This is a genomic window from Legionella sp. MW5194 (genome assembly GCF_016864235.1).
Classification (GTDB): Bacteria; Pseudomonadota; Gammaproteobacteria; order Legionellales; family Legionellaceae; genus Legionella_C.
The window spans coordinates 1,959,297-2,420,669 of record NZ_CP045732.1; the positions used below are offsets into that span (position 1 = coordinate 1,959,297).

Sequence of the window (461,373 nt, forward strand, 5' to 3'; positions counted from 1 at the left end):
CGGGCTTTTGCCATTCCCCAGCAAAGCCGGAAAATAAATAGCCAATAAGCCAATCAGTAGAAAATTAATAAAACAGGTTAGCCATAGCGATCGGTCTTCAGGGGCTTGTTTCCTGGCTATTGCAGTCAGACGAATAAACCCATGAGCGGCTAAACCAAACAGGGGCCCGGTCAGCAGTGCCCAGAGAATAAGATGCGGGTGAAACACATAAGCCGCGATGTGGTACTGGGGTTCATTGCCAAGTCCTATCCAGGATACCGCGGTGGCAATGACCGAGGTTGTCAGCGCCGGCAATAAAACAGACCAGTTCCAGGTGCACAGCAAAACCTCAAGTGTAAACAAGGCGCCGCTTAAAGGCACATTGTACACCGCAGCAAAGCCAGCACCCGCACCGCAGGCCACCAGAATGCGTAACTCTTCAGCCTTTAATCCCGCCTTGACCGACACCTGCTCTGCAAACACCGCGCTTATCTCCCGCGGTGCCGTTTCACGACCCAGCGGTGAGCCCAAACCAATGGTGACCAGTTGCAACATGGCGTGAACAAGGGTTGAGAAAACCGGCATCGGTTTTTTACTTTTCAACGCCTCAGCGATACTGACCAGCCGCTGCCCATAAGCGGACAAAGCCCACCACCCGAAACCGGCGATTAATCCGCAAAGGCAAAGAATCATCACACGCCGCAGCGGCGAGGAGGCGCTGACCCCCTGCAGGAATGTTTCATTGCTCACCAGGTGCAGTGGGCTATAACCGTAAGCCAGGTGCTGCGCTGATTTGAGCAAAAGCGCAGAAAACAGGCCGGCGACGCCGGAAAGCACACCAACTCCCAAAACAAGTAACAGCCACTGGATTGATGGCTGAACGGTTTTTCCTGCAGCGATACGTCCCTTGGTCGTTGCCATAATAAAGCCAGATAAGAATGGAATCTTTATGTTACTTCATGTTGTCACCAACAAAAATAGCCGATTAAACAGCAGGTTTATCCATAAGCCTGAGGCTCAGGCCGGCTTGCTTCGTGATTTTCAATACCCTGCTTTCAATTTACAGGCCATCTGCTATGATGATTCCCCTGACTTGCTTGCCTGCATTCAAACAAGGCAGCAAAAGTCAGATGCACGCTTTTTGAAAACGACATGACAGGGATTAGTAGTCACCATGATTTCAGCACCCGCATCGCCAGACGCCCTTTTGCCTGCCCATCTCGAACGTCTGGAAGCCGAAAGCATTTACATCATTCGCGAAGCCATGGCGGAATCAGACAACCCGGTCATGCTTTATTCGATTGGCAAAGACAGCTCGGTCATGCTGCATCTCGCCCGCAAAGCCTTTTACCCCGGGCCTCTTCCTTTCCCTCTGCTGCACATTGATACGCGCTGGAAATTCAGCGCCATGTATGCTTTCCGTGACAGCGTGGCTCAGGATAATCAAATCGATTTACGGGTTTACACCAATCCTTTAGCCATTGCCAGAAACATTAATCCATTTGATCATGGCTCTGCCCTGCACACCCAAATCACTAAAACCGACGGACTTAAGCAGGCACTGGATCAGTATCAGTTTGATATGATTTTATGCGGCGCACGGCGTGATGAAGAAAAATCCCGGGCCAAGGAACGTGTTTTCTCTTTTCGCAGTAAAACCCATCACTGGGATCCGAAAAATCAGCGCCCGGAGCTCTGGAACCTGTACAATACCCGAAAAAACAAAGGGGAAACGATTCGTGTCTTTCTGTTGTCGAACTGGACTGAGCTGGATATCTGGCATTATATTCACCACGAGAACATTGCGGTTGTGCCCTTGTATTTCGCAAGTGAGCGGCCCGTGGTTCTGCGCGATGGCCAGCTTATTATGGTGGACGATGAACGCTTTCGCCTGCGCCCGGACGAAACCGTAATTATCAAAAAAATACGCTTTCGAACCCTGGGCTGTTATCCTTTAACCGGCGCCATTGAATCCGCTGCCGCGACCGTGCCGGAAATACTCGCCGAACTAGCCCAAAGCCGCTACTCCGAGCGTCAGAATCGCCTCATTGACAAGGATGGCCCGGGCAGCATGGAACTTAAAAAACAGGACGGTTACTTTTGATGGACTGCGAACTCACGGCCGCCATTGAGCATCCAGCGTCAGCAACAAGGGAACAACAGACCGACGGGCTGCTCCGCCTGATCACCTGCGGCAGTGTCGATGACGGCAAAAGCACCCTCATTGGCCGCCTGCTCTGGGAGTCGTCTCAACTGTCAGACGATCAGCGTCAGGCATTGGCCTTCGAATCAAAAAAGTACGGCACCCAGGGAGCAAACCTCGATTTTGCCCTGTTGGTGGACGGCTTGATGGCTGAACGCGAGCAAGGCATTACCATTGATGTCGCCTACCGTTATTTTTCCATAGGAAAACGCAAGGTTATCCTTGCTGACACGCCCGGGCATGAACAGTATACCCGCAACATGATCACCGGTGCTTCCACAGCCGATGCCGCCATTGTGCTGATTGATGCCTGCCAGGGTCTTCTCCCCCAGACACGCCGCCATGTGTATTTAGCCCATTTGCTGGGCATACAGCATCTCATTCTGGCGATTAATAAAATGGATTTGGTGGATTTCAGCGCCGACAGGTATCACCTGATTCAGCATGAATTTCGCCAGTTTGCCGCCGCTTTGCGTTTCAGTTCGGTGGCAACCATTCCGCTGTCGGCGTTGAAGGGAGACAACATAACCCAGGTATCGACGCGTACGCCCTGGTATAGCGGGCCGCCACTCATGACCTGCCTTGAACGTCTGCCGTTAAAGCCGGAGAATGATGCAGCCTTTGTTTTTCCGGTGCAGCTTGTTAATCATCCCCATGCTGGTTTCAGGGGATACAGCGGCACAATCAGCAGTGGTTCCCTGACGGCAGGAGATGAAATCCGGGTGACAAAATCCGGTCAACTGGCTCGCGTTGCGGACATCCTTCGCATGAATGCCAACCCGTGTCGCGCCAAAGCCGGCGAAGCCGTCACCTTAGTCCTTGATAAAGACCTGGATATTTCCCGCGGCGATGTGTTGACTTTAAGCCACGAACCGCTTGAGACCACCGAACAATTCGCTGCGACCCTGGTCTGGCTACACGAGGAGGAAGGCTTGATTGGCCGAAGCTATGACTTGAAACTCGCCACGCAATGGGCCGGGGCTTCGATAACCGCCATTCAACACGTCATTGACATCAACACCCTGACTCAGACACCGGGCAAATCACTTCAAATGAATGACATGGCTTTCTGCCATCTTGCTGTCAGCAAGCCACTGGTTTTTAACACCTATGATCAATGCAAAACCTTAGGCAGTTTTATTTTGGTCGATCGCTTTTCGCATGCCACGGTAGCCGCCGGCATGATAGCTTACAGCCTGTATCGCGATAAAACCATTCACCGGCAGGCATTGACCATCAGCAGGGCGCACAGGGAACGCCTGAATGGTCATAAGGCCAAAGTCATCTGGCTAACCGGGCTTTCCGGGGCGGGAAAATCCACCCTGGCCAATGCGTTGGAAATGGCGCTTCATGATCAGGGGAAACGCACGTACCTCCTTGATGGCGATAATGTGCGTCATGGGTTAAACAGGGATCTGGGATTTAGCAAAGCCTGCCGGGTAGAAAACATCCGACGTGTCGCGGAGGTTGCCCGCTTGATGATGGATGCCGGATTGATCGTCATTGCCGCCTTCGTCTCGCCTTTCCGGCATGAACGGCAAATGGTCCGCGATCTGATTGGCAAGACCCATTTTCTTGAAGTGTACGTCAATACGCCGCTTGCAGTTTGCGAACAGAGGGATCCCAAGGGTCTTTATCACCAGGCAAGGCAAGGGAGTTTACCCAACATGACAGGCATTCACAGCCCCTATGAACCGCCAATCGACCCGGATTATACTGCCGATTGCCATGGGAAAAGCACAACCGAACTGGTGGCCGAGTTAATGACGTTACTGGATGAGCATGACTGAAGCACCCCGTTACCGCCAATTGCTTCTTTCTTTAGAAATTGACGAGTACCTCATTCCCAAATCCCTCTCCGAGGAACAATGCCAGTTTTTGTACGGGATTCTTAAACAGTTCAGCCCGGGCTTTATTAAAAAAACCTGGCAGTTAGGGGCGCTCCTTTGGAATAAATTTTTTCATCCCCGATTCGATAGCCTTGATCAATTCGAGAATCACCTCGGGCATTATGCCGCCTTAGCCGGTAACAGGACAGCGCTTGAATCGATGAAAGCTGCCTATCCTGAAAAGCTTAAGCAAACCAACCACGCCGGTAACACCCTGGCGCACTACGCGGCCATGGCTGGTCGTCTTGAAGTGCTTGAATGGATAAAAAACCATTGCCCGGCACTGCTGACGCAAACCAGTCATGACGGCTTTACCCTGGCTCATTTTGCAGCCAAAGCCGGTCAAATCCCGGTGCTTAAATGGATTAAAGCCCATTATCCTCACGTGTTAACCCGTAAAAGCAAGACCGGCAGTACCTTCGCACATTGCGCCGCCCTGTCCGGGGATGTGCCTACCCTGGAATGGATTAAGCGCTATACGCCGCAGTTTCTAATAGTAAGGAACCATCAGGGCGATACACTGGCCCACTGGATCGCCGAGTCGGATAACCCAGCCGCCCTGGTGTGGATAAAGCAAAATTGCCCTGAATTAATCCATGCCTTGAATCACAAGGGCCAAAGCATTGTTCATTTTGCCTCCTTGTCCGGCAACACCAAACAACTCAATCTGGCTCTGACGCTCATGGATAACCCGACGCTGATTGATTTAACGACAAGCAGTGCAAAGCAACTGAAAAGGCACGGGTTTTATGCAATGATTGAGGCGGTGCTTCAAACCAACCATACCCTTATCGAACTTCGCCTTCCACCGGCGATAACGCTGACACAGGCTTTACAGGACCGTTTGGCGGAGAATAAAAAAATCAAGGACATTCTAATAACCTACACCTTCTTCTGCCATGCAAAAAATCATGCCATAAGCCGTTTACCCAAAGACATCCTTTTTCGTCTGTTCAGCGACGCCATCAGCGACGTGACTCAGCGCTTATCCCCTCGCCTGACAGCCGGCCTGTTTGATAAAATTTATAATGGCAGCAAACCCAACCGGCTCAAGGGCGCGATGATGATTGAAAAGCAACTCGTAACCTTAAGGAAGCAGTTGCAGCAGCCTTCCTGTCAAACCCGGGCTTTAGCCATCGCAGCGGAAATCGATGCCCTGGTTGCGCTTAAGCAACTGGTTCTGTGCTCTAATCACTTGACAGACGTTCGATTTAAAACCTGGTGCCAGGCTCATGCAGAAATCCTTCGTCGCCCACAGCAGGGTTTTTTCAGTTTTTTTGCCCCAAAGACACTCGTTCAATCCCTGTGTGCGCTGTTTGGCTTTAATGAATCCATGATCACTGCCTTGCGGGACAAGGAGAAAAAAGAGACAGTCCCTGAGTCAGAAGGAACTGTCACTTACCGGCTTTGATTCACTTATATCCGAAGCACGTCTTCCACGGTTTTATGGCAGCGCGCAATGGTTGCGTTCTTAATGGTTTCAAACCCCTTCCTGTCAAGCATGTCCTGCGTAAGAAGGTCGTCACAATACCGGAAGGCCGCCTCACTGGTGCAACGTGTATCCACGTTATCGCGCATCATGGCGGCAATCAGGTCTAACACCGCCTGTTCAATCAAGGTAGGCCTGACTTTATGGGTCTTAACACGCACGGTCAAAGCATCGACATGGACAGTAAACAACTCAGGGAATAGCTGCATGGCGACAAGACCCATCGCATACAGGTCCCTGCAATAGTGATCCCCCTTGAATCGCGGATCGGCATAAGCCGGGGTAAAGGCAAAGGGTTTTCTGGAAGCCTGGCGGTGCGAGCCTCCGAAATCAATCAATTTCATCGACAAGGCCTTAAAGTCAATGATCACATTCTGATCCTTGATGTCGCCATGCACCCGCACATGGGCATGCAGCGTATTGAGTTGCGACAAGCCGTCGCGAAGGCAGGCCAGGCGGCTTTTCATGGGCACTTTTTTAAGTTCATCAGCGCTGTAACACTGCAAGGCTTTCCCTTGTTGCCAATCAGCGACAATGAAGGTACTGCCGTGGCGTTTATAATAAAAAGCCTGCCTGCCCAGCAAGCGATGGTGCTTGACTTCGCGAACAGCCTCCTTTTGCGCACTCTGCTCGTCTTTTTCGTAGAGTTTTTTAATGCTGTAAACCGGTTCTGACGCATGCAGGGACGGATACCCTTTTTTGACTTTCCCAAACCCTCCGCTTTCACAGTGTTTATCGTGTCCTGTGAAAAACAAAGGGCCGTTATTCACATGGATTTGCGACCGGGCAGCACCCGAGGCTTTGCGGCTTTTTTTGTCAGCAACCGCTTCGTTAACAGGCGGTAATTTTTGACTTACCCGTTGCAGGGCTTCAGTGAAAGACTGCTCATTGAGCAATTTATAATCGACAAGACGAAGGACCTGATGGCGAATTCGCAGGGTATTTGCCGGGGACAGGGAAAAAAGAGTAGTCAGTTGCGAGGCGTTAATGCTAAAAGCCGCTTCATCCAATTGCCTGAATAAATCAAGCAACGCGCTTTTAGGACCCAGCGCCGGAGCTTTAGGCAGCAATTGCAGGCAAGACTCAAGCGATTGTTGCGTTAATAGTTCCGCCTTTTGCAGATAACCAAGGCTTCCAACCAGCTCATAGCAATCAATGGTTTTACTCACAATCCGGTCCAACAAAGCGCCATTGTCTTTCAACAGGGAGGCGGCAGCCAGAATATCAAGAGTTTGTTTCAACAAAAAAACGTCATTTTTCAACACGTAATGCCAGATCGCTGTGCTGAGTAAACCGTCTTCGCCAAGCCGTTTCAACACTGATTTTCTCACAAAAAAAATTTGAAATCCTTGCCTAGAAGGTGGATGAGCATGTCGTTCGTTAAATTCACCTTTGCTGGGTTAATCACCGCAAGAATCTCTACCAGGTATTTTAGCGACGCGCTTGAGGCGATGGCATCAAGTAATTTCGGAGTCATCGTCAGGTTGAAACGAGGCAACAAGTCAAGCAACTCATCCACCTGATACAGCGATTCACAGGCGGTTAACGACGCATAGGCCGCATCATTCACACCATCCATCCGGTCTAAGGCGTTTAATGTTCTGATAAGGCAATGCGCCTCATGCCCCTTGCTCTCGAGCAATAGCAGAGCTGCTGGCGTCAATCCATCCCTCTCCTTAAAAAACCTCAGGCATTGTCCCATTTTCTTGACAAACGGGGATTGCCGGGCGGCCATGGTCAGAATGATGGGCAAGGTGTCACTATCCGGTGAAATCTCGCACAGAAAATCCACCAGGTGCTGCCTGCCTGTAGGAGAAAGGTGATAAATCTCGTTAAAATGAGCGTCAGTCATCAGACCTGCGTCATGGAGTACGGTATAAATCCAAAACAGAAAATGATTATCGAGCCCAGCCTTGAGTTGCTCCATGGGTTGCAAATCGCGGTTGTCGCCGGTAAGCCTGGGGATGGCGTTTAACAAACCCAGAACATCCTTCGCCGTTAATTGGTATTCCTCGTCATAATCGGCGAATTGCGTCAGGAAGTTCCGCAACTGCTCCATACGGCGAGATCTGCGGAAATGAATTTTTTTATCGTAGTGACGGACTATCTGTCGAATCTCATAAAGCGTCATGGGGTATTCCTGTGTCAACCTGGAACTTACCTGCATTCCGATCGGTAATAACTTTGCCTTCAACCAGGTCGACACTTTAATAGAAAAAAATCAGCAACACAATTATTCGCGCAGAATGAGCCAACCAAAATCAAACCGATTAAAAAACCACTTATTCCTCAATCCCCATGGCGCGATCGGAGATGCTGTACCCCCCATCTATCGGTATGGCTGTGCCCGTTATAAAATCCGAACCGCTGGAAGATAAAAACACGGCCAGGGGCCCAATGTCAGGACTCTGTCCCCAACGCCCCAAAGGCGTGCGTTTCTTAATTTCTTCCCCGCGTTCAGATTGGGGTAAAGAGCCATTGATTGCTGTTTCAAACCAGCCAGGAAGAATGGCATTGACCTGGATGTTCCACGGTCCCAATTCTGCCGCCAAAGCCCTGGTTAAACCAAGGATGGCGGTTTTGGTGGTCGTGTACCCGATGGAATGAGGATGCCCAAACAGAGAGTACATAGAACCCAGATTAATGATTTTGCCTTGTTTTTTCATCTTCATTAAACGCGCAGCCTGTTGTGAACACAAAAACACCGAGGTTAAATTATTGCTCAGGAAACGGTCCCAGGCCTCACGCGACAACGTCGTGATCTGCTGATCTTCATAAATGCCTGCATTATTAATCAGAATATCGAGGCCTGAAAATTCATGGACCAGTTGTTTAAACCCTTCAGCAATGGCCTGCTGCGAATTCAGATCGACTTTGGCAGTCATGAACCCTTCCTCATCTGCCTTCTCAAGCTTGGCCTCATCCCTTCCCCAGATCATCACCTGGGCTCCCGCCTCTTTCAGCGCGCGCGCCATGCCCAATCCCAAACCGCCATTACCGCCCGTGATTAAGGCCCGTTTATGCTGTAACTGCTTTTCGTTGTTCATAATGATGGTGAACCTTCCTTAGAGCTGTGCAGAAATCGTCAATGTCTTTCTCATTTAAGGTCGGCGACAGGGCGATATCCAGGTAGGAACTGATGTGCTCAGCGCTGGCCGCATGCCGGCTTTTAATGGTTTCGCGACAGGAGGTGTCAAACAGATAAGCCCAATCCCAAAACCGCCTGACATTGACTTTTCTACAATCACCCAGGGCCTTGGTATCAATCCCTTCCGCACTAAGCGCCTCGGCAAACCAGCAGCAATCATCAAGTGTACCCTTCATTTTAAGCAGCAGATTATCACCAATGGGCATGACTGTCTCATCCCATCCGGCCCTCGGCTTAACGTAGGCCAAATCGTGAATGCGTTCAAGAACATGGCAATAATTTTTCGATAATCGGTCAAGCCGGGCAGTTAATTTTTTTAACTGGCTAAGCCCCAATACGCCGCGCAACTCATCAAGTCGAAAATTAAAGACGGGCAATCGGGTAAAATCAATGGCCGTCTCATGGGGACAGTGTTTTTCATACAGGCATTCGTAAGCCCCTGACATGATCACACAGTTTAAATAAAGGGCTTTATCATTGGTTAATATAAACCCGCCTTCCCCGGTGTTGAGTGATTTGTCCGATTGCGTACTGAACGCGCCGGCCAAACCGTAAGTTCCCAAAAATTTATCTCCTAATTTACATCCCAGACTGGGCACCGCGTCTTCAATGATCGGTACCCCGTAACGCTCGGCTAAGGCCTTAATGGCAGGTAAAGGGGCTGGAAATCCCCGCATGTGCACAACAATCAAGGCTTTTAATTGCGGCAGTTTTTTCTCAAGATCCGTCAAATCCATCTGCAGATTGGCATCGACTTCGATTAACAGGGGTTTTAATTTGGCCTGAATGATGGCGCTGGGCGTTGCGGTAAAGGAATACGCCGGGCAGCCCACAAGGGCATTGTCAGGCAACTGAAGTGCCATCAACGGCAGCGACAAGGCGGCTGTTCCGGAACTCACGGCCAGGGCATAGTCCGTATTGAAATACTGCTTCAACTCGTTTTCAAACTGCCCGACTTTCGTGTCATTGAGGCCGCGATTGTCATATCGGAACAGGCGTTTGCTCTGCATCACGTCAATTAAGGATTGGGCATCCTCCTCATCAAGGACAACGTGACCCTTATCATAGGTAGGCCACGGTTTTCTGCGGACAGGTTCACCGCCATCGATGGCTAATTGATCCATCTCAATCGCATTGCTTTGCATAAAAAACTCCTGAGTACTAGGAATTTGGTTTGTCTTTCTCTTGCCGTAACCGAAATTTGGCCAATCCCCGGTAGCCACCCAGCAAGCGGACGGCGACTAACACAACAAACCCTTTGAGGATCTGCATTCTGGAGCCTTTGCGAATCCAGAAATCGCACACTTCCCCTTTAGTCGCCACAAACAACTGGTCATAAAAAATGACATCGGGAAGCGGGTAGGCAAAGTAATTGTTAATGTTTTTCCCATGGGTACCGAAAATCAGCGGTGCTGATCGAAGCATGAGCATGTCAATCATCATTCTTAAAAAGAAATAGATAACCCAACTGGCATGGCGTGAGGCCGGTTCTATCCACAGGCAACTGATTTCATGGGAGGCGTTTTGTCGAAATGATGGGTTTGACAGAGCGATTGCAACTGCTCAGCACTTAAAGGGAGAAAGGTTCGGTAAACAGCCTGAGAGTTAATGCAAAAACCAGCCAGCATTTTTTCTTCCGATTCTCGGTAAAAAATACGGACTTGAGCCTGTTTAAAATAGTCCAGACCAACCTGATTTTTTGCCAGTTCCACATAATTTTTTTGAAATATTTCAAGCAAATTATCTGTGGTGATAATTTTGGTCTTTATCATACTGAAATAAACTTAGCCAAATCGCAATACTATTAACTATAGTGTATTTTTTTAAATTTGTTTCTCTCAGTCGCATCACCTGATTATTTAAACGGTTTGATTTGCGAAATCGATTCCTTTTGATCGGCTTCTTTCATTCCTTTTAATTTCGATTTGAGCTCGTTTAAGTAGTTTTTATCATGAAAAATTGCATGGGTAGTGAGGGAATTCTTCACTTGATTGCCGTGCTCGCCATTAAAATCAACACGATACAGTTCCCTGAAAAAATCCCTGGCTTTTTTAAGGTTATCTCCCTGCTTCGCCAAGGTGTTCTCCATGATGTTTTTCCGTGTCGCTCCAATGGAGCGAAGTTGGACATTGAGCAGTTTTTCTGTGTCGAAATGATAGGCCTTTTTGAGATCGGGATAGTGACCGTTTTTCAATAAATCACGCAATAATCCCATGGTTTGCGTTTCATCACTGTTATAAAACCTGAGGGGAGTGTGGTGTTGGCAGGCAGCATTGCATAGGGCCACAAAATGGGTCGCCTGTTCAACCCCTTCCCGCACGGGACCGCTTATTTTCTTAACCGCCATTTTGTCGAGAAGATCCTGCTGCAAGCGTTCAAAATCGCTTTCAAGGCCTGTTTTTTGCGGCAAAGGCTTCGTGGGCTTATCGGCATGGATGTGCCTGAATTTTTCATATTCTTCTTGTTTTTCATAGTGGTTTTTGCGCTGATTTTCAGGAAATTCATCTTGCAGCAATTGGGGCGTGACCTTCAGGCTGTTTCTTCGTCCCATAAGGTCCACATCACGAACCAGAAGGTAACTTCGCCCTTCGACAGAATCAGTCACTTCAACGACATTCCCCGGCACCCGATAGTCGGTAATGAAATAGCCGCTCTGCTCAAACTGTTCAAATAATTTCTTTTGAGGCCCTTCGTCAATGAGATTATAGCCTTCGTCAAATAGCACGGGATTACCCCGTATGTAAGGCATGTCCATGATGTCTTCTGATTTCTCAAACGGCCTTGCCGTTGCCAGATCGGCAAATTCGCCGTCGTAAATGCTGTTGTACATGCCATTGAACGTCTCGATTTTACGAGCAACGCCCCCATAAGCCTCGGCCTGCTTGGGGTGTACTTTTTTAAGCACCCGGTATTCGCCCTGCTCGTTCTGATAGAGGTAGACTGCTTCAGCAAACCCACCGCCCTGTTTTTTGCCACCGTCTTCCATCAAAGGCACCGCCTTGATGGGCTTACCCTGAATGGTGATGGTTTCAGCGTTGGCCAATTGACTGAGTAATGCGGAATCGGGGGTTTGAATCGCTTTGATGAATGCCTTCCTGACCATGATAACCTCGCGATGCTGTCCTTTGTTATATTTTAAAACAATTTGGCTTTTATTATTTCTATCGCATCCCAACTTTAAACTCTCTTTACAATTGTTTTAACCAATACATTGACGCTCAGCGTTTAAATTTTAATAATAACAACGAGTTTCTTGCCAAGGACGTGCAGATGCCCCAGCTTAAATTGTTTTTTACCGCCCTCATTACCTTTATTCTTCTGGACATGGTCTGGCTTGGTTTTATCGCCAAGCCATTGTATTTTCACCATTACCGTGAATGGCTTCGCCTGACCGATGGGCAATTGCAACCCGTTTGGTGGGCAGCCCTCATTGTCTACCTGCTCTTAGCGGCGGGTGTGGTGTTTTTTGTCGTGCCTCTGTCCGCTAATCAACTCCTTCATGCCGCGGGTTTCGGGGCCTTGCTGGGGTTAATAACCTATGGCGTTTATGATCTGACCTGCATTGCCATTCTTAAAGACTGGCCGGTAGGAATGTCGCTGATTGACTGGCTATGGGGCATCGTTTTATGCACAGCCAGCGGACTGGTCACTGTCTTTGTTCATGCGAAATGAGCAGTGCAATCCTGTTGTTTGGACTGGTGACTTTCCTGGTTTTTCTGCACATGACCTTCATGTGGTTGTGGTATCGCAGCACCAATAATCCCTCGGTTGTTGATGTAGGCTGGGCTTTGGGGCTAACGATCAGCGGACTTGTTTTCTTAAATGCCGAGCCTTTGTCGACGCGAAACATGATCTTAAGCGTGCTTCTTTTCCTCTGGGGTTTACGGCTGGGTCTTTTTCTCTGGCTGACACGCATCCGCAAAGGCATCGTTGATAAGCGCTACCTGACACTCAGTCAGGATTGGAAAATTGCGAAGCCGCTGGGGTTTTTTCTGAATTTTCAGCTTCAGGGTTTTTTTATTCTGCTGCTGTCATTACCCTGGTTTTTGGTGGCCCTTTCGCCGCAAACGAAGCCAGGTTGGCTGGATTATGCAGCCGTTTTACTCGCCCTTGTCAGCCTGGGTGCTGAAACGCTGGCAGATTATCAACTGCAGGTTTTTAAAAAAGGCCACCCGGGAAAAGTGTGCAATCAGGGCTTATGGTCTTACTCAAGACACCCTAATTATTTTTTCGAATGGCTTATCTGGCTTTCTTTTTCGTTGTTTTCCTTTTCCCATGCTTTCGGCTGGCTGGGCCTCATCTCACCGTTAACCTTGTACGTGCTCATGACCCGCATTACCGGCCCCATGACAGAGGAAGGTTCCCGGCAGGCTCGCGGACAGGCTTATCTGGATTACCAGAAAAATACGCCGTTTTTCTTTCCATCCTGGCTCAATCCCTACTGGTTGTATCAAAAGCACAAATCCGGGCGCTGATTGCTAAGACTCTATCTGGCTTTGAGCGAACTCAAACAGGCTGCTTTCGGGAAAATGCCTGCAAAACAGGATGTACAATCCTTTTGCGGCCTCTGACGCCCCGGATTGACGAATCAGATCACACATTCTTAAATAATTTTTCTGCATCAGCAGCTGAGCCTCTCCCTGACGTTGTTTCGCTGCGCTGAAATAACACCAGGCCGCCTCCTGATAATGATTTTGCAGGCTTAAATGAGCACCCAGCTTATCGAAATCAAGATCGCTCAAGCCGAGTTTACTTTTGTCTTTACTAAAGAAACGGAACAGTTGGACTGCCTCTACTTCCCTATCCTCGGCCAGGCACTGTTGCAAAGCGAGTTTGGCCTGTTGAATGGCCTCCTCAGGATAACCTGCCTGAGAATACAGGTAGCTTAATGCCAGCAATTGATCCGTTGTCGTATCTTCGTTTTTAATCTGCCGAATTTGCGCCTCTGCCTCCTCTCGAGTCATCTGATGGATTGTCCTGATTAAGTCTTGATAGGCAGAACGCACGTGGACCGCCTTCTCTGGTTCGTCAGGTCCCTTTGAGGGGGACGAGGTCGCGGCCCTTGCGATTTCGTCATTGACCACCAACGCCCCGCTTAGTCTTCCAACCAGAATAGGCCCCAGTATGAAGGGTAAATAGGAGAGCGCCGCGTTGAAATACAATCCCGCACGAATGGAAACAGCGGAAACCAGAATTTGCAACACCACGATGACGATAAAAAATTTAAGCAGAAAAAGCACCAGACCCCCAATAGTCTGCGAGCAGTAACAGGCGAGATTGGCACGCCGCGCATCGAATAGCCATTGTAAAGGCTCCCGGCTAAACACTTCACGCAGCGATTCAGTATAAACAGCAAGGGCCGCGGCCAGCAAAGGACCAAAAAAACTGAGCAGTACAAGCACGGCGTAGCCGATACCCACCCAGCCAAAACCAATACCCAATTTCAGGAAGAAAAACAATCGTAAGGCATTATCCGAATGCGTTAAGTAAAGGGCAAGGGCAAGAGCCGGTAAAAACCAGCAAAGGTTATATAAAATCGCACGGCCGGTGTAGGAAAGCAGTTCAGCAGCGGAGTAACCGCCACTAAAAAACCCGGCGTGCATATCCCCTCGACTCGCGGCCAAGGCAAATCGCCCTGTCATCCCCAACGAAACAAGCACAACCGCAAGCCATTGCAGCACGCTCAAGTAACGTTTATCGATTTGATTTTGTAAAAGATAGATAACCAATGCCAGTACAGACCAGACAAGAATAATGGGCAGGGCGGTCAAAAAAGTCGAGCCTCTCAGGTACTTTCGAACAACATCCCCTGCCAGTCCATTATACAGTTCAGATTGTTCCATTTCTTTCTTCCATTAGGGATTAATCGTCCTTTCTTCACTGTAGCATAACCGCTTTTTTAAAACCCCCTGTGTGAAAAGAATCCCCGCTTGCCTGTCTTTCCTGCGAAGACGGCATCCCTGGTTTTGATGCAATGGGGCTTTAAGTATTAAATTTAAATACCATTGGTATTATTTATCGGAAACAAAACCAATGAAGTAGAATTTTTTGTTAATCCATCCTACCTTGTTTCCAGAAACAACCTTTGGAGACAATGATGATTAAAAAAGCCCTCCCGCTGATTCTTTTAACCACAACCGCCTTTGCCCACGGTGGCAGCGAGGCGTCGGTGGCCAGTACTGATTTATCCGCGCAGGGTATAAGTCAGGTCGTTGATGGCAGCGCCAACCTCTTTGCTGCAGGCAGTCAATTGGTCATTGTTGCTGTAAGGACTGTCGGTGATATCACATACATTAGCCTGAAGGCAGCCGGCCAATCAGCCGTGACAACCATTCAGGTGTCACGCCATGTTGCAGGACACAGTCTGCTCGCAGCCGGTCAATCGGTCAAAGTAGTCACCACCGGCACCGGCATGATCTTAACCTCTGCTGGACGTTTGATTGCCTTTGTTCCCAATGAACTCGGGAAATCGCTCCTCTTCAGCAGTCAAATTTAAGGCTTGCTGATGACTAAATTAGCCGAATTAACAGCCTGGTTGATGCTTTTCAGCAGCACAACCAGCACCCTTGCTGGAACTGCCTGTAAACATTACGCCGCCAGCGTGGATGATTTTTACAATGCCAGCCGTACATCGCTCGCCGTTTCAAACGCACTGGATAGCAGCGAGGCAAAAGTCGCCCTGTTGGCCCGGGTGGGGTCGGACTTGAGCCGCTACGGGCTTCATTACAGCCATGTGGCTTTTGTGGTAAAAGATTACCCCGGTCAACCAGGCAAATGGACGGTGATTCATTTGTTAAATGAATGCAACAGACCCACGTCCTCGCTGTACGCTCAAGGATTGATGAGTTTCTTCATGGATAATCTATACAGTCAGGATTATCAACTCACCATTCCCAATCCAACCCTGCAGGCTCGACTGTATGAAGCCCTTAAGCCTCCACGCATCGAACGTCTGCATGACAACCACTACAGCATGATCGCCTACCCTTATTCAAACCAGTATCAAAACTCCAACCAGTGGGTTTTGGAAATGGTAGCGGACAACGACGATCCCAACGCTCGACACACAAGGCAATCCGCTCAGGATTTTCTGCAAAGGACAGGTTATCAACCGTCGATGGTTACCATTACTGCGGCGGCCAGGCTCGGCGTTTCGCTAACCAACGCCGCTATTCGGTTTGATGATCACCCTGCGATTGAAAACCGCACGCGTCGTTATTCCATTGTCAGCGTGGATTCGGTAGTCACCTATCTGCACAGGCGAGGGGACCTGCAAGTCGTACAGGCAGACACTAAAAGACGCAATATTTAATACCTAATTTGTGTGAATAGCTTTAAGCAACGTATACGATATAATTTTGTTATCCCTTTCTGGAGACATGAATGAAGTTAAGCCAAATCAAAGGATTTTACCCCTACCTCATGCTGGTGTTTTTTAATACCTTTATCGATTTAGGTCACAAAATCCTGTTGCAGGACACGCTTTACCAAACCGCGGACGGTTCCGCCTACACCGTGCTTTCTGCCATCATCAATGCCTTGATTCTGCTGCCCTACCTGATGCTGTTTACCCCGTCAGGATTTATTGCTGACAAATACTCCAAGGCGCGGGTATTGCAGGTCACCGCGGCAGCCGCCATCCCCCTCACCCTGTTAGCCACCTGGTGTTATTTTACAGGCTTTTTCTGGGGAGCGTTTGCTTTAACTTTACTGCTCGCAGTCCAAAGCGCTTTGAATTCTCCGGCCAAATACGGCTATATCAAGGAAGTGTTTGGTAAGGAACAGCTCTCACAGATGAATGCCATTGTCCAGACATTGACAATCATTGCCATTTTGGGTGCAACCTTTGCTTTTACCTTCATCTTCAGTTATTACGTCAATGCCGCCAATTTGCAACACAGCAGCGACAAAAGCCTGCTGCTTAAAGCCTTTGCTCCGGCTGGCTTCTTGATTGTTTTATTTTCAATCTTTGAAACCCTGATGAGCTTTCGTCTAATCAGGAAAAACGCCGTTGACCCGCAATCGACTTATCACCCCGCCAATTATTTTACCGGCCACTACCTTAAATCTTACTTAAACAAAACCCTGCATCCACCGGTTATTTTGACCTGCATTCTCGGCCTGTCTGTATTCTGGGCAGTCAATCAGGTGCTGTTAGCCAGCTATGGGGCTTTCTTGAAAGAACACATCGGCAATGTCAGCGTGATGTTTGCCCAGGGGTCCCTGGCTTTGGGCGGTATTGGCATCCTGTTGGGCGCCTTGTACGCGGGGAAAGTATCCAAGGGGTTTGTAGAAACCGGATTAATCCCGGTTGCCACCTTAGGCATTGCTGTTGGCCTTTTTATTCTGCCTCACTTAACCAGCCAATGGAGTATTGTTTTTCTCTTTCTCGGCTATGGTTTTTTTGGCGGCATGTTAATTGTCCCCCTGAATGCGCTCATTCAGTTTAACGCGCCGCGTCAGGAAAACGGTAAGGTGCTGTCGGCCAACAACTTTTTACAAAATGCCTTCATGCTGTCTTTTTTAGGCTTAACCGTCGGTGCGGGCCTCGCTGGAATCGACAGCCAGGTTTTACTCTATGCGCTGTTCATTATCGCCTCGGCAGGAGCCCTCTACACGTTAGTGACGATGCCGCAATCGCTGGTGCGTTATGTGCTTTACTTCATTACCTCCCAGTTTTACCGTTTAAGTGTTTACGATCTGGACAATTTACCTTCTTCCGGTGGGGTATTGCTGCTGGGTAATCATGTCAGTTTCATCGACTGGGCCATTTTACAGATTGCCTGTCCGCGCCCCATTCGTTTTGTCATGGAGCGCTCCATCTACGAAACCTGGTATTTAAACTGGATTCTTAGACAATTCAAGGTGATTCCCATTGCCCGCGGCGCAAGCCAGGATGCCCTGATGGCAATCAATCAGGCCTTGAATGCTGGAGAGGTAGTCGCTCTTTTTCCTGAAGGACGACTGACTAAAAACGGCCAGATGGGTCTTTTTCGCAGCGGCTTTGAGCGTAGTGCAATGAATGCCAATGCCGTGATTATCCCCTTTTATCTCCATGGCCTGTGGGGCTCAAAAGTGTCCTATGGTCATCGCTACAGTAAAAAAATTAAAAGCGGTCATCATCGTCGCATTACTCTCGTTTACGGGAAAGCCCTGCCGATTTTAAGCAACGCCAAAGAAGTGAAGCAGAAGGTCACTGAATTATCCATCAAAGCCTGGAAATACCACATTGAAGCAATCGGTTGCCTGCAGCACGAATGGCTTTATCAGGTTAAAAAAAATCCTTCTCAAACCGCCATTATCGAAGAAAATGGCCGGGAAATATCCACACACCAACTGCTTGGAACAGTATTGTGGGTTAATCGGCAATTGAAAAAGAGACTGGCGAAGCAGCACCAGGTGGGCATTCTTCTTCCCACCAGCACAGCCGGAGTAGTGGCTAATTTAAGTTTGCTTACGCTGGGTAAGGCTCTGGTTAATCTTAATTTTACAACCGGTGAACCTGCCCTGGAGTCAGCCGTTCGTCAAGCGTCGCTGACGACGATCCTCACGTCCAGGTTGTTTTTAAGGAAACTACACGACCGGGGTCTTGCCATGGAAAAAGCACTGGCCTCCTGTGAACTCATTTACCTTGAGGATCTTCTTTCAAGTCGCCGTGCAGCCCTCGCGTACAGTCTGCTTGCCAAGGCATTACCGGCAGCTCTTGTTAAATTCTTTTTCATTCGGGCGACCGCCAGCCAAAGCATCGCGGCAATTCTATTCAGCAGCGGCAGTGAAGGTGAGCCGAAAGGCGTTAAGCTGACCCAGGCTAACCTGTTAAGCAATATTAATCAGGTGGCTACTGTATTCAGCCTGCAGGAAGACGATGTCCTGATTAATGCGCTGCCGCTTTTCCATGCTTTTGGTTTAACGGTAACTACACTCATGCCCTTGCTGAAAGGCATTCCCATGGTGTGTTACCCGGATCCCACCAAATCCTTAGTCATTGCCAAATTAATCTGCAAATACCGCGTCACCCTTTTCTGCTCAACCTCCAGTTTACTTGGCTTGTATGCACGCAATGCCTCCGTGCATCCGCAGATGCTCGACTCAGTCCGCCTGGTGGTTGCCGGGGCTGAAAAATTGTCGTCAATGGTGTACAACGCGTTTAAAGAAAAATTCAATCTTGAAATTTATGAAGGATATGGCGCAACGGAAGTGGCGCCTGTGGCGAGTTGCAATTTACCTGACGTCATTTCGACTCAGGATTGGCACATACATCAGGCTCATAAACCAGGTACAGTCGGCCTTCCCCTGCCAGGCTGCGCGTTTCGGGTCGTGGACCCTGTGACACTCAAGGATTTACCTCGAGGTCAAGATGGCCTGGTGTTGATTGGTGGTACTCAGGTGATGGACAGTTATTTAAACCAGCCTGAAAAAACACAGGCGGTTTTGATCCACGAGGACAATTACACCTGGTATAAAACGGGCGATAAAGGGCATTTAGACCAGGATGGGTTCCTCACCCTTGTCGACCGTTACTCCCGATTTGCCAAAATTGGCGGTGAAATGATTAGCTTAAGCCAGGTCGAACAGGCCTGGCAGCAAGCGCTCCACGACGATGAAGTTGAATTGATGGCCCTCGCCTTACCCGATGATAAAAAAGGGGAAGAACTGGCCCTGCTTTATTCCGCCCCCCTCTCTGAAAATGAACTGAGACAGCGTCTGTTTGCCACTGACTTGCCCCGGATCATGCTCCCGGGATTCATTCGGCACATGGCGGAATTGCCCAAACTGGGTAATGGCAAACGGGATTATGTGACCGCCAAACAATGGTTGCAGGCGCATCGTGCCGCCTGAGTGACCTGCCGCGGCTTGTCCGCGGTCCCCTCGGTTACTCCTCGGTGAGTTGTCGTTTCAAGTTGTCGAAAATACGTGGAACCCAGGGTCTCATAGCAATGATTAAGGCCGTGCCATGACGTTTATCGATAGGCACTTCCACGGTATCACGGCAGCGCTTGACAAACTCATTGGCGGTATTGTGCAGGGTTTGATGAAAAATGCGGTTGTCCTGCTCGCTCAGCATGCCGCTGCGCACCAGAAAAAGCTCGGTCGGTTTTTCAAAATGACAGTCAAAAAAATCATCCTGTATGGTCTGCTGAAAAAACCGCTGGATAGGTCCGTCCGCAATCCAGTGAAAATCAGGAGCAATCAGGCGCTTGAAGCGATTCCCCGGCTGCAATTCAATGATTTTCATTTTATCAAGCTTCGCCGCATAACGGATTAACTCGTGCTCGGAAATGGTATAAAAACGGAGAATATCCTCAAACGTCCAGTGATTAAGCACACAAATGGCCACCAGCAGCAGCCTCAGCTCACTCACCAGTTCCTTTTCCTGATTTTCCGTCAAATGCACAATTAATTTTTTATCTTTCTGCAGCAGTTCAAACACTTCCGATAAGGACAGATTCAGGCAGGCACAAATCGATTGCAGGCGAGTTAAATTGGCATCCTGCTGACTGAAAAGGCGTTTAATGCTGGCCTCAGACAGGGATAATTTCTGAGCCAGGGTTTTGTAGGTCATTCCCTGGGCTTTCAGTTGCTTTTTCAACATTGAAAATAAATCAGAAATTTGGTCGGTCATGATGTTTAGGCTCCAGTAAGACCTGAGCAGTCTACCTGTTTTTGTGAAATAAATCGCTCAATGGATGCGCTCATGCTATAGTCAGTCGTTAAGGAACTGATGATTAAGGAGAATCAATGAATAGACAGTCTTATTCCATTCCATTGTTACTGATCCTGCTGCTCATGGCCAGTGCCGTTTTTGCTGTCGATCCTGCCTCATTGAAAGCCTGTTATGACAAAGCAGCCACCACCTTAGCTATTCACGAGTGCGCCAGTCAGGAATACACTCATTATGACAAAATATTAAACAATACCTACCGCTCGCTCTCCGCCATGTTATCCAAAGAAAACAAGGCGGCGCTCATCAGCGCTCAAAAAGCCTGGCTGGATTTTCGCGCCAAGGAATGCAAATTCACCGGTTTGCAACACGAAGGCGGCTCCATGCAGGCCATTGACGAGGTGGACTGCTACAACACACTGAACAAACGGCGTATTGACGATTTAAACCAGTACATCAAAGCATTTGGTGAGCAATAACCAATTTTAAAGGATCATGGACGGGGGGTTGTTTCCTCCGCAATCTCTCGACTGTACTCTTCCGACTCCTGATTGGTCAACACGATGCAGCTTTCAATGTCGTCCGCCTCAAATGACAAATCGCCGCGGTAAACACGGCTGGAATACGTCTTCAGCAACTCAAGTCTGGACTGCTGTTCGCTGGTTAATTTCACCTTAAAGCAAATCGCCACCTGATGTTTATCGCGGGGGATATTTTCAGGCGAAGTATAGAAATGCCGGTAAATGTTTTTAGCGTTCAAATAAGTCCATAAATGCCCATTCTGCCTGATCTGTTCCAGATTTCGCGGACGCTCAACCCAGGGAATATAAAAAAAGCCTGTATCTCCAGAGGCTACTTCTGCGGATTTTTTAAATAACATGGCAACTCCTTGTACTTATTTTTCTGCAGTTAATACGCAGTTAATCTTTATATCATATGATTACCCGAAATGAATAATTTTCTTTCTTTATGATTTATGAAAAGCCAAAATGATTTAAGTGATCTGTTGCGGGGGGATTTTGAGATCCTTAAATGCAGGGCGCAGAGTGAGGTGGGATTTTATCATCGCAACGGTTTTCTTTCGTTTATCGATTCACTGCAAAAGCAGTTGAATTTGAACCGTTTTATGAGCCCTGACCAATTAATCAAGGCCCTCACCATCCTTGAAAACCTCGAAATCAATAGCTCGAGGTACCGTTTCATGCACGAGTTGCTCAACCATGGACAGTACCGTTTATTGCACGACATTGTACCGGATGCCCCCAAAGCGTCAGGCCGTCTCAAATGCCCTTACGCCAGTATGGTTACGACGCTGCGGAAACTGCATTGTGCCTTGCTAAGCCACCTGGAGCTCTCGCTTGTTCATATTGCCAGGGAATTGCCGGTGAGTAAGGTCAATTATGAACAAGGCATGCTGGATGAATCCCAGGCTTTTCGTGATTTGGAAAACACAAGCAAAGCCTCCCATTTACCGGACAAATCGACGTCGGTGAAGGATTTCGCCCGCCGCGGGGTAACCTTATACGGGACGGTGGTGTACCCATCAAGCAGCAACAATGATAAGGATCCGGCCATTATTGGGGCTATTGAAGGATTTGGAAACAGCAGCATTGCCTCCGAAGGGACCCCTGCCAATAAAATTTACCAGTTCGGCGGCCAATTCCTGGAAGCAGTTATGCTCAATGAGTTCAGTCATACCACGGAGTTTAAGCAATCGGGAAAGCAGGGAATACAGCCCGGTCTGGTCAAGGGGCATATTAACTGGACTAAAGTTAACAGTAGCATTGTCGGCCAGGTTACGCTTGATGTACTGACCCTCAATCAATGCGATCTTGACAACAAACACGCCATGCAAAAATTTTATGCCATTGGCAGCGATGGGATATCCTTACTCGAGGTCAGTGAGTCGGAGCTGGAACTGATCAACCAACGTTGCAGTGATGAGGTTAAAGGCACAACAGACGGTCAAGTCGTCCCTGTCTGTACCTTAGCCGCAACACTGGCAATGCCGTTGGATATCACCACAGGCATGCATTACCTTAAGGTGAGCGCTTTTACTGTGCGATTTAATACCGACGAGCTGCGCTCAACCCGTGAATACGATTTCAGGAAAGCCTTCTGGAATCGCGGCGATTTCTGTTAAACGCCTGACTTAATTTTTACCTGAGCGAGGGGGTGAAGAGGTCAGTTCACTGTTGGCCTTGCTTGGTGTCGGATTATCAGCGTGCTTAAATACACCGGCATGCGATAACTGCCGGGCAGAAACTTGATCACTCGCTTTAGGCTTTAAATCCTCCTTCAGCGCGTTGACCTCTTCCCGATCATGCCGTTTTTTAGCTTTTTCCTTGCCTTTAAAAGTGGGCGGTCCTTCAAATTCCTCATCCTCGGACTCAAGTCTTTTCTCAGAAGTAGAACCCAATTCGCTGGTGATGTCTTGCAAAGACACATCCGATTCGTCTTCAAGCGCCTCAAAACGCTCTAAATCAATAATTGCTTCGGAAAAAAGAGATAGTTCTGCTTTGACACTGGCACTGATTGTTTCGGGAAAATACTTCGCCAGCGTGCGCGTGCCCACAGCGACAGGGAAATCGATTTCTATCAGGTATTCGCCATCGTCTCCCTGAATCAGGGCGCCTGATTCTTCTTCATAAACTCGTGAAAGAGCAAAATTCTGCGGGCTTAATTTAGGTCTGACTAACAGTTCCGAACGGAGACTGTTTTCACGGGCCTCGAGGTAGTGCAGGAGTTCCTTTTCAAAGAGCGGAAAATCACTTTCATTGATACGCAGGGTTACGATATCTTTTTGTTTATAAAATTTAGACGACAAATAGTCATCCAGACTGCTATACATGTCCTTAAAGCGCATCGCTTCGGTCTGGCTATGAAACAAAACCCCCTTACCCACCGTGGCCTTGCTGGTTTCGTCATCATCGGTCACCAACCATAATTTAACCAGGGGACCGGCGTAATTACTTTGGGCATTTTTCTTCATCTGCGGCTGTTTCGCGCGGTCGATGCCTTCATAAAAGCGGCCATTGTTTTTACCCACATTGGCAATCCCGTTATGAATTTCCTTGACGGTGTGCGTGCTTATATTCATTAAAGTCAGGCTGGGATTGACCATGCCTTTGCTGAATCCAGCCCCTGCAAGTGCCACCATGGGCGCTGCCTTAAGCAGTTTTTGTGACGCCGAAACCAAATCGCTGACTTCCCGGTCCCTGAAGCGTTGACGTTGCGTATTTTCATTAAGCCATGCGGTGCTCAAGTACACTTCCACCATTTTCATGAGGATACCTTTTAAAATAACTGTATAAATTTAATTATACATGTATAATTTTAAAACTATTGTGGCCGATACAAATTTGAGCAAAAATTTACACTTGCAACGGCTTGGGCGGGGGGTAGAATTAAAACAAACCATTAAGGCAATTTTCTGACATGGCTGTAATAAAGATCGCCAAGTCTCTCCACAAATTCAAGCGACAACTCAAAGTTATGGCGGCTGACGTGTTCAATGTTTAAACCCAAAGGCACCTGAATTTTTTCCTTGTGCATGAACTGCAGGATTTCAAGGAGATTATTGGTAGCAATTTTCAGGGAACGCCAGCCAATGCCGATATCCGCTTTAAATAAGTCATCTTCCACGGTTTTTGGAATAAAAACCCCAAGCCAGCGTAAAAAATGAAGATCTTTATGACTTGAAACCGGAGCGAAACTTAAAAAAATGCGTTTGGGCTCAATCCCTTCCTCTCGGCAGGCATAAGCATAATCGCGCAATAAAAATTTAATGCTGATGGGATCATAAATGATTTGACTGGTGAAAAATTCCATGCCATTGACGCTTTTAACCAGGAGGCGATGAGGTTCATCCTTGACAGCATCATGTGAGCGCCGTGTCTGAATGGTGATGCCACCGCACAACAGGTCTTTGGTACAGTGAGTACGAATGTATTGCAGCATCTCAATCACCGAAGGGCCGGCGTAATGAATCTTGCTGCTGCTTCCACCAACCAGAATGAGCGCTCGAAGATTCGTCTGATTCGCGGAGTGTTCAAGCCACGCCTTCTGCTCTTCCCAGCCCTCATAAACCGTGCAGTGATTGAGAACCACATTGATGTTGCGATAAGCCTGCTCCAGCCGCTCTGCAAAATGACACGGATCCATTTTTGGGACAAATTCATCCGTGCGTTGCTCCCCCTTATTCTCATCCCTGATTTCGGGAATATTGACACCATCGATGTTCACAGGCGTACTGGTTAACAAATCAATGGCACAATCAATGTAGGCATCAGTATTGGCGGCCTTTTCGCCCGTCGGCGGCAACAGTTCATAAAAAATAACCGGTTCAGAGGCATCCATGATTTTGTCGCGAAGCGTCTTCATACCGCTACCCCGCTATCGGCTGTTGAGAAATTGTTGTCGCATCCGTTTCGCAGCCTCCACCATGTTGGCTAATGCGGCGTTCACTTCCGGCCAACCCCGCGTTTTCAAGCCGCAGTCGGGATTAACCCACAAGCGCTCAACCGGAATCAGTGCTGCTGCCCGGTCAATGAGCTGCATCATTTCCTCCACCGTCGGAATGCGCGGCGAATGGATGTCATAAACCCCGGGGCCAATGGCATTGGGGTAGGAAAAATGGTTAAAGGCATCCAGAAGCTCCATATTTGAACGCGATGTTTCTATGGAAATGACATCGGCATCCAGAGCTGCGATGGCTTCAATCACATCGTTGAATTCGGAATAGCACATGTGCGTGTGAATCTGCGTGGTTTCTTTCACTCCGCCTGCGGTTACCTTAAAGCAGTACACAGCTTCCGTCAGGTACTCCTCCCAGTGACGGCGGCGCAACGGCAATCCTTCGCGAAAGGCGGGCTCATCAATCTGAATCACCCCAATGCCGGCCTGCTCCAAATCCATCACTTCATCGCGTAATGCCAGGGCTAACTGGCGAGCAGTGTCACGCATCGGTTGATCATCACGCACAAACGACCACATCAAAATAGTAATCGGGCCCGTTAGCATGCCCTTAACCGGTTTATTGGTCAGCGATTGCGCGTACCGGCTCCAGGCAACGGTCATGGTCTCCGGGCGGGAAACGTCCCCATAAATAACGGGCGGCTTCACGCAACGCGAGCCATAGCTTTGCACCCAGCCCTGCTCTGTGGAGGCAAAGCCTTGAAGCTGGTCGCCAAAATACTCCACCATGTCCGCGCGCTCAGCTTCGCCGTGAACCAGCACATCCAGGCCCAACCCATCCTGACAGCGAATGACGTTACGGATGACATCCTTCAACCCGTTTTCGTAATCAGTGAGGCTAATCCTGGCTTGCTTAAAATCATGGCGCAGCCTGCGGATTTCCGGGGTCTGGGGAAACGAACCGATGGTGGTGGTCGGCAATATCGGCAACGGCATGGCGCGCTGTTGTGCGGCTTGCCTTTCCGGGTACGGCGGGCGTTCGGTATTCAGGTCACCCAGGGTGTTAACACGTGCCTGAACCCCGGGGTTATGAATCAGGGAGGAGGTCTGTTTTTGCTCCATGGCGCGTTGATTGTCGACCAGCACGGCTTTGACCGCATCCCACCCTTCGTTAAATCCACGCGCCAGACTGGCAAGCTCCAGGCATTTTTGTTTGGTAAAGGCAAGCCAGGATTTAACCTGAGGATCGAGGGAGGTTTCCAAATCCAGATCCATGGGTGAATGCAGGAAGGAACAGGATCCTCCTATCCATAACCGTGATTGCAATTGCTCATACAGTGGCTCTAAATACTGTTTAGCCTTCATCAGATCGGTTTTCCAGATGTTGCGGCCATTGACAATGCCGATGGAAAGACAAGTATCCGACTGCAGCTGTTGCATCAACGATCTGATCTGTTCAGGCGCGGTTACGGCATCGACATGCAATCCGCTGACCGGTAAACGGCAGACCCAGTCACCGTTTTCCTCCATCCCTCCAAAATAGGTTGTAAGCATCAGCTTACAGGCACCGGATTGAAGGCTGTCATAAGCCTGCATGAACGCCTGCTGCCAGGCTAAAGGGAGATCCAGAACCAGAATGGGTTCGTCCACTTGTATCCAGCTTACGTTTCTGGTGCTTAATTCAGACAGCAGGTGTTGGTAGGCGTCAAGCAAAGCCGGCAACAGCGTCAGCTTATCAAAGGCAGGGTATGTTTTCCCCAGCCATAAATAACTCAATGGCCCGGGAATAACGACTTTGACAGGGTAATGGTGAGCCTTTGCCTCATCAATCTCCGCAAAAAGCCGTCGGGTGTTGACCACAAAGGATTGGTGGGGCGAAAACTCAGGCACAATGTAGTGGTAATTGGTATTGAACCATTTGGTCATTTCGCAGGCGGTGATGGGTTTGTCCGTTGATGAGCAACCTCTGGCCATGGCAAAACAGGTCGCCAGTTCCGAGCCAACATCCGCAAAACGGTCAGGAATAACCCCTAAAGTCATCGACATATCCAGCATGTGGTCATACCAGGAAAAATCACCGACGGTTACCCAATGAAGACCCGCCTGGGACTGCATCTGCCAGTTCTCCTCACGTATCATTTTGCCTGTCGCTAAAAGATCCGCTTCCGAGAGCGTCCCCTTCCAATAGGATTCAACAGCAAATTTCATTTGACGGCTGCATCCAATGCGTGGAAATCCAAGGCAGTGCGCTGTGATCATTGACTTCTCCCTGTAATAACCCCATGAGTCGGATGGGGAGCACCTCATTTAACTTTAGACGATTAAAAACAGGATGCAGTAAAAAGCGCGATTTTGAATGCAGGTATCCCCCGCTTCACAGCGGGAGACTTCAGGTCATTTCAATAAAAGCAAACACGCCGTTAACAGTTCGGTTTCAGCCACTTCATGGTCAAAATTGTAATAACAAAAGACGCAGGGTAAATCACCCAGCTGCTCGCCGCTGGCAGGCAGCCAGTCCCGGTAAAGCGCATACACGGTATCGCCGATACTATCACGTGAACCATAGTGCATAGCCGACGCATACCGCCCTTGCGGCAAGTACTTTTCGACTACCCCCTCAAGCGTTAATGAGTCAGGCACCTTGATGCCTAAATCCAGACGAAACTCCGATGGCGGGGTGATTTTTGGATCATCATAGGCAAGGGCGAATGCCTCGCCAGGTTTTGGTTTTACATTGACCGTCTGGGCTCTGGCCCAGGTCACCAGTTGATTGACGCTTTCCCCAACCCGCTTCGGATCGCCACGATGTTCCACAACCGCCAGGCGCGTGCGTGGAATGGTTTTAATGTCTACTTTCATATCAGTCAGGCCTCGTTCAGGCAAACAATACGGCGGCTCTTCCCAGTGAGACCATCCAGTTCCGAGGCGATATTGGCTCGGGCTATAGCCGCAGGCTTTTTTGAATGCCCGGGTAAAGGCTTCGTGGGATTGAAAACCGGCATTGATTGCAATGGTTAAAATGGATTGCTTCCTGTCCACAATCAGTTGATGAGCGGCCCGTTTCAGGCGCAGCCATTTAATGTATTGGGATAGGGACATACCCGTTAAGACAGTAAATAAACGGTGAAAATGGAATTTCGAAATACAGGACACTTCGCTTAATCGCTGAAGCGACAAGTCGTCATCCAGATGCCTGCCAATGTAGGTTATGGCTTTCTTAAGCCGGGTTTCGTATTTCATGTTTCACTTTCAGTTTGTTACCATCAAACGCTAGACTAACGTGCGCCCTTTTGTCTTATTTGACCATTTTTGCTTAAATTTGCAATTCTTGTTGACAAGTCGGAAATAAAATAATTTGCTGTATAATGTTTTTTTTTCAGGGAATGAGGTGAATATGAATTCTTTAGCCAGTGTCGTGGTGCGGATAGAGCAGGATAAAAAAAACTATTATTCAGAGGCCATCGTGCAATGGCATAAAGAACTTAAGGATAATAAAGAAAGTCTGGAATCCGCTTTACGCAGTAATATAAATACATTGACTAATCCGGCCTTGAGCAGCGAAGAAGTCGAAGACCGTATCAAAAAGATAATGGCCATTCTTGCCGCGCCAATCAGCGCCATGCCGGAAATGATTGCTGATAACGTCGATGATTTATGCAGACGCTTAAGCGACCTGGTTGATCTTTACGGTCAGCTGCAACCAAGCTACATCTCGAAATTGGGTATTCTCTCCAGCCCCCGGGAAACCATTAAAAGCCATTTAAATACTGTCGGCATTCGAGAAACCATCGATCCCGCCATCAATGCTTACCTGCATACTCAATCCCGGCTTTTGGCCGAACACATTGCCTACTTTCGCGCAGTTAAACAGGCGGAATGGGTTTCACAAGCTAAAAAAAGCAACCCAGAGGCTTCGGTAGAAGTATTGATGCTTCATCGCCATGAAGTCTGTTCCACGCTGAATAAAGGCATGGGATTGAAGGAGGACGCGGGCCTTGATGCCCTTACGCTCGGTGCGTCGCAATCCAACTTTGACATAAACCTGGCCCAGCATTTTAAAACAAGAGCTCTCCTTTATTTCAAGTTATTTCAACCCATGAAAAAAGTTGAAATGAAGGTTTCCCCTGTCGCCAGAGCCTACCAAACTGGTCTTTATGCCAGCTTTTCACCCACGATCATCGACAAGATTACCGTTGATCCGCATTACGCGGAAGTCCAATACAATACGACTTTCATAGCCAGTGGACGTGCATCACGTCTTTGTTCTGATATCGCCGCTGATTTTAAAAAGGAAGGCTATGACGCCAGCTTCACAGAAGATCATTTCATTCAGGGTGAAGATGGGCTGTCGTTCATGAAGCGTCTTAATGTCGCCTACAACCGGATGGCCGGAAGAAAAATGAATGCCCCCAATATGCGCATTGTCATGGGACATGGCACCATGAACATGCACCTGCTCAGGCATCTTCGCTATCACACACAGAGCCATAACATTCCAGCTGAGCCGCCCACACTGGATTTCGGCGGTTACTGTTTCCTGCTGATTGCACGTCAGCATGGCCGCATTGTCTCCGTGGATTACAAGGGCAGTTTTGATCGGTACGGGCAACAGGCCCAGGAAAAAAAAGCACTGACCTCAATAAAAACCCTTTCAGACACCGCTTACCTTGAGCGTCTAGACAAAGAGTACATTCCGCAGGCAAGCGCGCCGGAACTCAAGGCCAGTCTGTTATTTCATCGCTGCCTTATCGACCCCAGTGAGGAAGCGGTCAAAGCGGTAGTTAAAAACCCGGAGTTGGTTGATGTGATGCTGGATCATCTCAGTCTGCTAACGGAATTCAATCAGGGGAACAAGTCTCTTTTCATTCTTAAAACACTCACAGAAATCCATCTGCAACGACTTGAAGAACGTATAAAAAGCGAGAGTGGATATTCCCTCACGTCCTTCTTTGCTTCGGTTAAAAATGCAACCACCGGCAAGCCTCCTTCGCCTCAATTCCTGATACTTAAAGAATTGACAAAAATTCTCGGAACAATGGAAAAAGACGAAGAAAGCAGTGCGTCGTTGCCGGTCCTGGATGAATTGGTGAAAAAGTCGCTAACGACCTGTCATGAAGGCAAAGTAACCAATCTTTGCCGCGCAGTGCGGGATTGGAAGGCATGGCATGAACAACACGAGCAAAAAATCGGATTGCAACATGAAAAAGAGGATAAGGAAGAAAAAGAGGATGACAGCCATACCGATGAGGAATTGCAAATCCTGGATACCCTCTACAAAGGCTAAGCTCTCCTGTGTTAAACCACTCGGTATCGACTATTATTTGTTAAAAACAGGATGAGGATCTTCAATGACTGTCACCACCGGGTTATCGGGTAATGAGATTTTCTGCTTAGCTGCCAAGGGTTATGCTCCGGGAAATATTGTTGTCGGGAACAGCACGCATTCCCTCGGGGTTCTGGGTAGTATTGGTTCCGGCCTTAAATCCATGCTGGGCGGCGAACTAACCCAGATTACCCAATTGATAGAGGAAGGCCGACAAACAGCCTATCAACGACTGTTACAGGAAGCGAATAATCACGGGGCGACCGGCATTACCGGCGTGAACAGCCATTTAATTTTTCATGGCTCCAATATTGAATTTCTAGCCATAGGCTCAGGTGTTCATGCCCCCAATGCGGCCCCCAATAAATTCTCAACGTCGGCCGATGGTCAGGAATTGTATGCGCAGCTCGATGCCGGTTACCGACCGATCTGTTTCGCCTTCGGCAACGTCGCTTATTCCATGGGGATAGGCCGGGGAATCCTGGGTAGTTTGAAAACCCTGGGCCGTGGAGAAATTAAAGAGTATTCTCATATTTTCAACCACACCCGGCACTTGGCCCTGTCACGGATTGTCGGGCATGCCATCGAATACAACGCCAATGCCGTGCTCGGAATCCGAACCACCATTTTGCCGTTTGGCGGTGTGAATGAGATGCTGATGATTGGTACTGCGTCACACAGCACCCAATTGTCCGGCGATAAAATGCAGGAACCCATTACCAGCGACATGACCAACATTGAAATGTGGAACATGGCCAACAGGGGGTATGCGCCCCTGCGCCTGCTTCTGGGGACATCCGTGTATTCCCTGGGATTCATTGGTGGCATCACGTCGGCATTAAAATCCTTTGTGCGTGGCGAAATCACCGAACTGACCACCCTGCTTTATGATGCCCGTGAAAATGCCCTGAATATCATCAACGAAGAAGCGAAAGCCATCGGTGCAGACGACGTGGTTGGCGTGAAAACCTATGTTTATCAATTGGGGAATGGCCTGATTGAATTCCTTGCCATTGGGACAGCGGTCAAGAAGTTAAGCACCGTTAAAACAGAATCGGAGCAACTTATTCCCCAGGCCATTGTTGTGGATCAGGATACCTTTTACAGCTCCAATGAAGGCGTTGGCAGCATCAATGTTAATCGTGGTGAAAAGCCGATTAATGCAGGCAATCGCATCAATTTCACCATCATTATCGCCATTTTAATTTTTACGGTATTTTTTCCCCACATTGTCAAAGCATTGTTTCAATAAATCACGAAAACCGCGGCCACGCCGCGGCATTCCAGGCTTATCGGCCATCCACCGCGCCCGCAGGCAACGAGGATTGGCCTCCCGGACAGAAAACAATCTGATAACTTGTCCGTGTCGTTGCACCGGGATTGCAGGTAAAGGAACTGGATGGATCATCGAATTGATAGGAATAGGCGGTAGGACAGGCTTTCTTTAACCACAAAATGGCATTCTGTCCCGTGACTTCTGTGCCCGCTGTCGTTGTCCAATCCGCATTGGTGCTGGCGCAATTGGCACTCACCGCCGTAGGGACACTGCTGGTAGGCCAATCGACACAACCGCAGCAATTGGCCAGGTTGGGCAGGCCACTGTTGTAGCAGGTATTGGCTGAATCGTTGCTGGTAACCTGGCAGGCCAGCAGATTACCAAAAATAGCGGGGTTTCCACCAAAGGTACCGTAATTTTTTGCCGAAATGGTGGTCATGGGGGTACCGATATCATACTTGGTGTAAAGGTTCTGACTTCCCCACTGACCGTTTAAAGGGTAGCCGACAAAATTGGTAATGGCCGTATAGCCGATGAAGTCACCGCAGCGGCGGTTAATCGGGGCATTGGCAGGGCCACTGTTAAATGCCATGCCACAAACCTGGCCATTAGAACAGTCACTGTCGCTTAGGCAGCCATCATCAGCACCGGCACTGACCCATACCACATCCACCGCCGTCACACCAGAGAAGGACGGGTCAAATGTCCAGGGACAGGAGCCCAGGCTGTTGCCCTGCGGTTGCATCAGCGCACCCGCCCCAGTGCATTGGAACGGCGCACCTGCCGACACAGGCCCAAGCCCTTTGATTTCAACCGGAACATTCATGCCATTGATGACCGACACATCGTACACGCCATCGGTGGCAGGAGTTGAATTGATAGTAAACTCAAACTTGGTATAGGGCGGTGACGGTTGATCCAGTGTTCCGCCTCGCACCACGCAGGTCCCCGACGTCGCGGACAGCGTATTGCACATGCCCGTTTCACAAGCGAAATTGACTCCATCAGACGCGCAACCGGTTCGTGGCCAGATGGCGCCATTGACGTAGGCATCCACCGTGATATCAATGGTGCTGGGCAATTGACCGCTCACCTGCTTGGGAAGCAGGTAAGAACTCGCTGGCGCACCCGTGCCGCTCTGGCTTCCCGGGGTTGGATCCGGTGAAAAAATGCCGCCTGAGCCATTGGCAATGCCATACCAGACATTAAAAGGACACTGATTAACAAAATGCACAGTATGAGTGCTGGTGTTATTGGCACGCACGGGCGCTGAAGTCGATGCCGTGGCAGTGACGCCGCCGGCGAGAACACTGGCCTGTATTTTCATTTCCTGAGCCGTATCCTGTGGAATAACCGACGCAATCACATGGCATTGCCCCTGTGCCGGCAAGGTTTGACCTGAACAGGTATCATAAATCGGCAACACCGTGGTCGTGGCCCTCTGTCCGCTGTTCGGAGTAAAACTGGTCGTCACTTGCACCTGACCCAAGGCCGCGGCGCGGGTGCTGCATTCGTTTTCAAAAATGAATTTAACCGTATTGTCGCTGTACTGGTAAGTCACTGCCGGCAAGGGCAAAGCCACCTGACCATGCACGGTGCAGCTCCCACCGCCCTGCTCAACGACGGCAGAAGCCCGCACCTCAGCCAAGCGAGTACCGTAGGTAAATAAGCCGCGCAAAGCCAGTTGCCCGGTATGGGTGGGGGTGATTTGTCCGTTAACCGTGCAGGAAGCATGCGGTTGCAATACCACAGGAACGCCCGGTGTTCCGCAGTTATTCTCCAGCACAGCCACATTGGCAACAGTAGGCGTCACAGTAACAAGATCAGTACCCATGGCATTGCCGGCAAAACCCGTGATCGCCACTTCACGGGTGTTGGTGTAAGTCAATGTAAAGTCTGGTGTTTGCAGCGGGTTTAACGTCATCACCGCCGGGAGGCCAGCGATACTGCCCTGCACCCCGCCTGTTGGCGCGCCTGTCCCTTGTGCCCTCAATGTCGGTAGGGGGATGCGGTTGTTGTGATAACCGTAGGTTAACTGCAGAGTTGACACTTCCACTTCGGAAGGAGCAAACGCAATGGTGATATTGCAATGCGCGTTGGATGCCAGATTTTTGCCGGCACAGCCGTTCACCACTGAAAAATTCCCCCCGGTGGAGGTGATGGATGTTTGAATTGTCGCCGCCAGAGGCAAATGATTGGTCAAAGTGTACGTGACATGCGATTGATGCCCCACCTGCGTAGGGCTGAACCCCCCTGCCGGATTCAATGTCCAGGAAACGGGATCGGAGGCAAACGCAACATTCAAAAACAGGGATAACACAACACTCAATAAACAATTGGTTTTAGGCATGGCAGAATCTCTTATTTTGATAAAGGCGCTGTGGATTGGCCAAACAGATAAGTCACGGTGATCAAGCCTGAGTGGGTACGGTAATGCCCGGCATTCAAGCGTTCCTGTGACCAGGTTAATTCACCGGATTTGGACGTCAGGGGGCCCCAATCTCTGAATTCATACCCCAATGACAACATGATTTTTTCTGTGAGAACAACGTCAATGCCAGCGCCCAGGCTGTAGGTGAAGTCGGTCGCGGTGTGAGGACGAAACTGGGGGCTGATCCTCGGCGTCACACCGGAAAAAGCGGTCTCGCGGTAATGCGACGCGGTATTCCACGCCGATCCGATACTGCCGTCCAGATAAGGCAGAAAACGCTGGTATTGGTGGAGATTCGCTCGTGCAAAAATCGCCAACACCTCACTTTCAACCGCCCAAGTGTAGCGGTAATTGGCGAATTGCGGTAAGGAATATTGCGTGATCGTGCCGTTGATTTCGTTACTGAATAAATGTTGGTAAGCTAACCCTGCGCTTAAAACAGGCAACCAGGTCTGTTGGCGAACCCAACGGTAACCTGCTGCCAGATTAACGGTTGCTGCTGCTTTTTTGCTGGTTGAATACCAATCGTTGTTCAGTGGAGCCGGGAAGCCGGAACCATTATTAACGCTCAGGGTGGAATGGAAGTCAGGTTCGCCAAAGCTTGCGCCTGCACGAACAAACCAGCCCTGGCCTTCAGGCATCGCCAACGCCGGCGAGCCCAGTAGCAAACAGCCGGCGCCCAAACAGAATTTTAAATACGTCATTGTTTCATCCCTGTCTCAGCACAGTAATCCTTTTCTGAACGATTATCTTATCCTACTCTGCCAAGGATTGCAGCATGCCTGCCTTTTTGTTTTTCATTTACAATCAGGCTAATGCAACGACGTCGCTTTTACAGGGTTAAACCGCCGCCGGCAGGAAATCGTTTGTCCAATTCACCCGCAAACTCTTCAAACGGGGTCGATCCTTCGCTGAACAGCCGTAAGGATGAGGCCTTAAATGCTGCAGATTGATTAAACAGCCATTGACCGAAGCCATTGCTTTTGGTTTTAATCCCCCGGATTAATTGCTCCCGGTCGGCGTCCGGTTGGGACTGAAGGTAGGTCAGAACCGCGTCCTTCAGGGCAGCAGCATCCATGCTTTTAGGGTTTTCGATCGCCATGGATTGATTAAGCAGCATGATAGCCACCCAGTCCCATTTTTTTCTACTGATCGCAAGCGACAGCGGTGTCACACCCTGAGCCGAGGATTTCATAAAATCAGCGCCATGATGAGCAAGTGCTTCAATCATACTCGCCTTGATCTCCCCCCGCATCAGCAGATGAACCGGGGTTTCACCATGCGAGTCTGCCCGATTCACTGATTGAGGATCCAGTTCAAGAAGCGCAACCAGCACCCCGGGTTTCACTTGCCTTGCCGCCTTAAAAAGCGGCGACTCGCTGCCTGGCAATCCGGCCCATAAGGTGTTGTAAGGGGCAAGCGCTTTGATGAGATGCGCATGGTCATTCAAGATGATTAAATCCATGGGAGAAAAACCGAGGGCCGTTGCTTTTATCAAGTCGCTCCCGTGTTGTGCGGCAAGAAATGCCATAGCCTCTTCATGCCCGTATTGAGCAGCATAGAGCATGGGGGTATAACCGTCATTGTCCTCAACCTGCAGGTATTTTCCGTTTAAATCCGCCAGGTGCCTTAAGGTCTTTACATCGCCGTGCATGGCTGCCACATGGGCAATGCGTGTGCCTCCGGTTTGCACGGCTGTTTTTTTTGTTGTTTTTTCTGCAGCGTCTTTGGTGATTGTCCGGGATTGCCTGAACTGATCAAACTGCGCCCGCACGGGCTTAAGGCATGGGTTTTTTGCAACCGTAAAAATCTGCACTTCAAAGGCGCTGTTCGTTTTGTCATGAAAAGCACTGATTATTTCAGACGCCAACTGCCTGGAAGGGATTTTTTTAGTGGGCAATTGATTGGGATCGGTAAAAAGCCAGGCCTCTTCGGCCGGGAGGTATTTGATGCGAAGACGATGAAGGGGGCTGTAGAGACTGATGGAAAGCCGGGTATTGGCTTTGTCGCCGGCATTTTTCTCATACTCGGTTAAAACCGTGCCCAAATCGTTTAAATACCGTTTTAATTTTTTTTCATTGCCTATAAACGGTTCAGAATACACCTTTTCCACGCCGCCCAGCGCAGCGATTTTTTTAGAGCCAATCACGCCGGATAATTGTTCAATGTCTGCTTTGGCGATAAATTCACCCAAAAAATCCCGATACCGCTCGGTATGATGCGCCAACTCGATGCCGGCAAAGAACGCATCAATGCCCATTATCCGTTTTTCAAAGGACGTTAATTTTTGGTGTTTCTTCACTTTATCGCGAATCAGCCGCAGCATTTCTCTGACATCAGTCGTGCCGTCATACGTTATCTTTGCGGCATGAAGTTGGTTGATTAACTCAATGCGCTGATCGAAGCGATGTTCTTCATCAACCAGCTCCGCATAGGCTGTCATGCAGATTAACCCCGCGCATATCCCTTGCTGATTAGCGGTATAGCCAAATTTTTTCATCAACGAAATCAGAGGAACCTGGGTGGACGGCATGATCGTTACTCATTACAGCATTTCTCAACAGTATAATACATCAGGATAATACATCAGAGCCTATCAGGCTTGATAACACCTGAAATCCACTGATCCTCCTAGCGACATTCCATCCCCCTGGAGAAATCATCATGCCGACCACAACAAGAAACACCCTGGAGGCGTGAGCCGTTTTCATCGATTTCTATCCATCTTGTTAAACAGGGGATATTCTTTTATGATACCCCCGCCTAACCTCTTGATTCGTCATCAAAATGGACATCGCCCTTTTACAGGAAGTAAAACGAAGAAAACCTCCCTTTCTGGAGCTTTTACGTCTTGCCTTGCCGATCAGTGTAAGCCGGCTGCTTCATGTCTGCGGGCATTTTATGGTGATGATGATGGTTGCGAGACTCGGTGAAGCGCAACTCGCAGCGGGTTCTTTGGCCATCTCAAGCTACATGGTTATCTTAACCCTGACCACCTCTATCTTTTATGCTATCAGCATCCTTATCCGCTCACAGCCTGAGCCTTCCGCCTACTCTCAGCGACTTCTTGTGAATGCCTTGCTTTTAGCCTCAGCCATTGCCCTGCCTGCGGCCTTAAGCCTGATTTGTATGGATAAATTATTGCTATTATTTCATCAGGATGCCGCACTGGTCGCTTTAACACGGGATTATTTTTTCTTTTCCGCTCTCGGTCTTTTTCCCCTCTTGTGGCTTACCGTTATTCTGCAATTTTATTTAGGGACCGGTAATGCCCGGGTGGGGTTATGGATTGAACTGATCAGTCTTCCCTTGACCCTTGTTGCCGCTTACTGCCTGGTACCATACTGGCATCTGGCCGGCGCTTCTTTGGCCAGTTTATGCGTACAACTTCTGCTGGCATGCGGCCTGTTTTACCTCGTTTGCCGCAAAAACCAACGGTTAGTGCATGGGATTCTGGCACCCGATTGGCATTTGTGCCGCGCGATTCTCACACTCGGACTGCCTATCGGCATCCAATTCGGCGGAGAACTGGCAGTCATGGCTTTTGCCACCTACCTGATGGGTTATTTTGGTGTCAATGCCCTGGCTGCACTGCAAATAACCAATCAGTATGCGCTGCTCTTTTTTATGCTTAATTTTGGTTTATCCCAAGCCCTGGCATTAAAAATCAGTGAAGAACGACGAAAGCAGCACCCCGCTCTTTCAGACATTCTTCTGGCAGCCCTGTGCCTTTTTGCGGCATACATGCTACCCGTTGTTGTCTTGTTTTCGTTTTTTTCTAACGAACTGATCCGTTTTTATTTTGGCAACGCGCCCCTTTCCCATTCATTTTATTCTCTGTCCAAGGCTTTTTTTTTGTTGAGCGCCGGTTTTCTTGTCATTGATGGATTGCGTAACCTGCTCTCTTCAGCCTTGCGTGGTTTCCATGATTCAACCCATTCGAGCCGCATTAATTTGCTGGCTTTATGGGGTGTTTCATTGCCCTTCTGCGCGGTAGCCGCGTTTCCCCTGCATGGCGGCCCCATTGGCCTGCGTCTTGGGTTTTTAAGCGGTTTTATCCTGGCGGTGATGTTGTTGAGCAGAAATTTGTTGCATAAGCTCAAGCACACCCGCGATGTTCATTCATTTACACAAAAGGAAGATCGTTATGCCTGAAACGCAAGGTATTTTCTGGTTGGCTTCGTATCCGAAATCTGGAAATACCTGGTTTCGTATTGTCTTGTCACAATTATTACAGCCGGACTCCCACTTAACCCTCATCAACAACATGGACAGTATCCTGGGCTCGCCAATGGTCGCCAACCGCGGATGGATGAATAAAGCCCTAGGCTTTGACAGTGCCGAGTTAAGTGATGATGACGTGGATAAACTACGTCCCAAAACCTATGCGTCTTATGCGGCGGCGCTTAAGCGTCCAGTGTATATTAAAGTTCACGATGCCTACACGTTCATTGATGAACATCAACCGCTCTTTCCGAGTGAAGGCTGTCTGGGTGCGATTTATTTTATTCGTAACCCGCTTGATGTGGCCATTTCGATGGCTCATCATGTGCAATGCCCTCTGGACTGGAGTATCCACATGATGGGACACCCCGGTTTCGAAGTCCCCCTTCCCGGACAACGCGATAAACAACTACGTCAGAAATTATTATCCTGGTCGCAACATGTTGAAAGCTGGACGCTGCTTCCAGATTTCCCGGTGCTGGTTCTGCGTTACGAAGACATGTTGATGGATCCGGTGTCCTCGTTCAGCAAGGCATTGCATTTTCTGAATCTTGATTTCACCCTGGAAAAAATTAGCCAAGCCGTTGAGGATTCGTCGTTTGAAAAACTGCAGGATTTTGAACGACAGGTTGGTTTTAAGGAAAAACAAAACGGGCCTTTCTTCCGTAAAGGCATTGCCGGCGATTGGCTCAATACATTGACGGAAACGCAAGTAAACCAGATTGTGAACCAGCATGCCGCAGTCATGCAACAATACGGCTACCTGAATGCGCAGGGGCGATTGCCAGCCGGGCCTGCAACCACAGCAAAAATCGCCGATCCTGCCTAGGGAAAAGGAATTTTTACAAGGTAGGCATTCTCAGGAGTAATGTTTAACGCTCTGGCATAGGGGTTATCAACATTAAGTCCATTATTGAGCGACATGTGGGCAAAAAAATCCGGACTCATGATTTTGGTAAAATGAAGCCCCAGCGCATCATCGAAAGCATGGTAATAGAAAATATCGGTACTCAAGGCGCTTAAAGCCGATAAGACCTCTTCATACCGGTATTCTTTAAGCGCATGCACATCGTCAAGGGTAGCCACTTTACACGGAATCGCTGTTTTAAAAAAAGGGATGGTTTCTTTGATTCCGGCATGATTGCATTGCTGAAATTGCAGGTGGTATCCAGCACCGGCTTTATTGGCCAATCCCTCCGAGCATTCCATGTTATATAAAAAGGTATAACACTGATAAAGTTCCTCGAGGGAAGAAGTTAACGCTTCCCTGAGTGTCAGGCCGCTGCTTGAACCGATGGAATACTGCACCATGTCGTTGGGGGAATGGGCAAAATAAAACAGGATCACCGTATGGCCTGGCAAATGGTTGCCATTGGCAAAAATGCACAGGTTCCCGTTATCGAGCAAACGCTCTGTCAATTCCCTGTAGGGCGTGAGTTCTTTCAGCAATTGCGGGTCGATGGCATAGTGACATCGCTGTGAAAGCCAACTGCCCAGCAGCGCCTGGCGTTCAATGAATTCCATCAGCGAATTGTAAAGGGCTTTTTCCCGAACAGGGTGAGACGCACAGGCGCAACTGTCGCTGAAATAAAGGTAAGGTGCATCCTCTTTTCGCCCGTTTAACGAAATGGCATTATGGAAATAATCGGCGGGCGTGTTGTCAAACAGATTATACACCCGGGTAAAGGCAAATTCATGCGCAAGGCAGGCCTCGGCGTCCCGACCGTCCTGACACAGAGACAGTAATTTTTCCTGCCAGGGAAGCGGTTTCACGTCGGCGAGTTTCTTCTTACTATCCACAGGCACTTTGGTAAACAAGTGATTACGTTCATAAAATTCGCCATAAGCTTTTCTGGGCAGGTTAAGTCCAATTCCCGTACTGCCGCCATAGCTGATGATGCCGTCTATCACCGCTGATCGCGGCGTGGACAGGTTGCTGTCCATGCACAGCTTGAATTTTGTGGCATGGTGAATGGAAGCATGGGACGCTGAGGCATAAGGCAGATGCTTTTGCCGGGTTAAATTCAAGTCAGTCATTTGACGCACCGTATCCAAATAATTGCATGGTTAAAGGCAGGTAAACAGTCGGATCCAAATCCAGTGCGCGCATTAATTGATGATCACTGAACGACGACCACACCGTGCTTCGCAGGCCCAACGTCTGAGCGGTACACAACGCCTGCTGATACATGGATCCCGCTTCCATGACCGCATGACGATAACCGCGGTAGCGGTATTTAAACAGCGCTTTGCCAATGTGAGCGATATACAAAACAGCAAAGGCAGGACAACTCTCCGGCGTCATTAATCCATGCAGTAATTGCTCAAAAAACACAGCACTCGACAGGGTCTTTATGCGTTGCAATGTGTTGCTTAACGGTCTGAAATGATAAGCGCCAGAGGTGACTTGAGCAGCGTGAGTGAGTCGCTCCTCAAACAGAAAAACCAGCGGTTCAACTGGGTACAACCCACCTGCCGAAGGATAAGGGCGATGATTGCTGTCATTGGGTGAAAACGAATGAATCAACAGGGTTTCAATCAGCGGGAAATCAACCGCTTTTTGTGCAAAACGTGTGGTGGACGCCTCGCGGGAAAACAAGGCCTCTTCCGGCGTTTGACAGGCCACATCATGGTGATGAAATGGCGAAATTTCACATTCAGTGAACTGAACCCGGCTGATGGCACGCTGATCGACATTGGTAATTGCCAGATTACCGAAATCCAGCATGGTGATGCTCTCTTTGGCATGCGTTTTCAGAATATCCTGATAGACTTGCGCGTCCAGATGCCCTTCCACTAACCCGCTGATAAACGGCTTTTTAAGCGTGGCACTCATTCAACACGCTCCTCTTGCCGATTGGATAAGTCAAGCCGTCTGTCTTCTTCGGCAAAGGGGGAATGCACAGCAATTTCCTGATGCACGGTAAAACTGCTCAAATCCACATGCCAGAACCAATTGATTTTATCGAGCGGGGTTGGCGGGCCCCATAACTGGGTAAACTGCGCCGCAAACTGATGCAGGCAGTATGCTATATACCCTTGTTGGCAAGCATTAACCGGTGAATCCGGGAATTGATCCGCCCCCTGCTTTAACAGCTCGCGGTAAAACAATAACCAATTATTTCTGGTTGCCGGGATGTCGCTTTTCAGGTAGCCGATCAACTGATGGAGGTTCGAAAAATGGCTGGGTAAGCCACTGTCTTTAAAATAAAGATTATCAATGATAAGCAACTTGTGCAGCACGCCGGCGGTAATGAAATAGACCTGGGACGGCATCTCCCGATACAAGGTTTTAAAATCAGCATGCGAGTAATTTTTACGATAAAAAATCACCAGACTTGAGGGGGAGTAGAGATGAGGATGCGATGCCGTTACAAGATGGCAATCGTATTCTTTTTTCAGCGTGTCCTGAAGTAATTCCGCCACCAGGGTGTCGTCGCTGTTAATGTAAATCGCGGGGAACTTCCTCGCCTGCATGGGTTTTAACACATTAAGCTGGCTGATTAATACTTTTTTAAGTGTGTCTACCTCAACCCCATGATTCAGGGCAAGGGCTATCAGATGGTCCTGGCTGATTTCAAGCCGGGGTTGATTTTTTAAGGCATACAACAACGCCTTCAAGGTTTGGCTCGGGATCTTGATACCCTTGCCGTAATTACTTAAATACAATTCCAGATCTGTTTCGATTAACTCATAGTCATTAATGATATACACCGCATTCATCCTTATACAAAACGTCAACGATTGGCCTTCTTAATTCGGGATTAAACCTCTTCAACACAGGGTCTTTTTACCGCTGTTTCCGGTTTATGCCGCAGGAGATTCCTGAAAACAACCACCTTTTTTTCAACCAGGCCTTGCAAGGCAAGCTGTTCATTGGCTTTAAACTGATGATAAGAGAGACCTTCCTTGTGCTTAAGCCGCTTAATTAATTCGATAGAAAGGGGATCCGAAAGACGCTTGTTCAGGAAACTGCGATGGTATTTTAATTCAAGGCCACCGTCCTTCGTTTGTATCGATTGAATCGCGGGCGTGAGCTGTACTTGAACGTCATTGAGCAGCGCGTTTTTCTTTTCCTCACTCAAGGCAAGTCGTCTGCCCCGGTAATAACAGGCTTCACATCCGTTGAGTGCAGCAATCACAAAGGCCTCATCGGCTGAAACATCAAGCCGTTCCTGCCCGCTATCGACGTACAGGACGGTATGATTTTCATCCATGGCGAGCGACTGTTTCAGAAATCGCGACACGCAAGCCTGCAAGCGTTGCCGGACCGGTGAAAAATCAGGGCAAGACGTTAGCGAGGTTGCTGTCGAATAAACCATCACATGGCGGTCCGCATAGGCGGTGTTTACGGTTGTTTTTTTGGCGGTAAACCCATACAGGCACTCCTTATCAGCGGGTAAATCCATACCAACGGCCTTCAGCAGCTGCATTATTTTCCCGTACAGAAATTCATCCGCCTTCGCCACCGACAATGGCTTTAAAATATCAGTTATTTTTTCCTGAGCCAGAATCAGGCGTGGACGCCAGGACAAGGCGTAGGGATTATCGCAGGCCAGCCAGTGCAAGGCGGCATTTACCCAGAAATGCAATGCCTTTTCGTGGTGTCCTTGCGCCTCGTAAACAGCGCCGAGGTTCATGCAGTAATAAATCTGATCGTAAACGGTGTAGCCTCCACCGCTGATTTCGTCATAAGCCAGGTTATAATAATGCAATGCGTCATCGAATTGTTTCGCTTTTTTATACAAGCGGGCAATGTTGATGAAATTCACGTAGTTTAAGCCTGTAATCCTTATTTGGTGATCTTCAATGAATGTTTTGATGCGCATTTCCAATGCTAACGCCGTGTCTTCTCTTCCTTGAAGAACCAGAAAGAGTGCGTAAAGATTGAGGCGATAAAGCGAATTTTCATCAGTAAGCGGCATGTCCTCATGAACCTGACAGGCTTTAAAATGGTTTGCGGCCACAGGTAAATTGCGAGTGAGCGTAGCAGAGTAGGCCTTGATAAAATGCAGGCTTGCGGCATCTGCCGAACTGAGGCTCACCAGGGCATCAGGAAGCGCTTTGGCGGTGACCTCTTCATACTGGTGGGCAAGAAAGCGGGTCAATAACAAGTGCATCAGCACACTTTCCCGCTGGGATGTCGACAAGTGGCAGCGCGTCAATACCTCATCGAGTGCACGGCCCGCTGTTTCAGACGCACCCGCCTTAAGGCAAACCCAGGCATAACCGATTAATTGTTGCACTTCTGCCTCGGTAAGCGTCAACGCCTCCTTAAAGTTAAAATCAAACCCCACCGCCTCAAGCAGAGCCTGAGGCCCTTCCAGACACGGGACGGTAGGAGTCAAATCGGTTTGATAGGCAATGTCCCAGGAGGCTTCCCCGACGGATGACAGGGTCTGCTTAAGTTTCTGCAGGTGTTCAGGTTTGACATGAAAAACAAAGCGCACCCTGACTGAATGGTTTAAAAACAAAAACAGGTAGAGGTTATCACGGCTTAGCCACCCGTCGGCTGTCTGCACATGCAATTCCAGTGAATTCACCGCCTTTGCGCGAAGCAAAGCCTGGACCTGCAGGCTTAAGGCCTGTGCCCGAATAGCGGTTGGCTGGCCTAAGGATTCGAGGTTAATCCAGTCATTGATGGTGGTCAGTTCACAGAGAGGTGTAAAAACCTGCATCGGTAAAGCGGGTAAAGGCGACAGCGCTTTGGCGATATCAACAAACGCCTGGAAAGGACAAAGAAAATTGCCGTTAAGGTTTACAGTTAACTTCATGATACACCGTCTTGGAATGAATAAAGGCGACACCCTTGCAGGAAGGCTGCAACGGGCTTTTAAGAGAATCTGTTTTATCCGACCAAAAAGCCTGGCCGATGACCAGGCTTTCCGAGAGATGAAGTCAGAGACTTACTTCGCAGCATCCGTGGTATCAGCCATCTCTGAAGTCGCCGCTGTGCAACAGCAGCAGCAGGAAGACAGCGAAGGCTCGAAAAATTCACTGTCGTCAAACAAAACTTCCGCTTCGAGCGTATCCTGACGGTTTAAATTGTCCATAATTTAGCTTCCTTAGGTTAATTAAACGGGTAATGCGTAGTTAATGCCCAGACTTAAATTCAAATCACCATCACCAAAGGTTCTGCTGACCGGAATTTGATACTCCAGGTTGAATTTCGCACCAAAATTATTAGCGAAGCGGTACATGACAAAGCCTTCGACCAGAGGGTTAATCTGAGTGCGGCCCTGGAATGTTTCTGATACCGGGTTGTCAGCGGAAATATGGATTCGCGCTTCCCCTTTATTCAAGGTTTCAACAACCGCACCGCCACCCAGTCCATAAGAAAGCTGATTAATGTTGCCCCATACCTTGTCGGCGGTGAAAGCCAGCTTTGCCGGTTGCAGTTCAATGACCGTACCCGCTGCGTAATTGGTCTCTTCCTTGCTCTCATAAAGGCTATACCGAGCATTTAACAGCCAGCTTGGGAAATAAAACGACAGCCCCATGTAGCCACCCCAGAAATTTTTAGGGTAAAAATTGTTGGGATTGATTGAAAATCCGGCCGGGGTTACGGGCGTAAAGGATTCAGCGAAAACGGCGCTGTCTTTATAAAATGCATGCGTAAAAGCCAAGCCGCCTTCGATTAAAAAAAACTTTTCTGATGCAACCACAGGCCCCATGGTTCCTGCAAACGCTGACGTTGATGCGATAGCCAGAGCTAAACCGATTTTACTTTTCATTCAGAGTCCTTCTGTGATGATATTTTAATACTTCGGAGAATTCAGAGGCCGCCTATTTGTCCCAATAGAGCCGCACCCACTCTGATCTGTTTCAAAGATCATTAGCCCATTGTAAAGAGCAAAAAAACCTTTGTAAACAATTACTTCATAAGCAGCCTTTTCAACTGCTTTTTGAAGGCATTCCAATAAAAATTAACTCAGAATGACTAACAAAACAGCTTAAGGTGGCTTACAATTCTATTATCTCGGTAATTGGATTTTATATGTCAGATTACAATGTAAGGCTGCAATGGCAACGGACAACGCCTGATTTTCAATACCCCTCCTATGATCGCAGGCACACCGTCTATTTCTACGGAGGTCCAAAAATCGACGTCAGTTCGTCCGCCAATCTACTGCGCAATCCTCAATACCAGGCCCCGGAAGAATTATTAGTGGCCTCGGTAGCCAGTTGCTTTTTACTCACGTTCCTTGCCCTGTGTTGCAAACAGGGTTATGTGGTAGACCACTACAGCGACCACGCCACGTGCATCCTCGATGAGAACATCATGGCAGTTTCTGAAGTGATTCTTCGACCTGAAATACGCTTTCAGACCGATAACAAACCGGATGACTCTTCCTTACAACAGTTATTTAAGGAAGCTCACACCGCCTGTTTTATTGCCAATACGCTGAAAGCCACCCTTTCAGTTAATCCGGTGGTTGAATAACGAGGAAGCGAATCATGCTCAATATCGCCGTTGTCGGTTGCGGTATTGCAGGGCCCGCGGCAGCGCTTTTTCTTAAAAAAAGCGGCGCTCAAGTCACGGTTTTTGATAAGGTCAGCACGCTTGTTCCAGTCGGTGCCGGTTTTCTGCTGCAACCGGCCGGTCTTCATATTCTTTCAAAGCTTAATCTTGTCAGACCACTGCTTGAAAAAGGGGTGCCTATCCACGGGCTACACGGCAGAAACCATAACAACAAGGTGGTACTGGATTTAAAATACCGCGATTTAGTCCCGCATCATATGGGGTTAGGCCTGCATCGTGCCGTGCTGTACGAGGAATTATTCAAAGCCATGCAGGCGCAGGGAATAGTCATCAACAACCCCTGTGAAATTACTCGCATTGACAATCAACCTCATCATGCCGCCCTCTTCGATCGTGATGGCAATCGCTATGGTCCTTATGACTGCGTCGTTCTGGCGGATGGCTCACGTTCCACGCTTCGCCAGGGCCTGACTGTCCGCACACGGGTTAAACCCTATGAGTGGGGTGCGTTATGGGCTATCGGAGACGATGGGGACAATCAATTTAGCCACACGCTGGAACAGGTTTATCATCAAACCGAGATCATGGCCGGCATGCTGCCGATGGGATATAAAAACAACCGGCGTTTAATCAGTTTCTTCTGGAGTCTCAAGCGAGAACAGTTCAGTCAATGGCAAAATACGCCTTTGACGCGCTGGAAAGAACAGGTTGTCAGGCTCTGGCCGCAATTAGCGGCCTTTCTCGACCAATTTACCCGACATGACCAGTTTGCATTGGCTTCCTATTTAGACGTCAGGATGTATCCCTGGCATGAAAAGCGCGTCGTGGTGATAGGCGATGCGGCCCATGGCATGAGCCCGCAACTTGGCCAGGGCGCCAATCTGGGATTAATTGATGCCAGTGTGTTGGCCCAATGCCTGGCAGAGCGTGAGGTGCCCCAAGCCTTAGCCTGCTATTCCAGAGCACGTCGGCCGCAGCTTCGGTTCTATCAAAACGCAAGCCGCTTCGTGACCCCCTGGTTTCAATCTTCTCATCCCCTCATGGGACGATTAAGGGATGTTTTGCACGGGCCTTTTTGCAAAACCCCTCTGTTAAAACAGCAAATGCTTTTGACCTTAGCCTGCATGAAGACAGGGTATTTTTCCTCAACCCCGCTGCAGGCGTTTCCGCCGCTGCAATAATATTGCCTGCTCACGTTGCCTTTATTGGCTTTTCTTAGACAAACTCAAGAAAGACGCCTGATCACTGAGCATCTGTTCAAAGGCTTTTTCTGAAGAGGTTTTAACCCAGGGCAGCCATCTGAAGAAATAAGTGAACCGATCCTGTGCCATGGACAATACCCGGAACTCTGAGCTTTCACGTAAACGCCTTGAGCATTGCTTAAGACCATTGTCGCTATTGCAGGCTTCAATTTGTTGTTTAAAATCAGCGAGGATGGCCTGTTTTAATTGATCGCCACGAAGGCTTGTAAACGGCCCCTTCTCGATAGTAGCCGGCCAGAAATGATGGCGATTGGTATACAGGTAATAATGGCTGACAGCCGGTAGGGGACGAACCGGTTTTGGAATGAAGGGTTCTTCCTCCCAGTCGGAAGAAGGCTTCGCCTGTGCTGCGTAGGTTTTTTTATTCTCCTCTTCCTTTTTATGGCCCTTTTCGATTTTTTTTCTAATCCGGACCGCTGAGGGTTCTCCCTGCTCGTGCTTATTTAAGGAAAATTCAATCAGGGAAACTTTTTCCCCCACCCTGGATACCAGGGTCACCGCGAGCTTTTCTTTATTTTTGTTGAAAATAACCTGCTCAATTGCTTGCTCAAGGACTGCTTTTTTAATCGCCTGCTCCAGAGAAAGGTCAATATCCATGCGCTTGAGGCGATATTCCCTCACCAGGTGCAGCATCAGATCATAGAAAGAAGAAGTCGATCGTCTGGTCTTTAATTGCTCTAAAACGGATAATTCGTGGTAGGCATCCATTTTTTCAAAGATGGCCTGTTGCCAGTGTTGTTGTTTTTCTTTCATCCGTGCAACAAGCAGATCAATGTTTTTCAGGTATTTTTTATCGTTTCGGTAACGGCGCTGCAATTCGGATAATTCAGACAGAACCGCCAGCAACCGTTTGTCTGAGCGCGCGTGTTCGATTAGAGGACCATAAACATCATCCTGCCTCTTTTGCGAAACAACGGGTTTAATTTGCCGGTGAATTTTTTGTTGTTCAACACCACGCCGCTCGAGGGATAATTGTTTGGGTTTCGCCTCAATCGCCTTCAGCGAGTCTTGAGCGCGAAAGGTATTTTCCGGCCGATCAAGCTCTTTTTTTAAATCCGCCACATCCATGATCAAGTGCTGGCGGGATTGGGTATGCAACTGCCCATTGCCGCTTAAAATCTGCCGGTTTAAATCCGACCGTCGTTTTACCGCCTCCGGTGTATGCGCTTTGATCTCCCGCATTTCGGCTTCCATGGCGCTGATTTTTTCAGAGAGGTCCTCGTAGTCCTGCGTGGTCAGAAACGCGCGAGCATGCCCGAGCTGTATTCCTTCCAGTTTGCCCTCAATGCCAAGTTGAGTCACCAGCTCCACTCGCATGCCGACGTAGGGTGTGTCTGTCAACACGGGACTGGTCACTGTGTGCACAGCAACTGCGCTAAATCCCTTGCGAAATAATCGGTAAGCCAGTTCACGTGCATAACAAGGCTTTTCGGCTGAGTCGTTTAGGCCGGCTTCGCAGGCAATCAGGTACAAATCCCTCAGTTCACCGCGCTTTTTCTTTGGGATCATGTCCGCAAAACGCTCGGCCATTTCAGCAGCCGTCAGGCCGCCTAACGTCTGTTTTTTACTTTGCCACAGAGCATAATCGTAAATGACTTCCTGAGTATGCCCAAGAATAACAAAGGGCGACTTGGCGCTGTCAAGGGAGGGCAACGACTCCTCATCGAGTAGCACCGCTTCCTCGCTAATCCCAAATTGCTCTTTGGCTGCGTCACGACTTTTTTCCTCGATGTCCTTAAATAAAAAAAGAGGCATTTTTCACCGGTTTAAGAAAGCCTTAAGCCACTATATAATTTCATGACAGAAAATCCAATATTAAACCTCTAATTGTCTATATTTAATACACATGTACACCGCGGAGCTGTTATGACATCTGAAAAGAAAGAAAACGAGGCCCCGCCTCTTAAAATGCCCTATTCCCTGATTCTTGCCCAATGGATGATTGCCAGCGCTGAACGCCACCCCCTTGCAAAGAGCGCTTCCCAGACCCGTTTAGGCGAGCTTATTCAGGAAAAAAACCTCACGGAGCTGGCTTACTGGCTGCATTTTAATTCGTTTACCAAGTACCAACTTAAGAAAATCACCGAACGTCATGCTGTTGATGCCGACAATCCTTCGGAAGAGCTGCTCAATCAGGTTAACGCGGTTTTGACAGGTTATATTCGGGAACAGGAATTAAAGCGTAGTCTGCCTAAATACCTGGTCAATGAGCTTGGCAGCAGTGACTACCTGCACCTTGAAAAAACCTATAAAAACCTGCTGTTGCGGCTTAAAGGCGAGTACAAGCTGATTGAAAGCGACGTTTTGCCGCTGATTCTGGCTAAAAACCGCCGTTACGCGGCACTGGGGCGGCATGCCAATCTCGAGGTCATCCGTTGCGCCGATTATGCCTCCGCATCCACAGTAAGAAAAATGGCCAAGGCGATTGCTAACCTGGCCAAGGGCGAGCGAAAACAATTTTTTTATTACCATTTGAATGAAGAGCATGCCATCGGCTTCGATGTTGAGCGTGACTCAGACGGCAATTACCGGATTTTTTGCTTTGAGTCAGCGGGCGATCCCCGGCATCTCGAAGCAGTCAATCTGTTATATAAAAAGCTAAGCAGCATGGGACTGCCTTTTGAAATCAAATCCTGCCGCACCGGTTTGCAGCGCGACAGCTATAATTGCGCCGTATACACCCTGGCGGCATTGGGGGAACTCGCCAAATACGAGCATGCCTTTGACTATTTGCCTGCACACTATGAGGAAGATAAACACTTGGCCGCCATGCGTCAGGTTGAAATGCCGGGCAATGCGATGAATCGAGGCAAACGGCTCATTGCTCTTGACGTTCAGGATAAAATCAGTTGGGTCAGATTAAGCGACATGCCAACTAAAATCATTGCCATGAGCCAATCTTACCAGACCATGGAAGACACCCTGGCGCAAGCGGCTGATTTCGATTTGCAGCCAGCGGTTTTTATCGACCTCCATAAACAAAAATATCACTTCAATCAAAGCCGCGAACAGTCGACAAAATACATTAACCAGCGGCGGAAACAACTCTTGAGCCATCTCGATGCCTCGCAACAGGACATCATCGAAAAAGCCTACCGGGAGTATTTCAGCGATTTACCCTGGCTAAACGACATTGATCGCGGTAAAGTCCCTGACTTTCATCAGGAACTGGCTTTGAATGATCAGTTTACGCTGCAAGAAAAGCTGACCCAGCTGGAAAAGCTGTTTTTTGCCATCGCCAATCGTGCCAACCTCAGTAAATACGTATGGCACGACCCCTCAGAAAGCTTAACCCCAGCCCAGTTTCAAGCCCTGCTGGCTATCCGGGTGACTTACCTGCAACTGCTGGCTCAAAAACCTTACTCGGAGGCTCATGCCTTCCTGACCGATGAAAACTCCATGCTCGCCTACCGACTGGAACAATACGCGGACGCCTTTATTCCCGCCATTATCCCGCCGCTCTATGTGGTGTTCAAGGAGGCGTTTAAACGATCTGACGTGATTCATTATTACCGTGAATCGCACTCGGATTTAAGCGAATTAAAAATCAAAAATGCATTACCAGGGCGATTTCAGTCTTCCCCTCCTCCCACAACCGAAGACGTTTTAAACTGGTTGAATGATATGGCTTATGCGTACCAGACTGAGGATGGCAGCTCCTATTTTGATGTTCATCAACAATTTACCTTTCTGGAAGAAGCATTAAGCAGCATTAAGCAACCTGCACTCACGGTCAGTTTTATCACAGCCAGGGCACCGCTCGACAGGGAAGCCTTGGTGCAAACCATTCAGAGTGGCGGTGCTTATGTCGTAACCGGTGATGAAAAAGTGTATTATTTTGATAAAGCCACGGCCACTGCGGTTGAAATCGACGTGACGCCCGTGCAGCTAAAAAAACTCACCGAGATCATTGAAAAAAGCAGGGAAGGGGACGATAAAGCCGCACACGAAGCCTCCTCCCTGTCGTTTGAAAAACCGGTGCAAACACGCATTAAATCCCTGACATTTAATCAATTAAATGCCATTACCTCGGCCATTAATCACCACCCCTATTCTCCTCTTGAGGTTGAAAACTTTCAAAAAATAATGATACTGAGAACCGCTTTTCTTCAGGTGATGGCGCAGGTATTTAGGGAAAACACGTTTTCCGCCATTTACAAGCTTTATACCAAAAGGGAATTGTTATTCAATATTCCTGATCTGATTGCCAACGACGCCCCTTCAGGCAGGGATTTGCTTAAAGCCTTCTTTTCCAAAGACATGCTTCTATATTGCCAATTGTTTTTTGAAAACGACCCGCCCGAGGTTTTTAATGGCTTACACGTCGTCCTCTGCAGCGAGGCGATTGATGCTAAAAAACCCTTGAGCGCGGAAGAAATAACCAGGCAACTCACAGCCCTCCAACAGCAATTCATCACCTTTCAGGGCGAGGCCCTGCTTAGCGCCGAAAACCAGATTAAACTTCTGACAGACCTTGGCCACTACGTGTTGTCAAGCCCCTTACCTGTCGAGGAGAAAAGCGAGTATCTTGAGGCGATCATCACGGTGTACATCACCCTGCTTAACATCTCAAACATGAGTTACTTTAATGCGACCGGAGAGTTGGATCAGTTAGTCCTCTTTCCCCTGCTGGGTGATGTCAAACAAAAGCCCATGACAGCCAACGCCGTCCTGTTGCGTCTGCAAGGGATAAAGGACATCTGCCTTAAATTAAAATTCCTGGATGAAGCCTTTGAAGCCATTCAGTCTTCTGAACTGTACACCCAAAGTGAATCCACTTACACGGAACAACAGATTGCGGATCTGGTCGTCCTGCAAGAGGCCTACCTCGAGCTGCTGCGTCGCGAACCCTATGATCCTTCGGCAAAATACACCAACAGCAACCTTGTCTCCCTGGTGAGCAACTCACCGCTTCTGCAATTTGCCGCTTCACAGAACAAAAAGGACACTACTGCTGTCAAGGCTGCACAGCTTGCCCAGGGTAAAGGCCGTCCTGTTATCAAAAAAGCGGCGGTAAGCAATGAGAATAATAACAATAAAGGCATTTTTTCTTTTACCCGCACCATGGGGCAGCCGTTAATCAGGTGTTTACCCTCTTTAAACCTGAAAAGCGCCCTACTGAAAAAAAACAGGGCTCTGATACACTGAGCGAGATCATTAGCGCCTATTACCGCAAATCCTCGCAGGGGCTGCAAATGGAGGAAAAAAACTATGCGCGGGAAGAGCACCCGGCCCTGAATCTGAAACTGCATATGTTTCACACTTCTGACATGGCGCTCCAGGCCACCCGCTGGCTGGTGTGTGAGCGACATCATCCCCCTCTTAGGGCAATTGATGAGTTCGATTGGAAGTTAAACCTCGCCATTCACAAGGATGATCTGGAAAAAGCCTTTGTGATTATGGCCACCTGCGCGACAACATTTAATCTGGGTGTGTTTAAAATCATGGCAGAGGGTCAGGCAGAACTTGCCAGCCGCGAGCCTGGCAGACGCATGATTGGCCGTGAAATTGTCATTTATTGCAATGCCAACCCGGAGAAACAGGCACAGGAATGGATAGAAGCCATTATGGCAATTGAAGAGGCCTTTAAGGAAGCAGGAATCCGCCCTTCCACGGAGGTGTCGCCTGATTCCAATCAGCGAATCGGCAAATACACCAGCTACACCCATGGTGCATGGACAGTGAAGCGCATGGATATCCCTTTTAAAGAGGGAATAAAAGAAACAGCGCTTGCGGATGAAGACCCGTTTGCGGCCTATGAATACGATGAAAAAACAGAAGGCCCGGTTCTGCGCGACAGTGGGGAAAAATTCTCCCCGTCAGTCAATTAATGGTTTGCTGTTTAAACGCATTGATCCACTGTTGAACCTGAGGTTTCTTTTGCTTCCAGTTTAAAATGACGGCCTTATTGATTGCCTCGCAGTGTTCGGCAAACCAGGGGGCCCAAAACAGAATGAACGCAGGCAATTGCGCAGAAACACAGGCTTCCACTTCCTTTTGGGCAGCGTCTGAACACAGATTGCCATGATCTTTAAGGCAGGTTTGCTGTACCTCATTCATCATTGCCTGCCAATTGTCAGGCGGGTCTACCCCAAGAAACGCTTTATTCATCACACTCGGCAACACGGCGTTTATGCCTGAGCGCACCCGCTCCGCCGAAAGCGGTTGGGCACAGAGTGTATACTCCACCATACCTTCCAATTCCTTCAGGATGGCCTTGCCTTTTTTATAATCAAAACAACGTTCGTCGCTGTGAGCCGCTGCACTGAGGATAAAAAACACGACCGCGTAAAGTAGCTTTTGCATGCTTTCCCCTTTTTTCTTCTTAGTATAATCTTTTTCCGAGTATTCCAAAATCGATATAGTGTATACTTTACACAATATCCTCTAAGCGTTATTCAGTCATGAAACGGGCACACAGTCTCGACTGGGCTCATCCTCTGGTCCGCGAATGGTTTATCAATCAGGTTGGCGAACCGACCGAACCGCAGCGGCAGGGTTGGCCTTTCATCCTCGCCGGCAAGGCCACGTTGATTTCTGCACCGACTGGCTCTGGGAAAACCTTTGCCGCTTTTTTAGCCTGCCTGGATCAATTAATCCGAAAAGCCTTAGCCGGCACATTAAGCGATGAAACCGAGGTGCTTTATGTTTCGCCATTAAAAGCCCTGGGCAATGACATTCAAAAAAATTTAATGACCCCGTTAAACGGCATACTGGCACTGGCTGAAACTTACCAGCAACCCATGAGTGAAATCAATGTGTCCGTCCGAAGCGGCGATACGCCAGCAAAAGAGCGCGCCGCCATGGCCAAAAAACCGCCGCATATTCTGGTGACCACCCCGGAATCACTTTACATTCTGCTCACCACCGAGAAAAGCCGTGAAATCCTTCGCAGTGTAAAAACGGTCATTATTGACGAAATCCATGCCTTGGCTGACGACAAGCGCGGCAGTCACTTAAGTCTTTCGCTCGAACGTCTGGAAGCGCTGACCCATCAACCGCCGCTGCGCATTGGCTTGTCCGCCACCCAAAAGCCTTTGGAGCGAGTGGCTGATTTTTTAATGGGCAACCGGGCGGACAAGGCGGCGATTATCAACATTGGCCATGCCAAACACCTGGAATTGACGGTGGAAGTGCCCTCGTCGGAGCTCGGGGCTGTCGCTTCCAATGAGATGTGGGATGAAATTTATGATCGTCTGGCTGAATTAGCCAGACAAAACCGCTCTACCCTGATTTTTGCCAATACCAGGCGGGTCGCTGAGCGCGTCGCTCATCACCTGGCTGAACGTTTAGGCGCTGATCAGGTGGCGGCTCACCATGGCAGTTTATCCAGAAAATTACGCCTGAAAGCGGAGAATCAATTAAAAAATGGCGAATTAAAAGCCTTGGTTGCCACTGCTTCCCTGGAGTTGGGAATCGACATTGGCAGTGTGGACCTGGTCTGCCAGTTAGGCTCACCGCGTGCCATTGCCGTGATGCTTCAACGGGTAGGGCGGGCCGGACACTGGCATGGCGCGGTGTCCAAAGGCCGCCTTTTTGTCACCACGCGCGATGAATTGTTGGAGTGCGCCGCCCTGGTTCACGCTATCCGTGACGGGGATCTGGATGAACTGATTATTCCCGAGGCCCCCCTGGACATTCTGGCTCAGCAACTGGTAGCCAGTTGTGCCACCGATGAATGGCAGGAAGATGATTTATTTGCCTTGGTCCGGCGAGCTTACCCCTATCGCGCCCTGTCGAGGCAAACGTTTAATGAGGTGCTCGAGATGCTGTCTGAAGGCATCGCCGGTTCACGCGGCCGCTACAGCGCCTATTTATTCCGTGACCGAGTCAATGGTCGGGTCAAGGGTCGCCGCGGCAGCCGCTTAACGGCCATCACCAATGGCGGCGCCATCCCTGAAAACGGCCTGTTTACTGTCATCACCGAACCCACGGGTGCCATGGTGGGAACACTGGATGAAGATTTTGCCGTCGAAAGCAATCGCGGCGACATTATCCTGCTGGGCAGTACTTCCTGGCAGATTCGCCGCATTGAAAGCGCAACTGGCCGCGTGCTGGTTGAAGATGCCCATGGCGCGCCCCCCACTGTGCCTTTCTGGCGGGGTGAGGCGCCGGGGCGAACCAACGAACTGTCGCTGCAGGTGTCGGCCTTACGCGAGCGCTTAAGCGACCTGTTGCCCGCTGAGTGTTTGCCGGCTGCCCCGGCCAGTGAACAATTGACGCTCACGCAGGACGCCCTTAAGTGGCTCATTGAGCATTGCCAGGTCAACCGGGCAGGCGCCGAGCAGTTAGTGGAGTATATTCTGCAGGGACGAGCGTTATTAGGCGCCGTGCCCACGCAACAGACCGTTATCGCCGAGCGGTTTTTTGACGAAGCCGGAGGGATGCAGTTGATTATTCATGCCCCCTTTGGCGCCCGTATCAATAAGGCCTGGGGTCTGGCGTTGCGCAAATGCTTTTGCCGCTCGTTTAATTTTGAATTGCAGGCCTCAGCCACCGACGACGGCATTAATATTGCCCTGGCTGAACAGCACAGTTTTCCCTTGGCGGATGTCTTCGCCTTTTTAAATCCTAAAAGCATCACCCGGGTCCTGACCCAGGCCGTTTTGCAATCCCCCCTGTTCGCTACCCGCTGGCGCTGGGATGCCGGCCGCGCCTTGGCCCTGATTCGCTTTCGAAATGGCAAAAAAGTACCGCCCAACATCCAGCGCATGCTCGCCGATGATTTGCTTGCCGCTGTTTTCCCGGATGCGGCCGCCTGTCAGGATAACCTCGGCGGACGCGACATTGACTTGCCGGATCACCCGCTGATTAACGAAACCATCAAGGATGCCTTGACGGAAGCCCTGGATTTGCAGGGGCTAATCACTGTGCTTGAGCGCCTCAAACGCGGAGAAATCAATTACCTGGCGGTCGATACACCGACTCCCTCGGCCTTTGCCCATGAAATTTTAAATGCCAATCCCTATGCTTTCCTGGACGATGCCCCGCTGGAAGAGCGGCGCGCCCGCGCAGTCACGCTAAGGCGTATTCTTCCCGAATCGCTGCTGGACGACATAGGCCAGCTGGATAAAGACATCATTGCCGAAGTCAAACAACAAGTCTGGCCGGATGTCCGCGACAAGGACGAGTTGCAGGATGCGCTGCAAACGTTGATTGCCTTACCGGTGAAGTATCTGCAAGCGCTTAAGCTTGATGAACAGTGGCGGATTTTTTTTAATGAATTACAGCAGGAAAAACGGGCTGGTTGCGCCACTCTGGCTGGCGAGGCATTCTGGTTCGCCGCTGAAAAAGCAAAAACCTTTGCTCATCTTTACCCTGCGGCCCTTATTCAGGATTCCCTGCCGGCTATTGAAGACAAGCCGCTGTTGCGCGAGGAGGCGCTGATTGAGTTAATCCGTGGCTGGATGTTTTCAAGCGGCCCCATCAGTGCAGAGGAATTAAGCAGCATTCTTTCGCTTACCCCAGGCGAAACGGAGCAGGCACTGCTTCGTCTTGAAGCCAGCGGCGTTATTTTACGCGGATCCTTTACCGGTACGAAACAGGAATGGTGCGAGCGACGGCTCTTAGCCCGTATTCATCGTTTAACCCTGGGCAAACTGCGACGGGAAATTGAGCCAGTGACTGCCATTAAGTTCATGCAGTGGCTGCTCACCTGGCAGCATGTCACACCGGGCACGCAATTACGGGATGAACAGGGGTTGATTGAGGTGATAAGCCAGCTTCAGGGCGTTGAAATTCCGGCTAAAGCCTGGGAAAAGGACATTTTTGCCAAACGCGTCGCGCACTACGATCCCGGTATGCTTGACCGGCTTTGCCTCATGGGCATTATTGGCTGGGGCCGTCTATCCAGAACCAGCGACACGGCATCCGAAAATAAGCGCGTCATCCCCACCAGTGTAGCGCCGATTACTTTTTTTGTACGCGATAAAGCCGATTGGATGCCCGCCATTAAACCAGTGGAACAGGAGGATGAGTTATTGCATTTAAGCCATGTTGCACGCCTCGTTTACGCCTTTCTTAAACACCAGGGGGCCTCGTTTTTTAATGAGATAGCCGAAGGGGTTCACGCCTTGAAGTCAGAAATTGAAATGGCTTTATGGGAGCTGGTTACCGCTGGATTAACCACAGCGGATGGGTTTGATAACCTGCGATCACTGATTGATCCAAAACGCCGTTTAAACCAGAAGCGCCGTCGCCCCGTACGCCATCAGTACAGCACCGGACGCTGGAGTCTCCTTAAAACACCCCAGACCAATGCCGACAACCAGACGGAAGCCCTCTGCTGGCTGTTGCTGAAACGTTACGGCGTTGTCTTTCGGGATTTGATCGCACGTGAAAAATTAATGCCTGCCTGGCGCGAGTTACTCCTTGTTTTCCGGCGGTTGGAAGCGCGGGGAGAAATCCGCGGCGGTCGCTTTGTCAGCGGCTTTTTAGGCGAACAGTTTGCGCTTCCCTATGCCGTTGATTCATTACGGGCAATTAAAAATAAAGCGCCTCATCGGGAAGCCGTTTCCATTGCGGCCGTTGACCCGCTCAACGTCGTGGGTTTTATCCTGCCCGGTCAACGCATCGCAGCCCTGTCGGGAAAAACAGTGATTTTTAAAGGGGAGCACTATTATGAAGACAGCCTGCCCGCGGTTTTAAATGATGCTTTCCCCGATGAAGCCTGAACGTTGACACGCAAGCCGGATTCATTCACCCGCCTGACGACATTCATTTTTTGCATTATCCTGGCAACGAGAAATGCAATCCGGGCCCCCCTTTGCCGTTTTACAAGCCGCATGGCAACGATTCATCAGATCCTGCACGCAACGCGCCTGATCGTATTGCTGGTCGACAATGGCTGATTCCGGAGGATCAACCGCAAGTGCTGAAAAGGTCCACGCCCACAGTGCCATCAGTAACATTTTTTTCATACAGGCATTCCAATACCCTGACTTTCCCATTAGCATAGCATACCTTGACGTCCTGACGCGTTCACCCTGTCATTGCGCGTCAAACCCACCCTGTTGTATTAATAAAAGTAACGAGTTTTTTATGTCTTTTAAACGATTTAGTGTATTTTTTTTCGCGATAGCCACATTGACTTTAACCGCCCATGCCAGGGATGAATTGCTTTCCCTGCAACAAAAAATGGCCGCACTGGAAGCCTCTGCCGGAGGACGATTGGGGATTGCCGCCATTAATCAGGCCAATGGCATGACAATTCAATACCATGCCCGACAAGCGTTCCCTCTGTGCAGTACCAGCAAGGCCATGAGCGTGGCCGCTCTTTTAAGCCAGAACATGAGGAACAAGACCCTGCTTCAGGAAAAAATTCACTACAGCAAGCAGGATCTGGTGGTGCATTCGCCGGAGACTGAGAAGCACCTGGCTGATGGCATGACACTGGCTGAATTGTGTGAGGCCGCGATCACGCAGAGTGACAATACAGCCCTTAACCTTATCCTGAAAAAGATGGGAGGCCCCAGGGCGGTAACGGCATTTGCCCGATCAATTGGCGATAACCAGTTCAGGCTGGACCGCTTTGAGCCGGAATTAAACACGGCCATTCCGGGTGACCCAAGAGACACGACCACACCCAAAGCCATGGCGCTTAGTTTGCAGAAGCTCACCACCGACACGCTACTGGCCACACCCGAACGCCAACTGTTGATCACCTGGCTTCGCAACAACAGCACGGGCGGCGCCCGCATTCGCGCCGGATTGCCCGAGGGATGGGTAGTCGGTGATAAAACAGGGACCGGCGACTACGGCACCTCCAATGACATTGCCATCATTTGGCCGCCCCATTGTCAACCGGTGACGCTGGCAGTGTATTTTACCCAACCGAAAGTGGATGCAAACCCCAACAATGACGTAATTGCCGCAGCGACCCGAATCGTCATCAGCGCTTTTGCCGAACAGGATCCCTGTCTACAAAAGGCCCTGGCGGCTTTCCCCTAGGCAAACAGTCTATAATCGGGTCACATGCCCCTCTCCCAATGGGAGAGGGCGTTACTCCGCAGTTTAAGCCGTTTGTAACCACCTCTCTTTCAATGTCGGTCGTCTTCATCCAGTGATTCTATTTTCCATTAAAAATACCTTCAACACCCTCTTTTGCTACATGATCCTCGACTGCTTTTTCAAGAAGACCGTTGCCAAGAAACGAGGCGATATGAAAGATTGATTTTTTTTCCAACGCCCGCCTTTGCTCAAGAGTAAACGGTTTTTTTCCACCCTTGGCATGAGGCTCTATGTAAGGCCCGAACAGTAACCCACTGTGCTGTAATAAGGCAAGACTGCGGGCCGCTCCGCGGATTTTGACAAACTCGCAGGCGCCCTCGTCTTTGATTGGACTGTTCACACGGGAAAGCAACCCGCCTGAGGATTCCGCCAGTTTCAAGGCGTCGACAGGATTCGCGATGAGGGCATCAAAAATGTTCTGATTTAACCGGGTGCAGGAATTGTGAGAATTTAATTCCTTCACTGACGCATTGGCATTATTTAAGGTAGCGCAGGCACTGGCAATGGTTTTTAGATACGTGCCGTTCATACTGAGTTTAATGATGTTGGTGTTGGTCAGGATATTCGCTGCATCCAATGCGACCAGTGCCTTATGCATATGGAGGTTCATTCGATTATTTTTATAAAGAAATTCCACCATTTTTTCCGTACACAATTCATTTCTTTTTAATAACTGAAAAATAGCCTGTGCCGATTCAGCACTATCCGGTTTACTTATCACCAGCCTGCAGAGTTGCTCAGAAAGCACTGTTGTATTACTTAACTCAATCAAAGCGCAAACGATTTTTTCAGCAAACGACGGATGTTTTAATAACTCGGCAGGAGCCACAGGGATGTTTTTTTCTTTTAAATGCGGCCACTGCGTCAGGGCAATCGCCAGGGTATGAGCATGCGGGCAGGAGCTTAAAATAAAAATCAGATGCTCTTCAGTCAGGGCATTTTTCTCTTTAAGATGGACAACACCAGTGACTATCGCTCGATGATGCGTGCTGTCTGCCTTCACCGCCTCGAGAATCTGGGGTAGATACATCGCTTCAAGCGATAATTTAGCCATGTTGATCACGGTATAGTACAGGTTGGCATCTTTGATTGCCAACAGGTAATCGAGGTAGTCGGCTATTATCCATTCCCGCTGCTTGAATACACTCAGTGTTTTCTCCATCACTCCTGGATTTTGGGTGGCCAGCGTTTCGGCATGAGCCATCAGTTTTTTGCCAATTTCAGGGGCCGCAGTGGTTTTATTTTTTATGCATTGTTGCTCAATACCCTGCAGGTAATGCTTGAAATTGGTCGCAGCTACCGCGTTGAAACTGAATAATGTTGTCACATCGCAAAAGGTCGGCGGGAAGACCTCTTTATGACCAAGACTGGTTAGAATTTGAAAAATGGGCTCAAGGGCCTCGGGATTTTTTGATAATGACAAAAGGTTTGCGTCGTTGAAGCTGTTCTGGGCATTCATTAGGCGAATCAACTGTTCAGCAACCTCAACGTCCTTGCATTTAGCAATCAACAACAGCGCGTTTTTGCTTAATAGCCCCTCCTTTTTCAGACGACTCAAACAACCCGTTTTGTTGTACATGCTGACTAAATCAAAAAGAAGAGACTCCTCCGATAACACATTTAAAGGCAAAGGGGGAACACTTTGTGATGAATAATCCAGGAGGATCGCAAGCCCTCCAATCTCCTGGCTATTCCTGCTGTGGACGGAAACCATTTTTTCCAAAAATGCAACGTTTTCTGCCGTTAAGCCATTTTTATCAGCTAAATACTGGTAAGCTTCCTTGCCGCCAAACTGTTTGAAAATTTCAGTAAACACATCGGCACTTTGGGAGTCATTCCAATTTTTTTTGCCGAGTGCAATGGTTACGAGCTTGAGTAATTCCTGGGGATTAAGATCACGATCGTCTGCTTTGTCGCCACCCAGTTCATTATAAAACACTCTTAACTGGCCAATGTGGGTTTCATCTTTCAGTACCCGCAGATACCCCTTGTTCTTATCATAATTGGTTAAGCAATTTTTAATGAATGAAATTTTCATTTTGGCATCCTGTCAATTCAAAGCTTAGAAATAATACATTCATCTGAACAGTTTTTACTACTGTCTGGCGTGTTTTTTATGCGGACTGATTATAAAACCGCAGAAAAACGCCGTTTAGACTCCTGAATAATCTAATTGTCCGATTATTTGAGCTATCCTTAACAGTAGAGTTTTAAATTGTTTACTCTGGATAATTGTCGTATTTATTTCTAAAACCCAAACCTGTTTTTATGATTTTTTGTGCGAAAAGAGCTTATCAGCACAACAATCATTAATAACAGGCTTAACGAGAAGGACGATCGCCATGAAACGGATTGCACTGACTTTATTCACTGCCGCAGCATTAACCTCCACTTACGCAGATACTTCTGGCTCCGGGACGTCATCAACTGACTCCACGACGGGCACGGGAACCATGAACACAGGCACCGACACCACCACCGGAACGGGCACGGGCACCGACACCACCACCGGAACCGGCACAGGCACTGACACCACCACCGGAACGGGCACAGGTACTGACACCACCACCGGAACGGGCACAGGCACTGACACCACCACCGGAACGGGCACAGGCACTGACACCACCACCGGAACGGGCACAGGCACTGACACCACCACCGGAACCGGCACTAATGGCGGGGCTTATTAATAACAAGCCAGGGTTATCCCGGATAACCCTGGCTTTTCTTTACCCCGCAAATCATTAGAAAAATCCTGCAATCAATAAGCTAAAATTAATAATAAACAGTGATAATAAAAAGCAGGAGGTTTCTATGAAAGATGAAACTAAAAAGGAGAATGAATCCAACCCAAAAACCAGTGGTCAATCCTACAATCAATTTAAAGAATTTAATGGAAAAAGTTACACTGGCATGAAAGTGGGTCGAAGCCATTCCTGGCTTTATGATCAGGGCGCCTGGAAAGAAACCAAAATCACGCCTGACCAATGGGAAATTCATTATGCGGTGACCAAACGTCGTAAAGGCAAAGCCCCTGAGGGCTCCGGTGTTCCGGTTGGGACTAAATACCATTGGTACATTTTAGCGGATCAAGTGGTTGAGAAGCTCAATGCCAATGAATACTCCACCGAAATGGTTGGAATTAAATACAAAATTGCCCATCAACGCGCCAATAAGGACGAATGGAATATTACCGAGCTAGGGCAAAAGAAACGCGTGCTTCGCTTCCTGAAGGAATTAATTGAGACACTGGAAGAGGAAATCGCTCAGGCTAAAACAATCAAAAAACCTAAAAAAACCGTAAAGCCTGCGGCGACAATCACCCCCATTACGTCCAAAGTTCCCGTCAACGAAGCAAAAGGCATTGCTCAAACCGTGCAGAAAGGTCGCAAGCAGTCTTACCGTTAAGACAAGACGGCTGCTTCTTTTTTCGCTTTTCGCTTATCCTGCCAGGTTTGTAACAGCACGTAAAACACCGGAACGAACACAACCGCCAGACAGGTTGAAGCCAGCATGCCGCTGCACACCGCCACGCCAATCGAGCGTCTGGCATTGGCGCCTGCACCGGTCGCAAAAACCAGGGGCATGACCCCCATAATGAAGGCAAACGAAGTCATCAAGATGGGCCGGAATCGGGTTTTCGCCCCGATAACGGCCGCTTCCATCACTGATTTTTTATGAATGTGATGTTGTTCATGCGCCACCTCGACAATCAGAATGGCGTTTTTTGTCGCCAGTGCAATCAGCAATAATAAGCCAATCTGAGTGTACATGTTGTTGTCCAGACCGAACAGTGACAGAGCCAGTACGGTACCGATCAAGGTGAGGGGTACGCTGAAAAGAATGGCTGAGGGAATCAACCAGTTTTCGTATTGTCCGGCCAGAATCAGATAAACAAGCACCAGTGACATGGCAAAAATATAATAACTCATGTTACCGGCGACCTTTTCCTGATAGGCGGTACTTGTCCATTCATAGGAAAAACCAGGAGGCAGTTTTTTCGCCAATTCTTCCATGGTTTCAATGCCTTCGCCTGAACTGTAGCCTTTCGCCGCCATGCCGTTGACGTTACCGGATGGATAGAGATTATAAAGCGATATGATCGCTGGACCGACATCCGGTTTAATATCGGTCAGGGTACCTAAAGAAACCATGGAACCCTGCTGGTTTTTGACATAATAATTGCGTAAATCGTCCACCTGCCCGCGTGATGAAGCATCCGCTTGCACATAAACCGGAAAGACCTGACCAAATTTGGTAAACAAATTGACATAGGAAGATCCAAGATAGGTTTGCAGAGTATTAAATGCATCGCCGATGCGAACACCCAGACTCTCGGCTTTGGTGCGGTCAATGGGAGCAGCAACCTGCGGCACGCTGGCGCGGAAAGACGTCATTAAGTTTTGCAGATCCGGCTCACGGCTCCCCTCACTGATTAAGCCGTCCGTCACGCGTTGCAATTTTTGATAGTCAAAAGTACCGTCCTGTAATTCCACCTGCAACTGGAAGCCGCCCGATAATCCCAGCCCCTGGATGGGTGGGGGAACGACGGTCAGGATCTTGGCATCGAGCGTGTTTTTAGCAATGTCATTGATTTTAGTATAAAGTGCCAGCAGGTTTTCAGATTTTCCACGAACGCTCCAGTCTTTAAACATGATGTACAACACACCCGCGTTCGCCAGGCTGGCATTGTTATCCAGCAGGGAAATGCCATCAATGGCAATGACGTTCTCAATGCCGTCAATTTGTGAAACCTTTTTAGTCAACTCGCTCATGACCTTGTCGGTGCGCCCCAGCGTGGCTGCATCAGGCAATTGCACGCTTAAAATCAGATACCCCTGATCTTCAATGGGGATAAACCCTGTTGGGATTCGGGTTAAGCCAAAAATAGCCAGGGCCACCAGCGCGGCGCCCAGCAGACACACCATGCCGCTGTGGTGGACCAATTTATCCATAAAACGGATGTAACGCGCTTCAATTGGGTTATAGAGATTATCAAAGGTCCTGAAAAAGACATTTTTGGGTTTGTTTTTATCGATGGGCTTAAGCCACAGGGCACATTGTGTGGGCTTTAAGGTCATGGCATTGATGGCGCTGATTAAGGCCGTTGCCGCGATAACCAGAGCAAATTGCGCATACATCGCGCCCGTCAAACCCGGCATAAACCCGGCGGGGACAAACACGGCCATCAACACCAGCGTAATGCCAAGGATAGGTCCAAACAATTCTTTCATGGCTTGAATGGACGCTTCTTTGGGGGATAAGCCCTTTTCAATGTGCTGGGTGACACCCTCGACGATCACAATCGCGTCATCAACGACAATACCAATGGCGAGTACCAGTGCAAACAGAGTCAGTAAATTAATGGTATAACCGAGCAACATCAAGGCGAAAAAGGTACCGATAATCGTTACCGGTACCGTCGTGGCCGGGACGAGTGAGGCGCGGAAATTCTGCAGAAAAACAACAATAACCAGCAGGACCAGAATACCGGCTTCATACAGGGTTTTATAGACCTCTGAAATCGAGGCTTTCACAAACACGGTGGTATCAAAAGGAATCGAATACGTCAGGCCCGGAGGAAATTTCTTCGCCATTTTGGTGACGGTTTTTTTCACTTCGTCAGCCACTTGCAACGCATTGGCGCCCGGTAACTGGAATATGCCAATGGCCGCTGTCGGCTTGCCGTTTAAATTAGCCAATTGACTGTAACTCGATGATCCGAGTTCCACCCGCCCAACGTCCTTGATGCGTACCACCTGGGCTGAACTGCTGGCATTGGCATTTTCATCCGGCCGGGTATCGACGGTTTTGATAATAATATTACCAAATTCGTCCGGATCAGCCAGTTGCCCCGGCACATTCACGGTGAGCTGATACGAATGAGAACCCAAAACCGGCGGGGATGCAATCTGGCCTGCTGACACGTCTTTATTTTGGTAGCTGATGGCATTTAAGACATCGCCGGGATTTAACGAATAGGCGAGCATTTTTTTCGGATCAAGCCATACGCGCATGGCGTAGCTGCCGGAACCGAACACCAGCACATTACCCACACCGGGCAGACGCGCCAGTTCATCCTGCATGTTGATGGCGGCATAACTGTTAAGAAACACGCCATCGTATTCGCCATTTTCCGACGTTAGTGTAATGAATTGCAGAATGGCGGTGGATTTTTGCTGGACAACCACCCCCTGCTTCTGCACATCCATGGGCAATTGCGCCATCGCCGCCTGTACCCGGTTTTGCACCAGGACCTGGGCAAAATTCAGATCCGTGCCAATGGCAAAGGTAACAATCAGCGTATAAGCACCGTTATTGGAACTGGTGGATTGCATGTAAAGCATGTTTTCCACGCCATTGACCTGCTGCTCGATGGGCAAGGCCACAGTATTAATCAGGGTTTTGGCATCGGCACCCGGGTAAGTGGTCGTCACCTGAATAGTAGGCGGTACAATGGCGGGGTATTGCGATACCGGTAAAACCAGGATAGCGATTAAACCGATGAAGACCAGGAGTAAAGCAATCACATTGGCCAGAACCGGTCTTTCAATGAAAAATTTGGAAATCATTTTTCGCTCTTCTCAACTTGCATCAATTTCATTCAATGGCATCCTTTCCCAATTGGCTTTATTCATTTTCTTTTTTTGGAGTAACCTTGTGCGAGGGCACGGCATTCTGAATGCCGTTTACCACCACCCGGTCGTCAATATCGAGACCTTTGGTAATTGCTCTCATGCCTTGATCAAGGGTTCCTGTACTCACCCGTTTTAATGCCACGGTGTCGTTTTTATCCACCGTCAAGACATACGCACCGATCTGGTCGTATTGAATGGCGGTATCGGGAATAGCAAGCCGGGAGGAGGGTTTGCTTATGGGGATGCGAACCTGGACAAAAAGCCCGGGCAAAAGAGGATAATCTTTATTGTCGAGCAACGCACGGAACTCCATGCTTCCAGTGGATGCGTTCAAACCGGTGTTAACGAAATCCAGCTTGCCCTGATGTGGAAAATCACTTTCATTCTGCATCCCGACGTACACAGGAATTTTATGCAGTTCATTGGGTTTAAAGCCACGCGCCCGTGCCGCTTCCCGCAATTTGATTAAATCCAATTCATTTAAATTGAAATAAACATAGATGGGATTAATCTGTTCAATATTGGCCAACTCGGTTGCCTGCCCATGACCCACAAGATTGCCAACGTCCACCAGATGCCGGCCAATGCGTCCATCGAAGGGAGCCTGAACATGGGTATAACTGTAATTAATCTGTGCAATTTTAACGTTGGCTTCAGCTTTGGCCACCTCCGCCCTGGATTCGTCCCGCTTGGCAGACCATTTTTCCACGTTTTTTAACGAGGTCGCATTCTCTTTGTACATCTGCTGCTGGCGGGCATATTCTGCCTGGTCATAGGCATAAGCGGCTTTTTGGGCAGCGAGGGTATCTTCAGCTTCATGCAGTTTTTGGAGATAAGGTTCAGGCTCGATGATAAACAGTTCCTGGCCCTTTTTAACGAAGGAACCATCAACGAATTGAATCGCGTCCAGATAACCTTCCACCCGGGCGACCAAATTGACAGAATTGTAAGCAATGGTATTTCCGGTTTGCGTGATGTAATCGGTCATTTCCATGCGAGTGGGATGACTTACGATCACCGCCGGTGCAGGCGGCGCGGGCGGTGCGCTTTGAGAATAGTGATGAATAAACCAGTAAAGCAATATAAGGACTATTCCACCCGCTGCAATTTTTAAAATCAATGATTTATTCTCGGCTGTCATCATAACCCATCACCAGTTTGGTAGGTAAAGCTGTTTAATTTGCTGCTCGGTCGTGGTTGGGCGCTCATGGTTTGGTTGTTTGAGCAAACTGCCCCAATTGGTTCGTGCAGCCATTTCCTGTTTTATCGTTTCCGGGACGATATCATTGCCCCGTCGGATCTGCCAACCGCCGCCTAAGGAGCGATAAAGCGCCACCAGCGATTTGGCAATCTCGCCTTCCGCATTGATCAATGATTTCTGTATACGCAATTGTTGCTGTTCTGCATTCAATACGGCGGTGTAATTTGCTTCTCCCTCGCGATAACGGATGAGGGCAAGGCGGGTGGTTTTTGTGGCCGAGGTATTCGCGGAACCCAACAAGGCGGTGGTTTTTCGTGCTTCAATGTACTGGGTGATATTGTCCTGCACTTCCTGCTGCGCCTTAAGCACCAAATTCAGGTAATTCAACAAACTTTGCTGAAACACCGCATCCTGCTCGCGCACCGCATTGGTAATCTGTCCATAATTTAATAACGGCCAAACCACCGAAGGACCAGCAATCACCGAACGATTGGCTGGATCAAACAGGTTGCTGATGGAGGCTTGACCAATGCTGTTCGCGGTGTAGGAAAATGAACCGCTTAAGGTCAGCGCAGGGTAAAGATTGGCCTTCACCGCACCAATGGATTCGGATTGGGCTACCGCCTCCATTCTTGCCTGGTAAATGTCAGGGCGGCGTGCCAATGCTTCTTTAGGAATGCCAATCGCCACCGACGCGTTGGCACGCGGGATGCCGCTGCCTTTTTTAAGCAAGTCGTCGACTTGAGTAGGAACCAAACCCAGCAGAACGGCCAGCGCGTCTTTCTGTCGTTGCAGCTGGGATACCAGATCCGGCAGCGACGACTGCGTTTCAGCCAATTCAGTTTCTGCCTGTTGAACATCGAGTAAACTGGTTTGCCCCCCACGATAGCGTGACGTGGCAATGTCAAGGCTGACCTTCTGCAGGTGGATATTGATTTGGGTTGTCTTAATCTGCTGCTGCAGGGTACGGATCGAAATATAGGCATTGGCAATGTCGGCCGTTAACGAAACCAGGGCATTGTCATAGGCTGCCAGTGATGCCAGAAAGGCGGCATCATTGGCGCGAATGGCGCGGCGGTATTTGCCCCAAAAATCAATTTCCCAACTGGCAGAAAGGCCGACGGAGGCTGTATCGAACTTGTCAGGCAAAATCCCCTGCAGCTCCCCTCCCCCGGTACGAACATGGGTATAGTTGCCATTCAATGCCTGTTGCTGGGGGTAGAGCTCACCGACTGATTGCGCCAGTTTGGCACGGGCCTGAAGCACACGCACGCCGGCAATCTGCAATGAAAGATTATTGTGGTAACCGCAGTGAATCAAGTGCGTCAGGGTTGGATCGCGAAACACCTTCCACCAATCCGCATTATTGATTGGCGCCACTTTCACGGCCGGGTTTTTCTGCAGCCAGTAAGGGGCCACATTTTTTGCAGGCTCCTTGTAATCTGGCCCCACCATACAGGCACTTAGAAGCAGACAAGCGATGAATATCAGAATCTTTAACATGGTGCCCGTATTTCCCTATACTATGACTCCGCCGCAGGATGAGTCATACCGAAGGTTCCATATTAGCCATGAAAAGCCAATTGAACAAGAGTAACGTGCATCAAGGCAAGAATGCCGCGGATTGAATGCCGTTTTTTGCAATAAACTGATTATCTTTGCTCAGATTGTACTATGAGAAGCTATTATTAAAGTAAGGATGTGCAGTGGCAGGACTTATCGTGAGCGAATTATCGAAACGCCTTGATGAATTGAGAGCCGGCAATAAATCCATCTGGCTTGTGGAGAATGACGGCACAACCCATCATTTGAATGCCGCAGGCAATTCTGTCAGCATTATTGATGGTAAAGGCAGCGAATACATTGAAGTGACCGACGAGAAAAGCACGGTTCTTTATAATTTGAGCGGGATCAAATTAATTAGAATCAGTTAATTAACTGTGCTTTCGCTCGAAATAGCTTTAGGTGCTATCCGAAGGTATTCTTATGGCCCTTGTGAGCAGCATTATACCAGATAAGGGGCAACGATTCCGTGGCCTGTTGTTTGAGTAAGTCCATGCGCAGACGAATCGTCTCTTCCGCATAACGGACAGCCGATTGTTCGAATTTCTGGTCGCCGCTGGACGCTTTGACCTGGGTCAACGCATTATCGAGATTAACAAATAAGGCCTCTGCACTGGCCCTGTCATTGTCATTAATGCTGACATTGCCAGGATCCGTCAAGCGTAAAAAGCCAATCAGGTGAATCAGCAATTGATCCACGTCCTCACTCTTGCCGCCGGCAAGATCCTGCAGCTTCACAAGCCTTTTCAGAGTAAAATCCTTGTCATTAAAAGCCACCTCAAAATGGTCGGCATTCAGCACGCTGTCCCAATCTTTCCACATAAAAAACCCCTTATCCCCGCCGTGTTTTCCTTTAGCCATTGTTGTTCCTGTTCATTGCTTTCATTAAGTATAAGCCTATGATAACCGGAATAATGAGAAAATTAAAAATATATTGTTCATATAATAGTCAGTTGCGTTATACTATACGAAAGATTTGAGGAGTAATTCATCATGCCACCGCTGGACACCTTGAATAATGCCAATTCCAAAGAGGAAATTGAGTTACCAGAGCAAGCCGCGACAACTATTGACCTCTCAGCGAATGGATTCCACAAAGTCAGGCATCTCGGTGGGGGCGCATTTGGTGAAGTGGCGCTTTATCAGTATACCGGTTCAAATCCGGCGTACCTGAGCCTGTGTGACAGCCAGGGACTGGTTGCCATCAAACTTCTCCTGGAGCCCGATGAGCATGAAGAGGCGGCAGCCAGACTAATTGCCAAACACAGTGAATCAGGGCAAACGGACTTAAGTGCCATTAATAGAACCTTTCCTCTGGAAATCGACGGCCAATTGGTCGGTATCCTTTCGGAATATGAATCTTACCTTGACTTCAAAGACGGTCATCTGACCCAGTTTTCATCCAACCTGTATTCCCTGATTGCTGACACCTTTCATCCTCTTGAGTCGCATGATTTTCCCGGTGTTGGTGTGGCCCTGGCGTTAAAAAGCAATCCCGCTGTCTTTTTAGCCCAGATTGCCTGCGGTCTGGTTAAAGGCCAGGACACCCTCCATCAAATGTCCATGCTCCACCAGGACAGCGCCGCAAGGAATTTTTTAATCCGAACGGAACGCGACAGCGTTGGCAACGTCCTTGGCATTGTGCCTAAAATCAGCGACTACGGTTTGACCTCAATACTGGCTGAGGGTGAACAGAACGGTGTCTATTCGAACCGCAACAAAGTCCCTCTTCGTATCATTGATAACGACGTTATAAAAACCGGGGGCCAGACCAGCCTGATTACGGATTATTACGCCAGAAAAACAGCCATGATGAGTATTTTGGCGCAGATGCTGAGTAAACTGCCGGGAGAGCTTGCCGCGCTGTCACTAAAGCCGGGGACAACCCAGCCTGTTCAGGAATTTTTTGCTGACCGCATGGGAAAATTTTCAGACAACGGCACAGCATTGAAACAATTGTTAAACAATGTCATAGCGTACCTTGAACAAAACCCGGATAAACACCTGAAGCAGGAAGTAGAGTTTTTCATCCAATGTTACGAACCATGGCTGACTTTTTGTCCCGATGGCGCCGATTTACAAAAAGCGCGGGGGCAGGAGATGGCCCTTTTTAACGAATGCAACAACCGCTTCGTCGAAACCTATTATGAGTACATGATTTTAAATAAAAAAAACACTTCGGCCCAAGACTTTCTCCTCGGATTAAAACGCCTCAATCGCATTGACGTCAACAACCCCATCCAACCCATGATTCAGGGAAATATTCGTCAACTTGAACGGGATCTTGCTCAAAAAACGACGACGCCACCCACGGATGAACACCGCAGCATGACCCAGGGAGCAAGGACAATGACCCAGCCGATTGGCGTGCATCATTATGGCAGGATCCAGACGGTTCAAACGGCCCCGCCCACCGTACTCGAGGATGACGGGCAAACACACTACAACAACCTGTTGTCGAGAGAAGCCATAGCGAGCCCGCTTAATCAGCAGAATTTACCGCCACAACACCCGGTGGCAAGCCAAGACCCGTCGTCTCACTATGCAAAGACCTCCATTCCGGTCAACGCGCCAGCGATTGAAGGCAATGATGGCGAAACGCCCTACAGCCGCATGATTCCTCAGGAGCGCTTGACCGGCGCGACTACCCAGCCAAATCGCCGTCCAAGCCAGAACCCGCAACCGTCTACGGATCAGAATAGCCATTACACCAGCTTGGGCCGGTCTCAACCTCAATCGGCACGGGAAACCCAACCGGCTTCACCTCACTACTCTCCCCTTTCAAATCGTGGTAACACCCAGACCAGGGGGGATTATTCGCGGGTCATTGGTACCCATACCCATCCTGTCAATACCCTGCCGCAAGGCCAGGCAAAGGAAACTGACACCCCCCGTAAATTAAAAACGGCCATGCCAGAGACGCGCCAAACCCATGCTTCCCATGGAAAGGCAACCATTAAGGCAATCTGGTCTGACTTCGTGCACGAAGTCGAACACCACCTGGATAAGCTGTCGCCCAAGGACAATGCTGAAGAAATGAGAAAAAAATTTAAGACATTATTGAAAGAGGCACAAACGAGCATTAAAACCCTTCTGCACATCAAGGAAGCAACTCCAGTCAATTTGCCAAAAGATGAGGATCTGGATGAGCACGAGGATGACAATGAATCCTTGCATCTATAATGCGTTGCACAACGGCCGTGGAGAACACGCCACGGCCTGATGGCTCGCGCGGGTTTGTCCCTTTCAAGCACATTTCAAGCAATTACCCCCTTTTTTACTATTTTCCCTGCTTTGGTTAATTTTTGCCCCATTTGTTCTATAATTAAATTCCCTGGGTTTGGAGGCTAACCATGCAATCCATGGAATTACTTATTCTTAAGGAGATAAACAGCAATGGAATGGGCATTTGTTTAAGGCCGAAAGTACACCCGGTGATCACCGTGTCGTTAACGAAGGAAATCCGGCAACTTCAAGACTCCATCGCAGAAAAATACTATCAATCCCCCTGGGAAGGCTATTTTTATCTGGTCTGGTACCTGGATAACAGCATGAAAACACCGTGGGTGGGATTTGATTTTAAATTCATTGCCGACGCCTTTAAAAACCGCCACGAGTCCGAAGCCGAAACCTACATTGATCGCATTTTTGATATTATTTTTCTAAATTACATTGGAATGGGCCTGCCGCTTATTAATTGTTCTATTCTCAACAAAGAGGTTACGAGTCTTTCCAGGGAATTTTTCCTTTTAAACGCCATCTCCTTTGTGCATTGCAAACAGAATACACAAACGCCTTTCATACCGGTTTCCATTGGTCAGGAATTTAAGCGCCTGACCTTTAAAGAAACCATTTACCAGAATAATCACTGTTTTTATTTTGATTCGCTTCGCTTTGGTACCATGCGGCGGATTATTCAGTCAATTGACAGAAAACCCCTGACTGATGACGACATTAAAACCATCAAACAGGAGTTTGACGATGTGAAAAAAAAGACCATCACCAGGATTTATGACATCGCACGCCATCGCCGCGCCCTGCTTTCCTGGTTGGCTAACCGTCAGGATGCCGCAGGCCTATCCATCCTTTCGCAGGCATTCTCTTTGGATTAGAGGGCAGTGCCAATCATTACAAACAAACACAGGTGAGGGATTGAACATGTCTGAATTACGACAGCTGGTCTTGGTTGCAGGCGAAGGGGATTTACCCGTTGAAATTGTGAATGCCTGTCAAAAAAAGCACATCGACGTGCTCATTATCAGGGCTTCAGGGGAAAAGCAATTCAAATTACCTGCGGCCCACCATGTCGTCACCTTAGCCAATCTTGGAGAAACCATTCAACAGGTCAAGGCAGCGGGTTTTTTAAACCTTGTTTTCGCCGGCAAAATTGACCATAACCTGCTTTTTGAAAATTACGGCGCCATGCGCCTGCAGAATGATTTAACCGCACGGGGTGACAGCGCCAGTTTGGGCGACAACAGTTATTTTGCCGGTCTTGTCCGTTTTCTCGAAGCGCAGGGTTTTCATGTGGTCGGCGTTCAGGACATCCTTGCCGAAGCGATGACACCGATGGGAATTTTAACTACCGCGCAACCAACGCTTAAATGCCTGGAGGATGCAAAGCTCGGCGTTAGTATCGCTAAAAAAATAGGCGAAATGGACATTGGTCAAGCCTTAGTCATTGAAAACCGCTATGTCCTTGGCGTTGAGGCCGTGGAGGGAACGGATAATCTCATCAAGCGTTGCCGTGAATTTAAGTCACCGCATAAAGAAGGGGTGTTGGTGAAAGTTAAAAAAGCCATGCAGGATACTCGCATTGATTTGCCCGTCATTGGCGAGACCACAGTACGGCATGTGGTGGAAGCCAATTTGGCCGGAATTGCATTGGAAGCGGGTTGGTCCATACTGATTAATAAAGAGGAAACCTTAAAACTGGCCAATCAGGCTGGTATTTTTATTATGGGCTTATAATTGACTGGATGGGCGGCGATGCCGAAAGCAACTTACAGGACGTTTTATCTGGCTTATGCCATGCTTTTTCTTATCAGCTTAAGCGCCAGCATTATACCCCCTCTGGTAGGTCCGCTTTTTCTCAAACAGCCTGGCCTGTTACCCGGTGAAAGCCTTTCCCTCCGTTTAAACGCCTACAGCTTTGCGGTGGGCATTTACGGTATTGGCGCTATTCTTGGTGGTATGCTATGGGGAATCGTGTCTGATCACAGCGGTGAAAAGAAAACCTTGTGGTACTGTCTTTCCGGGTCGCTGTTGGCCTGCCTGTTATCCATAGTCAGCTTAATCTATGTCAATTACTGGCTTTTTTTTACAAGTCGCGCCCTGGATGGGCTGATGTCGGGCAGGCGTGCGGTGATTCTTTCCCTGCTGATGCACACGAATTACCCCAGACACAATCTGTTTCGTTTGGCTGAAATAATCAATGCCCTCGGTCTTTGCCTTGGCCCCCTACTCTGCGGGACTCTGGTGAACTTTAAAGCGCAAGTACCTCTTTATTACTATACCTCACCCTTTTTTCTGATTTTGCTGTTAACATTCATTAATCTGTCATTCCTGCCGGCACTCCCTGTCAAAGCCATTCAACACCGTGTTGTAAGAGCCAAAACTCACTGGAGGGATTATCTGAACGCCCTTTACATTGAATTTTTTTTAATGCAGGTCGTGTGGGCTCTTTATTATATCGCCGTGTTGCCCTTTGCCATCCTTACCTTTTCCTTTTCAAGTTATACCATTGGGATTTTCTTTTCGGTCATGGCGTTGCTGTATATCCTTTTTTTAGCCAGTGCTCAAAAAATCCTCTATCAGCACATGAGCCTTAAACTGGCCAAAACCCTGGCTATCCTGGTTTTATTTTCAGGATTTGTAAGCCTTTGCTTGAGTTACAGCAATCTTACTGTCTTTTTCATTGCCAATCTCTGCATTATTTTTGCTTTTGCGATTTTAAACCCCGCCTATTCCAGCGCAATATCACAAGCCCATACCGAGACCCATCAGGGGGAAGCAATGGGGCTTTTAACCAGCATCAATGGCATGGCGTCAGCGATGACTGCCTTAATCGCCGGCTCCCTGCTCGTTGTTTCGCTGTATCTGCCTTTTCTGCTTGGCGCCGCGCTGATTGCGGGCATCTACCTAAGCCAACTCATGCGTCGAAAGACAGGCAATGCCTGATTTTATCGCGAACGGCAAGGGCATGCGCCGCCTGGTCATACTGGGTGCGGGGCCAGAAAAATCCTTTCAGTCCATCCTGTTTGTTGCGCGGCACAATGTGCACGTGCAGATGGGGGATGCTCTGACTGATGGTATTGTTCATGGCAATAAAGCTTCCAGCCGCCCCCATGGCTTTTTCCACCGCCCGACCGAGTTGTTGCGTTAATAAAAACATGGGCGCGACAAGGGCTGACGGCAGCTCATACAGGGTGCGGAAATGGCGCTTTGGCGCAAGCAGGGTGTGACCGGGGAATAAGGGGCGATGATCCAGGAAGGCAATGAAATCAGCGTCTTCAAAAACGATGTACGCGTCTTCCTTGTGGGCGGCAATCCTATCAATAAGGCAAGCCTCTGTGTGTTCAGGCATTCTTTCTCCTTTCTTACAAGAGCTTGCAGCAGCCTTTCGTCTCTTCAAAGGACAAAGGAAGGCTTGCGGAGGGCTCTGATTTTTCCTCAGTCCGTGCTTTTAAAGCGGAGGCATGAAGGCCTAAGGCACTTAAGCTGGCAATGGATTGTTTATCCCGTTCGCTCAATATCGCCCGTTTCGGGAGAGTGTTTTTGTGGTCAGGCCGGTTTTGCATGCCGGCACGGTATTTAGCGACCTGCTCCTTGAGGTATTGGGCATTAAAATGCAATCCCAGGTTCATGGCTTGTTCAGAAACAGCTTCGCTACAGGAAGATCCCTGATGAAAATCGCCCTCTGCCGCGTCGTGTTCTTTGAGTAACTGACGGGCCGCCACCTGATTGCAGCCTTCTACAAGGAATAGAAGTTCATTGAGAAGTCCCGCCTGCTCGTAGGCGATGATCATCGCGTCGAATCGCGATTGCCTCACCTCAAGGGGCAGGTTTTCATCGTATAAAAACGCGGGGCTTTTGAATTTCAGGGCCAGATTAACCGCCGTCTCGTTATACACCAAATCGCTGATCAAATCCTTTTTCTTAAGCCTCTCTTCGTCTTCACAAACAAAAGCCCAATCATTGGCATAGCGATACACCGCCTGTAAATCGTTAAAGAGGGTTGCATAATGGGGTAACGGATTCATGATCGCAAGCACCGCCTCAACGAAGGGGTGCAGGGTTCGCGCCGGTTTTTGAAATGCCTGAGCAGTGGCATCGCCAAACATCTGATTGGGCGCCAAGGTCGGGTGCTTGCCTTTTAAACGCTCCTCCACCGAGTAATCCCTGACCACATGAACACGGGTTTTGACGTAAGCCTCAAAAAAGGCAATCAGACGCAGGGCGGCCGTGTCGTTGTTGAAAGGGATTTCATAAACAACGGTGGAGCAGGTGTAGGGCTGTTCCTTCGCCTTGTTTTTTCGATCATACGAGAGCGGGCGTGCCAGGAATTCCCTGTCGGGCAAGGACTTCTTGCTGATTTGATTCCCTGTCAGGCAAGGCAATGCCTTAAAAAAATAAAAACCGCCAAGATGCGTCACCGCCATGTAATTCATTAAACGGGGAAAATACGGTTTCAGGGGCAACAGCTCGCTCAGGTGAGATGGCATCAGCGCGTGCTCATCACGGAACATCGTCTCTAACCTGTCCTTCGTCAGCACCCCGTCAATGCGTTCGCCTGCCTGATTGAGCAGGCTGTAATGAAGTGTGCCGTTCAGCATCTTGACCTGGATTTGGTTTTTGACTAACGCCTGGCCATTCATGGAGCAAAAGCCATACGCTAACGGCGTGGTTACCTCTTCAATCAATTGACCAGGACCGTTGGTTGCGTTTATGCCATCGAGATTGAGCGTGTCCGCATTCTCTTCAAAAAAAATACCCTGAGTACGAAGGTAGTCAATCCGTATCTCAATGACCTTATTCTCATTGACTTTAACTGATAAATTAATCATCACTTTCCTTTTTATGTACGCCGAATTAATCCTTAAAACGTCAGGCTAAAAAAATGATATGGAATAACGGGGTTGTCAATGATGAATTAACCTTTGACACACAGAATTTGTTTAAGCGTAAAGAGGATTTCCACCAGATCCTGCTGTGACTTCATGACATCGTCAATGTTTTTATACGCACGCGGGCTTTCATCCAGCACCGCCTTGTCTTTGCGGCATTCCACATCCTGCGTGGCGCGTCGGTGCTCTGCCAGATTGATTTGCTTTCTAGCCTGGTTTCGCGACATTACCCTGCCCGCCCCATGACTGCAACTGCAATAGCTTTCCTCATTGCCAAGTCCCTGACGATAAATGATTTGGCTCCCATGCTGCCTGGGATAATGCCGAGTTCATCTTTTTTGGCCGACACCGCTCCTTTGCGGGTAATGTAGAGGTTTTCGTTAAAATGCCTTTCCTTTGACACGTAGTTATGGTGGCAATTGACCGCATACAAATCCGTGGCAATCGGCTTTTGTAACTGGGCTGTCAACACCTGCGTCAGGATTTGCATCATGATGTCGCGATTACACCGGGCATAGGCCTGTGCCCAGTTAACCGCAATAAAATAATCCTCAAAATGCTGCGTGCCCTCCGACAGATACGCCAAATCCTCATCGGGCAGGGTACCGAGCAGGCGACCCATCTCCGTTTTGGCCAGTTCAATAAAATACGTGCCGATGCAATTACCCACGCCGCGTGAACCGCTGTGCAGCATCAACCAGACCTGCTGAGCGTCATCCAGGCAGATTTCAATGAAATGGTTGCCCCCGCCCAAGGTACCCAGGTGATTGACATCATTGATCTGGCGTCGTCCTGTTTTTCGATTGAACCCTAAGGCAGGATGGCGGTTCAGAATCATCTGATACTCTTTTCGGAGTTTAGTCTGCCATGTCTTAAGGGCAATGTCGGGAAGCGTGTTATCGGCCCATTTGCCAAATCCAACGGGAATGGCTTTTTCAATGGCATGACGAAGCCTGGACAAATCATCCGGCAAGTGATGAGCAGCCAGGGTGGTACGCACGGCCATCATGCCACAACCAATGTCCACTCCGACGGCAGAGGGGATAATGGCATTTTTTGTTGGAATAACCGACCCCACTGTCGCCCCTTTACCAAGATGGACATCTGGCATAATGGCAACGTGTTTGTGAACAATGTCCAGCGAGGCCAGGTTATTAACCTGGGCCTTAGCTCCCTCATCAAAAGCGACAAAACGGGTCCAAGCCTTGATTTTAGGCGAAATATCAACATAATGAGGCACAACGAATCCTTAACACCATGATTATCATTCTTGTTGTTATAGTATAAATCGTTTTCACAGTGCGTGCCCGTTGATCCTAAACACGATAACGGTGTTATTTCACGCCTTACCTTAAGGACAAGGTCTTATGACAGCATTCACCCTTTCCTCCCAGGAAAAAAAAATCATCCTGCTGGCTTCCCTGGGCGGCGCCCTTGAATTTTATGACTTCATCATTTACGTTATTTTTGCCCCCATCATCAGCCGGACCTTTTTCCCGGAAACCGATCAACTCGCTTCCTTAATGAGTGTATACGCCATCTTTGCCATCGGGTATGTGGTTCGGCCCTTGGGCGGCATTGCGTTCAGTCATTTTGGCGACAAATACGGACGCAAGAAAACCTTTATTTTTTCAGTAATGCTGATGGCTGTCCCCACCTTTTTAATTGGTCTGCTGCCGACCTATCAGCAAATGGGCCTTTTAGCCAGTATCCTGCTGATTGCCATGCGCCTGTTGCAGGGGTTATCCATTGGCGGAGAAATTCCCGGTGCATTGACGTTTACCTGTGAACATGTGAATCCCGGACATCGCGCCTTAGCCTGCGGCATTATTTTTTCTTTCCTCAATTTTGGCATTTTTTTAGGCGCCTGCATCAGTTTGGTGTTAAATCACCTGCTGAATGAGCAGCAACTCCAGACTTTTGGTTGGCGTATTCCTTTTCTCCTCGGCGGCATCCTCGGCGTTTTCAGTTTTTATATTCGTCGGCAAATGACGGAAAGCCCCTTGTTCATCGCCTTTCAGCACCATGAAAAAAAGGCCCGCATTCCTCTGGTGGAAGCAATTACCGGCTATTGGCCCCAGATACTGCAAGGCATTGCCTTAACAGCCCTTGGGGCGGTTATGATTAATCTGATTTTTCTCTACATGCCCACTTACTTATCAAGTATATTGGCTTACTCCAAACACCAGGCCAGCGGGTTCACTACCCTTAATTTGCTGTTTTATTCCCTGCTTCTGATTTTTACCTGCTGGCTGGCTGATCGTGTCGGGCGCAAACCGGTGCTTTTAATTGGCAGCGTCGGATTTATGCTCTGCGGTTATTCCCTGTTTATCCTGCTTGCTTACCAAACCACGGCAGCACTCCTCACTGCCCTGTTTATCCTGGCTTTATTAAGCAGTTGCATTATGGTTTATCCCAGTTTTCTGGTTGAATTATTCCCAACGTCAGTACGTTACACTGGCATTGCCATCGCCTACAATCTGGCCTTTGCCTGTTTCGGTGGTGTCACACCACTGATTGCCACTTATTTAATTCAACGCTCAGGCCATGTCATTGCCCCGAGTTACTATTTAATCCTAAGCGCGGCTTTATGCACCCTTGCGCTACTCACTATCCGTAAGCAGGATGCCATTGAATGAGCAATCCGCCGGCAATAGCCCTGACGGATATCCGCCCGCGCAGGCACTGCGTGCTCCACTGAATTCCTCGTCAGGCAAGGCACTCACTGCTCAACTCATACCTGACTTTTATTTTAAATAGCAAAAACACCATTTAATAAAGCCCTTGTAAAATCCATGGTCACTGGGCCCAACACGGGCAGACCAATGACTTTTACAGCGTATACACAGACTTATCCACAGAATTTGTGGATAAGGGATGCGCTACTGTCCCTGGCCTATACTTTACAAACACCCCTTTCAAAAATCCGCTCATGAACCATTCGACACCCTGGCTGGTTGTTAAAGAAGCGGGGCTTTATTGTGAACCGGGAGAATTCTACATTGATCCGGTAACCGCGGTGCCTGCTGCGGTCATTACCCATGCGCATGGCGATCATGCCTGCGCCGGGCATGGCGAGGTCTTTGCGCACACGGTCACGCTGCAACTGATGCAGCGTCGTTTTGGCGAGGAAGGAGCCCGTCATTGGCATCCTCTGGCGTATCAACAACCGCTTTCAGTGAACGCCATTGACCTGTACCTCTTACCCGCCGGCCATATCCTTGGCAGCGCTCAGCTTGTAATGGATTATCAAGGCAGCAAGGTTATTTTTTCCGGGGATTATAAACGCCGCCCTGATCCGACCTGTGATCCCTTTTTAGTGGAACACTGCGATGTCTCTATCACGGAAGCCACGTTTGCGCTGCCGGTGTTTAACCATCCCCCCATTGAGGACGAGCTCCAGAAATTGCTGCGCTCCCTGCGCCTGTTCCCTCATCGCTGTCATCTGGTGGGTGTGTATGTTCTGGGAAAATGCCAACGCGTGCTCAGAACCTTAAGGCTAATGGGTTACCTTGAGCCCATCTATATCCATGGCAGCCTGCAGAAGACCTGTGAATTCTATCAGCAATGCGGCATCGATCTGGGGGAGTTACGCTCAGCGATTGAGCTCACCAAAGACGAGTCAGCCGGCAAAATAGTGCTTTGCCCTCCGAGCGCCCTGCGTGACCGTTGGAGCCGGCGTTTTGCCAATGTCTTGATTGGCATGGCCTCAGGCTGGATGCAAATCAGAGCCCGGGCTAAACAGCAAGGCGTGGAATTGCCTTTGATAATTTCGGATCATGCCGATTGGCCAGAACTGATTCAAACCCTGTCAGACGTAAACCCCAATGAGATTTTCGTTACCCACGGCCGGGAAGAAGCGCTGATTCATTATGCACAGCAGCAGGGCTACAAGGCTCAAGCGCTGCATTTATTGGGCTATGACGAACAGGGGGATTAGGCGATGAAAAAATTTGCCGAATTACTAAATACCCTTTATTTTACTTACAGCCATCGTGACAAGATGGCCTTGCTTCATCACTATTTCATAACGACGCCTGATCCGGAACGAGGGTATGCATTGGCAATCATGGCGAATACGCTTGAACTTCCAACCTTCGGCCGTACGTTAATCAAAGAATTAATTGAGAAGGAAATCGACCCGGTACTCTTTGCCTATTCCTACGATTACGTCGGTGATTTGTCGGATACCATTGCCCTGCTCTGGCCTACCCATGACTCAACAGCAGTCCTCCCAAGGCTTTCCGACCTGATTACCACCTTCAACCAATTACCCAAACAAGCCATTCGCGACGTCCTGGCAAACCTGCTTAATCGTGCAGACACGACCGAGCGGTGGGCTCTTTTAAAATTAGGGACCGGCAGTCTGCGCATCGGCGTCTCCGCCCGCTTTCTAAAAAAAACGCTGGCTGATTACGGACAGGTTTCAGTTCAGGACATTGAAAAAATCTGGCACGGCTTAAAACCGCCATACGAAGCCCTGTTTGCCTGGCTTGAAAAGAAAGCCGAACTGCCTTCTGTCGACGATCAGCTGTTCTTCCATCCCGTGATGCTGTCTCATCCGCTCAATGAAAACGACATCGGCCAGATTGACTGGCAGCAATTTGTTTTTGAGCGTAAATACGATGGCATTCGTGTCCAGGCTATCGTCACCGGAAACGGCAAAGCCCTGTACAGTCGCACAGGGGATGACATCAGCCATTCCTTTCCTGATTTGCTGGCTTCTTTTAAAACGCGGGTCATCCTTGATGGTGAACTGGTCATTAAAACAGAAAAGGGCATTGGCAGTTTTAATGAATTGCAGCAACGTTTAAACCGCAAATCACTGACAAAAAAATGGATAACCGAATACCCGGCCGCGATGATTCTCTATGACATTTTATCCATGGAAGGCCGCGATTTGCGCGCCCTCCCTTTTATTGAACGGCGTAAGACACTGGAACAATGGTACGCGAATCACTCAGCCGATAACCTGATTCTGTCTGATTTGCTGACGCTTTTTCCGGGGGAGACGCTGCATCATTTAAAGCAACAGGTCCTAAATGAAGCCCACCCCGCCGTTGAAGGCCTTATGCTCAAGCACAAGCAAAGCCCGTATCTTGCAGGTCGCCCCAAAGGCCACTGGTATAAATGGAAACGCGATCCGCTGACGGTGGACGCGGTTCTGATGTACGCCCAGAGAGGCCAGGGCAAACGGTCCTCTTATTACTCAGACTATACCTTCGGACTTTGGCAGGATAACCGCCTTCTCCCTGTCGGCAAAGCGTATTTTGGTTTTACCGATGAAGAATTGCTTAAACTCGATCACTGGATACGCAACCACACGCTGCACCGTTTTGGTCCGGTCCGGGAAGTGGCGAAGGCACTGGTTTTGGAAGTTGCCTTTGATGCTGTCCAGCGCTCTACCCGCCACAAATCAGGCGTGGCCATGCGTTTTCCTCGCATTCACCGCATCCGTTGGGATAAACCGGCTGCGGAAGCGGATGTGCTCTCGACACTTCTGGATTGGATTCATCCTTAGTCAACCCATATTGTTCAAATATTAAACTATAATTGCTATATCAGTCTTTATCCATTTTTTCAGATGTCCTACGATAAGACCATCGCTCTACTTAAAAAAGGTCCCCGATTAAAGAGTGAGGTCACTCGGGATTTGGAAAAAGTCATCCACTTGTTCCTTCATCCAGAACAGAAAGCCCAATGCCGCTTTAATTCCTACGGGGAGCTTGAAGTCGCCTTCAATGACCGGGTGTTTAATCTGACCCACCTTCTTCTGCACCAGCCTGATTTTGAGCATTTAGCGTTTACAGAGCAGGTTTCGTCCCATTATGAAACCTTTATAAAAACGGCCGTTCACATTCCTTCCCTGAAAGGCGATCCCCGTCTTCCCAAAAAGGAAGATTATCTGGCCGCTGATAAAAATAACCTGTATAGCCAATTAACTTATGGCGAAAAATTGGCCATAACGTTGTATACCTCTAACTTTTATGAAGAAATTAATGGGTTTTTGCGAAGTCAGGGACGGGATCCCCGCTTAAAAAACCTGCCTCAGGACAGACTGACACAGGAAGTCAAGGAAATTATTCTGGCCACTTGTTTAGCGGCTCATGGGCTCACCCGCCTGCAGTTACCCGATGATTCAGACGATAACAGCCTGCAAACGCTTTATCGTGCGGAAAGCAGTCATAAGATGCCGACCACTGTGTGGCAACAGCGTCACGAAACCATCAAGACTCATAAGCCCTTGCGGCAGGAAGGCTTCATTAGCACCTCAGAAGACATCGCTGCCATGAAAGTAAGCGGCACCGATACGCTGCTTAAAATCACTCAACCTCGCCAGGGCATTGGTAAAAAGGTAAAGGATTTATCTTACAAGGCCGATGAGCAGGAAATTTTGCTTCCTGCAGGAACGCAACTGGCCTTTAGCTCTTTTATTGAGGATCAGGGTAGAAAGGTATTTCAGGCGTTCCCAGTCAGAAGTCTCGATGGCATTGATCCCCGTTCGTATTCCAGCGTGGATGCTGAAATCAGGACGCATCTGATTGCTTTTTTGGACGAAGTACGGCATTTGTCGACGCAGGCAGAACCTCGGGTCAAAACCTCATTCTGGCAAACACTGCCGCATAAAAAAAGCGAGACCGCCGAACTCCTTGCTATGGCCGCTCAGCTGGAGAAACTCATTGTTTTTTTTGCAGACAGCCGCCATAAACCCGCTGAAAAAAGAGAAAAGCTCCAGGCGCTTTATAAACAAACGGCTAAATTGGCTGAACAATTTAAAAACTTAAATACCTTGCACCCACCGCTTCAACAAATGACAACCGCGATGAATCACCTGCTTATCCAGCTTGAAATGGCCAATACCTCGCTGTTAGTCGAACAAGCCGACTATGTTTATAGTCATCATTTAAGTAAAGCCTACAAAGACACGCAGTTAGACGCCACCGACGCTGAATTAAAACAGAACAGTCAGGTTGTTCATCGCCCCAATCATGGCTTGGCCCATTCCTTACGAGTGGCTGCCTCTGTCCCGCTGGTGGTCGAGTATTTCCAGCAATTTGCCCAGCCGGAATTACGAAAACAATGCCTTCAGTTGTCGGGTGATGAATTGAAAAAAGTAGCCCTCTGCATGCTTTTCAGCGTCTCCGGGCGTGAGTCGGATGTTGCTTTTAAAAGTAATCCGCAGAAATACCGGGAGTACCGCGAACAATGCGCCTTGCAATTTGCCGCCTATGCCCACAAGAAGATGCCATCGGAGGAAATAAAAAAATACATGGAACTGATCCGCAACATGGGTAATCCGGACTATTTAACATCGAAACACATCACGCCCAAAAAAGCGGCGCTCTTCCACGTGATGAATCTCGCCCATAAACTCGATCTGATGCGCTGTTATCCATTAGCGCAATACCAATTGGCGGTGATGAAAGGCCACGATCCCCTGATTATCCCGTCAGAAGGACAACAACATCACTTTAATCGTTTACTGCGCACCGTCAGTGAGCGCATTGAAGCCACAGGCGACAGGCAATTTTGTCGCATGGAACAGGGGCAACTGGTGTCCTGCACCAAAGATTATGATTTTCCTGTTTTTGCCGAGGCCAGCACCAACCCCTCTGAATGCCTTAAACTCATTCTTGAATCTGATGTTCTTAAGCTTGCAGCTGTTTCTACGACCGAGCCCTCCCCTGCCGATGACCAGATCGACCATTGGTCACTGCCGGTTCTCTTTCTCGATACCCTGGAAAATTACACCATGCCGCTGCTTGAGCATTTAAATTCGTCAGCCGCAACAGGCCTGCCGGCTATTGATCAGTTGAAACAAGACAGCCGCTACCTGATGCAAAAACTGACGGCAACAGAGGATGGGTTTGTGTTATTGGCTGAATCAGCCTACATGGATGCGCTGCCGGTGTCTATTTCACTGCAGGCGCAGGATTTATATTATTTATTGTCGCAAATGCCGCCAGACCATCTTAATCAATGCTACCTGGTTTCCGACATGCTTGAACGGCTTAACCAATTCACAGGTCAGTTAAACATCCCGGAGCTGGATAAAATGGATGACTCCTATCAGCTGTCGTTTATCGAGCAGGACGGCGTCACCGGAGACATCAAACTGACGGCGACCAGTTCGAAGGCATTGCCGCCTGTACAGACAACCTTATCCTCAGTGGAATTTGCTCAATGCCTGGAAAAATTGGAGAAATCCACGGTACTCAACCTGAAAAGCTAACCCCCTGCACTGCCGCAAGAAGGCCCATGACCGCGAAGCTTAACGCAGTGATTGCCCTTACCCAGGTCAACGAGAGTTGATTCCCCAGTGTCTTGCCGAGGAACACCGCCGGAATATCCGCGAGCAGCATGCCAAGGGTCGTTCCTGCAATAACCCATAGAGGCTTACCATAATGCGCGGCCAGGGCGACGGTCGCCACCTGGGTTTTATCACCCATCTCAGCCAGGAAAAAAGTAAACAGCGTGGTGGTAAACACCCCAAAACGCCGGAAAGCATCCGGTTTCCTGGCATCCAACCTGTCCGGAATAAGTACCCAAACGGCCATAAGAATAAAAGAACAGGCGACAAGCCCCCGCAGTAAGTGAGGCCCCAGCATTGACACAAGCCACGCGCCCAAAGCCCCGGCAAGGCTATGGTTAATTAATGTCGCCAGTAAAATGCCGGCAATAATAGGCAAGGGCCGCTTGAAACGTGCAGCCAGCATCAGCGCTAACAATTGGGTCTTATCGCCAAACTCCGCCAAGGCGACAATGGCGGTGGATACAAGCAGGGGTTCAAACATAAGAATCGAGTCAATGGAAAAACCAGGCACTATACCATAGTCTCCTCCAGCAAGGGATGGCCAGGCTCTTTTATTACTTGGGTAAGGGAGGGAAATGCTTATTGGCCCATTGCAGATTGTTGACAAACTGCTTAAAGGCTTCCAATGTGTTTTCCGCCTTTTCATTCAGGTCGACACGGGTATTTTCAGCGATCAGTTCTTCCTCCGCTTCGGTTTCTTTTTGTTCTTCATGCCGCTGCATGAGATTATGACCCTGTAACGTCGCGTGAAGGCTACCCTCGATATCGCCGTTTAGAATAAATCCTTCACTATTATTGGTTACATCGGTTTCATCGCTATTGGCGCCAGCAGTTTTTGCGCTGTCATCCACAGCAGCTCTAACCACCTGCTGAATGGAACCGGAGCCGGCGACATTAAGGATACGCTGGATCAGGGTGTAAGCCGAGCCTTCAGGCGGGGTGTCCGTGTTATCGGGACGGTATCCTTCTTTCATTTCAACAGGCATGGGCGGGCTCTCCGTAAAACATGGATACCATTATACCATAATGATTAATTTTTAATCAATAAGGCCGTTTGTCCCTTTTTGCCCGGTTTGATGGATCCTTTCTTCTTTGGCAGCACCAGGTAGTCAGCCCCCACAACCTGTTTAAGCCACTGATAAGCGGGATGTCTGGCGGAAGTCACCAGCGACAGGCTCATTTGAGCGCTGCGATTTTCCATGTACGTGGGTTGATAGGCCACTTTGTCTATGGCAGTCACCCCGGCTTCTTTTCTTAAATGGAGGGACAACAGACCGCTGGCACGGTTTTTCAAACTGCCCTGATTGGAAATGAAGTTGCCCAGGGAGTAGGCAATAAACACCTTTTTTCCCTCTGCCGTGCTTACCCAATCGAAGGGTTGCACGCAATGAGGATGCGACCCCAGTATCGCCAACGCACCCGCGTTGGCAAACTCGCGCGCGAGCGTTTTTTGCGCATTATTGGGCCGGGTTTGGTATTCCACTCCCCAGTGCGGGGTGACAATCACGGCATCATGGGTTTTAGCAAGCTCGGCAATCAGTTCAAGCACTTGCGGCTTATCACGGTAACAGAGTAACACCTGGCGATACCTGTCAGTGATGCCGTTTGTGTCTTGAGAGCAGGCTATCCAGGCAATCGACAGGGTGTTCTTAACAGTCACCGTATACCAGGCTTCCTTGCTGTTTCGGGAACGAGTACCAGTGTAAGCCATGTGATGCTCATTTAATGTGGAGATGGTCCGATCGATGCCCAGACTTAAGCGATCGAGGGTATGGTTATTGGCGGTCGACAGGATATCAAACCCGGATAATTTCAAAGCCTTCACTAAATCCCTGGAATAATTAAACATGGGAAAGGACGTATAGGCACGACGTTCATCTTTCGTCTCCTTGCCGTACATGTCAATCATTCCTGCCGTTGGCCCTTCGAGATTGCCGTAGGTGATATCAGCCTTTTTTAATTGGGGAATGGTCGCAGTCCATAACGAATCAAATCCCTGAGCCAATCCCTTTTTCTGTAAAGGGGCATGTAAAAGCACGTCACCCACGGCAATGATGTGAACGGTATCGGCCCAGGTAAGGGTACACAGCAACAACCCTGTCACAACTGGCAGGATGGGAGGCATGGTTATCTCATTCGCGAAAGGTGTTATCCATAAACAAAAAATGTGCCAATTGAAATGTTTCGAGCCACATGAGCTGCCAGCACATTCTCAATTGTCCACAGAGTCAGTACAATGGCTTATTCCTTTAAAAGAGCAATCCACCATGAATGCTATTTTTCACCTCGCTTTCCCCGTTCATGATTTCAACCAGGCTAAACGTTTTTATCAGCAGCAACTGGGTTTTGAGTTAGGGAGGGAATCAGCCCATGCACTCATTTTTAAATTCGGCAGCCATCAGATTGTCGGGCATAAAGTAGATGAACCACTGCCACTGCAAGCAGGGATTTACCCGCGACATTTTGGTTTGATTTTTCTCGAGAGAATGGAATTTGATCACTTTGTCGGGCGCTTGAAACGGCAGGAGGTTCCATACGAGATTCCGCCCAAGATCCGCTTTGCAGGCACCACAATTGAGCATCACTCTTTTTTCCTTAGGGATCCCAGTAACAATTTATTGGAGTTTAAACATTACACTTACCCTGCCGCGATTTTTGCAGAAAAGGATGTTCATCAGGTTGGGGAAAGCCCATAAGCGTTTATAGCGCGGAACAATCAAACTGCTGTTCGTCCAAAGCGACATCAGTACAGTAAAATTCACATAGCGCCTGGCGGAAGCGTGCCGCACGCGGCGGCAAGCCCTGTCGGCAATAGCGAAGGGCCTGCTGATATACCGCCTCTTTAAAGCCCTGATAATCCGTTGGCGCCCCATTGAGGTTATCGAGACTTAGACGAAAACGGCACCCGGCAGCCATTGATAAAATCCACTCCATGGCCTGCGGCTTGACCTCCACCTGCTGAAACAATTGCTGCTGTTCTTCATTACGTCCATCCGGAACATACCAATAACCAAAATCAACCTGCAAACGCCGTTCGGCGCCGGCAATTAACCAATGGGCACACTCATGAAGCGCACTGCTGAAAAAACCATGAGCAAAGACAATGGCATGCCATGGCCGCTCGTTGTCGGCTGGCAGATAAATGGGCTCCTCTTCACCTTTGACCAATCGCGTATTATAGGATGCGGCGAAACAGTGATTAAACAGCGTAATTAAATCCTGATAATGATGCACCATCTTAAATTAAGCCGAAAAAAAAGAATGATTTTATCGTGAAATAGAAGTTGCCTGTAGTATTAAGCCAGGGCTTTCCAACAAAAAGATCAATAAATTTTGAACAGCGATGAAAAAGAGGGAAATTCAGCCTGTTTTATAGCGTATGCACAGACTTATCCACAGATTTTGTGGATAAGTCTGTGCATAACTTACAAAAAACCACAAAAAAACCTTATTAACACTGAGCGAATCAACAAAGATAAACGGAAGTTAACAGATAAAAACAGGGGAAAGCTTGAAAATTATCCACAGGCTTGGTAAAGATAAAAATCCTGCAGGGTTGACTATATTAGCAAATAATTTTTAAAAATACAGTGTTATTTTAAAATAATTTTAAACTATCGGATTTCACGCCCATAAAATGCACAGTGTCTCTCCATTCACTACACTCATAAAAAGAACCCAGTCCGGACACAGCGTGGATGTTTATACTACGCTTTATGCGTTAAAGCAAAATGAACAGGCTTCAGCCTGGCGTGAGGAAAGCATTTCCCGTAACAGCTGGTTAGTTATTGCAGCACCTCATGGCGGCACCATTGAACCGTTTACCCAGGTGATTGCGCGGCAATTAGCCTACCCTCACTATAGTTTATTCCTCTTTGAAGGCTTGAGTCGGCCAGGACGAGCCCTGCACGTGACGTCCACGCGCTTTCGCTCACCCAAACTCGCCCGTCTGCAGCAAGACGCTCGCGTTACTCTGGCGATTCACGGGATGAAAGGACGCATGCACCTGACATTGACTGGAGGACTTAACGCCTTGCTTCAGCGCCACCTCTGCGAGGCCCTGCAATCGGGAGGATTTGCAACCGGACTTTGCGGCGGTTCTTTATCGGGAATGAATCCTGACAATTTCATTAATCTTACCCCCGAGTACGGTGTGCAACTGGAAATTTCCCGCGGCGAGCGAGACGCCCTGCGGGAAGACCCGGAACGCTTTCATCATTACCTTGAACAACTTCGAAGAGGCATTGCAAACTACCAGGCTGCCTGCCTGCATGAAAGACAGGCAGGCAATCCCATTAAACGCGCTTAAATACATCGTGTCCGATAAAACGCGCTCCGGGGCCCTGTGTCGCGATATGCGTTGATTGATGCGCCAGAATCGACGTGGTATCGATCATTGCTTTGCCCTGCTCAATGTTGCCGATAAAAGTCAGCACCGAACCGCAGGCAGGATAATCCACACTGATGGTAATGGCATTTTTTACAATATAACCCACAACAGGACGCTCACTGCCAATCGCTTCCTGGCATTCCCTGGAGGCAACCGCTGTTTTGAAAGTCCCTGACAAGGTGTCTTTTGAGGTAAAATGCAAGGTCAATACTGAACCCCGCTCATTTTTGTAAGTGATGGTTTCACGGGCTGGCGATGTCGCGTCAGCACCGGCAGACAGGGTCACTAATACCGCGCAGGCAATGGCTTTACACTTCATGATATTCTCCATAATGCGTTGTCAATCCGTCATTGACGAGGCGCACTATAACCAAATCACCGAAACTTGTACAGGCTGAATCAGGGAGAAAGCAACTGATGAATCCAGGCGCCATCCCTGTAGCTGAAACAGCTTACATCCGAAAGTTCATCGCTGCGGTAACTGTAACAGTAAACGGTTTGTGGTCTAACACGAAAACCACAATAAAGCGGGCTGGGTGGGATTGGTTTATCCTTCAATTCCATCGTCAGGCGTTCTCTTTTTTGCTCGAGGACGTCTTTACTTGGGATAGGTTGCCCTGACGTGGGGGCGTAACTTGAAAACCGTAACTGTGCTTCGCGCGCATTATTTTGCCAATACCAGGCGGTTTCCTCAGCCGACAGCCCCTGCACTTCGCCTTCAATGCTTATCTGTCGCTGATGCAATTCAAACCAGAACGTCAACACCGCATTAGGGTTAGCCATTAGTTCATTGACTTTTCGGGTCCCTTTTTGAGTAAAAAACAACAGGCTGTCTTCAGTGATTTCGCGTACAGCCACAACCCGCGCATGCGGTACCGGATGAGGCACAGAAGCAACGGTAGACAGCACGGCGTGCTGCGGATTGGCCGCTCCGGCTTCCTTTTCTGCCAAAAGCCATTGCTTAAGGCAAGCAATGGGTGAAAGTACCTGACTCATCACGGAATCCCCGCCTCATCTGATGAAAAAAGAAATTAACGGCGTCACTATAATCAACTCGCCAGGATTTGTACAGCCATGAAGAAAGCAAACGAATGGTAAGGAGTACGGTCGCGAATCACTTACCCGAAACCACGATAAAAACCCGTTAAACACATTTTCATCCCCCCGTTTTTGGCATACTCTAACCACTCCAATGATCCATCGGGAGGGATATGATGAAAGATGATAAAAGGGACAGTAGCGATAGCAAAAATAGCAAACCGACCCTCAATTATACCAAAACCTATAGCCAGTTCCCGAACTATGGGAATACACCTTCGTCAGCCCGGCCGGGAAAACTGAAAACGTACGACAGCAAACCGGCTTCCCCTGCTTTTTCAGCAAAGGACACTAAAAGCGACGCGGAATCAGCGACACTGAAAACCACCCCCTCACTTCCCTTGCCGGGCAAAGAGGACAATGATAACCAGTCCTTCCATGACACCCGGGTGATGAAATTACCGGAGGTGGACTACCTGCCCGCCAGTCCGTCCTCCCTGGGCACGATCCAGGATAACGCACTGCTTGAAATCGATTTGCAGTGGCTCGGAAATCCCGATTCTTTCCGCCAACAAATCATCGCCTGGCAGCAAAGCCAATTTAAAAACAGGCTGTTTGAAATGATTTGCCTGCTGGGTGAGATGCTTAAACTCCCTGGCCAATACCTCCACTTTGTTGATCCATTCAGCAAACAACATTACACCCTGACCGATGATACACCTGACAAGGCGGTTAAGCGGCATTATTCCTACTTTGGTATTCTAAAGCAGTTGCATGCGCTTTTGCGCGACTGCCGTGAGGTGTGTGAAACCAAGGCTTTATTTGAACTTCCCTTGAATTCCGTGGGGAAAGAAACAACCCTTGAAGACGCATTCAAAAGCCGCCCAGTGTTAAGTCTGTTTGCCTATAAAGAGGAACAAAATAAAGCATTGCAGGCTTTTTTAGCCGCGATCCTCGCTAAGGAATCGTTGCAGGAGAATTTAACAAAGGCAAAAACTGCCTTGTTAAACACCCTGTCTGAAAAACAAAAGCAGGATACAACCCTCATGGACAAAGCCGATACGGAAGCCGCCAAAGTCGCCGTGTTGCTTAAGGCTTCGAGTGATCTGATGGATATGTGCATCCGTCTGGACAGTTGCCCTAACCCAAGCTCACTTGGCAAAATCAGGCATTTAACCGTGGTCCAACGACCCACGGCCACTGCCTCAACCGCGGACGGCCATGAATTCATGGATTTATTGGGCTTCCTCAACAGTTCCCACATGCCGCACCTGGAAAGCCTTATTATTGAACACTACGACCCTCGCAACTGCCTTGAACTGAGCAATCTGATTGCTGTTTTGGTGAAGAAAAACAGCGCGCTTAAAATCATGATTAGCCACCATTTTCCTGAAAAAGACAAATGCTCTGTTTTCTCACCCTATCAGGAGAAATACCCTGGCCTCTCGGTTAAGCGGATTAATGTGCAGGCGACTATTGACGTGGATAATGCCTGCACCTTTTTCCCTGCGTCACCCGCGAATAAACGACGAAGCGTTTCGGAACAATCCCCCTCGGTGCGCATTGACTATACACCGAAATAACCTATAGCCGGAAAGATCGCTTTCCGGTAAGATTGGCAATTCTTAAACTGATCAACAGGTTAACTCAATGAGAAGGATTTTCGCTTTTTTACTTTATTTTTTTATTACCCAAAGCATTGCCGCATCGATTTTCTCAGCGGATGACATCAAAACCCTCAAAAAAAATTTCCTCGCCAACATCACCTCCGAGGGCTCCATCATGGCTTCCCCGTCAAAAGCCAACCCAGACTATTATTATGACTGGACGCGTGATTCAGCCATCGCCATGGATCTAATTGAACATTTTTATGAAAGCAACCTTAACGCCAAAGACAAAACGCGTCTGCTGAATTACGTCAATTGGGTAGAACGGGTTCAACACCAGACTGAAACACTGCCTGGCTTTGATATTCTGGGGGAACCCAAATTTTACATGGACAGCCGCCCCTACCAGGGTCCATGGGGAAGACCACAAAATGACGGCCCCGCTCTGAGGGCATTAACACTCATTCGTTTTGCCCAGGTATTGCTGAACCATAACGAATCAGCTTATGTAAAAACCCATCTGTATAACCAGAGCCTGGATACAGCGGACATGGGCGCCATTAAAATTGATCTGGAATACACCGCCCACCATTGGCAGGACATGAACTATGATCTTTGGGAAGAAGTGTACGGCCATCATTTTTTTACAGCGATGTGCCAACGAAAAGCCCTCATCGAAGGCGCGAAGCTGGCCAGGGCGCTTCATGATAATGAAGCGGCAGTCTATTATGAAGCACAGGCCCGCTTTATTGAACTGCGGCTTGGCGAGCATTTAGACTCTAAAAACATCCTCATCCAGGCGACGCTGCCGCCTCATCCAGGACCGCAAAAAACCTTGGAGCTTGATTCAGCGGTGATGTTGGGCGTGCTGTTGGCCAATACCCATGACGGCGTTTATGCTCCTGACAATCTGTATGTAAAAAATACGGCCGCAGCCTTAAAAAGACAATACAGAGCCCTCTTTCCCATTAATGACACCCACTATCAAGCCGTCCTGTTCGGCCGCTACCCTGGCGATACCTATGATGGTTACCGCAATGACGGCGAAGGCAACCCTTGGTATATTCTGACAGCGACCATGGCCGAATATTACTACACCCTGGGCGACATGTTACCGCTCACCCAAGCCAATGGGCCTCTGATTAAACAGTATTTTGAAGAAGGCAACGCTTACCTGATTCTTGTTAAAGACTATGCATCGGATTTAAATTTAAGTGAACAAATCAACTTGTACACCGGCAATCCGCAAGGCGCCAACTCGCTTACGTGGAGTTACGTGGCAACACTTCGCGCCATTATTCTGCAACAGAAGCTCGCAACCAAATTGGGTGAGTTAAGCTGATAAATGCCCGCCTGCGCGGGCAAGACAAGCTTAACTGGGTTACGGCATGCCTTGTTAGGCCTTACCCGCGACGAGCCTCAGTCGTGTAGTTTTCCTTATGATGCCTGCTGACCTGCGGGCATCCATTGCGTGGCAATAATCATCCAGATAGTCGTTATTTCTCCAGGGAGAGGGTTTAACACAAATGGCCAAGCTTGTTCAGGGTATCAAGAACACTATAAGAAGCAAATACGCAATAATTAATCGGAGAATAAACCACGGCCGTGTTAACAGCTGAAACAGCCATTGCCTTTCTTAAAAGGCAATGGCTGTCGTATTAATTAAATAGCGCCTCACCAGCATTATCCAGCGGCAGGGAAGCGGTGGATTGTGCAGCCGGTTTTCTGCCCAATTCACGCAGGGGTTTGCCGCTTAGCAGGTAGTCCTCAATGGACTCCAGGCTGATGTTTTTTGTCTCAGGCATGAAATAAATCGTGTAGACCAGACCTAGTAAACAAATCACGGCATAAATGAGAAAGGTGTATTCAATGCCAATGGCTTTATGCAGGAGAGGAAAGGTAAAAACCGTCAACGTATTAAACGACCAGTTGCTCATGGACGACAGGCCCATTCCCGCACCGCGAACATAGAGGGGGAAAATTTCAGCCATGGCAATATGCGGTACTGGACCAATACTGATGGCAAATGAAAAAATATACACGGTCAGGCAGAGCACGGACAAATAGCCAAGCAGCGATACCTGATACAGGGAAAACACGCTAAGCGCAGCAAGACTGATGCAGGCGCCGCTGAAGCCAATCAACAACAATTTGCGGCGGCCAATCCAGTCAACACAGTAAATGGCGATCACCGTAACCAGTAAATTGACAATGCCAATACCCATGGTGGCAAGAATCTGGCCCGTGGCATTGGTAAAACCCAGGTTTTTAAAAATTTCCGGTGCGAAATAAATAATGACATTAATGCCACTTAACTGCTGCAGGCAGAATAAAATCATCCCCAATGACAAAACGGGCAGCAATGGTTTCCGAAACAAGGCCTTCCAGTTTTTTTCGGCCGGTTCGCGTTTGAGCGTGGTTTCGATGTGGGTTAGTTCCTCAGTAATGGATGCTTGCCGGCGCAGCAGGCGCAGGGAACGGGCAGCGGCTTCGCGTCGGCCGACACTCAATAACCATCGCGGTGATTCAGGCAGAAACAGAATACCTGCAAACAGGATAAATGCCGGTATGGCACTGGAAGCGAACATCGTCCGCCAGGCCTGGTGTTCAATCAGCAGGTAATTGGCACAATAGGCACAGACAATACCAATGGTAATGGCTAATTGATAAATGGCAACCATGGCCCCGCGTAAATTCACGGGCGCCGTTTCAGCCAGGTAGAGTGGTGTTGTAACGGAAGCAATACCAATCGCCAAGCCAAGAACAAATCGCGACACAATGAGCATCCAGGTCGCGGGAGCAAGCGCCGCACCCAGGGCGCCAACAAAAAAAAGTGCGCCGGCAAACGACAATAACGAGCGTCGTCCGACGCGTTTCACGTAACGGGTCCCCAGCAAAGCGCCAATCAGCATGGAGCCAAACAACGCACCAAAAGGAAGTGCGGCGGCCATGGTTCCCACATGGGTGTGGGTGAGCGTAAAATGAGTTTTCAGCAGGTCAAGCGATCCAGCAATAATGCCTTCATCATAACCAAAAAGAAATCCAGCGAGCGAGCCTATTATTGCGACTAACCATGCCATATTCTATCCTTAAAAGTCCATGTTGTTTTTTTAATTTACTGCTGCGGGTTGCGATGCTTTTTCCAAAGCAGTCGAGCACAAATCGGTAATCAGTGACCAGTTTTTTTGTTTAATTGCGTCATCAGGTACAATCCAGGAACCGCCCACACACTCTACATTAGCCAGCGCCAGGTAGTCCAGATAATTCTTGGCATGAATACCGCCAGTAGGACAAAACCTGAGGGAGGGGAATGGGGCAGAAATGGCTTTCAGCATAGGGATACCCCCTACAGCCTCCGCGGGAAAAAATTTAAAATGGCTGTAGCCGCAATTCATCCCTTCCATCATTTCAGACACACTGGAAACACCGGGAATTAAGGGAATATGACTTTGCAATCCTGCCTGCAGTAACTCGGTTGTTGAGCCGGGACTAATGGCAAACTGTGCTCCGGCCTCGGTGCATTGTTGCAATTGCCGACAAGTCATCACCGTGCCCGCCCCCACGCAGGCTTCCGCGAGGCGTTCCCTAAGTAAACAAATGGATTGAAGCGCTACTGGCGTTCGTAACGTAATTTCCAGCACCTTGATGCCACCGTTTAATATGGCCTCGGCCAAGGGTAACGCATCGTCAAGGTGATGGAGAACAACCACGGGAATGATTGGCCCCATCGCCAATACCGAAGCAGCGGATAACGCATTAACAGAAGGCATAATTTTTTTCCATGAGTTGTTTGAGATAAACGGCTGCGCCTAACAATCCCGGCTGTTGTGTTGCTACAACAAAGGTCGCAATGTTACGATTAAAAGCTGCAAAGCGTCCTTTGGCTTCAAAGCGTTGTCTGAACCCGCTTTCTGCCATCATTGGCAATAGCCGGGGCACAATACCGCCAGCAATGTACACACCGCCAAACGTATTGAGTGACAGGGCAAGATCACCCGCAAAGCTGCCAAGGCTGTCGAAGAATTGCGAAACAGCAGCGCAGGCCAGCGGCGATTGCTGCGTCAACGCCTGGTGGGCAATCTCAGCTGCGGTTAACGCTTCAGCCGGTTGCTGGTTAAACGCTGCAATAGCCAGATAAAGGTTTTCGAGGCCCGGACCGGAAATGATTCGCTCAACGGACACATGACCATAACGCGCATGCAAAAAGCGTTGAATAAACCATTCCTGTTCGGTTTGCGCAGCCCAGCCGCCATGTCCAGCCTCGCCAGGCAGAGGGATGTAGCCATCTGCTGAGGGGATTAAATGCGCCACGCCAAGCCCTGTCCCGGCCCCCAATACCACCATGGGCTTGCTATTATCCACCAGCCCGGCACCAATCTGCACTCGATCAGCGGTGGGCAATACCGGGAGGCTCATTGCCGTCGCCGTAAAATCATTAACTACCTGCAGTTGCTCCAATTGCAGCTTATGTTTTAAATCCTGAATGGAAAATTGCCAATCCAGATTCGTCATGCTAATCCGATCACAGGTTACAGGACAAGCAATGGCAATCGCAGCGTAGCGTACATTCTGTAAATGCTGACTGGACTGATAATGCTTAAGCGCGGCATCCAGGCCGGCAAATTGAGCACAGGGAAAAACAGCGAGGCGATCAACCCTCAGAGTACGCAAATCGACACGGCCGAATCGAGCATTCGTTCCGCCAATATCCGCGACAATGGCGTAAGTAGTCGGGTTAAGCATAACCATCATCCTCACTCATAAACAGACTGCAAGCCCCCTCTTCAGCACCGGAGAAATGCCTTCTCAAGTTGCCGAACAGTTCCCGTCCCATGCCATGATGACAGGAGGTTAAATCGCTTGTCTGAGGCGAACGTCCTGCCAATTCCTCGTCGCTGACCAACAGCTGCAAAACCCCTTCCCGGCCATCCACACGCAGGCGGTCGCCATTTTGGATTTTGGCAATCACGCCGCCATCCATTGCTTCCGGGGTAACATGAATCGCCGCCGGTATTTTACCGGACGCGCCAGACATACGCCCATCGGTCACCAGCGCCACCTGATAGCCCCTATCCTGTAATACGCCCAGAATGGGTGTGAGTTTATGCAATTCCGGCATGCCGCAGGCTTTGGGCCCCTGAAAGCGGACAACCACGACACAATCTTTATTCAGTTCGCCAGCTTTAAACGCTGCTTCCAGTTCATGCTGGCTGGCAAAAACAGCAGCCGGGGCTTCAATCACCTCCTGATGGTCAGCCAGCGAAGAGGTTTTCATCACAGCCCGGCCGAGATTACCGTTTAAAACCTGCACCCCCCCCTGCGGTTTAAAGGGCTTTTCAGCCGAAGTTAATACCTGCTCATCAAGGGAGTGCTTAACACCGTTGACCCATTGCAGCTGATTGGCGTCAAGTAAGGGTTGCTCGGTGTAACGACCGAGACCAAAACCAGCCACCGTTTCGACTTCCTCATGCAGCAAACCGGCATCCAGCAGAGTCTGAATGAAGTAAGCCATGCCGCCTGCCTGGTGAAAATGGTTAATATCGGCCTGACCATTGGGATAAATTTTGGCAATGAGCGGCGTGACTGTCGATAAATCAGCAAAATCGTCCCAATTGAGCACAAAGCCCGCGGCGCGCGCAATAGCGATGAGATGCATGGTATGGTTCGTGGAGCCACCAGAAGCCAGCAGACCTACCACGCCATTGACCAAAACGGCGGCGGTTATCAATTTCCCTAAAGGCAGATAGTCATTGCCCAAATCCGTTAACTGCACAACACGGCGGGCGGCGGCGCGTGTTAATTCCTGGCGCAGGGGGGTATTCGGATGAACAAACGACGAGCCAGGCAACTGCAGGCCCATGACTTCCATGACCAACTGATTGGAATTGGCGGTACCATAAAAGGTACAGGTCCCCGGGCTATGGTAAGACGCGGCCTCCACATCCAGCAAAGCGTCCTCATTCACGAGTCCTTCCGCATACAACTGACGTACCCTGGCTTTTTCCTTGTTGGCAATGCCGCTGGGCATGGGACCTGCAGGAACAAAGAGAAAAGGCAGGTGGCCAAAAGCCAGTGCCGCCATCAACAGGCCCGGTACAATTTTATCGCAGATCCCCAGCAACAATCCGCCGTCAAACAGGTTATGTGAAAGACTCACTGCTGTCGCCATGGCAATGACATCACGGCTTAGAAGGCTTAACTCCATGCCCGGCTGTCCCTGAGTCACACCATCGCACATGGCCGGCACCCCACCGGCAAATTGGGCCACGCCCCCTGCTTCACGGACCGCAAGCTTGATAAGCGAGGGATAAGACGCATAAGGCTGATGGGCTGAGAGCAGATCATTATAGGAAGACACAATGGCAATGTTGGGCTTCACCATGGCGCGTATGTCGCTCTTGTCGTCAGCATTGCAGGCGGCAAACCCATGGGCAAGGTTCCCGCAATGCAGCGCTTTGCGGTGTGGGCCCTTAAGGCGTGCTGCCTCAAGTCGTTTTAAGTATTGTTCGCGGCTTTTCAGGCTTCGTTCGTTGATTTTGTCAGTGACCTGCTGAATGACTGGATGCATGACTCACCTCATTGCGCGGCAAACATCACTTGCACGTCCGTGCCAGGATGTTGCAGGAAAGCTCGAATCGGCATGGCGGTGGCTCTGTCGGAGGCTAAAGCCAGGTTAAGCACCGCCAGTTTGTTTTCACCAACTAAATGCAGATAAACATGCCGGCTGTTCAGCAGCCTGTTTTTACTCAGTGAAATCCGCGGGTATGGCGCTGTTTTCGGCACAACGGTTAAGACAATAAGCTCTTCATCATGAAGACCCGACTCAATTTGTTCACTGCAGGGAAACAAAGAGGCGGTGTGCCCGTCTTCGCCCATACCCAGAATAACGATATCAAACACCGGCAACGTTTTAAGGCGGTCTTCAATGTCCGACAGGCGTTCGTCCTGTGTCGGTTTATCGCTATGGAGACTGATAAACTGTGCATGGGCTGCCTGGTGCTTAAGAAGGTAGCTTCTCACCAGGGTTTCATTGCTGTCCGGATCCGTCGGCGCCACACATCGCTCATCACAGAGGGTAATGGTGACCTTATGCCAATCCAGCTCGGCCTGAGCCAAACGCTGGAACAATGCTTTGGGCGTGCTTCCTCCGGAAACCACCAGATAGGCCTGCCCACGCGCCTTAATGGCCTGGTCAAGAATCCTGGTAATCTCGCTGACAAATTGCTCATTTAATAGGGTTGAATCGTTAAAATGATTTAATTGCATCCTGTTAATCCCATTGATGCTGGTGCCGCGCCAGCAGTGTGTGTGCCGCTTCTGGCCCTAACGAGCCGGCGGGGTAAGTATGAAGTGGAATCTGGATTTCTTCCCAGGCGTTAACAATGCCATCGACCCATTGCCAGGCCTGCTCAACCTCGTCGCGTCGGACAAACAGGTACTGATGACCCAGCATGGCTTCAAGCAACAGGCGTTCATACGCCTCGGCGATTCGCAGGGTTTCAAAGGTTTTATTAAAACTTAAATCCAGCTGGCTTTCTTTAAGCTGCATGGTTTCACCCAGACCTGGCATTTTATTCATGATTTGAATTTCAACGCCCTCATCTGGCTGTAAGCGGATAATCAGTTTGTTGGCGTTTAATGCCGGGCAGCTTGCAACAAAAATATTATGCGGTTGCGGTTTAAAATAAATGACCACTTCACTTTGTTTTTGTGCCATGCGCTTGCCGGTACGCAGGTAAAAAGGAACCCCTGACCATCGCCAGTTATCGATGGCGACCTTAAGCGCTACAAACGTTTCCGTCTTGCTTGCCGTGCGTGCGCCTTCTTCCTCCAAATAGCCGGGAACAACGCGGTTACGCAGAACGCCGCTGACATATTGCCCTCGTACCGTGTTTTCCAGCACGTTACTCTGATTAATGGGGCGTAATGCGTTAAGCACTTTTAATTTTTCATCGCGAATGCTGCCGGCATCAAGGCTGACCGGCGGCTCCATGGCGATCAGGGACAGAATCTGCAACAAATGGTTTTGCACCATGTCCCGCATTTGACCGGCGTCATCGTAATAACTCCAACGCCCCTCCACCCCAACTTCTTCAGCGACCGTGATTTGCACGTGATCAATGGCGGTACGGTCCCAATTCGATGAAAAAATGAAATTGGCAAAACGCAGTACCAATAGATTTAATACGGTTTCCTTGCCAAGGTAATGATCAATACGATAAATCTGATTTTCATTAAAATAATGAGATACCTGGTCGTTTATGGCGATAGAGCTCGCCCGATCGTGACCGATGGGTTTTTCCAGTACAATGCGAGCGGCTCCGGTAGCGAGACCCACACTGGCCAAACCCTGGCTGATTGGTCCAAATAAGGAGGGCGGCACCGCAAGGTAACTGACAGTAATCCGTTGTCCGGGAGATACGGCTTCGAGAAGTTTTCGGTAATCCGCGGCCTGGCTTAAATCCATTTGCACATAATGACTGCGTTGCTGCAACCGCTGCAACACGGTTTCATCGATCGACTCAACAACAAAACGCTCAACATTGGTTTTTAAAAAATGGCCGTATTGATCATCGCTTAGGGCTTCACGCGCACAACCAATCAGTCGTGTATCCGCAGCCAGAAGATTTGCTTTTTCCAGCTGATACAATGCTGGGAGAAGTTTGCGTCGGGCTAGATCGCCCAAGGTGCCAAACAGGATCAAGTCACAGGCGTTATGGTCGGTTGTTGTTGGCATCATGAACCCTGATTACACTCCTGATAATACAAGTTTCGGGGACAATAACCGCTTGTTCCTCCGCGGAATTGTCGGGATTGTACAATACTGGTGATTCGCGTCAACTGCTAAAACCTGATTAGGAATTTCATTACTGCAGTCTTTGCCGTCATTTAGTACATCTAAAGGAAAATTTGTAAAAATATTTACTGATTTGTGAAATGGGGTAACATAAATGATTCCAATCTAAGGAGAAAAGGTAATGATAGAAAAACATGGGATATTTCAGCCTGAATCGAACAAAAGAAGCTCCAGTTACATTTATGCCACGCTTGACGCAGAAAGTGCACAAAGCATCGTTGCGAAAAGCATGGGTAAATTGTCACCCTGGTTAATTCGTGAGAGCAGTGTCAACGGCCTTCTCTCCATCACGTACTATAGTCCTGAATCCAAAAACATCCACCACCAACGCCTGTGCTTTAACGGAACGCAGTGGGCTCATGCACCATCCGCTCTCAATGAGGCCAAAGCAATCGCCTTGCAAAGTCAAAAAGTATCCAAAGACAATTTGAGTGAATCTGGCGGCGCGCTTTTAGCTTCTTTTTTAGCAGAACAGGGTTACCATGCTGAGAATTTAATTTACCCGCCGGAGTCGCAGGCGACAAAAAACAAATTTTATACCGGTTATGATCTCAATACCCCCTTGCAACCTTACCCCAATTAACAATCAACATAATCGATTGGCTTGTGCCTATATGCAAGCCAATCGGTAGCGCGCTACAAGGCGAATTCTTTTTTGTGCAGGTAAGCGATGCAGTGGGTGATACTCCACCAGGCTTAATGTTAAGCGGGGTGAGATTCCATCCGCCATTGCTGCGAAATGGGATTTTTTGCTAAAACCATTGTGGCTTTAATTATTAATGTGATGAATGGGCTTGTGCGTATACTTCACAAACCAAACGGTCGCGCCGCCACAATCCGGATCCGCTACTTTATGCGTCAGTACGGTAAAATGATGCAGAGCCAGCAGGTAGTCATATTCCGCCAGGCTTAATGACGCATGGTAAAGATTCTGCCCGCCATTGTCGCTCCAGATCTCGCCTTCCGAGGGTCCTGTCGTAAAAAGCAAGACGCCGCCGACATGAAGGTGGTTTTCAAACACCTTGAACATGGCGCGTTGATCATCCGGCGGCAAATGAAAAAAGCTGTGCCACGCGAGGATGGCATCAAACGTTTCATCAAGCTCCAGTGCGCGCATGTCTTCGACAATAAAACGCTGTTCGGGAAAACGCTGCCTTGCCAGTTCAATCATTTTAACTGACGCGTCCACGCCGGTAATAGTAAACCCCTGTTCAATGACATGGCGTGCGATGGGTTCGCCGGTTCCACAGCCTAAATCCAGTATCTTTTTACTGCTGCGCCGTATTTCATCACAAAGTGCATCGAGGTAAGGTTTTTCAAAAAGTTCACGACCGCGATGCGCGTCATACCAATCGACTATTTTATCGTAAGACTCATACACTTTGTCTTTATTGCTTTGTTCGCTCATAGAAACCCATTGCCTGCGCGCAATAACGGAAGTATCTCGATTAAGGGTCTTTCCGGTAAGTTAATCAGCGGCTTGTTGTCATTACCCGTACTTGCAAGCAGCATAATCAAACTGTTCACACCGTGGCAGACTGCATCGGTGCGTACTGTGCGGGTGGTGAAATTGGTAATAAATCCACCCATTGCCCGTTCGGGATTTTTAACATTGTATGTATTCTGTGGCGTATAGGCATTCTGCAATAACCAACGGCTGGTCAGGATCATCGCCTCCCGGTAACGCTGGCATTGATTGCCACCCTGTTGAGTGCAAAATTGATAAAGCACGCCCATGACTTCATTAATCCAGCCATTGCCGCTGGTCGTCATCGCGTCGAGGTAGCGTCCATTACTGTAAATGTCATTTTTATCCGTAATCTGCCGTGCCAGAATGGCTTTGGCAATGTCATCAATGGTTTTACGGTAGACCGGATTGTTGTCGACTTTAGCCAGATCAATCAGCGACATCATCACCCAGCTTGACGAAATGGAGTTAGCCGGCCGGTAATCATCACCGACAATGAAACCCTGTGTCTGTATTTGCTTTAAAAATTGCCCGGCAATTTTTAAAGCCCCCTGATGATAACGTTGATCATGCGTAACCCCGTAGAGCCTAGAAAGGGCTGAAAGCACTTGACCGGAATAAAGAAAAGACTGTTTGTTGCTGTCTTTCCATTGACCACTGGTACAGCTGGCCACCGGCATGACTGTGCCGTCCTGATTGACCCGGGTCAATAGCCAATCGCCGGCGTGTTTAGCGGCGGCGAGGTACTTGGGTTCATCGGGATAAAACTGGTTCAGTTCAAGCAGGGTAAAAATAGTTTTAGACGTTGTGCCTACCACTACCCGACAGGATTTAGTTTGGGTTTCTGGATTAAAGCCGTAATAAAAGCCCCCGGCATGAGGTCCCTCTTTTACCTGATTGGAAAGGATAAAATCAGCAATGGGTTTAAATTGTGCCGACAAGCGCTGATCCGGGTGCGCACGATAAAGCATCAGCAAGGTGTATAAACTGGAGGATGAGTAAATGGTGCGCAACAATTCCTGCTGTTTGTCCTTCCCCGCATTATAAAATTTGAAAAAACCATGCAATTGCGGGTGCATGGTTTTCAGTAAATAGGCTTCGCTGTTTTTGATCTGCTCTTTCAGGGAGTCCGCAGTCATGGTACGGACAGCGACGCGGCTGCCGGTTAATTCAAGGCCCTTTTCGCCATATTCGATGAAGGAATACCGACGTGCAGGATAATAATCAAAGGCCACTTTGAAGCGGTAATGATTTAACTCCGCTTCATTGAGGCGATCGGTCGGCTGCGGTTTCAGCGACATGTCGGTCGCTTTTTTTAAAACGTCTGCCAGGCTTGATCCATGGCTTGCCCCTTCACCGACCTTGTTACCCAGATGATAAAGGCTGACATGCACACTCCAGTCGGATTTCTGGTAGGCGTTATTCCAGGTTGCATCCAGCGTCTGCAGGTTCTGCAAAGGGGTCTGTCTGATTTGATTGATGGCAATACCGCGCACGTAACTAATGATTTCATCGCGAAAAGCCTGATTATCAACCATTGGGACAAAGGGCTTGCTGGCATAACGCATGCTGTAAGACAAAACGGACTGCGGCAACAAGCAGGCTGGCAATAGCAGGGTAGCGAGCAATTTGCGCATGGTAAAGACGGTCCTTACGCCATTTAATAATCTTTTTAAATTACAGGAGTTTACCCCGCTAAACAAGCGTGGCATTTACGATTCTGCACGACAGTGTTAGCATTGCAGCGGAAAAATTAAAAGGACTTATGCCAGCGCCATGAACCATGGGATCAATCGTTTTGTTGTACTCGTTGCTGCCATCGCCGGTCTGTCCGGTTTTCTTTTTGGTTTTGATTCCACTGTCATCGCGGATATTCACGATCAGGTGTCAGCGCAGTTATCCCTAAGCACCTGGCAATGGTCACAAATCGTCAGCGCCAGCTTGCTCGGCTCAGTCTGTGGTATTCCTCTCAGCGGCCTTATTGCGGATCGCATAAGCCGTCGTTCCCTGCTTAAAGCCGTGGCCCTGCTGTTTATTGCAGGCACTGTCATTTGTGCAGACGCCCATACCCTGACGGCGTTGCTTGCTGGTCGTTTTTTAATCGGACTCTGCATTGGCGTAGCCTCCTATGTAGCACCGCTTTACATTGCTGAAATGGCGCCCCGGAATAGACGAGGGGCCCTTGTGCTAATGAATGGGCTTGCCATCACTTCCGGTCAAGCCGCCGCCTACCTCTTGGGTTATTTTCTCCATGATGTCTCGTCTTCCAGCTGGCGGCTGTTGTTGACAATCGGTATTCTGCCCGCGTTGGTGTTATTCCTCGGCTTGTTTTTTGTTCCCCATTCCCCGCGATGGTTAATAAAGCATCATGGAGAAGAAAAAGCCCGGGAAGCCTTAAACCGGATTCGCCCTAACGCCATGGAAACGGCATTGGAGTTAGAGGAAATAAAAAAACAAGAGAGCCCTTCACAAGCCAATCCCCTGGCTCTGTTAAAACGGCCGCTTGCTGGACTGCTATTGCTGGGAGTAAGTCTTGGCATTTTCCAACAATTGTCAGGCATTAACGCCATCCTGTTTTATGGGCCGATGATTTTTCATGACGCAGGCTTCATGCCGGTTAAAAATGCCATCCTCGCCACGTTCTGGCTCAGTCTGATTAATTTCATTTTTACCGCGGTAACAGCCTGCCTTATTGATCGTTGCGGGCGACGGCCTTTGTTGCTTGGCGGCTCTTTCCTGGCCTGCATAAGCCTGCTGGCGGCAAGCCTTTTCTTTACACTCCCCAATGCCCCGTCTTCCTTTGTCCTGCTGCTATTCCTAACGCTGTATGTCATTGGCTATTGCATCAGCCTGGGCTCGTTATTCTGGGTTCTCATTGCCGAAATTTACCCCTCAGGCGTTCGAGGCATGGCCATGAGTTTTGCCACTTTAATGCAGTGGGCGGCGAATTTTGCGGTCTCCATTTCGTTTTTACAGGCCTATGAACGCGTTGGCGGAAGCGCGGTTTTTCTTGCTTTTGCCCTCATCTGTTTATCGGCCTTTGTCGTCACCTATTATTTTGTCCCCGAAACCTCTGGTGTCAGTCTTGAAAACATTGAAGAAAACCTGGCGAAAGGCTTAAACATCAGAGACATTGGTCAGTCGCTCCCCCACAGAAACAACCCGTTTGACTTCACTTTGGAAAAAACACCATGACTCATTTACCTTATAAACGCTGCCGCCTCGGCATCCTTGGTGCGGGACGCATTGGCCGCCTGCACGCAGAAAACATTCAATTTCACCTGCCGCAATTTCAATTAACCGCCATTGCCGATCCGGCAATAGACAGATCCTGGGCTCAGGGACTGTCCATTTCCATCAGCGGCGATAGCCGTGAACTCATCGAGCGCGAGGACATTGACGCGATCCTGATTGCATCCCCCTCCTCGCTTCACATTGAGCAGATTATAGCCGCGAGTGCAGCGGGCAAAGCGGTTTTTTGTGAAAAACCCATGGGCCTTACCGAGGAAACCATTCAAGACGCCTTAACCGTCGTTGAGTCGAATAATACCCTGTTGCAACTGGGTTTTAATCGCCGTTTTGATCACAGTTTCTCCACCCTGCAGGCCCAGATTAAGGCCGGAGATATCGGTGCATTGCAGATCGTGCGCATTTCGTCCCGTGATCCGGTATGCCCTCCCAAGGGGTATGCCGCCACCTCCGGCGGTTTGTTTATGGACATGACCATTCATGATTTTGACATGGCGCGTTTTTTAACATCCTCCGAAGTTGTGGAGATTTTCGCCAGCGGCGCTGTGTTGATTGATCCGGATTTTGAAGCCTGTGAGGACGTCGACACTGCCATTGTTCAACTTCGCTTTGCCAATGGGGCTTTAGGCGTTATCGACAATAGCCGTCAGGCGGTCTACGGCTATGATCAACGCATCGAGGCATTCGGCTCCCAGGGCATGCTGCTTGCGGATAATCAGCCCAATCACACGGTAAAGCATTACCGTCAGCACTTAACCACCGTCGCCAACCCCAAATTCTTTTTTCTGGAACGGTATCAACAGGCCTTCATAGCGGAACTGCTGGCATTCCATGAGGCCTGGCAAGAGAGCAGGCCCAGTCCGGTGTCAGGTTGGGATGGCCTTCAGGCCCTGCGCATCGCCAGTGCTGCAAAGCAATCACTGGCCACGGGCTTGCCCGTTCATCTTGAGTGAGGCGGGCCATGACACAGATTGATTTTGTCTTTGAAAACAATCGCCCCGTTGATGTCATTGTCATGGGACGTGTGGCTGTTGATCTCTATGCGGAACAAATAGGCAGTAGTCTGGTGGAGGCTCAGACATTCCGAAAATATTTAGGCGGCTGCGCTGGCAATATTGCCGTGGGCGCCGCACGGCTTGGACTAAACAGCCTGATGTTTTCCTGCGTCGGCAAGGATGACATCGGCACTTTTCTCAAACAGACGCTGATGCAGGAAGGCGTGGACATCAGCCTTCTTCAGGAGTCCAGCCAGCATTTAACCGGGTTGGTCTTACTGGGAATTAAACCGCCGCGTGACTTCCCGCTGATGTTTTATCGCAATGATTGTGCCGACATGCAGCTAAAGCCCGAGCATGTCCAGGAAGACAGAATGGCTGAAGCAAAAGCCCTGCTCATCACCGGTACGGGGCTGTCGACGTCCTCGATGTTTGCAACCACCCGCCATGCCGTCAACGTGGCGAAAAAAAACCGCACTGCCATCATTATGGATCTGGATTACCGTCCAGTGTTGTGGGGATTGACGGACCGGGGCAATGGCGAACTCCGTTACCTGACCAGCCGCCGCGTCACCCAAACCTATCAGCAGATTCTGCCCCATTGCGCACTGGTGGTCGGTACAGAAGAAGAAATCTGCATCGCCGGAGGCAAGGAGGACATCCACAAGGCCCTGCAGACGATTCGCGGCCTCACGCAAGCGCCGATTGTCATGAAACGCGGCGAAAAAGGAAGCGAGGTTTATTTCGCCAGAGGCAGCAGGCCTTATTCCAGCCAATCGTTCCCTGTACCCGTCCTCAATGTATTAGGCGCTGGCGATGGCTTTATGGCCGGTTTGCTGCGCGGACTGCTGACAGGCGAATCCTTTGACCAGGCAATGACTTACGCCAATGCCTGCGGTGCGTTGGTGGTCACTCGCCATGGCTGTGCACCAGCCATCCCCTTCTGGCCTGAATTAACCTATTTCATCCGCCATTATGCAGACGATCCTGAAATCTGGGCGAGTGATGAATTAGCCAAACTGCATCAGTCATTGACCCCCACATCCTCCCCCTTGTCTGAAACCCTGCTTAAACAACCTCAGGGATTTAAAGACGGTTTAAACCGCATTGTCGACATGCAGAAATCCACCTTGCCCACGGGCATGAATTTCAGTTCACTGCGACTAAAAAGCGGCCAAACATTTCATTTTGATACCGACTATGAATTTGCGGCCCTGCTGATGACTGGCCGGGTTTTTTTCCATTATCAGTCATTAAAAAAAGAAGCCGAACGCACGGATTATTTCTCACAGCTGCCTCTGGTTCTTCACTGCCCCGCCGGTATGTCGGCGCATGTGGAAGCCCTAAGTGATTGCGAGATCCTGCTGATTGAAACCGAAAACCAGCAATCCTTTGCGCCTGTGTTTTTTGATGAGACCAATCTGCTTGAATGCGATCATCGTGGCAAGGATTTGCTGGACAACACGTCCTATCGACTGGTTCGCACCGTCTTTGACAAACGCAATCGTCCCGAATCGAATCTGGTGGTGGGTGAAATCATAACCTTTCAGGGCCGTTGGTCCAGTTATCCCCCGCATGCTCACCCGCAGCCGGAAATTTACCATTACCGTTTTTCCGAACCTCAGGGCTTTGCCTTCGGCGAAAATGGCCGCGAGGTGCTGCGGATTGAACACAACGACACGTTTCAAATTGCAGAAGGCCAGTCGCATGCGCATTGCACTGCACCGGGTTACGCCATGTACACGCTGTGGTTTATTCGCCATCAACCGGATAATCCCTATCGAACCCCCACGTTCCAGAGCGAACACGAGTGGACTCGCCATGCCGGATCGCGACTGCGATCATGGCAGACAAAGCAATAAGGAAGGCAAATGAACACAATTCGTTTAACCATGGCCCAGGCCCTTTTACGGTTTTTGGCCAATCAATACGTCGTGATGGATGGCGTGGAGCAGCGCTTTGTGGAGGGCGTCTTTGGTATTTTTGGGCATGGCAATGTCACCGGACTTGGTGAAGCACTGGAGTATGATCATTGCGGCCTGACCTATTATCAGGGTCACAATGAACAGGGCATGGCCCATACCGCCATTGCTTTTGCAAAACAGCATAACCGCTTGAAAATTTTTGCCTGCACCTCTTCCATTGGACCGGGTGCAACCAACATGGTGACTGCCGCGGCGACTGCCACCACCAATCGCATTCCCCTGCTGCTTCTACCCGGGGACGTGTTCAGTTGCCGTCAACCCGATCCGGTGTTGCAGCAACTCGAAATGCCGCATGATTACACCTTGTCTGTCAATGATTGCTTTAAACCGGTAAGCCGATACTGGGACAGGATTTCCCGCCCGGAACAATTGATGACAGCCTGCATTAACGCCTTTCGTGTGCTGACCGATCCCGCAGAGACTGGCGCGGTGACCCTCTGCCTGCCGCAGGATGTGCAATCGGAATGTTACGATTACCCTGAATCGTTTTTCAGCAAACGCCACTGGTTCATTGAGCGGCCCCCGCTTTCTCAGGACACCTTGCAGCGAGCAGTCAACTTAATTAAGCAGGCAAAATGCCCTCTCCTCATTGCCGGAGGTGGCGTGCACTACTCGCTTGCCACAGCAACCCTGGCTGATTTTGCTGCCAGACATGGCATTGCGGTGGCTGAAACGCAGGCGGGTAAAAGTGCCCTTGTAGCAAGCCACCCCTTCAATGTGGGTGGCATGGGAGTTACTGGTTCAGAGGCCGCCAATCGTCTTGCTGCGCAGGCCGACGTTGTTCTGGTGGTGGGATCGCGTCTTCAGGATTTTACTACCGCCTCCAAGTCAGGATTTAAACAGGAAGACTGTCAACTCATCAACCTCAACATCAGCCGTTTTGACAGCGTGAAAATGGACAGTCTCAGTTTAAAAGCCGATGCGCGTACCGGTCTTGAGCAATTGTCGCAGGCATTGGCGGATTACCAGACTGATCTGTCCTACCAACAACAGATTAGCGAGTACCGGCTGGCCTGGGAAAAGGAATTAACGCGGATAAGCCAGCCGATACGCAAAGACGGTCTTGAGCAAACAGCCGTCCTTGCTGAACTCAATCAATTGGTCACCGGCGAAGACGTGATCGTCAGCGCTGCCGGCAGCTTGCCTGGGGATTTGCATCGCTTATGGCAATGCAAACAGCCTAAGGATTATCATCTGGAATACGCTTATTCCTGCATGGGTTATGAAGTTGCCGCCGGACTGGGTGTGCGTCTTGCCAGGGGCGATGCGGGCGAAGTGTACGTGCTTGCAGGCGATGGCAGTTACCTGATGATGCATTCTGAATTGGTCACCTGCATTCAGGAGCATAAAAAAATCACCATTCTCCTCTTTGATAACCACGGGTACCAATGCATACGCAACCTGCAGGAAGCGCATGGCAGCCGGGGATTTGGTAATGAATTCCGCTACCGCGATCCGCAATCCGGGCAATTAACCGGTGAGTACTTAACCATCGATTTTTGTCAGTATGCCGCGGCCCTGGGCGCAAAAAGTTTTTATGCAGAAAGCTATGAGCAGATTAACGCTGCACTGCAGGCTGCCAAAAAAGAAACGCGACCTTGCGTTATCGTTTTACCGGTTCTGCCTAAAACCATGAGTGAGGGCTATCACACCTGGTGGCGGGTCGGTGTAGCGGCTCAGTCCAAATCACCGCAGGTGCAACAAGCCTACAAACAAATGGCCCGTCAGCTTGAAGCGATTAAAGATTATTAAGGAGCAACACATGACCATCAAACTCGGCATCGCCCCCATCAACTGGTGCAATGATGACGATCCCTCCCTGGGCCAGGACATCAGCTTTGAACAATGCCTGCGTGAAATGGCCGAGGCCGGTTTTGTCGGCACGGAAATGGGCAACAAGTATCCCCGTAATCTGGCCGTCCTCAAGCAATCGCTGGCTGAAAAAGGCCTTGAAATGGCCAGTGCCTGGTTCAGCACCTTTTTTACCGAAGCGGAGCAATACGATGCCACCCTGTCGCGCTTCCTTGATCATTTAAGTTTTATGCGTGCCTTAGGCGCGCGATTCGTCAATGTCTGTGAATGCGGCGGCGCCATTCAGGGAACCTCACACCCCATTTTAGGACACAATAAACCGCAATTCAGCGCCAGCCAATGGCAGCAATTGATCCAGGGCTTACATACTATTGGCCGCATAGCTCATGATTTCAATATGCAGATAGCCTACCATTACCATGCAGGAACCGGTGTGTTTAACGAACAGGAAATTGATTACCTGATGCAGCACACAAGCCCTGGGCTTGTCGCCCTGCTGCTCGATACCGGCCACGCCGCAATGGCTGGCATTCACCCGGTCAGCCTGATTAAAAAATACGGGCGGCGAATCCGTTATGTGCATTTAAAAGACATCCGCAGCGACATTCTTCAGCTAGTTCAACAGCAGGAATTAAGTTTCATGGACGCCGTGCGTCAGGGTGTGTTTACCGTTCCCGGGGATGGGCAACTGGATTTTGCTGCCGTTGTTGACGAATTGCGGCAATTCAATTATCGGGGATGGATGATTGTTGAGGCAGAGCAGGATCCAGCCAAAGCGCCGCCTCTAGACTATGCACGCAAAGCGTATGCCTATCTGACGGAAGTGATGTAACTTGAGTCTACGGACGTCGGGACCACGCTTGGGTTGATGGGTTAATGCTATAATTTTAAAAAGCACCGCAAGGCATGAACCATGATTGATATCATCACCCATGACGTCTGCCAGTTGCATGACATGGGGCAATTTCACCCCGAGTCGCCAGCGAGGATTGAAGCCATTATCGATGAACTGCAAACCTCAGCCCTCCCCCTGCAATGGCATACGGCAAGACCAATCGACAGCCAATGGCTTTACGCCGCCCATGCCAGAGCCCATGTTGATCATGTGTTCACCGCCGCCCCGGTGCACGGGTACAAAGCGGTCGGTCCTGACGCCCTGATGAACCCGTTTACCCTGAATGCTGCCCTGCACGCCGCCGGCAGCCTTATTCAGGCCGTGGATAAGGTGTATCAGCAACAGGCCACGCAAGTGTTTTGCCTGGTCAGACCACCGGGGCATCATGCGGAATATAATCAAGCCATGGGGTTTTGCTTTTTTAACACGATTGCAAGCGGCGTCATTTATGCCCTCAAGCATTACGGAGTTAAAAAAGCGGGCATTGTTGACTTTGACGTTCACCATGGCAATGGCACTCAGCACATTTTAAAAGACAAAGCAGAGATCCTTTTCTGTTCTTCTTTTCAACATCCTTTTTACCCATTCACCCCCTTAGTCAGGGATCATCCGAACCTTATCCATTTACCGCTTGCAGCTGGAACAGCCGGCGAAGAATACCGGCTGCGTTTTGAAGAAAGCATTCTAGCCCCCTTACAGGCATTTAAACCCGATATTCTTTTCGTTTCCGCCGGTTTTGACGCGCATAAGCGCGACCCCATCGGCGGTTTGAACCTGGATGAAGACGATTTTTACTGGCTTGGACACACCTTAGCCAATCTTGCTGCAAATTATTGTGAGGGCCACATCATTTCTGTTCTTGAAGGCGGTTATCACCTCGAAGCCCTGGCTGATTCCACCCACAGTTACCTTTGCGGACTCTATGACGGCAGCCCTCATTAAGTGTTTTGCTCTTCCCAGGGGATAAAGGCAGTCATGTCGTTAAAACAATACAATCCGGCCGGCTTAAGCAACCAGGTGTCGGCGTGATGCTGCAACAGTTTTTGTAGCCTGTGGCTGACATGCCGGGTAATGGTCTGCAGGCGCTCGTCGGATGGCGTTTGATAACGATATGCCAGGGTAATGTGAAAAACGTGGGGTATTTTATGTTCAAGGTGATGATCCCGTGCCAGCGTCACGATGACTTCCCGCATGGTTGCCGGCAAATGGCCATAAAGCTGGATGACATCACTGACGACAATTTTTTCAATAGTGAGCGTTGGCTTTATGCACTGCTGGTCAAGACTCGCTTTCAAGCGCTGTAAGAACGGTCGATGCTCCGACAGAAACCGGTGCCACCCTTCCGCGCCTTCATTAGCCTCAGTAAACACGTTGATGGCCGTCATGTGGTAACTGGCCATAGGCAGGGGTGAAAAATAACGCAGCAACAAGGGATCATTGACCAGTGCCTGATAAACTGACTGCCAGAAAGGGGTGTCTTCCTCCCTGACGGGGCAAATGACTGTCACGCCCGGAAACGGCGTGTAATGGCCATCAGCATTAATCTTTATCAAGGCGGTGGTTGAGTACGGCAAATGAAGCCTCGGCAATCGGGTTTATTGTCATTTTAAAAAGACTTTCACATTTGTCAATTTCACATTGTTTAATCAACAAGAATATACCTATAATCAAGGCAGGGCTTCAAGGAGAGAAAAACAATGCGACGCCAATGGTACATCGGTTTTGGAGTGGTTTTATTAGGCATCCTGCTGTTTCTGGTGATGCTGCATGATACCATCTGGTTTTTAGCGGTATTGACACCGATTGTCATTCTCTGGATCTACGACATCACCCAGAAAGAGCATACCATATTGCGCAATTTCCCGGTTCTTGGGCATTCCCGCTACCTTCTTGAATTTTTCCGCCCGGAAATTCAGCAGTATTTCATTGCCGACAATGAAGCGGAACGACCGTTCAACCGCGAAGCACGCTCACTCATTTACCAACGCGCCAAAAATGTACGTGACACGGTTCCTTTCGGTACTGAACGTGAAATCACCCAGGTGGGATATACCTGGGTTTTGCATTCGCTGGCACCCAAGCATGTTTCTGAAGTCGAACCGCGCATTATTGTGGGCGGACCCGATTGCAAACAACCTTACAGCGCTTCGCGCTTAAACATTTCAGCCATGAGTTACGGCTCGTTATCGCCCAATGCCATCATGGCCTTGAACAAAGGAGCGCAACTGGGCAGCTTTGCCCACAATACCGGTGAAGGGGGTCTAAGCCCTTACCATCTGCAGGGCGGCGACATCATTTTTCAGCTAGGGACAGCTTACTTTGGCTGCCGCGATGATCAGGGGCGTTTCAGTGAAGACGAGTTTAAAATTGAAGCGAACCGCGAACAGGTCAAAATGATTGAAATCAAATTATCTCAGGGCGCAAAACCCTCGCATGGTGGTATTCTGCCTGCCGCCAAGCTGACACCGGAAATTGCAAGGGTCAGGAAAGTAAAAATGGGAGAAGATGTCCTGTCTCCCCCTGCACATACCGCGTTCAATTCGCCAATTGGTCTACTGGAATTTGTAAAAAAACTCCGTGATTTGTCAGGCGGAAAACCCATTGGTTTTAAATTGTGCGTGGGTCGTAAAGAGGAATTTCTGAGCATTTGCAAAGCCATGCTGACAACCAATATTCTGCCGGATTTCATCACGGTAGACGGTGCCGAAGGCGGTACCGGAGCCGCACCGCTTGAATACACCAACCGGGTCGGCGAACCGCTGGAAGCGGCACTGGTGTTTGTGCACAATGCCTTGGTCGGCATCAATGTACGTGACAAAATCCGCGTCATTTGCAGCGGCAAGGTGTACAGCGGCTATGATCTGGTCGCTAAAATCGCCATGGGCGCCGACATGTGCAATGCCGCGCGGGCCATGATGATGGCTATCGGCTGTATTCAGTCCAAACAATGCAATGCCAACACCTGCCCTACCGGGGTTGCAACCCAGAACGAGCGCCTGCAACGCGGCCTGGTTGTGGATGTTAAAAAGCAGCGCGTCGTCAATTACCATCGCAACACCATGAAAAGTTTTCTGGAAATGGTGGGGGCCATGGGTCTTTCCAATCCCAGCGATTTAAAACCCGACTTTCTGATGCGTCGTGTCAGTGAAGAATCCGTGAAATCCTTTTGTGAAATCTATGACTATTTAAAACCGGGTCAGCTTTTAGGGCCGGACATCCCGCCAAGTTATAAAAAATACTGGGATTTGGCAACGGCGGAGAAATTCTAAATCCGCCCGACAATGGCCGGGGTTTATTTTTCCCCGGTCACAACAAACACCGACAATTTAAAAAAGTAATCCCCCTGGTAGTGATCTTTCACTTTTTCGGCATAGGTTTGCACCATGGCTTCATTGATGCGTTTGATTTCGTCAGGCTCAATTTGCCCATGGAAGAAAGCGATGCCGTTTACAAATTTACGGAAGGTGTCTAATGAAGGTAATGTCAAGGCTTCGCCGACGCGTTGAATGTGCACTGTTTTAAGCGGCAAATCATGGAGATGCTCCATGCCCTGATGAAGTCGGGAGTAATCCACAGGCGGCTTGAATTCGCGCAGGGAAGCAAACTGCCCTGAATCCCTGACACTGTTAAACGTCCACATGAAGGGATCATCCCCGGTAGGGAACAGCGTGAAAAACCGGCCTCCTGGTTTAAGCGCCCGGGTGATATTAGCGAATGCCCGTTTGATGTCGCTTGCCCATTGCGGACACCAGAAAGACACAATGTAATCAAACGCCGTCTCAAAAGGCAACGTCAATACATCCGCCTGTTGCCAGTCAGCATTCGGGTAATCCCTGGCGGTTTCTTTAGCCAGCGCCAACATGTTGTCCGAGGCATCGACACCCAGAAAAGAGCCGAGGGGTACCTTTTCAATGATTTTTAAACTGAAACTGCCGTTACCGCAGCCGATATCCAGCACCGCATCTTGCGGTTTGATTTCTAACTGGGGTAAAAACGTGTCGGCGATGGTGGCTTGGATAAAGGAGCCGATGGCATAGTCTGATGCCGGCCATTCCTGATTTGACATGATTTCCTCACAATAACGCCCGGGCACTCAGGCCCGGGACAAGCTTATAAACAATGTTTGTTGTCGTATTTGACGCAGTGATGACCAAAGTACATTCGCAAGGGTGAAGTATAGACCTTGGGCGCCTTCTCCATCAAAAACAGAAGTTCCGGCTGCAGTTCCACGTAATTGGCATGGCTTAGCACTCCTGAGTAGGTCCGGTCAGCAAAAGCATAGAACCAGCGATTAATGAACGGCAGGATCAAACCCGGATCGTTGGAATAAAAGCGCTCATAAATGTCATGAGTCAGCTCATTCATCAGATCATAGTTGCTGGCGAAATAATGGCTCTGATTATCATGTCGATAGCGAAGCAGCGTGCTGTCATTACGATGATTCAAAACCCCCGCATCGATATTAAGCGACACCGCAACACCCGTTGCGGATTCCACCTCAAAAGGAACACCCAGTAAATCCTGGCCATTGTGTGAGCGCAGGTAATTTTCAAGGTAATAAATGGCACCATCGTTTAAGGGATCAAAATAACTGTTGATGGCGAATTGAACCGCATACTCGGTTTTGGGATCATAACCGCAGAAAACCAGGGTATTGTATAAAAATTTCTCATGGGTAATTTTTGACACGAAAAAATCTTCAATGTCCTGAATGATCGCCTCGCAATGGCGTTCGCCGCTGAGCGCACCCTGGACACGCACAACCTGAGTCGGGTAAGGCTGATGTCGCTCGAATCCTTGCCCATGCCCTGCAACATCCTGAAAATTGCTGTATTGCTTCACAACTGCCTGGCCGTCAAACACCGGATCAATCACGGCTTTAGGCGGCTCTGCGAGGTTGGCGAAACTTACCGGGGACAGCAGAAACAATGACGCTACAAGTGACATTTTCATAATTAATTCCTTTTAAAATGAAAAAGACTTCGCGAGGGCTTACGAAGACGGATAACTTCCTCCAAATTCATTCTACTCTGACTTGACGATAACACCAAATCAACACAGTGAATCAGGATTCGCCATCCCGTTTGCACGGTCCCGGCGTATCCGGTATGGTAAGAGGCTGCGGCATCGCAAATCAGGCCAGGACATGGATAAGAACATTCGAATTTACGCAGAAACAGCGGAAGCGCTGGGACTGCCGGCTGTATTCCAGCCGGAACTGAATATACTGAACATCAAGCTCAGCCGCCGCTGTTATTATTTTCATGCCGCCATCACCCCGTTTAATCAGGGCGCGAGTATTTACATTGCCAAACACAAATACCTGGCCAATTATTTGCTCGCCAGGGCCGGTTTTCCAGTCCCTAAAGCGGCCTTGCTTCTTGCCAACCATTTCAGCCACACGATTCTTTGCCAAAAAATAGAGCATTTTCGCTTTCCGCTGGTCGCCAAGCCGGCACAGGATACGGTGCGTGGACGTGATGTCTTCTGCAACATTAAAGACATAGACACCCTCCATGCTTACCTTGATGGGCAATTAAAGACGCATAAATCCATGCAGGTGGAAGAATTTCATCAGGGCCTTAAAGAATACCGTGTCCTGGTGTTTAAACGCCGCGTGATTGGCGTCGTTGAGCGCTTCGGCGCCAGGGTAACGGGCGATGGGCATCAGACCCTTGCCCAGCTGATTGAAGCCAGTAACGCGGCGCGTGAGAAATTAAGCGAGAAATTAACCATTTCGCCGCTGGTGGTTGACCAGGAATACCAGCAATGCCTGACTGAACAGGGCTTAACCCTGGAAAGCATTCCCGCGGCAGGACAAACCATTCATTTGTGCCATACTGTCAACACCGGGCGTGGCGGCGATATCGTCTCCCATGGCAAAAAAATCCATCCCCGCAATGCCCGCCTGCTGGTAAAGGCGGCAAAAACCCTGGGTCTGCAGTTTGTTGGATTTGATGTGTTATGTGAGGACATTAATCAGTCGTTTGATCACACCCAATGGCTTATTCTCGAAGGCAATTTCAATCCTAACATCACCATTCATGAGATTCCTCATCGTGGAACTCCAAGTCCTGTCACCCGCATCCTGCTGATCGATCTAATCAAACGTCACCCGCTGGCCTATCTTGCCGCTTTATCCCGCAAAAAATACGTCGGCATTGGCATAAAATTTACCTTGATTGTGGGCTTGATCCTGCTTCTGGAGCAATTGGCTAAACACATTTTGATTTTTAATTGATTTCCTGGATTTTCTCTTGTAAATCCCTGCTCCGCGTGAAATTATCTTGTTATTTTTTTATTCACAAGGAGTTGAATATGAAAGAAACCATTCCCGAACAAATCAGTGCGTTAAAAACACGAATAACGACGCTGGGAAAACTTAAAACCATCAACCCCGCCGCCCATTGGAATCCACAGGAGCTTATCCACAGGCCCACTTACATTGAAGTGCCTCTTCATCAGACCAACATGCTGAATAAAGCCAAAGAAGCCGAGGCCGCGGCGCAAAAAGAGCTGTATGGCGAGTTTAAACAAATGCAGACCTATCTCGCCACCCAGCCTCCTGACCCATTGCCGCAGAAGCGAATTAACCGGTTATTTAAAAAATTCCACGCTGCTCTGGCTTTTGAAAGAAACAACTTAAACGCCCTCTTTGACAATTATGCTCCCTTTGTGGGTGAAGCGCTTATGCCCATCACCACGGCCAGTGAACTGAAAAAGTTTATTCTCGAAGTCACCCGGTTTGATTATGATCTGCGCCTGGCTCTGGGCCACACCCAGGCACTCAGCAGCGTGATTATCAGCTGCCTGGAGTTATACTATCCCTTAGTCAGCACCAATCAAACGCTCTGCAGCAGCATTAAAAATAAATTAACATTGCTGAATGAACTCTGTAAGTTAATCGAACAAAAAAACGAGCAGTATGCCTTATGCAAGTCAAAAGTAAGACAACACATTCAAACAGCAAAAGGCAATGGGGAAATTCAGCAACACTACAAAGCGATGGCCATAGAAGCCAAACAGGCCCGCGAGTTGCAAGAAAAAAATAAAAAAAACAAGCAAGAGGCACTTTCTCTTGCCCTGAAAACCAACGTGATTGATGGCAGCAGCCTGTGGCTAGCCGCTGACTCGTTTGATTTTGCCATAAAGAAAATGCGCGCCCAGCAGGCCGTTCTTGCCGAGAAGGCAAAAACCAACCCCCGCTATGTCAAGGCGAGTGACATTGCGGATAAACTGTGCAATGACTTGCAGCAATTACGACACGATTATTTTGATGAGGGGACAATTCAAGGCATTGACACCTTAAGAGAAGCCTACGAAGGTCTGATTGGTGAGGCACGTACGGAATTAGCCAACCATCGCGGCGTAAACCGATACGTCGTCGACACCCTGGCTTATTTCAATGTCAGAGCAGGCGGCTGTTTTGCCTTTTTCAAAGGGCCGAAAACCGATTCGGAAAGAAAACTGAATGGTTTATTGCACGATTTAAATGCGATTGATTTTCCCGATCACAAAGACAATCGCTCCCTTCTACAGGTACCTTCATCGCCGTGTTAAGCGGCGTTAATCCCCCACCAGGCCATGCTTCTTACTGTGCTGTTGCACCGCCTCATCGAGACTGGCGGCCTCTGTCAGGGCCGCGACATTTTCACGGGTAAAAAACCCGTCAAACTGATGGCAGCGTTCAACGTATTCGGTAATCAGGATGGAATACGGCGAGTGTTTGGAAAAAATCTGCTTTAAATCCGGCTCCGTGCCGCAGGAGCCGAAAACCTGGGCAAGGAAGGGAATGGATAACTCATTTTGCAGGGTATTCACCACGTAATCAATGTTCTTAAGGCCGCATGGGTGATCGCCATCAATCACTTCAATGGCAATATGATGCATACGCCGGCCATAATTTCTGACAAAATTCTCCGTTGGCATGGGCAAGCCCTCAAACGAATTCACCATAAAAGGTGTATTATTGGCCGTAAATACCTTGGCCGGTGATTTAATGTCCTGCCCATGCGCGGTGCGATTAACATTGGTGGACGAATTCATATCGCTGATATTGTAAGCACCCCAAAAATAATAATTCGACAGGCATAACAACTCCAGAATCGCATCTTCACGTTCCCCGGCAAGAATACGGGTCGCCATGTGATCAATGCCTTTTAACAAGGGTTTAATGCCCTTGTCGATACTGAGTTGATCCATGCTGTCGAGTGCTTGCTGCTGTGCCCTGGTCAACTTAAAAGGTTGCCCGAGATTCAGGTTTTCAAAGTCAAAAATATCAGCATCGGTATAACCTAAGGCATTGAATGAGTAATCAGACAGTTTGGTGAAGGCAAACTGGCCATTGCAATAAAATTTATTTTCAGTGGTGGCCGGATCGCAAAAATGAAACCCCTGGGATTGAAGAATGTCCCTGGTTTCCTGCTGATTTTTTGTCTTGAACAGTTCGCCCACGTAGCGCGCATTAAATTTTTCCCGTGAATTGGGGTACATTTTATTGATGCGGGTAATGTCATCACGAAAATTGGGATCCAGCGGTTCGAGAATAATTAAAACAGGCGATTCGGTCGTATTCACCAGACAATAAATTTTATGGGTATCGCTGATGTAGCTGGATTGATAGCGGTAAGGCGTCATGAGGTAGAGCTCTTTCAAATAACTCAACGCATCACCCGTCTGCACCTGAATGACCACCGCACACATGTCACCGTATAAATCCTGCAAGCCTGCCGTTTGACGCCGCTCGTAGATTTTCATGCGGTATTCATTAAAATAATCCGAGTTTTGCTTGTCGCCTTTCGGGGTATAGGTTAAGGGGTTGATCATTGTGGGCTCCTGCTTTACTGTCGCCTTTACTACTTTCTAAGTATATACACAAAAAGAAAGGTCGAAGAAATGAGTAAAGACTACCTGATTTAAACAGATGCCTTTAATTCAATATTGAAATGTGATGAAATAAGCAACAAATAGAAATTTAGTCTTCATTTTTAAATTATACAGCCAGTTTATTTGATTAGTTTTTGCTCATATGGTAGAATTTTTTGATTCTCAATTCATCTCTCTTTTAGTAGAAGAACGTGTATGCCTAACAATAATTCAATAGCAACGCCTGCGTCACTGCAAGAATTTTTGGCACATGCCGATTCAATGTATCGCGCCTCCCTGGATACTATTCCCTTATTTGATTCCAGCCAAACGCAACATTGGGATACGCAACAAAAGCGGCATTTTGCGGCCATTTTTTACCACTTGCGTGGCCATTTTATTAATTTTATGTGGTACATGGCCAATTTTTCATCCAACGAGCAAATCAAACAGGTCATATTAAATAATATCCATGAGGAAATAGGCATTGGCACCCGTTTTTCTCATGAACTGCTGTATGAGCGTTTCGCCACGGAATGCCAGGTTAATATTCATGAGGAAATGCTGTCGGAAACCTTCTATCTTCCTTTTGCCCGTGAATTCAACAAAAAACATCTACAATGGCTTACCTGCCATAGTGAAGAGGAGCGGATCGCTGCTTTTGCCGCTTACGAACGACTTGATAACCTTGATTACCCTCTTTTGGTTAATTTGGCTAAATCGCTGCACATTTCACAACAAGGCATGGCCTTTTTTAACGTCCATGTCCATGTGACTCATTTTGATTCGGTACTCGATTTACTATTGCCAATATGGGAAACTGAGCAGAATAAAGTAAAAAGCGCGTTTGAATTTATTTATACTCATCAGCGTAAGATGTGGTCAAACTTGTCAGACGCCATCTTTTCACTGGTACGCTCTGAGGGGGTTGTTGCCTAGTCAATTTTAGGGAATTTAACAATAAAATGAGCAAACTCATTCATTTTTCCTTTACATTGAATGTCTCCTCCCGCTGCCTGCATCAGTAATTTACAATAGGCTAACCCAACTCCGGTCCCGTCTTTGCGATCGGAGTAAAAAAAATCAAAGATTTTTTCTGTATTCTTGGTGTATAGCCCTTTAGCCGTATCCTTTACGTGCAGGTAGTTAAAATCATCCTTCTCGCCCCCTTTCTCCAACCAGATGAAAATCTGACCTTTACCGATTTCGTCAATGTATTCAAAGCTATTTTTTAACAGGTTCCAGATTAGGTTTTTAAAGGCCATTTCTTCTATCCAAACCTGAAAATCATGTTCGTAATCGCAATGAATCAATGCCTTTTGCTCCTCTTTGAGAGGATAATCCTCCAGCGTTTTTTCAAGCAAAACAGCCACAGGGTGGATAGCGAACGCGCTTGTATCAAACTTCTCACGTTTAATATTATTAAGCTGCATGCTGATGAGCTGATTGCCCATTTCGATGCCGCGAGTAATCTTGTTGAGGTTTTCCTTCATGTCTTTTTGAATTTCGGGATTATTCAGCTTGGCGAGCAACAACTCTTGCAATTCCGCCTGCAAATGAATGCTGGCCAATGGGGTGCGCAGGTCATGGGCAATACTCCCTGCCAGTAAGCGAAGTCCAGATAACCTTCCTGCCTGAATAATTTCCCTGTCGCGAGCAAACAGCGCACCAATAAGGATTGCTGCGGAGTAAGTAATGGTAAGACCAAAGACCGATAAGTTACCCGGAATATACTCAAAAACATTCGTCGACAGTTGAAAGAAACAAAAAAAAGCCACCCCCACCCCTAAAAGCAGCAGAACCAGTGCCCCAAGCGCACTGGTTACCAGCAACAGGAAAAAAATAGCCGAGACACAATTCATTAGCCAAAGGGTTGTCCCATGATTCAATAAGGTCAGGTAACAAAAGAAAAAAGGGAGGCAGAAAAGCAGGGTCACGTACCAGAATACAGGTAGAATTCTTAATAAAGAAGTGGGCCAGAATTTATTGAAGGCTAATAATGCGCACAGGGTCGTCGCAATCAGACGCAAAAAAAACTCCTCTGTCAGTTGAAAACTCTCAAGCTTCCAGAACACCCCAAAAAGCGGGTAGTTGATCATCATCACAATACCAAACAAGGTGATCTGATGACTGGCTTCTTCCGTTTGCCTGACAAGATAGGAGTAAATAAGGGTGAGTGTGTTTTTTAACCACCGCATTCGTATTTAATAAAAAAAGTATAATCTACAGAGAATACCATATTATTCCGTGCTCGTGTTGAATTAAGTCAATTCGCTGCCTGTCTGCTCTTTTTGGGAGGATTTGACCGGAGAAGGTCTCCCGATTTGGCTTGGCCCAACTCATCGATTTCACGGTAGCTATTGACAATCCCCCATCGTTGGCCATAACATGTATTCATTGTAAATTATTTTTACTCCCATTGGTGTTGTGATGGATTATTTTACCAAACCTGCAATCTGTTCAAATCGTCTTGCTCTCCTCCTCCGCTAAGGCGGACAATACTTAATCACACATTCTATTTTCGCTGACCTCCCCTGATTGAAGGTCGTTCTTTCAATTTAAAGTTAATATGAGTAATGATGATGTCTACTACACGTTTTGCAGCCTGGGTTATGTGGGCTACCGCTTCCATTTTTTATGCTTATCAATACATTTTGCGGGTCATGCCGAACATCATGCTCGAGGATTTTACCCGACAGTTTCATATCGACAGTGCAGTATTTGGTCAATTTTCAGGCGTTTACTACATTGGCTATTCTTTGATGCATTTACCCTTAGGTATTTTGCTCGACCGCTTCGGGCCGCGTAAAGTAATGACTGCATGTATTTTACTCACCGTCGCTGGACTCATGCCTATTCTTTTTTCAGAGCACTGGATATACCCTGTCATTGGCCGGGCATTAATCGGCATGGGTTCTTCAGCAGCCATCCTTGGTATTTTTAAAATCATTCGTATGGGCTTTGACGAACAACGTTTCACCCGATTGCTGAGCTTGTCTGTGACCATTGGTTTGATCGGTGCAATTTATGGTGGCGGGCCGGTCAGTGCCCTTTGTGATCAGTGGGGCTATCAGGCCGTGATTAAACTGTTCTGTGCCTTTGGTTTTGCTCTGGCATTGATGACCTATTTCATTATCCCTGATCTGAAAAAACCCAATAAAAACAAGGTAATGTCCGATATCAAAGCCGTCGTTACCAACAGGAAAGTAATCACTTTATGCCTGCTCGCAGGACTCATGGTCGGGCCGTTGGAAGGATTCGCAGATGTCTGGGGTGCTGCCTTCCTGCAGCAGATTTATGGCTTAAGCCATGAAAGCTCAAGCTACATCACCTCGATGATTTTTTTAGGCATGTGTTTTGGCGCCCCCTTTTTAAGTTTAATGGGTGAAAAAAGCGGTAATTACCTGGGTGTCATCATTGGCGCGGGTCTGGTGATGTTTTTTTGTTTTATGCTGATGATTGCCGGTTACCTCACCTCCGTCACTCTGGTGGCCAGTTTTATTGCCGTTGGCGTTTGTTGCGCTTACCAGATCCTGGCGATTTATAAGGCATCCACTTATGTTCCCGAACAGATTGCCGGTTTAACGACGGCTGTCGCCAATATGATCATCATGAGTTTTGGTTATGCCTTTCATTCAACCATCGGCATGATCATCCAGGCTTTTGGCGGCGCTAAAACAGCGCAGGCTCTGATTTACGGTGTAGGGATTATCCCGGCGAGTCTGGGGATTGCCATTCTGGGCTTTTTGATGCTCTTATACCGCGAGCGCCAGGCGGCAATGGCTGTGCAAAGCAACGACTTGCTATCTGCCTGATTATAAGATTAAGCGGCTAAAAATAGCCGCTGTTCTCGCTTTGAAACCCTATAACGCATGATTAAGGAGACGGGCTTCCCGGATTAAGCTGCTTTTTAAGCAGTAACGCATCTTCCTCTTCACCGTTTTCATCACGGTAGTATCCCTTTTTAACCGTATCGATTTTAAACCCAAGGCTTTCATAAAGAGCAATCGCGATTTTGTTGCTGGGCCTGACTTCCAGCATCACCGTGGTCGTCATCGACTGATTAAGCGAACTCAACAGCTTTTCCAGTAAAAATCGCCCATAGCCTTTGCCCTGTTGGCTATTTTCAACACACAGATTTAAGATATGGCAAACGCCATAACTGTGCCGGCAAATGATATAGGCCACTACCTGTGCCACGGATTCATGCAATTCCAATACCTGACAGTTGTATCCGACCAGCACACAATCCCGTAAAATATCACGACTCCATGGGGCCCGGTGCGCGGCGAGTTCGATGGCATATACCCTGTCAATATCACTGACCTGCATGGCACGTACTTTAAGCATGGGCTACCCTGGCTTGGTAATTGGTGAAAATAAAAGAGATTTCTCTGAGTATACCCGGTTTGCGTGGTTTTGTAACCGAAGGGAAAGGCGCTGCTTGCCCGGTATTCAGGCAAGCAGGCAATGCAGCATTTATTTCTTCTTTTTCTTGGGCAGGTACAAATCAGTAATCGTGCCTTCGAATGCTTCGGACGATAACATGATGGTCTCAGACAAGGTTGGGTGTGGATGAATGGTTAAGGCGATGTCTTCCACATCACACTCCATCTCAATGGCCAACGATGCTTCAGTAATTAAATCACCGGCATTGACCCCGACAATCCCAGCCCCCAGAATGCGATTGGTTTCAGGACAGAATAACAGCTTGGTTATCCCTTCTCCACGCCCCATGCTCAAAGCACGGCCACTGGCCATCCAGGGAAATGTGGCTTTTTCATAGCTTATGCCTTTCTCTTTGGCTTCCTTTTCAGTCAAGCCAGTCCAGGCCACCTCCGGATCGGTATAGGCCACACTGGGAATGCATTTGGGATCAAAATAATGTTTCATCCCGGCAATCACTTCTGCAGCAACCCGCCCTTCAGGGATAGCCTTGTGCGCCAGCATGGGTTGTCCAACCACATCGCCAATGGCGAAAATGTGAGGAACATTGGTGCGCATTTGCTTATCTACTTTAATGAAACCTCGCTCATCCACCGCAACCCCTGCTTTTTCAGCAGCGATGGTTCCGCCATTGGGTCTGCGTCCGACAGACAGCAGCACCTGCTGGAAGCGAAGCGGTTTGTCCGTGCCATGTTCCCCTTCCATGCTCACGTAAATACCGTCCTTTTTGGCTTCAACCGCAGTCACTTTGGTTTTTAGCAGGAAGGTGACGCCTTTTTTAGTCATGCGTTTCTGCAGCACACTGACCAAATCCGCATCAGCACCCGGCATCAGTTGATCCATAAATTCAACAACAGTCACCTTAACGCCCAGAGAGGAATAAACAGTAGCCATTTCAAGACCAATAATACCACCGCCCAACACCAGAAGATCCCCCTTGATGTCAGCTAATTCCAATGCCCCTGTGGAACTGAAAATGCGTGGATCTTCAGGTACAAAAGGCAATTTAATGGACTCACTGCCCACGGCAATAATGGCATTTTCAAAGGCAATGGTGGTATTGCCCTCTTTCCCGGCAACAGTGACTTCATGCGTCCCGGAGAATTGACCCACGCCAGTGATAACCTCAACCTTACGCTGTTTGGCCAATGCTTTAAGGCCACCGGTCAATTGGCCCACCACGGAATTTTTCCAGGCAACCATTTTCTTATTATCGAGCTTGGGCGCACCGAAACTGATGCCTTGATCGGCCAGTTCGTGCGTCTCATCAGCCACTTTGGCAATGTGAAGCAGGGCTTTGGAGGGAATGCATCCCACGTTCAGGCACACACCGCCCAGGCTGTCGAAACGTTCAACGAGAACCACTTTCTTACCCAGATCCGCTGCACGAAAGGCCGCGGTATAACCGCCAGGTCCGCTGCCCAGCACCACCACATCAGTTTTAATCGAACTCATTACAAAGCCTCTTTCATTTAAAATTACAGTAAAATTCGACGAATATCGCCCAATAAATCAGCCAGGTATCGGGTAAACCGTGCGGCTTCCGCGCCGTCAATGACTCGATGATCATAAGACAAGGACAAGGGAAGCATCAATCGCGGTTTAAATTCACCGGCCTCATGGATCGGTTTGATGCTGGAACGCGACAAGCCGAGGATAGCCACTTCAGGATTATTGACGATGGGTGTAAATGCGGTACCGCCTATCCCCCCCAGACTGGAAATGGTAAAGCAGCCGCCGCTCATGTCCGCCGGCATTAACCCTTTGTCGCGGGCTTTCTTGCTGATTGCCGCCATCTCGCGGGCGATATCGCTCACCTGCAACTGATCGACGTTGCGAATCACAGGAACGACCAGACCATTCGGGGTTTCAACCGCAATACCGATATTGAAATATTTTTTGTAAATCAGGTTCTCGCCACTGGCATCCAGTGACGCATTAAACTGGGGAAAGGCCATTAATGCTTTAGTCACCGCTTTGGCTACGAACGCAAGGATGGTCAGTTTGTAACCGTTTTGCGCGGCACGTTCCGACTCTTCCTTTCGAAAGGCTTCAAGATCGGTAATATCCGCTTCATCAAATTGTGTCACATGGGGAATCGTGATCCAGGAGCGATGGACGTTTTGGCCAGTTAATCGCTTGATTTTATTCAATGGCAGGGTTTCAATCGCGCCAAACTTACTGAAATCGATGATCGGCGCCTGGGGCAGCGAAAAACCGCCCGCGCCAGCTGCAGGCTTTTCACTTAAGCGTGATTTAATGTACTGCTGAACATCTTCTTTGGTGATCCGGTTTTTACGTCCACTGCCAGCCACCTCACTTAAATTGACGCCAAACTCCCTGGCCATACGACGCACCGCGGGTCCGGCGGAAAGCGCTGTGTTGTTGGCAGAAGCAGACGACGGCATGGGAGCATTCGCTGCCGGGGCCGGTTTGGTTGCTTCCACAGTCTGGATTGAAACAGAGGGTGTGGATTGCGCTTTTTCGGATGATGCAGAAGCCGGTACTGCCTGTGTCGTTTTCATGGTCAGGATTAAGCTGCCCTGCGACACCTTATCCCCGACTTTAAGGGCCAGCTTTTCAATTTCTCCCTCAAAGGGCGAGGGAATATCCATCGTCGTTTTATCGCCTTCAAGGGTAATCAGCGCCTGATCTTTTTTAACCGTGTCACCGACACTGACCATTATTTCAATGACATCGACATCGGTGGCACCGCCAATATCAGGGATCGTGACGTCTTTAGATTGCAAAACAGTTTCAGTGGAAGGGGATTGAGCCGGCTTAGGGCTTTCTATCCGGGCAGGCGGCTCGCTGGCCTCCATCGGCGTTTGGTGTTCTGTCTCAGGCTTACCCTCTGTCGACAAGGAAAGAATAACATCGCCCTCAGAAATCTTATCGCCCACTTTCACCAGCAATTCCACCACTTTTCCTGCACTCGGAGAAGGAATCTCCATGCTGGCTTTATCCGATTCCAGAGTAATCAAAGGTGTATCGACCGCAATGTCGTCACCGGGTTTCACAAGTACTTCAATGACATCGACACCACTCGCGCCGCCGATATCAGGAACTTTCACTTTCATCTCATCTGCCATTTTTATCCTCAGCAAAAAGGGGAAGCCATCATGCACAGATTGCATCATGGCCCGTCATTATTCTTAGATTAAACGGTTACAGGATCCGGTTTGTCGGAATTGATGCCGTAACGCTTAATGGCCTCTGCCATGCTTGCGGGTTTCATTTCCCCTTCGGCAACCAGGGCTTCAAGCGCGGCGAGGACAATAAATTTGGCATCCACCTCAAAGAAATGACGCAACCGTTCGCGGGTATCGCTTCGACCGTAGCCATCGGTGCCCAGCACCACGTAGCGGCCGGGAACATACGGTCTGATTTGATCCGCGTACAGGCGCATGTAATCGGTTGCTGCAATCACAGGTCCCTGACGTCCGCTTAACTGCTCCTGAACATACGATTGCTGAGGCTTGGCTTCAGGATTCATGCGATTGTGGCGTTCAACCGCAAGGCCGTCACGGCGTAATTCATTAAAGCTGGTGACACTCCAAATGTCGGCTGTGACGCCAAAATCCTCGTTAAGCAGCTCGGCAGCCTTAATGACTTCTCTTAAAATGGTGCCGCTTCCCATTAACTGGACATGCCGTTTGCCTTTTTTCCCGCTTTCCCGAAGAAGGTACATGCCTTTGATAATGCCTTCCTCGACATTGGCCGGCATATCCGGATGGGTGTAATTCTCATTCATGACCGTGATGTAATAAAAAACGTTTTCCTGCTTTTGATACATGCGGTGAAGACCATGCTGAATGATCACGGCCAATTCGTAGGCATAGGTTGGATCATAGGCTATGCAATTGGGAATGGTTCCCGCCATTAAATGGCTGTGTCCATCCTGATGCTGCAATCCTTCACCGGCGAGTGTCGTGCGTCCCGCAGTACCACCCAGCAAAAAGCCTCGGGCCTGCATGTCGCCCGCCGCCCAGGCCAAATCGCCAATGCGCTGAAAGCCAAACATGGAATAGTAAATGTAGAATGGAATCATGGGCAGTTTATTGGAACTGTAGGACGTTGCTGCCGCAATCCAGGAACAGAAAGCGCCCGCTTCATTAATCCCTTCTTCCAGAATCTGACCGTCGCGGGCTTCGCGGTAATACATCACCTGCTCATGATCCACAGGCGTATACAGCTGCCCAACCGGCGAATAAATACCGATTTGACGGAACAAACCCTCCATACCGAAGGTTCTGCATTCATCAGGCACAATGGGCACAATACGATTGCCCAAGGCTTTATCCTTCAATAACACAGAAAGAATACGGACAAAGGCCATGGTGGTCGAAATTTCACGATCCCCCGTGCTCTGCGTCACGGATGAAAAAGCAGACAGTTCCGGAATGGGTAAGGATTCGAAAGCATGGCTTCGCGATGGCAGATAACCCCCCAGCATTTCACGCTGTTTTTGCAGGTACTTCACCTCAGGACTGTCGGCCGCTGGACGATAAAAAGGAATTTCGGTAATTTTGTCATCGCTGATGGGGATGCTGAAACGATCACGGAAGGCCCGCAATTGTTCAATGGTCATTTTTTTCTGCTGGTGGGTAATGTTCTGCCCTTCACCAGCGGCACCCATGCCATAGCCTTTAATGGTTTTTGCCAGAATCACCGTGGGAGAACCCTCGTGCTCGACTGCCTGAGCATAAGCCGCATAGACTTTTTGTGCATCGTGACCGCCACGGTTAAGCCGCCAGATTTCGTCATCCGACAGGTTTTCAACCATCTTCTTCAACTCGGGATATTGGCCAAAAAAGTGTTCGCGGACATAAGCACCGTTATTGGCTTTATAAGCCTGATAATCACCGTCAACGCACTCTTCCATGCGTTTCTGCATGATGCCTGTCTTATCGCGGGCAAACAAGGGATCCCAGCGGCCGCCCCAAATGACTTTGATAACATTCCAGCCAGCACCGCGGAACACCCCTTCCAGTTCCTGAATAATTTTGCCGTTGCCGCGAACAGGCCCATCCAGGCGCTGCAGGTTGCAATTGACGACAAAAATCAGGTTATCGAGTTTTTCACGGGCGGCAATGGACAAGGCGCCGACGGATTCGGGTTCATCCATTTCACCATCACCTAAAAAGGCCCAGACTTTTCGCCCTTCCGCTTTTATCAGGCCGCGGTTTTCAAGGTATTTTAAGAAACGCGCCTGGTAAATGGCCTGCAAAGGGCCTAATCCCATGGACACGGTGGGGAATTGCCAGAAATCGCTCATCAACCAGGGGTGGGGATAGGAAGACAGACCGTCAGCCTCCACTTCCTGGCGGAAATTGGCCAGTTGGCTTTCATTTAAGCGGCCTTCAAGAAAGGCGCGTGCATAAATTCCGGGTGACGAATGACCTTGAATATAAATCAGGTCGCCGCCATGCGATGTAGCGTTGGGGCCTTTAAAGAAATAATTGAAGCCTGTTTCGTAGAGGGTGGATGAGGAAGCATATGATGCAATATGACCGCCCAGCTCCGGCGCATATTTCCCGGCGCGCAACACCATGGCGACGGCATTCCAGCGAATCAGGGCATTGATGCGTTTACCCACGCCTTCATCGGGAGGCATTTGTTTTTCTTCATCCGGTCGGATGGTATTACGATAAGGCGTATGCACAGCATCACGTAATCTCACACCCTCCGTGCCGGCTTTGCTGACCAGCTTCTGGAGAATGTAGGCCGCACGTTCATTTCCATCATTCAGCAATACCGCTTGCAAGGCATCCAGCCATTCACGTGTTTCAATCGGATCTATATCGTTTATCTTTTCTTGGGACATGGATGTCTTCCTCGTCAATCTATAAAACGTTTAACAAACAGCCGCAGCCTGCAGGCGCTTTTTCACCACTCCTCCACAGGATTGCACGCAGGCCACATAATCGCCGCGGCAATTGCACGTTGTTTTGCGGCATTGTAGTGGATCAAAATAAGAATTCAAATCCCGTTTAATGATTTGCCCATTGACAGCACTCTCATGGAAATAATGATTAAAGTTCTTTGCGGCTGTCTGGAAATTGTAGGCGGTGCATTGCGCGCAGTTATTACGGCATACTTTATTGCAGGCACGGGCTTTCTGCTCACAGGACAACGTACAGGCTTTGTAATGGGGCTTACCCTGCGGTGTAACGATCGGGTGGGAGCAAGCCGCGAGCAGAGTCAGGGCCAGAATTGTCAGTACCACACGAGCCATCGAATTTATCATAGTCAACGCTTCCTCGTTATTATTTAACCCGTTTTACAGCCAGGCAACCAGAGTAAAAAAGGCTAAAAACACCAGGTAAACAATCAGTGCATGTTCAACCAGCGTTTGCGCCTGCGGCAGGGTCACCGTGTCATTTTCAGATGTGCGCGCCGCGAGTACTCCTCCCTGCCCAAGGAGTAATTCATTATTATCTGGCTGTGAGAGAAAATACTGGGTGAAGAAACTGAAGCCCCGTTGGAAATTACCCACCAGCAAGTAAAGCAGGACAGTCACACGGGCAGTAATCCAGTCGAGGTAACGGGTTATCGTCGCTGCGGCCGCAGCAGTTTGCGCCTGAACCTGACTTAAAGACAGTAACCGATACACCAGCACGGCGACAGGCCCCAATAAAATATACCAGAAAATAACGGCAAACAATTGCCCGTTGACGGCTGTAAAATAATCCCGGGCAGCGGAGTCATCTTCTTCACTGGATTTGTCCGAAGCGACAGGATAAAAGGGGTTATTGGGTCCCAGACAATAGTAAAAAATAACAATATTCAGCAGCAGATAAATGAAACCAAACAGAATATGGCAGAATAAAAACAACACCAGGCAGGTGATTAAGACAGGAGGCAAGATCACCGCCAAAAGCCTTAAATAGGGGCTGGCTAATGCAGAACCGTCAGGCAAGCGCTGATTAATGACATTAAAATAACGGGTAAACCATGTAAACCGGTTTAGGGAAGCAGCATGAATCAGGTAACGTTCACTAAACAGACACAGTACAATGACCAATAATTTCATGATTAATCCTTCTGCATTTTTTCCGAGAGAGCAATCGGTGTTGGGTATTTCAACACCACGAGGTATGACGACACAATAAAGGTTAAAATGGTTGTCGCCTGAATCAGATTGGAAGCGACTTCTGAAATGAGTTTAGTACTTAAGGCGATACTTGCCACCAGCAGGGAGAATTCACTCGCCTGCCCAAGTCGGACGCCGACCTCTTTGGCAATGGTTTTCTTTTCGCCAGCCCGCTGCAGCAGGAACCAGAAGAACAGGGGTTTAAGCACCAGCATAAGGAAAGACAGGATAAGCGCTGGTATAAAAACCTGCGCACCAAAACCGAAATTAAACGTCGCCCCAATGGAGAAAAAGAACATCACCAGAAAAAAATCCCGCAGGGGTTTTAAGCTTTCGGCAATAAACAGGGAGATCGGACTTGAGGCTAAAGCAACGCCGGCGACAAACGCGCCAATGTCCTCTGACAGTCCCAACTGTTTGGCCAGAAAAGAAAGCCCGAGACACCAGCCGATGGAAAGCAGAAAAACATACTCCTGGGTGCGGTCAAAACGCGCAAGCAGCTTCACCAGGATGTAACGCTCGACTGCAAAGGCGAACAACGTCAGCGACGGCAGCGCCACCAGCACCAGAATGAAATCATCCAGGGCCAGGCCATTGCCCTGGGCACCATTAATCATGATAAGGATGATAATCGCGATAACGTCCTGCATCAGCAGGACGCTGATCATCACCTCACCGGTGTGCTGATGATGTAAAATGGTTGTCGGTAACAGTTTAAGCCCAATGATGGTACTGGAAAACATCATCGCCGCACCAAGAATCCAGGACTCGGTTTCGCTAAGACCAAACCAGCGGCCAATGAGGTAGGCAATGATGGCGAAGACAACCGAACTGACGATTGCAATCCAGGTGATCTTGCGCAGCATATGGACTAAGTTCTGCGGCTGCAGGTGAAGGCCCAGCAGAAACAGCAGGAAAACAATGCCAATATCGCCAACCTGCTGCACCACCGTCACATCAGAAACCAGACGCAGACCCCAGGGACCCAAAGCGGCTCCTAATAAAATGTAGGCGACCAGCAGGGACTGTTTTGTATACAATACCAGAGTGGAAAAAACGGCCGCTCCGGCAAATATTAAAAAGATTGTATAAAAAACTGACTCATTATGCATAAAGTGAACGCCCTACTGTTCGTGTTGTCTGAAATGAATGGCAAATAGCCAAAGCCGGCATTATAAAAAACACCCGGACGGGAATCTACCTCAACATTGTCAGAATCAGGATCTTGGCTGTCCCTAGGATAACACAGATTAGCCAAGACCCAATCCTTTTATCCGCAGGAACGCGTAGGGACAGCAGTTACGGCCGGTCCCGACGTCGGGGACGTTTCCTCAAAGAGACAGAATAGACAATTAATTATCAAGATGATAAAATTTTTTGTTGGTCTATGCCAAAGCAAACTTATTCAGTACAATACAGACCTTTTTGCCCAGAAGCCGAAAGCGCTTGCATCGTTTGGACAGCCAACCCAGGCGTATTTATTTAAAAATTCAGGGAGTATTTCAGTAGATGTCGAACAGTAAAAATCATGGCGTTACGGATGTCATCTCCAAAGGCACAGCCAAGGCCTGGATTGTTTGGGGACTGGGTTGCGTCTTTTACTTCTACGAGTGCCTCCTGCAGGTTTCCCCAAGCGTCATGAGTAACGAATTAATGCGTGATTTTGGGGTGACCAGTCAAACCCTGGGCATTTTATCCGGCATTTATTTTTATTCCTATGCGGCCATGCAATTGCCTGGCGGAGTCATGATGGATTATTTCGGCCCGCAAAAACTGCTCACCTTAGCCACTACCATCTGCGCCATCAGCACGATTGCGTTCGGTCTGACCGACAATTTCTTCGCGGCCTGTCTGGCGCGACTGATGATTGGTTTCGGCTCCGCCTTCGCCGCCGTAGGCGCCATGAAACTCGCCGCCAACTGGTTTCCCGCCAACCGGTTTGCCCTGCTGACCGGACTGATGGTAACCATCGGCATGCTGGGCGCTATTGGGGGCGAAGCGCCACTGGCTTTGCTGATTGACTACTATGGCTGGCGCCAGAGCATGGTTATTATGGGCAGTATTGGCCTGGTCATTGCTGTGCTCATTCTGGTCATTGCCAAAGACGCCCCTGCCAACAAAAAGCCTGTCGTCACTTCGGCTCACGATGAACCCCTGTGGAGCAGCCTGGTTGCTCTCATTAAAAATAAACAATTATGGCTGGTGGCTATTTACGGTGGCTTGATGTACATGTCCACCCCGGTTTTTTGCGGCCTCTGGGGTGTGCCCTTTCTGATGTATAAAATGGGCCTGGCCAAAGCCACCGCCGCCAATTACATTTCCCTGGTGTTCATTGGCTGGGCTATCGCAAGCCCGTTGTGGGGAATATACTCCAATCGCATTGGCCGCCGCAAACCGCCCATGTACATTGGCGCTGTTGGCGCTCTGATCACCAGCACCCTGTTCATTTTTGCTCCCATTACCACCGGCTGGCAAATGCAGGCACTGCTGTTCATTTTCGGCCTCTTTTCTTCGGCGTTCCTGCCCGCTTTTGCTGTGGCAAAGGAGCTGTGCAGCCGCCGTTATGTAGCAACCGGTTTAAGTTTTATGAACATGATGAACATGGTGGGCATTGCTTTGGCGCAGCCCATCATCGGCTTTATTCTCGACCGCATGTGGCAGGGCGAAATCGTCAATAAAGTCCGCGTCTACCCTCTTGAAGCTTACCATGTTGCGCTGGCTATTCTGCCGGTTGGCATTTTAATTTCATTACTGATTTTACCCAGGATAAAAGAAACCTTTTGTCAAAGTGTTCATGATTAATCAATAGAATAAAGACTATGGCTAAAAAACTTTTTATTAAAACCAATGGCTGCCAAATGAATGAATACGATTCATCCAAAATGGCAGATGTCCTGTTAAATACTCACGGCCTTGAAAAAACAGACGTTCTTGACGAGGCCGATGTCATCCTTTTAAACACCTGCTCGATACGCGAAAAAGCCCAGGAAAAAGTCTTTTCGCAGTTAGGCCAATGGCGGGAATACAAAGAAAAAAATCCGCATGTGATTATTGGTGTCGGCGGCTGTGTTGCCAGCCAGGAAGGCGGGGATATCATCAAACGGGCGCCCTATGTCGACATCGTTTTCGGCCCCCAGACACTGCATCGTCTTCCAGCCCTGCTCGAAGAACGGGCACGAACCAAAAAGCCGGTTGTCGATATCAGTTTTCCTGAAATCGAGAAGTTCGATCACCTCCCCGCTCCGCGTGCCGAAGGCCCCGTCGCGTTCGTCTCCATTATGGAAGGCTGCAGTAAATACTGCAGTTATTGTGTTGTTCCCTATACCCGGGGTGAGGAAATCAGTCGGCCCTTTGACGATGTCCTTGCCGAATGTTATCAACTGGCCTCTCAAGGCGTCAGGGAAATTAATCTTCTCGGCCAGAACGTGAATGATTACCGCGGCATGATGACTCAGGGTGAATGCGCTGATCTCGCCTTGCTCATTCACTACCTCGCGGCCATTGATGGCATTGGCCGGATCCGCTTCACCACGTCTCACCCGCTGGCCTTCTCAGACAACCTCATCAATGCCTTTGCGGACGTTCCCGAGCTGGCCAACCACCTGCATCTGCCGGTTCAAAGCGGCTCAGATCGGGTGCTATCGATGATGAAACGCGGTTACACCGCCCTTGAGTACAAATCAAAAATCAGAAAATTACGCAAGGTGAGGCCCGACATTCGTCTGTCCACCGACATCATTGTCGGTTTTCCCGGAGAAACTGATAAAGACTTCCAGGATACGATGGATTTAGTCCATGACATCGGTTTTGATACCTCATTCAGTTTTATTTACAGTGCCCGTCCGGGCACACCGGCAGCCAACCTGCCGGACGATACACCCATGGACGTCAAAAAACAGCGTCTGCAAATCCTGCAAAACCGGCTGTTAATCAATGCAGCGCAATACAGCCAATCCATGATTGGCAGCACGCAGCGTATCCTTGTGACCGGTCAATCCAAAAAGAATGCTCAGCAATTGGCTGGACGCACGGAATGCAACCGCGTCGTTAATTTTGATGGTCCTGCCACGTTAATCGGTCAGTTCGTTCAGGTGGACATTTCTGAAACCCTGCCTAACTCCCTGCGCGGCCGCCTCAGCGTTTCCGAGGATGCCATCCCGGCATGAGCGCACTGAACAATGAACTGCGGGTTCCCCGCGATCTGCACGGGCAACGCATTGACGTTGCCTTGGCTCGACTGCTTCCGCTTTATTCCCGCTCACAATTGAGCCAATGGTTGAGGCAGGGACTCATCCAGGTCAATCAGCGTCAATTAAAACCGAAAGACAAGGTGATGGAGGGCGATGTTATCACGGTGGCAGTGGAGGACGAAGCGTATCAACAATCCAGTGACACCTGTGAGCCGGAATTCATTCCACTCGACATCGTTTACGAGGACGAGGCCTTGCTGGTAGTGAATAAACAGGCTGGCCTCGTGGTGCATCCCGGTGCCGGAAATCCCAAACACACCTTAGTCAACGCGCTGCTGCATCATGCCCCCCAACTGGCTTCGCTCTCGAGAGCCGGCATTGTTCATCGTCTGGATAAAGACACCACCGGTCTCCTCGTTGTGGCGAAAAGCCTGCCCGCTCACACCTCGCTGGTACGGCAAATGCAGGAACGCGCCATTCAGCGCCGTTACGTGACCCTGGTTCAGGGGCATGTGATAAGCGGCGGGGAAATCGATACCTTTTTTGGCCGACATCCCCGTAATCGCCTGAAAATGGCGGTGCTCAATCAGGGCCGGCAAGCGGTTACCCTTTACACGGTTAAACGGCATTATGACGCGTTTACCCTGCTTGATGTGCAGCTTTTAACCGGTCGCACCCATCAGATTCGCGTTCATATGGCGCACATCAATCATCCCGTGGTCGGCGATCCCCTGTACGGCGGACGCCCCAAAATACCGGCACAAATTGCTCCTGAATTACGCGAGGCACTGCAGTCATTTAAACGTCAGGCGCTGCATGCCGCGTCCCTGTCGTTTCATCATCCAGAACACGATAACTTATTGACTTTTACCGCTCCTTTGCCGGATGATTTTCAGTCCCTGATAAACAGCCTGGATGAGTACCTTGTCTAATTTAATTGCCGACTGGCCAGCCCCCGCGACAATTCGCGCCCTCACGACATTAAGGCACTCGGGTTTTAGCCAGCCGCCCTATGATAAAAACAACCTCGGTCTGCACGTAGGCGACAATCCGGAGCATGTGCTGCAAAACCGCCGCGAACTGGCAGCCAGCCTTCGCCTGCCCGGTGAACCGGCCTGGCTTGACCAAACGCACAGCACCACCTGCGTGGTGGTGGAAGAGAACCCCAATCGCCTCGCCGATGCCGCCATCACCCGTGATAAGCAACAGGTTTTAGCCATCATGACCGCCGATTGCCTCCCTATTCTGCTCTGCAACCGGCAAGGAACGGAAATTGCCGCCATTCACGCCGGCTGGCGCGGTCTGGTCAATGGCATCGTTGAAAACACGGTGCAGACCATGCAGAGTCAACCCGCCGATCTCATCGCCTGGATAGGGCCTGGGATTTGCCAATCCTGCTATGAGGTTGGCGATGACATGCGCGAACAGTTTAAAACCCGTTATGATTTTTCACTGCCCGCCTTTCAAAGAAAAGACAGCAAATGGTTGGCTGATTTACCCGGTTTAGCTGCTCTGCTTTTGGAAAATTTGTCCATTTCTACTGTTTCGAAGTCTAATCTTTGTACTTTTGAACAAAAAAATGACTTCTATTCCTATCGCCGCGAGCCACAAACAGGTAGAATGGCCACTTTAATTTGGTTCACTTAAACGCTCGGAAAAACTATGTCTCGAAAATTACTTTCATTTCTGACCGGTTTACTTTTCATTGGCCTGACGGCTTCCGCTACCGCCGATGATAATAAAACCATCACTACCTTAGCCCCCGTTCTTAAGAACGTGATGCCAGCCATTGTTAACGTCGCGGTCCAGGGGGTTATCCCTGCCGGTCCGCCTGCCGCAGACAATGACGATGACGACAATGAACGCCAGCAGCTCACCCCTGAAAAACCACGCAAATTTCAAAGCATCGGTTCCGGTGTCATCGTCGATCCCAAAAACGGTGTCATCATTACCAACGATCACGTCATCCGCAACGCCACACTCATTACGGTGACCTTGAATGATGGCCGCCGTCTTAAGGCGAAATTGATTGGCAGCGACAGTGAAACCGATCTGGCGGTGCTAAAAATCGATGCGAAAAACTTGAAAAGCCTGCCCATTGGTGATTCAGACAAAGCCGAAGTCGGTGATTTTGTGGTCGCCATTGGTAATCCTTTTGGTTTAAATAGCTTTGGCAATAGCCAATCCGCTACGTTTGGCATCATCAGCGCAATGAAACGCAGCGATTTAAACATTGAAGGCATTGAAAACTTCATCCAGACTGATGCTGCCATTAACCCCGGAAACTCAGGCGGCGCCCTGGTTAACGCCCGCGGTGAACTTATCGGTATTAATACAGCGATTCTATCGCCCTATGGCGGCAATGTGGGTATCGGCTTCGCCATCCCGGTCAACATGGCGAAAGACGTGGTGCAGCAATTAATCAAATTCGGTTCAATCCATCGCGGCCTGATGGGCATTTTTGTCCAGCATTTAACGCCAGAGCTGGCTCAGGCGATGGGCTATCCTGAAGATTTTCAGGGCGCACTGGTTTCTCAGGTGAATGAAAAATCCCCGGCTGAACGCGCCGGATTAAAACCGGGTGATATCATTACCCAGATCAATAACACTAAAATTACCCAGGCGACCCAGGTCAAAACCACCATCAGCCTGCTGCGTGTCGGCAGTGACGCCAAAATCACAGTTAAACGCGATGGCAAGGAATTAACCTTAAATGCCGTGGTTACCGACATTAAAAAGCACGAGCAGGAATTGCAGGCCACCAATCCATTCCTTTACGGCCTTGCTTTAAGGAATTTTGAGCAGGATTCGCCGCTGCATGGTCATGTGGTGGGTATTCAGGTTGTAGGCGCATCCGAAAGCAGTGCCGGCTGGCGCGCAGGCTTACGTCCTGGTGACATTATCATCAGCGCCAACAAGGAACGCACACCCAATGTGAAAACCCTGCAAACAATTGCGTCTCAGAAAAAACAACAATTGCTGGTTCAGGTTTTACGTGACGCCGGCGCGTTGTATATTCTTATCATCTAGTCTTAAGGGCGGGCAAGTCGTCAGGCTTGTCCGCCTCTCTAAAAAAATTAAAAAATTAAGCATCCAGCTCTTGACAGAAATCCTCATAAACGACAAAATCACGGCCTCTTGTGGCTATGTAGCTCAGCCGGTTAGAGCGCGGCACTCATAATGCTGAGGTCGGTGGTTCGAGTCCACCCATAGCCACCATTTTCAATGCCTCCAGTCTTACTTCTGATGCTCCTACGCGTTTCACTCCAGTCGCCCTTCATTTAATTAATACCCTGATTATTCGAAAACGCTATTGAAACCTTGTAAATTTGGTTATGATGTCATAATTGCTTATTTCAGTGTTGCTTGATGCGTAAGATTTTATCATTAATCCTGGTTTCTCTTGGTTTGGCCTGTGCTTATGCGACAACAGTTGCTATCAAAAACATTGCAATTGATGGACGACCTGCCTATGAGCTCAATGCCGGGCATTTTAGCAATGAAAACAGCGCCCTTCAGTTGAAACTCCAATTGTCTTCCACACTGAAACAACCGGTAACCATCGAGCATGACAAAAGTCAAAACGTCTATGTCGTTAAAATTGGTCCGATTGAAGAGTACAGCGTGGCTCAAAACATCAAGCAGTTGTTAAATCACGAGACCTCGGCAACCGGGACTAACGCCCCGCCACCCCAGGCACCGCAACTGACGCCGGGTGAGGAAGAACGCGGTGAAAAAAAATTATGGAATCTTCGCAATGCTGACATCCGTGCGGTCATTGCCGAGGTGTCCCGCGTCACCGGTAAAAATTTTATCATTGATCCACGTGTTCAGGGAAAAATTTCCATTGTCTCCTCAACGCCGATGTCCAATAACGAACTCTATCAGGTGTTTCTGTCCGTGCTGCAGGTCTCAGGTTACGCAGCCATTCCCAGCGGCGACGTCATCAAGATTATCCCCAACATCGATGCCAAGACCGTCTCTTCTGATTTATTAAGCCAGATGCGCCATCCGCCGCGGGGCGATGACATGATGGTAGTCGTCGTGCCCGTGCGTTATGTCCCCGCCGAGCAACTGGTGCCTGTGTTGCGTCCCCTGATGCCGCAATGGAGCAGCATTTCTGCCTATGCACCGTCCAACATGCTGATTCTTTCGGGGCGGGCAAGCAACATTAAAAGTCTCGCCAATATTATCAAACAGGTCGACAGCTCGTCAGCCAACGACATTGACATGGTCAGACTGCGGCATGCTTTAGCCATGGATGTTGCAGCGACCCTTAAGGATCTAATCAAATCACAACCCGGCAGTGGCCATGCCCAAACCATGATTGCCGCCGATGATCGCAGCAATGCCATCTTAATCAGCGGCAGCCGTACCGAACGCATTAAGCTGCGTCTGCTGATTGCCGGCCTCGATCGGCAAAGCCCTAACGGCACGAACAGCAATACTCAGGTTGTTTATTTAAATTATTTGCGAGCGGAAGATCTGGTTCCTATCCTCGCAGGCATAGCTCAGGCGAATTTCAGCGGCAATGTTGGCACAACCATCGGCACAATTACGCGCCCTGAACTGGACAGCACCAATCCAGCCTCTAACCTGGTGAACAATTCATCCTCCGGGGGTTATGGCGGCAACAGCAGCGGCATGACGCAACCAGCTCAACCGCCGGCGGCTAATCCGGCAGCAACGCCCAATACCACTGGCGCCAGCACGCAGAGTGAGGGGTCGACTAAACCCACGGTGCAGATTATTGCCGAACCGAATACCAACTCCATCATTCTCAATGCGCCGGCAAGTTTAATCCGCATCCTAAAAGGTGTCATTCGTCAATTGGATATTCGCCCGGCACAATTGCTGATTGAAGCATTGGTGGCCGAAGTGGATGCCAGTGACGTCAACAGTCTCGGTATTGAATGGGGAACCAATCAGCAAACCGGCGATCCGGGTGATTTTCGCCCAGGGTTTGCCATCATTAATAATCAGACTACCATTGATGACTTTCAAGCCCAGATTTATGCCTTGGCACGCAAGCGCAAGGCCAACATTCTGTCCACGCCGTCCGTCGTTGTTTTGGATAATCGCCAGGCTAAAATTTTAGTCGGTAGACAGGTGTCCGTGGCCTCCACCACCTACCCCAACAATGCCGGCGGCACCACAACGGCGAGCCCCTATGTCACCTTTGACCGGGTGAATGTCGCCCTGCACCTGTATGTTCGTCCGCAAATCACACGCGGTGAGGGTATTCAGTTGCAAATTGATCAGGGCAACGACACCGTGGATCCAGCCAGCACGCTGGATACAACCAACCCGGTCTTTAAAATCAGCAGCATTGTCACCTCGGTTCATGTGGAAAGCGGCGACATTGTGGTGCTCGGCGGTTTAACTCAGGACAGTCTGGGTAATGATGATAACCGTCTGCCGATATTGGGTGATATTCCAGGCATTGGCCGTCTTTTCCAGCACAATATCCGCAACCGTGAAAAGCGCGTGCTCATGGTCTTTATCCGTCCTATCATTCTAGCAACGGAAGCGGATGCGGTGCATTTAAGCGGCGGCAAGTACAATGACTTACGGCAGTCGCAGCTCGACTTCCTCCGCTCTCAGGAAACGTATCACAAACATGATGATGAAACCGTGTTGCCACCCCTGAAATCGGCGGATTTGCCGCGACCATTCCAAAATCGCCTGGTGCAACGCAGCACAACGATAGTCACGACGAAATAGCAATGAACGAGCCTGAAAACATCAAGCGATTACCCTATGGCTTTGCCAAAAGCCACGGGCTGGTTGCTGTCGCCAACGGCGAGGAGACGCTGCTTTACCACCTCCCCAATTTGTCGCTGACAGCGCTGGCTGAAGCGAAACGCCTGTTGCAACAGAAGTTGACGCTTAAGGAAGTCAGCGAACATGAATTCCAACAGCATCTGGCGCAATGCTATCAATCGCAATCGTCCGTTCTTGATGCGGCCATCGACATGGAAGGTGATTTTGATCTATCGCAATTTGCGGATCAACTCTCCAACAGCGAGGATTTACTGGATAACAAGGATGACGCACCCATTATCCGCCTGATCAATGCCCTGTTTACCCAGGCCATTAAACAGAAAGCCTCGGATATCCACATCGAAACCTACGAAAACCGGGTGATTGCCCGCAACCGCATTGACGGGGTGCTTCATGAAGTGCTGGAAATTCAGCGTGCTATCGCGCCGCTGCTCATTTCCCGCGTCAAAGTCATGGCGAAACTGGATATCGCTGAAAAACGCATTCCTCAGGATGGCCGTATTGCCCTTCGCATCGGTGGTCATAATATTGATGTGCGGGTATCCACCCTGCCATCCAATTATGGCGAGCGCATCGTACTCAGGATTCTGGACAAACAGGCCGCGCAACTGGATTTAAACCTGCTCGGCATGCCCGAAAGCACCTTAAGCCTTATCCGGCGTATGATTGCCGAGCCCCATGGCATTATTTTATTAACCGGTCCCACTGGCTCTGGTAAAACCACGTCGCTTTATGCCATGCTGACCGAATTAAACGAAGTCAGCCGCAATATCCTTACTATCGAAGATCCGATTGAGTACGATCTGCCCGGTATTGGCCAGACCCAGGTCAACACCAAAGTGGAAATGACCTTTGCCAAAGGGTTGCGTGCTATTTTACGTCAGGATCCCGATGTGGTGATGATCGGGGAGATCCGCGATCTGGAAACGGCTGAAATCGCGGTGCAAGCGAGCCTTACCGGCCATTTGGTGCTTTCGACGCTGCACACCAACAGCGCGCTCGGCGCCATTACCCGTCTGCGTGACATGGGGGTTGAATCCTTTCTGCTCTCATCCAGTTTGGTTGGACTTATCGCGCAGCGTCTGGTAAGAAAATTATGTTCCTTTTGCAAAGTACCGCATGTGCTCCGCGATGATGAACTGGAATTGATGAATCTCCCTAAACAGTCTGAAAAAATCACGGTCTATGAACCCAAAGGCTGTACGGAATGCAATAACTTAGGTTATCGTGGCAGAACCGGGATTTATGAATTGATTGAAATCGATGAGACATTAAGACGCATGATCCACCGTGATGAGAACCTGCAGGTGCTTGAGGATTACCTCCGCCCCAATCATCCCAGCATCCGTCAGGACGGTTTCAAACGCGTACTGGGGGGTGATACGTCCCTGGCTGAAATTCTGCGCGTGACCAGCCAGCATTAATCCCCCTCTTCAAACAGACGAATTGCATTTGGCTGCGTCTCCATAATGAATAGTTTCTCCGCCTGAGGAAGAACAGCGACAGCAGCGGGTGGTGTGGCCTGAGCGACAGGGGTAAGCTGCGAAACCAACAGCTCATTGCTTAAATCAAGATTTTCCTCCACCACCTCCGCTGTACCGGGATTGAGCGCGGACGCTTTTAACAAGCGCCTGGTTTTTGATTCAATGAAATACATGACATCATCAACGATATCAAGCCCCTGAGGCTCTGAAAGATTGCTGACCAACACTTCTTTAACACGCGGATTAGCCAGCGAAATGCGGCTGATTTTGCCGCTGTTGGCCAAACCCGTGGTCGTCTGACCTAGCTCAACAACATAGACATACCCCTGATAAATTTTAAGCTTCGTCGGCGCGTCCAATCCTCCCGCGAAGGATTCCACCACGACGTTACTGGATTCAATACCGCCATTATGAAAAATTTTAACAATCGTACCATCCAGTAAACTGGCCGCCAGATAATACTCACCCCCATTGTTTTCCACCCGCACGGTGCAGGAAGGTTGCTTATACCATAATCCGGTGTAATCACCGGTCAGGGTTTGATCATGGATGGAGTAATCTGCACGATTCAGAACCAGAATGTTGCCGAGAAACATGTCGGTTAAAATGATTTTTCCTTCCTCACGGTCATCGAGGCTTAAACTGGTTGCATGAAAATTAAGATTGTTAAGGCCTGAATTAAAATCTGAAAACACAAAGCGGCTTTCAAGACTGGCATCCTGGGCATTGAATTCCTTAACCGAAGCGAGATCCGTGACATACAGGGAGCGCCGATCCGAATCGTAGGCAAAATCCCACATTTGTGCTACCGGCGAATCAAAGAGAGTCTCCGTTGCACGGGTTGCGACATCAATTTCAAAAATCTGATTCTGATTATTGCTGACATAGACTTTATCCCCGGAGCGATCCAGCGTCAGGTTATCCAGTCCGGGGGGCAACGTTGCTAACAGCACGGTTTCATCGCTCAAGGGGTTATGCCGGTAAACATGACCAGTACGTCTTCCAATGAAATAAACCCGACCATCCCGGTCAACTTTCACAGCCGCCGGTTTATCAATGTTTTCAACCAGGGGTGTCACCACCCCGGTTTCCACATTGATAACCACAATTTGACCATGAACAACATCAGGAGCATATAGCAATCCATCCGGCCCAAACTGAAATGAATTCAGCCACCGCCCTTCCGGTAAAAAGGGCAATAAGGGGATGGGACGCGGCAAGGAGCCCCGCCAATCCAATTCATACAGGTTGTAAGGATCAAACCCTGCGACATACAAGCGATCATCCTGACGTCGATAGGCAATGCCGTCTACGCCCAACAGGCTGGGACCAAAGGTTGCCTTGTACAGTCCGGTTTCCGGCAATAATTGAAAGGCCTCCATGTTGGATTGAATGACACTGCCATTGGTAAGTACGGTAATCACCCGGCCATCCAAAAAACTGCTGATAGCAATCCCTCCCGGGACATCACGAGAAGGATTGGGGGGAATAATGGTCAAATCCAGAGGAAAACTGCTCACTTCAGACAGGGTATAAAAACCCCCCTCAAACTGTTTTTCAATCACATTAAACAGCTTGATGACTTTGGGAGCTGATGCCGTCAGCAATTGATTATTATTGCGGGTGGCAAGACCATAAGAACCCTTGGTTTCTTCAGTCGATTGCAGAAAAAGTGAGGTGCTGCGGGCGTGCGCCACGGCTTGATGAACAGGCCATACGGCCAGGAGACTGAAAGCTAAAAGACAACACCTTAACCGCAATCCCTTGTTGGCGGGCCGACTTACAAATAGGGGGATTACGTCATTACAGGGCTTATCAGCAATGATCATTACTTTGAGCTCCCGGACTTAAGCAGAATTTACGTTTAATCAACGATAAACTAACTATAGTCCAAGAGCCCTGAATGTGCTTAATCGCTGATTTTTCGCCAGGTGGTTCCCTGCGGGCCGTCCAATAACTCGATTCCTGACTTAGCCAGCGAATCCCGGATTTCATCAGCACGTGCCCAATTCTTGTCAGCGCGTGCCTGCAGACGTTCCTGAATCAATTGTTCAATGCCTTCCTTGTCTTCTTCATTCAAACCCGACTGCAGGAAATCCAGGGGATTGGCTTGCATGAGCCCTAACACACCGGCTAAATGCTTCAGTGTTAACGCCAATTGCGGATCGCGCGTTTTATTGACCTCATGACTGAGATCAAATAACACCGACAAGGCCACAGGCGTATTGAAATCATCATTCATGGCGGCGGCAAACGCTGCTTCCCATTTTTCATGCAGCGCCAGCGAGTCATCGCAGTGAATGTCCTTGATCGATTGATAAAGTCGCGCCAACGCCTTGCGGGCATTATGCAAATTCTCTTCGGAATAATTCAAGGGACTGCGGTAATGGCTGCTTAACAGGAAATAACGGATTGCTTCCGCATGGTGTTTTTTCAAGACATCCTCAATCGTGAAAAAATTCCCGACTGATTTCGCCATCTTCTCGTTGTTAACCTGCAGCATGCCAACGTGCAGCCAATAATTGGCAAACGGTTTTTCGCTGGCGGCTTCACTCTGGGCAATTTCATTTTCGTGATGCGGGAACTGCAAATCCAGGCCGCCGCCATGAATATCAAATTGTTCGCCCAGTTCCTGCATCGCCATGGCAGAACATTCAATATGCCAGCCTGGACGGCCATCACCCCAGGGGGAAGGCCAACTGGGCTCCGAGGCTTTGGCTTTCTTCCACAGCACAAAATCAAGCGGCGAGCGCTTTTCCCTGACGACGTCGATGCGCGCGCCGGCAATTAAATTCTCAATTTCTTTATTGGATAGTTTACCGTATGCTTTAAAACGCTCGACTTCAAAACAGACATCGCCATTGTCGCTGACATAGGCAAAGCCTTTTGCCATCAAACGTTCGATGAGACGAATAATGGCTGCAATATGGGCCGTGGCGCGCGGTTCCACATCGGGCGGCAGAATATTCAGGGCGCGGGCATCCTCATGCATGGCTTCAATGTAGAGGGATGTCAGTTGATCAATTGGCATGTGCCGCTCGTTAGCCCGAACAATGATTTTATCATCAATGTCGGTAATGTTTCTGACGTACGTCACGTCATAGCCTTCAGCACGCAGGAAACGCACCATGACATCAAAGGCCACCATGGAACGGGCATGGCCTAAATGGCAACGGTCATACACTGTAACACCGCAGGCGTACAAGCCGATTTTTCCGGGTTCAATGGGTACAAACTGTTCTTTTTTTCGGGTCAGTGAATTGTATAAATATAACATGCCTTCCTCTCAGCTCGTTTTGCCCCAGGTATCCTTTAATCCGACAATGCGGTGAAAGGCGATGACTTTGTGATGTTCCACCTCGTTGACGCAATAATACCCCAAGCGCTCAAACTGGAAGGTTTCCCCCACGGGCTGTCTCGCCAGCGAGGGCTCGCAAAAACCCTCACGAACCTGTAAGGAATCCTTGTTGAGGAATTGCAGGAAATCCTCCTCGCGCGCCGGGTTGGCGTCATTAAACAAGCGATCGTATTGATAAATTTTAATCGGGTAAGCGTGTTGGCTCGACACCCAGTGAATCACCCCTTTCACTTTGCGATCCGGCGGGTTTTTTCCCAGGGTGTCTGGATCATAGGTACAACGTACTTCGATAATCTGCCCGTTATCATCATGAATAACCTGATTGGCGCGAATCACATAGGCGTTACGCAAACGCACTTCTCGCCCCGGCGCTAAACGGAAATAATCCTTGGGCGGCGCTTCCATAAAGTCGGAGCGCTCAATGTAAAGCTCGCGGCAGAAAGGCAGCATGCGGTTTCCAGCATCGGCATTCTGAGGATGAAAAGCCGCAGTTAACTCTTCAACCTGATTGTCAGGGTAATTGTCAATGACAATTTTAAGCGGCTCAAGCACACACAGCGCGCGTTTTGACACTTTATTTAGTTCATCACGAACACATTCTTCAAGCAGGGACATGTCAATGACTGAATCGCTGCGGGAAATACCGATCATTTCACAAAACTGGCGTATAGCTGCCGGTGGATAGCCGCGTTTACGCATGCCCCGCAAAGTCGGCAGGCGCGGATCATCCCAGCCGGAGACAATTTTTTTCTCAACCAGTTCGCGTAATTTACGTTTACTGGTCACCGTATGGGAAAGGTTTAAGCGGGCAAATTCCGTTTGAACAGGACGTGCAGGCACAGGCAGGTTTTCGATGAACCAGTCATACAGCGGACGATGATCCTGGAATTCCAGGGTACACAGGGAATGGGTGATATGCTCCAGGGCATCGGAAATGGGGTGTGCATAATCATACATGGGGTAAATGCACCATGCGTCACCCGTGCGTTGATGGCTGGCATGGCGTATCCGGTATAATACCGGATCGCGCATATTCACATTACCCGACTGCATGTCGATGCGTGCTCTCAGCACATGGGCGCCATCGGGAAATTCCCCGGCTTTCATCCGTTCAAACAGATCGAGGTTTTCTTCTACCGACCGATTACGATAAGGGCTCTCTTTGCCTGGCATCTGCAACGTGCCGCGGTAAGAGCGGATTTCGTCCATGCTTAGGCTGTCCACGTAGGCTTTTCCTGCTTTGATTAACAGGACCGCGTAATCATACAGCTGTTGATAATAGTCCGAGGAATGGGTCATGTCGCACCACTCAAAACCCAGCCATTTGACATCGTCAATGATGGCATTGACAAACTCTTCCTCTTCCTTGATGGGATTGGTATCGTCAAAACGAAGATAACAACGTCCGTTGAATTCCTCTGCGAGACCAAAATTCAGGCAGATGGATTTGGCATGGCCGACATGAAGGTAACCATTGGGCTCCGGCGGAAAACGGGTCACAACCTCTTGATGTTTGCCGCTCGCTAATTCATCGGTAATCAACTGGCGTATAAAATGGGCTCTTTTTTCACTGCTTTCTGTCATGTTTTTATCCATTATTCATCGATGGCACGGCGCATGTCTGCAATCAGAGTCACGCCGTGTAAAATGTAATCGTCCTTACGCGTGTAACTGTCGAAGAGCCGTTCCACCAGTGCGGCTCCTACAATCACCCCGTCAGCAAAATCAGCAACCTGGGAAGCCATGTCTGCCGTTTTAATACCAAATCCCACCATAAGCGGCAAGCGGGTTTGCGCATGACGATGCTGATAATGTTTTCTTACTTCATCCAGGGCAAAACTGCTGGCGCCGGTTACCCCTTTTAGGGACACGTAGTAAAGATACCCTTGTGCAAAGTGATTGATGCGATCCATGCGTTCATCGCTGGTAGTCGGTGAGCAGAGGTAAATCATGTAAAGCCCTGCTTCACGCCAGATTTTTGCAACCTCTTCACTTTCCTCAGGCGGTAAATCCACCAAGATGGTGCCATCCGCACCCGCTGCTTTCGCCTCACGGGCGAAACGTTCATAGCCATGCATTTCCACCGGATTAACATACCCCATCAGAATGAGGGGCGTGGTGTCATCCTTTTGGCGAAATTCGGTCACGTATTGCAAAACCGTTTTCAGGGTTGTACCGTTATTCAACGACCGCTCCATGGCCGCCTGAATCACCGGTCCCTCCGCCATGGGGTCGGAGAAAGGAATACCGATCTCCAGAATATCAGCGCCGGCTTTAACCAGCGCGTGCATCAATTCCACGGTTCGTTCAGGCTGTAAATCCCCTGCCGTGATATAAGGGCTTAAGGCTTTTTTATTGCTGTCGTGCAATCGTTTTAAACATGCGTCAATTCGGTTCATTACGTCCTGCCTGCGTTAAATAGTCAATTTGTCAATCGCGGCAATAGTATGCATGTCTTTGTCGCCGCGTCCCGACAAATTGACAATGATTCGTTGGGTGGGCGCCATGGTCTTTGCGAGCTTCATGGCGTACGCCACCGCATGACTGGATTCCAGTGCCGGAATAATGCCTTCTGTTCGTGTGAGGGTACGGAATGCCTGAAGGGCTTCCTCATCGGTGATGGGGACGTACTGGACGCGGCCCTGATCTTTTAGATAGGCATGCTCAGGCCCCACGCCGGGATAATCAAGCCCTGCGGAGATGGAGTGAGTGTCTTTGATTTGGCCATTTTCATCGCACAACAGGTAAGTGCGGTTGCCATGCAAGACGCCGGGTTTACCTGCAATCAACGACGCCGCGTGTTCACCGCTTTCAATTCCTTTGCCTGCTGCCTCGACGCCATAAATGGCGACCGCTTCATCATCGAGGAAAGGGTAAAACAGTCCCATGGCATTGGAACCGCCTCCCACACAGGCCACCAGCGCATCCGGCAGAGAACCGGTTTTTTCAAGCATCTGCGCACGGGCTTCACGGCCAATAACGGCCTGAAAATCACGGACAATCTGCGGGTAAGGATGCGGACCCGCCACAGTGCCAATAATGTAGAAGGTGTTGTCGATGTTACTCACCCAATCACGCATGGCTTCATTCAAGGCATCTTTCAGGGTTCTGGAACCGGCGGTGACCGGCACCACCTCCGCCCCTAAAAGCTTCATGCGGTAAACGTTGCTGGCTTGTCGTTTGATGTCTTCCGAGCCCATGTAAACGACACAATCAAGGCCCAGTTTGGCTGCCACCGTGGCGGAGGCCACGCCATGCTGGCCGGCACCGGTTTCAGCAATGATGCGGGTCTTGCCCATGCGCTTGGCCAATAACCCCTGCCCCACGGTATTATTGATTTTATGTGCGCCGGTGTGATTAAGATCTTCCCGCTTTAAATAGATGCCTGCCCCGCCCAGTTGCCTGCTCAACCGTTCGGCATGGTATAACGGGGTAGCTCGACCGACATAATCCTTCAATTCTGACGTCAGTTCCGCCAGAAAATCAGGGTCCAAACGGTATTTTTCATAGGCTGTTTTTAACTGCTGCAACGCCTGCATCAAGGTATCGGCAACAAACACACCGCCATACGGGCCAAAATGGCCGTGTTCATCAGGAAGATCGCTGAAACGCATCTACATGTCTCCTAAGGCCTGAACAATTAATTTCATTTGATGATGATCTTTAATCCCGGGGGCTGATTCAATGCCGCTGCACACATCCACCGCATAGGGGCGATAAACACTAACCGCCTCCCTGACATTGCCGGCAGTAAGCCCGCCCGCCATTATCACCGCTTTATCGAGAGATGGAGGGATGGTATGCCAATCAAAGATCTTGCCGCTGCCGCCTCGCGAATCGCAGGGCGTATCCAGGAGAATGGCCCTGGCCGCGGCATAATCCTCTGCAGCCTTTAAAATAGCCTCGGCAGAAACCGCCGGGATAGCCTTAATGTAAGGAAAGGCAAATTGGTTACAAAACGCTGGGGATTCATCACCATGAAACTGCAGGCATTGAATCGGTAATTTTTTCACAATGTCATCAATCAGCGCCGGCTGCGGATTGACGACCACAGCGACAGCGCTCATAAACGGAGGCATCACCTGCATTAATTCACACGCTTGCTGAACTGAAATGGATCGCTTGCTTTGGTTATAAAAAATAAATCCTGCCGCATCAGCCCCGATGGCTGCTGCTTGCCTGATGTCTTCTTCGCGGGTCATACCGCACATCTTTATTCTAATGCGATTTGAGGTCAATCAACGCTCTCCAAGAAACAAAGGTCCAGGTGGCATTTGCATAACCCCGTACTCCTTGGGATAAGTAACCGCTACCAGATAAAGGCCATAAGGCGGCGCTGTTTCTGCACCAAGACGTCTGTCGCGAGCCAAAAGCACTTCTTTTACCCACTCTACCGGCTTTTTGCCCGAGCCCACGGCAATGAGCACGCCGGCAATGTTTCTCACCATGTGATGAAGAAAGGCATTGGCGGTAATGTCAATCACGATTAAATCACCCATACGAGCCACCTGCAATTGGTGCACGTTGCGCATGGGCGTATTGGATTGGCATTCGACGGAACGAAACGAAGTAAAATCATTTTCACCGACTAAGTATTTGCTGGCTTCAGCCATCAATTTATGGTCCAGAAGCCGGTACTGCCAGGTCACATTCCCCCTGAGCAGAGCAGGGCGTATGGATGCATTGTAAATGATGTAACGGTAACGGCGAGACAAGGCCGAGTAACGCGCGTTGAATTCGTCGGGCATCTCACGCCCCCACTTTACGCAGACGTCTTTGGGTAAAAATGAATTGGCGCCGTGAATCCAGGAACGAATGGTTCGTTCCTTGTCGCAGTCAAAATGGATAATCTGGTTGGTTGCATGGACGCCTGTATCCGTCCTGCCTGCGCAAACAACGCTAATCGGGCAATCAGCGACCCTTGATAGTGCTGATTCGATAACTTGCTGAACGGTATGCAGGCCAGTTTGTGCTTGCCAGCCATGGTACTGGCATCCATCGTATTCAACCCCCAAGGCAATACGCATCACTATTCCTGCCCAAAAGGGTCAATGTATAACACCAGCCGGCGTTTGTCCAGTCTGCTTTCGTGAATGGTGATCCTCACGAACAGGATTATTTTTTATCCATTTCATCCAGCAGTTTCTGGGCTTCCGCGCGTTGCTTTTTATTACCAAATTCGACGATTTCCTGCAGCGACTGCCTGGCTGCCTCCTGATCATCCATGCTCAGGTAGGTTTTCGCCAAAGCCAACAGCGTATCCAGGGCTTTTTTACTTTTCACCAGTTTCTGTGGTGCAGCCGGGTCTTGTGTCTCTTCCGATTCATCGGTCAATTCATCAGCCGTAAGAGGGATGTCTGCCACCGCGTCATCCCCATTAAACTCAGCCTCGAAGTTAAATTCATTCTCTTCCTCGTCCTGCACGGCGAACGGCTCATGGTCTTCTTCCGCGCTACCTTGCACCAGGGCGTCAAACTCCTTGTCGTCCTCCTGGCGTGCTTTAGCGGATTTTCCAGGTTTTTGTTCTGCTTCAAGGTTAAGTGGCGCAGCGTTAATGCCGGATATTGTTTCTTCCTCGGCAAGGCCATCAAAATTAATGACTGGGCCTTCCTCATTGGCATCCTCGTCTGACTTTAACAGTTCGTCAATTTCAGGCGATTCAATGCGTTCACCTTCAGTCTTCTCCGGTTCGACCTTTGCCGGTTCGTAAGGTAAACCCGCCTCAAAATCGAGCGCATGATCATCGCTTGCTTCCACTTCGGGTAAAGCCGCCTTTTCCTCTGTCGTTGTTTCAATGGGTGTTGGAATAAATTCAAGTCCATCATCCGCAACCTGTTCCACTTCCTCAGAAACCGTATGCTTTTGCTTATTCTCTTCTACCATTTTTTCAAGGCTTGGTTCAAAATCAAGCACAAAATTGTCGGACTCGGAAGCGTCCTCTTGAATGGGCGCAGGTGCTTCATCCGGCGTTACTGGTTGTATTGCTTCATGCACCTGGCTGTCGATACCCACTACCTCGACCGGGTAGTCGGAGGCCGTTTTCAGCAGGTCACTTAAAGGCCGCTTGAATTCTTTTTTCTCAGGCGTTTTTTCTGTTTCTTCAGCAACAGCAGCGGGCTCTTCGGTGAACTCATAAGAATCATTTTCATGAATGGCCATCGGCGGTTCCGTCTGTACAGGCTCCTCCAGAACAGCAGGACGTTCAATAGCCTGTTCAACCACCGTCTCGTTAACATCGGGCTTCTCTTCGCCCAGGTCACTTGCTGCCGCCGGTTCCTCCACAGGAAGGCTGTCTGTCGGCTCAGCCGTTGCCGCAGCCGGTTCGATGGCCGCCTGGTGAATGATTAACGCGTCTTTGGATTTGGATTTAGACCTGGGTTTCTCCGTTGTTGGCTTAACCCCATCACTCGCTTGGCCGGCAGAATCTACCGCACGTTCGCCTTCTGAGCGCTCAGGCTCAAAGGCTTGAGCCTGCAGCAGCGGCTTGACTGGCTGAGGGGGTGTATCGTTCGTTGGCTGATCCGGCTCAGACAGGGAATGGCGGCGGTTTGCTTGTTGTTTTAAGAAAAGCCAGGTGAAAGCACCAAGGCCGCCGGCAGCCAGTAGCAGCAACAGGTAAATCCATACATTGGATGAGTCTTCTTCAGCCTGCATCTGACTTGTCTGAGCGGCAATGGCCTGACGCTGCTTGAGCAGTAATGCCATTTGTTCGCGCAGCTGTCTGATGTCCTCGTCGCGTTTGCTCATCTGGTCCTGCAACGCTTTGTTGTTCTTCTCCAGGGATTGCAGTTGATTTTTTAACTGCGAGTTAACCAGGCGCATGGAATCAATGGCGGCATTGGTAACATCCATCTCCGCCTTCATCGCTGAATCCGGTTTCACCAACTGCTTGTCTGAAGCCACCGGTTTTTTGCTGTCTTCCGCCGACATGAGCGAATTCGAGGTGGAGAAAATGTCGGTAAAGGCATTGCCCTGGGTGGTTTTGTGCTGATTAAAGACAGGGGCCTGGGGAATAGTGGAAGGACTTGTCCCCGTGCCTGGATCGGTTATGGGCTTGGCGGCGGACGGGTTGTCGAACTGGGATGTGCCGGCAACACCGTCAATGTAAGGCGGCAACAGCACGTGCTTGATTTCTTCCTTGTTTCGCCAGGCCACATCATGCGCATCGACTTCGCCTCGCGCCAGATCTTCCGGTACTTTCTTCACCTCATCGCTTGATGGAATACGCAAACGCTCACCCGTTTTCAAGCCGTTGAGATTGCCTTGGGTAAAGGCCTGAGAGTTGGTTCCCACAATCGCTAAAATGACCTGTTGAATGGTTGTGTCCGGCGTGGTGTAGCGCTGGGCAATCTGCCAGATGCTTTCATTGGCGACAGTAGGACCATACGTTGCCTCCTTACGCACTTTGCCGCCTTCGGCACCCTGCTCGACCACATGCGAATAAGAGGGCTTGTCAACCACTCCCGGTTCGCTGGCATAGGTTTTAAGTTTGACCGGTGAACCCGTGGCTTTTATCCCGCCATTTAATTGATAACCCGGGGGATCAAGCAACACGGTGTACGCCCGATAAAGCTGACCATTGGCCCAGGTTAAATCGACAACAATTTCAAGAAAGGGCTCAACGATACGCTCATGGGAGGAAATATAAATGACAGGCTGTCCATGCTCATTTTTCTTTATTTCAAAACGCAACAGGGTGAGTATTTCATTTCGATCAAGACCAATGCGTGCAAAATCTTCCACTGAGGCTAAGCGGGCCTTGATGCCGGCCAGAGGAATATCGACATCGATCAGTTGAATTTCCGCTTTGAAAGGCTGATTTAAGGCGGATTCAACCGTCATGTCGCCCATGCCGAGTGAAAATGCAGCAAAGGGTAAAGATGCCATTATCGCGACGTACAACCGTGTCTTATTCAATTGGCGCTCCCTGCATGGACAATCTAACCTTTTAATTAATAGCCAAAAAATAGCATCTTCATCACGGGTATTCAACAGGTTCGATGACAATAAGGCTTGGTTGCCCTTTCGAACCTCAGATTGAAAATTTAATAATCACTGAAAAGCCGTTTTCAGCAATTTATAAAAAAGAGCATTGCATAAGCACGCCCGCTATTTCATAATCCGCCCACCATATTCTCTACGAGGATATTGCATGACTGCCTTCATTCTCGACGGCAAAGCCCTTGCCCGGTTAAAAAAAGACGAGCTCAAACTGGCCATTCAAGCACGGATTGCCAGCGGTCGACGCGCTCCGGCACTGGCCGTCATCCTGGTAGGCGATGACCCCGCTTCCCACATTTATGTGGCAAACAAAAGCAAAGCCTGCGTTGAGGTTGGCATAACCTCCGAATCCTATCAGTTGCCAGCGAAGACTTCAGAGCAGGAACTGCTGGATTTAATCAACCGATTAAATCACTCCCCTGCCATTGACGGCATTCTGGTACAACTGCCTCTTCCCGACCACATGGACACTCACAAAATCATTGAATGCATCAACCCTTTAAAAGACGTTGACGGTTTTCATCCTTACAATCTGGGGCGACTGGCGCAGCGTCTGCCGCTCCTGAGACCCTGTACGCCTTACGGCATTATCCAGTTGCTTCAGGCCAATGGCATCGCCCTGCGCGGCCGTCATGCGGTCGTGGTTGGCGCATCCAACATTGTCGGTCGGCCCATGGGGCTTGAATTTTTAGGCGAAGGGGCGACCGTGACTATTTGTCATCGCTTTACCCGCGAGCTTAAAGAGCATGTGCGCCTGGCTGATGTGCTGGTAATAGCCACGGGTAAACAGAATGTGGTGGATACCGACTGGCTGCATCGCGATCAGGTCGTTATTGATGTTGGTATTCATCGTCTCGCCGACGGAAAATTGCGCGGGGATATTGATTTTGACAGGGCTGTTACCCGGGTTGGCTGGATTACACCCGTCCCAGGCGGAGTCGGCCCCATGACCATTACTGCCCTGCTGCAAAACACCCTTTTTGCCGCAACGCATGATGACATCAGTCCCTACCATAAGTAGGCGGTGGGGTTATCGGGGCATTCGCCAAGACCGCATTCCGCCAAAATCGCGACAGCATTGGTTATCGCCAGAAAAAACAACAGAGCGAACACCGCATGCATGAGCGATTTCGTCGCCGGAGTATTGCGCCATTGCCTCTGATATTGCGTATCCATACCCAGGATGAGGGTATTAAACAGTACAATCGCCATGGAAATAATAAATGACCAGGTGTACATGTGCAGCCCTAAAATACTGGAACCATAGGCACCGCTGCCAGGAATCACATGCAAGGCAATCTGTCGTAAAGCCACAAAAGAAGTAAACAAAGCCCCGAGAAGCGTCAGGGCGTAATGACTGGGGCGCAGGCCAAAGCGTACATTCAGCAAGAAGCCAATGGCGGTGATTAAAAAACCGGCCCGCTGCAACAGGCATAATGGACAGGGCAATTCGTTAAAAACGAACTGAAAAACAAACGCCATCATTAAAACAAGAATGATGGCGAAGGCATTGAGAAGATTAACAAGCTGCATCATACGATTCATGAACGCCGTCTTCATTCCTGTTCCTATAAATTAAGATCCAACTGACTGGTGATGTGATGAAGAAAGGAAGCTGCACTCAGAAAAAAAGCAAAAACCAGCGTCACTAATGACAGGTTTCGCCGCCCGGCCCAGGCAAGCGCTATCACCAGAGCCAGAACCAGAAATAAAAATGCCATCATACCCTTCGTCCCTGAAAATGCGTTTTATCTACTATAACCCTTTGCGTGATGGCCGGCAATGATGGCTGTTTAAATAAAAAAGCAGCGGGTAATCCGCTGCTTTTTTCCTGTATTTGAAATAGCAATTGATTGCTGTTAAGGGGTTACTGCTGGTGACGGCGGGGGTGTTCCTGATAACAAATTTAACACCAGCAAAACAATAAAAATTACTAAAAATAAGAAGAATAATATTTTAGCAATTTCCGTTGCTGTTGATGCCACTCCCCGGAAACCAAACAAACCCGCGACAATGGCAATCACCAGAAAAACAAGAGCCCAATATAACATGGTTCACTCCTTAATTTAGTGTTTTCTGAATCGTTCCAATTGCTCGTCGATTTCGTCTTTGGTATAACCGTAATGCTTTGTTAATTTGCCATAAATCTCTTGATTGTCTCCTTCGATTTCAAGTAAATCATCGTCCGTAAGCCTTCCCCATTGCTGCTTTATTTTACCTTTCATTTCTTCCCAGCTTCCCTCAAATATTTCCTTATTCATTTTTAATTCTCCGTTGGGTAAAAATTTATTAATAAACCTAAGGAAAAAATAAAATTTACATTCCTCAATATATAAGAATAGTATTAACGAAATTAATTGTAAAATTTCAAAAATTTAAGCACATAATTATTAAGTAATTTTTAAAAATGCGAGTGGCAATGATAAGGACTTAGGCGGCAAATAAAAGCAAAAGAAGCCCAAGGCCGCTTTGGCCTCAGACTGTATTGGTATCAGGATGATTGCGGGGGGCTTAATGCCCTTTAACGATCCAGTTCATCCCAGTCAAAATCACCATCGAGCTCGTCGAATTCTTCTTTAAGTCGTTTCCTTTCCAGACGTTCTTCGAGTTTTTTGCGCAGGTGTTTTTTCCGATTTAACTCATCAGTATCCTCTTCGAAAGAAAAATCGGTAAACGAGTAGCTGTCATCATCCTGCTCTTTGTGCAAGCTCATGTCGGCCTCCGTAATGGTTCCACGTTATAAGTATAGTGCAAAGTGTGCCAATGATGAGGACTGAAAAAAAGAAGGCAGCGCCCTGCCAGTCAGGCTATAATCAACATCCCGTTGTCTTGCCATTGATTAGTTATGCTCAGTTACCAACACGGATACCATGCCGGAAATTTTGCCGATGTCATTAAGCATGTCACTTTAACCCGGCTTATCGATTACCTTGTGCAAAAGGACAAACCTGTTTTTTATTTAGAAACCCATGCCGGCCGAGGCCTTTATGATTTGAAAGACAGCCAGGCCAACAAAACCGCTGAATACAAACAGGGCATTTCCCTGCTTTGGGAAAATCAGCAGCAATTGCCGCCAGTTTTTCTCACTTACCTGAACCTGATAAAAGCCCGGAATCCCACACAGGCTCTGCGTTATTACCCGGGCTCCCCGGCCATTGCCATTGACCAATTCAGGAAGGACGATCGCTTGTTTTGCTGTGAACTCCATCCCCAGGAATTCGAACAGCTTAAGCAGTTAAAACGTCAGGGTAAACGGGTGTTTTTCAGTGAATCAGACGGTATTCATCAATTAAAGGCTCTGCTGCCGCCCCCCGAACGACGCGGCTTGATTTTTATTGACCCGGCCTATGAAATCAAAAGCGAATACAAGCACATTCCGCAAGCCATTAGGCAGGTCTTTCCCCATTTTTCCAATGGGGTTTATTGCCTGTGGTACCCTCTGGTGGATCATTATCACCATCAGCAATTGGTCAGAAATCTCGCTGAAATACCCGCGACCAATACCCTGCGCGTGGAATTTAATTTGACTAAAGCCCAAAGCGGTGGCATGACCGGATGCGGCCTGTGGATAGCCAACCCGCCCTATACCCTGGCAGGCGAACTGAAGGAGGCTCTGGATTACTTGCAAACGTTGTTCAATCCCGGCATTTCTTCTTATTACATGGAATAACCAGTAAGGAAAAAGCAGGATGACCATCATTCCAATTCCGGCGTTTACGGACAATTACATCTGGCTTGTCATCAATGAAGAGCAACACACAGCGATTTGTGTGGATCCAGGCGACAGTGAGCCGGTTTTACATTACCTGAATGAAAATCAACTGACGCTTGAAGCCATCGTGTTAACGCATCATCACTTTGATCATATTGGTGGTGTTGAAGGCTTATTGAACGCCAGGGCCAATACCCCGGTTTATGCCCCTGACGACTCTCGCATTCCGACGGTGACTCACGTCCTGCGTGCAGGCGACAGGCTCTGCTTTTCCAACATGACCTTACGGGTTTTATGCACAACCGGCCATACCTCAACCCACATCAGCCTGTATGATGAAGCACAAAACCTGCTTTTTTGCGGCGACACGCTGTTTTCAGCCGGTTGCGGGCGGGTGTTTGATGGCACGCTGGAAGCCTTGCACAGCTCGCTGGCACTCCTGAAAGCCTTACCGGACGCCACGCAGGTTTACTGCGCCCATGAGTACACGCAGCAGAATCTGCGTTTCGCAGCGCGTGTTGAACCGCAGAATGAGGAAATAAGCCGTTACCTGAACGAGCTCAATCAGCATCCAGGCCGCTGCACCCTGCCATCAACGATTGAGAAAGAAAAGAAAATCAACCCTTTTTTGCGCACACAGGAGCCGGGGGTCATCGCTTATGTTCGCAGCCGAGGCCTGGCCAGTCAGGAGTCCTTGCTGGTGTTTCAACAATTACGGGAAGACAAGAATAATTTTATGGCTTAGCATGGAAAATTTACAATCCCTTGTCTTTCAACAAGTAAGCAAATTGAGTATAATTTAACCCATCATCACTTCAGCGACAAAAAATGGTACGTAAGTTCAGACACATCGCATTTCTAGGGGACAGTTTATCCGATCGCGGCACTATGGATCGCCGTAAACTGTTCGGTTTTATTCCCATGGATTATTTAAGCGGCCTGAAAGGCAAATCGCCGCGCGGCCGTTTCACCAACGGCTTTTTATGGGGCGATTTTGTCGCAGCCACCACCGTTGAAGAGTTGGAAATTCAGCGTGCCCGTCGTCAAGAGAGGCTGCCTCACAGCGGCCAAGGGAATGCGGATTTGGCCGATGCCCTGCTCACCAATGATCATGGCTTTAAACGCCGCAATGAAAATGCCTTCTCGTTAAATGACGATTTGCATGTGCAGTATGAGGGCCATCGCCTCGCGCGTTTTTACTGCGAAGGCGGATTAACGGCGCATGATTACTCCGAAGAGTTTACCCTGGATTTAGGCAAGGAAGGGGCGCGTCAAATTGTCTCCAACCTCGGCGCCAAACGGCAATCCCTGCTGAATGATGATAAGAAATACAAGATTACACCAGCTGAAAAAGCAGACACCCTTATCGTGGAGTGGTCAGGCGCCAATGACCTGATTACGGTGAACGAAAAGCCCACCATGAAAGAAGTAGACAGGGCAGTCGATGCACGGATAGATAATCTAGAACAATTGATTGCTCAAGGCTATCGTAATTTTGTCCTGTTTAATCTGCCTGATTTGTCATTGACGCCACGTTACGCAAGAAAAGGCGGCAACGAACAAACCAATGCCCGGCTCTTGTCTCAGTACTTCAACGAGAAACTGGCCAAGCGATGCCATCACCTGAAGGAGAAATACGCCAAACTTAATCCGCCCATTTTCCTTGACGTGTTTGACGTCTGCACCCTTCTGCAACAAGCCTATGACAATCCGAAAAAGTACGGTTTTGATAAGGATAAATTAACCACGCCGTTTACTGAATCAGAAGCCTTCAACAAGGAACAGGAGGACCCTGTCGACACCCAAAAACAGATCTCCCCCTCTAAAGGGTTTATGTTCTGGGATGACGTCCATCCCACCGCCGACATGCACGCCTACCTGGCTGAAAAATTTGAACAGCAGTATAAAGGTCAGCTTAAGATTGAACCGCCGGCGTCGCAGCATGAGAATAAAAAAAGAGAGGAGCAGCGGCGTTTGGATAAATTGGGATTGGACAGAGCCGAGAAAGCCCTGCCTCGCCATTTATTGCCCTTATTGAAATCCTTAAATGAGCATGCAGAGGCTCTGATGAACTCTTCTTCTTTACTTCGACATTCTGAAGGGGAGTATCTTCATGGACTTTATTATTGTATTCTCCAGGCAAAAGGTGATTTGGAAATTATAACAGACACATTGACCGCTCTGCGAAAAAATAAAGCTAAAATGGATGTCATCCGAACGCATAAAAATCCGATTTATGATTTTTTTGCCCGCAAACACACCACCCACTCCGAAGACCTTATTCAAGCCCTCGAAAAAGCCGTGGAGGATGCCATCCAGGCGCACGATAGCCGTGATGAGGAAAAGGAAAGCCAGGGCCATTCACCACACTAGGTCTCTGGCATAAGCCAACGCAACACACGTCATTTACAGGGATGTAGAGGATGTTTGCGTAGGCCGAACGATTCTTAAATTGATCTTCCGAGACGCTGAATTGACGGTATTCTCATTGACAGGGAATTATACGGCCTCCCTGTCGTTTCTTCAGGTAACCACTACAGCCATCGGATGCTGCGGTGGTTTAAGACTGACTGATTCAATCAAAGAGGTTGTATGTTTTGTGCTTGAGGGCCTTTGGCTCCTTGCGTCACAGTGAATTGAACGCGTTGACCTTCTGTGAGAGTTTTAAACCCGGAGCTTACAATTTCTTTAAAATGAGCAAAAACATCCGGCCCGGAATCTTGCTCAATAAAACCAAATCCTTTGGCTTCGTTAAACCATTTAACGACTCCGTTTACTGTGTTAGACATAAGTATCCTTAGTGTTTATTGTACGACCTGTAAAGGCGAATTTAGCCGGAAACAAGAATTAAACTACCGAACGAGGGATTAAATGAATAAAACGACGATTTGCGGAGTATAAAATAGACATTTTCTAGCTTGGTCTAAAGTACTACTCCTTGAGGTTAAAAGTCAACCTTATTCGCTGTAATGGTTTTGTTGTGCTTTAGTCTGGCTTTCAGTTGTATCGACAACATTGCATCTCCTTTCCTCTAAAAAGGGATTGTCTATTTGTTATTCATTATGAATAAACCAAACAAATAAAAGAACCAATTAAAACCTATTCGGTTAATAAATCAGCAAAAAGGGTTTATTGACGGGCCATAATTTAGTACACTGGCAAGCCAATAATTAAATAACAGGCTTTTGCATTGAAGTATAAGGCATCAATTGTTACGGGATTGTTTCTTTTATTTTCAATCTGTTGCAGCATGTTCACCGCTGCTTTCGCCAGCGCCATCCCCTCGGTCTGGGATGTGTTACGTGGCCAATTAAAACTTAATCACGAAGTAACTCAACCCGAGGTTCAGGCGCAATTGCGCTGGCTTATTTCACATCCCAGCTACCTGCAAAAGCTGGCACGTTCAGAACCCTACATTTACCACATTGTCACGGAAATTCGTAAACGTAACATGCCCGGCGAAATTGCCCTGCTGCCCATGATCGAAAGCGCTTACGACCCCTTTGCCTATTCAGGAGCCGGGGCAGCCGGTTTATGGCAGCTCATGCCAGGAACCGGTAATAACCTCGGATTAAAACAGGATTGGTGGTTTGATGCCCGCCGCAGTATTCGTCCTTCAACCGATGCGGCACTGAATTACCTGACCTACCTCAATAAATACTTTAACGGCAACTGGATACTGGCGATTGCCGCCTATGATTCAGGCGAAGGCACCATCTCCAAAGCCATCAAGAACAGTGGCCAATCGCGCAATGTGCGTTTCTGGAATCTGCCGGTACCCGAAGAAACGCGAGCCTATGTCCCACGCCTCCTCGCCCTGGCTGAAATTATTAAGTACCCGCAACGTTACCATGTTACCCTGCCTGATATCCCGCACACGCCTTATTTTGAAGAAGTGAACATCGGCAGCCAGATTGATTTAAACCATGCCGCCAAACTGGCAGGCATTTCCTACAGCGACCTGATTAAATTAAATCCTGGTTACAACCGCTGGGCGACAGCGCCTTACAAGCCATTCAAATTATTAATTCCAGCCGACAAGGTGGCTTATTTTAATCGCAATCTCGCCTTGGTTCCTCAGGAAAAGCGGGTCAGCCTGACCCGCCACCAGGTAAAAAACGGCGACAGCCTCAATTCCATCGCCCAGCGCTATTTCACAACGGTAAAAATGATCCGCGAACTGAATCAACTGCATTCAGAGAAATTAAAAGCAGGGCAATTCCTGTTGATCCCAAGCAGTAAAAACACCAGTGTCGCGGCCTCCAAACGGCCCACCGTGCTGAATACCCCCGACACGCCGGCAACTACCCAGACCTATAAAGTGCTCCATATTGTCCAGCCAGGCGACAGCTTCCATAGCCTTGAAACCAAATACAATGTTCAGGCCGCCGAAATACGCCGCTGGAACAAAATTCCAGGTCACGCCCTGTTGCGTAAGGGGCAGCAATTGATCATCTGGAAACGCGTGGTTAAAGCCGGCGTCTACACGGTGAAAGCGGGCGATAACTTAAGCCGCATCGCCCAGCGCTACAAAACAACCGTGGCCAATCTGACCCGTTTAAACCCGCACATCAACAGCCGTCTGCTCAAGCCGGGTCAGAAATTAATTCTCGGCTAGTTCGGACCGGGTGGAAATGGCTGACGCGCCTGTGAAACATCAGGCGCCATTTTTAATTTATACAAAAAAACCCGCTTGAAATTGTTAAACCCTTCTCCCGTTTTTGCCGAAGTCTCAAGGGCCATGCTGTCGCTGTTATTACCCGGCAATTTCTCATCGGCTTTGGTCCCCACGATCATCCGGCTGACCTGCGGAAAAAAACGCTCAGCATAAGCCCGTCCGGTGTTACAGGCCTGATTAAAATGGGGGGAGGACAAATCACCCACAATGAGAATCAAATCATACTTTTCCTTCCCTCGAGGGTGGCCCATTGCGGTTTCATCCATGTCCTGATGCAAATCAAACACAATGGCGATGTTTTCATCCTGATCCGTCAGCGTTAACGTTGAAAACCGCCCCGTATCCTGCACCCATAAATTATCCTTGTAATAGAGTAGAAAGGCTCTTTTCCCACACGCCTCCTCTCCCAATACGAGAACACGCCTGGCTGGACTCTTCTCAACAAAAAACCCCATAATTCCATTCCTTAATGGCAAATAAACAAGCAACAGGCCGTGGGATGCTTATGCCCGCCTGAACGATCGATCAAAATGAGTATTTATTATACAATAATAGTACTTAATGAACATTTTGGCAGTAAAACAGAAGGATTTAATCCGGAGGAGGCTTAAGACACCGTAAAGAAAAGTAAATATAGGCAAACTTCCTTGCATGTTGCAGGTAAATGGTGTGTTATACTTAATGATAACTTAACTGCCTGTAAAAATTAGCAAACACCCCATGAAATTATTGTTTGACTTTTTTCCAATACTTCTGTTCTTTATCACTTATAAGCTGTATGGCATCTATTATGCTACCGCTGTTGCAATGCTTTCTTCCTTAATCCAGGTTATCTTCTTCAGACTCAAGTACCAGCGCTACGAAAAAATGCATTTGATAGGCCTTGGTGTAATTTTTATTTTGGGTGGCGCTACTCTTATCCTTCACGATCCCTGGTTTATCAAATGGAAACCAACCGGGATTTATTGGTTGACTGCCCTGGTTTTTTTAGGCTCACGCTTCATCGGCAGTCGCACCCTAATCCAGAAAATGATAGAGCATAACATCAAGTTGCCCATGCATACCTGGTATCGGCTGAATTATGCCTGGGCGGGCTTTTTTATACTGATGGGCATTTTAAATCTTTATGTGGCCTACCATTACAGTACGGATGTATGGGTCAATTTCAAATTATTTGGCGGCGCAGGATTAACATTGCTGTTTGTGTTTCTACAGGCTATTTATTTAAGTCGGCACCTTATCGAAAAGGAAGACGAAAACCAACCCTCCAGGGATTCCGGGAAAAGTCTGCCATAACATTTGGAGCAAACCATGAGATTGCTACTGGTAGAAGATGATGAATTGCTGGGTGATGCCGTCAAGGCGGGCCTGACGCAATTTGGCTACATTGTGGACTGGCTTAAAGACGGCGAGGCTGCCCGCGCCGCTGTAAAAGCTGAATCATTCGAATTGATCATTTTAGACCTCGGTTTACCCAAATTATCCGGTCTTGGGTTTTTACAAGCCATTCGCAACGAAGGCAACGCAACGCCTGTGATTATCCTGACGGCCCGTGAATCAATCGAGGACAGGGTAAAAGGATTGGACAGCGGTGCCGATGATTACCTGATCAAACCCTTTGATTTAAATGAATTGAGCGCGCGGGTAAGGGCCCTGGTTCGACGCTCGACTGGCCGTGCCGATTCCGTACTGCAGTACCGCAATGTCACGCTTGATCCGGCGGCGCATAGCGTGTATGTCGATGACACCATCGTCAATGTCCCCCGCCGCGAATTTGCCTTGTTGCAGAAGCTCCTGGAAAATAGCGGTCAAGTCCTCTCCAGAGAGCAATTAATGCAAAGCATCTACGGGTGGGATGAAGACGTCGATAGCAACGCGCTGGAAGTTCACATTCATAACCTGCGTAAGAAGCTCAATGCCAATTTCATCCGTACGATTCGCGGTGTAGGGTACATGGCTGAAAAAAACGAGAGTAACTGACGTCTGTGAAATCTTCAATACGCAAGTTTTTATTGATCAATCTTCTATTGGCTATCACGATCACGACGACGTTAACTGCCATAGGGAACTATTACCTCGATCAGAAAGACATTCAGGAGCACCTGGATACGCTGATGGCGATTTCCGCTTTATCCTACCAGGCCCTGCTTGGGGATGATCTGCATGAGCGCCCCCTGGTGAAGATTCAAAATAACCTGGAAATCATTCCACAGAAAATTGAAAATTATTACCAACGGCGTTTTTTAAACGATTTACCGCCTAAAAACTACCTTGATAAATTTAACTTTCAAGTCTGGACCAACGGTGGAAAATTGCTCCTGCATTCCTCCACTGCCCCTAAAATTCCTTTAACCGCTGAAGAAGACGGGTTTAGCGACAAATACCTGTCGGATCAAAAATGGCGGGTATTTACCACCTACAATGACAAGGCCGGCATACGCACCGTACTGGCAGAACGCTATGACACCCGCAATGAATTGGGGCATCGCATCGCCCAGGATGACCTCTACATTATGCTGCTGACCTTCCCGCTTTCCGGTCTGCTCATCTGGATTATTATCGGTCGCGGCCTAGATAGCCTGGATCGTGTCGCACAGGAAGTGGCTAACCGAGCCCCGACCCATTTAAAGCCAGTGGATCTGGAAGAAGTCCCCGAAGAAATAAAACCCGTTATTGATGAATTGAATAAATTGTTTTATCGCCTGCAGGAAGGATTCGAGCGCGAGAAACGCTTTGCCGCTGACGCAGCCCATGAATTGCGAACGCCGCTTGCCGCGCTCAAAGCCCAGGCTCAGGTGGCCTTGAATACCAATGATCTTGAAGAAAAAAACCTGGCTTTGCAAAAACTCATTGCCAGCGTCAATCGCAGCACTCACATTGTGCAGCAGCTTTTAACCATGAGCAAACTGGTTCCTGAAGCCAATTCGCTGAATGACATTGATGCGGTCAATCTGGTCAAAATTACCCGGGAAGTACTAGCCATGCTGGCGCCCAGTGCTGTCGAAAAGCAGATTGAGCTGGAGTTTGAGCATGAAGAGAACCTGCCCGAGTTTGCCGGCAATCTGACAGCCATCAGTATTCTTATTCGCAATCTGGTTGACAATGCCATCCGCTATTGCAAGGATGCCGGCAAGGTCCTGGTGCAGGTTTACCAGAAAAACGACGACATCCTGCTCCAAGTCTCTGATAATGGTCCAGGTATACCCAGTGAATTGCAGTCACGCGTTTTTGAGCGTTTTTTCAGGGTGTTAGGGAATAAAAGTCACGGCAGTGGACTGGGCCTTGCCATTGTCAGACAAATTACCGATCTCCACGGCGGCAAAGTGGAACTGGATTCACCCAAAGAAGGCACAGGCCTCATTGTCAGGGTTTATTTCCCTCTGCATCAGGACAATTCAAAAGAGCAGTTTACAGAATAATGACCCAGCAGGCTTTCACTCAGGCTGAAGGTTAGCCTGCCTCAGCTGACCGGTAGTTAAGCCCTCACCGCGAGAAGCTGCAGGGCTTGGCGAATCAACTGTTCGCAGTTTTTTGTGCCGTCATCTATTTTTTTAATGACTTTCACTGCATCCTGACTTTTATAGCCCAACGCTTCAAGCGCACTGATGGCTTCCTGCTGGTCATGGTGCAGACCGCCCGCTGATTTTGAGGTAAACAAATGGAACGACTCGACATTCGCCAAATGACTGAGATTGTCTTTCATCTCCATGACTAAACGTTCTGCTGTTTTTTTGCCAATGCCAGGGATATGAGTCAATTGCAGGGTATTGTTCTGATGGACACATTGGATAAATTCATGAGGGGTAATGCTTGAAAGGATACTCAAGGCCACCTTGGGGCCGATGCCGTTAACCTTGAGTAAAGCCCTGAACAAAGCCCGCTCCTGCTTATCCGCAAAGCCATAAAGTAACAGGGCATCTTCGCGCACAATGGTATGAATATGCAAACCCAGCAGGCCTTCTCTGGATTCCACTTCAAAAAAAGTAGGCAACGAAGTTTCAATGTCGTACCCGACGCCATTCACATCGAGTACCATTTTTCCTGGGTGTTCCTTATCAATAATTTTTCCCTGCAGCCAGCCTATCATTGCGTTATCCTCCGGAGCTGTTTCTGTTGACGTCCAACTAAACTTTGACGCCAGTGGCTGTGGCAAATGGCAATAGCCAGGGCATCTGCCGCATCTGTTTGCGGCGAACTGTTTAACATCAGCAAATGAATCACCATTTGCTTGACCTGATCCTTGGTAGCGCCGCCATACCCTACAAGCGCCTGCTTCACCTCACGCGGCGAATATTCATTGATTTTTACACGATGGGAAGCCGCAGCCACCATGGCAGCCCCCCGCGCATGCCCCAATTTCAATGCCGAATTGGGGTTTTGATGCATAAACACCTGTTCAATGGCCACTTCATCCGGGCTGAAATGATCCATTAGCTGGCAGATGCCGTCAAAGATTTCCAGCAGGCGCTCGCTTAACTCGCCGTCTGCCGTGCGTATGCAACCGCTGTCGACATACGTAATACGCCGTTTTTCTTCCCGGATAATCCCGTAACCCGTGACACGGGAGCCGGGATCAATGCCTAGAATAATGCTCATCCAGCCATGGATTCCAGTAAAGCCTCCGGAAACTGGGCATTGCTGTGAACTTCCTGGACGTCATCCAAATCTTCCAGCATGTCAATCAATTTAATCAGGGTTTCAGCGGAATCGTTATCGATAGTCACCAGGGTTTGCGCATTCATGGTTAGGCCGGATTGTTCAATCTCATAACCGGCTTCCTGCAGGGCATGAAGCACGGCGTGATAGGTTTCCGCACTGGTAATCACTTCAATTTGGCCATCCTCAACCAGTACATCGTCGGCGCCTGCCTCAATGGCGAGTTCCATCACTGCCTCTTCGGGTTGACCCGCTGCCAGCAGGATAGAACCCTGTTTGGTGAAAAGATAAGAAACGGAGCCATCTGTGCCCAGATTACCGCCGTGTTTGGTGAACGCATGCCGCACCTCAGAAACCGTGCGGTTTTTGTTATCGGACAAGCAATCAACCAGAATGGCGACGCCGCCCGGTCCGTAACCTTCGTAGCGCATTTCCATCATGTTTTCACCGTCTAAACCGCCTGCCCCGCGTTTAATGGCGTTGTCAATGGTGTCACGCTTCATGTTGGCTTTCAGCGCTTTGATCACTGCGTCGCGAAGGCGCGGATTCGATGATTCATCACCGCCGCCCATTCTAGCCGAAACGGTAATTTCACGGATTAATTTAGTAAAAATTTTCCCGCGTTTGGCATCCTGGACACCTTTCCTGAATTTGATATTCGCCCATTTACTATGACCGGCCATCGCCTTTACCTCTATACTGTCAAATAGTCAAATTATACCTTGTTCGGGAAATAAAAAGAACGGGAGACTGAATGAAACTCGACAAGCTTATTTGCTTCAAGCTATGCTAGTGACCTTATTTTGCAAGGGAGGAGGCATTGAGTGTATCTCGCAGGCTTTGGCAACTTTCATCAAACGGAAGCAATCCCGGGTTCTTTACCGAAAGAACAGAATTCGCCTCAGGAATGTCCTTTCGGTCTTTACGCCGAACAATTAAGTGGCAGTGCCTTTACCAGGCCCCGCCACCTCAACCTGCGAAGCTGGCTCTATCGCACAGCGCCGTCGGTTATCCAGGGCGATTACGTTCCTTATCGGGAGCAACCCTTAGTCCAGTTTGATACGCTGCAACCCCCCAACCCGTTTCGCTGGTCGCCTTTCCCCTCCAGGGATGAGCCGACGGATTTCGTTGACGGGCTTTTTCATTTAGCCGGCAATACCAGTAACAATGCGTTCCTCTACCAGTGCAACCGTTCCATGCACCAGCGTTATTTTTCCAACAGCGACGGTGAAATGCTGCTCGTCCCCTACCTCGGAGATCTGCTGCTTCACACGGAATTTGGCAAACTGTCCATTGGTCCGGGTAAAATTGCGGTGATTCCCCGCGGGGTTAAGTTCCGGGTGGAATTAAACAGCCCGCTTGCCTCAGGTTACCTGTGTGAAAACGCCGGCATGCCGCTTACCCTGCCGCAATTAGGCCCGATTGGCGCCAACGGCTTGGCCAATCCCCGTCATTTTCTATATCCCTGCGCTGATTATGAGGAGCGGCATCACGAGGTGAAACTGATATGTAAATACCAACACCGTCTCTGGGCAGCCGATAGCCCCCACTCCCCGCTCAATGTGGTCGCCTGGCAGGGAAATTACGCCCCCTACAGTTACGATCTTTCATTATTCAATACCATCAATACCGTCAGTTTTGATCACCCCGATCCATCCATTTTTACAGTGTTGACTTCCGAAAGCCACCTACCCGGCATTGCCAACCTGGATTTTGTCATTTTCCCGCCGCGATGGATGGTGGCCGAGCACACCTTCCGCCCGCCCTACTTCCACCGCAACATCATGAGTGAGCTCATGGGATTAATTCAGGGTGAATACGATGCCAAACCGGATGGTTTTTTGCCAGGCGGCGTTAGCATCCATAATTGCATGACCGCGCATGGACCGGACAACACCGCCTATCAACAGGCGATTAAGGATCCGTTAAAACCGGTACAGTATAAAAATACCCTGGCTTTTATGTTTGAAACCAACGAAACCTGGCTAATAAACCCAACGGCCATGGCGCATCCGGCAAGACAAAAGGACTACACCCAGTGCTGGCAAACCCTGCCATTCGCTTACACGTCGTAACAAGCGGGGAGATTCTGGCGCCTTTTGTCAGGAATAAAAAACCCGGCAACTGCCGGGTTTTGAGTCTGTCTAAAATTTAGAATAAATCTTCCTGGGTTAAACCCACCCTTTCGAGTAATCCGCGCAGGGTTTTTAAGGCTTCCACCTGAATTTGCCGCACGCGCTCACGCGTTAAATCAATCTCCTTGCCAACATCTTCCAGTGTTGCTTTTTCAAAACCGCGTAACCCAAAGCGGCGGGCAATCACCTGTTGCTGGTTTTCAGTCAATTTATCGAGCAAAGACTCAATGTGAGCTCGCAGATTTTCATCGGTTAGCAGTTCCGCCGGATTCATGCTGTTTTCATCAGCAATGGTATCGAGCAGGGATTTGTTTTCATCGTATCCAATGGGCGTGTCCACCGACGCGACCTTGTCGTTTAGACCCAGTAATTTTTCGACGTCTTCCAGGGGTTTATCCACCATTTCAGCGATTTCTTCGGCGGACGGCTCGTGATCCAGTTTTTGCGTCAATTGGCGGGCGGCGCGAAGATAGACGTTCAATTCTTTCACCACATGAATAGGTAATCGAATGGTACGGGTCTGATTCATGATTGCCCGTTCAATCGTTTGGCGAATCCACCAGGTCGCATAGGTTGAAAAACGAAAACCGCGATCGGGATCAAATTTTTCCACCGATTTCATTAGCCCGAGGTTTCCCTCTTCGATTAAATCAAGCAAAGGCAACCCTCGATTCAAGTATCGCCTTGAAATTTTGACCACCAGGCGCAGGTTGGATTCAATCATTTTTTTGCGTGCGGCTGCATCGCCTTTGAGTGCGAGACGCGCATAATGCACTTCCTCTTCGGCTGAAAGCAGCGGCGAAAAACCGATTTCGCTCAGATAAAGCTGAGTGGCATCCATGACTTTGGCTGCCTGCCGACCGCGTTGAAAACTGGGAAAGGTCTCTTCGTCGGAAAAATCGGGTTGCTCTTCTTCCTCGTTGACTACCAGATCGTCCTCCAGGAGCAACGACTCGTCAGCAGACTCTTCCCAATCGTCTTCGGGAACCGCTGTTTCTTTTGTAGAATCGTCTTCAGTCTGCATGATTTCACCTGTTGTGTTTAAATCGATACAAAGAAGAAACACTTGCCCTATTGTTGCAATACCAGCCCGTCCGCTGTCAACCTCGTCGCAAATAACTCATGGGATTGACAGGTTGACCTGAGCGGCGAATTTCAAAGTGCACGCCAAAAAATTTCCTGTCTATAATTCCCATGTCGGCAATTATTTGCCCGGCTTTAACCCGTTGACCTTCTTTTACCCGGTTATGAAGATTATTGCCGTAGGCCGTTAAAAATTGCCCGTCATGCTTAATGATAATTAAATTACCATAGCCTGAAAGTCCACTGCCTGCATAAGCAACAACCCCATTCGCAGAGGCACGAACCAGGTCGCCTTTTTTACCAGCAATATCTATGCCTTTTTTTCCCTGTTGAGGCACAAAACCGGTGACTACTCGCCCTTGAGCAGGCCACTGCCATGCCCCGCCGTACCCTCGAGGGCTTGAAAACCACCCTCGTTTCACGGGCACTGTGTATTTCTTCCTGTCCGGTGCCGGTTGCCAGCGTTTGACTGCGGGCATTGTTTGCCGATAAGAATACGGTTTACTTCTTTGAGTATAAACTGATTTCCTAATCCTCAACACCTGTCCGACCCGCAAGGCGTACGGGCTTCGCAGCCGATTATAGGCAGCAAGCTGCCTGAAATCGGTATCGTAACGAAAAGCCACGGCATACAATGTTTCGCCAGGTCGGACAACGTGAATCCCTTGAGAGTTAATATGGGGTTGCCATTTTAATTCTTCAACAGGCGCCAGATCAGTTCGTCCACCGCAACCTGCAAGCAATGCACTAATCAACAACAGAAAAAGCGTGCGCATGATAACTCTCAGACAATGTATTTCGCTACGATAAAGCCAAGCACGATAAGCAATACCATCAACCAACCCAGCCAATCAATGATTGGTCTGAGTTTGGTCTCAATACGGTCACCCATGTAAAACAAAATGCCGGACACTAAAAAGAACCGTAGCCCCCTGCCTAAAAACGAGGCCAGCACAAAAGGCAGAATGGCCATGTGCAAAGCGCCTGCCGCAATGGTGAACAACTTATAGGGGATAGGAGAAAACCCCGCGATAAAAATAATCCATAATCCATACACTTTAAACAGATCCACCACGTGCAGGTAATTGTCATAATAAGAGGAGCCGTTTAGCCAGTGAGACAGCACTTCAATACCAAAAAAACCAATCAGGTAGCCAAACAAGCCGCCCAGGACTGAAAAAACCGTGGTAATCAGGGCATAACGCCAGGATTTTTCCGGGGCGGCCAATCCCATGGTGATGAGCATCACATCCGGCGGAATGGGAAAAAAAGACGACTCGGCAAACGAGACGCCGGCTAAATAATAAGGCGCATGACTGTGCCCCGACCAGCGAATCATTTTGTCATATAAATAGGAAAAAATGCGGATTAGTCCCAATTGATGCCATCCACCCAATTTGATAATTGATCAAAGACTTTGTAATGCGTCATGTCCAGATTTAAAGGGGTTATGGACACAAAACCCTGACTTATTGCATAAAAATCAGTTCCCGGTCCAGCGTCTGCCTCAGACCCTGGCAAGCCTACCCAATAAATGGGACGCCCGCGAGGGTCGTTTTGTTTAATCATCGGTTCAGCACCATGACGCGTACCTAAGCGGGTGACTTCGATGCCCTTAATCTGCTGAAGCGGCAAATCCGGAATATTGACATTCAATATCGTCTGCAGCGGCAAGAGGTCTGCCTTAATTTTAGTCACCAATTGCCGGGCAATCACTGCGGCCGTGTCATAATGCTGGATGTTGCCGTTTCCTGCCATCGAAAAGGCAATGGCCGGCAATCCCAGGTACCGTCCTTCCATCGCGGCGGCCACCGTGCCTGAATAAAGAATGTCATCCCCCAGATTGGAACCATCATTAATGCCCGAAACCACCATGTCCATCACATTCGGCTCAAGAAAGCCAGTGACAGCAAGGTGCACGCAATCGGTGGGCGTGCCTTCCACACAATAATAGCCATTATCCAGTTGTTTAACCCGCAAGGGGCGCGTCAGGGTTAAAGAATTGCTGGCACCGCTGCGATTTCTGTCGGGAGCCACCACAAACACGTCGGCAATTGTCGCCATTTCATTGGCTAACGCCCGAATTCCCGGACTGAATACACCATCATCATTACTAACCAGAATTTTCATTTCTACCCTTCCGGCGCTTCAAGCCATCTTACAATGGCCAATAACTCGGCCAGTTGCTGTTGATTTTTTTCAATGTCAGCCGCAAGCTGCGGCTGGTTAGGATTTTGCTTAAGCAGAGCCTGCTGTTTACCCAGCTCTTGCTGAAGACTTAAAATACGGGAACCAAAACGCTGAGGATTGATTTGCAGTTGATAGGCCATCTGGCTGACCTCGGCAAACACCGGCTTTAATTCATCACAGCTTAAGTGACGGGGTTGCTTCTCAGGGCAGGCTTTCATTACTTCAATCAATTCCGGCGGATTCAAACGGTAGTAGCGCTCATCATGAGCCGCGCAGGAGTTGAGTAAGAACATTGCACACGCCATGACCACAAATCTCAACATCAGAAACCTCGGGTTCGCTATTTGGAGAATGGATGTTAACACAGAGTGAAAGCCTTAGGTAAGATCTGACCCAGTGGCAGCGCCTGTCTGCACGTAATCAGAACAGGCGATATTTTATGAGTCCCAGATTGAATAAATTTTAGCAATTCGTTAAGGTATAGCGATTTAAGCGGTGATGAGACATTATGCTGGACTTCAAAATTGTACGCGACGATGAGACAGGCGAACGCTTTATAGAAACCTCGATAACCGGAAAACCGTTATTAACCATTCCCCAACTCAATAAAAGCACGGCCTTTACCCAGGAAGAGCGACGTGCCTTCGGACTTTTAGGGAAGCTGCCGCACCGCATCGAAACACTGGATGAGCAGGTTAAACGCGCCTACCTGCAATACTCAGGCTATACAACCCGCTTGCAGCAGAACATCTACCTCAATAACCTGCATGATAAAAATCAGGTTCTTTTTTATAAGTTACTGAGTCGCCACCTAGCCGAAATGCTGCCCACCATTTACACCCCCATCGTCGGCACGGCGGTTAAACGGTTCAGCCATGAGTACCGTCAGCCGCGTGGACTCTACATCGCCCATTCCGATAAAAACTGGCTTGAAGAAATTGTCACCAACCGCTCTAATCCCGACATTGATCTGATTGTGGTCACCGATGGTGAAGGGGTATTGGGTATTGGCGATCAGGGCATCGGCGGCATGGACATCCCCGTCGCCAAACTGATGGTCTACAGCCTCTGCGGCGGCATTGATCCAACACGGACGCTGCCTGTGTTCCTTGACGTCGGAACGAATAACCAGGATTTGCTCAATGATCCCATGTACCTGGGGTGCCGTCATCCCCGCATCAATGCGGAACAATACGATGCGTTTATTTCGGCGTTTGTCAGCACCATACGGCAGCACTTCCCCAATGCCTTCCTGCATTGGGAGGATTTCGGCCGCGGCAATGCCCGACGTATTCTCGATAAATTCCAGGATGAATTATGTACTTTTAATGATGACATCCAGGGCACGGGCGCGGTCACTCTGGCGGCTCTGCTGGCAGCCTGCGATGTGACCGGCAAACCGCTTGAAGAGCATTGCATCGTGGTCTTTGGGGCGGGATCAGCCGGCACGGGCATCAGCGATCAGATAGTAGACGCCCTGATGCGGCGCGGATTAAGTGCTGAAGAAGCCTATCGCCGCTTCTGGCTTATTGATCGTCAGGGGCTTTTGCTGGAATGCGATCAGGAACTCACTGACGCGCAGCAACCCTATGCACGAAAAATGGCAGACGTGGCGGCATGGTCAATCAATGACCGGCAGCATCCGTCATTGACTGACACTGTCCGTCATGTCAAACCCACCATTTTAATTGGTTGTTCCGCTCAGCCCGGCGCTTTTTCGCAGGATATCATCGAAACCATGTCCAAAACCTGCGAGCGCCCGATCATTTTCCCCCTGTCCAACCCGGATGAGAAATGCGAAGCCCAACCCGCCGACATTCTCGCCTGGAGTCAGGGACGGGCATTGATTGCAACCGGTACTGCCTTCCCCGCTGTGGAATACCAGAACCGTCTGGTGGACATTGCCCAGTGTAACAACGCGCTGGTTTTCCCGGGCATTGGCTTAGGCATTCTGGCGGTTGGCGCGACCCGCTTATCGAAAGGTATGATTTGGGCGGCAGCCGAAGAACTCAGCGGCCACTCTCCCAGTAAAAAAGACAGTTTCCTTCCCTTATTGCCCTCTCTGGATGATGCACAGACAGTCGCTAAAAACATTGCTGTCGCCGTTGCCAGAACAGCCATAGCCGAGGGCCTTGCCCAAAAAAATCAGGACGCTGATCTCCACCAGTTAATTCAGGATCTGTTCTGGGAACCTCGCTACCTTCCTTTTCGAAAAAAAGTCGCGAAGAATCTGGATGATTAAGAAAGGCCATGCTTTTTATTTTTGATTTTGATGGAACCATCGTTTCAGAAAATACGCATAATCTGCTCGCTGCCTCCTCGGGCAATCTCGAGGAGTTATGGCACATCCTAAGCAGGATAGAGCCGCTGGGAGGGGCCGAGATTTGGAAAGAAACATTCCAATTACTGTTTAAAAAAGGCCATCACGTGGCCATTGCGTCCTTCAACAGTTTTGGAGACTTGCTTTTTCCGCGTTACCTTAAGGAAGTCATTGGCCTTGAGGCATCCGAAGTCGCCAGGATTTGTATCCATTCCTGGCTGCCATTGCCTGAGCAGGGCCGTAATAAAAATCAGCACATTAAAGCCATACAGTCGGAACTGAATTATCAAGGTCCGACTTGCCTTGTCGATGATGACGACGGCAACCTCAAGGCGGCCAAATCACAAGGTCTTTTCATCATTCCTGCCACAGGAAAGCACCTGCATGACGTTCAGAAGCTTGCCCTCACCCCCCCGAAATTCGGCTCATTTTTCCGTGCCGTTCCTTTTTCTGATATGCCGCTGCTTAAGGCCTTTTATTGCTATAAATGAAATTAATATATCCTTAATGTTATTTTGTTAACCTACGGGTCAGTTTGGTTTTACAAAAGCGATGAGTGTGTGGGCACCCCTTTCCGTGTCGTCATTGAAACAATAGAAAAAGACAGGCAGCTTATTCTGCAAGGCGTGGATGCTTTGGCTAAGAATAAAACACTGAATGTCCATGTGGCACCCCAAAAGCCTGAGTTAACCCTGGTCAAGGTTTATCAGCACGATGAACCTGCCTATTTTCTACTGACTCAACGGCTTGGGACAGGTACTTTTGGTGAGGTATCCAAAGCCCTGTGTGTTGATGCTGAAACCGGCAACGTGATGCCTGAACCCGCCTATGCGGTTAAAATAACCGACTACTCCCAGGGAGGGACCGTGGCCGTCCAGGATCGCAAAAACGCGCTCATTGAGGCCCGGGATGAACATCATCTGCTCGAGGGGCTTCATCGCTCCTTTGGTTTTTTCCATGGCACGCGCAAAAAAGAAGTCACGTATCAGGACGAAGACATCGGCACCTTAATTTATGAAGCCCAGGTCGAGGAAGCAGTCCTGGTCATGCCGCTTTATCCAGGTCATGACATGTGGCACAAAAAGCACAGGCACCGATTCAGTTTTGGCTCCTTAGCGACCTTGTGTCTTGGTGCCAGAATCGCTGAACAATTGGCTGAACTGCACAATCACGGCATTCTTCATACCGATTTAAAGCCTGATAATATTCTCTGGGATGCCAACGAAGGCCATGTCAATATTATTGATTTTAACCGTGCCAAAAAACTCCCCCAAGACCATACCCACATCCGGGTCAGCTACTCGTCCGACAGGGATTACATGGCGCCTGAAACAGAAACCGACAATGGTTATCTGTTTTCCAGGGCCAGTGATATTTTTTCATTGGGCAAAATCATGGCTCAGCAATTCATGATGACCGATGACAGCGGCGAATCCCACAGCTTATCTAACAAGCCTTATTTAAGCTATGACGAATTACTGCTGGCCGAATTCTTAGGCCGCATGTGCCATCCAGACGAAGAAAGCCGCCCGAACGCCACGGAATGCCAGCGTTTTTTCAGGCAATTGGCTGATAAAATTATCCTGGATATCAATAAGCCGAATGATCCATTACGGCTTCATCTCAGCAAACAGTTAATCAAGCTCGAAGCCTATGCCAATGACCTCTGGCAGGCCCTTCTACATGAAAACAGCGTGAGTCGTGTCCTGTATCAGTTTAGTTTCATTGAGGATCGGGCAGCGCGCTATCAGGAAGTTCTGAACACGATTCGCATGCTTGTGGAGGCCCTGTCGCAGCATCCTGTCAACCTGGCGGCGCTTAAAACAAACAACGAACTGGCCGTAAAAGATAAAACATTTAACAACCTGTTTACCCGCAAGAGCCAGTTTCAAACGTTGCTTGAAGACATTGAAGTCGAATCAGACAAAGCCATGGCCACGTCGTCTCTCTCCAACTGAGCACAGCTAAGGCTTAAACTGAATCATGACTTTTTGTGTCGTTCCTCCCTTAGGCTCCCAGGGACGGGCATAACGAAACGTCATGACGCTGCTTTCCGGCAAGGCAGCTCCCGCATTAATCGCGAAGGTGAAAACCATTTGTCCCCCGGCCCCGATCAATTTTGTTTGAGGCGCTACGTACTGACTGCTCATCAGCTTAAACAGGGTTTGATCGTAGTTTTGCACGGTCCACTGATACCCGGTGGTAGGATTAGCCTGTAGCGTGACTTTAAATTGCTCCTCTTGGGCGGCAACATTCAAGGTCATTACGGGGTTGTTGGCGGCGTGAGCAGCAAAACCCAGCATTAACAGGATTCCCTGGATTAGTTTTTTCATGATTTCTCGCGTGGTTAGCGGTGTTTTTAAGTATACGCCTTAAATTCACAGCCATAAATGAATTTATCCTTGGACAATTCCCCGCTCCCAGGCACTATACTAATGATCATTCATCTGCCGCAAGGAGCATTATGAAAGCCGTAGGATATCAAAAAACCGGGCCAGCCAATGTACTAACCGACATTGAATTACCAATCCCCACCCCCGGCGATTCTGATCTTTTAGTTGAAGTAAGAGCGGTGGCAGTGAATCCCGTTGACTGCAAAGTCCGCGTTAAAGCCAACCCGGAAGAAGGCGATTACCGCATTCTCGGCTGGGATGCCGCCGGGGTGGTGAAGAAGGTGGGCGCCAAGGTGTCGTTATTTAAACCCGGTGACGAAGTCTGGTATGCGGGTGATCTGATGCGGGCAGGTTGCAACAGTGAATACCATCTGATTGATGAAAACCTGGTGGGCAAAAAACCCAAAAATCTGTCGTTCACCCAGGCTGCGGCCATGCCCCTGACCAGTCTCACTGCCTGGGAATTGCTGTTTGATCGCCTGGCCATTGATAAAAACGAAAAAGCGTCGATTTTAATTACCGGAGCTGCAGGCGGCGTGGGATCCATCCTGGTGCAATTGGCACGTCAACTGACGTCGTTGACTATCGTAGGGACGGCCTCGAGACAGGAAAGCATTGACTGGATACTCAAGCAAGGCGGGCATTTTGTTATTGATCACACCCACCCCATGCTGGATCAACTCGTTCATTTTGACATCAATCAGGTGGATTATGTCGCGAGCTTAACGCACAGTGATTCGCATGCGGAAGAATTGATCCGTTGTTTGAAACCCCAGGCGAAATTTGCCTTGATTGACGATCCGGTCAATCTCGACATCAAGCTGTTTAAGTTAAAAAGCCTGTCTATTCATTGGGAAATGATGTTCACCCGCTCGATGTACAAAACAGCGGATCGCATCCAGCAGCATGCCATTCTCAATCAAATCAGCGAGCTGGTTGAAAAAGGCAATCTTCATACCACACTCAATGAAACCTTTGGACCCATTAATGCGGCTAACTTAAAGCGCGCCCATGAACTGATTGAAAGCGGCCGTTCACGCGGCAAAATTGTATTAACGGGTTTTTAACCGGCAAACTGACAGAGAATTACTAGACTATTAATAGAGCCCTTGACAGCGGATACCAACCATGAAAACGCGCGCAGTGTACATTGCAGGGAGTGCCCGCATTCCCTTTGTCAAATCGATGACGGATTACCGGGACGTGCAAACTCAGGATTTAATGATTGCCTCCCTGCAACGGCTGGTCGATACCTTGCAGTTAAGCGGCCGAACCGTCGGCGACGTAGGTCTTGGGGCTGTCATTAACAGTTCCATGAACTGGAATCTGGCCCGAGAAGCCGTGCTGGGCACCACGCTCAATCCCGATACACCCGCTTATACCCTGCAGAGAGCCTGTGGTACCAGTCTGGAAACCACCCTGCAAATTGCCTTGAAAATTGCCAATTATCAAATGGACGACGGCATTGCCGGCGGCGTTGATTCCAACAGTGACCTGCCGGTGATGTTTCGTCAATCCTTTACCCGCATTCTGCTGAAACTCAATGAAGCCAAAACCCCCATGCAAAAAATAAAGGCGGTGCTGTCATTTAAACCCAGCCATTTTAAACCGCAATACCCCTCGGTCAAGGAACCCCGCACAGGCTTGTCCATGGGTGAGCACACCGAAAAAATGGTCAAGCAATGGCAGATAAGCCGTAAAGATCAGGATCAACTCGCCTGGGCCAGTCACCAAAAAGCCGCCCGAGCCTATGACGAGGGGTTTTATGATGATCTGGTTTTTGACTTCAAGGGCTTACGCCGCGACGGCACCCTTCGTCCAGACACTACGCTTGAAAAACTTGAAAAACTCAAACCCGCTTTTGATAAAACAGCGACGGGAACCTTAACCGCCGGCAACAGCACGCCACTGACCGACGGCTCGTCGGCCGTGTATTTAGTCAGCGAAGACATTGCCAAACAACACCGCCATCCCCTGTTGGCCCGTTTCGTCGACGCGCAGGTGGCTGCGGTGGATTTTGTTCATGGCGAAGGGTTGCTCATGGCGCCTACCCGTGCCGTGTATGAATTATTGTACCGCAACGGGCTTAAACTGCAGGATTTTGATTTTTATGAAATTCATGAAGCCTTCGCCGGTCAAGTGCTGTGTACACTCAAAGCCTGGGAATCCGAGGAGTATTGCCGCAATGTGCTGAGAGCAAAACAGGCCTTAGGTCCCATTGATCAAAGCAAAATGAACATCAAAGGCGGAAGTCTTGCGCTGGGGCATCCGTTTGCGGCCACGGGGACACGCATTGTCGGCACCCTGGCTAAATTACTGCATCAAAAAGGCTCCGGGCGCGGGTTGATTTCCATCTGCACCGCAGGCGGCATGGGCGTAGCGGCCATTCTGGAAGCCGTTTGAACGCGCTAAACCCAATTGCACATCCTGTTCTCCTCATTTAAATCGTCATCGACTGCGTCCCGGGGCCTCACGTTGCCTTGTTGGTAATCATCATGAACGGCTTTCAATTCTTGAACACAGGCCGGCGATTTTTGAAATCCAAACCGACGGGCGATGGAGACTATTTGCTGCATTTCATGAATTTTAGCCTCGCTGGCCTTCACTTGAATGAGTTGTGTGGCTTCCTCTGCATTCTGGCTTTTCTCAAGCACTTCCCGTTTGGACAACCCCGCGTAACGCTCACGGTATTCATCACCCGATAAAGGCAGGTACGGTTTATCGTTCAGCAGACGGCGAGTGGCAAAATGGTAATCGCCCAGATCCTGAATACTCATTCTGGCGCTCATTTCCTTGCGGTAGATGTCTTTTTCAGGATTTCTCGGCAATAGGGGATCATGGCAATCAGCGATAGTCGGCTTATTTAAGCCCGCCAGCGTCTGGATGCTCTTAATGACGCAATAGGTTAAAAAGGCCAGGAAAGGCACTGCCGCCAGCGCTAAAAAAAAGGCCGGCGTCACCAGAGGTGCACACACCGGGATGAAGGGAACAACAAGCATTGTGGCCGCAATCAACACTATCCCGGTACCCAACAAAGCCTTCACCCAGACTGGACGCTCGGAAACCCAGTTTAGAAACGAGTCAAACTCTCCCCGTTTGCGGAAGGTAAAATCATCGTAGAGCAGGGTAAGCATCAGGTCAGAAAAATAGCCCCAGATGAGGGCTGAGCAAAACGCGCTGACCAGCAATCCCAGGAGAGCGGCCCCAGGAATGGCCAAGACCGGGATTAGCGCAGGAAACAAAAGAAACAGGGTTAAAAAACCAAGGATCAGACTGACCTGCCGCTTATGGGCCCAAAGGTAGCGCAATGCAGGCAAGGCACCGTAGCGAAAAGGCACGAGTACTGAATAATAAAACACACCGCGCAGCAATCCATAGAGCCAGAAATTGCGCTTTTTACGTTCTTCATTGTCCGCCCTGGTATCGACTCCAACGAATTGGGTGTCTTCATAGCCGGAATAAATCATGGCGTGATCCGTCAGGGGATTCAATTGCTTTTTGCGCACTTCGGAGGGAATCACGTGCACAATGTCCCAGTCTTCTTTCCATTCGCCGAATTTGGAGATGGGATCATCCCCCTGTTTGTACACACGGACTTTCAGGTTTTTATTGGTTTTACGAATGTCTTCCCAGCGATCATACCGGCTTTTTTTAAGCCAGGATTTGTACAGTCCCGGCGGATTAAACGCATCAACGCGGCAGAGTTTATCACCCTGATCAATGGCCAATAACAGGGACAAGGCACCACCTAGACTTGTACCGCAGACACAGGGTTTTCTACCCTGCCGATTAAGCCAGCGCACCATGTTATCGCGGCCGTTGCGGTAAAGTTTTTTTCCGGCGGTTTCAAACCCTTCGAGGTCGGTATTCACCTGCGATACAAATCCCTGGCCGGCAGGATAGGTTGTTCCCATGAACACAAGGTGCGGTGAAGCATCCGGGTGATTGATGGGTTCAAGGCCGTAAGCGAATACGCGGTCTTCTTCACTTAAGAACAGTTTTTTAAATCCAGAGACGGGGGTCAGTTCAATGGGAACCACCTTGTAGTGCACCATTTGCCATCGCTTATTGATGCATTGAGGAATAGTAAAGCATTCATAAGGCGTAATGTCGCTAAAAGGCAGCAGGCTTAAGCACTGGCTGATGTACAGTTCGGCCTGGCGCTGCTGCAGAGGGTCAAGCTGCTTGCCCTGCAACTGGTGAAATACATGGTCAAACCCTTGCTGGAAGGCCACGCGCATGGCACGCATCAATTCCTGATCGCGAGACCAGAAGACGGCTTTGAGGACCTTGTGAGTGAGCAGGGACTTGACCTCATCCTGCCATCCCATGGTGAGGATGCGCAAGGCGTTGCGGGCAATAGCCAATGAGGCAGGCCATCCTTCAAGCCCATCGAGAGGCTCCAGTTCAGCACCTTCATAAAAATGTATGCGCAAACCGCCTGCGTAATGTTCTCCATCCTGCATGCTTTCACTCCTGTTATTAATCGCTGAGCCTGGCAATCTGCAAAGCGGCAAGGTGAATAGAAACGGTTCAAGTCAACCTGCGCTTGCGCTCACCATCATATAACAACTGGTTCCTGAATTTAACACGGTTCCGACCGGGACTTCCATGACAAAACCCTTGCTATTCAATGGCATTAAGGTAATCTTTTACGACTTTGCTAAAGAAGGAATTTGGTGTGGAACACGAAACGATGGAATACGATGTGGTCATTGTTGGTGCGGGTCCTTCTGGATTATCAGCCGCGATTAAACTCAAGCAATTAGCCGCCGCTCAAAACAAAGACATCTCTGTCTGTGTCCTTGAAAAAGGCGCTCAGGTGGGCGCTCACATCCTTTCAGGCGCAGTCCTTGAACCGCGAAGCCTTAAAGAATTGCTGCCGGACACCTGGCAGGAAGCCCCCTTGAATACGGCCGTGACCGAAGATGCCTTTTATTGGCTGACCAGCAAACGCGCTTTTCGCATGCCAACACCAAAACCAATGAAAAACGAGGGCAATTACATCATCAGTCTCGGCGAACTTTGCCAATTTCTGGCGGTTCAGGCTGAAAATCTGGGCTGTGAAATTTACCCGGGTTTTCCTGCGTCTGAAATTCTCTACAACACCCACGGCGAAGTCATTGGCGTAGCAACCGGCGATGTCGGAATTGACAAAAAAGGCAACCAAACCAGCAACTATCAACCCGGCATGCATCTTCATGCCAGGCAAACCCTCTTTGCCGAAGGCTGCCGCGGGCAATTGAGTCAGAACCTCATGCACCGCTTTCAACTGCGCGACCAGTGTCAACCCCAGACTTACGGCATAGGCATTAAGGAAATATGGCAGGTCAAACCGGAAAATCATCGTCCCGGCAAGGTCATCCATACTTTCGGCTGGCCTTTAGACAACGCCACCTATGGGGGTTCATTCATTTACCACCTCTCCGATAACCGCGTGGCCCTTGGTTATGTCATCGGCCTGGATTACCAGAATCCCTGGCTTAATCCTTTTGCAGAATTTCAACGCTTCAAAACCCATCCCTTTGTGCGTAAAACACTTCAGGACGGTGAGCGCATCAGTTACGGCGCGCGGGCATTAAATGAAGGAGGCTGGCAAGCCATTCCGAAATTAACTTTCCCTGGAGGAGCACTCATCGGCGATGCGGCGGGTTTTTTAAATGTACCCAAAATCAAGGGCACACACACTGCCATGAAATCGGGCATGCTGGCTGCCGAAGCCTGTTTTGAACTCTTGATGGCAGGCAATGCCGCAGAGGATAAACAAACAGAGCTTAGGGCTTATCCTGAGAAGCTCAACCAGTCCTGGGTGGCTGAGGAATTGTATGCGGTGAGAAACATTCGGCCGGGATTCCGGTTTGGCCTGTTTTTTGGCCTGGCGAATGCGGCCTTTGAAACTTACATTACCCATGGCAAATCGCCCTGGACATTCAAACACCATGCTGATTATGCCACCCTGCTGCCGGCTGCCAAAGCCAAAAAAATCGTTTACCCCAAGCCTGATGGCATTTTAACCTTCGATCGCTTAAGTTCGGTTTACCTGACCAATACTTACCATGAAGAAAATCAGCCCTGTCACCTGACCTTACGGGATCCGGCCCTGGCCATTGCCGTGAATTATCAGGAATACGCCTCTCCCGAGAGTCGCTACTGCCCCGCAGCCGTGTATGAAATCGTTGAGGAGGAGGTTGGTCCGCGACTGCAGATTAACGCGCAGAATTGCATCCACTGCAAAACCTGCGACATCAAGGACCCGCGTCAGAACATTGTCTGGCAAGCGCCTGAAGGCGGCGGCGGCCCGAATTACCAATCCATGTAGAGTGAAACCATGCAGTGTTGTTATTTGTACCCTGAATAAGGTAGACTTGCTTGTTTCAAGTCCCGGTGGCACAGCTGGATAGCGCAGCCCCCTCCTAAGGGGCAGGTCGGAGGTTCAAATCCTCTCCGGGACGCCATTGAAATCAGTTTGCCATCCTTATACTAATCAACGAAATTGGCAACAGCTTGTTGCCAATTTGTTACACCATTTCGCAATTCGGGATTACATCACAAAATTCGGTCTCTCTTTTGGTTGAGACTCCTTGTCCAATGGATTTAGCATGTCCATGATTATGTATTGAGCATTTTTTTTAAGGAAAAGAGTGAGATGTGCCTTTCCTAGACTGGACCACCCAGTGGTTTTATCTTGAACAATATCATTGTAGATTTTATCAACCAATTTCTCATGAATGGTAAGGGATAATTGAGGTCGAAGTGTCTTCAGCAACCCTAACCAATACAAACCGAGGGTTGTGGTACATGAGCCTGTCAATGCTGAATTGATTAAATCAGCCACCGTTCGTTCAGCCTTATTTTGAATGTTTTTTACCCATAAATACTCTAATCCTTTCTTTTCATCGGGACTTAACGTCTCAGATAACACCTGGATCAAAAATTGATAGCCATAGGAAGTTAACGCATCGGTCAGGCCACCTGGTAAAAAGTTGGATGTTAACCCACCCTTATGGCAGCTCAGTACCAACATCACTTCCACTGCGTCCAAAATGACTTTTAGCTTCTCTTTACTTATACTGTCCAGGGAAACCTCTGTTTTGTTGGGCTGTACATTGACATATTCCTGGTAATACTCAGGGTATCGTTTTTTTAATTGAGAAAGAAAGCGCTCTTGATCGCGTTCGCTCATCGCCGTAGCCTCTACATCATCGAAATGCAGTGTCGTGCGTAGAAAGCCCTTGTATTTATTGGCCAAAAAAACCGTTTCCAATGAATAAGCGATGTACTTTTTATCCTTTAAATTATCCAGTGAAACAAACACATCATCCTTAAGATAGAGCTCTTCCCAGGTTTCATAAGACTTGGAAGAATAGTCTTTTTCAAAATAGACTCCAGGCATCATAAACGGCAGTGGATGCTCGTCATCAATGACTTTTGCTATTGAATAAATAGAGTGAAAACTGGCTTCGCAAGGAGCCTCAAGGAAAGCCTGTTTATTTTTAACCCAGTTTTTCGACAGGATAATAATTTTGTCTAATTTGATATAGCCTGAGTAGGTTTGGTTCATTCCTGTTTTTTTATTGTCCTTCTTTTCAAATTTTTCCAGCATGTTACATCTCTTTACATAATGACCAATTAATTGGTTTTTTGAATAAATATATTTCGGACGGAATTATAAAGAACAAATATTAACCAACGATTAAATCGCTAGTTGGTACAAAGAGGGTTAGCAAATCGTATTGAGGGGGTTTTTAGAGCAGCAAAGAGGGATGCCGACTGGTGTTTAAAATCATAAATCGCATTTAAATCAAAGACTTGATTATTGATTCATTGATGTTATATCTCGCTCGTTTCAATACGCTATTTCAGAATTCCCGCTGACAGGGAAGATTTTTCTACGTACAAGTCAGGCGATTTTACACTTCGTTATACTTTCTTTAAGGTTTCTTTTCACGTTAGGCTTTACCGCGACCTCTTTTGCCATGGGCAACCGTAAATGGCTACCGATTTCGCACACACAACGGGCATCGGGTTTCAATTTAATCGAATAACACTGGCTAATGTAGCATCCCATTTGACCATTCAGTCACGCTGTGGCAATATGCTTAAAATTTGAACTATCCAGCCTGTCCGTTATTGTTGTGGCGAAATAAGGGAAGCCATGCGTGTTGAACTATACAATCGTTCCTTTGAGGCAATCATTGCCAAATTGCACCAGCTCAAAGGTTCGTGGATTTCTGAGCTCCATCTGCCGAATAACCGGCTGGGTGAGGGCAAATTCAATGAATTAGCGCTTCTATTCAGCACGTTCAAGGATTTTGGTATCCATTCCCTTAATCTGCACCTCAATGCTCTCGGGCAAAACGCCGGGCCTACTGGGGTGGAATGGGTGGCTCTGTTCAACCTGCTAAAGGACTCCGGAATAAGCCATCTCGATTTAAGCGCCAATCACTTTGGACTAAGAACCGGCCCTGAACTGATCGCTCTGTTTAAGGTACTTAACGGTTCTTCCATTACTCGCCTTCATTTAGGAAGTAATGACTTTAACCAAAAAACAGGAGCTGAGTTAGCTGCCTTGATCGCCGTTTTAAGCGAGTCAGGCCTCATTCAACTTGATTTAAGTTATAATTGTTTGGGGCAATGGCCAGCCCATGAATTAATCGAGTTATTTCAGGCCTGGCGCGGTAAGTCCATGGCTGTTCTTGATTTGGCCCACAATGAGTTGGGTAAACAGGACGGCGCCCTATTGGCGATCCTGTTCAGCGCATTCCAACACTCGTTAATCACTCACCTTGGTTTACGTAGTAATGATCTGTGTCTAGGAACCGGCGCTGAATTCAAAGCCCTGCTGCATGCCTTCAAAGACTCCCCTGTTACCCACCTCGACTTAAGCGATAATGACTTTTATCTCATGGCCGATATGCCGTGTGAGACCCTGTTTGATGCACTGCAAGGCTCCTCCATCAGCCATCTCAATGTCAGTGGTAATGGCCTTGGGGAACTGGACCTGACTGAATTGACTGCGCTGTTTTCCTCACTGAAAGCCACAGAGGTGACCCATCTTGATGCAGGCGACAACCGGCTTGATTGTAAAACTGCTGAGGAATTGGCGATTCTGTTCGCGGCCCTCACCCATTCTCGCCTAATTCATCTTGGCTTAAATGACTGTCATTTTCATGAGCGAACAGCAGACGAGTTGAATGTCATTTTTAATGCATTGCCGGCTAATATCACGTCAATAAAATTATCGCTTCAGGAAGTAACTCAAATGGACCGTGAACAACGTCAGGCCATCCAACGGCGTTTTCCGAGAGCAGAGCAAATCATCCTGGTGGATAACGACAAGGACAGGGCGTTAAATCCATCGTCAAACCCAGACGATGCCAGGGTATACCGGCGGCTAGGTTTTATTGGAGTGCCTGTCCCCTCACTGGCCGGTTTAACCTCCTGTTTTTTGGTCAGCAACAACCTCCGCTTCAAACGTGAAGTGGAAAGATTACTACCGGATGAAGTCAAGGAACGAATGCAGTCATGCCAATGAATTGAAAGATAAACCTGCATGGTTGTGCAGCTTCGGACTTGTTCCAACCAGTGGCTGGACGTACTCCTTGTCTTTTAGGTATAGTGATTGTTTGAATCCGCTCAGCCATTTCATTGACCAGGAAGGTTTTTATGCAAAGAATGCCCATTGCGTCGCGCTTTGTTGTGTTCAGTTTATTGTTTGCCCTGGGGCTGGTACCCTGCTCGTTTGCCATTGGCAATCACATCGCAGCCGTGGATGTGGACGGCACAACCGGGCAATACACTTCCATTGTTCTCGATGCGCAGGGGTATCCGATAATCAGTTACTACGATGCCACCGAACAAAAATTAAAGGTTGCACACTGTTTTACACGAACCTGCAGCCGGTTTAATTCCATTGTAACGCCTGATGCAGCGGCCAACATTGGGAAATACACGGCCATTGCCTTGGACAGCACCGGCAAACCGGTGGTCAGTTATTACGATGAAGCCAACTCTGCTTTAAAAATTTTACATTGCGGCAACAGTTCCTGTTCAGCCGGGAATACAATAGCCACGCCGGATAATGCCGGATCGGTGGGTTTATACACGTCGGTAACCTTAGACGGCAATGATTTCCCGGTGGTGAGTTATTACGATGCGAGTAATGGTAAATTGAAAATTCTCCATTGCGGCAATGCCGCCTGTACTGCGGGCAATACCGTCGCCACACCCGACCTGACCGGCAGCAATGGCGTACAAAGTTCCATTCAATTGAATAACGCCGGCCATCCGGTGGTGGCTTATTTTGATTTCACCAACTCGTCTTTGAAAATAATCACCTGCGGTAACAGCGCCTGTAATGCCGGCAACACCACAGTCACAGTCGATTCGGTGGCTGATGTCGGCCGCTATCCTTCGCTAAAACTGGATAGCAATCAAAAACCCGTGGTTAGTTATCTGGATGCAAGCAATGGGAAATTAAAAGTGCTGCACTGCGGAAACACCCTTTGCACATCGGGTAATTCACTGACCTCCCTGCAGGCTAATGGGGTGGCGGGCTATTATTCATCCCTGTCGCTTGATGCCAATAATATACCGACCATCAGCTATTATGATTTAACCAACCAGAGCCTGAATGTCGTGCGTTGCGGTGATGCCAACTGTACGAACAACAACATCATCAATGTGCCGGACAGTAGCGGCAATGTAGGCTTGTATACCTCGTTGCGTCTCGATGCCAGCAGCAATCCCATTGTCAGTTATTACGATGGCAGCAATGGCAACCTCAACGTGTTACGCTGCGGCAGCCCCCAGTGCGGTCCGAATTCGGTTTATGTGGGCGATACCGCAACCGATGTCGGCCGCTACGGCGCCATCCAATTGGATGCCAATGGCAAACCGGTGGTGAGTTATTGGGATAACACCAATGGCGATCTGAAATTACTGCATTGCGGCGACACCTCCTGCAGCCAGGGCAATTCCATCACCAGCGCCTACACCACCGGAAATACCGGTTGGGATACTTCGCTGGCTCTCGATGCCAATGGTTATCCGGTCATTAGTTTTTATGACTTCACCGCCCAGGTCATGAAGATCATCCATTGCACCAATGCCAATTGCAGCGGGGTTAACTCTGCCGTCACTCCGGATAGTTTATCGAAACGCGCCTCGTCCATGGCTCTTGACTCCGCTGGTAATCCTGTCATTGCCTCGGCTGGTCAGCCCGATCAGGGATTGAGAGTCGTTCACTGTGGGGATGCAAACTGCTCCGCGAACACCAGCATTGCCTCGCCCGATTTCCCGGTTTTCCCCGCCAATGCCGATGTGCGGGGGGTTTCTCTGGTGCTGGATGGTTCGGGCTATCCTGTGGTGAGTTTTTTTCGCGCGGATAAAAATCAATTGAAACTGTTGCACTGCGGTGACGCCAATTGTTCTGGCCCCAATAACACCTTGGCCATTCTTGACCCCGGTGCGCAGGCAGGCGATCACCGTGCGACCTCGGTGACATTGGACGCGAGCGGCAATCCAGTCATTGCCTACTGGGATACGGCCAATGCCGCACTCAAAGTCCTCCATTGCGGTAACCCAGCCTGTAATGCAGGAAACAGCATCGCTTCCCCGGCAACTGGCGCCAATGTCGGGTTACAGCCCTCCATTCGCATTGACAACGCAACGGGACGTCCGATTGTCAGTTTTGGTACCAGCACCACGATGTCAATACTCTATTGCGGTGACGCCAACTGCACCTCCGGCAATGTCATCACGGCGGTTGACCCCACCACCCAGGGTTTAGACAGCGCATTAGCCCTGGATGCAGAGAATAACCCCGTTGCCAGCTACTACACACCAACAGGCAAGCACATTAAAGTACTGCACTGTGCAACGAAAAGCTGTCAGTGAATGGTTTTATAGCCAGAGCGCAAGGTTTGTAGTCGGCCCCCTTTGGGGCCTCAAAACAACCTTGCTTGACATACTCGGCCAATCTGCTGATAACGTTTAAAACAAGACCTTTAAAACCAATTTGCCCATTATGTATTAAAATTAACTATTATGTGCTTTGGTAGAACGCAATGGGCCGTAAAACCATCCTCTTATCCGAAAGGATGAACGCATTAAAATCCCGCATCCGCCAGGCCGAACGGGAAACCAGTCTGGTGGACGAAATCAACAAGCGCGGTAACTATGCGAACAATGCCCTAGGCCTGTTCAGCCAGATTCAAGGCTTTTTTGCTTCAATCTTCTCTCAAAGCAAACAGCTGCCGATCATCGGCTTTATCCTACAAATGGTATCCGTTATTCCTACAGCCATCACCACCCTTTTTGCTAAAGACAAAACCGTGGGTGAAAAATTGTTTGCCATGGGGGTTCTGGCGGTGGTTACGGCGTTAAGCATTGCTGCCTTTGTATTAACAGCCGCAGTTTCTGCAGCGATTGGCGTTGCAGTCAGCGCCTTTACGACCGTGCTTGAAGGGATAAGTTTAGCCGGCAGTATCGCGGCCAAACTGACGACCCGCGCAGAATATAAACAGAAAAAAGAATTTAATCAATTACTGGAGGCCAGAAACACCACTGCTCTGGCGGATGAAAAATACCTGGATCCCCTGAGAGTGCGTTATCTGGAATTACAACAGGTACTGCGTGATCCTGATTTAAACGAGGAGGAAAAAAATAACCATCAGACAGAGTCGACCTTCATTCATGATCTCCTGACGCAAAGAGGCTTGACGCTTGAGGGTGATGAAGAAAGCCAGGCGGGCAAGCTTAAAAAATGCTATGACCAGCGCCAGGAGAAAATGCTTGCTCTGACCGTGCTTGTTGAGAATCTCGAAAAAGTCGCTGATTCGATGACGCCTGATGAAAGAAAAACCTGCATCGCGGCCATTGATGCGCTCAAGGAAGAGATTGTCAAGCTGGATACAGAAATTACCGGCATCACCAAGCCCATCCATCAATTAAAACGCAATGATTTATTAGCGAACGAGAAATTGGCCCAAACCTACACCACCTTCGCCTTGGCTGGCGCTGGGGTGGCTTTATCCACCATCGCCTTGCTGATGGCGGTTAGTGTGGTCGCAGCGCCACCGGTGCTTTTACCCATCGTCGGTGGTTTGGCCATTGCCATGGCCACCATTGGTCTCATCAAATGGGTTGCTGAAAAATTTGCAGAAAAACAGGACGCCAGGGCCGATAAAGAACGGCAGGTTTTAAAAGAAGAAAGCGTACTGGATGAGTCCCTGGATTACTATCAAACCCAGCTGGGAGAAAGACCCAATCAATCCGCCACGTGCAGTTACTCCCATCACATGATGGGAATTTTGCAAACCCCGCCAGAACCTCAACCCCAACAAACGCCATCCCTGATATCCCAATCGCCCCAGCCCATCCCGGACACAACCCTGGTCACCCAATCAACCCAAACGGTTGAACTCACTACCCTTCCACCCGATACCAATCCAAACGACGCGGGAAAAGACGCGATTTACCCTTCAGCAGGTTCAAATCGCATGAGTGTGTAGAGATTCATTATATGAAATTAAAGGCAGACAAGCCTTGAAGGCTGGCAAAGGATTTTTGTGCGATCTGAAGGTAGGTAATCTGCAATTGATACTCCACAGCCAGCGATTCCAAATCCGCATCTTCAAGCCTGGATTTGGTTTCCTTGCTGATGTCGATAAGATCGGTGTTCACTTTTTCTGCCACATCCAATTGATTCAAGCGAGCGCCCACCTGCGCCTGAAAATCCAGCAGATTACCCAATCCACTGTCTAGTTGTTCAAGGATCTGGTTGTTTTCGGTGAATACACGTGCTTTATCGCTGGCGGCTGCAAAGGGTTGCCTTAAGTTCGCAATCATGCGCGCCCCTGTCGAAAAAATGGATTCATTGGCAGCGGGGGCTACAGCAAAGGCATCCCCGGCTTCTGGCGTTCCTGTCAGGTTAATTTCAATGCCGTTAAAACTCACCGCCATGCCGTCGGCGTACAAAGGCGCGTCATCCGGTAAACCGGTTGCGGGGACCACGTTTCCGCTTGCCGCACCACTCACCATGACCACCAGCTGATTTTGGGTGTTTAATGCAAACTGGATAGTGTAATCATCCGCAACATAGGCTGCATTGTTCACCACACTGCCTGAGCTGGCCACCGCGGTGCCGGTATTGGGCGTTGCGGTTTCCGAGACGGTGAATCGGCCATTACCGCTTGGAACCCGCATGAACAAATCATCACCGGTGTCATTCAAAGCCACCTGCAGCCCGCTGCTGATGGCTTGAAAACGTTGGGTTTGATCCCCGTTATAGACGTATTGACCATTCATATCCCGGGAAATGGTTTGCGCTTCCGACCGGCTGCCACTGAACATGTAGTAACCGTTGCTGTCCTGAGTGTTGGCTAAACCCTGCAGTTGATCCAGTAAATTCTGGGCTTCATCCGCCAATGCTTTTCTGGCAGAATCGGTCAGCGATCCATTCCCAGCCTGCACCTGCAATTCCCTTAACTTCTGAACCACACCGGCCATGTTGCCTATGACGCTTTCTTCCTGTTTAAGCGCCCCATCGGCATTCTGGCGGTTTTGTTCAAGGCGTTCGCCAAAAAAAATGCGTTGATTCATCAAATCGATTTTAGCGGCGGCAATGGGATCATCGGAAGGCGACAGCACCCGTTTACCCGAAGACAATTGCTGCTGAATGCGCAAGGCATCCGCCTGCTGCTTCAGCATGTTGTTTAAGCCGCGCGTAAACATCTGGTTTGATGAAATTCGCATGAAATCACCTCATCACTGCAAAAAGGACATCCATCATCTGTTTGGCTACGGAGAGCAACTGGCCTGCCGCCTGGTAAGCCTGTTGCAATTGCAGCAGGTTTGCGGCTTCCTCATCCAAATTAACACCGCTTTTGCTATCGCGCAGATCCACAGCCTGGTTATAGAGCATATCGGCCGATTCGCTATTTAGTTTAGCCTGATTGGTTCTTCCCCCGACTGAACCGATTAAACTGGAGTAACGATCAAACAGATTCTGCGTCCCCCCTTCAAACAATTGGTCCTGTTGAATCGCTGTCAGCTTCAGTCCATTGCCGTTATCGGCGATGCCGCCGGTGTTGTAGGAAGCAGTGAATTGATCCCCTGCCGCGGGCACGCCGGATAACACCACAGAATACGAAGGCGTCAAGGCATTGGGAATCATCACGGTATTGTCCGTGCCGGGCGTGAAGGTAAACGGGCCGGAGGTGACAGAATCGGTGACATTGATCACGTTGTATTGCGTAGGAGAAATGAATTCGATGCGAAAATCCTTGTTCACATCCGTGGTGTTTAATACATTGCCAAGGCGGATACCGCCGCTGCCTGTATTCGTTAGCGCCGATTGAGTCCGTACCGGAGAGGCAAAAGCCAGCTGCCTCGCATCAGTGAGATTCAGCGTTAAATCCCGGGCAGCACCACGGGTTGGGGTCAGGGTATACGAGTCATTGTTGGCGAGATTGGCGATGTTATCCACCGTAATCGTCATCCCGTCTATGGTCACTGAGCCCGCCGGAGGAGCTGGCGGCGAGCTGGTCCAGTTCAAGGTGGTGGACTGGCCATCAGAGCGGCGGATAACGCGGACTTCATTCGTCCCGGTATCGGTAACGTATAACTGGTAATCGCTGATTTTAACCTGGCTGATGTCGCTGATTTCAACCGACAGCACACCGGTGCCGGTATTGGTGGTATTCGCCACGGAACGGGCCAGTTGAGCGGACAGGGTATTAAAATCGTTAAAAAAGTTTTGTCCCATTTGATTGTTTAAATCCATCCCCAGGCGATGCTGGGTGTTAAAGGCTGACGCCAGACCCATGGCCATTTGCCCAAGAACCTGGCTGGCCTGCACCATGATGTCGTCTTCAAAGCCCAGCAGCCCCGCGATCATGCCGGCCTGCATGTTACGGGTAATGTCAACGACCCCAGCGCCATTATCGAGAAGAATCTGGGCATTCAATTGGTTGGAGCCGCTTGAATTCACCAGAAGCCTTCGCGCATCCGTGCCAATCACCAGCATTTCACCGGTACCAATGGACACATCAATGGCGCCGTCAACCCGCTCAACAATGCTGACGTCAGTAAATTTGGACAGTTCTTTAAGCACCGCATCCCGTTGATCCAGTAAATCCGGGGCATTCTGGTTCACCGTCAATTTCTGATTGATGTCGGCAATGGTTTTAGCATACACATTAATCTGTTCAACCGCTTCCCGCAATTGGGTGCTGTTGTTTCGCTGGTATTCATCAATGCGTTGCTGCATGGTTTTGAACTGCTCAACCAGAGTCTGGCTTTGTTTGAGCGCCACATCACGGGCCGCATTGCTGTCCGGCGCATCGTTAAGCTGCGAAAGGGCATTGAAAAAATTCTGCAGATTAGCAGTAATGTTGGTGCCATCCTGAGACAGCAGTTTATCAATTTGCGCTGCCTGCTCATAAAACACTTCGTATTGGGTTTTGGACGCCAGCGTATCGCGCACCTGCTGATTGGCAAAACGGTCCGCGTGGCGTTGAATGTCAGTAATGACCACGCCGCTGCCAATGTATGAGCCTGCAAAACGTTGCGAGGGCAACTGCCCAAAGAGGACCGTTTGCCGGGTATAATTGGGATTTTTGACATTGGCAATGTTAGTACCGACCACATCCAGGGCACGCTGAAACGCATTTAAACCGGAGGTTGCAATACTGAAAATTCCCACCATAATAATCGACTCCCATAATGTGCCGCCGGACATCAAAGGACGGTTTATTCCATGGTATAACCAATCCTTTCCAGCGCTTGTTGTAACTCATCCCCATGGTAAATGGATAAAATTTTATCGGCATACCGGGGATCAGTCGCGTAACCTGCGTCATGAAGGGCTTTAATAAAACGATGTGGGTCATTCGCATTTGCTAAAGCCTGCTCATAACGGCTGTTGTCTTTAATTAACGAGACATAATCCGCAAAACTGTTCTCAACTGACGAATATTTCTTGAAGGAAGCCTTCGTCCTTACTGGTATATCGGCAACATACTCGGTTGTCTTTACCTCGACGGCTTCATTTTGCTGTTTACCTGTTGATTTTATGTTGAAAAAATTATTGCTGCTGCTGCCGTCTTCATCCCGCGTCACGTATTGTCCCCACCCGGTTTCCAGGGCAGCCTGAGCAACCAGCAGCTTGGGATCAAGGCCCAGCATGCTGGCGGCCTGTTGCGCATAAGGCCAGATGGATTTAACAAACTCGTCAATGGATTGCGCTGTTTTTCCCTGTTGCGCCGCAGGCGTTTGCGGTTTTAAAGGTGGTTTAACCGCATAGGCCTGCTGCATCGCGGCCTGGTGCTGCAAGGGGTAGCCGGTATGGGTCTTTAAGGGTATTGACGATGGGGCAGCCGCTCTCTGTAAAGCGAAGCCTTGTTGGCCCGCCTTAAGAGGGAAACCCTGATTAACGTGCAAGGGGAAGCCTTGATTAACGTGCAGAGGGTAGCCCCGAGCGCCCTCGCCCGCAGGGGTGCTCTGACGTGAAATGGTTTTACTCAATTGTGTAGTCAGCATGTCCGCAAGACCGATACCCGGCCCCTTGGTGATTTCTGAAGCGTATTGCCCATCCAGCATTTCCTGGAAGGTTTGCTCGTATTTGGTGCGAAAAACCGTGCCCTCTTCGACAAAATGCTGTGCACGCATGCTTTTAATCATCGCCTGCAAAAAAATGGCTTCAAATTGTTTGGCAGCCTCAGGCAAGGCTTTTTCCGAATCATTACGGGCCTTTAGCTGCAGGGTTTGCAAGCCTTTAAAATCAGTCATCGCCACGCCGTTTGCTGTCATAACGTCACCTTTACACTAGATGATAATAATCGTTGCATTTAATGCGCCAGCCTGCCTTAACGCTTCAAGGATGGCGATGAGGTCGCCCGGTGCCGCGCCGACGGCATTGATGGCTTTCACCAACTCCTGCAGTGTCGCGCCAGGGGCAAAAACGAAAGTTCTTGATTTTTGCGAAATATCAATCTGGCTTTCAGGCGTCACCACCGTGTTGCCCGCGGCAAAAGGATTGGGTTGGCTGACCAAGGGATTTTCACTGACCGTCACCACCAGGTTACCATGCGAAACAGCGACCGGCTTCACACGGACCAGTTGATTAATGACAATGGTGCCGGTGCGCGGATTGACGATGACTTTGGCTTCCGCGTCCCCGGGCGTAAATTCGATGTTTTCCAGGACGGACACGTAATCCACACGATGTCCCATGCGTCTGGGTGCAGTGATTTCGATGGAGGCGGCATCAATGGGTCTTGCGGTACCCGGGCCCATGGTTTGATTAATGGCATCGGCCATACGGCGGGCAGTCGTGAAGTCGGGTGAATTTAGATTGTAGGTCAGAGTCTTGGAAAAATAGAAGGGATTGGGGATGTCAGTTTCCACCGTTGCCCCGTTGGGTATGCGGCCGCCGCTTGGCACGTTGACCGTGACGTTAGTTCCATCCTCACCGGTTACACTCAGACCCACGACCACCAGATGGCCCTGTGCCATGGCATAGACCCGGCCATCCGCGCCTTTCAATGGCGTCATGAGCAGCGTACCACCGCGCAGACTTTGTGCATCGCCAATGGATGAGACATTGACATCCATCGTCTGCCCTTTTTTCATGAACGAGGTCAGGTTGGCCGTGACAATGACAGCAGCAATGTTTTTGGAATTAAGCTTGGTACCGGGGGGGATATTAATACCCAGTTGTGTCAGCATGTTGCCGAAGCTTTGTTCAGTAAAGCGTGTCCCGGACTTGTCACCGGTCCCATCCAGCCCGACGACCAGACCGTAACCAATCAACTGGTTGGTGCGGACCCCGGCTAAATTAGCCACGTCCTTGATGCGCTCCGCCGCCGCCGTATGAACCAGCACAAGCAGACAAAAACCCCGTAATAACGCATTCCATTTATGCATAACCCTTTCCTGTTTAATCCGTCTTCTACCCTGTTATTCCGGGAAGAAGGGGCCCCAGATGAAGCGTGAGAACCAACCCTGGGCATTGACATTATTAACCTGACCAGTACCGCCATAGGCAATACGGGCATTGGCGATGCGATCAGAACGCACCGTGTTGTCAGGGCTGATGTCCTGCGGTCTTATCATCCCGGATACACGAACGTATTCATGCCCCTGATTGATGGTTACCCATTTTTCACCCTGAATGAGCATGGAACCATTGGCTAACACTTTCGCCACGGTTACGGAGATACTACCAGCCAGTTTGTTGTTCTGAATGGATCGGGCATCTCCCATGAATTGCCGTTTGGCATTTAAATCGAAATCGAGGCTGTAGCCTGCGCCAAGCGCGATCGGCCGCCCCAGGAAGGAGCCATTAACGATCTGGCTTTTATCATTTTTAGTCTGCATGGTTGTCGCTTTTTTCTGCGCATCGGTCTTCTCGACTAAAAGCACAGTCACAATGTCGCCGGCGTGACGCGCTCTTGGGGTTTCAAACAAAGGCAACGCGGTTTCAGCATTATAAATTGCCCCTTGCGCCACCCTGCCCTGCTTATTATCCGGGGTTACCGGATAGGTTGGAGCAAAGTCGGGAGAGTTACCAGGCGCCGGAGGGTTTAAGAGTTCACAGCCTGAAAGCAGGCTGGCCATCGATAAGCTTACAACCAATCCTTTAATCCTCATGATCACTACCTAATTAAAGAGTCTGAGTCAGAAACTGCATCATGCTGTCCACGGTTTCAATGGCTCGCGCATTGATTTCATAGGCCCGTTGCGCCTGGATCATGTTGACCAGTTCTTCAACCACATTCACGTTAGACGCTTCAAGCGACCCCTGCTGTAACAAACCGAGTCCTGAGTTTCCGGGGTTATCCGTCTGCGCAGCCCCGCTGGCCACCGTTTCCAGATACAGGTTCTGACCGATGGGTTGTAATCCGCCGGGGTTGATAAAATCCGTCAGCTGCATGGTGCCAATCTGCGTAGGCACGTTGTTTCCCGCAACAACCACGCTGACCGTTCCGTCAGAACCGATAGTAATGGTTTGCGTCTGTTCAGGCACAGAGATGGGTGGCTGCACCACATAACCGTTCGCGGTGACAATTTGTCCCTGCGAATCAAGCATGAACGTGCCGTCGCGGGTATAGGCCTGGCTGCCATCAGGCATCAGCACCTGGAAGAATCCACGCCCTAAAATAGCGACATCCAGCGGGTTATTGGTGTTTTGGATAGGGCCTTGGGTGAAAATTTTCTGGTTGGCCACCAGACGCACCCCTGTTCCCATATAAATACCGGTTGGGATTTCGGTATTCTGTGTTGATAAGGCGCCAGCCTGACGGAGGTTTTGGTAGATCAAATCCTCAAAGTCGGCACGTCCTTTTTTGAATCCGGTGGTACTGACGTTGGCAAGGTTGTTGGCGATGTTTGTGATGTTTTCGGATTGCGCATCAAGACCGGTTTTACTCACCCACAGTGCTGGTTCCATGGCTATTCCTTGTCATTGCCTACTGAATTACTGCCTTACTCTTGCAATAGTTGTGCCAACCGTTGGGCATTCTCGTCCACGGTCTGCATGACTTGAAGCTCAGCCTCAAATTCGCGGCCAGCCGCTATCATATTGACCATTTCCGTGACAGCATTGACATTGCTGCCTTCAAGCGCGCCATTGACGACGCGAATGGCGGGATCAGGTACTGCGGCACCGCCTTCGAGGTGCATTAAGCCATCCAGGCCTTTGGTCAGATTCCTGGGTTCAATTTTGACTACCCTTAAGCGATCAATCACCGATACTTCTCGCGGATCGCCATCCAGGGGCACAATGGAAATGGTGCCGTCAGCACCAATGTTGATGCTTTTCGCAGGCGGAATGGAAATCGGCCCGCCATCGCCCAAAACCGGCAGCCCGGAGGCGGTCACCAGCATGCCGGTGGACGTTAAGTGGAAATCCCCCGCCCGGGTATAGGCTTCTTTGCGTTGAGCATCCTGGACCGCAAACCAGCCATCCGGACCTTGAATCGCCACATCCAGGTCGCGGCCGGTGGTCATGATTCCACCCTGCGAAAAATTGGTGCCGTTAGCTTGCTCGATGGGTATCGCCTGATCGATAATGGCAGGCCCCACCACGTACATCGATTCGGCCTGAAATAAATCGGCCTTAAACCCCGGGGTGTTGGCATTAGCCAAATTATTGGCAGTAATGGTCTGACGGTCAAAATTAACCTGCGAGCCATGCATCGCATTATACAGAATGGGTTCCATCATTGACTCCCGTCTTTATTATTCTTATTAGTGACCTGAAGCCCGTAACCTGTTAACGGATATTAATAATCGTCTGCGCCATCGCATCGCCAGTCTGAATCACTTGCGCGTTCGCCTGGAAATTACGTTGAGCAGTAATCATCTTGACCAGTTCCGCTGTTAAATCCACATTCGATCCTTCAAGCGCCCCGGATTGAATAAGACCCAGGCTTGCGGTACCTGCCACGCCGACCAGCGGCTGTCCGGAGGACGACGTTTCCGCCCAGTTGTTGTCGCTGATGCTTTGCAACCCGTCAGGGTTTGAAAAGTTGGCTAACAACACCTGCCCCATGGCCCGTGACTGGCCATTGGTGTAGCGTCCAAAAATAATCCCTTCCTCATCGACGTCCAATCCTTCAAGACGGCCGGTGGTTACGCCGTTTTGAACATTGGATTGCACAGCAAACGGGCTGCCGAACTGCGTGCTGTCAGAAAAATCGACAGTAAAGTTCAGGGGTTGCGCCCCGTTGCTTAAGGTCTGAGTCAGAGGGATGAGGTTATTGGCCAAGGGGTTGTTGCCGGTATCCGCAGCACTGGCAAATGTGCCATCATCATTGAAGTTGACGCGAAACAGGTTGTCGGTGTTGTTAGCACCCACGTTGGCCGGCACGTTCTGATTATCAATCTGAAACGCCACGTACCATTGGTTCTGAGTACCGGGTGGAGACGCGGCATTGGGCGTACCTGCGGCTGCGGCTGCATCAGCACGGATAAAATACATGGTCAAGACATGGGAGTTACCCAAACTGTCATAAATCGTCGATGACGTGGGATTATTGTAGGTGTCCGTCGCCGGCGTCGCTCCACCGACCCAGGCCACAGAAGGCGGGGTGCTGTTTGCAAACAGATTCACACCGATCTGCGCATTGGAAGTGGCGTTGGGCGGCACATTGGATGTATTGATGCTCAAATCGCCCACTGTGGTGGTGATGTTGCCGCTGGAGTCCGCCTGATAGCCCACCAGCCGTTGTTGCGACGCATTCACCACAAAGCCGTCGTCGCTGACACCAAATGAACCGGCACGGGAATAAAGGCGAGTACCGCCGCTGTTTAGGGTAAAGAAGCCGGAGCCGGTGATGGCTAAATCCAGACTGTTATTGGTAAATGACAAGGGTCCCTGACCAAACATCTGTTGGACGCGAGAAAGTCGCACGCCGCTACCTATTGCATACCGCCCTCCGCCAAAAGCACCAGTGGAATAGACATCAGCAAATTCTGCTCGGGACATTTTAAAACCCGTGGTGGAGGCATTAGCGATGTTATTGCCAATAACCTCCAAGTCGCTGGTCGCAGCCTGAAGACCACTGATTGCTGTTCCAAATACCATAGCGTTATCCTCCAATTAAAATCCATCAAACGCATTGATTACTGATTAAGCAGTAATTTGTCGAACGTCACTTAAAGCCACTGAACCAATACCTGCCACATTCAAGCGGACACCTTCTCCATTCTGACCAAGGTTCACGCTGTCAACATTGGCAGCCACCATGGTTTTTAAGGCCACTTCCTGGCCCTGGAAATTGCCGGTAACTTTAATGGTGTATTTACCGGCCGGCATACGCTCACCCTTCTGATTCATGCCATCCCAGCTGAATTGAAAGAGCCCCAGTTCCTGGGTTCCTAACGGAATGGTGCGCACCAACTCACCGTTTTCACCATAAATGGATGCCGCGAGGTTGGAGACCGGCGCTGGAATGTCAACTGCCGCATTGGCCTCGCCTTCAGCGCCCAGCTTAAATGTACTGCTGGGTATCAGTACTTTGCGGCCAACCAGCGCAGACGCCTGCAAGGCTTGATTGGACTGCAGGGACGAAGCCAATTGGGAAATGGACTGTTCCATGCGGGCAATCCCGTCATTGGTACTGAATTGCGCTAATTGCGCTAAAAAATCACCGTTTGTTTTTGGATCCATGGGGTCCTGGTTACGTACCTGGGCAATCATCAAGCGCAAAAAATCTTTTTGCCCAAGACTTTGATTGCCGCTGGTCGTCGGTAGGCCCGGCATGTTCACGTTAGTATTTATTCCATTAATGGAAGCCATAATTTAAACTCCTTACTGTCCCAACTGCAGTGTTCGTTGCATTAACTGTTTAGCGGAGCTAATCACTTCAAGATTGACTTGATAAGCCCGTGAAGCCGAGATCATGTTTGCCATTTCCCCGACCATATTGACGTTAGGTACATACACATACCCGGCCTCGTTAGCGAGAGGATTGCTGGGGTCGTAGCGAAGAACCGGTTCGAGCTCGCTTTCATAAATCCCGGCGACCTGCACGCCCGCCGTTTTTCCGGCAATGGCATTGCGTACGGACAGATTCGCCTGCTCCTGCACGGATTGAAAAAGCGGATACTGTGGACGGTAGACATCGTCCGGGTTACCCGCCACCACATTGGCATTACTCATGTTGCTTGCCGTGGTTGACATACGGGTCGTTTCAGCAACCAGTCCAGAACTGGCAATATCAAATACCGTGTTCAATGACATATTATTCCCCTCTCAATGCCAACATCATGTTTTTTATCTTGCTGTCCAGGAACGTTAAACTGGCCTGATACGACAGTGAATTTCGTAAGAATTCCGTTGTTTCTATGTCTTTATCCACTGTGTTACCATCCAGTGATGATTGGGTTGGAATCCGGTACATAAGTTGAGACGAATAGCCATTTTTGGCCATAATGTGACCAGGTTGGTCAGTAATAAGCCTATTTGCTGACGATGATGACATCGCCTGTTTTAACGTCTCATTAAAATCAATGTCTCTTGCCTTGTAATTGGGTGTATCAGCATTAGCCAGGTTGTTTGCCAGTTGCGATGCCCGCTGGTCGCGGATCAGCAATGCTTTGGCATGCACTCCCAGATAACTGTCCAAATCAATTGTCATGCTCCCTCCTCATGCTGACTTACTTTTAACAAAGCAATTGCTATGCCAAATCCCTGTCATTTGGTAGTATAGGCGGCGGCCAAAACGTTTCCATCACAGCGGAGCAACTCATGAGCGACCATAGCCTTTCTCTCCCCACCGATGCTGTAGAACAAATCAAAACATACCTGCTGCAGCTACAGCAAGAAATCTGCCAATCGTTACAAGCCATTGACGAAAAAGGCATTTTTTTGGAAGACGCCTGGACGCGTGAAGGCGGTGGCGGCGGAATGTCCCGGGTATTGGAAAAAGGCCATGTGTTTGAAAAAGCCGGCGTTAACTTTTCGTACGTGCATGGAGAAAGTTTGCCGCCTTCGGCCACCCTCCTGCGTCCGGAACTCAGCGGCCGGCAATTCACGGCATTGGGTGTGTCGCTGGTCATCCATCCTGAAAATCCTTACGTTCCCACCTCGCATGCCAATGTGCGTTTTATTATGGCTGAAAGGCAAGACGAGCCGCCGGTGTGGTGGTTTGGCGGTGGGTTCGACTTAACCCCGTATTATGGCTTTGAAGAAGACTGTCGTCATTGGCATCAAACGGCCAAAGCCGCCTGTCAACCTTTTGGCGATGATTTGTACCCCCGGCTTAAGGCCTGGTGCGATCGCTATTTTTTTATCAAGCACCGCAATGAAGCACGCGGCATCGGCGGACTTTTCTTTGACGATTATCATGAAATCAGTTTTGAAAACAGTTTCGCCTTAATGCGCAGTGTGGGCAATCATTACCTTAAAGCCTACCAACCCATCGTGCTGCGGCGAAAGGATATGCCTTACGGGGAGCGTGAAAAGGAATTCCAGCTGTACCGACGAGGCCGATATGTCGAATTTAACCTGATTTACGACAGAGGCACCCTGTTTGGTCTGCAATCCAACGGTCGGGCGGAATCCATTCTTATGTCCTTGCCGCCGGAGGTCTGTTGGCAATACAATCTGCAACCGGAGCCGGACACCCCCGAGGGTCGATTGTACAGCGACTTTTTACCTGCACGCGACTGGTTAATATAAAGACGTTTCCGGTTTGCTGAGCGATTGGCCTGGCAAACCGACATTAATGGCGACGGATAACTCGCCAAAGAACAATGGCTGCGACCGCATTAAGAGCTCCCAGCAATAAAAACAGAAACGCGATACTCATTTTAAAATGAATAAGCACCATTAATATCACGCTGCCCATGACCATTGCGAGTGCATTTAAAATATTGTTCGCCGCGACGGTGCGGGCGCGCTCGTGTTCCGGGCAACTGACCTGGATAAAAGTGTAAAGAGGCACGATAAAAAGGCCCGCTGAGAAAGCAAACAGAAAGAAATCAAGCGTGACAGGCCAGTTGGAAAAATGCAGCAGAAATCGGCCTAAGGATTGCAGTGGCAAATGCTCATCCACGGTAGGGGTCACCCAATAAAGGTTCATCGCAAAAAAAGACAGCAGCAACATGGCCGGCGGCACGTACTTCAAGGTAATGGCCCCTTGCAGCATGCGGCCTATGGTCAGCGAGCCCAAGGCAATGCCTATGGAAAACATCGCCAGAAACAGCGCGAAAACCGAGGTATCCGCACGCAGAACAAAATGAGTGTAATCGGGCAGCTTGGTGGTGATCACCGCGCCAATCAACCAAAACCAGGAAATCGTCAGGATGGCCGGTAAAGTAATACGGTTGGCAAAAGTCTGACGCATCATGGCGCAGGTCGCCCGCCAGACATGCCAGTCGATAGCCACAGTGACTTTACCGGGTGCCGGCGGGATGAACCAGCTCGCCACCATGCCAGCGACAGCAGCGCTTAAAACAAGCGCAACGGCATAGCCCACGTGCGAGTGGGTTGTGCCTATGGTCAAAGCGCCCAGGGTGGTACCGAGCAAAATGGCAATAAACGTGCTGGCTTCAATTAAGGCCGTTGCACTCAGCAACTCTTCGCGGGCCAGGTGATCGGGCAGGATAGCGTATTTGATAGGCCCAAAAAAAGTGGAGTGGATGCCCATGCCCATCAAGACCAGCAGAAGCAGCGTCATGCTTTGAATTGAAAAAGCCAAACTGCCGATGATCATCAGCACCAGTTCGAACACCTTGATAAGCCTGGTCATCAAGGCTTTATCATACCTGTCCGCCAATTGCCCGCTGGTCGCTGAAAATAAAAAGAACGGCAGAATAAATAAACCGCCGGAAAGTGCCTGATAAAATTCAGAATGCGATTGTGAGGATGCCAGATGGTAACTGATCAAAGTCAGCATGGACAATTTAAACGCATTGTCATTGAATGCGCCGAAAAACTGGGTAATAAATAAGGGTAAAAAAGTTCTTTTTTTCAAAAGATAAGCTTCACGCAAGGCCATACTACTCCCTTCTTACGGCAAGAGTGAGCAACTTACTGGTAATAGCCGGCAAAGTCAAATAATCTGGATTGAGGGGAAAATTGCTACAATTTAAAGCACCAGTGTGGTTTAATAGGACGCTTTGTTTATTTAAAAAAGAGACGTTATGGCTTTAATTCGTGCGATTTCACTGGATTTTGATGGGGCGATTTTTAACGGTGAGTTTCATCGCCACAAAGATGTCATTCGTGCCAATAAAGCCCTGCTGGATCGGATTGCAACCAATGCCGAAGGCTATGACAGCACCACGCTTTATGCGGGTACCAACCGCCAGTCCGTCAGTGATGACCGCGCCAATGCCTACAAAAATGATACGGGTTCCGCTTTCCCGCACCTGATGCAACTGGCTGGTTATTTAAAAGACAAGCTTCGAAAGGTAAAACTTGACAAGTTCCTGTTGACTGATCTCTACCATCAGCGCAAAGCGGGAGAGTCTTTTAATGAAGCCCTGACCTTATTGGACAAAGACAGCCTGCATTATGATCAGGAAAAGATGAAAAATGGCCCGTTTAAAGATTGGCTGCACGATCAGAGCAAATTGACGCTGCTCTATGCCCAAATCCACCGATTCGCAAAAAAACACCCCAAAGACACCATGGATTTTTATTTTTATGATGATCGGGAAGATATTCTTGAAAAGCTGCATGCCTATTTTCAGCAAAATCCTAATCGGCTTCCCAGTAATCTTTGCCTGCGTATTAAACGCTATTGCGGGGAAGGGTCCCTGAAAGATTATCCCCCTATTCAGGGAACTGGAAAAATAGACAAAAAATACAAAGCCACGGTCAAACGCCTGGCGGCTGATACGCTGGAGTCCGTGCGATTCCAGCAGAAATCGCCTGCTAATGGCAAAGGCAAGCCGATTCACACCTACAGGGAAGCCGAAGAGAGTAATTTTGTACTGACGGTTAATCTGGATTGCATCACGGACTGCGAACTGTTAGCTGCACAACCCTCATCTGTAGCGACATCAACCTCGACAGAGCCCAGCGGCGGCGACCTTGTAGTCGAAAAAAGCGTGTCGTGGCACTCGTTTACCAAACCGGCGACAGAAAATGACCGTTCTCATTTATTGAAGCAAAGCTCAGTGCCGCATACCTCAGCACAGCCCCCCTCTGAGCCTTCCCACAGCCACCCGGAATCAAGCAATCAGGGTTTGCACACGGAGAATGACGGTGATAATCAGGCGATTATAAGCCGTGCATTATCCACCATTCCACCTGTTTCAACGCCACATGTATCCGATGAAAGCCTGAAGGCCGCCGGGTCGGCGATTCCTGTCAATGAAGAGAAAACATCTGAACCCATTGCCTGGCAGTTTTACAGACCCGCCACTTATCCTTTGCCCGAAAAGCCTTTGCTAAGACAGACCTCAAGCACGACAGCCATCACCTCCCCCTCGCGGGATGAAAACAAACAGCCTGCTCAGTTTCTTTAACGGCTCCGACTCTCTAACGCCGCATGAGTTAAGGTGTTTTGCTATTGACTGACTGGTTTAGCCTGGCATTCCGGTGGAATTAACGGGCAGCTGTAAGCATTGCGTGTCACGCTGAAAATCACATTTCCGTGGTGATAAACCGGATTATGATGCACTTCACCCACACAATTCAGTAGCCATTGTTTTTTATTCCCAAGCACGACAAAATCACCGTTTTGAGTGTTAACCGGCAAACTCGCCAGACTCCTTAAACTGATGGGAGTCGATTGCCAGGCCGGTTGTTTTGTCGATTGATAATGGATATACAAGGGCGTTTCTTCCCCGTTTAATTTCGCATGGGCTTCCATCGCCTCCAAATGCCCATCGAGGCAACGCCAGTAGACTTTGTAGTCATCGGCATAAGCCCAGGATGAAAAAACCGTTAATACGATAGCAGACAATGCAATTTTCATGTTTCTTTCCTTAGCTTAAGGATTGGCATCCGTTGAATAATTTTAAAGCCTATTAATGATTGGTTTTCTCTTCGCTCAACGCGGCGCGGCGGCTTAATGAGGAAATAATCTTTTCCAGACTATGCTGATGAGGCGGCTCCTGTTCGATGATCGCTCGGGTCCGTTGTTCACAATACTCCTTTACTTCCCGATCAGGCAAGATGTAAAAAGTACCTTTTTCGACCTCCCTGAGAATATGCTCCGCCACGTCTTCAGCAGGACGGCTGCGGGCAATTAATTCTTCAAGCATGGTATGCAGCGTGTCGACATGAAGCGGTGCGGAATGGGATAACAGCGGCGTATTGGCAAAGGAAGGGCAGACTACTGACACAGACACTGGCTTCTCTAACCGCTGCAAATCAAAGTGCAGGGATTCAGACAAGGCCACAATGGCATGTTTGGACATGGCATAGGCCGCCATTTGCGAGCCGCTGCATAAGCCATAGAAACTGGCCATATTAATGACATGAGAAGGATGGTCCTGCTTGAACAGCACAGGTAAAAAAGCCTGAAGCCCGTGAATGACGCCGAATAGATTCACATCCATGACTTTACGGATATGCTCGCTGGTTAATTCCCACACCGGGGCGAAGTGGCCGCTGATGCCGGCATTGTTAAACAGCAAATCCACCCGGTTAAAGCGTTCGAAGGTTTGTTTAACAAGGTGCCTTAAACTTTCCGAACGTGACACATCACACACCACACCGAGCACTTCGGTAGAGGTTGCCGCACTGAGTTGCTCCACCTGATCACACAGCGTACTGACAGCATTGTCAGCCATGACCACATGGATGCCCCGCCTGATACAGGCCTGAGTTAATGCCAAACCAATACCGCTGGCAGCGCCAGTAATCACCGCAACCCGTTCATTCGCATTCACCTGAGATTCCCCGCTGCCACAATCATGGAAATTCGATCATAGCGATTCTTAAGAGGGGTGGTCAAGCCAGGGCATTCAGCTGCTGCAGATTTAAACCATCTGCAGCTTTCGCAAAGGCTTATTCGCTGACAATCACAACATCTTGTGCTTTATATCCCTTGGGACCTTTGTCAAGAATAAAAGTTACGGTATCGTTTTCATGGAGAGTTCTAAATCCAGAGCCTTGGATATCTTTGTAATGTACAAATATGTCATCACCCTGCTGATTGACAATAAATCCAAATCCTTTTTTTTCATTGAACCATTTAACATGGCCACTTTCTCTTTGCGACATTCACTATCCCCTTTGTCTTTAGCTCCTCTACCTGGAAGGGTAGAACTAATACTTTAGCATCCACTCCAGTTCAAATTGCACGGACAACCCTTAAGGAATACCCTGATACCATCAAATTTGCGCTACAATGGATACGTCGTCATGCCAGACCCAACTGGCATACCTCTAGCATATCAGTTTTTTGTTGATTGTTAACGATTTTTTTTAATATTGCGGTGGAGGCTCGTTATTTTGAACAGTATGAACAATTCTATGATGACTTACTCTAAAAAAGAGTTTATTCGCATGGCCTTGGCCTGCGATGTACTTAAATTCGGTGAATTCACCCTGAAATCCGGACGGAAAAGCCCTTATTTCTTCAATGCTGGCCTGTTCTATCACGGTGATTCGCTGCGCCACCTTGGCCATTTTTATGCGAAGGTGATTATTGATCATCACATTGATTGTCAACACCTGTTCGGTCCCGCCTACAAAGGCCTTCCCCTGGCAACAACCACCGCCGTCGCCCTGGCTGAGCGAGGGGTTAACACCACAATCACCTTTAACCGCAAGGAAGCCAAGGATCATGGCGAAGGTGGGCAATTAATTGGTGCGCCACTCTCAGGCAAAACCGTCATGATTGACGACGTGATCTCGGCAGGCACCGCCTTTCGCGAGGCGCAAAACCACATTCATACCCACGGCGGGCACTTAACCACCGTCGTCATTGCACTCAACCGTTGCGAACGTGGGGCAGGCAACACCTCGGCGGTGGCGGAAATTGAAGCCCAGGGCATTCAAGTGTTCTCCATCGTCACCTTTTTTGACCTGGTGGAATATTTGAACGAAGAGGGCGCAAAGGAAGAAGTGAAACGAATGCAGGCTTATCGCGAGCAATACGGTTATTGAACAAGTCGGGCCCAGGGCCCGACAGGAAGAATTAATAGGCTGCAATATCTATGGTTTTGATTTTCTGAGTGATTTGTTTGCCCTGGCGGTTGATCGTCAGATTCACGGCATCACCCACTTGAATATCCGTCAGCAGATTATAAAGTGCATCGTAATTTTTTACAGGATGGCCGTTTAGCGCAACAATGATATCGCCGAGTTGAATGCGTCCCCAATTGTCGCGATGCGTCCCACGCAAGCCTGCCTTTGCCGCCGGCGTATTGGGCAGTACATCGGCAATCAGGATGCCTTTAACAATGCCAAGGCGGGTAGCGATACTGGGCTCCACACGCTGAATGCCAATACCGGCCAATACCACACGGCCGTTTTTAATCAGCTGAGGTACAATTCGCTGAATGTCATCAGCCGGCACGGCAAAGCCCACACCCGCTGATGAGCCGGAATTGGAGTAAATCGCGGTATTCATGCCAATCAATCGCCCTTTTGAATCGAGCAACGGGCCGCCGGAATTACCCGGATTGATTGACGCATCGGTTTGAATCATGTCGCGAATCGTCACCCCACCCGCTCCGGGCACCTGGCGGCCCAGGGCCGAAATCACCCCAATCGTCAGACTGTGATCCAGTCCAAAGGGATTTCCGATAGCAATAACCTTTTGGCCGACGAGAAGATCGCCGGTACGGCTTAATTCAAACGGTTTAAATCCCTTTAATTTTTCAAGCACCTGAGGGGAGGTAATTTGCAATACGGCAATGTCCTTACGGGGCTCAGAACCAACGACTTTGACCGGTACCGTACGGTTATCAATGGTAACGCTCAATTGATCCGCGCCATGGACAACGTGGTAATTGGTGACAATATGCCCCTTCTCATCCCAGATAAAGCCGGAACCTGCGCCCGCAGGAACGTGTGCTTTCTGGTAGGCATGATTCGCCGTCGGTTTAATGACATTGGCTAAGCGATGCACATAAACGACCTTGGGCGAAAAGCGTTGGAACACCTCGATGGTGTTTCGCTCATTTGGCAGCAGGTCATCCAGACTGGTTGCGTGAAGCAATGGCAAGCAAAGTAACGACAACGAAAAAACAGCACTGCGAAAAAATTTATTGATCATCCCCAAACTCCATACCAATAGCGCCAGTTAAACGTTTGCGAATACTCTGGCGGGCCAATAACTTATCAATAACAGATTTAGGAAAATCGGTTATTGTAATTATATTTTTACTGATTAAAACGTCAATCAAGTCTTCCAAAACCCGGATCAATTGCAGATCGGACTGGATGAGTTTATACCGGTCGTGACCCTCGCAACGACTGAGGAATTCGATAATTTCCGGATTATCGAGAGGCAATTGCTCTGCCTGGTTATCCCCCTGCTCGGTAATGGCGGTGATTTGACCGCTTTTGTCACGCCTAATATAAACCACTTGGATCATCCTCTGATATCATTGGTTGAATTATGCACTATTTTGTGGCGTTTGACCATTAAAATCTAACTGCTTGAATGAAAGCGAGCATTGACGGGTTCCTCTTCCCTCAGGAGTATTGGATGGCCAATTGAAGGTTACGGCATGACGATAAGCCCTCTCCTTTTCGAAGAGGGCGATACAGGCCTTGATCAACTGACAGCGAATTCCACTTTTTTAGGGTGTTTCCTGAGAGGCGTTTTTTCATCCGTTGACGCGCCATCGGCTGAATTGTCGCTGCTGTCCTCTTTGGTGTTTTCGTCGCTTTCATTAATGTCCGTTTCAGCCTCTGCCACGTCTTCCCGTTGTTGAGCTTCTTTTTTGGCTTGTTCCGGATCAATGCCGCTGGATATTCTGAAAAAGCCCAGCAAGAACTCCAAAGGCAACATCAGCGCCGATTTAAAGGTGGACGTGGTTGATTTTAAACTGTCTCTGGCGACATGTTCGCTATTGTAGTTATGGCGCAGATAAATTTTTTCCAATAGGCCCGTGTGGCGTTGATAAATGGTATCCAGATGGCGATTGCGACGCCCTTCCTGATCAAGCAAGTAATCCTGCAATTCCGAATGGCTATCCCAAAGCGCCGCACGGCGTTTTTGCAGCAAGGCAAGTTCATTGTCGTAAAACTCGATTTCCTTGTCGATTTCGCGTTTAAGCTTATCACAGGCTTCTTTGCGCCCAGGCGCTTGTTCGCCGGAAATGATGGTTTCCGATTCCCTAATCGCCACCTCGGCATAACGATGGATCAGTTCTTCTTTCTTTTTAAGGATGTCTTCAATCTTTTGATCAAGGTATTGAATGGCTTCTTTATTAGAGCCTAAAGCCTGATAATGGGAGTCAAAACGTTTATTGCTGGCCATTTGCTGGCGGAGTTTGTTTAATTCTGTCGCTTCCTGCGCCAAAGCACGCAATTGCGCCTGATCATTTAAGTTCTTATCCCGGCTGATTAATAATTGTCGAATGAAAGCGGCAAGAATACCGACTACCCCAAATACCGCCGCGCAGATGATAGCAATAGTGACTGGTTCCATGCTCACTCTCCTTATTGCAAGTGAATCAATTGCGTATGGATATCAACCGTAAAGTAACGGCTGAATGCCTGGTAGGAATCAATGTCAGGCCATTGTTCTTCCCGATCGCACATGCGCAGCATTTCCGCTTCGAAAATGGGACGGTAGTATTCTTTCAGGAAGGGTTTGATTTCAGCGAGGTGATCGAAATTCTTGATTACCACCGTCGCATTTTCTGCCAGGTGTGAAATATTGACTCGCTCAAGCACATTGGACAATTCGTGATCATCCTCAACTGCCGTTTTCATCCATTTCAATAACACGGAACGGGGTCGGACACGAAGCAGTTGGCGGCCTTCTGCTACGGAGTCTTCCATCAGTACGATATGAGAGTGCAGTTCGAATTTAAAGCAGCAGAGAAAATCCAGGAAACTGCCTTCGATGTCGTTACGTGCCTCTTTTCCCAACCAACGGCAGATTTCGTGTCTGAACATTGTAGGAAAATGACGTTCAATTTCGTTTAAAGTCTCTTCATCATTCGTTTGTTTTGGTATAACATAAGCCGTGTTGTCTGTTTGAAGCAAACGTAAATCGGGTAAATCGATGTCGTTTATTTGAGCGGCCAGGAAAGATAAAAAAACCTTGGTAGGTTTGAGAACAATTATTTCCCATTGACTTGGTTGCATGACGCTCTCCTTGTTTTAATTGACTCATCCTGAGTAAAACTAAAGCAAAATCAAAACGCCTTGTCTTCCACTTTTTTCGGGGGAAGACTATCAGGTTAACTCCACCAAAATTAAATTGCAATAGATTTTTTAGCTTACCCCGTCTATTCACCACCTCAAAAAAGAAAAAAGAATGGTCAGAAGCGGATGCTCCCATCCTATAAAAATTTTTTTTCGTTCACTTGACAGTCGTGGCGTATTGTATATGCTTGCGGTTTTTATTCTGTTGTTAAATCATGACCACCCTCAAAAAACGGGTCCTTGTTCTATTAATCCCCCTGTTTCTGGCCTGTGTCGTGATGTGGGGCGTAGTCAATTCGCTCAAACCAGACATCATCAAGGCCTATGTTAATGCGGAACTGCAACGGCTGACGCATGAATCCGGCCAAATCAAGGGTGACGTCAGCTGGCATGTTTTTCCGAGGCCACGAATCAAAATAACGCACGTGCAGATTGGCGACCCGCACAGTGCCTCTCCCTTTGCTGTAACCATCGACAACCTTCTGCTTAACCTTAAATTGACCCAGTTGTTACGGGGAAATCTCGTTTTTAGCGAACTGAACGTCGATGGCTTTACTGTCGCCATTGATCAGCGTGCGGGCCGTATCAGTCCCCCGGCGCAGGCAAAGCCTTACCCTGAGACGGAACCGCTGGCGCAGCAATTTGCCATAAAAAACGTCATGCTCAGCCACGGCAAATTAATCGTTACCCGCGACCAGAGTCAGGTGATCTTTTCCGGTTTGCAAATTGGCGCAGAACAATTCAACCTGCAGCAGCAGTCCTTCCCCTTCCAGTTAAAAAGCAGGGTCACTGTCAGTAAAAAGGAGCAGCCCTTTCTGCACGCGCAGTTCCTGTTTAAGGGGAACACCCGACTGACGACGCAGTGGCTTTCGGATGTGGAACTTAAATCCCTGCCCTTGTTTGGACAACTGACGTTGCTGGACCTGGGCATTCAGCAGTTGAAGGTCGATCGCCTGCAGGCGAATACGTCCTACAAGGAAGGAGTTCTGGATCTAAACCCTCTCACCTTAAGCCTTTATCGCGGTGAATCAGTAGGCGATTTGCACTATGATCCGCAACAGGCCAGGCTTCACTTAAACCAGACGGCTACCGATTTGGACAGCAACAGACTGATTCATGACCTTTTTGCCAGAAAACTGCTGAAAGGCCGTCTTGATTTTTCCCTGCACACGGAAATTGATCTGCAGGATTTCAAATGGCCTCAGTCCATTAGCGGTAAAGGCAATGTCACCGTCAAAGACGGCACATTAATGGCAATGAATGTCAACCAGATGATTCAGGAAACCAATGCCCGGATTAATTCTCTTTTTCTCAATAAATCCGCCGCGGACCAGTCGGCTAAACCCGAGGAGACGTGGACTAACCCGGCTTTCTTTAAGGGCAATACCGACTTTAAGATTATGGCCTCACAGTATCGGATTGAAAACGGGTTGTTAAACAGTCATTTATTCGTTCTGCAGACCAACCGCCTGCAATTGAAAGGCGGCGGCCAAATCAACCTGTTTGATTATTCCCTCTCGGGGGCTCTGGTGGCCAAGGTGATCTTTAACAATGAGAACGCGGATAAAATTCAGCAATTACTGGGCGGCGCCATTCCTCTGCTGGTGAAAGGAACCCTGATTGAACCCTTAATCCTGCCGGATATGAAAAAAATAAACCCGTTGTTGACGCAGACCTTTCTCACCGAAACCCTGACTCTGCCGGTTAAAGCCGTGCACAATCAATTAAAGGCTATGTTACGTTAACATGCAAAACCCATTGATTAAGCAATTCAGCCTGCCGCTTCTAGCCTGGTATGATGAGTATGGCCGCAAGGATTTGCCCTGGCAGCATCCGCGCAGCGCCTACCGTGTCTGGGTTTCGGAAATCATGCTGCAGCAAACGCAGGTGCAAACCGTTCTCCCCTATTTTGACCGTTTTATGCACCATTTTCCGACGGTGCACGCTTTGGCCGAGGCAAGCGAAGAGCAGGTCATGGCCCATTGGTCCGGCCTGGGGTATTATAGCCGGGCCCGCCATCTGCACCGCACAGCCCAGCTCATTGCCAGCGAGTGTGGCGGTGAATTCCCACAGGATGTCACCGCCCTTGCAGAACTTCCTGGTATTGGTCCATCCACAGCCGCAGCCATTGCCTCCCAGGCCTTTAATCGCCCCACGGCAATCCTTGATGGCAATGTCAAACGGGTTTTAAGCCGTTACTTTATGGTCGATGGCTGGCCTGAAAAGGCTGAGGTGAAAAACAAACTCTGGCAATTGGCCCAGGACTGCATGCCTTTGCAGCGGTGTGCCGATTACACTCAGGCCATCATGGATTTGGGCGCGACCTGCTGCACCAGTAAAAACCCGGGATGCGCCCGTTGCCCCGTGCAAACCAGCTGCCTTGCTTTCAAGCATGGAAAAGTCAGCGACTACCCTTTTAAAAAACAGAAAAAGCCACTCCCCGTCCGGCATCGGCAATTTTTATTGCTTTGCCGGGACAATCAGGAAATTTACCTTGAAAAAAACCCGCCGAAAGGGTTGTGGAGCAGCCTCTGGTGTGTACCCAGTCTCGACACAGAAAGCCCTGTCGAACCGTTTATCGAGGCTCACTATGGTTTTAACACGTTAAAGATTGAGAAATTAACGTTCATCAAACACACGTTTAGCCATTTTCATTTACACATGACGGTCAATCTGGTTCATACAGGTTTGTCCGTCAAGCACCCCTTTAAACAACCGCAAGGCCAATGGGTTCATGCTGTCGCGGCCACCGAGCTCGCTTTGGCCAAGCCCATGCGTGATATCATCGAACGCTACCTTGAATACCTGGCGGCATAGCCCGTATTGACTTAACAACCGACATCCATCCCGAGGTTATCGGCTGTCGCGGCGGCGCTGGCTTAGCGTCATTAACAGCAGAAAACCGCCCGCCGCCAGCAACAGACCCATTTCGCCAAAATACAATTGGTTCACCGGAATATTTTTCCATTGCGCCAGCAGGTAATAAAACAGAATAATCACCACCCCTGAAACACTGTTAAACAGAGACTGCACCCGACCCTGAAATTCCAGAGCCGTCATTTCCTGTGCCAACGTGGTCAATAAAGCCCAGGCTGAAAAGGAATACCCAATCAGGAAATGATAAAAAATCGCCCAATGGGTGTTCTGGGTATGGCTAAACAGATAAAACGAGACTGTACCAAGGACAACCTGAACCAGAATAATCCTGGGAATGGAAAACCGCGTGGCCAGCCAGGGACTGATGCACCCCCCTACGATAATCCCCAATGAAAACAGGGCTTCAAGCCAGCCAAACTGAGTAACATTGCTGTGCAGAATGCCTTTCGCATAGGGCGCAAGCAACACGGGCGCCGTCATCATGCAAACAAAGAACAAGCCTTGAACTAAATAAATGAGCAGCAAGGGGGTGTTAGCCAGCACATAGCGTCCGCCTTCAACAAACTGGGTGAATAACGAATCCCTGTTGTCATGTTCATCCTGATTGCGGCGGTATTGAATGCCAAACAGGAGCAACATGGCCAGCAGATAACAGATGCCATTAATTATGAAACAAGCCGAAGAAGACGTCATCGCCAGAATCAGGCCGGCACCGCCCATACCCAAAACCGCCCCGATCTCATAGGCAATATCCACCGTCGCATTGCCATAAAGCAAATCTTTTTTATCGACAATTTCCCTGACAAAGGTCATGGCGACTGGAATATACACCGCGAGCAGGGAACCGATCACTGCGGCTAACACATAAATGGAAAAAGCCGTCATGTGATTTTGCGCCAGAAAGCCAAAGCCAAACAGGCAGGCCGCCCGCAGGCCATTCGCCAGCAACAGCAGAAATTTACGATTGTAGCGATCGGCAATCACGCCAAAAAAAGGGCCCAGCAACACATTGGGTAACCAGAAGCAGGTCATTAACAACGCCGTAGAAACCACCGAAGCACTGAAATGCATCAGAGTCCATACCATGATGATGTAAGTCAAACCGTTGCCAAACATGGCCATCATGCAGCTGGCGGTAAACAGGCTGAATGAACGATTACGAAATAAATAGAACTGATTGCTTACCATTTTAATTACCATTTTTTTTTGTCAGAAACCCGAGGCCAATGCCCTGCAATGAACACGGGTTCATTTTTTTAAATTGATAACTCCTCATAAGACATGAGTGAGTTGCTGTATCTGACGCCACCTCGAGGATGGCTGTTGCGTTAGTTGTTCATTTTAGAAACATTAAGAGGTGGGCAACGTCTGCCAACCGTGTTGATAGAGTGAAATGATATCACACTCAGTCTACAATTTGCAAAGTTTTTATACAGAAATTGCTCGACAAGGATGGGCCGCTGGCGGCTAAAGGGAATCCCTTGCCTGAATCAGAACCCGCTCAGGAGAAAACCATGGAACAGGGCAACTGGCCGGTCACCACCCTTACCCGCTGCATGATGTTCTCTTGTGTTAGGACCGAAATCCAGTATCATCTGTAGCGGGTCATCCTTGAGAGAAGAAATGTATAACCTGTTCATGCTGATAATCAGTTTTGCCGCGCTCCTGTGGTCAGCCAACCATGTGGTGACGGGCGCCTCTGGCATTGCCTACAATTATCGCCTGCCGCCCTTACTGATAGGCTTTACTCTGGTTGCCATTGGTACCTCAGCGCCAGAAATCATGATTGCCGTGAACGCCACCCTGGAGGGTCTGCCGGATATCGCCATTGGCAATGCCATCGGCACCAACATTGCCAACATTGGCCTGGTGTTGGGTCTCACCGCCTTAATCAAACCGCTGACGCTGCAATCTTCCCTGCTCAGCCGGGAATACCCCCTGCTTTTTTTAGTGATGTTGTTTACCTATTCCCTCATGCTCGACGGTTACCTTGGCATCGTCGACAGTTGCCTTTTTTTAGTGGCCTGTGTGGCGATGTTAAGTTATCTGCTGCTGACCTCCCGCCAGTCATTGGTGGCCGCCAGAGTCAACAAGGAATTTCAACAGGCCTGGTTTCGTAAACGCTCCATCAGCCTCCATGCCTTAAGCTTTGTGTTAGGCCTGATTATCCTGCCCTTGAGCGCCCGCTACCTGATTGAAGCCAGTGCCGGCCTGGCGCACGGTTTGGGCGTGAGTGAATTAATCATCGGACTCACTGTCGTGGCTTTCGGTTCAAGTCTGCCCGAACTGGTGACGTCCATCATTGCCGCGCTGCGGGGTGCGGATGACATTGCGGTGGGCAATATTCTCGGCTCAAACCTGTTTAACCTGTTGACCGTAATGATTTTCCCGGGAATGATTCATCCCGCGGTCATCAGCCACGCGGTCTTGTGGCGGGATGTTCCCGTGATGTTTGGCGCCACCCTGATCCTGTTATGGGGCAGTTACCGCAACAAACGAAAATTAGCGCGCTGGCATGGGGTTTTACTGATCATGGTGTATTTCAGTTACATCATCTCGCTTCTGATTAGCGCCAGCCAGTAGGTTATTGCAACGATTGATTTCCCAATACGAATTGATTAATATTCACACAATTTGAACTTTTAGAATCAATTCGTGCAAAAAGTATTGTATTGGCAGGAAGTATTAGGGGACAGCAGTCATTTAATTCAGTACAGGGACGTCGTCAGCAAGCTGTTAAACGGGGACTACAAGGAAGCGGACCTGGAAAAGTTAGCCGGGCACAACGTTTACAGTGTGCGGGTTAACCACAGCGACCGTCTGCTGTTTACCACGGTAACGGTCAACGGCAAATCTTGCCTGCTGCTTTTGGACGTGGTTTTAAATCACGATTACCACAAAAGCCGTTTCTTAAAGCCGCAGGTCTTACGCCAGTTTTTAGAGCAGAACGTGCCAGAGGCCCTAAGCAAGGGGGAATTCACCTTTGTCAAGGCTGACTCCCTGCCTGCCCTGTGGGCCAACCCACAGTCCAAGGAGGAAGAAGAGCCCATTGAATACCAGAAAGTCAGCTTCTACAACCAGACCTTCATTACCCTAAGCGATATCCAGGAGAAGGCCGTTAAAACCCCGCTCCCCGCCGTCATCAGCGGTGCTGCCGGCTCCGGAAAATCCTGTGTCGCCCTCGCCATCCTCGAACAGGCGGTTAATCAATACACGGAAGTGCCGGAAAAGCCCCTGCTCTACGTCACCCAATCCGCCAAATTAGCCGAAACCATGCACAGCATGTGGCTGCAGTTGCCAGCCGCCCAGACCGAAGCCGGAAAAAAAGTCCAGTTCCTCACCTATCAGCAATTCCTGGCGCAGCAAGCCTCGGAGCTTAAGAACAAAAAAGCCCAGGATAAGGCCGACTTCATGGCCTGGCTCGATAACCACATCGCAAGCCACCTCAACGCCCCAAAGCCGCCAAACAGACGATAAGCGACGACTTTCAGGATTTCCTGAAAAACACCGAATCCATGTATCAGGCCTTCCGTTATTTAAGCGGCTACCTTCCCGACAACCCCGGCGGCATCAGCGCCCGGCATGAGCAGTTTAAAAACGACAACGAGCGCCAGTGGCTCATCAATGCCTACACCAGCTATAAAAAAGCACACGACGATGAGAAAAACACCGCCTTTAATCCCGAATTCCATACCTTAAAGCAAAGCGACCTCTTCGACCTCGTGGTCGTTGACGAAGCGCAAGACCTCTCCGGGCTTGAACTTAAAAACTTGCGCCGCGCCGCCCGTAACAGCCAAATCGCCTATTGCATGGACAGCAACCAAAGCCTTAAGGACACCCTGTCTCAACGCCAGTTCCTCTTAAGCTCAGGCGTAAGCCACATTGAACTCCCAGTCACCTACCGATGCCCGGGCCATGTCGTTGACCTCGCCAATGCCATCCTCGACATCAAGCAGCGGTTGACCGGCGGACTTGCCGATAAGCTCGAGTACGCACGCATCATCCCTTCCGAACAGCAAAAAGCCAATCCCGGACTCGTGCAATGGGTCGAGCCCAACGAATTGCCCAAAAACACCCCCCTTAAACAATTAGCGCAAACCACCCGCTTCGCCGTCGTCACCCTTCCTGAGTGGAAGGAAAAAGCCAAAGAATTATTCAACACCCCCCTCGTCTTCACCCCCGAAGAAATCAAGGGACTCGAATACCCCCACATCGCCGCCTACCGACTCTTTGACCACGACACCTGCAACCAGGCCAGCAAAAAAATCAACCACACCGCCGCCAAATCTCAACAGCACCGCGCCAAGGCCGAACAGGGCGACGCCTCCTTCGCTCCCCACTTCAACCAACTCTTTACCGCCTTCACCCGCGCCACACAATCACTCGCCATCGTCGAAGACAGCAGCGTTCATCAACGCAAAAACCTCTTGACCCCCCTTAAACAAACCACCCTCAAACTCACTCAAAACCCCAATAACAACAACAATAACAACAACCCCGAACCCAAACCCACCCCCGCCTCCCAGCAAGACTGGATTAACGAAGCCAATAAACTCAAACAATTAGGCAAATCCGAACAGGCTAAAGCCATTGAACAGCAGTTCACCCAGAAGACCGTTGAGCCATCAGCCAATAAACAAAACACCGCGCTTCCACTGCAAAAAATTAACCAAATCAGCAAAAAAGCGGGAAAAAAACCAGTCCCCACCCCGACAATCAGAGAACTCGCGCCCGAAACACTGGTCATGGCGCTGGTGACCGCGGCGAAAGAAAAAAAGGTGTTTAATCATGAACGGCTCGCTAACCCCACCGAGCTTGAAAAAATTTGGTTGACCATCCCCATTCCAACCCGCAAACGACACTACTCGAACTTGTTCATCTACTCGCTTAACCATTACAATAAAGTGAAGAAAGCCCTAGGCTCCGTCTCACTGGATGCCATTTATAAAAAATTGTTTACGGTTAAAACATTATCAATGACCGTTGATACCTTTGGACTTGAGCGTTCGCTTTTGCATTTTCTATGCGATAACAATGTCACAGCGACCATTTTGCATCATCAATTAAAACATACCCCAGCCCTTTTAAAGGCTATTCCCACGTCATTATGGATTGCCAAATCAGCGCATGGGCCGGTGAATACCTCGCTGCTTTTTCGCTTAACGATAAGCTGTCCGCACATTCTTGAGCTCATGGCTCAGGCCCATCAGGGTGAAGCTCTGGAAAAAATTCCCTTGATGGAATGGTTTGAAGAATACAATCACGCAGAGGGCGCTCGCATGACCCCTTGGGTTTCACTGCTGCTTGCCCCGTTTAAAGCCAATCCCGATTTACAGGATGTCGATGAGCGCACACTCCCACTTTACAACCAAATTTACTACCTCAGCAGTTCAGTCCCTTCCTTTTCGCCTGAACAATTGTGCCGTGAAAATTTTATGGTCATCCGAGAAGGGGTTAAATGCTCCATTACCCTGCTCCATGCACTGCTCTTTACCCGGGAAGGGAGCAACCTGCTGAAACGATGGCTTGATAAGAATCCTGAGTCTTTAGCTAAAATTCCTCTCGAATTCTGGCTTAAAGAAACCCATCTGTTCAATCAGACGCTTACTCCACTTGAAAGCCTGGCCATTCAAGGCAGCCCGATTTTAGAGAGGCTTCTGCAGCAACACCCGGAGTTGCCTTTCATAATCAAACCGGAAATTCTCTATCGGCCAAGCCATAAGGGTTCCATGATTCATTGTTTAGCCGCCGATGAAAATAACCATTTTCTTACCCGAGTGCTAACTAAAAATCCGGAATTGATCACACAAATCCCGGCTGACGCGTGGTATGGTCGCGGTTGTCTTGATACCACCCCGATTTACTGGTTTTCCACCACCACGACAGGCCGGCAATTGATCCTGTTCTTGTTGGAGCAGCATCCTGCCCTGATTAACCAGATTCCCCTGCAAACCTGGCTGGAAAATCCAGGTCCCTTATTAGAGAACCGGGACAAATGCGTGCTTTTCTGGTTACTTAAGGATACGACAAGTTATAAACTATTGGACTTGCTCGCTGATAAACTGATAGACGGTGTTTGTGTTGAGGAATTGCATAAGCTGATTAAGCCCGTTATCGGGGACGTATTAAAGCATCTTGGCGGTGATTCTCAGGAAGGGACACTGTTCTTTTCCAAATTCGCCAACAAATTAAACGACACCATGCTTAAACAGGGTATTTCTCTAAAGCCGCTGGAAGAACTGCTTTTCAAAAATAAAAAACCGCCCGCTGAGACCGGCTCGCATTCACCGCAGTTTTTCTCCCCTGCCCCTTCATCCAAAGAGGAAGAGGCGCCATGCAAAACCATGGAATGGCAAAAACAGTAGCCGGTTTAACCCAGGCGACGGCTGGCTGCCGCAAAATTACGTGATTTTCTAGGCGGCGCCGGCGGTTGGGTCAAAATGGCCAGAGCCTGGATAGCATCGGGTTGACCCGCCCGCGCGGCGCGGTTAATCCACACCCAGGCTTTTTTACGATCTTCAACCACACCCTGTCCGTAATAGTACATGTAGCCAATGGCATATTGGGCATCGGGTTGGCCTTTTAAAGCTTCGGGTTTTAAACGGATAAAGGCGGCGCGGTAATCCTCTGCCTTAAAACTGGCGATGCCACGATATAAATTGGTGTAATTGACACAGGCGGCTAAAGACAAGCTTAACAACAGGGTCATGACCGCACGAAAACATGCCCGCATAGGTTATTCCTCTAGTAAAGGCTTCGCCGGTTCTTCGAAGCGCAATTCATTCTTAGGCAAACTTAAACTCTCAAGTGTACCATTATGCAAAACGACTATGCCATCTTTGCCAATGCGTTTAATCACGGCGCCGCCAGGCAAGGTATCGCCCACCCGGTAAGACTTTTCCTCACCGCCCCCGGCCCGAAGCAGCACCTGCGAATCATCCGGTTGTGTGGAATACATAATTCCGACAATGTCCACATCGATCATGGATTGCTTGATGGTTTCATCCGCCATGTTCACGGGTACATAATCACCGAACAGGGGCGCCGTAAACACCGGGGAATGGGCAGCAATGGATTGTTCTGCAATCACCGGCGCCGGATTGGTACGCAGGGGGTGGGCATCCAGCGGTTTGAAGAGTCCATAAATCTCAAGCAGAGTCAACAGGGCGAAGAGAGTCACCATCGCCATGGCGATGGCCTTTTCATGGTTTTTCAATGATAGAAACGAGAATTCGCTGGCTTTCATGCTAAGTTACAGGGATCAATCTACAATAATCAGAGAAGCAATCTGCTAAAGTTAGCATGGTTTTTGCCTGCGACTATAGCGTTTTGGTAAAATTTTCTAACAAAAGGACTTGCAAGATGCAACAACAGGAACAACCGCATGTGCAATTAGCCGCGATGTCCCGCTGGTATGTTGTTTCCCGCGCGATTCATACCGTGGCGAAACTGGGCGTTGCCAACCATATGTCGTCCGAGCCCACCCACGTCAACACCCTGGCCGAGGCGACTGGTACCCAGCCTGAGCTGCTTAATCGCATGCTGCGGTTTCTCTCAGCCTACCAAGTTTTCCATCATCACGATGATGCTTACTCGCTGACCGAACTGTCCAAACCGCTTCGCGACGATGATCCCCACTCCATCCGCGATGTCCTGTGCATGGTGGATGACAGCTGGTGGCAGGCCTTTTCAGCCCTTGACCAAAGCTTGAAAACCGGAGAAGCCGGTTTTCGTGCGCAGCATGGCGACGATTTCTTCCATTTTTTAAGCCAGCACCCGGAAAAACAGCGTAATTTCGATCGCGGCATGGCTAAACTGTCGACTTACGATGACAATGCCATTGCCAGGGCTTATGATTTTTCCGCTTTCCACACCTTGACCGACATGGGCGGCGGGTTAGGCGGTCTCGCCAGAGCCATCGCCTTAAAGCATCCCGACGTCCACGTCACTCTGTTTGACTCCCCGCAAGTTATCGCTCAACTCAATGCCCATGACTTCCCCGCTAACCTAAAACGGCAGGGAGGCGATTTCCTGAAAACCATCCCAACAGCAGACGCCTACCTCTTTAAGGGGGTATTGCACGATTTCAATGACGACATGATGCATCAGATTTTAAGCAATTGCCGCCGGCAAATGCCCGCAGAGGCCATGTTGTTTATTGCCGAACAGGTCCTGCCGGACAATGACCTGCCGCATCCTAACAAGACAATGGACATCGTGATGATGGCACTCTTGGGTGGCAGGCAGCGCACACTTGGCGAATGGCAGAAACGCATTGAGCCGTCGGGCTTTCATTACGTGGATCATTATAAAACCGACAGCATTTTTTCATTGATGGTGTTTAAACCCATTCAATGAGAGAGCCCCTCAGCAAAGGCGCGTTTAACCCGCAGGCTGACGCGCCGCAATTGATTTTTTAGCACAATTTGAATAATATTCATCCAATTTGAGCCTTGAGAATCAATTCGTGCAAAAAGTATTGTATTGGCAGGAAGTATTAGGGGACAGCAGTCATTTAATTCAGTACAGGGACGTCGTCAGCAAGCTGTTAAACGGGGACTACAAGGAAGCGGACCTGGAAAAGTTAGCCGGGCACAACGTTTACAGTGTGCGGGTTAACCACAGCGACCGTCTGCTGTTTACCACGGTAACGGTCAACGGCAAATCTTGCCTGCTGCTTTTGGACGTGGTTTTAAATCACGATTACCACAAAAGCCGTTTCTTAAAGCCGCAGGTCTTACGCCAGTTTTTAGAGCAGAACGTGCCAGAGGCCCTAAGCAAGGGGGAATTCACCTTTGTCAAGGCTGACTCCCTGCCTGCCCTGTGGGCCAACCCACAGTCCAAGGAGGAAGAAGAGCCCATTGAATACCAGAAAGTCAGCTTCTACAACCAGACCTTCATTACCCTAAGCGATATCCAGGAGAAGGCCGTTAAAACCCCGCTCCCCGCCGTCATCAGCGGTGCTGCCGGCTCCGGAAAATCCTGTGTCGCCCTCGCCATCCTCGAACAGGCGGTTAATCAATACACGGAAGTGCCGGAAAAGCCCCTGCTCTACGTCACCCAATCCGCCAAATTAGCCGAAACCATGCACAGCATGTGGCTGCAGTTGCCAGCCGCCCAGACCGAAGCCGGAAAAAAAGTCCAGTTCCTCACCTATCAGCAATTCCTGGCGCAGCAAGCCTCGGAGCTTAAGAACAAAAAAGCCCAGGATAAGGCCGACTTCATGGCCTGGCTCGATAACCACATCGCAAGCCACCTCAACGCCCCAAAGCCGCCAAACAGACGATAAGCGACGACTTTCAGGATTTCCTGAAAAACACCGAATCCATGTATCAGGCCTTCCGTTATTTAAGCGGCTACCTTCCCGACAACCCCGGCGGCATCAGCGCCCGGCATGAGCAGTTTAAAAACGACAACGAGCGCCAGTGGCTCATCAATGCCTACACCAGCTATAAAAAAGCACACGACGATGAGAAAAACACCGCCTTTAATCCCGAATTCCATACCTTAAAGCAAAGCGACCTCTTCGACCTCGTGGTCGTTGACGAAGCGCAAGACCTCTCCGGGCTTGAACTTAAAAACTTGCGCCGCGCCGCCCGTAACAGCCAAATCGCCTATTGCATGGACAGCAACCAAAGCCTTAAGGACACCCTGTCTCAACGCCAGTTCCTCTTAAGCTCAGGCGTAAGCCACATTGAACTCCCAGTCACCTACCGATGCCCGGGCCATGTCGTTGACCTCGCCAATGCCATCCTCGACATCAAGCAGCGGTTGACCGGCGGACTTGCCGATAAGCTCGAGTACGCACGCATCATCCCTTCCGAACAGCAAAAAGCCAATCCCGGACTCGTGCAATGGGTCGAGCCCAACGAATTGCCCAAAAACACCCCCCTTAAACAATTAGCGCAAACCACCCGCTTCGCCGTCGTCACCCTTCCTGAGTGGAAGGAAAAAGCCAAAGAATTATTCAACACCCCCCTCGTCTTCACCCCCGAAGAAATCAAGGGACTCGAATACCCCCACATCGCCGCCTACCGACTCTTTGACCACGACACCTGCAACCAGGCCAGCAAAAAAATCAACCACACCGCCGCCAAATCTCAACAGCACCGCGCCAAGGCCGAACAGGGCGACGCCTCCTTCGCTCCCCACTTCAACCAACTCTTTACCGCCTTCACCCGCGCCACACAATCACTCGCCATCGTCGAAGACAGCAGCGTTCATCAACGCAAAAACCTCTTGACCCCCCTTAAACAAACCACCCTCAAACTCACTCAAAACCCCAATAACAACAACAATAACAACAACCCCGAACCCAAACCCACCCCCGCCTCCCAGCAAGACTGGATTAACGAAGCCAATAAACTCAAACAATTAGGCAAATCCGAACAGGCTAAAGCCATTGAACAGCAGTTCGCTCAACCCATCCACCGCGTTACTGCAAATCCTGTCGTGAACAATCCCACACCCGCCCGCGTGCCAGTCATTAACCTCGATACAGGAACAGCCAAGCCTAAAAACAATAAAAAAAGCAACCCTTTTCAGGGCCTGGTCGAGGCGGTGGTGAAAGCGGCTGAGGAGGGAACACCGCTTAAACACCCGGACCGGAATAAACTGAGTGCCACGTTTGCCAAGATGAAACAAATCTGGCTGGGCATACCGGTTAGACACTACCCTAACCTTTTTATCTATGCACTCAACCACTATAAAGCAATTGACCAGGCACTGACCCCTGTTTCTTTTAATCCAGTCTGTGAGAAATTGTTTACGGTTGATTGGTTATCATCCCTCTATCGTGAAAACGAGTCTGACGAAGGACGCCCTTTCCTTCACTATTTATGCGAGGACCCAAAGCTAGCCCCCTTTCTCGCCCTTACCCTTTATGAAATTCCGCCGCATTTATGGACTAAAAAAATAACTCAGGGACTTGACGTCAGTTCACCTCTTCTTCATTTAATGGCTAACTGCGCGCATCTCTTGCCGCCTATCGCCGACCGAATCCCATTGGAAAAATGGTTTGAAGAGTACCCCCGGGAGAAAGACTGTCTAAGCCTCTGGGTCCAGCTTTGCTTTATCTGGTTAATAGCAGAAAAGACTGCCATTAATGAGCATATAAACGCCGCATTAAAAAAAATCAGTACAATTACCCTGACAAAACCGCCTTTTTCTCCCGAACAACTCATCCGGAAAAATACCGCCGTATTGAATCATGTCGAGGTTACTATGACCTTATTGCAAGCCCTGGCGCTAAGCCCCTATGGTTGCCACCTGCTTCAGCAATACCTGAATAAATACCCCGAGGCCTGGACAAAAATTCCGGTTGACGCCTGGCTTGAAGTGCAACCGAAGGCGCGGGTTATTCCTGCAATGGAAGGCCTGATGCATAATAGCAGCGGCTTAATGGATCAACTCATCGACCGCTACCCTGATTTACCTTTTGCCATGCCGCCATCAATCTTAAGCCAAAACAACAGTCGCCTGCTTGCATACTGTGTTGATGAACTTCCTTTTTTTACCTGGCTGCTGACTAAAAACCCCGATTTGATTGATACAATCGCACCCACTGCCTGGTTTAAATCCGGTTTTGCCAAAAGCACTCCCCTTTATTGGTTTTCCACCACCCCACAAGGGCGGCAACTCCTTATTCTTATTCTTGAAAAGAATCCCAAGCTCCTTGACCAGATTCCGGCACATACCTGGGTAACGCGGGTAGCAGGGACTCCTCAAAATGGCGTTGGCAACAAATCTATTGTCTGCTGGCTGCTTCAGGATCAAGCCAGCTACAGGCTATTGGATTTATTGGCAGACAAACTGGTCGACACGCTTTCCATGAGCGAATGGCATGCTCATTTAGCGCCGGTTATTAGTGATATAACAGCCTACCTGGAGGGGATCGCCTGCCAAAGCGGCAACGCCGCAGGCTTGGACTTTTTTAGTCGACTGTTTGACACCTGGGGCCGGGATTTCCCCAGCGACGACCCCCTGTTTAACCAGGCGAACGCGTTGCTCATCCGCATAAAATCCCGAACCGCGATTTTTGCTTCGCCTGCGTCTCCCCTGCTTTTTAGCCCAGCCAAGGCTTCGTCATCGAAGCCTGAGAAAGAAGAGCAAACCGGTTCAATGGAATTACAGTCGTAAATCACCGGGATAAGAAGCGGCTGTCATCGGCCGCCTGTTTATCGCCTGTCCAGTGATTTAAACAAGTGCGATTGAAATATTCGCTTCGGATCATAATCATGCTTTAACTGGCGCCAGTGTTCAAACTGGCCGTTGTAATGATGGCGCCAGTAGTCTGATGAAATCTCCTCGCCTAAAAACCCTGACAGGTAACGCTTGCCGCCCGCTTTTAAGAAACGGTCGTCCAATGCCTGCATGGCAGCCAGGCAACTCGGCAAAAGCACTTTGGCAATACCGGGGTTTAAAATCATGACCGCACAGATGTCCTCGCTGTCTGGCAGCGCAAAGAGGGTATCGCGCCACGAGGGGGCTAAGGGAATAACCTGCAGGATATTGGCATAATGGATCGGTAAACTGGCCAATACCTCCTTTAATTGCTGAAACAAGGCTTTCGCCGGCATAAAACATTCATACCAGGGATGCTGTAAATCCCATTGCCCCGTCATTTTCATGGCCGCAAAACGCGAATCATGACGATGCAGGTAAGACTCAATGGGCTCATCCTGTTGATGGAGAATTTTTGCAGGCGTTAACAGATCATGGATACGACTGACCTCTGGCGGTGTTTCATCGTATTCTATGGTCACGTGCATGGCGTAAAGCCACTCGGCAAAGGGGAAACGCCCGTGATCGGTTAATCTCGCCCCCTGAATGGCCGGCGTGCAAAAAGACTCCAGTCCATCCGCTATGCGGCGTACTTTATAAAGATCATCCCGCCACTGGTTTTCGTCATGGTAACTTAAAAAAAATGTTCGTACATTTTTTTTACATGGACGTAATGGAATACAGGCTTTGCTGATGACGCCGAACTGACCTTGTCCGCCAAGACAGGCTTTAAACAAGTCATCACCCGCCTTCACCTCGTGCCGTTCGCCATCCGCGGTAATGACCTCCAGGGCGCTCACATGAGAAATCACCGTTCCGTATTGAAACGACGCAGCACCCACGCCCCCTGCCGACAGCACGCCTCCAATAGACAGATTGCAGTTGTAGGGGATAACATAAGGAATCTGTTTCTTTTTGAGACTGACCGCCAATAAATCGCTGAATGTGGCATTGCCTTCCACCCAGATGGCGTCCTCCTCCTGCGTTAACACGCGATTGAAATGCTCAAGGTGAAGGGTCACGCCGCCTTCAACGGGCAGGGACTGGCCGCTCTGGCTTAAGCCCTTTCCGCGAATCACGACCGGTAAACTCTCCTGGTGAGCATAAGCAAGAATAGCCCGCAGGGCATCCAGGTCTTTAGGCTGGAAAACCGCATGGGGCTTTGCCTGCAGGAGTTTGCCGAAATCCTCTCCAAAAGAAAAAAGCGAATGCTCATCGCTGAGCATCGCTTGTCCAAACTCCTTCTTACACTGCTTGATCTGAGACGAATTCCACTGCGTTTGCTGCATGTTGTTGATTCCTTTCTTTTGCCAGTTCCAAACGTTGTTTGCATGCAATTATCAATCCATCAAACATCTTGTTGAATGCATCGTAGCATCGATCAATCATCTTTAAGGCTTCACGGCGGGTATGCACAGAAACGGGTCGCTCAAAGAGCTTGCGTTCCATCTCTTCTTCAAAGAGAGCATGCGCCATTTCCACTTCCAGATGTGAGCTGGAGAAGTACTTCAGATTTTTGTCTTCACCCGTCTTTTTGACTTGTTTGACGACCTTTTCAAAGAACACATGGCCTGAAGATTCCAGAGTCAGCAACAAGGCAATGTTGAGTATTTCATCGTCTGTTTTATAAATCTCAGACATGATGGAATACGCGGCGTCACGGGTTAATTGAGTCTCCTTACTGTAAAGCCAGGCTACGTCGTCGTGAGAGCAGCACTTGTCATGACTGACAGCGCTCATGTACTTCTTATCATGCAGGAACCATTTTTCATGTCCGGCATCTTCCAGTCGATGGTGACGAGCTACTTTTTTAAGGTAGGGATCGGTCACTCTCTCTTCATTAAGACGTAAAATATCCTGGAATGTCATGGCCCAAAAAGTGAGCTCTGGAACAAAGTAGCTGATTTCTTCAAGACTTTTTAATTGTTCCAATACTTCAAAAAATGGGTGGTTCATAAACTCTTGTTGTTTAGAGTCGATATAGAGTTGAATCGTTTTCATAGCGGCCTCCGAGGCACAAAATGGGTTGGACAAATTATCTTTTGCAGCCCGCGTGCCAACTTTTTGAACAAAAAAAGAAAGCCTACCGTCCTTAAAAGCCCGTTCTACCGTGGTTCCTTTTTTTTCATTCCACGGCCAAACCTCAGGAAGCGACAAAAAATTGTCCCTGAATACCAGTTTTTGACAAAAAATTGACCAAAAACCCCCTTCATTCTAAGGGATTTTTTTATTGGGGGGCTAAATTCGCCAATTTTTTGTCGTATTCGTCCATTAATAAATCTACTTGCTTCCAATTTATTTCTTCCACGCACCTCGCTTCATCACAAATGACGTTAAGTAATTCGCCCTGGATGTCACCCAGCGCCATCGCATCGGAGTATGGCGTGTTGGTGAACATGACCAGGACATGCTTGGACACATAACGATTGGGGTATCGATGCATCAACTCCTGTTCCAGTTGTTTTTTTAAATTAAATCGCGCATCCCGTATATCAATCTGAATTTCGTGATAATTGTCCATGGACATTTTGGCTACGGCCTCGGTGTTGACCTTGCGGGATTTATAAAAAGCGGGCATGACCGTTTGCCAGTCATCATCGTATTGATCAAGCAAGTCGTTAAGAATACGGCAATCTTCAAAGGCACTGTTCATACCCTGACCAAAAAAGGGCACAATGCCATGGGCTGCATCGCCAATGAGCAGGCACTCGTCCCGATAGTACCAGGGCGAGGTTTTAATGGTACTCATGTGACCGGTGGGGTTGTGCAAAAACTCCCCGACCAAGTCAGGCATGGCGTCGACAGCATCCGGAAATGCCTGTTTAAAGAAACGGGTGATTTTGACTTCATTATCAAGCTCAGCAAAACTGTTAACCCCTTCATGCGGCATAAACAGCGAGCCGGTGATGGAGTGGTCCGTGTTGGGATTACCCAGTAACAGAAATGAATCCCGTGGCCATAAATGCAGGTGCTCACGCACCAGTTGTTCAGGATGGCCGCTGCTGATGGACAGTTCTTTATAACCATGCGGCAGGTAAGTGCGGCTGGAGGTGACCAATCCTTCGCGCATCAGGCTTTCCCGCACCGGTGAACCTGCCCCGTCGGCACCGATTAATCGCTCATAGGCTATCGTCGACCGTTGTCCTGCCTTGTCTTCAAAATGCAGCACTTTGTGGTGCACATCCACGTTTAACAGCTTCATGTCGAAGTAAATAGTAATCGTGGGCAGGCTATCTGCCGTGTCCAGCAGCAACGCATTTAAATCACTGCGTTGCACCGCATTAATGTATTCATCGGGATGGCGGCCAAAGGCCTGGTATTTAATGGAACCCTCTTCCTCGTGAATGGCCCGGGCCCGCATGGGCACCAGGATGGCCTTAGCCTTGTCGCTTAAGCCCACACCGGCCAAGCCCGTTAAGCCCCGACAGGACAGCGCGAGGTTAATGGAGCGGCCTCGATCCTGCGTCTTGAGGCGCAGATCAGGTCTCGACTCATAGATATCGACCTTGTAGCCGCGTCTGGCCATGTAAAGAGCCAATAACGTGCCAGCCAGGCCTGAACCAATAATGGTCAGATTTCTCATAAACCGCCTCCATACAGGTTACAGCTTGAGTCAATCCATTTACTGCCTTTCCTGCTTGCCGCAGAACGCTTACCTGTTTTCAAATAATGCCTATTGCATCACCTACTCCTTACAGCGTGATTGGATAATGAAGCCTTTTCCCGCTTGGCTTTTTCAAAAAGTGATCCAGCAAAATTCGTGCCGAAGCCGGCTTAAGACCTCTAAATAACAGGCATGGAGAAAGGATGTTTATGATTTTTTAAAATACTGAGCGATGTACTCTTTAATGGAAGACGCTTTATGAGGTGGCTTGAAATAATAACCCTGGGCGTAATCGCAACCGTGTTCGACAATGAATTTCTTCTGCAATTCCGTCTCAACCCCTTCAGCCAGCACTTCAAGGTTTAAGCTGTGGCCAAGGTTGATAATGGCTCTGGCAATCGCCGCATCATTTTCAACGTTGACCAGCTCGCTGATAAAGGATCGATCGATTTTTAATTTATCAACAGGAAATTGTTTCAGATAGGAAAGACTGGAATAACCGGTACCAAAATCATCAATAACCAGTTTAATGCCCATGTCTTTCAGCCGATACATCGTTTGCACCGCCCTTTCAATGTCATCGACCAGCAGGCTTTCCGTCAATTCAAGCTCAAGATTGCGGGGTTTAAGACCGGTTTTTTGCAATACTTCGGTAATCACCTCGGGCAGAGAACTTTGACGGAACTGACGTCCGGAAATATTCACAGCGACACTTAAATCGTCATAGCCTTCCTTGTGCCATTGAACTGCCTGTGTGCAAGCCTCTTCCAACACCCAGCGGCCGATATCGATAATCATGCCGTTTTCTTCAGCCATGCCGATAAAATCAATAGGCGACACACTTCCTAACAAATGACTTTCCCAACGAATTAACGCTTCAACTCCAACGACTTTATCAATCCTCAAATCAATTAGCGGTTGGTAAACCAGATAAAATTCATTGCGCTTGAGCGCATCCCGCAAAGCATTATCCAATTGCATGTGGTTAATGACGCGGCGGTTCATTTCCGGTTCAAACACACGGTAATTGTTACGGCCGCTGTCTTTGGCGTGGTACATGGACAAGTCGGCATTTTTCATTAACGACTCATAATCCAGCCCGTCTTTGGGATAGTAACTGATGCCAATGCTGCCGGTAATTTTTAAACTGTGCTGATCCACCTGAAACGGTTTTTCAATCATGTGCAACAATTCCTGCGCCATTTGCTGAGCCTGCTTTTCATTGCTGATATCCTGCAGCAGAATGACGAATTCATCGCCGCCTAAACGGGCGACCGTATCGAAATCATTGGTTGCGATAAGCAGGCGGTTGGATACCGCCTGCAGCAACTTATCACCGATGCTGTGGCCTAAGGTATCATTGGTCATTTTAAAGCGATCCAAGTCCAAAAACAGGAAAGCCAGAATAGACCCTTTCTTTTTCGCCTGTAAAATGGCCTGTTCCACCCGGTCCATGAGCAGAACGCGGTTAGGCAACTCCGTTAACGAGTCGTGTGTGGCCTGCCTGACCAGTTGCTTTTCCATTTCCCGGCGTTGGGTAATGTCATTGATAATACAGACGAAATGCTTTACTTTTCCAAATGAATCGCTGACCGGGGCAACACTTAATTCACACCAGAACAGCTCACCGTTGCGGCGGTAACTTTCCAGTTCCACCGTTTCTTCGCGCAACTCTCGAATGGCGAGCGCAATTCGCTTTTGATTGACGTGATCGGTTTTAGTACCTAATAACTGGGCCAGGTTTTGGCCGATGGTTTGGCTTTCCGTATGCGCGGTAATGCGTTCGAAGGCTTTGTTGACGTAAATAATCGGCTGATTGGCTTTGGTAATGTCGATAATGGCCACGCCGTGCGTACTGGCTTCAATGGCGCGTTCGCGGATGCGTAACTGATCATCGGACATGCGCTTTTGAGTCACATCCCGGAAACTGTAAACCCGGCCGACAATTTCATTGCCGACCCGCTGCGGCTGGGTGTACCGTTCAAAAATGCGGCCGTCTTTAAAATGCAAAACCGGCAATTCCCCCTGCCACTCGGGATTTTCATACAAATATTGAACATCGGCAATGACGGCGGCAGGATTGCTGAGTTGCTCGAGAATATACTCAAAACCGATACTTTCGGTGCCGGATTCCAGCATGTGAGAAGGGATGCGCCACATTTCAACAAACTTCTGGTTCCAGTCAACTACCTGGCCCTTGCCATTGACCATCATAATGCCGTCTGCGGTGGATTCAAGCGTCGCGCGTAATAAAGAAAGGGATTTTTCAAGCTCAACATTCTTTTCGAGCACACCGCTCGCTTCGATTTGAATATTATCGGATAATGGGACATTGATGGAACGTTGGAATTCTGGCTGCGTGTGGTACCATTTTTCCAAATAGGCAGACAACTGCGGAGTTAAGGACAAGATGCCCAACTCTTCGCAGACACTGGTTAAAGAAGGTTCTTCACCCCGTTGTTTTAGAATTTCCGCTGCTGAGGCAACTTTTTCGTAGTCTATTTCTTGCCTACCCATGGATCCCTCACTAAAATATCGCACATCCTCATTAGCGGCCAGCAATGGTATAACTTTAATCACTCTGATATGCCATTACGCGCTACCTATAGTATATAACGCCTTCCTGACTTTTGCTGGAAGAGCCCCAAAGAAGGACTTTGATCATGGACAAGACACATTTTGATACCCGCGCGATTCACGCCGGACAACAGCCTGACCCCGCGACTGGCGCGGTCATGACGCCCATTTACGCCACGTCCACCTACCGTCAATCGGCCCCAGGCGTTCATCAGGGCTATGAATATTCACGCACGCATAACCCGACCCGCGCCGCCTACGAAGCCTGCATTGCCAGCCTGGAGTCAGGACAACGGGGTTTTGCTTTTGCTTCCGGTATGGCCGCCATCAATACTGTTGTTGACCTGCTGGATAGCGGCGATCATGTCATTGCCATGGACGATCTCTACGGCGGCACATTCCGTCTTTTTGATAAGGTAAAAACCAGAACCTCCGGCTTGTCTTTCAGCTTTGTGGACATGACTAATCCGGCAACGATTGAAGCAGCCATTCGACCAGAGACCCGCATGATCTGGGTGGAAACCCCCTCCAATCCCATGTTGAAACTCGCTGATTTACGGGCCATTGCCGCTATTGCCAAACGTCACAGGCTGATTGCGGTAGTGGACAATACCTTTGCCACCCCCTGGATTCAAAGGCCGCTGGAGCTGGGTTTTGACCTCGTTCTGCATTCTGCAACCAAGTATTTAAACGGCCATTCCGATGTGGTCAGCGGCATTGTGGTGGTCGGGGATAATACGGAAGTCGCTGAAAAAATGGCCTTTCTGCATAACTCCTGCGGCGGCATTGCCGGCCCTTTTGACAGTTTTTTAGTTCTTCGCAGCTTAAAAACCCTGTCCTTACGCATGCAACGGCATTGCGACAATGCCATGGCCCTGGCAGAATGGTTACAGAAGCATCCCAGGATAGACAGCGTCATTTACCCCGGTCTTGCCAGCCATCCTCAACAGGCTTTGGCTAAACAGCAGATGCACCATTTCGGCGGTATGATTTCCATGGTGGTGAAAGGGGATATCACCGCGGCGACCCGCTTTTTATCCCGCTGCGAACTCTTTACTCTGGCAGAGAGCTTAGGCGGTGTCGAAAGCCTGATTGAGCATCCGGCCATCATGACCCATGCCTCGATACCTGCCGAAACCCGGCGCAAACTCGGCATTGTGGATGGTTTTATCCGTCTTTCCGTTGGCATTGAGCACATTGAAGACTTGATTGCCGATTTGCATCAGGCCCTTAACTAACTGGAATCCATTATGAATCAGACCAAAACCTCAGGAGGACAATTGCACGGTGTGCTGGCCATTGCTGTGCTTACCTTGTCCACCTTCTTTTTCTTTATTCCCATGCTGTTTATGGGATTATTGAAGCTTGTTCCCAGTGTTCGTCTGAAGGTGTTTTGCACAAAGGTCATCGACGGCATCGCCTTTTGCTGGGCGGACGTGAACAAAGCCTACATCAATGCCACCCAACCCATTGACTGGCAGGTATCAGGACTTGAAAATCTTAAACGCAACGATTGGTATTTACTGGTTGCCAACCACCAGAGCTGGCTGGATATTGTAGTCCTGCAGTGTATTTTTAACCGCAAAATCCCGATGCTTAAATTTTTCATCAAGGATTCGCTGAAATGGATTCCACTGCTGGGTTTTTCCTGGTGGGCCATGGGCTGCCCGTTTATGAAGCGTTATTCCAAAGAGTACCTTGCTAAAAAACCACACAAAAAAGGTAAGGATCTTGAAGCCACCCGCAAAGCCATTGAAATCTTCAAGCACACACCGTCCACCATCATCAATTTTGTGGAAGGCACGCGCTTTACTCATCAAAAGCAGGTCAAACAGCAATCCCCTTATGATCACCTGCTAAAACCCAAAGCGGGCGGTATCAGCTTTGTGATGAGCACTCTGGGAAAAAAATTCAACAATTTACTCGATGTGACCATTATTTATCCGGATGCGCGTTATTCCCTATGGGATTTCCTTTGCCATCGCATGGCCCCTGTCATTAAAGTCTGTATTCGGCCGATTCAGATTCCCGACGAATTTACCACCACGCAACTGGCTTATGATGAAAACACCCAGACAGCGTTCAGGGAGTGGCTGAATGAGCAATGGCGTAAAAAGGATGAATTAATCAGCAGCCTGCGGGAAGAAATACTGGTATAGCCTGCGATTCAGGCAATTTTCCACTGCCAGTTCCTGTCCCACTTGCAGTCCTGGCCGTTTGCCATCCTTCGCTCTGTCCTACCCGACCGCTCAACTGCCTCTCTGCCATCCCCGCGCAAGCGGGGATCCATTTTTCTGTGGCACAAACCCTGGTTTCCAGCCTTGGCTATCGATAAAACCATTGATACCATTCAACAAAACGTCGCACTCCCTCGCGAAAGTGAATTTGCGGTTGATAGCCCAGATCACTAACCAGAGCGTGTGTATCGGCGTGGGTGGATAAAACATCGCCATTTTGCATGGGTAAAAACTCCTTCAGGGCCTGCTTTCCTGTTGCTTCTTCAATGGCCTCAATGTAATCCATCAGGTTAACCGGGGCGCCGCAGCCAATGTTGTAAATTTTAAAAGGCGCATTGCTGCTGGCTGGATCGGGAGCATGGCTATTCCAATGGGGATTTGCCACAGCGGGTTTATCAATGGCTGCGGAAATACCGGCCACGATGTCATCAATGTAGGTAAAATCCCGTTGCATTCTGCCGTGATTGAAAATTTGAATGGCCTTGCCTTCGAGAATGTTTTTGGTGAACGAAAAAAAAGCCATGTCCGGCCGGCCCCAGGGTCCATACACCGTAAAAAAACGCAATCCCGTCGTTGGCAATTGGAAGAGATGCGAATACGAATGGGCCATCAATTCATTCGCCTTTTTGCTGGCGGCGTACAGAGTGAGCGGGTGGTTGGTTGCATGGGCTTCATGATAAGGCTGACAGCTGTTTGCGCCATACACTGAACTGGTTGAAGCATACACTAAATGCTCAATGGCTTGATGGCGGCAGGCTTCGAGGACATTGGCAAACCCCACCAGATTGGATTGCACATACTGCCCCGGGTTAGTTAGGGAATAGCGCACGCCAGCCTGGGCGGCCAGATGGATCACGCGTTGAGGCTGGTGCTCGGCAAACCGTTTCTGCAAGGTCTCGGCATCCACGACATCGTCGCCATGAAAAATAAAATTGTCAAAAGCCTGCAGTTGCTGAAGTCTTGCCTGTTTAAGGCGCACATCGTAATAATCATTCAGATTATCGATGCCTACCACCACATCGCCCTGTTGCAAACGGCGTTTTGCCAGATGAAATCCGATAAATCCAGAAGCCCCCGTGATTACCAAGCGCATAGTCTGTCCTGAAACTTGAAATGGACAGCAGTATACTCCCCTTTTACATGCCGCAAAATACGGCGTGTTTCTTAATAAAGCGATAATATTCACTTGCTAAAATGGCTGCCTTGGTTATTTTTGAAATCATTTATGCCTTTAACACGATTAACATTTGTCGAATTATGTGCCGAAGCCATTGCGGCTACACGGGAAAGTGTTACGCCTGGCAATCAATTGAGCGGTTACCTGAAATTCCATAAGGAAAACAAAAATTACTATATTGAGGACGTCTTACGCCCGGGCAAGTGGGAGATTGCACCCGACGATCCAGTTCAAATTCATGATCTTATCGAACACACAGGTCTCGGTTATTGCCATGAACTGGCTCAACACTTGATGGTTGAACTGGCATGGCGCATTGATAAGGCAGGAGGGGTAGCTAAAATCAGCCTGGTTAAATCCATAAAAGCTGATCATGTCTACCTGGAAGTCCGCATTTACCTTGCCAAAGAAAGGACGATGTCCATGTGGGAAGTCGATGCCTGGGATCCCCGCATTATTGATATCAGTAAACGCCCTGACGGCACGGTTAAAAACCTGGAAGCCTTGGCTTACGGCTACAAGGTCAAATTATGCCATTCCCTTTTTTCTGATGTGGTCGATTATAAGAAACAGTTCACGTTTACAGACATTCCTCCTGCCAAGGAAGGACCGCCTGAAGGAAGCTGCACTCCGAAACATCAAGTATTGGAGAAGCACGACCACATTTACAGTGATTATTCCCTGGAAGAAGCCAAGGTTGATAAAAAAGTCCCTCTGCCAGGTAACCTGCATTATTTGCAACAGATGTCCCTCTGGCAGAAAGCCCCTTCTGCACCACAGGCACCGAGCTCCACCCAGCCTAAAAAAATGCGCTTAGCCTGATGGTATGAGGGTCAGTCACGACAAAATAATGAGTAATAAATGGCCTAATTTTATGGCATTTTTCTATTTTTTGAGCATCCAATGCCTTTAACACGTCTTAAATTTGTCGAATTATGTGCTGAAGCCATTGCTTCAACCCGGGAAAAAGTAACGGTTGGCAATCAATTGAGCGGCTACGTTAAATTTCACAGGGAAATTAAACAGGGTTACTTTGACAACACCATCCGGGTTTTAATCGATGCGATTCCCCCCAATGATTATGTTCAGGTCCATGATCTCATTGAGCACGGCGGCATTGGCTATTGCCGTGAGGTAGCCTGGCATCTTCTGGTTGAAGGGGCAACGCATCCATACTGCCGGGGAAGTCGCTGACATCACCGTCGTTAAATCCAGTCTCATTGATCATGGTTACCTTCAGGTGTCACTGCAACTGCAGGACGAGAAAACGCCGTCAATCTGGGAAATGGATGCCTGGGATCCACGCATTATCGACATAAGCCCTCGTCCCGATGGCTCGATTAAAAACAGGGAAATGCTTGATTACGGTTACCCCGCCGTAGTCCATGAATCCGTCTCCTCGGATGCACTGGATTATCGTATTCAATTTCTGTTTACCGACACACCCAAGCCTGAGGAGGGTCAAGCGGAAGGGCGTTGTACGCCCATCAGTGAAATGCTGAGCAAACATGCCGCCCTCTACAGTGATCATACCCTGGATAAAGCACTCGCCCCCGTAAAAAAATCCCACCTCAGGGAACCTTGCATTACCTGCAAAAAGTATCGATGTGGCAGAAAGCAGCGCCTCAGGAAATGCCTAAGGACGATGAACCCCTCAGCAAAAAAAGACGGCTCAATCTGAGAAATCATTAACAGACTCTAGGCCGGCCTGGACTTTCAGCTTATAGTAACTATATCTTTCCCAAGCAGGATCGGTGATGAAAATCAATTTAGCGAATTATTTGGATAAAACCGGCATAAAACAGCTGGACCTTGGCGAGTTGGACACCACTCAACGCGCGGAGTATTTAAAAGCAGTGTATAATGCCCACCTGCTCACTTTTTTCTATCATAATTTTGCATTACGCAAAATCAGCCGCCAGCATCCGGTCAATCGCCATCACCTCACGCTTTTTGATTACCAGAACCTCATGGAGGACACGGCGGGCGGTTATTGCTTTCAATCAGCGCGGCTGCTTGCAACCATGCTCAAGGAATTGGGTTTTGACGTCAGTTATTGCGAAGCCCGCGTGTTAAATGGCGCCTCACCCGCCGATTCACAACAGAGACTGCCTACCCATGTTGTTTTACGCGTCGTCATTGACGAGGCCATTTACTTTCTCGAACCCGGTCTTGGCGCAAAAGCGCCCCGCTTCCCCCTGTTAGTCACCGGCAGCGATGAAATCATTGAACAAGGCTACGATCGTTATAAATTTTCTCAACAGCAAGGGTACTATGTGCTTGAAAAGCAGATAAAGGATCAATGGACAACCTTGGTTATGACCGACTTAAAGCCTTTAAAGGACGACAAACTCGCCTTCAATTTGCTGAAGCTGGAACGGCATATCCAAACATTGCCCATCCGGGATGAAATCGTGGTCGCGGGACAAATTACGGAAACGGGTTGTAAAACCTTCTTTTTTGACACCAAGGCCCAAAAATACGCATTTACTGTGGAAGAAAAAGGCGAGTTCACAAAAACAGTGTACGAATCCACCTCCGACGCGTATGAGAAATTAATGTCTGAGTTTGTCATTAAAGGCTTGACCAAAGCGGATTTGGCATTGTACGCCAAACAATCCACTCTCCCCCGCCCCAAAGAGCGATGGACAGTGGATTTTCCCTTGGATAAAACCGAGTTTACGAAAATGGCAAAAAATCTGCAGTAAAGGCTGGATGAAACCCAGCCTTTTAGCGAATGGTAATGCCCAGGGGTCCAGCTAATCCAGTCGCACCGGAATCCACACAGTTAATGAAACTCGTACCATTGTCAATGGTGCATCGCGTCACTGAATTGCCATTGGTATTCACAATATAGGCAAAATCATTGCTGCCATTTAAAGCAATCTCCCGTGGGAAATTAAGCCCAACAGCCCCAGTATCCACACAGGAAGTCACTAAACGGCTGACAGAATCAATCTGGCAAGCAATTACCGTGTTAGTGCCGGCGCTGGTGATGTAGGCAAGGGTTCCCGCGGCGTTCACCGCAATGCCCTGGGGAATGTTTAGTAAAGGATCATTGTAATTGCTGCATCCCTGCAAAGCGCCTGTGCCCGCGTTAATACTGCACTGGGTGAGTTCTGAAATGACGGTAATGTAGGCAAAATCGCCTGCCGGATGAATTGCCATGTTATAAGGCGCAAACAACCCTAAGCCGAAGAGTTCCACGCAATTATCCAGTTCATCCGTTGTGGGATTGATGTCGCACTGGGTGACGGAGTTCCCGCTTTCGTTAACAACATAGGCGATATCGCCCGCGGCGTTAATGACGATACCCGTAGGAATAGCAAACAAGGCACCCGTATTCGCACAGCCACTTAATCCCCCTGAATCCGCATCGACACCGCAAAAAGACACGACACTGGTATTCTCATTGGTGATGTAAGCCAGGGCCCCCGCCGGATTAAGAGTCACCCCGCCGGGAACCACCAGGCCGCCAGCGCCGCTGTCTCCACAGCCGCCTAAATTACCGGTACTGGTATCGATGCTGCATTGCGTCACCAGTGACGTGTTCCCGTTGGTAATGTACGCATGCGCATCAATCCCTATCGTGCCTATCACTGCGGTCGTGTTCGTACCCTGAATAGGGAAATTCGTGGGCACAACCGCGTTACCGCCCGGCGCAAAAGTGATGACACAGCTTGCGCCGGGAAGCACATTGATACAGGTATTGGCAGTAACCGACACATTGCCGGCCAGGGCCGTGGCAGAAAAATCCGGCACGATATTCTGAGCGACCAGCGTCAGGGAATCATTGGTGATGGTGATGCTGCCTGTTGAACCGTTGGTATTGAATTGCAGGGTAGAGGAACCGCTGATGCTGATGTTGGCCACGGGTGGCGCATTGACGGCGATGCTGCCAATCACTCCCGTGGTATTACTTCCCCGAATCGTCACGTTGGTGGCTGGGATGACGGTATTATCCGGAGTAAAAACAAGATTACAGGATTGCCCCGCCGCAAGGAGCGTACATTGTGACGCGTCCTGAACGACATGACCATCCAGCGCAGTACCCGTGAGTACCGCAGCCACATTCAAGGCAGTCTGTCCCGACAGGTTGGTCACGGTGATATTGCCTGAACTGCCCCCTGCGACTAAAAGCAAGGGCGAGCCTGTCAGCTGTAACTGAATGGACTGATTCATGACTGTCACCTGCAGGCTGTTTGCCTGACTGGGCTGTGAACATAAGAATGGATCGACACCGGAACCCTGGGTTTTACACACAACCGGCCCTTCATGCAAGCCATTGGCCGGTACCTGCGCTCCGTTAATGCGTAAAGTCAACAGGCAATGCGCTTTGGAAGCCAGCGTAAACGGAATGCTGCACTCACCGGCACTGTTTTTAACCTGAGTCACACCGCTTAGGGGCTTGATCGTCAATGTACGGGTTATGGCGGTATTGTTCGTTACCCGGTATTGTACGTTGGCGGTTCCATTCGGCCCGACAACCACCCGTGTGGGTGTGGTGGGAAGAAGTGTCCATTTGGGCTGCGCTGCATAAATAACTTGAAAACAGCCTGAAAAGGCAATAAAAAACAGAAAAGCAAAGCCCCTGTTTTTTTTACTTTGAGCCATGATCGTTCCGTGATTCTGATTAAAATCAACCTATTATTGCTGAGCGGCAGACTTTTGGCCAGAAGAATTATCAAACCTTTTTCAGGGATTACTATCGCGCGACTATCTGAGTATACTATAACTCGCCATTCACCATGCCGGATGACCATCATGAGTTTACAAACCACCATTGAAACCTATTTTGAAGACCGTCAAAGCCTGACACCCGAAACAGCCCCCCAGGAGATTAAAAGCGCAGTAGACGAGGTGCTTTCTGCACTGGATTCAGGCGAACTGCGCGTTGCAGAAAGAATCAATCAGGAGTGGACAGTCCATCAATGGCTTAAAAAAGCGGTTTTACTGTCCTTCCGTCTCTACCCGAATCAGGTCATTGATGCCGGCTTCTGCCAGTTTTATGATAAAGTCCCTCTGAAATTTGCCGCTTACGGCCGCAGTGATTTTGCCGAGCTGGGTGCGCGGATTGTTCCACATGCGATGGTCAGAAAAGGGGCCTTTATAGGTAAAAATACCGTCCTGATGCCTTCCTATGTCAATATCGGCGCCTACATCGATGAAGGCGTAATGGTGGACACCTGGGCGACGGTGGGTTCCTGTGCCCAGATTGGCAGAAATGTACACCTCTCCGGCGGTGCCGGCATCGGCGGTGTACTTGAACCCCTGCAGGCAAATCCCACCATCATTGAGGACAATTGCTTTATCGGCGCCCGCTCGGAAGTGGTCGAGGGCGTCATTGTCGAAAGGGATTCTGTCTTGTCCATGGGGGTTTATTTAGGACAAAGCACCAAAATTTATAACCGCCTGACCAAAACCGTGAGCTACGGCCGCATTCCCGCAGGCTCCGTTGTTGTGCCTGGAAACATGCCCAGTGACGATGGCAGTCACAGCCTCTATTGCGCGGTGATTGTCAAACAAATCGACGAAAAGACACGCGCCAAGGTCAGTATCAATGACTTGCTGAGAGACATCAAATGACGGCAATCAAAGCCTTATTGGCGGAACTCATCCGCTTTCAATCCGTTACCCCTGAGGATGCCGGATGCCAGCCCTGCATGGCCAATTTTTTAAAGGAGCTGGGCTTTGACTGCCAGCAACTCGATAATCCGCCGGTGGCCAATTTGTTTGCCCGCCATGGTCAGGGAAGCCCGTTGCTGGTTTTCGCTGGCCACACCGACGTCGTCCCCATCGGCGATGCCGGTAAATGGTTAAGCAATCCCTTTGAACTGACAGAGAGCAATGGCATGCTTTACGGTCGAGGCACAGCCGACATGAAGGGCAGCCTGGCGGCCATGATGATTGCTGCACAGCGTTTTATCCATAACCACCCTGATTTTTCAGGCAGCCTGGGGTTTTTAATTACCAGCGGGGAAGAGGGGGATTTGTTTGATAAAGGCACTCCTCATGTGATGGCCGCTTTAAAAGCCCAGGGTATACACATTGATTATTGTGTAGTCGGTGAACCGTCCAGTACGCATCAGGTGGGTGATGTGGTCAAAATAGGACGACGCGGTTCACTGTCCGCGAACATGGTGATCCACGGCAAACAGGGGCATGTCGCCTACCCTCACCTTGCAGAAAACCCCATCCATACCGTAAGCCCCGCGCTGACTGAACTGACTGGCAGACGCTGGGATGAAGGCAATCCGCATTTCCCTCCCACCTCCATGCAAATTACTCACTTGAAGTCAGGCGGCCATGCCGGCAATATTATTCCCGGCGAATTGGAATTGCAGTTAAATTTCCGTTTCTCCACCGAACAAACCCCGGAAAAACTGCAACACGAGGTGGAGGACTGTTTAAAACGACACGGCTTAAAAGCGGACATTGACTGGCGGGTGAACGGCCTTCCCTTTCTGACCAATCAAGGCAATCTGCTGGAAAGTACGCGCCAAGTGATTCAAACCATCACGGGCAAAGCGCCTGAGTTATCCACCAGCGGCGGCACATCCGATGGGCGGTTCATTGCGCCTTATGGGGTGGAAGTCATTGAACTTGGTCCCGTTAACGCCACCATTCATCAGGTAAATGAATGTGTTTCAGAGCGCGATCTTGAGACTTTGAGTCTGATTTATTACGCGCTCTGTGAGAAACTATTGTGTCCTTGTTAGACCTTAAACTCTGGCAGAATAAGCCGTCCCGGTCATGGGTGTCTCTTGCCCTTCTTCAATCACTGTCTTGTCATTAACCACTTTGGCAACGCAGGAGTCTGACCAGACATTCAGGGCGGTTTCCAGCATATCAATCAAGCTGTAGAAAGGCAGGATAATTCCCATGAGGGTAATGGGCACATTCATGCTGGCCAAGAGGCTGGTGCTTAAGAAAAAGCACCCCATGGGAACCCCGGCATTGCCAATGGCCGCCACGGTTGCAATCAAGACCCACAAGGCCATCATGGGCAAAGAAATGACCATGCCGTGATTCTGCATCAAATAAATCACGGTGGCGAAAATAAAGGCAGCACAGCCATTCATGTTCAGGCTTGTGCATAAAGGAAGCACAAAACGACTAATGGCAGGCTTAACCGCGAGATTTTTTTCAGCCGTTTCCATCGTCACCGGTAACGTGCCGACCGAAGACTTGGAAAAAAAGGCCAATGACAATGCCGGCAACATGGCCCGCATGGCCGAAAAAGGTTTAATCCCGTGCGCTTTAAGCCAGAGCGGCAATACCACAAATCCCTGAATGAGGTTAGCCAGCACCACAATCAGCAGGTACTCACCAATCCCCTTGATGGATTTGCCATTCTGCAATTGAATCACCGTGGCAGTTATGAACCCGTACAAACCGATGGGAATGACTGCGATCACCCATTTGGTAATGACCATAAACAAGCCATGGGCACCACGGAAAAACTGGGTGATGGTTTGTCTTGAATCCGCATCGGGGATATAGCGAATCGCCACACCGGTAACGATGCCAAGCAGCAACACCCCCATCACCTGATGTTCAATAAATGGACTGAAAATGGTTGATGGAATCAGGTTAGCCACATGGCTTAAATAGTGATAGTCATTGGCTTTCGGTGCGGCCAATCCCTGGATGGTACCGACCATACTGGGATGAATCAGAATATAAAGAAGGCAACTGATGGCCGCGGCAATCAGAGTGGTTCCCAGAGTATACGTCATGGCCCGCTGCCAGATGCGTCGCATGGGACCGTCAGCGCGATAATTCGACAGCGTCACAATAATCGACAAGGCAATAATGGGCAGGCTGATGCATTTAAAGACGTTGATAAAGACATCGGCAATGAATAAGCCAAATTGCTGTAAAGGTTTAATACCAGACCAACCGGTCAAAAGGCCAAGGCCAATCATCACGGCATAAAGAACAGGGGTACTCAACCAGATTTTTTTAGGAGAAGACGAGGTGCACATAACTAAACTCTTGATTAAAAAGGATTCGGGATCAACAGGAATGCAGTGGGATTAACAGCAACAGGCAAACAGCAGCAGGTTGAGATTAAAAAATTCCGTGTGGACCAGAACTGTTTTCATATCAGAATGTTCTCGTTTTGTACATTGAGTTCACCATTTTAACATAGCCACCTTGATTGTCAATCTTAAACAGGTTGCGCTCACGTTTAAAACAAAACGCCACACTTTGCTAGAAGCAATTTCTGCCGGGGTTTTGATACCAAGTATTCCATCCGGGTTTTGACTCGTTGCCCGCCTTCGCGGGCAAGACAGCGGATGGATCTCACCGCTTCTCACACAGGGAAGGCTCAGGTGACAGTCGATTCACGAACTGCCCTGGCTGCCATCGAAGCGCCTTGCTTTTGCTTCAGCTTCCTGATTCTCTCATAAGCCTGTTGGATGCGGTTTGCTGCAACAAGACCCTGGTGAACCAGGCCCTCAATCACATCGATGACTTCGGTGGCCGACACCCTGCCCAATTGATTGGCAAAAATGACCATGTCCGCGCCTGCATTAATAGTCAAACGAAGCGAATCGGCCAGGGAATAATGCTGGCTGATCGCATGCATCTGCAAGTCATCGCTGATGATCACCCCGTCAAAACCCATTTTTTCGCGCAATAATCCCGTCAGGATGCGTGATGAAAGGGTCGCCGGTAAGCCGTCTGGATCAAGTTGGCGATTAATCACGTGCGCAGTCATTACCATCACTGGCAACGTGTTGTGGGGCAACAATTCAGCATAAGGTTGCAATTCATCCTGAATGAAGGTGTCAGTGACGTCCACAAAGCCTTCATGGGTATCCCCCAATGCACTGCCGTGCCCGGGAAAGTGTTTGTAACAGCAGGTAATGCCCTGATTGGCAAGGACAGTGACGAATTGTTTGGCAATTGCTGCAACCTGGACCGCATCCGTTCCATAACTGCGGGCTAATTTTCCAATGATGCCTTGTCGTTCATTTAAATTTAAATCGAGCAGGGGTGCGAAATTAAGGTTAAAGCCTAAGGATGTCAGGGTGTCGGCCATTTTTTGTGCTTCGTGCTGCTGTTGCTCGGGCAGCAGGCTGGCATACTGTTTCGGCGACAGGCTTGTCGGAATACCGGCTAAGTGCCTTAACCGATCCACCGCGCCACCCTCGTAGTCGACTGCAACAAACAGAGGAAATTCGCTGCCCGAAGCGCAGTCATGCAATTGCTGAATCAATGCCTTGACTTGAGACGCATCACGGATATTTTTGCCCGGGCATTGCGCCGCGAGATCATAATCAAATAACAAAACCCCGCCCAAGCCCTCTTTTTCCAGCCAGTTCTTCACCGGGTTTTGATCATTGATTTCCGTGCCGTCGAAACCCATGATCAGCATTTGCGCAATTTGCTGCCGTAAAGTCAACAAAGGTACTCTCCCATTCTGCAACCATGCCTGCATGATACACAATGGCCTGCAATCCGCCAATGAAAAGCGCGTCCCTCTTATTGCGGCGGGACGGGGGGGATGGTACTGAAATCACAAGCGCATTTGCCCGTGGCATCGGGGGGATACGGGGTTTCCGAAAAATCACTGGTGAAACAAACGGGGATATTCCAGGCTGTCGTCCCCGGTGCAATGCTGCCAGGCATCGACCAGAAACGCTGCGCACGGTACACCTTGTGGGCATCCTTTTCCCAGATTGCCGGAGTAAAGCTCGCCCGGTACATGAATTTTTGTGCCGGCTGGCAACTAAACGACTCCCTGGCCCAGGATTGTCCTTTGGGAATAGTGACCGTCGTGATTTCCTCATTGGTAATGCCATCGGTCACCACCACCTTGACATTGTAATTAATCCAGCAATTGTCTTTTGCCAGAGTAATAAAGCAAGGAAAAGCGAAGGCATTTACACAGAGTAACACACCGGATACCGTACTGATGCATCGAATAACCATAACCTGTCCATTTAAAAGACCTTTACCTATAAGTAACTATAGACTTTATGAAAAAAAGCGGGGGCCAATAGGCTCGGGTTCCGGCTTGTGCTTTTCGTCAGGCACTGAATTTACCGGCACCCGATTAACGACTGAATGAATCAGTGAGCAGATGACCGCATGATTGGCGCTGTCATGTACCCTGACATGGGCATTTTTTTGAGAAGGATTAATGATTTCGTCATTGATTGGTTTGACGCATTTTTCATATTGGTGATTGATTTGTAAAATAGCAGCTAAATTTTCCGTTGTATCAACTGTTCCTTTTTTCTCATCCAGATTGCCCGAATTCTTTTTTTCATGCATTGTTTTCTGCAGATAATGCGCATAGCACGTGTCGGGATCAGTCTCCAGGAAAAGCTTCAGATTAATGACGTCAGTTTTTAATGCTTCCTTTGTCTGAGGGTGAGACTCCGCTTCTTCTTTTGACTTTGATGCCAAAGCCGATATAAACGCTTTTTCCAGTGCATTGTTTCTTAAAAAGAAATGTCCGACCAGCAGAAGAACACCTTGCTCCTGTTGCAGTTTCTCAATTAAATCAGTCACAACATAATCGCCATCCCCTTGTTGTATCGTCTCTTCCATGACGATTTCTACTTTACTGGATTGGATTGCTTTAGAAATCTCCTTCGCCAGCTGATCAAGATTGGCTCCAATTGGACCACAAAGTGCGATTACGTACATATTCTCATCTCTTTTATTTTTTTTTGCATCATAATAATTGCCCATATAAAAGTCAAAGTGCATCTATAATGCTATTTCATGGCTTTGTCTTATCAAGCATTGATTTTTTAAGCCATTGCGTATATTCTCACCCTCTCTTTGGAGAGATGGCCGAGCGGTCGAAGGCGCACGCCTGGAAAGTGTGTATACGGAAACGTATCGAGGGTTCGAATCCCTCTCTCTCCGCCAAATTCCCCCCTGCATTGTTAAGTTCGCGTAAATTCCTGTAAAACTCAGCCTCCTGGCGTCTGCCGCTGTTTTTTATCTATACACAATCAGTTAAAATTGACGCGTTGTTAATCACTTTGAGAATTACAATGCCAGCTCAAATTAAAATGATCAATTCCATTAACCGTCTTTTAAGCCGCAATGACACCGCCATTCAATTAAACCCTGAAGGTGTTTGCGGCGGGCTGGTTTGTATGCGGATTCGCTATCGTTTTGAGGGTCGGGAAGAGGAATTTTTCGACCTGTGCCGTCAGCTGGCGAACCCGCCGAAGGACTATGTCTATGGTAACGGCAGCAAGCTGGATCTTTTTATCCGCGACATCGAAATTGAATTTAACCGCAACAAGTACACCCAGGCCAAATCGCTGCAGGGGGACATGGAAAAAGCGGTCCTCATCCACGGCAAACCCATCCGCAAAGAATTTGCCATTGGTTTAGTCGAAAGCAAGACTCAATGGGCAGCCATTCTTGAGCAACTGCGCCATGATGGTCGCTCCTGCTATGTGGCCTCTCACACGCATGCCATTGAAATGACGTTTAAAAATGGCGGCTATGAAATTTATGATCCCAATTACGATGAAGACAATCCCAATCAAGCGGTTTCAGCTGAAAAGACTAAAAACGTCCGCACGTTCACCAAAGCCAGTGAGGTTATCGAGGAATTATCCCGCCAATTTGGCTACCCGGATGATCACGTGGGGTTGAGCATTCACATTTACGCCAATCCGCACGATCCAAGCCCTGCCGTCTACCCTGACAAAAAAGCGCTCTTAAGCCCATTTACTCAAACCGAGTTTGATCGCCAGATAGGCATCACCGATAAACAATGGGTTTACAACAGCCTGTATTTTGCAGCCTATGTTAATGACACAGACACCATTAAGGCCTACCTTGATCATAATCAGGTGACGCCTTACCAAGCGGCCTACCTCATGCACACCGACCGCTGGAATAAGGAACTGCTTAAACTCTACAAGCTAAAAAACAAGGACGACAAGCTCCATCTGCTGACTTATGCGCTCTGGCAGGGCAATCCGCAATTGTTTGCACAACTGCTTGAGGCCTATGAGAGTGAATACGCTTCTGACAGCCAGAAACAGTCTTTTAAGGCTTATATCAGCAAGGATTTCCATTTTCTCCTTAAAGCGGCAGAGTGCCGCAATGCCTCCTGCCTTGCTGCCGTGTTTGATCTTTACAACAAATACGCCATTGATTATTCCGCTCTCTCATCCACTCAGCTCTCGGGTATTCTTCACAAAATCAGCGAGCGAGGGGATATCGATTGCCTGAAAACACTGAGATCTTACCTCCCAAACCTCCCCTTCAACTATTTAAGTGAGGCATTACGGGTTGCTGCAGAACATGATCGCCAGTCTGTCGTGCAGTTCTGGCTGAATGAAATAAAGGAATTAAGTCGTAAGGACAAGTCATCGGTCACTGCCAAAACCAGAAATTTGAGCCTTAAATCCGTGCAGAAACTGTCTTTACCTACTTTTATACAGCTTCTGGAAGTGGGTCTTAAGGTCGACGCCAGCATGATTCCGCAACTTCTGAAGCGTAAAGATCGTCGTTTCTTTGAGGCCTGGATGGACAGTACATCCGCCGCCGATTGCTACCGCGAACTCATTAGCCACCCCAGCCCTGATTTAAGCCAGGGCCTGGATTTGCACACTTTTTGGGTGTTATGCCGCTATGGCCGCAATGAACTCATTGAAAAGCACTGGACAGAGAAATGCGATTCCTTTGGCGGCGATGCGTTGGCCTTTGCCTGCGAGACAGGCAATAAAGCGATGGCAACCTTTCTGGCAAAGAGGGGTTTTCGTCTCGACAAATCGTACACGGTAAAGGCCCTGAAAGCCGCAATGGCTGGTTTTGAATTCGAAAAGATTCAAGCGATTTTAGCGGTGCCTGTCGACGCGTCTGAATTCTTCACGCAAGAAAACAAAGCCTTAATTCACCAATTGATTAGCGCCGGGGAAATCGGTTTCATCTTCCGTGCCTGGAAAAAATTAAGCGCAGACCAGAAACAGGACTACCTGCTTCATGCCGTGAGCATAGGCAGCCGTGAATTTTGCGAAAAACTTGCCGCCCGCTACCCGCGCTATGCCTCCGCTTTCATTGAAGTCTTGCTTAGTGCCTATGACAGTACTAAGCAGCACACTGTGCTTGATGCAGCCATTCATTTAGCGGATGCGCTGAAATCGTCTCACTTTGCTGAATGCATTCAGCAATTAACCGACGTGTACAATCAACTACTCTACACTCATGAGAAAACAGACAACGCCACAGATGAAAAAGCATTTCTAAAAAAAGCCCGACAATCCATTAGCGGCCTGATTGCCCTTTTAATGCATGCCATTGAATGCCACCAGTTTGGCTTTGCGCTGAAACTCATGTCGTTCGTTCACTTAAGCAACGAAGAACAGGAACAGCTTCTAGTCAAAGCCTACGCTCGCAAAGAAACAGCCATTCTTGAATTCATGCTCGAAAACTACCCCGGTTTTCGCGCCAATCCAACGAACCATTTCAATCTGGAGGCCCAAAAAGAATACGGCCTGCTGGCGAAATTACTTGAAGGCGAGCAGGTTCTCGACATCGCGGTTTACATGGCCCTGCTTAAACGGGCAGTCGCCAGAGAGGATGAACGGGTCATTGCCCTGTTAAGCCGGTATATCAACACGGCTTTTCGCGCCCAGGGCTCGCCCATGTATGACGCCATTAAGCAGGGTCATGTGAATGGTGTCCTGTTATTATTGAAATACGGTGCAAGAGTCCATGAGCACCCAATTCCTGACACGCTGTTTAGTATGGCAATCCAGCAGCCGACAGCCGATTTGTTGCACGTTCTGCTGCAAAACAAGGATTTTCTCACCCATTTTCACCGGGAATTGGGAGAAAACCTCAACCGCCTGTTCCATCATGCTACCCCCGCTGTTCTGCTTTATGCGGCTGACAAGGTGGACATGGCTGCAAACCATCAGGAATTTCTCCATCATGCGCTAACCCATGATGATGTGCCGTTGCTTAAGCGTTTAAAACAGACAGAACAATTTAAGACTGCGGATATCCACAAGCTGTTTGATCTCGCCTGTGAACACCAGGCCATTGCGGTGGTCAATGAATTACTGGCAAGCCCGCTGTCCTTTGAAGACCGAAAAGCCCTGCATGGAAAACTGGACAAACTGTTCGGTGTTGCCAACCCGGATACGGAAATCGATGCCCAGACCATTTATGAACGGGTTTATCCCAAAGCCCTCTACCGCCTCTATGAACTGGTCAAAGCGGAACGCTATCGTCCCTTTGCTGCGCTGCACTCCTCCATTTATGCCATGATTGGCGACGAAGGCCTGTTTAAGGCCTCCCAAGTCCGAAACGAGCATCGTCAGGGGCTTTTACGCAGTCGTCTGATCTGCAATGCCCTGGATAAGGGTGATCAGGTCATCCTTCATCAATTGCTTCAGCAGATTGAAAAAAAACCGCCCGTCAATCAGGAAATCATTGACATTTTTGCCGCCAACCTGCAAAAACCCCTGATTATCAGCGTGCTGTTAGAACACTTTCCACTGGACAGCGTCATTGAGGAAGCAATAGTCCAGAAAAAAGGATTGGTCATTGTCTCACTGTTAAAGGGCAGACCCGCCAGCGCCCTGTCCAGTGAGACACTGCAACGTCTTCAAAAACACAGTGATTTGCTGCTTTCTGCCCTGCTTGAAAAAGCCAGGCAGGAACTGGCGGACGATCCCCGCGCCCAACTCAACGCCCTCCTTATTCCGCATTCGCCACTGGCTCTGGCGCAGGTACTCGCCAACCAGGCTTTGGCAATAAAAAAAATCATCACCCACATCCAGGAGCTAATGATTAGGAACAAGCAAAGCCTGAACATGCGTTTTTATGATTTTGAATTGGAAAAGAAACTCCTGGATGATCTCGCCGCAATGGAGGAAATTCAACCCCTGATTGATGAATGGGTAATCAAACTCCCAGTCTATGCCACTCGCAAAGAAGCGGACGAACGCTTGAATGAGGATGCGCTTCACCTCTTAAACCAACCGCAAGCACGGGACGCTGTTCGCCAAATCAGAACCCACCTGAAAAAACATGATCTGACGCCTCACGGGTTTGACGAAAAAAAACAATTGCATGCTTTGTTTGATGCACTGGAAAAGAGAGAGTCCGAGGAACAACCATTGCTGTTGATCGAACCGGCAGAAGAACAGGTAAAGACGCCGGATCAGCAGCTTAAGATTCAGGAAAAAAGTCCTCCTGCCCTCAACGAGACGTTGGATAATAAGCCTTTCTTGGCCGCCCTGATGAAGGAGTTGGAGAGTTACAAAGAGGAAAGGAGCCACTACGGTCCAACCCGACACGCCATTTCCTGGTTCCAGTACACTAAAGACGACAAGGAATCAGCCATTCGACAGTTGGTTGAAGCCCTGAAATCCCTGCATAAAGGCATCAACCGGCACGATGAAGGCGTGCTTCTTAATGGCCGGTTGTATGAGCGTCTCGATGCGTTCATGGTCCAACACGGTGAGTCATTGGCGCAGGAACTTCATTGCAGCACGCCTCTTCGCACACTGGAGGATCTGATTGACTACCTCAATACACGGAATCCGCTATTAAGCCTGATTAGCATTCTTGAGCAATACCATGCGGCACGCGGCGCTAAACCTGAGCGCTACCACTGGTCTATTTTTAGCCAATTTACAGGCTCTGAGAAGAAAGCAGCAGCAACACAACTGATTGAGCGGCTTAAGGGAAAGGATGCTGTTCTCAGTGAGAGGGACATGGCTGCGCTGCAGCAGGGTTCGCTCGGGGAGGAAATAGAAACATTCATTGAACTCTATGGACCCGCATTGAAACGGCAATTTAACCGGGCCGTGTTTTCTGTCGATGACCTGGTTGAATGCTGCCGTTCAAATCCAGCGGCGCTTAATCCGTAAACACCGAATGGACTCGTTGCAGTCTTTTGCGCAAATTTAACGATTGGCCGCTTGCGTCAGGATCGTGAAACAGGATAACATTGTGCTTTCATGCCACTAATGCAACAGGTAGAACCTGAAATGAACAACATTACTCCATAAATTGCACCCCGGCCAGAGGGTTTTCTCTCTGCGGCAGTCTTTTTGAGTGAGTATTATGTTCAGACCTGTTGAATTGCAAACGATCAGCCTCTCGTTTTCACATAAGCCCTGTTTCAGCCAGTTTACCGCCCGGATTATGCCTGGCGCACGAATTGCCATCATCGGCAAAAACGGCAGCGGCAAATCCAGCCTGTTAACACTGCTCGCGGGAGAGCGAAGCCCGGATGAAGGAGTGATTATCCATCCTCCGGGCCTTGTCATTGGCCATGTACCGCAAATTCCCCTCGGGGATCATTACGAGGCGTTAAGCGGTGCTCAACGCTTTCATGCCGCCTTGAATGAGGCGTTAGCACACGAGCCCTCGCTTCTGTTGCTTGATGAACCCACCAATCATCTTGATGCCGGCAATCGGCAAAGCCTGCTCAAATTCCTTGACCGATTTCCAGGCGCGGTGGTTATCGCCTCTCATGATCGGCAGTTATTGCGTCAAAGCGTTCATACGCTCTGGCATATTCAGGACAATCATCAAATTACGGTGCATGACGGATCTTATGACGATTATTGCCAGGCGTTGCTGCAACGCCAGCAGAAAATAACTCAGGCGCTTTCCATCTTGTCACGGGAAAAAAAGGCGCTACATCAGCAGTTGATGAAAGAACAGGAACGGGCGAAGAAAAAGCGTGTTCATGGTGAAAAAAAATACGATGGCGATAAACTGGCCCTGCGAAGCGCCCAGGGACGAGGGCAGCGCACGGCCAATAAAAACAGTAAACACCTCCAGAGCGAAAAACAGCAATGGTTTGAAGAAAAAGAACGATTGCGGCAACCCGAAATCATCCGCCCTCATTTTTCGCTGGCGCATAAAACGCAGGGCAATCAATTGATAGTCAACATTCAGAATGGAATAATCGGGTACGACCAACCCCTTTTACACAACATTCATTTTTCGTTAAGCGGTCATCAGCGCCTTGCCGTGAGCGGTGCTAATGGCGTCGGCAAATCGACCCTGGTGAAAGCCCTGTTGTCGGACGCGGTACCGCGTCTTGGAGGACAATGGCATGTGCCGGCCAAGGAGGCGATGGGTTACCTTGATCAGCATTACAGCACGCTTAACCCCAGGCTCAGTGTGTATGAAACCATTGAATCGTTGCCGCTTCGCTGGCAGAGTCAGGCAATCCGCCGGCATTTAAGCGCGTTTCTTTTTCGTAAAAACGAGGAAGTCCATGCGCCGGTAGCCACACTGTCCGGCGGTGAAAAAGCCCGGTTGGCGCTGGCTGTCATTGCTGCCTTTCCGCAGCAACTCCTGATTCTTGATGAAATCACCAATAACCTCGATTTGGACACCCAAAACCATGTCATTGAGGTTTTGCGCGAATTTCCCGGCGCCATGATTGTCATTTCTCATGATTCGGCTTTTCTTGAAGCCATCGGCGTTGAACGTTTTTATACTCTTGGTGTTGATTAATAAACCAAAAAAGCCAACCCTTTGTGGGAAGAGAGAAATGAAGGCAAGGATTAAAAAATTTCTCTTGCGTTCAAGAAGATTTTCTTATAAAAATCTCTTTCCCGTCCTTTTTCTCCGTAAAAAAATATGGACAGATTATAAAATTATTGTACAATTCTGCCTCCCTATTAACTTTTTTGAGAGACCAAACAGTTAGTGATTAATTACAACCATACCACCAGCTCGCCAATTGATGATGGCGGCTACAAGCGCGGATTAAAAGACCGTCATGTCCAACTGATTGCATTAGGCGGTATTATCGGATCAGGTTATTTTCTTGGTACTGGTGAAGTCATTAACCAGGTCGGCCCCGCTGTATTCATTGCTTATGTGTTAGGTGGATTAATCATTTATCTCACCATGTTGTGTATGGGTGAACTGGCGGTGGCCATTCCCATTTCCGGCTCTTTCATTAACTACACCGCTGAATTCATTTCCCCGTCCATTGCCTGCGGCGTCGGTTGGTCCTACTGGATTAGCTGGGTAGCCTACATCCCCGCCGAATGCATCGCCGGCGGCATTATCATGCAGCATTTTACCGGCATTAACGGCTATGTCTGGGCGGTGTGTTTCGGCCTGCTCATCACCTACATCAATATCGCCAAAGTGGGTACCTTCGGTGAGATCGAATTTTGGCTTGCCATTATTAAAATCACGGCGTTAATGGGGTTTGTGGGATTGTCCATCCTGATTTTCTTCGGTTTTATTCATGGTCCACAACCGGCCGGGGTGATTGGCGGACGATTCATTTTTGATCAGGGTGGCATGTTTCCTAATGGCTACCTGGTCTTGCTGACGGCCATGGTGTTGCTGCTGGTTAATTACCAAGGCTCGGAAATCATCGGCCTTGCTGCGGGCGAATCCATCGACCCGGCGCGAATGATTCCACGTGCCGTGCGCAATGTCACGTTCAGGATTTTATTCATTTACATTATTCCTGTGTTCTGCCTGGTTTTAATTTTCCCCTGGCAAAAAGCGGGACTTGCCAATTCGGTCTTTGCGGATGCGCTGAATTTTTATGGTCTGCATTGGGCCGGGGCCGCCACCAGTTTTGTGACATTGACAGCGACTCTCTCCTGCTCTAATTCCGGCGTTTACGGAATTGTACGTTCTTTAAATGCTCTGGCACGCAATGGCATGGCACCTCATGTCTTGAGCAAACTCAACCGCAATGCCGTCCCCCAGAATGCGGGGATTGTGACGCTGATTGCCATCTGGCTGCTGTTGGCTGCCGGTTATTTCTTCGGCCAATCCATGCTCTACATTGCGCTGCTGCTGGTTTCCGGCTTCACCGGCGCCACCGCCTGGATTTCACTCTGCTGGGCGCAGATTAATTTTCGCAAGCGCCTGTATGCAGCCGGTTATACCACCGATGATTTGCGCTACAAAACGCCTGGCTCGCCCTATACTGGCCTTGTGGCCATCTTTCTGATGGTGATTTGTTTAATCCTGTTGTTATTAAACAAAGACATGTCTTATAAAATTGCCTTCGCCATGGGTCTTTTCAGCTTTATTGGTCCCATTCTGGTTTACACTTTGGGCGGTTTTCATAAAAAACGCGTCCAGGCTATGGAGCGCAACAAACACGTTCAGTTCAAAGACATCTTCCCGGATCGAAAGAAAGCGTCGGATTAATCAATTCCTGGTATCCCCGCGAAGGCGGGGAATCCCATTCCAGCGTCAGGCAAGCCTTCTTACTCCACACGGTAAACCTGACCGGTTTGCAATCCTTCCACGCTTTTACTGTAAGCCAGCGCGGCACGGGCAGCGGTGACAGGCGCGTAGCCTCGGAAATACGGCGCATAATTGTCCATGGCTTCCTCAATCACCGTCGGACTGACGGCATTGATGCGCAGGCCGCGGGGCATTTCAATGGCTGCCGCAATAACAAAGGAATCAATTGCCCCATTGACCATGGATGCGGAAGTACCATAACGAATTGGATCACGGCTTAAAATTCCGCTGGTTAAGGTAAATGATCCGCCCTCATTCAAATGCTTTCGGCCTTCAAGCACCACATTGACCTGCCCCATCAACTTGTTTTTAAGGCCAATCTGGTAGGCGGCATCATCCATGGCCATGAAATCATCAAACTGAACCTTTCCGGTTGCCAGAACCACCGCATCGATGTGTTTAATCTGCTTAAAGAGATTGGCAATCGATTGATTGTCGGTAATATCAACCTGAATATCGCCGCCACTGTAGTTGGCTTTAATCACCTCATGCCTTGTTTCGAGCGCCTGCACGATGGCCGTGCCAATTGTACCGGATGCGCCAATAATTACGATTTTCATGATCATTCCATAGTGAAAGACGAGCTTCCATCACATCAGATTAGCAACAGGAGGTCAATGCCGCTTAATGGAGTTTTTGTCCATTGGGAACCGGTTTGTCGACCGTGGCCAGGCAAATCGCTCCTTGCTCATCCGAAAATCCGACCAGTAAAAACTGCGAAGTAAAGCCGGCAATGTTTTTTTCGCCCAGATTGACGCACCCAATGACTGTGCGGCCCATCAGCGTCTCAGGCGTGTAATGACGCGTGACCTGTGCCGAGGCTTGCAATACCCCTAATTGCGGCCCGAAATCCACCCAGACTTTATAGGCAGGTTTTTGGGCACGGGGGAAAGGTTCCACTTTAATAACTGTTCCGGAACGTAAATCAACGTTGGCAAATTCGTCGTAACTGATGGTCATGTCAATTCCTGCAATCGGATTCATGGGGGGTTTCAAAGCGTGTAGTAAACTCGGGTACCAGACTTTTAAGCAGCACATGCAACTCATCCTGATTATGCGTCTGGCAAGCTTCATTCATGAGACGCAGGGTCTGCAGCAATTCTCGCCAGTCAATTTTACGGAACCGTGCCTTGAATAATTTTTCATGCTCCGTGTTCGCTAATTGTTCTGATTCATGGAAAAGCTCTTCAAACAGTTTTTCACCGGGTCTTAATCCGGTGTATTTGATAGCAATGTCTTTACCGGGTTCCTTGCCGGTCAAACGAATCATTTGTTCTGCCAGGTAACTGATTTTAATCGGCTCCCCCATATCGAGAACGAAAATCTCTCCGCCATGACCATTCACCATGGCTTGTAAAATCAGCTGGCAGGCTTCGGGAATGGTCATAAAATAACGCTGGATGTCAGGATGGGTTACCGTCAAAGGACCACCCGCGTCCAGTTGCTTCTGAAACAATGGAACCACGCTGCCTGCCGATCCCAACACATTGCCAAAACGGACCGTGATAAATTGGGTTTTCACCCGTTCATTTAAATTCTGGCAATAAATTTCCGCCACCCGCTTGGTCGCACCCATTACATTGGTGGGATTCACCGCTTTATCACTGGAAATCAATACGAATTTTTCTGCCCCTGCTTCAGCGCTCGCCAGGGCAACAACCTGGGTACCCAGAATATTATTCTGCACCGCAACCCGCACTTGATCCTCAAGCAGGGGTACGTGTTTATAGGCCGCGGCATGAAACACCAAATCCGGTTTAAACTGATGGAAAATGGCATCAATGGCTGACGCATCGGTAATGGAAATCAGCCGCAACAACAGCGGCACCTCGGGAAACGCTTCCCTTAATTCATAATCCGCTTTATATAAATTAAATTCAGAGTTATCAATGATTAATAATTGTGCCGGATGATGGGCCATCACCTGACGGCATAATTCCTCACCAATGGATCCGCCCCCACCGGTCACAATGACTTTCTTGCCGCGAATAGCACCGGCTATTCTATCCCACTCCAGTTGCACCTGATCTCGGCCAAGCAAATCCTCAATGCTGACCTCGCGCAAGGCTTTCACCTCAATCTGGTCATTCACCAGAGCCGAAATACCGGGCAGGGTGCGAAAAGGCACACGGCTTCGGCTGCAATAATCCACAATACGGCGCATCGCCGCCGAACGGGCAGAAGGAATGGCGATAAAAAGCAAATCGATCTGATGATTCACCACCAGATGCGGCAACTCCCGGACAGAGCCTAAAACCCGCACACCATGGATCTCCATGCCGCGTTTGCCGGGGTTGTCATCCACCAGCCCCACAGGAGAGTAAGCGTTCATCTTTTTCAAATCACGCAGCAAACCCTCGCCTGCATGACCGGCGCCGATCACCAATACCCGTTTCGTTTCCAGTGACAGGTCCTCACGCCCCTTGCGATCGCGATACATGCGCATGACCAGGCGACCGCCGCAAAGCAAGGTCATCAATCCCAGGGCATACATGGGTAAAATGGAGCGCGGCACATGCTGCAGCAAGGAGGTTAAATAAAAAACCGGGATGACCAGACCAATCGCCAGCAGCGTCGCCTTGATAATCCGAATCACATCATTAATCGAAGTAAAACGCCAAAGTCCCCGGTAGACTTTGCAGTAGTAATAACAGCCCACCTGAATAGTCATGAGCAGTAACAGCGCGGCAACAGAGTAGATTGAGGTCAAATGGTGAGGGAATGGCTGCAGGTTGTAGCGCAGCCAATAAGCAAAATACCAGGCGGCAGGAATAGCGGCGATATCAAACATCAGCGAAGGCAATTTTTTATATACTTTCGACAATAATCCACCAACAATTGACATGGTTGACACATCCTTTGATTTAATCCTGATTCCACAGGTACCAGCAAAGAGAACTTAAGGAGGTTATACTAAAGTCTTTGTCTTAAAATGCAATGGCAGAGAGTAAGTTTTCTTAAAAGCCTCATTCATCACCCACGGAATCCGTTGACGTCCTACCGGGGATAAGGGAGAGCGGCTCCCCACCTGATAACTGAAAGATTTCATAGCGGTAGGCCTGCTGATTGGCGACGGTGTAAACAAGGGCTTTCAATTGGTAATTCCTGTTCATTGTCAACTCCTTCTGCAGGCATTGATCGACTGGCAGGTAATGGAGGGTGTTGTTTTCTGTCAGAGAGGTCAAAATGACCACATCAGGTTTTAACGAGGGGATGGATTTGCAAAACCACTGATCGCGTTCGGCGGGCGGCTGCAACGCCATGGCTTTATTGTTCAAGCAGAATGAGTCAATAAAACGCAATCGACTGTAATAAGGAATAAACCCGCTGTCGCCTAAAACCACCCGACTGTTTTCAGTCGTGTGCCGGGCGAGCCATTCAATGACTTTCATTCTCAGTTGCTCACCGGCAATCGGATTTTGCGTAAAATACCGTAATTGCGACAGGGTCATGGCAGGGATAAAAAAGAAAGCCATTAGAAACGAAGCCATCAGCATGGCCATACGAAAAACCGCAGGGTCTTCTCCCTCTAAAAAACGCTTTAAAAGCGCTTTTATTCCCTGCAGGGATAGAGGCAAAAGCAGCGCGAACGCGGGTAAAAAAAGGCGCGTATCAAAAGCCACAAGGGCATCAGCCCTCACCAGCAACAGCATGTAAATGGCACTGGGCAACAGAAAATACCATGGCAACTCGCTGCCGCGTTCCCTTATGGCTGCATAGAGGGCCAGGAGCAGAAACGGCCAGGCTAACGACAGGTATTCCCTGCAAAGAACAAACCATTCGAACGAGTGACCTTTACAATACACCGGATTGGGAAATAAAAGCCCATAATAGTGCCATCGCCAGATGAAATAGGGTGTATAGGCGACGAAATACGTGAGGGCACTGACAGTCAGGGCCGTTAACGCCGCGCGCTGTCGTTTGATCACATCCCAACAGGCAAGGAAATAAAACAGGATAATCAACACCGGCGCTTCGGGACGGGTCATCGACGCCAGGGTAAACAGCAAGCCAGCGAGCACCGCACGGGGCCATTCGCCTGCCTTGCGTGGTTTAGGGGTGCACTGATACCCTACTGTCCTTAACAGGCAGTAAAGCCCCAGGGCCAGCAATGCCTGGTAGGTCGTGGTTTCCAAGCCGCTTACCGACCAGATGATCTGCCCGCGATACCAGAGCAGCCAGTAGCAGGGAATCAACGACAATCCGCGATCAAACCAGAGCCGCGACAGTCGATAAACCGCAAACAGGGTAACCAATAACCCCAAGACACCCGCGAGTTTCAACGCAAAGACCGGATCCCCTCCCCACGTCAACACGTAGGCCGCAAGGACTAGAAAACTGAAATTGGAATAGCCTTCAACCGGCGGTTCGCCGATATTCCATAGCAACTGCCCTTCCATGGCCCAATGCCTGGCGTAACGCAGCGTGATGTACATGTCATCAATGGTAAAGGGCCAGATGGCCTTTACCTGCAAAATGAACAGGTAGGTAAAACCGAGCAGTAAAAAAACCACCCAGGCTGTTTTTTTTACCTTCATTGATTCAACACGCCCAGCGGACTTAATGCGACTAAGGTCAGCAAAACAAAACAGAGCAGGTTAAAACGCGACAGATTGTCGCTGAAAAACAGGGACACCGGATCATCGCTGTCGCTGTCTTGCATGGTGAACCAGGCAAATCGCCACAAACCAATGGCAGCAAAAGGCAGGGTCAAAAGAAAATAAAACGCCTCGTCATGAACAAAAAGGGTGTAGAGCAAATAGGCAACAAAACAACTGACGGCCACACCGGTAATGAGAAAATCCAATGCCCGGGTGGAGTACTTTTTAAGCACCGGTCGGGTTTCGTATTTTAAACCCAACTGTTTTTCCAGACGTCGTTTACCCAGAGCAATCAACAGGCTCACGAGGGTGGCGGTAATCGTCAGCCACCAGGAAATAGGCAGCCCAATGCCGATGGTGCCTGCGAGTACGCGCAGCATGAAACCGCTGGCAATGGAAAGCACATCCAGAATAGGTATGTTTTTAAGCACATGGTTATACGCGAGATTAATCAGCAGATAAACAGCTAAAATCAGCGCCAGCGTCATGGAAACAGACCAGGCTATCAATAGCCCAACCAGGAGCAGCATCACCAGGGTACCAAAAGCAATGTCTAAGGAAATCTCGCCACTGGCCAAAGGCCTTAAGCGCTTGTGGGGATGCAGCCTGTCCTCGTCCATGTCCTGAAAGTCATTGTAAATATACACAGCACTGGCGATGAGGCAGAAAGACAGTGCGGCAAGAACAGCATCGACAAGGTAATCCATTGTGCCCGAATAAATAACCCCGAGGAAAACAAAAGCAGACTTGCTCCAATGGGAAAAGCGAAGCAGATAAAAAAATTGCTTGATGGACGTCATAACTCACACCAGTACACACTTGTTTTCTTCACTATATCATTTGTTTTTCAAGAGGTTAATGGCATAGCCTGTAAAAAAACACAATAAGCACACCATGAATAAAAACAAACCAACTACAACCCCATTCCTGCAACAATCTAGTAAAAATTAATCAATTAACATTGCATTTAACCACTAATTTCGTAATATAAAATGTTAGGAGATAAAATTAACAAGGATATGAGGTGGCAAAATGACCTACTGTTTGGATGACGAATTCCTGAAAATTTTGCTTGAAATTCGCGAGAAATACAAAAAAATAAAAAACATCGACTTTGATAAAACTCCCCAGCCTTATGCCATCTCCTGCTTTTTTGGCGCCACCGATGTCAGTGCGCGCGATAAGCAAACCCGACTGATTTTAAAAATGCTTGACGCCCTCAAAGAGGATTTGTTGAAGCCCGATGAACTTGAAAAAGAAAAATTTCTGCTGGTCAAACCCGAAGCCATCGAAAAGCATGTGAATGCGTTGCGTATTCTGGTTGCGCTTGTTTTTTACATCAAGTCGCAGGTTGACCAAAACTACTTTGTACGCTCCTCGTCATCGGCGACATTAATTGAGCTTCTGGACAATGCCTTGAAATTAAGACAAATCAGCATTGATGAAGAAACCCGCACCACCGTCCTGCACTCTGCTCAAAAATTCCTCAAAGACGATAAAAAACTGGATGAAATCAACGGCCGAATCAAGTCAAAAATCAGTGACAGCGAATGGCGGGATTTTTCCCGGTTTATTAACCGTCAATGTGAAAAAATGAATGCCAAACCGAAAACCGCCCTACCGGTAACGTCCGTCCTGGTTCCTGCCTTAGCCTGGCCCATGGAAATGACCGGCTACACAACAGGCTATATTTTGGGCAATGTGATAGCCAAATCGACGGAGTCCCAACCCATACGCGCCTTTGTGACAACAAGCTTAAGCGCAATGTTGTATTTTGTTACCGGCTCCTCCGGTACGCTGGGCATCATGCTGGTTGCTCCAACCTATGCCGGCAAACTGGTTGAAACGTTTTCAGGCGTCTCCTGCGCCTGGATGCTCGGCAATACCATGAAGTATGCCGGCAAAGGCATGGGCTATGTCATTGGTGTGCCTATCGACTTGGGCTGCAAGGCTGCTTATCAGGGCGTCATCTCGCTTTCGTCCATTCTCCACGGCAAAAAGGCCCATCACCTCACCGGCTTTAATTTAGTCACTGGCCAGCGTGTGATCGAAGGCACGGAAGTGAATCTTATCAAGGCCGATGAAGACACCATCAAAAAAGTATTTACCGAACATTGCGAGAAACAAGGCGACAAAACCCCGGCACCTCCCATTCAACTGACATCGGAAGGCTTAGTCATCACCTGTTCCGATGGGGAGGAAATCAAAGTGGCAATCCCTACGGCCGAAGAGACAAAAAAAGTCTCTCAAACCGAACTTCCTTACATGCCAGAACTCAAATCACTGCTTGAGAGCCTGATTCAACAAAATGGTGTGCCTCTCATCAAAGCCACAACCGGTAAAGAAGACATTTTGCAAGCGCCCTTGGCCCTTGGCGAGAAAGAGTTAACCACGGCGGCCGATGAGGTGCATGAAGAAAGTCACGCGCAAAACAGCATGGTGTAATCACCCTGTCAGGCCGGATGGTGTTCCGGTCTGATACATAACCCTATTCCGGGCATCGGGTTAACTCCCGTACCACGCTGGTGGCATAACTCCCGGGCGGTAATTCAAACTGCAGTTGAAGGCAATCGGGCTCAAACCAGAGCCAGTTTAAGTCCCTGATTGCCAGCACAAAGGGACGGTAAGCACGCTGTAAACCCTGCGCTTCCAACCCTTGGCACCAATCCGCATAGGGCTCAAGGGCCTGTTGCTGGATAGCCAGCGCCGCAAGACTCACCCTCTCCTTCCCCTCTCCCCACAAAGGACCAGCCGGAGAAATATCCCATTCATCGATACGCGACTGTATACTTTCCTCGATGTCCTCCACCGTAAAAATGCTGTGCGTACCCGCCAGTTGCATGACATCGCCAGCCAAGGCCTGATTCCAGTTGCCTTGACTCACCCGGGCGGATAACACGTGGTTGAACAGGAAAGACCGCGCCGCCGAATAATACAGGCCGCGCAAAAAAGGATTTTTGACGCGGTAATTTCGGGTTAAAAGCTGCCAGGCTTTTTCAAGATTCTGGCTGCCGAAACGCTGATCGCCAAAATAGTTGGGCACGCCCTGCTGCTTAATCCGTTGCAGTCGGGCTTCAACATCCTTCGGATTATCAACAGCCCTAAGAATGAGTTGAAAGGCATTGGCAGCCAGTACCCCGGTTTTTAATTTTTTAAGGTGTCGTTGACTGGCAACAACCCGCCAGCCTTCACCAGCCAATGAATCCGGTTCAGCCACATCATTGTGTAAACTGTGCACACAAATCCATTGGCGGGTGACGGCATGCTTGTCTTTTAAACCCGCATAGGAAATGGCTTTGACGGGTTTGTTGAGGCAGCCAGCCAGGGCTTTGACCAGGTCTTCCGTGGTGAGCCCGCGCTTTTCAATGTATAGGTAAAGGTGTTCCCCTTCACCGCTCAGCTCAAAACCCAGTTTTTCATTGACCTGAAAATCATCCGGATTACTTTTAATCACCGCGGTGGATTCGGGCTTTCCATCAGCATAAGCCCAGTTGGTTACATCAAACATGCCTGAAATTCCTGATTTTTCGCTCAGTATAACGGGATTACCGCAACAGGAATACCACACGGGCGTTGCCAGAATAATTTTTATCGATAACAGCCCCTCAGATAATATTTTCTTAAGTTACAGGCATTAAAATAACTTCAACTACGAGGTATTCATCATGAAAATTATTATTATTGGACCCGCCGGTTCAGGTAAATCCACCCTGAGGCTTTTATTGGCAGGTGAGCGCTACGCAAAGGTGCCTTCCCTTTCTTTTGGAACAGAGGAAAGCAAATTCAGCGTCGGCAATGAAAAAGTTAGCCTTCAAGAAGCGGCGGCTATGCCCCCGGAATTAGTTAAATACTGGTTTAAAGACTCCCAGGCTTTACTCTATTGTGTTGATTTAAGCCTGGCAAAACCACACCATGACTCGGTGAAATACGCGATTGAAGAGATTGAGGCGTTTCAAAAAGTCAATCCGGATGCTCCAATTATTTTAGTCGGAACCCATGCCGATCAGGCAAGAAAGGTACCGGAAACCCAATTTAAAGAAATCAATCAATCATTCGGTAATCGATTCAACCGGGCTGTTGCTGTTTCCATGACTCGCGAACACGCCCTCGAGGCGGATTTTGTCGACAACCTTCGCCAGGATGTTCTTGGCCCGCTGCTTAAAAAAGAATCGACCCAGGAGAACATGGAGACGGCCATCGTGGTCAGGGAGGTTTATAAATACCAGCAGCCGCCCAAACCCTTCCCCCAAAGTTACGAACGATTATGGCAAAAAGAGGCAGGCCTGAGCAATAAGCTTGAAAGCGAGGCCAGTGACTTTCGCGCGGCCCTTGAAATTCTAAGAGACTACAGCAAGAGCAACAACCCCGACACCTGTTCTTTTTTTGGGTCAACAATTAAACTGGCTGTCACAAGGCATTTGCTTCGTCATCACACTGACGTCGTCGATGAACTATATAAAAAATATTACGACAAGGAAGATGCCACGGCGGCTGACTTGATCAACGCATTAAAGCTAGAACTGATTAACCAGGGGGATACGCTTAATCTGACAGGCAGTCTGGCGCAGCGCATTCGGTTTATCGAGCGGAAAGCCAATCTGAAACCCACTGATTTTTTTGAGTTGAATGAGCAGATTGACGAAAGAAAAATTCCCATCAGTGCCCCTAAATAAAAACCCTCAGGATTTGCGCTACCTGAATTAATCAAACAAGGCTTCGCGCTTCCCGATTGTTTCATAAAGACGTTGCAGCTGCTTTTCTGTCACCCGGTGGATGGAAAGTGGCGGCAAGGTTTCAATGGCAAAAAAATCCACCTGAGCAATTTCCTTGTCTGGCCTAACCTCGCCAGATTCAATGTCACAATGGAAAAAGCATTTATAGGCATGCGGCCATTGCGGCGGATGATCGTGTTTGAGCTTGTCCCAAAGCGCCATTAAACGAATCACCTTGACGTGAAACCCGGTTTCCTCCCGGGTTTCACGGATAACGGATTCCGATGGCGATTCATTGACATCCACCCACCCTCCCGGCAGAGACCATAAACCATCGGACTTTTCCTGAGCCAGCAGTATCTTGTGATTTTTGACAATAAAGGCCCGCACATCCAGCTTGGGGGTGGCATAGCCTGTTTCAAAGCTGAATAAATGGGCAATGTCAGGCGCTTTCTCACTGGTGGGTGCAGCAAGCTGAGCCGCCAGCTCACGCAGGCGCAGGTAGCGTTCCTGATCAAATTCATTCTTGCAATAAGCAAGGCCATTCTGGGCTATCGCCTGAATTTCATTAATGGTTTTAAACCATTCCTTTTCATTGGACATGATGTTCCTTCAACAATAATGAATGCCTGACGGTCAGAATTATCAGACAGGATTGTCACTGTCAATGAATTGATGCTGTACATCAAATGTGTCAGCCAGGTGCGCACCCAAAGCCTGTATGCCATAACGTTCCGTGGCATGATGGCCGCAGGCAAAATAATGTATACCCAATTCCTTGGCCTGATAATAGGTTCGCTCGGAGACTTCGCCACTGAAATAGGCATCTACACCCAGTCGATAAGCATCCTCAATGTAGTCCTGCGCGCCGCCGCTGCACCAGGCCAGACGCTGGATGGCTTTGTCGCCGCTGGCAATGACCAGCGGGTCCCGTCCCAATGCGTCACCAAGCTGCTTTGCCAATTCGCTAACCGACAGTGATTTATTCAGCGTGCCTGACCAAAGCAGGTGGTCGATGCCTCCGGCTTTGTGTGCAGTCACCTCATCAACCGAAAGCCGTTTCGCCAATTGCGCGTTATTGCCTAATTCAGGATGGCAATCCAGGGGGAGATGATAGGCCAGTAAATTGATTTGATGGTGCAGCAATTCGCTGATGCGACGTCCCTTCATGCCGGTAATGGTCGGCGGCTCTCCGCGCCAGAAATAGCCATGATGAACCAGCAAGGCATCGGCTTTAACAGCCGCTGCCTGTCGAATAACCGCTTCGCTCGCGGTTACCGCGGTACAGATGCGCCGGATGGACGCCTGGCCTTCAACCTGTAACCCATTCGGTGCGTAGTCATTAAAGTCACTGACCGCAAGCAGGGTATGAAGGTAATCGACTAACACCTGACGCGTGATCACCGCGATGACGCTCGCCGGATGTCTGCGCCCAACGTGGATAATTTTTCTTCAATGCGCTCATAGCCGCGATCCACATGGTAAATGCGCTCGACAAAGGTTTCGCCTTCGGCCGCAAGACCGGCCAGAATCAAACTGGCTGAGGCCCGCAGATCCGTGGCCATCACCGGCGCACCGGTCAGCCTTTCAACGCCGTTGATCATGGCGGTATTGCCGTTCAAGCGGATTTGCGCACCCATGCGTTGCAGTTCCTGCACGTGCATGAAGCGATTTTCAAAAATGGTTTCAATCACCGACGACGCACCGTCCGCAATGGCATTGAGCGCCATGAATTGAGCCTGCATGTCGGTAGGGAACGCCGGATACGGGGCGGTTGCGATATTAACTGCCTGGGGACGCAGGCCGTGCATGTTTAAGGTGACCCAGTCTTCACCCAGGGTCAATTCAGCCCCGGCCTCTTCAAATTTGCACAACATGGACAACAGGTTATCCGGCTTAACGCGTCGGACCGTGACCTTGCCGCGGGTAATGGCGCCTGCGGTTAAATAGGTCCCGGCTTCAATGCGATCGGGCATCACCGTGTAGTTGCCACCGCGCAGGGCTTCAACGCCTTCCACTTCAATGGTGGGCGTACCCGCGCCGCTGATTTGCGCACCCATCTGAATCAGGAAATTGGCCAAATCAACCACTTCCGGTTCACGGGCCGCATTTTTAATGATGGTTTTCCCTTCGGCCAGCACGGCAGCCATCAGCACGTTTTCTGTGCCGGTCACAGTCACTGTATCAAACACCAGGGGTTTACCCTGCAGGCGGCCGCGTCGACAGCGGGCCTTAATGTACCCATTCTTAACGGTAATCTCGGCGCCCATGGCTTTGAGTGCTTTCAGATGCAAATCAACCGGGCGGGTACCAATCGCACAACCGCCGGGCAGAGAAACATCCGCGCGGCCGAAACGCGCCAATAAGGGGCCTAAGACCAGAATGGATGCGCGCATGGTTTTAACCAGTTCATAGGGTGCGACAAATTCATTCACCTGACTGGCAGAAATCTGCACGTTCATTTTTTCATCCACAATGAGGTGCGCGCCCAATTGGCCTAATAACTCCATCATGGTGGTCACGTCTTTCAAGTGGGGGACGTTGGCGATGGTGACGTTGTCCGTTGCCAGCAAGGTGGCCGCCATGATAGGGAGCGCTGAATTTTTTGCACCCGATATGACCACTTCCCCGTTTAATGCCTTGCCGCCGTTAATCACTAATTTATCCATGCTGCTTCCCCCATTCTTCTTGAGTCCAGGTCTTCATCGTCAAGGCATGAAGACGACCGCTGGTAATATATTCTTTTAACTGCGCATACACCCATTGCTGTCGAGCCACCCGGGTTTTGCCCACGAACGCATCCGACACAATGGTCAAGTGATAATGATACCCATCACCCTCCACCTTAACGACATGAACGCCCTCGATTACTGACAATTTTTTTTCTATTTCTTCATTGTTAATCATACAACAGTTCCACTTTATTCGAGACGAGGCATACTCGCCTTCTGTTCTTTTGCCTGACTTGTCAGGAGACCACGATTTTTTCCAAACCGCAAAATTCGGCGAGCGCATGGACTAAGGGCGGAATATTAGTGATCTGGCAGCGTTTATGCAATTGTCGACACAGGCGCTGTGCCTCAATCAGCAACGCAAGCCCCGCGCTGTCGCAATGGCTGACTTCACTTAAATCCATGATCACATCCGATTCACGCGTTTGTTTAAGAAAATCAACAAGGCGGCGACGGCAGGCCTCCGCGGTATCGAAAGTCATTGGGTTGTCTGGTTTGAACGTTGGCATGGTTAAGCTGCTTTTTTACTGCGTTCGCGCATTTGCTTAATGAGGTCCTGCATATTGGAATTCTGCAGCGCCTGAGCAAACTGGGAACGGAAACTCTGCAGCAGACTCACTCCCTCCACGCTCAAATCATAAATCTTCCATTGGCCATTTTTAGCCACAAGGCTGTAACTTAACGGAATGTTTTTGCCATTGGATCGGACAATGAGGCTGTTTACCCGTAAAAACCGCCCTTCAAGCGATCCCCGTACAGGCAGAAATTTTACGGTTTCATCGGTGTATTCAGCCAAGGGGCTGGCATAGGTGCGAATAACCAGTTGCGTAAACGCCTGAGAAAATTGCTGACGCTCGCTCGGGGTCGCTTTCATCCAGGCCTGACGTCCCAGCACCGAGCGCGACATGCCGCTGACATCAACATTTGGCAGCAGTGATTGCTCGACGGCGCGGTAGATCACCTGTGGGTTGTTTTTTAAGGAGGCCTTGTTTTTTTCCAGGGTGGAAAGAATTTGATTCGCTGCGGTCTCCAGCATGGGAACGGGGTTGGAAGCCGCCCATAATAAAGAGGTCAGTGAACAGGCCATGAAAAAAAGAAGGGTTTTTATTTTTTGCATTCTCGATCCTATTTCTTAATATTGAATAAGAGTTGCCCAATTAAATTCTCAAGGATGATGGCTTCCTGAGTTTTGGCAATCACATCCCCCTCACGAAGGTAGGGGTGTTTGCCCTCGCCTTCATCCTCAAAACCGGGGACAATACTGATGTAGTTTGACCCCAGCAGCCCTTCCGTCAGGATGCGTGCCGACACATCCTCGTAGGGAATGGGCTTGTCGCTGCGAAGCAGCATGGTTACCTTGGCATTAAGCTCCCCCGGCTGAAGTTCAATGCGCGTCACTTCGCCAATTCTAACTCCGGCAATGGTCACTGGCGCACGCACTTTTAATCCGCCAATGTCGGTAAAATCAGCCGTTACCTGATAGCCTTTTGTGGATGAAAAGCTTGAAATACCACTTACCTTCATCGCCATGACAAAGAAAGCCAGTAAACCCAACAGCATAAAGAGTCCAACACTGATATCAATGTACCGTTGCTTGCTCATGATTCACCAACCTCCAATCATCATTGCTGTCAATAAAAAATCAAGCCCCAACACCGCCAATGATGAATACACAACTGTTCGGGTCGTTGCCTGACTGATACCTTCGGCAGTAGGAATACAACTGAATCCCTGAAACACAGCTATCCACACTACAACAAAAGCGAAAACTATACTTTTAATCATTCCGCTGACCACGTCGAGCCGGAAGTTAACCGAGGCTTGCATGTTGGACCAAAAGCTTCCTGCATCCACGCCCAACCACTCCACACCGATGAAATACCCGCCATAAACCGCCACGGCTGAAAAAATAAGGGCTAACAAAGGCAGGGATATCAACCCGGCTAAAAAACGGGGGTAAATGACACGGCCTAAAGGATCCACCCCCATCATGTCCATGCTGGCCAATTGCTCGGTGGCCTTCATGAGGCCAATTTCTGCCGTCAAGGCAGAGCCGGCACGGCCCGCAAACAGCAAGGCGCTGATCACCGGACCCAGTTCACGTGCAATGCTTAAGGCCAACAACTGCCCCAGTTGGCTGGCTGCGCCAAATTTCTGCAAGGTATTATACCCCTGCAAACCGACCACCATGCCGATAAACAGTGCGGATACTACAATAATTAAAAAAGAAAGAAAGCCAACGGAATACAATTGCACACGCAAAGCCGGCCATAACCGCGGCAAATCAGGCTTGCGGGCAAAAATTCCCAATAAAAAAAGACCGGAATTGCCTACAGTCTGCAATGTATTCAAACCACGCCCGCCGAAGCGTGCAATTCTGTCAAGCATCTAACAACTCCTCAGTATAGGGTTTTGCAGGGTAGTGGAACGGCACCACGCCGTCAGCCTCGCCATGCATAAACTGCTTAATCTGCGGTTCTGTCGATTGTTTTAAGGCAAGCGGCGTGCCATGACCGATCAGTCGGCCGCCGGCAATGAGGTAAGCGTAGTCTGCGATTGAGCAGGTTTCTTCCACATCATGGGAGACGATAATGGTTGTTGTGCCCAGCAACTGGTTCAGGCGCTTGATTAAACGCACCAGAACACCCATGGAAATGGGATCCTGACCGGTGAAGGGTTCGTCATACATCATCAATTGCGGATCAAGAGCAATGGTTCTCGCCAGCGCTACCCGCCTGACCATTCCACCGGACAGTTCCGCCGGCATTAATTCAGCCGCTCCCCGTAGGCCCACAGCTTGAAGTTTCATTAACACCACATCACGCAGCATGGTTTCGTTGAGATTGGTGTGCTCACGCAGGGGAAACGCCACGTTTTCAAAGACATTTAAATGGGTAAACAAGGCACTGCTCTGGAATAACAAACCCATTTTTCGCCGTGCTGCAAAAAGGGCTTTGCGTGACAACTGATGAAGATTCTGGCCGTCAACACGAATTTCGCCGCTGTCTGGCGCAAGCTGCGCCCCGATCAAACGCAGCAGAGTCGTCTTGCCGCTACCGCTGGGTCCCATAATGGCCGTGATTTTCCCGCGCTCAACAGTCATATCAACCTTATCAAAAATGCACTTGGCGCCGCGCATAAAAGTCAATTGGCTGATTTGCACCAGATTATCTCGCATGATGGTTCCGATTTGGGTGAATGGGTAATTATATACTGGAAGGATACAATTTTGCGAATTTTAAACCAGTCTTTTCCTGCAGGCAGGCTTTTATTAATAGAATGAACGAATTAGTCAGCCCCCCCTTTCGCAACGACGCTCCCTAGGCGCGAGTGTCTGGCAGTATTGCGCTTGTTCCTGTCGCGCATGCAAAGAAAAATCGTTTCTGTTACAATAGCCCCCAGCTTAACAAACATTCATCCTCTAATGAATTTTTGCCAATTGGGTCTTGCCGTCATCGAAACCGAGGCGAAAGCCGTTTTTGACTTGACACAACGCATCGACGAACGCTTTGAAAAAGCCTGCGAAATCTTGCTGGCCTGCAAAGGCCGTGTGGTTGTCACCGGTATGGGAAAATCCGGTCATATTGCCAATAAAATTGCGGCTACCCTGGCCAGCACCGGCACGCCTGCCTTTTTCATGCACCCCGGCGAAGCCTGTCATGGCGATTTGGGTATGATTACCCGGCAGGATGTGGTCTTGGCCATTTCCAATTCCGGCAATACCAGTGAAATCGTGGTTCTCCTGCCTCTCTTGAAACGGTTAGAGATCCCCTTGATTGCCCTAACCGGCAACACCCAGTCGACACTGGCTAAAACCGCCGATGTGAATCTGGACATCAGCATTGAACAGGAAGCCTGCCCACTTGGCCTTGCGCCGACCACCAGTACCACCGTGTCGCTGGTCATGGGAGATGCCTTAGCCATTGCGCTGCTGCAGGCGAAAGGCTTTAGCGCTGAAGATTTTGCCCTTTCCCACCCCGGCGGTGCATTGGGGCGGCGCCTGTTGCTTAAAATTGATGAACTCTGCCACCGCGGCGAGGAATTGCCGCTGGTCAACGAACGCGCCACCATCAGCGAAGCGCTGATTGAAGTCACCGCAAAAAAACTGGGAATGACCTGTGTGGTGGATAGCCATGGCCGTTTAACCGGTGTTTATACTGACGGGGACATTCGACGCACCCTCACCAGGCATTTTGACATCAATACCACGCCGCTGACGGAGGTCATGAGCCGGCAGTGCAAAACCATCAAGGCAGGGACACTGGCAGCCGAGGCCCTGGCCATTATGCAAAAATACACCATCACCTCCCTGGTGGTTATTGATGAGGAACAAAAACCCACTGCCGTTATCCATCTTCATGACCTGCTGCGCGCGGGTGTTTTTTAAGGGAAAACATGAACAACCTGATTGAAAAAGCAAAAAAAATTCGATGCCTCATCTGTGATGTCGATGGGGTTTTAACCGACGGTCTGCTGTACCTTGATAACCATGGCAATGAATTAAAGGCCTTTCATGTCCAGGACGGCATGGGACTCAAACTGTTAATGGCCGCGGGCATTGAAGTCGCCGTCATTACCACGGCCCGCAATGCCGTGATTGATCATCGCATGCAGCAATTAGGCATTACGCACTACTTTAAAGGCCAGGTCGACAAGCGCAGCGCTTTTGAGCAGCTGCGGGAGCGTCTGGGCTTTGCTCTGGATGAAATCGCCTACATCGGCGATGATCTGCCTGATTTACCGATTATTCAACGCGTCGGCTTGGGCATTGCTGTGGGCAATGCGGTCAGGCAGGTCAAGGAATTTGCCGCCTGGGTAACCGATCAGCATGGTGGCCGTGGCGCGGTGCGGGAAGTCTGCGATTTGTTACTCAGCGCCCAGCAGAAACAGGATGCCGCTTTAGCGGGGTATTTCGCCTCATGAACGCGGCCAAGCAGGCAGTCTGGCTCTTTTGCGCCCTGGTGACGTTGGCCTTCTCAGGCTATTATTTTGCCAGTTCCTCTAATTCAGCCATTCGTCTGGATAAACGCACCCTGTCCATTACTGCGGATACTGTTATTACAGGTCTCACCGTCAGCCAGTTTGATGAGAAGGGTAAGCTCGCCAATTACATCGAGACGCCGGAATTGCGACACATTCCCAAGCAGGATACCCATTTGCTGAAGTTGCCCCGTATCATTATTGCGCAGGATGATCAACCCGACTGGGAAATCCGTGCCAATTCGGCCCGGGCAATTCACCGTGGTGAAGAAATTACCTTCTTAAAGCAGGTGGTCGTCCACCAGGGAGGCGATGCGCATACCGAAGAAAGTACCCTTAAAACGGACGAATTAACCTATTTCCCCCAACAGAAACTTGCAACCTCTGCCCTTGATGTCATTTTTGAACGCCCGGGAAGCATTGTCCATTCGCAGGGCATGAAAGCTTACCTTGAGCAAAAACATGTTCAACTATTGAGCGGAGCGCGCGCTACTTATGAGCCTCGTGATGCGTAAATTAATTTCATTCCTTGCCTTTGGTGTCTCCCTGCTGGCCTGGCAAACGCTGTCGGCGATGCCGGATGATCGCGAAAAAGTCATGGAACTGTCGGCTGATGCTGCCGATTTAAGTCAGCAAACCCACCGCGGCGTCTACGAGGGCCACGTGGAACTCGATCAGGGAACTACCCATCTGCGTGCCGCCCGTGCTGTCACCGAAGGAAATCAGCAAAACAAACTGGTGGTTGCCATTGCCGAAGGCGACAACGACAATCAGGCCCATTATTGGACACAAACGGCTTTGGACAAACCCCTGCTGCATGCTTATGCCGACACCATCCGCTATTATCCAGACAAGCATCTGATTGAACTGATAGGCAATGCCCGGGTGGAACAGGGCGACAATTCCTTCTCGGCGCCAAAAATCAGTTATGATACCGTAAAGCAGCATGTGTTATCGCAAAGCGACGGTAAATCGCGTACCTTAATTGTCATTCATCCTGAGAAAAAGGATGTCAAAAAAGTTGAGAAGACGGCATGACTTCTCTTCGCGCTGAGCATTTAAAAAAATCATTTAAAACCCGCACCGTGGTCAATGGAGTGAGCCTGTCGATTAATCGCGGCGAATGCGTGGGTCTCTTAGGCCCCAATGGCGCGGGTAAAACCACCTGCTTCTACATGATTGTCGGGTTGCAGTCCTGTGATGAAGGCCGGATTATTCTTGATGATCAGGATGTTACCCGGGCGCCCATGCACCAGCGAGCTCGCATGGGCATTGGTTACCTTCCCCAGGAAGCCTCCGTGTTTCGCAAAATGACGGTAAATGACAACATTTATTGCATTCTGCAATTGCGCACCGATCTGGATGAGCCGGCACGTCAGGAAAAACTCAACCAGCTTTTAGATGAATTCCACATCACCCATTTGCGAAAAAACCTGGGGATGAGTCTATCAGGCGGTGAACGCCGCCGCGTGGAAATCGCGCGCGCTTTAGCGATTGAGCCCCGGTTCATTCTGCTTGATGAACCCTTTGCAGGCGTTGATCCCATCTCTGTCCTGGACATTAAAAAAATCATTTCACACCTTTGCGATAAAAACATCGGCGTTTTAATTACTGATCACAATGTGCGTGAAACCTTGGACATCTGCGGCCGAGCCTACATCGTCAGCCAGGGCCAATTGCTGTGTGAAGGGACGCCAGACGCCATTCTCGCCAATCAACAAGTTCGCGCAGTTTATCTGGGCGATGAATTTACGTTGTGATCATGCTGTTAATTATTGATAACTATGATTCGTTTACCTACAACCTGGTTCATTATTTTCAATCCCTTGGCGCTGAGGTTCATGTGGCAGCCCATGACAGAATTGACTTAAGCGAGATAGCGCAGCTTGCTCCCAGCCATCTGGTCATTTCACCGGGACCTAAAAGCCCAGCGGAGGCAGGCATTTCGGTGGCGGCCATTCAGCACTTTTATCAGCAGATACCCATTTTGGGCATTTGCCTCGGGCATCAATGCCTGGCCTATGCTTTCGGCGGTCAAATCCATCGGGCTGCCGAAATTGTCCACGGCAAGACGTCTCCCATTGTGCATCATAAGCACGGACTGTTTAAGGGATTACCCAATCCCTTTCAAGCCACCCGTTACCATTCCCTTGCTGTCGATTGCGCGACCCTGCCCGCGTGTTTTGCCATTGATGCCTGGGCCGAGGACACCATTATGGCAATCTCCCATCGTCAATACCCGTTATTTGGTCTACAATTCCACCCGGAAGCGATTTTAAGCGAACACGGGTTAACTTTATTGAGTCATTTTCTTAATCATGAATACCAATAAACTCTTTGAGCAGCTCATTGAAGGCCAGCACTTAACCGCTGAAGCGATGCAGGCCATCATGAAAGCCTGCATGCAGGGCGAGCTTCAGGACGGGCAGATTGCCGCCTTCCTCGCCTTGATGCGCATGAAAGGCGAAACCGTTGAGGAATTGACCACCGCGGCGCAGGTGATGATGGATTTTGCGCATTGCATCGATTTAGGCGAAGGGCTGATTGACATCGTCGGGACGGGCGGAGACGGCAAAAACACCTTTAATGTCTCCACCTTAAGCAGCATTGTGGCCGCGGCTTCCGGCGCTAAAGTGGCCAAACACGGCAACCGCTCCGTCTCCAGTTCAAGCGGCAGTTCCGATCTCCTGATGCAGGCCGGCTTCAAGCTGACTTTGACCGATGAGGAATTAAAAACCTGCATGCAAAAGCAAGGGGTTTGTTTCCTTTTCGCGCCTTATTTCCACAAAGCCCTGCAAAATGTCCGCAATGCAAGGCAGCAATTGGGTATTCGAAGCTTCTTTAATCTCTTGGGCCCGCTGGTGAATCCTGCCCGGGTTAAACGACAAGTCGTGGGCGTGTATGCCGAACGCCTGCTTCGACCCATCGCAGAGGTACTGGCCAATTTGGGCAGTGAACGCGCACTGGTGATTCATGCCCGGGATGGACTGGATGAATTGAGCATTAATGCCGTGTCCGACGTGGTTGAATACGCCAACGGTGAATTTAAACACTGGACGCTTGATCCTGCCGATTATGGTTTATACCACCCCTCGCTGCAGGGAATTTTAGTCAACTCGCCGGCAGAAAGCCTGCAGTTGATTGAACAGGTCCTCGCCGGCAAAAAGGGTCCGGCACGCGACATTACCCTTTTAAACACTGCCGCAGCCCTCTATTGCACTGATCTCGCTGCGGGCATCCATGAAGGCATTTCCTTAGCGGCAAAGGCCATTGATTCAGGTATTGCCAAAGCGCATTTTTATCAACTCAGGGATTTAACCCAGCAATCCGGTCTTAACACATGAACAGCATTTTAACCAAAATAGCCAAACAAAAGCGTCAGGATGTGGCATTGGCCAAAAAACAACGCCCCTTACCCAGTCTGCAAACCACCGACCTGCCGCCGCTGCGTGATTTTGTGCAAGCGCTTAAGGCAAACAACCCGGCCATCATTGCCGAAATCAAAAAAGCGTCCCCCAGCAAGGGCTTAATCCGAGCGGATTTTGATGTAGCCGTCATTGCGCAAATTTACGAAGCGCATGGCGCAGCCTGCCTTTCAGTGCTAACGGACAAACCCTTCTTTCAGGGGGACGCGGTCAATCTGCACATTGCACGTACTCATTCGTCCCTGCCCGTGTTGCGCAAGGATTTCATCATCGACAGTTATCAGATTTTTGAAAGCCGAGCGATGGGTGCGGATTGCATTTTATTGATAGTGGCCCTGCTTGATGACAGTCAATTGCGTGATTATTGTCAAATCGCACAGGAATTGGGCATGGCCGTGCTGGTGGAAAGCCATACCCGCGAAGAGCTGGAGCGCGCCCTGCCATTGCCCACGCCCTTAATGGGCATCAATAACCGCAGCCTGCATACCTTCAAAACCGACATCCATACCAGTGTTGATTTAAAAGACCTCCTGCCGTCAGACAAATGCCTGATTACCGAGAGCGGCATTAACAGCCGTGCTGACATTGAGCTCATGCAGCGCCATGGCATTAACACCTTTTTAATTGGCGAGAGCCTGATGCGCATGCCAGACATTGGCGCCAAGCTGGACGAATTAATGGGGAAGAACGGTTAATTGTGACGCCAGGTATTTTTCAAAAAAATCCTGCGCCGGGATGGGTCTGCTGTAATAATACCCCTGATGAATAAAGCAACCCATCTGGCAGAGCAAGTCGCCCTGCGGCTTTTCTTCAATTCCCTCCGCAATCAGTTTTAAGCCCAGGCTTTGCGCCAGGGTGATGATGGCTCGCACAATGCTGTAATTTTTCTGATTGGTGAGCAAATCGGCAATGAAGATTTGATCAATCTTCATGGCATCAATGGGCATTTTTTTAAGGTAACTCATGGACGAGTACCCGGTACCGAAATCATCGAGCGCCAATTTAAATCCCGCCGCCTTCAACTCATTCATGATGGCAATGGATTGATGGAAATTATCAATCAAGGTACTTTCAGTGATTTCCAGTTCAATTTGAGCAGGAGCCAACCCGGACTCCTTGACACAGCGCACAAGTAAATCGCACAGGTTATCCTGAGTAAACTGTCTGGCAGCCAGGTTAACGCCGATGGGAGGGACGACAATGCCCTGTTTCTGCCATTGTTTAATCTGCTGGCAGGCGGCCCGCATGACCCACTCGCCAATGACATTGATGCTATTTGTCTCCTCTGCCAATGCGATAAACACCCGGGGAGTCAACACGCCGCGCGTGGGGTGAAGCCAGCGCAGCAGCACTTCGGCACTGACCAGTTTACCGCTCGCGGCATCGACCTGGGGTTGAAAATAGAGGACGAACTGATTTTCTTTTAGGGCCAGATTTAAATCCTGGAGGATTTGATTGCGCTCAACCACCTGCTTTTCAAGCTCATCGCTGAAGAAAACATAACGGTGTTTGCCGCCTTTCTTCGCCTGATACATGGACATGTCGGCGCATTTTAACAAATCATCCCCGGTATTCTGCGTGGAGCGGATAACAATACCAATGCTTGCAGACCCAATAAACTCCTCCTCCCCTATTCTGAACGGTTTGTCCAGAGCCTCTAGCAGGTCTTCAGCCAGTTCAGTCGCTGTCCTTCTTGCCTGCTGAGGGGTCGGTAAATCCCCCACCAGCACCGTGAATTCATCGCCGCCCAAACGGCTCAACAGCCCCCTGTTCTGAATGCAGTTGGCCATGGTTTTTGCCACATGACTTAAAAACAGATCGCCCACACCATGCCCCAGCGAGTCATTGATGTCTTTAAAATTATCCAGATCAATAAACATCAACAGACAATAAACGCCTTCTTTCTCACTGCGCTTCAGCACCTCACTTAATTGCTGGCGCAGCACCAGACGATTGGGTAATTGCGTCAAATCATCATAATGAGCCTGATGATACAATTTTTCCTGCCATTCGTTCTGGGTAAACGCCACGGACAGGCGATGAAAAATATCGTGCAGAGGTTGCGTATCACAGCCATCTCGTCTTTTTTTATTACTAAAACCGAGGCAGACGATCGAGGCCGGTTGATCATTATGAATGATGGGAAAAAGAATGAAATGCGCTTGTTCCTCTTTAAACCAGGAAAGGAAGGAAGGCGCATCGTCCTCAGGCAGGCTTAAGGTCAGTTCCGGTGAGTGGCTGTAACGCGCCAGTTCATCCGAGGTAGTGGGTACAAGTTCCTGCGGAGCGGATACTGCGGTCTTGCTGTCGAAAAAAATCCGCAGCGATTTCCTGTTTTTACCTTTCACAAGTCCAATTAATAACCAATCATACCCTACCAACTCGTTTAAACGGCTGTGCAGAATATCAACCACACGCCGCACACTCGCTTTGTCCACGATCGCCTGATCCAGCGCTGACATAATTGACATGGCTTTAAACTGCTGGTTTAACTGGCTGGACATCGAATTAAACGCCTCACCCAGCTCTTCAAATTCATCATTGCTTTTCATCACCGGCGTGGGAGCAAAATCCTGCCTGGACAGACGGCGAGTTGCATCCGTCAATTGCTCAAGCGGGATAAGGTAGCGTCTAATTTGCGACTGACTTAAAAACATGGTCAAAAGCAAAGCTAAAAGGGTGGTCGGCAGAAAAATTTCAAAAAATTTCGCCTGCGCGATGAAACTTAATTTGGGTTGCGCAAGGACAATAGCCCAGGTTTTACCCTGCAGGCGGTAATCGAGAAAAAGGCTCCAGTAGGCCACGTAATAGGGTTGATTATTCAGTTCTTGCGACAAGGTGCGTGTGTGCGTTTTTTTAACCACCTGGTAGTTAACCGGCAAAGGCTCTTCGCTGTTGCTGAAAACCACCTGCCCCTCGCCATCCACAATCCATAACAAGGCGTTGTCGTTGTTTAACGAGAGACTCCATAGTTGACGCTCATCCGCCTGGGCTAATAAAACAGACGTGGCATTGGGCCGACAGACAAAGTAAAGACCCTTCGCAGGCCCAGTTGTGGAAAAATAAAACAATTGGCAATCACCGGGATTTAGGTTAACCGCTGGAAAAGGAATGAGCACCGGTTTTTCGGTGAGATGGATGACATTATCAGGGGTTTTTATGGAAACAGCGATAAAGCCCGGTACCGCTTTCATCAGTTTATTCCTGGCGGTGACAATCGCCTCTTCGCTGAGGTTGCCAAGGCTTTTCCCCAAGGAATCGACCTGATCGCCAAGCTCAAAGAGGGTGCCGGCCAACTCCATGCCAAGGCTTTTGACTTCCTTTCGTGCAGCCATTTCTTCATTGGCTTTAACCTGCTGGTTAAATTGGGTAATCTGAAAAATGGCTAAAATGACGATGGGGATTAAAGCAGAAATAACGAATAAAAAGAATATCCGTCTCGCGACCCTGCTCTGAAAGAAATGCCATTCCGTCTGCATAGACTAATCCTTGCTTAATAATCAGCGGCAGGACCAATGTAGGCTCCGTTGTTCGCCCGCACCACATCATCCTGACTGGCTTTAGCCGTCAAGGGAGAGACCGAAGCGCCATCCTCACCGCTACTGTATAAATCATAGTCCGAATTAATCGGAACAAGATTTTTATCTTTTCTGGCCATCCCTTTTGCTGCAGGACCGCCGTTTAAAATGTTCAAATAACGATAAGGGTTTCCCCAGGGGTCTCTCATGCTGATGCCAAGCGTGGCAAGATCAGGGGGGTATTGGTTGTTTTCACCGTAGTATTTTTCGATCGCCATTTCAACCGTTTTGATGTCGGCTGTGGCTGTAGTCATGTTGACCCGCGTCACATAACGGAAGTAACCCGGAATAAAGATAACAGAAAGAACACCGACAATGCCGGCAGCCAGCATCAGCTCAAACAGTGTATAGCCTTTTTCTTTTTTTAATTTCGGCCAGCCACATGATCGACCTCGTAGTAAACCGGGTTTTGTTTTTAGCATCCCATACCTTATTTAATGCTATTACTTTAAACCGTTTTTATGATTATTTTCTCCTCAACAAGTTTAATAATAGCACATTACTGGCCCTCTGACGGCTTCACCACCCCTATGACAAAAGAACAAACGAGATGAAAATTAATTTGTTTTACTGTGCTAAATTTAGCATAATGGCTGATTTTCGATCTCAAGGGTCTTATGTCAACAAAATTGATTAATATCAAGGTCTTGGAAGAACTGGTTCATCAGGCGGAATTGAATCAGGAAGGAAAAACAGCGGATTACATTCCCGAGCTTGCCAATGTGAACCAGGATTTGACAGCGATTGCCGTGCATCCGCTGGGAGAAAGCCCGCTGTCTTACAGCAATCAACCGTTGCACCCGGTGACCCTGCAAAGTACGGGCAAAATGGTGCCTTTAATCGGTCTTCTGGAAGAGTTTGGTTTTGAACAAGTGTTTGAATGGGTGAAAGTCGAACCCTCAGGCGATGATTTCGCTTCCATTACCCGCCTTGAGCAATTTGGCCCAAAACCTTCAAACCCTATGCTCAATGCCGGCGCCATTACCTTGTGTTCGCGTATTCCTGGTACGGGCGAACAACAGTTTGCCTGGCTTGAACACTGGATACAAAAACTCTTTAATCAACGATTAACCATGAACGCTTTGGTCTTTGCCTCGGAAAAACGCACCGGCAATCGCAATCGCTCACTGGCGTATCTCTTAAAAAGCCGCAACAATCTAGGGACTGACGTGATTGAAACCCTCGATTTGTATTTCGCCTTGTGTTCTTATGAAGCGATGCTTGAACAAATGCTGTTTTTACCCACGGTACTGGCTAATGGGGGCCGAAATCCAGAAACAGGCGAGCAAATCATTTCCCTGGAAACCTGTAAAATCACCTTAGCCATTATGGCAACCTGCGGCCTTTACGATGAAACCGGCACACACATGGTCCGCACCGGCATGCCGGCGAAAAGCGGCGTTTCCGGTTACACCATTGCTACCGTGCCTGGAAAAGCGGGCATTGCCGTTTTAAGTCCCCGCGTCAATCCAAAAGGCAACAGCATTCGTGGGGAAATCATGCTGGAAGGCTTGTCCAAAGCCATGAACTGGCATTTTGCCATTCCTTAGCCTTACGCACGGTCACGCACGATTATCCCCCCTCTGTCACATTCACTTGCGGCAATTCCTGCGTTGGGCTGACAATGTGAACGTAGGCTTCCTGCGTAGCCGCTGCATTGGTGAGTTTGAATAACTGTTCCCCGGGTGCAGGTGCGGTCAGTAAATTGGAGACATCCTCAACATCCGCACTGTGCAGGTTGATGGTATCCGCCGCCGCCCCGCCATCGGCCTTGATTTGCAGCACAGAAACCTGAGTGCCATTATTCAATTCCAGATTGAGTTCACTGCCAGACGACAGCGCCAACACCGAATCGAGCGTTAAACTTAAGGTATTTTGACCTTGACCGGTCATATCCACCTTTTCCCAGCCTGAATCAAAATGGGCCGTGATTTCCTGAGCGGTTAGATTCATGCCGTTCTGGTTCAACTGCACCGTGTCTATGCCGTGATTGCCATTGACCTTGCCCAAACCATCCATGTTGTCTGGAATCAATACCACGTCATTGCCGGCACCAAAATCAAAATGGCCCTGGGCGTTAAAATCAATGAGATTGATAGGCAGCGTATCATTGATCTGCACGCCGAATTGCGTGACCGAGGTATCGACCAGTCCGGTGTCATCGGTCACTGACACCTGCACATGCCTGACTACCCCTTCGCTGGCTTCACTGGCGACTGGCGTGAAAGTTAAGGTTTTGAGCATGAGCTCATACGCGCCAACCGGGACGAGTTGGCTCGGATTTAAGGCAGTAAACACGAAGGCATAATTATTCCCCGTGCCAAAATCCTGAAATTGCAGCACGTAATTCTCGCCGCCATAGTTAATGGTGACTTGCCCCAGCCCCATGTCAAAAACAACGTCTGTGGTAGAGATGAGATTAATGGCGTCGCCGGCAATAAAATCGCTGCTGCTGACCACGGCCTTGGTTAAAAATGGACTATCCGGATCGCTGACTGACTCCACAATTGCGGCACTGCCGGTGGTCAGGTTTTGGATATTGGCTCCCAGATCGACACTGAAAATGATGTCGTTGTAATCCCTGTCACCGCCATTTTGTAAATCTTCAAAACCGACAATGAGCAAACCGCTGTAGGCCAGAAGCGCCGGATCCTGCTGATCAAAGGTCACACCGCTTAAGGCATGCCCTGCAGGAAATGACGCAGCATCGGTATTTAAGCTCTTGTCGTGACTGAAATAGACATTACCAATGAGTTCCGTATTGCCCACTTTCACCCGCCCATTGTCTATGGAAACGAGGTTGTTCAAATTGTCAATCGACGTGATGCCCTGGCTTGTCACTAAATTTTTAATGGTCACGGCATTGACATTGTTCACGCCGTTTCTATCCAGATCAGCCCCGTCTTCAATGAGGAAAAACCCAATGCCCTGTCCGGCTGGGATAGTCGGGATATTGAACGTGTCGGATTGGTTTAAGCCAAAAGCATTGACGGTATTTTCATTTAAATTCGTACCGCCAACCCCGGAAGTCACCACAGCAGAGGCATCAAGCCAGATGAGGCCCGCGGAATTGGCGATGATGTTTCCGGCAGCGTCGTAGAGGTAATACCCCACCATGTTCTGATGGCCTGCCCCTTCGGAAATGAATTTGACCTGCACCGGGGTGGGTATTTCAATGAACGTATTGGTTAAATCCACACCGTTGACCGGTACGCTGACCACCTGCCCTTCACGCCCTAAAGCCTGCAGTAATAAATACTCTGCCACTTCGGCATCACCGTAAGGCTGTTGACTCTGTTCCGTGCGGGTAAACTCAATGGTTTTGGTCAGCAGAGTAATTTCAGGCGGCTCGACATTGTCAATTTTAATGGTTAACAAGGCATTGTCCTGGTCGCCATCGGCATCCTGAATGGTATAACCTATCTGGATTTGTTCATCCTGATTCACGTTGGCGGCAATGTAGGTGTAGTCGCCTGTGGCAAAATTAAAGGTTAATTCCCCGCCCAAGGCGTCAAACACCGTCAACTCATTATTGACCACACCGGGATCATCGAAATGATAGGTGTGATTGTCGAGCGTAATGGATACAATGCGATGATCATGCGGCCCATCGCCGCCAAAGGCATCGTTTTGCAACACATTGCCGCTGACGGCATTGTTTAATTGCTGCTGCAGTGTCGCATCCAGATCAGTCGGGTCAAGCACCTGAATAATCTCATCGCCGCTGTTACCCACGGCCGCGAGAGGCTCTGGATTAAACTGTCCAATACCAACCGGAATGACGTTGATGTCGTTGCTGTCGACAAAGGTCTGCCAAGTTGCGGGCGCGCCGGCAGTGACGGGATTCGGAACACCGTCAGAGAGAAAATACACCACATGCTGGTAATCGGCGATGGGGGAGGTCACCGCAATGTCGGATTCCAGCAGGCCACGGGTGATATTCAGCGCGTCATTGTATTCCGTTCCTGATCCCGGTATGGGATCTTCACTGACTTCAAGACCACTGATAAAGTCCAGTGCCTCGTTGAGTTCACCGTTTAAAATATCAAATTTTTCAGTGGCAAATGCGCCTGAGTTAGCATTACCTGAGGCGAAGGGCACGATGGTTATAATGACTGCGCCGTTGTAATCCGCGTACTGATTTGTCAAATTAATCAAGGCTTCCCGGGCCAGGGCCAATCGGGTTGTTGGCCCCTCATCGGTGATGATGCGATCGCCCATACTGCCTGAAACATCGATGACGTAGTAAATGTTTAAATTGGCAACCGGCTCCGTGACCGGCGCGCAGTCATTGACGGCAATGGGCAAATCGTCCTGCACATTGACACCGAAACGGCCATCCAGAGACACGGTGTCGCCATCGCCGTCCACGGCGTTGATCACCGCGCCTAAGTTAATGGCCAAGGATTGGGTGTCATCATCGGTGGCGACTGGTGGAGAGGGATGATCAAGCGGTCCAAACAGAGTAAACGTGTAGCTGCCTGTCGACTGGTCTAAGGTAAAATCAAAAATAACCGCACCGCCCTGATCCTGCGCCACTATGCTTGCTGCCGTCCCATTCTGCAGAGACACATAACTGAGCGGCTCACCCTGGGAAGTTAATCCCATTGCCTCAAGCACCGCGGCAGCATCCGTTATCAACTCAAACCCGCTCGACTGATCAGCGCCAAAATCCACAAGAGTCTCCAGAGAGCCGCTTATTGTATGGGTTTGCACCGGATCAGCATTGCCATCGGGCAAGGCATCTTCATTAACCACCTGGGCAGTGTCCGTCTGCTGGGTCAGGCGAGGGCCATCGTCATCAATGGCAAAAAATCCCTGGCTGACATCCACGCTGTTTTGCGCCTGATCGCCATCGGCATCGGTAACGGTAGCCACCACAGCCAGACTACCCATGGCAGCATGAAGGGTGGACACATCATCGGGATTGTGGGTATCCGCATGCCAGACATTGATGTGCTGCGTAAACGTGACCACGCCGCTCTGACTGTCGATGGCAATGGTGAAATAAACGACATCATTGATCTTGCCTTCCACGGTATTGGCATTAAGCTGTTCCAGACGAATTTCTTCGCCCCTGCCATCCGGTTGCGACGAATCCACCGAATACAGTCCGGAGCCTGTGCCGGCAGCAGCATTGACATCCAGCGAATAATTAACCTGGCCCAAGCCATCCTCGCCTGGATGAATATCGAAAATCGGACTGTAATCCGCAGAAGCCGAGGCGGATGCTGCAAGCTGGGTTTCGTCCACATTCAATCGCGGCGCTTCCAGCACGGGATCAATGGTAATGGCAGGACCATCGTCATGGATGGAAAAAATACCGTTACCAAGGCCGATGATGTCGCTGACTGAATCGCCATCGCCATCAATGGCCGTCGCTCTGATAAATAAATCATTCACATGCTGCGTGATTAAACTGGATAGGTCATCGGCATCGGACGCATCCCCATGCCAGACGGATAATTGTTGTGTGAATGTCACAACGCCTGTGGCGGCATCAACGCTGATGGTAAAATATTCCAGTCCATTGGCCATGCCGCGAATAATCCCTTGATCATCCACCAGTTGAATCTCCATGCCTTTTCCCGTTGCTGCGGTCGGGTCAATGGTGTGCAGGCCTGAACCTGTCTGGTTGCTGTCAAGGCCCAGTGAATAAACAACACGGCCAGGATGAGCGGCGGTATTGTCCATGCCAAAATCAAAATGATTGGCAAACGCGAAAGCAAAATCGGCCGTATCCACCGCGCCCTGCGTCGGGATAAAGCTTTCATCGACAGTGAGCCTTACGATTTCCTGTTCGCCGCTGCCCACAATCCGCGGACCATCATCAAAAATGGTGACCGTGAAATCGCAACTGGCGCGGGCACCATCCCCTTCACGGGTAGCCGTCATGATGATCGGAACGGTAATAAAATCATTGGCATCATTGGGGTTGCCATGTTGTACCGGCGTAAGCTGCTTGAACTCAAGTGTAATACCCACCCCCCCAGCCGGAGGATGTACGATGATGGCCCAGGTGCCGTCTGCGGCAGTCAGGGTATTGGTTTGCGCATTCCAGATGGCTGAATGGCCATCTGCGGCATCCAGACGCACCTCACTTATCGCGCTGCTTGGCGTATTGGACTGCCAGCCTTGCACAACCGTCTGTAAGCCAGCCGTTTCATCAACGACCACCGGATTGGCATCGACTTCGAAAGGAGGCGGTAATTCACCGCCCGGCGGTAATCCAGGGACCCCCACCTCGCTTAATAAACTGTCGGCATCAAACAGGGTGACGTAATCTTCCCTGCCCTGGCTGTCAAAGCTGACGCCAATGGTGGGGTAGCCGGCAGTCACGGCGCCTAAACCGTACATGGGATCAAGAATAAAGAAATTTCCCCCTTCACCGAGAAGTTCCTGTCCCGCAGCGGTTTCTGCCAATGCCTCCAGGATAAAGGTCGGATCAATTCCCTTCGCCAATGCTTCATCAATGATATCGCCAATTAAGGATTCGGGGGTTGACGGTTTGAGCAAAGGGGAAATGCCGTCAATGTGCAGCGGCTGATTCAGCGACAAAGCGGTGGGGAAATCCTCCGTCAGCAGATGAATGTAGGCGTTACCGCTTAGAAGAACCAAGGTATCTCCGTCATGAAGCGGAGTACCCAGCCTGACCATTTCATTGTGTCCATTACCAGAATTTTTAATCAGAATGCCTTCGAGTCCCTGAACCACTCCGGATGCAGTCTGTACAGCCATGGGTGATAAACCTTAAAAAGCAGCAGTTACTTTATTACTATAGTCTATACGCAGGCCGTTTGATCATTTATTAATCATGTTCTGCTTTTTTACTGGTCATCGGATGAACTGAGCCTAAATACTGGCCTTGTCCCCAATGCAGATTCAGGCTTTTTAGCGTCAGCCATTGCTTGTCTGACTCGATTTGAGTCGCGACCACCCGGATATCCAGGGTGTTGGCCATTTCATTGAAATAATGAATAAAAAACTGCTTGTTCTGGTTTTCCTGAATATCCTGGATGAGGCTGCCATGCAATTTAAGGTAATTCAACGGCAATTGATTCAGGTAGTGCATGGGTGAAAAATGAATCCCCACCTGATCCACCCCGATTTGCACACCCAGTTTCTGCAGGTTTTTGACCAGCACCATGACCTGACTAAAATGATTAAGCACAATCAGTTCGTTGAATTCAATGTTCAATTTCTCAAGCAGATGCGGTGGAATCTGCGCTAACTGTTTCAGGTATTGCTTGCGCAGTTCCTCATCCACGACCGTGGTTTCGGTGATATTCAATGCAATGTCGTTGGTATTGAGCAGGCCTTTATTGATCACCTCCTCCAATACAAAGCGATCAATCTCGGACGCCAGTCCATTGCGAATGGCTAAGGGCATGAAATAGCCGGCACTGATTAAATCCTCGTCTAAGGCCATGCGCACAAAAATTTCCTGATGCAGCATCCTTTCGCCATTGGTGACTGCCTGTCCAAAAAGCACCAGCTGGCGGTTGCTTATCGCCTGCAACAGATCGCCTCTGGCGATATTGGCCGGGTTATGAGCCGGTAAATTGTCGCTGTAAGCCAGCCCATCCACCGCTTCTCTGGCGGTCATTAACACGCTGTCCACTTCCGAAAGCAGCGTACGCGGCGTCTGATGCAATTGGTAGGATGTCGCCGCCATCACCAGACGGCAACCGAATTCCGGTGTTAACAGTTTTTGCAGCGATTGATTGAAACTGTCGCACTGGCTGACAAAATGCGCCGCGTCATTTTCTTTGACCAGAATAGCAAAACTGCTCCCGCCGATACGGGCAATGAGGGTTGACGCGGACTCTTTCCAGAATCCCCGGCAGGCTTTAGCCACTTGTTTGACAACATTATCCCCCTGCTGATAGCCGGCATCATGATTCAATTTATCCAACCCATCGATAACCACCAGAATCACAAAGCCCGGGGCAAATTCTTCGTCGTGATTGAGCAGTGCCGAGAGCTGCTGCAGGAAATAGCGGCGGTTACCGAGACCCGTCAATGAATCCTGAAACGACTGGTGCCGCAGCGTTTCCATCTGCTGCAATTGGTCATTAAAAATTTTCTTAATGCGCGTCACCATCTGATTCATGGCGAGAGTCACCTTTTTTAATTCCTTAGTCCTGGGAATGGCGGTTTCTATCGGGAACTCTTTCTCCCCTATCGCTTCTGCCTGACGGGTTAAACGCTTTAAGGGTCTGAGCAGCCAGCGGATAAACCAGTAGACAATCAGGAGTGACAGGGCCATGAAAACGCCGTACCAGATGGATAAATCCATGGTATTTAACCACAGCGCATCCACCGCATACCCTGTATCACTGCTGACCAAGACTTCACCGACCTGATTCCAGCCATGCATGACGGTGGCGGATTGCACCGTGGACGGCCACTGTATTAATTCATGGAACCAGTCTGGCGCCAAGCGCTTGCGTTTTGGCGCATAACGGGCCACCAGCAATTCACCGCGGATGTTGCGGACTTCAATCATGGCAAAATAACCCCGATCAAACACCGCCTCAACCATGGACAGCACCGACGCCTTGTCCCGGGTGTAAAGTCCATGCGACAGGGACAGGCCGAGTGACGTGGCGGTGTCCTGCGCATTGCTGTTCATTTGCTGAATAAAGAAATTCCTTTCATTATTGAATGTGATTAAGAACGTCCCGATAAAAATAACCAGGAGTAACCCTAAAACACCCAAAGCCATTTTTTTGGTTAATGTCATGGAGCATCACCTTTTTTCATGCGTTGTATTACCTGCCGCCATTTGCTCAATTGCGAAGCATTTCCCAGCGGTTTATCCTGGCCGCGCTGCTTGGCGAGCCATAAGCCCTTGCCGTTGAAACTGTAAATAGGGATGAGATCCGGTCGTTTGGATGCCGGCAGGATGTCGGAAACGAGATTATCAAGCACCAGCGGCTCGGATTGCGGCGTTGGGTAGTAGGCCAGTACCATGTGAGCCTGATTAAGCGTCACTGATTTCACGTAGGTGATGCGCAGGGTGTTAAGGGGTAAATCAAGGGCCAACAGCGTAAAATATTTCGCGATGGAAAAATCTTCACAATCCCCGCTGCCATCGGCAATGAACTCTTCGGGAGTTTTCCAGTAATCGGTGACACCCTGATAACCGGAATCTTTTTCAAAATGAAACTGGTTAAAAAAATCATTGGTGGCCTTGAGTTTGTCCAGCGTCGTACTGTTTTGATGAGTGAGAAGCAATTTTTTCCAGGTTTTAAACCGCAAAACCGCGGCCGAGTCATGGCTTGTGTCTGGATGGTTCTCCGTTAAAGCCAGGCGAAGGCTGTCGCTGCCGGCCATAACGGCAGCAGACAGAGGCCATAAGAGGAGCAAAGCGATAGGAATAATATCCCTAAGCGTGCTGAGTATTCTTTTTAAACGTAACCAGCACTCCCTGTACATGGGCAATTTCCTTCAGCCTTTCCATCCCGTTTGCCGCGTGGCCTCGATATTCATACGGGCCGATATACACACATTCTCCCCCGTTCACAGTGCGTGAGAATGCTGTAAAGCCAAGGCCATTTAAGCGATTCACCAGAGCGACCGCATTGGCTTTATTCTTAAAGAAGCCAGCCGATACATACCAGACCATGGGCGAAGGCGGGGTTGGCACTTCGGTATTTTTCATGACGATGGCTTTGGTTAATGGCGTGGTTTCCATGTTTTTAACAGGATGCGCCAGAGCCAGCGGGCGATCCGTATCGTCTGGATAAGGTACCCCATCCATGTTTTTATCCAGCAGGATATGGGTTTGCGCGGAACTGAAGACATCATTGTTGACCACGTTTTCCGGCAAACGCATATGCAGATAAGGCAGTAATCGTCCCATGCCGTTTAAAATACGGTAACGGGAGTAAATTTCATCGTTTTGACCACGGGCGTATTGAATCTGGGCTTCATAATATTCATTCTGGGAGTCAAGCAGATCCAGCAAAGTCCGTTTACCTACTTTAAATTGTTCCTGATAAGCCCCCCGGGTTCGTTGCGAGGAAAGCACATGACGGCGCAGTGGTTTTAAGCGGTGACCGGCAGCAACCCAGGCATTCCACGACAAACGAATGGATTCGCGCAAATCCACGAGCGATCGATTTTTTACTTCATAAGCTTCCTGAACCTGATAGGCGGTCAACTTCACGTTGGCCACATCCGAGCCGCCACGGAACACATTGTAATTCATACGCACCATGGCGAGTTTATCATCATTAGGCCCAATCAATCCGTCAAGATTTCGGTTTTTGGAGGCGCTAAGCACCAGATCGAAGTGGGGGACGTAAGCGGCTCTTGCCACCTGGTATTGTGATTTGGCTTCTTTAATGTCGGCATAGGTTGATTTGACCGTGGGATGATGATCAAGCCCTTTTTCAATTGCCTGAGTCAATGTCCTCGGTAATTCACTGTTTTTAGGGATTCGCGGCCACTGCAGGTTCATGGGCCAGCTGCCCACCACTTTGGCGAAGTTAATTCTCACTTCCCGGAGGTTGGCTTCGGCACTGATTAAATTGGCTTCAGCCAAAGCCAGGCGTGCAACCGCCTGATCCACTTCCGCTTCACGGGTAAGGCCGGCTTCCTTGCGATCACTTATCAGTCTGAAAACTGAACGGTGAGTGCGAAGATTGGTTTTAGCATAGGCGTAAAGCTTTTCATGCAGCAGAACGAGGAGGTAGCGGTTCACGACATCCAGCGCCAAATCCTCGGCGATGCCCTGGGTTTTTAATTTCTGTGCCTCATAGAGGTGTTCATTACGCTTAAGCTCATTGACAATGCCGCCGCCTGCATACAGACTTTGGCGTAACTCCACTAAGGACTCCTGCCGGGTCAGCGTACGTCTGCCCGGGCCGTCAATGGCCGTTGTCGTCGGGTTTAAGCTTTGTTCACGTCCATAACCCGCTGTCACATCGACACTGGGGTAATAAGCGCCCCTTGCCTTATCAATACCCTGACGCGCCGACAAGCCTTTGGCAGTATTAAAAAGAACATCGGGATTTGAAATCATGCTGTGCTGCACCGCTTCGGCGAGCGTCTGTGCGTTGGCTGGAAGAGCAGTAACCAGTGCAAGGAGTGCTATGGTGTACTTATTGAACATCCTATAATCCCTGGAATAATGATTTTCTTACAGTAAAACAAAGATTAAATAACATCAACCATTTTTCTATTTTCTCACTTTTTGGTAAGCTGTTTTGCAATAAATTCATCACGTTTGAGTCTAATCTTGTCAACTATAACCGTCAGCCAGCTTAATCGCCAAATCCGTTCCTGGCTTGAGTCTGACATCGGCGAGGTGTCGGTGGTGGGCGAGCTGTCGAACCTCAGCAAACCCGCGTCCGGGCATTACTACTTTACCCTGAAAGATGCCGCGGCCCAATTACGGTGCGTCTTCTTTCGCAATCACCACACGCCCGATGCCCGCCAGTTCCGCGACGGCCAGCAGGTCATTGCCCGGGGCAAACTAAGCCTGTATGAAGCCCGCGGCGACTATCAGCTTATCGTTCAGGAATTGACGGATCATGGGTTAGGCGAACTCTACCGGCAATTTGAGTTGCTGAAAACCCGATTACAGCAGCAGGGCCTGTTTGATCCGGCCCGTAAAAAAGCCATTCCAGCCTTTCCGCAAACCATTGCCGTTGTAACCTCAGCCAGCGGCGCGGCCCTGCATGACATTCTCGCGACATTAGCGAGGCGCTACCCCATTGCCCGGGTGCTGGTGTACTGCTGCGAGGTGCAGGGAAAAGGCGCTGCCGCCCAGTTGATTAATGCCGTAAAAAAAGCCAATGCCGATGGTCAAAGCCAGGTGATGATCCTGGCACGCGGAGGCGGCAGCATTGAGGATTTGTGGGCGTTTAATGATGAAAAACTGGCCATTGCCATCCATGAGAGCACCATCCCCATTGTCTCAGGCATTGGCCATGAAACGGATTTTACCATTGCTGATTTTGTCGCGGACCTGCGGGCAGCCACACCCACGGCCGCGGCGGAAAGTGTCACGCCCAATCAGCAGGATCTGCTCAAATTCATTGGTCTTGCCGCAACCCGTATGGTCATGACTTTAGACAGGCTCATTCAGCATCACCAGATGCAACTCGGTCACCGCCTGGCTGCATTGAGCTCGCCTGAGCAATTGATTTACCGTTACTGGCAGACTCTGGATCACCTGCAGCAACGATTGCAACTGTATGGACAACGAAGCCTCTATGCCTTAAAAAACCGTCTTCAGGTTGCCCTTTTAACGCTTAAAGGCCAAAATCCGCAAACGGGAGTCCGTCAGGCCTTGAATGCGCGCCGCCAACTGGAACAACGTTTGTTTCAAGCAATGGCCCATCGCCTGGCCGCCATGCGGCAAACACTCTCCCTGCAAATGAGCACATTAAATGCCGTCAGCCCCTTAGCCACACTGGAGCGGGGATATGCCATTGCGACTTATCAGGGCCGGGTCGTCTTTAGCTCCGGGGATGTTTCTTCTGGCGATGAATTGACGCTCAGGCTGTCGCAGGGACACTTAATTTGCCAGGTCACTCAACGCATCGAATAAGGAGAAGGACAATGCGGTTTCTTTCCCGTATTGTGGCCATTGCCATGATCTCAGGCCGGCTGTTTGCCGAGGCAGCGTACCTGCCTGAAAACCATTCAGTCAATGGCGGGTTGACCATCATCCCCATCGACATCAACCAGCAGCCGCAAGTCTATTACCACGATAAACGAATTCCAGTATTGCCAAGCCCCAATGCCAATCAGTGGCTGCTCATTGTCGGCATCCCACTGGACACTACCAGGGCCGTGGAAAATCTCGCCATGACGCATCCCGTACACTCAACCATCCCCTTTCAGGTTAGCCAGAAATTCTATGCGACCCAACAACTGAAAATCACCGATCCCCGCAAAGTCGATCCCTACGAGGAAGACAGGGCCCGAATCACGAAGGAAGCACAGGAAATGACAGCGCTCTTTGCAGGCTTTACTGCAGCCAATCCTTTTTCACAGGGGTTTAAAGCGCCGGTTCACGGACCCGTCAGCAGTTTGTTTGGACTCAAGCGGGTTTATAACAAAAGTCCCCAGGCACCGCATTCCGGGCTTGATATTGCCGCACCGGAAAATGCCCCGATTATCGCGTCTGCCAGGGGAAAAGTCGTTGCGGTTAAAGACTATTTTTTTACTGGCAACACGGTCATCGTCGATCACGGAATGGGGGTTTATTCTCTCTATGCCCACTTAAAGGCTATTGCCGTAAAGGAAGGTCAATGGCTCAATCAGGGTGATGGCATCGGAACAGTGGGCAGCACCGGTCGTGCGACCGGCCCGCACCTTCACTGGTCGATGATTGTCAATCAGACGCTGGTTGATCCGTTGCTTTTTGTTCCCTACCGTCTGATCACGGCCGTGCCTGCGGCTCCCAAAACGGCTGCAACAGGGAGAAACCGTCTAAATGCTTGATGAACTGACGCAGAGCTTGAATCTTATCATTAGCCAGACTCAAGCGAATTTAAAAACATTAAGCGTTATTGTTGCTATTCCCTGGCTGGTTTTTGTAGTCAACGAGCTCCTGGGTAAACGCCTGCTTTTATTGGGCATTCTGCCCCGGCATCTCTCCGGTTTACCCGGTATTTTTTTCTGCCCCTTTCTACATGCCAATTTTAATCATTTGTTTTTTAACTCCATCCCGCTTTTGGTATTGAGTAATTTTATTTTAATCAATGGCTTAACTTATTTTATTCTGGTAAGCCTTCTTATCATGCTCATCAGCGGACTTTTAATCTGGTGTTTTGCCAAACCTGGTCTTCATGTCGGGGCCAGTTCGCTGATCACAGGCTACTGGGCCTTGCTGGTCAGTGATATCGTGCAGCATGGGACTTTAACCACGCTGATACTGGGCATTCTCTCAGTGTATTATTTTGCCGGTATTTTCTTTGGTATTTTCCCGAGTAAAAAAGGCGTATCCTGGGAGGGGCATTTGTTTGGACTTGTCGCAGGGCTTGCGACAGGTTTTTTTCTGCCATCGATCTTAACCATGCTGGTAGGTTAGGCCGTTATTGCATTTAAAGTTTAGGCTGCCTTTCTTCAGCAATTTCTTCGCTGGCGAAATGGTTTTTAACCACGGGACTCGCATTGTAGGTGATGTACCAGCCGCTCCCACCCGGGTCGACTTCGACATCAATGAACGTCAATTGCATTTTACTGTTGATTTCCGCCAGAATCTCTCTGGCGGCGTCTTCGTCCGCAAATAATTTCGATTTTAAAAAGGTACCATTCTCATCATTTGCCAGTTTAAAACCAGCCCCGGAGTGTTTGAGTAGATGGATGATTCGGTCTTCCACGGTGGGGGAATGCATAATTGAACTCCTGCGGAAACTCTATTAAGTATAGCGTATGCGCGCTTTATTTTTGGGCGTGTTTTACCTGCTGAGGCTGATCGTGCATGCTGGTTCCTTTTGCCACGGTGATTTGATTGCGGCCATTTTTTTTGGAGCGATAAAGCGCCTTGTCCGCCGCTTCAATGAGCTGCGCCTGACTTTCGTCATGCTCAAACATAAAGGCCACACCAAAGGACGCAGTCACTTTCAGGGCTTTGCCATTGACATTAAACGGCATGTCGCTGATGAGTTGGCGGAATCGTTCCACGCGGTCAAGCACTTCCTGCTGGCTGGCGATATCCACCAGGAGCAATAAAAATTCCTCACCGCCGTAACGGCAGGCAATGTCTGTCTGTCTGATTTGCTGCAACAGGAAGCGCGTGACTTCCACCAGCACCACATCGCCTGCATCATGGCCATAGCCATCATTGATTTTTTTGAAATGATCGAGATCCATCATGATGACCGCCAGCTGATTGGCATGTCGTTTTGCCCGTTCAATTTCCCGTGTAAAGGATTCCTCGAGGTAAGAACGATTATACAATCCCGTCAATGGATCGCGGATGGAACGAAGCCTTAAGGTATCGCGTAATTTGATATTGGCTAATGACGAGGCAATGGCTTCCGAGAAATTAATAATGAGGGATTCGTGCTCTTCCACCAGATGATGAAAATTATCCTCATTCATGCCTTCGCTGTGTTTCAATTCAAGATAAATCAAGCCGACATTGTCATTTTGTGCCTGCAACGGCACACAAAGGTAGGAGGGGATAAAGCGCGCGGTACGCAGATGCTCGCAAATGACGCTGTCGGTGCGGCTGTGAAAACGGTGCAGCTGTCCTCGGCGTAAAGCCCAACAGCCTTCCGGGGCAATCACATCCTCCTCGTGCACATGCAATTCGCCCCATTCGAGGGCAAGGTCCAGGTAATTGCGCGAAGGATGAGAAAGGTACAAACGCCCGGCTGTAAACGGCAGAATTTTTTCAGCATAAATGCGAATGGGGCTGAATGTTTCTTCAATGGAAAGGCAGGAATGCAGCGTACTGCTTAACAGGTTTAAATAGGAAATCGATCGATTATTCTGCTTGATTTCAGCCATCGAGTGGGTAAGTTGCAGATTGGTTTTCTTCATCGCCTTTTCCATTTCAAAGCGGTCCGTGACGTCGCGTGACACCAGAGCCACCCCTGAGGCTTTGCCGCTTGAATCCCGCGTCGTACTGTAAGTGATTTCATAAATCCGGGGAGTCAAGCCGCTCGCGCCAATTTTACGGATAATTTCAGCACGCGGACTGGCCAGGGCATCCTCGAGGTTTTTCAGAAAGATCTGCCCTTCCGGTGAATCCGCCAATGTGTTTTCTAAATTAAAACCGTATTCCACCGCCTTGCCAAACAAATTGCTGAAACAGTCACCAAATGCTTCGTTAAAAATGATCAGGTTAAACCGATTGTCAATGGCAGCGATGCCATCGGTCGTGGCGTCAATGATCCCTTTTAACTGATTTTCAGCCTGCTTGCGCCGCCGGTTAATCAACACGGCCTTGCTGTATTGCAGGTTAAATATGACTAAAAAAAGCCCAATGACTAAGGACGTGCTGATTAAGGTAAACAAGAGGAATTTTTTAGTGAAGGCGGAATTCTCCGTCAAAGCCTGGTTGCGCAGGTCGAGCAAAATGAACTCTTCGTTTTGAATATTAATGGCAAGACGCCTGATCTGCTTGGATAGTGAAGCCCCCTTGTCACTGGCAATTAATTGTTCCGCCGCTTCTTCGCCCTTTAACGTGTATGCTGCGAGAACCTGTCGATAGAAAATCACCCGCTCCTCCAGCAGTCCTGATAACTCATCCAGACGTTTGATTTGATGCGGGTTATCGTGAACCAGCGACTTCAATCGTTTAATCTGATTACGTGCGGTTTGAATGTTTCGTTCAAACGAAGCAAGACTATTGAGATTGGCGGTAATGATATAGCCGCGAAGATCGTTTTGCATTCAAGAATTCGGTTCCACAGCTCGCTGGCCAGGTAAGTTACTTTATGGGTATGCAGAACCGCTTTGTTGGTGTCCAGCAATTGCTGAATTTGATAATAACCGCCAAGATTGATTGCACCCTGCAGGAGCAGTACGATAATCATGAAGCAGTTTAATAGAATCCTCTTATTAATCATGCGGTTTACTTGATCCATTATCAATCCACGCCTTACTTCAGTATACACCACGGGGCATGGATATTTTCCATAAGCCCGCTATACTGGAACAGGTCAATTGCACTTTATTCACTACAAGGAACACGTTATGAAAATAAAACCCCTTGCTTTATTTGCAGCCTGTTCAATGATTTCCGCCGCCGCGTTTGCCAACTGGACTTGTTTTGTCGCCAACCAGCGTGGCGAGCACTGGTCCTTTTCGGCGCCCACTCAGGAAGGTGCGCAGGCCATGGCTAAAAATGTCTGCGATGCCAACAGCATCAACCCGAATAATTGCAATCCGAGCTGCACCGACAATGGCGTAGCCGGCGGACGCTGGCATTGTGTTGTCAGTAATTTAAAAGGCGATCACTGGTCTTATTATGCCCCTACCCAGGAACAAGCCAATAATCTGGCGAAATCCGCCTGCGACGCAAACAGCATCAACCCCAACAATTGCAATCCAAGCTGCGTGCCTGAATAAATACCTACTGGCCAAAGCTGTTTAATAACGCTGCTTTGGCTTCCTTTTTTGTAGTATACTTGCCGATCTAATCATTTATTGTTTTAACGTCATGGCGATGTCTGTTCTTCAATTCCCTGCCCAGGAAAAACAACAAACCTGGGGGCAACTCTACGGTTGCAGTCTGCCTCTGGCCGTAGCGGAGTATTGCCAGCAGCAGAAAGGCATTCAACTCCTCATCACCCCGGACAACCTCACGGCCGCCCAGCTTCTGGCAGAATTGCAGTTTTTTTATCAGGACACCGACAATCCGCCGGAGTTGTTGATTTTTCCGGATTGGGAAACCCTGCCCTATGATCAATTTTCCCCTCATCAGGACATCATTTCCGAACGCCTGCTGACCCTAAGCCGCATTGGCAATGCGACTCACGCGTCAATCATCACGTCGGTCAATACCCTGATGCACCGTCTGTGCCCCCCGCAATTTCTGCACCAGCATGCTTTTGTTCTGAGCACAGGACAAACGTTAAATACCGACCAATTCCGGCAACAATTGCAACAGGCCGGTTATCATTGCGTCAATAAAGTGCTTGAACATGGCGAATACGCACTACGAGGGTCGATTATTGATGTTTATCCCATGGGCAGCAGTCAGCCCTTTCGTATTGAATTGTTTGATGATGAGATAGACAGTCTACGATTGTTTGATACTGAAACCCAGCGCACCATCAGTAAAATCAACGACATTCACATTTTGCCGGCGCGCGAATTTCCTTTAAATGAACAGAGCATTACCCATTTTCGCCGGGCCTTCAGAGAGCGGTTCACCGGTAATCCAAGTTTATGCCCGGTGTATGAAGCCGTGAGCGACGGCCAGGCCCCTTCGGGAATTGAGTATTATCTTCCTTTGTTTTTTGATAAAACCGTAACCCTGTTTGATTACCTGCCCATCGATGCCTCGGTGTTGCTGCTGGAAGACATTCCTGAGCGGGCAGATCAGTTCTGGCAGGAACTGTGTCAACGTTATGAGCAACGCAATTACGATGTCACTCGCCCCATTTTAAGCCCTGAGCAATGTTTCGTCCGGCCCACGGAATTACTGACTCTCGCCAATCAATTTCAAAAATTACGCGCCTACCATCAACCCAGCGATAAAAAAGGGGCTTTTAACTTCCCAGTCGACAAAGCGCCTGCCTTGCCGATTGAGCGGCAAAATCCGGTGCCGCTGAACAGGCTCGTGGATTACATGAAGTCGCCTGAGCGGCGGCATTTAATTGTGGTCGAAAGCGCCGGCCGCCGCGAAGTGCTGCTGGATTTAATGAAAGAAAGCGGGCTTAACGCCAAAATTCAACCTTCCTGGCAGGCCTTTTTAAAGGACAGCGGCAGCCTGATTAATATCACCACCGGCCCACTCATCCATGGCATGGAATTACCGCAACAAAAGCTCGCGGTCATTGTAGAGGCACAATTGTTTGGCGAACAGGCCGTCCCGCAGCGCAGAAGCGGCCAGAAAGCCCTGGATCCCGATTTGATTATTCGCGATCTGGCGGAACTTCGCCTTGATGCGCCAGTGGTTCACCTGCAGTTTGGTGTTGGCCGCTACCAGGGTTTAAAAACACTGGAAAGTAACGGCACCATCAATGAATTTTTAGTGTTGTCCTACGCAGGCGATGATAAAATTTACGTGCCGGTCACGTCACTGCACTACATCAGCCGCTACACCGGCCAGGACAGCGAGCATGCCCCCCTGCATAAACTGGGCAGCGATGTCTGGCAAAAAGAAAAGAAAAAAGCCGCCGATAAAATTCATGATGTGGCCATTGAATTGCTGGAAATATATGCCAAACGCGAAGCCAAACCCGGTTTTCGCTACCAGTTCAGCCAGGCCGATTACCAACGGTTTGCCAGCGGTTTTCCTTTTACTGAAACGGCGGATCAACTCCGTGCCATTGAAGAAATTATTGGCGATATGCAATCCTCACGCCCGATGGATCGCCTGATCTGCGGCGATGTGGGGTTTGGCAAAACCGAGGTGGCCATGCGGGCGGCTTTTGTGGCGGTTCAAAATGGCAAGCAAGTGTGCGTTCTGGTGCCGACTACCCTGCTTGCAGGCCAGCATTTCGAAACATTTCGCGACCGTTTTGCCGAATTTCCAATCAATATTGAGCTGTTGTCGCGTTTTCGCAGTGCCAAAGAATCCGAAAAGGTCATGGAATCCCTAACAAACGGTAAAGTCGATATTGTCATCGGCACCCATAAACTGTTCTCAAAAGACATTGCGTTTAAAAATTTAGGCTTGCTCATAATCGATGAAGAACATCGTTTTGGGGTTAAACAAAAAGAACACATCAAATCCTTACGTACCCACATCGACATCCTGTCCATGACTGCAACCCCTATCCCGCGAACATTGAACATGGCCATGGCGGGCATCCGTGATATTTCGCTGATTGCCACCCCACCCGCCAAACGGCTGGCCATTAAAACCTTCTGGCAGGAAAAAAGCGATGCCCTGCTGCGTGAAGCCTTGCTTCGTGAAATTCTCCGCGGCGGTCAGGTTTATTTTTTACACAATAATATTCAAACCATAGACCGCATTGGCCAGGAATTGCAGACCCTGGTTCCCGAGGCCAAGATACGCAGTGCCCACGGACAAATGCGTGAACGGGAACTGGAAAAAATCATGTCTGATTTTTACCATCATCGCTTCAATGTCCTAGTCTGCACGACCATCATTGAAACCGGGATTGATATTCCAACCGCTAATACCATCATCATTGATCGCGCTGACAAATTCGGTTTGGCCCAACTGCATCAGCTACGCGGCCGGGTCGGCCGTTCGCATCATCAAGCCTACGCCTACCTGTTGACACCCAATGAAAAGGCCCTCACACCGGATGCAGTGAAACGACTGGAGGCCATTGTTTCCCTTGAAGATTTAGGCGCCGGCTTCACCTTGGCCACTCATGATCTGGAAATCCGTGGCGCCGGCGAATTGCTGGGAGAGGATCAAAGCGGCAACATGCAGGCCATTGGATTTAACCTGTACATGGAAATGCTCGATAAAGCCGTGAACGATCTAAAGGCAGGGAAAACCCCGGAATTGGCCGCCCCTATCCATCAGGGACCTGAAATCGATTTGCGCTTAAGCGCCATTATCCCCGAAGACTACATTGCCGACATCCATACCCGACTCATTATGTACAAGCGCGTAGCTAATGCCAAAAACAAGACTCAATTGCGGGAATTGCAGGTGGAAATGATTGATCGCTTTGGCTTGCTGCCGCAACCGGTCAAACAATTGTTGTTGATTACCGAGTTGAAATTACTGGCAGAGAGATTAGGCATCACCAAAATCAATGCCGCTCAGCAACAGGGGAAAATCGAATTTGGGGATGAACCCCGGATCGATCCTGCCGCCTTAATCAGCCTTATTCAATTGCAGGCCAGACGTTATCAGTTGGATGGCCCAACCAAACTGAAATTCACCCTGGATGCCGCCCACCCTGAAGAGCGCATTCACGAAATTTCAGGACTTCTCGTGAAACTGGCAGGCAATACCCTGGTGGACGCTTAAGTTATTGCCAGACAATGGTGTGCGGTTCAGAGATAGCGCCCTTGATAAGATCCAGGTAGTTTGACTCCACCACACGCCGCTTCACTTTCAGTGTGGGGGTTAATATCCCGTTTTCCGGCGACCAGGTGTCCCGGGAAACAATAATATGACTTATTTTTTCGTAATTTGCCAATCTTCGATTCACCTCGTGCAGATTATTCTGTAACAGGTGTTTTAATTCGTCTTTATCCTTGCTGCGCCCTAATTCATTAAGCGTGATGATGAGGACATTATTGGGCAACTCACGCCCGACAATGCACAGCTGCTCAATCAGCGAGTTCGTGGCAAATTGTTTTTCAATGGGGGCAGGTACAATGAACTCGCCTTTCTGGTTTTTAAAATTCTCAGACAATCGGCCTACGATTTTCACATTCTGATGCTCATCCAGCTCAGCAATATCACCCGTACGCAGCCAACCCTCCGCAGTAAATGCCTGCCTGGTTGCTTCAGGTTCCTTGTAATATTCTTTCATTAAACAGGGCGAGCGAATCAGCAACTCCTGATTTTCACCTTCCTTCACCTCGACCTGCAAGCGCGGCGTACCCACGTACCCCAAGCGGCGTTGATTGAGCATGGTAAAGGTAGCATAGGCTAAATTTTCAGTCTGACCATAGCCTTCCTGAATCATTAGACCCAGCCTGTCAAAGAAAGTCAGAATGGAAACCGGCAAATGCGAAGCACCGGAAAAGCAATTCACACACTGCCCCAAACCCAGGCTATGCCTGATTTTGCGTTTGATCAGCGTCGAAATCAGCGGAATTTTCAACAGAAGGTTTAATTTGCGCGGCGGCACCTTCTGTTCAATTTTCTGTTGGAATACGCCCCAGATTCGCGGCACCGCAGTAAAAAAGGTGGGTTGCACCTCCCTTAAATTGTCCGCAAATTTTTCAAGGCTTTCAACAAAGGACACATCAGCCGGAATCGTCACACTGCCTAATTGAATGGCTGTGCGTTCGTAAACGTGGGCTAAAGGCAGGTAGGAAATCAAGCGATAATGATTGAGTTGACGGATGCGTTTGATGTCCTGCGGGTACAAGGCCAGGTAATTGGCAATAGTACCGTGCGTGTACACAGCCCCCTTGGGAACACCGGATGTTCCGGAAGTGTAAATGATGGTAAATAAATCGTCCGCCTCGATTGCTGGAAGCTCGCTTAAGGGGGCATGCGTTAAAACCTCAGCCCAGGAGGTCTGAGTTTTCATATCAGGGTGGTAATCAAAACTGACCGTATGGCGATCCGGTGGAATGTAATGGCAAACCCGCTGATGATCATCCAGTTTGCCCAGAAAAACCAGCTTAACCTCGGCATGCTGCAAAATGTAGTTGATGCTTTCCTGATGTTGATTGGCAAACAGAGGCACATTCACCAGACCGGCTAAGCTGATACCAAAATCGGTAATAAACCACTCGGCGCAATTTTTAGAAAAAATCGACACCCGATCGCCTTTGTTAAGCCCACTCTCAAGGAGGAAACGGGCGACCTTCCGCGCCTGTGTCACGACCTCAGCCCAATTGTACTCATGCCATTGGCCGTGGCGGGGCTGACGCAGATAAATGCGCTCAGCAAACTGCTGTTCGTTGTGCAGCAGCCATTGATTAAGGGTTTTGCCTGATAATTGCGCGGACATGATCACTCCTGTCAATCGCTTACTGGTTAAGTATAGTCAGTTATCAAGCAATAATAAGACCAGGTTAACGGGTACCGCCAATGGTTAAGGCATCAATTTTTAATGTCGGTTGTCCAACACCAACCGGTACCGATTGACCATCCTTGCCGCAAACCCCCACGCCGCGATCCAGGGCCAGGTCATTGCCGATCATACTGATTTTTTTCATGGCATCCGGGCCGTTACCAATGAGGGTTGCCCCTTTCACCGGGCGGGTGACCCTGCCGTTTTCAATCAGGTAGGCTTCGCTAGCGGAAAACACAAATTGCCCTGAAGTAATGTCCACCTGGCCGCCGCCAAAATTAACGGCGTAAAGGCCGCGTTCCACGGAAGCAATGATTTCTGCAGGATCATGCTGGCCAGCCAGCATGTAGGTATTGGTCATGCGGGGCATCGGCAAATGGGCGTAGGATTCCCGCCGGCAATTGCCGGTGGGTTTCATGCCCATTAACTTGGCATTCAGCTTGTCCTGCATGTAATTAACCAGCCGTCCATCGTCAATCAAGGTCGTGCATTGCGTAGGCGTGCCTTCATCGTCCATGCTCAGGGAACCACGGCGATCAGGCAGGGTGCCGTCATCAACAACCGTAACGCCTTTCGCCGCCACCTGTTCTCCCATCCGCCCAGAAAAAGCAGAAAGCCCTTTGCGGTTAAAATCGCCTTCCAGTCCATGGCCTACGGCTTCGTGCAGCAACACGCCGGGCCACCCCGGGCCAAGCACAACCGGCATGGTTCCAGCAGGCGCGTCTTCCGCCTCGAGATTAATTAATGCCTCTCGCACCGCTTCCCGCGCATAATAAAGGGCGTTCTCCTTTTCCAGAAAATAGGAATAACCAAACCGTCCTCCGCCGCCGCAGCGGGCGGATTCGCGACGGCCGTTTTTATCTTCGACAATGACACTGACATTAATACTGACTAAGGGGCGGATATCGGCCTGCAGATTACCCTGCATGCCCGCCACCATGACCACTTCATAGCAGCCGCTTAATGAGGCGTTGACCTGAATGACGCGAGGATCAAGCCGACGGGCTTCTTTATCGATGGCTTCAAGCAGCGCGATTTTTTCCTGTTTAGTCATGCCGTCAATCGGATTAATGCCGGCATAGCGGGCGATGGGCGAGCCCAGAATCGGCACAGGTTCAAAGGTTTTATTGGCGGAAAAGGCTATGGAGCGCGCAGCATCCGCTGCTCTTTCCATGGCAGGCAAAAGAATGTCATCGCAATAGGCATAACCGGTTTTTTCACCGCTTACTGCACGAATGCCCACGCCCCTATCGATGGAATAGCTGCCGCTTTTAACTTCGGAGTCCTCAAGGTACCAGGATTCGTAGCTGCTGCTTTGAAAATACAAATCCGCATCGTCCACATGACGGCCAGCCATTGAGCGAATCAGTTTATCAATTGCCGATTCATCCAGGGAAGCGGGCTTTAGGAGTAACTCTTTTGCAATGGACAATGCCTGAGTCATGATTGCACCTTTAATTAATACCGAGAAGGACATGGTGGGTGTTGCAGGGAAATTGCAGCCGCAATTGTTTTAAACGCTGCAAATCAATCTCTGCCGTCACCATGCCGGGATTTTCTTTTTGTTCAGCCACAATTTTACCCCAAGGCTCAACAATCATGCTGTGACCATGGGTGTGGCGGCCATTTTCATGAACGCCGCCCTGATTGGGGGCGAGTACATAACATAGATTTTCGATAGCACGGGCACGCAGCAGCACTTCCCAATGCGCGGCACCCGTAATCGCGGTAAACGCTGAAGGGACCGTGAACAGTTCCGCGCCGCGCATCGATAATTGCTGATAAAGCTCAGGGAAGCGCAAATCATAGCAAACGCTAAGACCAAGGCGACCCGCCGGGGTATCCACCACAACCACTTCATCGCCCCGCTCCACGGTATTGGATTCCTCGTGGGCTTCCTGCGAGGAGACCCTGACATCAAAAAGATGAATTTTGTCGTAACGGGCAGCGCAGAGGCCATGATCGTCAAAAACCAGCGACGCCGCACGCACCCGGTGGTGCAGGCCTTTGATGGGAATGGTGCCGGCAACCACCCAGACGCCGTATTTTTTAGCCAGCGCGCTGACTGCCAGCTGAATCTCTCCCTCGCCATACTGTTCAGCTATCGCCAGTTTATCGGTTTCCTTCATGCCCATAAACGCAAAATTTTCCGGTAAAACCAGCAAGTCCACCTCGTCATCGCGGGCTTTGGCGAGCTGTTTCTCGACCTGTTGCAGGTTATCCTGAACCGAGGCCGAAGACCGCATTTGCACAACAGCCACTTTGGACATAAGAGTACCCCGAAATAAAATAGCATTTTACACTTATTTTATAACAGATTGCGATTGTTAGGGATGTGAAAATGAGGCATCGGCATCTTGCCAGGGTAAAGACATCCCTATAGACTTGAAATCATGCAGGACGGCCATATCTATGCTAAAATAAATGTAACTAATGTGGAGTAATACATGAATAGAGACAACATGACTGTTATCAGTCAACGCAGCGAGTCGGTACTTGCAACCAATAAAGTATTACGCAACACCTATCTCCTGCTGGGGATGACCTTTTTGTTCAGCTGTTTTACAGCTTACCTTTCTTTTGCCTTTCAGGCACCGCCGCTTAACATTTTTGTCATGCTGATTGGTGTCTATGGGCTGATGTTCTTAACCCAGGCCTTACGCAACAGTCCTTTTGGCATTCTGGCGGTTTTTGCCTTTACCGGGTTTCTCGGATACACCCTGGGCCCGATTCTTAATTTCTACATTGCCAATTTTTCCAACGGCCATCAAATCATTACCACGGCTTTAGGCGGTACCGGTATGATTTTCTTTGCCTTGTCCGGTTATGCCTTGACCACCCGAAAAGACTTCAGCTTCTTAGCCGGGTTTCTTTTTATTGGTACAATGGTCGCCGTATTGGCTATGATTGCCGGCATTTTCTTTAACATGCCTGCACTGCAGTTAACCGTTTCTGCCGTGTTCATGCTGCTGGCTTCAGGATTAATCCTGTTCCAAACCAGTGAAATCATTCACGGGGGCGAAACCAATTACATCTCAGCCACCGTCAGCCTGTTCGTATCCATCTACAACCTGTTCGTCAGTCTGCTCCAGTTACTGGGTGCCTTCTCTGGCGACCGCGATTAACAACCGTCTCCTCACCTGAATCCCGGGATGCTTCCGGGATTTTTTTCTCTTTTATCACTATAAAGGATAAATCAATAAATATACCCTTAAGGATATATACCATCTTTATACCTTTCAGGGTATATATTGATTTTATACCCTATTGGGTATATATTAATAGTATCCCTTTCAAGTACAATCATCCTATGAACACCAATGAACTGGCCATCCTGCTTAGGGAGCGACGCAAAAAACTTCAACTAACGCAAAAAGAGATGGGCGAACGAGTCGGTCTTAAACAAAAAACAATCTCCGCCCTGGAAAATAACCCCGAGAATGCGAGCATCCGTACATTGCAAAGGGTATTGGCAGCACTGGAAATGGACATGCAGCTGACGCCTAAAAATGCCGCGGACGAAACAAAAATGCAATGGGATAACGAATGGTAAAAAAAAACCTGGCGCTGCATGTGCTGATGAATGGTCTCCTGATTGGAGAGCTTGAAAAAACAAATCAGGGCGCATTGAAATTCAGCTATAGTCCCACCTGGTTAAACTACCCCGGTGCACGCCCCCTGTCTCTTTCTCTACCTCTTACAGAGCAGGCCTACAGAGGTGATGTTGTTTATAATTTTTTTGACAACCTACTTCCGGATAACCAACAACTCCGTACAAGAATTCAGGCCCGCTTTCAAATAGCAACCAATCAACCCTTTGACTTACTGGCCAGCATCGGGAGAGATTGCGTAGGCGCTATCCAGTTGGTGTCAGGGCCCGTACCGTTGTTTGAAAAAACAATTAAATACAACCCCTTAAGCGAAAGTAAAATCGCATCTATCCTACGCAACTATCAGATAAATCCCTTAGGTATGAGTCGAGAAGATGAGAGCTTTCGTATTTCCATCGCAGGTGCGCAGGAAAAAGCTGCTTTTTTATTCTACAATCACCAATGGTGTGAGCCACTTCAAGAAACACCCACGACCCATATTTTTAAATTACCCATTGGCTTTATTGCTCATCAGCAAATGGATTTAAGGGACAGTTGTGAAAATGAGTGGCTTTGCGCTCAGCTTGCCAAAGCCTACGGTTTGCCCGTAGCGGATTGTGACATTTTATATTTTGAGGATGTCAAAGTGCTATCGGTAACGCGCTTTGATCGACGTTTATCCAGCGATAAACGCTGGATTATGAGATTACCGCAAGAGGATATGTGCCAGGCATTAGGTATTTCAAATAATCTTAAATATCAGTCAGATGGAGGTCCAGGCATAAAAGACATCATGGATCTACTGCTGGGTTCCAGTCATGCACTCGACGATCGTGATATGTTTTTTCGAGCCCAGATTTTCTTTTGGTTAATCGCCGGTATCGATGGGCATGCTAAAAACTTCAGCCTGCATATTGAACCCGAAGGGAAATATCGCCTAACCCCGCTTTATGACATCATGTCGGCTTATCCACTCATTACTAAAAAACAACTGCAAAAACAAAAAATAAAAATGGCGATGGCCCTTAAAGGAAAAAATAATCATTACCATTGGCATACCATGCAAAGCAGGCATTTTTTAGAGACTGCACACGCTGTGAATTACTCTGTAGAAAGAGCTGAGCAATTACTTGATGACATGTTGGAAAAAACGGATAAAGTGATCGAGGTTGTTTCTAAACAACTTCCGGCCACATTCCCTGCAACTATTTCTGAACCAATTCTAACTGGATTGCACAAAGCAAAACAAAAATTAAGCAACCTGCTGCCAACAGAGTAACTCAACGCTGCTGCCAACTGGCTTTAGCCCTGAAGAGGTCATGTAAATCCTCTGTGGTTTTACTGATGGGTTTGCTCAGGTTGAAGCAGGCTTTCTGTTGCTGGTAATAAACGCCCAAGGGAACAGGATACTCGGGAAAGTGCAGACGGGCTAAGCGCATGGCCGCCATTAAATTAGCGGGATCGTGAATGGCCGGGGGCGTTTCATCCCTGGCAGCAAGGTGCAAGTCATCCCCCTGCAGAGTCAGTGCCTTGTCTTTGGCTAAACCAAAAAGCAAGGGTTGCCCTTCTTCCAGCTGCAGCGTTTTATCAGCACGATTGGCTTTTAAGGCAAAGGCATCAAAGGCGCCATTATTGAAAATGTTGCAATCCTGATAAATTTCCACGAAAGAACAACCGGGGTGTTCGTAGGCTTTTTTTAATACCGATGCCAGGTGATTGGGATCTTTATCCACAGCCCTCGCCACAAAACCGGCACCGGCGGCAAGCGCCAGCATCAACGGATTGATGGGCTCATTGCTCACCCCCTGGGGAGAGGTTTTCGTGATCTGCCCCTTCTGCGAGGTGGGTGAAAACTGCCCTTTGGTCAAACCATAGACCTGATTATTAAACAACAGGATATTGACATTGACATTGCGCCGCAAACAATGAATCAAATGATTGCCGCCGATGCTTAAGGCATCCCCGTCACCAGTGATCACCCAGACAGTCAAATCTTCCCGCATGGCTTTTAACCCGGTGGCAACCGCTGTGGCCCGCCCATGAATCGTGTGGAAGCCATAAGCATTCATGTAATACGGCAGTCGGCCGGCGCATCCGATACCGGAGATAAAAACGTGTTGCTCCGGCGGCAGTCCGAGTTCTGGCAAAACACGTTGCAGTGCGGCTAAAATCGCGTAATCACCGCATCCGGGGCACCAGCGAACTTCGGTTGCATTGGCAAAATCGTCACGCTTGTAGGTGTTGTTCATGTTCGCATTCCACGTTAACCGCGTTAATCAGGGTACTTACCGCAAAAGGCTGGCCATTGCACTGGGTAACGGCTTTGGCGTCCACCAAATAATCGGCCCGTAAAATCTGGCAAAGCTGGCCGGAATTAAGTTCTGCGACCAGCACTTTTTTAAAGCGTTTGAGCAGGGGACCTAAATTGTCAGGCAAGGGATTTAAATGACGCAAATGCAGAAAGGCCAGTTTCCTCCCTTCTTCATTGCAACGTTCAACGGCTGCTTTCAAACTGCCGTAAGTGCTACCCCACCCCACCAGCAGAACGTCAGCATCGCTGGCTCCTTCCAGCACAAGGGCCGGATACTCTTTCGCAATGCCCGCTATTTTGTTGGCACGCAAGGCGATCATTTTCTGGTGATTGTCCGCGTCATAGCTGACCTTGCCCTCGTCGCCCTGTTTTTCAAGGCCGCCAATCTGATGAATGAATCCCGGCGTACCCGGCTTATTCCAGCTGCGCGCAAGGTATTCATCCCGGGCATAGGCTTGGGTTGAGCGGTTGAAGGCGACAGCAGGCATAGCCAGCGCTTCCACCGCCGGAATTTTCCAGGGTTCTGCCGCATTGGCTAAATAGGCGTCCATCAGCACAATGACCGGGGTCATGTAACGAATGGCTAAATGAAACGCTTCAATGATGGTATTAAAACAATCCGCCGGAGACTGAGCGGCAATGACGGGCAGGGGCGCCTCACCATGCCGACCATAAAAGGCCTGACGCAGATCACTCTGACCAGTTTTCGTCGGCAAACCCGTGGAGGCGCCAGCGCGCTGCACATCAATTAAGACGAGAGGCAGTTCCGTCATGACCGCAAGGCCTAAACTCTCGCTTTTCAAATCAAGTCCTGGACCCGAGGTGCAGGTCAGCGCCAGACAGCCGCCGTATGCGGCCCCCAGGCAGGCGCAAATCGCGGCTATCTCATCCTCAGCCTGCAACAGTTGCACACCATACTCGCCTAGCCTTGCGCATTCATGCAAAATTGCCGAGGCGGGTGTAATGGGATAACCGGATACCAGTACAGGCGTTTGCGTTTGTACCGCCAGCGTCGCTAACGCAAGCCCAACGGCTTCAACGCCGGTGATCTGCCGGTAATCGCCTTGAGAACGCTCGATGTGCCCCAGCATAAAATGCTGGCGCGACAACTCGAGGGTCATGGCATAGTTATACCCTGCCAGCAAGGTCAATTCATTGGCCTTCGCAATCACCGCATTGTGTTTAAATTTCCTGTGAATGAAACTTAAGCAATTGGCCGTGGGGAGATCAAATAACCAGAGCACCAGACCCAGGATGTAAAAATTTTTCGCTTTTTTTGCCTGGGCGTGATTAATATCCAGGCCGGCAACCGCTTCCAGTGTCTGAGTAATCAGGGGCAGGCTGACAACCTGGTACTGATCGCTCACCGGCGTGAGGAAATCACTGCTTATGCCTGCCTTTTGCCAGTCTTTTTCAGTGAAACTGTCTTCATTGAGAATCAAGAGACCGCCATGATTTAAATACTGCAGGGAATTTTTCAAGGCCGCCGGATTAAGCGCCACCAGCACATCGAGACTTTCCCCTGCCGTAAAAATGGCCTGTTCCGCCATCGCCAGTTGAAAGCCGGAGACACCGGCCACCGTGCCGGCCGGGGCGCGGATTTCAGCCGGGAAATCCGGCATGGTGCGTACATCCCGCCCCGTTAAGGCCGCGGTGATGGTGAGCTGTTCGCCCAATAATTGAACCCCGTCACCGGAGTCACCGGTCAATCGAATTACAATTGCGTCATTTTTTGCCATAATGTCTTGCTTCCAGCATGAGCTGGCGCATGTGTCTCACCGCCTCCTTTAAACCACAGGACAAGGCACGGGCAATGATGGCATGGCCAATGTTTAATTCATGGAACTCCTGTATCGCCGCAATGGCCTGAATATTGTGATAATGAAGACCATGCCCGGCATTCACGATTAAACCACGACCCGCGGCATAGGTTGCGGCGTCCTTAATGCGTTGTAACTCCTGTTGACGGGCTTCCTCAGTGACCGCATCGGCATAGCAGCCGGTATGGATTTCAATCACGGGCGCCCCCACGGCCACCGCTGCGTCAATCTGGCGTATGTCTGCGTCAATAAAAAGCGACACCTCGCTTCCCATGTTCTTAAGACGCTTCACTGCACGGCTGACGGTGTCGAAATGGGTGACGACATCCAATCCGCCTTCGGTGGTTAATTCTTCCCGTTTTTCAGGAACCAGACAGCTGTGTTCGGGTAAAATTTCTTCGGCAAAATCAAGCATGGCGTCCGTGACGGCCAATTCAAGGTTCATGCGGGTCTGCAGCACCTGTTTAATGAGGCGCACATCGCGCGCCTGAATATGGCGCAAATCTTCACGCATGTGCAGCGTAATGCCATCGGCGCCGGCTTCTTCGGCATCCATTGCCGCCTGCACCGGGTCGGGATAACGTGTTCCTCGAGCCTGCCTTAAGGTAGCAATGTGGTCAATGTTAACGCCGAGCAGTATTTCTTTAGTCATGGATCACCGTTTCAGTCAAAAACAAACTGCTGCAAATTATGACGCCAAAACGCAATCTCATCCAGAGTATATGCGATTTGCATGCCAGAATTGAAAGAAAAAAAAAGCTCCACTGTTTCGTACAGGTTTTTAAGCCTCGCTTAAGATTAATTGATTATACTGAATATGATTTTAAACAAATGGTTTTTTCTATGCCAAAGCACACGATAGACACCGGAAGGCCGCACCGTATTTCGCAAATTAGCGTCGATCACATTAATAAACAGTGCCATTTTATCGTTTCAGCTCCCGACCATACCCCCGACATCAAAATGGATGAAATAAAAGCCGATGTCATCGCCCATCTTCAACGGGTCTTTGGCCGGTTCTTTGATCCCAAGGGATTTAAAATGGAGTTCAAACCCACCGGGGTTGAGTTTCGTTACACAATAACCGACAAGGCAACTTTATTGCCAGCCTTTCTGAAGTTCGCAAAATACCGAACTTACCTCGAGCGAATTAAGGAGGATTGCATCGATGACATTACAAAATTGATAAATTCCAAACCACAACAAAAACTCGAGGGCAATCCTGACATCGGATTTGATCCCGGGTTGCGTACGCAAATGCACCAGCATGAGCACGGTGAGGATTCCGACATCATCGAATACAAAAGCAAAAAATACCGGTTTTGTACCGGTAGTATAAATTTTGCAGCCGAGGCCCCCGCACGCGTCGCCTCCGTGGGTCATACCCGGGAAATCATTCTCCTTGATCCAGACAGTGACCGGATGCAGGAACTGTATCAGGAGTTTGAAAAAGACCTGGCCCGCCTGGGAAACAATGTACCCCTGGAAGATGTATTTAGACAAGCCAGACGTTTCTCCAATAATAAAATCGATAACACCGATTTTGAGCCGGATGCCAAGGCCCGGAATACCTTGAGAGTAGGTAAAAGAGAATTACCCCTCTATACGCTGGAAGAAATCATTGAGCAGCGAAAAGGCGTATGCCGGCATCATGCGCTGTTTACCGCTTTTTTATTAGGGCAATACATTAAAAATCAGTCCATCGCCAATGCGGGTATTTATCACTGCCGGGACAGTTGGACTCATCCCAGAAAAAAAGAACCCGTCGCCCACACCTGGGTAGTGTGCAAACAAAATAATACGTTGTATCTAATTGATTCCATGTGGAATGTCCAATACAACCTGAGCGATTACACAGGGTATTCCAAAGCCTGCCAGGCCTACACGAAAGAGGTGATAGACCGTACTCTCGAACGCGCGCATTTAAAGCCCCCCGTCAAGAGGAGATTGGCGCCGGCCCCGAAGCCTGAACTGGGTATGGAAGTACCGAAAGATCCAGTCTCAGAGAAGACTCAACAATTAAAAGCCCAACTCGATTTGCTTGAAGAAGCCGATTGCAAAGTCATCCGACGCTTGATTGAGCAAGGGGCGGATGTGAATGCACAGGGGGTTAAAGGCTGGACTGCCGCGCACGTTGCAGCCCGAAAGGATGATCGTCTTCTCATCCTGTTTCTTAAGGAAAAAAATGCCAACTTTAATTTAAAATCCTCAACCAGGCAGCGCTCTCCCCTTTTCTATGCTCAAAATCGTGTCATGATTGAACTCCTGGTGGACGGTGGGGCCGATCCTTCTCAGGAAGATGCCTCGCCGCAACGAGTTACCCCCTTGCGTGAGCATGAAAAAATCATTTCAGCGAATGACTTATTGATACGTGAAATTGATAAAATAAATGGCGCCAATCTTGATTTAATAAAAAAACTGATTGTGGCAGGTGCTGATGTCAATGCGCAGGGTAACTTCACCGGCTGGACTGCTGCTCATTTAGCCGCCGATAAAAATGACAACGCGCTGCTTGAATTGTTAATTGAAAAAAAGGCCGATTTTAATCTTAAATCAAGCAAGCGCGGTCGCTCGCCACTCTTTTACGCACAAACCCGTGAAATGGTTCTGCAGCTTGTAACGAACGACGCGAATCTTCTTCAGGAAGACGCAAACTCCACCACGACCCCTCTAAAAGAACTTTTGGAAAAACGCATTGTTACAGCGGAAGAACTCCTTAAAAATGAACTGGATAAGGAAACGAGAGCTGACAGCCGAGTCATCAAGGCACTGATTGAGGCTGGCGCCGATGCAAATACGCAGGGAAAATCCGGACGGTCTGCTGTCCATTACGCAGCCGAGCGGGGCGATAACGATTTACTTGACCTTCTGGTCAAAAAAAAGGCTGATCTGAATTTAAGAGCCCTTCCCAAGGGAGGACGTTCCCCTCTTTTTTATGTCCGTGACGCAGAAACCGCTCTTTTTCTTATCCAGCAAGGTGCCAATTTACTCCAGAAAGACTCTGCAGGGATAACCCCCCTGCAGAGTCTGTTGACCAGAAACATTTTTACGGCTGATAAGCTGTTAAACAGGGAGCTTGAAAAAAGAGACCATGCCAATCCTGCCCTCATTAAAGCCCTCATTGCCGAAGGGGCGGACATCAATTTACAGGGCACAAAATCCGGCTGGACAGCGGTTCATTGTGCAACGCAATGGGATAATGCTCCCTTACTCGAGTTTTTAATTGCACGACACGCTGACCTTAATCTCAAAACAAAAACCAGTCAATCATCCCCGCTGTTTTATGCCCGCTCACCCGGGGTTGTTGAATTATTAATAAGTCATCAAGCCGATTACATGCAAACCAATGGCAAGCAGCCTGCTTATCAGGCCCTGCTGACCAGGCCTGATTTAAACGCGACCGAAGTCAAACGGCTTCTGCTTTCCCAGGAATTGAAAAAAACAGGGTTTCGCAACATCAACGTCTCGTTTTTAGCCGCATGCACACCCGAAGACGATGCACAACAAGTCAAGCTACTCCATTCGTTGGGATGCTTCCTGGAAAACCAAATCCAGCGTCTGGAGACTCCCTCGCGTTTTACCAAGGGGAAAGACGACAAAGTCACGTTGTATCGTTCCCTCATTAATGAGATTCAGGAAGCTCTGAAAGAGGGTGACTTGGGTAATGACACGATAAAGAATCTGATTTATCAAGCCGCTACAATATCCCATCATCGCCGCTACCGCACGGCAAACAAAGCGGCTGCTTTTTTTTCAGCAGGGTGTTACAGCGTGGAAGCAGAGTCATGGAAACACTACAAGGCATGGGTAAACAGCCTTAAGACGGCAGATCCCGAAAGTCCATTCCTGAGCATTCTGTCCGACAGTACGGCCATTCGCAAAAACAGATTAGCCATCACGCTTCCTGCTGAAGACGGGAGTCTGACGGAGGCCAGAGGGTATGACGAGTACCGTGCAAAAAAACTGAAACCTTGACAGACAACGATTATTTTATTCCTTGACTTCGCCGGCAGCCGCTGCACGACCGGACAACGGACTCGACTTGATTTTAGCCATGCCTGGAAACAGCGAACGGGATTTCAACTCCCGCCCCCCCAGCAGGTGGTCAATCGCTTGACGCAGAATGAATTTGGCTGTTTTTAAGACCTGTAAATCGTCAAACTGATTGTGGGCCAATCCCAGTACACTCTCGCCAGAAAAACCCGGACTGCTTTTCACAAGTCCCCTGCCAACCGCAAAACCATACTTCGCGCGGGGATCAACCGGTAAGCCATCGACATCACAGGTCAATGGCAGCGAGTAACCGCACACGTCAAGCAACTGCATTTCGAAGCGCCGCAGCAACGCTTCGATGGCGAGTTTATTGTTTACGATGGCGAGTCCCTGCAAGGTGTATTGATAAGACTCGAACAGAGACGTATAACGTTCTCCGGCATTGAGCGTGTAGTAAAGCAATTCATTGACATAAAGGCCTGCAAACAGGGATAGGCCGCTCAGTTTAAGCGACGGCGCCAGGGTTTCCAGGCGGTTGATGTAGTGCCAGTCCTGACGGCTATCCACCGCAACCCACAATGGGGTAAAGGCTTGCAGTAACGCTTGCTTTTTACCTGTCCGCCCGCCGCGGTAAAGACCATGGAGCAGGCCCTGTTCCGGTGTGAAAAAGCTTAAATGAACACTGGTATCGCCCGCAGGGCGCTTATGCAAAAGCCAGGCTTCGTGTTGATTAGTGGTCATAACCTAACTGTTTCAAAATCCGTTCATCGTCTGCCCAGCCGGATTTTACCTTGCACCAGCATTGCAGAAAGACCTTTTTGCCTAATAATTTTTCCATGTCCAGGCGGGCGGCGGTCGCGATTTCTTTCAATTTCTGCCCTTTTTCGCCAATAATAATGCGCTTGTGATTGTCTTTCTCCACCAGAATGAGGGCATGAATACGAACCACATTGCCTTCGTCTTTGTAGGATTCAATGTCCACGGTGGTGGAATAAGGCAACTCCTGGCCGCAAAGGCGGAATATTTTCTCGCGCAGGAGCTCTGCGCACAAAAATTTAATCGGCCGGTCTGTGAACTGGTCATCGTCAAACAAATGAGGACCTTCCGGTAAAAAAGCTTTCAGGGCCTGCTGTAATTGTTCAACCTGAACCCCGGTTTTAGCCGACAGTGGAATAATGGAGGCAAAGGCATAGTGCTGGCTGATTTGTTCCATCCAGGGCAGCAACTGATCCTTGTCGGCTATTTTATCGACCTTGTTTACCGCCAGAATACAGGGTACGTTGGCTTGCCTGATAAGAGTCAATACGTGTTCATCCTCGTCTTTCCAGTGCGTGCCATCCACCACCATCACCGCCACATCCACGTCGCGCAGCACACTGTGGGCGGTTTTGTTCATCAGTCGGTTCATGGCTTTTTTAGCCCCTTGATGAATACCGGGCGTATCCACATAAACGTATTGATAATCCCCTTCGGTCTGAATGCCTAAAATGCTGTGGCGAGTCGTCTGGGGCTTGCGTGAAGTAATGCTTAATTTTTGCTGTAGGATACGGTTCAGCAAGGTGGATTTACCCACATTGGGACGTCCTACCAGGGCAATGTAACCACAATAACTTGTCATCAATCCTTCCTGTTTATTTTTCGCACATTTTAACAGCCTGCGCTGGTAATTTCCAATATTAAATACCTTGCCACTCCCTGATGAAAGGGATATGGTGAAAGGACGAGGATGTTGGATAACAAGTAACTATGGCACGCTACAGGATTGTTGACGGTATTCCCAGGGAAGTGATTCCCCTGCAAATCAAACCCGCTGCCCATCAGGAAATCCCAAGCATTACTGGTTCAATCATTAGCCCTGAAGCCGGGACCATGCTGTACGGGTACTACAGCATGGATTATCGCCTGCCCGGCGGCGACATGTTAAGGCTGCTCGCCAATCACAATCAGAAAACCGTCCAGATTCTGTTGTTAACCGGGGATGCGCAAAAGCTAAAACAATTGCCAGGCACCCGGCAAGCTTCGCTGGTTGCCAATGCCATCGCCAGCATCCACCGTTATTGCATCCGTTCTGAAAGCTACAGCAAACCGCGCACGGCCGCACAACTGGCCAAATTCAATCTGGCTAAAAAAACCATTCAGCGACTAAGCCGTCTACTGCCCGCCGAGCGGGCTATTCCTGCCGGGGATTGGGCGGCTTATGAAGCGCTTCGTCATCAGGTCATCACCTTAATCGAAGCGTGCCGCTCGGAAAATCGCCTGTTAACCGCCAATCCTGTGCTTTCGGAGGGCTCGTTGGAAACCATCCTGTATGAGGCACGTCAGGAAGCGCAGCATTTTGAATTAAATCGTGTTTTCGCCGTGTCACGCCTGGATCAACTGGATTTTAGCGAAGTCAAATCCAGACGCCAGGGCAAAGCCACGACATTCATCTGGGACAGTGACATTCACATCGGCCATAATGAACAGGCCCTCCATGATACCTTGAGCATGATCGGCAATCTTTATGGTCTATTGCCCGCCACGAGCCTGACGCAGGTCCCGGCTAACCGTTTCAAACGCCTTGAAACTTTTTTTTATAAGCTCTGGAATGATGGCCATCACTGGATTAACCACTTGGCCAGCCGCAAAAAGCTGCCCCATACCATCGACACCGACAATCGCAGCAATGGGCTGTCGGTGCTAAAAATTAAACCGTACTACAGCCTTGGAGGCATCCCTCAACGGGGCTATGAGAATGTCGCCGCCCTGGTTCATTGCCTGACCGGTGTCCATGAACCCGGCAAAACGGCGCCATCGCTTGACGAAGCGCAGCGCTTATTGACACCCTGCCCCAACGGCAGCTGGGTATTGCTTGACAATCAATCGCGTATCCTCATCCGCGTCAATGACGATTGGCTTCACTTGAATTATTTTGAGGAAGACGGCCTCGTCTATCCTCTGCCTCATGGCGAAGATCTGTTCACTTTAAGTCAATTAAGCAAACAACATTTGTACCTCCCTGAAAAATTCAAGCTCCACACCCGGGCCTTTTTTTCAAAAATTCCCTTATTCTTCAGCTATTTTTTTAATAGCCTTAAAACGTTCACCCAAACCTTGCAACACGAATTCCACCAGCACGTGCACGAAGGCCATGTCGTCCTGGATAACCCGATGCCTGCAGAGGAAACCAAAACGCTTCACCCCCTGCTCAACTCCCTTCAGGACATCCTGAATGGGCATGGCCTGCTGGCCACCGGACAAACCCTTGAAGAGTTTGTCCGCGAGAAAATAGCCAACAGCCCCTATGTGGTCGTGCGTGAGCAGCACCGCCCTTCTCCTCCGGCTTACGATAATCCGGTGCACCGTTCGTTTCATGTTCTTCGTCACATTGCCGGCTTTTTTGTCGATACCAGCGAGCGCAATCCCCTTGTGGGCACGCTGGCGATGGCCGCTTACCTTTATGGCGGCTGTGCGGTGCTGGCACCCAAAGCCTTAACGGCAGTATTAACCAAACTGCATTTGCACGGGCTTATCCGTGGCATCGAACCCACCCAGGCTTTAGGGCACTGGATGAGCCACGGTCCCACTTCAGAAGCCATTTCAGCGGCGGTCACCTACTGGCAGGGAATCATCGTGGGCGGCGATCTGGATCAGTTTTTCATCAAAGCCGTCAGCGTGCTGCATGAGGAGCCCGCCGAAGTCGCCATTATTGTCGCCCTGGCGCTGGGACTCGGGTTTGGCCTAAGCAAGCTAATCCCCTCCCTTCAGGAGGAAATGGGGGCATTTCCTTACCCCAATTATGCAGCAATAGGGGCTAAAGGCGGGGCGGCCATCTATGATACCGTGATGTACCCGGGGGATGACTGGCTGTTAGGCAGTCTGAAATGGCTGCTCAAGACGGGACTGTCTTTTGCAAAAATCATAATTGCTCCCTTTGTTGAGGCGTCTCATTACGGTTACCGTGAAGGATTCCTGCCGGGTTTGAAAAAAAGCGGTCGGGTGGCTTTAACTGTCGTTAAACGGACCGTGGCGGCGCTGCTGGATTTGGTGCTTGCGGTTGTGACCATTCCCTTTCTTGAAATCAGCGCCCTGTTCATTCATGTGCCTTTCAGTGGCTTGACAAAGCTGGTCAGCAAAACCCTGGCGTATCTCGGCAATTGGCAAATACTGGGACAAGTCTTGCTCGATTTCGCAGAAAGACCCTCCGAACAGGCGTACCTGCGCGGGTTTCGCCTCTCCCCCCTTTATGGTTTCAGCAGCCCTTTTGGCATGTACCATGACAACAAGGTGCTTAATGTCCTGGGTAACGCCATCATGCTGCTCCTGTGGCCGCCAGTGCAGGTACTTAAAAACCTGCTGGTATTGCCTTTAATCGACAGCCTTTCATTTTTTGCCCGGGCGGCCCTGATAATCATCAACCCGGTCAGCCGATTTACCGCTTACGTTTCAGGCCAGGCGTTAGTCAAGGCAGGATTACTCTGGGATAATTCCATTGGCTTGTTATTTCAGGGAGCCGCCTGGCTGACACTGAGTTCCAGTAACCTGTTATCCACCGAGGCAAGTGAAATTCGATTGTCCTGCCTTGAATTACTGCAAACCGTACGCCATCACTTGCATCATTGGGCGTTCCGTCCGGAAAACCACGAGGCGCCTTACCAGGCTGAAAGCTATTTTCTTGAAGAACCCCTTCGTTTTGAACGCCTGCCTCACCAGGAAGACGATTGCCTGATGAAAATGATGCTGAATAAACAACAGGGGGCTACCCTGCCGGTGCCGGGAAAACACCCGTTATACCGCCATTCTCCCCCCAGTAAAAAGCAGGTTTTAAGCGATGATGAAAGCGAAACCCGTTTACCCTCGCAACTTTTCAGTAACAATCCTGCTATTTGAGCCTTAAAGGGTTATACTATAAGCAAAAGCGATTCACATTGACTTTCAGGATCTACCGATGAATAAGGGATTTACATTAATCGAATTGATGATCGCTGTGGTGGTTATCGCCATATTGACTACCATCGCTTATCCTAGTTACCTTGAATACATTACCCGTGCGAGACGCAGCGATGGGCAATCCGCGCTTCTTGATTTAGCCAGCCGCATGGAGCGTTTTTATTCCGAACGCAATACCTACCAGACAGCCACCATCGGCACGGGTGCCGCGACCGACGTGCGCGCCACCAACGTGTCCCCTGACGGCTGGTATACCCTGTCCATTACGGCACAAACCGCCTCCGCCTACACCTTGCAGGCCACGCCAAGGAATGCTCAGGGAACCGATGACACGCGGTGCCAATCGCTGACCATCAATAACCTCGGCGCCAAAGGCATCACCAATGGCCCGGGTGGGGCTCCAAGCGGTCCGGTTGCCCGATGCTGGTGAGAAAAACAGTCTTTTTTAGTTCTACTTGCGCTCATTTTGACTATTGAATAGTCAATTAGATTGGGTATATAATTAATTATTATGCTGCTGACAGAGTTTTGATATGACTGATTCGGCCCAATTGCCTCCCCACTTAAGTCCTCATTCTGATACCGATGTGCACGACGCTGCTGACCTGTTGGCACAACCGATGGAGAAGCCGCTGGTCCTTCTTCTGAAAGGCAATGATGGTCAGGAAGTTAATCTGACCTCTTCGCAATTGGAAAGCTGGTTTGCTGCCATTGAGCGTGACGAAATGGCAAAAAATGCTAACAATGGCCTCACCCCCAATTTGCCATTGCAGGAATTGCAGCGCGACCCCTATTTTGCCACCCAGTTTGTGGGACGTTACGGCATCAAAACAGCCAAAGATGTCATCGCTTTCCTGAAATCACCCGCAGGCGACAGTGTCAAGGTAATGATTGGAGAAGAATTGGCTCAGGTGGCCGCTCTTGAAGAATTTAAACGTCAGGAATACCAAACCCACGAAATCAGACAACACCGCTTGCTGGCGTTTTTACTGCTTGGTTTACTCTACCGTGAAGCCCATGCCCGCCATGTGGTTGAAGCAAACACCCAACAAGCCGAAGCACGTGTCCAGCAAGGCGAAGCTACTATCAGCCAGGATCAACAGAGGGCTCGTGAACAGCGAACAGCCGCCCTCAATCAATCGCTGAGTTCATTTAATAATACCGCCGCCGCAATTGAATCCCGCTTAAGTCAAAAAGAACTGGAACTGGCTAGTGTGCAGCGGGAATTGCAAGCCATTAATCCCGAAGAAATGGCCTTGCGCTATGAAACCTTTGACCGGCACCTTGGTGAATTGGAGATTCAGTTCCAATTGCCAGAATTGAGCATCGACGAACAAATCGCAAGCCTCGAGACTCAGAAGGCCGCTCTGGAAGCACAACTTCAAACCCAAACGCCAGAAGCGCTGGAAAGTGCTTTAGTCGATCCCAATGCCCCGCCACAAGGACTGGATAGCGGCAATCTCAAAGACAGAATTGCTGAACTTTCTGAGCGCATTCATGCCTTAAAACAACAAAAAATCGTAAGTGCCACCGCACGCATTCCCCAAATTGAAGGCAAAATCAACGAATTGAGCGACAAGCTGGAATCACAACTCGATGATATGCAGCAGTTGATTGAAAGCGGTAAGGATGACGAAGCACGCAAGATACTGCTTGAACACAACGGCCTGCACTTGCAAATCGCCGGATTAAAGGACATGGTGGGTGTGCTTAAAGGTGAAAAAGTACTCTACAAAGACGATGGTCAGGTTGCCAAATCCTTTGATGAGGCTGCGTTTGTGCTTCCTCTGGACAAAAAAGTAGTCAAGCGGGATGACAAATACTATCTAATCGGCGCCAAGCAGGATTTAAGCACCATGGAAGAGCATGATCTCCTGCAAGCCCAGAAAGATTTTGAACGTGCCCGCCCTGAAATCAGCAACTTAAAACTGCTGATAAAGCACAACCACGGTCTGGAAAACGAGCGGCTACAACAAGCGCAGGACAAGTCCAAATCCCTGCACAATGACATCATGACGCTTCGCAACCAGCTGACCCAGATTCAGGCTGCTCGCTCCGAGGTCGTGGCTGAGATGCAAAAGCTTGATCCTGCCATGACCCCGGAGTCACTGATTCGTCCAACCATTCCGACACCGACACCGTCGAGCAACCCGGTGAACTCAGTCGGCAAACCGGCACCTCAAACCCCGCATACCACGCAGGTGTACAAAATGCTGTATGAGATTATTCAGCGGTTGCCGCCAGATCCGAAAGGGGCAGCAGCTCAATTGGAAAAAGAAATGGAAGACATGCACAAGGCGAAGGGCAAGCCCATGAGTGAAAAAGTCAAGGAGATGTTGAAAAAAGAAATCCTTGATCCAATACGCAACGGAATCACCCCTATCCCGAAAATACCCATGGATACGTTGATTCGTTGCATGCCCTACTTCGGTGCTGATCCGGAAAAACCCAACGTGATGCCGCCTACCCCGACCTCACAGGCTAATAAATCGGAAACCCCGACACCTTTTTCTACCACGCTTAAAATGTGATCCTGTCGTCATATTCCCCTTGCTAAGCGGCCGCAACTCTTCTAACATAAATGAATTATTGCAGGCCGTAGGCGGGAATGATCGTGACAGAAAAGTTCTTTGGTAATCAATCAATCATTGTGACACTGGATGTTGACGCCCTGTTATTTGACCGTTTAAAACAAATTGCCCATGCTGGATTTTCCATTGTTGAAATCAATACCTGCGATCAGAATCTATTCAAGAGGATTCTTGAGGATTTTCCCGGTTTAAGGATAGGTGCCGGTAATGTCATCAGCACTCAGCAACTGGAAGATTGTTATCAGGCTGGCGTTCACTTTATTTCAAGCCCCGGTTTTTTACCAGCCATCGCTCAAACTGCCGCCATTTATTCTGTCAATTATTTACCGGGGATTGCCACCATTTCTGAAGCGATGCAGGTCATCGCCCTGGGTTACCATCAGGCAAGACCCTATCCAGCGACCCTGTCTTTCTGTGCCCTGCTCAATAAAAACCTACCGACGCTTCGCTTATTTCCCGCTGAAATTGAATGGGATGAAGCAGAACATTATTTGAATTTACCCGCCGTTGCCGCTGTCAGCATTTTAAATCCGGAGAGCAAGCAACTGAGTGCCTTATCGACCGGGGTTTTTGCATAAATCAATCAGCAGTAAAACCGCCCCCAGACAAATGGCACTGTCGGCCAAATTAAATACTGGCCAATGGTGATTTTTGTAATACACATCAATAAAATCAATGACATGTCCCAAAAAAGCCCGATCGTACAAGTTGCCTACCGCGCCGCCCAGTATGAGACTCACGGCTAAGGATTGCAGCACAGCCTGTTTCGGTAAACGGATGAGCCAGACAATCAGGACAATGCTCATGGCAATGCTGAAACCTGCAAAAAACCAGCGGTTCCACCCGCCGACGCCGCTTAAAAAGCTGAACGCAGCCCCGGTGTTGTAGGCCAACGTTAAATTCACCATGGGCATAATCGGCTTCGGCTGGTAAAGATTAAGCCAGATTGCCGCCACGTATTTAGTGAGCTGATCCAGCCCCAAAACCACGAGACTTAACAAAAACCAGGTCCATTTTTTCATGCAAACAACCTCGTTTCATCATGACCGGAAATGTTATCCACGCAGCGCAAGCAGAGTTGAGTATGGGTTAAATCCCTCCCTACGTCCTGCCGCCTGTGCCAGCAGCGTTCGCATTTTTCATAGGAGATGGCTTTGACCTCTACTGCAATGCCCAGCTCCTCATTGCGCATGGCTTCCGCCGGCGCCTGATCAAACGGCCGCAAGACCGCACTGGAGGTGATCAGCAGAAAGCGTAACTCATTCTCAACGGCTTGCAGACGAACGAACAAGTCCGGGTTGGCATATAACACCACTTCGGCCGCCAGACCTGAACCAATGGCCCCCTGCTGACGCTTGATTTCCAGGGCTTTATTGACTTCATCACGAACAAGTTGCAATTGTTGCCAGAACATCATATCCACGCCGTCTATCTTCGGCCAATCCTGATACCAGGTGGTCAGGAATACCGATTCATCCGACTGGCTGGGAATTTCCTGCCAGATTTCTTCTGCGGTAAACGATAAGATAGGAGCAAGCCAGCGTGTCAAGGCTTGAATAATATGGTACATGGCCGTTTGACAGGAGCGCCGGGCAATGCTGTTTTTGGGGGTAGTGTATTGCCTGTCTTTAATCACATCCAGGTAAAAACTGCCCAGATCCACTGCACAGAAATTGTGGACTTTTTGATAAATGACATGGAATTGGTAATTCTCATAGGCTGCTAAAATCTCGTCCTGCAATTGCTGGCAGCGTTTTATCGCCCAACGATCCAGTTCCACCATCTCCTCGACGGCCACGCCATGGGTGTTTAGTTCAAAATCAAACAGATTTGCCAATAAGAACCGGGCGGTGTTGCGAATGCGGCGGTAGGCATCAGCATTGCGCTTGATGATTTCATCCGAAATACTGACTTCGTGTTTGTAATCCGTGGACGCTACCCACAAACGCAGAATATCAGCGCCATGCTGAGCCACGAGTTTATCCAGGGCTATGTAATTACCTTTGGATTTCGACAGCTTACGACCCTCGGCATCCACAGTATAACCATGTGTCAGCACGGTCTTATAGGGGGCATGACCATCGATGGCAACGGCCGTGGTTAAGGATGAATTAAACCAGCCGCGATGCTGATCCGATCCTTCAAAATACACATCCGCAGGGTAGTTGAGGGTTTCATTCTGCTTCAATACGGCATAGTGCGACACCCCGGAATCAAACCAGACATCGAGCGTGTCGGTTATTTTCTCATAGTGCTCTGCGTCCTTGCCCAATAACGTTTCACTGTCTAATTCAAACCAGGCATCAATGCCTTTCTTCTCAACCAGTTGCGCAACCGCTTCAATCAGCCTCACGGTATCGGGGTGTAACTCGCGGGTGGCTTTATGCACAAACAGGGGCATGGGTGTTCCCCAAGCCCTTTGCCTTGAAATACACCAGTCCGGACGGGTTTCAACCATGTTGCCAATGCGGGCTTTACCCCATTCAGGGACCCAGTTGACACCATCAATGGTGGCTTTTATCTTTTCGCGCAAGCCATTTTTATCCATGGAGATGAACCATTGCGGGGTAGCCAGAAAAATCATGGGGGTTTTATGACGCCAGCAATGGGGATAACTGTGGGTCAGTTTTTCACAATGAAGCAGGACGCCGCGTTCCTTTAGAACCTCAATGACCTTGTCATTGGCTTTCAAAACAGGCAAACCGGCAAAAAGCGGCACGTCACTGCTGTAGCAGCCATTCGCCATGACCGGATTAATCAATGGCAGGTTGTACTGCTGGCCGACCTGGTAATCATCCGGTCCATGAGCGGGCGCGGTATGCACGCAACCCGTTCCCGAGTCGGTAGTGACATGCTCACCCAGGACAATCGGCACAGTGCGTTCATTGAACGGATGCTGCAACGCCGTGTGAAGCAAGTGTTTGCCGGCGAGTTGAGTATGACGTACAAACGCTGCAAAGCCATAACGCGCCATCACCGTGCCAACCAGATCCGCCGCAACAAGGAAGTAACGGTCGTCCGCTTCGACCAGTTCGTACTGAATCTCGGGGTTGAGGCACACGGCTTCATTCGCAGGCAGGGTCCAGGGCGTAGTCGTCCAGATGGGAACAATCACGGGTTTGACCGCGAGATTCGCAGAAAGAGCAGCTAAAACAGCCGCGGGATCGCGAGCAACAAAGGCCACGTCAATGGAAGGCGATACCTTGTCTTCATAGTCGACCTCGGCTTCCGCCAGCGCGGAACCGCAATCGATGCACCAGTGAACAGGCTTAAAGCCCTGCTGCAAATGACCGTTGGCAATTATTTTCCCGAGCGCCCGGATAATGTTGGCTTCGTAACTGAAGTCAAACGTGGCATAGGGGTGCTCCCAATCGCCGAACACGCCCAGACGTTTAAACTCTTCGCGCTGAATAGCAATTTGACTGGCGGCGTACTCGCGGCATTTTTGGCGAAAGTCCCGTGCGCTGATTTTGACGCCGGCTTTTCCTGCTTTTTTCTCGACATTTAACTCAATGGGCAAACCATGGCAATCCCAACCGGGAACAAAAGGGGCATCATAGCCGCTTAAGGTTTTGGATTTCACAATGATGTCTTTCAGGATTTTATTTAAGGCATGGCCGCAATGCAGATGGCCATTAGCGTAAGGGGGGCCGTCATGCAGAATAAATTTTTCAGCACCCGCACGCGCTTTTCTGATTTTTTCATAGGTTTGCCCTGTCTGCCAATCGTCAAGCCGCTGAGGTTCGCGTTGGGCGAGATTGGCTTTCATGGGAAAAGCCGTATCGGGTAAATTTAACGTTTCTTTGTATTCTGCCATCTTAAGCTTACTCAACTAATAGGTTAACCTGGATGCGGATTGCCGAAAGGCTGCTTTTGCCGCAACAATATCGTCCTGTATCTGTGCAATTAACTCATCAATGGATGAAAATTTTTTTTCATCCCGCAATTTGTGCAGGAAAAAAACCTGCAAAAACTCACCGTACAAATTGCCATCAAAATCAAACAAATGGACTTCCAACACCACGTGGCTGCCGTCAACCGTGGGCCGTCTTCCGAGGTTGGCCACCCCCTCGATCACCTGGCCATTCTGCCGCCTTACCTTCACACAAAACACCCCTTGCAAAGGCAAATTGGCGCGCCGACCGCTTAGATTGGCTGTCGGGATACCCCATTGCCGCCCCCTGCCTTCACCGCGGCTAACCCGCCCGCACAGGCTGTAAGTGCGGCCAAGCAGCAGCGAGGCCTCATCAAGACTGGCCTCCGCCAATAGCTGGCGAATCCGGGTGGAGCTCACGCGTACACCCCTGACCGTGTAATCCTCAACGGTTTCCACTGTGCAATTCCTGGTTTTAGCCATCTGCCTGAGCAGATGAATATCCCCCTGACGCTTATAACCAAAACGGAAATCGCCGCCCACCAGCAGAAACCGCATGCTCAGCCGTTTAAAAAAATAGGTCTGCGCAAACTCATCAGCCGCCAGGGTGGCTAAAGACTGATTAAAGCGCAAACAATAAACATAATCAATGCCCAATTCCTTCACCAACGCTAATTTCTCGCGCAAAGTGGATAATCGGGCAGGCGCTGTCTCGGGATGGAGGTATTCGCCGGGTTGAGGCTCAAACAAAATAACAACGCTCGGTAAATTCCGTTGTTCCGCCTGCCGACGCAATTGAGTCAGCAAGGCACGGTGCCCCAGATGAACGCCATCAAAATTCCCGATGGTCACCACCGAGCCCTGTACGAATGAATTGAATGATATTCCGCGCAACAGCCTCATGCTTGCTTATTTAACCAGGATAAAAGCGTGATTATACCCAGTTTAGCCAGGATTGAGAAATAGCTGCGATCGCAGCACGGTTTTGCCAACAGAAATTAAATCAATGAGCATATTGCTTACCATAAGTTCACTATTGCCAATTTTTAATCTAAAATACCTATAAATGAGCTTACCAGAGCAGAATCCATGTTCACACCCAAAGCCACCCAGCCGCGCAGCGAAGCCTCCCGTTTAAATGCTTTTGCGGGTACCGATCAAACTCGTTGGGAAAACTATTCAAAAGAGGTGGAGGAAAAAATTCTCGGCATGATCAAGGATAATTGCTCCTTTGAAGAAATCCACCGATTCGCCTCGTCTTCCCGTAGCCGGATAGCCAAAGAACTCCAACATGAAACCGGTAAAGACCACACCTTTGGTCAATACAGAAACTCCGCGAGGGAATTAGATATCCGCCAGGATATTTACAGTGACCAATTCTTTGCCACGTCACCCTGTGCCAATTATCTGTACGATTCTCTAGGTCCGCTTCTGGACTTGGTTTGAATAATCAGGCTCACTGTCCTCGGACACGCATTCGCCGCCTGAGAGATACCCGCAATCAACCCCTGACAGATGGTTATCGAGCGGATTGCTATCTGCCATTTCGCCAAACACGGCGGGCTGTCCATCAAAGCCATAGGGCGGCGGCTGATAGGCATTGACGGTGGTTTGTTGGTTCGTCGATGTCGTCGTGTTGCCGAAACTGCTTTTAAAAATCTGCATGGCCTGATCACTATAACCCAGGCGGCTCATTAATTCATTAGGATTTTGGCTGGCAATATGCAACAAATCCTTGTAATAAGGGCTGTCTTTATGAAAGCGTTGAACGACCTGCTCTGCCGTTTTCACATCTTCTTCTGTAAACGGCTGTGTCGCTGATTTGAAAAGCATCTCGTTGGAAATCTCATAATGGGCTAAAATTTTTTCAAATTTTTTGCAGCCCTCAAGATCATGGGTAGAACAACGCAGCCACTCACTTTTAAGATCAGCATGGTAATTAAAAATGCCGCTTTCTCTTAATCGTTTATCCAGTGAATCCACCTGATTAATCAGGTTTTGTGCTTTCTCATGCACTTCGGCATCATACCTCAGATTATCACCCCGGTTTGCTCCGTAGCTTTCAGGCAGAAATTTTTCTCGAAGCTCGCGGCGTTCGGTGGAAGAATCCCATATGTCCTTGCGGGCAGCACTTTCAGCATCCATACGAGTAATTTTGCGATCGCGCGGCATGATAAGTCCTAATGAATACTAATGGTATAACTATAGCATTAGTACGAAAATTATACATTTTTAGCGTCAAAATGTTTCTGCTTACTTGAGGAAATACCTCGATACTGAAAAAAGATGTTAAAAAAGGACGGTTTTAATGGATTTGGATTTTTGATGGGTAAGTGCTTCATTGAAAGCAGCGTTTCAAACACCAACGGGTTGCATGATTCGCCGCGTTCAGGACTGTTAATTGCCTTGCAGAGACTTATTTGTCGCTAACATGTGGTCTGACGATCAGCACATCACATTCAGCGCCATGCAGGATGGCATTGGCCGTAGAACCCAACAGCAGGGCTAATCCATGCTTTCCATGACTTCCGGTGACGATTAAATCGATTTTCTTCTCCTTGGCGATGCGGAGAATTTCATTCTTGGTGGAACCAAATTCAATCATGCAATGCGCATCATCGACGCTCAGTTTCTTGGCCAAGGCTGCCAGTTCTTTTTCGGCCTGCTCGCGAATGGAGACTTCCACTTCGGCAAATCCGGCAAATCCAGGGTAAGCGTAGGCAGGGATGGGCTCGACAACATGCACCAAGAGTAAATCGGCGCCATTCTCATCGGCAATTTTTTTTGCTTTATGTGCAGCTTTTATACCTACTTCATCGAAATCTGTGGCGAATAAAACCCTTTTATACATGATTCTCTCCTTGACACTGACTTTTATAGCCTAGCAGAAATTGAATTAATTTCCCATAGCACAGCTTATCGGTTACACTTTTATTTTTTAAAAACAGGGGTGTCTTTGCAACATGCAAAGGCTGAGATCATACCCATTGAACCTGTACGGATCATGCCGGCGTAGGGATTGTTTATGTTACTGGATTTATCAGGCACGTTAGCCTCGTTGTTGTGCACCTATTACCTTATTCGTTTAAGCCGCATTGCCTGGATTCTTGGCTTGACAGCGAACCTCATCAACGGCTGGCTCTACTGGCACAAAGGCATTTATGCCGACACCCTGCTGGAAGTGTTTTATTTGGTAAGCACGGCTTACGGTTGGCTGAAATGGCAAAAAACCTCCGCAGCAAACAGCCGGGAGATCCGCTCCCTGTCATGCATTCAATGGCTAATGGTTGGCCTGGTGTTCGCCAGTCTGTATCTTTTGATTGTCATCGGCCTCAAGCGCTTTACATCCACCACCGTTGCTGATCTGGATGCATTGACCACCGCCTTAAGTTTAATCGCCCAGGTGTTGATGTGTCATAAAGTTCTGGAGAGCTGGCTGCTCTGGTTAGTAACGGACTCGGTGTATGCCTACCTTTATTGGCTTAAGCAACTGCCCTTTCATGTGCTGTTAATGATTGTTTACACTGGCATGGCATTAACGGGCTACTGGATTTGGATCAGACAGCAGCGGATGCTTTGGCCATCTGATCCTGTTGAAACCCCATTACCCTACAACGGGTAAACCGGACACTGAACGAATCCAGGGTTTAAAGGGAATGACTGCAGGCGGTAGATGATTCATTGCCGCTTTTGCCTGTTCAATCTGCCCGTACTCTCCCAGGGTCAACACATACCATACGCGGCCGTTACGGCTGACTTTTCGGACTTTGACGGCGTCATGGATGCCATGGGCATGCACAAAGCGTTTTAAATCCTCAGGGCTTCGACCAGCCAGTAACTGGATGGTGAATTGTCCGTCATTCGCTGCCGTCGCCACAGCCTTAGCCTGCTCCTTTATTCCAGGCAATGACGACGCGGCTTTAGCCAGCACTGGCGCAGTCGTCATGGGTGTTGTTGTCTCCTTCTGCCTTGCAGCAGGGGCTGGCTGACGTTGACCTGGCTCTGTGTTTCGCGCCAGAGACTTGGGAATAACCAGCACTTTATCCATCACCACCAGGTTGTCATTGGTCTCTTCGTCGCCATTGGAAATCTCATAGAGACGCTTTAAAGGCGGCGGTTGCAGTTCCTGCTTAGTGACGGCGACATTAAACGGCAGAATGTCGCTGACCAATGGCCTTTCGATGGGTAACAGGCTTGAGACCACCGGCTGTTGCTTTATAGTCTGCGTGGAGGCCAGGGGTTTTTCCGGGAAGGAGAATGACAGGGTCCGCTTTAATGCGTCCTGGTTCTGCCAGATGTAATTACACGCGAGGCCAACAATCACCAGGCTTGCCGTTAATGTCAGGCGTCTGGCTAGGGATTTTGGCTTGTGAGTGTCTTTTAATGCCTCGGCACTGAAGAAATTATGCATTTCAAGGTTAATGCGCGCAATTTCGCCGCCAGTGAGCTGATAAAACTGCTTTAACCGATCAGAGGACATGGTTTTCTCAAGTCGCTTCGGTGAGGGCAGATAACTTAAAAGGTACGTTTTGGTTTCACTTTCACTGAGCGAGCCTGGGGTAATGGTGTGAATCAGGTTTTTATAGTCATCCTTGTCCAGGCGATTTAAACTGCCAATTAAAGAATAATCGCAAACGATACACAAATGGAAGAAGGCAGCCCCTTCCTGGGTCTTAATGCTATCCAGAACTTGCTTAAGAAATTCATCAGGGACATGATGCGCATCGTCAATGATCATTAAAACGTGCGCTTTCCTTTCATTGATTTGTTCCACCACACTGGTCAAAGTCGGCTGGATATCCTCGCGAAGATGAAACGCCTCGACCATCTGCGCTAAAAAATCATCGGCTGAAAATGGCGCGGCAGCAGTCATGCTATGAAATTTAATTCCCGGATCCAGATTGGCCTTCAGCAATTGAATAAAGGTACTTTTACCCCCCCCCTGCTCGGCAAGAACAGCCATCAGGACGTTATTAAACAAAACCAGATGGTTAATAAAATCAATTTTGGCAAGCCAGGATGCCGGCTTAAATGGCGTCTCAGCTGACGGCCTGCTGCTTTCACCCTTGTTTGACATGGATAACTTCTCCTTCGACAGCACACTTCAAAACCTCTCGTAAAGCCGTTTCTGTTACCTCATCGTCAATGTAACAGTCACCGATGCCTTTAAGCAGGATGAAGCGCAACTTATTATTTTTAATTTTTTTATCCTGCGACATTATGGCACGCAACTCCTCCAAAGGAATATCCCCCGGTATGCGTGTCGGTAATTTCGCAAGCGTTAACAACTCATCAATCAGAATCACCTGCTCCTCCCCAAGGAAACCCAGTCGGCAGGAAAGCTGGGCGGCGCAATAAATGCCGATGGCTACTGCTTCGCCATGCAGCCAGCGTTGGTATTGGCTGCAGGTTTCCAATGCGTGTGCAAACGTGTGTCCCAAATTAAGCAGCGCCCGTTTGCCGGTTTCGCGCTCGTCCTCCGTGACAATCGCCGCCTTGATACGGCAACATTCGCGGATTATCCAGGCTAAATCAGGCGAGTCGTTATTGGCTAAACCCTGTGTTAAGGCCTGATATACGCGCTCAAAAAAATCGCCGCCTTCAAGCAACGCATACTTGATGATTTCAGCAAGCCCTGCGCGAAATTCACGTAGCGGCAGCGTTTTTAAAGTATCAAGATCGATAATGACGGCATCCGGCTGATAAAAGCTGCCAATCAGGTTTTTCCCCGCCGGGTGATTTATCGCTGTTTTACCGCCAATCGACGCATCAACCTGAGCCAGCAGGGTGGTTGGAATCTGAATAAAATGCGTCCCGCGATGATAAGTCGATGCAGCAAACCCAGTCATGTCGCCAATCACCCCGCCTCCCAAGGCAATGAGTGTCGTGTCGCGGTGATGCTGTTTTTGAATCAATTCATCATAAATTCGGGCAAGACTGGCCTGCGCTTTATAGCGCTCGCCATCCGGTAAAATTAAATGATCGCATTGTCTGTCAGTAAACAGAGAACGCACCTTATCCAGGTATAACGGTGCAATCGTCTCGTTGCTAATGATCATGACCTGCCTGGATGGGACATACCGGGGTAATAAGTCTGCCTGGGACAACACATCATGACCAATGATGATGGGGTAGGTTTTTGCAGGCAGCTCCACCTGCAAGACCCCACTCGCATTAAACTTCGCCATAGATGTATTTTATAATGTTATTGGCGACAGCCTTGACAGTGAGTTTGTCTGTTTCAAAACTGACATCCGCGAGCTCTTCATAGAAAGGTTCGCGTTCATCACGCAACATTTCCAGACGCCCTTCCAAATCGTCAGTTTGTAATAAAGGGCGTTTGGTATCGCGTTTGGTGCGTTCAAATTGCTGTTGCAATGATGTTTTTAAATAAATGACGGTACCACGCCCAGCCAGCGCATTTCGATTCTCGGGAAGCATGACCACCCCTCCCCCGGTCGCCAGCACAATGTTGGTTTTCTGGGTTAATTCATCAATGACTTTCTGTTCGCGTCGGCGAAGTCCCTCTTCCCCCTCCATATCATAAATCCAGGAAATATCGGCACCAGCACGTTCTTCTATTACTTCGTCTGAATCAAAGAACTCAAGTTTGAGCTCTTTTGCCAAAGTACGGCCAATGGTACTTTTTCCTGCACCCATCGGTCCGATTAGAAATATATTTCGTACTTTAACTATGCTCATTTTTAATTACATACCTCTTCGCTGAACATGAATAAACGCAATATCCATGTTGTTTAACATAGTGTGAGCCTTTATTTAAAAGGCCCGACAGGCTTCCCGAATTTATCCAACTCACAACCCTTGGCAACCGCTTTCCCCCGTCCTTCAACGGTGGTAATGGACAAGGTGTTTGTTATTATCCTAGGAGTAATGAAAATGAGCAACTCCTCATTTTTAATTGATGTGGATGTATTTCGGAATAGTGCACCAACCACGGGCAATTCTCCCAGGAAAGGCACGCGATTAATTGCATTGTTTTTATCCTGTTTGTAAATTCCCCCCAAAACAATGGTTTGGCCGTTATTCACCAACACATTGGTCTGTATCTCTTTGGTCAGGATGGAGGGTACGCCATTAAAGGTTTGAGCGGAAGGGGTATCCTGATTAATCTGCAAATCCATCATGATTTTACTGTCTGGGGTTATCTGGGGAGTCACCTTAAGACTCAATACTGCCTTTTTGAAGGCCACGGCCGTGGCGCCGCTTGAGGTGGCTTCCTGGTAAGGAATTTCTTCCCCTGATTCAATCACCGCAGCCTGCTGGTTGGTGGTAATTAATCGCGGGCTGGCGATGACCTCTCCCCGTCCTTCACTTTCCAGCGCCGAAAGTTCCAGATCAAGCAGGATGCCGTCGCCAAGCTTGGCTAAAGCAATACCAATGGAGGCGGGTGAGGCGGATACCGGAACAGCGGCCAAATCAAGGTTTAAACGATCCGCCAATGGTGTTACATCGGCTGGCGCAATCCCCTGCTCCATCTGATTGGCACCGCTTAAGGTACCGCTTAAATGCGTCGGTCTTGAAACACCGAAGCGAATGCCCAAATCCCTGGCGAAATCCTTGGTCACGTTCACAATGCGAGCTTCAATGAGCACCTGTTTGACAGGGATATCCAATTGTTTGACCAGTTCGCGGATTTCTTCAATCTGAAGACCCGTGTCCTGAATCCAGATGGTATTGGTGCGTGCATCCACACTCAAATTGCCGCGTTTGGATAACAGCGACGTGTTTTTATCCTTTAGCAGGGTGGCAATGTCCGCCGCTTTCGCGTAATTGATTTGCAGCAGCTCGGAACGAAGGGGCGCCAAGCTTGTGACTTCCTGCTGGGCTTTAAGCTCTTCCTTTTCGCGCTTGAGCAAATCCTCCGATGGGGCAATCATCATGATGTTACCGGTCCTGCGTTTATCAAGACCATTGGTTTTAAGGATAATATCCAGTGCCTGATCCCAGGGAATATCATTCAGGCGCAGGGTAATGTTATTGGTGACTTTATCGCTGACCACAATGTTAATGCCGGTAAATTCAGCCAGCAACTGCAGGACTGAACGCACTGGAATATTCTGGAAGTTTAAGGAGATGCGTTTACCAACAAACACTTCTTTCTTCAATTTTGCCTGTTTGATTTCTTCCTCAGTCAGCGGGAAGACATCCACCATGAACTGCTTATTCACCTGATAGGCGAAATGCCCATAATCTCCTTTTGACGTCAGTGTCATACGGACATTTTTTCCTTCCTGCTGCACCGAAATCACTTGCGCCGGGCTTTGGAAATCACGCACATCGTAGCGCTTGGCCAATTGCGGCGGTACGCTGGTGCTTGAGAAATTAACCACAATTTCACGCCCTGTCTGGGTGACATCGATGGGGATACTGCTGTCAGACACACTGACCACCACGCGCCCGCCTTTGTTGGTGCCGCGGAAATCAATGTTGTTAATGCGGTGTTTGGTATTGGATGATGCCCGGTTACTGACAAAAATTTCTTTTCGCTCCTGAAAGAGCTGGTTACTCTTGCCGCTTAAGGTCAGGGAGTAGACATTGCCATTGACATACCCTGAATAGGCGACCGAGCCATCAAGGTTAAGAATAGCCCGGACACGATCACCCACGGAGACCACTTTATAATCGGTTAGAGAACCAATGTCGATTTTCCTGGTTTGCATGGAGGGATTCAGTTGATTGGCGCTGTGAATAAAATCCAGAATGAGCCGCGACGGCTTTTGGGTAATAAAGCTCGCGGGCATCTGTTTGACTGGCTCGGCAAACTGGAAATCAAGGCGCACCCGGTTATCCGGTAAAGGGATGGTCTTAATCCCTACCAGCGCGTTATCCTTGGCATAAGCCAGCCCCAGGCAAAAAGTCAATAATAACGCTGTAATAATCTTACGCAAGGTAGACTCCTATTGAGGCGCGTTTAAATTAATCGTGGTGATTTGTTTCTTCCACTTCCCTGCAATTTGTGTTGTCTCTTCCAATTTCAATAATTCATTGCTGATGCTGATGACTTTACCAAAATTCTGCCCCATGTAATCGCCGGGTTTAACCCGCACAATTTCGCCATCGGGTTTACTGATCAAACCCCAGACAGTCGCATTTTCTTTTAGTACCCCAACAAATTTCAAGGAATCCAGTGGGTACTGTTCCAGGGGTTGTTTGGGACGATTGGTGTTAGGGGCGAGCTTGTCTTCGTTCGCCGTCTTGATTTCTTTCGGTTTAAACGGGCTGCGGCGGCCATCCACTTCGGGATAGGTAAATTTGGGCAGCGGCGCCACCTGAGGAATGGGTTCAATGGGTCGGCCAGGCCTTGATTTGACTTCATTGATGTAGCGCGTCAATTCTGAATCAGCCGATGAGGTACAGCCGGCCAGAAGAGCAGCCAGGCTTAACAGAACGGCATTGTGCAATACGCTTCGCTTGACGGTCATAATGTCCTGTACCGATATATTTTCGCTGTAATTTTCATTTCCAAAAGATCAGGATTGGTCACAGCCTTTGCGCCTGGCTGTTGTTTATTTTTATCAGAAAGATTCGCAATTTCAAAATCATGCAAGGTGACAATGCGGCTCATCTCGGCAATTCGGCTTAAAAACAGGGCCAGTTGATGATAATTGCCAACCACCGTAATATTGATAGGCAACTCGACGTAGAAATCATGAACCACCTCGGGTTGCGGTGCGAAAAGCTCAAACGTCAAACCGCTTGAAATACCGGTTTTGGAGATGTCTTCGAGCAGCCCAGGCATTTCGTTTTGTGCCGGTAATTGCTTAAGCATGTTGCCAAAACGCTCATTCATAATCTGAAGCTGGACACGATAAGCCTGCAAATTTACGGCTTGCTGCTGTTTTTGCTCAAATTCGGTTTTTAGCGTGGCTTGCTGAGCGAGCAAGGCATCGTGTTGTTCAAAATTTGGCTTTACGATCACCCAGTAGCCAATACCAATCAGAATGAGCGCGAGTAAGCCCGCCATAAAATACTTCACTGGCGCCGGCCACTGGCCCACGTTATCAAACGTTAACTCATTGAGATTGAAATTGTTCATGGTTTTGGTTTAACCGCGTTCGTGGTTGTGGGCTGTAATTCCTGCTTCAAGTCAGGCTTTAAAATGAAACTTAACTTAAACTCGTTTTTATTATTAGCCCTGGTATCCACCTGCGCATTGGGATCGGCCGCCGCTGCATTGACTGCCGTTTTTTTAATTTCCGTGAGCACCGGGTCTTTAATCCAGGGATTGCGTTCAATGTTGCGCATCAGCATGGAGACATTGGTATTGGATTCAGAATACCCAAGCACGGTAATCCGGTCTTCGCTGCGCTGAACCTGTGTCAAATAAACCCCATCCGGCACCACCTTAACCAATTCATCAAAAAGATGCACGGTGAGTGTGCGGGTAGCCTGCAGATTCTGAACAATGGTCATGCGTGAAATCAAGGCTTCCCGGATTTCCTTAAGCTTTTTAATTTCCTCAATCTGTTTATTGAGCGTATTAATTTCATCCTGAAGGCGCTGATTACGCTGGGTTTCCCCATCCACCAGACTGGTCGCATAGTAATTAAATAGAAACACAGTCCCCGCGGCAAAAATCAGGGCGGCAAGCAGCATGGTGGTGAACTGTTTCTTTTCGTGTTCGCGTTTGATTTCCCGCCAGGGTAAGAGGTTTATTTCTGTCATGACATTACCCTACTGTTCTCAATGCAAGACCACAGGCTACCAGTAACGAAGGCGCCTGACTTATCACTTCGTCGCGATTGACGTATTTACCAAAATCCATTTCATGCAGTGGGTCGGCCACGCTGGTCGGGATTCCGGTTTTTTCCTGCACAAGGCTTGCCAGATTAGGCAGTCTGGCGACACCGCCAGCTAAAATGATATGATCGACAAAACCATGGTGACTGGTAGAGAAGAAAAACTGCAGGGTGCGTTTCACCTGCAACAGAATCATCTCGATAAAGGGTTCAAGCACTTCTTCCTCATAATTCTCAGGCAGATTCCCCTCGGCTTTCATCAGGGCAGCCTGTTCAAAACTGACCTGATACTGACTGGCGATGGAATCAATTAACTGCTTGCCGCCGAACTCCTCCTCCCGGGTAAAGATGATTTTCATGCCGTGCAGGACAAACAGGTGAGTATATAAAGCGCCAATGTCAATGACGGCGACAATTTTATCCTGTCCCTGGGCCGGTAATTCTTTTGCCAGCAAATGCGCGGCCCGTTCCACAGCAAAGGACTCCACGTCGACAATTTTAGCCTCAAGCCCGGCGCGGTTAACCGCATCGACACGGCTGCCCACATTCTCCGCCCGAGAGGCTACAATGAGAACATCAAGCATGGCGGAATTTTTAGGCGAATGCCCCAGTACTTCAAAATCAATGTTGATTTCATCGATAGGATAAGGGATGTATTTATCAGCCTCCATGACGATGAGTTCTTCGATCTCGGCATCGTTCAATCCATCGTTAATCTGAACAACCTTGCTGATAACAGCTGAATCAGGTACCGCCACCACGGCGTGTTTGCCGGATAAGTGGGCTTTGGATAAAACGCGTTTGATGCACATGGCCACTGCCTCAACGTCTTTGACCGTGTTGCCTTCAATGGCATTGGCGGGCAAAGGCTCAGCCCCATAGCCTTCAATGCGGTATTTATTATCAGCGCTGGAAATTTCCAATACTTTAACAGAGGAAGAAGTAATATCAATCCCGATGATTGAGCGGCTTTTAGGTTTAAACAGTTTGAGCACGTATTCTTTCTCCCTGCGCGAAGTACTAATATCTAAACCTATAATGGGTATCCAAACCGATAACGCTTGTTTCATGTTAACGTAAGCGTTTAAAAAATGGAATATTTTGCTTTTTTTTCAGTGGATTCTACCTGGTTGGTGACATCTAACCATCAGGTTGATTAAATTATTTTCTTATTCAGGATGTTTGTTGCTAAACAGGGTTGTTAACCACCAGCAAGCAAACGAGTTAACATTCTTCATAATAAAACCATTTAACTTTTCTATTAATCTATCTGTATAACCCTTGCCCTCATGCCAGCAATTAAATATAGTGAAAGACCACCGGCAATTTTTTCCGGATTATCTGCAAAAAGGAGTTTCGTATGTCTCGTTTACAAGAATTAATCAACACTGTGGCTCAAATCATCATCAACTATTATGAGGAAACTCAATCACAGAATATTGACATTCAACTTGAACTGCTTTACGCCAAACCTCACGATGAATTCATGAGTGAACTGAATAAAATCATTGATAAGGCCACATCGAAAGGCTATCACGACAGGCTTTCGCTGCTACAATATGCGCGGCAGGTTGTCAATGACCTCCGGCCACTGGTTGAAAAAGGAACACCTTTATCCCCGGAAGAAGAGCTTCTGGTCAAAAACACCCTAAAGTCGTTCGTGGCCGATTGCGGTTTGCTGCTGAAAACAGATCAGGGGAAAAAACTCTCCATTCTCTATGGCAACGACACCTGGGAAATGAAAGGCTGTATACGTGGCGTGATGGGTCGTTACAACTATGCAGTCAGTGGTACGGTATTGAATGACCTTCTGTTCTCCTCGTCAAAATCCAAATTCCAGTTTCCCTTGTTTCCCTCCCCAATCCAGGACAAAACCACATTAGGCGAAATCGAGTCGATGATTACAATATTCATCAACCAGCATCAGAACCCTCTCAAGAAACACGCGGAACTGAAAAAGGAAAATGAACGTCTGAAAAAGCAATGTGAAGAACTCGAGTCTTCCAGCAAAAAGGCAGAGGAGTCTGCCGCCCGATACGACCTGCTTTTGAAAAACCACCAAAGCCTTGAGAAAAAACTGGAGCAGCAGGAAATAGCCAGCCAACAACGAGAGGCGGAATTAACGCACACGATTCAAACGCTTGAACTGGATTTAAGCAAATCCAACGCTGCCTACTCGCAGTTGAAACAACAACACCAGCTTCTTAAAAAAGAGTTGGACGACCAGCAGGCAAGCACGGAACAGGAGCTTGGTAAACTAAAAATGGCGCTTGCGGCGAAAAGCGAAGAGAGCAAGGGATCGCTGACTACTGAAATTGCATCGCTTAAAGAATTGCTGAAACAAAAAACAGAAGCCTGTCAATTATTGGAGACGGAAGTCTCAAAATTGCGGGAAGAGAACAGCACAGCCAGGTATTTAAATCCCAAAAATACAATGGCTGACCTGATGATGCGTCAGCCACAGCAATATCGCTATGGCGGGTTGCTTTTCGGGAGATACCCCTCATCATCTCCCAGTATTCTGCCGGAACCAGGCAAAGAAGCATCGCCTTCGTTAAATCCCCTGAGTGAATAATGCGTTTCCCCGGCCTCTCCCTCTGTGGCCAGGGAGAGGTTGTCTTGCCGGTTAAAATTCGCAATATTCTGCAAAATAGCGGTATAATCGCAACCTTGTTACTTTTAAAGATGAATCTCAGTCAGTATGAAAAAGCCAGCCTATTTTTGGCGTAAAGGCCTTTGGGCATTATGCAGCCTTTTCTTTTTATTGGTTATTGGCGTCAGCTTTCTTTATATCTACCTTGAAAGCCAGTTGCCGGATATTGATTTTTTAAAAACCGTGCAATTGCAGGTGCCTTTGCGTATTTATACGCAGGAAGGTTTGTTAATTCAAGAATACGGTGAAAAAAGACGCATCCCCTTAACCTATGACGAGATTCCCAAAACCCTGGTGTATGCCCTGCTCGCCACAGAAGACCAGCGTTTCTTTGAACACCCGGGCGTTGATATTTTTGGCTTGGGCCGTGCAACCTTGCGCATGATTAAGACCGGTACCAAATCCCAGGGCGGCAGTACCATCACCATGCAGGTAGCGCGTAACTTCCTCTTAAGTCGTAAAAAAACCTTTCTGCGCAAATTCAATGAAATCCTGCTCGCCATTAAAATTGATCGCGAACTGAGCAAAGAAAAAATTCTGGAGTTGTATCTTAATAAAATTTACCTTGGCAACCGCGCTTACGGCGTAGGCGCCGCCGCGATTATCTATTATGGCAAGCCATTAAAGGAATTGAACCTCGCGGAACTGGCCATGATTGCCGGATTACCGCAGGCGCCATCCACCCAAAACCCCATTGTCAATCCCGTGGCCGCCAAAAAGCGCCGCGACCATGTGCTTGAACGGCTTTTGGAAGAAAAATACATCACCAAAGCCCAATACGATGAGGCGGTTAAACAGCCGGTCACCGCACGCTATCACGGCACTAATATCCAGGTGAAAGCGCCTTATGTGGCAGAAATGATCCGTCAATCGCTTTATGAGCATTTTGGCGAAAAAGCCTATACCAAAGGGTATAAAGTCTACACCACCATCAAAGGCCCTCTGCAGCTCACAGCCAATGAGGTCATCGAGAATCATCTGATTGCTTACGATCACCGTCATGGCTACCGCGGCCCGATTACTCATTTTGACGCCATTCAGGGAAAATCGTCCGATGAACTGCACAAACTCCTCAGCAAATACCCGACGGTCAACCACCTTGAGCCGGCACTCATCGTCGCAGTGGCCAACCGACAGGCGCAGGCCATTTCCCGTCAGGGAGAGGAATTGACCATTCCCTGGGAGGGTCTCTCCTGGGCAAGGCCTGCCTTGCGCAAGGGGTGGGTGGGGAAAGCACCGGCTAATGCCAGTCAGGTCGTCCATGTCGGCGATGTCGTCTATGTCCGAAAAAAGGATAACCAATGGTCTTTAACCCAGATCCCGGAAGCGGAGGCAGCGTTAGTGGCCATGAATCCTAAAAATGGTGCCCTGGAAGCATTAGTCGGCGGATTTAATTTTGAAAAGAGCAAGTTTAATCGCGCCACCCAATCCAGTCGTCAACCGGGCTCAAGCTTTAAACCCTTCATTTATGCCGCCGCATTGAATAAAGGATATACCTTGGCCACCCTGGTTAATGATGCTCCAATCGTGGTGGATGATCCCAGCCAACCCACCATGTGGCGTCCACACAACGATAACCAGACCTTTGGCGGCCCCACCCGCCTGAAAGAAGCCCTGGTCCGCTCGCGCAACCTGGTGTCCATTCGCGTGCTCGATGATTTAGGCTTGGATTATGCCATTGATTTCGCGACTCATTTTGGCTTCCATAAAGAAAACCTGCCGCGTGCCCTGTCGCTGGCGCTGGGCACCTTAACGGTAAGCCCCATTGATTTAACCGCTGCCTATGCGGTCTTTGCCAATGGCGGTTATAAAATTGAACCTTACATCATCGACCACATTACCGACAATGACGGCAAAGTGTTATTGCAACAGAAACCGGCCATCGCCTGTGAAGCCTGTGACCCGAAACAAGTGGATGCCTCCTCACGGGCACCGCGGGTCATTCCAGCCGATGTCGCCTTTTTAATGACGACTGCCATGAAAGACGTCGTGCAGCACGGCACTGCACACGCTGCACGCGTTCTTAACCGTCAGGACATTGCCGGCAAAACCGGGACAACCAACGATCAGGTCGATGCCTGGTTTGCCGGATTCAATCCGGATTTAGTCGTCGTCACCTGGGTAGGTTACGACAATCCCCGTTCCCTGCATGAATATGCTGCCAATCTGGCCTTGCCCATGTGGATTGATTTCATGAAAGTGGCTTTGCACAAACAGCCAGAACACGAATTTACCAAACCGGACAATGTCGTCGCGGTGCGCATCGATCCCGCCACCGGCCTCCTGGCTCGAAGCAATCAGGACAACGCCATCACTGAATATTTCCGGGAAGAAGACATCCCTGCCGATGATGCGCCGGGAACTCAGGAATACTCCTCTCCTAATGCGCAGGATAATCAACAACAGCAGGGCGATTTGTTTTAACGCGGGGTCACCCTCTCTCACGGAGAGGGTGGCTTTACTGCCACACGCCTTGGCTAGCAAAGTGACATTAATATTCTCTTAATCATTCCAGGTTAAAATATTTAAGTACTGAAAAAACCAACGATACCCATGTTTAACACGTTATACCATCATTTTTTAGCTAAACAAAAGCAATTTAATAGTGACTACCAAAACGCAACGCTGGAAGAGGTAGGCAAAGCCACTAAGGGCATATTAGCTTCACAAAATGCAGAAAAATCAAACCAATTTCATTATGATGAGGCAAAACAGCGCGAGCATCAAATCGTCAGGCTGCTTTTAAATGATTTATACTGCAGAAAAATGCCGCCAGCTGAGAACGAAGTCGATTTCAATAAATGGGAAGGATTAGAACGAGATTACACCTACCTGGAAGAGCGATTACTGAGTACGCAGGTCTATTTCGTAGGCAGGGAAGATCAGAAGGATGACGACTACCTCGAGGTTGTGAAACACGAGGTTAAGAACCTGGATGATTATATCCGCAAAACCGGGCTGGAAGGCGATATAGAACAATTTATTACTGAGACTCCCACACGCGGGGAAATGGGAGACTTCCTCAGGCTAATGGCAGCGGTTAAACAAAACCACCTTAGAGCCGCATTAGTCCACTCTAACTATCGCGTCGGTTATTTAGAGAGGACTTACCCAGACCTCACAAAACGATTTGAAGAGAAAAATGATCAATTAGACCGTCTGATAAGACAATACGACGAACTCAAAACTAAACGTGAAAATCTGGAAAAATCCAATACCTGGGTTTATAAGTGGGGCTTTCAGGCTGCCTGTCAGCAAGCGAACCGCTTTCAACGATTGGTTTTATGGGCATTCAACTTTTTTACTTCCGAACCCATTCAGGATAGCGCGTGTAGACTCCAGGACGACATCAAAAAAGCTTACGCCGATACAACAGTTGTTTCCAAAAGAATATCGAGCTTGGAAACGAAGGTTAGTAATCTTAATAAACAATGCAAGGAAAAAGGCAACGATCTTAACGATGCTAAAAAAAGACAGATGGAGATTGCAAAGATAATAACCTCAACCAGTGAAGCCGGTGCAATGTTAGAGGAGACAATTATTCCGGAACGGCCAGATGACACATTGAGTTCATTTAGAATTTGACTGGTTCGATTGCCTCCCTGCGGCACACTGTTTTCGAGTGACACAGGGAGAGATTTTAAGGTTAAACCGCCAACGCATCCGTCGCTGTCACGTATTCATAACCCAAATCACGAGCAACCGCTTCATAGGTAATCATGCCTTTATGGACATTTAAGCCATTGAGTAAATGTCCATCGCTTAACAACGCCAGTTTGACGCCCTTTGTCACCAGACTCAAAACAAACGGCAATGTGGCATTATTTAAAGCGAAGGTCGACGTTCTCGGGACGGCACCTGGCATGTTCGCTACACAATAGTGCACGATGTCATCCACGACATAGGTCGGTTCCTGATGCGTGGTCGGACGGCTGGTTTCAAAACACCCGCCCTGATCGATTGCCACATCAACCACGACCGAACCCGGACGCATGGCTTTAAGCATGGCACGGGTCACAAGTTTGGGAGCCGCCGCACCGGGAACCAGCACAGCACCGATGACCAGATCCGCCGCTGTCACGTATTCTTCCAAGGCTCCCACGGTCGCATAAATGGTATTTAATTTAGCGCCAAATTGAAAATCCAGTTCCCTTAAGCGGGTCAGGGATTTATCCAATACGGTAACCCGTGCTTCCATACCCATGGCCATTCGCGCCGCGTTAGTGCCGACGACACCACCGCCGATCACCACGACATTGGCCGGTGCTACCCCGGGCACTCCGCCGAGTAAAACCCCACTGCCGCCCTGGGCCATCTCCAGGCAGTGCGCACCAGCCTGGATAGACATTCGGCCAGCCACTTGCGACATGGGAGTCAGCAGCGGCAAACCGCCGTCATTCTGTGTTACGGTTTCATAAGCAATGGCGGTCACTCCCGACTCTTTAAGAAGACGAGTCTGTTGCGGGTCAGGCGCCAGATGCAAATACGTGAACAGCGTTTGTCCCTCACGCAAACGATGGCACTCAATCGGCTGAGGCTCCTTGACTTTTACTATCAATTCCGCCCGTTCAAACACCTCATCGGCGGTATCCGCGAGTTGGGCACCGGCGGCAACGTAATGTTCATCCTTGATGCCAATGCCCTTTCCGGCGCCTTTTTCAACCAGAACCGAGCCGCCGGCGCGAATAATTTCCTTCACGCTTCCCGGTACAAGGCCAACCCGATTCTCTTGTGGTTTAATTTCTTTTGGAACACCAACCAACATACTTAATTCCCCTTATACTGCTTTAATTGTTCGATCAACTGGGGGACTATTTCAAACAAATCACCCACTAAACCGTAATTGGCGATTTGAAAAATGGGAGCATCCTCATCCTTGTTAATCGCCACGATCACTTTTGAATCCTTCATACCGGCCAGATGTTGGACCGCGCCTGAAATACCCACGGCAATGTAAAGACCCGGCGCCACCACTTTTCCTGTTTGACCCACCTGGTAATCATTGGGAACAAAACCGGCATCAACAGCCGCACGGGAGGCACCCACGGCAGCACCGAGCACATCTGCCAATTCCTCAATCAACTTGAATTTTTCAGCACTCTGCAAGCCGCGTCCGCCCGACACCACAATTTTGGCGCTTCCCAGATCGGGACGCTCGGACTGACTCAGTTCATGACGAATAAACCGGGTCTTGGTATCCACCGGGACGGCTTCAATCTGTTCAATGCAGCAAGGGCTTTGTTCGGAGAAAACCGGATCAAAAGCCGTGCTTCGAATGGTCATGATTTTAATGGGATCAAGCACCTTGACGGTCTCAATCGCATTGCCCGCGTACACAGGGTGTTCAAAAGTATCCTGGCTGACTATTTTGCTGACATCTGAAATTTGAACCATGTCCAGCGTGGCAGCAATACGAGGCAGCAGGTTTTTACCAAACGTTGAAGACGGCGCCAGAATGGCATTGAATGAACTTGCTTTGCTGACGATGAGCGGTGTTAAATTTTCCGCAAGAGCCTGCTGGTATTGTTCATGATCAATCCACCAGACGCTGTGCACACCGCTTAAACTGGCCGCCTGTTCAGCGACTGCTCTGCAATCCTTACCCGCCACCAGCAGGGTAATCTCGTCACCCAACTCCTTCGCAGCCGCCAAGGTATTGCGGGTGGCAGGATGCAGGGTGCGATTGTCATGTTCGACTAGGACTAAAGTGCTCATGCGTTCTCCTTATTAAAGCACTTTGGCTTCGTGTTGTAATTTGTTAATCAGTTCAGCCACTGACTCCACTTTGACTCCGCCTGAACGGCTGGACGGGGCTTTGACGGAAATGATTTCAACATGAGGTTTCAATGACAGGCCCAGCGCGTTTAAATCCATGCTCTCCAGTGGTTTCTTCTTCGCTTTCATGATATTGGGCAGGCTGGCGTAGCGCGGTTCGTTCAAGCGCAAATCCGTGCTGACCACGGCCGGCAACGGCATAGCCAGGGTTTCAAGGCCGCCGTCAATTTCACGGGTGACCTGGATGGTATTGCCTTCGATTGTCAATGCCGAGGCATAGGTGGCCTGTGGCCAATTTAGTAAGGCGGCCAGCATTTGCGGGGTTTGATTGTTGTCACCGTCAATCGATTGTTTACCCATCAGAATTAATTGTGGCGCCTCGTTTTCGCTTACTTTCTGTAGTATCTTCGCAATATCGAGGCTGGTATGGGCCGTCTCGCTTTGAACATGGATGGCTCTGTCAGCGCCTAAGGCCAGGGCATGCCGTAAGGTTTCCTGACAGGCTGCCGGCCCAAGGGACACGACAACCACCTCGCTCGCCAGTCCTTTTTCTTTTAAACGGATGGCTTCTTCCACTGCAATTTCATCAAACGGATTCATTGCCATTTTAATATTCTGGGTCTCAACGCCAGTCTGATCCGCCTTAACCCTGATTTTGACATAAGGGTCTATGACGCGCTTCACTGCCACTAGAATTTTCATAGTGTTCCTCACTGGATTTTAAATGTAGTCTGCATCTTGCCAGATGTCGCTAAAGAAAAACAAGGCGTATCCCTTGTTTAATCTTGCCCCCTCCCAAGCTGATTTCTCATCTTGTTCCACAACCAAGCGTTTGTAAATAATGGCGAAACGATTCACCGATTTCAGGGTGTTTCAATCCCAGTTCAACCGTGGCCTGAATGTAACCCAATTTGGAACCGCAGTCGTAACGGCGGCCGCGGAATTGAAAAACCGATACGGATTCACGCGACAAAAGACGCTGAATAGCGTCCGTTAACTGGATTTCACCGCGATGATCCGGCTGGGTCTCTTTCAAGCAGGAAAAAATGCCAGAGGTAAAAACATAACGACCGACCGCCGCGAGATTCGAGGTAGCCGCTTCCCGTTGGGGTTTTTCAATGATGGCCTTGATCTTGGAATAATCGGCCTCGCGATTATCGACTTCAACCACGCCATACTGATGCACGTCCTCCCAGGGGACAGGCTGTACTGCCAGTAGGGAATGATTCTCCGAGTCGAAATACTCGGTCATGGCCGCTAAACAGGGAAGCCTGGCATCGTCAATCAGATCATCGGCCAACAGGACTGCGAAGGGTTCATTGCCCACCACATGCTCAGCGCATAATACCGCATGCCCCAATCCCAAGGGTTGATTTTGCCGGACATAGGTAAAATGAATGCCCTCCGGCGACACATTTTTCACCAGCGACAACAAATGGTCCCGTCCCTGCTCCTGCAGGCGGCTTTCCAGTTCGAATTGATTGTCAAAATGATCTTCAATGGACCGTTTTCCCGCACTGGTAATGAAAATCATGTGGGTAATACCGGCCCGAACGGCTTCCTCCACCGCGTATTGAATCAGGGGCTTATCCACGATAGGCAACATTTCTTTGGGATTAGCCTTGGTAGCGGGGAGAAAACGTGATCCCAGACCCGCGACCGGAAATACCGCTTTAGTAATTTGCATACACACACTCCTTGCGAGACAGGATTAAACGATTTCTTCGTGAACACTGGTTTCTTCTGGTGCAGTCTGACGAAGGGGTTGATTGACCACAGGACGGCCAACGGAATAATAAAGCAAACCCGCCTGGGTTGCTGCCTCTAAACAGTAACAATTGCGGCCGTCAAAAACCGGTGCTGTGCCCAGCTGCTTTTGTAATTCAGCCAGGGGAAAATGCTTAAACTCAGGCCATTCGGTAATAATGGCCAAGGCATGGAGGTTCTGCTGCAGCACGTCCCGTGCGCTGTTTAGCCAGGTAATTCCGGCCTCCCCTTTGAACAGTTCTCGAGCAGGGTTCATGGCGGCAGGATCATAAACATACACCTTGGCGTTTGCATCAAGCAACGCCTTAAGAATAACCAGACTGCTGGCTTCACGCAAATCATCCGTCCCCGGTTTAAACGCCAAGCCCCATAGACCAATGTTCAATCCCGTCAATTCTTCATTAAAATAGGTAGACAACTGCCCAACCAGCCATTGCTTTTGCTGGTGGTTAACCCGTTCCACTGCATCGAGCAATCGCGTTTCAAGCCCCGCAAGTCTCGCACTATGGCTTAATGCCCGCACGTCCTTTGGGAAACAGGAACCGCCATAGCCAATGCCAGGCTGGAGAAAATGAGGCCCAATGCGATGATCAAGCGCCATGCCTTCGCGCACCTCGTCGATGTTGGCACCCATCTGTTGCGCAAGTTGACTCATGTAATTAATAAAACTGATTTTGGTCGCAAGCAGCGCGTTGGCTGCGTATTTGGTTAACTCGGCTGAACGCTGACTCATGCTCAGCAGCGGAATGCCTTTTTGAACCAGCGGTTCATAAAAACGAGTCAGGGTGTCAAGCGCCGCACGGTTGCCGCCAATCACAATACGATCAGCGTTTAAAAAATCATAAACCGCGGAACCCTCTCGTAAAAATTCAGGATTGGAAGCCAAATGAATTCGCAGGTTTTTGTTCTGTTCCTGCAACTGCTTATGCACCTGCGCGGCAAGCACATCGCCCGTACCCACGGGAACGGTGGATTTGATGACCAGGACGCCATCGGTTACGGCATGCTCGACCACCTGGGAAGCAACATCATACACGTGCGACAGATCCGCACTGCCATCCTCCCGACTCGGGGTTCCCACCGCGATGACATGCAAGGACGCTGAAGGGACCGCTTCGCGTAAATTGCTGGTAAAGACTAAGCGGTTCGCGTGGATTTGCTCCTTCAGCAATGCAGGCAACCCCTCTTCATGGAGGGGGCACTGCCCGCCAAGCAACGCAGCAATCCGCGCCTCGTCGACATCAACACAAACCACCCGATGCCCCATGTGCGCAAAACAAGCCGCTGACACCAACCCCACATAACCCGCGCCATAGACAACAACGTTCATAACGTCTCTCAAATCAATTATTAATCATAAAAATCAGAGGCTCTCGCTACATAGCATACAGGGTATCGAGATCGTGCTCATCCTCTTCCTTGTCCACATCTGTTTTGGGCTGATCTTCTATCATGAGAAGCGGAGTGACTTCAAGGGGCAGGGGTTGCGCCGACAATTGTCTGGCCAGTTGCAGGGCCATTGCAAGTGCTTTAGCCGATTGGCTGGATTCAACACGGAACAAAGGATGATTCGCCACTTTTTTTAAATGGCTTTCTATTTTTTCAAATTTTTCGGTGGAGGCCAATGCCTTATCCAAATGCTGTAATTCAGTAACGGCCTCTGCCAATACTTTACTTTTAGCGTCACCCATCCGCCAGGTGCTGAAGTATTGCTGCTTTTGTTTTCGTTTATATTCTTCTAAAGGCAAGGCGACAAGCTTTCCTTCCAGCGTGGAAAACTCAGCGCCACCCAGCAGATGCTGCGGCCCAAGCCCTGACTGCTGACTGGACGAAGACGGCACTGTCAGTTGGCCTGGCTGCGACCAGACATCCTCCTTCGCTACCGGCGTGCTTTTTTCCTCAGTTTTTTCTTTCATCCCCGGTTTTTCTTCGATGGCAGGAACCAGGTAACGGTACAGGGCGCCGCCCAATCCAGCGCTGAGATACCGGATGTGATGCATGGCCGTGTAATTTAAACTAACCAGGCTGCCTAATAGCGCCAGTACCGCATTTTCAAGGCTGACGCCGAAGGATTTCATCTGTTTTCCCAGCATCTGCCAACGCGTGCTGCTGGATCGCTCAAGCCATTGGCCACCTGAGGAAATTAAATAAATCGACGCGTACAGTAAAGCCAGTTCCTTCACATAAAATCCGACACAAATACCGCCGCTGATGTAGGGTAAACTGTGTAATAAACCCTTAATCCAAAGCGGGTTTTTAGATGAAACGGTGGCATGGTAACCCCGGGCTGACTCAAGCACATCAATAATACTTTGCATCAAGGCTCGCTGTGTCCGTGTGGTCGCACGCTCCTTATCCTCTTTGAGTTGGTTGAGTAATTCGTCCATAGTTGACACATGGGCAAAATAATCGCCTTTCTTTTCCTGTTTCATGTTGGTTAACTGTTCCCGGACATACCCAACCAGCTTAAACGCGCCCCCGTCATTTTCGGGAGTGCTTAACACCGCATTCAACCATTTCTTTTCGGCCGTTTCATTAACCAGTTTATCGGTATGAAACCAACGGGCTAAGGTTTTATAATGCTTGTTGATGGAGGCGGGATCGAACCCATCCTGAGTCAGGTACTGGGAAAACAGGGCAATGGCCTGGGCTTCAACCTGCTGCAGAGCGATGTTTGGTTTGGAACGATAAGCCGTGTTGTCGTAATCAGCGAAATTTTTCACCAGAGCGATTAATTCATCATCAAAATTTTTCATTGACACAGTCCCTTACTTATCGCATGCCAAAAAAATTGTTACCATGCCTTTTGTTTGTGACTATCAGCTTAATGTAATGCTTAAAAAAAACCAACAATTGTGCTCATCCTCGGGTAATAATGCGTCAGGATTTGCTAATCCTGCAACATTTCAGCCCGCGTCATCCTTAAAACCACTTCTTTACTTTAGTCTGTATATCCTTTTATTTCTGCTCATTCGCCTGTTCCTGCGCGGGCAGACGCTTGAAATTGATGAAGCCGAGCAGTTCGTGATGGCCCGCGAACTGGCCTTCGGTTATCCGTTCCAGCCACCATTGTATACCTGGCTGCAATATGCTGTGTTTCAATTGCTGGGTCCTCATTTGTTCAGTTTAGCGGTTTTGAAGTATGCTTTGCTCCTCGGCTGCCTTTGCAGCTATTTTAAACTTTGCCGTTATTACTGCCCAAATCCTGCCTTAGCCTGGTCTGCTCTCTGCGCCTGGACACTGATTAGTGTTATTAGTCTCGATTTGATTAAGGACAACACCCATTCCATACTGGCCTTACTGCTGGCCAGCCTGACCTGGCTTTGGTTCTTTACCGTGCGAATCAATGGCATGGTTTGGTACATTGTTTTAGGCCTTCTTATCGGTGCAGGATGTTTATCCAAGTTTAATTATTTATTGTTCCTGGCCGCCTTAATCACCACGGCATTCACCTTGCCGGACAAACGGCGCCAATTGCTTGACCGGCGAACCGGGATCACCATCGTCCTCCTTTTAGCGATTCTTTCACCGTATGTGCTGTGGCTCTGGCAGCATCATGCTCTGGGTTTGCAAAGCAGTTATAAACTAGCACCTGCAGAAAAATCGATTGGGCACGGGATTTATAAATACCTGTTGTCACTGGTCCTGTTTCTTGGCCCTCTTTTTCTCTTTTCCAGTTTATTTTTCTCCATTCCCAAAAAAATTAATCTGAAGCTAAACGCCATGACAAGGCCACTTTTTCATCATGTGGCCTTAAGCCTCCTGTTGGTTTCAGTGGTCGTGCTGCTCTGTGGTTTTAAAGATTTTCAGGCCCGTTGGCTAATTCCCATGCTCTTCCTAAGTCCTTTGCTCTTTTTTAGTCTTCTGAATCAGGCACAATCCTGGGAAAAACAGGCAACGCGGTTCATTGTCTTTTGCCTGATGGGTCAACTGCTGATTATTGCGGCAGTAGTCGGCCGTGCTCAATCGGGGCATCAGTCCAAACGTGAGCATGCATTTGCGCAACTGGCCCAGGCGATCGTAACTCATTGCTCCACACCGGATTATTTCTACGCTGAAAACCATTTATTGCTGGGCACGATGTCCTGGCAATTTCCCAAGGCACGCATTGAATTGAAAAAAGGAAATGAAAAGCCGCTTGCCTACACGGGAGGCAAGGGTGTGTTACTCTGGGGGCCGGAAGAACCCCCTTTCTGGATTAACCATTTCAAGGCAGACGCGTCCATGGGAGAAATCATCAGCAGCATGAACCCGGGGAAGGATGAGCCCTTTGCCCATTTCATCTGCTTCAAGGGATGATTATCCCTTGACTGCGTTGCTTTTTAACAGGCGGGAAGAACGCTCGCGGTAGATCAGGAACAAATTGCGCGCGTAAATGAATACGCCGGTGGATTGGCCAATAATAAACACCGGGTCTTGTTTATAAATGGCATAAAAAAGCAGGGTTATTCCGCCCAACAGGCTTAAATGCCAGAAAGCCACTGGAATCACACTTCGTTTCTCTTTTTCGCTGACTAACCATTGAATAATAAACCGGGCAGAAAAAATACCCTGCCCGATCAACCCGATGATCAACCACAACATGCCGTTATTCATTAATAATCTCCGGTGCACAGGGACGTTTAAGCAACCAACGGACACCAATTAAATCATGGATGCCGACGAACAAACGATTCATTACTCCGTATTTCGAGACGCCATGCCAACGTGGGCGATGATTAACTGGCATGTTGATCAATTTGTAACCCGCGCGTTTAAACAAGGCCGGCAGAAAACGATGCAGGTGGTTAAAATGCGGCAGACTCAAAAAAGCATCACGGGGGAAAATTTTCAGGCTGCAACCGGTATCCGGACATTCGTCGTTCAGGAGACGGCGACGAACGCCATTCCCTATCCGTGAAGAAATGCGACGCAACCGGTTATCATCACGCCGGGCACGATTACCCAAAATGACCGTGCGATTGTCCCGGATACAGGCAATCAGCCGGGGAATATCCGCCGGATCATTCTGACCATCGCCATCCAGCGTGGCAATGAGATTAAAACGGGCAGCGCGTATACCGCTGACCAACGCAGCACTTTGCCCGGCATTCTGTTTATGGGCAACGACCTGCAGCTTCGGCGAATTCTGCGCCTTGCTTTTCAAACAGCGCAAGGTGCGATCGGTACTGCCATCATCAACAAAAACCACTTCAAAATTAAATTGTTCATCCGGTAAGGCTCTGACAATCTCATTGTAGAGGATTTCAACATTATCCTCCTCATTGTAAACCGGAATAACAACTGACAGATTGATACGATTATCCATTCTTTACTCCAAACTGCCGCATCGAGCGCTCTAATTTATCATTTTTAACCTGCAAGGCAGGCAATAACCAGGATTTCTTTTGAAAGACATAATAAACAAACCCCACTTCCAGCAATGTCAAATAGCTGGCCGCCAGCACATCACTGATGTAGTGATGAACCAGCAGGATGCGTGAAAAAGCCACCATCAGGCCAGTTAAAATGAATGCCAGCCAGTGTTTTGGAAAGAGAATACTCAAAGCCAGCGCCACACTCATGATGGTTGTGGTATGGCCGGAGGGAAACGACATAAAATGTGCATCAAGCTGCCAACCGTAAAAGCCATACAGGTTTTCATTCAGCCACATTTTAGGCCGTGCACGTCCCAACAATACTTTCAACACACCGCAGATGCAACTGGCAAACAGGGTATTAGCCAGCATAAACCAGGCACGAATCTGCCAGACCGGATTAATCACAATGTAACGGAAAAAGATCCCGGCCATGAAAAAGAGAATAAAATAAGCCGCACCCGTGCCCAAATGGGTAAACCAGACCAGTGGCGGAAACTGCCTGCTTAAATGAGCAAGCCATAAAAAATGAGCCACAGGCTTATCGACGTATCGATAACAAACAACCACCAGCAGGACATAAAGTAACAGAACCCAGGGTTTTGTCATCACTTTAAATAAACGTTCAAATGGCATATTAACCTTCCCCTTCGTCTGAATGCCCAACCAATAACAACTCAACCCAACGGCCCTTGCTGTAGTTATAGCCTCGCACGCTTGCCACTGTTTTTATGGCGCCATCGTCAGGCCAGGTTTGATAGGTCCCTACCTCAACGAGGGCCAGATGGACCTCATTCTTTTTTAAACGTTCCTGCGCCGTCAAGCTGTCAGAAAAACGCACAAGCCCGGTATTTAAGTTAAACACCAGGCTCGGTTCATCAAAACCGGCAACAATAAGCGGTTTTTCCGTACTAAGCAATTGCCTGGGTATGTTTTTTGCCACCGTGTCGGTAATCCAGAGCGGCTTTAATTGCGGCAGCAACAGGGAAAAAATAAGCGGGTAACAGGTCGCAGCGACCAGAACCAACGACACCAGCGTACGCTGATAATGGCCGCGTCGGGCAAAATACACCGCCAAAGCACAGAGGGTCAACCCCATGCTCACTAATAGCCAGCTCGCCAGCGGCATCGTCAGATTCAGTAAGCGGGGAATCATCGCTAAGGCGGCGAGCAGGCATCCAGACATCAGTAACCACCCCCCTTGCAGCCATCTGAGCCACGTCCCGGGCGCTTTAAGCAGTCCTGCCTGTTCAATGGCAAGGGCGGCTAACAGGGCGATAGCAGGAAAGGTTGGCAACACGTATTGGGGGAGCTTGGTCGGCATCAATTCGAAAAAAAACCAGGTAGGGATTATCCAACACAATAAAAAACGCACCAGCGGTGTATGACGCTGACGCACGGCGTAATCACCCGCCTGCCACAAAAAAAGTGAGGCCGGCCAAAAGGTCAGCGGCAACAGAACAAGATGAAACAGCGGCGGTTGGCCATGCGATTCATGCCCGCCCTGTAACTTGGGCAGCAAATCCTTATTGAGCATTTGCATCAGGTAATTGCTGTGTTCTGCCTGGTTCAACATCAACAGCCAGGCTAAACTTAAAATGGCAAACAGCAGCAACCCAGGCAGCATTTTAAGCGCCTTTAGCCAGGCGACACGGCGTTCAGTCACACAGAGGGCCGTAATCGTCAACACCCCAACCAGGGGGGTGACCCCTTTGAGCACTAACCCATACGCCATGGCCAGCCAGAACAGAGCGGGCCAGATGGGTGAAATCCTGCGATGAGTATGCACGCCGTCATAAATAATCCACAAGGCTCCCTGCATCAGCAGAATCGAGGATAGCAACGAGGTATCAATCACGGCCATGTGCGCCTCGACGGTCAGCAACAGCGAGGAAGCCAGCAATGCCGCAGCCATCCAGGCGGTTTGAAAACTGACAAAGCGACTGGCGAAAGCAAACGTCAACAACACCGACAACAAAGCCCCTAAAAAGGAAGGAAGACGGTAGGGCCAGATGCCTGCGCTGTCGCCATGTCCCGTGAGTTTAAGGCTGGCTGCCTGTAACCAGTTAATGCCGGGCGGTTTTTGAAAGCGGGTGCGGTCCTGAAAACGGACTTGAAAATAGTTATTGGTTTGCAACATCTGCCGGGTCGCCTGAGCAAAGTGCGCTTCATCCCTGTCAATCACTGGCAGTTTGGCAATGCCTGGTAAAAAAACAAGCAGCGATAAGCCCAGCAACAACCCGTAATACACACTCCGTGGCCAACTCATTCGATACGACGTCCATCAGGCAAAGCCAACATAATATAGGAGCATGTCAAGAAATACTATACTAAAGCAGCAGGAGAGATAGTACTTGAGTACCCTGGCAAGTGCCCGTAAAATCGGGACCGAATAATGACCCTTGGTGAATAACCTATGCCTGAATTGACTACCATCCAACAAATCGCCGTCTGGATTATTCCCGTGCTGTTTGCCATCACCCTGCATGAAGCCGCTCACGCCCTGGTCGCCGATAAATTGGGTGACAGCACCGCCAGAATGCTTGGACGGGTGAGCTTTAATCCACTGCGCCATATCGATTTAATCGGTACCATTCTCATTCCCATTCTGGTGCTGGTTTTAAGCCAGTTTAATTTTGTTTTCGGTTGGGCCAAACCCGTACCTATCAATGCCAGCCATTTTCGCCGTCCCCGCCGGGACATGGCTTTGGCGACTGCCGCAGGCCCCCTTGCCAACTTACTGATGGCCCTCTTTTGGGCGGGATGTTTTAAATTAGCCTCACTCTTTCATCCGCAATCCATGGTCGGCCTGTTCTTCCTGCTGGTATCCCGGGCCGGCCTATTGATTAATCTCCTGCTTGCCTTTTTTAACCTGTTGCCCATTCCGCCGCTTGATGGGGGGCGTGTGGCCATCAGCCTGTTGCCTTACAAGGCCGCCATTCAGTTACAAAAAGTTGAGCCATTTGGTTTTTTCATTTTATTAGCCTTGATGATGCTTGGCGCACTGGGTTGGATTATTAATCCGCTCATTCACGCGGCGTTAAGTGTCTTAGCCTTTGTGTTTCGCCTATGATCCCTATCCTTGCTGACGCCTCGCTGCCGGACTTGCAAACCGTCTTTCCAGCGCCATTTTGCTTAAGTTTTTATCAGCATGCCGAGCAGATTCCGTCGCTGTTACCGGGGAAAGCCATCCTTTTATGCCGTTCGACTTTAAAAGTCGATGCCGCGTTGCTGAGTCAGCATACCCTTGAATACGTCGCCACGGCCAGCAGCGGCACGGATCATCTCGATGAAGCCTTCCTAATCGGCCGCGGCATCACCCTGGTCGATGCCAAAGGCTGTAATGCCCCGGCCGTTGCAGATTATGTCATGGCGTCTTTAGCCTGGCTTGAACTGAATCAGCCATTGCCTGGCAGACTGGCGGGCATTATCGGTTGCGGTGAAGTGGGCTTGCGGGTAGCCCAGCGTTTGCAAGCGTTGCAGTGGGGTGTCCGTCAATATGACCCCCCCAAGGCAGAAAGGGATTTAACGTTTCGCAGTTGCAGCCTTGACGAATTGACTGCCTGTGATTTAATTTGCGTGCATGCCAATCTGCACGATGCCCCTCCCTACCCCAGCCGCAACAGCCTTAATGCCGATTTTTTAAGCCAGCTTAAACCCGGTACGGTGATCATCAATGCGTCACGCGGGGGGATAGTCAATGAAGCAGACCTGCTCGCCTTCCCTCACCTTCACTATTGCACGGATGTCTATCTCAATGAACCGGCGGTGAATGCGGCTCTTCTCTCAAGAGCGCTGCTCTGCACGCCACACATCGCAGGGCACAGCATCGAAGCGAAGCACCGTGCGGTCACGCTACTGAGCGATAAATTGCATGAATATTATGGTCTAAAGCCGCTTCATCACCCCTTACCTGCCAGGCAGTCTTTGCCTGTTCCGGCTGCCCTTGATTCCTGGCCTTCCCTGTTGCTGTCGCTTTATGATCCGGTTGGAGAAACCCACGCAATGAAAGAAGCCGGCGATAAGCAGGGTGTCTTCCTTACCTTACGAAAGGCCCATACTTTTCGCCATGACTTCAGTACCTACAGCAGCGCCTTAGGCAATCGATTGTTAAAGACGCTTCTTGGTGCCGATTAAGTCAATAAGCCGCGGATGATTTCCTGATCAGAAAAATGGTGACAGACCTGACCAATCTGCTGGTAAGTCTCATGGCCTTTGCCGGCAACCAGCACGATGTCATCCTTGTCGGCAAGGCTGACGGCTTTTGCGATTGCTTCCTCCCGGCTGACAATTTTATACAGCGAAGGGTGGGAGGAAATGCCCTTTTCAATTTCGTGGATGATGGCTTCCGGATTTTCAGTTCGGGGGTTGTCGCTGGTAATGATAGCAATGTCAGCATACTGGCTGGCAATTCGGCCCATCATCGGCCGTTTGGTTTTATCGCGATCACCGCCGCAGCCAAAAACCACCAGCATTTTGCCTTTTTTAACCTTTTCAAGCGTTGCCAACACATTTTCCAGCGCATCAGGGGTATGGGCATAATCCACAATTACACAGGGTTTCTGCGCCACCACTTCCATACGGCCGGGAGCCGGTTGCAATTGTGCCATGACGGCAACCACCGCTTCATGGGGATAACCGGCTGCCAGAAGGCTTGAGAATACAGCCAACGCATTATAAATATTAAAAAAGCCAAGCGCGTTAATCTTAAGCTGATACTCTCCCCAGGGCGATAACACGTCGATGCGGGTGCCTGAAAGACTGACGTCCCAATTCAGGGCACGAATATCCGCACTTTCATAAATACCATAGGTCAACAGACGGCAGGGCGGCTGAATGGCATCGACCATTTGTTGGGCGTAAGCGTCATCGCCATTGACAATCGCCCATTGTAAATTGGATTTTTTAAACAAAGCCGCTTTGGCGGCGGCATAAGCCTCCATGGTGAGGTGGTAATCCAGGTGATCGTGGGTCAGATTGGTAAAAATGGCCTGATTAAAATGGATGCAGTCGACCCGCTGTTGCGCCAGGGCATGAGACGACACTTCCATGCACACCTGCCTTATTTTTCGCTGCTGGTAGTGAGCAAACAAGGATTGCAGGGCCAGGGCATCCGGGGTGGTATTGGCCAGCGGTTGCAATTGAGAGGCTTCACCCTGTCCCAGGGTGCCAATGTAGGCAGCCTGCGTACCTAACAGGGAATGGGCCTGAGCCAACTGGTAAGCAATGGTGGTTTTTCCGTTGGTGCCGGTAATGCCGGTGACATTCATTTTGCTACTCGGATCAGCATAAAATCGGCTGGCAATCGCTGCAAGATGACGGGCAAGTTTGGGAAGCGGTGCGCCGATAAAGGAGGAGGGAAGACAATCGATCAAAGGCCAGTCGCCCGGTTCATAAACCACTGCCGCCGCTCCCCCTGCCAATGCCTGAGGAATAAATAAACGGCCATCAACGGCTGTACCGGGATAGGCAATGAACAAATCACCCGGTTGCACTTTACGGCTGTCATTACAAAGGCCGGTGATGTCGCAGTCGTGGCTGACAGTCGTCCAGTGTTTTAAAAGGTCAGACAATTTCATAATCACCTCACGGTGTGGTTTTATCAGGGGGTATGTCTAAAATCCGCAAAGCGCCCGACATGACCTGGGCAAACAACGGCGCCGCAACAGCTGCCCCGTAATAACCGTTACGGGTCGGTTCATGAATCACAACGACAACAACAAGCCTGGGTGAGGACACGGGAGCAATGCCCGCGAAGCTGGCAATGTGGCGGTTGGACTCATAGCCGTTTTTACCGGCAACCCGGGCCGTACCGGTTTTACCGGCAACGCGGTACCCAGGAATTCTGGCTGCCTTTCCCGTCCCCTCATTGCCCAACACAGCCTCCATCATCGCCAGAACCTCATCGGCGGTTTTTGTGTCAAGCACCTGCTCGCCAATTTCAGTCGTGTCATTGTGCAATAAAGTCACTGGATGAAGTTTACCGTGATTGGCGAAAATTAAATAGGCTTTGGCCAACTGCAAAGCAGTCACCGAAATATTGTAACCAAATCCAAGCGTGGCGAGCACAAAGGGATTGGCATCCTTGACTTTGACCACGGCACCGTCGCTTTCACCCGGATAACCGCTTTCTGTTCGCTGTCCGAAACCGCTTAGCTGCAACAGGCCAATCAATTGCTCCGGCGGGCTTTGCAAAATCATTTTGGTTACGCCGACATTACTTGAATGCTGCAGCACACCGGTCACATCGAGCACCCCGTAATTGTGCACATCCCGCACCGTATGGCCATGAACAATCATCCAGCTTGGACGAGTATCAATGATGGTTTCGGGCGTAAACTGGCCGCTGCCCAGCGCACTGGCAATGCTGAACGGTTTCATGAGTGAACCCGGTTCAAAGACATCGGTAATGGCCTTGTTGCGGTAACTTTCGCGCGTGTAGCGGCCGCGTACGTTAGGATTAAACGAGGGTGCATTGGCCGCCGCCAGAATTTCCCCTGTCTGTGAATCAAGCACCACCACCGAACCCGACTTGGCGGCAAATTTTTCCAGGGTGCTCTGTAATTCATGATAAGCCAGGTACTGGATGCGGCGATCGATGCTTAACACCAAATCGTGCCCCGGCCTTGGCTCCTTGATAACACCCAGCTCCTCAATGATATGACCGGTACGATCTTTTAATACCCTTTTTTTACCGGGAATTCCCATCAACCAATCCTGATAGGCTAACTCCAGGCCTTCAATGCCCACATCATCAATATTGGTAAATCCCAGCAATTGGGCTGTGCTGTCTGTCTCCGGGTAATAGCGCTTGAATTCCTGCTGGAAATTCAGACCCGGGATCTTTAACTGTTCAATGTCCTTGGCTAAGGCCGGTTGAAGTTGCCGCTTCAGGTAGAGGAATTCCCTGGATTTCGCCCGTTGAATTTGGGCTATTACGTTTTTGGGTGGCATGTCCAGTAATTTGGCCAGGGCAAACAGCTGCTTTTTATCAGGAGAAAATTCTTTGGGGTTTACCCATAAGGATTTAACCGGAGTACTGACTGCCAGAGGCGTCCCCTGACGATCCACAATCATGCCGCGGTAAGCGGGAATATCCACCGTCCTCAAACTTCGGGCATCCCCCTGCCCCTTGAGAAACTGGCGATGAAGGATGGTTAAATCCGTTATCCGCCAAAGCAGGGCCGCGAGCAACGCGATAAAAAAAACAGAGACGACAATTAAACGCGCTTTATGCCCTTTGCTAGTCATTGTTGCTGTAATACATAAGTGTCTTTATCGGACGGTAATCTCATTTGCAATTTTTCCGTGGCCAACTGCTCTACACGCGCAGGGGTAGCCAGGCTCGCCTGTTCCAGCAGCAATTGCCCCCATTGCAACTGCAATTGGTGGCTTTGTTGCTCCAATTGCTGCAAATGGCTGAAGCTTAATCGATGTTCATTCGTCGTGTAAATAACCACCAATGAACTGACAAGGACGGCAAAGAGTAACGACAAGATCAAACACCATTGTTTTGACAGGCGCATTTCCAGTAATTGTCCACTAAATAAGTTGCTTTGATTAATTGCTCTTGCTGCGGCATTCATGCTGTTTTCTCTCCTATTCTAAGGACCGCACTCCGGGCTCTGGCATTTTGTCTTATTTCCGCTTCACCGGGTTTAATGGCTTTACCAATGCGTTTAAAACAACTGCCCATTTCGCTTGCTCGCACAGGGACGCCCGGCGGTGGGCGAATACCTTGCTCTTTATCGCGCATAAATTGTTTAACTATCCTGTCTTCCAGCGAATGAAAGCTGATAATGACCAAACGGCCGCCTACCCTTAATGTCACCATCACCTGGTTAAGACAAGTCGACAAATCAGTTAATTCCTGATTGATGTAAATGCGTATGGCCTGAAATACCCGAGTTGCGGGGTGCTTGTGCTTTTCCCACTTGGGGTTGGCCTGTTTCACAATCTCAGCCAGGGTCTGGGTGGTGACAATCGGGCTCTGTTGCCTTGCCGCGACAATCGCGCGGGCAATACGGCCTGAAAAACGCTCTTCGCCGTATTCACGAAATACCCGCACCAGATCCTTTTCATCCGCTTTATTGATGAACTCCGCGGCACTCAAGGCCTGTGTTGAGTCCATACGCATATCGAGAGGTCCCTGTTGCATAAAACTGAAACCACGCTCGGGTTCATCCAGTTGCGGGGAAGAAACACCCAAATCCAGCAAAATCCCGTCAATTTTACCTGTCACTCCGGCTTCTTCTGCAAACCGTGGTAAATCGGCAAACGATCCATGAAAAAGCGTAAACCGGGAATCCTGACTGAAATGGTCCCTGGCATAGGCTATGGCCGCGGGATCTTTATCAATGGCAATTAATCGCCCTGCGGGTGAAAGGTGTTGCAGAATAGCGCGCGCATGACCGCCGCGACCGAAGGTGCCGTCGACATAAATGCCGTCAGCCTTGATCGCCAGGCCTTGGATTGCCTCCTGTAACAACACGGATTGATGGGCCATTTTCTGCTTCCGTTATAAAGAAAAATTCTTCATTTCGTCAGGGAGACCCCCTTCGCCGTCACCTTCCTCTTCCAGCCATTGCTCGCGTTTACTCTGCCACAACATCTCATTCCACACTTCAAATTTGTTACCCTGCCCAATCATCACCACCTTTTTATCGAGCTGCGCGTAATCACGCAGTAAAGGCGGCAACAGCACCCGGCCATTGCTATCGAGCTCAACATCCGTCGCATGACCAATCAGCAACCGTTGAATGCGTCGTGCTGCGGCATTAAAACTGGGCAAACTTTGTAATTTATCTTCAATAATTTGCCATTGCGCGGCCGGATAAAGCAGTAAACAGGTTTCTTCGGTATCAATGGTAACAACCAAAGCCGATTTGCCATCCGCACTCAACGCGTCGCGATAACGCGTTGGGATGGCAAGGCGACCTTTTCCGTCAACTGTAATGGCATTGATTCCGCGAAACATGATTTTCTCTTATGAGGAAGAATAGCTCCCCCACAAATCTCCACTTTTTTATTATTTTATACCACTTTTATACACTATAGAAACACATTTTCCCAATCGTCAACCTTTTTATGCCACTTAAATGGCAAAAAAAGCCCATCGCCTACGGATGGGTTGCGAAGATGTTTTTATCTGATGCTCTTTGATTTAAAAGGATACAACTGAAAAAAACGGTGATCCCTGGGCCAGGCTAAAGCAGTACCAGGAACATGCGATACAACAACTCACTGATTCATTAAGGCAGCCAGTCGAATGCCCTGCAACACCAGGTCGGGCGACAACACATCGTAAATACCCTGCTTATCAAAAAGGGACGCAAAACCACCGGTCGCAATCACCAAAACCTCCTGATTGGAAAAGGTTTCTTCTTTGATACGATGAATCAGTTCGCGGCAGGCGCCCAAGGCACCATGGAAAATACCCGATTGAATGCTTTCGATGGTGGAGCGCCCGACCACCTGGTCGGTTTTGACAATTTCAACCGCCGGAAGCTTGGCGGTATTGTTAGACAAGGCATCCACAGACAAACGTACCCCCGGAAGGATGGCACCGCCGAGATAAGCTTTCTGCGCGGTGATGACGCAAAAAGTCGTCGCCGTGCCAAAATCGATGACAATGCTGTTTTTACCAGGATAGGCATGAGTCGCGGCAATGGCATTGGCGATTCGATCGGCACCGACTTCCACCGGATTGCGGTATTTAATATTCAAACCGGTTTTTACTCCTGCCTGCAGGAAAAAGGGATCCACCGCGAAGTATTTTACACAGGCTGAGCGCAAGGAATAGTCAAGCTGGGGAACCACGGAACAAATGGCAATTTCACTGATGGCGTCGGGTGAACACTGATTCTCCCGCAGCACACTCTTTAAAAAGATGCCCAATTCATCGGAGGTACTGACTTTCGATGTGTGCCGGAAGCGCAGACGAATGTCATCGCCGGCAAAAACACCGCCATAAATATGGGAATTACCCACATCGATGCATAACATCATAGAGAACGCCCTGTTTATAAAAATGAGGCGATAGTAAGGCCAGTGTCGGATAAATACAAGAGGACAGTAGAAAAGTCGGTCGATAAGCCGGGTTCTGTCGTGGACAATCATTCATCTGGGACTTGTGTCACCACAAGCCTCAAGCGACCTACCCGAATCCCATGCGGGCCGCATGTGCCGGCTTACGCCGGATGGATTCCTATTTGGTCTTGCTCCGAGTGGGGTTTTCCCTGCCACGCCTGTTGCCAGACGCGCGGTGCGCTCTTACCGCACCATTTCACCCTTACCTCCTGCACAGGCGGGAGGCGGTATATTTTCTGTGGCACTTTCCGTAGACTTTCATCTCCCAGGCGTTACCTGGCACTCTGCCCTATGGAGCCCGGACTTTCCTCCCCTTGCCTTGCAAGGAGCGATTGCCTGACCGACTCTGATAGTAATGGTAGCAAAGTGCCTACAGAAAGACCAGAATTTATTAACCGCGGGTGCCAATAAATTCGTCGTCGAAATAACGCTTAAGCTTGGTGCGCAGAGTACCACGGCTGACGCCTAAAACGCGTGCTGCCTTGGATTGGTTGTAGCGGGTTAACTCCATGACCGTACGGAACAAGGGAGCCTCAACTTCCTCAACAATTAATTGATAAAGGTTGAGATTTATTTCTTTATTACCCACTGCGTTGAGATAACGCTTTACTGCGCCAACGACTTGTTGGGTTAATGCTTCACTAACCTGTTCAACTTGTTGCATTACTGCACTCATTATCCTCTCTCCTGATGATGAAATTGATGCTGTTCAGGTCGGAAAATGTGACACAAACAGTACATCATGGGCGATATAGTAACAAATACCACAAAGAATGTAAACATTGTTTCATTCATATTCATTTATTAAGGGAAGCTTAAGGAAATTTTGCATTTTTAGCAAGTATTTTCGCTTATTTAGACAAATTTAAATCAAAAAAATTAAATATGGACAAATTGTGTTGATTTTTTTCTTTTGATTGACACCCGGTTCGTGGAGGGTGGCTCTGAGGCAAGGCCTGTTTGGCCAGTATTGCCCTCTCCCGCCGCGAGAGGGGCTTTTATTTAAGAGATAGAAGCAGCGGAACTGGCAAAATAGCGCGGTTACTCGACCGTGAAGCTTTCACCGCAGCCGCAGGCGCCGGTTTGGTTGGGGTTGTTAAAAACAAATTTGGCATTCAAGCCCTGTTTGACATAATCAATGGCCATGCCCTTCAGGAAGGGGTAACTGCCTTTATCGATATAGATTTGGTACTGATCAGTCAACGGCAGGACGATATCACTGCTTTGCGGCGTTTCGACATAATCAACCACGTAGGCAAGACCGGAACACCCTGTTTTCTTAACCGAAAAACGGATACCGCGGCAATTGGTCTGACGGTTAAGGTAAGAAAGCACATGATTTTTCGCCGCTTCACTTAAGTTAACGCCCGTCTCACTGCTCGCTTCGTATTGAACAACACCACTCATTACGGGTTCTCCTTTACTAATTGTTTCATTTTCTCACAAATCTGCTTATACCCCTGTTCCACCAGCAGGGCGGTAGGATAAAGTGCTTTGGGTATTTCCAGCACATTCACCAGCTGCTGGTAATCCCAACGTGGGTGCTCGCTCACCGACGTGCCCGTCATCTGGCGGCAACACCATTCCACTGCCGCGATAAGGTACGGGTTACCGTAGGCTTTAAAGCAGCACTGGATGATTAAACCCTGTGCGTCGCAGGCCGCATACCATTGCAAAAACGCTTTACCGCGGATCCCCGTCTCACTGAATACCGTGAAAGGTTGGCTACAATCCAGCGTGCCCCCATGCCGCGGCGTAAAAAAACAGGTTTCTACTAAATTATTATAATTCATCATGGCGCTATTTCATGCAGACGGGTTACTTGTTGGCAAATGGTGTGAATGGCCTTTTCAATGTCCGCCTCCGTGGTAAAACGCCCCAGGGACAGGCGAATGGAACTGTAGGCGTCTTCATCACTTAAACCCAGGGCTTTAAGCACATAAGACGGTTGATTGCTGGCGGAAGAACAGGCTGATGCCGTGGACACGGCCAATTCGCGCAAGGCAAGCAACAAGGTTTCGCCTTCAATGCCCTTAAAAGTCAGATTGAGATTACCGGCTATCCGCTGGTGCTCGTGGCCGTTTAAACGGATACCGGGAAGATGCCTGATGCCCTGCCAAAGCCTCTGGCGCATCGCTAAAAGGCGTGCCTGCTCGGCCACGCGCGTTTGCTCGCCCAAATAAAATGCTTCGGCCATGCCCACAATCTGATGCGTGGCCAGGGTTCCTGAGCGCAACCCCTGTTCATGCCCCCCACCATAGGATAAAGGTAAAAGCCGCAGGCGCGGTTTATGGCGAATATACAAAGCGCCTATGCCTTTAGGACCATAATTTTTATGACTGGACAATGACATTAACCCCACGGGCATGTGTTCAAGATCAACAGGCAGTTTGCCGACACTCTGCGCCGCGTCGACATGGAAAATAATGCCCTTATCCTTTAACAACTCGCCAATGGCCGTGATGTCCTGAATGACGCCCGTTTCATTATTCACATGCATCACCGACACCAGAATGGTTTCTGGCGTCAGGGCCGCCTTTAATCGGTCAAGAGAAAGCAACCCATCTGGCTCAGGCGGCAGGCAGGTGACAGTAAATCCCTCTTTCTTAAGCTGATGCACGCAGTCAAGGACGGCTTTATGTTCAGTGCTCATGGTGATGAGGTGCCTGCCTTTATGCTGATAAAAGCGGGCGGCGCCCAGAATGGCGAGATTATTGGCTTCGGTGGCACCGGAAGTAAAAACAAGGTCTCGAGCCTCGGCATGAATAACCTCAGCAATCTGCGCCCTGGCCGTTTCAACCGCTGCCGCGGCTTCTTTGCCATAAGGATGAGAAATGGACGAGGGATTACCGAACATGCCGTCAGGACCAAGATACTGAAGCATACGTGCCACCACCCTTGGATCAACCGGGGTGGTCGCCATGTAATCAAAATAAATCGGTAACTGTTTCATGACCTTATCCTCTGTCCTTCACGTCCGCCCATTTCAATGCATTCTGAACGTGCGTTAAAATGCCGCGCAGGATATTGACCTCCATGTGCTCCAGTTTTGCACGGTTAAATAAACGCCGGATGCGTTGTTGTAAACGCCGCGGATTCGACGGTTTTAAAAAATCAATCGCCACCATGACGTCGGTCAAATGGGCATAAAACTGCTCAACCTCATCCGCAGTAGCCGGTTTATCCGCCCGCAAGGCCACGTCGGCGGAAGGCGACAATAATTTCATCCGCAATTCGTAGGCAATAATCTGCACCGCCTGCGCCAGGTTCAGCGACCCATACTCCGGATTGCTGGGGATATAAATATGATAGTGGCTTTTCAACAATTCATCGTTGGTCAGGCCGGCATGTTCGCGACCGAAGACGATAGCCACTTGCGTGTCATCGGATTTTTCACACAGCATTTCCGCTGCTTGCGATGGCGTTAAGCCCGGTAAGGCAATGCCGCGAGGCCGCGCGCTGGTGGCTAACACGAGCTGGCAACCGCGTAAAGCCTCATCCAGGCTTTCTGTGACAACGCAGTGTTCAAGCACATCATCCGCCCCCGCTGCCATTTCCCAGGCCTTGAGATCAGGAAAAGACTTGGGCGTCACCAGATACAAACGGCTCAACCCCATGGTTTTCATGGCTCTTGCCGCGGAACCAATATTGCCCGGATGCGAGGTAGCAACGAGTATGATGCGAAAGGACTCTAATTTCATAAAGGTCAATGAATTTTGCGAAGTGGGTAACTATAACAGCAATGACTTCTCTCTGTACAAAAAAAATGTGCTAGAATCGCTGACTTTTTTAGAAAAGAGCGAAGCCATGGAACCATTACTTAATATTGCAGTCGCCGCTGCCCGTCAGGCCGGTGACATTATTGTACGTCATATTGAACAAATTGACAGAATTAAAGTCACGGCCAAGGACAATGCCGAGTATTTCAGCGAAGTGGACATCAAAGCCGAGCAAACCATCATTCAGGCAATCCACAAGGCCTACCCTGACCATGGTATTTTAGCGGAAGAAAGCGGTCTTTATAATGAGGAATCCGATGTCCAGTGGATCATCGATCCGCTGGATGGAACCAGCAATTTCCTGCACGGTTTCCCTTTTTACTCGGTCTCCATTGCCTGCAAAATTAAAAATCGCATCGAACACGCCGTGGTTTACGATCCCATTCGGCATGAGTGTTTTTCGGCTACCCGCGGCCGCGGCGCTCAACTCAATGACCGCCGCATCCGCGTTTCCAAACAAACGCAGCTGCAGCAGGCCCTGCTCGGAACCGGCGTATCCTTTCGCAATCCCACCGCAGCACAGCGGTACCTGCCGACCTTTGAAGCCTTAATGGGTAAGTGCGTCGGTATCCGGCGAACCGGCTCTGCGGCGCTTGATTTGGTGTATGTGGCCGCAGGACGGCTTGATGGTTTCTGGCAATTTGGCCTGCGTCCCTGGGACATCGCCGCCGGCGCCCTGATTGTCAAGGAAGCAGGCGGGTTGTTAAGCGACGCTCAAGGCGGCGAAGAGTATCTGAAACAGGGCGATGTCATTGCCGGAACCCCTAAAGTGTTTAAAGCACTGTTACAAACGCTGATGCCCGTCATGAAGCGCTAACCCCCCCCAATACCCGCTTCAGCTCCGGTACGAATTTTGCACAGAAATCGTACCGGGTCTCTGTCAACCTGAAGCTATGAAACACTGGGCAAGTCAGCAAAAAGGATTCAGTTTAATTGAAGTCTTAGTCAGTTCATTTGTTCTGGCACTGGGCTTACTTGGCATCGCGTCGTTGCAGATGAATGCCATCCGTTACAATCAGACGGCACAGTTGCGCTCAATCGCCATTGCCCAGGCGGGCAACATGGTTGATCGCATGATGGCCAATTCAGCCGGCATTCAGTCGGGTGCCTACAATAACATTTCAGGAACGCCCTCCTTACCCAATTGCACAACCTGCAGCGCCGGGCAAATTGCGCAACGCGACGTGCACATCTGGAATTCAACCAACAGCACGTTATTGCCCCAGGGCCAGGGCACAATTACCCGTAACGGCAACCAGTTCACTGTCATCATGCGTTGGGATAACGAACGCACCGGCGTTAACGGCACAGGCTGCAGCGGCGATGCCGATGTCGATCTAACCTGCCTGATTATGGAAGTGGAATTATGAAGCGCTTGCAATGCCATGGTTTTTCTGTGATTGAATTCATGGTGGCCATTACGCTCGGCACCTTGCTCATTGCCAGTGCAGGTGCGGTTTATCTGAGCAATAAATCCACCTACGTCATGCAGGAAGGCTTAGCCCGCCTGCAGGAAAACGGCCGGTATGCCAATTTTTTACTGTCCCGGGAATTACGCATGGCGGGATTTCAGGGTTGTGCCAATCAAAAGCAGATTGCAGTGACCAATTTGGTCAGAAATGTATCATCAATGTTGTCTTATGACAAACCTGTGCAGGGTTACGACGGACTGGCCGCTTCTTTCAGCCCCCTCCTCCCCGCTAATTTAACCGGGAAACCCTTCATCGGATCAGACATCATTGAAGTACGCATGGCCTCTAATTTTGGCGTGCAATTGCGGGATGACATGAATCAGCCCAACAACCCCATTTTAGTTTATGATCGCTTAGGCATTGCCGCGGGTGATCCGGTGATGATTACCAATTGCTCGGTAGGCGATATTTTTATTGCCGGTGCCAACACCAATGCCACGGCCATTACCCATACCGTCAGCGACAATAACACCAACGATTTGACCATGGCGTACCCGGCCAATTCACAGGTCATGCGCTTTCTCTACTATGCGTTTTATGTTAAAAACACAGGCCGCGTCAACTCCGTCGGTCAGCCCATTCTAGCGCTGGTGCGTCTGGATATTAATGGCAATGAGGATGAAATCGCTGAAGGCGTGGAACGCATGCGGGTTACCTATGGCGTCGATACGAATGGCGATAACACCGTAGACAGTTACCAGACCGCCACCCAGGTCAATAATGCCAATAACTGGAATAACGTCATCAGCATCCAGATTAATCTTCTCTTTGCCACAACCGAAAATGTCAATGACAAAGTTCAACCCTATACCTTTAACGGCGTAACCCTGACACCGACCGATCGTAAATTACGCCGTCAGTGGGATACATTCATTACCTTAAGGAATCGAGGTTTGCCATCATGAGGAAACAATCTGGTGCGACGCTCGCCGCAACCCTGCTGTTATTACTGGTGATCACCCTTTTAGGCATCACCTCCGTTCAGGTGACTCACCTGCAGGAAAAAATGTCAGCTAACCTGCAGGATAAGGAATTATCCTTCGTGGCCGCTGAATCCGCCTTAAAAGCGGGTGAGAACTGGGTTTTAAGCCAGGAAAAAGAGCCCACGGTGTATGTCACCTGCCAGACTTACCCCTGCGCCCAGCAGGTCTATGAAAACATTAATCTGTCCACCCAGCCATCAAGCTGGTGGAACAGCCGCTCAGCGCAATACACCCTGAGCCTGGACAATATCGCAACCAATCCCCGTTTTATTATTGAATTTCTCCAGTTTGTTCCTGATTCTCCCGTCGTCGGTTCATCGTCTGCTAAAAGCACCGGCGTTTTTTATTATCAGGTCACTGCCCGCGGTACAGGGTCTACGAATGATTCAATCAGTGTCCTGCAAACCACTGTTGCAAGGAGATACTGATGAAGCACCTGTCTGCAGCAGCCGTGTGCCTGACCGGCACCTTATGCATCACCCCTCTATTCTCCGGCACCTTGAACCTGTCGCAGACCCCGCTGTTCATCACCGACACCGTCGCACCCATGACCCTGTTGATTTTAAGCCGGGACCACAAGCTTTATTTTGAAGCCTACAACGATTTGACTGATCTGGATGACGACGGTCAGATTGAATTGCATTTTAAACCGAGCATTGACTACTACGGCTATTTTGACAGCGCCAAATGCTATGCCTATGATTCGGGGCAGCAGTATTTCTACCCGACCGCCATGGCGGTTGATCGCAAGTGCCCGGGGAGCTGGAGTGGTAATTTTTTAAATTATTTAACCACCTCCCGCCTCGATGCCATTCGCAAGGTGTTGTATGGTGGCTATCGCTCCATCGACTCAACAACCGCCACGGTATTGCAACGCGCTTATATTCCCCAGGATGGGCACAGCTGGGGTAAAGAATACAAAAGTTTAGCCATTGATGGCTTTAACATCAGCGACTACACCCCCTTTACCGCCCCATCCGGCAGCAATTACCATCTGTTTGCCAACACCACCCTGTTAAACACCGCCTCCCCCCTGCTGCGGGTAGCCTTAAACCAACCCTACCGCATTTGGGAATGGGTCAGCATCGAACGACCCGTGGCCGGTTCCCGGGCATTGCATGGCAGTTCAGGGCCGCTGATTACCGGGCTCACCGATTATGTTGTGCGCGTTAAAGTCTGCGACAGCGCCATTGGCCTTGAAGACAATTGCCGCAGCTACCCCAATGGTCAGCAAAAGCCCATTGGCCTGCTGCAGGAATTTGGTGAAAACAATTCCATGTTGTTTGGTTTGTTGACTGGAACCTACAAAAACAACCTGGCAGGGGGCGTGCTGCGCAAAAACATTTCCAGCATTACCGATGAAATTGATTTAAACACCGGGCAATTTACGGCGGTAAACGGCATTATTTCCACCATTAACAAATTAACCGTCACCGGTTTTGGCGGTAACTATGAATATTCCTGCGGATTTATCTCAACCCGCAACATCAACAACGGCGAGTGCGAAATGTGGGGGAATCCACTGGGTGAAATGATGTATGAATCGGTGCGTTACCTGGCCGGCAAATCGTCAGCCAACTCCGCCTACAATTACTCTACCGGCACGGATGTGACGCTGGGGCTACCCAAGCCCTCCTGGGTTAACCCCTACTCGGTTTATCCTTATTGTGCCAAAGCCAATATGCTGGTGCTAAGCGACTTAAATCCGACTTATGACAGCGATCAGGTGCCCGGAAGCTACTTCAATTCTTTCAGCGGCGATCTATCCCCCTCCTTCAATGCCGCCTCCCTCGCACAAAGTATTTTTACCGGTGAAGGCTTTTCAAGCCTGCTGGCTTTTATCGGCCAATCCGGCGGTACAGCCGATGGCTCTCCCAAGCCTAAAACTGTGACCAGTTTCGGCAATATCCGTGGCCTTGCTCCCCTGGAAGCCAACTCGGAGGGCAGCTATTATCCAGCCAGCGTTGCCTGGTATGCCTGGATTAATGATCTCAATAGCGCGCAGGGAAAACAAAATGCCAAATCCTATCTAATCGCGCTGTCCGCGCCCATGCCTGAACTTAAATTTTTTGTGGGTGGTAATCCGATTACCGTGCTGCCTTTTGGGAAATCCGTCGCCGGCTTCAGTATCAATGCAACCCAGGGCCAATACCAGCCCACCAATGAAATTGTCGATTATTACATTGAATCCTTAACGCCCACCCAGGCCGTGCTGCGGGTAAATTTTGCCGACTTGCAACAGGGCGCTGACTTTGACATGGACGCGATTGTCAAATACACCATCACCGTCAATGCCGACAATACCCTGACCATTGCCTGCGACTCCATCTACGCCGCGGGCGGGATCACTCAGCACATGGGGTATGTCATTTCCGGTACCACGCAGGATGGCGTGTACCTTGAAGTACGCGATGTCGATACAGCCGCCGGCAGCGACGTCAACTACTTTTTAGACACCCCGCCCGGCCAGCCGCCTGGCGGTGCCTGGAATGATGGGGTGGCCTTGCCTTTAACCACCACCCGGACCTTTACACCGAGCTCAACCCCTTCGGCGACCGTCTTAAAATCCCCGCTGTGGTACGCGGCAAAATGGGGCGGATTCATTGATTCCAATAATAACAATGAGCCGGATGTGAACACGGAATTCGATACCGACAATGACAACGATCCGGATAATTATTTTCTGGTGACCAATGCCAATAGCCTGCGGGCACAACTGGCCAGAGCGTTTGCCTTAATTCTGGATAGAACCGGATCCTTCTCGTCTGCCGCCCTAAGCAGCGGTTTCCTGGCTTCTGACACCCTGATTTATCAGGCCATTTTCAGAACCAAGGACTGGAGTGGTCAACTGCTTGCCTTTGACATTGACGAAACCAATGGCAATATTCTCTTTACGGGTTCAGGGCCGCAAGGCTCTCTTTGGGATGCATCCCAAAAACTAAGCCTGCAAAATTTCAGCACCGGCCGCCACATCATCACCTTTAAGCCGTCCAACAACACGGGCATTAAATTCCGTTGGCCTTCAAACCCGGCCTCCCCAACCAATACGGAACTGGACGTATCCCAGGTGACGGCTTTGAATTTAAATCCGGTGACCGCCGTGAGTGACGGACTAGGCAGCAGTCGCTTGAACTTCCTGCGTGGGGATAAATCGCTGGAACAGCAAAACGGCGGAACGTTCCGTAATCGCACCACCCTGCTCGGCGACATCATTAACTCTACCCCGCTCGTCATCAAAGTGCCAAACCAGCAATACCCGGTCACTTGGTCGGGAGGCGCTCCGGAAAACAGCAGCCCTTACGGGATTTTCCGTGAAAACAATCTAAACCGCCGCGCCATCATCTATGTGGGGGCCAACGACGGCATGCTGCATGCGTTTGACGCAGTCACGGGGGTTGAGGTCTTTGCCTATGTGCCCGCCAGCCTTTTTAAAACCCTAAATCAACTGACCAATCCCAATTACGCCCACCGTTATTACGTGGATGGCTCCCCCACGGTGATTGATGTCTACATCAACAGCGAGTGGCGTACCGTGCTTGTAGGTACGTTAAATGGTGGCGGCCAGGGCGTCTATGCCCTGGATGTGACCGATCCCACTCAATTTACCGAGAATGGCGCGCCGGGCATTGTCAAATGGGAATTTAATGATACTAATGACGCCGATTTGGGATTCACCTACAGCCAGGCCTCCATCGTCAGAATGGCCAATGGCCAGTGGGCTGCCATTTTTGGCAATGGTTATAACAACACCGCCACCGACGGCAATGCCAGCACCACCGGCAACGCGGTTCTTTACATTGTCGATATTGCCACAGGGACACTGATTAAAAAATTGGATACCGGTGTGGGCATGAGTGCGGATCCGCTGTCCCTTGGCCGCCCGAACGGCATGTCCAGTCCCACGGTCGTGGACTTGGACGGCAATGCGATTGCCGACACGGTCTATGTCGGTGATTTGTTTGGCAATTTATGGAAAATCAATGTGTCCGCCAGCAACCCCAATCAATGGGATTTCGCCTATAAACAGGGCAGCGTCCCCAAACCCCTGTTTGTGGCCACTGACAGCGGCGGTAAACGTCAACCCATTACCTCCAAACCCGCCGTTTCCAGACTGAACTTCTCAGCCTCCGGCCTGCAGATTTACATTGGTACCGGCAAATACATTGAGCCCGGTGATAAAACCGACACCAGCGTGCAAAGCATTTACGCATTAAGGGATGACAACACCTCCGTCATCACTGGACGCGCCCAATTGCGCCAGCAAACCATCATCTATGAACAAAATGGCCTGCGTGTCACCAGCAATAATTTATTGGCCAACAATGATCGCGGCTGGTACATGGATTTGGTTTACAATGGCAATGCGCGGGGCGAGCGCGTCGTGTCCAACATGCTGTATTTGAGCGGCAAGATCATTTTTTCAACCATTATACCCACCAGCGATCCCTGCGATTTTGGCGGCGAAAGCTGGCTTATGGAACTGGATGCCTTCACGGGAGCACGGCTGAATTACAATGTGTTTGATATCAACAACGACAATAATTTTGATGTCAATGACTCCGTGACCTACAGCAACGGGGGACAAAACTACACGGTTCCGGTCAGCGGCATGAAGGCTTCCGTGGGTTTGATTGCCACACCGTCAGTATTGAATGCGGGCGATAAAGAATACAAATACCTGCCAGGCACCAGCGGCGGTATTCAAAAAGTTCACGAAAACCCCGGTAAACAGATTTTTGGCCGGCAATCCTGGCGGCAACTGCAATAGTTATCGTGTAACCTCCCCTGCCGATCAGGGGAGGCCAGGCTTTTACTCCTGTATTCCGCTCTTCAATCCCAGTGCTGCCGGTAATTGATTGGCCACTGCCGCACCAATGTTTTTGGTCATGCGGTCAAACACACTTTGCTTGTAGGTGTAATCAATAACCTCTTCGCGTTTGATCACGTCTCGCAGGAGCTCACCGCTACTCGCAAAGCCGTCAATGAGTCCTCTTTCCCTTGATTGAGTCCCGGTCCAGAATAAACCTGAAAACGTGTCACTATCAATTTTAAGACGGCTGCCGCGTCCCTGCTTGACCTTGTCAATGAATTGCTGATGCACCTCATTAAGCATGGTTTGCAGCATTTGTTGCTGCTCCGGCGTGGTTGGAGAAAAAGGATCGAGGAAGGCTTTATTGGTACCGGCGGTCTGCAGGCGGCGGGTAATGCCCAGCTTCTGGATGGCATCGACAAAACCAAACCCGTTATAAAGCACCCCGATGGAGCCCACCATGCTTGAAGGGTTGGCATAAATCTCATCGGTCCCTGCGGCGACATAGTAGGCGGCCGATGCACAGATGTCGACACAGACCGCATAGGTTTTCACGCTGGGGTATTTTTTACGGTAGTACTGCAGGGTGTTGTACATGTAGTCCGCCTGCACCGGGCTGCCTCCAGGGCTATTGATGCGGACAAGCAACGCCCGTAACCCCTCGCTTTTGTAGGCGGCCGCCAGGCTTTTAGCGAAGTTGTCAGCACTGGCTGTGTCGCTATCCGAAATGGTCCCCTCGATATCGACAAGGCCGACATGCGGTTTGTTTTTAGCTGTTCTGTCATCACTGAAGCTTGATGCACTAAAATAGAAGTACACAATCAGCAGGGCAATGGCTGCCCGCACGATCCATCGCCAGCGGCGTTTACGTCGTTGGTCGCGCAGGTATTCGATCACCAGTTTATTCAACAGGGTTTGTGATTCGAGATTGTCCTGGGTCGGATTATTGTTCATAGTCGCTACTTGATTTTTTGAATTAGAACCTCATTTTACGGTAGGTATCCGTTAATTTAAATAACTCATTTAAGAGAGACTGCACTATGCGTATGGATAAGCTCACCTCCAAATTTCAAATGGCCCTGGCGGATGCTCAATCACTCGCCTTAGGCCGAGACAATGGATTTATAGAACCGGAACACGTTTTAAAAGCCCTGCTCGATCAACAGGGCGGAAGTTGCCGTCCCCTGCTCAGCAAGGCCGGCGTCAACCTGGCCATGCTTAGAAACCTGCTTGATCAGGCCCTCGATAAATTACCCAAGGTCAGTGGCACCGGGGGCGACATCCATATCTCCAATGCGTTAAACCGTCTCTTGAATCTCACCGACAAGCTGTCGCAGCAACGCAAGGACAATTACATTTCCAGTGAGCTTTTCGTTTTGGCTGCCGTGAGCGAAGACAGCAATCTGGCCAAATTGCTGAAACAGGCAGGCGCGAACCAACAGGCCATTGAAAAAGCCATTGAAGAAATCCGGGGCGGCGACAAGGTGACTGATCCCAATGCGGAAGAACAGCGTCAAGCTCTGGAAAAATACACCCTTGATCTTACCGAACGCGCCGAACAGGGAAAGCTGGATCCGGTCATCGGCCGTGATGATGAAATCCGCCGCACCATTCAGGTTTTGCAGCGCCGGACTAAAAACAACCCTGTCCTCATCGGCGAACCCGGTGTAGGAAAAACCGCCATTGTGGAAGGACTGGCGCAACGGATAGTCAACGGCGAAGTGCCTGAAGGATTAAAAGACAAACGCCTGCTGTCGCTGGACATGGGGGCTCTCATCGCTGGCGCCAAATTCCGCGGCGAATTTGAGGAGCGCCTGAAAGGCGTGTTAAATGATTTGGCCAAGCAGGAAGGTCAAATCATCCTGTTTATCGACGAACTGCACACCATGGTCGGCGCCGGCAAGGCCGAAGGCGCCATGGATGCTGGCAACATGCTGAAACCGGCGCTGGCACGGGGTGAATTGCACTGCATCGGCGCCACCACACTGGATGAATACCGCCAATACATCGAAAAAGACGCAGCCCTCGAACGACGCTTCCAGAAAATTTTAGTTGATGAGCCCAGTGTTGAAGACACCATTGCCATTTTACGCGGCCTTAAAGAACGCTATGAAGTGCACCACGGCGTCGAGATTACTGACCCGGCAATTGTTGCCGCAGCAACCCTCTCGCATCGCTACATTACTGATCGCCAGCTTCCCGACAAGGCCATCGATCTCATTGATGAAGCCGGCAGCCAGATCCGCATGGAAATTGATTCCAAACCGGAAAGCTTGGACAAACTGGACAGGCGCCTCATCCAGTTAAAAATCGAATGCGAAGCCTTAAAAAAGGAACACGACGACGCGTCCAGGAAGCGTTTGCACGATCTCGAAACCACCATCGGCGAACTGGAAAAAAATTACGCGGATCTTGAGGAAATCTGGAAGTCAGAAAAAGCGGCCCTGCAAGGTGCCAACCAAATCAAGGAAGCACTCGAACAAGCCAAAATTGAATTGGACACGGCACGCCGAGCCGGGGATCTAACCCGCATGTCGGAGTTGCAGTACGGCCGCATCCCGGAGCTTGAAAAGCAATTGGCCCAGGCGGGGGAAGGACAAAACAGCGAGGAGGCCAAATTGTTTCGTGACAAAGTCACGGAGGAAGAAATTGCGGAGGTGGTATCGAAATGGACTGGCATCCCTGTGGCCAAAATGCTGGAAGGGGAAAAAGAGAAACTCCTTCACATGGAAGAAGCCCTGCACAAACGCGTGATCGGCCAGAATGAGGCGGTCGATGCGGTAGCCAATGCCATTCGCCGCTCCCGCGCCGGTCTAGCCGATCCTAATCGTCCCATTGGTTCATTCCTGTTCTTAGGGCCAACCGGCGTCGGTAAAACCGAACTTTGCAAAGCCCTGGCTGCGTTTCTTTTTGACACGGAAGAAGCGATGATTCGCATTGACATGTCCGAATTCATGGAAAAGCATTCTGTCGCGCGGTTAATTGGTGCCCCTCCGGGGTATGTGGGCTACGAAGAAGGCGGCTATCTGACAGAGGCTGTCAGACGCAGGCCCTATTCCGTGGTGCTGCTCGATGAGGTAGAAAAAGCACACAGCGATGTGTTTAATATCCTCTTGCAGGTAATGGACGATGGCCGCTTGACGGATGGACAGGGGCGAACCGTTGATTTCCGCAACAGCGTCATTGTCATGACCTCTAACCTAGGCTCGCATCTGATTCAGGACATGGCATCCAAACTCAATTACGAGCAAATGAAAACAGCGGTCATGGAAATCGTCGGGCAGCATTTCAGACCGGAATTCATTAATCGTATCGATGACAGCGTCGTCTTCCATCCGCTTGACAAGGCGCAAATCGCCAACATCGCCGCGATTCAAATCGGCTACCTGCAACGCCGGTTAAGCGCCCAGAATATCGGCCTGAACGTTAGCGATGACGCGCTGAGTTATCTGGCGGAGGCCGGTTTTGATCCCGTCTACGGCGCCCGCCCGCTCAAACGCACCATTCAGCAAAAACTGGAAAATCCCTTGGCCCAGTCCATACTGACCGGTCAGTTTACGCCAGGGCATACCATTAAGGTGGTGCTTCAGAATGGCAATCTGGCCTTTGAACAAGTGTCTTGATTCCTGCAGGGCTGCGAAGCAGCCCTAAGCCCTAGACTTTCAACACCATCCCTTCATCCATTTCATCCACTTCATCCAACGCTTTGTGGCTGGTCACCACATAGCCTTTTAAAATATCGGCTCTTCCCCAGGGCTTGGCTGTGATTTGCTCCGCAATACCGGGTGTTTCCAAGAAATGTTTCATGTACATGAACCCCAGTTGCATGTTGGCTTTGTCAGGGCGATTTGAGGCATCAATCTTGAGTGCATTACTGATTGTCTCAGCCAACGCGGTATTCATTTTTTTTGTTAACGGGTTCAGCTCAGCAATCGATAATTCATTGACTTTTTGCAAAGTCGTCACATAAGCGCCAAACAAAACATGCTGTTTGTAAATGTCCCATCGTTTTCTGAGTGTGTGTTCGAAATCAGAAACCTTTGAATCAGTAGAATCGAGTTCTTCTTTTTCGATCGTTCGATTAAACACCATTACTCTTTCCATCAACCCCGCCTCCTGCGGTTTAAGGTTGACCGCGTATTTTTTCCAAAATTCCTGGATCTCTGCTGAACTGAGTTCCTGCTTTTCAGCCATGGCGGCTTTTAATTCTTTAATTAAAGGGGGGAAAAGCAGGTGGGTGGGACTATCCAGACGGGTTAACACTTCATCGATATTTTGGATGACCTGGAGATATTCTATGCGCTTTAAGATGATGTCGCTGCCTGTTTGGTATTCGGCAATGATGTGGCTTAGTTTGCTAAAAAAATCCTTATCACTTTTAATATACTCAAACGTATCGGCAATTTTATCCTGCTTTAAAAACCGCTGATAGGCACTGCAGCACTCAAACACAGTCAATTCATCCAGTGCGTTATCCGTATTTAACTTAAGCACCTCGGCCAGGGTTGTTTTTAATGCGCAGTTTTCTGAGTCGGACACCATGGCTGAAAGACCTTGATAGACCATTTCCAGCCTTAAATAGCGGTAAATAATGCTACCTAATAAAATCCCAAAATAGTTTGCAGTCTCTTGTTCTTCTTTGCCCTCCGGCAGGGTAGTTACCAGTTGAGTGATGCAGGCAATTTGATTCAGGCGCAGTTCATCGGGTGTGGTGTTCGTGAAATAAGTAGCGGGGTTCGTGAAATACGTAAATGAGAATAATCCTCTGGGCTTTTTTTGCGGTTTCTTTTTAACGTTTTCTTCGTATTTTCCTTTTAATTCGTCCTTCACCACTTTAAGCAGCGCCTGATAGGATCCGGGCTTATAGCGTTTGGCAAGATCATTAAACGAGCCAATCAGTTTCTGCGTGGCCTTTTGCATAATTCCATAACTTGGTACCTCCATACTATCTCCCTTCAATAATTTATATTCTCAGTCCGGACAGGCAATCAGATACCATACCAAGACAACCGTGAGTATTTTTTTCTTCTGCGATAGGACTTTGGATCACGATTTTCATGTCGTGAGGAAACGCGGTGTAGAGCGCGTGCGGCTCTTCAAACGCCCTCTGTTCATAAACCCAGTCAGAAAATTTATCCAGTTCCGCGTAACAGGCCTTGATAAAGCCTGCGCTGAATTCAGTGAATGATTTGATTTTCAGATGGTCATGCAGCAATTGCAGCAACGTGTTATCGCCGAGAATGGCCAAACCGCTGTAACTTTTTCTAGCCACGTAAATGTACATCCCTGTCAGGATTAATTTCTTATCCTCCTCACTGGCTTTGTAGTGATTCAAGCAAATCGCTGTTTTTTGAATCAGCAGCGCGTCCGTGTAAGCCTGGGTACATAAGACAGAAGTAAAAAACATGGAAACATACGAATAACGGTTATCATGGGCCACAACCAGATTTCCAGGCAGCTTAGTCGCCTTCTCCAATAACTCCTTGTAGTCTGGCATGGCAATCCTCCACGCTGGCTGTTAAGCGAGCACGTCATTAAGGATAATAAGTCCGTTATGTTGCCCATCAATCAACCACGCACCTCTTCTAAGCCTTTCGGTATTATTTGCAATTTTTTTAGCATTAGGGTTAACAAAAATACCAGAGTGCAGAGATCTTGTTAATCAGCACTTTCTTTTTTTATAACAACCTGCCAAAGAATTTGCAATAACCTTTGCTTTAAATCATGGATGAGGCGGGTAAGAAGCGTTCATCAATGCGGCGCACCAACTGCTGATGAATGTTATCAAAGCCACGGTTACTCATGATCAACACGGCATCGCCCGGCTGTAGCGTGTTAACCAGACTGGCAATGATGCTGTCGGTATCCGGCAGCAATTGGTAAGGACAAGTCCAGGTACTGGCTAAGTCAGCGAGATTAAATTGCTGTGGATTTAAGACAAAGGCGCCATCGACCGGGGCCAGAGACTTAGCCATGTCTGCCGCATGCACGCCCGAGCGCATGGTGTAGGAAGCAAACTCCATGACTGCAAAAATGCGTTGATGCCGATGGCTTTGTTTTAATGCCTCGATGGTTTTGCCGATGGCCGTGGGGTGATGCGCAAAATCATCATAGACGGTGATGCCATGGCGATTGGATTTGACTTCAAGACGCCGCTTGACCGGCACAAAGCGGGTCAAGGCTTCAGCCGCAATGCCGGGCTTTACCCCTGCGTGGGTGCTGGCAGCCAGTGCGGCCAGGCCATTTTCAATATTAAAGCGGCCAATTAAAGGCCATTGTACCTCCGTCACCGGCTTGCCCTGATGGAAGACGCGAAAATGGCTGCCGCTTTGATCAAGAATCTCTGCCCGCCAGGCGGCTGTGCCTTCAAGGGCGAACTCCTCAAGATGCGAGTAAAGGCCTTGGGCCACAACGTCATTTAATGCCTGATCATCCCGCGGTTTAAGGACGGTGCCAGTGGATGGAATCGTCTTTAAATAGTAATGAAACTGCTGCTTGATGGCTGCCAAATCCGTGTAAATGTCCGCATGATCAAATTCCAGGTTGTTTAACACGGCAATGTGCGGACGGTAATGCATCAATTTGGGCCGTTTGTCAAAAAAGGCACTGTCGTACTCATCCGCCTCAATGACAAACCATTCCCCCGACCCAAGACGCGCACTGGTGGCAAAATTGGGCGCGACGCCACCAATTAAAAAGCCGGGATTTAAGCCAGCTTCCTGAAGAATATGGGCAAGCATGGAGGTGGTGGTGGTTTTACCGTGAGTCCCGGCCACCGCTAACACGCGGTAACGGTTTAAAATGTTTTGCGCCAGCCATTCAGGGCCTGAGGTGTACTGCTTGCTGTGATTGAGCACGGCTTCGAGTACCGGTATGCCGCGCTTCATGGCATTACCAACAATCACGCAGTCAGCCTTGAGCGCCCTGGCCGTGTCCTCATAGCCCTCAGACCATTCAATCCCTTTGGCTGCGAGTAAATCACTGACCGGCGGATAACAGTTCGCATCACAACCGGTTACCTGATGCCCCGCTTCTCTCGCCAGAATAGCGAGCGCGCTCATGAAGGTCCCGCCTATTCCCAAAATGTGTAAATGCATGTTGCTCTCACCGTAAGAAACTCATGGTTAAAATGTTGGCCGCCAGTAAACCAAAACTGGCTAAAATGGCGGTCAGATAATCCGAATTCAGGGCTTGTCTGTAAATGTGGGCGGCCACTGAAAATTGCCATAATGTTAACACCAGAACCTTTAAAAGATAAATCATCACCAACAGTCGCATGCCAACCTGCGTCATATCCGCTTTGGCCAGCATGGGCGTTAAAAAAACAATGATGAACCCCACCATCAGAATGATGAGATGGCAGACTAAAAGACTGGTCAAAGTTTGCAGAATGCGGTTACTTTTGCGGGTGGCAGCCAGCAACAACGCCGTATAAGCGTAATAAGAGACAACTAGCAGGATAGCTGCAAGCATGGTGTCAGATAAGGGAAACTGATTTTTTAAATCCATCAGTTCCCATTGCAGGGTGACGATTAAAAAATAAATCAGGATGGCTAAAAGCAGAATCAACAGGGAATAAGGCGTATTGGCAGGGGTTTCCCTGAAGGTCGTCACACGCCAGTATTTTTTTAAAATGGCAAGCCACATCGATCAATCCCGGGTTAAGTTTTTCTTTACTGCCAGGGTCACTGGTTTTTTTCCTTTCTGAAAATACTGACTTGCTGCACCACCGGTTGTTTCCACGGTCCTGATATTTTATAAGTATAGGCTCTGATTTTTTGCATGCCCTGATTAATGATCTTGCTGGCCACCCAGGTGGCCACGCCTGCCACAGGACCGCCGGCAATTGTCGCCACAATGGGCAGGCTCGCAGTAATGTGCGGCGACACCTGCAAGTCCACATCGTAAAGCTGTCTTGCCAGGTCCAGACTGCCTTTCATGCTGGCATAAGCCACCGGACCGTCAATGTAGCTGTCCGTTGTGTGTATCGCCCCGTCCCTGACTTCAAAACTGCCTTTCAGCACATCAAAGCTGTAGCCATCATTTTTCAGATCGCTGAAATCCAGTTTTAAACGCCGCGGGATGGTTTGCAGGCTTAGGATGCTTAATAATTTACCCAAGCCCAGTTTTTCTTCCGTTTCCGGGCTTAAATTGGTGATGCGGCCATGCTTGAAATACAGTGCCATGGTCCCTTTCACTTTATTTAAGGCAAAATCCGTATACGAACCGGGCCAGGTGCCTCGCAGTTCAATCTGGCCAAAGGACGATTCCACCACCGGGCTGATATGCCATCGCTTCAGACTGCCTGCCAGATCATTAATCTGCATATCCACCTTGATTTGGGTTTGATTTATGGGTGTGGCCTGATGCCACTCGCCAGTCGCAGTCACTTGATAAGCCGGGGTTTTGATTTTGCAATAATCCAGCCGCCAGGCCTTGGGGGATCTTGTCATTTTCAAGGCCACTTGCCCAACATTGAATGTGTCATAACGAAAATCATGGATACGCAAATCCACATTGGGCATGTCGCTGACGTTAAGCCTGGAGGGTTTGGACTGCCTGTCGCTGGATTTATGCCAATACAGGTGACCCAATACCCCGCTTAACAAACGCTCTTTGATTTTGTAACGCAGATTGGCTTTCACCTGTTGTTGTTCGATTTCGATAGACCATTCATTGGCATTTAACCGTGTGGCCTGCACGGCGAGATCGGTGTAATTGCGTTCAGCAATGCGCGCCTGTTTCAAACGCAAGTCAATGAAGCTGACCGCGTCGCTAACGCTTTCCTTGCTACGGGTGGCGGGTAATTTGGCCAGGGTATCAAGCCATTGGCGCAGATCAAACGAGGCTAGGGATCCAACAATCTGCAAACCCAATTGCTCCTGCCAGCGTGCCGTGGAGCTGCCCAGGCGGATTTCCCCCTTTTGCAGATGAAACTGGCCTTTTGGTCCGCTGAACCACAAATCCGCACTGAGCCGCGAATCGTAATTAATGCGAAAACGCAGGGCTTTGTCCGGATTGAAATGGATGTCCACCGTTAATGGTGCCTGGCTGTCGGCGGTTTTATTTAATGGCGGCGGTAAATCGATCTTAAGCCCGCTTAAGGAGGATTTGATCTGAAACTGATCCAGATCCTGTTTATTCTCGGTTATGACCAGCAGCCCTTCCAGCCAAAAATCCCCCCGCATCAATTCAAAAATGGATAAATTCAATTTGCCGCGTAGCAGGGCGATGTTGGTTTTGGCTTTAATCCTGACTTCAGTACGCGGATTGGAAGAACGTATGGACTGAATCAGTATTGACACCGGATTATTGAGCAGCAAGGCTTGCAAACTGCTGTCGAGCACGCCTTCATGATCAAATTGCAGGGAGCCATTCAACTCGTGCAGCTCTATGTTTTCAAGCGTGTGATTAACCTTCACCTGGTTGTTTTTAAACGTGATGTCACCCAAGGCGAGAATGTCATCATTTTCCGGATACAAGGCCGCTTCAAGCTGGAGATCGAGGCTTAAGGAGCCGCTCATCTGCAGGCTGTTTAACGCCGAGAGTTTCTTATTCAGCGGTGAGGCCAGAACATAGCTCTGCGCCTTGCTGGCACTGGTATCCACTTTGGTGTGCACCAGCAGGGTTTCCCGGTTTAACCCCAGATTATTAATAACCACATTGGCCTCATTTAACACAATGCCCTGCAGATCGGCATGGACCACGTCAGCATTAAAGGTGCGTTGCTTGACCTGAACATAGGCCTCAATGTCTTTGGTCACCGGCCACTTGGGGGCAAAAACCAAATCCACCCCGCTTAAATGGCCATTGATTTCAAATTCACCCTCGGCCTTGTCATAGGGGAAATCGGCGCCGCGGCCATTGATATTGACATTGGCAACGAGTTTATCAATGCGCTTCACATCGTGTTTAAGCCAGGCATCGAGCTTGGGTTTAAGCGATTGGGAAGGAAGATAAAGCAGCCAGCGCTGGGCCTTGCTTGCGGATAAAGCCGCCGTTAAGGTGATATGGCCAATCTCCCTGGCTGTCACGTCATCAAGGACGCCATTGCCGCTAAACAGCAAATCCGGGTGCCTTAAGACGAGTCTATCCAGGCTGATGCGCAGGCCATGGCTGAGCTCTTTCCAGTCCAGCACCGTGTTTAGGGATAAAAAGGTCACGGGCGGTTTATCCTTGGGCTTAATGACCGTGTACTCCCCGTCAATCTCCACATGGCCTTCATTCGGTTGCCAACTTAACACCCCCGACAGGTTTTCTACTCCGGGATAAGGACCGAATGCCTCCCAGCCCAAGGTTTTAAATTGCGTCAGCAGGAAGGCAGGCGCGTTGTTTTTAATCTGAACGCGGGTGTCTTTAAACAGGCCCCGCGGTTTGACAGCTAACCAGGGTTTAAACGAATCAGGCCAGGAGACATCCAGGGACAACAGGGATTCGATGATTAATTGTTTGACATGGATTGTCCAGGTGTTGAGTGGCTTTTGATATGCGACAAGGAATTGATTTTGCGGCCAATGGCGATGATTAATTTCAAGACCCACATGATCGCCGCTTAATTGCCACCCGGTGCGGGTGAGTTGCCAGGCTAAATTGGCTTTAAAACGATCCAGGCGGTTGTGGCGCTGTGTTTGATTGTCAGTCAAGGCCAAACGGTAGATATCGGCCCGCGCCTGTGCATCCTGCAGCTGCCCGGCTTTAATATCCGTCCACACCTGCACATCCCCGCGACCATCAGTCACCGTGTAGCGCTCTGGATTAAAAAAGCCCTGCCATTGCGCAGGCACCACGTTTTTCAATGAGAGGTACACTTGCCCCTCTGTCTTGTCGAGATGGTAGGGATCAAGCGTCAGGTAAGCCACCCATTGCAGCGCGGTGGGTACCTGCTGGCGGAGGTGCGCCTTGGCCTTGATGCGATAACCCCATCCGCTGCGGCCAATGACCAGATTGATGCCGCGAGCAGGAATAAAGGTGCCGTCATTTAAGTGCACATCCAAAGACAGGTGGTTAATGATGATTTTCTGTTGCGCCAGAATCCAGGCTAAAATCGGCTGGTAGGAGTCGTCTGTCCAGTGGATGGGCTGTCTGTCATGAGTGGTTAAGCCATCAATCTGCCATTGATCCTGCCGTTGCCTTGCTGTCAGCTTCACGTCATTGATGTACAGCACGCCCGGTTGAATCTGCCAATGCCACAGGGAACTGAACAGATTAATGCCCACAAACAATTGCCTGAGTTTGATGGTGTCACGATGCGCATCCGTCACGGTGACCTGATTAAGCTTAATCACTGGCTCAAACCAATACCACCCGGTTTCCATTGATTGAATCGTCACCGCCTCCCCCAGCAAGGTTGACAAGTGCTGTTCAACTTCCGATTTATACTGCGTAGCCCAAGGGGTCAGCGCACGAAACAGGCTGGAAAGTAATGCCGCGACAATAATGAATGCCGCCAGGAAAATCCTTATTCGCTTAAAAAAATTAACCACCGCGTTTATCAGGGTTGTTCATCGAGTTTTTACTATACCATTGCTTTTGCGCGTACTCATCACTTTCCTTTTGCTCAAGCCTGGCAAGCTGCTCGCTCCGTTGTAATTTTACCCGTTCAATCAAGCGAATAACCGCGTCTTTTTCTGCTTTAGCCTGTAAAAATTTTTTTTCGCATTGGCTACGAAATTTGGCAAGTTGACTCAATTGCTGGTTCAACTGGATAAGAATGGCATCTAACTGGTTGATAAAATCAATGCGATTGCGTAATCGTCCAAGCGTACATCCGCTATCCCCCATACGGTGCAATTGCTCAACGTAATCCTGACGGTAACTGACAATCTGGTCATGCTTGCTTTTTCCAGCGGTAAACTGCTCGCGTGCCTGTTTAAGCATCTCACCGGCCTTCTCCATGGCCTTTTCCTTCATGCCAAGAAGCGTATTCAAGCGTTCCAGCCGCTGTCTGGACACGGCTTAGCGCTCCAGGCTTGCAGCCAAGGCATCCAGTTGCGCCAGGCTTTCTTGGTAATTGACGGCCTCATTCATACCCTGGGCAATGTAATTGCTGATGGCTTCGCGATAGGCAATGGCCTTATCCAATTGCTTGTCAGTGCCTTTGCTGTAAGCACCCAGCAAGACCAAATCCTTGTTTTTTTCATAGATGGACAAATATTTTTTCAGCAATAAGGTTTGACTCATTTGTTTGGGATCCGCAATGGCCGGCATCACCCGGCTTATCGAGGCTTCCAGATCAATTGCCGGGTATTGTCCCGATTCCGCCAGTTCCCGATTTAACACGATGTGGCCGTCAAGGATGGCGCGGGCGGCATCGGCGATGGGATCCTGTTGATCGTCCCCCTCGGTTAATACGGTGTAAAAAGCAGTGATCGAACCGCCCTCCTGGGTGCCATTTCCTGCCCGTTCAACCAGCTGCGGCAATTTGGCAAACACCGAAGGAGGATACCCCTTTGTGGCCGGCGGCTCGCCGATGGACAAGGCGATTTCCCGCTGCGCCTGGGCAAATCGCGTCAGTGAATCCATCAGCAGCAGCACGTGTTTTCCCTGATCACGAAAATATTCGGCAATGCTGGTCGCGACCATGGCGCCATGCAAGCGCATCAGCGGGCTTTCGTCGGCCGGCGCAGCGACCACCACAGCCCGCTTTAACCCTTCTTCACCCAGATTGCATTCGATGAATTCCTTGACTTCACGTCCCCGTTCACCGATAAGCCCGACAACCACCAGATCAGCCGCAGTAAAACGGGTCATCATACTGAGCAACACCGATTTCCCCACGCCGCTGCCGGCAAAAAGGCCAAGCCGCTGACCGCGGCCGACAGTCAGCAGACCATTAATGGCACGAATACCGACATCCATGGCCGTGGTAATCGGCGCCCGCTGCAAGGGATTGAACGGGGCGCTGGTCAGCGGATAACTTTCCGCAGCCACCAACGGCTCACCGCCGTCAATGGGGACACCGGCGCCATTCAAGATTCGCCCCAGCAATTGCGCTCCGACTTTCACATGGGCAACACGGCCGCTGGGGGTGATGAGCATGCCAGGGCCTATTCCCTGGGTTTGGCCGATGGACATGAGGTAGGCGCACTCGCCGTCAAAGCCCACAATTTCCGCCTCCACCCGCTCAGTCTCATTTAATTTTACCCAGCAACGCGCGCCAACCGGGTAATGAAACCCTTTGGCTTCGAGCGTTAAGCCAACAGCCCGGCTCACATGGCCGCAATGCCTTAACCCGGAATCCGGGACCTGGCGGAATTTTTTTAAGGCATCCACCAGACGCGATTCGTAAATAGCCATTATTCGTCTTCGATAATATCAAGCGTTAGGGAACCCAAATGGGCGCTGAATAAATTCATTAAACGGGTTTTTAAGGTGCCATCCAACTCACTGTATTCGTTTCGTAAATAAAAATCGCCGCGTGACAGGGTGGAGTCGCTGACTAACATGGCGATGATGTCGCGGTATTTATGACTTAACTGACTTTTTAACCATTCGACGTCTTCGGTATTCATCACCAGTTGCTGATCGCGGCGAAGGCTTGGCAATTCTTTCTTAATCTCTTCAAGCAAAAGCAGGAGTTTTTCTGGCGAATTGGAAATTTCGATGCCGATGCAGGCTTCGCAAAGCCAGATGATGGTCTTAATGATTTCTTCACTGACGTTTTTATCCACCAGCTGCACCGGGTTTTGAATAAACTCAAGCCATTGCTTTAATTCATCGCGAAGCTGGTTCATTTCATTCTGGGCTTGCTGCAAACCTTCCTGATAGCCTTTGGTTTTCGCCTCTTCGCGTAGACGTTCGCATTCGGCAGCCAGGAGAGCCTGTTCATCCACGGCCGGATCTTTAGCCGGTTTTTCATCCTTTTTATATTCCCAGGCACTGAAATCCTTCTTATTGGATTCGTCGTACAGGGGTTGAAAATCCTTGTTCATCGCGTCTTATTCCCATGATTTAAATCATTTCCTCGCCGCCCTTGGTGCCTAAGGAAATCTTGCCTTCTTCTGCCAGGCTTCGGGCAATCGCTAAAATATCGCGTTGAGCCTTTTCCACGTCACTGACTTTAACAGGCCCCTGCATTTCCAGGTCTTCACGCAACAAATCCGCCGCCCGTTTCGACATGTTAGTGAATATTTTCTCTTTCACAGGCTCCGTTGTTCCCTTTAAAGCAAGCATGAGCTGCTCGGTCGTCACATCACGAAGCAGGGTTTGCACGCTGCGATTATCCATGTCGACCAAGTTTTCAAAGACAAACATTTTGTCTTTGATCTTGTCGCATAATTCCTGATCCCATTCATTGATTTTTTCAAGCACTTCCGCTTCAACGACACCGTCTAGAAAGTTAATCACGTCAGCCACGCTTTTAATACCGCCCACCGAGGCAGTTTTGGCTACTTTTTGTCCGCTTAATTGCTTTTCAATGACATGGCCTAACTCTGAAATCGCTTCGGGCTTGACGGTATCGATATTGCACATGCGAAGCAGCACTTCCGCGCGCTTCTCAGCGGCAAAATAACTGACCACTTCCGCGGATTGCTCACTGTCTAAGTGAATCAGGATGGTGGCGATAATCTGCGGGTGTTCGTTACGGATAACGTCGGCAATGAGACGGGCATCCAGCCATTTTAAGCGGTTAAGGCCGCTGTCCTTGTCAGAAACCAGAATTCGATCAATAAAAGGAATGGCTTTTTCCTCGCCCAGGGCATTAATCAACACGTTACGCAGGTAATTTTCGGTATCCACCGTCAGACTGCTTTGCTCCTCGATCGCATTTAAAAATTCGCTGAGCACGTTCTGCATCTTGACCTTACTGACGTTATTCATGTTGGAAATGGCCATACCCACCTTTTGAACCTGTCGGGGCTCAAGGTACTTCATGACCTCCGAGGCATTTTTTTCCCCCATACCCAACAACAAAATGGCTGCCCGCTCAATACCGTCCATCTTACTTACCCCCGATCAACCCAGGTTTTTACTACTTGCGCTACCCGTTTGGGCTCTTTGTCCACTACTTGTCTGAGCAGATGTAACTGCTGGTCATAATCGCTGAGATTAGGCGGCAATCCCTTCCCTTCATAAGACAGGGCGGCTTGCGCTTCCGCCGGGCCGCTTTCCTCCTCACGGCGGGAATGGGCTAAGGTTTTGAATAAAGGCCTAAGTACTCCAAACACGATGGCCAGTACAAATAAACCACTCAGTACTTGTTTAATAATTGACCAAAAACTGTCTTTTTGCCAGAAACGCGGCTCAGGAAGGCTTTCAATGGGCTCCGGTTTCACAAAATTACTGTTAACCACATTTAAACTGTCTCCCCGCTCAGCATTTAAGCCAATAGCATCCGCCACCAGGGCTTTCACCTGATCCAGTTCGGCTTTTGATAAGGGTTTGACTTCCATTTTCTTGGTTTTTTCATTCATTACCGAGCGGTTATCCACTAACACCGCCACAGTCAGACGACGGATAGTGCCAGGTTGATTTTTGGTGTGGCTGATGGTCTTATCCAGTTCAAAGTTCTTGGTGCTTTCCTTGTGCACCATGTTGGCTTCAATGTCCTGATTGGTCATTGCCTGTGAATTGATGTTACGGTTCCTGACCGGCGTTAACGTGGAATTGGCAGGCGGGGTATTGGATAAGGCACCGGGAACACCACTGGACGCATTGGGGCCTACGTTACGGTTATCCTGAACCAATTGTTCGCTTCGAACCGCCGGCATTTCCGGGTTATACATTTCTTGCGTTTGCTCATAAGAGGTAAAGTCAATATCCGCCGACACTTTGGCACTGACCCGTCCATACCCTAAAAGCGGTGTTAAGATGTCCTGAATTTTCTGCGCGTATTGTTGTTCCAGCGTTTGCCGGTAATCAAGAAACCGTTCGGTTTCAGTAAACAGCGTTTGACCGCCGCCTTCACTTAATAATTGCCCGTTCTGATCGACCACGGTCACACGGCTGGCTGAAAGGCTCGGGATGCTTGAAGCCACCAGGTTAATGATGGAGGCAATGGTCTGTTTTTTAATTTCAACGCCTGAATACACATCAATAAACACCGAAGCGCTGGGTTGGCGTGTATCCCTGACGAAGGCTGATTCGCGCGGAATGGCAAGATGAACGCGTGCGGATTTAATGTCGTGAAACTGACTGATCGTTCGTGCCAGCTCGGCTTCCAGCGCCTGAATGTAGCGCGCGTTCTCCATGAATTGGCTGGTGCTGAATGAATTGTTGCCCGCAAACAATTCGAAACTTCCGCCACTGCCTCGCGGCAGCCCTTCTGCGGCCAGTTTCATACGGGCAGCCTGAACCTGATTGGTAGGGACGAGAATCATGCCATTGGTTTCATCCACTTTGAAGCTGATGGCATTACGCTGCAGCACATCGACCACATCCGCCGAATCACGGTTGCTGAGCTGGCTGTACAAGGGCATGTAGCTTGGCTCACGTGACCACAACACGACCCCAAGGCCAATGGCTACACTGGCAGCCAGCCCAACCAGCAGGCCCAACTGCCTCATGATTGAGAGACTTGCAAATTTTGCGGCCGCTTTGGATGCGCTGTCAGCCAATGCCATGATTAACTCCTGTCCACCTGAATGACCTTAGCGTCAAATCGGCATATTCATAATATCCTGGTAGGCCTGCACGAAACGGTTGCGCACGCGCAAGGCGGCTTCAAATCCCAGGTTGGCCTTTTGGCCTGCAATCATCACCTCGCCAATGCTGACATTGGGATCGCCTAATTCAAACCGCGCTTTCAACGCGTCGGAGGTCTGTTGCAGGGTATTTACCTCGCCCAGAGTTTTTTGAAAAATATCGTTAAACTGTACCTGATCGTTTGCAAATTCCACGCTTCTTCCTTGCGCCTCACTGGCCATGACTTTCATCTGATTCAACAAGGATACGGTATTGATATCGCTCATCATGCTGTCCTCTTAATGATACTTATAAATAACCCTTACCCCAGCTTCTATAATTACGCGCCTTGGCAACAGCCGTCAAATATGATGCAAATTTAAACAACATATCCCTCTTCCCGCATCTTGGCGAGCTTGTAACGCAGGGTGCGTTCACTGACGCCAAGGATAGCCGCTACCTGCTGGCGGTTTCCCTGATGCTCTTTCAATATCTGCTCAATCAAATCAAATTCGTGATTCTGCAGGTTTTTAACTTCTTTTTTTGTGCCTGACGCCGTTGCATCCGGTAATTGCAAATGCTCTGGTTCGATGACATTCTGCGTTTGCAGAACCAATGCCCTTTGCACCACATTGTCCAGTTCACGAGCATTACCAGGCCAGGCGTAGCGAAGCAGGGCCTGTTTGGCTTTGTCGCTTAATACCGGAGTAACCGGCAGGTTATTCTGGCAATGACGACGGATTAGGTAATTGGCTAAGGGGATAATGTCATTTGGACGTTCACGCAGCGGCAGCCAATGCAGAGGGAACACATTCAGACGGTAGAATAAGTCCTCGCGAAAACGCCCTGCTTTCACTTCATCCAGTAATTGACGGTTACTGGTTGCCAGTACCCGGACATCCAGACTAATCATCTTGTTAGCGCCAATGCGCTCGACTTCTTTTTCCTGCAATACCCGCAACAGTTTAGCCTGCAGGCCCAAACTCATCTCGCTGACCTCATCGAGTAACAGCGTACCGCCCTGGGCCTGTTCAAACTTTCCTGGCGTAGACTTGTAGGCACCGGTAAACGAGCCTTTCTCATAGCCAAAGAGCGTGGCTTCCAGCATTTGCTCTGGAATGGCTGCGCAATTGATGGCGATGAACGGATGTTCGCGGCGAGGGGAATGATCATGGATAAAATGGGCCAGGACCTCTTTGCCTGTGCCGCTTTCGCCGCTGATCATGACACCCACATCTGACTGGGCCACCCTTAACGCCATGGACATGAGAGCCTGGCTCTTGGGATCCTGAGCGATTGGTTCAGAATCATCCATGGACAGCGGTTTAATGTAGTGATTGACTTTCTCAGTCAATGCATGGGCACTGAAGGGCTTCTGCAGATAATCGACTGCCCCCTGGCGCATGGCATGAACTGCATCATCTATCGAGCCATGAGCAGTCATTAAAATGACAGGAACGCCAGGATTACGGCGTTGAATTTCGGTCAGCAATTGCTGCCCATCCATTTTATCCATGCGAATGTCGCTCAATACGATGGCCGGGTTATGACGTTCCAGCATCGCCAGGGCTTCTCTGCCATCCCGGGCAGCGAGAAAAGAATGACCAGCCAGGCTCATCGTCTCACCCAAGGCTTCTCGTAAAACCGGATCATCTTCAACAATTAATACGTTGCTCATGAACAACCCCTCTGTTAATGTCATTCCGCTAAATGTATTGTCACACAACAACCCTGCCCCGGCGAGGAGGCAAGCCTTACCTGCCCGCCATGGGCCTTGACCACAGCCTGCACTACAGCCAGCCCCAATCCGGTTCCCTGCGCCTTGGTCGTGAAAAAGGGCGTAAACGCCTGGCGCTTTGCTTCGTCGGATAGTCCCAGGCCATTGTCCTCAATTTGAATCGCAACCCCTTCCCCTTCCTGCAACTGCAGGGTAATTTTAAGGGCATCAGCCTCTGCCTGCAGTGAATTATTAATCAGATTCAGCAACGCCCCAATCAAGGATTCACTGTGGAGGCGCCACAGGGTCTGCGGCAATCGGTTATTGATTTCCAGTTTAATTTTTTGATTGTCAAGGAGTGTATAAACGCGCTCTAAAAAGCGATAACTCCATAGCCTGAGATCCGTTGGGGTTAACACCAGGGCTTCCCCGCGGGCAAACAGCAGCAGGTCAGCAATCTGCTGTTCAATGCTGGCATGGCAATCCTGCAGGCGGGATAACCATTGCAGGCATCGTTCCTCAGTCACCTGCTGCTGCAGATGATCCGTGTAGAGGCGTGCGGAGGCCAGAGGCGTGCGAATTTGATGTGCCAGTTGCGCCGTCATGCGGCCTATCATCATCAGCCTGTCCTGATTCGCCTTGGCGTCTTCATAATCGCGCGTCATCGTCAAATCAATGAGCGTCACTAATTGACCGGGAACAGTTTCCAATGAAGAAATCGATACATTAACCCGGCGTCCATCCACTAAAGACACTTCATGGCCATCGTCCGCCCGCGGCGAAAAAACGCGATGAATGACATCAAGCCACAACTCGCCACGCAAATCACCACCCAGCAGGTGGCTGGCCACCTGATTAAGCCAAACGATGAATCCCTGGGTATTCAGCACGATTAAACCACAGGGAAGGCAGCCAAGGATTTCCTTCTCTGAAAGGGTAAAAGGGTGTTGGTTCTGTCGGTCAATGACTGTGCTCATGGCATTTCTTTTTATCCGTTTTAATTCGACTTTAGCAAAGATTGGGCCAAATTAAAAATGCCAATGCAATCAAGGAATTAATTGAGGGAAAAACGGTTTTGCCGAATAATTGACAGTTAAAAACACAGGGAAGTCAAATTATTAACTCAATGCAGGAGGCGGTTGACTATTTTTTTGTTTTGTATGCCTCATCCAGGCTGCGCAGAAAAGCCAGCTTTTCGGCTATCTTGATTTCAAGTCCGCGGGGTACCGGCTGGTACCAGCCGGGTGCTTTCATCCCTTGCGGAAAATAGTTTTCGCCGGCCGCATAGGCATGGGGCTCGTCATGGGCATAACGATAATCATGGCCATGGCCTATTTTTTTCATCAGCTTAGTCGGCGCATTGCGTAAATGCAGTGGCACTTCACGCGATTTGTCTTTTTTGACAAATTCACGCGCCTGATTAAAGGCGTTGTAGCCCGCATTGCTTTTAGCGGCCACAGCCAGATAAATCACGGCCTGCGCCAGAGCCAACTCCCCTTCGGGTGAACCGAGCCGTTCATATGTTTGAGCTGCCTCATTGGCAATCTGCATGGCTTTGGGATCGGCTAAACCGATGTCTTCCCATGCCATGCGCACAATACGGCGGGAAAGATAGTAAGGATCAACCCCGCCATCCAGCATGCGGGCCAGCCAGTACAGGGCTGCGTCCGGATTTGACCCTCGTACCGATTTATGCAGAGCAGAAATCTGATCGTAAAAATAATCCCCGCCCTTATCAAACCGCCGCTGCGTGGAAGCCAGCAGGTTCTGTAAAAAATCGAGTGTGATTTGATTCTCCCGCTTCGCGTCAGCGGCAGTCCCCACCTGCTCAACCAGATTCAATAAACGCCTGGCATCGCCATCAGCCAGGGCAATAAGCTGTTCGATTGCCTTTTCATCAAATTGCAAATGAGGCACTGTTTCCCGTGCGCGATCAATTAATCGGGCTAATTCGTCCTCGTTCAGTGATTTAAGAACATAAACCTGCGCCCGTGATAACAGGGCTGAGTTGACTTCAAACGAGGGGTTTTCCGTTGTCGCCCCGATAAACGTAAGCAGGCCGGATTCAGTAAACGGCAACAGCGCGTCCTGCTGTGATTTATTAAAACGGTGAATTTCATCAATAAACAGGACCGTTTGACGCCCCTGCATGAGAAACGTTTTCGCCTGCTCAACGGCAGCGCGAATGTCTTTTACACCCGAAAACACCGCTGACAGGGCAATCCATTCGCAATCAAAGGCCTTGGCGCTGAGCTTGGCCAACGTGGTTTTGCCAACACCCGGCGGCCCCCAGAGGATCATGGAATGCGGCTTCCCGGTCTCAAAGGCAAGCCGTAAGGGTTTACCCGGACCTAACAGGTGCGTCTGGCCAATGACTTCATCCCAATGCTCAGGGCGCAAACGCTCCGCTAAAGGGGCATGGGGCGGGTCATTAAACAGACTCATTGCTGCACCACATCCACTCCTTTCGGCGGCTTGAACTGGAACAAATGGCCAGCCAGTTTAGGATTGGATTTAATATTGGTTAGCTTAACGACCGTGTGTTGACCCAACTGATCAAACAACTCGATGCCAATTAACATGTCTTTATTAAAGAGGAGTTTCACCTGCTGAAAATTTTCCTTGGGCGATTTGGCATGCAGATCATAAAGCTGATTTTTTCCCTGATTGGACACGGTGACGTTGAAATCGCGGGTGACGGTATCATCATAACCGCTTAAAAACAAAGCTGCTGTTCCCCCTAATCCTTTCTCCTGTTTTTTAACCGTGACCTGCTCCAGCTCCACATCATACACCCAGAGTTTCTGGCTGTCGGCCACCACCAGTTGCTCCATGGGACTTTTAGTCTGCCAGCGGAAACGCCCCGGGCGTTCCAGCGCCATGGTACCCTGAGAGTTGGATACTTCACGCTTTTTCGCTTTAACCACCTGGCTGAAATGAGCCGTCATGCTGCGGATATTATTTAATTTGACTTGCAACGCCTCAGCCACAGGCTCACTGTAGGCGGTGCTGAATGCCAACAATAAGATGCACAGGATCAGTTTTTTCATGGTTTATTCCTCGTTAACCGTTGCAACCAGCACATCCCTGTAACCCCCTTCCAGAGGCCCGACAATGCCAGTGCGTTCCATTTCTTCTATCAGGCGGGCTGCGCGGTTGTAACCGATTTTTAACCGTCGCTGAACAGAAGAGATGCTTGCCTTGCGGGTCTGCAATACAAATTCCACCGCTTGATCATACAAAGGATCAGAGTCTTCGGTATCCTGATTCTCTTCACCAAAACCACCACCGCCTCCGCCTTCACCGTCACCGCTGAACTGAGTGATTTCATCGATGTATTCCGGCTCACCACGGGCACGCCAGTCATCCGCGACTCGGTGAACCTCCTTGTCATCAACAAAGGCCCCATGCACGCGTAGAGGAGCCCCGCTGCCGGGCGCCAAATAAAGCATGTCGCCATGGCCAAGCAATTGTTCGGCGCCCTGTTGATCAAGGATAGTACGTGAATCAATTTTTGACGACACCTGGAATGACATGCGCGTCGGGATATTGGATTTGATTAATCCGGTCAGCACATCCACCGAAGGCCGCTGGGTGGCCAGGATCAAATGGATTCCTGCCGCACGGGCCTTCTGGGCGATACGGGCAATGAGTTGCTCCACTTTTTTGCCCACCACCATCATCATGTCGGCGAGTTCGTCAATGACCACGACAATATAAGGTAAGGTTTGTAACTCAGGGGCGCATTCATCCATTGAGGAAACCGGCTTCCACAATGGGTCTTTTAATGGTTCACCCTTCGCCTGGGCTTCGCTGATTTTGGTATTAAAACCGGCAAGATTACGCACCCCCATGGCCGCCATTAAACGGTAGCGTCTTTCCATTTCACCGACACACCAGCGCAAGGCGCTTGCCGCCTCTTTCATGTCTGTCACCACCGGAGTCAGTAAATGCGGAATGCCGTCATAAACCGACAGCTCAAGCATTTTGGGATCCACCATGATAAGGCGCACCTGATCGGGTGTGGCCTTAAACAGCAGGCTTAAAATCATGGCGTTAATGCCCACTGACTTACCCGAACCCGTGGTGCCGGCGACAAGAAGGTGGGGCATCTTGGCTAAATCAACCACCATGGGGTGTCCTGCGATATCCACACCCAGGGCCAGAATGAGCGGCGAACTCGCCTGTTGATACACCTCGGAAGACAGAACTTCCGATAAGCGGACAGTCTGGCGGTGCTGATTGGGTAACTCAAGGCCCACGACTGTTTTTCCGGGAATAACCTCCACGACACGAACACTGGTTACCGACAGCGAGCGGGCGAGATCTTTGGCCAAGGAAGACAAGCGGCTGACCTTAATGCCCGCCGCCAGCTGCAGTTCAAAACGGGTCACTACCGGCCCGGGGTGAACCGCAACCACATCCGTCTGAATCCCAAAATCGAGCAGATGCTGTTCGACATCGCGCGACAGGGTTTCCAGTTGTTCGTGCGTGTAACCGCCCAAAGCCTTGCCGGGTTGCCCCTTGTCAAGCAGATTAATCGACGGCAGATTACCCAATACCGGAACAATCGGTTTATGAGCCCGAGGGGTCTCCCGCGGCGGCTCTTTTATTGTTTCCCTGACCACAACGTTTGTCGGGGCGGGGGCGACTTCCAATGGCGGAAGTGCGGGAACAGTTGCCGCAGCCTGCCCCGTCAGGGAAGGTCCTTTGAGAACCGGCAGTTCAGGTTTTTCCTTTTTAAGCAGCGGCGGTTTGCGCTCACTGGACGTCGCAACCGGCTCTTGATGCGTTGCAAACCGCGCAAGCCTTTCCCTGCCGACAGCGACCAGTTGTTGCCCCCACTTAAACAGTTTTTGTGAGCACTGCAGGGTATAAAAACCAATGAATTCGGTCGCGCGAACCCAGGACAAACCCGTCAGCCAGGTCACTCCCACCAATAAAATAGCCAACAGCAGCAGCGCTGCGCCCTGGGGGTTAAGCGCATAGTCAAAACCGCCAGCAACAAAATCGCCAAGCCATCCTCCCGCACGGTGGCCAAATTCTTTTGTTCCGGAAGATTCAAGGCTCGACAGACCGCAACCGCCCAGCATTAAAAACAGAAAACCGCTGGCGCGAAGCAGAAGCGCCGGTTTATTGACCGTGCGCAATGCCCGATGATCCTGCAGAATCACCCAGGCCACATACGCCACGCACAAGGGCAGCAGGTAGGCGAAATAGCCGAACAGCCAGTACAGGGCATCCGCCACGTAAGCGCCCACCTGACCGCCTGCGTTATTGACCACACCGCTGCGTTTCGTCACGTGAAACCAGCTGGGATCAGAAAAACTGTACGTATTCAGTGATAATAAAACGAATAATGCACAGGTTAGAACCAGAATGAAACTGCCTTCACTTAATCGTCGTATCAAAAAATTGGGCAGGATTTTTTTCGAGTGATCGACCTTGGTACTTGCGTCTTGTTTTGCCATAGCTATTTTAAAATCAGTTGTTTTGTCATACTATTTTGCATCTTAACATAATTCATAAGGAAGGCAGAGATGATCAGCAGTAACAATCACCATCGCCTTATCATTCTTGGCTCAGGTCCCGCCGGATACACCGCCGCCGTCTATGCTGCGCGCGCCAATTTAAAACCCGTTCTTATCACCGGCATGCAGCCTGGCGGGCAATTGACCACCACCACGGAAGTCGACAACTGGCCCGGCGACATCGAAGGCCTAATGGGTCCTGCGCTGATGGAGCGCATGCAGAAACACGCCGAGCGATTTGATACCCGGATCATTTTTGATCACATCACCAAAACCGAACTTCAGCAAAGACCTTTCGTGCTGCATGGCGACAGTGAAACCTACACCTGTGATGCCTTGATTATCGCCACCGGCGCCTCTGCCCGCTACCTCGGTCTTGAATCGGAAAAGGCCTATCAGGGACGCGGCGTTTCTGCCTGCGCCACCTGCGATGGCTTTTTTTACCGCAATAAAACGGTCTGTGTGATTGGCGGCGGCAATACGGCCGTGGAAGAAGCTCTCTATTTATCCAACATTGCGGCCAGTGTGACGCTGATCCATCGCCGTGACAGCCTCCGTGCCGAAAAAATTCTCCAGGATAAATTGTTCGAAAAGGCACAAAACGGCAACATCCGTCTGATGTGGCACCATACTCTTGAAGAGGTGACGGGCGATGCCATGAAGGTCACGGGCGTGCGCCTGCGCCATGTGCAGAACAACGCAATCACGGAATTACCCATGGACGGCGTCTTTATCGCCATAGGCCATGATCCCAACACCGCCCTGTTTAAAGGCCAGCTTGATATGAAGGATGGTTACCTGACTATCCGTTCAGGTCTTGAAGGCATGGCCACCGCAACCAATATTCCCGGTGTCTTTGCCTGTGGCGACGTTGCTGATCACGTGTACCGCCAGGCCGTGACTTCCGCAGGATTTGGCTGCATGGCGGCTCTTGACGCCGAAAAATACCTGGATGATCTGGGAGAATAATTATTGCGCCCTTGACCTTTCTCATCGGTGATGATTTTGTTTTCCCCAATCCAAATCAGAGCGATGAGGAAGGCCTTCTTGCCGTAGGCGGAGACCTTGCGCCCCACCATCTTTTACAGGCTTACAGTCAAGGTATTTTCCCATGGTATCAGGCTGGCTCTCCCATTTTATGGTGGTCGCCTCCAAAGCGGCTGTTGCTGAAACCTGATCAGTTCAAAGTCTCCCACAGCCTCAAAAAAGCCCTGCGCCGCCCCCATTTTTTGCGTATGGATAGTCATTTTAGTGAGATCATTAAGGCGTGTGCCCACTGTGAGGGGCGGGGGGAAAACCACACCTGGATAACGCCGGAAATGCAGGAAGCATACATTAGGCTTCATCATCTGGGCTATGCGCACTCGTTTGAAATCTGGACAGAAGACAACGAATTGTGCGGCGGATTGTATGGATTGAGCCTCGGACGCGCTTTTTTTGGGGAGTCCATGTTTCATTATCAACGCGACGCCTCCAAAATGGCGATGTATTATCTCTGCAAGACGTTAGCCGACTGGCAATTTGATTTTATTGATTGCCAATTGCCCACTGCCCATCTGATGAGTCTGGGTGCAGAGGTTGTCGACCGATGCCATTTTTTAAAGCATTTAAAGAAGAGTTTGACTTACCCCACACGGCAGGGATCGTGGCAGCCGCATTGAGTTTATTGCCATATGGGATAATTTAGTGCATCATTTGTGCCTTATTCTCGTTCCATTTTTGTGAGAGCTTATGGCAAAAGAAGATCATATTGAAATGCTGGGTACCGTTATCGATACTTTACCCAATACCATGTTTCGAGTCGAACTGGAAAATGGCCACATTGTGACGGCCCATATTTCCGGTCGTATGCGTAAAAATTACATTCGTATCCTTACCGGCGACAAAGTAAAAGTCGAATTAACCCCTTATGACCTGAGCAAAGGCCGCATTATCTTCCGCGACAAGAATTAATCTTACCGGTTGTATTCCCTGCCTGGCCCTCTTTCATTCTATTCATATTATACCTGTCGTAGACAGTATCCGGATACCGCGGACAAGCCGCGGTACCCGAATTGACTACACCACGCCTGTTCTCTGTGGACAACCGCGTCACTCTCCCGCCACCATCATTTGTGAAATTAAAATCGACCCGCAGCGGGTAGCGATATTTGGATTGATGTCCGTTCCTACCGCAGCAATGGCCAGGAACATGTCTTTTAAATTGCTGGCAATGGTGATTTCCTCCACGGGATGTTGAATTTCACCATCCTTAACCCAGAAACCGGTCGCCCCGCGGGAGTAATCGCCGGTTAAGCCGTTAACGCCCTGCCCCATGAGTTCGGTGACCAGCAGGCCGGTTCCCATTTGTTTGAGCAGTGACGGCAAATCACCCGCGTTGGCATCCACGGTGAGATTATGTACTCCATCACTGTTCGCTGTGGTTTTTAACCCCAAACGACGCGCGGAATAACTGCCAAGCACGTATTGGCAAACCCGGCCGTCCTCCACCAGCACATTGTTTCGGGTCGGTACGCCTTCCCCGTCAAACGCTGAACTGCCCAGAGCCCTTAACAATCGCGGTTGTTCATAAATTTTAAAGCCCTTCGGGAAAACCTGCTTGCCGATGGAATCCAGCAAAAATGAATTTTTGCGGTATAAATTAGAACCGCTTATCGCGCCGACGAAACTTGAAATTAACCCGCTGGAGACCCTGGAAGAAAAAATCACCGGCAATTTCTGTGTTTTGATTTTACGGGCTCCCAGGCGACTCACTGCACGCCGCACCGCACTTTCAGCCAGTTCTTCAGGGGATTTCAATTCACTGCCATGACGGGCCGTGGTGTAATCATAATCGCGCTGCATGCTCTCGCCTTCTCTGGAAATCAGAGAGCAACTCAAGCTGTGGCGCGACCCCCGCATGATGCCTTCCCCACCGTAGGTGTTGGCATAGCCGTAACTGTAAGTGTAGGTGCCGAAATTAACGCCGTCGGAATTGGCAATGCGCCTGTCAAGTGACAGGGCGTGCGTTTCACAGGCCAGCGCACGCTCAATGGCTTGCACGGGTGTAATGTCCCAGGGATGATAGAGATCAAGGTCCGGGTGCTCGTTGGTCATTAACTCTTTGTCCGCAAGGCCAAAACAGAAATCCACGGCACTGACTCTGGCAATGTCGCAGGCGGCATTGACCATGGCATCGAGGGCTTTAGGGGATGTGTCGGTACTGCTGGCCGACCCCTTGCGATGCCCAAAATAGACCGTCAGGCTTACTCCCTTGTCTTCATTGAACGAAACCGTTTCAACATCCTTCATGCGCACGTCAACGGAAAAGCCGCTGTCATGATTGACTGAAACGGCCGCATCACTCGCCCCTTTTGCTTTTGCCAGCGCCAAAACCTCCTGCATTAACGCCTTTAAATTCCCGGTTGACTGTTCCTGTAATCTTTTGTTATTTTGCGTTGATATTTCCATTGGCAGTCCCCTTACTGCTGAAGTTTTGTTTCAAGGATACAAGTTTACTATGCTCAAGAAAACCATTGCACCCTTTAAATGGCTGACGCGAGCTTCGAAAACGGCATTTACCCTGCTGATGGTGGTTCTGGTACTCAATTTCGCCGTGGCGGCCAGCGACTGGCAGGAATTGTCTCCCGGCATTGACTACCAGGATATAGGCAGCGGCTACCTGACTCCCTGGTCGCATATTCATGCTTTTCGTATTCATCTTAAAGACAACCGCCTGTCGCTGGTGATGGCGCGGGATTTATCGCAGCAGTATGCGTCAGTCGACGAATTTGCCGCCTTCAGCAAGGCGCTGCTTGCGATTAATGGCGGATTTTTTGATGACAATTACAATTCCTTAGGGCTTCGTGTCAGGGACAAAAAGCAGCTTAATCCGCTTAAACCAATCAGCTGGTGGGGTGTTTTTTATATTAAAAACAACCACGCTTACCTGGCGAGTGCCCGCCAATTCTACCCCAGCACCCAGATTGATTTTGCCGTACAAAGTGGCCCGCGCCTTCTGGTCAATGGCAAGATTCCACCGCTTAAAGCAGGCCGCGCCGAGCGCACCGCCCTGGGGATTACCCAGGATGGGCATGTCATTATTTTAGTCACCGATCATGCCGCCATGTCCACCACGGAATTAGCGCAACTCATGAAGGCCCCGCCCCTTAACTGCTTGAACGCGCTCAATCTCGATGGCGGAAACTCCACGCAGCTGTATGCCAAGCTGAACAATTTTCGTTTAAATGTTCATGGTTTTTCCAACGTCAGCGATGCCATCATTGTCAAAGCTAAAAAGTAGATTCCCAAGCCCCTTTTCTTAGGACTCCAAGCACCGCTTATGTCTGGTTTTTTGGGAATTAACAACAATTTATCCACAGCTTATTCCCTTGCTTTCCACAAGAAAAACACAATATCTTGAGCTAGAATTATAGAATAGACACTAGATATTGGGTTGGTTTTACTTTACTATGAATAAAGCGTCAGAGAAAAATAACAAGAAAAATATCTCGGGAGAAACCATGTCAGAACTTCTTGAGCCGGTAAAAGATGTGCCGCCTATCAGTCAGCTGGAATTGACAGCCAATGCCCCTGGGTTGCTTAAAACCATCAAGCGCAATGGCAAAGTGGTTAGTTATGATGAGAACAAGATTAAAGTAGCGATTACCAAAGCCTTTATCGCTGAGGAAGGGGCCAATGCGGCAGCGTCCAATCGCATTCATGAACTGATTGAGGGCATCGCAAGACAGGTCACGCAGGCCTTTAAACGCCGTATGCCAAGCGGTGGAACCATCCACATTGAAGACATCCAGGATCAGGTGGAATTAGCCCTGATGCGCAGCAGCCAGTATAAGGTGGCGCGCGCTTATGTCCTCTACCGCGAAGAACATCGCAAAGCCCGCGAAGCCAAGCTGCAGCAACAGGCTGCTGAGAGCAAGGTACCCCTTATTACCATGCCGGACGGGGAATTAAGACCCCTGGACATGGATCGGTTGCGTACCATCGTGGAAGAAGCCTGCCGTGACCTCGAAGCCGTCAGTGCCGAACCCGTCATTAAAGATGCCCTGCGTAACCTCTACAATCAGGCCAAGCTTGATGATGTGCATAAAGCGCTGATTATGGCCGCTCGCACCCTGGTGGAAAAAGAACCCAATTATACCTACGTCAGCGCCCGCCTCCTGCTCGACAGTCTGCGCAGCCAGGCATTAAACAAATTAGCCCTTAAGACGGAAGCGACCTTTGACGAGATGGCCGACCTCTACCCTGCTTATTTTAAAACCTACCTGAATCAGGGTATTGATCAAGGCATTCTGGATACCAAACTGGCTGAATTTGACTGGGACAAACTGGCCGCCGCCTTGCTGCCTGAACGCGACATGAAGTTCACCTACCTCAGTTTGCAAACCCTTTATGATCGCTACTTCATCCATGAAAAAGGCGTTCGTTATGAATTGCCGCAAGCCTTCTTCATGCGCGTGGCCATGGGTTTAGCCTTGCGTGAAAAAGATCGTGAAGCCAAGGCCATTGAGTTTTACCAATTGCTGTCCTCGTTTGATTACATGGCTTCCACGCCCACGCTGTTTAACTCAGGAACAATCAGACCGCAATTATCCAGCTGCTATTTAACCACCATTCCCGACAACCTGGACGGCATTTACAGCGCCATTAAAGACAACGCCCTGTTATCAAAATTTGCCGGCGGTCTCGGCAATGACTGGACGCCTGTTCGTGCCATGGGTTCGCACATCAAAGGCACCAATGGCAAATCACAAGGGGTTGTGCCCTTCATGAAGGTGGCAGATGTGACTGCGGTCGCTGTTAATCAGGGCGGAAAACGCAAAGGAGCGGTGTGCGGTTACCTGGAGTGCTGGCACCGCGATGTTGAGGAATTTCTTGAGCTGCGTAAAAACACCGGCGACGACCGACGCCGTACTCATGACATGAATACCGCCCTGTGGATTCCTGATTTGTTCATGAAGCGGGTCAATGAAGACGGCGAGTGGACTTTATTCTCACCGGACGAAGTGCCTGAGTTGCATGATCAATACGGTAAAGCCTTCGATGCCTTGTACGTGGACTATGAAGAAAAAGCCCGCCAAGGCAAAATCAAAAACGTCAAAACGCTTTCGGCCCAGAAGCTGTGGCGCAAGATGTTGTCCATGCTGTTTGAAACCGGCCATCCCTGGCTCACTTTTAAAGATCCCTGCAACCTGCGTTCACCGCAGCAGCATGCCGGTGTCATCCACAGTTCCAACCTGTGTACCGAGATCACACTCAACACATCTCAGGAAGAAATTGCGGTCTGTAACTTAGGCAGTATCAACCTGCCCGCGCACATCAGCAATGGGCAAATCGATCGCGTCAAGTTAAAGCGCACCATTACCACCGCGGTTCGCATGCTCGATAACGTCATTGACATTAACTATTATTCAGTACCCCAGGCTCGCCATTCCAACCTGCAACACCGACCGGTCGGTTTGGGGTTAATGGGCTTCCAGGATGCGCTTTATGAACTGAAAGTGGACTATGCTTCACAAAAGGCCGTTGAATTTGCGGATGAGTCCATGGAGTTGATTAGTTATTATGCTATCGAAGCCTCTTCTGATTTAGCCAAAGAGCGCGGCAGCTACTCCACTTACGAGGGGTCCTTGTGGAGCAAAGGCATTCTGCCGATTGATTCCATTAATCTGCTGCAACAGGCACGCAACCAATACCTCGATCAAGATCGTTCACAGCGACTTGATTGGGAGCCATTACGTGTTAAAGTACGCACCCAGGGCATGCGTAACTCCAATGTGATGGCGATCGCACCGACAGCCACGATATCCAACATCTGCGGTGTCGCCCAGTCGATTGAGCCGACTTATCAGAACCTGTACGTGAAATCCAACCTTTCCGGTGAATTCACGGTCATCAACCCTTATCTGGTGGCTGATTTGAAAGCGTTGAATCTCTGGGATGAAGTGATGGTCAATGACTTGAAATACTTCAATGGCAGCGTTCAACCCATTAACCGCATCCCGGCTGAGTTGAAAGCCCGCTATGCGACTGCTTTTGAAATCGATCCGATGTGGTTGGTTGAAGCCGGTTCCCGCCGTCAGAAATGGATTGATCAGGCGCAGTCATTGAATATTTACATGGCCAAGCCTTCCGGTAAGAAGCTGGATGAGTTATATAAGCATGCCTGGAAACGCGGTTTAAAAACAACCTATTATCTACGCAGCCTGGGCGCCAGTAATGCTGAGAAGTCAACGGTTACTGACGGTGCTCTCAATGCCGTATCGATCGATGAACCCAAAGTGTGTTCGATTCTCGATCCGGATTGTGAAGCCTGCCAATAAATTGAGGAGAAGCCAATGTCAGTATTAGAACAACATGTCAGCGCACCCGGTCATACGGGTGCCACCGGTTTGGAGTCCCTGGAGATGGGGGCCAGCCGTATTCAGGTAGATGACAAGCAAATCATTAACTGCCGTGCTGATTTAAACCAACTGGTTCCCTTTAAATACAAATGGGCCTGGGATAAATATTTAACTGCCTGCGCTAACCACTGGATGCCTAACGAAATCAACATGAGTGCGGATGTGGCCTTATGGCAGGATCCCAATGGCTTGACCGCGGATGAGCGCCTGATTGTTTTACGTAATCTGGGTTTCTTTTCCACAGCGGATTCGTTAGTCGCCAACAACCTGGTTCTGGCTGTCTACCGTCACATCACCAATCCGGAATGCCGTCAGTACCTGCTGCGTCAGGCCTTCGAGGAAGCATTGCATACCCACGCTTATCAATACATCATTGAAAGCCTGCGTCTTGATGAAGCCGCCGTCTTTAACATGTATCGCGAAATTCCTGCGGTAGCCAACAAAGCGGCCTGGGCCCTGCCCTTCACCCAAAGCCTTGGCGATCCCACCTTCCATACAGGCACCCTTGAAACGGATCAGCGTTTGCTGCGTGACTTAATCGCGTTCTATGTGGTTTTTGAAGGCATTTTCTTCTATGTCGGCTTTACTCAGATTTTGTCGATGGGACGCCGTAACAAGATGGTTGGAACCTCCGAGCAATTCCAATACATTCTGCGCGATGAATCCATGCACATGAATTTTGGTATCGATGTCATCAATCAGATTAAGATTGAAAATCCTCACTTGTGGACACCGTCCTTTAAAGAAGAAATCATTGCGTTGATTAAAGAAGGGGTCGCCCTCGAATATCAATACGCCAAAGACACCATGCCGCATGGAATTCTGGGAATGAATGCCGAAATGTTTGAGGAATACCTGCATTTCATTGCCAACCGCCGTCTCGCGCAAATTGGCCTACCGGAGCAATATCCCGGCGCTGAAAATCCCTTCCCGTGGATGAGTGAAATGATGGACTTGAAGAAAGAGAAAAACTTCTTTGAAACCCGTGTCATTGAATACCAGGCGGGGGGTACGTTAAGCTGGGATGAGGATTAACAAAACGGGCCGCAAGGCCCGTTTTATTGCCCGATAAAATGGAATAAAGGGCATTGTTTTACCCGTGGCTTAACCCGAAGAGGACATTGATAAAAAGTTTCTCTCTGAGCATTTAATGAAAAAGGATTATTTGATTTTAAACGGTATGAACTTTCCAAAGACCTGCCCAATATTATAAAAAATACCTGGAAATGACTGAATAAACCTTAATGAAAATCATATTAATGATAGAAATCTGCCCTCTATCTAGGCTAATTTTATTAAGGCGCAAGGATCATTTGGATTTATTGATAATTTTTGATCAATAATTCTACTTAATATAAAATCAGCACAGGGTTTTACAAGCTCACTAATATCATCCCAATGCTCGTCTTCCAAACCAATGCATATGTATTTCGCTCTGTCCATCACGGGCTGATACATTTTAGGTAGGCGCTCAATCACCCAATCGGCGGCTATAGGTTTCGATCGAATCTCATTAGTTTCTAATGTACTCCAAATCCGTGCATAGGTTAGTAATACATTTCGAGTGTCCTGTTCAAGTTCCTCTGAAAGTCTCTCAAGATCATGAAGCATCGCTTTTATAAAGTCGCTATATGGGACCGGAGCTAATAGTTGCTCAGGGCGTTCCCCCATCAATGTATGACTCTTCAATAGGATTTGAGTGATAATCAGCGCAAGATCGGGCATTGTACGATCAGACCATGGTTCAAAATTTCCCATTTCAAATGATGAGCGAAGCCATTCGCCATATTGAAAATCAAAAAGGGGTGGATAATGCCAAGGATTGATTGCTACTCTTTCCACAATGGTCACTTCTAGAGGTGGCTTCGTACTTTTCATGTAAATGCCTGATATTTGCAGAAGATGGTTAGTCAACTCCATCTTTTCTTTTGAAGTTGTGGTCCGATTTGTTACAACAAATAAATCAATGTCACTGTATTTTTGCAAACCACCTACAAGATAAGATCCATAAAGATAAACACCCAAAAGATCTGCACCTAAAATCTTTGTTAGTACCTCAAGACATTCATTGAGTTGTTGCTTTACATCACTGTTGTTTTCCATCTTTAACACTCAGCCATTTTTTAAAATCCTTTAACACTGCTTCTGCTTGAGCAATACAAAGCGATTCTCCGCGCTAACCAAGTCAATTTTTGAATCCACAATATTACGTTCAGCAGCATTCAAAAGCCGATTTATGGTATCTGGGTGAGGTGGTATTTTTTCCAGGCTGATGCCAATTAAATTATCCAAGATCATGTTCAGCTCCCATAATAAATAGCTTGGGATTATTTAAAACCTCCTGAATGAAAAGATCTTGTTTTTGTAAAGATGCCTTCCATTGTTCCCTAGAATATATTTTGGGATTAATTTCTCTCCCTAAACTAGCTTGAGCAGCATAAAGAGCCTCAACTGCTACTGTAAAATCAACCTCACCAATAATAAGCACATCAATATCACTTCCAAGGTTTTCAGTTCCTTTGGCCACCGAACCAAAAACAAAAGCGACTTCAATTTTTTCAGCTAATGGAGTTAAAAAATCAAACAACACATCCACCAAACCAGACGTTTTCTTTAAAATGCTTGTAAGTTCCGTATAAATAGGAAAATTTCGATTGGCTTGGTAATAAACTTGATTACCACTTTGCTCGCGCAGAAGTACTTTGGATTTAGCAAGTTTGGATAGTTCTCGATGAAGTGTACCCGCTGTGGTATTCGTTAACCGCGCAATCTCTCGGACATGATAATGCTCATCGGGATGAAGCAATAAAAGTGCTAACACACGACGCCGATATTCAGAAAACAATATTGAAGTATCAAACATGATTTTTATATTGAAGCCAATTAAGCTTCAATCATAGCCTAAAAAGCTACACCATACAATCACATGAAGGCAAGTCCATCGCTCCCAGCAGCCTACAGAGCAACTGCCTCTCCGACATTAGTTACAACAGGATTAATATTTTTTTAGTGTTTTCACTCATTCTTTCTGTTCATTGATAGGTTGCACCTGATAAAAAAAATTTCACCATTATTTAATTGATTATTCTGCATAAAAATCACAAAGAACGCTTATCACCTTGGCTTGGCAGACACTTCGGAAGTATAGGCCGTGTCATTCGCTATCTCAGCCAGTGCTTCTTTAAAATCCTGAGTGCTTAAGGGCCTGCCGTCGAATTCACTGATGGCTTTATCCAGAGCGCCCTGAAGATTTTTTAAGACCCGTTCAGTGACACTGTACAGTTTGTGAGTATAGCCTTGCTCTTTTAATGCTTTAATTTTGACATCGATATTATCCCTTAACGCAATTAAACTGTCCTTGCTGGGAGAATTTAAATCGTTCAGTGCAATTTCCAATCCTCTGAGTACATTGATTTTTCCCTGTAATTTTTCTATCTCCTCTGGCGACAATTTGCCGTTTCTTTGGCCATGATTCAATTCTTCTGCTAACTTCAAATGACGGTTTCTTACAGCATCCACGGCTACCTTAATCTCGATTTCTGCCGAGGTTTTAATATGAGGCTTAAGAATGACCTTTTTGCTGTAATCTTCAAGACTTAACTGGCTGTCCAGAAGGTTTTTCTTATCCCCCTCACTTAATGTACCCTCCTGGCTGTCATAGAGCCATTGTGAACTGTTTGCCTGCAGGAATTTCCATTGATTATAGACCCGCTGGGAAACCAATAATGCCCCCTGGTCATGAATGGAGGCCGCACGCCATTGTCTGGGATGCTCAGGATCGGGTCTTAAACGAATCAAATCGTCAGGATCAGATATTTCTTTGCGAAACGTTTTAAAATCAAGGTTCGCATAATATTTATCAGCGATGCTTAGTGACCGTCCATCCTCAGCCTGCTGTAAAAACTGCCAATAGTGAAAGACTCGCTGTGAAACCAATTCGACACCCGGTTCACCGGGCTCTGCTTTCTGCCAATGGTCCGAGTCAGGTGGATGTTCTCTTACCAGCATTAAGTCATTGGTAATGGTCATTGAAAGCTTGTCCTTGCTATGCCGCTTAAACCATGTTTCTGCCTTCTCAGATCCCTTCACGCCAAAGCTAAACCCTCCTGCTCCATACGCTTTGGATTCTGATATGCGCTTTTCATTTAAATCCAGATCCGGTTGTTTTTCAAAGCCACTGCGTTTCCAGGCTCGTCTATTACCCATATAATTAACGATTTTCTGGAACATCGAAGGCTCTTCCCCCACGACGCGACTAAAGAGTTGTTTGGTTCCCGGTAAAGCATCAATTTTTTTCATCAAGCCATGAATTTTGTGAAAAGGAATGCTCCATGAGGAAAAGGTTTCAGGAATAACAAAGCCCAGGTTTGATTTCATCACAGCCTCGCGCATACTGTCCTTGGCTTTTTCGAGAATGGCGCTTTGTTTGTGTAAATCCTTAATGCCTGAAAATCCTTTATTGTTAGCAGCCTGAATAACCAGCTTACGCATTTGCGATACCTCGCGCGCTTTGCCCCCATCGATGGCAACCACATCATTGCCGGAATAATCCAGCGGTTTTTCTTTGGGTAAAAAGCGTGATGCCTGTTCGACAGCAGCCTGCGTGGCAACCGTCTTACCGCTGGCCGAAGGGCCAGACACAATGATAGCCGGTCTTTCGGCCCATTTCTCGCCGGGGTAATGGTCGGTTGAGGCGTGAAAAAGCGCATTGCGGTACTCCCTGCTGTTTAATTCCTCCTCCAATGCCAGACGATAGAGTTTAACCCCTTCCACGCCAAGAAAATCCTGCATGGCGATGGTCGCGGAAGCCGGATCAACCGCCCGTTTGTGGGCATCACCCTTGTAAGAAGGTTCTTTACCCGCCTCAATGGCGGCAATATGAGCAATCAGTTTTTTACGAAAATACTGCGGGTCAAAGTGTCCCTCATCATTGGGCGGGGCCAGGGGATGGTGAGAATGGGGTGGCACGCCCCGGTATAATTCAGCCTGAGCCTCTTCATTTAAACGTGAACTTACAAAGTGTTGTGTGTCAATGTCAGTATAATGAGCAATTTGTGAATTTAATCGCTGTTGAATGGACTCTTTGTCCTTATCCAGCGACTCACGCAGCTTGTCTTTATCAACGGCCAAAATGTCACTCGCTACAACGGCGCCATTGTATAAATATAGACCAATGAGCAATAAAAAAGCAGCCAAAAGGCCGCTTTTATCCTCCTGATTCACGCTAACGGAATAGCCGAATTGTTGGCAAAACGGTATGGATTAAACCAAAAAATTGTAAGATATAAAGAATTAATACAATCAACACCAATACATTAAGCAGGGTTTTAATCGCCCCTGGCATGGGGATAAAGACATTGACAAGCCACATCAACACACCGGCGATAATAATCAGTGCGATTAAATTAAGTAGTTCAGCCATGATAATTTCCTATCAGTGAACACATTGTAAAGTATAGCAAAGAAGCAAGGGGATCGTTGAACGGGGAGAAGAATAAACTGACCCTCTACTCGTAGAGAGACATCCTGAGAGAACGTCCGTTGCGCATCAGCCGGAGAACTTCAAGGCTTGCAGAGTGGGTAAAAACGAACGATCCTCAGTCAATCCGTGGAACGTGTCTCCTTTTGGCTTAGCAAATCCCGGATTTCAATTAAAATGGCCGCCTCCCGACTCAACTTTTCCGGGGCCTCGTCCTTTTTTTTCTGCAATAAATTGATGAGCTTAATCACCACGAAAATGGCAAAGGCGATGAGGGTAAAATCAATGACGGTTTGTAAAAAGGCCCCCCACTTGAGCACCGCATCCCCAATGTGAAAGGATTTATTCGCGACATTAACACCACCCAGCAGCAAACCGATGAGGGGCATAATGATGCCATCCACCAGTGAGGAAACAATTTTTCCGAAAGCAGCACCAATAACCACCGCAACGGCCAAATCAACCACGTTGCCGCGCATGGCAAATTCTTTAAATTCACTGAAAAAACGCATCATCAATTCCCTTTCGTGCATACACGGCCATTTTAATGCATAAAATGGCCAGACAGGTTAAAGAGTAGCTGATTTCTCAGCATCCCCTACCATGTTTTGGATTTCTGCCAGTTTAGCTGTCAAATCATCCGGAACCAGGCCGCCTCCCTGCGCCATGTCGTCACGGCCGCCGCCTTTGCCGCACAAGTGCTTGACCAGTAAGCCGGCACTGGGCACCTGGCCTATCAGATTTTTACTAATCCCTGCCACCACATTCATTTTATTCTGATCAATGGCGTACAGGAGGATGACGGCATTATCCAATTTGGATTTCAATTGATCCAGGGTTGTTCGTAAGCCCTGGCTGTCGGCATTGTCCAGTTTTTTAACCAGCAAATTCACTTTGCCGATTTTTACTGCCTCTGACAACAGATCGTCACCGGATTTTGCAGCCAACTTCGCTTGCAGGCGGGTCAATTCCTTCTCCTGTTGCCGCGTCTCATTTAGCAATTGCGAGAGTTTTTCAACCGCCTGTGGTGTTGTGGTTTTTAATTTTCTGGCCACTTCATCCAGACTCTCTAGCTGACTGTTAATCCAGTTCAAGGCATAACCACCGGTCATCATTTCAATGCGGCGAATGCCGCTGGCAATCCCGTATTCCGCTATGATCTTGAAAAGACCGATATCACCTGTCCGGATGGCATGCGTACCGCCGCAGAGCTCTTTGGAAAATTCACCCAATGACAGCACCCTGACTTCATCACTGTATTTTTCACCAAACAAGGCCACCGCCCCACTGTTCCTGGCCTTCTCCACATCCATTAATTCCGTCACTACGGGATGATTAGCACGGATTTGCTCATTCACCAGGCATTCGATCTGATGAATTTGTTCTGCCGTCAATGCTTCATAATGAGAAAAATCAAACCGCGCCCGTTCCGCATCAACCAGGGAACCTTTCTGCTGCACATGACCGCCAATGATCTGCTTTAATGCGGCATGCAATAAATGGGTGGCAGTGTGATTTAAACGAATGGCGCCGCGACGAACAGAATCCACCCTGGCTTCAATCGCCTGCCCTACAACAAACCGCCCTTTGAGAACCTCGCCGTAATGGACAATGGCTTGGCCGACTCGCTGCGTGTCATCCACCTGAAACAAGGCATCGGGGCTGAATAACTGACCTTTGTCACCCACCTGGCCACCGCTTTCAGCATAGAACGGTGTGGCCGCCAGCGCAATGGCCCCTTTCATTCCCGCCACCAGCACATCGGTTGCCTTGCCTTCGCTTAACAAAGCTGTCACTGTGCTGGCCATTGCCTCCACATCGTATCCGTGAAAGACGGAGGTTTCCTTCAGTGTGGGTGATTGAGAATAATCGGTGGTGAACTGGCTCGCTGACTGGGATTGCTCCCGCTGCTGTTGCATGCAGCGATTAAATTCTTCAATGTCCACCGTCAAATCCTGCTCGCGGGCAATGTCCTGAGTCAAGTCCAGAGGGAAGCCGTAAGTATCATAGAGCTTAAAGGCAACCTCCCCATTAATTTCACGGCCATCCATGGTTTGAATCTGCTCCTTCAGCAAACGCAACCCCTGCTCAAGCGTCCGGGCAAACTGATTTTCTTCCTGAGCAAGAACGCGCTCGATGGTTTCGCGTTTGTCAATCAGTTCGGGGTAGGCATCGCCCATTACATCAATTAATGGCACCACCAGGCTTGAGAAAAAGGGCGATTGCAAACCCAGTTTATTCCCATGCCGAACCGCACGGCGAATAATGCGTCTTAACACATAACCCCGTCCTTCATTACCGGGCAAAACCCCATCGGCAATCAGGAATGAACAGGCGCGAATGTGATCGGCAATCACTTTAAGTGATGGGTGAGTGGTTTCGGTTGTCGGCGTTAATTTTTGTATGGCGCAGATGATATGCTGGAAACTGTCGATTTCATAATTGGTGTGAACGCCCTGCACCACAGCGGCAATGCGCTCAAGCCCCATGCCGGTATCCACCGAAGGCTTCGGCAGAGGATGCAATTCGCCCTGTTTATCGCGGTTGTATTGCATGAAAACCAGATTCCAGATTTCAATGTAGCGGTCGCCGTCAGCATCGGGGCTGCCAGGCGGGCCGCCTGGAATGGATGGTCCATGATCATAAAAAATTTCAGTGCAGGGGCCGCAGGGTCCAGTATCGCCCATGGACCAGAAATTATCCTTCTCACCGCACCGTGAAAAGCGCTCCGGCGATACTCCCATTTCCTTTAACCAGATGTCCGCCGCCTCATCGTCGTCTTCAAACACGGTCACCCAGAGTTTTTCTGCGGGAAGCTTTAACACCCCGGTAAGAAATTCCCAGGCATAGCGAATGGCTTCGCGCTTGAAATAATCGCCAAAACTGAAATTGCCAAGCATTTCAAAAAAAGTATGGTGTCTGGCCGTGTAACCGACATTTTCGAGGTCATTGTGTTTACCCCCCGCCCGTACACACCGTTGTGAACTCACCGCCCGCGTATACGGGCGCGGCTCGAGGCCCAAGAAGGTGTCTTTGAACTGCACCATGCCGGCATTGGTAAATAACAGGGTGGGATCATTACCGGGTACCAGTGAACTCGACGCCACAGCCTGATGACCTCGTTGAGAAAAATACTCAATAAATGCTTTTCTAATGTCTGAACTTTTCATGCTCTCACAACGTTTAAATTATCTTTAAAAACTCGAGCGATCATATCGCCAGGGAATCCACGGTACAGTAAAAATCGCTGCTGCTTTTTAAGCTCAGCTAACGAGGCAGGCCTCTGGGCCTTAAATTTTTTCAGCCAGACAGCCTGAGCATGGTCTGGCCAATTACCCTCTTCTTCTGCCAACACCTGGGCAATGATGTCCTCACTGACCCGCTGCGCTTCCAGTTCCTGGCGAATGCGCAAAGGGCCGTACCCTTGATTGATTCGGGTGCGGCATAAATGCTCGGAAAAACGGGCATCGCTTTGCAACTGCCGGTGTTGACACACACGAAGCGCTTCTTCTGCTTCTTCCCGGCTGTACGCCTTCTGAATCAACTTGCCAACCAACTCCTGCGCACTGTGCTCCCGCCTGGCCAGCAGGCGCAAAGCACAGTCGAACGCCTTAGTCATCGACCGTCTCAACCTCTTCTTCCACGGCAGCAACCGGCAGTTTCTTCTCCAGCAGTTCAGCCCGAATTTGCTGCTCCAGGGTCTTGGCAATGGCAGGATTCTCTTTCAGATAAACGCGAACGTTGTCTTTGCCCTGGCCAATTTTTTCCTGCTTGTAGCTGTACCAGGCCCCTGATTTTTCAATCAGACCCAATTGCGTGCCGAGATTGATGATTTCACTCTCACGGGAAATCCCTTCATTGTAAAGAATATCAAAATCAGTGGTGCGGAAAGGCGGAGCCACTTTATTTTTAACCACCTTAACGCGTGTCTCGCTGCCAAGCACCTCTTCTCCCTTTTTAATGGAGCCGACGCGGCGAATATCAAGGCGAACGGAAGAATAGAATTTTAATGCATTACCGCCTGTGGTGGTTTCAGGATTACCGAACATCACACCGATCTTCATGCGGATCTGGTTGATGAAAATCACCAGGGTATTGGAGCGTTTAATATTGGCGGTCAGTTTACGCAGCGCCTGCGACATCAAACGCGCCTGCAAACCGACATGGGCATCCCCCATTTCGCCCTCAATCTCTGCCTTGGGCGTTAAAGCGGCAACCGAGTCGATGATGATGACATCCACAGCCGCCGAACGAACCAGCATGTCCGTGATTTCCAGTGCCTGCTCCCCGGTATCCGGTTGGGAAACCAGAAGCTCATCGACATTGACGCCTAATTTGGCGGCATAGCTCGGATCCAGGGCATGTTCCGCATCGACAAACGCGGCGGTACCGCCCATTTTCTGGCACTCGGCAATGACTTGCAGCGTCAGCGTGGTTTTACCGGATGATTCCGGGCCGTAAATTTCAACAATACGCCCTTTCGGCAGACCACCGATGCCAAGAGCAATATCCAGACCCAACGAGCCGGTGGAAATCGCCTCGATGTCCCGCTCTGCACTGCTGTCGCCCATGCGCATGACCGAGCCCTTGCCGAACTGGCGTTCAATTTGAGCCAGTGCAGCGCTCAGCGCTTTTTGTTTATTCTCTTCCATAGTTCATCACCTAGTATTCAAAGGGCAAATTATCACACAGATGGCCACTTGCAGCAAACGTCGCAATTACGCTTCGGGATAGGCTTGATTCAACAAAAAAATCATGCCATGCAGAGCCTCGATACAGGACAGAAAACGAATCTGACTGCGGGAAGACGGCGAGTAAAGGCAGGAGCGGGATTGCATCAGGCCATTGCGCTCAGCAAAGGCAAAACAAACCGTCCCTACCGGCTTGGCTTCGGTACCCCCATCCGGTCCGGCAATGCCGGTGACTGCAAGGGCGACATGGGCATGACTGTGCTTCAAGGCACCGGCCGCCATGGCTTCTGCGGTTTGCAGGCTGACCGCACCGTATTGGGCCAGCAAACCGGCTTCAACACCCAGCAACTCCTGTTTGGCCTCGTTGCTGTAAGTAACAAACCCCCGATCAAACCAGGCCGAACTTCCCGGCAGTTCCGTCAGCAGCGAGGCAATCAATCCGCCGGTACAGGACTCCGCCGTGGCAATGATTATTTTTTTTTCTTGCAGCAAGGTAGTGAGGGATTTCAGCAAAGGCTCTATGACTTCATTCATGTTCTCTATGCCTTAAAAAAAACCCCGCATGGTTGCGGGGCTTCTCATCCTTACATACCATTACTCAGGCTTGGAGGCATCAGTAGCCGCGTTATTGTCAGTCGGAGTCGTGGTGGTTTGATTGTTGTTTTGATCAGCAGGCGCTGGCGCAGGCGTGGTTGTGGTGGTTTGCTCAACATTGGTCGCGGCATTGTCTTCGGCTTTTTTCTCAGCGTTATCACCGCACGCAGTCAATAAGACAGCCAGGAATGAAGATACAGCCAAAAGGGCTAAACGTTTCATAGTTATTCTCCGTGTTTTTAACATTATTGTTATTCTAGATCACCAGCTATAGTCTAACAAAAATTTATCTTAAGTGAAGAAGTTAGCGTTGATTTGCCGCAAATATGTTGATTCTGGATTGATTCCTTAAACCGTTAGCAGGCCAATACGGAATTCTTTGCACAGCACGATTTTAAAATAGCCTGATTACCGCCTTGCTCCGCAGCATGCATTCACTGAAGCGATAACGCCAAGGACTGCCAGGATTGGCCAAATTCGGATCAGTTTTTTGCAATTTTTCCATCAATTAAGCTTTAGTTAATCATAAAGAATTAAAATGGCGCCAGATGATCAAATAAAAACCAATCACGCATTTGTGAACAGGTATTCTTCAAAGGTAACCCATGCATCCTGCCACTCATCAAGGCAACATTATTCGTCATCTTAACCGCTACCTTGACTGGCATAACAATCCCATGCGGATGAACAGGGAAGGGATTTGCAATGGCTTGGCCGCCGTGTACGTTAAATACGCGTTGCAGGGGCAGGTGGGAAAATTTCAGGCTCTGTTAAATTCCATTGCCAACCTGCCTGCAACAAGCGAATGGAATGAAGAAATTCATCTTTTCGCCAAACAAGTGGCTAAAAGCTTCATGCCGGAAGAGTATGATAAAACAGCCACTCAATTGCAGAGCATTACCACCCTTGAGATTGCCGGCAAGCCACTTATGCCGTCGTTTGAATTGGCCATGACCACCAGCGACACACACTGGATTCAAATTTTAAAAGACCTTGCATTGAGAGACGACGAAGCCATGATTATCCGCAGCGTCAATCATGCCGCGTCCATCAGTAAAAAAGAAGGCAAATACATCGTTTATGACCCTAATTACCGCGAAGGGTTTAAAGCATTCCAGAGTGAAAAGGATGTCATTCATGAACTGCATTTTAATGTGTTCCGCTACACCGGCATGCTGGGCCTGGTCACCGATCCATTTGATCTAAGCGAAATGCTGAGCCCCCTTGCCGTACCGCTTGAGCTGTATGGCCCTTTAGGTTTACATGTTCAGGTGATTAGGCATCCTGAACGACATAACACCCCAAGGCCTTTTCCCGACATAGGCGAATTATTTAAAAAATACCTCACGACCGACCAGACGGCATTAAGCAGCGCCGGCGACTATGGAATTACCAACCTGTTTTGGGCCATCCTTCTGGACAATAAAGCGGCGGTCAAGATCCTGCATGACAAAGGACTAAGCAATGACAGGCATGCAGTGACCGCCTCTATTGTAGCCGCCTCGGTGAATGCCACTCAGGTATTGCCCCTCTTCCTTGCGCAGCTAAAAAAAGAGCAAGACATTCGCCGAATCCCTGACATTTTCAAGGAAGCCCTGTGTGAAGGTCGTAAAGAAGCCCTGGATTGTCTCCTGGAAGATGACAATGGCAATGACTGCTTCAGAGACATTATCCTGATGCGGGGTAATGCCGCCACTTTCCTTCATCATGCCGCTGCCGGCGGTAATCCCGATATTCTGCAGCGCCTGCTTGACGCCTACCAGAATGAAGGCGCACCAGAGTTAAGTGAACAAGACATTGCGCAAGCCCTTCTTACAGGCCATGCCATCACGGCAGCCCTGCGCAGTAAATCCTTAGCCTGCGTCAACCTTCTTTGCCAACAGTTAAAAAGAGTACCCGGTCTCGTGGATGAAACGCTGTTATTGACCCATTTGCTGCAGGCCATTCGTTCCAATCAACTGCCCATGGTTCAATTTTTTATCGAAGAAATTTATAAACTCCCCGAGCATCAGGACCTGATCTTTGAAGCCCTTAGGCTAAGTCCCGGCCTGGTTGCCCAAACCGACATTTCCATTTTGCGGCTTTTACAGGCAAACCGTGTTCATTTTTCACCTGCATCCCAGGCCATTATTGATAAAAAGGAGAAAGGGGAAGCTTCCGGTTTTCCATCCATCGGCGACTTTTTATATCAATTGGCTGATTTTATTAAAAAAACGCTGTTACAGCGCGATGAGATTCAGGAAACCATAAGCCATTTTAAAACCATGAAAAACAGGTTATTCGAGGTGAACCATACCGATAGTCCTGAAGACATTGAGCTTACGCCTCTAAACCCTGAGAGTGGGATAAGCCCTTAAAAAAATTCTGTTTTTTACAGACCGCTCTGAATTAATACACAGCACATCCGGGCTTTTACTGACTTGCCGTGACGCATTTGCTAAAATCGCACTATTTACCCGCTTGGGATTGCCTATGTCAGCCACCCATACCCCCATGATGCAGCAATATTTACGCATTAAGTCTGACTACCCGGACATGCTGCTGTTCTATCGTATGGGTGATTTTTATGAATTGTTTTTTGACGATGCCCGGCGTGCCGCCGAGCTTCTCGATCTGACCCTGACCCATCGCGGCCAGTCGGCTGACAAGCCCATTCCCATGGCCGGGGTTCCGTATCATGCGGTAGAGAATTACCTCGCTCGTTTACTCAAAAAAGGGGAATCGGTTGCCATTTGTGAGCAGATTGGTGACCCGGCGACCAGCAAAGGACCGGTAGAGCGTGAAGTAACCCGTATTGTCACCCCGGGAACCATCACTGACGAGGCCTTGCTTGAAGCCCGCCGCGACACGCTGCTTTTAGCCATTTACCAGCAAAAATCCCATTACGGCCTTGCCTGGGTAGACTTAAGCGGCGGCCGCTTTCATTTAATGCAGGTAGCGGATGACTCAGCCCTCGAGGCGGCGTTAGGCCATTTGCAACCTGCGGAAATCTTGATTCCCGAACAAAGTCAGTACGGCGGTTTGGGCGATTACCCGGTTAAAACCCGCCCCGCCTGGGAGTTTGATTTACAACAGGCCTACCGCCTCCTTTGCGAGCAATTTGCCGTCAGCCATCTGGAGGGCATCGCCGGCAAAGAGTACCTGATAAGCTATCCGGCCGCCGGTTGCCTCTTAACCTACCTGCACACCACCCAACGGCAAGCTCTTCCCCACCTTTTACAATTGACACTCGAAAAAAACGACGACTACCTGCAGGTCGACGCCGCCACGCAAAAACACCTGGAATTATTTGAAAACTACCAGGGCGGCCAGGACAACACGCTGCTTGATGTGCTCGATCACACCAGCAATCCCATGGGCAGCCGTTTATTGAAACGCTGGCTGGGCCGGCCTCTAAGGCAGCATGCGCTCATCCAGGAACGCCAGCATGCGGTGAAAGAACTAATGCACAATCGGCAGGAGGCAGTCTTAAAGCCCCTCCTGCGCCAGCTCGGTGATATTGAACGCATTGCCTCACGCATTGCCTTAAAATCCGCAAGACCCCGCGACCTGACCCAATTGCGTCAGGCGCTTCGCCTGCTGCAGGATCTTCACAGCGCTCTAGCCAACCATTCATCACCGCTTAGCGTCAAAATCCGCAGTGATCTGACGCCGAAACCGGCATTGCTGGCTTTATTAACTCAGGCGCTGGCCGATAATCCACCCCTGTTGATTCGCGATGGCGGTGTGATTGCTACAGGCTTTGATGACGAACTGGATGAACTCCGGTTGCTCAGCGACAATGCCAACAGTCAATTGGCCGAACTGGAACAGCAGGAGAAAGCCCGTTCAGGACTCTCCTCGTTAAAATTCGGTTACAATCGTGTGCAGGGGTATTACATTGAACTGTCCCGTTTGCAGGCTGAGAAAGCGCCTGATTATTATCAACGCAAACAGACGTTAAAGAATGTCGAGCGTTACATCACGCCGGAACTGAAACGCTTTGAAGAAAAAGTTTTATCCGCCGGAGTGAAAGCCCTGGCTCGCGAGAAATGGTTATATGACAACCTGCTTGACGAAATCCTTCAGTACCTGCCGGAATTGACCACCCTCGCGCAAGGCATTGCGCAATTGGACGTCTTGACCAATTTTGCCGAACGTGCCGCCTGCCTCGGCTGGTGCTGTCCGGAAATGACCACCGACGAGGGGCTTGACATTCAGGATGGCCGCCACCCGGTCATTGAGCAGGTCTTGCAGGAACAATTCATTGCCAACGATCTCTGCCTTAAGCCTGAGCAATCCATGTGGCTCATCACTGGCCCGAACATGGGTGGGAAATCCACCTTTATGCGCCAAAACGCCCTGATCGTTCTGCTGGCCCATACCGGCAGTTTCGTTCCTGCCAAAAAAGCACGCCTTGGCCGCATTGATAAGCTGTTTACCCGCATCGGGGCCAGTGATGATCTGGCCTCAGGCCGCTCAACCTTCATGGTGGAAATGACCGAAACCGCGCGTATCTTAAGGCAGGCGACCGCCCACAGTCTGGTTCTCATTGATGAAATAGGCCGCGGCACCAGCACCTACGATGGCATTGCTCTGGCGTATGCCACCTGCTCTTACCTGGCCGGCACCCTCAAAGCCTACACGCTGTTTTCAACTCATTATTTTGAATTGACCACGCTGCCTGAGCACTATCCCGGCATTCGCAATAAACATTTACAGGCCGCATTGAATGCCAACCGTATTGCCTTTCTGTACCGTGTTGAAGAAGGCCCCACCGACCGCAGTTACGGCCTTGAGGTGGCACGCCTGGCCGGCATGCCGGAGGCTGTTCTGGCCATTGCCAAAGAGCACCTGCAACAGGCAACGCACAACGCCGCTGCGCCGGTTGCCACCTTGCCGCTTGAGGCCGCTCCCTCACCAGCCACGGCGCTGCTGGCCTCAATTAACCCTGATGAGTTGTCCGCGCGGGAAGCCCTGGACTTGATTTACACACTGAAAAACCTGGAAGAATCGTCTTTTTCAGTAACCAGCCCGTTGACCATACCATGAAAAAACTGCTTTGCCTTTTACTTTTCGCAGGTAGCCTTACCCTGCTTTTTGCTGCCAAAGGTCCTGAGCAGGTTCAAATCAAAGGCGTCCGCGGCAAAATGCTGGATAATATTCAGATGCGCCTGCTCGAATACGCAAAATCCAAACCGCTGCTCAGCGACACCAATGAAAACCTCGAAAAACAGGTGGCCCAGGCTGTTTACGCTTACGGCTACCTGCGTCCCTCCATTCAGGTCAGCCGCACAGGCGGCGGCAAAACCATCCTCATTAATGTCAACCCGGGACCGCCGCTGCTTGTCACACGCCTGGCCATTCAACTGCAGGGAGAGGGGGCTGATAATGCTAAAATCAAGCGAAAACGTCATCATTTACCGATTCAACAGGGCAAGCCGCTTAACAGTATAAAATACGAAGAAAGTAAACAGCTACTCATTGATGCCGCCGAACAGGAAGGCTACCTGCATGCCCATTTTCAAAAGGCTGAAATCCTAATCGACCAGACCAGCTACACCTCCGTCATCACCCTGGTTTTTGATACCGGCCCGCAGTTTTATTTTGGCCATGTCCGTTTTGAGCCGACCTACATTTCACCGGAGTTGTTGCGCCGTTACATTCCCTTTGACTACGGTCAACCCTATTCCACCGAACAATTGCTTGAGCTCAGTAACAGCTTAGCCGGCAGTGGTTATTTCAGTCAGGTCAATGCCAAACCGGACATGAACGGCAGCCGCAGCATCCCGGTCAATGTTTACCTTAAGGCGGCGGCGCGCATTAATTACTCGCTGGGCCTGGGCTTTGGTACCGACACGGGGATTCGCGGGCGCGTAGGTTACCACGTGGTGCCTGTTAATCGCGCCGGTCATAAATTCAATGCCATCGCCTTAGGCTCTTTTAATCAGAATACGCTGCAGGCTCAGTATGTCATCCCGGGTAAAAATCCGCTGACCGATGAATACGACATCACCGGCAACCTGTCCAATCTCGATTATGGCGCAGGCTACAGTAATTCCCTGCTGCTTTCCATGGGACAACGCCACAACAAGGACCAGTTTCAACGAATGCTCACGGTGAATGGCTTGTATGAGCGGTTCAACTATGACAATGCGCCCAAACTCGAAAAACTGACTTTTTTCCCAAAAGCCACGCTGGGATGGAAGAACACGTCCAACCAACTCTTTTCACCGACGGGTTATCACATCACCTTTAACGCCTTGGGCGCCAGCCGCGCGGTATTGTCGGAAGTAAGCTTTGCTCAGGCCTCGGTGGATGCCCGTGCGGCAATCACCCTGCCCTTTATCCGCACCCGCTTTTACTTTCACACCCTGCAGGGAATTACCGACATTAACGACGTGAATCAATTGCCGCTCTCTCTGGCCCTGTTACTTGGGGGATCAGACAATTTGAAAGCCTTCACTTTTAATGCCATTGGCCCGGGTAAAATTCTCACCTATGGCGGTTTTGAAATCCAAAAGGAAACGGTGGAGCACTGGTATCTTACCGGCTTTTTTGATAGCGGCGATGTGTATGATCCAAGCCCGCGGGTATTGCAAAATGACTTGGGCATCGGCTTGATGTGGGTTTCACCGGTAGGCCCCATTAAAATCGGCATTGCCCAGGCCGTGGACAGCCACTTTAACCGCATCAAAGACAGAAAACCGCGCTTTGTTGTCAATATGGGACCGGATTTATGATGCATTTGGTAAAGAAACTCGGCAGGTCAATCATTTACAGCCTGCTTCTTGCTTTTGTGCTGCTGACCAGCATCCTCGTTTTTTTAGCAACGACAACGCCAGGCCTGTACCTGACAGTCAAGCTGACGCATGCTTTTTTACCCGGGCAGCTTCACATTCGTCAGGCCAGCGGTCATTTAAGCGGCAGGTTGACCATTGGTCAATTCACATATGAAGACAAAGGTCGGCTTATCGAGGGTCAGGGTGTCACTCTCCGATGCTCGCTCAGGCAGTTGCTTTTTCATCACCGCCTGATTTTTAAGACCCTTAAAGCGAAACAAGTTCTCATTCAACCCGGGCCAGCAACGCAGACGGGGCAAGGTTCCTTCGCACTTCCTGAATTCCCTGTGGCGATCATGGCAACGCAAGCCCGCATCGACCGTCTGGTCATTGCTAATCCCGGCGGCGACTCGGTCCTTAAGCAGGTAAGCCTTAAGGCTTCGTTGTCGAATGACAAGTGGCAATTCAGTGGCGTTGACTTTAATTACCAGAGTCATCAATGGCACATCACCGCCAGGGCACAACCGCGTTTCCCTTACCCGCTACAAGCCCAGATTGAATTAAGTCCGGTCAAGCCAGGCGAGGGACTTAAGGGCTCTCTGGCAATGACTGGGGATCTCACCGCTTACCGCTGGCACGGGAAGTTTCAGGGTTTAAGCACGCTTAAGCTCACCGGTACGCTGAAAAACGGCCAGCAACTGGATACCCGGCTGCAATGGCAATCGCTGCACTGGCCGCTTCCCGGTCTACAGCCGCCGCTGACCAGTGCAAACGGGCAATTGCTTATCCGCGGTAATCTCCCTGAACTGGCCGTGCAGGTCGACACGCAACTCACAGCCCCCCTACCGTCCCACCTGACCATCAAAGCCCACACCACCGGCAGCGAACGGCTTGATGCGAAAGGAGTCTTTACTTTCCCTCATCATCAGGTGCAATTTAGCGGGAACTATGACAGGCAGCGCAGCCCTAAAATCCAGGGCAACCTGACTGCGCGTTCACTGCTCGAAAGCCCCAGTGATTTGCTGATTCAGCACCTTAAAGCCGATGCTTCTATTGCAGGCGATACCTTTAACTCCTTAACGGCAACCGGTTCGCTTACTGCACAATACAATACCAAACCGCTCAAACTGACCGCCAATTATCAACACCAGGGGCTGAACGCAACCCTCTTTCTGGCTAACAATCGCCTGAGCCTCAATGGCTCCCCTCTATCCAACTGGCAGCTCAAGGCCACCATACCCAATCCTGCCGTACTGCATCCCGCGCTGAAGGATTTGACATCCACCCTGTCGCTAACCGCGGAACTGAACAAGGCAGACAGCGGCCGGCTGGTTGTTACGATGGGTGAAGGACATTACCAGGATCCAGCACTGCAACCGCTGGCGTTTAAGGGCGGGGAGTTACGGGCAGAATTGACGAAGCATGAATTGAAGGCCAAAGGCCAGTTTAAGATTGATGCGCATAAAAATGCGGCGTTCAAACTCACTTTACCGCAATTTGAGTGGGCGAATCTCATGACCCGGCAGCAGACACTTGACAGTGAGTTGACCATCAACATTAACTCCCTGGATTTTTTAAACGAGGTGAGCAGCGCCCTGAGTGAGCCTGCCGGCCAGTTGCTGGCTCATTTGCAGGCCCGCGGCCCCCTGCATCGTCCGATGGTGAAGGGAAAATTGACGTTAAGTCATGGCCGGGTTGCGTTACCGAAATTAGGGATCCATCTCAATCCCATTGAACTGACGATGGAAACCCAAGAACAACGATGGGTTATTGAAGGCGCCCTGTTCAGCAACAATCAACCGCTGCATGTCAAAGGTCAGGGGCAATTTGCACCGTATTTCACAGGCTCGCTTCATTTTAACGGCGACCATGTCCAGATCCTTAATCTGGATGAATACCAAATGGAATTATCGCCTAAACTCACGTTTGATTTTAAACCCTTCTCCTATGCCTTAAGCGGCGAACTGCTCGTCCCTAAAGCCAGTATCAAACCGCATACCTTCGATAGCAGTGCCAGTTTATCCAGTGATGTGGTCTTCGCCGGGCAAAAACAACCTGAACCTAACCCATTGCATATCGACAGCAACGTGCGCCTGGACATGGGGCAGGATGTGGCCATCGACATCAAGGGCTTAAAAGGTTACCTGGAAGGCAGCCTGCAACTGCGTCAGCTGCCTGATGGCCCAATGCGAGCAACCGGCGAATTGACGGTTCGCGATGGAAAATACCATGCTTATGGCCAGGATTTACTGATTCAACAGGGTCAGCTCATCTACACCGGCAGCCTGATTGACAATCCCGACATGAAAGTGCGCGCTATTCGTCAGTTTAACAATGCCAGTGCCTCCTTTGCAGGCTCCAATCGATTGTTTGATTTCAATACAGAAAACCTGCAATCCTATGATTTCGGCAGCAAAACCACAGTCGGCATCGAGGTCAGCGGCCATTTAAACCGCCCGAAAACACAGCTTTTCTCCATTCCCTCCAACCTCTCTCAGGCTGATATTCTGTCCATGCTCCTCCTGGGCAAGCCCGCAAGCCAGGCCAATAAATCAGGTGGTCAGCTTCTGCTTGCCGCCATTTCATCCATGAATCTGGATTCCGGTAGTAAAGGCACACAACTTCTTGAGCAATTGAAAAATAACCTTGGCTTTGATGTCAATGTGGAAAATAATACGGAATACAATCGTAAAACGAATGAATCAACGGACACGACGTCCTTTGTCGTTGGAAAATCATTATCTAATCGCCTGTACTTAAGCTATAACATGGGCTTTTCGCAAGGAAGCAATAATTTGTTAACTCTTAAATACCTGTTAAATAAATTTTTCAGTATTCAAGTCAGCGCCAGCCTGAGTGGCAACAGCGGCGTTGATCTTCTTTACACTCATCAAAAGGATTCAGAATGACTACACCAGCTTATCATTTACCATTAAGGCTTAAACGATTAAGAAGAACGGCCGCAGCGCGTGACATGCTGCAGGAAACCCGTCTGCATCCCAGGCAATTCATTGCCCCGCTGTTTATCAGTGAAACCCTGCCGCAAAAAAAAGAAATAAAAAGCATGCCCGGCCAATTTCAACTGCCCCTGCATGCCCTGACCGAAGAACTCGACAGCTTAAGCGCGCTTGGTCTGCCTGCCGTTTTACTGTTTGGTCTTCCAGCCCACAAGGATGCCCGCGGCAGCGACTCGCTTAAGGACGACGGCATTATTCAGCGCGCTGTTCAAAGCATTAAACAGAGTCATCCCGACATGCTGGTAATCACCGACGTCTGTTTTTGCGAATACACGGATCATGGCCACTGCGGCGTGGTACATGGCGAGCAGATTGATAATGACGAGACCCTGTATTTACTCGGCCAACAGGCAGTGAGTCACGCCAGAGCCGGCGCCGATTGGGTGGCGCCAAGCAGCATGACCGACGGCATGGTTTTCGCCATCCGTGAAGCCCTGGACAGCGAGGGGTTTCAGGATACGGCGATTTTGAGTTACGCTGTCAAATACAGCTCGAGTTTTTATGGGCCTTTCCGTGAAGCGGCCGAAGGTGCTCCGAAATTTGGCGATCGTAAAACCTATCAGATGAATCCTGCCAATTCATCAGAAGCCCTGCGGGAAGCCGCGCTTGATATAGAGGAAGGCGCCGACCTGCTGATGGTTAAACCGGCGATGAATTACCTCGATATTATTCACCTGTTAAAGCAGCATTACCCGGAAATACCGCTTTGTGCCTACCAGGTCAGCGGTGAGTATTCCATGTTGAAAATGGCGGCTCAACAGGGGTTAATTCAGGAAGAGGCGGCTATGCTTGAAAGCTTGATGGCCATTAAACGGGCGGGGGCTGATTTGCTGATCTCCTATTTTGCCAAAGATTTTGCCCGATTATTTAACCGTCTATAAAGCTTGAGTCCCACGCAAGCTTCGCCTATAGTGTCATCGGTTGGTTGGTTTTGGAGTACTCAATCAACCGATAACTGGTTGTATATTAACAACTTCATCAACTAAGGAGTGAAATGTGAATGCTTTATTAAAAGGTGTAGCGGCAATAACCTTAGGCTTAACCACCGCAATCGCCTTTGCTGCCCCAAGCCATCTGACGACCGATAACCAAACGAATTATCAATCCAATGCGTTCATCAATGGCACTGTACAATCCCCCTACCCCACACCTAAAAAGACTAAAAAGAGTCTGTTGTGGTCTTTGGTTCAACTCGCTTGTGCCCCTTATGTCGATAGCCAAAAGCAATGCGGCGCTTTAATCAAAATGGGTACCGACACCTCAAACCCGGTTGAAGTGGGTTGGCTTAAAATGAACATGAGCACCGGTGATATCACGCCGAAAAAGCTCAGCGCCAATGGCTTTACCATTACCGTGATTAATGCGGGCGAAGTCATCATTACCGAAGACAAAAACTGAGTGGTTTAAAAGCAAAAAAAAGCCACGCAATGCGTGGCTTTTTATTTCCGCCGAGTTATTTTCCGGCTGGAACAGGAGCAGGTTGATCAATCATCCAGACCAGCTGCGCGCCCAGGAGATCGGCACGGGCTTTACCTGTGGCATTGACGTTGAAGGTGCTGCCAGGACCGGCTGTGACTGTTTTGTTAATGAGCACATCATCAGCAAACAGATGGGTATAGCCCACATCCACACCCAGGTTAGGACGCCATTGATAATGAGCACCCACAGACAAGGCCCAACGATCCGCATCCGGTAAACGAATGGTACGGAATGCATCTTGCGTTGGTGTCTCGTCATAACCACCACCCACACGAATCATAAAGACATCATTGACATGGTAGTTTGCACCGACTGCAAAACGCCAGGCATTGTCGTAATTCTCAGTGGACGTGGAGTTGACCAGTACTTGTCTTTCCAGTGCCAGAGAGAAGGCTGCGACGTTATTCAATTGAATGTTTCTTACAGTATGCCATCCAGTGTAAACCACAGACGCCAGTAAATCGACTTTATCATTCAGATGATGGAAGCCTGACAGAGTAACCACATCGGGCAGCTCAATCGGATTACTGAACAGAATGTCGCTGGTGAAGGAGGCATTATGGTTATCCAGAGCCGGGCCAGAAGCCAGACGTCCGGTCAATGTACTGTAGCCATGGAATTCATGATGCATGACGGATTGGTAGTTCAAACCAATGCGCGTGTTGTTGTCATTGAACATGGCCAACGCACCGACGTGGAAACCAGTACCAAATGAATCCCCCTTGTTGTAGGAATAAGAATCAAACAACATGGGATTTGCACCGATAAACTGCAGGAAAGCCGGTGCACCGATAATGCTGTTGAATTTCACGCGGGCGTATTGCAGGTCAACCCCGGCCCCTAAAGCAAAATGTTCAGTGATTCTGCCGCCGATTTGTGGAGAAATATTAGTAGTAATCAACTCCGTAAATGTGGCCGCATAACGCGTGGGGTAAAACGTGCTCCAGTCTGTAGCCAGACCATAGGGCGACGTGACGCTGACGCCAAAAGTGGCGTTTTCGCCTAAGGGCAGCGCATAGTGGAAAGAAGGAACGAACGCGTCAACTTCTCCCTTAATGTCGCTGAATGATTGTCTGTAAGTGGATGTCAATCCGGGGGCAATCACCGTAGCAAACGCTGTATTACCGCTTAACTTGGCACCGGGAAATACACCAACGCCACCAAAAACAGCCTGTTGATCGCGAATCAACACAAGCCCCGCAGGGTTATACCAGCCAATCGATGCATCGTAACCTTCGGCAGCGATACCTGCGGCGAAGTTACCTGTTGCCGCTGCGCTGCTTTCTGTGTACAGCGAAAAGCCCGCAGCATGAGCTCCGGTAGCCATTGCACTGAGAATGGCAGCACTAAGAATCGATTTCATGGGTTTTTGCATACCTTTCACTACACACTCCTTACTTTTTTAAATGCACCCAAATGTTATAAATCAAGATGATGATAAATGAATTAAACGGCTTTTCAAATGAAATTAGAGAAAATTTTATCAATAGAATCAGATAGTAGCCATTCAAAGCCCACTGTGGACACCTTATATACAGATTGATAATTTGGCATCATCAATCGTTCGCCGTTCCCTTGTATTCGACGTCCAGTCCATGTTAACGTGTTCTTTTTTTGTTCGGGTATTTTATGCAACAGCTCATCACCAAATTTGGCGGTACCAGCGTCTCATCCCGGCAAACCTGGGACAATATCGCAAAAATTACCAGGCATCACATTGACCAGGGTGCTCAGCCGGTCATTGTCTGCTCTGCCATGACGCAAATATCCAACAAGCTGGAACAGGCCACCCACGCCGCGTTGCTGAATCAACACCAGACCATCTACAGCGATATCTGTAACAGCCATTATGAGCTGGCCAACGCGCTGGGAGTTCCGAATGAACTGTTGGCCGGCGAACTCACGCAGCTGGAACAATTATTGACAGGCGTCGCCCTGCTCAGAGAAGCACCGGCAAAAACCAGGGCGCAGATCATGAGTCTTGGCGAAATCATGATGACGCGCCTGGGTCATGCCTTTCTTAACAACAGGGGCATTCGATGCCATTGGTTTGATGTGAAGGAAGCGCTGGTCTCCACACCGATTGCGGGGAGCGATTCCATCAATTTCCTCGCTGCACGCTGCGACAGCCTCCCGAACCCGGCGCTTAGCCAGCGGCTGCGTGATACGGGTGCAGAAGCCATCATTACCCAAGGCTTTTTTGCAGCCAATGAACAGGGCGATACTGTCCTGCTAGGACGTGGCGGCTCCGACACCTCCGCCGCCCTTCTGGCTGCCATTCTCGAAGCGAGCCTGTGTGAAATCTGGACGGATGTGCCCGGCATTTACACCGCCAATCCTCACCAGTTGCCTCATGCCCGCCTGCTGAAACAGTTAAACTACGACGAAGCGCAGGAAATTGCCTCCATGGGCGCCAAGGTATTGCATCCCAATTGCCTGCCTCCGGTACGCAAAGCCGGTATTCCCATGGTGGTGAAGTACACCCGCATGCCCGAACATTCCGGTACGCGCATTTCCAAGGAGAGCGATGACAATGCGCCGCCCATTAAAGCCATTGAAGTTAAGCACAGCATTATCCTCATCTCCATCGACACCCTGAACATGTGGCAGCAGGTAGGTTTCTTGGCCGATGTATTTACCGCCTTTAAAAAACACGGCTTTTCGGTGGATTTACTGTCCTCCTCTGAATTCAACGTCACCCTGTCTTTAGACAGCAATGCCAAACTGCAGGATCGCCGCACACTCGATGCCTTGATCAATGACTTGAACTGTTTTGGCCGTGCCCGTCTCATCGAACCCTGCAGCGCTGTCAGTCTCGTCGGTCATCACATCCGCACGGTATTGCCGCAGTTAGGCCCGACACTTGAGGTCTTTGAAGCCAAACAAATTTACCTGATGTCCTTAGCCTCCAATGATTTAAATTTAACTTTTGTAGTGGACGAGTCACAGGCTGAAAAATTGCGCCAGAAGCTGCATAATCTGCTGATTGAAAGCAACCCGCAGAGCTTTTATTATTCCAAAAGCTGGCATGAGGAATTCGGCGAGCCTTCCCTTCGCCCTGCCCCCTGGTGGGAAACCGAGCGCGAGCAATTACTGCAAATCGCCCAGACCGATTCCCCCTGCTATGTCTATCATCGTCCGACCTTGGCTTCACGCGCTGATGAATTAGCGAGCATGCAATCCATTGACATGCTCTTTTATGCCATGAAGGCCAACCCGCATCCCGATGTACTGCGGACTTTTTACGACAAAGGATTGGGCTTTGAATGCGTATCGATTAACGAACTTCAGTGTTTAATGGCCTTGTTTCCTGAAATAGACCCCAAACGGATTCTATTTACTCCCAATTTCGCCCCTCGCTTCGAATACGAGTTTGCCTTTAAGCTTCGTTGCCATATTACAGTAGATAGCCTTTACCCCCTGCAAAACTGGCCTGAACTGTTTAAGAAACAATCGGTTATTCTACGCATTGACCCAGGCAGCGGCGCCGGTCATCATAAATTCGTCTCGACCGCCGGCAACGAATCCAAATTCGGTATTCCACAAAGCGATCTCTCAGCCGCAGTGGAATTGGTTAAAACGCATCAAATCAAGGTGGTGGGTCTGCATTCCCATTCCGGCAGCGGCATTTTAACCACCGAACTCTGGCAGACCACTGCCCTGATGCTGACGGAATTAATCAGTCAATTCCCGGATGTGCAAATCATTAACTTAGGCGGCGGCATCGGCATTGCCGAAAAACCGGGACAACAGCCCTTTGACCTTGCAGCCCTCGATTCCTCGTTACAGGCCGTTAAATCCCGCTTTAACCATTTGTCTTTCTGGCTTGAGCCGGGACGCTTTTTAGTCGCTGACAGCGGCGCCATTCTGGCTAAAGTGACGCAATGCAAGGAAAAAGGCAAAGTGCGTTTTATCGGCATTGAAACCGGGATGAATTCTCTGGTGCGGCCTGCTCTGTATGGCGCCTACCATGAGATTGTCAATTTAAGCCGTCTTCATGAGGAAAAAACAGGGTTTGCCCATGTGGTGGGTCCAATTTGCGAATCGAGTGATACGCTGGGTTATGATCGTCCTTTTCCACACACCGAAGAAAATGACATTTTACTTATCGCCAATACCGGCGCCTATGGCCATTGCATGAGTTCCAATTACAATCTGCGCCCTGCCGCCCGTGAAATCATGGTGGGTTAAAGCCCATGCTTAAAGACGGTCAACAACGCAGTCTGGCGATTGATCCCACACAGTCCTTTATTGTCCAGGCCCCGGCGGGGTCTGGCAAAACGGAGATTTTGACGCAGCGTTTTCTGCGACTGCTGAGCACAGTGAATGCACCGGAACAGATTATCGCACTTACCTTCACCCGCAAGGCCGCCAGCGAAATGCGCGAGCGCATTCTCAGGGCGATTCAGCAGGTCGCTGACAACATTCCCCCCCAATCACCTCATCAACAGCAGACGTTTGCACTGGCAGGTGCGGCGTTGCATCACGATGAGACGCTTGGCTGGCAACTCTTAAAACACCCGCAGCGTTTGCGCATCATGACCATTGATGCCCTGTGCCAGAGTATAACGCAGGCCATCCCACTGCCCGAAAAGCAATTTCCCTATGCCACGATCACGGAGCAGCCGCAGCGTTATTATGAACTGGCCGCACGTGCCTGCACAGAACAGGCCCTGGCGGATGACTCGCTCACCCCATGCCTTACGATACTATTGCAGCACCTCGATAACCGTCAGGATCGCCTGTATGAGCTGTTAAGCGGCCTGCTCGAAAAGCGTGATCAATGGCTTGAGATTCTCTTCAGCGCCAAAACTCAGGATCGGGCTGTGTATGAACAAGGCTTAGCCTTGATCGAAGCCCATGCCCTGCAGCGATTAATCCGAAGTATTCCTTCTGAGCTGGCAGATGAATTATGCCGTCTCTGTCAACAATTAGCCCAGGCGGAAAACAATCCACACTCCCCCCGCTACCCGCTTCACGATTGGTATTGCTTTGAGCAAATGGATAGCTATCAAGCCGTGGCGCTGGCTGGGGTTTTGCTAAAATCGGACAATCAGTTACGCCAGGGATTTGATCACCACGTTGGTCTGCAAAAAAGCACCGTCAATGCCACGCTTTACCGTGAACTTAAAGAACGAAGCAAAGCCTTGCTTGAGACCCTGCAGGAGTTTCCTGATTTTGGCGAGGCTTTGGTGCGAGTCGCGAGTCTTCCGCCGCCGCATTATGATGCGGAGCAATGGGAGGTGCTTCAGGCCTTGATGACCCTGTTGCCGCTTTTAGCCGCTCACCTGCAGTTGCTTTTTAAGGAAGCCAATGCCTGTGATTTTACCGCCATTACCGAACAGAGCCTGTTGGCCTTGGGCGATGAAGACAATCCCACGGACTTGACCCTGCATCTGGACAATGCAATCCACCACCTGCTGGTGGATGAATTCCAGGATACCTCCATTCAACAATACAGGCTGCTTGAAAAACTGACGCAGGGGTGGCAAGCGGATGAGGGTAAAACCCTGTTTTTGGTCGGCGACCCCATGCAATCCATTTACCGTTTCAGACAGGCAGAGGTCGGATTGTTCATTAAAGCCAAACATCAGGGCATTGGAGCAATCAAGCTGACTCCGCTGGAATTAAGCTGCAATTTCCGCTCGTCAGCTACCCTTGTCAACTGGGTGAATACCCGTTTTCAATCCATTTTCCCAGCCCTGGATGACATGGAATCCGGTGCGGTGTCCTTTCATCCGTCAACGTCTGTCCATGCCGCGGGGGAAGACAGCACCATCACCGCCTGGCAATGCGCTAACCGCGAACAGGAAGCAAACACGCTGCTGCAATTGATTGAACACGAACGTTCAGTCTATCCCGACTCAGACATCGCCATTCTGGTACGTTCCCGCAGCCAGTTAAAAGAAATTGTAAGCCTGCTCTCCCGCAAAAACATCCCCTTTCAAGGCGTGGAGATTCAACAATTAACAGCCTTACCCCATATTCAGGATATTGCCTCGCTGACCAAGGCCCTGCTCTGCCCTGCCGATCGCATCGCCTGGTTAGCCCTGTTGCGAAGTCCCTGGTGCGGCTTACCCTTAGCCGACTTGTATCATCTGGCTAACCATGACCGCAAAAAATCAATTTACTACGCCTTGCAGCATCTTCATGAATTACCGCAACTCAGCGAGGAAGGACTGCTGCGCGCCCGCTTCGTTGGTCAGGTACTGACGGACGCGCTGGAAAACCGCCACCAGCAGTCATTGGTCGACTGGATTCGCGCAACCGCAAAACGCCTGCATGCCAAGCACCTCCTGAATGACAGTCAAAGAAAGGATCTTGAACAGTTCTGGTGTCTACTGGAGAGTCACAGTGAACAGGGGCAACTTGTGGACATGGGCCGCTTTAAAACGGCGATGAATCAATTATACTCCGAGCAGGCGAGTCCCTCGCGCCTGCAAATCATGACTATCCACAAATCCAAAGGATTGGAGTTCGACAGCGTCATTCTTCCCGGCCTTGGCAGTAAAGCGGTTAATTCCGATCAGCCTTTGCTGCGGTGGCTCACGCTGCCAAGCGAACCGGAGAACCTGGTTCTTCTCTCGCCTTTGCGTGCCGCTTATAAAAAAGAATGCCGTCTCTATAATTACCTGGCTTACCTCGATTCGGAAAAAGACGACTACGAATTGCAACGCCTGTTATACGTGGCCGCTACCCGCGCTAAAAAACGCCTGCATTTGCTGGACAATCAGGAAAACGACAGCCGCAAATCCACGTTCAGGGCCTTGCTTAAGGCACAACCATTCAATGTTCAGGAGGACGAATCTCCCCGTGAGCGAGTCGTTAAACCGCCGCCAGTTCTTACGCGTTTACCCCGCCATTATTACGAGCAGGCGGCTGTGGAAGAAAAAAAGGAGCGAAATGAAATTCAATTTCCTGAAACCAGTTCTCATGCACGGCAAATCGGCATTGCCGCACATGAGCTGCTGCAATGGATCTGTACTGTCCATCCACAAACCATGGACGAATTGCCTTGGGTGTACATCGAAAACCAGCTGTTGCTGTCGGGACTAACCAACGTGCAATGCCAGGACGCTCTGAACCGGCTTCGGCAACAGATTCGTCTGGTCTTTGAACAAGACACCATCGCCCACTGGATTTGCCAAGCCCATACCGGGGAAAAAAACGAATACGAACTCCTTGCCAAAGAACAGGGCCGCATCCGAACCTACATTCTCGACCGGACCTTTATCGCGGAGGGTTGTCGCTGGATTATTGATTTTAAGACAGGCGGTGATGACGATCTGGCCCGTGAGGCACACCGTAAACAGGTTAACACGTATGCCTCGCTGCTCCTGCAGGAGGAAAAACGGCCGATTCGTTGCGGCGTTTACTATCTGGCCAGCGGCCACTGGCTCAACTGGGATTTTCAACCGCAGCCCCTGCCTGCCTGATCGGCTCCTGAACAGTAAGCCGCCACGGATGTGAAAGACGCCGTTGCGACCACTGATAGATTAGTCCGCCAACGGCCAATCCACCCACGAGCAAACCAACAAGCCAAAGCTCGTATGGCAGGATCTGTTGGGCGTTCATCTCCGAGGGCGGTATAAAACCAAAGGCAAAGGCCATCAGGCAACTCAAACTGCCTACCCCGATAACCACAGGCATCACCCAGGGTTTTCGACCGACACGAAAAGGCCGAGGGTGATGCTTATGGCAGTGCCTTAAACGCAACGCCGTCATGAAAATAACAACATAATACAGCAGAGCACATTGTGCCGCAGCGGCGGAAAACAACCAGAATGCACTATTGACAGAGGGAAGAAAAACAAAAGCAAAAGACAACAGGCTGAACAACACCCCCTGCAGGATCAGTAAACGAATGGGCATGTTTTCGCGGTTTGCCTTTTGCAAAAAAGGCGGAAGCGCCCCATCCTGAGCGGCCAACAGCAAACAACGGGAACTGGCTAAAAACCAGGTAAAGAAAATACCAAAACTGCCTAAAGCAACCGCCAGAATGACGACCGGCTTAAGCCAGGTCAAATTAAACGCTGTCAAAAAAGCGGTAAAGGCATCGATGACGCCGGAGATCAAACTAATCTTCTTCGCAGGCACCACCATGGCGATGGCGAGTGACGCTGGGATAACCGTCGCCAGAATAATTCCCGCGGAAATCAGCAGCGCGCGCGGAAAATTGGTTTGCGGCTCGCGCACATCGCCGGCATGCGCTGCAATAATCTCCATCCCCATCAAGCTGTACAGCAGAGTAATGTACAGACGGAGTTTATCGGATAGCGCAAGAGAGCCGCCGCTAAAAGACAGCCCGTCGATCTCGGACGGATGGCCACTCGCCACCCAGCCAATGGCTAAGGCGATAAAAAACAGCATGGGAATAATCACACCAATGACAGCGCTTAGGGTACTTAAGCGGCTTGATACCGTTAAGCCCTTACTGACCACCAGAATCGCCCCCCAGTGCAGCAACTGGATGGAGACAAAAATATACACGGCATTAACCGCCAGTTCGGCAGAAACAAGATAAGCCAGCGTCGCGCTGATAAACGACAGAATGGCCGGATACCACGTCATGGCCATTAACCATTGCATCCAGACGATGAGAAAGGCAGCGCCTTTGCCGAACGCCTCTCTTACCCAGACATACATTCCGCCGGTCGCAGGCCAGGCGGTGGCCAATTCAGCAGTAACCAGCGCTGATGGAATAAAAAAAGTAAGGGTGGCGAGCAGGTAGAAAATAATCAATTCAGAACCGTATTGCGCATTGGTCGGCAGGTTTTTCAAACTGTCAATGGCCACCACTGTCATCATGACCAGTTTAAAGAGACTCAAATTAGCCTTTGGCTGACTCATTTTCATACTCACTGTAACGAATGGATACAACGAAACTGTATTTTCAGGCAGCTTGCCTGTGCGCACCGGATTTCGCCACTCGATGAAGAGGTATCCATAGTTCACTACAATCCGCCTGCCGTCAAGCCGCATTTTTCCGCCTTGACGTTTGCGAATAGCGAAAGGTAAGTTATTATCCCCGTTTTAATCGGTTATTGTTCATTATGAATATTCACGACACGGTCATTACTACACTCGCATCCTTAATTGATCCTTTTTCCGGGCAGAGCCTGGAACAACTCGGCTTTGCAGTCGATATTGTCCCTGAGCAGTCCAAATTAAGCATTGTACTGACTGCCGGCTTTCCAACGTTGCCCCTTCAAGATGCCCTGCTGTTAAAAATCAATCAGGAGCTGAGCCGGGTTTTTCCCGATACCGTGATTGAGACACATCTTGATTTTTTTATACGCGCACACCGCACCCAATTACCCGGACGCGGATTACGCGGCGTCAAAAACACCATCGCCATTGCATCCGGTAAAGGAGGGGTAGGTAAATCCACCGTGGCAGTGAATCTCGCTGCTGCTCTGGCCCGCACCGGTGCCCGTGTGGGTATCCTCGATGCGGACATTTACGGCCCAAGCATTCCTATGATGCTGGGTGGACACCGCGACGTCGCCATCAAGGACGAACGCTACGTCCCCGTCAGCGCGCACGGTCTTCAGGCCATGTCCATCGGTTACCTGACTGACAGCGAGGAAGCATTAATCTGGCGAGGCCCTATGCTTGCCAAATCCCTGCTGCAGATGCTGGATATCACCGCCTGGGATGAACTGGATTATCTCTTCATTGATTTACCGCCAGGCACTGGCGATATTCAGTTAAGTCTGGTTCAGAAAATTCCCCTCACTGCAGCCATCGTGGTCACCACGCCGCAAACCATTGCGACACTGGATGCGCAAAAAGCGATAAAAATGTTTGAAAAAACTGCCATTGACGTGTTGGGCCTGGTGGAAAACATGTCCCTGCACCGTTGCAGTGCCTGCGGCCATCAGGAAGCCATTTTTGGCGAGGGTGGCGCACAGGAATTAAGCGAAAAATTCAATATCCCCTTGCTAGGTCAACTGCCTTTAAGCAGCGAGATCCGACACCTTGCCGATACGGGCTCACCTATCGCTCTGCAAGTCAGCGAAACGGGGCAATTATTCACTAAAACCGCCATGCAAGCCGCTATCGCCCTGGCAAAAAAACCGCTCAATTATGCCGACAAATTCCCCCCCATTGTGGTTGAGTAAATTTCCCCTTCAAAAAGGGGAACCCTAAGTGCGTGCCGCAAGAGCATGGATAAAAAAGGCAACCTGGCCGACGGGGGAAGCAAGTGTGCCCCAAAATTCCCTTTTTTATGGTAAAATAGCCAGTTAATGAACCCTGCAAGTGATGGACAATGACTGAAAATTACACAGCCGAAGCGATTGAAGTTTTAAGCGGTCTTGAACCGGTACAACGCCGCCCCGGTATGTACACGGATACTTCTCGTCCCAATCATCTGGCTCAGGAAGTCATCGATAACAGTGTCGATGAAGTCATTGCCGGCCATGCCACGTCCATTATCGTTACCCTTTTTGAAGACGGCTCCATCCAGGTTGAAGACAATGGCCGCGGCATGCCTGTGGATTTACATCCGCAACTCGGCTTAAGCGGGGTAGAGGTTATCATGACCCGGCTGCATGCGGGCGGTAAATTTTCTGATAAGAATTACAGCTTTTCCGGTGGTTTGCACGGGGTGGGCGTCTCCGTAGTCAATGCCCTTTCGGAACGGGTCGAAGTCACCATTAAACGCAATGGCATTGTCTATTACATGACCTTTGCCAATGGCGACAAGCAGCAGGAACTCAATGAAATCGGTACCACTAAAAAACGGGACACTGGCACCATCATTCGTTTCTGGCCTAATGCCAACTATTTCGACACCACGCGCATTTCAGTCAAGCAGTTGATGCACGTCCTGCGTGCCAAGGCGGTTCTGTGCTCCGGGCTGTCGATGACCTTTATTAATCAGGCCACCAAGGAAGAAACGCACTGGTGTTATGAAAAAGGCCTTACCGATTATTTAACCCAGGCCCTGCCGGCTGAGTATTTCCCCGAAGAGCCTTTCACCGGCGAATTTTGCAGCGACGAAGGCACTGTGGATTGGGCCTTGGCCTGGTGTCTCGATACAGCCTCTGCCAGCCTGAGTGAAAGTTACGTTAATTTAATTCCCACAGCCCAGGGCGGTACGCATGTCAATGGCCTTCGTTCCGGCCTCTTTGATGCCATGGCTGCCTTTTGCGAACTACGCAATCTGTTACCCCGGGGCGTTAAGCTTACAGCCGATGACTTATGGGAACCCTGCCAGTATGTTTTGTCCATCAAAATGAAAGAACCGCAATTTGCCGGACAAACCAAGGAACGTTTAAGTTCCCGTCAAACCGCCGCCTTTGTCAGCAACGTGGTCCGCGACGCCTTTGCCCTCTGGCTCAACCAGCATCGCAGCCAGGGTGAGCAAATTGCTGCCTTAGCCATTGAGCGCGCCCATAAACGCTTGAAGCAAGCCAAACAAGTGGCACGCAAACGCGTCAGTCAGGGCCCTGCCCTGCCCGGGAAACTGGCGGATTGCCTGCAGCAGGATTTAAGCCAGGCGGAATTGTTTTTGGTCGAGGGGGATTCCGCCGGCGGCTCTGCCAAGCAGGCGCGCAACAAGGATTATCAGGCAATTCTGCCCCTGCGCGGCAAGATTCTCAACTCCTGGGAAGTGGAATCCAGTCAGGTCCTGGCTTCTCAGGAAATTCACGATATTTCCGTCGCCATTGGCGTGGATCCCGGCTCCGATGATTTAACCGGCCTTCGTTATGGCAAAATCTGCATTCTAGCCGATGCCGATTCCGACGGCGCCCACATCGCCACCTTAATCTGCGCCCTTTTCCTGCGTCATTTTAAGCCGCTGGTGGAAGCCGGGCATGTCTATGTCGCCATGCCGCCGCTCTACCGTATTGATCAGGGAAAAACCGTGCACTATGCCCTGGATGATGAAGAAAAAGAAAAAATCCTGGCCCATTTGGGTAAAAACAACAAAGGCAAACCCAATGTTCAGCGTTTTAAAGGCTTGGGCGAAATGAACCCCATGCAGCTTCGTGAAACCACCATGGATCCTGACACGCGCCGTCTGGTGCAATTAACCCTGGAAGACGAAGAAGCCACCATGTCCTTGATGGACATGATGCTGGCAAAAAAACGCGCCGCCGACCGCAAAACCTGGCTTGAAACCAAGGGCAATCTGGCGGAGGTTTAACCGGGGCCCAGGCTGGAACTTATGTTCCAGTCCAGTGCGAATTGGTTTAAGGCATTGTTAGAATCAGCCAAATTGACGCATTTGACAGGCTTGTAGAGGTACCGTCTTTCAACGCCAGATTCACACTGCATTCAAGCATCAGCTAAACTTAACATAACCACATACCTATCCCTGGATAACAAGGAAAACAATGGACACGCTTTTTGGCTGGGAAGGCCTGCTGGATTATGGACTTTATCTTCGCGCGGTGATTATCACCCTTTATGCCATCCTGCTGTTCCGCACCACCTCTTCACGTCTGTACGGGCAGCACTCTGCGCTGGATTTTATTATTTTTATTATCCTTGGCGCTATTCTTGGCGAAGCCATTGTCAATAATATTCCCATGCTCGCCTCCATGATTGCCTGTGCCTTAATTGTCGTCATCAATCGCTTTTTAGCTTTTCTCACCTACAGAAACCACCGCATCGGCAAATACATCAAGGGTGAAAAAATCTGCCTCATTAAAAACGGCCGCTTTGTCCAAAAAAACTTGCGCTGCTGCCGCATCACGCGTAACGACATTGAACAGGCCCTGCGTCTGCAGCATGGCACCCAGAAGCTCAATCAAATCAAAGAAGCCATTTTAGAACGCGGCGGGCAAATTTCATTCATTCTGAAACATTCGCCCAAGGCCTCATTGTAAACCAGGACATTAATTAAGGATGATGTCATTCATTAAGAGAATCCAGGGGCATGACTTGCCGCTTCCGATTCATCGTTCTCTTCATCCGCTGAAAAAATCACATCAGCGAATTCGTCCGCCTCATTGTCTGTTTCCTTTGAATCGCTGTTATTTTCAAAAGCACGTGGTTTGAAAGCATCACTGTTTAATAATTCCATCATTTTACTCATCAGGGATGTGCATTCATTAAGGGAGTTTTGTATATCCTTGATAAAAGTCAAAGGCAACGACTCGTCAAAAACAGACAAGGATTTTGCGAACGGATTTGATTTACTGAGTTCCCTGATTTCATCCGACAACTGCTTGCATCGGGCTTGGTCTTTTCTGGCGGCTTTTGTCGGAATCTGGGTTTTTTTAAGCTGCTCAGTTAAAAGCAAGGCTTCATCCTTTTTCTTGATAATCGATAACGTATTCTTAAGCAGGGAAATGACTTCCATCCTAAATGCCTCATAATTTAACTGACTTAAATCCACCTCATTCATTAATTGTTTAAACCCCTCTTCCCATTGAGAAGCCTGATGTAGACTGGCAGTTAATTGATTCGGTTTTAAGCGCTTTAGAAGAAGCTGGGCAGCCAAATCCAATTGCGCCAGCAAGGAGGTTATGCCTGGGTCTTTTTGAAGCTTAATGATCATTTCATTCTTATACAACGTTTCAAACGCCGATTCATTCGTACGGAGTTTTTTCAAACTCGGCGTTAATTTCATGCTTTGCAACAGTTGGATGTCCTTGGTAAATTTCTCAATAGCACCATGGATTAGCATTTTTTCGGTGCTGTCTGCCTTACCGCCCTTCACATAGTTTTCCAACAGGCTAACCATGGATTTTAAAAAGACCAGTGAGTCGATCGTCTTGTCCCGGTTAGCAAGCAACGATTGCTTAAGCGGATGCGCGTTGCCAATTAAAACAGGCAGGATAACGGGCTTGCCCTGTTCATCCACCTCGAGCAGCGATTGGCCGTTTTGAATCAGGCGTGAAAAACAACCGCTCATGTTTTTACGACTGCTTAAAGCGATGCAGGCCTGCATCGCGGACGAAAAGGTTTGTTTACCGACAGTGATGGTCTGATGACTGACATCCATATCGGCATGAGACACCACAAAATCCAGAAGCGCTTCTTTTTCCAATTGCAGAGCCAGCGCCAGGTAAACGGGCGTTAAGCGGTGGTAAAAAGAGGGCATGTCGTTGGCTAAATCCAACTGCCCGCCGATGACTAACCGTTTAAAGAGTACGTCGCCTTTTGCAAAGACCTTCATCCTTATCTCTTCTAATGCCCTTAAGCAGGTCCAGTCAACCTGAGCACCATGAATGAGAGTGAACTCAGCAATAAGCTGCAATAAGGCCTCTATTTTTTTAACTTGTTGGGGTATTGCGTCATTGTCATTCCATGCTCGCCAGTGATCCTGGATTGTGGCAAAATCGTTCAAATAGCTTACAGAAGGCACCTGCTCAACCTTGCCCGAGGCATTGTGACTCTCTGGCGGCAGAAACATGCCGTGATCCTCTAGCGAATCGGTCGCTTCATCCACTTCCACCTCGGGGGACTCTGATTTCATTGTTTGCGAAGACGGCTTTTTCGGTTCCTTCAATGCTTTTCTCATGGCATCAAGGAAACGATGTTCTTTCGACAGAGCTTTGCTTGTGACCAACAACAGCAACTGGGTCGATAATTCAAAGGCCGCATCAATAAGGGATTGCGTTTCTTTTGCCTTCATCTGATCATTAAATAAGACTTTCTCCAGCTCGACCATGTGGCTGTCGTATTTTTCACGTAATGCGTTAATGCGCTCATGCTGTTGCTTTTTTAAACCGTTAATGATCGGATTGGTCCATTGCATGGCCAAGGCTGTGAATGATTTTTCCTGTGAAGCGCAATTAACGGTTTCACCGCCAGTATCTGGTAAATACTTTTCCAGAGTCGGATTCCTTGTTAATTGATTATTGCCATCAAAATGAACATGCAAGCAATACTTCACGCCCTTTTCGTCATCAAAATAAGCCGTGTAATGGTATTGGCTCAGATTGGGGTTGTCCTTGCTTTGATTGGCATACACGCTAACGTGATGATCCGTGAGTAACAGAAATCCCTGATCGCGAGCAACTCTGATTTTCTCTGTCGCGGGCAAGGAAAGAAGATAATAATCTGTGCTGTTACTGTTCTTTTTTAATACAAATTCTTTCCCGGCATCAGGATTGCTTTGTTTCAGGTAGGTTATAAAATTAAACAAGGTATTTTTGGGCATTTTGGTTTTTAAAATTAGAAAATTTGACCAAATATACCCAAAAAAAACCTTGATGGAAATATTTAACTCATTTTGTTTTTTAATAAAAATCCGTCAATCAGGGATGAATCGATGACTCAGGCGACTTGTTGTCTTCCTGCAGGGCATGCAACCGCTCCTTCAATGAAGCAAAGCGTTCACGGAAAGCCTGACGGCTCTTGCCCAGTTCCATGGGTTTGAAGGCCGAAAAGAGAGCCTCAATTCGTCTGATGATCGGATTGGAATGCGACAGTCTTGCCAGTGCCGTTTCCGTGGCTGTAACATGATTGGCCATAAATCGTTGTTGATCCGTTTTCAATTCGTAATTATCAACCAGTTCTTTTTGCGCAATCCGCAGTGTTTCAATGTTTTTCTGATCCCCTTTGGATAATTTTTTCCCGGCTTTTTGCTGAATGCGATCGATCTCTTCGGTATAGTAATTATGCAGTATATGAACATTATTTTTGAATTTATCGTTAACCAAAGGCTCAGTGTGGGCTTGCTGCAGGGTTGTTGTTACCCGATCCATCTCCTGGCGGTTAAATGCCTGCAACTGGTCTGCCAAAATCGCTTTCTGTTTTCTTACTTCATCGTAATTATAGGAAGCAAGGGCCTTCTTAATCGCCTTAAACGTAGCAGATAATGTTTCATCACTGACAATTTTTTCCGCACTACTGAGGATTTCCTGCAATTTTTTATCATAAAAGCCCTGATTGAAGGTCCCCTTGTTTTTAGTCACGCGTTCAGGATCCAAATCCTTCAATGCATTCACGACGTTATCAAGGTAGGTCAGCTCCTTCACCACGGCAATGGGATTGCCCTTGGCAATTTCCTGCTTAAGATCACTCAGCAACGTATCCGGCGGGACACCGCCAGGGTAATTATATGCTTTATCTGACAGGGCTTCGTCTTTGATGTAGGCAAGGTAATCATAGCCGGCGAATACTTTGGCCGTGCTGTCATTGAATTGGGCGCCAAGTTGAAAATTTTCCCGCTTATCCGCTTCTTCATTTAATAGCTCGCCTTCCAGGCGATAAGCAACGCCTATGTCCCTTCCTTTTAAGGTTTGCAGTATGGGTAAGGCTTTCTTTTTATAATCAAAATCACCTTCAGCCGCATTCAATACCCAGGAGCCATCGGTCCTGGCATTTGCATCGATTAGCAGATGGGCTTTCAACACGTGCACTAAAACAACCTCCTGGTTTTCAAAACGCGAAAACAAACCGTCCATTTTCTCTTTAACCTGGTTGAGTTTTTTTTCATACACCGCTTTCTGACTATCGCGTTGTGGCAAGGCAAAAAAATCATTTTCTATTTTTTTCCTTTCCAGTTGCAGAGTAAAGTATTGCCGCAGCAAAGGATGGGTTGTTGGAGCAGCAAGAAGTGCGCGCAAAGCGTGTTCATGCCTGGATTCAGACGCCAATTGTTCCAGTAAGCTGAATCGCTCCAGATCAGCCTCTTGTGCCAATGCCATAACTTTCTCCATTGTTCTCAATAATTTGAGTATAGGTTATTCCGTGCTGACCTGAATATTCTTTTGCAAAGTGACGCTGTCAAGGACTTCCCGGGCCCTTTTTTCATCCAGTGTTCCCTGCCATTTGGCAATGATTAAGGTGGAAATGCTGTTGCCAATGACATTGGTCAGCGCACGCCCATCGGACATAAAACGGTCAATTCCCAGAATGAGGACAATTCCAGCCACCGGCACGTGTCCGACAGCCGCCAATGAGCTGGCTAACACGATAAAGCCACTACCAACCACCCCCGCCGCCCCTTTGGAACTGACAATCATCACGGCAAGCAGCGACAGTTGCTGCCAAACGCTTAAATCGATATTGGTCGCCTGGGCGATAAACAGTGCGGCAAGCGTCAGGTAAATGGCCGTTCCGTCAAGATTAAACGAATACCCTAAAGGCAGAACCAAACCCACGGTTGATTTTTTGCAGCCCAATTTTTCCAGCTTTTCAAGAAGTGTAGGCAGGACGGTTTCAGAAGACGAGGTGCCAAGGACGATTAACAATTCGGTTTTGATGTAGGCTAACAGTTTAAACACACTCATCTGACAATAAAGCTTTAGAATGAGGCCTAAAATACCGACCACAAACACCAGACAGGTCAAGTAAAAACAAAGCAGCAGTCCCATCATGTTCAGCAAGGGTTTCAAACCGTATTTTCCGATGGTAAAGGCCATGGCAGCAAACGCGGCGAGGGGAGCCAGATGCATCACCAGATGAATGATTTTAAAAAAAATCCGCGCAAGCACCTGCACGCCGTCCAATACGATGGTTCCCTCTTTACCCACCAGGATTAAACCAATGGCAAACAGCATTGCTACCAGCAAAACCTGCAGAATTTCCCCATCGACAAATGCACTGAGGAACGTTTGAGGAATAATGTTTAATAAAAAATCACTTGGGGTGGCCGCCGTCGTCGCTTTACCAAGGTAAGGTTGCGCCGTTTTAATATCCAGCGTGGCTGGATCAATATTCAACCCGGCGCCGGGTTGCACCAGATCGCCCACGAGTAGTCCCACCACCAGGGCAAACGCCGTGGTGATAATAAAATACACCAGCGCCGCCCCTCCGACTTTGCCGACCGTTTCCAGGTTATTCATCGCTGCAATGCCTGACACCAACGATAAAAAAATGATAGGTGCAATCAGCATTTTGATGAGTTTAATAAAGGCATCGGATAAGGGTTTAAGGGAGGAGGCGGTATCCGGCAGGCAAAAGCCAAGGATGATGCCGAGAAGAATACCAAGAAGGACCTGCACATATAATGGTTTTATATAGTTCATCAAACTCTCTCAAGTTGATCAAACTGCGGTCTTATAGTCCACTATAGGCGAAGTTACATCCAAGGTAAACCACCGTTTTTTGTCCATGGTATTGATTTGCTGGTATGATGGCAAGCATTGCATTCATTCAGGAGCCCGCACACAATGAATTTAAGGACCATGGCTTTAAGCTGTCTGTTTGTTTCGCCGGTTTTTGCCGCCCCCCATTTTGTGGAAGAAGCACCGTCAACCCGGAGTCATTATCAGGTCGATGGCAAAGCCCTCTGTGAAACCGCCAAGCAGACGCTGGCCTATTTAAACCACGATCCCGGTTACGATCCGCAGGTGCTGCATGAGGGACAGGTTTTACCAATTCCTATGTGGCGAATCAAAGCCACCCTGGTTTTTATCTGCAAACATCAAGCGGAACTCAATGATCCTGAGTTCGTTAACAAACAGTTTGAATTTGTCCGCTGGCTGCCTGATGTGAAGCATGCCCGCCGTTACCGCAGTAAAGCCAAATTACGCGGCATTCCTGACAACCAGATTGTCATGACGGAATACTATGTGCATCTGGCCAAAGCCTCGGCCAAACCGACGCCATTGACCCCCTATGCCATCCACGGGCTTCCTGCCGATGAGCAATACCTGACTCTGGAAGAGGCCAATGCCAAACCCAAATTGACCCGTTTTCAATACGGTAAACAAGCCATTCTTGCCGGGGCGTTAAAGGATAAAAAGGTACCGGTTCTTGCGTATGTCAGCCGTGCTGATCTCGAAGCCGCCCTGCTGCAAGGCACCCTTGTGGCTGACTTTGGCAATGGCAAACCCCGCTATTTTAACGTGCATCGCAACAACAACATTCCTTACAACACGGTGAAGAAACCCGAGGATCAGGAGCGTTACTGGTATTTTAAAGAAGTGGACGGAGTGAAAGGGTACGGTAAGGACGCTGATCACAAGATCACGGTCAATTACGAGGTGACGTTTGCTGCCGATCTGGCGCAATTTGGCCTTGGAAAATTGTTGCTGATTCAATACCGCGATAAACGGGGTAAGGACATCACCCGCATGGGCATCATGGCCGACACCGGCGGTGCTTTTGCCGATAATCTCTACCAGATTGATTTTTTAACGGGTGCCTACACCGGAAAGGACACCTTTTATCAAGCCAACCACACCCTTCCTGATTACGTGAATGCTTATTTTATGGTGCTTAAAAGCAAAGAAAAGACAGAGAAAAAAACCTTGGCCAATCTGTTTAAACGGGATTCGGATCACCATTTCAATAATGACACAATGTTTGAATAATTGTCTGTCCACAGGGTGCTTTCGTTTTCGGTAACAAACCGCCAGCCGTCCCGGTTTATCAAAGACCGGGCCAACGGTTCGTTGGTCGTGAGCAAGACCCATTCGGCAGGGAATTTTCCTGCTTTCGCGTCCCCGGGGTAAAGGGCATGCAGCACAATTAAATCAAGCGAACGGCCTATGCCGTTTAATACCGGTAACAGCCTTAAATGACGATTGCTGATATTGACCAGAATAACTCCCTCTTTATGGAGCTTGCGCTGGTACAATAAAAAAGCTTCCCGAGTCAGCAGATGAGTCGGGATGGCATCGGATGAAAAGGCATCGATGATCACTAAATCAGCCTGATGATCCGCTTTTTGCCCAAGGACGCGACGCCCATCCCCCTCGCTCAGCGAGATGCGGGGCGGACAATCCCTTAAGTAGGTGAAATAACGGGTATCGTTGGCAATGCCAATCACCTGTGCATCGATATCAATGATATCCACTGCATCACCAGGCCTGAACTGGCAAGTCAACATGCCTGTTCCAAGACCAACCAAAAGAGTCTGTAATGACGGTTCCCTGGCTTGCAGGGCCTTAAGCACGGGCTGCACCGGGGCATAGTAAGCCATCGAACCGCTGCTCACGCTTAAGGAGCCGGGAGACTGGAAACCATGCACGGTACTCTGGCTTAACAGCGCATAGACGCCTGACATAAACGTCACCTGCTTAACCCCATAGAAATTACGCTGCAAATCCAACGCCGGTAACTGTTTAAACCAGGGGCTGAATAAAAAAAGAAACAACACCGCGAGGCCTGCAAACAAATTGATTTTTTCTTTACTATTTAAAAGAATGACCACCAACACCCCCAGCTCCACCACTCGATTGGCCCGGATCCAGGCATACCAGGGGTAGGCACTTAAAAAATAATTGGCCGTCAGAATAAAAACGAAGGCAAAGGGCATCCAGGTAAAACGCCGGCTGATTGCCAATGGAATGCAGAGTGTGGCAAAAACAAATGTAATGGGGTACTCGTAGGCGCCGTTGAACAATCGCGGCGCTAAAAGACCATTAAACAGGCCCGCCAACACACCGCCCAATGCCAGGCAGAAATAAAAGCTGGTCAGGCGATCAGCCGGTGGCCGCAGCCGCACCAGTTCACCATGGCACAAGAGCGCGAACATCATAAAACAGGCTAAATGAAAAGCAATCAACTGCCAGGCGGATAACAGGTTAGCGCCAAAAATAAACCCGATAACTGGAAAAATAATAAACAACAAACTGTTGCGAACCAGCCAATCCCGCGAAATCATGGGTTTTTTGGCAAACGTGATGATAAACGAGAGCAGGTATAAGGCAAGTGGAATGACCCAGAATAAAGGCGTGGAGGCAATGTCGGTCGAAATATAAAAAGTAACACCCAGCATCAGGCTGCAGGGAATAAAGCTATAGCCTATCCATAAGGCCTTGGTTTGCCAGGCAACCGTCGTCGATGGCTGATGACCATTCAATACGGGTTGGCGGTAAGGCAGGCATAAAATAACTGCCAATAGAAAGCAGTAGGCCCCGAATAAATAATTCCAATACACGAATTGCTGTTTCAGACCAATCCATCGCTCAATCAGCCAAGGGTAGCTTAAAAGCGCCGACAGGCTGCCAACGTTGCTGGCCACGTATAAAAAATAGGGATCATGCGCCTGTTTGCCGCGACTTAAGCTGTAGGCAAACTGCAAAAGAGGTGCAGAAGCCGCAACCACCAACAGGGGCAAGCCCAGTTGGCCAATCAAATCACGCAGAATACCAAGATCAGGCGCATCAGCGGCCTGGGTGGGAATAAGAGTCAGCGGCAGAAAAACCAGGGCAATCGCCACGACACCGGCATGCACAAACCGCCAGTGCCTGCCGCAAAAATAACTGAGAACCCAGGCATAGCCATAGGCGATTAACAAGAGAAATTGGAAAAAAAGCATGCAGACAGTCCACACGGCTGGCGTACCGCCATACACTGGAAGCAGCATTTTTGCCACCATGGGTTGGATAACAAAAAGCAAGACAGCACTTGCAAACAAGCTTAAAGAAAAAAGAATGTGCATCACAACGCATGGCCTTCTGCGTTCCGCTGATTGAGAAAATCAGCAGAACGTCGGTTGGTATTATTCCTATCCGGCTGATTAACGCTCCGCTGAAGCGGCCAGCATCCAGTGCGCTTTTTCATGCGCAGCGATACGATCCCCAAGCAACGTCGCCGTGCCCTCATCATTCTGCTCCTGGGCAAGGGTTAGCGCGCGATTCAAGTCTTTCACCAGCGTACTGTGATCTTGAGCCAATTCAATCACCATTTGATTGGCATCCAGGCTTGAATCGCCGTCCTTGATGCGTTTTAAGCTTTCAAACTCTTTAAAGGTCGCCGGCGCTTTATTGCCGGTTATTAATAATCGCTCAGCAACTTCATCGACGGCCTCCGCCAATTCGGTGTATTGCGTTTCAAACAGGCCATGCAGGGATTTAAATTGCGGGCCGCGCACATGCCAGTGATAATTTTGCGTTTTCAGATACAGGGCATAGGTATCGGCTAAAATGATGGATAATTCTTTCGCTATACTCATGTTCACACCTCCTCATCGGTTATGCTTTTACCATAGTCGAAAAATAACGATTTTTAAAATCAATCGTTTATATGAATATGATTGGTTTAAACTATGATTGCCTGAGTGTTACTTATCCTTTTCAAAATAGCACGAATGCTTGGTAGAATCGATGAGTTTTTATTGAAAGAGAATACCATGGTAAAACCGATTTTTACTGTTGAGAACCCGGATTTAAACCAGTCAGACGCCTCAACCCTGGCTCAAGCCCTGTCGGCTCTGGAATCCGGTCAGGTCGTTTTTCTGCCTCGCTGTTTTTACAGTTCCAATGAGGGCCTTGAGCAGGACTTGTTATCCGACACCATCCTTGACAGTAAGCATAAAAATGTCAGCTTTAATTATAAAACCCAGGCATTGGGCGCCTTCAATCAGCAGCATATTAACCCGGACCTCTCGGACCGGCTGACCGCTTTTATGCGCGGTTATGCCTTGTTTGCGAGGGAGTTGATAGAAACCTTGTTCCCTTCCTACCGTACACATCTGCTGTGGGGGAGAACAAGTTATCGCCCGGCGGAAATTGAAGGCCGGGTTTACAGTAAACGCAAGGATGATACCCGCCTGCATGTCGACTCTTTCTCCGCTTCACCCGTCTACGGGCAGCGTATTTTGCGGGTCTTTTGCAACATCAATCCCGCCGGTCTGCCACGTCTCTGGCACCTTGGTGAACCGTTTCCTGCGGTCATGGCGCGTTTTTCACCACGCATCCCCAATTACAACTACCTGATAGCGCTGATCCTGAAAGGGGTAAAAACCACTAAAACCCTGCGCTCTGCTTATGATCATTATCAATTGCAATTGCATGATCGCATGAAACGCGATGATCAATACCAGCAAAGTGTGAAAAAAATACGCTTTGATTTCCCAGCCTTAAGTACCTGGGTTGTGTTTACCGATCAGGTGTCTCATGCCGCATTAAGTGGGCAATACCTTCTGGAGCAGACCTTTTATTTACCCGTTTCGGCCATGGCCAAACCGGAATTGTCACCGCTCAAACAGTGGGAGGCAGAGAAAAAAAGGCCATTGGTGTAAATAAAAAACCCGCCATCCGGCGGGTTTTTAGGGAGCAGAAGCAGATTACATCATGCCCATGCCACCCATACCGCCCATGCCGCCCATGTCGCCGGCACCAGCGCTTTCTTCTTTCTTAGGCAGTTCAGCCACCATGCACTCGGTAGTGAGCATCAGGCTCGCAACAGACGATGCATTTTGCAGTGCTGTACGGGTTACTTTGGTTGGATCAAGAATACCCATTTCAACCATGTCGCCGTATTGACCAGTGGCTGCGTTGAAACCAAAGTTGCCTTTGTTTTCTGCGACTTTGTTGACAATAACAGAAGACTCGTAACCGGCGTTGGCAACAATTTGTCGCAGAGGTGATTCGATGGCGCGACGCAGGATGTTGATACCCATTTCCTGATCGGCATTATCGCCTTTGAGATTATCCAGGGCTTTTTGAGCACGGATTAAGGCAACACCACCACCGGCAACGATACCTTCTTCAACAGCCGCACGGGTTGCATGCAGAGCATCTTCAACGCGGGCTTTCTTCTCTTTCATTTCAACTTCAGTGGCAGCACCGACTTTGATCACAGCAACACCGCCAGCCAGTTTGGCTACGCGCTCTTGCAGTTTTTCACGATCGTAGTCAGAGGTGGTCTCTTCCATTTGCGCACGGATTTGAGCAATGCGCTCGTTGATGTCTTTTTCTTTGCCTTCGCCATCAATGATTGTCGTGGTTTCTTTGGTCACTACAACGCGTTTCGCAGTACCCAGATCGTCTAAAGAAGCGCCTTCAAGGTTCTTGCCCACTTCTTCAGAAATAACCTGGCCATTAGTCAGAATAGCAATATCCTGAAGCATGGCTTTACGTCGGTCGCCAAAACCAGGGGCTTTAACCGCACAGACTTTGACAATACCGCGCATGTTGTTGACAACCAGAGTAGCCAGGGCTTCGCCTTCAACGTCTTCTGCAATGATCAGTAATGGACGGCCGGATTTGGCAACGCCTTCCAGAACAGACAGCATGTCGCGAATGCTTGAAATTTTCTTGTCAACCAGGAGGATGAATGGGTGCTCAAGCTCAGCACTCATGTTTTGCTGGTTGTTGATGAAGTAAGGAGAAATGTAACCGCGGTCAAATTGCATCCCTTCAACCACAGACAGTTCGTTCTCCAGGCTGTTACCGTCTTCGACAGTGATAACACCTTCTTTACCCACTTTTTCCATGGCTTCAGCAATGATGGAACCGATTGCTTCATCGGAGTTGGCAGAAATAGTACCAACCTGAGCAATCGCTTTACCGTCTTTGCAGGGCTTGGACATGGATTGCAATTCTTTAGTGATGGCAATCACCGCCTTGTCGATACCGCGCTTTAAATCCATGGGGTTCATGCCGGCAGCAACGGCTTTGTGGCCTTCAACCAGAATAGCACGAGCCAGTACAGTGGCTGTGGTTGTACCATCCCCTGCCGTATCAGACGTTTTGGAAGCCACTTCTTTAACCATCTGGGCACCCATGTTTCTGAAACGGGATTCCAGTTCGATTTCTTTAGCAACGGAAACACCGTCTTTCGTGACAGTGGGAGCGCCAAATGATTTTTCAAGGACCACATTACGGCCGCGAGGACCCATGGTGACTTGTACGGCGTCTGCCAGAGCATTGACACCAGCGAGCATTTCCTGGCGAGCACTGTCGCCAAAACGTAATTCTTTAGCCATTCTTACTATCTCCTTCGATTCGTTAGATTACTTTTCAATCACACCCATGATGTCGTCTTCACGCATCACAACCAATTCCTGACCCGCTACTTTCACTTCAGTACCAGAATATTTACCAAATAAAACCGTATCGCCGACTTTAACAGCCAGGGCACGAACATCACCGTTGTCTAACACTTTACCAGCACCGACGGCAATGACTTCACCGCGCATGGGTTTTTCAGTGGCGCTGTCTGGAATTAAAATTCCGCCGGCTGAGGTTTTTTCTTCTTCCATGCGACGGACAACAACACGATCGTGTAACGGACGAATTTTCATACTTGTTTTCTCCTGGTTATTTATTCATCACTATCAATAGTCAGAATTCTCTGATTCGGGCATTCAATGCCTGACAATGAATACCGATGTCAGGCATATGGGGACGGTAAATTAAGTTTCAAGGGTTTTTTAAAAAAAAATTTTGGTTTTCTCAAGCCTGGTTCTACAATGCAACTATAGAAAGTAATTAACAGGTATTGCATGAAGAAGTGGGCTTTGTTTCTGGCTCTGGTCTTGGCCTTTTTAAGCGGCCACGCCACCCCTCCCCCGGCTGCGGAGGTGTTTAGGGTTTCCGTAAAAACCGTCGATCCCAATACGTTTGCCGTCACCTGGCAGATAGAGCCCGGTTACTTTCTTTACGCCGATCGCATCAAACTCGACGAAAGCCCGGACAGCAATGGTCATATCGGCACGCTGCGTTTTCCAGAGGCCTTGAGTAAAACCGACAAACAGGGACACACCTACCGCATTTACCGCGACACAATCACTTTACCCGTCGCTATTCTCGGCAAGGAAGCAGGAGAATCGCTGCTAACCCTTCATTACCAGGGCTGTGCCGATGACGGGTTCTGTTATCCACCGGAAACACAGGCAATCAAATTAACCATTGATCAACACCTGGCGCTGGTAAGTAGCACCCTGGAATCAGACGTTACAACGGCAGAGCCGCCATCCTTAAAGCCCGATGAGACGCAGGGATTGTTTGACAATGCCCATTGGACCATGATTATCCTAAGTTTTTTCAGTTTTGGCTTATTGCTTTCGTTTACCCCTTGCGTATTACCCATGGTGCCGGTTCTTTCAGGAATTATTGTCGGCCACAGCGGTTCCATGACCACGCGCAAAGCGTTTCTGCTGTCCTTAAGTTATGTCTTAAGCATGGCGGTAACCTATGCCGCTGTGGGCGCCGTTGTCGCTGTTTTAGGCAGCAATCTGCAGATTGCCATGCAGGCGCCACCCGTTATTCTTCTGTTCAGTCTGGTGTTTGTGCTTTTAGCCCTGTCCATGTTTGGCTTTTTTGAATTAAAACTGCCGGTAAGCTGGCAAGCGGCGCTGGCTAAAGTCAGCCGCAATCAGAGCAGTGGCCATTACCTGGGAGCGGCCATCATGGGCTGCCTGTCCACGCTTATCCTTTCACCCTGCGTCACGGCCCCTCTGATTGGTGCACTGGGTTACATTGCCCACACCGGCAATGTCAGCTTAGGCAGTTTGGCCTTGTTTTTCCTGGGCCTTGGCATGGGAACCCCGTTACTGGTTATCGGCACCTCCGCCGGTAAGTGGCTTCCCAAAGCCGGCAACTGGATGAATGCCGTCAAATCTTTTTTGGGCGTCATGCTGCTCGCTGTCGCCATTTATCTGCTAAGCCGCATTATCCCGGCTGCCGTCAGCATGAGCCTTTGGGCGGCGCTGCTGGTATTCTGCGGTGTCTTCATCGGTGCCTTTCTTCCGGCTAAAACCAAAACGGCGCAATTTCATAAAGCGTTGGGGATCTTACTTTTGGTTTACGGCCTGCTGATTTTAATCGGCGCGAGCATGGGTGAAACAAACCCCCTGCAGCCCCTGGCACGCTTTCACATGACGACAGCCAGTCCTGCCGCCTCCCCCGTCACCCTGGTTAAAAACATCAATGACGTCGAGTTGGCGGTGAGCAAGGCGCAGGGCAAACCGGTCATGATTGATTTCTATGCGGATTGGTGTGCCTCCTGCAAAATCATGGAAAACACCACCTTCAAGGATCCGGCGATTACCAGTAAACTCAAACAATTCATCATTTTAAAAGCCGATGTGACCGCCAACAACCAGGCTGATCAATTGCTGATGAAAAAATTTGGCGTGGTAGCCCCGCCTACCTTTGTCTTTTTCAACCCTCACGGGAAAGAATTAACAGACCTGCAATTGGTTGGCGAACAATCACCGCAACGTTTTTTACAGCAATTGCAACAGATCACGACAAGCACCAATTAGCATTTAAAATTAGACAAATTACCCTCTACAAGCGTATAATTAGCCCACTTTTTTTACAGTTAGCCAATTGCCTATCAGGTTGCCTTGGGAAAAGGCAACCCGCCGCTACAGCATTGAGGAATAAGCATGAATCATCGCGTGGGTTTTGTTAGTCTGGGTTGTCCAAAAGCCTTAGTGGACTCTGAGCGTATCATCACCCAGCTGCGGGCCCAGGGCTATGATCTGGTTTCCACTTACGAAGACGCGGGTGTTGTGGTCGTCAATACCTGTGGCTTTATCGATGCTGCCGTAACGGAATCGCTGGATACCATTAAAGAAGCCATGGCTGAAAATGGTCGGGTAATTGTCACAGGCTGCCTGGGCGCCAAAGCGGATTTAATTCGTGAAGCCTGCCCCGATGTGCTTCACATCAGCGGCGCTCATGCTTATGAAGACGTGGTGCGTGCTGTCCATCGTCACTTGCCCCCACCCGCGGATCCCTTTACCCAATTGGTGCCTCCGCAAGGCATTAAATTAACCCCGCGTCATTACGCCTATTTAAAAATTTCAGAAGGCTGCAATCAGAAATGCACTTTCTGCATCATCCCGACCATGCGCGGCAAATTGCAAAGCTACCCCCTGGCTCAGGTTTTATCCGAAGCCAAACGCCTCAAAGACGCCGGCGTTCAGGAGTTGCTGGTGATTTCGCAAGACACCAGCGCTTATGGCGTCGATACCCGTTACCAGGACATCGAATGGCAGGGCCAAACGGTGCAGACCCGTTTTTATGATCTGTGCCAGCAATTGGGTGAGCTGGGGTTGTGGGTTCGCCTGCATTATGTTTACCCTTACCCCCACGTCGATGACATCATTCCCCTGATGCGTGACGGGCTGATTCTCCCTTACCTCGATATCCCCTTGCAGCATGCCAGCACGCGCGTGTTAAAAGCCATGAAGCGCCCGGCCAGCAGCGAAAACACCTTAGCCCGCATTAAAAAATGGCGGGAAATTTGCCCGGACCTTACGCTGCGATCCACCTTCATTGTTGGTTTCCCGGGTGAAACAGAGGACGAATTCGAGGAGCTGCTTGATTTTCTTAAAGAGGCACGGCTGGATCGCGTCGGCTGTTTCCAGTACTCTCCCGTTGAAGGCGCAAAGGCCAATCAGTTGCCTAATCCAATAGCCGATGAGATTAAAGAAGAACGTTATCACCGCTTCATGCAGGTACAAGCTGAAATCAGCCGTGAAAAACTGGCCGCCAAAATTGGCACTTGCCAGACCGTCCTTATCGACAGCATCGACGACGATCAAATCATCGCCCGCAGCAAAAGCGATGCGCCTGAAATTGATGGCCTTGTTTACCTGCCCTTTGATGAATCCATTCAAGTCGGAAGCCTTGTCGATGTCACCATTGTTGACAGTGACGATTATGATTTGTATGCCGAATTGAATTAATCCTGTTACTGCGACTGTCCTGTAAGGGGAGGCTATCGCTCCCCGGCCTTTATTGCTGAAAACTCGTCATTCCTGAGGCATAATCGGTTTCGGCTTGCACACCCTCTTCCTTTTTGACCGATTGCGCGAACCACGTCCCAGGGACGCTGCCGGGTTTTATTACCATGGCAGACCCGCTTGGACTGGGCGCTAAAAATTCACCTTCAAAGGCAAGTTGATCGCTGTCTTTAAGAAAAGGACCGGGGCCTAAGCGTCTCATGATGGTTCTGACTGAATTGTCCGCCATTAAGTGCAGTTGCGTGGGTTCACCCTGCTGTAAATTCGTCTGAATGGACAGCACGGGCTGTAACAGGTTAATGCAGCGAGCCACGTCTTTTTGAGTTTTCAAATCGGGGATACAATGAATAATATTGGAAGGGTAAGCCACAATATCCACACCCTTATAAACGTCTCTGATCTGCTGAAACGTTGCTTCATGTCCCCAACTTTGTTTAAGAATTACCGCTTCAATAATGATTTGCTTTAAGCGCACAAGCCCGTATTGCTCAATCAGACCCAGCAAAAAAGCACATAAATCGTCTGAATCGCCATCCATGGAAAATTCATTGGGTCGATTCTTCTGTAACAGGTCCCAAAACCCTCTTACCGCCAGTTCAGGGTTGGTTTCTGCGCTGGTCAAAAAATAGGCTTTAATCAAATCCCAGCTTTTAGCCACCTGATGACTTAAATCAACAATAACGACTTGTGGCGGCGCACTCAGCTGTTCTCCCAAATGGCAGGCAATGGCAACCGCCCCGAAAAGGGACGTGCCAACCAGCACAAACGGTTTAGTGGCCTGATAAGCGGATAAATCGGATTTTTTTATTGGGTCATTGCCCATAAAAAAGGAGAAACAATCCATTAATTCGTCTGGCTGTAGCTGTTTCACTGTTGACAAAAGCTGCTCACGACGACTGGCTCTATCGAGACTCAATAAATCCGAAATGTGGGATGAAACGCTCATAATATTCGCTCTTTATACCAACACAAGAGACATATTATAAACTATTTGTTTAAAAAATTACTATTAATTGCCCTAAAACGGGGTCCTGGTGCACCAGTATTTAAATTTTATATCTTTGAAATCAGTGAGTTAATCCCGGCTCAAGCGATAAATCGCAGCGCCGATGTCCCGGACGTGACGCTGATGGCCTGACAAGCCCTTACTGTCGGCGTGCAATCCCAGCAATTGATGGTGCAACCATTTATGGTAGATTTTGTAAGCTTCTTTCAACCGGTTAAATCGACTGGGGGTTATTTTTTTAGCAATGGCCAATTGTTGAAGAAGCTGCAAGGTATTGGTGTAGCGGGCAAAGGAAGATTCGGCGCTGCATAATACTAAAAATTGCACCAAAAATTCCAAATCAATAAGCCCACCCCGGGCGTGTTTAATGTTCCTGCCCTCCTCCTTTACCAGATTGCGGCTCATCTTGTCGCGCATGGTCTGCACGTCCTCTGCTGTTTTCTGCCATTCACGCGGTAATAACAGGATGTCCTTTTTCAATTGCAGAAACGCGTGGCGACTTTTTCTGTTGCCATAGATTAAACGGCTTCGAACCAGCGCCTGATGTTCCCAGGTCCAGGCCTGTTTGCGCTGATACTCTAAAAAGGCTGTCAAAGGACTTACCAACAAACCGGCAGAACCCGAGGGTCTAAGGCGGGTATCCACAGCATAAAGAATACCGAACTGTGACCGCGTCGTTAACATGTGAATGATTTTTTGCGACAGGCGATTAACCAGTCCCTCCTGTTCAAAGGGAGCATCATGAACAAAAACCAAATCCAGATCGGAATTGTAATTCATTTCCATGCTGCCCAGTTTACCGTAGGCAATCACATCAAATCGATGGGTAATACTGGCCATTTCAGGGTGACGAAGGCTCAACTCGCGACAGGCGTGATTAATCACCTGAATCACAATCACTTCCGCCACATCAGCTAAAAAGCGGCCAGCCTTAACCCCATCCATGCGGCCATCCATTTCCGCACGGGCCGCCAGCAGCCATTGTGTTAATTTAAATTGCCGTAAAACATCCTCCTGAAGATCAATTTCACTGACATGGCTTAATTGATTTTGAAGTTGCTGAGCCAGTTGATTGCGGCTGGGCGCACGCCAATTGCGTTCCTTATCCAGCAGCACCTCCATTAAGAAAGGGTAGTTCACCAGTAAGGAGGTAATGAAGGGACTTTCTGCAAACCAGTGCAGCAATTCCTTCAATGCCTGCGGATTTTCAGCAAGCAGTGCAAGGTAAGCGCTGCGGCCTACAATGTTTTCGAGAAGATGCATGACCTGCAATAAAACCGACTCGGCATCAGGAACCTCGGTCAACTCCTGCAGAAGCAGCACCATAAAACGGTCAAGCCGCATGCGTGCAGCCTGATTGAGACGCCGGCATCGCGGCGCATGGCGAAAGGCATGGATCATCTGATAGCAGCGTTCTGCATTGCGATAGCCTAAACTGGACAACAGATTCACCGCCATGGCGCTTTCCACATGCCCCTGCCAAAGGCTGGTTAACTGGTGGCTTAACAGGCGTTCCCGATCTTCATAGGCATCGCCCTTACCCATGGCGGTGTGAAAGGTGGTACTGACAATCCGTTGGAATTGATGCAGACGATTCAGCAATTCATTGTAACTTTCATATTCCATGGCCAGGGCGATTTGATCTTGTTTAACTGGATTAGTCGGTAAAGCATGGGTTTGTTGATCATTCTCGCTTTGCAGACAATTTTCCAGTTTGCGTAAAAAAAGATAGGCCTCCCGTAAAATACCGGTACGCGGCAACAATTTGCAGCGCCGCAACGCGTCCAATGCGTTCAAGGCATTGGCTTGACGCAGAGGCGGCAGGCGTCCGCCGCGAATCAACTGGATATTCTGAATCACAAATTCAATTTCGCGTATTCCTCCAAGGCCCCGTTTAATGTCATTCAGTCTGGGGTTCAGTTGAATTTCCCTTTCAATCAAAGCCTTCATGCTGCGCAGGGATTCAATCACGGAAAAATCCACGTAGCGGCGATAAACAAAAGGGACTATCAGCCGTTCAAACCAGGCTGGTGGGGCGTCTTCAGGCGCACAGATAACGCGTGCTTTGGCCATGGCATAACGCTCCCAATCCCGTCCCTGCTCCTGATAATAGGTTTCAAGCGCCGTCAAGGAACTGACCAATGCCCCGCTTTCACCGTTGGGTCGCAGGCGCAAATCGACCCGAAACACGAATCCCTCAGGCGTGGGCTCCTGAAACAATTGCATGAACATCTGCACGATTTTAGTGAAATACTGCTGATTGCTGATTGATTGCAGGCCTTGGGTATGCCCGGTTGCGGAGTAGGCAAAAATCAAATCGATGTCGGAGGAATAATTGAGTTCCTGCCCGCCTAATTTGCCCATGGCAATCGAATAGAGGCATACAGGATTGCCTTCAGCATCACAAGGCATGCCGAACCGTGCCACCAATTCCTGATGACAAAACCGCAGAGTGGCTAAAATAAGCGCATCCGCACAATGAGACCAACTGCTCATGGTGTTGGCGGTGGTCGCAAGGCCTGCGTACTCACGAAGCAGGAGACGCAGAAAATGGCGGTGGCGAAATTGACGAAGCTGCCGTGAAAAGGAAGCCGGTGTCGCCTGCGACAGCAATTCATTGGCCAACCGATGATAGTCCTCACAGGAAAGCCCGTTCACGCCCTCGTCCGTTTTTAATAGGTTACTCAAGGTATCCAGCTGATGGCAGGCGTAATCGCTCACGACCAGTAATTTGCATACCGCGGCACGCAGTGGGTGATTGAGCGAGGCAAAATGCCGTTCAAACAAAGCCGTTCTGTGATGCAGCGAAGGGGGAATGCCGCATGAAAGCGCGCGGTCTGACTCCACGCTCAATCCGTCTTTTTCATGTGGTCCGGCATGGCATTCATGTCCATGTAGAAGGGCTCCCACACATGGCCATCAATGTCCTGAAAGGCACACCCATACATCCACCCCATATCCTGCCTGGGACGGTACTCTTTACCGCCAGCCGCGATCGCCTGTTTCATCATGCTGTCTACCGCTTCGCGGCTCTCTAAAGACACCGCGACCAGGACTTCCTTACTTCGTGCGGCATCGGCTATCTCGTGATGGGGCGTAAATCCCTGGAAAAAGGCTTCCGTCAGCAGCATGGCAAAATTATGCTTGCCAATCACCATGCAGGTTGCATTCTCATCACTGAATTGAGGATTGAATTCAAATCCCAATTGTTTGAAAAAGTGAATGGTTCTGGACAAATCCTTAACCGGCAAATTCACAAACACCTGACGTTCCCGCACGCTTTCCATCGCTCTGCCTCCTGTCTATTTTCGACATTCAAAAAGGATTGATGCATCCTTTGGACCCGGTTTTTCATTGCGATCGTAGGCTTTCATTATTTTAATTTTTTTAAAGCCAACCTGCCTTAAAATCTCAATCAAAATGGAGGGATTATCATAAAGCCTGAGTTTAAATTCTTCGATTTCAGTATGAGTGATGGAATTCATTTCCACCAATTCATAGCGTCCAACGGCATGGCAGATGGAATTGTTCAGATTGACCAGTTGGCTGGCAATGATGGAGTTACCATCGGGTCTTTCCCAAATGGAACCGCGCCAAATGCCCAAAGGCGGCAAGGAAAAGGAGGTTTCGACCTCAAACAGTAAAATGCCCTTGTCTTCGAGATGCTCATAGAGGGTTTTGAGTGACAGTTCAATTTTATCAATGGGCGTAATCAGTCCAAACGAACCCGCGGGAATAAAAATAAGATTGTATTGAGTTGGTCGAGACAAGGTTTCGACAAAATCCATCCACACAAACGGTTCGAGGTTTTTCATCTGTGCCTTGGTATTTAACGCGGTCACCATGTGTTCGCTGGCATCAAAACCATGCACATTAAAGCCTTCTTCGATGAGAGGCAGTAGAAAGCGTCCCGACCCACACATCGGCTCGAGAATAAGCCCTTTCGCTTCTTTCACATAGGAACGATAAAATTGATAGGCATTCTCCGGGGGAGAGGGTCGGCTTAAATCATAAAATTGCGTGCAAAGATTCAGGTAAGCTTCACGGTTTGGTTTTAGCATAAATTCCTTGATGTCAGTGGCAGTTCGCTTTGCATGGCAGCGAAAAAAGATTATTGTAAAGCAAACAACAATTTACAAAATCTCCCCGGCAAAAATCAAGCCGTAAGGCAGGAAATTTATTGCAAACATCCGCCAAAGAATGCCGGATCATGCGATGCGATTGGTCGCTCATCCGAATTTTTTACCAGGCAAAGGCAGCGTTGATTTATGACCGAAGCCATTTCGCACCGTGCGGTTGTGACGCTTTTTTTTTGCATGCGTTTTCGCATGGTACAGCCACTAAGATAACGCTATACTGACTACAGGATGAGTCAATGGAGTTGAAACAGATGATAGCTCGACTACTACTTGCTTTATTGCTGCTGCTGGCATTGCCTGTGCATTCGGCAGGCCCGCCTTTGGTGGTCGCTGTGGATAATTTTTCTCCGCCTTTTGTTCTTCGGGGAGCCAATTCGCAATTGTATGGTTTTGACATTGCCATGATGGAAAACATTTGTCAGCGAATCAATCGAACCTGTCAATACAAACCCATGCCTTTTAACCGCTTACTGGATGCCGTGGAAAGCGGGCAGGCCGAAGCGGCTGTGGGCTCCATTATTATTACTTCCGAGCGTTTGACTCAAGTGAATTTTTCCATCCCCTACCTCATCAGTGAATCGCGTTTTCTTGGTCGCACTGAACTGGCGAAAGAACCCTTTCAACTTGCCTTATTCAAGAATCGTAAAATTGGCGTGGAGGAAGGAACGGTATTCCCGGATGTTCTGGCCAGTCTTATCAGTAATCCACAAATTGCCCTCTACGATAATCTGGATGATGTGATTGTCGCCCTTCATGATGGGGACATTGAATTGGCTTTAATGGACGCACCCACTGCCCTTTACTGGCAAAGCCAATCTTCCGGGACACTGACGGCCCTGGGTAAACCCTTTGCTTATGGTTTTGGTTTGGGGGTGGCCGTTAACCGCAACAATGCGGTTTTGTTGAATGAAATTAACCGGGCAATAACGGATTATGCGGCAAGCGAGGCTTTCAAGAGCAATTACCAGAAATACATGGGCTTCTTTTAGCAGGGGCTTCATTGGCCGAAAGAAATCACGCTCCTGCTGGCAGGAGGCCAAAGCAATATCCTGTCAGCATTAATGCACCGTTTGACCTTGAGTCAAACAACGCGTAATGACCTGACGGGTCACAAAATCCCCCTGCGTGTCTCCATAAAGGGTCTTAAAGTGTTCAGCTAACGTTAACACCCAGGCAGATAAGCGAAAATTCATTCTTTTCTCTTCCTGATTAACCACCAACTCAAACAACCCTAAGGAATCGCTGTTTTGCTCATTGGCATATTGTTCCATGATTTGTTGCGCAATGTGCATGTCCCGGTCTCGTGTGGGCCAATCTTTATTCATATTTACCTCTTGATACCATTGAACGCAGAAGCATTCGCCCCCTTTCTCTATACCCTACATGGGGGTTGGCGTGTAAATTACAAGGGCTTGTCCGCTAATTCTGGCCTGCATGACGCGCGTGCAAGGCCTGGGGTTCCTGCCACAGAGTAATAAACAGCACCATGATCATCGGTCCGATAAACAATCCCAGCAGACCTAAGGTTTCGACCCCGCCAAGGATACCAAAGAGAACAGCCAGAAAAGGAAGTTCTATTGCACCGCCGATGAGTACCGGTTTAACAAAATGGTCTGCGACAAACATGACAACAGTGCCCCAAACCAGCACCACGATGGCGCTGACCATGCTGCCGCTGGCAATCAAGACCAGAGCGACCACGACAAAAACCACAGGGGCGACAAAAGGAATCATCGCCGCCAGTGCGGTAACAAATCCGATGAGCGTGGGTGCCGGGAAATCAACCAGTTCGTAACAGATGCCCATTAAAACACCAACCCCCAAACCCACAACGATAGTCCCGTTGACTGTGCCCCTGAGCGCGGATGGCAGACGGGCTGAAAAACGAAACCAGCGCTCCCCCAGACAGTATTCGCCAATTTGGCTAATCTGTTTATACAGGGTGTCGCCATCACGGAAAAAGAAAAACAGGGTTAACAGGGTAAAGCCAACCTGAAAACCACGATGCGCCAGATTGATGCCGATCTGTTTGATGTAATAACTTGCGGGAGTCAGCGACAGGTGCATGTTGGACAACAGGTTTCGGACACTCCCCGGTTTACCAATGTTGTCATTCCAGTAAGTGGTCAATTCATTGCCAATGATTGGAATTTGCTTTAGCATGGCCGGTGCAGCTCCGCCGTCTTTGTTCAGCGTCTGGAGGTAATTGATGAACAATTGCGATTCCTTCACCAGCAGGCTGACTAACCAACTTAAAGGCAAGATGAACAGCAAAGCCAACAGGGTGGTAAACAACAAGGCAGCCCAGGTATCCTGGGAAGCAAAAAAATGGCGCCACCGCTTGTAGAGCGGGTACGTGGCAATGGCAATAATCGCTGCCCAGACAATCGACGGGATAAACCGGTGGATAATAAAGAGCGCCAACAGCACAATACTGATAGTTAAACCAATACTGATTAATTCTTTATGATTATCATTCATGCTTTAAATACCCAAACGAATGCCTGCATCACCAACCAGGCTGGAATGGCTGC

General features: G+C 49.3%; 385 protein-coding genes, 3 tRNA genes, 1 other RNA gene, 1 pseudogene and 1 riboswitch (2 of these 391 running past the window's edge). Of the genes and pseudogenes, 158 read left to right on the top strand and 232 right to left on the bottom strand.

All coding sequences use genetic code 11. The features are described from left to right. Nucleotides 1-900 carry the 5' portion of a chloride channel protein gene (locus GH742_RS09170; RefSeq protein WP_203454641.1) on the bottom strand. 378 nt of this gene lie to the left of the window's left edge, so only the first 900 of its 1,278 coding nucleotides appear in the window; it begins with the start codon at nt 898-900; its stop codon lies beyond the left edge, outside the window. A 28-nt stretch (nt 901-928) separates the two neighbouring features. Between GH742_RS09170 and GH742_RS09175 the strand changes: the two genes are divergently transcribed. Genes GH742_RS09175 through GH742_RS09190 form a run of 4 tightly spaced genes read left to right on the top strand, consistent with a single transcriptional unit; the run spans nt 929 to nt 5,482 of the window. Next, nucleotides 929-1,135 (top strand): hypothetical protein, encoded by a 207-nt coding sequence (locus tag GH742_RS09175; RefSeq protein WP_203454642.1) that lies wholly within the window; start codon nt 929-931, stop codon nt 1,133-1,135. An 18-nt stretch (nt 1,136-1,153) separates the two neighbouring features. After that, a complete protein-coding gene (gene cysD / locus GH742_RS09180; protein ID WP_203454643.1) occupies nt 1,154-2,083 on the top strand; it encodes a sulfate adenylyltransferase subunit CysD in 930 nt (309 codons plus the stop codon). Further along, nucleotides 2,083-3,972, top strand: coding sequence for an adenylyl-sulfate kinase (cysC, locus tag GH742_RS09185; RefSeq protein WP_203454644.1), 1,890 nt, complete (start codon nt 2,083-2,085; stop codon nt 3,970-3,972). Before cysD ends, cysC begins: the two co-directional genes overlap by 1 nt. After that, a complete protein-coding gene (locus GH742_RS09190; RefSeq protein WP_203454646.1) occupies nt 3,965-5,482 on the top strand; it encodes an ankyrin repeat domain-containing protein in 1,518 nt (505 codons plus the stop codon). Before cysC ends, GH742_RS09190 begins: the two co-directional genes overlap by 8 nt. A gap of 5 nt (nt 5,483-5,487) precedes the next feature. On the opposite strand, the gene GH742_RS09195 is transcribed toward GH742_RS09190, so the two are convergent. The 7 genes from GH742_RS09195 to GH742_RS09225 form a co-directional block, all read right to left on the bottom strand. Then, nucleotides 5,488-6,891 (bottom strand): protein kinase, encoded by a 1,404-nt coding sequence (locus tag GH742_RS09195; protein ID WP_203454647.1) that lies wholly within the window; start codon nt 6,889-6,891, stop codon nt 5,488-5,490. Beyond that, on the bottom strand, nt 6,888-7,691 hold the full coding sequence (locus GH742_RS09200) for a hypothetical protein (RefSeq protein ID WP_203454648.1): 804 nt from the start codon (nt 7,689-7,691) through the stop codon (nt 6,888-6,890). Before GH742_RS09200 ends, GH742_RS09195 begins: the two co-directional genes overlap by 4 nt. A 151-nt stretch (nt 7,692-7,842) precedes the next feature. Beyond that, nucleotides 7,843-8,607, bottom strand: a complete 765-nt coding sequence (locus GH742_RS09205) for an SDR family NAD(P)-dependent oxidoreductase (RefSeq protein WP_203454649.1) — start codon at nt 8,605-8,607, stop codon at nt 7,843-7,845. After that, nucleotides 8,579-9,853 carry a DegT/DnrJ/EryC1/StrS aminotransferase family protein gene (locus tag GH742_RS09210; protein WP_203454651.1) on the bottom strand — a complete coding sequence of 425 codons (1,275 nt, stop codon included), beginning with the start codon at nt 9,851-9,853 and terminating at the stop codon, nt 8,579-8,581. Before GH742_RS09210 ends, GH742_RS09205 begins: the two co-directional genes overlap by 29 nt. A gap of 16 nt (nt 9,854-9,869) precedes the next feature. Beyond that, nucleotides 9,870-10,139, bottom strand: a complete 270-nt coding sequence (locus tag GH742_RS09215) for a hypothetical protein (RefSeq protein WP_203454652.1) — start codon at nt 10,137-10,139, stop codon at nt 9,870-9,872. A 59-nt stretch (nt 10,140-10,198) separates the two neighbouring features. Continuing rightward, nucleotides 10,199-10,480 carry a hypothetical protein gene (locus tag GH742_RS09220; RefSeq protein ID WP_203454654.1) on the bottom strand — a complete coding sequence of 94 codons (282 nt, stop codon included), beginning with the start codon at nt 10,478-10,480 and terminating at the stop codon, nt 10,199-10,201. An 83-nt stretch (nt 10,481-10,563) separates the two neighbouring features. Further along, entirely contained in the window at nt 10,564-11,811 is a 1,248-nt protein-coding gene (locus GH742_RS09225) for a hypothetical protein (protein WP_203454656.1), read from the bottom strand. Nucleotides 11,812-11,978: 167 nt separating this feature from the next. Here GH742_RS09225 and GH742_RS09230 point away from each other — a divergent pair, with 167 nt between their 5' ends. Together GH742_RS09230 and GH742_RS09235 are read left to right on the top strand one after the other, a co-directional pair. After that, complete coding sequence (locus GH742_RS09230; RefSeq protein ID WP_108292579.1) at nt 11,979-12,380, top strand: DUF2177 family protein; 402 nt, start codon at nt 11,979-11,981, stop codon at nt 12,378-12,380. Then, the gene (locus GH742_RS09235; protein WP_203454657.1) at nt 12,377-13,183 is read left to right on the top strand and encodes a DUF1295 domain-containing protein; all 807 of its coding nucleotides are present in this window, start codon (nt 12,377-12,379) and stop codon (nt 13,181-13,183) included. Before GH742_RS09230 ends, GH742_RS09235 begins: the two co-directional genes overlap by 4 nt. Nucleotides 13,184-13,186: 3 nt before the next feature. On the opposite strand, the gene GH742_RS09240 is transcribed toward GH742_RS09235, so the two are convergent. Beyond that, entirely contained in the window at nt 13,187-14,551 is a 1,365-nt protein-coding gene (locus GH742_RS09240) for a hypothetical protein (RefSeq protein WP_203454658.1), read from the bottom strand. A gap of 251 nt (nt 14,552-14,802) precedes the next feature. Here GH742_RS09240 and GH742_RS09245 point away from each other — a divergent pair, with 251 nt between their 5' ends. The 3 genes from GH742_RS09245 to GH742_RS09255 all read left to right on the top strand — a co-directional run bounded on the left by GH742_RS09245 (nt 14,803) and on the right by GH742_RS09255 (nt 19,547). Next, nucleotides 14,803-15,204, top strand: coding sequence for a hypothetical protein (locus GH742_RS09245; RefSeq protein WP_203454659.1), 402 nt, complete (start codon nt 14,803-14,805; stop codon nt 15,202-15,204). A 9-nt stretch (nt 15,205-15,213) separates the two neighbouring features. Continuing rightward, nucleotides 15,214-16,020: a DUF2145 domain-containing protein gene (locus GH742_RS09250; protein WP_203454660.1), complete on the top strand. Its 807-nt coding sequence runs from the start codon at nt 15,214-15,216 to the stop codon at nt 16,018-16,020. Nucleotides 16,021-16,091: 71 nt separating this feature from the next. Further along, nucleotides 16,092-19,547, top strand: a complete 3,456-nt coding sequence (locus GH742_RS09255; RefSeq protein ID WP_203454661.1) for an acyl-[ACP]--phospholipid O-acyltransferase — start codon at nt 16,092-16,094, stop codon at nt 19,545-19,547. Nucleotides 19,548-19,581: 34 nt separating this feature from the next. Here the strand turns inward: GH742_RS09255 and GH742_RS09260 are convergent, their stop codons facing one another. Beyond that, complete coding sequence (locus tag GH742_RS09260; RefSeq protein WP_203454662.1) at nt 19,582-20,331, bottom strand: helix-turn-helix transcriptional regulator; 750 nt, start codon at nt 20,329-20,331, stop codon at nt 19,582-19,584. A gap of 116 nt (nt 20,332-20,447) precedes the next feature. On the opposite strand from GH742_RS09260, the gene GH742_RS09265 reads away from it, so the two are divergent. After that, nucleotides 20,448-20,849: a lysozyme inhibitor LprI family protein gene (locus tag GH742_RS09265; protein WP_203454663.1), complete on the top strand. Its 402-nt coding sequence runs from the start codon at nt 20,448-20,450 to the stop codon at nt 20,847-20,849. Nucleotides 20,850-20,863: 14 nt separating this feature from the next. Here GH742_RS09265 and GH742_RS09270 read toward each other — a convergent pair whose 3' ends face one another. Next, nucleotides 20,864-21,250, bottom strand: coding sequence for a hypothetical protein (locus GH742_RS09270; RefSeq protein WP_203454664.1), 387 nt, complete (start codon nt 21,248-21,250; stop codon nt 20,864-20,866). 96 nt (nt 21,251-21,346) lie between these two features. Between GH742_RS09270 and GH742_RS09275 the strand changes: the two genes are divergently transcribed. After that, nucleotides 21,347-22,513, top strand: coding sequence for a hypothetical protein (locus GH742_RS09275; protein WP_203454666.1), 1,167 nt, complete (start codon nt 21,347-21,349; stop codon nt 22,511-22,513). Nucleotides 22,514-22,522: 9 nt separating this feature from the next. Here the strand turns inward: GH742_RS09275 and GH742_RS09280 are convergent, their stop codons facing one another. From GH742_RS09280 to GH742_RS09295, 4 genes are all read right to left on the bottom strand, one after another. Next, nucleotides 22,523-23,656 carry a hypothetical protein gene (locus GH742_RS09280; protein ID WP_203454668.1) on the bottom strand — a complete coding sequence of 378 codons (1,134 nt, stop codon included), beginning with the start codon at nt 23,654-23,656 and terminating at the stop codon, nt 22,523-22,525. A gap of 134 nt (nt 23,657-23,790) precedes the next feature. Further along, nucleotides 23,791-24,753: a hypothetical protein gene (locus tag GH742_RS09285; RefSeq protein ID WP_203454670.1), complete on the bottom strand. Its 963-nt coding sequence runs from the start codon at nt 24,751-24,753 to the stop codon at nt 23,791-23,793. Between the two features lie 12 nt (nt 24,754-24,765). Then, complete coding sequence (gene metE, locus GH742_RS09290) at nt 24,766-27,045, bottom strand: 5-methyltetrahydropteroyltriglutamate--homocysteine S-methyltransferase (protein WP_203454672.1); 2,280 nt, start codon at nt 27,043-27,045, stop codon at nt 24,766-24,768. Between the two features lie 135 nt (nt 27,046-27,180). Continuing rightward, the gene (locus GH742_RS09295) at nt 27,181-28,026 is read right to left on the bottom strand and encodes a GyrI-like domain-containing protein (RefSeq protein WP_203454674.1); all 846 of its coding nucleotides are present in this window, start codon (nt 28,024-28,026) and stop codon (nt 27,181-27,183) included. A 154-nt stretch (nt 28,027-28,180) separates the two neighbouring features. On the opposite strand from GH742_RS09295, the gene GH742_RS09300 reads away from it, so the two are divergent. Together GH742_RS09300 and GH742_RS09305 are read left to right on the top strand one after the other, a co-directional pair. Continuing rightward, a complete protein-coding gene (locus GH742_RS09300; protein WP_203454676.1) occupies nt 28,181-30,070 on the top strand; it encodes a hypothetical protein in 1,890 nt (629 codons plus the stop codon). 64 nt (nt 30,071-30,134) lie between these two features. Further along, entirely contained in the window at nt 30,135-31,361 is a 1,227-nt protein-coding gene (locus tag GH742_RS09305; protein ID WP_203454678.1) for a heavy metal-binding domain-containing protein, read from the top strand. Nucleotides 31,362-31,398: 37 nt separating this feature from the next. Here GH742_RS09305 and GH742_RS09310 read toward each other — a convergent pair whose 3' ends face one another. The 3 genes from GH742_RS09310 to GH742_RS09320 form a co-directional block, all read right to left on the bottom strand. Beyond that, nucleotides 31,399-33,735 carry a thaumatin family protein gene (locus tag GH742_RS09310; protein ID WP_203454679.1) on the bottom strand — a complete coding sequence of 779 codons (2,337 nt, stop codon included), beginning with the start codon at nt 33,733-33,735 and terminating at the stop codon, nt 31,399-31,401. An 11-nt stretch (nt 33,736-33,746) separates the two neighbouring features. Further along, nucleotides 33,747-34,520, bottom strand: a complete 774-nt coding sequence (locus tag GH742_RS09315; protein ID WP_203454680.1) for an outer membrane protein — start codon at nt 34,518-34,520, stop codon at nt 33,747-33,749. Nucleotides 34,521-34,648: 128 nt separating this feature from the next. Next, a complete protein-coding gene (locus GH742_RS09320) occupies nt 34,649-36,349 on the bottom strand; it encodes an ankyrin repeat domain-containing protein (protein ID WP_203454681.1) in 1,701 nt (566 codons plus the stop codon). A gap of 254 nt (nt 36,350-36,603) precedes the next feature. Between GH742_RS09320 and GH742_RS09325 the strand changes: the two genes are divergently transcribed. Then, nucleotides 36,604-37,971, top strand: coding sequence for an MATE family efflux transporter (locus GH742_RS09325; RefSeq protein ID WP_203454682.1), 1,368 nt, complete (start codon nt 36,604-36,606; stop codon nt 37,969-37,971). Continuing rightward, the gene (locus GH742_RS09330) at nt 37,964-38,869 is read left to right on the top strand and encodes a sulfotransferase domain-containing protein (RefSeq protein WP_203454683.1); all 906 of its coding nucleotides are present in this window, start codon (nt 37,964-37,966) and stop codon (nt 38,867-38,869) included. Before GH742_RS09325 ends, GH742_RS09330 begins: the two co-directional genes overlap by 8 nt. On the opposite strand, the gene GH742_RS09335 is transcribed toward GH742_RS09330, so the two are convergent. The 6 genes from GH742_RS09335 to GH742_RS09360 all read right to left on the bottom strand — a co-directional run bounded on the left by GH742_RS09335 (nt 38,866) and on the right by GH742_RS09360 (nt 44,774). After that, entirely contained in the window at nt 38,866-40,077 is a 1,212-nt protein-coding gene (locus tag GH742_RS09335) for a YcaO-like family protein (RefSeq protein ID WP_203454684.1), read from the bottom strand. The genes GH742_RS09330 and GH742_RS09335 overlap by 4 nt on opposite strands. Next, nucleotides 40,070-40,876, bottom strand: a complete 807-nt coding sequence (locus tag GH742_RS09340) for a SagB/ThcOx family dehydrogenase (protein ID WP_203454685.1) — start codon at nt 40,874-40,876, stop codon at nt 40,070-40,072. Before GH742_RS09340 ends, GH742_RS09335 begins: the two co-directional genes overlap by 8 nt. After that, complete coding sequence (locus GH742_RS09345) at nt 40,873-41,754, bottom strand: hypothetical protein (protein WP_203454686.1); 882 nt, start codon at nt 41,752-41,754, stop codon at nt 40,873-40,875. The genes GH742_RS09340 and GH742_RS09345 overlap by 4 nt, the downstream gene beginning before the upstream one ends. A 50-nt stretch (nt 41,755-41,804) precedes the next feature. Further along, nucleotides 41,805-43,814 carry a tetratricopeptide repeat protein gene (locus GH742_RS09350; RefSeq protein ID WP_203454688.1) on the bottom strand — a complete coding sequence of 670 codons (2,010 nt, stop codon included), beginning with the start codon at nt 43,812-43,814 and terminating at the stop codon, nt 41,805-41,807. A gap of 132 nt (nt 43,815-43,946) precedes the next feature. Next, nucleotides 43,947-44,093, bottom strand: coding sequence for a hypothetical protein (locus GH742_RS09355; RefSeq protein WP_160160707.1), 147 nt, complete (start codon nt 44,091-44,093; stop codon nt 43,947-43,949). Between the two features lie 21 nt (nt 44,094-44,114). Further along, nucleotides 44,115-44,774, bottom strand: coding sequence for a hypothetical protein (locus GH742_RS09360; protein WP_203454690.1), 660 nt, complete (start codon nt 44,772-44,774; stop codon nt 44,115-44,117). Nucleotides 44,775-45,037: 263 nt separating this feature from the next. Between GH742_RS09360 and GH742_RS09365 the strand changes: the two genes are divergently transcribed. Beyond that, complete coding sequence (locus GH742_RS09365) at nt 45,038-45,484, top strand: OsmC family protein (protein ID WP_203454692.1); 447 nt, start codon at nt 45,038-45,040, stop codon at nt 45,482-45,484. A 14-nt stretch (nt 45,485-45,498) separates the two neighbouring features. Beyond that, a complete protein-coding gene (locus GH742_RS09370) occupies nt 45,499-46,704 on the top strand; it encodes an NAD(P)/FAD-dependent oxidoreductase (RefSeq protein ID WP_203454694.1) in 1,206 nt (401 codons plus the stop codon). 21 nt (nt 46,705-46,725) lie between these two features. Here GH742_RS09370 and GH742_RS09375 read toward each other — a convergent pair whose 3' ends face one another. After that, nucleotides 46,726-48,540 (bottom strand): hypothetical protein, encoded by a 1,815-nt coding sequence (locus tag GH742_RS09375; protein WP_203454696.1) that lies wholly within the window; start codon nt 48,538-48,540, stop codon nt 46,726-46,728. A gap of 111 nt (nt 48,541-48,651) precedes the next feature. Here GH742_RS09375 and GH742_RS09380 point away from each other — a divergent pair, with 111 nt between their 5' ends. Together GH742_RS09380 and GH742_RS09385 are read left to right on the top strand one after the other, a co-directional pair. Beyond that, nucleotides 48,652-51,933: a hypothetical protein gene (locus tag GH742_RS09380; RefSeq protein ID WP_203454697.1), complete on the top strand. Its 3,282-nt coding sequence runs from the start codon at nt 48,652-48,654 to the stop codon at nt 51,931-51,933. Nucleotides 51,934-51,980: 47 nt separating this feature from the next. Continuing rightward, entirely contained in the window at nt 51,981-52,616 is a 636-nt protein-coding gene (locus tag GH742_RS09385; RefSeq protein ID WP_203454699.1) for a hypothetical protein, read from the top strand. On the opposite strand, the gene GH742_RS09390 is transcribed toward GH742_RS09385, so the two are convergent. Beyond that, on the bottom strand, nt 52,609-53,091 hold the full coding sequence (locus GH742_RS09390; protein WP_203454701.1) for a hypothetical protein: 483 nt from the start codon (nt 53,089-53,091) through the stop codon (nt 52,609-52,611). The two genes, GH742_RS09385 and GH742_RS09390, sit on opposite strands and share 8 nt — an antisense overlap. A gap of 98 nt (nt 53,092-53,189) precedes the next feature. Here GH742_RS09390 and GH742_RS09395 point away from each other — a divergent pair, with 98 nt between their 5' ends. Further along, nucleotides 53,190-57,458 (top strand): DEAD/DEAH box helicase, encoded by a 4,269-nt coding sequence (locus GH742_RS09395; protein ID WP_203454703.1) that lies wholly within the window; start codon nt 53,190-53,192, stop codon nt 57,456-57,458. 21 nt (nt 57,459-57,479) lie between these two features. On the opposite strand, the gene GH742_RS09400 is transcribed toward GH742_RS09395, so the two are convergent. After that, a complete protein-coding gene (locus GH742_RS09400) occupies nt 57,480-57,704 on the bottom strand; it encodes a hypothetical protein (protein ID WP_203454705.1) in 225 nt (74 codons plus the stop codon). A 121-nt stretch (nt 57,705-57,825) separates the two neighbouring features. Here GH742_RS09400 and bla point away from each other — a divergent pair, with 121 nt between their 5' ends. Further along, a complete protein-coding gene (bla, locus tag GH742_RS09405; RefSeq protein ID WP_203454707.1) occupies nt 57,826-58,734 on the top strand; it encodes a class A beta-lactamase in 909 nt (302 codons plus the stop codon). A 118-nt stretch (nt 58,735-58,852) separates the two neighbouring features. Here bla and GH742_RS09410 read toward each other — a convergent pair whose 3' ends face one another. Beyond that, a complete protein-coding gene (locus GH742_RS09410; RefSeq protein WP_203454708.1) occupies nt 58,853-60,832 on the bottom strand; it encodes a hypothetical protein in 1,980 nt (659 codons plus the stop codon). Between the two features lie 385 nt (nt 60,833-61,217). Further along, a complete protein-coding gene (locus GH742_RS09415; protein WP_203454710.1) occupies nt 61,218-61,490 on the bottom strand; it encodes a hypothetical protein in 273 nt (90 codons plus the stop codon). 118 nt (nt 61,491-61,608) lie between these two features. On the opposite strand from GH742_RS09415, the gene GH742_RS09420 reads away from it, so the two are divergent. Continuing rightward, the gene (locus GH742_RS09420) at nt 61,609-62,202 is read left to right on the top strand and encodes a hypothetical protein (protein WP_203454712.1); all 594 of its coding nucleotides are present in this window, start codon (nt 61,609-61,611) and stop codon (nt 62,200-62,202) included. Here the strand turns inward: GH742_RS09420 and GH742_RS09425 are convergent. Genes GH742_RS09425 through GH742_RS09435 form a run of 3 tightly spaced genes read right to left on the bottom strand, consistent with a single transcriptional unit; the run spans nt 62,199 to nt 68,136 of the window. After that, a complete protein-coding gene (locus GH742_RS09425; RefSeq protein ID WP_203454719.1) occupies nt 62,199-65,366 on the bottom strand; it encodes an efflux RND transporter permease subunit in 3,168 nt (1,055 codons plus the stop codon). The genes GH742_RS09420 and GH742_RS09425 overlap by 4 nt on opposite strands. Nucleotides 65,367-65,424: 58 nt before the next feature. Further along, a complete protein-coding gene (locus GH742_RS09430; RefSeq protein WP_203456906.1) occupies nt 65,425-66,573 on the bottom strand; it encodes an efflux RND transporter periplasmic adaptor subunit in 1,149 nt (382 codons plus the stop codon). Nucleotides 66,574-66,582: 9 nt separating this feature from the next. After that, a complete protein-coding gene (locus GH742_RS09435; RefSeq protein ID WP_203454720.1) occupies nt 66,583-68,136 on the bottom strand; it encodes an efflux transporter outer membrane subunit in 1,554 nt (517 codons plus the stop codon). A gap of 218 nt (nt 68,137-68,354) precedes the next feature. Here GH742_RS09435 and GH742_RS09440 point away from each other — a divergent pair, with 218 nt between their 5' ends. Then, complete coding sequence (locus GH742_RS09440; protein ID WP_203454721.1) at nt 68,355-68,567, top strand: hypothetical protein; 213 nt, start codon at nt 68,355-68,357, stop codon at nt 68,565-68,567. Between the two features lie 34 nt (nt 68,568-68,601). Here GH742_RS09440 and GH742_RS09445 read toward each other — a convergent pair whose 3' ends face one another. Further along, nucleotides 68,602-69,057, bottom strand: coding sequence for a hypothetical protein (locus GH742_RS09445; protein ID WP_203454722.1), 456 nt, complete (start codon nt 69,055-69,057; stop codon nt 68,602-68,604). Between the two features lie 132 nt (nt 69,058-69,189). On the opposite strand from GH742_RS09445, the gene GH742_RS09450 reads away from it, so the two are divergent. The 4 genes from GH742_RS09450 (at nt 69,190) to GH742_RS09465 (ending at nt 74,376) form a co-directional block, all read left to right on the top strand. After that, nucleotides 69,190-71,379 (top strand): protein kinase, encoded by a 2,190-nt coding sequence (locus GH742_RS09450; RefSeq protein WP_203454724.1) that lies wholly within the window; start codon nt 69,190-69,192, stop codon nt 71,377-71,379. A 170-nt stretch (nt 71,380-71,549) separates the two neighbouring features. Further along, a complete protein-coding gene (locus tag GH742_RS09455; protein WP_203454726.1) occupies nt 71,550-72,308 on the top strand; it encodes a hypothetical protein in 759 nt (252 codons plus the stop codon). 46 nt (nt 72,309-72,354) lie between these two features. Then, a complete protein-coding gene (locus tag GH742_RS09460) occupies nt 72,355-73,167 on the top strand; it encodes an LpxI family protein (RefSeq protein WP_203454727.1) in 813 nt (270 codons plus the stop codon). Between the two features lie 18 nt (nt 73,168-73,185). Beyond that, the gene (locus GH742_RS09465) at nt 73,186-74,376 is read left to right on the top strand and encodes an MFS transporter (RefSeq protein WP_203454729.1); all 1,191 of its coding nucleotides are present in this window, start codon (nt 73,186-73,188) and stop codon (nt 74,374-74,376) included. On the opposite strand, the gene GH742_RS09470 is transcribed toward GH742_RS09465, so the two are convergent. The 3 genes and pseudogenes from GH742_RS09470 to GH742_RS09480 all read right to left on the bottom strand — a co-directional run bounded on the left by GH742_RS09470 (nt 74,348) and on the right by GH742_RS09480 (nt 77,433). Further along, the gene (locus GH742_RS09470) at nt 74,348-74,782 is read right to left on the bottom strand and encodes an HIT family protein (RefSeq protein ID WP_203454731.1); all 435 of its coding nucleotides are present in this window, start codon (nt 74,780-74,782) and stop codon (nt 74,348-74,350) included. The two genes, GH742_RS09465 and GH742_RS09470, sit on opposite strands and share 29 nt — an antisense overlap. A 13-nt stretch (nt 74,783-74,795) precedes the next feature. Then, nucleotides 74,796-76,262, bottom strand: coding sequence for a hypothetical protein (locus tag GH742_RS09475; RefSeq protein ID WP_203454733.1), 1,467 nt, complete (start codon nt 76,260-76,262; stop codon nt 74,796-74,798). Between the two features lie 86 nt (nt 76,263-76,348). Beyond that, a pseudogene (locus GH742_RS09480) lies at nt 76,349-77,433 on the bottom strand (RtcB family protein). A 256-nt stretch (nt 77,434-77,689) separates the two neighbouring features. On the opposite strand from GH742_RS09480, the gene GH742_RS09485 reads away from it, so the two are divergent. The 4 genes from GH742_RS09485 to GH742_RS09500 all read left to right on the top strand — a co-directional run bounded on the left by GH742_RS09485 (nt 77,690) and on the right by GH742_RS09500 (nt 84,555). Further along, nucleotides 77,690-78,961 carry an MFS transporter gene (locus GH742_RS09485; RefSeq protein WP_203454735.1) on the top strand — a complete coding sequence of 424 codons (1,272 nt, stop codon included), beginning with the start codon at nt 77,690-77,692 and terminating at the stop codon, nt 78,959-78,961. 293 nt (nt 78,962-79,254) lie between these two features. Further along, entirely contained in the window at nt 79,255-80,262 is a 1,008-nt protein-coding gene (locus GH742_RS09490; RefSeq protein ID WP_203454737.1) for a ligase-associated DNA damage response exonuclease, read from the top strand. A gap of 3 nt (nt 80,263-80,265) precedes the next feature. Next, the gene (locus tag GH742_RS09495; protein WP_203454741.1) at nt 80,266-81,843 is read left to right on the top strand and encodes a cisplatin damage response ATP-dependent DNA ligase; all 1,578 of its coding nucleotides are present in this window, start codon (nt 80,266-80,268) and stop codon (nt 81,841-81,843) included. Nucleotides 81,844-81,906: 63 nt separating this feature from the next. Next, nucleotides 81,907-84,555, top strand: coding sequence for a SidE phosphodiesterase domain-containing protein (locus tag GH742_RS09500; protein ID WP_203454742.1), 2,649 nt, complete (start codon nt 81,907-81,909; stop codon nt 84,553-84,555). Here the strand turns inward: GH742_RS09500 and GH742_RS09505 are convergent. From GH742_RS09505 to GH742_RS09515, 3 genes are all read right to left on the bottom strand, one after another. Continuing rightward, nucleotides 84,539-85,117 carry a TMEM165/GDT1 family protein gene (locus GH742_RS09505; RefSeq protein ID WP_203454743.1) on the bottom strand — a complete coding sequence of 193 codons (579 nt, stop codon included), beginning with the start codon at nt 85,115-85,117 and terminating at the stop codon, nt 84,539-84,541. The genes GH742_RS09500 and GH742_RS09505 overlap by 17 nt on opposite strands. A 73-nt stretch (nt 85,118-85,190) precedes the next feature. Next, nucleotides 85,191-85,622: a hypothetical protein gene (locus GH742_RS09510; RefSeq protein ID WP_203454744.1), complete on the bottom strand. Its 432-nt coding sequence runs from the start codon at nt 85,620-85,622 to the stop codon at nt 85,191-85,193. 44 nt (nt 85,623-85,666) lie between these two features. Further along, a complete protein-coding gene (locus tag GH742_RS09515; protein WP_203454745.1) occupies nt 85,667-86,761 on the bottom strand; it encodes a CapA family protein in 1,095 nt (364 codons plus the stop codon). Between the two features lie 142 nt (nt 86,762-86,903). On the opposite strand from GH742_RS09515, the gene GH742_RS09520 reads away from it, so the two are divergent. Then, nucleotides 86,904-87,332, top strand: coding sequence for a VOC family protein (locus GH742_RS09520; RefSeq protein ID WP_203454746.1), 429 nt, complete (start codon nt 86,904-86,906; stop codon nt 87,330-87,332). 4 nt (nt 87,333-87,336) lie between these two features. Here the strand turns inward: GH742_RS09520 and GH742_RS09525 are convergent, their stop codons facing one another. Further along, nucleotides 87,337-87,870: an elongation factor P hydroxylase gene (locus GH742_RS09525; RefSeq protein WP_304607798.1), complete on the bottom strand. Its 534-nt coding sequence runs from the start codon at nt 87,868-87,870 to the stop codon at nt 87,337-87,339. A 460-nt stretch (nt 87,871-88,330) separates the two neighbouring features. On the opposite strand from GH742_RS09525, the gene GH742_RS09530 reads away from it, so the two are divergent. Continuing rightward, a complete protein-coding gene (locus tag GH742_RS09530; protein ID WP_203454748.1) occupies nt 88,331-88,945 on the top strand; it encodes a poly-gamma-glutamate hydrolase family protein in 615 nt (204 codons plus the stop codon). On the opposite strand, the gene GH742_RS09535 is transcribed toward GH742_RS09530, so the two are convergent. Both GH742_RS09535 and GH742_RS09540 read right to left on the bottom strand, forming a co-directional pair. Further along, the gene (locus GH742_RS09535) at nt 88,932-89,345 is read right to left on the bottom strand and encodes an avidin/streptavidin family protein (RefSeq protein WP_203454749.1); all 414 of its coding nucleotides are present in this window, start codon (nt 89,343-89,345) and stop codon (nt 88,932-88,934) included. The genes GH742_RS09530 and GH742_RS09535 overlap by 14 nt on opposite strands. A gap of 80 nt (nt 89,346-89,425) precedes the next feature. After that, nucleotides 89,426-90,022 carry a pyridoxal 5'-phosphate synthase gene (locus GH742_RS09540; protein WP_203454750.1) on the bottom strand — a complete coding sequence of 199 codons (597 nt, stop codon included), beginning with the start codon at nt 90,020-90,022 and terminating at the stop codon, nt 89,426-89,428. A gap of 215 nt (nt 90,023-90,237) precedes the next feature. On the opposite strand from GH742_RS09540, the gene GH742_RS09545 reads away from it, so the two are divergent. Both GH742_RS09545 and GH742_RS09550 read left to right on the top strand, forming a co-directional pair. Then, nucleotides 90,238-91,647, top strand: a complete 1,410-nt coding sequence (locus GH742_RS09545; RefSeq protein ID WP_203454751.1) for a hypothetical protein — start codon at nt 90,238-90,240, stop codon at nt 91,645-91,647. A gap of 67 nt (nt 91,648-91,714) precedes the next feature. Next, a complete protein-coding gene (locus GH742_RS09550) occupies nt 91,715-93,013 on the top strand; it encodes a glycoside hydrolase family 15 protein (protein ID WP_203454752.1) in 1,299 nt (432 codons plus the stop codon). A gap of 316 nt (nt 93,014-93,329) precedes the next feature. Here GH742_RS09550 and GH742_RS09555 read toward each other — a convergent pair whose 3' ends face one another. From GH742_RS09555 to zwf, 6 genes are read right to left on the bottom strand one after another with little or no spacing between them, the layout of a single operon-like run. Then, nucleotides 93,330-94,751, bottom strand: a complete 1,422-nt coding sequence (locus GH742_RS09555; RefSeq protein ID WP_203454753.1) for a sugar porter family MFS transporter — start codon at nt 94,749-94,751, stop codon at nt 93,330-93,332. A 30-nt stretch (nt 94,752-94,781) separates the two neighbouring features. Continuing rightward, entirely contained in the window at nt 94,782-95,468 is a 687-nt protein-coding gene (locus tag GH742_RS09560) for a bifunctional 4-hydroxy-2-oxoglutarate aldolase/2-dehydro-3-deoxy-phosphogluconate aldolase (protein ID WP_370569558.1), read from the bottom strand. Next, nucleotides 95,428-96,420: a glucokinase gene (gene glk, locus GH742_RS09565; protein WP_203456907.1), complete on the bottom strand. Its 993-nt coding sequence runs from the start codon at nt 96,418-96,420 to the stop codon at nt 95,428-95,430. Before glk ends, GH742_RS09560 begins: the two co-directional genes overlap by 41 nt. Further along, on the bottom strand, nt 96,407-98,239 hold the full coding sequence (gene edd / locus GH742_RS09570) for a phosphogluconate dehydratase (protein ID WP_203454755.1): 1,833 nt from the start codon (nt 98,237-98,239) through the stop codon (nt 96,407-96,409). Before edd ends, glk begins: the two co-directional genes overlap by 14 nt. Nucleotides 98,240-98,247: 8 nt before the next feature. Next, nucleotides 98,248-98,937, bottom strand: a complete 690-nt coding sequence (gene pgl / locus GH742_RS09575; RefSeq protein ID WP_203454756.1) for a 6-phosphogluconolactonase — start codon at nt 98,935-98,937, stop codon at nt 98,248-98,250. 4 nt (nt 98,938-98,941) lie between these two features. Beyond that, nucleotides 98,942-100,408, bottom strand: a complete 1,467-nt coding sequence (gene zwf, locus GH742_RS09580; RefSeq protein WP_203456908.1) for a glucose-6-phosphate dehydrogenase — start codon at nt 100,406-100,408, stop codon at nt 98,942-98,944. 241 nt (nt 100,409-100,649) lie between these two features. Between zwf and GH742_RS09585 the strand changes: the two genes are divergently transcribed. Beyond that, nucleotides 100,650-101,111: a hypothetical protein gene (locus GH742_RS09585; RefSeq protein WP_203454757.1), complete on the top strand. Its 462-nt coding sequence runs from the start codon at nt 100,650-100,652 to the stop codon at nt 101,109-101,111. 186 nt (nt 101,112-101,297) lie between these two features. Here GH742_RS09585 and GH742_RS09590 read toward each other — a convergent pair whose 3' ends face one another. Next, nucleotides 101,298-101,936, bottom strand: a complete 639-nt coding sequence (locus tag GH742_RS09590; protein WP_203454758.1) for a trans-aconitate 2-methyltransferase — start codon at nt 101,934-101,936, stop codon at nt 101,298-101,300. Further along, nucleotides 101,933-103,633, bottom strand: coding sequence for a hypothetical protein (locus GH742_RS15625; RefSeq protein ID WP_239005195.1), 1,701 nt, complete (start codon nt 103,631-103,633; stop codon nt 101,933-101,935). The genes GH742_RS09590 and GH742_RS15625 overlap by 4 nt, the downstream gene beginning before the upstream one ends. A gap of 139 nt (nt 103,634-103,772) precedes the next feature. Here GH742_RS15625 and GH742_RS09600 point away from each other — a divergent pair, with 139 nt between their 5' ends. The 6 genes from GH742_RS09600 to GH742_RS09625 all read left to right on the top strand — a co-directional run bounded on the left by GH742_RS09600 (nt 103,773) and on the right by GH742_RS09625 (nt 111,874). Further along, nucleotides 103,773-105,191, top strand: coding sequence for a sugar porter family MFS transporter (locus GH742_RS09600; protein WP_203454759.1), 1,419 nt, complete (start codon nt 103,773-103,775; stop codon nt 105,189-105,191). After that, nucleotides 105,188-106,198, top strand: coding sequence for an inositol 2-dehydrogenase (gene iolG, locus GH742_RS09605; protein ID WP_203454760.1), 1,011 nt, complete (start codon nt 105,188-105,190; stop codon nt 106,196-106,198). Before GH742_RS09600 ends, iolG begins: the two co-directional genes overlap by 4 nt. Before the next feature lie 8 nt (nt 106,199-106,206). Next, nucleotides 106,207-108,102 carry a 5-dehydro-2-deoxygluconokinase gene (gene iolC, locus GH742_RS09610; protein ID WP_203454761.1) on the top strand — a complete coding sequence of 632 codons (1,896 nt, stop codon included), beginning with the start codon at nt 106,207-106,209 and terminating at the stop codon, nt 108,100-108,102. 9 nt (nt 108,103-108,111) lie between these two features. After that, nucleotides 108,112-109,977 carry a 3D-(3,5/4)-trihydroxycyclohexane-1,2-dione acylhydrolase (decyclizing) gene (gene iolD / locus GH742_RS09615; RefSeq protein WP_203454762.1) on the top strand — a complete coding sequence of 622 codons (1,866 nt, stop codon included), beginning with the start codon at nt 108,112-108,114 and terminating at the stop codon, nt 109,975-109,977. 10 nt (nt 109,978-109,987) lie between these two features. Continuing rightward, nucleotides 109,988-110,869: a myo-inosose-2 dehydratase gene (gene iolE, locus GH742_RS09620; protein ID WP_203454763.1), complete on the top strand. Its 882-nt coding sequence runs from the start codon at nt 109,988-109,990 to the stop codon at nt 110,867-110,869. An 81-nt stretch (nt 110,870-110,950) separates the two neighbouring features. Continuing rightward, a complete protein-coding gene (locus tag GH742_RS09625) occupies nt 110,951-111,874 on the top strand; it encodes a histone deacetylase family protein (protein WP_203454764.1) in 924 nt (307 codons plus the stop codon). Here the strand turns inward: GH742_RS09625 and GH742_RS09630 are convergent. Beyond that, a complete protein-coding gene (locus GH742_RS09630) occupies nt 111,871-112,506 on the bottom strand; it encodes a DUF1868 domain-containing protein (protein WP_203454765.1) in 636 nt (211 codons plus the stop codon). The genes GH742_RS09625 and GH742_RS09630 overlap by 4 nt on opposite strands. Nucleotides 112,507-112,629: 123 nt before the next feature. Between GH742_RS09630 and GH742_RS09635 the strand changes: the two genes are divergently transcribed. After that, nucleotides 112,630-114,201 (top strand): FMN-binding glutamate synthase family protein, encoded by a 1,572-nt coding sequence (locus tag GH742_RS09635; RefSeq protein ID WP_203454766.1) that lies wholly within the window; start codon nt 112,630-112,632, stop codon nt 114,199-114,201. 23 nt (nt 114,202-114,224) lie between these two features. Here GH742_RS09635 and GH742_RS09640 read toward each other — a convergent pair whose 3' ends face one another. Together GH742_RS09640 and GH742_RS09645 are read right to left on the bottom strand one after the other, a co-directional pair. Further along, complete coding sequence (locus tag GH742_RS09640) at nt 114,225-114,998, bottom strand: methyltransferase domain-containing protein (RefSeq protein WP_203454767.1); 774 nt, start codon at nt 114,996-114,998, stop codon at nt 114,225-114,227. 44 nt (nt 114,999-115,042) lie between these two features. Next, nucleotides 115,043-115,885, bottom strand: coding sequence for an Lpg0189 family type II secretion system effector (locus GH742_RS09645; protein ID WP_203454768.1), 843 nt, complete (start codon nt 115,883-115,885; stop codon nt 115,043-115,045). A 193-nt stretch (nt 115,886-116,078) separates the two neighbouring features. On the opposite strand from GH742_RS09645, the gene GH742_RS09650 reads away from it, so the two are divergent. Beyond that, nucleotides 116,079-117,173 carry a UDP-N-acetylmuramyl peptide synthase gene (locus GH742_RS09650; protein WP_203454769.1) on the top strand — a complete coding sequence of 365 codons (1,095 nt, stop codon included), beginning with the start codon at nt 116,079-116,081 and terminating at the stop codon, nt 117,171-117,173. A 77-nt stretch (nt 117,174-117,250) separates the two neighbouring features. Next, a complete protein-coding gene (locus GH742_RS09655) occupies nt 117,251-118,492 on the top strand; it encodes a hypothetical protein (RefSeq protein WP_203454770.1) in 1,242 nt (413 codons plus the stop codon). A gap of 6 nt (nt 118,493-118,498) precedes the next feature. On the opposite strand, the gene GH742_RS09660 is transcribed toward GH742_RS09655, so the two are convergent. Further along, entirely contained in the window at nt 118,499-119,758 is a 1,260-nt protein-coding gene (locus tag GH742_RS09660; RefSeq protein ID WP_203454771.1) for a hypothetical protein, read from the bottom strand. A gap of 255 nt (nt 119,759-120,013) precedes the next feature. Here GH742_RS09660 and GH742_RS09665 point away from each other — a divergent pair, with 255 nt between their 5' ends. Then, on the top strand, nt 120,014-120,736 hold the full coding sequence (locus GH742_RS09665) for an iron-containing redox enzyme family protein (protein ID WP_203454772.1): 723 nt from the start codon (nt 120,014-120,016) through the stop codon (nt 120,734-120,736). On the opposite strand, the gene GH742_RS09670 is transcribed toward GH742_RS09665, so the two are convergent. Beyond that, nucleotides 120,733-121,995 carry a HAMP domain-containing sensor histidine kinase gene (locus GH742_RS09670; protein WP_203454773.1) on the bottom strand — a complete coding sequence of 421 codons (1,263 nt, stop codon included), beginning with the start codon at nt 121,993-121,995 and terminating at the stop codon, nt 120,733-120,735. The genes GH742_RS09665 and GH742_RS09670 overlap by 4 nt on opposite strands. Nucleotides 121,996-122,379: 384 nt before the next feature. Here GH742_RS09670 and GH742_RS09675 point away from each other — a divergent pair, with 384 nt between their 5' ends. After that, complete coding sequence (locus tag GH742_RS09675) at nt 122,380-123,612, top strand: MFS transporter (RefSeq protein ID WP_203456910.1); 1,233 nt, start codon at nt 122,380-122,382, stop codon at nt 123,610-123,612. Between the two features lie 61 nt (nt 123,613-123,673). Here GH742_RS09675 and rimI read toward each other — a convergent pair whose 3' ends face one another. The 7 genes from rimI to GH742_RS09710 form a co-directional block, all read right to left on the bottom strand. Beyond that, entirely contained in the window at nt 123,674-124,147 is a 474-nt protein-coding gene (gene rimI, locus GH742_RS09680) for a ribosomal protein S18-alanine N-acetyltransferase (RefSeq protein ID WP_239005196.1), read from the bottom strand. A 129-nt stretch (nt 124,148-124,276) separates the two neighbouring features. Then, on the bottom strand, nt 124,277-125,698 hold the full coding sequence (lpdA, locus tag GH742_RS09685; RefSeq protein WP_203454774.1) for a dihydrolipoyl dehydrogenase: 1,422 nt from the start codon (nt 125,696-125,698) through the stop codon (nt 124,277-124,279). Nucleotides 125,699-125,721: 23 nt separating this feature from the next. Next, complete coding sequence (aceF, locus tag GH742_RS09690) at nt 125,722-127,335, bottom strand: dihydrolipoyllysine-residue acetyltransferase (protein ID WP_203454775.1); 1,614 nt, start codon at nt 127,333-127,335, stop codon at nt 125,722-125,724. 68 nt (nt 127,336-127,403) lie between these two features. Beyond that, nucleotides 127,404-130,070, bottom strand: coding sequence for a pyruvate dehydrogenase (acetyl-transferring), homodimeric type (gene aceE, locus GH742_RS09695; RefSeq protein ID WP_203454776.1), 2,667 nt, complete (start codon nt 130,068-130,070; stop codon nt 127,404-127,406). Nucleotides 130,071-130,100: 30 nt separating this feature from the next. Further along, entirely contained in the window at nt 130,101-130,493 is a 393-nt protein-coding gene (locus GH742_RS09700; RefSeq protein WP_203454777.1) for an acyltransferase, read from the bottom strand. Nucleotides 130,494-130,526: 33 nt separating this feature from the next. After that, a complete protein-coding gene (locus GH742_RS09705; protein ID WP_203454778.1) occupies nt 130,527-131,279 on the bottom strand; it encodes a hypothetical protein in 753 nt (250 codons plus the stop codon). 2 nt (nt 131,280-131,281) lie between these two features. Continuing rightward, nucleotides 131,282-132,451: a cation:proton antiporter gene (locus tag GH742_RS09710; RefSeq protein ID WP_203454779.1), complete on the bottom strand. Its 1,170-nt coding sequence runs from the start codon at nt 132,449-132,451 to the stop codon at nt 131,282-131,284. A gap of 397 nt (nt 132,452-132,848) precedes the next feature. Here GH742_RS09710 and GH742_RS09715 point away from each other — a divergent pair, with 397 nt between their 5' ends. The 8 genes from GH742_RS09715 (at nt 132,849) to lspE (ending at nt 142,737) form a co-directional block, all read left to right on the top strand. Further along, a complete protein-coding gene (locus GH742_RS09715) occupies nt 132,849-134,141 on the top strand; it encodes an MFS transporter (protein WP_203454780.1) in 1,293 nt (430 codons plus the stop codon). Between the two features lie 17 nt (nt 134,142-134,158). Beyond that, complete coding sequence (miaB, locus tag GH742_RS09720) at nt 134,159-135,505, top strand: tRNA (N6-isopentenyl adenosine(37)-C2)-methylthiotransferase MiaB (RefSeq protein ID WP_203454781.1); 1,347 nt, start codon at nt 134,159-134,161, stop codon at nt 135,503-135,505. Continuing rightward, entirely contained in the window at nt 135,502-136,461 is a 960-nt protein-coding gene (gene rluD / locus GH742_RS09725; RefSeq protein ID WP_203454782.1) for a 23S rRNA pseudouridine(1911/1915/1917) synthase RluD, read from the top strand. Before miaB ends, rluD begins: the two co-directional genes overlap by 4 nt. Continuing rightward, nucleotides 136,454-137,176 (top strand): peptidoglycan editing factor PgeF, encoded by a 723-nt coding sequence (gene pgeF, locus GH742_RS09730; protein ID WP_203454783.1) that lies wholly within the window; start codon nt 136,454-136,456, stop codon nt 137,174-137,176. The genes rluD and pgeF overlap by 8 nt, the downstream gene beginning before the upstream one ends. Nucleotides 137,177-137,308: 132 nt before the next feature. Further along, nucleotides 137,309-138,559, top strand: a complete 1,251-nt coding sequence (locus GH742_RS09735; RefSeq protein WP_239005327.1) for a Do family serine endopeptidase — start codon at nt 137,309-137,311, stop codon at nt 138,557-138,559. A 112-nt stretch (nt 138,560-138,671) separates the two neighbouring features. Further along, nucleotides 138,672-138,748 (top strand) — tRNA-Met (locus GH742_RS09740). Between the two features lie 150 nt (nt 138,749-138,898). Continuing rightward, entirely contained in the window at nt 138,899-141,253 is a 2,355-nt protein-coding gene (lspD, locus tag GH742_RS09745; protein ID WP_203454785.1) for a secretin N-terminal domain-containing protein, read from the top strand. 2 nt (nt 141,254-141,255) lie between these two features. After that, complete coding sequence (gene lspE / locus GH742_RS09750) at nt 141,256-142,737, top strand: GspE family T2SS ATPase variant LspE (RefSeq protein ID WP_203454786.1); 1,482 nt, start codon at nt 141,256-141,258, stop codon at nt 142,735-142,737. Here lspE and GH742_RS09755 read toward each other — a convergent pair. The 8 genes from GH742_RS09755 to GH742_RS09790 all read right to left on the bottom strand — a co-directional run bounded on the left by GH742_RS09755 (nt 142,734) and on the right by GH742_RS09790 (nt 154,072). Next, the gene (locus GH742_RS09755; protein WP_203454787.1) at nt 142,734-144,626 is read right to left on the bottom strand and encodes a hypothetical protein; all 1,893 of its coding nucleotides are present in this window, start codon (nt 144,624-144,626) and stop codon (nt 142,734-142,736) included. The two genes, lspE and GH742_RS09755, sit on opposite strands and share 4 nt — an antisense overlap. Nucleotides 144,627-144,706: 80 nt before the next feature. Next, nucleotides 144,707-146,074, bottom strand: a complete 1,368-nt coding sequence (gene cysS / locus GH742_RS09760) for a cysteine--tRNA ligase (RefSeq protein WP_203454788.1) — start codon at nt 146,072-146,074, stop codon at nt 144,707-144,709. 9 nt (nt 146,075-146,083) lie between these two features. Continuing rightward, nucleotides 146,084-147,739 carry a glutamine--tRNA ligase/YqeY domain fusion protein gene (locus GH742_RS09765; protein WP_203454789.1) on the bottom strand — a complete coding sequence of 552 codons (1,656 nt, stop codon included), beginning with the start codon at nt 147,737-147,739 and terminating at the stop codon, nt 146,084-146,086. An 11-nt stretch (nt 147,740-147,750) separates the two neighbouring features. Next, a complete protein-coding gene (gene trpA, locus GH742_RS09770) occupies nt 147,751-148,554 on the bottom strand; it encodes a tryptophan synthase subunit alpha (protein WP_203454790.1) in 804 nt (267 codons plus the stop codon). Between the two features lie 15 nt (nt 148,555-148,569). Continuing rightward, nucleotides 148,570-149,769, bottom strand: a complete 1,200-nt coding sequence (gene trpB, locus GH742_RS09775; RefSeq protein WP_203454791.1) for a tryptophan synthase subunit beta — start codon at nt 149,767-149,769, stop codon at nt 148,570-148,572. Beyond that, nucleotides 149,770-150,393: a phosphoribosylanthranilate isomerase gene (locus GH742_RS09780; RefSeq protein ID WP_203454792.1), complete on the bottom strand. Its 624-nt coding sequence runs from the start codon at nt 150,391-150,393 to the stop codon at nt 149,770-149,772. Next, nucleotides 150,394-151,182 (bottom strand): tRNA pseudouridine(38-40) synthase TruA, encoded by a 789-nt coding sequence (gene truA, locus GH742_RS09785; RefSeq protein ID WP_203454793.1) that lies wholly within the window; start codon nt 151,180-151,182, stop codon nt 150,394-150,396. A gap of 88 nt (nt 151,183-151,270) precedes the next feature. Then, nucleotides 151,271-154,072, bottom strand: a complete 2,802-nt coding sequence (locus GH742_RS09790) for a FimV/HubP family polar landmark protein (RefSeq protein ID WP_203454794.1) — start codon at nt 154,070-154,072, stop codon at nt 151,271-151,273. 235 nt (nt 154,073-154,307) lie between these two features. Here GH742_RS09790 and folD point away from each other — a divergent pair, with 235 nt between their 5' ends. Beyond that, nucleotides 154,308-155,177: a bifunctional methylenetetrahydrofolate dehydrogenase/methenyltetrahydrofolate cyclohydrolase FolD gene (gene folD, locus GH742_RS09795; protein WP_203454795.1), complete on the top strand. Its 870-nt coding sequence runs from the start codon at nt 154,308-154,310 to the stop codon at nt 155,175-155,177. Here folD and GH742_RS09800 read toward each other — a convergent pair. From GH742_RS09800 to GH742_RS09820, 5 genes are all read right to left on the bottom strand, one after another. Continuing rightward, nucleotides 155,165-155,716: a disulfide bond formation protein B gene (locus tag GH742_RS09800; RefSeq protein ID WP_203454796.1), complete on the bottom strand. Its 552-nt coding sequence runs from the start codon at nt 155,714-155,716 to the stop codon at nt 155,165-155,167. The genes folD and GH742_RS09800 overlap by 13 nt on opposite strands. 8 nt (nt 155,717-155,724) lie before the next feature. Next, entirely contained in the window at nt 155,725-155,880 is a 156-nt protein-coding gene (locus GH742_RS09805; RefSeq protein ID WP_203454797.1) for a DUF5993 family protein, read from the bottom strand. 135 nt (nt 155,881-156,015) lie between these two features. Beyond that, entirely contained in the window at nt 156,016-156,207 is a 192-nt protein-coding gene (locus GH742_RS09810; RefSeq protein WP_108292781.1) for a DUF1328 domain-containing protein, read from the bottom strand. A 15-nt stretch (nt 156,208-156,222) separates the two neighbouring features. After that, the gene (locus GH742_RS09815; RefSeq protein WP_203454798.1) at nt 156,223-156,417 is read right to left on the bottom strand and encodes a CsbD family protein; all 195 of its coding nucleotides are present in this window, start codon (nt 156,415-156,417) and stop codon (nt 156,223-156,225) included. A 260-nt stretch (nt 156,418-156,677) separates the two neighbouring features. Beyond that, entirely contained in the window at nt 156,678-156,869 is a 192-nt protein-coding gene (locus GH742_RS09820; protein ID WP_203454799.1) for a hypothetical protein, read from the bottom strand. A 132-nt stretch (nt 156,870-157,001) separates the two neighbouring features. On the opposite strand from GH742_RS09820, the gene GH742_RS09825 reads away from it, so the two are divergent. The 3 genes from GH742_RS09825 to GH742_RS09835 all read left to right on the top strand — a co-directional run bounded on the left by GH742_RS09825 (nt 157,002) and on the right by GH742_RS09835 (nt 160,241). Beyond that, entirely contained in the window at nt 157,002-157,826 is an 825-nt protein-coding gene (locus GH742_RS09825) for a 23S rRNA (adenine(2030)-N(6))-methyltransferase RlmJ (protein WP_203454800.1), read from the top strand. 19 nt (nt 157,827-157,845) lie between these two features. Next, the gene (gloB, locus tag GH742_RS09830; RefSeq protein WP_203454801.1) at nt 157,846-158,613 is read left to right on the top strand and encodes a hydroxyacylglutathione hydrolase; all 768 of its coding nucleotides are present in this window, start codon (nt 157,846-157,848) and stop codon (nt 158,611-158,613) included. An 83-nt stretch (nt 158,614-158,696) separates the two neighbouring features. Continuing rightward, nucleotides 158,697-160,241 (top strand): SGNH/GDSL hydrolase family protein, encoded by a 1,545-nt coding sequence (locus tag GH742_RS09835; RefSeq protein ID WP_203454802.1) that lies wholly within the window; start codon nt 158,697-158,699, stop codon nt 160,239-160,241. A gap of 206 nt (nt 160,242-160,447) precedes the next feature. Here the strand turns inward: GH742_RS09835 and GH742_RS09840 are convergent, their stop codons facing one another. Continuing rightward, a complete protein-coding gene (locus GH742_RS09840; RefSeq protein WP_203454803.1) occupies nt 160,448-160,657 on the bottom strand; it encodes a cold-shock protein in 210 nt (69 codons plus the stop codon). A 461-nt stretch (nt 160,658-161,118) separates the two neighbouring features. Between GH742_RS09840 and GH742_RS09845 the strand changes: the two genes are divergently transcribed. Beyond that, the gene (locus tag GH742_RS09845; protein ID WP_203454804.1) at nt 161,119-162,486 is read left to right on the top strand and encodes a LysM peptidoglycan-binding domain-containing protein; all 1,368 of its coding nucleotides are present in this window, start codon (nt 161,119-161,121) and stop codon (nt 162,484-162,486) included. Here the strand turns inward: GH742_RS09845 and GH742_RS09850 are convergent. After that, nucleotides 162,483-163,001 carry a Rab family GTPase gene (locus tag GH742_RS09850; RefSeq protein WP_203454805.1) on the bottom strand — a complete coding sequence of 173 codons (519 nt, stop codon included), beginning with the start codon at nt 162,999-163,001 and terminating at the stop codon, nt 162,483-162,485. The two genes, GH742_RS09845 and GH742_RS09850, sit on opposite strands and share 4 nt — an antisense overlap. Nucleotides 163,002-163,266: 265 nt before the next feature. Here GH742_RS09850 and GH742_RS09855 point away from each other — a divergent pair, with 265 nt between their 5' ends. The 3 genes from GH742_RS09855 to GH742_RS09865 are packed head-to-tail and all read left to right on the top strand — an operon-like array spanning nt 163,267 to nt 165,965. Next, nucleotides 163,267-163,842 (top strand): septation protein A, encoded by a 576-nt coding sequence (locus tag GH742_RS09855; protein ID WP_203454806.1) that lies wholly within the window; start codon nt 163,267-163,269, stop codon nt 163,840-163,842. A gap of 15 nt (nt 163,843-163,857) precedes the next feature. Then, on the top strand, nt 163,858-164,526 hold the full coding sequence (locus tag GH742_RS09860) for a response regulator (protein ID WP_058531389.1): 669 nt from the start codon (nt 163,858-163,860) through the stop codon (nt 164,524-164,526). A 5-nt stretch (nt 164,527-164,531) separates the two neighbouring features. Continuing rightward, complete coding sequence (locus tag GH742_RS09865) at nt 164,532-165,965, top strand: ATP-binding protein (RefSeq protein ID WP_203454807.1); 1,434 nt, start codon at nt 164,532-164,534, stop codon at nt 165,963-165,965. A 56-nt stretch (nt 165,966-166,021) separates the two neighbouring features. Here GH742_RS09865 and ruvA read toward each other — a convergent pair whose 3' ends face one another. The 3 genes from ruvA to GH742_RS09880 are packed head-to-tail and all read right to left on the bottom strand — an operon-like array spanning nt 166,022 to nt 167,885. Further along, the gene (gene ruvA / locus GH742_RS09870; protein ID WP_203454808.1) at nt 166,022-166,633 is read right to left on the bottom strand and encodes a Holliday junction branch migration protein RuvA; all 612 of its coding nucleotides are present in this window, start codon (nt 166,631-166,633) and stop codon (nt 166,022-166,024) included. Then, the gene (ruvC, locus tag GH742_RS09875) at nt 166,630-167,142 is read right to left on the bottom strand and encodes a crossover junction endodeoxyribonuclease RuvC (RefSeq protein WP_203454809.1); all 513 of its coding nucleotides are present in this window, start codon (nt 167,140-167,142) and stop codon (nt 166,630-166,632) included. Before ruvC ends, ruvA begins: the two co-directional genes overlap by 4 nt. Continuing rightward, nucleotides 167,139-167,885: a YebC/PmpR family DNA-binding transcriptional regulator gene (locus GH742_RS09880; RefSeq protein WP_115300809.1), complete on the bottom strand. Its 747-nt coding sequence runs from the start codon at nt 167,883-167,885 to the stop codon at nt 167,139-167,141. Before GH742_RS09880 ends, ruvC begins: the two co-directional genes overlap by 4 nt. Before the next feature lie 141 nt (nt 167,886-168,026). Here GH742_RS09880 and hmgA point away from each other — a divergent pair, with 141 nt between their 5' ends. Beyond that, the gene (gene hmgA, locus GH742_RS09885; protein ID WP_203454810.1) at nt 168,027-169,277 is read left to right on the top strand and encodes a homogentisate 1,2-dioxygenase; all 1,251 of its coding nucleotides are present in this window, start codon (nt 168,027-168,029) and stop codon (nt 169,275-169,277) included. A 76-nt stretch (nt 169,278-169,353) separates the two neighbouring features. On the opposite strand, the gene rpoS is transcribed toward hmgA, so the two are convergent. The 5 genes from rpoS to GH742_RS09910 all read right to left on the bottom strand — a co-directional run bounded on the left by rpoS (nt 169,354) and on the right by GH742_RS09910 (nt 172,903). Continuing rightward, nucleotides 169,354-170,361 (bottom strand): RNA polymerase sigma factor RpoS, encoded by a 1,008-nt coding sequence (gene rpoS, locus GH742_RS09890; RefSeq protein WP_058531383.1) that lies wholly within the window; start codon nt 170,359-170,361, stop codon nt 169,354-169,356. 76 nt (nt 170,362-170,437) lie between these two features. Continuing rightward, entirely contained in the window at nt 170,438-171,196 is a 759-nt protein-coding gene (locus GH742_RS09895) for a peptidoglycan DD-metalloendopeptidase family protein (RefSeq protein ID WP_203454811.1), read from the bottom strand. Nucleotides 171,197-171,204: 8 nt separating this feature from the next. Next, a complete protein-coding gene (locus GH742_RS09900) occupies nt 171,205-171,759 on the bottom strand; it encodes a YqaA family protein (protein WP_203454812.1) in 555 nt (184 codons plus the stop codon). 29 nt (nt 171,760-171,788) lie between these two features. Continuing rightward, nucleotides 171,789-172,550: a 5'/3'-nucleotidase SurE gene (gene surE, locus GH742_RS09905; RefSeq protein ID WP_203454813.1), complete on the bottom strand. Its 762-nt coding sequence runs from the start codon at nt 172,548-172,550 to the stop codon at nt 171,789-171,791. A gap of 2 nt (nt 172,551-172,552) precedes the next feature. Beyond that, entirely contained in the window at nt 172,553-172,903 is a 351-nt protein-coding gene (locus GH742_RS09910) for a hypothetical protein (RefSeq protein ID WP_203454814.1), read from the bottom strand. Between the two features lie 215 nt (nt 172,904-173,118). Between GH742_RS09910 and GH742_RS09915 the strand changes: the two genes are divergently transcribed. The 3 genes from GH742_RS09915 (at nt 173,119) to GH742_RS09925 (ending at nt 176,888) form a co-directional block, all read left to right on the top strand. Continuing rightward, a complete protein-coding gene (locus GH742_RS09915; protein WP_203454815.1) occupies nt 173,119-174,852 on the top strand; it encodes an NAD-dependent malic enzyme in 1,734 nt (577 codons plus the stop codon). An 8-nt stretch (nt 174,853-174,860) separates the two neighbouring features. Next, nucleotides 174,861-175,421 carry a hypothetical protein gene (locus tag GH742_RS09920; protein WP_203454816.1) on the top strand — a complete coding sequence of 187 codons (561 nt, stop codon included), beginning with the start codon at nt 174,861-174,863 and terminating at the stop codon, nt 175,419-175,421. A gap of 69 nt (nt 175,422-175,490) precedes the next feature. Continuing rightward, the gene (locus tag GH742_RS09925; RefSeq protein ID WP_203454817.1) at nt 175,491-176,888 is read left to right on the top strand and encodes a protein kinase; all 1,398 of its coding nucleotides are present in this window, start codon (nt 175,491-175,493) and stop codon (nt 176,886-176,888) included. 6 nt (nt 176,889-176,894) lie between these two features. Here GH742_RS09925 and GH742_RS09930 read toward each other — a convergent pair whose 3' ends face one another. Then, nucleotides 176,895-177,263: a protease inhibitor I42 family protein gene (locus tag GH742_RS09930; RefSeq protein ID WP_203454818.1), complete on the bottom strand. Its 369-nt coding sequence runs from the start codon at nt 177,261-177,263 to the stop codon at nt 176,895-176,897. 131 nt (nt 177,264-177,394) lie between these two features. Between GH742_RS09930 and GH742_RS09935 the strand changes: the two genes are divergently transcribed. Then, nucleotides 177,395-178,390 carry a zinc-binding alcohol dehydrogenase family protein gene (locus GH742_RS09935; RefSeq protein WP_203454819.1) on the top strand — a complete coding sequence of 332 codons (996 nt, stop codon included), beginning with the start codon at nt 177,395-177,397 and terminating at the stop codon, nt 178,388-178,390. A 61-nt stretch (nt 178,391-178,451) separates the two neighbouring features. Beyond that, nucleotides 178,452-179,726: an acetyl-CoA C-acetyltransferase gene (locus GH742_RS09940; RefSeq protein ID WP_203454820.1), complete on the top strand. Its 1,275-nt coding sequence runs from the start codon at nt 178,452-178,454 to the stop codon at nt 179,724-179,726. Nucleotides 179,727-179,731: 5 nt separating this feature from the next. Here the strand turns inward: GH742_RS09940 and GH742_RS09945 are convergent, their stop codons facing one another. Continuing rightward, complete coding sequence (locus tag GH742_RS09945; protein WP_203454821.1) at nt 179,732-181,789, bottom strand: hypothetical protein; 2,058 nt, start codon at nt 181,787-181,789, stop codon at nt 179,732-179,734. Between the two features lie 215 nt (nt 181,790-182,004). Between GH742_RS09945 and GH742_RS09950 the strand changes: the two genes are divergently transcribed. Further along, nucleotides 182,005-183,642, top strand: a complete 1,638-nt coding sequence (locus GH742_RS09950; protein ID WP_203454822.1) for an electron transfer flavoprotein-ubiquinone oxidoreductase — start codon at nt 182,005-182,007, stop codon at nt 183,640-183,642. A gap of 59 nt (nt 183,643-183,701) precedes the next feature. Continuing rightward, nucleotides 183,702-183,778: transfer RNA gene (locus GH742_RS09955), tRNA-Arg, on the top strand. Nucleotides 183,779-183,864: 86 nt separating this feature from the next. On the opposite strand, the gene GH742_RS09960 is transcribed toward GH742_RS09955, so the two are convergent. Then, on the bottom strand, nt 183,865-184,926 hold the full coding sequence (locus GH742_RS09960; RefSeq protein WP_203454823.1) for a hypothetical protein: 1,062 nt from the start codon (nt 184,924-184,926) through the stop codon (nt 183,865-183,867). Between the two features lie 552 nt (nt 184,927-185,478). On the opposite strand from GH742_RS09960, the gene GH742_RS09965 reads away from it, so the two are divergent. The 3 genes from GH742_RS09965 to GH742_RS09975 all read left to right on the top strand — a co-directional run bounded on the left by GH742_RS09965 (nt 185,479) and on the right by GH742_RS09975 (nt 190,837). Continuing rightward, entirely contained in the window at nt 185,479-186,858 is a 1,380-nt protein-coding gene (locus GH742_RS09965; protein WP_203454824.1) for a hypothetical protein, read from the top strand. 131 nt (nt 186,859-186,989) lie between these two features. After that, nucleotides 186,990-189,221, top strand: a complete 2,232-nt coding sequence (locus GH742_RS09970) for a hypothetical protein (RefSeq protein WP_203454825.1) — start codon at nt 186,990-186,992, stop codon at nt 189,219-189,221. Between the two features lie 170 nt (nt 189,222-189,391). Continuing rightward, nucleotides 189,392-190,837 (top strand): T4SS effector SidA family protein, encoded by a 1,446-nt coding sequence (locus tag GH742_RS09975; protein WP_203454826.1) that lies wholly within the window; start codon nt 189,392-189,394, stop codon nt 190,835-190,837. Nucleotides 190,838-190,844: 7 nt separating this feature from the next. On the opposite strand, the gene flgL is transcribed toward GH742_RS09975, so the two are convergent. From flgL to flgB, 11 genes are read right to left on the bottom strand one after another with little or no spacing between them, the layout of a single operon-like run. Beyond that, complete coding sequence (flgL, locus tag GH742_RS09980; RefSeq protein WP_203454827.1) at nt 190,845-192,080, bottom strand: flagellar hook-associated protein FlgL; 1,236 nt, start codon at nt 192,078-192,080, stop codon at nt 190,845-190,847. 4 nt (nt 192,081-192,084) lie between these two features. Further along, nucleotides 192,085-194,034, bottom strand: coding sequence for a flagellar hook-associated protein FlgK (gene flgK / locus GH742_RS09985; RefSeq protein WP_239005198.1), 1,950 nt, complete (start codon nt 194,032-194,034; stop codon nt 192,085-192,087). 44 nt (nt 194,035-194,078) lie between these two features. Further along, nucleotides 194,079-195,137, bottom strand: a complete 1,059-nt coding sequence (flgJ, locus tag GH742_RS09990) for a flagellar assembly peptidoglycan hydrolase FlgJ (protein ID WP_203454828.1) — start codon at nt 195,135-195,137, stop codon at nt 194,079-194,081. Between the two features lie 15 nt (nt 195,138-195,152). Then, nucleotides 195,153-196,253 (bottom strand): flagellar basal body P-ring protein FlgI, encoded by a 1,101-nt coding sequence (locus GH742_RS09995; protein WP_203454829.1) that lies wholly within the window; start codon nt 196,251-196,253, stop codon nt 195,153-195,155. A 33-nt stretch (nt 196,254-196,286) separates the two neighbouring features. Continuing rightward, a complete protein-coding gene (locus GH742_RS10000; RefSeq protein ID WP_203454830.1) occupies nt 196,287-196,979 on the bottom strand; it encodes a flagellar basal body L-ring protein FlgH in 693 nt (230 codons plus the stop codon). 13 nt (nt 196,980-196,992) lie between these two features. Next, nucleotides 196,993-197,778, bottom strand: coding sequence for a flagellar basal-body rod protein FlgG (gene flgG / locus GH742_RS10005; protein WP_203454831.1), 786 nt, complete (start codon nt 197,776-197,778; stop codon nt 196,993-196,995). 35 nt (nt 197,779-197,813) lie between these two features. Continuing rightward, nucleotides 197,814-198,551: a flagellar basal-body rod protein FlgF gene (gene flgF / locus GH742_RS10010; RefSeq protein WP_203456913.1), complete on the bottom strand. Its 738-nt coding sequence runs from the start codon at nt 198,549-198,551 to the stop codon at nt 197,814-197,816. Nucleotides 198,552-198,603: 52 nt separating this feature from the next. Next, nucleotides 198,604-199,917 carry a flagellar hook protein FlgE gene (gene flgE / locus GH742_RS10015; RefSeq protein ID WP_203454832.1) on the bottom strand — a complete coding sequence of 438 codons (1,314 nt, stop codon included), beginning with the start codon at nt 199,915-199,917 and terminating at the stop codon, nt 198,604-198,606. Nucleotides 199,918-199,962: 45 nt separating this feature from the next. Further along, nucleotides 199,963-200,595, bottom strand: a complete 633-nt coding sequence (locus GH742_RS10020; RefSeq protein ID WP_239005329.1) for a flagellar hook assembly protein FlgD — start codon at nt 200,593-200,595, stop codon at nt 199,963-199,965. A 48-nt stretch (nt 200,596-200,643) separates the two neighbouring features. After that, nucleotides 200,644-201,075 (bottom strand): flagellar basal body rod protein FlgC, encoded by a 432-nt coding sequence (flgC, locus tag GH742_RS10025; RefSeq protein ID WP_203454833.1) that lies wholly within the window; start codon nt 201,073-201,075, stop codon nt 200,644-200,646. A 1-nt stretch (nt 201,076) separates the two neighbouring features. Next, nucleotides 201,077-201,472 carry a flagellar basal body rod protein FlgB gene (gene flgB, locus GH742_RS10030; RefSeq protein WP_203454834.1) on the bottom strand — a complete coding sequence of 132 codons (396 nt, stop codon included), beginning with the start codon at nt 201,470-201,472 and terminating at the stop codon, nt 201,077-201,079. Between the two features lie 110 nt (nt 201,473-201,582). On the opposite strand from flgB, the gene hemF reads away from it, so the two are divergent. After that, nucleotides 201,583-202,515: an oxygen-dependent coproporphyrinogen oxidase gene (gene hemF, locus GH742_RS10035; protein WP_203454835.1), complete on the top strand. Its 933-nt coding sequence runs from the start codon at nt 201,583-201,585 to the stop codon at nt 202,513-202,515. Between the two features lie 43 nt (nt 202,516-202,558). Here hemF and GH742_RS10040 read toward each other — a convergent pair whose 3' ends face one another. Then, nucleotides 202,559-203,836: an MFS transporter gene (locus GH742_RS10040; RefSeq protein WP_203454836.1), complete on the bottom strand. Its 1,278-nt coding sequence runs from the start codon at nt 203,834-203,836 to the stop codon at nt 202,559-202,561. Between the two features lie 145 nt (nt 203,837-203,981). Between GH742_RS10040 and GH742_RS10045 the strand changes: the two genes are divergently transcribed. Continuing rightward, nucleotides 203,982-205,313, top strand: coding sequence for a hypothetical protein (locus GH742_RS10045; protein ID WP_203454837.1), 1,332 nt, complete (start codon nt 203,982-203,984; stop codon nt 205,311-205,313). A gap of 41 nt (nt 205,314-205,354) precedes the next feature. On the opposite strand, the gene GH742_RS10050 is transcribed toward GH742_RS10045, so the two are convergent. The 3 genes from GH742_RS10050 to GH742_RS10060 all read right to left on the bottom strand — a co-directional run bounded on the left by GH742_RS10050 (nt 205,355) and on the right by GH742_RS10060 (nt 207,018). Then, nucleotides 205,355-205,765 carry a hypothetical protein gene (locus tag GH742_RS10050; protein WP_203454838.1) on the bottom strand — a complete coding sequence of 137 codons (411 nt, stop codon included), beginning with the start codon at nt 205,763-205,765 and terminating at the stop codon, nt 205,355-205,357. 52 nt (nt 205,766-205,817) lie between these two features. After that, a complete protein-coding gene (locus GH742_RS10055) occupies nt 205,818-206,684 on the bottom strand; it encodes an SDR family oxidoreductase (protein WP_203454839.1) in 867 nt (288 codons plus the stop codon). A gap of 118 nt (nt 206,685-206,802) precedes the next feature. Then, complete coding sequence (locus GH742_RS10060) at nt 206,803-207,018, bottom strand: cold shock domain-containing protein (RefSeq protein WP_058531354.1); 216 nt, start codon at nt 207,016-207,018, stop codon at nt 206,803-206,805. Between the two features lie 255 nt (nt 207,019-207,273). Here GH742_RS10060 and pyrE point away from each other — a divergent pair, with 255 nt between their 5' ends. Further along, entirely contained in the window at nt 207,274-207,906 is a 633-nt protein-coding gene (pyrE, locus tag GH742_RS10065) for an orotate phosphoribosyltransferase (RefSeq protein ID WP_203456914.1), read from the top strand. Nucleotides 207,907-207,937: 31 nt separating this feature from the next. Here pyrE and GH742_RS10070 read toward each other — a convergent pair whose 3' ends face one another. The 4 genes from GH742_RS10070 to GH742_RS10085 all read right to left on the bottom strand — a co-directional run bounded on the left by GH742_RS10070 (nt 207,938) and on the right by GH742_RS10085 (nt 211,068). Then, a complete protein-coding gene (locus GH742_RS10070) occupies nt 207,938-209,020 on the bottom strand; it encodes a S1C family serine protease (protein WP_203454840.1) in 1,083 nt (360 codons plus the stop codon). Continuing rightward, the gene (locus GH742_RS10075; RefSeq protein WP_370569460.1) at nt 209,010-209,342 is read right to left on the bottom strand and encodes a hypothetical protein; all 333 of its coding nucleotides are present in this window, start codon (nt 209,340-209,342) and stop codon (nt 209,010-209,012) included. The genes GH742_RS10070 and GH742_RS10075 overlap by 11 nt, the downstream gene beginning before the upstream one ends. 182 nt (nt 209,343-209,524) lie before the next feature. Further along, complete coding sequence (locus tag GH742_RS10080) at nt 209,525-210,403, bottom strand: hypothetical protein (protein WP_203454842.1); 879 nt, start codon at nt 210,401-210,403, stop codon at nt 209,525-209,527. An 11-nt stretch (nt 210,404-210,414) separates the two neighbouring features. Further along, nucleotides 210,415-211,068 carry a hypothetical protein gene (locus GH742_RS10085; RefSeq protein WP_108292877.1) on the bottom strand — a complete coding sequence of 218 codons (654 nt, stop codon included), beginning with the start codon at nt 211,066-211,068 and terminating at the stop codon, nt 210,415-210,417. A 275-nt stretch (nt 211,069-211,343) separates the two neighbouring features. Here GH742_RS10085 and GH742_RS10090 point away from each other — a divergent pair, with 275 nt between their 5' ends. Then, on the top strand, nt 211,344-212,873 hold the full coding sequence (locus GH742_RS10090) for an AsmA family protein (protein ID WP_203454843.1): 1,530 nt from the start codon (nt 211,344-211,346) through the stop codon (nt 212,871-212,873). Nucleotide 212,874: 1 nt separating this feature from the next. Then, nucleotides 212,875-213,945: an A/G-specific adenine glycosylase gene (gene mutY / locus GH742_RS10095; RefSeq protein WP_203454844.1), complete on the top strand. Its 1,071-nt coding sequence runs from the start codon at nt 212,875-212,877 to the stop codon at nt 213,943-213,945. Between the two features lie 36 nt (nt 213,946-213,981). Here the strand turns inward: mutY and GH742_RS10100 are convergent, their stop codons facing one another. Continuing rightward, nucleotides 213,982-215,193, bottom strand: a complete 1,212-nt coding sequence (locus GH742_RS10100) for an MFS transporter (RefSeq protein ID WP_203454845.1) — start codon at nt 215,191-215,193, stop codon at nt 213,982-213,984. A 450-nt stretch (nt 215,194-215,643) separates the two neighbouring features. On the opposite strand from GH742_RS10100, the gene GH742_RS10105 reads away from it, so the two are divergent. The 3 genes from GH742_RS10105 (at nt 215,644) to GH742_RS10115 (ending at nt 220,370) form a co-directional block, all read left to right on the top strand. Then, nucleotides 215,644-216,588 carry a calcium/sodium antiporter gene (locus GH742_RS10105; RefSeq protein WP_239005199.1) on the top strand — a complete coding sequence of 315 codons (945 nt, stop codon included), beginning with the start codon at nt 215,644-215,646 and terminating at the stop codon, nt 216,586-216,588. Nucleotides 216,589-216,660: 72 nt separating this feature from the next. Then, nucleotides 216,661-217,482: a hypothetical protein gene (locus GH742_RS10110; protein WP_203454847.1), complete on the top strand. Its 822-nt coding sequence runs from the start codon at nt 216,661-216,663 to the stop codon at nt 217,480-217,482. A gap of 38 nt (nt 217,483-217,520) precedes the next feature. After that, a complete protein-coding gene (locus GH742_RS10115; protein WP_203454848.1) occupies nt 217,521-220,370 on the top strand; it encodes a hypothetical protein in 2,850 nt (949 codons plus the stop codon). Nucleotides 220,371-220,375: 5 nt separating this feature from the next. Here GH742_RS10115 and GH742_RS10120 read toward each other — a convergent pair whose 3' ends face one another. Then, nucleotides 220,376-220,738 carry an SEL1-like repeat protein gene (locus tag GH742_RS10120; protein WP_203454849.1) on the bottom strand — a complete coding sequence of 121 codons (363 nt, stop codon included), beginning with the start codon at nt 220,736-220,738 and terminating at the stop codon, nt 220,376-220,378. 3 nt (nt 220,739-220,741) lie between these two features. Then, complete coding sequence (locus tag GH742_RS10125) at nt 220,742-221,251, bottom strand: type II secretion system protein N (protein WP_203454850.1); 510 nt, start codon at nt 221,249-221,251, stop codon at nt 220,742-220,744. Nucleotides 221,252-221,367: 116 nt separating this feature from the next. Between GH742_RS10125 and GH742_RS10130 the strand changes: the two genes are divergently transcribed. The 3 genes from GH742_RS10130 to GH742_RS10140 all read left to right on the top strand — a co-directional run bounded on the left by GH742_RS10130 (nt 221,368) and on the right by GH742_RS10140 (nt 226,143). Next, nucleotides 221,368-222,363, top strand: a complete 996-nt coding sequence (locus GH742_RS10130; RefSeq protein WP_203454851.1) for a methyltransferase — start codon at nt 221,368-221,370, stop codon at nt 222,361-222,363. A 109-nt stretch (nt 222,364-222,472) separates the two neighbouring features. Then, on the top strand, nt 222,473-223,294 hold the full coding sequence (locus GH742_RS10135; protein WP_203454847.1) for a hypothetical protein: 822 nt from the start codon (nt 222,473-222,475) through the stop codon (nt 223,292-223,294). A 38-nt stretch (nt 223,295-223,332) separates the two neighbouring features. Next, nucleotides 223,333-226,143: a hypothetical protein gene (locus GH742_RS10140; protein WP_203454852.1), complete on the top strand. Its 2,811-nt coding sequence runs from the start codon at nt 223,333-223,335 to the stop codon at nt 226,141-226,143. 38 nt (nt 226,144-226,181) lie between these two features. On the opposite strand, the gene GH742_RS10145 is transcribed toward GH742_RS10140, so the two are convergent. The 4 genes from GH742_RS10145 to GH742_RS10160 all read right to left on the bottom strand — a co-directional run bounded on the left by GH742_RS10145 (nt 226,182) and on the right by GH742_RS10160 (nt 232,408). Next, on the bottom strand, nt 226,182-227,576 hold the full coding sequence (locus tag GH742_RS10145) for an FAD-binding oxidoreductase (protein ID WP_203454853.1): 1,395 nt from the start codon (nt 227,574-227,576) through the stop codon (nt 226,182-226,184). Beyond that, entirely contained in the window at nt 227,533-228,288 is a 756-nt protein-coding gene (locus GH742_RS10150) for a hypothetical protein (protein ID WP_108290089.1), read from the bottom strand. Before GH742_RS10150 ends, GH742_RS10145 begins: the two co-directional genes overlap by 44 nt. A gap of 226 nt (nt 228,289-228,514) precedes the next feature. Then, nucleotides 228,515-229,870 carry an NAD(P)/FAD-dependent oxidoreductase gene (locus GH742_RS10155; protein WP_203454854.1) on the bottom strand — a complete coding sequence of 452 codons (1,356 nt, stop codon included), beginning with the start codon at nt 229,868-229,870 and terminating at the stop codon, nt 228,515-228,517. A gap of 228 nt (nt 229,871-230,098) precedes the next feature. Further along, nucleotides 230,099-232,408 carry a bifunctional diguanylate cyclase/phosphodiesterase gene (locus tag GH742_RS10160; RefSeq protein WP_203454855.1) on the bottom strand — a complete coding sequence of 770 codons (2,310 nt, stop codon included), beginning with the start codon at nt 232,406-232,408 and terminating at the stop codon, nt 230,099-230,101. Between the two features lie 146 nt (nt 232,409-232,554). Here GH742_RS10160 and GH742_RS10165 point away from each other — a divergent pair, with 146 nt between their 5' ends. Then, complete coding sequence (locus GH742_RS10165) at nt 232,555-233,706, top strand: cystathionine gamma-synthase (RefSeq protein ID WP_203454856.1); 1,152 nt, start codon at nt 232,555-232,557, stop codon at nt 233,704-233,706. A gap of 12 nt (nt 233,707-233,718) precedes the next feature. After that, entirely contained in the window at nt 233,719-234,627 is a 909-nt protein-coding gene (locus tag GH742_RS10170) for an acyltransferase (RefSeq protein WP_203454857.1), read from the top strand. Between the two features lie 166 nt (nt 234,628-234,793). Here GH742_RS10170 and GH742_RS10175 read toward each other — a convergent pair whose 3' ends face one another. Continuing rightward, nucleotides 234,794-235,798, bottom strand: coding sequence for an NAD-dependent epimerase (locus GH742_RS10175; RefSeq protein WP_203454858.1), 1,005 nt, complete (start codon nt 235,796-235,798; stop codon nt 234,794-234,796). A gap of 132 nt (nt 235,799-235,930) precedes the next feature. Here GH742_RS10175 and GH742_RS10180 point away from each other — a divergent pair, with 132 nt between their 5' ends. The 4 genes from GH742_RS10180 (at nt 235,931) to GH742_RS10195 (ending at nt 238,590) form a co-directional block, all read left to right on the top strand. Next, the gene (locus tag GH742_RS10180) at nt 235,931-236,704 is read left to right on the top strand and encodes a hypothetical protein (RefSeq protein ID WP_203454859.1); all 774 of its coding nucleotides are present in this window, start codon (nt 235,931-235,933) and stop codon (nt 236,702-236,704) included. An 81-nt stretch (nt 236,705-236,785) separates the two neighbouring features. Further along, a complete protein-coding gene (locus GH742_RS10185; protein WP_203454860.1) occupies nt 236,786-237,076 on the top strand; it encodes a hypothetical protein in 291 nt (96 codons plus the stop codon). Beyond that, complete coding sequence (locus tag GH742_RS10190) at nt 237,036-237,563, top strand: hypothetical protein (protein WP_203454861.1); 528 nt, start codon at nt 237,036-237,038, stop codon at nt 237,561-237,563. Before GH742_RS10185 ends, GH742_RS10190 begins: the two co-directional genes overlap by 41 nt. A gap of 76 nt (nt 237,564-237,639) precedes the next feature. Further along, the gene (locus tag GH742_RS10195; protein ID WP_203454862.1) at nt 237,640-238,590 is read left to right on the top strand and encodes an arylamine N-acetyltransferase; all 951 of its coding nucleotides are present in this window, start codon (nt 237,640-237,642) and stop codon (nt 238,588-238,590) included. A gap of 22 nt (nt 238,591-238,612) precedes the next feature. Here the strand turns inward: GH742_RS10195 and GH742_RS10200 are convergent, their stop codons facing one another. Then, nucleotides 238,613-240,496 (bottom strand): beta-propeller fold lactonase family protein, encoded by a 1,884-nt coding sequence (locus GH742_RS10200; protein ID WP_203454863.1) that lies wholly within the window; start codon nt 240,494-240,496, stop codon nt 238,613-238,615. A 141-nt stretch (nt 240,497-240,637) separates the two neighbouring features. Between GH742_RS10200 and dapD the strand changes: the two genes are divergently transcribed. Both dapD and dapE read left to right on the top strand, forming a co-directional pair. Beyond that, the gene (dapD, locus tag GH742_RS10205) at nt 240,638-241,468 is read left to right on the top strand and encodes a 2,3,4,5-tetrahydropyridine-2,6-dicarboxylate N-succinyltransferase (protein WP_370569463.1); all 831 of its coding nucleotides are present in this window, start codon (nt 240,638-240,640) and stop codon (nt 241,466-241,468) included. Continuing rightward, entirely contained in the window at nt 241,465-242,601 is a 1,137-nt protein-coding gene (gene dapE, locus GH742_RS10210) for a succinyl-diaminopimelate desuccinylase (protein WP_203454864.1), read from the top strand. The genes dapD and dapE overlap by 4 nt, the downstream gene beginning before the upstream one ends. A 3-nt stretch (nt 242,602-242,604) precedes the next feature. On the opposite strand, the gene GH742_RS10215 is transcribed toward dapE, so the two are convergent. From GH742_RS10215 to GH742_RS10230, 4 genes are all read right to left on the bottom strand, one after another. Next, the gene (locus GH742_RS10215) at nt 242,605-243,870 is read right to left on the bottom strand and encodes a dicarboxylate/amino acid:cation symporter (RefSeq protein ID WP_203454865.1); all 1,266 of its coding nucleotides are present in this window, start codon (nt 243,868-243,870) and stop codon (nt 242,605-242,607) included. 347 nt (nt 243,871-244,217) lie between these two features. Beyond that, nucleotides 244,218-245,300 (bottom strand): glycoside hydrolase family 3 protein, encoded by a 1,083-nt coding sequence (locus tag GH742_RS10220; protein WP_203454866.1) that lies wholly within the window; start codon nt 245,298-245,300, stop codon nt 244,218-244,220. Between the two features lie 77 nt (nt 245,301-245,377). Then, nucleotides 245,378-245,827, bottom strand: a complete 450-nt coding sequence (locus tag GH742_RS10225; protein WP_203454867.1) for a hypothetical protein — start codon at nt 245,825-245,827, stop codon at nt 245,378-245,380. A 45-nt stretch (nt 245,828-245,872) separates the two neighbouring features. Beyond that, nucleotides 245,873-246,550 carry a hypothetical protein gene (locus tag GH742_RS10230; RefSeq protein ID WP_203454868.1) on the bottom strand — a complete coding sequence of 226 codons (678 nt, stop codon included), beginning with the start codon at nt 246,548-246,550 and terminating at the stop codon, nt 245,873-245,875. A gap of 140 nt (nt 246,551-246,690) precedes the next feature. Here GH742_RS10230 and GH742_RS10235 point away from each other — a divergent pair. The 4 genes from GH742_RS10235 (at nt 246,691) to GH742_RS10250 (ending at nt 255,040) form a co-directional block, all read left to right on the top strand. Further along, nucleotides 246,691-246,778, top strand: a tRNA-Ser gene (locus tag GH742_RS10235). A 128-nt stretch (nt 246,779-246,906) separates the two neighbouring features. Next, nucleotides 246,907-251,760 carry a hypothetical protein gene (locus GH742_RS10240; protein WP_203454869.1) on the top strand — a complete coding sequence of 1,618 codons (4,854 nt, stop codon included), beginning with the start codon at nt 246,907-246,909 and terminating at the stop codon, nt 251,758-251,760. A gap of 196 nt (nt 251,761-251,956) precedes the next feature. Continuing rightward, entirely contained in the window at nt 251,957-253,366 is a 1,410-nt protein-coding gene (locus tag GH742_RS10245) for an ABC-F family ATP-binding cassette domain-containing protein (RefSeq protein ID WP_203454870.1), read from the top strand. Nucleotides 253,367-253,561: 195 nt separating this feature from the next. Continuing rightward, nucleotides 253,562-255,040 (top strand): amino acid permease, encoded by a 1,479-nt coding sequence (locus tag GH742_RS10250; RefSeq protein ID WP_203454871.1) that lies wholly within the window; start codon nt 253,562-253,564, stop codon nt 255,038-255,040. Between the two features lie 59 nt (nt 255,041-255,099). Here GH742_RS10250 and GH742_RS10255 read toward each other — a convergent pair whose 3' ends face one another. The 5 genes from GH742_RS10255 to GH742_RS10275 form a co-directional block, all read right to left on the bottom strand. Further along, nucleotides 255,100-255,699, bottom strand: coding sequence for a short chain dehydrogenase (locus GH742_RS10255; protein ID WP_203454872.1), 600 nt, complete (start codon nt 255,697-255,699; stop codon nt 255,100-255,102). 64 nt (nt 255,700-255,763) lie between these two features. Further along, a complete protein-coding gene (locus GH742_RS10260; RefSeq protein ID WP_203454873.1) occupies nt 255,764-256,099 on the bottom strand; it encodes a tRNA-binding protein in 336 nt (111 codons plus the stop codon). A gap of 1 nt (nt 256,100) precedes the next feature. Continuing rightward, a complete protein-coding gene (locus tag GH742_RS10265; RefSeq protein ID WP_203454874.1) occupies nt 256,101-257,984 on the bottom strand; it encodes a nucleoside-diphosphate sugar epimerase/dehydratase in 1,884 nt (627 codons plus the stop codon). A 121-nt stretch (nt 257,985-258,105) separates the two neighbouring features. Beyond that, nucleotides 258,106-259,677, bottom strand: a complete 1,572-nt coding sequence (locus GH742_RS10270) for a protein LphB (protein ID WP_203454875.1) — start codon at nt 259,675-259,677, stop codon at nt 258,106-258,108. Then, complete coding sequence (locus tag GH742_RS10275) at nt 259,674-260,540, bottom strand: decaprenyl-phosphate phosphoribosyltransferase (RefSeq protein ID WP_203454876.1); 867 nt, start codon at nt 260,538-260,540, stop codon at nt 259,674-259,676. Before GH742_RS10275 ends, GH742_RS10270 begins: the two co-directional genes overlap by 4 nt. Nucleotides 260,541-260,772: 232 nt before the next feature. On the opposite strand from GH742_RS10275, the gene GH742_RS10280 reads away from it, so the two are divergent. Continuing rightward, the gene (locus GH742_RS10280) at nt 260,773-262,185 is read left to right on the top strand and encodes a hypothetical protein (protein WP_203454877.1); all 1,413 of its coding nucleotides are present in this window, start codon (nt 260,773-260,775) and stop codon (nt 262,183-262,185) included. Nucleotides 262,186-262,228: 43 nt separating this feature from the next. On the opposite strand, the gene truD is transcribed toward GH742_RS10280, so the two are convergent. After that, entirely contained in the window at nt 262,229-263,248 is a 1,020-nt protein-coding gene (gene truD, locus GH742_RS10285; protein ID WP_203454878.1) for a tRNA pseudouridine(13) synthase TruD, read from the bottom strand. Between the two features lie 157 nt (nt 263,249-263,405). Here truD and GH742_RS10290 point away from each other — a divergent pair, with 157 nt between their 5' ends. Next, nucleotides 263,406-264,413 (top strand): DUF5617 domain-containing protein, encoded by a 1,008-nt coding sequence (locus GH742_RS10290; RefSeq protein ID WP_203454879.1) that lies wholly within the window; start codon nt 263,406-263,408, stop codon nt 264,411-264,413. 27 nt (nt 264,414-264,440) lie between these two features. Here GH742_RS10290 and GH742_RS10295 read toward each other — a convergent pair whose 3' ends face one another. The 9 genes from GH742_RS10295 to GH742_RS10335 form a co-directional block, all read right to left on the bottom strand. Next, nucleotides 264,441-265,055, bottom strand: coding sequence for an NUDIX hydrolase (locus tag GH742_RS10295; RefSeq protein ID WP_239005200.1), 615 nt, complete (start codon nt 265,053-265,055; stop codon nt 264,441-264,443). A gap of 42 nt (nt 265,056-265,097) precedes the next feature. Continuing rightward, nucleotides 265,098-265,856, bottom strand: coding sequence for a Nif3-like dinuclear metal center hexameric protein (locus GH742_RS10300; RefSeq protein ID WP_203454880.1), 759 nt, complete (start codon nt 265,854-265,856; stop codon nt 265,098-265,100). Next, complete coding sequence (murA, locus tag GH742_RS10305) at nt 265,853-267,121, bottom strand: UDP-N-acetylglucosamine 1-carboxyvinyltransferase (protein WP_203454881.1); 1,269 nt, start codon at nt 267,119-267,121, stop codon at nt 265,853-265,855. Before murA ends, GH742_RS10300 begins: the two co-directional genes overlap by 4 nt. Continuing rightward, nucleotides 267,114-267,359, bottom strand: a complete 246-nt coding sequence (locus GH742_RS10310) for a BolA family protein (protein WP_203454882.1) — start codon at nt 267,357-267,359, stop codon at nt 267,114-267,116. Before GH742_RS10310 ends, murA begins: the two co-directional genes overlap by 8 nt. Before the next feature lie 61 nt (nt 267,360-267,420). Continuing rightward, entirely contained in the window at nt 267,421-267,693 is a 273-nt protein-coding gene (locus GH742_RS10315; RefSeq protein ID WP_203454883.1) for a lipid asymmetry maintenance protein MlaB, read from the bottom strand. Nucleotides 267,694-267,695: 2 nt separating this feature from the next. Then, nucleotides 267,696-268,301, bottom strand: coding sequence for a phospholipid-binding protein MlaC (locus tag GH742_RS10320; RefSeq protein WP_203454884.1), 606 nt, complete (start codon nt 268,299-268,301; stop codon nt 267,696-267,698). Nucleotides 268,302-268,309: 8 nt separating this feature from the next. After that, complete coding sequence (gene mlaD, locus GH742_RS10325) at nt 268,310-268,786, bottom strand: outer membrane lipid asymmetry maintenance protein MlaD (protein WP_108290149.1); 477 nt, start codon at nt 268,784-268,786, stop codon at nt 268,310-268,312. Between the two features lie 3 nt (nt 268,787-268,789). Then, nucleotides 268,790-269,572 carry a lipid asymmetry maintenance ABC transporter permease subunit MlaE gene (gene mlaE, locus GH742_RS10330; RefSeq protein WP_203454885.1) on the bottom strand — a complete coding sequence of 261 codons (783 nt, stop codon included), beginning with the start codon at nt 269,570-269,572 and terminating at the stop codon, nt 268,790-268,792. After that, entirely contained in the window at nt 269,565-270,362 is a 798-nt protein-coding gene (locus GH742_RS10335; RefSeq protein ID WP_203454886.1) for an ATP-binding cassette domain-containing protein, read from the bottom strand. The genes mlaE and GH742_RS10335 overlap by 8 nt, the downstream gene beginning before the upstream one ends. 246 nt (nt 270,363-270,608) lie before the next feature. Between GH742_RS10335 and GH742_RS10340 the strand changes: the two genes are divergently transcribed. Genes GH742_RS10340 through trpC form a run of 8 tightly spaced genes read left to right on the top strand, consistent with a single transcriptional unit; the run spans nt 270,609 to nt 276,284 of the window. After that, on the top strand, nt 270,609-271,571 hold the full coding sequence (locus tag GH742_RS10340; RefSeq protein ID WP_203454887.1) for a KpsF/GutQ family sugar-phosphate isomerase: 963 nt from the start codon (nt 270,609-270,611) through the stop codon (nt 271,569-271,571). A gap of 8 nt (nt 271,572-271,579) precedes the next feature. Further along, nucleotides 271,580-272,107: a 3-deoxy-manno-octulosonate-8-phosphatase KdsC gene (kdsC, locus tag GH742_RS10345; protein ID WP_203454888.1), complete on the top strand. Its 528-nt coding sequence runs from the start codon at nt 271,580-271,582 to the stop codon at nt 272,105-272,107. Continuing rightward, a complete protein-coding gene (gene lptC, locus GH742_RS10350) occupies nt 272,104-272,679 on the top strand; it encodes an LPS export ABC transporter periplasmic protein LptC (RefSeq protein WP_203454889.1) in 576 nt (191 codons plus the stop codon). The genes kdsC and lptC overlap by 4 nt, the downstream gene beginning before the upstream one ends. Next, on the top strand, nt 272,672-273,202 hold the full coding sequence (lptA, locus tag GH742_RS10355) for a lipopolysaccharide transport periplasmic protein LptA (RefSeq protein ID WP_203454890.1): 531 nt from the start codon (nt 272,672-272,674) through the stop codon (nt 273,200-273,202). The genes lptC and lptA overlap by 8 nt, the downstream gene beginning before the upstream one ends. After that, nucleotides 273,199-273,924, top strand: coding sequence for an LPS export ABC transporter ATP-binding protein (gene lptB, locus GH742_RS10360; protein ID WP_203454891.1), 726 nt, complete (start codon nt 273,199-273,201; stop codon nt 273,922-273,924). Before lptA ends, lptB begins: the two co-directional genes overlap by 4 nt. A gap of 2 nt (nt 273,925-273,926) precedes the next feature. After that, nucleotides 273,927-274,496: an aminodeoxychorismate/anthranilate synthase component II gene (locus GH742_RS10365; RefSeq protein ID WP_203454892.1), complete on the top strand. Its 570-nt coding sequence runs from the start codon at nt 273,927-273,929 to the stop codon at nt 274,494-274,496. Continuing rightward, nucleotides 274,483-275,508, top strand: a complete 1,026-nt coding sequence (gene trpD, locus GH742_RS10370; RefSeq protein ID WP_203454893.1) for an anthranilate phosphoribosyltransferase — start codon at nt 274,483-274,485, stop codon at nt 275,506-275,508. The genes GH742_RS10365 and trpD overlap by 14 nt, the downstream gene beginning before the upstream one ends. Then, nucleotides 275,505-276,284 carry an indole-3-glycerol phosphate synthase TrpC gene (gene trpC, locus GH742_RS10375; RefSeq protein WP_203454894.1) on the top strand — a complete coding sequence of 260 codons (780 nt, stop codon included), beginning with the start codon at nt 275,505-275,507 and terminating at the stop codon, nt 276,282-276,284. Before trpD ends, trpC begins: the two co-directional genes overlap by 4 nt. On the opposite strand, the gene GH742_RS10380 is transcribed toward trpC, so the two are convergent. Together GH742_RS10380 and GH742_RS10385 are read right to left on the bottom strand one after the other, a co-directional pair. Further along, nucleotides 276,264-279,068: an EAL domain-containing protein gene (locus tag GH742_RS10380; protein WP_203454895.1), complete on the bottom strand. Its 2,805-nt coding sequence runs from the start codon at nt 279,066-279,068 to the stop codon at nt 276,264-276,266. The genes trpC and GH742_RS10380 overlap by 21 nt on opposite strands. A gap of 14 nt (nt 279,069-279,082) precedes the next feature. Beyond that, nucleotides 279,083-279,589: a prepilin-type N-terminal cleavage/methylation domain-containing protein gene (locus tag GH742_RS10385; RefSeq protein ID WP_203454896.1), complete on the bottom strand. Its 507-nt coding sequence runs from the start codon at nt 279,587-279,589 to the stop codon at nt 279,083-279,085. A 195-nt stretch (nt 279,590-279,784) separates the two neighbouring features. Here GH742_RS10385 and glsA point away from each other — a divergent pair, with 195 nt between their 5' ends. Continuing rightward, on the top strand, nt 279,785-280,717 hold the full coding sequence (gene glsA / locus GH742_RS10390) for a glutaminase A (protein ID WP_203454897.1): 933 nt from the start codon (nt 279,785-279,787) through the stop codon (nt 280,715-280,717). Between the two features lie 22 nt (nt 280,718-280,739). Here glsA and GH742_RS10395 read toward each other — a convergent pair whose 3' ends face one another. From GH742_RS10395 to GH742_RS10410, 4 genes are all read right to left on the bottom strand, one after another. Continuing rightward, a complete protein-coding gene (locus tag GH742_RS10395; RefSeq protein WP_203454898.1) occupies nt 280,740-285,905 on the bottom strand; it encodes a DUF5801 repeats-in-toxin domain-containing protein in 5,166 nt (1,721 codons plus the stop codon). Between the two features lie 70 nt (nt 285,906-285,975). Next, the gene (locus GH742_RS10400) at nt 285,976-287,913 is read right to left on the bottom strand and encodes an EAL domain-containing protein (protein WP_203454899.1); all 1,938 of its coding nucleotides are present in this window, start codon (nt 287,911-287,913) and stop codon (nt 285,976-285,978) included. Further along, nucleotides 287,910-288,608, bottom strand: a complete 699-nt coding sequence (locus GH742_RS10405; RefSeq protein WP_203454900.1) for a transglutaminase-like cysteine peptidase — start codon at nt 288,606-288,608, stop codon at nt 287,910-287,912. The genes GH742_RS10400 and GH742_RS10405 overlap by 4 nt, the downstream gene beginning before the upstream one ends. Next, the gene (locus tag GH742_RS10410; protein ID WP_203454901.1) at nt 288,559-290,289 is read right to left on the bottom strand and encodes a TolC family outer membrane protein; all 1,731 of its coding nucleotides are present in this window, start codon (nt 290,287-290,289) and stop codon (nt 288,559-288,561) included. Before GH742_RS10410 ends, GH742_RS10405 begins: the two co-directional genes overlap by 50 nt. Before the next feature lie 114 nt (nt 290,290-290,403). Here GH742_RS10410 and xseA point away from each other — a divergent pair, with 114 nt between their 5' ends. Genes xseA through GH742_RS10425 form a run of 3 tightly spaced genes read left to right on the top strand, consistent with a single transcriptional unit; the run spans nt 290,404 to nt 293,220 of the window. Then, the gene (xseA, locus tag GH742_RS10415) at nt 290,404-291,732 is read left to right on the top strand and encodes an exodeoxyribonuclease VII large subunit (protein ID WP_203454902.1); all 1,329 of its coding nucleotides are present in this window, start codon (nt 290,404-290,406) and stop codon (nt 291,730-291,732) included. Between the two features lie 11 nt (nt 291,733-291,743). Further along, entirely contained in the window at nt 291,744-292,631 is an 888-nt protein-coding gene (locus GH742_RS10420) for a M23 family metallopeptidase (protein ID WP_203454903.1), read from the top strand. Further along, nucleotides 292,624-293,220 (top strand): rhomboid family intramembrane serine protease, encoded by a 597-nt coding sequence (locus GH742_RS10425; protein ID WP_203454904.1) that lies wholly within the window; start codon nt 292,624-292,626, stop codon nt 293,218-293,220. The genes GH742_RS10420 and GH742_RS10425 overlap by 8 nt, the downstream gene beginning before the upstream one ends. A gap of 13 nt (nt 293,221-293,233) precedes the next feature. Here the strand turns inward: GH742_RS10425 and GH742_RS10430 are convergent, their stop codons facing one another. Next, entirely contained in the window at nt 293,234-293,527 is a 294-nt protein-coding gene (locus GH742_RS10430; RefSeq protein ID WP_203454905.1) for a hypothetical protein, read from the bottom strand. A gap of 46 nt (nt 293,528-293,573) precedes the next feature. Next, complete coding sequence (locus GH742_RS10435; RefSeq protein WP_203454906.1) at nt 293,574-295,535, bottom strand: diguanylate cyclase; 1,962 nt, start codon at nt 295,533-295,535, stop codon at nt 293,574-293,576. Nucleotides 295,536-295,838: 303 nt separating this feature from the next. Between GH742_RS10435 and GH742_RS10440 the strand changes: the two genes are divergently transcribed. Both GH742_RS10440 and mfd read left to right on the top strand, forming a co-directional pair. Further along, nucleotides 295,839-296,213 (top strand): hypothetical protein, encoded by a 375-nt coding sequence (locus GH742_RS10440; protein ID WP_203454907.1) that lies wholly within the window; start codon nt 295,839-295,841, stop codon nt 296,211-296,213. Nucleotides 296,214-296,304: 91 nt separating this feature from the next. After that, nucleotides 296,305-299,769 (top strand): transcription-repair coupling factor, encoded by a 3,465-nt coding sequence (gene mfd / locus GH742_RS10445; protein WP_203454908.1) that lies wholly within the window; start codon nt 296,305-296,307, stop codon nt 299,767-299,769. A 1-nt stretch (nt 299,770) separates the two neighbouring features. Here mfd and GH742_RS10450 read toward each other — a convergent pair whose 3' ends face one another. The 3 genes from GH742_RS10450 to GH742_RS10460 all read right to left on the bottom strand — a co-directional run bounded on the left by GH742_RS10450 (nt 299,771) and on the right by GH742_RS10460 (nt 303,768). Then, on the bottom strand, nt 299,771-301,435 hold the full coding sequence (locus tag GH742_RS10450; protein WP_203454909.1) for an AMP-binding protein: 1,665 nt from the start codon (nt 301,433-301,435) through the stop codon (nt 299,771-299,773). A 64-nt stretch (nt 301,436-301,499) separates the two neighbouring features. After that, nucleotides 301,500-302,942 (bottom strand): metalloprotease TldD, encoded by a 1,443-nt coding sequence (gene tldD / locus GH742_RS10455; RefSeq protein ID WP_203454910.1) that lies wholly within the window; start codon nt 302,940-302,942, stop codon nt 301,500-301,502. Between the two features lie 10 nt (nt 302,943-302,952). Beyond that, the gene (locus GH742_RS10460; protein ID WP_203454911.1) at nt 302,953-303,768 is read right to left on the bottom strand and encodes a carbon-nitrogen hydrolase family protein; all 816 of its coding nucleotides are present in this window, start codon (nt 303,766-303,768) and stop codon (nt 302,953-302,955) included. 177 nt (nt 303,769-303,945) lie between these two features. On the opposite strand from GH742_RS10460, the gene GH742_RS10465 reads away from it, so the two are divergent. The 3 genes from GH742_RS10465 to GH742_RS10475 all read left to right on the top strand — a co-directional run bounded on the left by GH742_RS10465 (nt 303,946) and on the right by GH742_RS10475 (nt 306,367). Further along, nucleotides 303,946-304,623: a Bax inhibitor-1/YccA family protein gene (locus GH742_RS10465; RefSeq protein ID WP_203454912.1), complete on the top strand. Its 678-nt coding sequence runs from the start codon at nt 303,946-303,948 to the stop codon at nt 304,621-304,623. Nucleotides 304,624-304,808: 185 nt separating this feature from the next. Then, nucleotides 304,809-305,051, top strand: coding sequence for a helix-turn-helix domain-containing protein (locus GH742_RS10470; RefSeq protein WP_203454913.1), 243 nt, complete (start codon nt 304,809-304,811; stop codon nt 305,049-305,051). Next, nucleotides 305,045-306,367 carry a type II toxin-antitoxin system HipA family toxin gene (locus tag GH742_RS10475; RefSeq protein WP_203454914.1) on the top strand — a complete coding sequence of 441 codons (1,323 nt, stop codon included), beginning with the start codon at nt 305,045-305,047 and terminating at the stop codon, nt 306,365-306,367. The genes GH742_RS10470 and GH742_RS10475 overlap by 7 nt, the downstream gene beginning before the upstream one ends. Before the next feature lies 1 nt (nt 306,368). Here the strand turns inward: GH742_RS10475 and GH742_RS10480 are convergent, their stop codons facing one another. Genes GH742_RS10480 through pdxJ form a run of 3 tightly spaced genes read right to left on the bottom strand, consistent with a single transcriptional unit; the run spans nt 306,369 to nt 309,871 of the window. Then, nucleotides 306,369-307,337 carry a 2-oxoacid:ferredoxin oxidoreductase subunit beta gene (locus GH742_RS10480; RefSeq protein WP_203454915.1) on the bottom strand — a complete coding sequence of 323 codons (969 nt, stop codon included), beginning with the start codon at nt 307,335-307,337 and terminating at the stop codon, nt 306,369-306,371. Continuing rightward, on the bottom strand, nt 307,315-309,138 hold the full coding sequence (locus GH742_RS10485; RefSeq protein WP_203454916.1) for a 2-oxoacid:acceptor oxidoreductase subunit alpha: 1,824 nt from the start codon (nt 309,136-309,138) through the stop codon (nt 307,315-307,317). The genes GH742_RS10480 and GH742_RS10485 overlap by 23 nt, the downstream gene beginning before the upstream one ends. Continuing rightward, on the bottom strand, nt 309,125-309,871 hold the full coding sequence (gene pdxJ, locus GH742_RS10490) for a pyridoxine 5'-phosphate synthase (RefSeq protein ID WP_203454917.1): 747 nt from the start codon (nt 309,869-309,871) through the stop codon (nt 309,125-309,127). The genes GH742_RS10485 and pdxJ overlap by 14 nt, the downstream gene beginning before the upstream one ends. A gap of 191 nt (nt 309,872-310,062) precedes the next feature. Here pdxJ and GH742_RS10495 point away from each other — a divergent pair, with 191 nt between their 5' ends. After that, nucleotides 310,063-313,194 (top strand): ankyrin repeat domain-containing protein, encoded by a 3,132-nt coding sequence (locus GH742_RS10495; RefSeq protein ID WP_203454918.1) that lies wholly within the window; start codon nt 310,063-310,065, stop codon nt 313,192-313,194. A gap of 15 nt (nt 313,195-313,209) precedes the next feature. On the opposite strand, the gene recO is transcribed toward GH742_RS10495, so the two are convergent. Continuing rightward, a complete protein-coding gene (recO, locus tag GH742_RS10500; RefSeq protein WP_203454919.1) occupies nt 313,210-313,953 on the bottom strand; it encodes a DNA repair protein RecO in 744 nt (247 codons plus the stop codon). Then, complete coding sequence (gene era, locus GH742_RS10505) at nt 313,943-314,830, bottom strand: GTPase Era (RefSeq protein ID WP_203454920.1); 888 nt, start codon at nt 314,828-314,830, stop codon at nt 313,943-313,945. The genes recO and era overlap by 11 nt, the downstream gene beginning before the upstream one ends. A 128-nt stretch (nt 314,831-314,958) precedes the next feature. On the opposite strand from era, the gene GH742_RS10510 reads away from it, so the two are divergent. The 4 genes from GH742_RS10510 to GH742_RS10525 all read left to right on the top strand — a co-directional run bounded on the left by GH742_RS10510 (nt 314,959) and on the right by GH742_RS10525 (nt 321,310). Further along, a complete protein-coding gene (locus GH742_RS10510; RefSeq protein ID WP_203454921.1) occupies nt 314,959-318,081 on the top strand; it encodes a hypothetical protein in 3,123 nt (1,040 codons plus the stop codon). A 58-nt stretch (nt 318,082-318,139) separates the two neighbouring features. Next, nucleotides 318,140-318,571: a type IV pilin protein gene (locus GH742_RS10515; protein WP_203454922.1), complete on the top strand. Its 432-nt coding sequence runs from the start codon at nt 318,140-318,142 to the stop codon at nt 318,569-318,571. Between the two features lie 103 nt (nt 318,572-318,674). Next, the gene (locus GH742_RS10520; RefSeq protein ID WP_203454923.1) at nt 318,675-320,672 is read left to right on the top strand and encodes a hypothetical protein; all 1,998 of its coding nucleotides are present in this window, start codon (nt 318,675-318,677) and stop codon (nt 320,670-320,672) included. Between the two features lie 80 nt (nt 320,673-320,752). Further along, entirely contained in the window at nt 320,753-321,310 is a 558-nt protein-coding gene (locus GH742_RS10525; RefSeq protein WP_203456917.1) for a multidrug DMT transporter permease, read from the top strand. Here GH742_RS10525 and lspA read toward each other — a convergent pair. From lspA to ribF, 3 genes are read right to left on the bottom strand one after another with little or no spacing between them, the layout of a single operon-like run. Next, on the bottom strand, nt 321,287-321,754 hold the full coding sequence (lspA, locus tag GH742_RS10530) for a signal peptidase II (RefSeq protein ID WP_203454924.1): 468 nt from the start codon (nt 321,752-321,754) through the stop codon (nt 321,287-321,289). The genes GH742_RS10525 and lspA overlap by 24 nt on opposite strands. Then, complete coding sequence (gene ileS / locus GH742_RS10535; protein ID WP_203454925.1) at nt 321,751-324,549, bottom strand: isoleucine--tRNA ligase; 2,799 nt, start codon at nt 324,547-324,549, stop codon at nt 321,751-321,753. The genes lspA and ileS overlap by 4 nt, the downstream gene beginning before the upstream one ends. A 15-nt stretch (nt 324,550-324,564) precedes the next feature. Then, complete coding sequence (gene ribF, locus GH742_RS10540) at nt 324,565-325,509, bottom strand: bifunctional riboflavin kinase/FAD synthetase (protein ID WP_203454926.1); 945 nt, start codon at nt 325,507-325,509, stop codon at nt 324,565-324,567. Nucleotides 325,510-325,695: 186 nt separating this feature from the next. On the opposite strand from ribF, the gene GH742_RS10545 reads away from it, so the two are divergent. Then, the gene (locus GH742_RS10545) at nt 325,696-326,052 is read left to right on the top strand and encodes a hypothetical protein (RefSeq protein ID WP_203454927.1); all 357 of its coding nucleotides are present in this window, start codon (nt 325,696-325,698) and stop codon (nt 326,050-326,052) included. On the opposite strand, the gene GH742_RS10550 is transcribed toward GH742_RS10545, so the two are convergent. Together GH742_RS10550 and GH742_RS10555 are read right to left on the bottom strand one after the other, a co-directional pair. Next, complete coding sequence (locus tag GH742_RS10550; protein WP_203454928.1) at nt 326,026-326,778, bottom strand: hypothetical protein; 753 nt, start codon at nt 326,776-326,778, stop codon at nt 326,026-326,028. The two genes, GH742_RS10545 and GH742_RS10550, sit on opposite strands and share 27 nt — an antisense overlap. A gap of 244 nt (nt 326,779-327,022) precedes the next feature. Next, nucleotides 327,023-327,457 carry a universal stress protein gene (locus GH742_RS10555; RefSeq protein ID WP_203454929.1) on the bottom strand — a complete coding sequence of 145 codons (435 nt, stop codon included), beginning with the start codon at nt 327,455-327,457 and terminating at the stop codon, nt 327,023-327,025. A gap of 85 nt (nt 327,458-327,542) precedes the next feature. Further along, nucleotides 327,543-327,644, top strand: a riboswitch (TPP riboswitch). Between GH742_RS10555 and pnuC the strand changes: the two genes are divergently transcribed. After that, nucleotides 327,632-328,228, top strand: coding sequence for a nicotinamide riboside transporter PnuC (gene pnuC, locus GH742_RS10560; RefSeq protein WP_203454930.1), 597 nt, complete (start codon nt 327,632-327,634; stop codon nt 328,226-328,228). Its footprint overlaps the riboswitch before it by 13 nt. Here the strand turns inward: pnuC and GH742_RS10565 are convergent. From GH742_RS10565 to GH742_RS10600, 8 genes are all read right to left on the bottom strand, one after another. Then, nucleotides 328,211-329,683: an AAA family ATPase gene (locus GH742_RS10565; RefSeq protein ID WP_203454931.1), complete on the bottom strand. Its 1,473-nt coding sequence runs from the start codon at nt 329,681-329,683 to the stop codon at nt 328,211-328,213. The two genes, pnuC and GH742_RS10565, sit on opposite strands and share 18 nt — an antisense overlap. Further along, the gene (gene aroB, locus GH742_RS10570) at nt 329,667-330,794 is read right to left on the bottom strand and encodes a 3-dehydroquinate synthase (RefSeq protein WP_203454932.1); all 1,128 of its coding nucleotides are present in this window, start codon (nt 330,792-330,794) and stop codon (nt 329,667-329,669) included. The genes GH742_RS10565 and aroB overlap by 17 nt, the downstream gene beginning before the upstream one ends. Continuing rightward, nucleotides 330,781-331,308 carry a shikimate kinase AroK gene (gene aroK / locus GH742_RS10575; RefSeq protein WP_058527208.1) on the bottom strand — a complete coding sequence of 176 codons (528 nt, stop codon included), beginning with the start codon at nt 331,306-331,308 and terminating at the stop codon, nt 330,781-330,783. Before aroK ends, aroB begins: the two co-directional genes overlap by 14 nt. A 71-nt stretch (nt 331,309-331,379) precedes the next feature. Next, nucleotides 331,380-333,515: a type IV pilus secretin PilQ gene (locus GH742_RS10580; protein ID WP_203454933.1), complete on the bottom strand. Its 2,136-nt coding sequence runs from the start codon at nt 333,513-333,515 to the stop codon at nt 331,380-331,382. Nucleotides 333,516-333,524: 9 nt separating this feature from the next. Further along, on the bottom strand, nt 333,525-334,049 hold the full coding sequence (locus GH742_RS10585; RefSeq protein ID WP_203454934.1) for a pilus assembly protein PilP: 525 nt from the start codon (nt 334,047-334,049) through the stop codon (nt 333,525-333,527). Beyond that, nucleotides 334,046-334,663 (bottom strand): type 4a pilus biogenesis protein PilO, encoded by a 618-nt coding sequence (locus tag GH742_RS10590; protein ID WP_203454935.1) that lies wholly within the window; start codon nt 334,661-334,663, stop codon nt 334,046-334,048. Before GH742_RS10590 ends, GH742_RS10585 begins: the two co-directional genes overlap by 4 nt. Continuing rightward, nucleotides 334,660-335,292 carry a PilN domain-containing protein gene (locus GH742_RS10595; protein ID WP_203454936.1) on the bottom strand — a complete coding sequence of 211 codons (633 nt, stop codon included), beginning with the start codon at nt 335,290-335,292 and terminating at the stop codon, nt 334,660-334,662. Before GH742_RS10595 ends, GH742_RS10590 begins: the two co-directional genes overlap by 4 nt. Nucleotides 335,293-335,296: 4 nt before the next feature. After that, nucleotides 335,297-336,361 carry a pilus assembly protein PilM gene (locus GH742_RS10600; protein ID WP_203454937.1) on the bottom strand — a complete coding sequence of 355 codons (1,065 nt, stop codon included), beginning with the start codon at nt 336,359-336,361 and terminating at the stop codon, nt 335,297-335,299. Nucleotides 336,362-336,726: 365 nt separating this feature from the next. Between GH742_RS10600 and GH742_RS10605 the strand changes: the two genes are divergently transcribed. The 3 genes from GH742_RS10605 (at nt 336,727) to GH742_RS10615 (ending at nt 341,604) form a co-directional block, all read left to right on the top strand. Beyond that, nucleotides 336,727-337,941 carry a hypothetical protein gene (locus tag GH742_RS10605; RefSeq protein ID WP_203454938.1) on the top strand — a complete coding sequence of 405 codons (1,215 nt, stop codon included), beginning with the start codon at nt 336,727-336,729 and terminating at the stop codon, nt 337,939-337,941. A 126-nt stretch (nt 337,942-338,067) separates the two neighbouring features. Then, entirely contained in the window at nt 338,068-340,443 is a 2,376-nt protein-coding gene (locus tag GH742_RS10610) for a penicillin-binding protein 1A (RefSeq protein ID WP_203454939.1), read from the top strand. A 129-nt stretch (nt 340,444-340,572) separates the two neighbouring features. Then, nucleotides 340,573-341,604, top strand: a complete 1,032-nt coding sequence (locus tag GH742_RS10615; RefSeq protein ID WP_203454940.1) for a hypothetical protein — start codon at nt 340,573-340,575, stop codon at nt 341,602-341,604. Between the two features lie 61 nt (nt 341,605-341,665). On the opposite strand, the gene ald is transcribed toward GH742_RS10615, so the two are convergent. The 7 genes from ald to GH742_RS15880 form a co-directional block, all read right to left on the bottom strand. Further along, a complete protein-coding gene (gene ald / locus GH742_RS10620) occupies nt 341,666-342,784 on the bottom strand; it encodes an alanine dehydrogenase (protein ID WP_203454941.1) in 1,119 nt (372 codons plus the stop codon). Between the two features lie 2 nt (nt 342,785-342,786). Further along, nucleotides 342,787-343,734, bottom strand: a complete 948-nt coding sequence (locus tag GH742_RS10625) for an electron transfer flavoprotein subunit alpha/FixB family protein (RefSeq protein ID WP_203454942.1) — start codon at nt 343,732-343,734, stop codon at nt 342,787-342,789. A 12-nt stretch (nt 343,735-343,746) separates the two neighbouring features. Further along, nucleotides 343,747-344,496: an electron transfer flavoprotein subunit beta/FixA family protein gene (locus tag GH742_RS10630; RefSeq protein WP_203454943.1), complete on the bottom strand. Its 750-nt coding sequence runs from the start codon at nt 344,494-344,496 to the stop codon at nt 343,747-343,749. Between the two features lie 106 nt (nt 344,497-344,602). Continuing rightward, on the bottom strand, nt 344,603-345,481 hold the full coding sequence (gene galU / locus GH742_RS10635; protein WP_203454944.1) for a UTP--glucose-1-phosphate uridylyltransferase GalU: 879 nt from the start codon (nt 345,479-345,481) through the stop codon (nt 344,603-344,605). A 24-nt stretch (nt 345,482-345,505) separates the two neighbouring features. After that, a complete protein-coding gene (locus GH742_RS10640) occupies nt 345,506-346,891 on the bottom strand; it encodes a UDP-glucose/GDP-mannose dehydrogenase family protein (protein WP_203454945.1) in 1,386 nt (461 codons plus the stop codon). A 46-nt stretch (nt 346,892-346,937) separates the two neighbouring features. Beyond that, nucleotides 346,938-348,317: a hypothetical protein gene (locus GH742_RS10645; RefSeq protein ID WP_203454946.1), complete on the bottom strand. Its 1,380-nt coding sequence runs from the start codon at nt 348,315-348,317 to the stop codon at nt 346,938-346,940. A 202-nt stretch (nt 348,318-348,519) separates the two neighbouring features. Continuing rightward, entirely contained in the window at nt 348,520-348,678 is a 159-nt protein-coding gene (locus tag GH742_RS15880; RefSeq protein WP_370569469.1) for a DUF3575 domain-containing protein, read from the bottom strand. Here GH742_RS15880 and GH742_RS10655 point away from each other — a divergent pair. After that, the gene (locus tag GH742_RS10655) at nt 348,655-349,860 is read left to right on the top strand and encodes a glycosyltransferase family 39 protein (protein WP_203454948.1); all 1,206 of its coding nucleotides are present in this window, start codon (nt 348,655-348,657) and stop codon (nt 349,858-349,860) included. The two genes, GH742_RS15880 and GH742_RS10655, sit on opposite strands and share 24 nt — an antisense overlap. Here GH742_RS10655 and GH742_RS10660 read toward each other — a convergent pair whose 3' ends face one another. The 4 genes from GH742_RS10660 to GH742_RS10675 are packed head-to-tail and all read right to left on the bottom strand — an operon-like array spanning nt 349,861 to nt 353,187. Further along, nucleotides 349,861-350,157 carry a lipid-A-disaccharide synthase N-terminal domain-containing protein gene (locus GH742_RS10660; RefSeq protein ID WP_203454949.1) on the bottom strand — a complete coding sequence of 99 codons (297 nt, stop codon included), beginning with the start codon at nt 350,155-350,157 and terminating at the stop codon, nt 349,861-349,863. Beyond that, nucleotides 350,150-350,869, bottom strand: coding sequence for a glycosyltransferase family 2 protein (locus GH742_RS10665; protein ID WP_203454950.1), 720 nt, complete (start codon nt 350,867-350,869; stop codon nt 350,150-350,152). Before GH742_RS10665 ends, GH742_RS10660 begins: the two co-directional genes overlap by 8 nt. Beyond that, nucleotides 350,862-351,554, bottom strand: a complete 693-nt coding sequence (locus tag GH742_RS10670) for a phosphatase PAP2 family protein (RefSeq protein ID WP_203454951.1) — start codon at nt 351,552-351,554, stop codon at nt 350,862-350,864. Before GH742_RS10670 ends, GH742_RS10665 begins: the two co-directional genes overlap by 8 nt. Before the next feature lies 1 nt (nt 351,555). Beyond that, nucleotides 351,556-353,187, bottom strand: a complete 1,632-nt coding sequence (locus tag GH742_RS10675; RefSeq protein WP_203454952.1) for a glycosyltransferase family 39 protein — start codon at nt 353,185-353,187, stop codon at nt 351,556-351,558. A gap of 147 nt (nt 353,188-353,334) precedes the next feature. On the opposite strand from GH742_RS10675, the gene GH742_RS10680 reads away from it, so the two are divergent. Beyond that, the gene (locus tag GH742_RS10680; protein ID WP_203454953.1) at nt 353,335-353,991 is read left to right on the top strand and encodes a site-2 protease family protein; all 657 of its coding nucleotides are present in this window, start codon (nt 353,335-353,337) and stop codon (nt 353,989-353,991) included. Next, nucleotides 353,988-355,055 carry a 4-phosphoerythronate dehydrogenase gene (locus GH742_RS10685; RefSeq protein ID WP_370569471.1) on the top strand — a complete coding sequence of 356 codons (1,068 nt, stop codon included), beginning with the start codon at nt 353,988-353,990 and terminating at the stop codon, nt 355,053-355,055. Before GH742_RS10680 ends, GH742_RS10685 begins: the two co-directional genes overlap by 4 nt. On the opposite strand, the gene GH742_RS10690 is transcribed toward GH742_RS10685, so the two are convergent. From GH742_RS10690 to GH742_RS10745, 12 genes are all read right to left on the bottom strand, one after another. Then, nucleotides 355,052-356,497 carry a UDP-N-acetylmuramoyl-L-alanyl-D-glutamate--2,6-diaminopimelate ligase gene (locus GH742_RS10690; protein WP_203454954.1) on the bottom strand — a complete coding sequence of 482 codons (1,446 nt, stop codon included), beginning with the start codon at nt 356,495-356,497 and terminating at the stop codon, nt 355,052-355,054. The genes GH742_RS10685 and GH742_RS10690 overlap by 4 nt on opposite strands. A gap of 7 nt (nt 356,498-356,504) precedes the next feature. Then, nucleotides 356,505-358,169, bottom strand: a complete 1,665-nt coding sequence (locus tag GH742_RS10695; protein WP_203454955.1) for a penicillin-binding protein 2 — start codon at nt 358,167-358,169, stop codon at nt 356,505-356,507. Next, on the bottom strand, nt 358,166-358,504 hold the full coding sequence (ftsL, locus tag GH742_RS10700) for a cell division protein FtsL (protein ID WP_203454956.1): 339 nt from the start codon (nt 358,502-358,504) through the stop codon (nt 358,166-358,168). The genes GH742_RS10695 and ftsL overlap by 4 nt, the downstream gene beginning before the upstream one ends. Beyond that, a complete protein-coding gene (gene rsmH, locus GH742_RS10705; protein ID WP_203454957.1) occupies nt 358,501-359,424 on the bottom strand; it encodes a 16S rRNA (cytosine(1402)-N(4))-methyltransferase RsmH in 924 nt (307 codons plus the stop codon). Before rsmH ends, ftsL begins: the two co-directional genes overlap by 4 nt. A 12-nt stretch (nt 359,425-359,436) precedes the next feature. Continuing rightward, on the bottom strand, nt 359,437-359,895 hold the full coding sequence (gene mraZ / locus GH742_RS10710; RefSeq protein WP_058527233.1) for a division/cell wall cluster transcriptional repressor MraZ: 459 nt from the start codon (nt 359,893-359,895) through the stop codon (nt 359,437-359,439). A 263-nt stretch (nt 359,896-360,158) separates the two neighbouring features. Then, a complete protein-coding gene (locus tag GH742_RS10715) occupies nt 360,159-360,926 on the bottom strand; it encodes a type III pantothenate kinase (RefSeq protein WP_203454958.1) in 768 nt (255 codons plus the stop codon). A 67-nt stretch (nt 360,927-360,993) separates the two neighbouring features. Continuing rightward, nucleotides 360,994-361,355: RNase P RNA component class A (gene rnpB, locus GH742_RS10720), an RNA gene on the bottom strand. Nucleotides 361,356-361,398: 43 nt separating this feature from the next. Next, nucleotides 361,399-361,683, bottom strand: a complete 285-nt coding sequence (locus GH742_RS10725) for a helix-turn-helix domain-containing protein (RefSeq protein ID WP_203454959.1) — start codon at nt 361,681-361,683, stop codon at nt 361,399-361,401. A gap of 365 nt (nt 361,684-362,048) precedes the next feature. Further along, nucleotides 362,049-362,414 carry an iron-sulfur cluster assembly accessory protein gene (locus tag GH742_RS10730; RefSeq protein ID WP_203454960.1) on the bottom strand — a complete coding sequence of 122 codons (366 nt, stop codon included), beginning with the start codon at nt 362,412-362,414 and terminating at the stop codon, nt 362,049-362,051. After that, complete coding sequence (locus tag GH742_RS10735) at nt 362,414-362,803, bottom strand: hypothetical protein (RefSeq protein WP_203454961.1); 390 nt, start codon at nt 362,801-362,803, stop codon at nt 362,414-362,416. Before GH742_RS10735 ends, GH742_RS10730 begins: the two co-directional genes overlap by 1 nt. Beyond that, a complete protein-coding gene (locus GH742_RS10740; RefSeq protein WP_203454962.1) occupies nt 362,800-363,960 on the bottom strand; it encodes an IscS subfamily cysteine desulfurase in 1,161 nt (386 codons plus the stop codon). The genes GH742_RS10735 and GH742_RS10740 overlap by 4 nt, the downstream gene beginning before the upstream one ends. 4 nt (nt 363,961-363,964) lie before the next feature. Beyond that, nucleotides 363,965-364,708 (bottom strand): RNA methyltransferase, encoded by a 744-nt coding sequence (locus GH742_RS10745; protein WP_203454963.1) that lies wholly within the window; start codon nt 364,706-364,708, stop codon nt 363,965-363,967. 106 nt (nt 364,709-364,814) lie between these two features. Here GH742_RS10745 and GH742_RS10750 point away from each other — a divergent pair, with 106 nt between their 5' ends. The 5 genes from GH742_RS10750 to GH742_RS10770 all read left to right on the top strand — a co-directional run bounded on the left by GH742_RS10750 (nt 364,815) and on the right by GH742_RS10770 (nt 372,009). Further along, nucleotides 364,815-365,603, top strand: coding sequence for an inositol monophosphatase family protein (locus GH742_RS10750; RefSeq protein ID WP_203454964.1), 789 nt, complete (start codon nt 364,815-364,817; stop codon nt 365,601-365,603). 76 nt (nt 365,604-365,679) lie between these two features. Continuing rightward, entirely contained in the window at nt 365,680-366,156 is a 477-nt protein-coding gene (gene pilV, locus GH742_RS10755) for a type IV pilus modification protein PilV (RefSeq protein ID WP_203454965.1), read from the top strand. Further along, nucleotides 366,153-367,163, top strand: coding sequence for a PilW family protein (locus tag GH742_RS10760; RefSeq protein WP_203454966.1), 1,011 nt, complete (start codon nt 366,153-366,155; stop codon nt 367,161-367,163). Before pilV ends, GH742_RS10760 begins: the two co-directional genes overlap by 4 nt. Continuing rightward, a complete protein-coding gene (locus tag GH742_RS10765; protein ID WP_203454967.1) occupies nt 367,160-367,669 on the top strand; it encodes a PilX N-terminal domain-containing pilus assembly protein in 510 nt (169 codons plus the stop codon). The genes GH742_RS10760 and GH742_RS10765 overlap by 4 nt, the downstream gene beginning before the upstream one ends. Continuing rightward, nucleotides 367,669-372,009 (top strand): pilus assembly protein, encoded by a 4,341-nt coding sequence (locus tag GH742_RS10770; RefSeq protein ID WP_203454968.1) that lies wholly within the window; start codon nt 367,669-367,671, stop codon nt 372,007-372,009. Before GH742_RS10765 ends, GH742_RS10770 begins: the two co-directional genes overlap by 1 nt. A gap of 42 nt (nt 372,010-372,051) precedes the next feature. Here GH742_RS10770 and GH742_RS10775 read toward each other — a convergent pair whose 3' ends face one another. Next, entirely contained in the window at nt 372,052-373,005 is a 954-nt protein-coding gene (locus tag GH742_RS10775) for a S49 family peptidase (protein ID WP_203454969.1), read from the bottom strand. Nucleotides 373,006-373,091: 86 nt separating this feature from the next. On the opposite strand from GH742_RS10775, the gene clpB reads away from it, so the two are divergent. Further along, nucleotides 373,092-375,674, top strand: a complete 2,583-nt coding sequence (gene clpB / locus GH742_RS10780; RefSeq protein ID WP_203454970.1) for an ATP-dependent chaperone ClpB — start codon at nt 373,092-373,094, stop codon at nt 375,672-375,674. 31 nt (nt 375,675-375,705) lie between these two features. Here the strand turns inward: clpB and GH742_RS10785 are convergent, their stop codons facing one another. The 16 genes from GH742_RS10785 to GH742_RS10860 form a co-directional block, all read right to left on the bottom strand. Continuing rightward, nucleotides 375,706-376,995 carry a hypothetical protein gene (locus GH742_RS10785; protein ID WP_203454971.1) on the bottom strand — a complete coding sequence of 430 codons (1,290 nt, stop codon included), beginning with the start codon at nt 376,993-376,995 and terminating at the stop codon, nt 375,706-375,708. Between the two features lie 19 nt (nt 376,996-377,014). Continuing rightward, complete coding sequence (locus GH742_RS10790; RefSeq protein WP_203454972.1) at nt 377,015-377,548, bottom strand: hypothetical protein; 534 nt, start codon at nt 377,546-377,548, stop codon at nt 377,015-377,017. A gap of 220 nt (nt 377,549-377,768) precedes the next feature. Next, nucleotides 377,769-379,148 carry a UDP-N-acetylmuramate:L-alanyl-gamma-D-glutamyl-meso-diaminopimelate ligase gene (gene mpl, locus GH742_RS10795; RefSeq protein ID WP_203454973.1) on the bottom strand — a complete coding sequence of 460 codons (1,380 nt, stop codon included), beginning with the start codon at nt 379,146-379,148 and terminating at the stop codon, nt 377,769-377,771. Nucleotides 379,149-379,155: 7 nt separating this feature from the next. Next, the gene (locus GH742_RS10800; protein WP_203454974.1) at nt 379,156-379,698 is read right to left on the bottom strand and encodes a hypothetical protein; all 543 of its coding nucleotides are present in this window, start codon (nt 379,696-379,698) and stop codon (nt 379,156-379,158) included. A gap of 38 nt (nt 379,699-379,736) precedes the next feature. Then, nucleotides 379,737-383,534, bottom strand: a complete 3,798-nt coding sequence (locus tag GH742_RS10805; protein WP_203454975.1) for a YhdP family protein — start codon at nt 383,532-383,534, stop codon at nt 379,737-379,739. Then, a complete protein-coding gene (fliJ, locus tag GH742_RS10810; protein WP_370569473.1) occupies nt 383,527-384,003 on the bottom strand; it encodes a flagellar export protein FliJ in 477 nt (158 codons plus the stop codon). The genes GH742_RS10805 and fliJ overlap by 8 nt, the downstream gene beginning before the upstream one ends. A gap of 3 nt (nt 384,004-384,006) precedes the next feature. Then, a complete protein-coding gene (fliI, locus tag GH742_RS10815; protein ID WP_203454976.1) occupies nt 384,007-385,347 on the bottom strand; it encodes a flagellar protein export ATPase FliI in 1,341 nt (446 codons plus the stop codon). Continuing rightward, a complete protein-coding gene (locus GH742_RS10820) occupies nt 385,347-385,982 on the bottom strand; it encodes a FliH/SctL family protein (protein WP_203454977.1) in 636 nt (211 codons plus the stop codon). Before GH742_RS10820 ends, fliI begins: the two co-directional genes overlap by 1 nt. A 19-nt stretch (nt 385,983-386,001) precedes the next feature. Next, complete coding sequence (gene fliG, locus GH742_RS10825) at nt 386,002-386,991, bottom strand: flagellar motor switch protein FliG (protein ID WP_203454978.1); 990 nt, start codon at nt 386,989-386,991, stop codon at nt 386,002-386,004. A 5-nt stretch (nt 386,992-386,996) separates the two neighbouring features. Next, nucleotides 386,997-388,613, bottom strand: a complete 1,617-nt coding sequence (gene fliF, locus GH742_RS10830; RefSeq protein ID WP_203454979.1) for a flagellar basal-body MS-ring/collar protein FliF — start codon at nt 388,611-388,613, stop codon at nt 386,997-386,999. Nucleotides 388,614-388,646: 33 nt separating this feature from the next. Beyond that, nucleotides 388,647-388,961, bottom strand: coding sequence for a flagellar hook-basal body complex protein FliE (gene fliE, locus GH742_RS10835; protein ID WP_203456920.1), 315 nt, complete (start codon nt 388,959-388,961; stop codon nt 388,647-388,649). Between the two features lie 92 nt (nt 388,962-389,053). Next, on the bottom strand, nt 389,054-390,352 hold the full coding sequence (locus tag GH742_RS10840) for a sigma-54 dependent transcriptional regulator (protein ID WP_203454980.1): 1,299 nt from the start codon (nt 390,350-390,352) through the stop codon (nt 389,054-389,056). A gap of 20 nt (nt 390,353-390,372) precedes the next feature. Then, nucleotides 390,373-391,368, bottom strand: a complete 996-nt coding sequence (locus tag GH742_RS10845; RefSeq protein WP_203454981.1) for a PAS domain-containing sensor histidine kinase — start codon at nt 391,366-391,368, stop codon at nt 390,373-390,375. A 166-nt stretch (nt 391,369-391,534) separates the two neighbouring features. Then, nucleotides 391,535-392,836 (bottom strand): replication-associated recombination protein A, encoded by a 1,302-nt coding sequence (locus GH742_RS10850; RefSeq protein ID WP_203454982.1) that lies wholly within the window; start codon nt 392,834-392,836, stop codon nt 391,535-391,537. Then, on the bottom strand, nt 392,833-393,441 hold the full coding sequence (gene lolA, locus GH742_RS10855; RefSeq protein WP_203454983.1) for an outer membrane lipoprotein chaperone LolA: 609 nt from the start codon (nt 393,439-393,441) through the stop codon (nt 392,833-392,835). Before lolA ends, GH742_RS10850 begins: the two co-directional genes overlap by 4 nt. Before the next feature lie 3 nt (nt 393,442-393,444). Further along, nucleotides 393,445-395,862: a DNA translocase FtsK gene (locus tag GH742_RS10860; RefSeq protein ID WP_203454984.1), complete on the bottom strand. Its 2,418-nt coding sequence runs from the start codon at nt 395,860-395,862 to the stop codon at nt 393,445-393,447. Between the two features lie 69 nt (nt 395,863-395,931). Between GH742_RS10860 and trxB the strand changes: the two genes are divergently transcribed. From trxB to infA, 3 genes are all read left to right on the top strand, one after another. After that, entirely contained in the window at nt 395,932-396,891 is a 960-nt protein-coding gene (gene trxB, locus GH742_RS10865; protein ID WP_370569474.1) for a thioredoxin-disulfide reductase, read from the top strand. 11 nt (nt 396,892-396,902) lie between these two features. Then, nucleotides 396,903-397,583, top strand: a complete 681-nt coding sequence (gene aat, locus GH742_RS10870; protein ID WP_239005203.1) for a leucyl/phenylalanyl-tRNA--protein transferase — start codon at nt 396,903-396,905, stop codon at nt 397,581-397,583. Nucleotides 397,584-397,653: 70 nt separating this feature from the next. After that, entirely contained in the window at nt 397,654-397,875 is a 222-nt protein-coding gene (infA, locus tag GH742_RS10875; RefSeq protein WP_058527262.1) for a translation initiation factor IF-1, read from the top strand. Nucleotides 397,876-398,013: 138 nt separating this feature from the next. Here the strand turns inward: infA and pmbA are convergent, their stop codons facing one another. Next, a complete protein-coding gene (gene pmbA, locus GH742_RS10880; RefSeq protein WP_203454985.1) occupies nt 398,014-399,372 on the bottom strand; it encodes a metalloprotease PmbA in 1,359 nt (452 codons plus the stop codon). A gap of 118 nt (nt 399,373-399,490) precedes the next feature. Between pmbA and GH742_RS10885 the strand changes: the two genes are divergently transcribed. The 3 genes from GH742_RS10885 (at nt 399,491) to GH742_RS10895 (ending at nt 404,360) form a co-directional block, all read left to right on the top strand. Then, nucleotides 399,491-400,204: a phosphodiester glycosidase family protein gene (locus GH742_RS10885; protein WP_239005331.1), complete on the top strand. Its 714-nt coding sequence runs from the start codon at nt 399,491-399,493 to the stop codon at nt 400,202-400,204. Between the two features lie 220 nt (nt 400,205-400,424). Further along, nucleotides 400,425-403,244, top strand: coding sequence for a ribonucleoside-diphosphate reductase subunit alpha (locus GH742_RS10890; protein WP_203454987.1), 2,820 nt, complete (start codon nt 400,425-400,427; stop codon nt 403,242-403,244). A 15-nt stretch (nt 403,245-403,259) separates the two neighbouring features. Continuing rightward, nucleotides 403,260-404,360, top strand: coding sequence for a ribonucleotide-diphosphate reductase subunit beta (locus GH742_RS10895; protein WP_203454988.1), 1,101 nt, complete (start codon nt 403,260-403,262; stop codon nt 404,358-404,360). A 246-nt stretch (nt 404,361-404,606) separates the two neighbouring features. On the opposite strand, the gene GH742_RS10900 is transcribed toward GH742_RS10895, so the two are convergent. From GH742_RS10900 to GH742_RS10950, 11 genes are all read right to left on the bottom strand, one after another. Then, a complete protein-coding gene (locus GH742_RS10900; protein WP_203454989.1) occupies nt 404,607-405,428 on the bottom strand; it encodes an aminoglycoside adenylyltransferase family protein in 822 nt (273 codons plus the stop codon). 30 nt (nt 405,429-405,458) lie between these two features. Further along, nucleotides 405,459-405,623 (bottom strand): hypothetical protein, encoded by a 165-nt coding sequence (locus GH742_RS10905; RefSeq protein ID WP_239005204.1) that lies wholly within the window; start codon nt 405,621-405,623, stop codon nt 405,459-405,461. Next, a complete protein-coding gene (locus GH742_RS10910; RefSeq protein ID WP_203454990.1) occupies nt 405,610-406,188 on the bottom strand; it encodes a nucleotidyltransferase domain-containing protein in 579 nt (192 codons plus the stop codon). Before GH742_RS10910 ends, GH742_RS10905 begins: the two co-directional genes overlap by 14 nt. 251 nt (nt 406,189-406,439) lie before the next feature. Further along, nucleotides 406,440-408,548 carry a hypothetical protein gene (locus GH742_RS10915; protein WP_203454991.1) on the bottom strand — a complete coding sequence of 703 codons (2,109 nt, stop codon included), beginning with the start codon at nt 408,546-408,548 and terminating at the stop codon, nt 406,440-406,442. A 1-nt stretch (nt 408,549) separates the two neighbouring features. Further along, the gene (locus GH742_RS10920; RefSeq protein ID WP_203454992.1) at nt 408,550-408,747 is read right to left on the bottom strand and encodes a Thivi_2564 family membrane protein; all 198 of its coding nucleotides are present in this window, start codon (nt 408,745-408,747) and stop codon (nt 408,550-408,552) included. 179 nt (nt 408,748-408,926) lie between these two features. Beyond that, entirely contained in the window at nt 408,927-409,316 is a 390-nt protein-coding gene (gene mscL / locus GH742_RS10925; RefSeq protein ID WP_203456923.1) for a large-conductance mechanosensitive channel protein MscL, read from the bottom strand. A gap of 57 nt (nt 409,317-409,373) precedes the next feature. Further along, nucleotides 409,374-411,974, bottom strand: a complete 2,601-nt coding sequence (alaS, locus tag GH742_RS10930; protein WP_203454993.1) for an alanine--tRNA ligase — start codon at nt 411,972-411,974, stop codon at nt 409,374-409,376. Continuing rightward, entirely contained in the window at nt 411,971-412,423 is a 453-nt protein-coding gene (recX, locus tag GH742_RS10935; protein ID WP_203454994.1) for a recombination regulator RecX, read from the bottom strand. The genes alaS and recX overlap by 4 nt, the downstream gene beginning before the upstream one ends. Further along, entirely contained in the window at nt 412,416-413,456 is a 1,041-nt protein-coding gene (recA, locus tag GH742_RS10940) for a recombinase RecA (RefSeq protein ID WP_203454995.1), read from the bottom strand. The genes recX and recA overlap by 8 nt, the downstream gene beginning before the upstream one ends. Before the next feature lie 66 nt (nt 413,457-413,522). Beyond that, complete coding sequence (locus GH742_RS10945; protein ID WP_203454996.1) at nt 413,523-414,029, bottom strand: CinA family protein; 507 nt, start codon at nt 414,027-414,029, stop codon at nt 413,523-413,525. 60 nt (nt 414,030-414,089) lie between these two features. Beyond that, nucleotides 414,090-414,311 (bottom strand): hypothetical protein, encoded by a 222-nt coding sequence (locus GH742_RS10950; protein WP_108290373.1) that lies wholly within the window; start codon nt 414,309-414,311, stop codon nt 414,090-414,092. 383 nt (nt 414,312-414,694) lie between these two features. On the opposite strand from GH742_RS10950, the gene GH742_RS10955 reads away from it, so the two are divergent. From GH742_RS10955 to GH742_RS10980, 6 genes are all read left to right on the top strand, one after another. Further along, nucleotides 414,695-416,446 carry a hypothetical protein gene (locus GH742_RS10955; RefSeq protein WP_203454997.1) on the top strand — a complete coding sequence of 584 codons (1,752 nt, stop codon included), beginning with the start codon at nt 414,695-414,697 and terminating at the stop codon, nt 416,444-416,446. Between the two features lie 115 nt (nt 416,447-416,561). Next, nucleotides 416,562-419,120, top strand: coding sequence for a DNA mismatch repair protein MutS (mutS, locus tag GH742_RS10960; RefSeq protein WP_203454998.1), 2,559 nt, complete (start codon nt 416,562-416,564; stop codon nt 419,118-419,120). Continuing rightward, nucleotides 419,117-420,811, top strand: coding sequence for an autotransporter assembly complex family protein (locus GH742_RS10965; protein WP_203454999.1), 1,695 nt, complete (start codon nt 419,117-419,119; stop codon nt 420,809-420,811). The genes mutS and GH742_RS10965 overlap by 4 nt, the downstream gene beginning before the upstream one ends. Further along, nucleotides 420,808-423,759: a translocation/assembly module TamB domain-containing protein gene (locus tag GH742_RS10970; protein ID WP_203455000.1), complete on the top strand. Its 2,952-nt coding sequence runs from the start codon at nt 420,808-420,810 to the stop codon at nt 423,757-423,759. The genes GH742_RS10965 and GH742_RS10970 overlap by 4 nt, the downstream gene beginning before the upstream one ends. After that, nucleotides 423,756-424,748 carry a porphobilinogen synthase gene (gene hemB, locus GH742_RS10975; protein ID WP_203455001.1) on the top strand — a complete coding sequence of 331 codons (993 nt, stop codon included), beginning with the start codon at nt 423,756-423,758 and terminating at the stop codon, nt 424,746-424,748. Before GH742_RS10970 ends, hemB begins: the two co-directional genes overlap by 4 nt. 115 nt (nt 424,749-424,863) lie before the next feature. After that, nucleotides 424,864-425,265, top strand: a complete 402-nt coding sequence (locus GH742_RS10980; RefSeq protein WP_203455002.1) for a hypothetical protein — start codon at nt 424,864-424,866, stop codon at nt 425,263-425,265. A 55-nt stretch (nt 425,266-425,320) separates the two neighbouring features. Here GH742_RS10980 and GH742_RS10985 read toward each other — a convergent pair whose 3' ends face one another. Next, nucleotides 425,321-426,730: an OmpP1/FadL family transporter gene (locus GH742_RS10985; RefSeq protein WP_203455003.1), complete on the bottom strand. Its 1,410-nt coding sequence runs from the start codon at nt 426,728-426,730 to the stop codon at nt 425,321-425,323. Between the two features lie 245 nt (nt 426,731-426,975). Here GH742_RS10985 and GH742_RS10990 point away from each other — a divergent pair, with 245 nt between their 5' ends. Together GH742_RS10990 and GH742_RS10995 are read left to right on the top strand one after the other, a co-directional pair. Next, on the top strand, nt 426,976-429,537 hold the full coding sequence (locus tag GH742_RS10990; protein ID WP_203455004.1) for a bifunctional aspartate kinase/diaminopimelate decarboxylase: 2,562 nt from the start codon (nt 426,976-426,978) through the stop codon (nt 429,535-429,537). Nucleotides 429,538-429,542: 5 nt separating this feature from the next. Continuing rightward, nucleotides 429,543-432,782 carry an exodeoxyribonuclease V subunit beta gene (locus GH742_RS10995; RefSeq protein ID WP_203455005.1) on the top strand — a complete coding sequence of 1,080 codons (3,240 nt, stop codon included), beginning with the start codon at nt 429,543-429,545 and terminating at the stop codon, nt 432,780-432,782. On the opposite strand, the gene GH742_RS11000 is transcribed toward GH742_RS10995, so the two are convergent. Beyond that, nucleotides 432,745-434,196: an amino acid permease gene (locus GH742_RS11000; RefSeq protein WP_203455006.1), complete on the bottom strand. Its 1,452-nt coding sequence runs from the start codon at nt 434,194-434,196 to the stop codon at nt 432,745-432,747. The two genes, GH742_RS10995 and GH742_RS11000, sit on opposite strands and share 38 nt — an antisense overlap. A gap of 203 nt (nt 434,197-434,399) precedes the next feature. Between GH742_RS11000 and apbC the strand changes: the two genes are divergently transcribed. The 3 genes from apbC to GH742_RS11015 all read left to right on the top strand — a co-directional run bounded on the left by apbC (nt 434,400) and on the right by GH742_RS11015 (nt 438,188). Then, nucleotides 434,400-435,470: an iron-sulfur cluster carrier protein ApbC gene (apbC, locus tag GH742_RS11005; protein WP_203455007.1), complete on the top strand. Its 1,071-nt coding sequence runs from the start codon at nt 434,400-434,402 to the stop codon at nt 435,468-435,470. A gap of 149 nt (nt 435,471-435,619) precedes the next feature. Further along, on the top strand, nt 435,620-437,503 hold the full coding sequence (gene parE / locus GH742_RS11010) for a DNA topoisomerase IV subunit B (protein WP_203455008.1): 1,884 nt from the start codon (nt 435,620-435,622) through the stop codon (nt 437,501-437,503). Nucleotides 437,504-437,693: 190 nt separating this feature from the next. After that, the gene (locus GH742_RS11015; protein WP_203455009.1) at nt 437,694-438,188 is read left to right on the top strand and encodes a DUF421 domain-containing protein; all 495 of its coding nucleotides are present in this window, start codon (nt 437,694-437,696) and stop codon (nt 438,186-438,188) included. A 32-nt stretch (nt 438,189-438,220) separates the two neighbouring features. Here the strand turns inward: GH742_RS11015 and GH742_RS11020 are convergent, their stop codons facing one another. The 3 genes from GH742_RS11020 to dctA all read right to left on the bottom strand — a co-directional run bounded on the left by GH742_RS11020 (nt 438,221) and on the right by dctA (nt 443,285). Beyond that, nucleotides 438,221-440,470, bottom strand: a complete 2,250-nt coding sequence (locus GH742_RS11020; RefSeq protein WP_203455010.1) for a hypothetical protein — start codon at nt 440,468-440,470, stop codon at nt 438,221-438,223. Between the two features lie 97 nt (nt 440,471-440,567). Continuing rightward, nucleotides 440,568-441,962 (bottom strand): hypothetical protein, encoded by a 1,395-nt coding sequence (locus GH742_RS11025; protein ID WP_203455011.1) that lies wholly within the window; start codon nt 441,960-441,962, stop codon nt 440,568-440,570. A 36-nt stretch (nt 441,963-441,998) separates the two neighbouring features. Beyond that, nucleotides 441,999-443,285 (bottom strand): C4-dicarboxylate transporter DctA, encoded by a 1,287-nt coding sequence (gene dctA / locus GH742_RS11030; RefSeq protein ID WP_203455012.1) that lies wholly within the window; start codon nt 443,283-443,285, stop codon nt 441,999-442,001. A gap of 144 nt (nt 443,286-443,429) precedes the next feature. Between dctA and GH742_RS11035 the strand changes: the two genes are divergently transcribed. Continuing rightward, nucleotides 443,430-444,575 carry a hypothetical protein gene (locus GH742_RS11035; protein ID WP_239005205.1) on the top strand — a complete coding sequence of 382 codons (1,146 nt, stop codon included), beginning with the start codon at nt 443,430-443,432 and terminating at the stop codon, nt 444,573-444,575. Here the strand turns inward: GH742_RS11035 and GH742_RS11040 are convergent. Together GH742_RS11040 and GH742_RS11045 are read right to left on the bottom strand one after the other, a co-directional pair. Further along, the gene (locus GH742_RS11040) at nt 444,542-446,650 is read right to left on the bottom strand and encodes a spermidine synthase (protein WP_203456924.1); all 2,109 of its coding nucleotides are present in this window, start codon (nt 446,648-446,650) and stop codon (nt 444,542-444,544) included. The two genes, GH742_RS11035 and GH742_RS11040, sit on opposite strands and share 34 nt — an antisense overlap. A 78-nt stretch (nt 446,651-446,728) precedes the next feature. Beyond that, nucleotides 446,729-447,163: a Dps family protein gene (locus GH742_RS11045; protein WP_203455013.1), complete on the bottom strand. Its 435-nt coding sequence runs from the start codon at nt 447,161-447,163 to the stop codon at nt 446,729-446,731. Nucleotides 447,164-447,340: 177 nt separating this feature from the next. Here GH742_RS11045 and GH742_RS11050 point away from each other — a divergent pair, with 177 nt between their 5' ends. After that, complete coding sequence (locus GH742_RS11050; RefSeq protein ID WP_203455014.1) at nt 447,341-448,231, top strand: Kdo hydroxylase family protein; 891 nt, start codon at nt 447,341-447,343, stop codon at nt 448,229-448,231. Nucleotides 448,232-448,276: 45 nt separating this feature from the next. On the opposite strand, the gene groL is transcribed toward GH742_RS11050, so the two are convergent. Continuing rightward, complete coding sequence (groL, locus tag GH742_RS11055) at nt 448,277-449,920, bottom strand: chaperonin GroEL (RefSeq protein ID WP_108290415.1); 1,644 nt, start codon at nt 449,918-449,920, stop codon at nt 448,277-448,279. A 27-nt stretch (nt 449,921-449,947) separates the two neighbouring features. After that, a complete protein-coding gene (gene groES, locus GH742_RS11060; protein ID WP_058525296.1) occupies nt 449,948-450,238 on the bottom strand; it encodes a co-chaperone GroES in 291 nt (96 codons plus the stop codon). 201 nt (nt 450,239-450,439) lie between these two features. Here groES and dsbD point away from each other — a divergent pair, with 201 nt between their 5' ends. Both dsbD and rimO read left to right on the top strand, forming a co-directional pair. Beyond that, on the top strand, nt 450,440-452,203 hold the full coding sequence (gene dsbD, locus GH742_RS11065) for a protein-disulfide reductase DsbD (protein WP_203455015.1): 1,764 nt from the start codon (nt 450,440-450,442) through the stop codon (nt 452,201-452,203). 126 nt (nt 452,204-452,329) lie between these two features. After that, a complete protein-coding gene (rimO, locus tag GH742_RS11070; protein ID WP_203455016.1) occupies nt 452,330-453,637 on the top strand; it encodes a 30S ribosomal protein S12 methylthiotransferase RimO in 1,308 nt (435 codons plus the stop codon). 49 nt (nt 453,638-453,686) lie between these two features. Here rimO and GH742_RS11075 read toward each other — a convergent pair whose 3' ends face one another. The 4 genes from GH742_RS11075 to GH742_RS11090 form a co-directional block, all read right to left on the bottom strand. Further along, nucleotides 453,687-454,640, bottom strand: coding sequence for a hypothetical protein (locus GH742_RS11075; RefSeq protein WP_203455017.1), 954 nt, complete (start codon nt 454,638-454,640; stop codon nt 453,687-453,689). A 129-nt stretch (nt 454,641-454,769) separates the two neighbouring features. After that, nucleotides 454,770-457,547, bottom strand: a complete 2,778-nt coding sequence (glnE, locus tag GH742_RS11080) for a bifunctional [glutamate--ammonia ligase]-adenylyl-L-tyrosine phosphorylase/[glutamate--ammonia-ligase] adenylyltransferase (RefSeq protein ID WP_239005206.1) — start codon at nt 457,545-457,547, stop codon at nt 454,770-454,772. 2 nt (nt 457,548-457,549) lie between these two features. Beyond that, the gene (locus GH742_RS11085; protein WP_203455018.1) at nt 457,550-457,987 is read right to left on the bottom strand and encodes a VOC family protein; all 438 of its coding nucleotides are present in this window, start codon (nt 457,985-457,987) and stop codon (nt 457,550-457,552) included. A 15-nt stretch (nt 457,988-458,002) separates the two neighbouring features. Continuing rightward, nucleotides 458,003-458,761 carry a bifunctional 2-polyprenyl-6-hydroxyphenol methylase/3-demethylubiquinol 3-O-methyltransferase UbiG gene (locus GH742_RS11090; protein WP_203455019.1) on the bottom strand — a complete coding sequence of 253 codons (759 nt, stop codon included), beginning with the start codon at nt 458,759-458,761 and terminating at the stop codon, nt 458,003-458,005. 33 nt (nt 458,762-458,794) lie between these two features. Between GH742_RS11090 and GH742_RS11095 the strand changes: the two genes are divergently transcribed. Both GH742_RS11095 and GH742_RS11100 read left to right on the top strand, forming a co-directional pair. Further along, a complete protein-coding gene (locus GH742_RS11095) occupies nt 458,795-458,965 on the top strand; it encodes a hypothetical protein (RefSeq protein WP_203455020.1) in 171 nt (56 codons plus the stop codon). A gap of 125 nt (nt 458,966-459,090) precedes the next feature. Further along, nucleotides 459,091-459,828, top strand: coding sequence for a transporter substrate-binding domain-containing protein (locus GH742_RS11100; RefSeq protein ID WP_203455021.1), 738 nt, complete (start codon nt 459,091-459,093; stop codon nt 459,826-459,828). Nucleotides 459,829-459,897: 69 nt separating this feature from the next. Here the strand turns inward: GH742_RS11100 and GH742_RS11105 are convergent, their stop codons facing one another. From GH742_RS11105 to GH742_RS11115, 3 genes are all read right to left on the bottom strand, one after another. Continuing rightward, entirely contained in the window at nt 459,898-460,164 is a 267-nt protein-coding gene (locus tag GH742_RS11105; RefSeq protein ID WP_203455022.1) for a hypothetical protein, read from the bottom strand. 94 nt (nt 460,165-460,258) lie between these two features. Beyond that, a complete protein-coding gene (locus GH742_RS11110) occupies nt 460,259-461,320 on the bottom strand; it encodes an AI-2E family transporter (RefSeq protein ID WP_203455023.1) in 1,062 nt (353 codons plus the stop codon). Beyond that, on the bottom strand, nt 461,317-461,373 hold the 3' portion of the coding sequence (locus GH742_RS11115; protein WP_203455024.1) for a phosphatidylglycerophosphatase A. The gene runs 429 nt beyond the window's last position; the window shows 57 of its 486 coding nt (coding positions 430-486); its start codon lies beyond the right edge, outside the window — the gene reads right to left on this strand; the stop codon is at nt 461,317-461,319. Before GH742_RS11115 ends, GH742_RS11110 begins: the two co-directional genes overlap by 4 nt.

Bases quoted from the DNA above. Each gene is read 5' to 3' on its own strand.
- GH742_RS09175 (WP_203454642.1), top strand. From the start codon at position 929: ATGTTACTTCATGTTGTCACCAACAAAAATAGCCGATTAAACAGCAGG.
- cysD (WP_203454643.1), top strand. From the start codon at position 1,154: ATGATTTCAGCACCCGCATCGCCAGACGCCCTTTTGCCTGCCCATCTC.
- cysC (WP_203454644.1), top strand. From the start codon at position 2,083: ATGGACTGCGAACTCACGGCCGCCATTGAGCATCCAGCGTCAGCAACA.
- GH742_RS09190 (WP_203454646.1), top strand. From the start codon at position 3,965: ATGACTGAAGCACCCCGTTACCGCCAATTGCTTCTTTCTTTAGAAATT.
- GH742_RS09200 (WP_203454648.1), bottom strand. From the start codon at position 7,691: ATGACGCTTTATGAGATTCGACAGATAGTCCGTCACTACGATAAAAAA.
- GH742_RS09205 (WP_203454649.1), bottom strand. From the start codon at position 8,607: ATGAACAACGAAAAGCAGTTACAGCATAAACGGGCCTTAATCACGGGC.
- GH742_RS09210 (WP_203454651.1), bottom strand. From the start codon at position 9,853: ATGCAAAGCAATGCGATTGAGATGGATCAATTAGCCATCGATGGCGGT.
- GH742_RS09215 (WP_203454652.1), bottom strand. From the start codon at position 10,139: ATGCTCATGCTTCGATCAGCACCGCTGATTTTCGGTACCCATGGGAAA.
- GH742_RS09220 (WP_203454654.1), bottom strand. From the start codon at position 10,480: ATGATAAAGACCAAAATTATCACCACAGATAATTTGCTTGAAATATTT.
- GH742_RS09225 (WP_203454656.1), bottom strand. From the start codon at position 11,811: ATGGTCAGGAAGGCATTCATCAAAGCGATTCAAACCCCCGATTCCGCA.
- GH742_RS09230 (WP_108292579.1), top strand. From the start codon at position 11,979: ATGCCCCAGCTTAAATTGTTTTTTACCGCCCTCATTACCTTTATTCTT.
- GH742_RS09235 (WP_203454657.1), top strand. From the start codon at position 12,377: ATGAGCAGTGCAATCCTGTTGTTTGGACTGGTGACTTTCCTGGTTTTT.
- GH742_RS09240 (WP_203454658.1), bottom strand. From the start codon at position 14,551: ATGGAACAATCTGAACTGTATAATGGACTGGCAGGGGATGTTGTTCGA.
- GH742_RS09245 (WP_203454659.1), top strand. From the start codon at position 14,803: ATGATGATTAAAAAAGCCCTCCCGCTGATTCTTTTAACCACAACCGCC.
- GH742_RS09250 (WP_203454660.1), top strand. From the start codon at position 15,214: ATGACTAAATTAGCCGAATTAACAGCCTGGTTGATGCTTTTCAGCAGC.
- GH742_RS09255 (WP_203454661.1), top strand. From the start codon at position 16,092: ATGAAGTTAAGCCAAATCAAAGGATTTTACCCCTACCTCATGCTGGTG.
- GH742_RS09260 (WP_203454662.1), bottom strand. From the start codon at position 20,331: ATGACCGACCAAATTTCTGATTTATTTTCAATGTTGAAAAAGCAACTG.
- GH742_RS09265 (WP_203454663.1), top strand. From the start codon at position 20,448: ATGAATAGACAGTCTTATTCCATTCCATTGTTACTGATCCTGCTGCTC.
- GH742_RS09270 (WP_203454664.1), bottom strand. From the start codon at position 21,250: ATGTTATTTAAAAAATCCGCAGAAGTAGCCTCTGGAGATACAGGCTTT.
- GH742_RS09275 (WP_203454666.1), top strand. From the start codon at position 21,347: ATGAAAAGCCAAAATGATTTAAGTGATCTGTTGCGGGGGGATTTTGAG.
- GH742_RS09280 (WP_203454668.1), bottom strand. From the start codon at position 23,656: ATGAAAATGGTGGAAGTGTACTTGAGCACCGCATGGCTTAATGAAAAT.
- GH742_RS09285 (WP_203454670.1), bottom strand. From the start codon at position 24,753: ATGAAGACGCTTCGCGACAAAATCATGGATGCCTCTGAACCGGTTATT.
- metE (WP_203454672.1), bottom strand. From the start codon at position 27,045: ATGATCACAGCGCACTGCCTTGGATTTCCACGCATTGGATGCAGCCGT.
- GH742_RS09295 (WP_203454674.1), bottom strand. From the start codon at position 28,026: ATGAAATACGAAACCCGGCTTAAGAAAGCCATAACCTACATTGGCAGG.
- GH742_RS09300 (WP_203454676.1), top strand. From the start codon at position 28,181: ATGAATTCTTTAGCCAGTGTCGTGGTGCGGATAGAGCAGGATAAAAAA.
- GH742_RS09305 (WP_203454678.1), top strand. From the start codon at position 30,135: ATGACTGTCACCACCGGGTTATCGGGTAATGAGATTTTCTGCTTAGCT.
- GH742_RS09310 (WP_203454679.1), bottom strand. From the start codon at position 33,735: ATGCCTAAAACCAATTGTTTATTGAGTGTTGTGTTATCCCTGTTTTTG.
- GH742_RS09315 (WP_203454680.1), bottom strand. From the start codon at position 34,520: ATGACGTATTTAAAATTCTGTTTGGGCGCCGGCTGTTTGCTACTGGGC.
- GH742_RS09320 (WP_203454681.1), bottom strand. From the start codon at position 36,349: ATGCCGTCCACCCAGGTTCCTCTGATTTCGTTGATGAAAAAATTTGGC.
- GH742_RS09325 (WP_203454682.1), top strand. From the start codon at position 36,604: ATGGACATCGCCCTTTTACAGGAAGTAAAACGAAGAAAACCTCCCTTT.
- GH742_RS09330 (WP_203454683.1), top strand. From the start codon at position 37,964: ATGCCTGAAACGCAAGGTATTTTCTGGTTGGCTTCGTATCCGAAATCT.
- GH742_RS09335 (WP_203454684.1), bottom strand. From the start codon at position 40,077: ATGACTGACTTGAATTTAACCCGGCAAAAGCATCTGCCTTATGCCTCA.
- GH742_RS09340 (WP_203454685.1), bottom strand. From the start codon at position 40,876: ATGAGTGCCACGCTTAAAAAGCCGTTTATCAGCGGGTTAGTGGAAGGG.
- GH742_RS09350 (WP_203454688.1), bottom strand. From the start codon at position 43,814: ATGAAGTTAACTGTAAACCTTAACGGCAATTTTCTTTGTCCTTTCCAG.
- GH742_RS09355 (WP_160160707.1), bottom strand. From the start codon at position 44,093: ATGGACAATTTAAACCGTCAGGATACGCTCGAAGCGGAAGTTTTGTTT.
- GH742_RS09360 (WP_203454690.1), bottom strand. From the start codon at position 44,774: ATGAAAAGTAAAATCGGTTTAGCTCTGGCTATCGCATCAACGTCAGCG.
- GH742_RS09365 (WP_203454692.1), top strand. From the start codon at position 45,038: ATGTCAGATTACAATGTAAGGCTGCAATGGCAACGGACAACGCCTGAT.
- GH742_RS09370 (WP_203454694.1), top strand. From the start codon at position 45,499: ATGCTCAATATCGCCGTTGTCGGTTGCGGTATTGCAGGGCCCGCGGCA.
- GH742_RS09375 (WP_203454696.1), bottom strand. From the start codon at position 48,540: ATGCCTCTTTTTTTATTTAAGGACATCGAGGAAAAAAGTCGTGACGCA.
- GH742_RS09380 (WP_203454697.1), top strand. From the start codon at position 48,652: ATGACATCTGAAAAGAAAGAAAACGAGGCCCCGCCTCTTAAAATGCCC.
- GH742_RS09385 (WP_203454699.1), top strand. From the start codon at position 51,981: ATGGAGGAAAAAAACTATGCGCGGGAAGAGCACCCGGCCCTGAATCTG.
- GH742_RS09390 (WP_203454701.1), bottom strand. From the start codon at position 53,091: ATGCAAAAGCTACTTTACGCGGTCGTGTTTTTTATCCTCAGTGCAGCG.
- GH742_RS09395 (WP_203454703.1), top strand. From the start codon at position 53,190: ATGAAACGGGCACACAGTCTCGACTGGGCTCATCCTCTGGTCCGCGAA.
- GH742_RS09400 (WP_203454705.1), bottom strand. From the start codon at position 57,704: ATGAAAAAAATGTTACTGATGGCACTGTGGGCGTGGACCTTTTCAGCA.
- bla (WP_203454707.1), top strand. From the start codon at position 57,826: ATGTCTTTTAAACGATTTAGTGTATTTTTTTTCGCGATAGCCACATTG.
- GH742_RS09410 (WP_203454708.1), bottom strand. From the start codon at position 60,832: ATGAAAATTTCATTCATTAAAAATTGCTTAACCAATTATGATAAGAAC.
- GH742_RS09420 (WP_203454712.1), top strand. From the start codon at position 61,609: ATGAAAGATGAAACTAAAAAGGAGAATGAATCCAACCCAAAAACCAGT.
- GH742_RS09425 (WP_203454719.1), bottom strand. From the start codon at position 65,366: ATGATTTCCAAATTTTTCATTGAAAGACCGGTTCTGGCCAATGTGATT.
- GH742_RS09430 (WP_203456906.1), bottom strand. From the start codon at position 66,573: ATGACAGCCGAGAATAAATCATTGATTTTAAAAATTGCAGCGGGTGGA.
- GH742_RS09435 (WP_203454720.1), bottom strand. From the start codon at position 68,136: ATGTTAAAGATTCTGATATTCATCGCTTGTCTGCTTCTAAGTGCCTGT.
- GH742_RS09445 (WP_203454722.1), bottom strand. From the start codon at position 69,057: ATGGCTAAAGGAAAACACGGCGGGGATAAGGGGTTTTTTATGTGGAAA.
- GH742_RS09450 (WP_203454724.1), top strand. From the start codon at position 69,190: ATGCCACCGCTGGACACCTTGAATAATGCCAATTCCAAAGAGGAAATT.
- GH742_RS09455 (WP_203454726.1), top strand. From the start codon at position 71,550: ATGCAATCCATGGAATTACTTATTCTTAAGGAGATAAACAGCAATGGA.
- GH742_RS09460 (WP_203454727.1), top strand. From the start codon at position 72,355: ATGTCTGAATTACGACAGCTGGTCTTGGTTGCAGGCGAAGGGGATTTA.
- GH742_RS09465 (WP_203454729.1), top strand. From the start codon at position 73,186: ATGCCGAAAGCAACTTACAGGACGTTTTATCTGGCTTATGCCATGCTT.
- GH742_RS09470 (WP_203454731.1), bottom strand. From the start codon at position 74,782: ATGCCTGAACACACAGAGGCTTGCCTTATTGATAGGATTGCCGCCCAC.
- GH742_RS09475 (WP_203454733.1), bottom strand. From the start codon at position 76,262: ATGATTAATTTATCAGTTAAAGTCAATGAGAATAAGGTCATTGAGATA.
- GH742_RS09485 (WP_203454735.1), top strand. From the start codon at position 77,690: ATGACAGCATTCACCCTTTCCTCCCAGGAAAAAAAAATCATCCTGCTG.
- GH742_RS09490 (WP_203454737.1), top strand. From the start codon at position 79,255: ATGAACCATTCGACACCCTGGCTGGTTGTTAAAGAAGCGGGGCTTTAT.
- GH742_RS09495 (WP_203454741.1), top strand. From the start codon at position 80,266: ATGAAAAAATTTGCCGAATTACTAAATACCCTTTATTTTACTTACAGC.
- GH742_RS09500 (WP_203454742.1), top strand. From the start codon at position 81,907: ATGTCCTACGATAAGACCATCGCTCTACTTAAAAAAGGTCCCCGATTA.
- GH742_RS09505 (WP_203454743.1), bottom strand. From the start codon at position 85,117: ATGTTTGAACCCCTGCTTGTATCCACCGCCATTGTCGCCTTGGCGGAG.
- GH742_RS09510 (WP_203454744.1), bottom strand. From the start codon at position 85,622: ATGCCTGTTGAAATGAAAGAAGGATACCGTCCCGATAACACGGACACC.
- GH742_RS09515 (WP_203454745.1), bottom strand. From the start codon at position 86,761: ATGCCTCCCATCCTGCCAGTTGTGACAGGGTTGTTGCTGTGTACCCTT.
- GH742_RS09520 (WP_203454746.1), top strand. From the start codon at position 86,904: ATGAATGCTATTTTTCACCTCGCTTTCCCCGTTCATGATTTCAACCAG.
- GH742_RS09535 (WP_203454749.1), bottom strand. From the start codon at position 89,345: ATGAAGTGTAAAGCCATTGCCTGCGCGGTATTAGTGACCCTGTCTGCC.
- GH742_RS09540 (WP_203454750.1), bottom strand. From the start codon at position 90,022: ATGAGTCAGGTACTTTCACCCATTGCTTGCCTTAAGCAATGGCTTTTG.
- GH742_RS09545 (WP_203454751.1), top strand. From the start codon at position 90,238: ATGATGAAAGATGATAAAAGGGACAGTAGCGATAGCAAAAATAGCAAA.
- GH742_RS09550 (WP_203454752.1), top strand. From the start codon at position 91,715: ATGAGAAGGATTTTCGCTTTTTTACTTTATTTTTTTATTACCCAAAGC.
- GH742_RS09555 (WP_203454753.1), bottom strand. From the start codon at position 94,751: ATGGCATGGTTAGTCGCAATAATAGGCTCGCTCGCTGGATTTCTTTTT.
- glk (WP_203456907.1), bottom strand. From the start codon at position 96,420: ATGGTTATGCTTAACCCGACTACTTACGCCATTGTCGCGGATATTGGC.
- edd (WP_203454755.1), bottom strand. From the start codon at position 98,239: ATGCATCCAGTCATTCAGCAGGTCACTGACAAAATCAACGAACGAAGC.
- pgl (WP_203454756.1), bottom strand. From the start codon at position 98,937: ATGCAATTAAATCATTTTAACGATTCAACCCTATTAAATGAGCAATTT.
- zwf (WP_203456908.1), bottom strand. From the start codon at position 100,408: ATGCCAACAACAACCGACCATAACGCCTGTGACTTGATCCTGTTTGGC.
- GH742_RS09585 (WP_203454757.1), top strand. From the start codon at position 100,650: ATGATAGAAAAACATGGGATATTTCAGCCTGAATCGAACAAAAGAAGC.
- GH742_RS09590 (WP_203454758.1), bottom strand. From the start codon at position 101,936: ATGAGCGAACAAAGCAATAAAGACAAAGTGTATGAGTCTTACGATAAA.
- GH742_RS15625 (WP_239005195.1), bottom strand. From the start codon at position 103,633: ATGCGCAAATTGCTCGCTACCCTGCTATTGCCAGCCTGCTTGTTGCCG.
- GH742_RS09600 (WP_203454759.1), top strand. From the start codon at position 103,773: ATGAACCATGGGATCAATCGTTTTGTTGTACTCGTTGCTGCCATCGCC.
- iolG (WP_203454760.1), top strand. From the start codon at position 105,188: ATGACTCATTTACCTTATAAACGCTGCCGCCTCGGCATCCTTGGTGCG.
- iolC (WP_203454761.1), top strand. From the start codon at position 106,207: ATGACACAGATTGATTTTGTCTTTGAAAACAATCGCCCCGTTGATGTC.
- iolD (WP_203454762.1), top strand. From the start codon at position 108,112: ATGAACACAATTCGTTTAACCATGGCCCAGGCCCTTTTACGGTTTTTG.
- iolE (WP_203454763.1), top strand. From the start codon at position 109,988: ATGACCATCAAACTCGGCATCGCCCCCATCAACTGGTGCAATGATGAC.
- GH742_RS09625 (WP_203454764.1), top strand. From the start codon at position 110,951: ATGATTGATATCATCACCCATGACGTCTGCCAGTTGCATGACATGGGG.
- GH742_RS09635 (WP_203454766.1), top strand. From the start codon at position 112,630: ATGCGACGCCAATGGTACATCGGTTTTGGAGTGGTTTTATTAGGCATC.
- GH742_RS09640 (WP_203454767.1), bottom strand. From the start codon at position 114,998: ATGTCAAATCAGGAATGGCCGGCATCAGACTATGCCATCGGCTCCTTT.
- GH742_RS09645 (WP_203454768.1), bottom strand. From the start codon at position 115,885: ATGAAAATGTCACTTGTAGCGTCATTGTTTCTGCTGTCCCCGGTAAGT.
- GH742_RS09650 (WP_203454769.1), top strand. From the start codon at position 116,079: ATGGATAAGAACATTCGAATTTACGCAGAAACAGCGGAAGCGCTGGGA.
- GH742_RS09655 (WP_203454770.1), top strand. From the start codon at position 117,251: ATGAAAGAAACCATTCCCGAACAAATCAGTGCGTTAAAAACACGAATA.
- GH742_RS09660 (WP_203454771.1), bottom strand. From the start codon at position 119,758: ATGATCAACCCCTTAACCTATACCCCGAAAGGCGACAAGCAAAACTCG.
- GH742_RS09665 (WP_203454772.1), top strand. From the start codon at position 120,014: ATGCCTAACAATAATTCAATAGCAACGCCTGCGTCACTGCAAGAATTT.
- GH742_RS09670 (WP_203454773.1), bottom strand. From the start codon at position 121,995: ATGCGGTGGTTAAAAAACACACTCACCCTTATTTACTCCTATCTTGTC.
- GH742_RS09675 (WP_203456910.1), top strand. From the start codon at position 122,380: ATGTCTACTACACGTTTTGCAGCCTGGGTTATGTGGGCTACCGCTTCC.
- rimI (WP_239005196.1), bottom strand. From the start codon at position 124,147: ATGCTTAAAGTACGTGCCATGCAGGTCAGTGATATTGACAGGGTATAT.
- lpdA (WP_203454774.1), bottom strand. From the start codon at position 125,698: ATGAGTTCGATTAAAACTGATGTGGTGGTGCTGGGCAGCGGACCTGGC.
- aceF (WP_203454775.1), bottom strand. From the start codon at position 127,335: ATGGCAGATGAGATGAAAGTGAAAGTTCCTGATATCGGCGGCGCGAGT.
- aceE (WP_203454776.1), bottom strand. From the start codon at position 130,070: ATGTCCCAAGAAAAGATAAACGATATAGATCCGATTGAAACACGTGAA.
- GH742_RS09700 (WP_203454777.1), bottom strand. From the start codon at position 130,493: ATGATAAATTCGATGGCTCGTGTGGTACTGACAATTCTGGCCCTGACT.
- GH742_RS09705 (WP_203454778.1), bottom strand. From the start codon at position 131,279: ATGAAATTATTGGTCATTGTACTGTGTCTGTTTAGTGAACGTTACCTG.
- GH742_RS09710 (WP_203454779.1), bottom strand. From the start codon at position 132,451: ATGCATAATGAGTCAGTTTTTTATACAATCTTTTTAATATTTGCCGGA.
- GH742_RS09715 (WP_203454780.1), top strand. From the start codon at position 132,849: ATGTCGAACAGTAAAAATCATGGCGTTACGGATGTCATCTCCAAAGGC.
- miaB (WP_203454781.1), top strand. From the start codon at position 134,159: ATGGCTAAAAAACTTTTTATTAAAACCAATGGCTGCCAAATGAATGAA.
- rluD (WP_203454782.1), top strand. From the start codon at position 135,502: ATGAGCGCACTGAACAATGAACTGCGGGTTCCCCGCGATCTGCACGGG.
- GH742_RS09735 (WP_239005327.1), top strand. From the start codon at position 137,309: ATGCCAGCCATTGTTAACGTCGCGGTCCAGGGGGTTATCCCTGCCGGT.
- lspD (WP_203454785.1), top strand. From the start codon at position 138,899: ATGCGTAAGATTTTATCATTAATCCTGGTTTCTCTTGGTTTGGCCTGT.
- lspE (WP_203454786.1), top strand. From the start codon at position 141,256: ATGAACGAGCCTGAAAACATCAAGCGATTACCCTATGGCTTTGCCAAA.
- GH742_RS09755 (WP_203454787.1), bottom strand. From the start codon at position 144,626: ATGATCATTGCTGATAAGCCCTGTAATGACGTAATCCCCCTATTTGTA.
- cysS (WP_203454788.1), bottom strand. From the start codon at position 146,074: ATGTTATATTTATACAATTCACTGACCCGAAAAAAAGAACAGTTTGTA.
- GH742_RS09765 (WP_203454789.1), bottom strand. From the start codon at position 147,739: ATGACAGAAAGCAGTGAAAAAAGAGCCCATTTTATACGCCAGTTGATT.
- trpA (WP_203454790.1), bottom strand. From the start codon at position 148,554: ATGAACCGAATTGACGCATGTTTAAAACGATTGCACGACAGCAATAAA.
- trpB (WP_203454791.1), bottom strand. From the start codon at position 149,769: ATGCGTTTCAGCGATCTTCCTGATGAACACGGCCATTTTGGCCCGTAT.
- truA (WP_203454793.1), bottom strand. From the start codon at position 151,182: ATGCGTATTGCCTTGGGGGTTGAATACGATGGATGCCAGTACCATGGC.
- folD (WP_203454795.1), top strand. From the start codon at position 154,308: ATGACTGCCTTCATTCTCGACGGCAAAGCCCTTGCCCGGTTAAAAAAA.
- GH742_RS09800 (WP_203454796.1), bottom strand. From the start codon at position 155,716: ATGAAGACGGCGTTCATGAATCGTATGATGCAGCTTGTTAATCTTCTC.
- GH742_RS09805 (WP_203454797.1), bottom strand. From the start codon at position 155,880: ATGATGGCATTTTTATTTCTGGTTCTGGCTCTGGTGATAGCGCTTGCC.
- GH742_RS09810 (WP_108292781.1), bottom strand. From the start codon at position 156,207: ATGTTATATTGGGCTCTTGTTTTTCTGGTGATTGCCATTGTCGCGGGT.
- GH742_RS09815 (WP_203454798.1), bottom strand. From the start codon at position 156,417: ATGAATAAGGAAATATTTGAGGGAAGCTGGGAAGAAATGAAAGGTAAA.
- GH742_RS09820 (WP_203454799.1), bottom strand. From the start codon at position 156,869: ATGAGCTTGCACAAAGAGCAGGATGATGACAGCTACTCGTTTACCGAT.
- GH742_RS09825 (WP_203454800.1), top strand. From the start codon at position 157,002: ATGCTCAGTTACCAACACGGATACCATGCCGGAAATTTTGCCGATGTC.
- gloB (WP_203454801.1), top strand. From the start codon at position 157,846: ATGACCATCATTCCAATTCCGGCGTTTACGGACAATTACATCTGGCTT.
- GH742_RS09835 (WP_203454802.1), top strand. From the start codon at position 158,697: ATGGTACGTAAGTTCAGACACATCGCATTTCTAGGGGACAGTTTATCC.
- GH742_RS09840 (WP_203454803.1), bottom strand. From the start codon at position 160,657: ATGTCTAACACAGTAAACGGAGTCGTTAAATGGTTTAACGAAGCCAAA.
- GH742_RS09845 (WP_203454804.1), top strand. From the start codon at position 161,119: ATGTTCACCGCTGCTTTCGCCAGCGCCATCCCCTCGGTCTGGGATGTG.
- GH742_RS09850 (WP_203454805.1), bottom strand. From the start codon at position 163,001: ATGGGGTTTTTTGTTGAGAAGAGTCCAGCCAGGCGTGTTCTCGTATTG.
- GH742_RS09855 (WP_203454806.1), top strand. From the start codon at position 163,267: ATGAAATTATTGTTTGACTTTTTTCCAATACTTCTGTTCTTTATCACT.
- GH742_RS09860 (WP_058531389.1), top strand. From the start codon at position 163,858: ATGAGATTGCTACTGGTAGAAGATGATGAATTGCTGGGTGATGCCGTC.
- ruvA (WP_203454808.1), bottom strand. From the start codon at position 166,633: ATGATAGGCTGGCTGCAGGGAAAAATTATTGATAAGGAACACCCAGGA.
- ruvC (WP_203454809.1), bottom strand. From the start codon at position 167,142: ATGAGCATTATTCTAGGCATTGATCCCGGCTCCCGTGTCACGGGTTAC.
- GH742_RS09880 (WP_115300809.1), bottom strand. From the start codon at position 167,885: ATGGCCGGTCATAGTAAATGGGCGAATATCAAATTCAGGAAAGGTGTC.
- rpoS (WP_058531383.1), bottom strand. From the start codon at position 170,361: ATGCAGACTGAAGACGATTCTACAAAAGAAACAGCGGTTCCCGAAGAC.
- GH742_RS09895 (WP_203454811.1), bottom strand. From the start codon at position 171,196: ATGCGCACGCTTTTTCTGTTGTTGATTAGTGCATTGCTTGCAGGTTGC.
- GH742_RS09900 (WP_203454812.1), bottom strand. From the start codon at position 171,759: ATGATTCGCTGGTCGGGGCACAGTCATGCGCCTTATTATTTAGCCGGC.
- surE (WP_203454813.1), bottom strand. From the start codon at position 172,550: ATGAAAATTCTGGTTAGTAATGATGATGGTGTATTCAGTCCGGGAATT.
- GH742_RS09910 (WP_203454814.1), bottom strand. From the start codon at position 172,903: ATGTTCTTACTCAACTCCTGCGCGGCTCATGATGAGCGCTACTACCGT.
- GH742_RS09915 (WP_203454815.1), top strand. From the start codon at position 173,119: ATGCTGGACTTCAAAATTGTACGCGACGATGAGACAGGCGAACGCTTT.
- GH742_RS09920 (WP_203454816.1), top strand. From the start codon at position 174,861: ATGCTTTTTATTTTTGATTTTGATGGAACCATCGTTTCAGAAAATACG.
- GH742_RS09930 (WP_203454818.1), bottom strand. From the start codon at position 177,263: ATGAAAAAACTAATCCAGGGAATCCTGTTAATGCTGGGTTTTGCTGCT.
- GH742_RS09935 (WP_203454819.1), top strand. From the start codon at position 177,395: ATGAAAGCCGTAGGATATCAAAAAACCGGGCCAGCCAATGTACTAACC.
- GH742_RS09940 (WP_203454820.1), top strand. From the start codon at position 178,452: ATGAAAACGCGCGCAGTGTACATTGCAGGGAGTGCCCGCATTCCCTTT.
- GH742_RS09945 (WP_203454821.1), bottom strand. From the start codon at position 181,789: ATGCAGGATGGAGAACATTACGCAGGCGGTTTGCGCATACATTTTTAT.
- GH742_RS09960 (WP_203454823.1), bottom strand. From the start codon at position 184,926: ATGCTGGAAAAATTTGAAAAGAAGGACAATAAAAAAACAGGAATGAAC.
- GH742_RS09965 (WP_203454824.1), top strand. From the start codon at position 185,479: ATGCGTGTTGAACTATACAATCGTTCCTTTGAGGCAATCATTGCCAAA.
- GH742_RS09970 (WP_203454825.1), top strand. From the start codon at position 186,990: ATGCAAAGAATGCCCATTGCGTCGCGCTTTGTTGTGTTCAGTTTATTG.
- GH742_RS09975 (WP_203454826.1), top strand. From the start codon at position 189,392: ATGGGCCGTAAAACCATCCTCTTATCCGAAAGGATGAACGCATTAAAA.
- flgL (WP_203454827.1), bottom strand. From the start codon at position 192,080: ATGCGAATTTCATCAAACCAGATGTTTACGCGCGGCTTAAACAACATG.
- flgK (WP_239005198.1), bottom strand. From the start codon at position 194,034: ATGGTGGGAATTTTCAGTATTGCAACCTCCGGTTTAAATGCGTTTCAG.
- flgJ (WP_203454828.1), bottom strand. From the start codon at position 195,137: ATGACAGCAAACGGCGTGGCGATGACTGATTTTAAAGGCTTGCAAACC.
- GH742_RS09995 (WP_203454829.1), bottom strand. From the start codon at position 196,253: ATGCATAAATGGAATGCGTTATTACGGGGTTTTTGTCTGCTTGTGCTG.
- GH742_RS10000 (WP_203454830.1), bottom strand. From the start codon at position 196,979: ATGAGGATTAAAGGATTGGTTGTAAGCTTATCGATGGCCAGCCTGCTT.
- flgG (WP_203454831.1), bottom strand. From the start codon at position 197,778: ATGGAACCAGCACTGTGGGTGAGTAAAACCGGTCTTGATGCGCAATCC.
- flgF (WP_203456913.1), bottom strand. From the start codon at position 198,551: ATGGAACCCATTCTGTATAATGCGATGCATGGCTCGCAGGTTAATTTT.
- flgE (WP_203454832.1), bottom strand. From the start codon at position 199,917: ATGGTATTTGGAACAGCAATCAGTGGTCTTCAGGCTGCGACCAGCGAC.
- GH742_RS10020 (WP_239005329.1), bottom strand. From the start codon at position 200,595: ATGCCGGGCCTACCGACGACCAGCGGCAATCAAAGTCTTGGGCAAAAA.
- flgC (WP_203454833.1), bottom strand. From the start codon at position 201,075: ATGTCATTGAACACGGTATTTGATATTGCCAGTTCTGGACTGGTTGCT.
- flgB (WP_203454834.1), bottom strand. From the start codon at position 201,472: ATGACAATTGATTTGGACAGTTATCTGGGAGTGCATGCCAAAGCATTG.
- hemF (WP_203454835.1), top strand. From the start codon at position 201,583: ATGAGCGACCATAGCCTTTCTCTCCCCACCGATGCTGTAGAACAAATC.
- GH742_RS10040 (WP_203454836.1), bottom strand. From the start codon at position 203,836: ATGGCCTTGCGTGAAGCTTATCTTTTGAAAAAAAGAACTTTTTTACCC.
- GH742_RS10045 (WP_203454837.1), top strand. From the start codon at position 203,982: ATGGCTTTAATTCGTGCGATTTCACTGGATTTTGATGGGGCGATTTTT.
- GH742_RS10050 (WP_203454838.1), bottom strand. From the start codon at position 205,765: ATGAAAATTGCATTGTCTGCTATCGTATTAACGGTTTTTTCATCCTGG.
- GH742_RS10060 (WP_058531354.1), bottom strand. From the start codon at position 207,018: ATGTCGCAAAGAGAAAGTGGCCATGTTAAATGGTTCAATGAAAAAAAA.
- pyrE (WP_203456914.1), top strand. From the start codon at position 207,274: ATGACTTACTCTAAAAAAGAGTTTATTCGCATGGCCTTGGCCTGCGAT.
- GH742_RS10070 (WP_203454840.1), bottom strand. From the start codon at position 209,020: ATGATCAATAAATTTTTTCGCAGTGCTGTTTTTTCGTTGTCGTTACTT.
- GH742_RS10075 (WP_370569460.1), bottom strand. From the start codon at position 209,342: ATGATCCAAGTGGTTTATATTAGGCGTGACAAAAGCGGTCAAATCACC.
- GH742_RS10080 (WP_203454842.1), bottom strand. From the start codon at position 210,403: ATGGAACCAGTCACTATTGCTATCATCTGCGCGGCGGTATTTGGGGTA.
- GH742_RS10085 (WP_108292877.1), bottom strand. From the start codon at position 211,068: ATGCAACCAAGTCAATGGGAAATAATTGTTCTCAAACCTACCAAGGTT.
- GH742_RS10090 (WP_203454843.1), top strand. From the start codon at position 211,344: ATGACCACCCTCAAAAAACGGGTCCTTGTTCTATTAATCCCCCTGTTT.
- mutY (WP_203454844.1), top strand. From the start codon at position 212,875: ATGCAAAACCCATTGATTAAGCAATTCAGCCTGCCGCTTCTAGCCTGG.
- GH742_RS10100 (WP_203454845.1), bottom strand. From the start codon at position 215,193: ATGGTAAGCAATCAGTTCTATTTATTTCGTAATCGTTCATTCAGCCTG.
- GH742_RS10105 (WP_239005199.1), top strand. From the start codon at position 215,644: ATGCTGATAATCAGTTTTGCCGCGCTCCTGTGGTCAGCCAACCATGTG.
- GH742_RS10115 (WP_203454848.1), top strand. From the start codon at position 217,521: ATGTATCAGGCCTTCCGTTATTTAAGCGGCTACCTTCCCGACAACCCC.
- GH742_RS10120 (WP_203454849.1), bottom strand. From the start codon at position 220,738: ATGCGGGCATGTTTTCGTGCGGTCATGACCCTGTTGTTAAGCTTGTCT.
- GH742_RS10125 (WP_203454850.1), bottom strand. From the start codon at position 221,251: ATGAAAGCCAGCGAATTCTCGTTTCTATCATTGAAAAACCATGAAAAG.
- GH742_RS10130 (WP_203454851.1), top strand. From the start codon at position 221,368: ATGCAACAACAGGAACAACCGCATGTGCAATTAGCCGCGATGTCCCGC.
- GH742_RS10140 (WP_203454852.1), top strand. From the start codon at position 223,333: ATGTATCAGGCCTTCCGTTATTTAAGCGGCTACCTTCCCGACAACCCC.
- GH742_RS10145 (WP_203454853.1), bottom strand. From the start codon at position 227,576: ATGCAGCAAACGCAGTGGAATTCGTCTCAGATCAAGCAGTGTAAGAAG.
- GH742_RS10150 (WP_108290089.1), bottom strand. From the start codon at position 228,288: ATGAAAACGATTCAACTCTATATCGACTCTAAACAACAAGAGTTTATG.
- GH742_RS10155 (WP_203454854.1), bottom strand. From the start codon at position 229,870: ATGAGAAATCTGACCATTATTGGTTCAGGCCTGGCTGGCACGTTATTG.
- GH742_RS10160 (WP_203454855.1), bottom strand. From the start codon at position 232,408: ATGGGTAGGCAAGAAATAGACTACGAAAAAGTTGCCTCAGCAGCGGAA.
- GH742_RS10165 (WP_203454856.1), top strand. From the start codon at position 232,555: ATGGACAAGACACATTTTGATACCCGCGCGATTCACGCCGGACAACAG.
- GH742_RS10170 (WP_203454857.1), top strand. From the start codon at position 233,719: ATGAATCAGACCAAAACCTCAGGAGGACAATTGCACGGTGTGCTGGCC.
- GH742_RS10175 (WP_203454858.1), bottom strand. From the start codon at position 235,798: ATGCGCTTGGTAATCACGGGGGCTTCTGGATTTATCGGATTTCATCTG.
- GH742_RS10180 (WP_203454859.1), top strand. From the start codon at position 235,931: ATGCCTTTAACACGATTAACATTTGTCGAATTATGTGCCGAAGCCATT.
- GH742_RS10185 (WP_203454860.1), top strand. From the start codon at position 236,786: ATGCCTTTAACACGTCTTAAATTTGTCGAATTATGTGCTGAAGCCATT.
- GH742_RS10195 (WP_203454862.1), top strand. From the start codon at position 237,640: ATGAAAATCAATTTAGCGAATTATTTGGATAAAACCGGCATAAAACAG.
- GH742_RS10200 (WP_203454863.1), bottom strand. From the start codon at position 240,496: ATGGCTCAAAGTAAAAAAAACAGGGGCTTTGCTTTTCTGTTTTTTATT.
- dapD (WP_370569463.1), top strand. From the start codon at position 240,638: ATGACCATCATGAGTTTACAAACCACCATTGAAACCTATTTTGAAGAC.
- dapE (WP_203454864.1), top strand. From the start codon at position 241,465: ATGACGGCAATCAAAGCCTTATTGGCGGAACTCATCCGCTTTCAATCC.
- GH742_RS10215 (WP_203454865.1), bottom strand. From the start codon at position 243,870: ATGTGCACCTCGTCTTCTCCTAAAAAAATCTGGTTGAGTACCCCTGTT.
- GH742_RS10225 (WP_203454867.1), bottom strand. From the start codon at position 245,827: ATGGTTATTCGATGCATCAGTACGGTATCCGGTGTGTTACTCTGTGTA.
- GH742_RS10230 (WP_203454868.1), bottom strand. From the start codon at position 246,550: ATGTACGTAATCGCACTTTGTGGTCCAATTGGAGCCAATCTTGATCAG.
- GH742_RS10240 (WP_203454869.1), top strand. From the start codon at position 246,907: ATGCCAGCTCAAATTAAAATGATCAATTCCATTAACCGTCTTTTAAGC.
- GH742_RS10245 (WP_203454870.1), top strand. From the start codon at position 251,957: ATGTTCAGACCTGTTGAATTGCAAACGATCAGCCTCTCGTTTTCACAT.
- GH742_RS10255 (WP_203454872.1), bottom strand. From the start codon at position 255,699: ATGAAAATCGTAATTATTGGCGCATCCGGTACAATTGGCACGGCCATC.
- GH742_RS10260 (WP_203454873.1), bottom strand. From the start codon at position 256,099: ATGACCATCAGTTACGACGAATTTGCCAACGTTGATTTACGTTCCGGA.
- GH742_RS10265 (WP_203454874.1), bottom strand. From the start codon at position 257,984: ATGTCAATTGTTGGTGGATTATTGTCGAAAGTATATAAAAAATTGCCT.
- GH742_RS10270 (WP_203454875.1), bottom strand. From the start codon at position 259,677: ATGAAGGTAAAAAAAACAGCCTGGGTGGTTTTTTTACTGCTCGGTTTT.
- GH742_RS10275 (WP_203454876.1), bottom strand. From the start codon at position 260,540: ATGACGTCCATCAAGCAATTTTTTTATCTGCTTCGCTTTTCCCATTGG.
- GH742_RS10280 (WP_203454877.1), top strand. From the start codon at position 260,773: ATGACCTACTGTTTGGATGACGAATTCCTGAAAATTTTGCTTGAAATT.
- truD (WP_203454878.1), bottom strand. From the start codon at position 263,248: ATGTTTGATGTAACCAACTGGGCTTATGCTGATGGAAAGCCCGAATCC.
- GH742_RS10290 (WP_203454879.1), top strand. From the start codon at position 263,406: ATGAAAATTATTATTATTGGACCCGCCGGTTCAGGTAAATCCACCCTG.
- GH742_RS10295 (WP_239005200.1), bottom strand. From the start codon at position 265,055: ATGTCCAATGAAAAGGAATGGTTTAAAACCATTAATGAAATTCAGGCG.
- murA (WP_203454881.1), bottom strand. From the start codon at position 267,121: ATGGATAAATTAGTGATTAACGGCGGCAAGGCATTAAACGGGGAAGTG.
- GH742_RS10310 (WP_203454882.1), bottom strand. From the start codon at position 267,359: ATGATTAACAATGAAGAAATAGAAAAAAAATTGTCAGTAATCGAGGGC.
- GH742_RS10315 (WP_203454883.1), bottom strand. From the start codon at position 267,693: ATGCCAACGTTCAAACCAGACAACCCAATGACTTTCGATACCGCGGAG.
- GH742_RS10320 (WP_203454884.1), bottom strand. From the start codon at position 268,301: ATGCAAAAAATAAAAACCCTTCTTTTTTTCATGGCCTGTTCACTGACC.
- mlaD (WP_108290149.1), bottom strand. From the start codon at position 268,786: ATGAGCAAGCAACGGTACATTGATATCAGTGTTGGACTCTTTATGCTG.
- mlaE (WP_203454885.1), bottom strand. From the start codon at position 269,572: ATGCTTGACAGAATTGCACGCTTCGGCGGGCGTGGTTTGAATACATTG.
- GH742_RS10335 (WP_203454886.1), bottom strand. From the start codon at position 270,362: ATGCGAGATAATCTGGTGCAAATCAGCCAATTGACTTTTATGCGCGGC.
- GH742_RS10340 (WP_203454887.1), top strand. From the start codon at position 270,609: ATGAATTTTTGCCAATTGGGTCTTGCCGTCATCGAAACCGAGGCGAAA.
- kdsC (WP_203454888.1), top strand. From the start codon at position 271,580: ATGAACAACCTGATTGAAAAAGCAAAAAAAATTCGATGCCTCATCTGT.
- lptC (WP_203454889.1), top strand. From the start codon at position 272,104: ATGAACGCGGCCAAGCAGGCAGTCTGGCTCTTTTGCGCCCTGGTGACG.
- lptA (WP_203454890.1), top strand. From the start codon at position 272,672: ATGCGTAAATTAATTTCATTCCTTGCCTTTGGTGTCTCCCTGCTGGCC.
- lptB (WP_203454891.1), top strand. From the start codon at position 273,199: ATGACTTCTCTTCGCGCTGAGCATTTAAAAAAATCATTTAAAACCCGC.
- GH742_RS10365 (WP_203454892.1), top strand. From the start codon at position 273,927: ATGCTGTTAATTATTGATAACTATGATTCGTTTACCTACAACCTGGTT.
- trpD (WP_203454893.1), top strand. From the start codon at position 274,483: ATGAATACCAATAAACTCTTTGAGCAGCTCATTGAAGGCCAGCACTTA.
- trpC (WP_203454894.1), top strand. From the start codon at position 275,505: ATGAACAGCATTTTAACCAAAATAGCCAAACAAAAGCGTCAGGATGTG.
- GH742_RS10380 (WP_203454895.1), bottom strand. From the start codon at position 279,068: ATGCAGACGGAATGGCATTTCTTTCAGAGCAGGGTCGCGAGACGGATA.
- GH742_RS10385 (WP_203454896.1), bottom strand. From the start codon at position 279,589: ATGCTAAAAACAAAACCCGGTTTACTACGAGGTCGATCATGTGGCTGG.
- glsA (WP_203454897.1), top strand. From the start codon at position 279,785: ATGTCAACAAAATTGATTAATATCAAGGTCTTGGAAGAACTGGTTCAT.
- GH742_RS10395 (WP_203454898.1), bottom strand. From the start codon at position 285,905: ATGGCTGTACAGACTGCATCCGGAGTGGTTCAGGGACTCGAAGGCATT.
- GH742_RS10400 (WP_203454899.1), bottom strand. From the start codon at position 287,913: ATGACATTAACCAAAAAAATGGCTTTGGGTGTTTTAGGGTTACTCCTG.
- GH742_RS10405 (WP_203454900.1), bottom strand. From the start codon at position 288,608: ATGTACAGGGAGTGCTGGTTACGTTTAAAAAGAATACTCAGCACGCTT.
- GH742_RS10410 (WP_203454901.1), bottom strand. From the start codon at position 290,289: ATGTTCAATAAGTACACCATAGCACTCCTTGCACTGGTTACTGCTCTT.
- GH742_RS10420 (WP_203454903.1), top strand. From the start codon at position 291,744: ATGCGGTTTCTTTCCCGTATTGTGGCCATTGCCATGATCTCAGGCCGG.
- GH742_RS10425 (WP_203454904.1), top strand. From the start codon at position 292,624: ATGCTTGATGAACTGACGCAGAGCTTGAATCTTATCATTAGCCAGACT.
- GH742_RS10430 (WP_203454905.1), bottom strand. From the start codon at position 293,527: ATGCATTCCCCCACCGTGGAAGACCGAATCATCCATCTACTCAAACAC.
- GH742_RS10435 (WP_203454906.1), bottom strand. From the start codon at position 295,535: ATGCAAAACGATCTTCGCGGCTATATCATTACCGCCAATCTCAATAGT.
- GH742_RS10440 (WP_203454907.1), top strand. From the start codon at position 295,839: ATGAAAATAAAACCCCTTGCTTTATTTGCAGCCTGTTCAATGATTTCC.
- mfd (WP_203454908.1), top strand. From the start codon at position 296,305: ATGGCGATGTCTGTTCTTCAATTCCCTGCCCAGGAAAAACAACAAACC.
- GH742_RS10450 (WP_203454909.1), bottom strand. From the start codon at position 301,435: ATGTCCGCGCAATTATCAGGCAAAACCCTTAATCAATGGCTGCTGCAC.
- tldD (WP_203454910.1), bottom strand. From the start codon at position 302,942: ATGACTCAGGCATTGTCCATTGCAAAAGAGTTACTCCTAAAGCCCGCT.
- GH742_RS10460 (WP_203454911.1), bottom strand. From the start codon at position 303,768: ATGTCCAAAGTGGCTGTTGTGCAAATGCGGTCTTCGGCCTCGGTTCAG.
- GH742_RS10465 (WP_203454912.1), top strand. From the start codon at position 303,946: ATGAATAGAGACAACATGACTGTTATCAGTCAACGCAGCGAGTCGGTA.
- GH742_RS10470 (WP_203454913.1), top strand. From the start codon at position 304,809: ATGAACACCAATGAACTGGCCATCCTGCTTAGGGAGCGACGCAAAAAA.
- GH742_RS10475 (WP_203454914.1), top strand. From the start codon at position 305,045: ATGGTAAAAAAAAACCTGGCGCTGCATGTGCTGATGAATGGTCTCCTG.
- GH742_RS10480 (WP_203454915.1), bottom strand. From the start codon at position 307,337: ATGAACAACACCTACAAGCGTGACGATTTTGCCAATGCAACCGAAGTT.
- GH742_RS10485 (WP_203454916.1), bottom strand. From the start codon at position 309,138: ATGGCAAAAAATGACGCAATTGTAATTCGATTGACCGGTGACTCCGGT.
- pdxJ (WP_203454917.1), bottom strand. From the start codon at position 309,871: ATGACTAAAGAAATACTGCTCGGCGTTAACATTGACCACATTGCTACC.
- GH742_RS10495 (WP_203454918.1), top strand. From the start codon at position 310,063: ATGCCAAAGCACACGATAGACACCGGAAGGCCGCACCGTATTTCGCAA.
- recO (WP_203454919.1), bottom strand. From the start codon at position 313,953: ATGACCACTAATCAACACGAAGCCTGGCTTTTGCATAAGCGCCCTGCG.
- era (WP_203454920.1), bottom strand. From the start codon at position 314,830: ATGACAAGTTATTGTGGTTACATTGCCCTGGTAGGACGTCCCAATGTG.
- GH742_RS10510 (WP_203454921.1), top strand. From the start codon at position 314,959: ATGGCACGCTACAGGATTGTTGACGGTATTCCCAGGGAAGTGATTCCC.
- GH742_RS10515 (WP_203454922.1), top strand. From the start codon at position 318,140: ATGAATAAGGGATTTACATTAATCGAATTGATGATCGCTGTGGTGGTT.
- GH742_RS10520 (WP_203454923.1), top strand. From the start codon at position 318,675: ATGACTGATTCGGCCCAATTGCCTCCCCACTTAAGTCCTCATTCTGAT.
- lspA (WP_203454924.1), bottom strand. From the start codon at position 321,754: ATGAAAAAATGGACCTGGTTTTTGTTAAGTCTCGTGGTTTTGGGGCTG.
- ileS (WP_203454925.1), bottom strand. From the start codon at position 324,549: ATGGCAGAATACAAAGAAACGTTAAATTTACCCGATACGGCTTTTCCC.
- ribF (WP_203454926.1), bottom strand. From the start codon at position 325,509: ATGAGGCTGTTGCGCGGAATATCATTCAATTCATTCGTACAGGGCTCG.
- GH742_RS10545 (WP_203454927.1), top strand. From the start codon at position 325,696: ATGTTCACACCCAAAGCCACCCAGCCGCGCAGCGAAGCCTCCCGTTTA.
- GH742_RS10550 (WP_203454928.1), bottom strand. From the start codon at position 326,778: ATGCCGCGCGATCGCAAAATTACTCGTATGGATGCTGAAAGTGCTGCC.
- GH742_RS10555 (WP_203454929.1), bottom strand. From the start codon at position 327,457: ATGTATAAAAGGGTTTTATTCGCCACAGATTTCGATGAAGTAGGTATA.
- pnuC (WP_203454930.1), top strand. From the start codon at position 327,632: ATGTTACTGGATTTATCAGGCACGTTAGCCTCGTTGTTGTGCACCTAT.
- GH742_RS10565 (WP_203454931.1), bottom strand. From the start codon at position 329,683: ATGTCAAACAAGGGTGAAAGCAGCAGGCCGTCAGCTGAGACGCCATTT.
- aroB (WP_203454932.1), bottom strand. From the start codon at position 330,794: ATGGCGAAGTTTAATGCGAGTGGGGTCTTGCAGGTGGAGCTGCCTGCA.
- aroK (WP_058527208.1), bottom strand. From the start codon at position 331,308: ATGAGCATAGTTAAAGTACGAAATATATTTCTAATCGGACCGATGGGT.
- GH742_RS10585 (WP_203454934.1), bottom strand. From the start codon at position 334,049: ATGACCGTCAAGCGAAGCGTATTGCACAATGCCGTTCTGTTAAGCCTG.
- GH742_RS10590 (WP_203454935.1), bottom strand. From the start codon at position 334,663: ATGAACAATTTCAATCTCAATGAGTTAACGTTTGATAACGTGGGCCAG.
- GH742_RS10595 (WP_203454936.1), bottom strand. From the start codon at position 335,292: ATGACAGAAATAAACCTCTTACCCTGGCGGGAAATCAAACGCGAACAC.
- GH742_RS10605 (WP_203454938.1), top strand. From the start codon at position 336,727: ATGTCTCGTTTACAAGAATTAATCAACACTGTGGCTCAAATCATCATC.
- GH742_RS10610 (WP_203454939.1), top strand. From the start codon at position 338,068: ATGAAAAAGCCAGCCTATTTTTGGCGTAAAGGCCTTTGGGCATTATGC.
- GH742_RS10615 (WP_203454940.1), top strand. From the start codon at position 340,573: ATGTTTAACACGTTATACCATCATTTTTTAGCTAAACAAAAGCAATTT.
- ald (WP_203454941.1), bottom strand. From the start codon at position 342,784: ATGTTGGTTGGTGTTCCAAAAGAAATTAAACCACAAGAGAATCGGGTT.
- GH742_RS10625 (WP_203454942.1), bottom strand. From the start codon at position 343,734: ATGAGCACTTTAGTCCTAGTCGAACATGACAATCGCACCCTGCATCCT.
- GH742_RS10630 (WP_203454943.1), bottom strand. From the start codon at position 344,496: ATGAAAATTCTAGTGGCAGTGAAGCGCGTCATAGACCCTTATGTCAAA.
- galU (WP_203454944.1), bottom strand. From the start codon at position 345,481: ATGCAAATTACTAAAGCGGTATTTCCGGTCGCGGGTCTGGGATCACGT.
- GH742_RS10640 (WP_203454945.1), bottom strand. From the start codon at position 346,891: ATGAACGTTGTTGTCTATGGCGCGGGTTATGTGGGGTTGGTGTCAGCG.
- GH742_RS10645 (WP_203454946.1), bottom strand. From the start codon at position 348,317: ATGAAAAATTTTGATGATGAATTAATCGCTCTGGTGAAAAATTTCGCT.
- GH742_RS15880 (WP_370569469.1), bottom strand. From the start codon at position 348,678: ATGAGGACCCAGCAATTGAAACACAGCATATTGCAGCCAGGTATACAA.
- GH742_RS10660 (WP_203454949.1), bottom strand. From the start codon at position 350,157: ATGAATAACGGCATGTTGTGGTTGATCATCGGGTTGATCGGGCAGGGT.
- GH742_RS10665 (WP_203454950.1), bottom strand. From the start codon at position 350,869: ATGGATAATCGTATCAATCTGTCAGTTGTTATTCCGGTTTACAATGAG.
- GH742_RS10670 (WP_203454951.1), bottom strand. From the start codon at position 351,554: ATGCCATTTGAACGTTTATTTAAAGTGATGACAAAACCCTGGGTTCTG.
- GH742_RS10675 (WP_203454952.1), bottom strand. From the start codon at position 353,187: ATGAGTTGGCCACGGAGTGTGTATTACGGGTTGTTGCTGGGCTTATCG.
- GH742_RS10680 (WP_203454953.1), top strand. From the start codon at position 353,335: ATGCCTGAATTGACTACCATCCAACAAATCGCCGTCTGGATTATTCCC.
- GH742_RS10685 (WP_370569471.1), top strand. From the start codon at position 353,988: ATGATCCCTATCCTTGCTGACGCCTCGCTGCCGGACTTGCAAACCGTC.
- GH742_RS10690 (WP_203454954.1), bottom strand. From the start codon at position 356,497: ATGAAATTGTCTGACCTTTTAAAACACTGGACGACTGTCAGCCACGAC.
- GH742_RS10695 (WP_203454955.1), bottom strand. From the start codon at position 358,169: ATGACTAGCAAAGGGCATAAAGCGCGTTTAATTGTCGTCTCTGTTTTT.
- ftsL (WP_203454956.1), bottom strand. From the start codon at position 358,504: ATGAATGCCGCAGCAAGAGCAATTAATCAAAGCAACTTATTTAGTGGA.
- rsmH (WP_203454957.1), bottom strand. From the start codon at position 359,424: ATGGCCCATCAATCCGTGTTGTTACAGGAGGCAATCCAAGGCCTGGCG.
- mraZ (WP_058527233.1), bottom strand. From the start codon at position 359,895: ATGTTTCGCGGAATCAATGCCATTACAGTTGACGGAAAAGGTCGCCTT.
- GH742_RS10715 (WP_203454958.1), bottom strand. From the start codon at position 360,926: ATGATGTTATGCATCGATGTGGGTAATTCCCATATTTATGGCGGTGTT.
- GH742_RS10725 (WP_203454959.1), bottom strand. From the start codon at position 361,683: ATGAGTGCAGTAATGCAACAAGTTGAACAGGTTAGTGAAGCATTAACC.
- GH742_RS10730 (WP_203454960.1), bottom strand. From the start codon at position 362,414: ATGAGTGGTGTTGTTCAATACGAAGCGAGCAGTGAGACGGGCGTTAAC.
- GH742_RS10735 (WP_203454961.1), bottom strand. From the start codon at position 362,803: ATGATGAATTATAATAATTTAGTAGAAACCTGTTTTTTTACGCCGCGG.
- GH742_RS10740 (WP_203454962.1), bottom strand. From the start codon at position 363,960: ATGAAACAGTTACCGATTTATTTTGATTACATGGCGACCACCCCGGTT.
- GH742_RS10745 (WP_203454963.1), bottom strand. From the start codon at position 364,708: ATGAAATTAGAGTCCTTTCGCATCATACTCGTTGCTACCTCGCATCCG.
- GH742_RS10750 (WP_203454964.1), top strand. From the start codon at position 364,815: ATGGAACCATTACTTAATATTGCAGTCGCCGCTGCCCGTCAGGCCGGT.
- pilV (WP_203454965.1), top strand. From the start codon at position 365,680: ATGAAACACTGGGCAAGTCAGCAAAAAGGATTCAGTTTAATTGAAGTC.
- GH742_RS10760 (WP_203454966.1), top strand. From the start codon at position 366,153: ATGAAGCGCTTGCAATGCCATGGTTTTTCTGTGATTGAATTCATGGTG.
- GH742_RS10765 (WP_203454967.1), top strand. From the start codon at position 367,160: ATGAGGAAACAATCTGGTGCGACGCTCGCCGCAACCCTGCTGTTATTA.
- GH742_RS10770 (WP_203454968.1), top strand. From the start codon at position 367,669: ATGAAGCACCTGTCTGCAGCAGCCGTGTGCCTGACCGGCACCTTATGC.
- GH742_RS10775 (WP_203454969.1), bottom strand. From the start codon at position 373,005: ATGAACAATAATCCGACCCAGGACAATCTCGAATCACAAACCCTGTTG.
- clpB (WP_203454970.1), top strand. From the start codon at position 373,092: ATGCGTATGGATAAGCTCACCTCCAAATTTCAAATGGCCCTGGCGGAT.
- GH742_RS10785 (WP_203454971.1), bottom strand. From the start codon at position 376,995: ATGGAGGTACCAAGTTATGGAATTATGCAAAAGGCCACGCAGAAACTG.
- GH742_RS10790 (WP_203454972.1), bottom strand. From the start codon at position 377,548: ATGCCAGACTACAAGGAGTTATTGGAGAAGGCGACTAAGCTGCCTGGA.
- mpl (WP_203454973.1), bottom strand. From the start codon at position 379,148: ATGCATTTACACATTTTGGGAATAGGCGGGACCTTCATGAGCGCGCTC.
- GH742_RS10800 (WP_203454974.1), bottom strand. From the start codon at position 379,698: ATGTGGCTTGCCATTTTAAAAAAATACTGGCGTGTGACGACCTTCAGG.
- fliI (WP_203454976.1), bottom strand. From the start codon at position 385,347: ATGGCTATTTACGAATCGCGTCTGGTGGATGCCTTAAAAAAATTCCGC.
- GH742_RS10820 (WP_203454977.1), bottom strand. From the start codon at position 385,982: ATGAACAAGGATTTTCAACCCCTGTACGACGAATCCAATAAGAAGGAT.
- fliG (WP_203454978.1), bottom strand. From the start codon at position 386,991: ATGGACGGTATTGAGCGGGCAGCCATTTTGTTGTTGGGTATGGGGGAA.
- fliF (WP_203454979.1), bottom strand. From the start codon at position 388,613: ATGGCATTGGCTGACAGCGCATCCAAAGCGGCCGCAAAATTTGCAAGT.
- fliE (WP_203456920.1), bottom strand. From the start codon at position 388,961: ATGAGCGATATCAATACCGTATCCTTGTTGAATCAGATGAAAGTCATG.
- GH742_RS10840 (WP_203454980.1), bottom strand. From the start codon at position 390,352: ATGAGCAACGTATTAATTGTTGAAGATGATCCGGTTTTACGAGAAGCC.
- GH742_RS10845 (WP_203454981.1), bottom strand. From the start codon at position 391,368: ATGAGCACAGTCATTGACCGACAGAACCAACACCCTTTTACCCTTTCA.
- GH742_RS10850 (WP_203454982.1), bottom strand. From the start codon at position 392,836: ATGAGTCTGTTTAATGACCCGCCCCATGCCCCTTTAGCGGAGCGTTTG.
- lolA (WP_203454983.1), bottom strand. From the start codon at position 393,441: ATGAAAAAACTGATCCTGTGCATCTTATTGTTGGCATTCAGCACCGCC.
- GH742_RS10860 (WP_203454984.1), bottom strand. From the start codon at position 395,862: ATGGCAAAACAAGACGCAAGTACCAAGGTCGATCACTCGAAAAAAATC.
- trxB (WP_370569474.1), top strand. From the start codon at position 395,932: ATGATCAGCAGTAACAATCACCATCGCCTTATCATTCTTGGCTCAGGT.
- infA (WP_058527262.1), top strand. From the start codon at position 397,654: ATGGCAAAAGAAGATCATATTGAAATGCTGGGTACCGTTATCGATACT.
- pmbA (WP_203454985.1), bottom strand. From the start codon at position 399,372: ATGGAAATATCAACGCAAAATAACAAAAGATTACAGGAACAGTCAACC.
- GH742_RS10885 (WP_239005331.1), top strand. From the start codon at position 399,491: ATGGTGGTTCTGGTACTCAATTTCGCCGTGGCGGCCAGCGACTGGCAG.
- GH742_RS10890 (WP_203454987.1), top strand. From the start codon at position 400,425: ATGTCAGAACTTCTTGAGCCGGTAAAAGATGTGCCGCCTATCAGTCAG.
- GH742_RS10895 (WP_203454988.1), top strand. From the start codon at position 403,260: ATGTCAGTATTAGAACAACATGTCAGCGCACCCGGTCATACGGGTGCC.
- GH742_RS10900 (WP_203454989.1), bottom strand. From the start codon at position 405,428: ATGGAAAACAACAGTGATGTAAAGCAACAACTCAATGAATGTCTTGAG.
- GH742_RS10905 (WP_239005204.1), bottom strand. From the start codon at position 405,623: ATGATCTTGGATAATTTAATTGGCATCAGCCTGGAAAAAATACCACCT.
- GH742_RS10910 (WP_203454990.1), bottom strand. From the start codon at position 406,188: ATGTTTGATACTTCAATATTGTTTTCTGAATATCGGCGTCGTGTGTTA.
- GH742_RS10920 (WP_203454992.1), bottom strand. From the start codon at position 408,747: ATGGCTGAACTACTTAATTTAATCGCACTGATTATTATCGCCGGTGTG.
- mscL (WP_203456923.1), bottom strand. From the start codon at position 409,316: ATGCGTTTTTTCAGTGAATTTAAAGAATTTGCCATGCGCGGCAACGTG.
- alaS (WP_203454993.1), bottom strand. From the start codon at position 411,974: ATGAAAAGTTCAGACATTAGAAAAGCATTTATTGAGTATTTTTCTCAA.
- recX (WP_203454994.1), bottom strand. From the start codon at position 412,423: ATGACTAAGGCGTTCGACTGTGCTTTGCGCCTGCTGGCCAGGCGGGAG.
- recA (WP_203454995.1), bottom strand. From the start codon at position 413,456: ATGGAAGAGAATAAACAAAAAGCGCTGAGCGCTGCACTGGCTCAAATT.
- GH742_RS10945 (WP_203454996.1), bottom strand. From the start codon at position 414,029: ATGAATGAAGTCATAGAGCCTTTGCTGAAATCCCTCACTACCTTGCTG.
- GH742_RS10950 (WP_108290373.1), bottom strand. From the start codon at position 414,311: ATGAAACGTTTAGCCCTTTTGGCTGTATCTTCATTCCTGGCTGTCTTA.
- GH742_RS10955 (WP_203454997.1), top strand. From the start codon at position 414,695: ATGCATCCTGCCACTCATCAAGGCAACATTATTCGTCATCTTAACCGC.
- mutS (WP_203454998.1), top strand. From the start codon at position 416,562: ATGTCAGCCACCCATACCCCCATGATGCAGCAATATTTACGCATTAAG.
- GH742_RS10965 (WP_203454999.1), top strand. From the start codon at position 419,117: ATGAAAAAACTGCTTTGCCTTTTACTTTTCGCAGGTAGCCTTACCCTG.
- GH742_RS10970 (WP_203455000.1), top strand. From the start codon at position 420,808: ATGATGCATTTGGTAAAGAAACTCGGCAGGTCAATCATTTACAGCCTG.
- hemB (WP_203455001.1), top strand. From the start codon at position 423,756: ATGACTACACCAGCTTATCATTTACCATTAAGGCTTAAACGATTAAGA.
- GH742_RS10990 (WP_203455004.1), top strand. From the start codon at position 426,976: ATGCAACAGCTCATCACCAAATTTGGCGGTACCAGCGTCTCATCCCGG.
- GH742_RS10995 (WP_203455005.1), top strand. From the start codon at position 429,543: ATGCTTAAAGACGGTCAACAACGCAGTCTGGCGATTGATCCCACACAG.
- GH742_RS11000 (WP_203455006.1), bottom strand. From the start codon at position 434,196: ATGAGTCAGCCAAAGGCTAATTTGAGTCTCTTTAAACTGGTCATGATG.
- apbC (WP_203455007.1), top strand. From the start codon at position 434,400: ATGAATATTCACGACACGGTCATTACTACACTCGCATCCTTAATTGAT.
- parE (WP_203455008.1), top strand. From the start codon at position 435,620: ATGACTGAAAATTACACAGCCGAAGCGATTGAAGTTTTAAGCGGTCTT.
- GH742_RS11015 (WP_203455009.1), top strand. From the start codon at position 437,694: ATGGACACGCTTTTTGGCTGGGAAGGCCTGCTGGATTATGGACTTTAT.
- GH742_RS11020 (WP_203455010.1), bottom strand. From the start codon at position 440,470: ATGCCCAAAAATACCTTGTTTAATTTTATAACCTACCTGAAACAAAGC.
- GH742_RS11025 (WP_203455011.1), bottom strand. From the start codon at position 441,962: ATGGCATTGGCACAAGAGGCTGATCTGGAGCGATTCAGCTTACTGGAA.
- dctA (WP_203455012.1), bottom strand. From the start codon at position 443,285: ATGAACTATATAAAACCATTATATGTGCAGGTCCTTCTTGGTATTCTT.
- GH742_RS11035 (WP_239005205.1), top strand. From the start codon at position 443,430: ATGAATTTAAGGACCATGGCTTTAAGCTGTCTGTTTGTTTCGCCGGTT.
- GH742_RS11040 (WP_203456924.1), bottom strand. From the start codon at position 446,650: ATGCACATTCTTTTTTCTTTAAGCTTGTTTGCAAGTGCTGTCTTGCTT.
- GH742_RS11045 (WP_203455013.1), bottom strand. From the start codon at position 447,163: ATGAGTATAGCGAAAGAATTATCCATCATTTTAGCCGATACCTATGCC.
- GH742_RS11050 (WP_203455014.1), top strand. From the start codon at position 447,341: ATGGTAAAACCGATTTTTACTGTTGAGAACCCGGATTTAAACCAGTCA.
- groL (WP_108290415.1), bottom strand. From the start codon at position 449,920: ATGGCTAAAGAATTACGTTTTGGCGACAGTGCTCGCCAGGAAATGCTC.
- groES (WP_058525296.1), bottom strand. From the start codon at position 450,238: ATGAAAATTCGTCCGTTACACGATCGTGTTGTTGTCCGTCGCATGGAA.
- dsbD (WP_203455015.1), top strand. From the start codon at position 450,440: ATGAAGAAGTGGGCTTTGTTTCTGGCTCTGGTCTTGGCCTTTTTAAGC.
- rimO (WP_203455016.1), top strand. From the start codon at position 452,330: ATGAATCATCGCGTGGGTTTTGTTAGTCTGGGTTGTCCAAAAGCCTTA.
- GH742_RS11075 (WP_203455017.1), bottom strand. From the start codon at position 454,640: ATGAGCGTTTCATCCCACATTTCGGATTTATTGAGTCTCGATAGAGCC.
- GH742_RS11085 (WP_203455018.1), bottom strand. From the start codon at position 457,987: ATGGAAAGCGTGCGGGAACGTCAGGTGTTTGTGAATTTGCCGGTTAAG.
- GH742_RS11090 (WP_203455019.1), bottom strand. From the start codon at position 458,761: ATGCTAAAACCAAACCGTGAAGCTTACCTGAATCTTTGCACGCAATTT.
- GH742_RS11095 (WP_203455020.1), top strand. From the start codon at position 458,795: ATGGCAGCGAAAAAAGATTATTGTAAAGCAAACAACAATTTACAAAAT.
- GH742_RS11100 (WP_203455021.1), top strand. From the start codon at position 459,091: ATGATAGCTCGACTACTACTTGCTTTATTGCTGCTGCTGGCATTGCCT.
- GH742_RS11105 (WP_203455022.1), bottom strand. From the start codon at position 460,164: ATGAATAAAGATTGGCCCACACGAGACCGGGACATGCACATTGCGCAA.
- GH742_RS11110 (WP_203455023.1), bottom strand. From the start codon at position 461,320: ATGAATGATAATCATAAAGAATTAATCAGTATTGGTTTAACTATCAGT.